The 461,373-nt window shown below is 47.1% G+C and carries 384 protein-coding genes, 24 tRNA genes, 3 rRNA genes, 15 pseudogenes, 1 riboswitch and 1 other annotated feature (2 of these 428 only partly in view); of the genes and pseudogenes, 200 read left to right on the top strand and 226 right to left on the bottom strand.

Going from position 1 to position 461,373, the window contains the following annotated elements:
• Window positions 1–448, bottom strand: the beginning of a protein-coding gene (locus tag N7386_RS09070; protein ID WP_279768086.1) for an AraC family transcriptional regulator. Its footprint begins 461 nt before the window's first position; only the first 448 of its 909 coding nucleotides appear in the window; its start codon is at window positions 446–448; its stop codon lies beyond the left edge, outside the window.
• A 206-nt stretch (window positions 449–654) separates the two neighbouring features.
• On the opposite strand from N7386_RS09070, the gene N7386_RS09065 reads away from it, so the two are divergent.
• The gene (locus N7386_RS09065) at window positions 655–1,182 is read left to right on the top strand and encodes a cupin domain-containing protein (RefSeq protein WP_126512988.1); all 528 of its coding nucleotides are present in this window, start codon (window positions 655–657) and stop codon (window positions 1,180–1,182) included.
• Window positions 1,183–1,263: 81 nt separating this feature from the next.
• Window positions 1,264–1,650: a cyclophilin-like fold protein gene (locus tag N7386_RS09060; RefSeq protein WP_164717940.1), complete on the top strand. Its 387-nt coding sequence runs from the start codon at window positions 1,264–1,266 to the stop codon at window positions 1,648–1,650.
• Window positions 1,651–1,738: 88 nt separating this feature from the next.
• Here N7386_RS09060 and N7386_RS09055 read toward each other — a convergent pair whose 3' ends face one another.
• The 4 genes from N7386_RS09055 to N7386_RS09040 all read right to left on the bottom strand — a co-directional run bounded on the left by N7386_RS09055 (window position 1,739) and on the right by N7386_RS09040 (window position 6,086).
• Window positions 1,739–2,176, bottom strand: a complete 438-nt coding sequence (locus tag N7386_RS09055; RefSeq protein WP_126512987.1) for a cupin domain-containing protein — start codon at window positions 2,174–2,176, stop codon at window positions 1,739–1,741.
• A 106-nt stretch (window positions 2,177–2,282) separates the two neighbouring features.
• Entirely contained in the window at window positions 2,283–3,329 is a 1,047-nt protein-coding gene (locus N7386_RS09050) for an NAD(P)-dependent alcohol dehydrogenase (protein WP_126512986.1), read from the bottom strand.
• Between the two features lie 93 nt (window positions 3,330–3,422).
• Window positions 3,423–4,340: an alpha/beta hydrolase gene (locus N7386_RS09045; protein WP_197721444.1), complete on the bottom strand. Its 918-nt coding sequence runs from the start codon at window positions 4,338–4,340 to the stop codon at window positions 3,423–3,425.
• Between the two features lie 495 nt (window positions 4,341–4,835).
• On the bottom strand, window positions 4,836–6,086 hold the full coding sequence (locus tag N7386_RS09040; RefSeq protein ID WP_126512984.1) for an MFS transporter: 1,251 nt from the start codon (window positions 6,084–6,086) through the stop codon (window positions 4,836–4,838).
• A gap of 240 nt (window positions 6,087–6,326) precedes the next feature.
• On the opposite strand from N7386_RS09040, the gene N7386_RS09035 reads away from it, so the two are divergent.
• Window positions 6,327–7,208 carry a LysR family transcriptional regulator gene (locus N7386_RS09035; RefSeq protein WP_011622400.1) on the top strand — a complete coding sequence of 294 codons (882 nt, stop codon included), beginning with the start codon at window positions 6,327–6,329 and terminating at the stop codon, window positions 7,206–7,208.
• 67 nt (window positions 7,209–7,275) lie between these two features.
• Here N7386_RS09035 and tnpA (N7386_RS09030) read toward each other — a convergent pair whose 3' ends face one another.
• The 4 genes from tnpA (N7386_RS09030) to N7386_RS09015 form a co-directional block, all read right to left on the bottom strand.
• Window positions 7,276–7,710 carry an IS200/IS605 family transposase gene (gene tnpA, locus N7386_RS09030; protein ID WP_126512983.1) on the bottom strand — a complete coding sequence of 145 codons (435 nt, stop codon included), beginning with the start codon at window positions 7,708–7,710 and terminating at the stop codon, window positions 7,276–7,278.
• A gap of 194 nt (window positions 7,711–7,904) precedes the next feature.
• Entirely contained in the window at window positions 7,905–8,309 is a 405-nt protein-coding gene (locus N7386_RS09025) for a YbaY family lipoprotein (protein ID WP_126512982.1), read from the bottom strand.
• A 1-nt stretch (window position 8,310) separates the two neighbouring features.
• Window positions 8,311–9,177, bottom strand: coding sequence for an acyl-CoA thioesterase II (tesB, locus tag N7386_RS09020; protein ID WP_023265842.1), 867 nt, complete (start codon window positions 9,175–9,177; stop codon window positions 8,311–8,313).
• A gap of 114 nt (window positions 9,178–9,291) precedes the next feature.
• Window positions 9,292–10,245, bottom strand: a complete 954-nt coding sequence (locus N7386_RS09015) for an SDR family NAD(P)-dependent oxidoreductase (RefSeq protein ID WP_126512981.1) — start codon at window positions 10,243–10,245, stop codon at window positions 9,292–9,294.
• A gap of 332 nt (window positions 10,246–10,577) precedes the next feature.
• On the opposite strand from N7386_RS09015, the gene N7386_RS09010 reads away from it, so the two are divergent.
• Window positions 10,578–11,453 (top strand): 1,4-dihydroxy-2-naphthoate polyprenyltransferase, encoded by an 876-nt coding sequence (locus N7386_RS09010; RefSeq protein WP_023265840.1) that lies wholly within the window; start codon window positions 10,578–10,580, stop codon window positions 11,451–11,453.
• Between the two features lie 154 nt (window positions 11,454–11,607).
• Here the strand turns inward: N7386_RS09010 and N7386_RS09005 are convergent, their stop codons facing one another.
• Window positions 11,608–12,417, bottom strand: coding sequence for a class III extradiol ring-cleavage dioxygenase (locus N7386_RS09005; RefSeq protein ID WP_279768074.1), 810 nt, complete (start codon window positions 12,415–12,417; stop codon window positions 11,608–11,610).
• A gap of 71 nt (window positions 12,418–12,488) precedes the next feature.
• Window positions 12,489–12,968, bottom strand: a complete 480-nt coding sequence (locus N7386_RS09000; RefSeq protein ID WP_126512979.1) for a DoxX family protein — start codon at window positions 12,966–12,968, stop codon at window positions 12,489–12,491.
• 199 nt (window positions 12,969–13,167) lie between these two features.
• Between N7386_RS09000 and N7386_RS08995 the strand changes: the two genes are divergently transcribed.
• Complete coding sequence (locus tag N7386_RS08995; protein WP_126512978.1) at window positions 13,168–14,067, top strand: LysR family transcriptional regulator; 900 nt, start codon at window positions 13,168–13,170, stop codon at window positions 14,065–14,067.
• A 69-nt stretch (window positions 14,068–14,136) separates the two neighbouring features.
• On the opposite strand, the gene N7386_RS08990 is transcribed toward N7386_RS08995, so the two are convergent.
• From N7386_RS08990 to N7386_RS08960, 7 genes are all read right to left on the bottom strand, one after another.
• Window positions 14,137–14,436 (bottom strand): hypothetical protein, encoded by a 300-nt coding sequence (locus tag N7386_RS08990; protein WP_164717939.1) that lies wholly within the window; start codon window positions 14,434–14,436, stop codon window positions 14,137–14,139.
• A 156-nt stretch (window positions 14,437–14,592) separates the two neighbouring features.
• Entirely contained in the window at window positions 14,593–15,303 is a 711-nt protein-coding gene (locus tag N7386_RS08985; RefSeq protein ID WP_126512976.1) for a hypothetical protein, read from the bottom strand.
• A 305-nt stretch (window positions 15,304–15,608) separates the two neighbouring features.
• Window positions 15,609–16,073: a hypothetical protein gene (locus tag N7386_RS08980; RefSeq protein ID WP_086904426.1), complete on the bottom strand. Its 465-nt coding sequence runs from the start codon at window positions 16,071–16,073 to the stop codon at window positions 15,609–15,611.
• A gap of 10 nt (window positions 16,074–16,083) precedes the next feature.
• Window positions 16,084–18,201 carry a S8 family serine peptidase gene (locus tag N7386_RS08975; RefSeq protein ID WP_086904425.1) on the bottom strand — a complete coding sequence of 706 codons (2,118 nt, stop codon included), beginning with the start codon at window positions 18,199–18,201 and terminating at the stop codon, window positions 16,084–16,086.
• Window positions 18,202–18,738: 537 nt separating this feature from the next.
• Window positions 18,739–20,265 (bottom strand): NADP-dependent phosphogluconate dehydrogenase, encoded by a 1,527-nt coding sequence (gndA, locus tag N7386_RS08970; protein ID WP_086904424.1) that lies wholly within the window; start codon window positions 20,263–20,265, stop codon window positions 18,739–18,741.
• Window positions 20,266–20,493: 228 nt separating this feature from the next.
• Window positions 20,494–20,808, bottom strand: a complete 315-nt coding sequence (gene sugE / locus N7386_RS08965; protein ID WP_011625939.1) for a quaternary ammonium compound efflux SMR transporter SugE — start codon at window positions 20,806–20,808, stop codon at window positions 20,494–20,496.
• Window positions 20,809–21,164: 356 nt separating this feature from the next.
• Window positions 21,165–23,072: a propionyl-CoA synthetase gene (locus tag N7386_RS08960; RefSeq protein WP_279768067.1), complete on the bottom strand. Its 1,908-nt coding sequence runs from the start codon at window positions 23,070–23,072 to the stop codon at window positions 21,165–21,167.
• A 206-nt stretch (window positions 23,073–23,278) separates the two neighbouring features.
• On the opposite strand from N7386_RS08960, the gene N7386_RS08955 reads away from it, so the two are divergent.
• The 9 genes from N7386_RS08955 (at window position 23,279) to N7386_RS08915 (ending at window position 34,137) form a co-directional block, all read left to right on the top strand.
• Window positions 23,279–24,979 (top strand): L,D-transpeptidase family protein, encoded by a 1,701-nt coding sequence (locus N7386_RS08955; RefSeq protein WP_279768065.1) that lies wholly within the window; start codon window positions 23,279–23,281, stop codon window positions 24,977–24,979.
• Between the two features lie 272 nt (window positions 24,980–25,251).
• A complete protein-coding gene (locus tag N7386_RS08950) occupies window positions 25,252–25,656 on the top strand; it encodes a MerR family DNA-binding transcriptional regulator (RefSeq protein WP_011623082.1) in 405 nt (134 codons plus the stop codon).
• Between the two features lie 153 nt (window positions 25,657–25,809).
• Entirely contained in the window at window positions 25,810–26,979 is a 1,170-nt protein-coding gene (locus N7386_RS08945; protein ID WP_011716702.1) for an isovaleryl-CoA dehydrogenase, read from the top strand.
• A gap of 100 nt (window positions 26,980–27,079) precedes the next feature.
• Window positions 27,080–28,687 carry a carboxyl transferase domain-containing protein gene (locus N7386_RS08940; RefSeq protein WP_109287974.1) on the top strand — a complete coding sequence of 536 codons (1,608 nt, stop codon included), beginning with the start codon at window positions 27,080–27,082 and terminating at the stop codon, window positions 28,685–28,687.
• Window positions 28,688–28,731: 44 nt separating this feature from the next.
• Complete coding sequence (locus tag N7386_RS08935) at window positions 28,732–29,598, top strand: enoyl-CoA hydratase-related protein (RefSeq protein WP_279768062.1); 867 nt, start codon at window positions 28,732–28,734, stop codon at window positions 29,596–29,598.
• On the top strand, window positions 29,598–31,637 hold the full coding sequence (locus N7386_RS08930; RefSeq protein WP_086904420.1) for an acetyl/propionyl/methylcrotonyl-CoA carboxylase subunit alpha: 2,040 nt from the start codon (window positions 29,598–29,600) through the stop codon (window positions 31,635–31,637). Before N7386_RS08935 ends, N7386_RS08930 begins: the two co-directional genes overlap by 1 nt.
• The gene (locus tag N7386_RS08925) at window positions 31,638–32,585 is read left to right on the top strand and encodes a hydroxymethylglutaryl-CoA lyase (RefSeq protein ID WP_086904419.1); all 948 of its coding nucleotides are present in this window, start codon (window positions 31,638–31,640) and stop codon (window positions 32,583–32,585) included.
• 68 nt (window positions 32,586–32,653) lie between these two features.
• Window positions 32,654–33,358: a CoA transferase subunit A gene (locus tag N7386_RS08920; RefSeq protein WP_011623088.1), complete on the top strand. Its 705-nt coding sequence runs from the start codon at window positions 32,654–32,656 to the stop codon at window positions 33,356–33,358.
• 122 nt (window positions 33,359–33,480) lie between these two features.
• On the top strand, window positions 33,481–34,137 hold the full coding sequence (locus N7386_RS08915; protein ID WP_011623089.1) for a 3-oxoacid CoA-transferase subunit B: 657 nt from the start codon (window positions 33,481–33,483) through the stop codon (window positions 34,135–34,137).
• Window positions 34,138–34,814: 677 nt separating this feature from the next.
• Here N7386_RS08915 and N7386_RS08910 read toward each other — a convergent pair.
• The 5 genes from N7386_RS08910 to N7386_RS08890 form a co-directional block, all read right to left on the bottom strand.
• Window positions 34,815–35,147, bottom strand: a complete 333-nt coding sequence (locus N7386_RS08910) for a hypothetical protein (protein WP_279768059.1) — start codon at window positions 35,145–35,147, stop codon at window positions 34,815–34,817.
• A gap of 86 nt (window positions 35,148–35,233) precedes the next feature.
• On the bottom strand, window positions 35,234–35,773 hold the full coding sequence (locus N7386_RS08905) for a hypothetical protein (protein WP_279768057.1): 540 nt from the start codon (window positions 35,771–35,773) through the stop codon (window positions 35,234–35,236).
• Window positions 35,770–36,636 carry a TIR domain-containing protein gene (locus N7386_RS08900; protein ID WP_279768055.1) on the bottom strand — a complete coding sequence of 289 codons (867 nt, stop codon included), beginning with the start codon at window positions 36,634–36,636 and terminating at the stop codon, window positions 35,770–35,772. The genes N7386_RS08905 and N7386_RS08900 overlap by 4 nt, the downstream gene beginning before the upstream one ends.
• 403 nt (window positions 36,637–37,039) lie before the next feature.
• The gene (locus N7386_RS08895) at window positions 37,040–37,420 is read right to left on the bottom strand and encodes a hypothetical protein (RefSeq protein ID WP_279768053.1); all 381 of its coding nucleotides are present in this window, start codon (window positions 37,418–37,420) and stop codon (window positions 37,040–37,042) included.
• Between the two features lie 94 nt (window positions 37,421–37,514).
• Window positions 37,515–37,820: a hypothetical protein gene (locus N7386_RS08890; RefSeq protein ID WP_279768052.1), complete on the bottom strand. Its 306-nt coding sequence runs from the start codon at window positions 37,818–37,820 to the stop codon at window positions 37,515–37,517.
• Window positions 37,821–38,601: 781 nt separating this feature from the next.
• Between N7386_RS08890 and N7386_RS08885 the strand changes: the two genes are divergently transcribed.
• The 5 genes and pseudogenes from N7386_RS08885 to N7386_RS08865 form a co-directional block, all read left to right on the top strand.
• Window positions 38,602–39,204: a DJ-1/PfpI family protein gene (locus N7386_RS08885; RefSeq protein WP_279768049.1), complete on the top strand. Its 603-nt coding sequence runs from the start codon at window positions 38,602–38,604 to the stop codon at window positions 39,202–39,204.
• A gap of 31 nt (window positions 39,205–39,235) precedes the next feature.
• Window positions 39,236–39,547 carry a cytoplasmic protein gene (locus tag N7386_RS08880; protein ID WP_279768047.1) on the top strand — a complete coding sequence of 104 codons (312 nt, stop codon included), beginning with the start codon at window positions 39,236–39,238 and terminating at the stop codon, window positions 39,545–39,547.
• A 225-nt stretch (window positions 39,548–39,772) separates the two neighbouring features.
• Window positions 39,773–40,528: a sulfite exporter TauE/SafE family protein gene (locus N7386_RS08875; protein WP_279768045.1), complete on the top strand. Its 756-nt coding sequence runs from the start codon at window positions 39,773–39,775 to the stop codon at window positions 40,526–40,528.
• A gap of 101 nt (window positions 40,529–40,629) precedes the next feature.
• Window positions 40,630–40,857 (top strand): hypothetical protein, encoded by a 228-nt coding sequence (locus N7386_RS08870; RefSeq protein WP_232015280.1) that lies wholly within the window; start codon window positions 40,630–40,632, stop codon window positions 40,855–40,857.
• A gap of 241 nt (window positions 40,858–41,098) precedes the next feature.
• Window positions 41,099–41,350: pseudogene (locus N7386_RS08865) on the top strand (GNAT family N-acetyltransferase); the annotation flags it as partial.
• Between the two features lie 68 nt (window positions 41,351–41,418).
• Here the strand turns inward: N7386_RS08865 and N7386_RS08860 are convergent.
• From N7386_RS08860 to dapA, 4 genes are all read right to left on the bottom strand, one after another.
• Entirely contained in the window at window positions 41,419–44,514 is a 3,096-nt protein-coding gene (locus tag N7386_RS08860; protein ID WP_011626494.1) for an efflux RND transporter permease subunit, read from the bottom strand.
• Entirely contained in the window at window positions 44,511–45,593 is a 1,083-nt protein-coding gene (locus N7386_RS08855; RefSeq protein WP_279768043.1) for an efflux RND transporter periplasmic adaptor subunit, read from the bottom strand. Before N7386_RS08855 ends, N7386_RS08860 begins: the two co-directional genes overlap by 4 nt.
• 361 nt (window positions 45,594–45,954) lie before the next feature.
• On the bottom strand, window positions 45,955–47,052 hold the full coding sequence (gene bamC / locus N7386_RS08850; RefSeq protein ID WP_023265818.1) for an outer membrane protein assembly factor BamC: 1,098 nt from the start codon (window positions 47,050–47,052) through the stop codon (window positions 45,955–45,957).
• A gap of 3 nt (window positions 47,053–47,055) precedes the next feature.
• Window positions 47,056–47,940 (bottom strand): 4-hydroxy-tetrahydrodipicolinate synthase, encoded by an 885-nt coding sequence (dapA, locus tag N7386_RS08845; RefSeq protein ID WP_126512972.1) that lies wholly within the window; start codon window positions 47,938–47,940, stop codon window positions 47,056–47,058.
• 171 nt (window positions 47,941–48,111) lie between these two features.
• Here dapA and N7386_RS08840 point away from each other — a divergent pair, with 171 nt between their 5' ends.
• Together N7386_RS08840 and bcp are read left to right on the top strand one after the other, a co-directional pair.
• Window positions 48,112–48,663 carry an ACT domain-containing protein gene (locus N7386_RS08840; RefSeq protein ID WP_023265816.1) on the top strand — a complete coding sequence of 184 codons (552 nt, stop codon included), beginning with the start codon at window positions 48,112–48,114 and terminating at the stop codon, window positions 48,661–48,663.
• Between the two features lie 3 nt (window positions 48,664–48,666).
• Window positions 48,667–49,134: a thioredoxin-dependent thiol peroxidase gene (gene bcp / locus N7386_RS08835; RefSeq protein WP_011716685.1), complete on the top strand. Its 468-nt coding sequence runs from the start codon at window positions 48,667–48,669 to the stop codon at window positions 49,132–49,134.
• Window positions 49,135–49,314: 180 nt separating this feature from the next.
• Here the strand turns inward: bcp and N7386_RS08830 are convergent, their stop codons facing one another.
• Window positions 49,315–49,929, bottom strand: coding sequence for a LysE/ArgO family amino acid transporter (locus N7386_RS08830; RefSeq protein ID WP_011626499.1), 615 nt, complete (start codon window positions 49,927–49,929; stop codon window positions 49,315–49,317).
• A 112-nt stretch (window positions 49,930–50,041) separates the two neighbouring features.
• Here N7386_RS08830 and N7386_RS08825 point away from each other — a divergent pair, with 112 nt between their 5' ends.
• Entirely contained in the window at window positions 50,042–50,959 is a 918-nt protein-coding gene (locus N7386_RS08825) for a LysR family transcriptional regulator ArgP (RefSeq protein WP_086904489.1), read from the top strand.
• 112 nt (window positions 50,960–51,071) lie between these two features.
• Here N7386_RS08825 and N7386_RS08820 read toward each other — a convergent pair whose 3' ends face one another.
• Window positions 51,072–52,178, bottom strand: a complete 1,107-nt coding sequence (locus N7386_RS08820) for an AI-2E family transporter (protein ID WP_279768037.1) — start codon at window positions 52,176–52,178, stop codon at window positions 51,072–51,074.
• 193 nt (window positions 52,179–52,371) lie between these two features.
• Entirely contained in the window at window positions 52,372–52,605 is a 234-nt protein-coding gene (locus N7386_RS08815) for a sulfurtransferase TusA family protein (RefSeq protein ID WP_037419895.1), read from the bottom strand.
• Window positions 52,606–52,717: 112 nt separating this feature from the next.
• On the opposite strand from N7386_RS08815, the gene N7386_RS08810 reads away from it, so the two are divergent.
• The 4 genes from N7386_RS08810 to N7386_RS08795 all read left to right on the top strand — a co-directional run bounded on the left by N7386_RS08810 (window position 52,718) and on the right by N7386_RS08795 (window position 57,314).
• Window positions 52,718–54,187 carry a M48 family metalloprotease gene (locus N7386_RS08810; RefSeq protein WP_047535243.1) on the top strand — a complete coding sequence of 490 codons (1,470 nt, stop codon included), beginning with the start codon at window positions 52,718–52,720 and terminating at the stop codon, window positions 54,185–54,187.
• Between the two features lie 122 nt (window positions 54,188–54,309).
• Window positions 54,310–54,660 (top strand): arsenate reductase (glutaredoxin), encoded by a 351-nt coding sequence (gene arsC, locus N7386_RS08805; protein ID WP_047535240.1) that lies wholly within the window; start codon window positions 54,310–54,312, stop codon window positions 54,658–54,660.
• A 47-nt stretch (window positions 54,661–54,707) separates the two neighbouring features.
• Entirely contained in the window at window positions 54,708–55,088 is a 381-nt protein-coding gene (locus tag N7386_RS08800; protein WP_089068029.1) for a DUF2069 domain-containing protein, read from the top strand.
• 279 nt (window positions 55,089–55,367) lie between these two features.
• Window positions 55,368–57,314: a hypothetical protein gene (locus N7386_RS08795; RefSeq protein ID WP_279771004.1), complete on the top strand. Its 1,947-nt coding sequence runs from the start codon at window positions 55,368–55,370 to the stop codon at window positions 57,312–57,314.
• A gap of 179 nt (window positions 57,315–57,493) precedes the next feature.
• On the opposite strand, the gene hda is transcribed toward N7386_RS08795, so the two are convergent.
• Together hda and N7386_RS08785 are read right to left on the bottom strand one after the other, a co-directional pair.
• Window positions 57,494–58,204 (bottom strand): DnaA inactivator Hda, encoded by a 711-nt coding sequence (hda, locus tag N7386_RS08790; RefSeq protein ID WP_011622356.1) that lies wholly within the window; start codon window positions 58,202–58,204, stop codon window positions 57,494–57,496.
• A gap of 78 nt (window positions 58,205–58,282) precedes the next feature.
• The gene (locus N7386_RS08785) at window positions 58,283–59,365 is read right to left on the bottom strand and encodes a DUF2066 domain-containing protein (RefSeq protein ID WP_086904485.1); all 1,083 of its coding nucleotides are present in this window, start codon (window positions 59,363–59,365) and stop codon (window positions 58,283–58,285) included.
• Window positions 59,366–59,580: 215 nt separating this feature from the next.
• On the opposite strand from N7386_RS08785, the gene N7386_RS08780 reads away from it, so the two are divergent.
• Window positions 59,581–60,819: a uracil-xanthine permease family protein gene (locus N7386_RS08780; protein ID WP_086904484.1), complete on the top strand. Its 1,239-nt coding sequence runs from the start codon at window positions 59,581–59,583 to the stop codon at window positions 60,817–60,819.
• 128 nt (window positions 60,820–60,947) lie between these two features.
• Here N7386_RS08780 and N7386_RS08775 read toward each other — a convergent pair whose 3' ends face one another.
• Entirely contained in the window at window positions 60,948–61,280 is a 333-nt protein-coding gene (locus tag N7386_RS08775; RefSeq protein ID WP_011622353.1) for a Grx4 family monothiol glutaredoxin, read from the bottom strand.
• A 226-nt stretch (window positions 61,281–61,506) separates the two neighbouring features.
• Here N7386_RS08775 and sodB point away from each other — a divergent pair, with 226 nt between their 5' ends.
• The 5 genes from sodB (at window position 61,507) to N7386_RS08750 (ending at window position 68,479) form a co-directional block, all read left to right on the top strand.
• Window positions 61,507–62,091, top strand: coding sequence for a superoxide dismutase [Fe] (sodB, locus tag N7386_RS08770; protein ID WP_011622352.1), 585 nt, complete (start codon window positions 61,507–61,509; stop codon window positions 62,089–62,091).
• A 251-nt stretch (window positions 62,092–62,342) separates the two neighbouring features.
• Window positions 62,343–64,277: a PrkA family serine protein kinase gene (locus tag N7386_RS08765; protein WP_011716674.1), complete on the top strand. Its 1,935-nt coding sequence runs from the start codon at window positions 62,343–62,345 to the stop codon at window positions 64,275–64,277.
• A gap of 65 nt (window positions 64,278–64,342) precedes the next feature.
• Window positions 64,343–65,611 carry a YeaH/YhbH family protein gene (locus N7386_RS08760; RefSeq protein ID WP_086904483.1) on the top strand — a complete coding sequence of 423 codons (1,269 nt, stop codon included), beginning with the start codon at window positions 64,343–64,345 and terminating at the stop codon, window positions 65,609–65,611.
• A gap of 9 nt (window positions 65,612–65,620) precedes the next feature.
• Window positions 65,621–67,147 (top strand): SpoVR family protein, encoded by a 1,527-nt coding sequence (locus N7386_RS08755; protein WP_086904482.1) that lies wholly within the window; start codon window positions 65,621–65,623, stop codon window positions 67,145–67,147.
• A 115-nt stretch (window positions 67,148–67,262) separates the two neighbouring features.
• Window positions 67,263–68,479, top strand: a protein-coding gene (locus N7386_RS08750) for an IS3 family transposase (protein ID WP_126512964.1) whose coding sequence is annotated in 2 segments (ribosomal slippage) — window positions 67,263–67,611 and window positions 67,611–68,479 — 1,218 coding nt in all. Because the reading frame shifts where the segments join, the coding sequence is not laid out codon by codon here.
• Window positions 68,480–68,562: 83 nt separating this feature from the next.
• Here N7386_RS08750 and fadR read toward each other — a convergent pair.
• Window positions 68,563–69,288, bottom strand: a complete 726-nt coding sequence (gene fadR / locus N7386_RS08745) for a fatty acid metabolism transcriptional regulator FadR (RefSeq protein WP_086904692.1) — start codon at window positions 69,286–69,288, stop codon at window positions 68,563–68,565.
• Between the two features lie 303 nt (window positions 69,289–69,591).
• Here fadR and nhaB point away from each other — a divergent pair, with 303 nt between their 5' ends.
• The 3 genes from nhaB (at window position 69,592) to N7386_RS08730 (ending at window position 74,592) form a co-directional block, all read left to right on the top strand.
• On the top strand, window positions 69,592–71,193 hold the full coding sequence (nhaB, locus tag N7386_RS08740; protein WP_086904691.1) for a sodium/proton antiporter NhaB: 1,602 nt from the start codon (window positions 69,592–69,594) through the stop codon (window positions 71,191–71,193).
• Between the two features lie 96 nt (window positions 71,194–71,289).
• Window positions 71,290–71,817 carry a disulfide bond formation protein DsbB gene (gene dsbB, locus N7386_RS08735; RefSeq protein WP_086904690.1) on the top strand — a complete coding sequence of 176 codons (528 nt, stop codon included), beginning with the start codon at window positions 71,290–71,292 and terminating at the stop codon, window positions 71,815–71,817.
• Between the two features lie 156 nt (window positions 71,818–71,973).
• Complete coding sequence (locus N7386_RS08730) at window positions 71,974–74,592, top strand: PAS domain-containing protein (RefSeq protein ID WP_279768030.1); 2,619 nt, start codon at window positions 71,974–71,976, stop codon at window positions 74,590–74,592.
• Window positions 74,593–74,622: 30 nt separating this feature from the next.
• Here the strand turns inward: N7386_RS08730 and N7386_RS08725 are convergent, their stop codons facing one another.
• From N7386_RS08725 to N7386_RS08685, 9 genes are all read right to left on the bottom strand, one after another.
• Window positions 74,623–75,588 (bottom strand): RimK/LysX family protein, encoded by a 966-nt coding sequence (locus N7386_RS08725; protein WP_086904688.1) that lies wholly within the window; start codon window positions 75,586–75,588, stop codon window positions 74,623–74,625.
• Window positions 75,589–75,776: 188 nt separating this feature from the next.
• Window positions 75,777–76,157, bottom strand: a complete 381-nt coding sequence (locus tag N7386_RS08720; protein WP_086904687.1) for an STAS/SEC14 domain-containing protein — start codon at window positions 76,155–76,157, stop codon at window positions 75,777–75,779.
• A gap of 388 nt (window positions 76,158–76,545) precedes the next feature.
• Window positions 76,546–76,902 (bottom strand): DUF3802 family protein, encoded by a 357-nt coding sequence (locus N7386_RS08715; RefSeq protein ID WP_086904686.1) that lies wholly within the window; start codon window positions 76,900–76,902, stop codon window positions 76,546–76,548.
• 160 nt (window positions 76,903–77,062) lie between these two features.
• The gene (locus tag N7386_RS08710) at window positions 77,063–77,638 is read right to left on the bottom strand and encodes a YceI family protein (RefSeq protein ID WP_086904685.1); all 576 of its coding nucleotides are present in this window, start codon (window positions 77,636–77,638) and stop codon (window positions 77,063–77,065) included.
• A gap of 150 nt (window positions 77,639–77,788) precedes the next feature.
• The gene (locus tag N7386_RS08705) at window positions 77,789–78,241 is read right to left on the bottom strand and encodes a YaiI/YqxD family protein (protein WP_011622341.1); all 453 of its coding nucleotides are present in this window, start codon (window positions 78,239–78,241) and stop codon (window positions 77,789–77,791) included.
• Between the two features lie 20 nt (window positions 78,242–78,261).
• Window positions 78,262–78,900 carry a pyridoxamine 5'-phosphate oxidase gene (gene pdxH, locus N7386_RS08700; RefSeq protein ID WP_011622340.1) on the bottom strand — a complete coding sequence of 213 codons (639 nt, stop codon included), beginning with the start codon at window positions 78,898–78,900 and terminating at the stop codon, window positions 78,262–78,264.
• 225 nt (window positions 78,901–79,125) lie between these two features.
• Window positions 79,126–80,097 carry an adenosylmethionine decarboxylase gene (locus N7386_RS08695; RefSeq protein ID WP_086904684.1) on the bottom strand — a complete coding sequence of 324 codons (972 nt, stop codon included), beginning with the start codon at window positions 80,095–80,097 and terminating at the stop codon, window positions 79,126–79,128.
• Between the two features lie 282 nt (window positions 80,098–80,379).
• Window positions 80,380–82,293, bottom strand: coding sequence for a biosynthetic arginine decarboxylase (gene speA / locus N7386_RS08690; RefSeq protein WP_086904683.1), 1,914 nt, complete (start codon window positions 82,291–82,293; stop codon window positions 80,380–80,382).
• A 463-nt stretch (window positions 82,294–82,756) separates the two neighbouring features.
• Window positions 82,757–82,909 (bottom strand): hypothetical protein, encoded by a 153-nt coding sequence (locus tag N7386_RS08685; protein WP_011071981.1) that lies wholly within the window; start codon window positions 82,907–82,909, stop codon window positions 82,757–82,759.
• A gap of 474 nt (window positions 82,910–83,383) precedes the next feature.
• Here N7386_RS08685 and N7386_RS08680 point away from each other — a divergent pair, with 474 nt between their 5' ends.
• From N7386_RS08680 to N7386_RS08665, 4 genes are all read left to right on the top strand, one after another.
• Complete coding sequence (locus tag N7386_RS08680) at window positions 83,384–84,223, top strand: S1-like domain-containing RNA-binding protein (protein ID WP_086904872.1); 840 nt, start codon at window positions 83,384–83,386, stop codon at window positions 84,221–84,223.
• Window positions 84,224–84,389: 166 nt separating this feature from the next.
• Entirely contained in the window at window positions 84,390–85,055 is a 666-nt protein-coding gene (locus tag N7386_RS08675; RefSeq protein WP_086904873.1) for a DUF480 domain-containing protein, read from the top strand.
• A gap of 87 nt (window positions 85,056–85,142) precedes the next feature.
• Window positions 85,143–85,973, top strand: a complete 831-nt coding sequence (locus tag N7386_RS08670) for an ABC transporter permease subunit (RefSeq protein WP_086904874.1) — start codon at window positions 85,143–85,145, stop codon at window positions 85,971–85,973.
• A complete protein-coding gene (locus N7386_RS08665) occupies window positions 85,970–86,878 on the top strand; it encodes an ABC transporter ATP-binding protein (protein ID WP_126512963.1) in 909 nt (302 codons plus the stop codon). Before N7386_RS08670 ends, N7386_RS08665 begins: the two co-directional genes overlap by 4 nt.
• Window positions 86,879–87,038: 160 nt before the next feature.
• Here N7386_RS08665 and N7386_RS08660 read toward each other — a convergent pair.
• Window positions 87,039–88,594 (bottom strand): IS3-like element ISSpu6 family transposase gene (locus N7386_RS08660; RefSeq protein ID WP_086937296.1). Its coding sequence is split into 2 segments (ribosomal slippage): window positions 87,039–88,132 and window positions 88,132–88,594, totalling 1,557 coding nucleotides; the frame shifts between segments, so codons are not numbered across the junction.
• A gap of 258 nt (window positions 88,595–88,852) precedes the next feature.
• Between N7386_RS08660 and N7386_RS08655 the strand changes: the two genes are divergently transcribed.
• From N7386_RS08655 to N7386_RS08645, 3 genes are all read left to right on the top strand, one after another.
• Window positions 88,853–89,095 carry a hypothetical protein gene (locus N7386_RS08655; protein WP_086904878.1) on the top strand — a complete coding sequence of 81 codons (243 nt, stop codon included), beginning with the start codon at window positions 88,853–88,855 and terminating at the stop codon, window positions 89,093–89,095.
• A gap of 74 nt (window positions 89,096–89,169) precedes the next feature.
• Window positions 89,170–89,715, top strand: coding sequence for a PIN domain-containing protein (locus tag N7386_RS08650; RefSeq protein WP_086904876.1), 546 nt, complete (start codon window positions 89,170–89,172; stop codon window positions 89,713–89,715).
• Window positions 89,716–89,822: 107 nt separating this feature from the next.
• Window positions 89,823–90,098, top strand: coding sequence for an HU family DNA-binding protein (locus tag N7386_RS08645; RefSeq protein ID WP_086904877.1), 276 nt, complete (start codon window positions 89,823–89,825; stop codon window positions 90,096–90,098).
• 331 nt (window positions 90,099–90,429) lie between these two features.
• Here N7386_RS08645 and N7386_RS08640 read toward each other — a convergent pair.
• The 9 genes from N7386_RS08640 to N7386_RS08600 all read right to left on the bottom strand — a co-directional run bounded on the left by N7386_RS08640 (window position 90,430) and on the right by N7386_RS08600 (window position 95,669).
• Window positions 90,430–90,516: transfer RNA gene (locus tag N7386_RS08640), tRNA-Leu, on the bottom strand.
• A gap of 130 nt (window positions 90,517–90,646) precedes the next feature.
• Window positions 90,647–90,733 (bottom strand) — tRNA-Leu (locus N7386_RS08635).
• Between the two features lie 48 nt (window positions 90,734–90,781).
• A tRNA-Cys gene (locus N7386_RS08630) sits at window positions 90,782–90,855 on the bottom strand.
• Window positions 90,856–90,876: 21 nt separating this feature from the next.
• Window positions 90,877–90,952: transfer RNA gene (locus N7386_RS08625), tRNA-Gly, on the bottom strand.
• 143 nt (window positions 90,953–91,095) lie between these two features.
• Window positions 91,096–91,644, bottom strand: a complete 549-nt coding sequence (pgsA, locus tag N7386_RS08620; RefSeq protein ID WP_126512962.1) for a CDP-diacylglycerol--glycerol-3-phosphate 3-phosphatidyltransferase — start codon at window positions 91,642–91,644, stop codon at window positions 91,096–91,098.
• A gap of 47 nt (window positions 91,645–91,691) precedes the next feature.
• The gene (uvrC, locus tag N7386_RS08615) at window positions 91,692–93,521 is read right to left on the bottom strand and encodes an excinuclease ABC subunit UvrC (RefSeq protein ID WP_126512961.1); all 1,830 of its coding nucleotides are present in this window, start codon (window positions 93,519–93,521) and stop codon (window positions 91,692–91,694) included.
• 109 nt (window positions 93,522–93,630) lie between these two features.
• A complete protein-coding gene (uvrY, locus tag N7386_RS08610; RefSeq protein WP_011622328.1) occupies window positions 93,631–94,275 on the bottom strand; it encodes a UvrY/SirA/GacA family response regulator transcription factor in 645 nt (214 codons plus the stop codon).
• Between the two features lie 420 nt (window positions 94,276–94,695).
• Window positions 94,696–94,786 (bottom strand) — tRNA-Ser (locus tag N7386_RS08605).
• A 792-nt stretch (window positions 94,787–95,578) separates the two neighbouring features.
• Window positions 95,579–95,669 (bottom strand) — tRNA-Ser (locus N7386_RS08600).
• A 221-nt stretch (window positions 95,670–95,890) separates the two neighbouring features.
• Between N7386_RS08600 and N7386_RS08595 the strand changes: the two genes are divergently transcribed.
• Together N7386_RS08595 and fabA are read left to right on the top strand one after the other, a co-directional pair.
• On the top strand, window positions 95,891–97,624 hold the full coding sequence (locus tag N7386_RS08595) for an AAA family ATPase (protein ID WP_126512960.1): 1,734 nt from the start codon (window positions 95,891–95,893) through the stop codon (window positions 97,622–97,624).
• Between the two features lie 74 nt (window positions 97,625–97,698).
• Window positions 97,699–98,214 carry a bifunctional 3-hydroxydecanoyl-ACP dehydratase/trans-2-decenoyl-ACP isomerase gene (fabA, locus tag N7386_RS08590; RefSeq protein WP_011625892.1) on the top strand — a complete coding sequence of 172 codons (516 nt, stop codon included), beginning with the start codon at window positions 97,699–97,701 and terminating at the stop codon, window positions 98,212–98,214.
• A 107-nt stretch (window positions 98,215–98,321) separates the two neighbouring features.
• Here the strand turns inward: fabA and rmf are convergent, their stop codons facing one another.
• From rmf to rlmKL, 5 genes are all read right to left on the bottom strand, one after another.
• Window positions 98,322–98,498, bottom strand: a complete 177-nt coding sequence (gene rmf, locus N7386_RS08585; protein WP_011071969.1) for a ribosome modulation factor — start codon at window positions 98,496–98,498, stop codon at window positions 98,322–98,324.
• 187 nt (window positions 98,499–98,685) lie between these two features.
• On the bottom strand, window positions 98,686–100,512 hold the full coding sequence (locus N7386_RS08580) for a DUF3466 family protein (protein ID WP_126512959.1): 1,827 nt from the start codon (window positions 100,510–100,512) through the stop codon (window positions 98,686–98,688).
• A gap of 28 nt (window positions 100,513–100,540) precedes the next feature.
• The gene (locus tag N7386_RS08575; RefSeq protein WP_126512958.1) at window positions 100,541–102,463 is read right to left on the bottom strand and encodes an ABC transporter ATP-binding protein; all 1,923 of its coding nucleotides are present in this window, start codon (window positions 102,461–102,463) and stop codon (window positions 100,541–100,543) included.
• A 1-nt stretch (window position 102,464) separates the two neighbouring features.
• Window positions 102,465–102,704, bottom strand: a complete 240-nt coding sequence (locus N7386_RS08570) for a glutaredoxin family protein (RefSeq protein WP_126512957.1) — start codon at window positions 102,702–102,704, stop codon at window positions 102,465–102,467.
• A complete protein-coding gene (gene rlmKL / locus N7386_RS08565; RefSeq protein ID WP_126512956.1) occupies window positions 102,697–104,838 on the bottom strand; it encodes a bifunctional 23S rRNA (guanine(2069)-N(7))-methyltransferase RlmK/23S rRNA (guanine(2445)-N(2))-methyltransferase RlmL in 2,142 nt (713 codons plus the stop codon). Before rlmKL ends, N7386_RS08570 begins: the two co-directional genes overlap by 8 nt.
• A 257-nt stretch (window positions 104,839–105,095) precedes the next feature.
• Here rlmKL and N7386_RS08560 point away from each other — a divergent pair.
• From N7386_RS08560 to N7386_RS08535, 6 genes are all read left to right on the top strand, one after another.
• Window positions 105,096–105,172 (top strand) — tRNA-Met (locus N7386_RS08560).
• A gap of 62 nt (window positions 105,173–105,234) precedes the next feature.
• A tRNA-Met gene (locus N7386_RS08555) sits at window positions 105,235–105,311 on the top strand.
• Window positions 105,312–105,809: 498 nt separating this feature from the next.
• Window positions 105,810–106,094, top strand: a complete 285-nt coding sequence (locus N7386_RS08550) for a J domain-containing protein (RefSeq protein WP_011622321.1) — start codon at window positions 105,810–105,812, stop codon at window positions 106,092–106,094.
• Between the two features lie 141 nt (window positions 106,095–106,235).
• Entirely contained in the window at window positions 106,236–106,769 is a 534-nt protein-coding gene (locus tag N7386_RS08545) for a hypothetical protein (protein ID WP_279768011.1), read from the top strand.
• Complete coding sequence (locus N7386_RS08540) at window positions 106,769–107,527, top strand: hypothetical protein (protein WP_086904444.1); 759 nt, start codon at window positions 106,769–106,771, stop codon at window positions 107,525–107,527. The genes N7386_RS08545 and N7386_RS08540 overlap by 1 nt, the downstream gene beginning before the upstream one ends.
• A 10-nt stretch (window positions 107,528–107,537) precedes the next feature.
• Window positions 107,538–108,434, top strand: coding sequence for a hypothetical protein (locus tag N7386_RS08535; protein WP_126512955.1), 897 nt, complete (start codon window positions 107,538–107,540; stop codon window positions 108,432–108,434).
• Window positions 108,435–108,491: 57 nt separating this feature from the next.
• Here N7386_RS08535 and N7386_RS08530 read toward each other — a convergent pair whose 3' ends face one another.
• The 11 genes from N7386_RS08530 to N7386_RS08480 form a co-directional block, all read right to left on the bottom strand.
• Window positions 108,492–108,920, bottom strand: coding sequence for a DUF6678 family protein (locus tag N7386_RS08530; RefSeq protein ID WP_126512954.1), 429 nt, complete (start codon window positions 108,918–108,920; stop codon window positions 108,492–108,494).
• A gap of 207 nt (window positions 108,921–109,127) precedes the next feature.
• Window positions 109,128–111,974: an ExeM/NucH family extracellular endonuclease gene (locus tag N7386_RS08525; RefSeq protein WP_126512953.1), complete on the bottom strand. Its 2,847-nt coding sequence runs from the start codon at window positions 111,972–111,974 to the stop codon at window positions 109,128–109,130.
• A gap of 239 nt (window positions 111,975–112,213) precedes the next feature.
• A complete protein-coding gene (locus N7386_RS08520) occupies window positions 112,214–112,729 on the bottom strand; it encodes a GDYXXLXY domain-containing protein (protein ID WP_126512952.1) in 516 nt (171 codons plus the stop codon).
• Complete coding sequence (locus N7386_RS08515) at window positions 112,729–113,853, bottom strand: DUF4401 domain-containing protein (RefSeq protein ID WP_126512951.1); 1,125 nt, start codon at window positions 113,851–113,853, stop codon at window positions 112,729–112,731. Before N7386_RS08515 ends, N7386_RS08520 begins: the two co-directional genes overlap by 1 nt.
• Window positions 113,846–114,910 carry a DUF2157 domain-containing protein gene (locus tag N7386_RS08510; protein WP_126512950.1) on the bottom strand — a complete coding sequence of 355 codons (1,065 nt, stop codon included), beginning with the start codon at window positions 114,908–114,910 and terminating at the stop codon, window positions 113,846–113,848. Before N7386_RS08510 ends, N7386_RS08515 begins: the two co-directional genes overlap by 8 nt.
• Before the next feature lie 222 nt (window positions 114,911–115,132).
• Entirely contained in the window at window positions 115,133–115,519 is a 387-nt protein-coding gene (locus N7386_RS08505) for a hypothetical protein (RefSeq protein WP_126512949.1), read from the bottom strand.
• A 261-nt stretch (window positions 115,520–115,780) separates the two neighbouring features.
• A complete protein-coding gene (locus N7386_RS08500) occupies window positions 115,781–116,176 on the bottom strand; it encodes a hypothetical protein (RefSeq protein ID WP_011625878.1) in 396 nt (131 codons plus the stop codon).
• Window positions 116,177–116,210: 34 nt separating this feature from the next.
• Window positions 116,211–116,675 (bottom strand): GNAT family N-acetyltransferase, encoded by a 465-nt coding sequence (locus N7386_RS08495; protein WP_126512948.1) that lies wholly within the window; start codon window positions 116,673–116,675, stop codon window positions 116,211–116,213.
• 82 nt (window positions 116,676–116,757) lie between these two features.
• On the bottom strand, window positions 116,758–117,360 hold the full coding sequence (locus tag N7386_RS08490) for a GNAT family protein (RefSeq protein ID WP_011622309.1): 603 nt from the start codon (window positions 117,358–117,360) through the stop codon (window positions 116,758–116,760).
• Between the two features lie 416 nt (window positions 117,361–117,776).
• The gene (locus N7386_RS08485; protein WP_126512947.1) at window positions 117,777–118,400 is read right to left on the bottom strand and encodes a 2OG-Fe(II) oxygenase; all 624 of its coding nucleotides are present in this window, start codon (window positions 118,398–118,400) and stop codon (window positions 117,777–117,779) included.
• A gap of 225 nt (window positions 118,401–118,625) precedes the next feature.
• Window positions 118,626–120,773, bottom strand: coding sequence for a M3 family metallopeptidase (locus N7386_RS08480; RefSeq protein ID WP_126512946.1), 2,148 nt, complete (start codon window positions 120,771–120,773; stop codon window positions 118,626–118,628).
• A gap of 691 nt (window positions 120,774–121,464) precedes the next feature.
• On the opposite strand from N7386_RS08480, the pseudogene N7386_RS08475 reads away from it, so the two are divergent.
• Together N7386_RS08475 and N7386_RS08470 are read left to right on the top strand one after the other, a co-directional pair.
• Window positions 121,465–123,522 (top strand): annotated as a pseudogene (locus tag N7386_RS08475) (bifunctional 2',3'-cyclic-nucleotide 2'-phosphodiesterase/3'-nucleotidase).
• Window positions 123,523–123,748: 226 nt separating this feature from the next.
• Complete coding sequence (locus N7386_RS08470; RefSeq protein ID WP_089068051.1) at window positions 123,749–124,453, top strand: DUF2057 domain-containing protein; 705 nt, start codon at window positions 123,749–123,751, stop codon at window positions 124,451–124,453.
• Between the two features lie 438 nt (window positions 124,454–124,891).
• On the opposite strand, the gene rrf is transcribed toward N7386_RS08470, so the two are convergent.
• From rrf to gmhB, 6 genes are all read right to left on the bottom strand, one after another.
• Window positions 124,892–125,007, bottom strand: a 5S ribosomal RNA gene (gene rrf, locus N7386_RS08465).
• Between the two features lie 173 nt (window positions 125,008–125,180).
• A 23S ribosomal RNA gene (locus N7386_RS08460) occupies window positions 125,181–128,073 on the bottom strand.
• A 268-nt stretch (window positions 128,074–128,341) separates the two neighbouring features.
• A tRNA-Ala gene (locus N7386_RS08455) sits at window positions 128,342–128,417 on the bottom strand.
• A 137-nt stretch (window positions 128,418–128,554) separates the two neighbouring features.
• A tRNA-Ile gene (locus tag N7386_RS08450) sits at window positions 128,555–128,631 on the bottom strand.
• Window positions 128,632–128,842: 211 nt separating this feature from the next.
• Window positions 128,843–130,385: ribosomal RNA gene (locus tag N7386_RS08445) — 16S ribosomal RNA — on the bottom strand.
• Together the 16S, 23S and 5S rRNA genes with 2 tRNA genes alongside form the textbook arrangement of a ribosomal RNA operon.
• 541 nt (window positions 130,386–130,926) lie before the next feature.
• Window positions 130,927–131,478 (bottom strand): D-glycero-beta-D-manno-heptose 1,7-bisphosphate 7-phosphatase, encoded by a 552-nt coding sequence (gene gmhB, locus N7386_RS08440; protein ID WP_037426804.1) that lies wholly within the window; start codon window positions 131,476–131,478, stop codon window positions 130,927–130,929.
• Window positions 131,479–131,794: 316 nt separating this feature from the next.
• Between gmhB and N7386_RS08435 the strand changes: the two genes are divergently transcribed.
• Together N7386_RS08435 and N7386_RS08430 are read left to right on the top strand one after the other, a co-directional pair.
• Complete coding sequence (locus N7386_RS08435) at window positions 131,795–132,466, top strand: GntR family transcriptional regulator (RefSeq protein WP_037419935.1); 672 nt, start codon at window positions 131,795–131,797, stop codon at window positions 132,464–132,466.
• Window positions 132,467–132,558: 92 nt separating this feature from the next.
• Window positions 132,559–133,623 (top strand): ketoacyl-ACP synthase III, encoded by a 1,065-nt coding sequence (locus tag N7386_RS08430; protein ID WP_089068053.1) that lies wholly within the window; start codon window positions 132,559–132,561, stop codon window positions 133,621–133,623.
• 42 nt (window positions 133,624–133,665) lie between these two features.
• Here the strand turns inward: N7386_RS08430 and N7386_RS08425 are convergent, their stop codons facing one another.
• Together N7386_RS08425 and N7386_RS08420 are read right to left on the bottom strand one after the other, a co-directional pair.
• Window positions 133,666–134,265: a lecithin retinol acyltransferase family protein gene (locus tag N7386_RS08425; RefSeq protein ID WP_089068054.1), complete on the bottom strand. Its 600-nt coding sequence runs from the start codon at window positions 134,263–134,265 to the stop codon at window positions 133,666–133,668.
• A gap of 537 nt (window positions 134,266–134,802) precedes the next feature.
• On the bottom strand, window positions 134,803–135,798 hold the full coding sequence (locus N7386_RS08420; protein WP_089068055.1) for an NADP-dependent oxidoreductase: 996 nt from the start codon (window positions 135,796–135,798) through the stop codon (window positions 134,803–134,805).
• A 229-nt stretch (window positions 135,799–136,027) separates the two neighbouring features.
• On the opposite strand from N7386_RS08420, the gene N7386_RS08415 reads away from it, so the two are divergent.
• Entirely contained in the window at window positions 136,028–136,453 is a 426-nt protein-coding gene (locus tag N7386_RS08415) for a MarR family transcriptional regulator (RefSeq protein WP_086904652.1), read from the top strand.
• Between the two features lie 162 nt (window positions 136,454–136,615).
• Here the strand turns inward: N7386_RS08415 and N7386_RS08410 are convergent, their stop codons facing one another.
• The 11 genes from N7386_RS08410 to smc form a co-directional block, all read right to left on the bottom strand.
• Window positions 136,616–137,302, bottom strand: coding sequence for an exonuclease domain-containing protein (locus N7386_RS08410; RefSeq protein ID WP_086904651.1), 687 nt, complete (start codon window positions 137,300–137,302; stop codon window positions 136,616–136,618).
• The gene (locus N7386_RS08405; RefSeq protein WP_086904650.1) at window positions 137,302–139,164 is read right to left on the bottom strand and encodes a DUF294 nucleotidyltransferase-like domain-containing protein; all 1,863 of its coding nucleotides are present in this window, start codon (window positions 139,162–139,164) and stop codon (window positions 137,302–137,304) included. The genes N7386_RS08410 and N7386_RS08405 overlap by 1 nt, the downstream gene beginning before the upstream one ends.
• 156 nt (window positions 139,165–139,320) lie before the next feature.
• Window positions 139,321–141,057 (bottom strand): sodium:solute symporter family protein, encoded by a 1,737-nt coding sequence (locus N7386_RS08400; protein WP_086904649.1) that lies wholly within the window; start codon window positions 141,055–141,057, stop codon window positions 139,321–139,323.
• Between the two features lie 11 nt (window positions 141,058–141,068).
• Complete coding sequence (locus tag N7386_RS08395) at window positions 141,069–141,335, bottom strand: DUF4212 domain-containing protein (RefSeq protein ID WP_011622295.1); 267 nt, start codon at window positions 141,333–141,335, stop codon at window positions 141,069–141,071.
• 439 nt (window positions 141,336–141,774) lie between these two features.
• Window positions 141,775–142,398 (bottom strand): thiol:disulfide interchange protein DsbA/DsbL, encoded by a 624-nt coding sequence (locus N7386_RS08390; RefSeq protein WP_126512945.1) that lies wholly within the window; start codon window positions 142,396–142,398, stop codon window positions 141,775–141,777.
• Window positions 142,399–142,528: 130 nt separating this feature from the next.
• Window positions 142,529–143,380, bottom strand: coding sequence for an SDR family oxidoreductase (locus N7386_RS08385; protein ID WP_086904647.1), 852 nt, complete (start codon window positions 143,378–143,380; stop codon window positions 142,529–142,531).
• A gap of 62 nt (window positions 143,381–143,442) precedes the next feature.
• Window positions 143,443–144,648, bottom strand: coding sequence for an HD-GYP domain-containing protein (locus N7386_RS08380; protein WP_086904646.1), 1,206 nt, complete (start codon window positions 144,646–144,648; stop codon window positions 143,443–143,445).
• Window positions 144,649–144,858: 210 nt separating this feature from the next.
• The gene (locus tag N7386_RS08375) at window positions 144,859–145,347 is read right to left on the bottom strand and encodes a DUF2919 domain-containing protein (protein WP_086904645.1); all 489 of its coding nucleotides are present in this window, start codon (window positions 145,345–145,347) and stop codon (window positions 144,859–144,861) included.
• Window positions 145,348–145,503: 156 nt separating this feature from the next.
• Window positions 145,504–147,573, bottom strand: coding sequence for an NAD-dependent DNA ligase LigA (gene ligA / locus N7386_RS08370; RefSeq protein ID WP_279767989.1), 2,070 nt, complete (start codon window positions 147,571–147,573; stop codon window positions 145,504–145,506).
• A gap of 98 nt (window positions 147,574–147,671) precedes the next feature.
• Entirely contained in the window at window positions 147,672–148,712 is a 1,041-nt protein-coding gene (gene zipA / locus N7386_RS08365) for a cell division protein ZipA (RefSeq protein ID WP_037426754.1), read from the bottom strand.
• Window positions 148,713–148,738: 26 nt separating this feature from the next.
• On the bottom strand, window positions 148,739–152,167 hold the full coding sequence (gene smc, locus N7386_RS08360) for a chromosome segregation protein SMC (RefSeq protein ID WP_279767987.1): 3,429 nt from the start codon (window positions 152,165–152,167) through the stop codon (window positions 148,739–148,741).
• Window positions 152,168–152,408: 241 nt separating this feature from the next.
• Here smc and cysZ point away from each other — a divergent pair, with 241 nt between their 5' ends.
• Both cysZ and N7386_RS08350 read left to right on the top strand, forming a co-directional pair.
• Window positions 152,409–153,188 carry a sulfate transporter CysZ gene (cysZ, locus tag N7386_RS08355; RefSeq protein ID WP_279767981.1) on the top strand — a complete coding sequence of 260 codons (780 nt, stop codon included), beginning with the start codon at window positions 152,409–152,411 and terminating at the stop codon, window positions 153,186–153,188.
• A 130-nt stretch (window positions 153,189–153,318) separates the two neighbouring features.
• Window positions 153,319–155,718 carry a carbohydrate binding family 9 domain-containing protein gene (locus N7386_RS08350; RefSeq protein WP_279771000.1) on the top strand — a complete coding sequence of 800 codons (2,400 nt, stop codon included), beginning with the start codon at window positions 153,319–153,321 and terminating at the stop codon, window positions 155,716–155,718.
• 59 nt (window positions 155,719–155,777) lie between these two features.
• Here N7386_RS08350 and N7386_RS08345 read toward each other — a convergent pair whose 3' ends face one another.
• From N7386_RS08345 to N7386_RS08335, 3 genes are all read right to left on the bottom strand, one after another.
• On the bottom strand, window positions 155,778–156,227 hold the full coding sequence (locus N7386_RS08345) for a hypothetical protein (protein ID WP_279767979.1): 450 nt from the start codon (window positions 156,225–156,227) through the stop codon (window positions 155,778–155,780).
• Between the two features lie 171 nt (window positions 156,228–156,398).
• The gene (locus N7386_RS08340) at window positions 156,399–157,520 is read right to left on the bottom strand and encodes a beta-ketoacyl-ACP synthase III (protein ID WP_086903907.1); all 1,122 of its coding nucleotides are present in this window, start codon (window positions 157,518–157,520) and stop codon (window positions 156,399–156,401) included.
• Window positions 157,517–158,845 (bottom strand): RDD family protein, encoded by a 1,329-nt coding sequence (locus N7386_RS08335; protein WP_086903906.1) that lies wholly within the window; start codon window positions 158,843–158,845, stop codon window positions 157,517–157,519. Before N7386_RS08335 ends, N7386_RS08340 begins: the two co-directional genes overlap by 4 nt.
• Window positions 158,846–159,090: 245 nt before the next feature.
• On the opposite strand from N7386_RS08335, the gene cysK reads away from it, so the two are divergent.
• The 4 genes from cysK (at window position 159,091) to N7386_RS08315 (ending at window position 165,742) form a co-directional block, all read left to right on the top strand.
• Window positions 159,091–160,059, top strand: a complete 969-nt coding sequence (cysK, locus tag N7386_RS08330; protein WP_011622282.1) for a cysteine synthase A — start codon at window positions 159,091–159,093, stop codon at window positions 160,057–160,059.
• A gap of 212 nt (window positions 160,060–160,271) precedes the next feature.
• Window positions 160,272–161,345, top strand: coding sequence for a methyltransferase (locus tag N7386_RS08325; protein WP_279767976.1), 1,074 nt, complete (start codon window positions 160,272–160,274; stop codon window positions 161,343–161,345).
• Window positions 161,346–161,466: 121 nt separating this feature from the next.
• A complete protein-coding gene (locus N7386_RS08320; RefSeq protein ID WP_279767974.1) occupies window positions 161,467–162,456 on the top strand; it encodes a TDT family transporter in 990 nt (329 codons plus the stop codon).
• A gap of 634 nt (window positions 162,457–163,090) precedes the next feature.
• Window positions 163,091–165,742 (top strand): TonB-dependent receptor, encoded by a 2,652-nt coding sequence (locus N7386_RS08315; RefSeq protein WP_279767966.1) that lies wholly within the window; start codon window positions 163,091–163,093, stop codon window positions 165,740–165,742.
• A 168-nt stretch (window positions 165,743–165,910) separates the two neighbouring features.
• On the opposite strand, the gene yfcC is transcribed toward N7386_RS08315, so the two are convergent.
• Both yfcC and focA read right to left on the bottom strand, forming a co-directional pair.
• A complete protein-coding gene (gene yfcC / locus N7386_RS08310) occupies window positions 165,911–167,479 on the bottom strand; it encodes a putative basic amino acid antiporter YfcC (RefSeq protein WP_279767954.1) in 1,569 nt (522 codons plus the stop codon).
• A 267-nt stretch (window positions 167,480–167,746) separates the two neighbouring features.
• A complete protein-coding gene (gene focA / locus N7386_RS08305; protein ID WP_218678720.1) occupies window positions 167,747–168,721 on the bottom strand; it encodes a formate transporter FocA in 975 nt (324 codons plus the stop codon).
• A gap of 1,028 nt (window positions 168,722–169,749) precedes the next feature.
• Between focA and pflB the strand changes: the two genes are divergently transcribed.
• Complete coding sequence (gene pflB / locus N7386_RS08300) at window positions 169,750–172,032, top strand: formate C-acetyltransferase (RefSeq protein ID WP_279767953.1); 2,283 nt, start codon at window positions 169,750–169,752, stop codon at window positions 172,030–172,032.
• A 63-nt stretch (window positions 172,033–172,095) separates the two neighbouring features.
• Window positions 172,096–172,836 carry a pyruvate formate lyase 1-activating protein gene (gene pflA, locus N7386_RS08295; RefSeq protein ID WP_086903900.1) on the top strand — a complete coding sequence of 247 codons (741 nt, stop codon included), beginning with the start codon at window positions 172,096–172,098 and terminating at the stop codon, window positions 172,834–172,836.
• A 15-nt stretch (window positions 172,837–172,851) separates the two neighbouring features.
• On the opposite strand, the gene yfbV is transcribed toward pflA, so the two are convergent.
• Window positions 172,852–173,295 (bottom strand): terminus macrodomain insulation protein YfbV, encoded by a 444-nt coding sequence (gene yfbV / locus N7386_RS08290; protein WP_083757889.1) that lies wholly within the window; start codon window positions 173,293–173,295, stop codon window positions 172,852–172,854.
• A 141-nt stretch (window positions 173,296–173,436) separates the two neighbouring features.
• Between yfbV and ackA the strand changes: the two genes are divergently transcribed.
• The 4 genes from ackA (at window position 173,437) to N7386_RS08270 (ending at window position 178,575) form a co-directional block, all read left to right on the top strand.
• Window positions 173,437–174,636 carry an acetate kinase gene (gene ackA / locus N7386_RS08285; protein ID WP_086903899.1) on the top strand — a complete coding sequence of 400 codons (1,200 nt, stop codon included), beginning with the start codon at window positions 173,437–173,439 and terminating at the stop codon, window positions 174,634–174,636.
• Window positions 174,637–174,758: 122 nt separating this feature from the next.
• On the top strand, window positions 174,759–176,912 hold the full coding sequence (gene pta, locus N7386_RS08280) for a phosphate acetyltransferase (RefSeq protein WP_011716598.1): 2,154 nt from the start codon (window positions 174,759–174,761) through the stop codon (window positions 176,910–176,912).
• Window positions 176,913–177,370: 458 nt separating this feature from the next.
• Window positions 177,371–177,805: a hypothetical protein gene (locus N7386_RS08275; protein WP_011622271.1), complete on the top strand. Its 435-nt coding sequence runs from the start codon at window positions 177,371–177,373 to the stop codon at window positions 177,803–177,805.
• Window positions 177,806–178,350: 545 nt separating this feature from the next.
• Window positions 178,351–178,575, top strand: coding sequence for a hypothetical protein (locus N7386_RS08270; RefSeq protein ID WP_086903898.1), 225 nt, complete (start codon window positions 178,351–178,353; stop codon window positions 178,573–178,575).
• A 117-nt stretch (window positions 178,576–178,692) separates the two neighbouring features.
• Here N7386_RS08270 and N7386_RS08265 read toward each other — a convergent pair whose 3' ends face one another.
• Together N7386_RS08265 and N7386_RS08260 are read right to left on the bottom strand one after the other, a co-directional pair.
• Complete coding sequence (locus N7386_RS08265; RefSeq protein ID WP_086903897.1) at window positions 178,693–179,604, bottom strand: class I SAM-dependent methyltransferase; 912 nt, start codon at window positions 179,602–179,604, stop codon at window positions 178,693–178,695.
• A 6-nt stretch (window positions 179,605–179,610) separates the two neighbouring features.
• On the bottom strand, window positions 179,611–180,717 hold the full coding sequence (locus N7386_RS08260) for an AI-2E family transporter (protein WP_011716596.1): 1,107 nt from the start codon (window positions 180,715–180,717) through the stop codon (window positions 179,611–179,613).
• Between the two features lie 97 nt (window positions 180,718–180,814).
• Here N7386_RS08260 and folX point away from each other — a divergent pair, with 97 nt between their 5' ends.
• From folX to gltS, 3 genes are all read left to right on the top strand, one after another.
• Window positions 180,815–181,183, top strand: a complete 369-nt coding sequence (folX, locus tag N7386_RS08255; RefSeq protein WP_011622266.1) for a dihydroneopterin triphosphate 2'-epimerase — start codon at window positions 180,815–180,817, stop codon at window positions 181,181–181,183.
• Between the two features lie 70 nt (window positions 181,184–181,253).
• Window positions 181,254–182,144 (top strand): TIGR01777 family oxidoreductase, encoded by an 891-nt coding sequence (locus tag N7386_RS08250; RefSeq protein WP_086903896.1) that lies wholly within the window; start codon window positions 181,254–181,256, stop codon window positions 182,142–182,144.
• Between the two features lie 565 nt (window positions 182,145–182,709).
• The gene (gene gltS / locus N7386_RS08245) at window positions 182,710–183,933 is read left to right on the top strand and encodes a sodium/glutamate symporter (protein WP_086903895.1); all 1,224 of its coding nucleotides are present in this window, start codon (window positions 182,710–182,712) and stop codon (window positions 183,931–183,933) included.
• A 109-nt stretch (window positions 183,934–184,042) separates the two neighbouring features.
• Here the strand turns inward: gltS and lepB are convergent, their stop codons facing one another.
• The 3 genes from lepB to N7386_RS08230 form a co-directional block, all read right to left on the bottom strand.
• Window positions 184,043–184,705 carry a signal peptidase I gene (gene lepB / locus N7386_RS08240; protein ID WP_086903894.1) on the bottom strand — a complete coding sequence of 221 codons (663 nt, stop codon included), beginning with the start codon at window positions 184,703–184,705 and terminating at the stop codon, window positions 184,043–184,045.
• Between the two features lie 329 nt (window positions 184,706–185,034).
• Complete coding sequence (locus tag N7386_RS08235) at window positions 185,035–187,536, bottom strand: FtsX-like permease family protein (protein WP_086903893.1); 2,502 nt, start codon at window positions 187,534–187,536, stop codon at window positions 185,035–185,037.
• Window positions 187,537–187,539: 3 nt separating this feature from the next.
• Complete coding sequence (locus tag N7386_RS08230) at window positions 187,540–188,289, bottom strand: ABC transporter ATP-binding protein (RefSeq protein ID WP_086903892.1); 750 nt, start codon at window positions 188,287–188,289, stop codon at window positions 187,540–187,542.
• 52 nt (window positions 188,290–188,341) lie between these two features.
• Between N7386_RS08230 and N7386_RS08225 the strand changes: the two genes are divergently transcribed.
• Window positions 188,342–188,941 (top strand): arylesterase, encoded by a 600-nt coding sequence (locus N7386_RS08225; RefSeq protein ID WP_086903891.1) that lies wholly within the window; start codon window positions 188,342–188,344, stop codon window positions 188,939–188,941.
• Between the two features lie 144 nt (window positions 188,942–189,085).
• Entirely contained in the window at window positions 189,086–190,153 is a 1,068-nt protein-coding gene (locus N7386_RS08220; protein ID WP_069455216.1) for a DUF3083 family protein, read from the top strand.
• Window positions 190,154–190,254: 101 nt separating this feature from the next.
• Here the strand turns inward: N7386_RS08220 and N7386_RS08215 are convergent, their stop codons facing one another.
• A complete protein-coding gene (locus tag N7386_RS08215; RefSeq protein WP_086903890.1) occupies window positions 190,255–190,986 on the bottom strand; it encodes an AcvB/VirJ family lysyl-phosphatidylglycerol hydrolase in 732 nt (243 codons plus the stop codon).
• A gap of 7 nt (window positions 190,987–190,993) precedes the next feature.
• Entirely contained in the window at window positions 190,994–193,546 is a 2,553-nt protein-coding gene (mprF, locus tag N7386_RS08210) for a bifunctional lysylphosphatidylglycerol flippase/synthetase MprF (RefSeq protein ID WP_086903889.1), read from the bottom strand.
• Between the two features lie 437 nt (window positions 193,547–193,983).
• On the opposite strand from mprF, the gene N7386_RS08205 reads away from it, so the two are divergent.
• The 3 genes from N7386_RS08205 (at window position 193,984) to N7386_RS08195 (ending at window position 198,915) form a co-directional block, all read left to right on the top strand.
• A complete protein-coding gene (locus tag N7386_RS08205) occupies window positions 193,984–196,719 on the top strand; it encodes an SO2930 family diheme c-type cytochrome (RefSeq protein ID WP_126512943.1) in 2,736 nt (911 codons plus the stop codon).
• Between the two features lie 138 nt (window positions 196,720–196,857).
• Window positions 196,858–198,042: an SO2930 family diheme c-type cytochrome gene (locus N7386_RS08200; RefSeq protein ID WP_126512942.1), complete on the top strand. Its 1,185-nt coding sequence runs from the start codon at window positions 196,858–196,860 to the stop codon at window positions 198,040–198,042.
• Between the two features lie 171 nt (window positions 198,043–198,213).
• Window positions 198,214–198,915: a hypothetical protein gene (locus N7386_RS08195; RefSeq protein WP_126512941.1), complete on the top strand. Its 702-nt coding sequence runs from the start codon at window positions 198,214–198,216 to the stop codon at window positions 198,913–198,915.
• Between the two features lie 47 nt (window positions 198,916–198,962).
• On the opposite strand, the gene N7386_RS08190 is transcribed toward N7386_RS08195, so the two are convergent.
• The 3 genes from N7386_RS08190 to N7386_RS08180 form a co-directional block, all read right to left on the bottom strand.
• Entirely contained in the window at window positions 198,963–199,982 is a 1,020-nt protein-coding gene (locus N7386_RS08190) for an AraC family transcriptional regulator (protein ID WP_279767928.1), read from the bottom strand.
• Window positions 199,983–200,175: 193 nt separating this feature from the next.
• Complete coding sequence (gene sohB, locus N7386_RS08185) at window positions 200,176–201,192, bottom strand: protease SohB (protein WP_279767925.1); 1,017 nt, start codon at window positions 201,190–201,192, stop codon at window positions 200,176–200,178.
• Between the two features lie 112 nt (window positions 201,193–201,304).
• Complete coding sequence (locus N7386_RS08180) at window positions 201,305–203,815, bottom strand: VolA/Pla-1 family phospholipase (protein WP_126512939.1); 2,511 nt, start codon at window positions 203,813–203,815, stop codon at window positions 201,305–201,307.
• A 261-nt stretch (window positions 203,816–204,076) separates the two neighbouring features.
• Here N7386_RS08180 and N7386_RS08175 point away from each other — a divergent pair, with 261 nt between their 5' ends.
• Window positions 204,077–204,814, top strand: a complete 738-nt coding sequence (locus tag N7386_RS08175; RefSeq protein WP_109287439.1) for a YciK family oxidoreductase — start codon at window positions 204,077–204,079, stop codon at window positions 204,812–204,814.
• A 61-nt stretch (window positions 204,815–204,875) separates the two neighbouring features.
• On the opposite strand, the gene N7386_RS08170 is transcribed toward N7386_RS08175, so the two are convergent.
• The 7 genes and pseudogenes from N7386_RS08170 to N7386_RS08140 all read right to left on the bottom strand — a co-directional run bounded on the left by N7386_RS08170 (window position 204,876) and on the right by N7386_RS08140 (window position 211,186).
• Window positions 204,876–206,092 (bottom strand): IS3 family transposase gene (locus tag N7386_RS08170; protein ID WP_126512938.1). Its coding sequence is split into 2 segments (ribosomal slippage): window positions 204,876–205,744 and window positions 205,744–206,092, totalling 1,218 coding nucleotides; the frame shifts between segments, so codons are not numbered across the junction.
• A 95-nt stretch (window positions 206,093–206,187) separates the two neighbouring features.
• Window positions 206,188–207,149: pseudogene (locus N7386_RS08165) on the bottom strand (exo-alpha-sialidase).
• Between the two features lie 112 nt (window positions 207,150–207,261).
• Window positions 207,262–208,137 carry a 23S rRNA pseudouridine(2605) synthase RluB gene (gene rluB, locus N7386_RS08160; protein ID WP_011716577.1) on the bottom strand — a complete coding sequence of 292 codons (876 nt, stop codon included), beginning with the start codon at window positions 208,135–208,137 and terminating at the stop codon, window positions 207,262–207,264.
• The gene (gene scpB / locus N7386_RS08155) at window positions 208,130–208,726 is read right to left on the bottom strand and encodes an SMC-Scp complex subunit ScpB (RefSeq protein WP_279767921.1); all 597 of its coding nucleotides are present in this window, start codon (window positions 208,724–208,726) and stop codon (window positions 208,130–208,132) included. The genes rluB and scpB overlap by 8 nt, the downstream gene beginning before the upstream one ends.
• A gap of 3 nt (window positions 208,727–208,729) precedes the next feature.
• Window positions 208,730–209,518: a ScpA family protein gene (locus N7386_RS08150; protein ID WP_279767919.1), complete on the bottom strand. Its 789-nt coding sequence runs from the start codon at window positions 209,516–209,518 to the stop codon at window positions 208,730–208,732.
• A gap of 190 nt (window positions 209,519–209,708) precedes the next feature.
• Window positions 209,709–210,329: an L-threonylcarbamoyladenylate synthase gene (locus tag N7386_RS08145; protein ID WP_086904495.1), complete on the bottom strand. Its 621-nt coding sequence runs from the start codon at window positions 210,327–210,329 to the stop codon at window positions 209,709–209,711.
• The gene (locus N7386_RS08140) at window positions 210,326–211,186 is read right to left on the bottom strand and encodes a PHP domain-containing protein (protein ID WP_086904496.1); all 861 of its coding nucleotides are present in this window, start codon (window positions 211,184–211,186) and stop codon (window positions 210,326–210,328) included. Before N7386_RS08140 ends, N7386_RS08145 begins: the two co-directional genes overlap by 4 nt.
• A 210-nt stretch (window positions 211,187–211,396) precedes the next feature.
• Window positions 211,397–211,504, top strand: a sequence feature (Trp leader region).
• 51 nt (window positions 211,505–211,555) lie between these two features.
• On the opposite strand from N7386_RS08140, the gene N7386_RS08135 reads away from it, so the two are divergent.
• From N7386_RS08135 to xthA, 16 genes are all read left to right on the top strand, one after another.
• Window positions 211,556–213,262, top strand: coding sequence for an anthranilate synthase component 1 (locus N7386_RS08135; RefSeq protein ID WP_086904497.1), 1,707 nt, complete (start codon window positions 211,556–211,558; stop codon window positions 213,260–213,262).
• Between the two features lie 13 nt (window positions 213,263–213,275).
• Window positions 213,276–213,884, top strand: coding sequence for an aminodeoxychorismate/anthranilate synthase component II (locus tag N7386_RS08130; RefSeq protein ID WP_086904498.1), 609 nt, complete (start codon window positions 213,276–213,278; stop codon window positions 213,882–213,884).
• Complete coding sequence (gene trpD / locus N7386_RS08125) at window positions 213,884–214,927, top strand: anthranilate phosphoribosyltransferase (protein ID WP_086904499.1); 1,044 nt, start codon at window positions 213,884–213,886, stop codon at window positions 214,925–214,927. The genes N7386_RS08130 and trpD overlap by 1 nt, the downstream gene beginning before the upstream one ends.
• Window positions 214,928–215,004: 77 nt before the next feature.
• Window positions 215,005–216,414, top strand: coding sequence for a bifunctional indole-3-glycerol-phosphate synthase TrpC/phosphoribosylanthranilate isomerase TrpF (gene trpCF / locus N7386_RS08120; protein WP_232015364.1), 1,410 nt, complete (start codon window positions 215,005–215,007; stop codon window positions 216,412–216,414).
• A gap of 107 nt (window positions 216,415–216,521) precedes the next feature.
• A complete protein-coding gene (trpB, locus tag N7386_RS08115; protein ID WP_086904501.1) occupies window positions 216,522–217,712 on the top strand; it encodes a tryptophan synthase subunit beta in 1,191 nt (396 codons plus the stop codon).
• 5 nt (window positions 217,713–217,717) lie between these two features.
• Window positions 217,718–218,554 (top strand): tryptophan synthase subunit alpha, encoded by an 837-nt coding sequence (trpA, locus tag N7386_RS08110; RefSeq protein WP_086904502.1) that lies wholly within the window; start codon window positions 217,718–217,720, stop codon window positions 218,552–218,554.
• 227 nt (window positions 218,555–218,781) lie between these two features.
• The gene (locus tag N7386_RS08105) at window positions 218,782–219,207 is read left to right on the top strand and encodes a hypothetical protein (protein ID WP_041408741.1); all 426 of its coding nucleotides are present in this window, start codon (window positions 218,782–218,784) and stop codon (window positions 219,205–219,207) included.
• A gap of 255 nt (window positions 219,208–219,462) precedes the next feature.
• Window positions 219,463–219,747, top strand: coding sequence for a DUF2798 domain-containing protein (locus N7386_RS08100; RefSeq protein ID WP_086904503.1), 285 nt, complete (start codon window positions 219,463–219,465; stop codon window positions 219,745–219,747).
• 582 nt (window positions 219,748–220,329) lie between these two features.
• A complete protein-coding gene (locus N7386_RS08095) occupies window positions 220,330–221,817 on the top strand; it encodes a lysine N(6)-hydroxylase/L-ornithine N(5)-oxygenase family protein (protein ID WP_086904504.1) in 1,488 nt (495 codons plus the stop codon).
• Complete coding sequence (locus N7386_RS08090; protein WP_086904505.1) at window positions 221,817–222,467, top strand: GNAT family N-acetyltransferase; 651 nt, start codon at window positions 221,817–221,819, stop codon at window positions 222,465–222,467. The genes N7386_RS08095 and N7386_RS08090 overlap by 1 nt, the downstream gene beginning before the upstream one ends.
• Before the next feature lie 57 nt (window positions 222,468–222,524).
• Window positions 222,525–224,420: an IucA/IucC family siderophore biosynthesis protein gene (locus N7386_RS08085; protein WP_086904506.1), complete on the top strand. Its 1,896-nt coding sequence runs from the start codon at window positions 222,525–222,527 to the stop codon at window positions 224,418–224,420.
• Window positions 224,421–224,505: 85 nt separating this feature from the next.
• Window positions 224,506–226,719, top strand: coding sequence for a TonB-dependent siderophore receptor (locus N7386_RS08080; protein ID WP_164717935.1), 2,214 nt, complete (start codon window positions 224,506–224,508; stop codon window positions 226,717–226,719).
• A 91-nt stretch (window positions 226,720–226,810) separates the two neighbouring features.
• Window positions 226,811–227,857: a siderophore-iron reductase FhuF gene (gene fhuF / locus N7386_RS08075; RefSeq protein ID WP_086904507.1), complete on the top strand. Its 1,047-nt coding sequence runs from the start codon at window positions 226,811–226,813 to the stop codon at window positions 227,855–227,857.
• Window positions 227,858–228,018: 161 nt separating this feature from the next.
• A complete protein-coding gene (locus tag N7386_RS08070; protein WP_011716559.1) occupies window positions 228,019–228,564 on the top strand; it encodes a septation protein A in 546 nt (181 codons plus the stop codon).
• Window positions 228,564–228,863, top strand: a complete 300-nt coding sequence (locus N7386_RS08065) for a YciI family protein (RefSeq protein ID WP_011072939.1) — start codon at window positions 228,564–228,566, stop codon at window positions 228,861–228,863. The genes N7386_RS08070 and N7386_RS08065 overlap by 1 nt, the downstream gene beginning before the upstream one ends.
• Window positions 228,863–229,675 (top strand): exodeoxyribonuclease III, encoded by an 813-nt coding sequence (gene xthA, locus N7386_RS08060; protein ID WP_086904508.1) that lies wholly within the window; start codon window positions 228,863–228,865, stop codon window positions 229,673–229,675. The genes N7386_RS08065 and xthA overlap by 1 nt, the downstream gene beginning before the upstream one ends.
• 471 nt (window positions 229,676–230,146) lie before the next feature.
• On the opposite strand, the gene N7386_RS08050 is transcribed toward xthA, so the two are convergent.
• The 9 genes from N7386_RS08050 to N7386_RS08010 all read right to left on the bottom strand — a co-directional run bounded on the left by N7386_RS08050 (window position 230,147) and on the right by N7386_RS08010 (window position 240,250).
• Window positions 230,147–230,656 carry an Sbal_3080 family lipoprotein gene (locus N7386_RS08050; protein WP_226984098.1) on the bottom strand — a complete coding sequence of 170 codons (510 nt, stop codon included), beginning with the start codon at window positions 230,654–230,656 and terminating at the stop codon, window positions 230,147–230,149.
• A 138-nt stretch (window positions 230,657–230,794) separates the two neighbouring features.
• Window positions 230,795–231,610 (bottom strand): hypothetical protein, encoded by an 816-nt coding sequence (locus N7386_RS08045; protein ID WP_232015279.1) that lies wholly within the window; start codon window positions 231,608–231,610, stop codon window positions 230,795–230,797.
• A 903-nt stretch (window positions 231,611–232,513) separates the two neighbouring features.
• On the bottom strand, window positions 232,514–233,968 hold the full coding sequence (locus tag N7386_RS08040) for a methyl-accepting chemotaxis protein (RefSeq protein WP_279767891.1): 1,455 nt from the start codon (window positions 233,966–233,968) through the stop codon (window positions 232,514–232,516).
• 114 nt (window positions 233,969–234,082) lie between these two features.
• On the bottom strand, window positions 234,083–234,574 hold the full coding sequence (locus N7386_RS08035) for a DUF1097 domain-containing protein (RefSeq protein WP_279767889.1): 492 nt from the start codon (window positions 234,572–234,574) through the stop codon (window positions 234,083–234,085).
• A gap of 370 nt (window positions 234,575–234,944) precedes the next feature.
• Window positions 234,945–237,191, bottom strand: coding sequence for a molybdopterin cofactor-binding domain-containing protein (locus tag N7386_RS08030; RefSeq protein ID WP_279767886.1), 2,247 nt, complete (start codon window positions 237,189–237,191; stop codon window positions 234,945–234,947).
• Between the two features lies 1 nt (window position 237,192).
• The gene (locus tag N7386_RS08025) at window positions 237,193–237,690 is read right to left on the bottom strand and encodes a (2Fe-2S)-binding protein (RefSeq protein WP_011625802.1); all 498 of its coding nucleotides are present in this window, start codon (window positions 237,688–237,690) and stop codon (window positions 237,193–237,195) included.
• Between the two features lie 3 nt (window positions 237,691–237,693).
• Window positions 237,694–238,380, bottom strand: coding sequence for a nucleotidyltransferase family protein (locus N7386_RS08020; protein WP_279767883.1), 687 nt, complete (start codon window positions 238,378–238,380; stop codon window positions 237,694–237,696).
• A complete protein-coding gene (locus tag N7386_RS08015; RefSeq protein WP_126512936.1) occupies window positions 238,380–239,393 on the bottom strand; it encodes an XdhC/CoxI family protein in 1,014 nt (337 codons plus the stop codon). The genes N7386_RS08020 and N7386_RS08015 overlap by 1 nt, the downstream gene beginning before the upstream one ends.
• Before the next feature lie 212 nt (window positions 239,394–239,605).
• Window positions 239,606–240,250, bottom strand: coding sequence for an MBL fold metallo-hydrolase (locus tag N7386_RS08010; protein WP_126512935.1), 645 nt, complete (start codon window positions 240,248–240,250; stop codon window positions 239,606–239,608).
• 179 nt (window positions 240,251–240,429) lie between these two features.
• Between N7386_RS08010 and N7386_RS08005 the strand changes: the two genes are divergently transcribed.
• Window positions 240,430–241,719 (top strand): alpha/beta fold hydrolase, encoded by a 1,290-nt coding sequence (locus N7386_RS08005; protein ID WP_126512934.1) that lies wholly within the window; start codon window positions 240,430–240,432, stop codon window positions 241,717–241,719.
• Between the two features lie 221 nt (window positions 241,720–241,940).
• Here the strand turns inward: N7386_RS08005 and N7386_RS08000 are convergent, their stop codons facing one another.
• From N7386_RS08000 to N7386_RS07990, 3 genes are read right to left on the bottom strand one after another with little or no spacing between them, the layout of a single operon-like run.
• The gene (locus tag N7386_RS08000) at window positions 241,941–242,324 is read right to left on the bottom strand and encodes a cytochrome c3 family protein (protein WP_126512933.1); all 384 of its coding nucleotides are present in this window, start codon (window positions 242,322–242,324) and stop codon (window positions 241,941–241,943) included.
• Between the two features lie 41 nt (window positions 242,325–242,365).
• The gene (locus N7386_RS07995) at window positions 242,366–244,003 is read right to left on the bottom strand and encodes an aromatic amino acid lyase (protein ID WP_279767876.1); all 1,638 of its coding nucleotides are present in this window, start codon (window positions 244,001–244,003) and stop codon (window positions 242,366–242,368) included.
• A 35-nt stretch (window positions 244,004–244,038) separates the two neighbouring features.
• Window positions 244,039–245,592, bottom strand: coding sequence for a flavocytochrome c (locus tag N7386_RS07990; RefSeq protein WP_279767868.1), 1,554 nt, complete (start codon window positions 245,590–245,592; stop codon window positions 244,039–244,041).
• A 165-nt stretch (window positions 245,593–245,757) separates the two neighbouring features.
• Here N7386_RS07990 and N7386_RS07985 point away from each other — a divergent pair, with 165 nt between their 5' ends.
• Window positions 245,758–247,284 (top strand): sigma-54 dependent transcriptional regulator, encoded by a 1,527-nt coding sequence (locus N7386_RS07985; RefSeq protein WP_279767866.1) that lies wholly within the window; start codon window positions 245,758–245,760, stop codon window positions 247,282–247,284.
• 89 nt (window positions 247,285–247,373) lie between these two features.
• Here the strand turns inward: N7386_RS07985 and N7386_RS07980 are convergent, their stop codons facing one another.
• Entirely contained in the window at window positions 247,374–248,543 is a 1,170-nt protein-coding gene (locus N7386_RS07980; protein WP_109287476.1) for a porin, read from the bottom strand.
• 249 nt (window positions 248,544–248,792) lie between these two features.
• On the bottom strand, window positions 248,793–250,904 hold the full coding sequence (locus N7386_RS07975; RefSeq protein WP_126512930.1) for a DNA topoisomerase III: 2,112 nt from the start codon (window positions 250,902–250,904) through the stop codon (window positions 248,793–248,795).
• Between the two features lie 199 nt (window positions 250,905–251,103).
• Between N7386_RS07975 and N7386_RS07970 the strand changes: the two genes are divergently transcribed.
• A complete protein-coding gene (locus tag N7386_RS07970) occupies window positions 251,104–251,391 on the top strand; it encodes a hypothetical protein (RefSeq protein ID WP_126512929.1) in 288 nt (95 codons plus the stop codon).
• Window positions 251,392–251,749: 358 nt separating this feature from the next.
• Window positions 251,750–253,234 (top strand): alanine/glycine:cation symporter family protein, encoded by a 1,485-nt coding sequence (locus N7386_RS07965; RefSeq protein WP_089068118.1) that lies wholly within the window; start codon window positions 251,750–251,752, stop codon window positions 253,232–253,234.
• Window positions 253,235–253,275: 41 nt separating this feature from the next.
• Here the strand turns inward: N7386_RS07965 and N7386_RS07960 are convergent.
• The 10 genes from N7386_RS07960 to fabB all read right to left on the bottom strand — a co-directional run bounded on the left by N7386_RS07960 (window position 253,276) and on the right by fabB (window position 267,231).
• Window positions 253,276–254,504, bottom strand: a protein-coding gene (locus N7386_RS07960) for an IS3 family transposase (protein ID WP_126511889.1) whose coding sequence is annotated in 2 segments (ribosomal slippage) — window positions 253,276–254,153 and window positions 254,153–254,504 — 1,230 coding nt in all. Because the reading frame shifts where the segments join, the coding sequence is not laid out codon by codon here.
• Window positions 254,505–254,649: 145 nt separating this feature from the next.
• A complete protein-coding gene (gene purF / locus N7386_RS07955) occupies window positions 254,650–256,164 on the bottom strand; it encodes an amidophosphoribosyltransferase (RefSeq protein WP_011716540.1) in 1,515 nt (504 codons plus the stop codon).
• A 179-nt stretch (window positions 256,165–256,343) separates the two neighbouring features.
• Window positions 256,344–256,832, bottom strand: coding sequence for a CvpA family protein (locus N7386_RS07950; protein ID WP_011716539.1), 489 nt, complete (start codon window positions 256,830–256,832; stop codon window positions 256,344–256,346).
• Between the two features lie 110 nt (window positions 256,833–256,942).
• Window positions 256,943–257,767, bottom strand: a complete 825-nt coding sequence (locus tag N7386_RS07945; RefSeq protein WP_279767861.1) for an SPOR domain-containing protein — start codon at window positions 257,765–257,767, stop codon at window positions 256,943–256,945.
• A complete protein-coding gene (gene folC / locus N7386_RS07940) occupies window positions 257,760–259,058 on the bottom strand; it encodes a bifunctional tetrahydrofolate synthase/dihydrofolate synthase (protein WP_279767860.1) in 1,299 nt (432 codons plus the stop codon). The genes N7386_RS07945 and folC overlap by 8 nt, the downstream gene beginning before the upstream one ends.
• A gap of 51 nt (window positions 259,059–259,109) precedes the next feature.
• Window positions 259,110–259,895 carry a tRNA pseudouridine(38-40) synthase TruA gene (gene truA, locus N7386_RS07935; RefSeq protein WP_109287979.1) on the bottom strand — a complete coding sequence of 262 codons (786 nt, stop codon included), beginning with the start codon at window positions 259,893–259,895 and terminating at the stop codon, window positions 259,110–259,112.
• 103 nt (window positions 259,896–259,998) lie between these two features.
• Window positions 259,999–263,376: a FimV/HubP family polar landmark protein gene (locus N7386_RS07930; RefSeq protein WP_279767859.1), complete on the bottom strand. Its 3,378-nt coding sequence runs from the start codon at window positions 263,374–263,376 to the stop codon at window positions 259,999–260,001.
• A gap of 179 nt (window positions 263,377–263,555) precedes the next feature.
• Window positions 263,556–264,572, bottom strand: coding sequence for an aspartate-semialdehyde dehydrogenase (locus N7386_RS07925; RefSeq protein ID WP_023267706.1), 1,017 nt, complete (start codon window positions 264,570–264,572; stop codon window positions 263,556–263,558).
• A gap of 2 nt (window positions 264,573–264,574) precedes the next feature.
• Window positions 264,575–265,705, bottom strand: coding sequence for a 4-phosphoerythronate dehydrogenase (locus N7386_RS07920; protein ID WP_126512925.1), 1,131 nt, complete (start codon window positions 265,703–265,705; stop codon window positions 264,575–264,577).
• A gap of 314 nt (window positions 265,706–266,019) precedes the next feature.
• Window positions 266,020–267,231 carry a beta-ketoacyl-ACP synthase I gene (fabB, locus tag N7386_RS07915; protein WP_041408740.1) on the bottom strand — a complete coding sequence of 404 codons (1,212 nt, stop codon included), beginning with the start codon at window positions 267,229–267,231 and terminating at the stop codon, window positions 266,020–266,022.
• A 138-nt stretch (window positions 267,232–267,369) separates the two neighbouring features.
• Between fabB and mnmC the strand changes: the two genes are divergently transcribed.
• Window positions 267,370–269,463, top strand: a complete 2,094-nt coding sequence (mnmC, locus tag N7386_RS07910; RefSeq protein WP_126512924.1) for an FAD-dependent 5-carboxymethylaminomethyl-2-thiouridine(34) oxidoreductase MnmC — start codon at window positions 267,370–267,372, stop codon at window positions 269,461–269,463.
• Window positions 269,464–269,642: 179 nt separating this feature from the next.
• On the opposite strand, the gene N7386_RS07905 is transcribed toward mnmC, so the two are convergent.
• The 6 genes from N7386_RS07905 to prmB form a co-directional block, all read right to left on the bottom strand.
• Window positions 269,643–270,251 (bottom strand): RNA methyltransferase, encoded by a 609-nt coding sequence (locus N7386_RS07905; RefSeq protein WP_126512923.1) that lies wholly within the window; start codon window positions 270,249–270,251, stop codon window positions 269,643–269,645.
• Between the two features lie 3 nt (window positions 270,252–270,254).
• Complete coding sequence (locus tag N7386_RS07900) at window positions 270,255–270,536, bottom strand: YfcL family protein (RefSeq protein ID WP_086904066.1); 282 nt, start codon at window positions 270,534–270,536, stop codon at window positions 270,255–270,257.
• A gap of 55 nt (window positions 270,537–270,591) precedes the next feature.
• Complete coding sequence (locus N7386_RS07895; RefSeq protein ID WP_126512922.1) at window positions 270,592–271,734, bottom strand: ATP-NAD kinase family protein; 1,143 nt, start codon at window positions 271,732–271,734, stop codon at window positions 270,592–270,594.
• 63 nt (window positions 271,735–271,797) lie between these two features.
• Window positions 271,798–272,967, bottom strand: a complete 1,170-nt coding sequence (locus N7386_RS07890; RefSeq protein WP_126512921.1) for an MFS transporter — start codon at window positions 272,965–272,967, stop codon at window positions 271,798–271,800.
• A 69-nt stretch (window positions 272,968–273,036) separates the two neighbouring features.
• Window positions 273,037–274,131: a chorismate synthase gene (aroC, locus tag N7386_RS07885; protein WP_126512920.1), complete on the bottom strand. Its 1,095-nt coding sequence runs from the start codon at window positions 274,129–274,131 to the stop codon at window positions 273,037–273,039.
• A 128-nt stretch (window positions 274,132–274,259) separates the two neighbouring features.
• Window positions 274,260–275,204, bottom strand: coding sequence for a 50S ribosomal protein L3 N(5)-glutamine methyltransferase (gene prmB / locus N7386_RS07880; protein ID WP_126512919.1), 945 nt, complete (start codon window positions 275,202–275,204; stop codon window positions 274,260–274,262).
• An 80-nt stretch (window positions 275,205–275,284) separates the two neighbouring features.
• Between prmB and smrB the strand changes: the two genes are divergently transcribed.
• A complete protein-coding gene (gene smrB, locus N7386_RS07875; protein ID WP_126512918.1) occupies window positions 275,285–275,815 on the top strand; it encodes an endonuclease SmrB in 531 nt (176 codons plus the stop codon).
• 65 nt (window positions 275,816–275,880) lie between these two features.
• On the opposite strand, the gene sixA is transcribed toward smrB, so the two are convergent.
• Window positions 275,881–276,351 carry a phosphohistidine phosphatase SixA gene (gene sixA, locus N7386_RS07870; protein ID WP_011625784.1) on the bottom strand — a complete coding sequence of 157 codons (471 nt, stop codon included), beginning with the start codon at window positions 276,349–276,351 and terminating at the stop codon, window positions 275,881–275,883.
• A 169-nt stretch (window positions 276,352–276,520) separates the two neighbouring features.
• Between sixA and N7386_RS07865 the strand changes: the two genes are divergently transcribed.
• The 3 genes from N7386_RS07865 (at window position 276,521) to N7386_RS07855 (ending at window position 284,164) form a co-directional block, all read left to right on the top strand.
• Window positions 276,521–279,310, top strand: coding sequence for an insulinase family protein (locus tag N7386_RS07865; protein ID WP_126512917.1), 2,790 nt, complete (start codon window positions 276,521–276,523; stop codon window positions 279,308–279,310).
• Window positions 279,311–279,594: 284 nt separating this feature from the next.
• Window positions 279,595–283,818, top strand: coding sequence for an EAL domain-containing protein (locus N7386_RS07860; protein ID WP_126512916.1), 4,224 nt, complete (start codon window positions 279,595–279,597; stop codon window positions 283,816–283,818).
• 64 nt (window positions 283,819–283,882) lie between these two features.
• Window positions 283,883–284,164: a hypothetical protein gene (locus tag N7386_RS07855; protein WP_279767849.1), complete on the top strand. Its 282-nt coding sequence runs from the start codon at window positions 283,883–283,885 to the stop codon at window positions 284,162–284,164.
• A gap of 751 nt (window positions 284,165–284,915) precedes the next feature.
• Here N7386_RS07855 and fadJ read toward each other — a convergent pair.
• Complete coding sequence (gene fadJ / locus N7386_RS07850) at window positions 284,916–287,045, bottom strand: fatty acid oxidation complex subunit alpha FadJ (protein WP_126512913.1); 2,130 nt, start codon at window positions 287,043–287,045, stop codon at window positions 284,916–284,918.
• 5 nt (window positions 287,046–287,050) lie between these two features.
• A complete protein-coding gene (gene fadI, locus N7386_RS07845; RefSeq protein WP_126512912.1) occupies window positions 287,051–288,361 on the bottom strand; it encodes an acetyl-CoA C-acyltransferase FadI in 1,311 nt (436 codons plus the stop codon).
• A gap of 269 nt (window positions 288,362–288,630) precedes the next feature.
• Here fadI and N7386_RS07840 point away from each other — a divergent pair, with 269 nt between their 5' ends.
• The 17 genes from N7386_RS07840 to N7386_RS07760 all read left to right on the top strand — a co-directional run bounded on the left by N7386_RS07840 (window position 288,631) and on the right by N7386_RS07760 (window position 310,123).
• Window positions 288,631–289,587: a MoxR family ATPase gene (locus N7386_RS07840; protein WP_011622189.1), complete on the top strand. Its 957-nt coding sequence runs from the start codon at window positions 288,631–288,633 to the stop codon at window positions 289,585–289,587.
• Between the two features lie 73 nt (window positions 289,588–289,660).
• Entirely contained in the window at window positions 289,661–290,629 is a 969-nt protein-coding gene (locus N7386_RS07835) for a DUF58 domain-containing protein (RefSeq protein WP_126512911.1), read from the top strand.
• A gap of 51 nt (window positions 290,630–290,680) precedes the next feature.
• A complete protein-coding gene (locus N7386_RS07830; RefSeq protein ID WP_126512910.1) occupies window positions 290,681–291,274 on the top strand; it encodes a DUF4381 domain-containing protein in 594 nt (197 codons plus the stop codon).
• Complete coding sequence (locus N7386_RS07825) at window positions 291,268–292,284, top strand: VWA domain-containing protein (RefSeq protein WP_126512909.1); 1,017 nt, start codon at window positions 291,268–291,270, stop codon at window positions 292,282–292,284. The genes N7386_RS07830 and N7386_RS07825 overlap by 7 nt, the downstream gene beginning before the upstream one ends.
• A complete protein-coding gene (locus N7386_RS07820) occupies window positions 292,284–294,347 on the top strand; it encodes a VWA domain-containing protein (RefSeq protein ID WP_126512908.1) in 2,064 nt (687 codons plus the stop codon). The genes N7386_RS07825 and N7386_RS07820 overlap by 1 nt, the downstream gene beginning before the upstream one ends.
• Complete coding sequence (locus tag N7386_RS07815) at window positions 294,341–296,002, top strand: BatD family protein (RefSeq protein ID WP_126512907.1); 1,662 nt, start codon at window positions 294,341–294,343, stop codon at window positions 296,000–296,002. Before N7386_RS07820 ends, N7386_RS07815 begins: the two co-directional genes overlap by 7 nt.
• A gap of 92 nt (window positions 296,003–296,094) precedes the next feature.
• On the top strand, window positions 296,095–296,658 hold the full coding sequence (locus N7386_RS07810) for a sigma-70 family RNA polymerase sigma factor (protein WP_088212196.1): 564 nt from the start codon (window positions 296,095–296,097) through the stop codon (window positions 296,656–296,658).
• Complete coding sequence (locus N7386_RS07805; protein ID WP_126512906.1) at window positions 296,651–297,355, top strand: DUF3379 domain-containing protein; 705 nt, start codon at window positions 296,651–296,653, stop codon at window positions 297,353–297,355. Before N7386_RS07810 ends, N7386_RS07805 begins: the two co-directional genes overlap by 8 nt.
• A gap of 158 nt (window positions 297,356–297,513) precedes the next feature.
• Window positions 297,514–298,965, top strand: coding sequence for a sodium/proline symporter PutP (gene putP, locus N7386_RS07800; RefSeq protein WP_126512905.1), 1,452 nt, complete (start codon window positions 297,514–297,516; stop codon window positions 298,963–298,965).
• Window positions 298,966–299,305: 340 nt separating this feature from the next.
• Entirely contained in the window at window positions 299,306–300,601 is a 1,296-nt protein-coding gene (locus tag N7386_RS07795) for an OmpP1/FadL family transporter (protein WP_126512904.1), read from the top strand.
• A gap of 100 nt (window positions 300,602–300,701) precedes the next feature.
• Complete coding sequence (locus N7386_RS07790) at window positions 300,702–301,088, top strand: VOC family protein (RefSeq protein WP_011625770.1); 387 nt, start codon at window positions 300,702–300,704, stop codon at window positions 301,086–301,088.
• A 154-nt stretch (window positions 301,089–301,242) separates the two neighbouring features.
• Window positions 301,243–301,959 (top strand): SIMPL domain-containing protein, encoded by a 717-nt coding sequence (locus tag N7386_RS07785; protein WP_011622178.1) that lies wholly within the window; start codon window positions 301,243–301,245, stop codon window positions 301,957–301,959.
• 180 nt (window positions 301,960–302,139) lie between these two features.
• Window positions 302,140–303,153: an efflux RND transporter periplasmic adaptor subunit gene (locus N7386_RS07780; protein WP_126512903.1), complete on the top strand. Its 1,014-nt coding sequence runs from the start codon at window positions 302,140–302,142 to the stop codon at window positions 303,151–303,153.
• Between the two features lie 35 nt (window positions 303,154–303,188).
• Window positions 303,189–306,437 (top strand): efflux RND transporter permease subunit, encoded by a 3,249-nt coding sequence (locus N7386_RS07775; RefSeq protein WP_126512902.1) that lies wholly within the window; start codon window positions 303,189–303,191, stop codon window positions 306,435–306,437.
• 41 nt (window positions 306,438–306,478) lie between these two features.
• A complete protein-coding gene (locus N7386_RS07770; RefSeq protein WP_011622175.1) occupies window positions 306,479–306,691 on the top strand; it encodes a DUF2892 domain-containing protein in 213 nt (70 codons plus the stop codon).
• A gap of 25 nt (window positions 306,692–306,716) precedes the next feature.
• The gene (locus N7386_RS07765) at window positions 306,717–307,115 is read left to right on the top strand and encodes a rhodanese-like domain-containing protein (RefSeq protein ID WP_279767833.1); all 399 of its coding nucleotides are present in this window, start codon (window positions 306,717–306,719) and stop codon (window positions 307,113–307,115) included.
• 578 nt (window positions 307,116–307,693) lie between these two features.
• Complete coding sequence (locus N7386_RS07760; RefSeq protein WP_279767831.1) at window positions 307,694–310,123, top strand: S8 family serine peptidase; 2,430 nt, start codon at window positions 307,694–307,696, stop codon at window positions 310,121–310,123.
• Between the two features lie 40 nt (window positions 310,124–310,163).
• On the opposite strand, the gene N7386_RS07755 is transcribed toward N7386_RS07760, so the two are convergent.
• From N7386_RS07755 to N7386_RS07710, 10 genes are all read right to left on the bottom strand, one after another.
• Complete coding sequence (locus tag N7386_RS07755; RefSeq protein WP_279767829.1) at window positions 310,164–310,709, bottom strand: YaeQ family protein; 546 nt, start codon at window positions 310,707–310,709, stop codon at window positions 310,164–310,166.
• Window positions 310,710–310,794: 85 nt separating this feature from the next.
• Entirely contained in the window at window positions 310,795–311,706 is a 912-nt protein-coding gene (locus N7386_RS07750; RefSeq protein WP_220055126.1) for a bifunctional precorrin-2 dehydrogenase/sirohydrochlorin ferrochelatase, read from the bottom strand.
• Window positions 311,707–311,736: 30 nt separating this feature from the next.
• Window positions 311,737–312,096: a rhodanese-like domain-containing protein gene (locus N7386_RS07745; protein ID WP_011716501.1), complete on the bottom strand. Its 360-nt coding sequence runs from the start codon at window positions 312,094–312,096 to the stop codon at window positions 311,737–311,739.
• Between the two features lie 274 nt (window positions 312,097–312,370).
• Window positions 312,371–312,688, bottom strand: coding sequence for a DUF2007 domain-containing protein (locus N7386_RS07740; protein ID WP_088212207.1), 318 nt, complete (start codon window positions 312,686–312,688; stop codon window positions 312,371–312,373).
• A 258-nt stretch (window positions 312,689–312,946) separates the two neighbouring features.
• The gene (secF, locus tag N7386_RS07735; protein ID WP_279767824.1) at window positions 312,947–313,894 is read right to left on the bottom strand and encodes a protein translocase subunit SecF; all 948 of its coding nucleotides are present in this window, start codon (window positions 313,892–313,894) and stop codon (window positions 312,947–312,949) included.
• A 12-nt stretch (window positions 313,895–313,906) separates the two neighbouring features.
• Window positions 313,907–315,757 (bottom strand): protein translocase subunit SecD, encoded by a 1,851-nt coding sequence (secD, locus tag N7386_RS07730; RefSeq protein WP_011625762.1) that lies wholly within the window; start codon window positions 315,755–315,757, stop codon window positions 313,907–313,909.
• Between the two features lie 17 nt (window positions 315,758–315,774).
• A complete protein-coding gene (gene yajC, locus N7386_RS07725) occupies window positions 315,775–316,107 on the bottom strand; it encodes a preprotein translocase subunit YajC (RefSeq protein WP_011622166.1) in 333 nt (110 codons plus the stop codon).
• Between the two features lie 26 nt (window positions 316,108–316,133).
• Complete coding sequence (gene tgt / locus N7386_RS07720; protein ID WP_011622165.1) at window positions 316,134–317,258, bottom strand: tRNA guanosine(34) transglycosylase Tgt; 1,125 nt, start codon at window positions 317,256–317,258, stop codon at window positions 316,134–316,136.
• Between the two features lie 161 nt (window positions 317,259–317,419).
• Entirely contained in the window at window positions 317,420–318,457 is a 1,038-nt protein-coding gene (queA, locus tag N7386_RS07715) for a tRNA preQ1(34) S-adenosylmethionine ribosyltransferase-isomerase QueA (protein WP_279767821.1), read from the bottom strand.
• A gap of 64 nt (window positions 318,458–318,521) precedes the next feature.
• Complete coding sequence (locus N7386_RS07710) at window positions 318,522–318,725, bottom strand: hypothetical protein (RefSeq protein WP_011622163.1); 204 nt, start codon at window positions 318,723–318,725, stop codon at window positions 318,522–318,524.
• A gap of 182 nt (window positions 318,726–318,907) precedes the next feature.
• Between N7386_RS07710 and N7386_RS07705 the strand changes: the two genes are divergently transcribed.
• The 3 genes from N7386_RS07705 to N7386_RS07695 all read left to right on the top strand — a co-directional run bounded on the left by N7386_RS07705 (window position 318,908) and on the right by N7386_RS07695 (window position 320,960).
• Window positions 318,908–319,534: an acyl carrier protein phosphodiesterase gene (locus N7386_RS07705; protein ID WP_279767819.1), complete on the top strand. Its 627-nt coding sequence runs from the start codon at window positions 318,908–318,910 to the stop codon at window positions 319,532–319,534.
• 104 nt (window positions 319,535–319,638) lie between these two features.
• Window positions 319,639–320,193: a protein disulfide oxidoreductase gene (locus tag N7386_RS07700; RefSeq protein ID WP_279767817.1), complete on the top strand. Its 555-nt coding sequence runs from the start codon at window positions 319,639–319,641 to the stop codon at window positions 320,191–320,193.
• Between the two features lie 95 nt (window positions 320,194–320,288).
• A complete protein-coding gene (locus N7386_RS07695; RefSeq protein WP_279767816.1) occupies window positions 320,289–320,960 on the top strand; it encodes a pseudouridine synthase in 672 nt (223 codons plus the stop codon).
• Window positions 320,961–321,095: 135 nt separating this feature from the next.
• Here N7386_RS07695 and N7386_RS07690 read toward each other — a convergent pair whose 3' ends face one another.
• Window positions 321,096–321,530, bottom strand: a complete 435-nt coding sequence (locus N7386_RS07690) for a hypothetical protein (RefSeq protein ID WP_011625756.1) — start codon at window positions 321,528–321,530, stop codon at window positions 321,096–321,098.
• Between the two features lie 232 nt (window positions 321,531–321,762).
• Between N7386_RS07690 and N7386_RS07685 the strand changes: the two genes are divergently transcribed.
• Window positions 321,763–321,885 carry a hypothetical protein gene (locus N7386_RS07685; protein ID WP_279767815.1) on the top strand — a complete coding sequence of 41 codons (123 nt, stop codon included), beginning with the start codon at window positions 321,763–321,765 and terminating at the stop codon, window positions 321,883–321,885.
• A 355-nt stretch (window positions 321,886–322,240) separates the two neighbouring features.
• On the opposite strand, the gene N7386_RS07680 is transcribed toward N7386_RS07685, so the two are convergent.
• The 3 genes from N7386_RS07680 to N7386_RS07670 all read right to left on the bottom strand — a co-directional run bounded on the left by N7386_RS07680 (window position 322,241) and on the right by N7386_RS07670 (window position 324,963).
• On the bottom strand, window positions 322,241–322,840 hold the full coding sequence (locus tag N7386_RS07680; RefSeq protein ID WP_279767812.1) for a hypothetical protein: 600 nt from the start codon (window positions 322,838–322,840) through the stop codon (window positions 322,241–322,243).
• Window positions 322,841–323,216: 376 nt separating this feature from the next.
• Window positions 323,217–324,239, bottom strand: a complete 1,023-nt coding sequence (locus N7386_RS07675) for a hypothetical protein (RefSeq protein ID WP_279767810.1) — start codon at window positions 324,237–324,239, stop codon at window positions 323,217–323,219.
• 67 nt (window positions 324,240–324,306) lie between these two features.
• Window positions 324,307–324,963, bottom strand: a complete 657-nt coding sequence (locus N7386_RS07670; protein WP_279767808.1) for a hypothetical protein — start codon at window positions 324,961–324,963, stop codon at window positions 324,307–324,309.
• 849 nt (window positions 324,964–325,812) lie between these two features.
• Between N7386_RS07670 and N7386_RS07665 the strand changes: the two genes are divergently transcribed.
• Entirely contained in the window at window positions 325,813–326,157 is a 345-nt protein-coding gene (locus tag N7386_RS07665; protein WP_279767807.1) for a tyrosine-type recombinase/integrase, read from the top strand.
• Between the two features lie 248 nt (window positions 326,158–326,405).
• A pseudogene (locus tag N7386_RS07660) lies at window positions 326,406–327,785 on the top strand (Gfo/Idh/MocA family oxidoreductase).
• A gap of 52 nt (window positions 327,786–327,837) precedes the next feature.
• On the opposite strand, the gene N7386_RS07655 reads toward N7386_RS07660, so the two are convergent.
• The 5 genes from N7386_RS07655 to N7386_RS07635 all read right to left on the bottom strand — a co-directional run bounded on the left by N7386_RS07655 (window position 327,838) and on the right by N7386_RS07635 (window position 333,285).
• Entirely contained in the window at window positions 327,838–328,362 is a 525-nt protein-coding gene (locus tag N7386_RS07655; protein ID WP_088213162.1) for a CIA30 family protein, read from the bottom strand.
• Between the two features lie 76 nt (window positions 328,363–328,438).
• The gene (gene sstT / locus N7386_RS07650; RefSeq protein ID WP_011716493.1) at window positions 328,439–329,665 is read right to left on the bottom strand and encodes a serine/threonine transporter SstT; all 1,227 of its coding nucleotides are present in this window, start codon (window positions 329,663–329,665) and stop codon (window positions 328,439–328,441) included.
• Window positions 329,666–329,837: 172 nt separating this feature from the next.
• On the bottom strand, window positions 329,838–330,737 hold the full coding sequence (locus N7386_RS07645) for a chemotaxis protein CheV (protein ID WP_088213161.1): 900 nt from the start codon (window positions 330,735–330,737) through the stop codon (window positions 329,838–329,840).
• Window positions 330,738–330,828: 91 nt separating this feature from the next.
• Window positions 330,829–332,037 (bottom strand): phospholipase D family protein, encoded by a 1,209-nt coding sequence (locus tag N7386_RS07640; RefSeq protein ID WP_279767802.1) that lies wholly within the window; start codon window positions 332,035–332,037, stop codon window positions 330,829–330,831.
• 42 nt (window positions 332,038–332,079) lie between these two features.
• The gene (locus N7386_RS07635; protein WP_279767801.1) at window positions 332,080–333,285 is read right to left on the bottom strand and encodes a transposase; all 1,206 of its coding nucleotides are present in this window, start codon (window positions 333,283–333,285) and stop codon (window positions 332,080–332,082) included.
• A 45-nt stretch (window positions 333,286–333,330) separates the two neighbouring features.
• Here N7386_RS07635 and tnpA (N7386_RS07630) point away from each other — a divergent pair, with 45 nt between their 5' ends.
• Window positions 333,331–333,747 (top strand): IS200/IS605 family transposase, encoded by a 417-nt coding sequence (gene tnpA, locus N7386_RS07630; protein ID WP_037426855.1) that lies wholly within the window; start codon window positions 333,331–333,333, stop codon window positions 333,745–333,747.
• A 3-nt stretch (window positions 333,748–333,750) separates the two neighbouring features.
• Here tnpA (N7386_RS07630) and N7386_RS07625 read toward each other — a convergent pair whose 3' ends face one another.
• The 5 genes from N7386_RS07625 to N7386_RS07605 form a co-directional block, all read right to left on the bottom strand.
• Window positions 333,751–334,203, bottom strand: a complete 453-nt coding sequence (locus N7386_RS07625; RefSeq protein ID WP_254803567.1) for a hypothetical protein — start codon at window positions 334,201–334,203, stop codon at window positions 333,751–333,753.
• Window positions 334,204–334,237: 34 nt separating this feature from the next.
• Window positions 334,238–334,708 (bottom strand): dual specificity protein phosphatase family protein, encoded by a 471-nt coding sequence (locus N7386_RS07620; RefSeq protein WP_086904846.1) that lies wholly within the window; start codon window positions 334,706–334,708, stop codon window positions 334,238–334,240.
• Between the two features lie 65 nt (window positions 334,709–334,773).
• Entirely contained in the window at window positions 334,774–336,057 is a 1,284-nt protein-coding gene (locus N7386_RS07615; RefSeq protein ID WP_279767797.1) for a DEAD/DEAH box helicase, read from the bottom strand.
• 37 nt (window positions 336,058–336,094) lie between these two features.
• Complete coding sequence (locus N7386_RS07610) at window positions 336,095–336,661, bottom strand: methylated-DNA--[protein]-cysteine S-methyltransferase (protein WP_086904848.1); 567 nt, start codon at window positions 336,659–336,661, stop codon at window positions 336,095–336,097.
• A 114-nt stretch (window positions 336,662–336,775) separates the two neighbouring features.
• Window positions 336,776–338,404, bottom strand: coding sequence for an AlkA N-terminal domain-containing protein (locus N7386_RS07605; protein ID WP_086904849.1), 1,629 nt, complete (start codon window positions 338,402–338,404; stop codon window positions 336,776–336,778).
• A gap of 181 nt (window positions 338,405–338,585) precedes the next feature.
• On the opposite strand from N7386_RS07605, the gene N7386_RS07600 reads away from it, so the two are divergent.
• Complete coding sequence (locus tag N7386_RS07600; protein WP_086904850.1) at window positions 338,586–340,415, top strand: ABC transporter ATP-binding protein; 1,830 nt, start codon at window positions 338,586–338,588, stop codon at window positions 340,413–340,415.
• A 514-nt stretch (window positions 340,416–340,929) separates the two neighbouring features.
• Here N7386_RS07600 and N7386_RS07595 read toward each other — a convergent pair.
• The 10 genes from N7386_RS07595 to gltX all read right to left on the bottom strand — a co-directional run bounded on the left by N7386_RS07595 (window position 340,930) and on the right by gltX (window position 343,861).
• A tRNA-Glu gene (locus N7386_RS07595) sits at window positions 340,930–341,005 on the bottom strand.
• Between the two features lie 99 nt (window positions 341,006–341,104).
• A tRNA-Glu gene (locus N7386_RS07590) sits at window positions 341,105–341,180 on the bottom strand.
• Window positions 341,181–341,280: 100 nt separating this feature from the next.
• Window positions 341,281–341,356, bottom strand: a tRNA-Glu gene (locus tag N7386_RS07585).
• 100 nt (window positions 341,357–341,456) lie between these two features.
• Window positions 341,457–341,532 (bottom strand) — tRNA-Glu (locus N7386_RS07580).
• A gap of 100 nt (window positions 341,533–341,632) precedes the next feature.
• Window positions 341,633–341,708: transfer RNA gene (locus tag N7386_RS07575), tRNA-Glu, on the bottom strand.
• Window positions 341,709–341,808: 100 nt separating this feature from the next.
• Window positions 341,809–341,884, bottom strand: a tRNA-Glu gene (locus tag N7386_RS07570).
• 64 nt (window positions 341,885–341,948) lie between these two features.
• Window positions 341,949–342,024 (bottom strand) — tRNA-Ala (locus N7386_RS07565).
• A 106-nt stretch (window positions 342,025–342,130) separates the two neighbouring features.
• Window positions 342,131–342,206, bottom strand: a tRNA-Glu gene (locus N7386_RS07560).
• Between the two features lie 67 nt (window positions 342,207–342,273).
• Window positions 342,274–342,349 (bottom strand) — tRNA-Ala (locus tag N7386_RS07555).
• A 102-nt stretch (window positions 342,350–342,451) separates the two neighbouring features.
• On the bottom strand, window positions 342,452–343,861 hold the full coding sequence (gene gltX, locus N7386_RS07550; RefSeq protein WP_011625747.1) for a glutamate--tRNA ligase: 1,410 nt from the start codon (window positions 343,859–343,861) through the stop codon (window positions 342,452–342,454).
• A gap of 601 nt (window positions 343,862–344,462) precedes the next feature.
• Between gltX and N7386_RS07545 the strand changes: the two genes are divergently transcribed.
• The 11 genes and pseudogenes from N7386_RS07545 (at window position 344,463) to N7386_RS07495 (ending at window position 352,169) form a co-directional block, all read left to right on the top strand.
• A tRNA-Val gene (locus tag N7386_RS07545) sits at window positions 344,463–344,538 on the top strand.
• Window positions 344,539–344,586: 48 nt separating this feature from the next.
• Window positions 344,587–344,662, top strand: a tRNA-Val gene (locus tag N7386_RS07540).
• A gap of 32 nt (window positions 344,663–344,694) precedes the next feature.
• A tRNA-Val gene (locus N7386_RS07535) sits at window positions 344,695–344,770 on the top strand.
• 41 nt (window positions 344,771–344,811) lie between these two features.
• A tRNA-Val gene (locus N7386_RS07530) sits at window positions 344,812–344,887 on the top strand.
• 25 nt (window positions 344,888–344,912) lie between these two features.
• Window positions 344,913–344,988, top strand: a tRNA-Val gene (locus tag N7386_RS07525).
• Window positions 344,989–345,131: 143 nt separating this feature from the next.
• Window positions 345,132–345,362, top strand: a pseudogene (locus N7386_RS07520) (hypothetical protein).
• 394 nt (window positions 345,363–345,756) lie between these two features.
• Window positions 345,757–346,779, top strand: a complete 1,023-nt coding sequence (locus N7386_RS07515) for a TRAP transporter substrate-binding protein (protein WP_011716484.1) — start codon at window positions 345,757–345,759, stop codon at window positions 346,777–346,779.
• A gap of 62 nt (window positions 346,780–346,841) precedes the next feature.
• Window positions 346,842–347,486 (top strand): TRAP transporter small permease, encoded by a 645-nt coding sequence (locus N7386_RS07510; protein WP_086904586.1) that lies wholly within the window; start codon window positions 346,842–346,844, stop codon window positions 347,484–347,486.
• Complete coding sequence (locus tag N7386_RS07505; RefSeq protein ID WP_011716482.1) at window positions 347,486–348,883, top strand: TRAP transporter large permease subunit; 1,398 nt, start codon at window positions 347,486–347,488, stop codon at window positions 348,881–348,883. The genes N7386_RS07510 and N7386_RS07505 overlap by 1 nt, the downstream gene beginning before the upstream one ends.
• 98 nt (window positions 348,884–348,981) lie before the next feature.
• Complete coding sequence (locus N7386_RS07500; RefSeq protein WP_011716481.1) at window positions 348,982–350,793, top strand: ATP-binding protein; 1,812 nt, start codon at window positions 348,982–348,984, stop codon at window positions 350,791–350,793.
• Window positions 350,790–352,169 carry a sigma-54 dependent transcriptional regulator gene (locus N7386_RS07495; RefSeq protein ID WP_011716480.1) on the top strand — a complete coding sequence of 460 codons (1,380 nt, stop codon included), beginning with the start codon at window positions 350,790–350,792 and terminating at the stop codon, window positions 352,167–352,169. Before N7386_RS07500 ends, N7386_RS07495 begins: the two co-directional genes overlap by 4 nt.
• A gap of 125 nt (window positions 352,170–352,294) precedes the next feature.
• Here the strand turns inward: N7386_RS07495 and N7386_RS07490 are convergent, their stop codons facing one another.
• Together N7386_RS07490 and N7386_RS07485 are read right to left on the bottom strand one after the other, a co-directional pair.
• Window positions 352,295–355,366 (bottom strand): transglycosylase domain-containing protein, encoded by a 3,072-nt coding sequence (locus N7386_RS07490; protein ID WP_011716479.1) that lies wholly within the window; start codon window positions 355,364–355,366, stop codon window positions 352,295–352,297.
• Window positions 355,367–355,653: 287 nt separating this feature from the next.
• The gene (locus tag N7386_RS07485; RefSeq protein WP_011716478.1) at window positions 355,654–356,232 is read right to left on the bottom strand and encodes a thymidine kinase; all 579 of its coding nucleotides are present in this window, start codon (window positions 356,230–356,232) and stop codon (window positions 355,654–355,656) included.
• A 539-nt stretch (window positions 356,233–356,771) separates the two neighbouring features.
• Here N7386_RS07485 and N7386_RS07480 point away from each other — a divergent pair.
• Together N7386_RS07480 and N7386_RS07475 are read left to right on the top strand one after the other, a co-directional pair.
• The gene (locus N7386_RS07480) at window positions 356,772–358,862 is read left to right on the top strand and encodes a cytochrome c3 family protein (protein WP_011716477.1); all 2,091 of its coding nucleotides are present in this window, start codon (window positions 356,772–356,774) and stop codon (window positions 358,860–358,862) included.
• A gap of 171 nt (window positions 358,863–359,033) precedes the next feature.
• A complete protein-coding gene (locus N7386_RS07475; protein ID WP_088213103.1) occupies window positions 359,034–361,184 on the top strand; it encodes a M3 family metallopeptidase in 2,151 nt (716 codons plus the stop codon).
• Window positions 361,185–361,213: 29 nt separating this feature from the next.
• On the opposite strand, the gene N7386_RS07470 is transcribed toward N7386_RS07475, so the two are convergent.
• From N7386_RS07470 to N7386_RS07455, 4 genes are all read right to left on the bottom strand, one after another.
• Complete coding sequence (locus N7386_RS07470; protein ID WP_176370363.1) at window positions 361,214–362,104, bottom strand: IS982 family transposase; 891 nt, start codon at window positions 362,102–362,104, stop codon at window positions 361,214–361,216.
• Between the two features lie 195 nt (window positions 362,105–362,299).
• Window positions 362,300–363,868 carry a Na+/H+ antiporter NhaC family protein gene (locus tag N7386_RS07465; protein ID WP_086904462.1) on the bottom strand — a complete coding sequence of 523 codons (1,569 nt, stop codon included), beginning with the start codon at window positions 363,866–363,868 and terminating at the stop codon, window positions 362,300–362,302.
• A 79-nt stretch (window positions 363,869–363,947) separates the two neighbouring features.
• A riboswitch (Lysine riboswitch) is annotated at window positions 363,948–364,144 on the bottom strand.
• A 95-nt stretch (window positions 364,145–364,239) separates the two neighbouring features.
• Window positions 364,240–365,166 carry an FAD-binding protein gene (locus N7386_RS07460; protein ID WP_011716474.1) on the bottom strand — a complete coding sequence of 309 codons (927 nt, stop codon included), beginning with the start codon at window positions 365,164–365,166 and terminating at the stop codon, window positions 364,240–364,242.
• Window positions 365,167–365,916, bottom strand: a complete 750-nt coding sequence (locus N7386_RS07455; RefSeq protein WP_011716473.1) for an electron transfer flavoprotein subunit beta/FixA family protein — start codon at window positions 365,914–365,916, stop codon at window positions 365,167–365,169. It lies immediately after the preceding gene.
• A 310-nt stretch (window positions 365,917–366,226) separates the two neighbouring features.
• Between N7386_RS07455 and N7386_RS07450 the strand changes: the two genes are divergently transcribed.
• From N7386_RS07450 to N7386_RS07395, 12 genes are all read left to right on the top strand, one after another.
• Window positions 366,227–366,619 (top strand): H-NS family nucleoid-associated regulatory protein, encoded by a 393-nt coding sequence (locus N7386_RS07450; protein ID WP_011716472.1) that lies wholly within the window; start codon window positions 366,227–366,229, stop codon window positions 366,617–366,619.
• 199 nt (window positions 366,620–366,818) lie between these two features.
• Window positions 366,819–369,893: an amidohydrolase family protein gene (locus N7386_RS07445; protein WP_279767783.1), complete on the top strand. Its 3,075-nt coding sequence runs from the start codon at window positions 366,819–366,821 to the stop codon at window positions 369,891–369,893.
• Complete coding sequence (locus N7386_RS07440) at window positions 369,893–371,182, top strand: amidohydrolase family protein (RefSeq protein ID WP_011716470.1); 1,290 nt, start codon at window positions 369,893–369,895, stop codon at window positions 371,180–371,182. The genes N7386_RS07445 and N7386_RS07440 overlap by 1 nt, the downstream gene beginning before the upstream one ends.
• A 77-nt stretch (window positions 371,183–371,259) precedes the next feature.
• Complete coding sequence (gene rcsF / locus N7386_RS07435) at window positions 371,260–371,640, top strand: Rcs stress response system protein RcsF (RefSeq protein WP_011716469.1); 381 nt, start codon at window positions 371,260–371,262, stop codon at window positions 371,638–371,640.
• Window positions 371,641–371,734: 94 nt separating this feature from the next.
• On the top strand, window positions 371,735–372,469 hold the full coding sequence (gene tsaA, locus N7386_RS07430; RefSeq protein ID WP_011716468.1) for a tRNA (N6-threonylcarbamoyladenosine(37)-N6)-methyltransferase TrmO: 735 nt from the start codon (window positions 371,735–371,737) through the stop codon (window positions 372,467–372,469).
• A complete protein-coding gene (locus tag N7386_RS07425) occupies window positions 372,470–373,099 on the top strand; it encodes an acyltransferase (RefSeq protein ID WP_011716467.1) in 630 nt (209 codons plus the stop codon).
• A gap of 198 nt (window positions 373,100–373,297) precedes the next feature.
• Window positions 373,298–375,010: a proline--tRNA ligase gene (locus tag N7386_RS07420; protein ID WP_011716466.1), complete on the top strand. Its 1,713-nt coding sequence runs from the start codon at window positions 373,298–373,300 to the stop codon at window positions 375,008–375,010.
• Between the two features lie 263 nt (window positions 375,011–375,273).
• Window positions 375,274–376,398, top strand: a complete 1,125-nt coding sequence (locus N7386_RS07415) for a patatin-like phospholipase family protein (RefSeq protein ID WP_011716465.1) — start codon at window positions 375,274–375,276, stop codon at window positions 376,396–376,398.
• Between the two features lie 271 nt (window positions 376,399–376,669).
• Window positions 376,670–376,918 carry a hypothetical protein gene (locus N7386_RS07410; protein WP_011716464.1) on the top strand — a complete coding sequence of 83 codons (249 nt, stop codon included), beginning with the start codon at window positions 376,670–376,672 and terminating at the stop codon, window positions 376,916–376,918.
• Between the two features lie 151 nt (window positions 376,919–377,069).
• Complete coding sequence (locus N7386_RS07405; RefSeq protein ID WP_011716463.1) at window positions 377,070–377,780, top strand: YjbF family lipoprotein; 711 nt, start codon at window positions 377,070–377,072, stop codon at window positions 377,778–377,780.
• A gap of 10 nt (window positions 377,781–377,790) precedes the next feature.
• Window positions 377,791–378,579 carry a capsule biosynthesis GfcC family protein gene (locus N7386_RS07400; RefSeq protein ID WP_011716462.1) on the top strand — a complete coding sequence of 263 codons (789 nt, stop codon included), beginning with the start codon at window positions 377,791–377,793 and terminating at the stop codon, window positions 378,577–378,579.
• On the top strand, window positions 378,579–380,954 hold the full coding sequence (locus N7386_RS07395; RefSeq protein ID WP_011716461.1) for a YjbH domain-containing protein: 2,376 nt from the start codon (window positions 378,579–378,581) through the stop codon (window positions 380,952–380,954). Before N7386_RS07400 ends, N7386_RS07395 begins: the two co-directional genes overlap by 1 nt.
• A gap of 24 nt (window positions 380,955–380,978) precedes the next feature.
• Here N7386_RS07395 and rfbC read toward each other — a convergent pair whose 3' ends face one another.
• The 3 genes from rfbC to N7386_RS07380 form a co-directional block, all read right to left on the bottom strand.
• A complete protein-coding gene (gene rfbC / locus N7386_RS07390; RefSeq protein WP_011716460.1) occupies window positions 380,979–381,515 on the bottom strand; it encodes a dTDP-4-dehydrorhamnose 3,5-epimerase in 537 nt (178 codons plus the stop codon).
• Window positions 381,502–382,392, bottom strand: a complete 891-nt coding sequence (gene rfbA, locus N7386_RS07385; RefSeq protein WP_126513293.1) for a glucose-1-phosphate thymidylyltransferase RfbA — start codon at window positions 382,390–382,392, stop codon at window positions 381,502–381,504. Before rfbA ends, rfbC begins: the two co-directional genes overlap by 14 nt.
• Window positions 382,393–382,514: 122 nt before the next feature.
• Window positions 382,515–383,876: a GAF domain-containing sensor histidine kinase gene (locus tag N7386_RS07380; protein WP_126512869.1), complete on the bottom strand. Its 1,362-nt coding sequence runs from the start codon at window positions 383,874–383,876 to the stop codon at window positions 382,515–382,517.
• Between the two features lie 364 nt (window positions 383,877–384,240).
• Between N7386_RS07380 and N7386_RS07375 the strand changes: the two genes are divergently transcribed.
• From N7386_RS07375 to N7386_RS07355, 5 genes are all read left to right on the top strand, one after another.
• Window positions 384,241–384,693: a copper resistance protein NlpE gene (locus N7386_RS07375; protein WP_164718002.1), complete on the top strand. Its 453-nt coding sequence runs from the start codon at window positions 384,241–384,243 to the stop codon at window positions 384,691–384,693.
• Window positions 384,694–384,968: 275 nt separating this feature from the next.
• Window positions 384,969–385,736, top strand: a complete 768-nt coding sequence (locus N7386_RS07370; protein WP_086904479.1) for a HutD family protein — start codon at window positions 384,969–384,971, stop codon at window positions 385,734–385,736.
• A gap of 106 nt (window positions 385,737–385,842) precedes the next feature.
• Entirely contained in the window at window positions 385,843–386,265 is a 423-nt protein-coding gene (locus N7386_RS07365; protein ID WP_069455294.1) for a type II toxin-antitoxin system antitoxin, read from the top strand.
• Window positions 386,258–386,659 carry a type II toxin-antitoxin system toxin gene (locus N7386_RS07360; RefSeq protein WP_069455295.1) on the top strand — a complete coding sequence of 134 codons (402 nt, stop codon included), beginning with the start codon at window positions 386,258–386,260 and terminating at the stop codon, window positions 386,657–386,659. The genes N7386_RS07365 and N7386_RS07360 overlap by 8 nt, the downstream gene beginning before the upstream one ends.
• Before the next feature lie 2 nt (window positions 386,660–386,661).
• Window positions 386,662–386,787: a hypothetical protein gene (locus N7386_RS07355; RefSeq protein WP_279767755.1), complete on the top strand. Its 126-nt coding sequence runs from the start codon at window positions 386,662–386,664 to the stop codon at window positions 386,785–386,787.
• A gap of 65 nt (window positions 386,788–386,852) precedes the next feature.
• Here the strand turns inward: N7386_RS07355 and rfbB are convergent, their stop codons facing one another.
• Window positions 386,853–387,884: a dTDP-glucose 4,6-dehydratase gene (rfbB, locus tag N7386_RS07350; RefSeq protein WP_218558454.1), complete on the bottom strand. Its 1,032-nt coding sequence runs from the start codon at window positions 387,882–387,884 to the stop codon at window positions 386,853–386,855.
• A gap of 554 nt (window positions 387,885–388,438) precedes the next feature.
• Here rfbB and N7386_RS07345 point away from each other — a divergent pair.
• From N7386_RS07345 to N7386_RS07330, 4 genes are all read left to right on the top strand, one after another.
• Window positions 388,439–388,741, top strand: coding sequence for a cyclic-phosphate processing receiver domain-containing protein (locus tag N7386_RS07345; RefSeq protein ID WP_069454913.1), 303 nt, complete (start codon window positions 388,439–388,441; stop codon window positions 388,739–388,741).
• Complete coding sequence (locus tag N7386_RS07340) at window positions 388,738–389,151, top strand: hypothetical protein (RefSeq protein WP_069455298.1); 414 nt, start codon at window positions 388,738–388,740, stop codon at window positions 389,149–389,151. The genes N7386_RS07345 and N7386_RS07340 overlap by 4 nt, the downstream gene beginning before the upstream one ends.
• Window positions 389,152–389,159: 8 nt before the next feature.
• Window positions 389,160–389,759, top strand: a complete 600-nt coding sequence (locus tag N7386_RS07335; protein WP_279767750.1) for a metallophosphoesterase — start codon at window positions 389,160–389,162, stop codon at window positions 389,757–389,759.
• 103 nt (window positions 389,760–389,862) lie between these two features.
• A complete protein-coding gene (locus N7386_RS07330; RefSeq protein ID WP_037428263.1) occupies window positions 389,863–390,543 on the top strand; it encodes a Sir2 family NAD-dependent protein deacetylase in 681 nt (226 codons plus the stop codon).
• Here N7386_RS07330 and N7386_RS07325 read toward each other — a convergent pair.
• Window positions 390,540–390,887, bottom strand: a complete 348-nt coding sequence (locus tag N7386_RS07325) for a hypothetical protein (RefSeq protein WP_037428262.1) — start codon at window positions 390,885–390,887, stop codon at window positions 390,540–390,542. The two genes, N7386_RS07330 and N7386_RS07325, sit on opposite strands and share 4 nt — an antisense overlap.
• Before the next feature lie 161 nt (window positions 390,888–391,048).
• Here N7386_RS07325 and N7386_RS07320 point away from each other — a divergent pair, with 161 nt between their 5' ends.
• From N7386_RS07320 to N7386_RS07305, 4 genes and pseudogenes are all read left to right on the top strand, one after another.
• Entirely contained in the window at window positions 391,049–392,083 is a 1,035-nt protein-coding gene (locus tag N7386_RS07320; RefSeq protein ID WP_279767747.1) for a WYL domain-containing protein, read from the top strand.
• Window positions 392,084–392,265: 182 nt separating this feature from the next.
• Window positions 392,266–392,865: a hypothetical protein gene (locus N7386_RS07315; RefSeq protein ID WP_279767745.1), complete on the top strand. Its 600-nt coding sequence runs from the start codon at window positions 392,266–392,268 to the stop codon at window positions 392,863–392,865.
• A gap of 183 nt (window positions 392,866–393,048) precedes the next feature.
• Window positions 393,049–393,606, top strand: a complete 558-nt coding sequence (locus N7386_RS07310) for a hypothetical protein (protein ID WP_126512860.1) — start codon at window positions 393,049–393,051, stop codon at window positions 393,604–393,606.
• A 519-nt stretch (window positions 393,607–394,125) separates the two neighbouring features.
• Window positions 394,126–394,994: pseudogene (locus N7386_RS07305) on the top strand (transposase); the annotation flags it as partial.
• Window positions 394,995–395,051: 57 nt separating this feature from the next.
• On the opposite strand, the gene N7386_RS07300 reads toward N7386_RS07305, so the two are convergent.
• Window positions 395,052–396,607 (bottom strand): IS3-like element ISSpu6 family transposase gene (locus tag N7386_RS07300; RefSeq protein WP_086937296.1). Its coding sequence is split into 2 segments (ribosomal slippage): window positions 395,052–396,145 and window positions 396,145–396,607, totalling 1,557 coding nucleotides; the frame shifts between segments, so codons are not numbered across the junction.
• Between the two features lie 79 nt (window positions 396,608–396,686).
• On the opposite strand from N7386_RS07300, the pseudogene N7386_RS07295 reads away from it, so the two are divergent.
• A pseudogene (locus N7386_RS07295) lies at window positions 396,687–397,361 on the top strand (DDE-type integrase/transposase/recombinase); the annotation flags it as partial.
• A 312-nt stretch (window positions 397,362–397,673) separates the two neighbouring features.
• Here the strand turns inward: N7386_RS07295 and N7386_RS07290 are convergent.
• The 4 genes and pseudogenes from N7386_RS07290 to N7386_RS07275 all read right to left on the bottom strand — a co-directional run bounded on the left by N7386_RS07290 (window position 397,674) and on the right by N7386_RS07275 (window position 403,058).
• On the bottom strand, window positions 397,674–399,083 hold the full coding sequence (locus N7386_RS07290) for an ammonia-forming cytochrome c nitrite reductase subunit c552 (protein ID WP_226060643.1): 1,410 nt from the start codon (window positions 399,081–399,083) through the stop codon (window positions 397,674–397,676).
• Entirely contained in the window at window positions 399,067–400,278 is a 1,212-nt protein-coding gene (locus tag N7386_RS07285; RefSeq protein WP_226060642.1) for an NnrS family protein, read from the bottom strand. The genes N7386_RS07290 and N7386_RS07285 overlap by 17 nt, the downstream gene beginning before the upstream one ends.
• A 415-nt stretch (window positions 400,279–400,693) precedes the next feature.
• A complete protein-coding gene (locus tag N7386_RS07280; RefSeq protein WP_014610914.1) occupies window positions 400,694–401,611 on the bottom strand; it encodes an IS5-like element ISSpu16 family transposase in 918 nt (305 codons plus the stop codon).
• Window positions 401,612–402,106: 495 nt separating this feature from the next.
• Window positions 402,107–403,058: pseudogene (locus N7386_RS07275) on the bottom strand (IS30 family transposase).
• 192 nt (window positions 403,059–403,250) lie between these two features.
• Here N7386_RS07275 and N7386_RS07270 point away from each other — a divergent pair.
• The 7 genes from N7386_RS07270 to N7386_RS07240 all read left to right on the top strand — a co-directional run bounded on the left by N7386_RS07270 (window position 403,251) and on the right by N7386_RS07240 (window position 409,003).
• Complete coding sequence (locus tag N7386_RS07270; protein ID WP_254803678.1) at window positions 403,251–403,631, top strand: hypothetical protein; 381 nt, start codon at window positions 403,251–403,253, stop codon at window positions 403,629–403,631.
• A gap of 136 nt (window positions 403,632–403,767) precedes the next feature.
• The gene (locus tag N7386_RS07265; protein WP_279767741.1) at window positions 403,768–404,283 is read left to right on the top strand and encodes a DUF411 domain-containing protein; all 516 of its coding nucleotides are present in this window, start codon (window positions 403,768–403,770) and stop codon (window positions 404,281–404,283) included.
• Window positions 404,280–406,298: a copper resistance system multicopper oxidase gene (locus N7386_RS07260; RefSeq protein ID WP_083848294.1), complete on the top strand. Its 2,019-nt coding sequence runs from the start codon at window positions 404,280–404,282 to the stop codon at window positions 406,296–406,298. Before N7386_RS07265 ends, N7386_RS07260 begins: the two co-directional genes overlap by 4 nt.
• A 23-nt stretch (window positions 406,299–406,321) precedes the next feature.
• Entirely contained in the window at window positions 406,322–407,035 is a 714-nt protein-coding gene (locus N7386_RS07255; RefSeq protein WP_011711624.1) for a copper resistance protein B, read from the top strand.
• Between the two features lie 115 nt (window positions 407,036–407,150).
• The gene (locus N7386_RS07250) at window positions 407,151–407,573 is read left to right on the top strand and encodes a copper resistance CopC family protein (RefSeq protein WP_011711625.1); all 423 of its coding nucleotides are present in this window, start codon (window positions 407,151–407,153) and stop codon (window positions 407,571–407,573) included.
• Window positions 407,574–407,587: 14 nt separating this feature from the next.
• The gene (locus N7386_RS07245) at window positions 407,588–408,484 is read left to right on the top strand and encodes a CopD family protein (protein ID WP_279767739.1); all 897 of its coding nucleotides are present in this window, start codon (window positions 407,588–407,590) and stop codon (window positions 408,482–408,484) included.
• Between the two features lie 75 nt (window positions 408,485–408,559).
• The gene (locus N7386_RS07240) at window positions 408,560–409,003 is read left to right on the top strand and encodes a nuclear transport factor 2 family protein (protein WP_011711627.1); all 444 of its coding nucleotides are present in this window, start codon (window positions 408,560–408,562) and stop codon (window positions 409,001–409,003) included.
• 180 nt (window positions 409,004–409,183) lie between these two features.
• On the opposite strand, the gene N7386_RS07235 is transcribed toward N7386_RS07240, so the two are convergent.
• Complete coding sequence (locus N7386_RS07235; protein ID WP_086904834.1) at window positions 409,184–409,735, bottom strand: CueP family metal-binding protein; 552 nt, start codon at window positions 409,733–409,735, stop codon at window positions 409,184–409,186.
• A gap of 472 nt (window positions 409,736–410,207) precedes the next feature.
• Here N7386_RS07235 and N7386_RS07230 point away from each other — a divergent pair, with 472 nt between their 5' ends.
• From N7386_RS07230 to N7386_RS07220, 3 genes and pseudogenes are all read left to right on the top strand, one after another.
• Window positions 410,208–410,555, top strand: coding sequence for a hypothetical protein (locus N7386_RS07230; protein ID WP_256657327.1), 348 nt, complete (start codon window positions 410,208–410,210; stop codon window positions 410,553–410,555).
• 30 nt (window positions 410,556–410,585) lie between these two features.
• Entirely contained in the window at window positions 410,586–411,386 is an 801-nt protein-coding gene (locus N7386_RS07225) for a hypothetical protein (RefSeq protein ID WP_256657326.1), read from the top strand.
• A 498-nt stretch (window positions 411,387–411,884) separates the two neighbouring features.
• Window positions 411,885–412,094, top strand: a pseudogene (locus N7386_RS07220) (transposase family protein); the annotation flags it as partial.
• A 208-nt stretch (window positions 412,095–412,302) separates the two neighbouring features.
• Here the strand turns inward: N7386_RS07220 and silS are convergent.
• Both silS and silR read right to left on the bottom strand, forming a co-directional pair.
• On the bottom strand, window positions 412,303–413,778 hold the full coding sequence (gene silS / locus N7386_RS07215) for a copper/silver sensor histidine kinase SilS (RefSeq protein WP_086904630.1): 1,476 nt from the start codon (window positions 413,776–413,778) through the stop codon (window positions 412,303–412,305).
• The gene (silR, locus tag N7386_RS07210) at window positions 413,771–414,451 is read right to left on the bottom strand and encodes a copper/silver response regulator transcription factor SilR (RefSeq protein ID WP_011711632.1); all 681 of its coding nucleotides are present in this window, start codon (window positions 414,449–414,451) and stop codon (window positions 413,771–413,773) included. Before silR ends, silS begins: the two co-directional genes overlap by 8 nt.
• Window positions 414,452–414,640: 189 nt before the next feature.
• Here silR and silC point away from each other — a divergent pair, with 189 nt between their 5' ends.
• The 7 genes from silC (at window position 414,641) to N7386_RS07175 (ending at window position 424,310) form a co-directional block, all read left to right on the top strand.
• A complete protein-coding gene (gene silC, locus N7386_RS07205; protein WP_037425949.1) occupies window positions 414,641–416,026 on the top strand; it encodes a Cu(+)/Ag(+) efflux RND transporter outer membrane channel SilC in 1,386 nt (461 codons plus the stop codon).
• A 28-nt stretch (window positions 416,027–416,054) separates the two neighbouring features.
• Window positions 416,055–416,408 (top strand): cation efflux system protein CusF, encoded by a 354-nt coding sequence (gene cusF, locus N7386_RS07200; RefSeq protein WP_011711634.1) that lies wholly within the window; start codon window positions 416,055–416,057, stop codon window positions 416,406–416,408.
• Between the two features lie 113 nt (window positions 416,409–416,521).
• Window positions 416,522–417,814, top strand: a complete 1,293-nt coding sequence (silB, locus tag N7386_RS07195) for a Cu(+)/Ag(+) efflux RND transporter periplasmic adaptor subunit SilB (protein WP_011711635.1) — start codon at window positions 416,522–416,524, stop codon at window positions 417,812–417,814.
• A gap of 10 nt (window positions 417,815–417,824) precedes the next feature.
• The gene (gene silA / locus N7386_RS07190; RefSeq protein ID WP_086904629.1) at window positions 417,825–420,971 is read left to right on the top strand and encodes a Cu(+)/Ag(+) efflux RND transporter permease subunit SilA; all 3,147 of its coding nucleotides are present in this window, start codon (window positions 417,825–417,827) and stop codon (window positions 420,969–420,971) included.
• Between the two features lie 86 nt (window positions 420,972–421,057).
• Window positions 421,058–421,498 (top strand): DUF411 domain-containing protein, encoded by a 441-nt coding sequence (locus N7386_RS07185; RefSeq protein WP_000758228.1) that lies wholly within the window; start codon window positions 421,058–421,060, stop codon window positions 421,496–421,498.
• 126 nt (window positions 421,499–421,624) lie between these two features.
• Window positions 421,625–424,072 (top strand): Ag(+)-translocating P-type ATPase SilP, encoded by a 2,448-nt coding sequence (silP, locus tag N7386_RS07180; RefSeq protein ID WP_279767730.1) that lies wholly within the window; start codon window positions 421,625–421,627, stop codon window positions 424,070–424,072.
• 40 nt (window positions 424,073–424,112) lie between these two features.
• Window positions 424,113–424,310, top strand: a complete 198-nt coding sequence (locus N7386_RS07175) for a DUF2933 domain-containing protein (RefSeq protein ID WP_000843494.1) — start codon at window positions 424,113–424,115, stop codon at window positions 424,308–424,310.
• A gap of 33 nt (window positions 424,311–424,343) precedes the next feature.
• Here the strand turns inward: N7386_RS07175 and N7386_RS07170 are convergent, their stop codons facing one another.
• Together N7386_RS07170 and N7386_RS07165 are read right to left on the bottom strand one after the other, a co-directional pair.
• Window positions 424,344–425,081, bottom strand: a complete 738-nt coding sequence (locus N7386_RS07170; RefSeq protein ID WP_086904627.1) for a peptidoglycan DD-metalloendopeptidase family protein — start codon at window positions 425,079–425,081, stop codon at window positions 424,344–424,346.
• 288 nt (window positions 425,082–425,369) lie between these two features.
• Window positions 425,370–425,819 (bottom strand): hypothetical protein, encoded by a 450-nt coding sequence (locus N7386_RS07165; RefSeq protein WP_011918417.1) that lies wholly within the window; start codon window positions 425,817–425,819, stop codon window positions 425,370–425,372.
• A 228-nt stretch (window positions 425,820–426,047) separates the two neighbouring features.
• Here N7386_RS07165 and N7386_RS07160 point away from each other — a divergent pair.
• A pseudogene (locus N7386_RS07160) lies at window positions 426,048–426,134 on the top strand (twin-arginine translocation signal domain-containing protein); the annotation flags it as partial.
• A 92-nt stretch (window positions 426,135–426,226) separates the two neighbouring features.
• Here the strand turns inward: N7386_RS07160 and N7386_RS07155 are convergent.
• The 4 genes and pseudogenes from N7386_RS07155 to N7386_RS07140 all read right to left on the bottom strand — a co-directional run.
• Window positions 426,227–426,334: pseudogene (locus N7386_RS07155) on the bottom strand (IS5/IS1182 family transposase); the annotation flags it as partial.
• A gap of 327 nt (window positions 426,335–426,661) precedes the next feature.
• Window positions 426,662–427,828 (bottom strand): methyl-accepting chemotaxis protein, encoded by a 1,167-nt coding sequence (locus N7386_RS07150; protein ID WP_011711640.1) that lies wholly within the window; start codon window positions 427,826–427,828, stop codon window positions 426,662–426,664.
• 386 nt (window positions 427,829–428,214) lie between these two features.
• The gene (locus tag N7386_RS07145; RefSeq protein ID WP_041413340.1) at window positions 428,215–428,400 is read right to left on the bottom strand and encodes a CCGSCS motif protein; all 186 of its coding nucleotides are present in this window, start codon (window positions 428,398–428,400) and stop codon (window positions 428,215–428,217) included.
• A 370-nt stretch (window positions 428,401–428,770) separates the two neighbouring features.
• Window positions 428,771–429,688: an IS5-like element ISSpu16 family transposase gene (locus tag N7386_RS07140; RefSeq protein WP_014610914.1), complete on the bottom strand. Its 918-nt coding sequence runs from the start codon at window positions 429,686–429,688 to the stop codon at window positions 428,771–428,773.
• An 82-nt stretch (window positions 429,689–429,770) separates the two neighbouring features.
• Here N7386_RS07140 and N7386_RS07135 point away from each other — a divergent pair.
• From N7386_RS07135 to N7386_RS07095, 9 genes and pseudogenes are all read left to right on the top strand, one after another.
• Window positions 429,771–430,169: pseudogene (locus tag N7386_RS07135) on the top strand (IS3 family transposase); the annotation flags it as partial.
• A gap of 52 nt (window positions 430,170–430,221) precedes the next feature.
• Window positions 430,222–430,584 (top strand): hypothetical protein, encoded by a 363-nt coding sequence (locus N7386_RS07130; RefSeq protein ID WP_279767721.1) that lies wholly within the window; start codon window positions 430,222–430,224, stop codon window positions 430,582–430,584.
• Window positions 430,585–431,277: 693 nt separating this feature from the next.
• Entirely contained in the window at window positions 431,278–431,649 is a 372-nt protein-coding gene (locus N7386_RS07125) for a hypothetical protein (protein ID WP_086904845.1), read from the top strand.
• On the top strand, window positions 431,649–433,259 hold the full coding sequence (locus N7386_RS07120; protein ID WP_086904844.1) for a site-specific integrase: 1,611 nt from the start codon (window positions 431,649–431,651) through the stop codon (window positions 433,257–433,259). The genes N7386_RS07125 and N7386_RS07120 overlap by 1 nt, the downstream gene beginning before the upstream one ends.
• Entirely contained in the window at window positions 433,252–436,200 is a 2,949-nt protein-coding gene (locus N7386_RS07115) for a hypothetical protein (protein ID WP_086904843.1), read from the top strand. Before N7386_RS07120 ends, N7386_RS07115 begins: the two co-directional genes overlap by 8 nt.
• A gap of 7 nt (window positions 436,201–436,207) precedes the next feature.
• The gene (locus N7386_RS07110) at window positions 436,208–437,722 is read left to right on the top strand and encodes a hypothetical protein (RefSeq protein WP_279767716.1); all 1,515 of its coding nucleotides are present in this window, start codon (window positions 436,208–436,210) and stop codon (window positions 437,720–437,722) included.
• A 413-nt stretch (window positions 437,723–438,135) separates the two neighbouring features.
• Window positions 438,136–439,302, top strand: coding sequence for a DUF3596 domain-containing protein (locus N7386_RS07105; RefSeq protein ID WP_115014222.1), 1,167 nt, complete (start codon window positions 438,136–438,138; stop codon window positions 439,300–439,302).
• Window positions 439,303–439,375: 73 nt separating this feature from the next.
• Entirely contained in the window at window positions 439,376–440,101 is a 726-nt protein-coding gene (locus N7386_RS07100; RefSeq protein ID WP_126512855.1) for a zeta toxin family protein, read from the top strand.
• A gap of 21 nt (window positions 440,102–440,122) precedes the next feature.
• Window positions 440,123–440,287, top strand: coding sequence for a hypothetical protein (locus N7386_RS07095; protein WP_014610884.1), 165 nt, complete (start codon window positions 440,123–440,125; stop codon window positions 440,285–440,287).
• Window positions 440,288–440,364: 77 nt separating this feature from the next.
• Here the strand turns inward: N7386_RS07095 and N7386_RS07090 are convergent, their stop codons facing one another.
• Together N7386_RS07090 and N7386_RS07085 are read right to left on the bottom strand one after the other, a co-directional pair.
• Window positions 440,365–440,541: a tyrosine-type recombinase/integrase gene (locus N7386_RS07090; protein WP_197721152.1), complete on the bottom strand. Its 177-nt coding sequence runs from the start codon at window positions 440,539–440,541 to the stop codon at window positions 440,365–440,367.
• A gap of 71 nt (window positions 440,542–440,612) precedes the next feature.
• Window positions 440,613–441,164, bottom strand: a pseudogene (locus N7386_RS07085) (GDP-mannose 4,6-dehydratase); the annotation flags it as partial.
• Between the two features lie 355 nt (window positions 441,165–441,519).
• Here N7386_RS07085 and N7386_RS07080 point away from each other — a divergent pair.
• On the top strand, window positions 441,520–441,774 hold the full coding sequence (locus tag N7386_RS07080; protein WP_279767712.1) for a type II toxin-antitoxin system HicA family toxin: 255 nt from the start codon (window positions 441,520–441,522) through the stop codon (window positions 441,772–441,774).
• Window positions 441,771–442,112, top strand: coding sequence for a type II toxin-antitoxin system HicB family antitoxin (locus tag N7386_RS07075; RefSeq protein ID WP_014610929.1), 342 nt, complete (start codon window positions 441,771–441,773; stop codon window positions 442,110–442,112). The genes N7386_RS07080 and N7386_RS07075 overlap by 4 nt, the downstream gene beginning before the upstream one ends.
• Window positions 442,113–442,275: 163 nt before the next feature.
• On the opposite strand, the gene N7386_RS07070 is transcribed toward N7386_RS07075, so the two are convergent.
• The 6 genes from N7386_RS07070 to N7386_RS07045 all read right to left on the bottom strand — a co-directional run bounded on the left by N7386_RS07070 (window position 442,276) and on the right by N7386_RS07045 (window position 447,526).
• Window positions 442,276–442,656, bottom strand: a complete 381-nt coding sequence (locus tag N7386_RS07070; protein WP_086904820.1) for a helix-turn-helix transcriptional regulator — start codon at window positions 442,654–442,656, stop codon at window positions 442,276–442,278.
• Window positions 442,653–444,020, bottom strand: coding sequence for a HipA domain-containing protein (locus tag N7386_RS07065; protein ID WP_014610930.1), 1,368 nt, complete (start codon window positions 444,018–444,020; stop codon window positions 442,653–442,655). Before N7386_RS07065 ends, N7386_RS07070 begins: the two co-directional genes overlap by 4 nt.
• A gap of 354 nt (window positions 444,021–444,374) precedes the next feature.
• Complete coding sequence (locus tag N7386_RS07060; protein ID WP_014610892.1) at window positions 444,375–444,692, bottom strand: CcdB family protein; 318 nt, start codon at window positions 444,690–444,692, stop codon at window positions 444,375–444,377.
• A complete protein-coding gene (locus N7386_RS07055) occupies window positions 444,692–444,937 on the bottom strand; it encodes a type II toxin-antitoxin system CcdA family antitoxin (protein ID WP_279767709.1) in 246 nt (81 codons plus the stop codon). The genes N7386_RS07060 and N7386_RS07055 overlap by 1 nt, the downstream gene beginning before the upstream one ends.
• A gap of 1,036 nt (window positions 444,938–445,973) precedes the next feature.
• Window positions 445,974–447,224, bottom strand: a complete 1,251-nt coding sequence (locus N7386_RS07050) for a type II toxin-antitoxin system HipA family toxin (protein ID WP_279767707.1) — start codon at window positions 447,222–447,224, stop codon at window positions 445,974–445,976.
• Window positions 447,221–447,526, bottom strand: coding sequence for a helix-turn-helix domain-containing protein (locus tag N7386_RS07045; protein ID WP_004249763.1), 306 nt, complete (start codon window positions 447,524–447,526; stop codon window positions 447,221–447,223). Before N7386_RS07045 ends, N7386_RS07050 begins: the two co-directional genes overlap by 4 nt.
• 222 nt (window positions 447,527–447,748) lie before the next feature.
• Here N7386_RS07045 and N7386_RS07040 point away from each other — a divergent pair.
• A pseudogene (locus N7386_RS07040) lies at window positions 447,749–447,976 on the top strand (transposase); the annotation flags it as partial.
• 28 nt (window positions 447,977–448,004) lie between these two features.
• On the opposite strand, the pseudogene N7386_RS07035 reads toward N7386_RS07040, so the two are convergent.
• The 5 genes and pseudogenes from N7386_RS07035 to N7386_RS07015 form a co-directional block, all read right to left on the bottom strand.
• A pseudogene (locus N7386_RS07035) lies at window positions 448,005–448,354 on the bottom strand (helix-turn-helix domain-containing protein); the annotation flags it as partial.
• Window positions 448,355–448,483: 129 nt separating this feature from the next.
• Entirely contained in the window at window positions 448,484–448,813 is a 330-nt protein-coding gene (locus N7386_RS07030) for a type II toxin-antitoxin system PemK/MazF family toxin (RefSeq protein ID WP_014610905.1), read from the bottom strand.
• Window positions 448,813–449,103: an AbrB/MazE/SpoVT family DNA-binding domain-containing protein gene (locus tag N7386_RS07025; protein WP_232015277.1), complete on the bottom strand. Its 291-nt coding sequence runs from the start codon at window positions 449,101–449,103 to the stop codon at window positions 448,813–448,815. Before N7386_RS07025 ends, N7386_RS07030 begins: the two co-directional genes overlap by 1 nt.
• 235 nt (window positions 449,104–449,338) lie before the next feature.
• Window positions 449,339–449,638, bottom strand: a complete 300-nt coding sequence (locus tag N7386_RS07020; RefSeq protein ID WP_086904817.1) for a type II toxin-antitoxin system RelE/ParE family toxin — start codon at window positions 449,636–449,638, stop codon at window positions 449,339–449,341.
• Complete coding sequence (locus N7386_RS07015; protein ID WP_014610908.1) at window positions 449,631–449,873, bottom strand: type II toxin-antitoxin system ParD family antitoxin; 243 nt, start codon at window positions 449,871–449,873, stop codon at window positions 449,631–449,633. The genes N7386_RS07020 and N7386_RS07015 overlap by 8 nt, the downstream gene beginning before the upstream one ends.
• A gap of 192 nt (window positions 449,874–450,065) precedes the next feature.
• Here N7386_RS07015 and N7386_RS07010 point away from each other — a divergent pair, with 192 nt between their 5' ends.
• A complete protein-coding gene (locus N7386_RS07010) occupies window positions 450,066–450,614 on the top strand; it encodes an N-terminal phage integrase SAM-like domain-containing protein (RefSeq protein WP_217895415.1) in 549 nt (182 codons plus the stop codon).
• Here N7386_RS07010 and N7386_RS07005 read toward each other — a convergent pair.
• Complete coding sequence (locus tag N7386_RS07005; RefSeq protein ID WP_069453180.1) at window positions 450,588–451,682, bottom strand: RNA-guided endonuclease TnpB family protein; 1,095 nt, start codon at window positions 451,680–451,682, stop codon at window positions 450,588–450,590. The two genes, N7386_RS07010 and N7386_RS07005, sit on opposite strands and share 27 nt — an antisense overlap.
• Before the next feature lie 46 nt (window positions 451,683–451,728).
• Here N7386_RS07005 and tnpA (N7386_RS07000) point away from each other — a divergent pair, with 46 nt between their 5' ends.
• Window positions 451,729–452,133 carry an IS200/IS605 family transposase gene (gene tnpA / locus N7386_RS07000; protein ID WP_069453179.1) on the top strand — a complete coding sequence of 135 codons (405 nt, stop codon included), beginning with the start codon at window positions 451,729–451,731 and terminating at the stop codon, window positions 452,131–452,133.
• Between the two features lie 78 nt (window positions 452,134–452,211).
• Here tnpA (N7386_RS07000) and N7386_RS06995 read toward each other — a convergent pair whose 3' ends face one another.
• Both N7386_RS06995 and N7386_RS06990 read right to left on the bottom strand, forming a co-directional pair.
• Complete coding sequence (locus tag N7386_RS06995; RefSeq protein WP_014610936.1) at window positions 452,212–452,580, bottom strand: DNA-binding protein; 369 nt, start codon at window positions 452,578–452,580, stop codon at window positions 452,212–452,214.
• 10 nt (window positions 452,581–452,590) lie between these two features.
• Window positions 452,591–452,674: a type II toxin-antitoxin system HigB family toxin gene (locus N7386_RS06990; protein ID WP_269471887.1), complete on the bottom strand. Its 84-nt coding sequence runs from the start codon at window positions 452,672–452,674 to the stop codon at window positions 452,591–452,593.
• A gap of 174 nt (window positions 452,675–452,848) precedes the next feature.
• Here N7386_RS06990 and N7386_RS06985 point away from each other — a divergent pair, with 174 nt between their 5' ends.
• The 3 genes from N7386_RS06985 (at window position 452,849) to N7386_RS06975 (ending at window position 454,244) form a co-directional block, all read left to right on the top strand.
• Complete coding sequence (locus tag N7386_RS06985) at window positions 452,849–453,142, top strand: antitoxin of toxin-antitoxin stability system (RefSeq protein ID WP_086904668.1); 294 nt, start codon at window positions 452,849–452,851, stop codon at window positions 453,140–453,142.
• Between the two features lie 11 nt (window positions 453,143–453,153).
• Window positions 453,154–453,570 (top strand): type II toxin-antitoxin system YafO family toxin, encoded by a 417-nt coding sequence (locus N7386_RS06980; protein ID WP_261762694.1) that lies wholly within the window; start codon window positions 453,154–453,156, stop codon window positions 453,568–453,570.
• Window positions 453,571–454,037: 467 nt separating this feature from the next.
• Window positions 454,038–454,244, top strand: a complete 207-nt coding sequence (locus N7386_RS06975) for a hypothetical protein (RefSeq protein WP_014610942.1) — start codon at window positions 454,038–454,040, stop codon at window positions 454,242–454,244.
• A gap of 119 nt (window positions 454,245–454,363) precedes the next feature.
• Here N7386_RS06975 and N7386_RS06970 read toward each other — a convergent pair whose 3' ends face one another.
• The 7 genes from N7386_RS06970 to N7386_RS06940 all read right to left on the bottom strand — a co-directional run.
• Window positions 454,364–455,572, bottom strand: coding sequence for a molecular chaperone DnaJ (locus N7386_RS06970; RefSeq protein WP_279767692.1), 1,209 nt, complete (start codon window positions 455,570–455,572; stop codon window positions 454,364–454,366).
• A 211-nt stretch (window positions 455,573–455,783) separates the two neighbouring features.
• A complete protein-coding gene (locus N7386_RS06965) occupies window positions 455,784–456,131 on the bottom strand; it encodes a type II toxin-antitoxin system RelE/ParE family toxin (RefSeq protein ID WP_055647497.1) in 348 nt (115 codons plus the stop codon).
• Window position 456,132: 1 nt separating this feature from the next.
• Window positions 456,133–456,393, bottom strand: coding sequence for a type II toxin-antitoxin system Phd/YefM family antitoxin (locus N7386_RS06960; protein ID WP_086904670.1), 261 nt, complete (start codon window positions 456,391–456,393; stop codon window positions 456,133–456,135).
• A 467-nt stretch (window positions 456,394–456,860) separates the two neighbouring features.
• Window positions 456,861–458,213: a phosphoglucosamine mutase gene (gene glmM / locus N7386_RS06955; protein ID WP_279767690.1), complete on the bottom strand. Its 1,353-nt coding sequence runs from the start codon at window positions 458,211–458,213 to the stop codon at window positions 456,861–456,863.
• A 75-nt stretch (window positions 458,214–458,288) separates the two neighbouring features.
• Entirely contained in the window at window positions 458,289–460,229 is a 1,941-nt protein-coding gene (locus N7386_RS06950; RefSeq protein ID WP_279767688.1) for a nucleoside-diphosphate sugar epimerase/dehydratase, read from the bottom strand.
• A gap of 130 nt (window positions 460,230–460,359) precedes the next feature.
• A complete protein-coding gene (locus N7386_RS06945) occupies window positions 460,360–460,914 on the bottom strand; it encodes a sugar transferase (RefSeq protein WP_279767686.1) in 555 nt (184 codons plus the stop codon).
• Between the two features lie 9 nt (window positions 460,915–460,923).
• Window positions 460,924–461,373: the 3' portion of an SDR family oxidoreductase gene (locus tag N7386_RS06940; protein ID WP_279767685.1), read on the bottom strand. Its footprint extends 522 nt past the window's final position; only the last 450 of its 972 coding nucleotides appear in the window; its start codon lies beyond the right edge, outside the window — the gene reads right to left on this strand; its stop codon occupies window positions 460,924–460,926.

The following is a 461,373-nucleotide window of genomic DNA, read 5'->3' as shown; positions in this document are numbered from 1 at the left end:
AACGGCTGAAAGCATTCAGCAAGCTTGGGGTGGAATGGCCTAAAATCATGCCTTGGTCAGTAACTGTATCCTTTTGCCTCGCTAAGGGCGTTTGCAACATTAAGTCACTCATCACCGCCAAATCGAGTTTTAGCACGACACCGAGGTAAGGTTTTTCAGCACTAGCCTCTAACACTTGCATGGTGGCGGGTAACTCTAAAGAGGTGATTAAGAATCGACTCGGATCGTAGATCAATACCTGCTCCCCCAAGGTCATGCTCTTCGCGCCTTGCACCACAACTGCAATACTTGGCTCGACAATACAGACCGAGTTGGAGGTGGGCGCATTCTGCCGATAAAACTCGAGCCCCTCGACCTCAGATGATGCCCATTCGACGCCAAGGGTTCTTTTGGCCACATTGTCGGCAAGCACTTGGGAAAAACAATCCATCATTTGCATTTCACTCATCAGTTTTCACCCGTTTTTATCAGTAGCAGTCGGCACTCAGTCATCTGAATTTATCTTACTCGCAACTTATCGCGTTAGCATACGAAATGCCTAACAATTGGAGAATTAGGCAAGCATTACCGACGAATGAACTACCCTGCGCGTCCGCAAGTGGCAAGAATAAGGGGCCGAGTAAGTGATTTTTCGCCATTGAAAAGGATAAATCGATGAAACCCATGCATTTTGGATTAGGCTCCCTGCTATTGTTAACTCTTGGCGTTCAGGCAGCTGAGTCAGTGCCAGCATCAGTGCCTGTGTCAGAGGCAAGGCCTAAAACCGTGATTGCTGCTGAGCAAATCAGTATTGCCCACAATGGCACTCAACTCCCTGTGACGGGACTCGAAGACTATTTTACCGGCCGAGTGCGCGTTGAGCCTTTGTTTCAGGCCAAGGGCGAAGGTCGCGCATCTGGCGCCTTAGTCACCTTTGAGCCGGGCAGTCGCACCCATTGGCATACTCATCCAGTAGGGCAAACCTTAATCGTCACCTCAGGAATGGGCTGGGTACAGCAAGAAGGTCAAACACGCCTTGAAATCCTGCCAGGGGATGTGGTGCAGATCCCTGCGAATGTCAAACATTGGCATGGCGCGACGGGCAGCACACCCATGACGCATATCGCCATACAAGAAGCCAACGCGGGTAAGGTGGTCACATGGCTAGAAAGTGTCTCCCCAGCTCAATATGACAAGCCCTGAATCAAGCTTAGCGACTCTTCGCCAAAGCAAGTAAAACCAAAGCAAGCTACAAACGCCATAACGCAATCTAAGGAGACTTCGATGAACATTAGTGTGACCGCAAACGGCAAAGCGTATCGATTAACCCTCCTCGATAATCCAACGGCAAAGGATTTCTACGCCAGCTTACCCCTAAAGCTAACGCTTAAGGACTATGCCAATACCGAAAAAATCGCCATGCTCGAGCAAAAACTCACCAAAGCGCAGGCCCCCAAAGGCACCAGCGCTAAGCGTGGCGATATCACCTATTATGCCCCTTGGGGTAACTTAGCTCTGTTTTATAGGGACTATGGGTATGCCGATGGCTTAATCCCGCTCGGCACTCTTAGTAACGAGACGAGTCAAGAGATGAGCAAAGCAATGAGTGAAGAATTTATCGAACTGCTTAGTGGTAAAGATCTCGATGTGGTGTTCGATAAACAGCCCTAACCATCAAAAGCACAACATCAAAAGCAAAAAAGGCGACACTGAGTTCGCCTTTTATTTTTTAATTCCGAGCATTTCGCCAGTGATTGAGTTACTCGCTGACACTGCCGCCATTTAAGTACACTGTATCAGTAACAGGTTCAAACCAATCAACCGGTTTACCATCAAGCGCCTCTTGAACGGCCACATGCTGCATGGAAGATGATGCAGTTGCACCATGCCAATGACGCTTACCACAATTACACCAAATCAAATCCCCAGGGCGAATCGTGGTGCGCTCCCCCCCTTCACACTGGGTCCAGCCTTCACCTTGGGTGACCAATAGCATTTGCCCGAGTGGATGGCTATGCCAATGGGTTCGCGCGCCCGCTGAAAAGTTCACTACGGCCATACCCACCCGCGCTGGTGGTGGCGCATTAAATAAGCTGCTGATCACCACCTCGCCGGTAAACCATTCACTCGGCCCTTTAATCGGCTGTTGTGTTCCTGCGGGGATCAGTGTCATGGATGCGGTTTCTAAGGTATTCATCAAAAACTCCTTTGCTGACGTTGTCTTAAGCTGATTTAAAAGTGATGGCGGCATGGGGAATGGTCCGCAAACCGCCCTTTTAACAAATGAGAGTACCTTCTTAAGCCTAGAAGGAAGAGGCCTGCATATCGATCACAAATCGGTAATGCACGTCGGATTTTTCCAGACGCTCGAAGGCTTCATTAATCTGCTCCATTTTGATCATCTCGACCTCAGGCAAAATGTTCATCCGGCCGCAGAAATCGAGCATCTCCTGAGTCTCGGCAATGCCACCAATGAGCGAGGCGGCAATACGACGACGTCCCATCACCATAGGCACAGTATTCACCTCGGCAATCGGCCCCACTTGACCGACTAAGGTGAGCGTGCCATCCACATTCAATAATGGCAGGTATGGGGTAATGTCATGCTTTGTTGGCACGGTATCGATGATAAGCTCGAAGCGATTGGCGGCTTGCTGCATGCGCTCAAGATCTGAAGAGATCAAAAAGTCACTCGCACCGAGCTCGAGCGCATCGCTACGCTTACTTTCCGAGCGGCTCAGCACAGTCACATGTGCGCCCATCGCGGCCGCAAGTTTGATCGCCATATGGCCTAAACCGCCCATACCAATGACAGCAACTTGACTGCCAGGCCCAACGTTCCAAGTTCTTAAGGGCGAATAGGTGGTGATCCCCGCACAGAGTAAGGGCGCGACTTTAGCAAGGTCGAGCGATGCCGGAATACTCAGCACAAACTCTTGGCGTACTACGATATGCTTGGCATAGCCGCCCTTGGTAAGCTCTTGGGTGTGCCTATCAGCACTGTTGTAGGTTTGGGTAAAACCCTGCTCACAAAACTGCTCTTCACCGTGGTGACAGTGGGTACATTCCTGACAACTGTCAACCATACAGCCCACAGCGACATGATCGCCCACCTTATATTTGTTCACTTGGCTGCCCACTTGCACCACGCGGCCAACGATTTCATGGCCTGGCACTGTGGGATAAACCGTCCAGCCCCAATCGTTTTTCACAGTGTGTAAATCGCTATGGCAGACACCGCTATAGAGAATTTCGATAGCGACATCGTTGTCCCGTAGTTCACGGCACTCATAGTGATAAGGTTCTAGCGAGCTTTGCGCCGACGCTGCGGCATATCCAATAGTTTGCATATTTCATCCCCTGTGGATTGAGGCAGAAACGTAGAATGACACGCTTCTGCGAGAAATAATCAAGGCCAGCAAAGCGCTGGCCCGTGAGCTAAATTACAGATATTGAGTGAAAAATTGCGTCAACTTATCGAAGGGGATCAGGTTCACTCTGTCATACAAGTCAACATGACCAGCACCTTTTACCAGATAGAGTTCTTTAGGCTCCGCTGCGAGGCTGTAGGCTTCTTGGCTAAACTCCAGTGAATGCGCTTCATCACCAGCAACAAATAACAAGGGGCGCGGAGAAATAGACTCAATATCGTTAAATGGATAAAAATTCATAAACTTAGTGTTACTGCTCAGGGTCGGATGCGTCGTCAGCTCAGGCGATGATCCCGCTGGCGTAAACTCTCCCCTTGGGGTGCGATAGAAATCATAAAACTCCTTAGCAATGGGGTGAGAGTTTTCATCGATTTCATGGGGCGTACCGCCAGTGTATTGGGTCTGACCGCCGCTAAACTCCACATAACGCTGCGCGGCCGCCTCGGCGATCATTTGTTGGCGCTGCGCTAAGGTCAACGACTTGCCATAGAGATGACGGCTAAATCCGCCCATGTCATACATGCTGACGGTAGCAATGGCTTTCATGCGTGGATCAATTTTCGCGGCGCTAATGGCAAAACTACCGCTGCCACAGATCCCGAGCACGCCAATGCGCTCTCTGTCGGCAAACTCGCTAGTGCCCAGAAAGTCTACCGCAGCGCTAAAGTCTTCAGCGTACATGTCCGGCAGCACGGCATTGCGTGGATTGCCCTCACTCTCACCCCAGAAGGATAAGTCGATGGCAAGGGTTACAAAACCACGCTCGGCCAGTTGCTGGGCATAGAGCACGGCGCTTTGTTCTTTTACCGCACCCATAGGGTGGCCTACGATAATGGCAGCGCGTTTTTCGCCGGCCTTCATATCCTTAGGCAAATAAAGATTGCCCGTGACATTCATCTTGTATTGATTTGGAAAAGTTACTTTTTGCATAGTCAGGGTTTCACTCCGATAAAAATTGTTAGCACCATGGGATAAATCACCTTGATGGCCCGGTGTTACCGCAAAGGCAGGCAAGCTTATTTATCAACAATGCCGTTATCAGCCATGCCGCCAAAGACAGCGCGCCGTTTGATGCCTTCATATTCAGCCCTTAATAGGGAACATACATGTCGCTTAAGCGAGATGAGTTAAGTGTCGCGGCAACTCATGCTGAAATTGTCGACAAAACGACCACAATATTGAAGCCATGAAACTCGTGGTTACTTGCCTAAAACTCCAAAAATGTGGGAATCGCGCAATGAGAGATGAGGAAATGGATGCCAGATAAGGCAGCAGAAATGTCGCGCTCGGCTGTATGTATCGGTTTAACGCGAATACCCGCGAGGGCAAATTAGGTGTACAAAAAGGCCAACGGGGAGTCGTTGGCCTAAGCGTTTATCAAATATTAAATCTATGGCGAAGACCTGCGCCAACGGGCCTAGCAAACTAGAGCGTCACGCGGCTCATCTGGGTCTGGTGATAACGCAAGCGACCGATAGCTAAGGCGATTAATGCAAGAAGAGTTAATGATCCCATCACCACTCCCTGCCACTCGGCTTTATGCCAAAACAGCATCAGGTAAGGCCCGCCCAGCGCGGCGCCTAAGTAATAGCAACACAAATACAGCGAGGTGGCTTTAGCGCGGTCGCGACTCGCGCGCATCGCCACAAAAGAATTGCAGCAGCTGTGGGTTAGGAAAAAGCCACAGGCCGTCATCAAAAAGCCCAGACAAATCGTGACTGGAGTATCGAACAGGGTCAATAAACTGCCCAGTAACATCAAGCACCAAGACCATTGGTATAACTTGTGCTGACCAAATTTGGCCAGCCATTTGGCAGTAAAATAAGAAGCCACGGTACCACTGGAATAACACAGGAAGATCAACGTCGCTTGGAAACGGCTCCACTCGTAGGGTGCGGCCATCAAATGCAGCTGAATAAAGCTAAATTGATTCACCATCATCATAAAAGTGATCCCACCTATGGCATAGGCTAAACGCATCTGCGAATCGGTTAGGTGATGGCTAAAGCCATAAATATCCTGTAATAAACGTGCCCGTTTTGACAGTGTTGGCGAGGTGGTTTGTCCGCCCGATACCGCTTGTGCATCGGCGCCAGAAGGCAATAAATAACTGGTTAAGGCAACGCCCGCAAGCGTAACTAAAAACAGCAGCCACATGGACTCTTGCCAAGATAAAAACTGCGACATCACCCCGCCCAGTAACCGACCGACAATCCCGCCGATACTGTTGGCCATGATATAAATGCCCGCCGCTTTGAGCATAGTGCTTGGCGAGAGTTGCTCCTTAAAATAGGCCATGGCAATGGCGGGCACCGCCGCTAACAGCACGCCCTGTAAAAAGCGGACGTAGACAAGAGCATTAAAATCCCCAGCCCAAATCAACAGCAGATTCGACAGCGCCAGTAGCCAGAGACTCACGACAATCGGCGTGTGGCGGCCAATTCTGTCGGACACAACCGCATAAATTAACAGCGAAAACGCCAGCGAAAAGCTGGTGACCGAGAGTATAAGGGTTGCCTTAGAGCCAGATACCGCAAAATGCTCGGCGATCAGCGGTAACATGCCCTGCATCAAATACAGATTGATATACACCACCACGGAAGCCACACACAGGGCCCACATCAGTCGGGTATCACGTTGTTTACTGTCGATAATAGTGTCTAACACGGCTTGCACTTTTGGCCTCGATAACGCATCACTCTCAGGATAGACAAAGATTAGCACCGGGCATAACATAACAATAATAGATAATTTATATTGAAATTATTGATTTTTGTTATAGCTAACAGTTGCGATACACTCTGTTATCGGCCAAGCAATGCGAGATACGACTGTACTGGGTTGTAGCGCATTATTAACCCTTAGAGCACAGTGCTCTCGAGCATAGATACAATCCAGCATAAAAGATGAATAATCATGGATATACGCCAACTTAAACATTTAGATGCACTGGCCAATACTGGCAGTTTTACCGCCGCGGCCAAGAAGCTCAATATGGCGCAACCGGCCCTAAGCCAAAGCATTAAACGGCTCGAGCAGTCGCTTGGGGTGACACTGATTAATCGCACTAGTAATAAGAATGACAAGCACCTCGCGCTCACCGCCGAAGGCTTAGTGCTGCATCAACATGCCACTTTAATCCTAAAACAAATCAAACAGGCCGAAGCGCAAATCCGCGCTATGGCGAATCTCACCTCAGGGGAAGTGCGGATAGCGGTGCCAGGCATGCTGGGCTCCTTCTATCTGCCCTCTCGACTTATGGCCTTTCGCCATCAATATCCCGAGCTAAAGCTGTCACTGTTTGAAGGCGGTACCCGTGACGCGCTACGGATGTTACAGCAGGAAGAAGTGGATATCGCCATCATTACCGCCCAAGATTTACAGAGTGACTTCGATAGCCAATTGTTGATCCGTGAGCAGATGGTGATCGCCATGGGCGCCGAGCACCCGCTCGCCGATCATCCTGCCGTCAGCCTCAACGACTTCTTTGACCATGAATTAGTGATGTTTAAAACTGGCTATTTCCACCGGGAATGGATCCTCTCCCAGGCCAAAGAATTGGGTAAAAAGCCCAATATTGCCTTTGAGACTAACCTGATTAACTTAATTAAACAGATTGTCTCCCAGGGATTTGGGATCACTAGCGTGCTCGAAATGGCCATCAGCCCAAAAGACGACATTCTCGCCAAACCCTTTGACCCACCGGTGTTTTTAAATCTGCATATCGCGTGGAAAAAGCAGCGCCCCGTCAGCCAAGCCGACCGCGCCTTTGTGGAATTTTTAATGAAAAACCGTTAACGCAAAGCAGTAAAGAATCCACCTTCTGAAGAAGGTGGCTTTGTTTTAACCCCCTAAAAGGGGGCCTTTATTCAAGAGCAAGTTGACCCTGCTCTTGCCGCTCTACTTTCTCTTGATGCCTAACGTATCTACGGATTATTTCCTCGTTAATTCCAATCGAATCGACGAAGTATCCTCTCTGCCAAAAATGATTTCCCCAAAGTTTATTCTTACGTAGGTAAGGAAATTTACTGAATATTTTCAACGCTATCTTACCTTTTAACGCCCCCATTAAATTCAATATAGATATCTTCGGAGGTACCTTCAGCACTAAATGGACATGGTCAACTTGAACATTTAGCTCCATGACTATGCATCCCATTTGATGGCAATAAACCTGAATGCATCGATAAACCTCTTTTCCGACATTACCTTTCAATATCCGAAAGCGGTACTTTGGTGTCCAGACTATATGATATTGACATCGCCAGAACACATGCGATGCTTGCTCGTATCTACTCATGTTATTTGCCTCTTTTGACTTCGCTAAAAATCAAAGATGCATTTAACTTGGGTAGGTATACAGGCAAAGCCTCAAATGATGATAACCACCTACTGAAGTAGGTGGTTTTGAGCTAAAAATAAAAAAGGGGATTAACTCCCCTTTTCGATAAAATGCAATCACGTATCCTGCAAATAGGCTTTAAAACACTCAGCCTAGGGCTCAGTGCGAACCGCTTTCATCAATACTTCAGTGGTGTATTTATCATTATTAATCACGGGGAAGCGGTCATAGGTTTGAAAAATCACCTTGTCCTGATACTTGATCATGGCCACTACGCCGTAATTAATGCGTTTATCGATAGATTGCGCCGGTAATAAGAACTTAAACGGCACAGGCGCCCGAGCGATATTAAAGCTCTTTTGGGCAATGATGACGCCGGGCGTGTTCAAATCGATAATCGCAATGGTAATTTCACTGCCTTGGGGCAGGAGAATTTTTTCCAAATAGCCCGCAGCTCCATTCACCACCACCGGAGGATCGGGTTGAACCGTCACGCAGCCACTTAAGGCAAATGACACCAGTAAGAATGAAAGAAACAACTTTATTTTCATCAACATATTAACTTCCTTTTACCATACGGATCAGCCCCTCTTGGGTCGTCGATGCGACAAGCTCACCCTGCTGATTAAAAAATTGGCCTCGTACATAACCTCGTCCACCGCTGGCGGTTGGACTGTCGATACTGTAGAGCAACCATTCTCCCATATTAATTGGGCGATGGAACCACATCGCATGATCGATTGTTGCCATGCGGATCCCTGGTGTTAAAAACGACACCCCATGAGGCTGAGCCGCCGTGACTAAAAAGTTAAAGTCAGAGGCGTAGGCCAGCAAATACTCGTGAATATGCGCATCCGTTGGCATTGGCCCATTCGCCCTTAGCCACACATAGCGATAAGGTTCGGTTTCTTTGGGCGCGAAGGGATGCAAAGGATTGACTAACCGCATCTCAATCGGCGCGTCTTCCATAAACTTTTCGAGAATGCGCGCGGGCACTTTATCCCTTAAGGTCATTGCCAGCTCATTTTGATTTAATAAGCCTTCAGGGCCCGGCACCTCAGGCATTTTGGCCTGATGGTCAAAGCCCGCCTCGGGTTCTTGGAAGGAGCAGGTCATATGAAAAATCGGCCGTCCCTTTTGTATTGCGCTCACGCGTCTGGCACTGAAACTGCCGCCGTCTCGCATATTCTCAACTTCATAGACTATGGGTAGCTTTTCATCCCCTGCGCGTAAAAAATAAGAGTGTAGCGAATGCACTTTACGCTCGGCTGGAACAGTTTGCTTAGCGGCGCTCAGGGCCTGCCCCATCACTTGGCCACCAAATACATGCCCAAATCCTAAGTCTTGGCTTTGACCACGAAACAGCCCGATTTCAATTTGCTCGAGGGATAATAATGATAAGAGATCGTCTAATACCTGACTCATGGGATCCTACTGAAAATTAGCAACTAATGCCCAAGGGTAACTCAGTTAGACTAGGGCTGACCAGTAGAGAGTCGATAGCTTATTGCATCTTGTTGCTTCAGCCCGCCCAAAACACTACTCAATCTTAATATGATGCTCAAGGGCACTCTGTTTTGACCAAGCCAGCACTTTATCTTCGCCGCAGGTATGCAGATTAATCGGAAAGGCATAATGCAACTCAGGCCAGAACTTGACCAGTTTATCGGGTGTGCACAGCCCCTCACTGAAATAGATGGACTGAAATTCGGCAAACATCCCATGACTCACGCTGCCCGCCCCCGCGAGCAAATGTTGGCCATTCGGTGCGGCATGGCTGACTAAAAATGCCATGGTCGCCGTGACCGTATCAAAGGAAAACAGCGGTTGAATCGCTGGGGCTAAGTGTTTATGGGTCATGGCCGTGAGTGCCTGCGGGCACAGGCTATTGATATGGATGTTATATTGCTCGCCCTCTAAAGCAAGGCTATTAACCATACCGACGAGGGCCATCTTGGCGGCGCTGAACGGGACTTGATGTAAGTCGCCAAACAACGCCGACACTCCAGTAGTCATCAAAATTCGGCCATAGCCATGGGCCTTCATTAGCGGCCAAATTGCTTGAGTCAGATAAAAGCTGCCATGCACATCCACATCAAACTGTCGCTGCCAGTCGGCTTGTTGGATATGCTCGAAGGAGCACGCGCCGTAAACCCCGGCGTTATTGATCAAAATATCCACGCGTTGCCAATCTTGCTGTAGGCGATGTACCATCGCCTTGACGTCATCCTGCTGGCTAACATCCACTTCAAAATACAGGCATTCTCCCCCGAGCTTCAAAATGGCCTCATGGGTTTGCTGCAGTTCTGCGTTAGTTACCTGAGTTAAGTTAGAAGAGCTAGTTGCCCTCAATGCCTCGCCTTGGGATGGACGTCCCTTAGGTTGGTCAACTAATACCAATTTGGCGCCCCGCTCAGCCAACATAATGGCATAGGCTCTCCCTAGCCCGGAGCCTGCTCCCGTTACCAACGCCACTTGATTATCGAAACGCATCCCACCGGTCCTTATCTTTAACATAAACGTGACGAGCTCATTTCACCTCAGTAAAGTCCTATTGAGGCACTTAACCTTGGGGTTTAAATCTCGATAAACTTAGCTAGCTTCACTCACGAACATGCGGGAGCAACATAGGCTATAAAAGCACAGCCCCTATAGATTTTCTTTGAACTTGGCGGCAAATCTTTCCCCTAAAAGCGAAACATCTGTGCGCCAATTCAAACTCTGTTACATGCGTGTATTAGATAGTACTCACTTTAAGGCAAATTCTTGTTATGCTATGGCGCTGTTCACTACCCAATTCTTTTTTCAGATAACGACTGGACATCATGAATCCTTGGATTTTAGCCATTAGACCCCGCACCTTACCCGCGGCAATCGGTCCCCTATTAATCGGTAATATTCTGGCACTGCACCTTGAACGTTTTAGCTGGTTAATTGCCGCCACCTCGATGTTGTGTGCCATCCTATTGCAGATCGCCGTTAACCTCGCCAATGACTACTTTGATTTTAAAAACGGCATCGATACCGCCGAACGGATCGGGCCGGTACGCGTGACCCAAAGTGGTATGATCCCCCCCCATAAAGTCCGTAATGCCATGATCCTATGCTTAGTGCTGGCATTAACCGTGGGCTCATATTTGATTTGGCATGGCGGCTGGCCGATTGCGATTTTAGCGGCAGCGGCAATTTTAGGCGCCCTCGGCTACAGCGGCGGCCCTTATCCTTTGGCATCACACGGGCTAGGTGAAGTCGCCGCCTTTGTGTTTTTTGGCTTAGTCGCCGTGGTCGGCAGTTATTATTTGCAGGCGGGTGACACTAATTTGAATGCTTGGCTACTTGGCTGTGCAATTGGCTTATTTAACGCCGCCATTATGTTGGTCAACAACACCCGTGATATTCGTACCGACACCCAAGCAGGCAAACATACGCTCGCAGTTAGGATTGGCGAGGCGCAGGCCAAAGTCTTGTATCAAGCGTTAATTTACTTGCCCTTTGGGTTAGTGATAGCGGGATTCTTACTGGGCATTCTGCCGGGCTTACCAGTACTGCTCGCGGGCTTATCCCTGCTTATCGCTCGTAAACTTAGCAGCGATTTCTATGCAGTATCCGGTGAGGCGCTCAATCCACTATTGGGACGCACGGCAAAACTCACTATGATTTTCAGCACCCTATTCAGTGTGGGATTGGTGTTTACCGCCTAAACAGGATATCAAGGTTTCGGGATTGCCCCAGAGTTGAGTTAAAAACCAGCCCACAGGGCGGCTAGGTAAAAATAGACTAAGCTTAAAATACAAAAAGGTTCGTCACGATGCGTTTAATACGCAACATGACGAACCTTTTGCTTTTAGGGGCAAATTAAGACCAGAGATAACCCGATATTGCGGTGTTTAATAACACACCACTAAATTGATGCGTGGCTTTTGGCGTCTGCAAATGCGCCGCCCCAAAACACACATGTAAAGGGATTAAGTGTTCTTCCCTTGGGTGGCTAAAACGTGCCTCAGGCGCCGATTGCCAATCGATTAATTGTGCCTTGGCGTGGTTATCGCCTGATGTCACCACATTCGTTAACCAAGTATCAAACGCTTTGCTGCGAGGCAACACCTTAGGATCGCTGGAGAAAAACGCCCTCATATTGTGAAACGACATACCAGAACCCACAATCAATATTCCTTGGGTGCGTAATGATGCTAATGCTTCACCGATAGCGATATGGGTACTCGGGTCCAGGTGCTGCACTAAAGACATCTGCACCACAGGAATATTCACTTCTGGATACATCAACTTAAGTGGTACAAAGGTGCCGTGATCGAAGGCACGCTGATTGTCGAGCCGCACCTCAATTCCACTCGCCTTGAGCAAACCAGCAATCGTTTCGGCAAGCTGTGGCTCACCGGGCGCGGGATAAGAAAGCGTATATGCCTCAGGGGGAAAGCCATAATAGTCGAACAACATGCCTGGATGGGGATGGCTCGACAGTGTCACCTGCGCCTCTTCCCAGTGGGCCGTCACCAATACAATGGCCTTGGGTGTTGGGATAGTATCTGAAACCTTGGATAAAAATGCCCTTAACTCCCGATGATTTGCATCATTGAGTAGCGGTAAAGGCCCGCCACCATGGGGAACAAATAACACTGGCATTAAAGCGGAATTCGCGTGCGTCATAATAAACTTCTCTTGATTAAACCGTTAGTTATCACTTGTAAATCAGATCTTGCCAGCCTTGTGGCTAAGAATTAGAAAGCCGCTTTCATGTCCACCAGCTGACGTTGGAAACGCACTAATCTATCAACGGTTTCATCGAGCTTGATGATTAAAAACAACAGCGCAGATAAAGACAGTGCGGGTAACGCGCTCAGGGTGGTTTCGTAATTAAAGTGGTAGTAAATGGCCCCCATCATCACCGACAGTAATGCGGTCGCCGACAGGACTCGATATTCACGCCAGCCAATGCCAATGGCGCCCAGCACTTCAATCACACCGATAAAATAGCCAAAACCCGTGGGCAAATTCATTACGCTAAAGGGCACATGGAAAAACGGCACACTGAGTAACTTGCCCATACCCGAGAATAAAAACACTATGCTCATCGCCAGCGTCACCACCACCGCCGCACGATTTAAGGTATTGGCACAGATAAAGAGTTTTTGAGGATCAGTATCGGCCGCGGTTTTATCTTCATTGCCTTTAGCTAAACATAATTGATTTATCGACATAACTACCTCATTACTCATCTCTTTTAGACCCTGTTCAGCGTGAACCCTCGCTAAACGGCACCCTAAACGCAAAGTAGTGGACTCGCATTGAGCCCACTACTGCTATAGGACGGAATTATGAGCCGACAAAAAGTAAATAAATATGGAATAATATCTAACATCTCCTAAAATAATTATTTACTTGTTTAAGAGCCTTGCCATGACCTTAGAACAACTGCTGATGTTCAATACCGTCGCCCTCGCGGGCTCGCTAAAAGCCGCCAGTGACAAACTTCATAAGACTCAGCCTGCGATCAGTCAGAGCATTAAACAGCTGGAATCCCAGTTAGATTTAGTGCTATTCGACCGCCAAGGGTATCGCTTAACGCTCACCCAAGAGGGACGAAAGCTGCTGCAATACGCCCAGCGTGTGCTGAATGAAGCGCAGGAGATGCGACAAGTCGCTAAGCATTTAGCTAAAGGTAACGAGGCCAGTATCACCTTAGCCTTCGAAGCATCCTTTAATCTAACCCGGATCTTGCCGATGCTAGAGCGAACTCAAAATGAGTTCCCTCACACTCAAATCATTCTTAAACAAGAATATTTAACCGGCGCGCTCGAAGCCTTAAATCAAGGCAAAGCCGATATTGCGATTTCAGCGGGCGGCATTGAGCCAATACGCTCAAGCCATTTTGAGCTGGCTTACTTATTTTCAGGCAGTCTATTGGATGTGGCCTCACCGCGCTTACTGAGTCGACACCCCACTCTGAGCCATGTGCGCGAATTGGTGAACGAGTACCAAATTGTGATCCAAGATACTGGCACTGGCACCGCCAATATTGAATTTGGGGTGCAAGCTGGACAGCGCCGTTGGTACGTTAATGATTTTTATACAAAGAGAATGCTCATTCAGAGCGGCATGGGCTGGGGAAAATTACCACATTATTTGGTGGAACAAGCCCTAGCGGATGGAAGCCTATTACCACTGGAACTGCGGGAAAGGCAAAACCTTATCCAACTCGATTACTATGTGATGCGCCCACCACACTCGCCATTAGGCCCAGTAGCGCAGGCACTGTGGGAAAACCTAGTCCAATTAGCCGCAAAGCAAAGCGTCTAAGCAATCTATCTAGGTAACACACGCTCAAGATATGTCGACTGAATAAGCATTTATGGAGCAGTCACAGAACTAATGACGGAGCAAATTCAACCATTCTTGGGAATTGGCCAAAATAAATTGATACACGCTGCCATCATCCAAGGTGATTTTTATCGCATCAGAAGTCACTGGTAAAATGCCGCCGCCCTTACCCCAACAGGATTCAACCTTGGTGATAGCCTTTCTTTGCAGTTGATATGGCCCAAGTCCTAAGGTTTTATTGTAGGGGGAAAAACAAACCATCTGATCGGTGACAGTTAACTGGCCATCGGCTCGTGCCACACCATCTTGCGCCGTCGCGATAGCAGATCTGATTAGGTTTTCTTGCATAGCTTCACTCCATTGAATAGTGCTAACAGCATAATTTCCAATCTACCAAACACTGCGGCTATGTCAAGTTTAAGGGCAATCCTGTCATCTGCGACCAGTGTGACCTAATTTGTCCCAAATCACGCTCAGTTATGCCTACACGGCGAATACATTCGCTCAGCATTGATAATAAACAATTGACCAAAAATCAAACTGTTCACCTTTGGCGGCGCACCAATCCGGAAAAGGCTCATCCCCAGCAAGCGTGGAATACTCCTCCCAGCAATTAACCATCGACAGGTAATAATCATGCCTGTTTTGCAGCCTTGATTTACGCTCAATCGTCGGTAATCGCGCGATTAATGCTTGTGCTAACGCTAGCGAGTCTTTTGCCCGTGATATATCACCTAGCAACACAGATTCCGATAGATGGTGGGTCTGAAAATCGACACTGTTTAAATGAGACAACGCGACTTGAGTGAGGCAAATTTCATCGCTAGGCTCGAGCGCTAACGCTCTTTCATAGGAATCGGTATCCTCGCCAATAAAGCCTAACCATTTGTGGGGGATGGGATTATTTGGCTCATCTAACGTCCATTGGGTGAGCACGCCTTTTAGTAGAACTATGAGGGGATAAGCGAGTAACTGGTGTGTTTCACTGTGCCCAAAACCTAAGGAGGATAGCTCCTCTGCGATGTGCCTCTGCTCTGCCAAGGACAGGCTCTTACAGTGCGACACGAATTGGTTTACCGTCGCAATCGCTTGCTTCTTTAGCCCTTGCTCTTTTTGCAGGCAATATTGACCAAAAAGTTCATAGCCCTTCAAGGCTGAATACTGAGTCCCTATCGCCTTTAATCCTTCAAAGTTATCACTATTCCAGTAGTTCATATAGGTGTTTAAGTTAAGCGCTTGAGTTAAGAGTTTAAGTTAAGCGCTTGAGTTAGGAGTTTAAGTTAGGTGCTTGAGCTGCGTTGTCTTCAGCCGCAAGGTATTGGCTGCAGTCAGTAAAAACATAAGTCTTAAGAGCAGATTGTAATCGCCAAGCCCACCTGGAACCACATGATTTACCATTAAGCTGTTAACTATCCAAGGTTTTATCTCAACTTGCTCAACTTTATCACTTCTATTGAGCAGGGCATCAGAATAATAAAGGGCCTTGCGGCCCTTTATTCGATGTTAACCTAACAAGATGATTATTGGATTTCTTGCTTGGCGAGTGCGCGGTCAAGTTTGGCGCGCTCAACCTCAGGAGAGGTTTTAACCGCTTGGATTAAACCGAGCAGATCTGTGCCCTCTTCGGCAGCAAGCAACAATAAATTGTTGTTATTTTGCCAATCTACTTTTAGACCATGGGCCTTAGCAAAATCGGCAGCCGACACACCAGGTTTTAACTTAACCACTAATTTACCGGTCATTTCGGCAAAGGCCTTACCCGATTGGGTCACCACTTTTTGCCCTTTGACCAACTGCTTAGCCTGCTTAACCCCTGACTCAGTTTTTACAAAGTAAGGAGTATCCAAACCTAAAAACTCGGCACGGCTAACCTGAACACCTTTAGACTCGGTTTGGGGCTCAGTAAATTCGACTTTGTCATGCGCCATCGCCTGCACCGACAGTGAAAGGGCCACAGCCACTAACGATAAATTTAACGCTTTCATTGATTACTCCTTAAGATGCAGACTTGGCAGCATGGCCATGGAAACGAATTGACCAACCTTTCAGCTTGCCATCGGCTTCGTTAGGGATAGAGATATAGCCTTGATCGTATTTAACAAATCGGTAGCTACCGCTATTCACATCAATCAGCTTGATTGTCCATTCACCCTTTGATGATTCGCCATAGAAGGCATTCGATAACATAGGTGTTGCATCGTAGCCAGTAACGAGATCTTCAGGGTTATTTTTGTCCATTACACCTTGGTAAACTAAACCGTTATAAGGTGTCATCAACACACTCTTAGTGCCCGAAGGTGAAATCAGCTCGACCGCTAAATCAGGTAGACGCAGGTGGTCGGCCGTCAGCTCAATTTGCACGGCTTCAATCACTAAATCGTCTGCAACCACTTGGGTATCAGTCACACCATTAATATCCGCATCAGGAATCGCCTTAGTGAGCTCGGGGCTTGCTTGCCACTCAGTGACCACATAGTCACCTAAATCTTCGGCATAGGATTTAGCCAGTTTAACGGCTTCGGTAAGATCCACACGACCAAAACCATAGAGGTTATGGAAAGAGAACCCGGCCGCGTTTTGCAACCAGCCTGGGATAGCCGTATACACTGGAGCGGCTTCGCCCTCACCTATGGTCACCGTTTTCGGCGCAATATCCGCATCCACTTTGGTTGCTGTCTTGGCGAGAATATAGCGAACATCACGCCAAGAGAGATCTGGATTCGCACTCATGATCACCGCCACTGCACCCGAGGTATTTGGCGCCGCAGACGAGGTACCGTTCATGGTCGATGTGTAATCACAGTTAGGATTTAATGGGTTTAAACCACCGTGGAATGGTGTGCTTGGTCTATCTTCTGCAATCGCGGAACCATTCTCACAACCCATACGGTCGGTGGTCACAATCGCTGGATCGTCATCACCATATTCACCACCCGGTGCGGTGACGAAAATGTTCGAACCCACGGATGAGTAGCTAGAAAGCTCGCCCTTAGCGTTAATTGCGCTGACCACTAAGTTATAAACGTTAGCATTGTCAGAGGACATGTTGGAGTTATGGAAAGGTAAGCCATGGTTAGCTGGATTTTCCGCCGTTGCAGTGAAGTAATCCCCTGGCAACCAGAAGGTACGGTAACGGTAGTAGTTATAGCCGTTGCCAGCAGATTTCACGAAAATACTGCCTTTACCATCGAAACTTTGCGTTGCAATATCTTGATAAACTTCGGTTTCATCCTCATCAAAACCATGGGGGAATGGCACACTGTAGCCATAGCTTTGGTTAAAGACTCGCGCGCTATCACTATAGGCACTGGCACCATGTGATTTAGCAAAGTTTTCAAATGTTTGAACGTTCTCGACTTTACCCGTTGGATCTTGATCTAAAAAGTTAAAGCCGATCAACTTAGCCTTAGGTGCAACACCCCGACCGCCGATACCATTCCAGCCCTCGGCCGCAATAATCCCACCAACGGCAGTACCGTGGCCCGATTCACCCGAGAAAGGCGTTGGGTCCACTGTGCCGGTAATCAAATTGTAAGAACCGCCATTAACCGTGTTGTTCATCAAATCTGGGTGCGCAATCTCTAAGCCATCGTCCACCACTGCAACGGTAATGCCCTGTCCCATGGCTTGAGCAGACATAGCCCCGCTTACATTCATATCTTCACCGGCAACACCGCGATGAGCCGCAAAGGCATTCTGTCCAGTGTTTTTTAAATGCCATTGGTAGGTAAAGAGTGGATCGCCATGCTTGATATTGATTGTCAGATTGGCTTCAGCCTGTAATTGGCCGTCGGATACTTTAAACCGAACCACTTCGGTGCCTTCACTGGCATCGGATGCATAGGTAAATTCGCCAGTGTTTTTATTCACTAGCGTAAAGGTGCCCAATTTAAGATCGGCCGGGTCAACCAATGAATAAGTCAAACCACCTTCGGCATCACTCGCTTCCAGTTTTCCAGTAAACAGAATTGACTGTGACACATCAACAGTCATATCCGCCGTGGTCGGGGCTGTATTCACTTTAGGCACAGGTGCCGGAGCCTTCTTATCATCGCTCCCACAGCCAGCCAATAAGGCCGCCGTGATGCTCAATGCAACAATGGACATACGCATAGTAGACATTCCTTCTTGTCATTACTTATCGCAACTTAATTTGGTGTGATAATTGTGATTAATCTTATTCCGCATTAAGTTCTGTTATTTTAGTTATTCCCTATGATTCCCGATAAAACACAAGCACCAAATAGGAAGCAAAGATTTAACACAGAAGAAATAATTGTGAAAAGAAATATAAATAGAATGGCAGACCGATTAAATATGGATGGTTATTTTATCGACAAAACATGAAAGAAATCAGGATAAACAAAAAAATAAACGAAGAAACATAAAGATTAAACAAAACAACAAATTATATGGGATTTAATTATCTACTTTTTACAGTACGATAAATCATTAAATACACATACTTTTTTACATTTTTAAATTTTCAAACTCTTTGCCGGTGTTACATTTAAAGAATTAACCATTCTATAAATGCAGTAAATATTACAAATTAGCATCACAGAATTAACATTAATACAACATTATTATTTGTGAAAATAATTCTAGGCAATAAAAAAGCCCCTATTTAGGGGCCTTTGTACAATTTATTTAGAGTTTGATTAATACCCTGTTTGGGGCACTCCAATCTAAATGATATTTCTCGCCAGCGGGCTTATCTAAGCGCTCAAAGGTATGGGCACCGAAAAAGTCCCTTTGACCTTGAAGCAAGTTTGCTGGCAGGGTCTCGCAGCGGTAACTGTCGTAATAGGCCAATGCCGAGCTAATACAAGGCACGGGGATCCCTTGCATCACAGCCGCCGCCACCGCACTGCGCCACTCGGTTTGTTTTTCCGACAAGGCAGTTGCAAAGGTGTCGGCCATCAATAAACAGCTTAAGTCCGCATCCGCTTGATAAGCTTGAGTGATAGATTGCAAGAAGGTGGCACGAATAATACAACCCGCACGCCAAATCTTCGCGATTTCAGCAAAATCGAGCTGCCATTTTTGCTCCTGCGCCGTCATCGCCATCAATTGGAAGCCCTGGGCGTAGCAACACACTTTAGCGCAATAGAGCGCACTCTCTAAGGCATCGATTAAGACGGCTTTTTGAGCATCATCCATCGCCACAGAGGCAGGACCTGCAAGCTTTTTACTGAGCTCAACACGGAGGGATTTTTGGGTGCTCACCGCGCGCGCATAAACCGCTTCGGCAATGGTGGGAGCCGGACAACCCATTTGCAAACTGCTCACCGCAGTCCAAAGGCCTGTGCCCTTTTGCCCTGCTTTATCGAGGATCATCTCAACTAATGGCTGACCGGTTAGCGGATCCGCCTGTTTGAGCACCTCGGCGCTGATCCCCATCAGATAGCTGTTTAAACTGCCCTTATTCCAGCGTTCAAACACCTCACCCACTTGTGCTGCACTCATGCCTAAGCCGTCGTGCATTAACTGATAGGCTTCGCAAATCAGCTGCATATCGGCGTATTCAATCCCGTTATGCACCATTTTCACATAATGTCCGGCGCCAGCAGGACCAATATAGGTCGTGCAAGGCTCACCTTCGGTCACGGGATTACCCGGCTCAAAACGCTCAATTGGCAGCCCTGTTTGAGGATCAACCTTAGCGGCAATGGCCTTCCAAATCGGCGCAACATGCTGCCAAGCCCCAAGATCGCCACTTGGCATTAATGAAGGGCCAAAACGAGCACCCACTTCTCCGCCCGAAACCGCCGAGCTGAAGAAGATAAATTTCCCTTGGTAACGCTTTTCGCGCTCAACGGTATCCGTCCAAAGACTGTTGCCCGTATCGATAACGATGTCGTCCGCTTCGATACCGGCAGAAATCAAGGCATGACATACCCCATCCACAGGCGCCCCCGCAGGGACAGACAGCACGAGAATACGGGGTTGAGCGAGGCTTGCTAACATTTCTGAAAGATTAGCACAGCCTGTAATACGCAGATCCTGTCCTACACGTTCTTGTTTTTCTTGCTGTAAAACACCGTTGACTTTAACAGGATCGAGGTCGAAGGCACTGACGCGATATTGATTGTCGGCAATGTTTAGCGCGAGGTTTTTGCCCATCACGCCAAGGCCAATCACGCCAATGTCATTAAGATTGCTGTGGTTTTGCATTATATAATTCCCACGGGTCACAGAGGTTAGAAATAACCAATTTGGAGGTGTAATTATATCGGGCTTTGTAACTTAATTACCAGAGACAATAGACGATGCATACGATTGGCAATCTCGATTACCGTCTAAGATGCGTTGTTTTTTCAGGAGAATATTCCTAGATTTCATCAAACATCTTTACCAATCGTATACATCTGAGGCAAGCGCTTCCTTGGGGAAGTGAATTGATTAATGAGCGAGTTTTAAACCGAGTACGCCAAGCAAAATGAGGATTAAACTGACGATTTTCAGCAGGCTCACCCCTTCACCTAAGAGAATAATGCCCGCAATCGCGGTGCCCATGGCACCGATGCCGACCCAAACCCCATAGGCCGTACCTATCGGCAGCTGTTTAACCGCCAGCCCCAATAGCAGCACACTCACCGTCATGGAGAACACAGTAAAGACGCTCGGCCAGAGGCGGCTAAATCCGTCGGTGTACTTAAGCCCGATGGCCCAACCAATTTCAAATAGCCCAGCAAGAATTAATAGAAACCAGCTCATAGAGAACTCCCATACGGGGTCGTCCCCAAATTGATATCGGCGTATTTAGGGTCGTCCCTAAGCCGTTGTGAAGTATGTTTACATCAAATGTTTATTTAGATCGAAAGTTTGCTCGGTTCTAAAGCATAGAGGCAGACAAAGGTGCCTAATTAGAAAGCTAAGATCCTATGTCCTAAACGCCCGATGCCAAAGCAGAACCTTTAGGATGCGGGCTAGACTAACAAATAGTGACATCTAAGAGCAAGCCTTGGACTTCAGCCCTTTTCGCAAAATAAAAGCGATAGCCTGATGAGACTGTACTCATCAGACTATCGCTCTAGCACTTATTTTTGTCCGCTCACCACAGCCTTGTCACATTAACCCACGAGAGCATCGGCATAACCCATGCGGGTTAAGGTCGTGCGGACTAAATCGAGGGTCTGCGGATCTTCAATGGTCGCTGGCGCCGTATATTGCTGATTATCGGCAATTTTACGCATAGTGCCGCGCAGGATTTTGCCCGAGCGGGTTTTCGGCAGCTTTTGAATCGCACTCACTAACCTAAAGGACGCGACGGGACCAATTTCTTGCCGAACGAGAGCAATTAACTGTTTATGCAGCTCCTCGTCCGTAATGGTCACGCCCTTTTTCAGCACTACTAAGCCCAGGGGCACTTGGCCTTTGAGTTTGTCATCGACACCAATCACGGCCGCTTCGGCCACATCGGGATGCTGACAAAGTACCTCTTCAAACCGCCCGGTGGAGAGACGATGGCCGGCTACGTTAATAATGTCATCGATACGGCTCATGATATACAGATAGCCATCTTCATCCATGTAACCCGCATCCCCCGTAAGGTAATAGCCTGGATACATAGATAAGTAACTGTCTTGATAGCGTTTATTATTTTGCCAGAGCGTAGTGAGTGTGCCCGGTGGCAGCGGCAATTTGATGACCACATTGCCTGAGACATTCGCCGCCACTTTGGCGCCCAGTTCATCGACCACATCGACCTCATATCCAGGGACGGGTCGACCGGGCGATCCCGCTTTAACCGCAATCGGTGCTACGCCCATCAGGTTTGCCGCCACAGGCCAGCCCGTTTCGGTTTGCCACCAATGGTCGATAACGGGTTTATGCAGTTTGGCTTCAGCCCAATGCAAGGTATCGGGATCGCAACGCTCCCCTGCTAAAAAGACATTCTTCAAACAGTTTAAATCAACACCTTGGATAAATTCGCCATCGGGATCCTCGCGCTTAATGGCGCGGATCGCCGTGGGCGCAGTGAAAAAACTTTTGACTCGATACTTAGCAATCGTGCGCCAAAAGGCGCCGGGATCCGGCGTGCCTACGGGTTTTCCTTCGTATAACAAGGTCGTCGCCCCGACAAGCAGCGGACCATAGACGATATAGGAGTGTCCCACAACCCAGCCCACATCCGATGCCGCCCAAAACACATCCCCTTGGGCAATATCATAAATATTGGCCATGGACCAAGCCAATGCCACCGCATGGCCGCCATTGTCCCGCACCACGCCCTTGGGTTGACCCGTGGTCCCTGAGGTATAAAGCACATACAAGGGATCGGTGGCTTTTACCGTCACACAATCGGCACTGTCGCAAGTACATAAGGCGGTTTGCCAGTCCTTATCGCGCCCCGCTTGCATCTGCGCCTCATATTGGGGGCGATTTAAAATCAAGCAGTGCTCAACTTTGTGCACCGCTTCATTTAATGCTTTGTCCAGTAAGGGTTTATAGGGCACCACGCCCGAAGGCTCAATCCCGCAGGAGGCCGACATTACCAACTTTGGCTTAGCATCATTGATCCGGGTCGCCAGCTCATTGGCCGCAAATCCGCCGAAGACTACCGAATGAATAGCGCCAATGCGCGCGCAGGCAAGCATGGCATAGGCAGTCTCGGGCACCATGGGCATGTAGATGACGACACGGTCTCCCTTATTCACGCCAACACTTTGCAAATAGCCAGCAAGCCTTGCCACTTGAGCCTGCAACTCTCGGTAAGTAATGCTGTATTCAGTTTCCGTCACAGGGCTCACGTAATGAATAGCAATTTGCTCACCACGCCCCGCCAACACATGTCTATCCACCGCGTTGTAGCAAGTGTTTAACTCGCCATCGCTAAACCAGTGATAAAACGGTGCCTCGCTTTCATCTAATATTTGTTTGCTCGGCGTAACCCAGTCTAAGGCCTTGGCGGCTTGTTGCCAAAATGCCTGTTTATTCGCAATAGATGTCCGATGTAATTGTTGTCCAACATCTGTCATAAGGCCTCCCATCATGACACTCACCCGTGTCACCACAGATGAAACTCTCCCCTTCCTTCCCAAATCGATTATGACCTGCCGCGCGCTATTCCCCCATTAGACTAAGGGATATAGCCGCTAAAATTGTTAAACATGTTGGATTATTGTGCTTATCCATTGCTGTACATAATGATTCCACATAATCTTATGTTTTAATGGAATTTTTCATGGAAAGAAAATGCATTATGATGCGCTTTAATCGCTTTAAACCCACCTTACTCCTGGTCCTCAGTCTCGTTAGCGCGAACGGCATTGCGTCAACTCAGCAGCTAGAGACCTTACTCGAACCCTTATCTATTGGTGAACGAGCCAAGGTCGACAATACTCAGATTATTAGCGCCAAGCTACTGTCGCGGGTCTACCAAGTGCGTCAATATCAGCCGCTCTGGCAAGATAAAGACTACGCGGGCACTATGCTCGATGTGATAAAAAGTGCCGATGATGAAGGATTGTCGAAGGAAGATTATCACTACTCCAAGCTAGTCGAACTTTACCAACAGCTCAGTGTCTCGAATTGGCAGGATGAATACCACAGTAATGTATTTGAAGTGCTGCTAAGCGATGGGATCATCACCTACGCCATTCATTTACTGAATGGCAAAGTGAACCCCAGCATGCTCGGCAAAACCTGGAATTATGATGAAACCCATCTCGATTTCGACACCACATTAAAGCAGCTCGAAGAACATATTAAAGCGCACACTGTGGCTGACGCTATTGCAGGCTTAGCACCTAAGATTGCGCCCTATCATCAGCTAAAACAGTATCTTGCCCAGTACAAAGACTTAGCGGCACGCTATCCCTTTAGCCCGATTCCCTATACGGAAGTCATCAAACCGGGTAGTATTTCCCCCTCGGTACAAGGCATTGCCACACGGCTAACAGAGTTAGGTTACATAGCGGCAAGTGCGCCGGCGGACAATAGCGCCGTCGTGAGCCAGCCCTTAACATACGACAGCACGCTTGAAGCCGCGGTGCGTCAATTCCAAACTGACCATAGTCTTAAAGCCGATGGTGTGATTGGTGCGGGCACTATGGCGGCGCTCAATGTGCCCTACTCGCAACGGGTCGATCAGATCCGTATTAACCTTGAGCGTGCGCGCTGGTTATCGGCAAACTTGCCCGCCAATTATCTTATCGTCAACTTGGCAGGTTACGAGCTGTTACTCTTTAAAGACAACAGCTTAAGCTGGCGAACCGACATTATCATCGGCAAAATTAACGCTAAAACACCGCTGTTTAAATCCAAGCTAAAATACCTGGTTGTCAATCCCACTTGGACTGTGCCCCGCAGCATCTCCACTGAGATCATCAATCACTTACGTAAAGATCCCGATTATTTACAGAAGAAACACTTTAAAGTGGTCGAAGGCTCGGGCACGCCCGTGGATGCAAGCGGTATCGATTGGCACAGTATGACCGGCAAAAACTTTCCCTACTGGTTTGTGCAGGACCCGGGTGAAGATAACTCACTGGGTTTAGTTAAGTTTATCTTCCCTAACCAATACTCGATTTATCTGCACGATACGCCAGCTAAAAATCTGTTTGAACAAACGGATAGGGCCTTCAGTCATGGCTGTATTCGAGTCAAAGATCCACTCGTACTGGCGGATAAATTGCTGAGTGCCAATGCCAATTGGTCAAGTAACACGCTCAGTAGCAAATTGAGTGAGGGAAAAACGGAAAACCTGTTCTTAGATGAACCCTTAGACATTTTGATCATGTATTGGACCGTCACCTTAAAGGACGGGAAAATCAAGTTTTACAATGACGTATACAAACGGGATCCGGTACTTATCGAGGCGTTAAACCGCCCAACCTATGAGGGTGTGTTAGCCGATGATGGTTTGCTCAACACCATGGAGTAAGCGCCGATAATCGCGGCATTTGATACAAGTTGTTTGCTCAATCCACAGCGCTGCGTTGCCCAATAGCAAGACGAGGGCAGCGCGGCACGTCCCCGCTTCACCAGAGCCTTTACGTCTCGCGCTTACATCAATAATATCAATAGTTTGAACTGAAGCCGCTCGAGCGAGTGGCAACAAGAATTGACAAAAAAATCAGACTAACCACGCCGCAATCTTTACCTTTACGTAAACTTCATATATCTTGCATAAAAATGATTAACTAAGGTGCCTGAATGAGCGCAACTAACACGCCACAAACGACTTATTCGATCAGTGATCTCTCTAAAGAGTTTGATATCACGACCCGAAGCATTCGTTTTTACGAAGACCAAGGCTTACTTAAGCCAAAACGTCGCGGTCAAACCCGTATTTACAGTCTCAAAGACAGGGTTCGACTCAAACTTATCCTGCGCGGCAAGCGCCTTGGGTTTTCTCTCGCAGAAACCCGTCGCCTGTTCGAACTCTACGATGCTGACAAAAGCAGCACCACTCAGCTCAATACCATGCTTGCCCTAGTGGAAGAGAAAAAATCCGCACTGCAGCAGCAAATGGACGACATTAAAGTGGTACTGATGGAGCTGAATTCAGCCGAGCAACAATGCCGCCTCGCCCTAGAAGAAAGCAAGGCCAAGGCCTAATTCCTTCGAGGGTTGCGAGCATAGCATTAATCAACACCTCAGTTGGTACGACCGCGTGACAGGGATAAATCACGCACTGTAAGACGGTTTTAAAGACTCAAGCACCTAATAATCATAAAAATATAAATTAGAACCTAAGATAGGACACAAGCAATGAACTCACTCTACACCAGTCTCAATTTTGGCCTAGGCGAAGAAGTCGATATGCTGCGCGATGCGGTGCAAGATTTCGCTAAACACGAAATCGCCCCCATTGCCGCTAAAGTCGACCACGACAACGCCTTCCCTAACGAAATTTGGCCCGTGCTCGGTGGAATGGGGCTCTTAGGTGTTACTGTGCCTGAGGAATACGGCGGAGCAAACATGGGCTATCTTGCCCACGTGGTCGCTATGGAAGAGATTTCCCGCGCCTCGGCCTCTATCGGATTAAGTTACGGCGCCCACTCTAACCTGTGCGTCAATCAAATTAACCGCAACGGTAATGCAGAGCAAAAAGCCAAGTACCTACCAAAGCTGGTCAGCGGTGAACATATCGGCGCTCTGGCAATGAGTGAGCCCAATGCAGGGTCAGATGTGGTTTCTATGAAGCTGCATGCCCGTAAAGAAGGCGACCGCTATATCCTCAATGGCAACAAAATGTGGATCACCAACGGTCCCGATGCCAATACCTATGTCATTTATGCCAAAACCGACTTAACCAAAGGCGCACACGGCATCACGGCCTTTATCGTTGAGCGTGGTTTTAAAGGTTTCAGCCAAGCGCAAAAACTCGACAAACTGGGGATGCGCGGTTCAAACACTTGTGAACTGGTGTTTGAAGATGTCGAAGTGCCAGAGGAAAACATTCTCGGCGGCCTCAACAATGGCGTCAAAGTGCTGATGAGCGGCTTAGATTACGAGCGCGTCGTGCTGTCAGGCGGCCCACTGGGGATCATGAACGCCTGTATGGACATCGTCGTGCCTTATATCCACGAGCGTGAGCAATTTGGTAAATCCATCGGTGAATTCCAATTAGTACAAGGCAAATTAGCCGATATGTACACCGGCATGAACGCCGCTAAAGCCTATGTGTATAGCGTGGCGAAATCCTGCGATCGCGGTGAAACCACCCGCAAAGACGCAGCGGGCGCCATTCTTTACAGCGCGGAGCTGGCGACCAAAATGGCACTGGATGCCATTCAATTGCTCGGCGGTAACGGTTACGTCAACGAGTATGCCACTGGCCGCTTACTGCGCGATGCCAAACTCTATGAGATCGGTGCTGGCACCTCAGAAATTCGCCGTATGCTGATTGGCCGTGAGCTCTTTAACGAATCGAAATAAGCAGCCAAGGGCGAGCGGCGCATGACGAGCTTTAGCCTTTCATGCCCCTCGCCCAGCGAGCCAACTGATACTGAGTTACCGCTTTATAAGGACAATCAAAGTGACGCAATTAAGCAGTCGTATCAACGCCCGTAGCGATGAATTTAAAGCCAAATCCGACGATATGGCCGCCCTCGTGGCCGATCTCAAAACCAAACTCGCCAAAATTGAACTCGGCGGCGGCCCCGTTGCCCTAGAGCGCCATTTGGCCCGCGGTAAACTCCTGCCCCGTCAACGGGTTGAGAAACTCCTCGACGCAGGTTCGCCCTTTTTAGAATTGTCGCAATTTGCGGCATTTGAAGTCTATGACGAAGAAGTGCCCGCCGCAGGGATTATCGCCGGTATCGGCCGAGTGAGCGGCGTAGAATGCATGATTATCGCCAACGATGCCACGGTCAAAGGCGGCACTTACTACCCTATCACGGTCAAAAAACACTTAAGGGCACAGGAGATTGCCAGCCGCTGTCATCTGCCCTGTATCTATTTAGTCGACTCGGGCGGCGCTAACTTGCCCCGTCAGGATGAAGTGTTCCCCGATCGCGACCATTTCGGCCGGATTTTTTACAACCAAGCGCAAATGTCTGCCAAGGGTATTCCGCAAATTGCGGTGGTGATGGGTCTGTGTACCGCGGGCGGCGCCTATGTCCCTGCCATGGCCGATGAATCTATTATCGTTAAAGAACAAGGCACTATCTTCTTAGCGGGTCCGCCGTTAGTGAAAGCTGCGACCGGTGAAGAAGTCAGCGCCGAAGAACTCGGCGGCGCCGACGTACACACTAAAATTTCAGGTGTTGCGGATCACTTAGCCCAAAACGATGAGCATGCCTTAGAGCTTGCCCGCCGCGCAGTGCTGCGTCTGAATCATCAAAAACAAATCAACAGTTTACTGAGCCCGGTTAAGCCACCTAAGTTTGATATCAGCGAACTCTACGGCATCGTCGGCACCGATCTGAAAAAGCCCTTCGATGTGAAAGAAGTGATCGCCCGCATCGTCGACGACTCCGATTTCGATGAGTTTAAGGCCAACTATGGCGCAACCCTAGTTTGTGGTTTTGCCCGTATTCACGGCTATCCCGTGGGGATTGTGGCTAACAACGGCATTTTATTCTCAGAATCTGCCCAAAAAGGCGCGCACTTTATCGAGCTGTGCTGCCAGCGCAAGATCCCGCTGCTGTTCCTGCAAAACATCACCGGCTTTATGGTGGGTAAAAAGTACGAACACGAAGGTATCGCTAAGCACGGCGCCAAGATGGTAACCGCAGTCTCCTGCGCCAATGTACCTAAATTCACTGTGATTATCGGTGGCAGCTACGGCGCGGGTAACTACGGTATGTGCGGCCGCGCCTTCGAACCAACCATGATGTGGATGTGGCCCAATGCGCGCATCTCTGTAATGGGTGGCGAGCAAGCCGCTGGCGTATTAGCGACAGTGCGCCGCGACGGTTTAGCCCGTAAAGGTGAAGAATGGTCTGCTGAGGATGAAAAAGCCTTTAAAGCACCGATTATTGCCCAATACGATAAAGAGGGTCATCCCTACCATGCCAGCGCCCGCCTGTGGGATGACGGCATTATCGACCCGGCGCAAACCCGTGATGTGGTGGGCCTTGCCCTGTCAGCCGCATTAAATGCCCCTATCGAAGACACCCGCTTCGGCGTCTTCCGTATGTAACGCATCTTGCGATGCCTTACGTATCACTCATAGAGGGAATTACAATGACTGACACACAACACCAGACCACTAGCACTCAATCCTTAGCTCATTTGCAGCACGCCTTAGGCCATTTGCAACATGTAAGTTACGCGCTGAATAATGGCGTGGGCGAGTTAATCCTTAACCGCGCTGAAGTGCACAACGCCTTCGATGAGGTGATGATCAGCGAAATGATCGCTGTCCTCGGTTATTTTGCCGAGCACAAAGACTGCAAACTCTTGGTATTAAAAGCCAATGGCAAAAACTTCAGCGCAGGCGCCGACTTAAACTGGATGCGCAAACAAGCCAAGATGGATTTTGATCAAAACCTGAATGACGCCAAGGCGCTGGCTAAGCTGATGCAGGATTTAGATACCTTTCCAAAACCCACTATCGCCTTAGTCCAAGGGGCAGCTTTTGGCGGCGCGCTTGGGTTAATTTGCGCCAGTGATATTGCCATCGCCACCGAGCGCACAAGTTTCTGCCTAAGCGAAGTCAAACTTGGGCTGATCCCTGCGGTGATTAGCCCCTACGTTGCCCGCGCCATGGGTAATCGCGCCTCACGCCGCTATATGCTGACCGCGGAGCGTTTTGATGCGCAAACGGCGCTCAAACTCAATGTTATCCATGAGATAAACGACGATTTAGCGGCCGCAGCAAAGCCCATTATCACCGCGCTACAGGCCAACAGTCCGCAGGGTATGGCATGGGTAAAGACCCTACTCGCCCGCCTCGAAGATGGCGTGATAGACCAAGATACGATTGATTACACCAGCGAGCGCATCGCCCGCATTCGGGTATCTGATGAAGGCCAAGAAGGTTTAAACGCCTTTTTTGAGAAACGTCAGCCGAACTGGCACACGCCAACAGATACTCAAGGAGTTCTTTGATGTTGACTAACAGCATGTTCACTAAGCTTTTAATTGCTAACCGTGGTGAAATTGCCTGCCGCATTATCAAAACCGCGCAGGCCATGGGCGTTCGCACCGTTGCTTTATATTCCGATGCCGATAAAAACGCCCGCCATGTTGCCATGGCTGACGAATCGTTTTACTTAGGTGGCAGCGCCCCTGCGGATTCTTACCTCAAGGGCGACTTGATTATTGAAATCGCCAAAAAAGCTCAGGCGCAAGCCATTCACCCAGGTTATGGCTTCTTATCGGAAAACGCCGACTTTGCCCGCAAGTGTGAGGCGGCCGGAATCGTGTTTGTTGGCCCTGGCAGCGATGCTATCGATGCTATGGGTAGCAAGAGCGCCGCCAAAGCTATTATGACGGCGGCGCAAGTGCCTTTAGTGCCGGGTTACCATGGCGACGATCAAACCGACGCCACCCTCAAGGCCGAAGCCTTAAAAATCGGCTTCCCGATGCTGATTAAAGCCGCCTACGGTGGCGGTGGCAAAGGCATGCGTATCGTTGAGCATGAAGGCGAAATCATGGACGCCATCAACTCGGCGCGCCGTGAAGCGGCCTCCTCCTTCGGTAACGATAAGTTATTGATGGAGCGTTATTTACGCCAGCCTCGCCATGTCGAAGTCCAAGTGTTTGCCGATACCTTTGGCAATGCGATTTACTTATCGGATCGCGACTGTTCGATTCAGCGCCGCCATCAAAAAGTGGTCGAAGAAGCACCAGCACCCGGTTTAAGTGATGAACTGCGCGCCCAAATGGGTGAAGCCGCCGTAGCGGCCGCCAAGGCCATCGATTATGTCGGCGCGGGAACCGTTGAATTCCTGTTAGATACCGACAATAGCTTCTACTTTATGGAGATGAATACCCGTCTGCAGGTAGAGCATCCTGTGACCGAAATGGTGACGGGTCAAGACTTAGTCAAATGGCAGTTAATGGTCGCCAGTGGTCAACCTTTACCGCTCAAACAGGACGAAGTGCGTATCCATGGACACGCCTTTGAGGTGCGTATTTACGCCGAAGATCCGCAAAATGAGTTTTTACCCGCCAGCGGTAAGCTCAATTTCCTGCGCGAGCCCGAGCAAAGCAAATACGTGCGTATCGATTCCGGCATCCGTGAAAACGATGTGATCAGTAACTTCTACGATCCTATGATAGCCAAGCTCATCGTGTGGGATGAGTCGCGTCCACGTGCGCTACAGCGTCTAGTGCATGCCCTCGAGTCCTACCAAATCAGCGGGCTTAAGCACAATATTGAATTTTTGGCGAATATTGCCGAGCATCCTGCCTTTGCCAAGGCGGATTTTAGCACCGACTTTATCAACCGTTACGGCGACGCGCTGATTGGCAGTGCTTCGAGCGAAACCGATACAGCTATCGCTTTTGCCGCGCTGTATCAAGTACTTGCCCGTAAAGAAGCCGCCAAGGCACAGGCCATTAACAGCGCCGATCCTTACTCGCCTTGGGGCCAAGTCAGTGGCTTTAGACTCAACAGTGTCAGCCAGCATACTATTGCCCTGCTCGACGATGCCCACGAGTTACAACAATTAGTGCTATTAGACTTTGGCGATCACTACCAATTATCCCAAGCCGCAGCAGAGGGCCAAGTGAGCAAGTCCCTGAGTGGTGAGCTTAAGCAGGATTTACTGTTAGCCGAAATCAACGGCCACAAGAGTAAAGTACCTGTCAGCGCTCAGGGCGATGATTTTACGCTGTTTTTACCCTCAGGCAGTTATCACTTCAGGGCGGTAAAAACCCAAGTGGTTGAGGCCGAATCCAGCAATGAAGATAAACTCAAGGCCCCGATGAACGGCACAGTCGTGACCCACTTAGTGGAAGTCGGTGCTGAGGTGAAGGCGGGACAAGGACTACTGGTGATGGAAGCGATGAAGATGGAATACACCATCGAAGCGCCCTTCGACGGTATTGTTACCGAGTTCTACTTCAAGGCGGGCGAGTTAGTGAGCGATGGCGCCGTGCTGCTCCATGTTGAGCCCAAAGCCCAGAGCGAGGAAGCCTAAATGTCTGCGCTGGATCTTACGAACTTAAGCTCGACCTCGGTAAGCGCCAGCTCGGATAGGGTTAGCTTATTCGAGATGGGGCCACGTGATGGCTTGCAGAATGAAGCCGCCGTCCCAACACAGGCCAAAGTCGCCTTGATTGAATCCCTCGCCGATGCGGGCGTGAAGCGAATTGAAGCAGGCAGCTTTGTGTCACCCAAATGGGTGCCACAAATGGCCGATAGTGGCGAAGTATTGCGCCAAATTCGCCGTCAAGCGGGCGTGGTTTACAGCGCCCTCACCCCCAATGTCAAAGGTTTAGAGCTGGCGCTGGATGCAAAAGCTTCCGAAGTCGCTATCTTTGGTGCGGCGTCACAAAGCTTTAGCCAACGCAATATCAACTGTTCGATTGAAGAGTCGATTGAACGCTTTATCCCGTTGATGGACATAGCAAAAGCCGCCAATATCCCAGTGCGTGGCTATGTGTCCTGCGTTTTAGGTTGCCCCTATGAAGGGGAAATCGCGGCGAGCGAAGTGGCAAGAGTGTCTGAAATCCTTTACAAAATGGGCTGTTACGAAATTTCGCTCGGCGACACTATCGGTGTAGGCACGCCGTTAAAAGCCCGTAAAATGCTGCAAGCCGTGATGGAGCGAGTCCCGGTTGAACAGCTCGCCCTGCACTTCCACGACACCTATGGCCAAGCATTAGCCAATATTACCGCCTGCCTCGACTTAGGTGTGCGCAGCTTTGATGCCTCAGTGGCGGGCCTAGGTGGTTGCCCGTATGCAAAAGGCGCATCGGGCAATCTAGCGAGTGAAGACTTGGTCTATATGCTCCACGGGCTCGGTTTGAAGACAGGTATCGATTTAGAAAAACTGGCATTAGCGGGTTTTGGGATCAGCAAACAATTAAATCGTCTTAATGGCTCTAAAGTCGCCAATGCAATCTTGCAGGGCGCTAAAGCCTAGACTCAAGCGTCGAGGCGCTAAACATACCTAGCGCCTTGGGGACTGAATAACAGTAAAAGGACATCAAAATGGCAGGACTCAATAAAGTCGTCAGCAGCTATGAAGAAGCGTTAGCAGGTTTATCCGATGATATGACCATTATGGTTGGCGGTTTTGGCCTGTGTGGTATTCCTGAAGGCTTAATCAATCAAATGGTTAAGATGGGCGTTAAGGGCTTAACCGCCATTTCAAACAACGCTGGTGTGGATGATTTCGGTCTGGGCTTATTGTTAAAACATCGCCAGATTTCGACCATGATCGCCTCCTACGTAGGTGAGAACGCCACCTTCGAACAGCAAATGCTCTCGGGCGAACTGAATGTGATTTTAACGCCACAGGGCACGCTGGCGGAAAAAATCCGCGCGGGCGGCGCAGGTATTCCAGCATTCTTTACCGCCACAGGCTACGGTACCCCCGTGGCGGAAGGTAAAGAAACCCGTGAAATCAAAGGCCGTCACTATGTGTTAGAAGAATCTCTGACCGCCGATTTTGCCCTCGTTCGCGCTTGGAAGGCCGATACTATGGGTAACTTAGTGTTCCGCAAAACCGCCGCTAACTTTAACCCTATGATGGCGACTGCGGGCAAAATCACGGTAGTAGAAGCCGAGTTTATTGTAGAGCCGGGCGAGCTCGATCCTGATCATATCCATACTCCCGGCATTTATGTTGATCGCGTCATCCAAGGCAAGTTCGAGAAACGTATCGAGCAGCGCACGGTAAAAGCGGCGAAATAAGAAACGCGAACGATTAACAACGCAAGCTAAAGCGACAGAGTCTTAGCTCAAACTAGAGCCCCAAGTAAAAGCACAAAAAATTGAGGCCAATAGCGGCTCTAGGTAAAGGAAGGATAAAGATCATGGCATTATCAAGAGAACAACTGGCACAGCGCGTTGCCAAAGAATTACAAGACGGCTACTACGTCAACCTCGGTATTGGCATTCCCACGCTCGTGGCCAACTACATTCCCGCAGGCATGGAAGTGATGCTGCAATCGGAAAATGGCCTGCTCGGCATGGGTGAGTTTCCGACGGAAGAAACCATAGATCCGGATTTAATCAACGCCGGCAAACAAACCGTTACCGCGGTAAAAGGTGCCTCGTTTTTCTCCTCCGCCGAAAGCTTTGCCATGATCCGTGGCGGCCATGTGGACTTAACCGTACTCGGCGCCTTTGAGGTCGATGTGAATGGTTCCATCGCCTCATGGATGATCCCAGGCAAGCTTATCAAGGGCATGGGCGGCGCAATGGATTTAGTTGCGGGTGCGGAAAATATTATCGTGACTATGATGCACGCCGATAAGTACGGCAACTCTAAGCTGTTACCCGTGTGTGAATTGCCCCTCACAGGCTACGGCTGTATCAAACGTGTTGTTACCGATTTAGCCTTTATCGAGATTAAAGACGGCGCCTTCCATCTGTTAGAACGCGCCCCCGGTGTCAGCGTTGAAGAAATTGTTAGCAAAACCGCTGGCAAATTAATCGTGCCAGACCATGTACCAGAGATGGTGTTTTAAGCGTTTTTAAACCTAAGTATTAATGACGTCTTAGCTCCTAGCGTTCGATGCATTAACTTATTTGATTCAAGTAAGCCCAGAATATAAATCTGGGCTTTTTACTACTTTGCTTAATCCATTGAACCTGACGAGTGCAACAGCACTTATGCTCTGGCGACACGCCGTAAACCTACCCTTGGGGGCTCAACGAAAAAATCCCTTTTTTCGATGGTCGCCAACGCATCAGCGCTGTTTGCTGCAATGCTCTACGTATTCCCCCCTGCTTTACAAATCGTGTGCATGGGTGACTTGTATAGCCGTTTTACTTCACGGTTAGCCACCTTATATGCAGTTAAGGTAAACTCGCCGCAGCCTAAATACTAAGGATGCTCAAGTTGTTAGCTAAATATCTTAATGTTGGTGAGAAATAAGTCTCATACTAAACTGTCAATTAACCCTGCTCGAACCGTTTAAGATTAAACGTGGCCAAAAATACAGATTCATATTAGTTGCTACTACCAACTCCAAACCAAGCTACAACTGAGTATTAAAGTATCGCACTCGTTGTAACTCACTTCGGGACATTTCCGAGTTTAAGCCTTAACTCTAACTCGTCAGTTTCGGATAAAAATTTCTATGGATTAACGCCAAGTACTATGGCAGTTTGTAAGTTGCATGTTGCTTCGCCTTGTTTGCCTTTAGTCGTGATAGAAAGCCTCAGACACATAGAAATCGCAGAAAGATTTGATATCTTCCTTATTGTCGGACTCAATAGCTCTGGCTCGCAGTTTATAGCCACGCACAATTCGGCTGTTGTTTTCAATGGCGAACTGAATCATCAAATCATTGCTGCTTAAATCAAGCTTCTCTAATTCAGATTTAGCTGACTCCGCATTACTTTCAGTGAAAAAACTTTCCTTTATTTGCATATCTGGCTCAATACGCAATTCTCTATGTTCGCACAGCAATTTCTCTTCAGTAGCTTCCGCATAAAGAGAGAACAAGATGGCTATGACAGCTAAAAACTTCATCACAGTTCCTTAGGCATAACGCCCGCAGCACAGGCAAAAATGTAGCGCAGCGGAGTTTTTGTCCTTGTGCCTGCGTTTGTTAGGCGCTATTCGTGTTGCAAATAGAACCATTCTATTTCGTCCATTATTAGATCACCCGGGTCATCGCCCCTTTCTTTGATATAAAGCATCTCTTCCAGTTTATCTTTTGTTATAAATAGGATCACTTTTCCTTCTTCAGAAAAAATCGTATTTCTCTTGATGTGGGCCTGGCTTTCAGGCTCCTTGTTCGAACAGATTATTCCGAGGCGGCCCATAGCCTTATTGAGGTAATTCCTAGTCTGATTTACTTCTTCCTTTCCTATCTCAGTTTTGTCGTAGTTCTTAAACTCAAATAGTATTAACCTAGCCTCAAGTTCTCGATATATTTTTGCCCAAACATTGTCTCCCAGATCCTGTCTATTCGGGAAAACGGCATCCCTCCTGTCGATTCCCGAATACGATCTTGGTTGTATTTTGGGTTGTGATAAAGGGGGCACAAAAAGAAACGTCAGTATTTCTGTGCAGATTTCCTCGAATTCTGACCAGCCTTCTCTACCTGGAGGAACGGCACTTAACCGCGTTACCATGTCGGCGATCTGTGTCATTGATCACCTCTACCACCAAAAAATCTTTCGACCAATTGGGGGTATTTCAATATAAGTTGCTTTAACTTAACCCCGTCAACAACAGTAATAGAAGTTCTCTTTTCTTTTTCATTATATTCCAACCACTCACGAGCTGTTGATGTCAGCTGGCCATTGGTTATCAATACACCGTTTACATCCAAGCTTCTATCTTCTAGATAGTAGCTTAGCTGTTTAAGAGAACTAATGTCGGCACGCGAATTCTTATTGTATTTTACTTCTATTGCCCAGTAGATATAGCTGATACCACCGAAAGGGTTTCGTGTTTTTGTTTTTGCGGAGATATCAAAACCCATATCTCGACCAAAATGCTGATGTTCGATATCGAAGAACCTTAATTTTCTTAGAAGCTCTACTATTAGAAGCTCAAAATCCATCGGGTCCAAAATATCGAAATTTACTTTCGGCAAGTTTGAAAGATAAGTAACAAGTTTCTCAATAGACTTTTCTGAGTACTCTTTGATAGAGCTGCTATAACTTTGATTTTCGATAAAGAACGAAACCTGATCATTCAAGGAAGGTAAGAACCTCCGCCTCCCTAAGTAAACAGGAATCACAAGAATATTCCGGCTTTTCAGCTTATATCTTATATTTTTATTTATCTCGCGATGAATCCATTTGCTCTCGTAATCATGCTCAGGCATCAACAGCAATACAACATCTGACGATTCCACGTTGTAAAGAACATGGTGCAACCATTCTTCAGCAAGCTCAGCCTCAAAAATATCATAGACAGGGTTCAGCCCATGACTACGAAGCCTCTCCGCTAAATCATCGGCAAATTCCCTCTCACTGTATGTGCTCGAAATAAATATTCTATTCATTAATTACTCATTGTGATGTATTGATCTCGCCTAACGCCGCCAGCACGCGCGTCTTTGTAGTGAAGGCGGAACCGCAACGAAAAAGACGTCGCTGTGCCTGGCCTTGTTAGCCATTGAATGCACTTAGGCCAATAGGTGCAAACCTGCAACGCTGCTGACTCCGATAGCCCATATTGTTTCAAAAGCAGAGCTTAAAAAAATACGAGTACGAGCAGTTAATGTTTTTACCATAGACACCTCCTTATCACTGTTGTCGTTGGCCAAAGGAACCAGACGGATACTTACGTAACGCAGCAAAATTAATAGCAGGGCTATGGAGCCAACAATCGTCAGGGGAATTGAACCCCCACCTATTACCCCTATTGGACTAAATGCACTCTCCTCTTTATAACTTCGTAGCTCGTCAGCCTGCCCCGATTGGTGCGTTGCAAACCGGACAATGGCGAAAACGGGGGTTGACCCGTGTGGTAGATGATTTTTTGCGTTTCGAGTCCCAGCAACCCGGGCAATACAAGCCGTCATCCCCTTCGAACTGGTAGCACCCCCATTTTCTCCCCGTAGGTTTTTCGTCAGCTGGCAATGCTGTTTTCTTCAATAAAGCATTCTCTTCTTGAAGCGCGGCAATCTGCTCCTTGAGCGATGCAGCTTCTAGCTTCAGATCTGCAAGTTCGCCTGACAAGTCTGCAAGCAACCCTTTGAACTCAGCATCTTCGATATTCTTTGAAATCTCTCGCAAACGCTTAGCCAGCGTTATTGATGTACTTATCGTTGTAATGATGTCCACTAATTACTCCGTTTTAACTGGCTAACTATCGCCTAAACGGCGAGCAACTTGTTGCGAGTCCTGCGGCCGAAGGCCGCATTGTTTAAGGCGCTTGTTATGAGTTGTTTTGCAGCAGGATTGTTTCACTGAAATCACTCTTGAATGCATCCAATTCATAAGGCTCGCCTGCTTTATCAAGGTACAACGAAAATAGCACTGGTTTTCCATCATCATCTATCAGTTCAAACTCTGCACAAGCTGCACCAAATCTCCGCTCAGAATGATTGATTCCAATCTTTAAGCTGCCCATCCTGCCATCATCCATTGATTCCACTAATAATGATTTTGCGTCATACGGTAGTTCTGCACGCACAAATAGTTCATTTAGGATTTGAGCTTCAACGGTCGTTGGGGTTCGCATATTCAAAACTCATAACATGTTATTCGTGCGCATGCGCGTTTACCTTGTTAGACCAGTGAAAACGCGCACGGTTAACTATCTGTATGTAAAGAACTTATCAGCTTTCTGCCAAATACACCATCTGGAAAAACGCGCATGCGCGTTTTCCAAACCTATTAACTAAAATTCAGTTACTATATTCACCTGATTTTATAGAGTTTTATTTATTGCGGATGGAATTAGTGCGCACTGATTTTGTCTCAAAATCATACCAAAACACCTAAATTTAAATACGACTGTATACCCATACATTGTTAGCCGATTTCTGGTAAGGCCAAACATAGGCAAATAGATAAGAATATGTATGGCAGCAGGTATGGGAATTTTCGATTGAGCTAACGAGCCGAAACACGGAATGGGGCAAAAGCTTTTAGCCAGATGAATAGTTCAATGGTCGTTAAAATTGCCATTGTTGCAACAGTGACCGTTGGCGGCATGGATGCCGCCGTCGAGCCTATAGGGACATATTCACGGCGTGTCACTGGGGAAACAATGACAATTCATCCTACACACCTGACGACAAACTTATCTCGCTTTGGGGCATAATGGGTTTAGAAATAGCAGCGTACCTATGAGCTCGCTGCCATTTTAATATGAGACTTTATTACCTCCCCACTCTTAATAAACGCAGTCACAAACATATGGGTGATTATGTTGCAACCACAGGGAACGGCGGATTGAAGATGCGGCCGATGACGTGTTAACCCACACATTAACCAGAATACAAACGAGAGGACAAAGGATGTACCAGATTGCGATTGTGATATTTGATGAATTTACCGATATCGATTTCTTTTTAATGCGCGATATTCTCGGCCGCACAACAACCGATTGGACAGTCAAAGTGCTAGGCACCCAACCTAGCCACAGGTCGAGTTTGGGCATGACGGTAGAAACCCATGGTCATGTCGCGCAAGTCGCCGATGCTGACGTGGTATTATTCAGCAGTGGCTACAAAGGCGTACCTGGCGCACTTGCCGATTCTGAGTTTATGTCGGCCCTTAAATTAGATCCCTCGCGGCAATTACTTGGCAGTATCTGTGCGGGCTCATTCTTCTTTGCCAAGTTAGGCTTACTCGACAATATTTCGGCGACGACGCATCCCGATGCCAAACCCGCATTGGTGGCCATGGGGGTGGAGGTGGAAGACTGCGCTCTGGTGATCAATGGCAATATTGCCACTGCGGGAGGTTGTCTGTCCTCACTCTATTTAACGGGTTGGGTAGCGGAGCGTTTATTTGACAGTACAAAGCGCCGCGAAATTCATCGGCAACTGATCCCAGCTGGCCAAGCCGATGTTTTTGACGCTTTAATCGAATCCTCGATTGCCTCAGCGATTCGCTAACACAGCTCCTCAGGATAAAAGGCCTTCAATAATGACACTCAAAGCACTACTCAATCAGTTAAAAACCGAGCACAAGCTCACCAGCGCAGCCGAACTGGCAGCGCTATTGGCGCAAGATGAAGCGCTAGTCCAGCAGATCAAACAGGCGGATGCGCAGTATTGGGTCAACTTTAGCAAGCAGACCTTTGATGGTTGGTACTGCATCGCTACGCCATCGAATGCCAGCTACCATGTGTACTATCAAGAGCGTGGGCAACATTGCTGGGAAGAAGAAGTATTTAGCAATCAGTACTTGGCCATAGCCACCGCGATATTTGCTTCAGGACTGTTCCATGCTGAATAAAGGCATCAGTGCTAAGTCTTAATAATATTTGATAAATCTAGCGGCATAACAATTAATGCCAAGGCTTTATGCCTAAACCCGATTCAAACCCCGTAACAAAGCCATCAATCTGCCGCCACTTACTATATTGATGGCTTTTCATCTAAATCACTTACTGTTAAGGTGATGTTTTTATAAGCAATTGACGTTCAACTTCTACACGTCAATGGCAGCGGAGCATTCACTATGGATTGGTTACTGATCGCCCTCGCTGGCTTGCTCGGCGGCATGTTAAATGCGGTGGCGGGTGGTGGCAGCTTTATCACCTTATTTGCCCTTGTGTTTGTGGGCGTACCGCCACTGTTGGCTAACGCGACGGGCACTGCCGCCCTGCTCCCCGGCTACCTTGCCAGTGCCTGGCGTTTTCGAAAAGAGATTGAATATCCTGCAAATCTTAATCTAAAAACCCTGTGCCTGATCGCCATTGCGGGCGGATGCCTAGGCGCGGCGATTCTGCTAAGCACCAGCGAGCAAGTGTTCGCTAATCTCGTCCCTTGGCTGATTTTGCTGGCCACACTCGCCTTTATTGGTGGACCTTGGTTACTGAAAAAACGCTTAGCGAATGCCAGTATCACCCGTGAGAATACCGTCAAGCCACTGACAGCAATGATGATTCTCTTCATCGTTTGTATTTACGGCGGCTATTTTAACGGGGGATTAGGGATTATTTTACTCGCCACCTTTGGGTTACTCGGCCAAACCCAATTACATGGGATGAACGGGCTTAAAAATTTACTCTCCGCCCTACTCACCACCATTGCCGTGGTGATTTACGCCCTAGGTAATCTGATTGACGGGCAATATCTATTACTGCTTGCCATTATGGCGATTATTGGCGGCTATCTTGGCGCCGCGCTGGCTTATCGCATACCTCAATCCCTGTTGCGGGGTTTTATTGTGCTTGTCGGTTTCGCCATGAGTGTGGGATTTTTTATGCGTTAACCCCTTTGCGTTAGCCTAAAATATCTCAACCTCAAGAGTCATGTATTGGCAGACTACCTGCTTAATAGAAATCTAGGGACTGGGCAAAATAAGGAAGCTTGATGGGCTTTATTGCAATTAGACAAGCACAGATAACAGACCTTAACGCCATGGCTAACTTACTGTTGCAGCTGGGTTACAGTGCCAGCGAGGCACAATTACATCAATATCTCGATGCTCCTAAAAGATCGGATGAAATCTATCTCGCCGAGTCTGAGGGATTTGTGGTTGGGTTGATAAGTATAGGGCGTGTTGGCGTTTCAGGGTTATTTTTGCAGCTATTTGGCTGACGTTTATGCAAGGCAAAGTCCGTGCAGTGTAGTTATTCTACATAAACGGACGATAACGCGGCAGAAACGCCAGCCAAATGCTGCCCGAAGGGTTCGCCTGGCAAGCACTTGCTCTTACTTTCAGTCATAAGAGCCGCTCGTCATTTGAGTAGGATAACTACACATCATTCCTCGTTTCGCGAGCACGAGCTTGCCAGAACCAACAAAATTTAATCTCGAAACGTCAACACGCCCTAATCTTTTTGATTATTTTCCATCACAGCAGCAAATCTGCCGCATTACCGCCTTAGTGGTGGCTGAAGCGAGTCGAGGTTTAGGTGTGGGGACGCAACTGATTGACTTTGCCAAAGACAGAGCAAGTAAGCGGGGTTGTCACCAGCTTGAGGTCACCACCTCTATACGCCGCGAGCAGACCCAAGCCTACTATGAGTCCATTGGCTTTGAGAAAACCTCCTTTCGCTATATTCAAGCCGTTGACGTTAGCACAAAGTGATTTAGCCCAAATAAAATAGGCGCTTAAGTAAACTTAAGCGCCTATTTTGGCTAAGCGTTCGCGTGGGATTAATCCTGCGCCAACTCCTTATCTAATTGTTGGGCAATCGCTTCTGGCGAGCCGCTGTTACGGGCAAAGAGACCGTAGGCGGTTGGGATCACAAAGATAGTGAACAAGGTCGCCAGCATAATACCCGAAAGTACCACCACACCAATCACGAAGCGGGTTTCCGCCCCCGCACCAGCGGCCAATACCAGAGGTACGGCGCCTGCGGCAGTGGTAATCCCCGTCATTAGGATGGGGCGCAAACGCTGACAAGAGGCTTGAATAATGGCGCGGTCGAAATCGACGCCCTTATCCCGTAACTGGTTGGCAAATTCGACGATAAGAATACCGTTTTTCGCCGCAAGGCCCACCAGCATAATAATCCCAATCTGGCTGTAGATATTGAGACTCTGGCCCGTAAACCACAGCCCAATCAAGGCGCCAACTGTGGCAAGCGGTACCGTCAGCATGATCACCATAGGGTGAATATAGCTTTCGAACTGCGCCGCTAATACTAGGAATACAATCCCCAGCGCCAGCAGGAACACAAAGTACATTGAGCTGCCAGACTCTTGATAATCCAAAGATTGTCCCTTGTAGCTGATCACCGCTTCCGCAGGCAGGTAAGCACGCGCCACTTGATTGAGGTAATCCAGCGCCTCACCTAGGCTATAACCATCCGCCAAGCTGGCCTCAATGGTAATCGCCCGCATACGGTTATAACGGTTAAGGGAGCTGGCATCGGCAAACTCTTCGACCGTGACTAAGTTTGATAGCGGGATCAGCTCCTTGGTCCGTTCGGAGCGAACATAGATATTTTGCAGATCGGCCGCAGTATTTTGGTTACTGCGCTCCCCTTCCACAATCACATCATACTCTTCGCCATCACGCATAAAGGTGGTGACTAAACGCGAACCCAGCATCGATTCTAAGGTGCGACCGATATTGGAAATCGATACCCCAAGACTGGCCGCCCTGTCCCTGTCGATCACGACTCTAAGCTGCGGTTTGGTCTCTTTATAATCGTGGTCAAGGCCAAGCAGTTTAGGATTTTCCGCCGCCTTTTCCATCATAATGTCGCGCCAGCGGGCCAACTCTTCATAGCTTGGCCCACCAATCACAAACTGCACAGGTTTACCCACGCCACGGCCAAAGGCTTGACGCATCACAGGGAAAGCTTGCACACCGGCTAAATCCGCGAGGCGCTTGTTAATATCGCCTATCACTTCTTTCATCGGGCGACGTTGTCCCCAATCTTCGAGCACGATAATCGCCATACCATTAGAGAAGTCGGCGGCGCGGCCAAAGCCACGGGGCGCACGGATCAGCAAGCGTTTAATGTCGCCCGAGTCCACCAACGGCATTAAACGGTTTTCCACTTCGTTCATGTAGGATTCGATATATTCATAACTCGCGCCCTGCGGCCCGTTCACCATCAAAAATAACGAACCCCGGTCCTCCTGGGGCGCAAATTCCTGCGGCACTTTTTGGGCGAGCAGCACACTGCTCCCGAGCGCAATCAAGACTAATACCGACATCAGCACAGGCCTTGCCATCGCCTTCTCAAGCGAGCTTTGATAGCCACGGGAAATCCCCGTCATTATGCTATCGACCTTACGCACTAACCACGAATCCTGCGACGCGGGTTTAAGCAGCTTAGAACACATCATCGGGCTTAAGGTTAAGGCCACTATACTGGAGAAAATCACCGCCGCGCTCATGGCCACCGCAAATTCCTTAAAGAGCTTACCTAAGTCCCCTTCAAGAAAAGTGATCGGCATAAATACCGCCACGAGCACTAAGGTGGTGGCGATAACCGCAAAGGCAACTTCACGGGCGCCCAAGAATGCCGCCTTTAAGGGTGAATCCCCTTCTTCGATACGGCGGTGAATGTTTTCCAGCATCACAATCGCATCGTCGACCACCATACCGATAGCGAGGATCATCGCAAGCAGCGTCAACAGGTTGATTGTGTATCCCAGCGCATAGAGCACGATAAACGTTCCGAGCAAAGACACGGGCACGGTAATCGCGGGGATTAACATGGCGCGCACGCTGCCAAGGAACAGATAAATCACGATGATCACCAGCACCATGGCGGTGAACAGGGTTTGGTACACCTCTTTAATCGAGGCTTCGATAAACACTGAGCTGTCGTAGCTGCGTTTAATCGACATGCCAGCGGGTAAGGTTGGATTGATTTTATCGACTAAGGCGTTAACGGCGCGGGCCACTTCTAAGGTGTTGGCGGTCGACTGTTTCGATACCCCAAGACCGATCATGGCCTCCTTGTTGCCGCGGAACATGATGCGCTCTTCTTCCGAGCCAATTTCCACCTTAGCCACATCGCCAAGTTTGACTAAATAGCCGTCTTCACCTTGGGAAATCACCAAATTGGCAAAATCCTCGGCGGTGCGATAACTACGCTCTAAACGCACGGTAAAGTGACGCTCCTTGGACTCGAGCGAACCTGCGGGCAACTCAACGTTTTCAGCCCTTAACGCGGCTTCAACATCGGCCACAGTAAGGCTTCGGGATGCAAGGGCTTGTCTGTCCAGCCACACGCGCATGGCGTAAACTTTGCCACCACCAATACGGATCATCGACACCCCGTCCACCACGGACAGACGGTCGGATAAATAGCGACGGGTGTAATCGGTCAGCTCTAATGTGGTCATTTGATCCGACACTAGGTTGAGCCACATGATCACTTCATCGCCACCGTTGGCCTTTTGTACCTCTGGGGGATCGGCTTCTTCGGGTAAGTTATCTAACAGGCCTGAAATTCTGTCGCGCACATCGTTGGCCGCATCTTCAATGTTGCGGCTGATATCGAACTCTAAGGTCACCTGCGAGCGACCATCACTGCTCGATGAACTCACATGGCGAATACCTTCGACGCCACTGATCCTATCTTCAATCAGCTGGGTGATGCGGCTCTCGACCACAGCGGCACTGGCGCCGCGATAGTTGGTTTCAATCGAAACAATCGGCGGGTCGATGTTAGGGTATTCCCGCAGCGGTAACTTATCGAATGCCACCAAACCAAAGGCCACCAGCAATAGGCTAATAACCGAGGCAAATACCGGCCGTTTAACGGAAAGATCTGTCAGGATCATACGCTTGGCTCCGTATTAGCATCGGAAAGATAGCTAAACTTCTCGGCCAATTCGGTTTTGACCACATCGCCTGGGTGCACTTTGAGTAGCCCGCGGATCACCACATTTTCACCAATCTCTAAACCACCGAGGATTTCAACCCAGCCGCGGGTACGAATACCAATAGTGACTTGCTTACGCTCAATCACATTGTCTTTATTGACGCTGTAAACAAAGTGCTCTTTTTGGATCGGGATAATCGCCGACTCAGGTAGCATCAAGGCTTCGCGGCTGCGTTTGATGAGTTTCACCTTCATCAGCATGCCGGGCAGTAAACGTAAATCAGGATTTGGGATTTCGGCGCGAACAATCACAGCACGAGTGGTTGGGTTTACACGGCTATCGATAGAAATCACTTTGCCGTTAAAAATTTCATCGGGGAATGCCACGGCTTTAGCTTCGACTTGCTTGCCTGGCTGCAGGTCTTGAATAAAGCGCTCAGGCACCGAAAAGTCTAATTTAATCTTAGAGATATCATCGAGTGTGGTGATCTCCGTCCCCGGAGTCACTAAACTACCCACACTCACTTGGCGCAGGCCTAAACGACCATTAAAGGGCGCCACTATGCTGCGATCATTCAGGGAAGATTGCGCCTGCTCTAACTCGGCGCGGGCGGTATCGATTAAGGTTTGCAGGCGGTCACGCTCTAGCTCCGCCACAGTGCGACTGGTCACCAGAGAGCTGATCCGCGCTAATTCGCGCTGGTTATCGCTCACCTTCACCTGCGCCACTTTCACTTTGGCAATTTGCTCGGCATTTTGCAGTTGCACCAATAAATCACCCTTCTTGACGATATCGCCATCATCAAACTTGAGCGAAGTAACCACATCGGTGACTTTAGGCGTGATAGTCACAGACTCATAGGCCTTGTTGGTGCCTATGGCTTCCACTTCGTCACGCACTGGGGCCATGGCGGCCGTCGCGATGACCACATTAGGGGTGAGCTTAACTTTTGCTTGCTGCGTCTCTTGGGGTTGCATACTTTGGTATCCAAACCAGCCCGCAGCTAAAATGGCGATGATAATTATGATTTTTTTCATCTGGCTTCCAAATGATGATGACTCGCATTAGTGACGGCTAGTTTACCCACTCGCATCATTGCATCAATACGTTTTACTTTTTCTTACAAATTACGGCAAATGCGCAAATTGTGTAATAAATAGCGATTTGAGTCAGAAAGGGGGAACAGGATTAATAACACAGTAGGATACTTGGTGTATTTAGTGAATTACTTCAACAAATATCAAAATTAAAATCAGTTTATCTAAAACCATGCTGTAAATATTGATATATGCCAGAAATATCCTGAAACACCATTCTGTATAGATAACGCACAGCGGTGCTCAAATAGCAGGCACAAAAAAGGGCGATAAATCGCCCTTTTAGTGACTTAGCGCTACATTAGCGCAGTTTGCGCTCTTCTTTCATCAGATCTGACAGTGACTTATACACGTTAGTTACGACATCATTCGACAACGGTTGATCTTCACCATCGCGCAGCAGGATTTTGGTTTCCTCTGGGCTATCACCGTCTTCGAGTAATAAACGGTAACTGCCTTCCTTCAAGGACAATTGGTTGTCGTTCCACAACGAACTCCAGAAACCAGAGTTGTCGGTAAACTTGATGAAGTAAAGGCCCTTAGCACTATCCATATCGGCTATTTCAAAGCCCATTTCTGGCAGCACGATACGTAGACGATCCCATACTTGCTTGTATGGCGCTTTAGCTGACCAATAAGCGGCACCTTCTTCAGGCGTCACTAAATCCACATTGATCCCTAAGGTCTGCTTCAAACGGTTAGCTTGAATGGCTTGCTCACGTTTAACGCTCATGTAAGCAATGGCGCTATTTAGCATATCAATGGTGTAGCGCTGCTTATCTTCACCACTGAGTAAAACATCCTGCTCTTTACCATCATAAAACTCTTGGTGTTCAACCAAGTGGATAACGATGTTTGCAGTACGGCCGTGTGGACGAGTTTCTACATCGAAGCGATAGCGCTGACGCAGTAGATACTCTTTATCTGAACCCCAGAGACTGGACTCTAAAACTTCACGGTTTTCAATCCAATCGGTTTCGATACTACCTTTATCGAAATCACGACTACGGATAGGAATCGCTTGTTTTGCAAAGAAACCGTCTAAGTTAGTGAAGATCTCTTGCTTAAGATCGACACTATTATCAATCGATTCAACCACGATCTTGATATTATCACTGCCCTCTTCCACATGAGTGCCTTCTGCCATTGGCAGCACTTGCAGTGGTGGACGGATATCGAGGTTTTTACCAATAAGTGCAGGATTTGCCTTAGGACCTAAGGCTGGCACTTCAAATTCCTTATTGTATGGCGGCGTTTTTAATCCCTCAGGGATTTTTAGCATTGGCGCTTGCTCAGCCTGCACATAGTCTTCACCACCGTTAGCTTGGCGACGCTCTAATGGCGTACTACAAGCTGCAACAGCAGCAACTAGAAACAGCGGGGTGACTTTCTTTAACATTAATTATTTAACCTCTATCTGGGCACGAGTCATTGCATCTAACAACAGACCATGACATTGCTCAGAAAGTTCAGTCAAAGGTAAACGAATATGGCCACACTCAATCAGTCCCATACGGTGGGCTGCCCACTTCACAGGGATTGGGTTAGCTTCACAAAACAGTGTGCTGTACAGACCACGCAGCGGCTCATCAATACTCGCTGCTAATTCGGCGTTGCCCGCCAGTGCTGCATCACACATGGCTTTAAAGGCTTTTGGCACTATGTTGTTGGCAACCGAAATCACGCCATTACCGCCAAGAAGTAAAAACTCTCTCGCCGTGGCGTCATCGCCGCTGTACAACATAAAGTCATTACCACAAAGCTCACGTAGGCGCTTAACGCGAGATACATCGCCCGTGGCTTCTTTAACGCCAATAATATTGCTTACACTCACCAATTCAGCCACGGTTTCGGGCTTCATATCAACGGCGGTGCGTCCGGGAACGTTATACAGAATTTGGGGAATATCCGTGCTCGCTGCCACCGCTTTGTAGTGTGCAACTAAGCCCTTTGGCGTTGGCTTATTGTAGTAAGGAGTCACACCGAGCATGGCGGCAACCCCTACTTTTGATAAAGACTTAGTGAGTTCGATGGCTTCTGCAGTGGCATTTGCACCATTACCACCAATCACAGGAATACGACCAGCAGCAAACTTAACGGTTTGCGCGACCACAGTAACGTGCTCATTCATTGGCAGAGTCGCTGACTCGCCAGTAGTGCCCACGGCGACGATAGCGTCTGTGCCTTGGTCAATATGGAATTCGACTAACCTTTCAAGACTTGCAAAATCTACTGAGCCATCACTGTTCATTGGCGTGATTAAGGCTACGATGCTTCCGTTTATCATCTGACTTCCCCAAAATTTCAGGATTCGCTATGGTACTGATGCCAACCATTAATGACAAGCATTAACGGGGGTCTCAAATTGAATTAGTTATGGTAGCATTACATCCCGCACAAAAACTCGGCACTAACCCTGAGTTTTCGCTCTATGATATCGAAAAAGTGAGGACAATTCATGACCAATTTCCTGGTCGTAACCGCAATGGGCGTAGACCGTCCTGGACTCGTAAGTAAACTAGCTCGGCTTGCCAGCGACTGTGACTGCGATATCGTCGACAGCCGTATGGCATTATTTGGTAACGAATTTACCTTAATCATGATGTTGTCAGGTTCGTGGGCATCCATAACGAAAATTGAAAGCTTGCTCCCGAGTCTTAGTGTTGAATTAGAACTGATGACAGTGATGAAGCGCACCTCTAAACATACGCCGCAAAATTACCTTTCACGCCTCGAAGTACGCTTTACTGGTAAGGATCAGCGCGGCACCATGAAGCGCATTACCCAGTTCCTTGCCGACCGTTCCTTAGACTTGGCAGCAGTCCGCTCCTTCTCGGAAGAACTCGACAACGGCGAGCAAACGCAGACGATTTCGTTAACCATCAATATTCCTGAAAAAGTTGAACTAGAAAAGCTCGAAAAGAGTATCTATCAACTCTCCGAGGAGATGGCACTGGATTGCACCATTCGACGCATGGAAGGCACGACCTCAAGAAACGATAGAGGATAATTGATGAATACATTAACTGCTGGCGCCAAAGCGCCGCTATTTACCCTTCAAGATCAACAGGGTAATGCTGTTTCCCTACAAGAATGCTTAACGCGTGGCCCGGTCTTAGTCTACTTTTACCCTAAAGCTTCAACCCCAGGCTGCACAGTACAAGCCTGCGGTTTACGCGACAGCAAAGCCGAACTCGACAGCCACAAAGTGACTGTGCTTGGCATTAGCCCAGATCCTGTGGCTAAATTAGCCAAGTTTGCTGAAAAACAGTCACTTAACTTTACCCTACTTAGCGATGAAGACCACAGCGTGGCCGATGCCTTTGGCGTGTGGGGCGAGAAGAAGTTTATGGGCAAAATCTATGATGGTATCCATAGATTAAGTTTCCTCATCAATACCGACGGCACCATTGCCCATGTGTTCGATAAGTTTAAAACCAGCGATCATCACCAAGTTGTACTGGCGCAAATTGCTGGTTAATTGCGCACTTTAGTGCCGCATTCATGTCTCGCGGCTAAACACAGCGCACAAAAAATTAGCAGTTGAACGCAAAAAGGCCCTTTGTCAGGGCCTTTTTTCATGAAAAATTTTCAGCTTGCGTCTAAAAATCAACCTGATTTGTGGAATAAATTCAAGCGGATGCTGCTTAGTTGCCCAAGATTAGGCCAGATAAGGCCAAATAATTGCCGCGGCGATGCTCCACATAGTCAACCAAATAAAGCGATCTAAGTATCGCCACGCCGCTGGACGACTAAATATCGGCGCCAATAAACGCGCACCAAAACTTAAGCTAAAGAACCAAATAAACGAAGCCAGTACCGCGCCCGCACCAAACCAAGGACGATGGGCATCTTCGAACTGAGTACTAATGCTCCCCAGCAGCACCACTGTATCTAAATAAAGGTGTGGATTAAGCAGGCTGATCCCAAGTGTGGTCAGCATGGCCTTACGCAAAGTGTCGGCATTTTGCGCATTATCCATCTCCATCCCTTTAGCGACAAACGAGGCCTTAAGTGCATTCGCACCATACCAAATCAAAAAGGCGGCACCACCAAAACTAGCCACATGTTTGATAGTCGGAAAGGCTTCAATAATATGCCCAAGCCCAGCAACCCCCGCAGTGATCATTAAGGCATCGATGATTGAACAAAGCAGCGCAATCGGCAAAGGATAAGCTCGCTTAATCCCCTGCTTTAGCACAAATGCATTTTGCGCCCCTACGGCAATGATCAAACTACCACCAATGCCCATACCTTGTATAAACGCCGTTTGCATAACTACCTCTCATGTCTGAAGAAGGCGCTAGCATAGACAAAACAACAAAATTAATATAACTAATGTTTTTTATGTATCATAAGTAAAATTAATAACCTTAAGGACGGCAATCATGTTGGAATACGCCAATCTTAAAGCGCTTGCGGTCGTCGTCTCCGAAGGCGGCTTCGAGCGCGCCGCAAAAGTGCTGCACATTACCCAATCAGCAGTGTCACAACGCGTTAGGCAATTAGAAGAACGAGTCGGCCAATCCTTACTTATCCGCTCAACACCTGTGGTGGCGACCCCAACAGGGAAGCGTTTATTGCGCCACTATTCACAGGTGCAACTACTCGAGAGTGAATTGAGAGCCGAGTTAGATGCCGATGACCCAAATCATCCAACGACGGTGCGAATTGCAGTCAATGCCGACAGCTTAGCGACATGGTTTTTGCCCGCATTGGCCGATATGTTCAGCCGACATGCTTGGCTGCTGGAATTGATTGTCGATGATGAGTCCTACACCCATCACCTACTGAAAAACGGTGAGGCCGTCGGTTGCGTGACCACGACAGTCAACCCCATGGCCGGCTGTAGCAGCGAGTTTTTAGGAACCATGGAATATATGTGCGTCGCCACCCCAGCATTTGCGGCGCGTTATTTCGAATGGGCAAAAAATAGCGATAATGTCGGCGCTCAAATAACCCAAGCGCAGCTTGCGAAAGCCCCGGCCGTGGTGTTTTCGACCAAAGATAAAATGCATGAAAAGTATCTCGCCCAGTATTTTCAAATGTTGCCAGGTCAATGGTGGCAACACAGCATTCCCTCATCGGAGAGTTTTTTAGAGGCGATTAACTTAAGTCTGGGTTACGGTTTAGTGGGTCACTTACAGGCAAAACCCTTGATAGACAAAGGCATATTAATTGAGCTCACCCCAGAAAAACGCATTCGGGTGCCCCTCTATTGGCAGCATTGGAATATCAAAGCTAAACAAACCACTTTGGTTTATCGGGCGCTTGCCGCCACCGCACAGCATCTATTACAGCAATAATGAGTGCAGCAAGAGTGAGTAAAACAATTGTTAGTACAAATCGTTAGCGGATAAAAAACTGAGCACTCGTGCCCAGTTTTTATCTATTAGTTTTTAATCTATTGCCAGCGGCTTAGGCTTCTGCCGAATCCGCCTTCACCTGCGCTATCGCTACAGGTTCAATTTCAATCTCAGTTTTAGGCCAAGCATTAATCACCGCTTTCACCAAGGAAGCTAATGGAATGGCAAAGAACACACCCCAAACGCCCCATAAACCACCGAAAACTAACACAGCAGCAATAATGATCACCGGATGCAAATCCACCGCATCGGAAAACAGGATAGGTACAAGTACGTTACCATCCAAGGCCTGAATAATGCCGTAACCTAGCATTAAATAACCAAACTCAGAGCTAAAACCCCACTGGAAAAAGGCCACCAGCATAATGGGTAGAGTCACTAAGGTCGCGCCCACATAGGGAATCAACACCGACAACCCGGTCAACACCCCCAGTAAGGCCGAGTATCTCAGCCCCATAAAGGCAAAGAAGATGTAGCTCGCCACCCCGACAATCACAATCTCAATCACTTTGCCGCGAATATAGTTAAAGATCTGTTGGTGCATTTCAAACCACACTTTTCGAGCCAACTGGCGATTGGTGGGGAAAAAACGCTTACTACCGCGGATCAGTTGATCTTTATCCTTAAGAAAAAAGAACACCAACAATGGCACTAAAATAGCGTACACCATCAGCACCAATAATGACGCAGAGTAACCAATCAGCTGTTTCGCAATGTCGAGCACATGTTGGGTGTCGAGCAATTTTTTAAGCTCGGCGACCATTAAATCGAGCTGTTCAGTACTTATAAATTTAGGATACTGGGTCGCTAACCCCTGCAAGGTCAGTAGCCCTTTATCTATCATATTCGGTAAATCCGTCATCAGACTTACCCCTTGACGCCACACGCTGGGGATTAGCCCAAAGGTCAGCAACACCACTATCCCTAAAAACAGCACTAGCACTAAGGAAGCCCCCGTCGTGCGATTAATCCCCAATTTCAGCATTTGCGCCACGGGCCATTCGAGTAAAAAAGCCAACACCAGAGCAACAAGTAGCGGGGCTAACAAACCACCAGCAAAATAAAGTACTAACGCTAAACCCACTAGAATGGCCAATAAGGTGACGGCCTGTGGATCACTAAACCGCTCTTGATACCAACGAGAAAAAAAACTAAACATGCATTCATTCCAATGGGGTTGGCTTTCCCAACAGGCAGGAAAGTGACTTATGAGTTAACCTTATCGCAGTAGATTAACTGTGTATATGCTTGAAAATCAGTTAACTGCTAACTATGACTGACAAGCCTAGGTTAAGTTGCAGCTAGCTAACTCGCCATTTTGACTGCGGCATTGAATCATGCTTTGTGTATGATTATCCCTGCGATAAATCAACTTTTGTAATTAATAGGCCTAACTGGCTTGCATCATCGTGTAACGTCACGACCTGATGCCCCTGTTTTTTTAAAAAAGTGGGAACATCTCGGCGGGAACCTGGGTCTGAGAGTAGGATATGTAAGCTGTCACCAGCAGACACAGACTTCAACGCAAGTTTGACCTTAACCAAGGGAACGGGGCAGCGCAATGATGTTAAATCAATAAAAATCATAATTAACTTGCTATGAACGAACTTGGGCTATTATCCTAAGTTGCAATTCAAACTACAAGCTAAGGGCTACCTAAGCCTTAGTTGAGACACTTAAAAGAAATAAAGGATCCACTTGCGTAATTTGACGTTTTTGACCCGATGTAAACCCCTTGCGGCGAGTGTGCTTTCATTAATGTTACTCGGTGGAGCCGCAAAGAGTTTTGCCAACAACGACTTGCCCGATCTGGGTACCGCCGCCGTCAATACCTTCAGCCTAGAAAAAGAAATGGTCTATGGCGATGCCTATATGCGCGTTATTCGCTCATCGGCGCCCATGCTGAACGATCCGGTATTGAGCCAATATTTAACTGAACTGGGCAACAAATTGGTCGCCCACGCCACGGGAGTCAAAACGCCCTTTTATTTCTTCTTGCTGCAAAATGATGAAATCAACGCCTTTGCCTTCTTTGGCGGCCACGTTGCGGTGCACACAGGGCTATTTCTTAATGCTGATAACGAAAGTGAACTGGCCTCAGTATTAGGCCATGAAATCACCCACGTGACCCAGCGTCACTTAGCACGCTCCCTCGAAGCGCAGCAAAAAACCGGACCAGCGACCGTAGCTGGCTTACTCGGCGCCATTTTATTAACGATCGCCGTTCCTCAAGCAGGGATGGCCGCGTTGGCAACCACCCAAGCCATGGCGACACAATCAAAAATCAACTATACCCGCCTGCATGAAAAAGAAGCCGATCGTATCGGCATGCAAATTTTAGTCGATGCGGGATTTGATCCTAATGCCTCCGCCGATTTCTTTGGCAAACTCGCCAGTCGTTACCGTTTTACGACTACGCCACCGCAAATGCTGTTAACCCACCCTTTACCTGAATCACGGATTTCCGAAGCGCGGGATCGTGCCCAGCAATATCCCCACCGTTATGTGCCGGATAATCTGAACTTCCAGCTCGCTAAAGCCCGTATTCAGGTGCGTTTTTCCAGTTATAGCGACGATGCGGTATTGAGCATGTTTGAAAAGCAGCTCAATAAGCAAACCTACAGCTTTAAAGAGGCGGCCCTCTACGGCAAAGCCTTAGCACTGTTTAGATTGAAGAAGTTTGATGAATCCGAAAAAATTGTCGACGAGCTATTAAAAATCGATGATAACAACTTGTTTTATCTCGATACTAAGACGGATTTGCTTAACGAACGTAAGGATTATGCCCAGGCAACTAAGTTACTCGAAACTCAGCGGAAGATGAAACCCACTTCGCAGGTGATCAACGCTAACTTAGCCAATATCTATATCGAGGCTGGTGATCCCGCCAAAGCGATTCCGCTGCTCGAAGATATGATTTTCCTCGATAAGCAGAATCAACTGCCCTATCAGTTGCTAAATCTTGCCTACAAGAAACTTGGTAACCAAGGGATGGAGTATTTCTCCAATGCCGAGTTAATGGCACTGGGGGCGAATTATAAAGGCGCAATCGATCAACTGAACTTTGCCTATCGCGCCTCGGAAGGTAATCCATTACAACTGGCGCGAATCGAAGCACGTATCCGTCAATTTAAACAAGCGGATAAAGAGATGGATGCTCTGAAGTAAAATCGGCTCTGTTATTTAATCTATTGCTAATCCCTGATAATCGCGCCCCGAACACCCTGACGGGGCGCTGTTTTTTCTGCTATCATCCGCGCCATTGTTTTAGCCGATTGAGCATAAGTACTATGACCCAAGCAACGATTTACCATAACCCACGTTGTTCAAAGAGCCGCGAAACCTTAGCCCTACTCGAGCAACAAGGCTGCGATATCACAATAGTGGAATACCTTAAAAATCCTCCAAGCGCCGCTGATATTCGTGGAATTTTAGCCACGCTCAAACTCAGCGCCCGTGAGTTAATGCGCACTAAGGAAGACGAGTATCAAGCACTAGGTCTTGCCAATCCGGCTTTAACCGAAGAACAACTTATCGACGCCATGGTCAAAACGCCAAAATTGATTGAACGCCCAATCGTACTGGCTAATCAACAGGCAGCCGTTGGTCGTCCACCGGAAAATGTACTGAACATTCTCTAATCTTCGGCCATTTCACCATCATTCGATGCGATTAAGATAGGAACATCATGACCTCAAGCACTCTGCTGACACTGAGCCGTTTAGGCTACCTTGCCCTCGTTCTCCTGCTGGGCGGTTGGTTTATTGGTCAGGGCCTCAATGGGGAATACACCTTATTATTCAGCCTATTATGGATAGTGCCTTTATTGCTTCCCATCAAAGGCATTTTAAAAGGTAATCCTTACACCTACGCATGGGCGAGCTTTATTTTATGCTTATATATGCTGCACGCCCTCACCTTGTTGTATGTCACGACCGATGCATTGGCCTTTGCCATTATTGAGGTCCTGCTCATTGGCGCATTGTTAGTCGCGTTCCCGTTTTATGCTCGTATCCGTGGACGTGAACTCGGCCTAGGTCTGAAGAAAAAATCCGATAAGCAAGACTAATATTCCGAATATAATAAAGCGCGGTTGATTTACACCGCGCTTTTTATTGCCCGACACCCACTCTGCGTCAGTCCATCCGTTTTTAGTCAAAATGATCAACGCCCCGCCTATCTCCAATAATCACTACAAACAACCTATAACATTTAAGCTACCTTTGATCGCTTTTTGTAACTAAAAGAGCGTGCTATAGTCATTTTTTGTGCCAATAAATGACGGTGAATCGTGCCTGTCAAACAACAAAAACAAACAATAACAGCGAATTAATTGGAGTGAGTCATGATGGAAATATGGGGCCCAATTCGTCGATTCAGTATCATAGCCGCAGCAGCAACATTGAGTGCCTGTGGCGGCGGAGGTGATAGCAACAGCGATGGCGGCACCGTTACGCCTCCCACAACCAATGTGCCACGTTGTACCTCAGTCACACCATTAGTGACCACAGATACTGGTGCAATTCGGTTTAAGACGGAATCTCAATACGGTGTTGGACAATCCAGTGCCATTATTGCCAGTCTAGGTAATCGCGATTCGCAGGATCTCACCTTCCGTTGGCAACAACTCGAAGGCCCCAACATTGAACTCGTTAGTCAAAATAGTCCTGTGTTAGCGATGGAGCTCCCGGCCGCGGGCAGCTACCGCTTTCGCTTACAAATCACCGGCGCCAATACCAATGTGACGGGTGACATCAGCATTAATGCCGATAACAACACGGGCGGATTACTGAATATTCGTCAAGATCATCAAGCCGTTGAGGGTAACGATGTGAGCTTGCGCATTGGTCAGCAAGCCGGCCTCAGTGCCGCCAATATCAATTGGTGTATCGCCGAAGGCCCCGATGTCAGCCTTGACATAAGCGATCCCTTTAGACCACTGTTTACCGCGCCCACTGTAGGTCAAGATACCTTAACTCGCCTTAGGGCATCGGCCACGATTAACGGTAATACCGTGACAGATGAAGCCTATGTGCTCACCACGGCGGCGCCCACAATAAGCTCAACCTACTTCGATACACCAGTGGCACGCACCCACGCTTATCATCCCGCCTCTCCCTATGCTAGTGCATTAACGAGCTGTGTGTACTCTAATCAGTTAAAAGAAGCTTGTACTATCAATCAATTGCCGCTAATCGGCCAAGTATCAAATACGCTCGATGTCGACACGATTCTCGATCGCGTTTTAGTGTCCCACGATTGGATGGGAGACAATTTCGAAGCATTTTTACGTCAAATGGACCCAAACAGCGATTTTGCCCGCCTGCTACAATCGGTCACCGCCGTGGTGATAAGCTATGATGTACGTCCTTCGTTTTATTGGGTGGTCACGGGAGCGATTTATCTCGACCCGAATGATTTGTGGCTGACACAAACCCAGCGCGACACCATTAACGAAGCGCCAGATTATCGCAGCGACTTTGGCAGTGAACTCAATTTCCTCATGCCGTGGCGTTACGTTAAAAATAACCAATATGCTTCACAGGGATTCCCAATCACTACGCGCGCCACGCGCACGCTCAGCCAGATTAATCCTGATCTCGCCTCACTCTTGTACCATGAGCTCGCCCACGCCAATGACTTCTTCCCAAGAAGCATACACGCCACCCTCACAGGCCCCAGATTGTTGGACGACTATCGCCGTAGAAATGCCAATAAGAGTTTGATCTCTGATCAAGTGAGTCGCAACTATCCCCTCACCAGCACCGAAATGACAGGCCTTGCGTCGGTAAGCTTCTTAGGCGCCAAAGCCACTGCAACCCAAAAAGCCTATCAGCCTTCGGATGTGAGTACGTTTTTCTCCGGTGATATCGCCAATGACTTTTACAACTATTCCAGTACCCGTGAAGACGCGGCGATGTTATTCGAAGAAGCCATGATGAGCTATCGCTATCAAATTCAGCGCGATGTGGCCGTCACTAACCTGCCCGCCGTACTCACAGCAGATACTGTGATTGTTGACTGGGGACAAAGGGGCCGAATTGGCGACGATAGCCTAGCGAACCGCGCAGCCTTAGTGATCGATGGCATGCTACCAGAGCTTGATGGTATCGGCTTGCTCACGAGCCTGCCCGAGCCAATAGCGATGACGCAAGGCCAAAGCTGGCGTCAAACCTTGGGGATTTCGCCCAATACCACGGTGAAAGGACTACAAGGAGTTGCGGCAAGTAGCGAAACGCTTACCGAGCCAGAGCTACGCTTCAGTGGCGATCGTCACCGCCATCCACAACAGTGATTTGAACAGTGATTTGGATTGCTAAATCGGCAGATACGCTAAGCTCGAGCCTCTTAGCAGACCTAAGCTAACGATAGATGTGAGATCAATAGAGATAAAAAAGCCCGTCGTGATACGAGGGGCTTTTTGTTAACATTGAATGTTTATTAACACAGGCTTTAGATTAACAGTCAGAACGATTACAGATGCAGCATTTCTTTGGCAAAAGGAATCGTGAGCTTGCGCTGATGTACGAGGGATGCCTTATCCAGTTTATCTAACACATCAAATAAGGTACGTAGATCCCTTGCCATACGATTAAGCAAAAAACGGCCAACGTCTTCTGGCAACTGTAATCCGCGCATTGCCGCGCGGCGCTGCAGTGCCGCTAGCTTTTCATCATCGGCCATAGGTTGCAGCTGATAATTGAGTCCCCACTGCATCCGAGAGACTAAGTCAGGTAACAAGAAGCCTGCATCCGCGGGCGCCGAGCGGCCGCTAACCACCAGCGCACAACGCTTGTTCTCAGCGACACGATTGTACAAATCGAATATGGCCTCTTCCCAAATAGGGTGACCCGCAATGTCATCCACATCGTCGATGCAGATCAAATCGAGCTGCTCCAAGCCCTCCAACAGCGCTGTCGAGATACTAGCATGAATACCAAGGGGAAGGTAAAAACTGCGGCGGTCGAGTTCATTGGCATGGGCACAGGCGGCGTGCATTAAGTGAGTCCGCCCCGATTTCACCGGTCCCCACACATAAATTGCGGCTTCACCTTGGCCTTCTGCATTGGCGCGCAGCTTTTGGATAAGTTCGTCATTACCCGCTGCCGGATAATAACTGTTAAAGGTTTCATCATCCGGTAAGTAAACCGGTAACGACAATTGTAGCGGTGAGTTTAATGGCACTCGTACGTCTCAATATCAATAAATTATCGACTCCCCCACATGACTGAGCAGAGCATGCTCAGTCACAACGAGGGAAGTTTAAGGTAACCGCCATTGATAGACAGTTTTACCCGCAGGGCTGGCACCGGCAGAAAACTCCCCTGGCGCCACCACCGAAATTCGCGGCTCTAGACTCAGTAAACGCTCAAAGTCGGTCTGAGAACCAAACAAATCCAAGGAAAAGGTTGCGGTATTACCTTGGATGCGCGACAGCGTCGCATTCTTCACGGCGCTGAGTTGCTTTAAGTATTTTTCAACTTCAACTAGCTGCGCCATTTTATCAATGTTCACGAAGGTCACACTGGCACCAACTTGTTCGCCGGAATCGGCAATGGCGTACTTAGTAAAATAATAATCCCCGAGGGCGGCCATCATAGCGGTGATCGCCTGCGCGCTATTTTCTGCCGAGCCATTAAAACTAAACAGTGGCGGCGTTAACGAGTCGATCGTGGCCTTGGTGTACAAATTCAAGCGGTAACGCACTTGGTTTCCAGCTGGTTCAATAGCGACCAGGGCTAAGAAGTCGGCTTGATAACGTCCAGAGACGCTAGACACTATATCGGCAAACATGCCTTTAACATCATTCGGATTGATGCCCATTAACTCATCGAGGTCGAGGATAGGCAGCAAGACGGGAATGCCGCGCTCATCGGAGAAGGTATTGAATGCCTGACGCTCGGCTAAGGTCGATGAATCACTCAGTAAAATCGTGTCGCCTTCACTTGGCATGGCAACCCAAAAGAGTGTCAGTGGACGTTGAATGCCCCACACGGGTAATTGGGCCTGACGTAACAGGGTAATAATGCGGCGATGCTCAAAGTTGGCTTTTAACAGCAGTTGGCCATTTTGCTCCACATAACCATATTGGCTCAGCAGTGCATCGGGATTGGCCAGTTGTGATTGGATAACGCCGTTATCCAAAGAACGTGCTGTCCCGGTATTTTTAATGATCACTTTTTCCAGCGCGGCTTTAAGGGCTTTATTCCGCTCAGGCACGGCGCGGGAAGCCACGGGCACATCGGCTTCATCTAATTTACTCACTTCAACAGCTTGCAGGCTATTAACGGTAAACAGGCAGTATAAAAACGCGAGTAAGCTTGGCTTTAATAGGAATTTCAGCATCTTTGAGTAGTTGAAGTAACGTCAGATAGTGCAAATTGTACCATAGTTAGCGCCTTTAGCGAGTCTTGGGGAGATTTCGACCACGGATTAAGTGCTGTCACTCGCTTTAGCAATAAAACAGTGATCCTTACCTACAATCGGGGCATTTTATAAGGAACATATAGCAACAAACTGTTATCATCTCGCGGTTTACCCTAAATTTACGAGAACAATAAATGAAACGACTCGCTATACCACTTCAGGGCGCGCAAATGCTGTTTGTTGCATTTGGCGCCCTAGTGCTAATGCCACTACTCACAGGGCTTGATACCAGTGTCGCCCTGTTTACTGCGGGTATTGGTACCCTGCTGTTTCAGTTAATCACGAAACGCCAAGTGCCAATCTTCCTAGCCTCCTCCTTTGCGTTTATTGCCCCCATTCTCTACGGGGTGCAAACCTGGGGGATCCCATCAACCATGGGCGGCATCATTGCCGCGGGTTTTGTGTATATCCTCCTCGGCGCGTTAGTGAAAGTGCGCGGCACCGACTTTATCCATCGACTGCTTCCACCTGTGGTGGTTGGCCCAGTGATTATTATCATTGGTCTAGGTTTAGCGCCTGTGGCGGTGAATATGGCGCTGGGTAAAAGTGGAGACGGCAGCTTAACACTCGTTCCCACAAATACCGCTTTGATTATTTCCCTCGCCTCACTCTGTACCACCATAGCGGTGGCTATTTTTGCCAAAGGCTTACTTAAGGTTATGCCTATTCTGGCGGGGATTGTGGTGGGTTATGGTCTAAGCCTTGCCTTTGGGATCGTGGATTTTGCGGTGGTTACAGCGGCAAGCTGGATTGCTATTCCGAAATTTGTTGCGCCCGAATTTAACTGGCATGCCATCGCCTTTATGATCCCTGTCGCGATTGCGCCTGCGGTTGAACATATTGGTGATATCCTCGCGATTTCCAATGTCACGGGTAAAGACTTTATGAAAAAACCCGGCCTGCATCGCACCTTGACCGGCGACGGCGTTGCGACAATTGCTGCAGCGGCCTTCGGTGGCCCCCCAAATACCACCTATTCGGAAGTGACTGGCGCGGTGACCTTAACCCGTAACTTCGACCCAAGGATCATGACTTGGACGGCGATCACCGCCATTACCTTAGCCTTCGTCGGTAAGTTAGGTGCCCTGATGCAAACGATTCCAGTCCCAGTGATGGGTGGCATTATGTGTTTGCTATTCGGTTCTATCGCCGCAGTGGGCTTAAATACCCTCATCCGTAATCACGTGGATTTATCCGAGCCCCGTAACTTAAGTATTGTCGGCGTGACACTGGTTTTCGGTATTGGTGGTATGGCCTTTGGCATTGGCTCCTTCAGCCTCACGGGCATCAGCCTCTGTGGTATTGTGGCCATCACCATGAATCTGCTGTTACCTGCAAGCAAACACCATGAGCGTGATGCTGCATCACACTAAACGCGGTGAATAAGCGCTACAGATCATCACTCATCGCCGAATCCTTGTGTTAGGATTCGGCAACAAAAAAGCCGCTAAGTTATTCACTTAGCGGCTTTTTATTATTCTTTCATCACATTTACGCGTGATTACTCTGCAGTTTTGTATTTATCCGCAGTCGCTTTGATTAAAGGCTGTAATTCGCCTTTTTGGTACATATCAACCACGATATCACAACCACCAATCAGCTCGCCTTCAATCCACAATTGTGGGAAAGTTGGCCAGTTTGCATACTTAGGTAATTCAGCACGAATATCTGGGTGCTGGAGAATATCCACAAATGCAAACTGCTCACCGCAGTTAATCATGATTTGTGCTACCTGAGATGAAAAACCACAGCTTGGTAATTTAGGAGAACCCTTCATGTATACGATGATTGGGTTTTCAGCGATCTGCTGTTTAATTTTCTCTACTGTTTCCATTTTAATTCCTAAGTACGATGACATTGACTCAATGCCGCTATTGTACGACAGCTAGGCACAGAACAAAATCCCACAGTTTGTAAGGTTATGCCCTACAATTAGTTTTTCGATGACGCCTATCTAATCAATTAGCCAAACAATGATTCACATCACAAATATTATCGGTACAATAGAGCGCAGTGAGCACGTTTAAAAAACGATAACCTAAGACCATGGAGAGATACTAATGGCTTTCGAATTACCCGCATTACCATATGCAAAGAACGCACTAGAACCACACATTTCTCAAGAAACCATTGAATACCACTACGGCAAGCATCACAACACCTACGTTGTTAAGCTAAACGGTTTGATCGAAGGAACCGATTTCGCAGGTAAATCTTTAGAAGAAATCATCAAGACTTCTACTGGTGGCGTATTTAACAACGCAGCTCAAGTTTGGAACCACACTTTCTACTGGAACTGCTTAGCGCCTAACGCTGGCGGTGAGCCAACAGGTCCTGTGGCTGATGCAATCAATGCTGCATTCGGTTCATTCGACGCATTCAAAGCACAATTTACCGATTCTGCGGTAAACAACTTTGGTAGCGCTTGGACTTGGTTAGTGAAAAAAGCCGATGGCACTGTTGCTATTGTTAACACTAGCAATGCTGCAACCCCTCTGACTGACAGCACTGTAACACCAATCCTGACTGTTGACGTGTGGGAACACGCTTACTACATCGATTACCGCAACGTACGTCCTGACTACTTAGCCCACTTCTGGCAATTAGTTAACTGGGACTTCGTGAACCAAAACTTCGCTGGTTAATCGCTGCTAAATCATTTCGAAAAAGAGCCCAAGTGGCTCTTTTTTTATGACCTCACAAATCACTCACCTCGCACCTTTTGCCTAACACCGCCCAATCGCTACAAGTGCAATAATTGCAATTGCAATCATTTGTTATTGTTTTTATTTGATATTTTTTTGACACAGCTGGCAAGTTTGTGTCTAAGATTAGTGTAGGAAGCTGAAAAATCAGTTCTCCATCCATGACATCACTGGCGTTTCAGGGGGTTTATATGGGCATTTTCGAGCATTACCAAAAGCGCTACGAACAAAAACTCGATGAAGAATACACTTTGCAAGAATACCTCGATATCTGCAAAGAAGATCGCAGTGCTTATATGTCAGCGTCCGAGCGATTACTGCTTGCCATCGGCGAAGCCGAAATTATTGATACCGCGAAAAATCCAACCCTAAGCCGTATCTTTTCGAATCGTCTCATCTCACGCTATCCCGCCTTTAAAGACTTTTACGGTATGGAAGATGCGATTGAACAAATCGTTGCCTACCTAAAACACTCGGCCCAAGGCTTAGAGGAATCGAAGCAAATTTTGTACTTACTCGGCCCTGTGGGTGGTGGTAAGTCATCATTGGCGGAAAAACTCAAAGCTTTGATGCAAAAAGTGCCAATTTACATTCTAAGTGCTAATGGCGTGAGAAGCCCGGTGAATGATCACCCCTTCTGTCTCTTCGATGTCGAAGAAGACGGCCAGCTACTGCGGGATGAGTTTAATATTCCCACTCGTTATTTAAAAACCATTATGTCGCCTTGGGCGGTGAAACGCCTGCACGAGTTTGGCGGCGATATTTCAAAATTCCGTGTGGTCAAGGTCTACCCCTCTATCCTCGATCAATTGGCGATTGCCAAAACCGAGCCTGGAGATGAGAACAACCAAGATATTTCTTCCTTGGTGGGTAAGGTCGATATTCGTCAGCTAGAACATTTCTCGCAAGACGATGCCGATGCCTATGCCTATTCGGGTGCACTCTGCCGGGCAAACCAAGGGATGATGGAGTTCGTGGAAATGTTCAAGGCGCCCATTAAGGTGCTACACCCACTGCTCACCGCTACCCAAGAAGGTAACTATAACGGCACCGAAGGCTTATCCGCCCTGCCCTATAGCGGTATCATTTTAGCGCACTCTAACGAGTCAGAATGGTCAACCTTCAAAAACAACAAGAACAACGAAGCATTTCTCGACAGGGTTTATATCGTCAAAGTGCCCTATTGCCTGCGGGTATCGGAAGAATTGCAGATTTACAAAAAATTACTGCAAAACTCCGAGCTGTCCCAAGCACCTTGCGCACCTGGCACCTTAGAAACCCTAGCGCAATTTAGTGTGCTCTCGAGGATCAAAACACCTGAAAACTCCTCCATCTACTCTAAGATGCGGGTCTACGATGGTGAAAGCCTTAAAGATACCGATCCAAAGGCCAAATCCTACCAAGAGTACCGCGACTACGCCGGTGTTGATGAAGGCATGAACGGTCTTTCTACCCGTTTCGCGTTCAAGATCCTGTCGCGGGTATTTAACTTTGACCACTCAGAGATTGCCGCTAACCCTGTACATTTGTTCTATGTACTCGAGCGCCAAATCGAGCAGGAACAATTCCCCGGCGATACCGCCGAACGTTATCTGGAGTTCTTAAAAGGCTATTTAATCCCTAAATACGTCGAATTTATCGGTAAGGAAATCCAAACCGCGTACTTAGAGTCCTACTCTGAATACGGCCAAAATATCTTCGACCGTTATGTCACCTACGCCGATTTCTGGATCCAAGATCAGGAATACCGTGACCCCGAAACCGGTCAATTGTTTGACCGTTCTGCACTCAATGCCGAACTGGAGAAAATCGAAAAACCTGCGGGGATCAGCAACCCTAAAGATTTCCGTAATGAGATCGTTAACTTTGTCCTGCGCGCCCGCGCAAGCCATGAGGGCAACAATCCACTCTGGACCAGCTACGAAAAACTACGCACTGTGATTGAGAAGAAAATGTTCTCAAATACAGAGGATCTACTCCCGGTGATTTCCTTTAACGCCAAAACCTCGACTGACGATCAACGTAAACACGATGATTTTGTCAATCGAATGATGGAGAAAGGCTATACCAAAAAACAAGTCAGACTCCTGTCTGAGTGGTATTTACGGGTTCGTAAATCCTCTTAACTTGCGCTCACTAAAAACGAGGCTTTGGTGTTGCCAAAGCCTTCGCTGGGGTTTGGGAGGTGCGTATGGCGAACTTTATCGATAGACGGTTGAATGCGAAAGGAAAAAGCACAGTCAACCGCCAACGCTTTATCAACCGATATAAGCAACAAATCAAAAAAGCCGTCAGCGATGCCGTCACGCGTCGCAGTGTAACGGATGTAGATAAAGGCGAAAAAATCAGTATTCCCACACGGGATATCAGTGAACCTATGTTCCATCAGGGCAAAGGAGGCGTAAGAGACAGAGTCCACCCAGGCAATGATCAATTCACCCGTGGCGATAAAATCGACAGACCCCAAGGTGGCGCTGGCGGCGGTGCGGGTAAAGGCGATGCCTCGGATTCGGGCGAAGGGAATGACGACTTTGTGTTTGAAATCTCAAAGGATGAATACCTAGAGCTGCTCTTTGAGGATTTAGAACTGCCGAATCTGCAGAAGAATCGCTTAAACAAGCTCGTCGAGTATCAAATCTACCGTGCGGGTTTCACCAATGATGGTGTACCAGCCAATATCAATATTGTGCGCTCACTGCGTTCCTCCTTGGCGCGCCGCATTGCCATGTCGGCAAGTAAAAAGAAATTGCTCAAAGAGTTAGAGCTGGAACTGGCAGAGCTTGAAAATATTCCAGGCACTAAAGCCGAGCTGATTTTGGATTTGAAAGCCCAAATCGAGGCGCTCAAGCAGAAGATTGCTAAAGTTCCCTTTATCGATACCTTTGACTTACGTTTCAACAACTTTGCAAGGCGCGAGGTGCCCTCAAGCCAAGCGGTCATGTTCTGCTTAATGGACGTCTCAGGCTCGATGGACCAAGCAACAAAAGATATGGCGAAACGTTTCTATATCTTGCTGTACTTGTTTCTCACCCGTACCTACAAAAACCTCGAGGTGGTCTATATCCGCCACCATACCCAAGCGAAGGAAGTGGACGAACATGAGTTCTTCTACTCCCAAGAAACCGGCGGCACGATTGTCTCAAGTGCATTGAAATTAATGCACGAAATTCAGCAGGCTCGCTACCCTGCCGATGAGTGGAATATCTATGCTGCACAAGCCTCTGACGGTGATAACTGGGCCGATGACTCTCCCACCTGTCGACAATTATTGGAGCAAAAAATCCTGCCGCTAGTGCGCTATTTTAGCTATATCGAAATCACCAATCGTGCGCACCAAACCCTGTGGCGCGAATACGAATCCCTACAACAACACTACGACAACATAGCGGTGCAACATATTCGTCAAGCCGAAGATATCTACCCTGTATTTAGAGAATTATTTAAAAAGCAGGCGGTTTAAGGGGGCTCTATGGGGATAAAAGAAGCAAAAACACGTACAGCCTTGAGTGACGGTCCCGACTGGAGCTTTGAGCTGTTACAAAGTTATCTAAAAGAGATTGAGCGGGTGGCGGCCATTTACAAATTGAACGCCTATCCCAATCAAATCGAAATCATCACCGCCGAACAGATGATGGATGCCTATGCCGGCATTGGTATGCCCATTGGCTATACCCATTGGTCCTTCGGCAAACGTTTTATCGAAACCGAACAGGGCTACAAGCGTGGGCAAATGGGGCTCGCCTACGAAATTGTGATTAACTCCAACCCTTGTATCGCTTATTTAATGGAAGAAAACACCATCACCATGCAGGCATTGGTGATGGCCCATGCCTGTTTTGGCCATAATAGTTTCTTTAAAAATAATTACTTATTTAAGACATGGACGGATGCAAGTTCGATTATCGATTACTTAGTGTTTGCCAAAAACTACATCAGTGATTGCGAGCAAAAATACGGTGTCGAGCAAGTTGAAAGCATCATCGACTCTTGCCACGCTCTGATGAATTATGGTGTCGACCGCTATAAACGCCCATCGGAAATCTCCTTTAGGGAAGAACAGGCGAGGCAAAAAGATCGCGAGGCCTACCTGCAAAGCCAAGTGAACGATTTGTGGCGCACTATTCCCACCCATCAACAGCAGCAACCGTCGACCACTAAGCGCCGTTTCCCCGCCGAGCCGCAGGAAAATATTCTGTATTTTATTGAAAAAAATGCGCCATTGCTGGAGTCATGGCAGCGGGAAATTATCCGTATCGTGCGTAAGATGGCGCAGTATTTTTATCCGCAAAAACAAACACAAGTGATGAATGAAGGCTGGGCAACCTTCTGGCATTACACCATTTTGAATCATCTATATGATGATGGCGTGGTCACTGACCGCTTTATGATGGAGTTTTTGCAGAGCCATACTGGCGTTGTCGCCCAACCCGAATATAACAGCCGTTACTACAGCGGTATCAACCCTTATGCCCTCGGGTTTGCGATGTTTACCGATATTCGGCGCATGTGTGAGAATCCAACTGAGGAAGACAAAGTCTGGTTTCCGGACATAGCGGGCAGTAATTGGCTCGATACCTTACATTTTGCGATGCAAAACTTTAAGGATGAAAGTTTTATCAGCCAATATCTGTCGCCGAGGGTGATCCGTCAGTTCAAACTGTTTGGCATCCACGATGATGAGAAACGTAATTATCTGTCCGTGTCGGCCATTCACGATGAGCAGGGTTATCAAGACATTCGCAATCTACTCTCGCAGCAGTACAATTTGTCAAATATTGAGCCTAATATTCAAGTACATAACGTTGAGATAAACGGCGACCGCTCCTTAACTTTAAGGTATGTCCCCAGTAATGATATCCCGCTCGCCAGCACCTATAAGGAAGTGTTAAAGCATCTGCATCGACTCTGGGGCTTTACCGTCAGCCTTGAGCAGTTAAATGCCGATACCAGCGTGACCTTGTTAGCGTCCTGCCCTGAGCAACCCAAGGCCGACTAAATATCAGTTTGATCAAAAAACAAAAAAGCCGTTTCTCAATGAAACGGCTTTTTATTTAACCCGTGACCCGTCCTAAATAGCGTTGACACTTTTCAAACTCATTTTGGAGAGTGTAATGACTTCAACAATTAAACGAACTCAACGTGATTATTCCCTCGCTTTTAAATTGGCGGTTGTCGACCAAGTGGAAAAAGGCGAACTGACCTATAAACAGGCGCAAGACAAGTACGGTATTCAAGGTTGCTCCACCGTGTTAGTGTGGTTACGCAAGCACGGCAAACTGGATTGGTCCCAAGGGACACCGTCTACATCAATGCGAGGACAGTTGATGACTGAACCCACCGAGCTCACCCCCGAGCAAAAGATAAAAGCCCTCGAAGCCGAACTGGAAGATACCCGCATGAAAGCGGCGTTCTTCGAAGCCATTGTCGAAAAACTCAGAACTGACTACGGGATATCCGTCGTAAAAAAGCCACACGCGAAACGCTCCAGGAAAAAACGGCCATAGGTTATCGCGTCACCCAATGCTGTCGCTATCTTGGCATCAGTCGTCAGGCGTATTATCAGCAATGTCAGCGGCAAACAGAATGGGAGCAAAGGGAACGACAGGTGGTGCAAACGGTGCAGTATGAGCGGTTATTTCAACCGCGAGTCGGTACGCGTAAAATGCAGTATTTATTGAACAAAATGCATCAAATAGTGATAGGACGAGACCGGTTATTTCGCTGTCTTAGGGCGCATCGTTTGTTGGTTACGCCGAAACGGGCGTACCATAAAACGACCAACAGCCATCATCGATTTAGGTGTCATCCCAACTTGCTTAAGCCCAGCGAGCAGCAAGTGGACATCAGCCGCTCAGAGCAAGTCTGGGTGGCTGATATTACCTATCTGCCACTGCAAGATAATGAAGCCTATTTAAGCTTGGTGACCGATGCCTGGTCACGAAAAATTGTGGGTTATCATGTTGATGATAATCTAAAAACAGACGGGGTGCTAACGGCCTACAAACGGGCGCTGAAGCAGCGACAAGATAAAAGTAAACCGCTGATACACCACTCAGACCGAGGGATACAGTGCTGCTCAAACGCGTATCAAGCGGTTCACGCACATCATGGCGTGACATGCTCAATGACCGATGGATATGACTGCTATCAAAATGCCTTAGCAGAGCGAGTGAATGGCATCTTGAAGCAGGAGTTTTTAACACATAAGCCCGCAACGCTGGAGGAGGCGCGACAAATGGTGACAGAAGCGGTTGCCATCTATAATCAACGGCGGCCACATTTGGCCTTAAAATACAAAACGCCCGATGAGGTTCATCGAGCGTTTTAGGTGGAAATAAGTGTCAACTTATTTCAGGACGAGACACCGACTTAAAACAGACCACTTGCCACATGTAAGCTTCGAATCAAAGCTTAAGCATTGCCGTCCTGCTGGGCAATCGAGGTTGGCATATCGTCACGCAACTGCAACCACATTTTGCCGCTGTTAATACCGTAGGTACGCATTAATGCGGGCACATCGATATAGTTTTTAGCTTTGGCTAATATTTCGAGTTCTTTATAGAAGTTTAGCGCTAACTGGCGCGCTTCAGGGCTACTGAAATAGTAACGACCGACTCGACTATACAAACCTTTAAAGCCATTTAAGATCAACACGTACAGCGGATTGCCTGAAGAAAAGGCTAAGGTGTGGTGCAACAGGTAGTCATACTCGGCGAAGGATTCGGCCGTATCTTCTAATTGGTGAATTTGTCCGAGGACTTCCACCGCTGTATCTGGGCTGTTACGCAGTGCACCGCGAAAATAAATCGCGCTCACATTGGTGCGAGCCGACAGCAATTGGTCCACCAGCACAGGGAAGCCTTCTGGGTTGAGATCCGCTATGGTCTCAAGAATGTTAAGGCCCGAGGTTTCCCAAAAATTGTTCACCCGAGTCGGTTTGCCATGTTGAATTTTTAACCAACCATCACGGGCTAAGCGTTGCAGCACTTCACGCAGGGTGGTGCGTGTTACGCCAATTAATTCAGAAAGCTCACGTTCAGCCGGTAAAATGGACCCTGGGGGAAACTTATTTTCCCAAATCGATCTTACAATATACTTCTCTGCAAAACTTGCAGGTCCTTTGGCATTGATAATCATCAGCCCACTTTTCCAGTTGTTGTGCTTTATAATGGTCACTGATCATACCAGAGCGGTAAAAAATGGAAACCATTGACTGAGGCTCACCTTAAAATCACCGTACAATTGTCACAGAAATGTTCAAAAAAACGACATTAATCAACAGCAATTGTGCCAATTTTGCCGATTAGCTCCGCTTTTTGAAATCTGGGTTTCAGTATCTCGTTACATTAGCATTCTCTTTAGGCTAGACTGATTTTCTAAAACAAATGCCAGAAACAATAACCTGTGCAATTTTAAAAGATAATTAGAAGAGAGGATGCCATGCCGATGACAATGAGTCAGGCGTTTATTGGGAACTTCTTAGGGAATTCTCCTAAGTGGTACAAGATCGCAATACTGTCGTTTTTAATAATCAATCCAATACTCTTTTTCTATGTCAGCCCCTTTGTGGCTGGTTGGGTATTAGTGCTTGAGTTTATTTTTACCTTGGCAATGGCGCTGAAATGCTACCCATTACAACCCGGTGGTTTATTAGCGATTGAAGCTGTCGCCATCGGGATGACCTCTGCCAGCCAAGTACTGCACGAAATTGAAGCGAACCTTGAAGTATTGTTACTGCTGGTGTTTATGGTGGCCGGTATTTACTTCATGAAACAGCTGCTGCTGTTCGTGTTCACTAAGATGATCACTAAAGTGCGCTCGAAAATCTTAGTGTCTTTGCTGTTCTGTCTGGCTTCTGCCTTCTTATCCGCCTTCTTAGATGCTTTAACCGTTATCGCCGTGATTATTACCGTGGCAGTCGGTTTTTACTCTATCTATCACAAAGTTGCTTCAGGTAAAGATTTCTCGGCCGATCATGACCATACCTCCGAAGGCAAAAATGACGATGGTGAAAACCAACTCAATGAAGACGAGCTCGAGTCTTTCCGTGGTTTCCTACGTAACCTATTGATGCACGCTGGTGTCGGTACCGCATTAGGCGGCGTGTGTACTATGGTGGGGGAACCACAAAACTTAATCATTGCTGCCCAAGCAAACTGGCAATTTGGCGAATTTGCGATCCGCATGTCACCTGTGACTGTGCCCGTGTTGTTCGCGGGTATCCTCACCTGTTTTGTGGTCGAAAAATTCCGTTGGTTTGGTTATGGTGCTCAGCTACCTGATGCGGTACATAAAATCCTGTGTGATTACGCCGCCTATGAAGATGCCCGTCGTACCAATAAAGACAAGATGAAGCTGGTTATCCAAGCCTTTGTCGGTGTTTGGTTGATTGCGGGTCTGGCGCTGCACTTAGCGTCTGTGGGCTTGATTGGTCTGTCTGTGATCATCTTAACCACAGCCTTTAACGGTATTACCGATGAGCATGCGCTGGGTAAAGCCTTCGAAGAAGCCCTGCCCTTTACGGCGTTGTTAGCGGTGTTCTTTGCAGTTGTGGCCGTGATTATCGACCAACAACTTTTTGGCCCAGTGATCCAATGGGCACTGAACCATGAAGGTAACACCCAATTAGTGATCTTCTATATCGCTAACGGGTTGCTCTCTATGGTCAGTGATAACGTGTTTGTGGGCACGGTTTACATTAACGAAGTCAAAGCCGCATTGATTAACGGTCAAATTACCCGCGATCAATTCGACCTGTTAGCGGTTGCGATTAACACTGGTACTAACTTACCTTCGGTGGCGACACCAAACGGTCAAGCCGCGTTCCTGTTCTTATTGACCTCAGCCCTTGCCCCGTTGATCCGTTTATCCTACGGCAGAATGGTGTGGATGGCATTGCCTTACACTATCGTGTTATCGATTGTGGGTGTGATGGCAATCGAATCGGGCTTCTTAGAGCAGATGACCCAGTACTTCTACGACTCCCATGCGATACTGCATCACAGTGTTAAAGAAGCGTTAGCGCCTGCGACAGGTCACTAACATAAATATCGGAGTTGACTGAACTTTATGAGTTAAGTACAGTCAAAAAAACGCCCTACTTTCGAGGGCGTTTTTTTGTTGATATGGAGTTCACTTTTGACAGCACTCACTCGCTTTGCCCATTCCCGCGCATCTTGGTTCATTCTCACCGGCTCTGCGATTGCCCTCGAAGCGGCCGCCTTGTATTTCCAATACGTGATGAAGTTAGATCCCTGCGTCATGTGTATTTACCAGCGACTGGCCGTATTTGGCATTTTGGCGGCAGGACTGATAGGTATGACAGCGCCTAAGTACCGCATCGTTCGCATTTTAGGCGCCCTTGGCTGGGCCGTCAGCGCAACCTGGGGACTAAAACTGGCGTTAGCCTTAGTCGATATGCAGAATAACCCTTCGCCCTTCTCGACTTGCTCATTTTTACCCGAATTTCCAGCTTGGATGCCACTCCATGAATGGTTCCCATCCGTGATGTTGCCAACGGGAATGTGTACCGATGTGCCATGGCAGTTTATGGGCGTCACCATGGCCGAGTGGATGGTGGTAGCCTTTAGTGGTTATCTGGTCGCACTGTTACTGTTTATTGTGCCCATCTTGAGCGGCTCGAATAAACCATCGCTCTACAAATAATCTTCCTAAGGCAGACTAAGGTCTGCCTTATTTTTAGCTATAGCTGTCAATCTTTCTCGCCGAAAACACTCAGTGAACTTTGATTTAAGCCAATGGCAAATAGACCAAAAAACGCTAAACTGGCTCCATGATAACGGCATTTGGAACGCGTAGAACATGGATAAACGGCCTCTCATTGAGCCTCAAGCACCGTTAACCCACTGGCAAAAGAGCCTGCCGTTTAAACTCAGCCTGATCCAACTGCTGATCGCCAGCATACTGATCTTCAGTACGGCGTGGGTCATTCTGAACATTCAGACCCAACAGATCAGCGAGCAGCAAACCCTGCTCAATCAAAACCATGGCCAAATCATCATTGCTAAATTGCAGGAAATGACCTCCCAAGTGGAGAATCAGGTCAATGCCATCAGTCAAATCGCCATGCTATACCGTTACGAACCCGAGCAGCTCAGTAAGAGCATTCCGGTATTACTCTCGATTGAAAATCAAAAGGCGATTATTTCTGGTGGCGGGATTTGGCCCGAGCCAGGGGCATTTGACCGGCAAAAGTTTCGTGACAGCTTATTTTGGTCGCACAATATTCACGGCGAATTAGTCGCCATCAATAGCTATAACGATGATAGTTTTCCAAGCTACCACACCGAAGAATGGTATCGGCCGACCCGCTATTTTCCCGTAGGGAAAATATTTTGGTCTAAATCCTATGTCGACCCTACCACCCATGAGCCTATGGTGACCGCATCGGGTGCCATGTGGATGGATCATCAGTTTATTGGAGCCGCCACTACCGACATCAGCCTTGAAAAACTCAATCAGCTCCTACGCAATACCATGCTCGATGTCAGTGGCTACGTGATAGCCCTAGACCATCAAAACCAAATCTTGGCCTCGCCGAATAGTGACAATCTGCCACAATCTTCACACAATTCCCCCCATGCCCTACAAGACTTCGATGAGTTGGCAAAAACCGAGACGGCCTTTAGCCCCATTGCCTCGGCACTGCACTTAGCCGACCGCAGTTTTATCGAACAAGCCGTGGCTGAGCGCGTATTTACCCAAGAGCAAATGGATAACCTCACCCGTCTAAGCAACGATGGGGAACGGCAGATGCTCTCCGCCATCGTCAATGACAATGCCAAAAACCAGTTCTTAACACCTAGGCGAATCGCCTCGGTCTCCTTGACTATGGACCCTATCCTCAAGGGGCCCTCACTGGTGTCGGTGTTTTTAATGCCCCACACCTACTGGAAAATTCTGGTCGTCACGCCCATCGCCCCATTACAGGACACGGCCAAAAAACTGATCGAAAAAGTCGGCCTCTCCCTAGTGTTAATTCAGATGCTCGACCTTATCCTGCTGTTTTTATTGCAACATAGATTAATTATTGCCCCCATTATGGAGATGGTGCAGGCACTCAAACGCAATGATTCAGCCTCTATCGAATTAAAAGCCAAGGAGCGGCACGATGAGGTCGGCCTACTGGCGAAAAGCTTTTTATCCCGCACCCAACAACTTGAAGTCGCCATGGCCAGTCTAGATGCCAGTAATCTCGCCCTTGAGCAGCAATTATTGACTCAACAGCATTTTCAGCAGGAGTTAAATCAGCGCAAGGAACAATTAAGATCCTTACTCGATTTCTCATCCATCATCATTTACATCAAAGACTTAAATGGCAGATATACCTTAGTGAACAACAAATACTGCGAGGTTTTAGGGATTGAGCGGCGCAAGATCATCGGCGCCACCGACTTTGATCGGTTCCAAAACTCACTCGCCCAACAGTATCAACAGAACGACCAAAGGGTCACCCATAGCCACGATGCCCTGCATTTCGAAGAAGCCATTCCCTCCCTTCGCGGCGAGGTTATTTATCAAATGAGTAAATTCGATATTCGCGACGATGAGGATAATTCCATGGGCGTCGGCGCCATTGGCTTTAATGTGGACTTGAAAAAACGCCAAGAAAAAGAACAAGAAAAGTTGCTGCAATCACAATTAGCCCAGCTAAAAGATGAGCAGCGCAAGACCCAACTCACACAGCAAGAAAATAGCCAGCTCAGGGAACAACTCGCGGCGATTCAAGCTGAGATCAATCAGCAAATCCAACTCAACCTGAGCAAACAACAAAGTCAGAAACTGATGCAGAATTTCCTGGCCGACGTCATGAGCCAAATGATGCAAGAGCAGGACAAACTCCTCGCACAGATCTGCCAAGTGCGCACCAAGGAGGATGACAGCCACCAAGCCCAAGTTGTGCAATTGATGAGCCAACAAGCGGCCAGACTCAGGCACATATCGCAGCTGTTTACCGATCAGCATAGTGAGATACGCCCGCTGCATTTAGCTCAGTTTATCAATCAATTATTGAGCTTATTGCAGCCACAACTGTTGAAAACTCAGGTTAAAGTCAAGCTAGAGTGCGACGAGCAATTAGTAGTCGATGGCAATGCTTGGCAATATTTGCAATTTTTCTATCGACTGATTAACAACACCTTGCACCATGCCTTTAAAGAGCATAATCAAAACAGAACCTTAGCATTAACGCTTGAAAAGAAAGACGGCGAATTACAGATGCAGCTTCAGGACAATGGTGTCGGGATATCAGTCGCGCACCTTGAGCAACTAAAACAAGAAATGCAACAAAACCAATGCATTGGCACACTGACTTGCATTAACCTTTGGATAAAAGAAGAGTTACATGGCGAGCTTAAGGTAGAGAGTGAGCTCAATCGTGGCACTCTGATTGAGTGCCACTGGCCATTAGCTGCGGTATAGCCAAGGCTAAGTCAAGCCCATTGGGACAAACTAGTCGCTCGACTTATCAAGTGTCACATCCACCAGATAATGGCCCTGTAGCCAGTTACGGCCAATTAAGAGTTTATTGGACATTTGACTACGATCCTTAAGATTCACTTTGACCGGATACTCATGTACCGGTTCACCTAAGGTCAATTCGACCATATAACGCACTTCACTCCCCTGCGCGTTACGGATAAGCGAAGTATCGACAATCCGTGCCCTTAACCGCTTTTCCTCACCACGCTCATTTTCGGTAGTGAAATTAAGCCACTTGCCGATGTTGTTATCCATATTGGTAGGATCTTCATCGTCAATCTTGAGATCAACCGCATGCAGGGAATTTTCAACCGCCCCCGTATCGATGCGCGTTTTAAAGGTCAACTCGGCTTCTTTCACTTTGATTAACGCTGTCGGACCAATCAGACGTTTCTCGGCCACATCAACAACATAACGGCCCGCTAACCAATTACGGCCGATCAGTAACTTGTAATCCATATGGCTTCGGTCACGTAGGTTAACGGCAACCAGACGGTGTTGCCCCTCAAAACCAATGTCTAACTCGACCAAATAGCGGACTTCACTGCCTTGAGCGTTATTCACTGTGGTGGTCTTTAGGATTTTCGCCGCTAAGCGCCGCTGCTCGCCCGCCTCGTTTTCGGTGGTAAAATGCAATGTCTTACCAATGTTATCCTGCATCTTGTCGGACGCACCGCCTTCAACTTGCAGATCGATGGCATGTAATGAGGTGTTCGCCGCGCCCGTATCAATTCTTGCCTGAAAATCCAGTTGTGCGGCCAATAGGCGCATCTTCTCTGATTGACCAATAATCGCCTTAGTGTCAGTAGATACAGCGCTCTGCGCAGGCGTTTGCACCTCTTCACTGACTTTACCGCAACCTGCAAGGCTCAAACTTGCGATAATGGCGCCTAGCAATAATGTGGTGCAGCGACCGACACTCTGATGTTGTAACATCCTCACTCCTTATCTGAACGATGACGGACAAGCCACTTTGACCCATCACCTAGGTCGATGTAGGGGCTAGTGATAGCACAAAAGCGAAGGAAAAGAGCCGAAAAACACTAAGCAGAGGTCAAATACAGCAATTAAGCCAATGAAAAAATAAGGAATAGTCACAAGTTAACACACAATGGTTACAGCCGTTACACCTCTGCCACTTTCGCTTCGTCCAACCAAGCTTTCGCCAGCGCGCGCTCATGTTCACTAAAAACCTTCACCGGGCAGGGCAACATAAAAGCCAGTGTATTGACCATAGCCCCTAGGCTTTGCATGTCCGCAATCATCACCACCCGCGAGAAATCACTAAAATGAAACACACTGAGTAAAGCATCATCCCAGAGTGCGCCCACGGTAATGCCAATAAAGTCGGGGCTGAACTCGTACCACAAGCGAAGACTCGCATGATCCTGCAACTTGGCCTCAATCGCGGGAAGCAGTAAGGCTTCGATATCCCCATGGGTGACTTGACCCGACACCACAATGGTCAGCATATCTTCGGCATAGCTTGGACGTATGGTTAGCATTATGCATCTCCCTTGATATCGCACGAGAAAATACGGCTATAGAGTAAAGATATACCCTGTAAATGAAGATGCTTGAAAAGTGGGAATTATTTTACTCAAACTTGCGGGAAACTGATGCGATGGCGGGTGATGACGAGATGAGATTGTAAGGTTCGCAAGACTTGCGTAAGCATTGCGCGATAAGACAAGCCCCATTTACTTCACACCTTCAAAACCTACACGAAAAGCATCGACTGGTGCCCAAACAACCCACAGGGCTGGAGTTACACATTAAAAGTGAAGTAATGATGAGGGATAACGAACAAAGTAAGTAACTAGCTAACAAACTAACGGATAGGACTAACCCAAGAGATGAGGTTAATCCTAAGGTTAAGCTTAAGCGAAGGTATTACACATGAACTTGGATTTTCGAGATTTCTTGATCGAATAAATTCTTAATAAGGCCAGAAAACTCGGTGATAAACAGCGTTTGCTCTGGCGTGGCTCTATGATTCGCCACTGAGGCTAAGATTTCCTCAAGATCGTACACAATCGCATCGACCTCACGGATAATAGTGTTTCGTTCGGCAAAAGAGAGGGAAGGATTTTGGCCGCAGACCATAATAATCTGTGCGGATAATTGCTCTTCGAACAACTCCATCACAGTATCGTCGGACACATTTTGGGTATCGGGCGTTTCGAACAAGCCAAGATGCTCAGTCAAATACTGGATCAAATGCATGTAACCGTCTTTATCTGTGACCATTTTTTACCCTTCACACACCAAAATCTATCGCCAAAGGCGACACTGAAAAAACAAAACCCACATCTAAAGTGGTCGATATAAAGATTTACACGTCAGCCACTCGCTAACCATATCGCGAACAGGAGAGCTGACGTATTGATCTAAACCAATCTTATCGCTGTTACTTTGTTAAGGTTAGTACAAACGACACAGGAACGGCTTGGCTAATACTAGATAAACCTGCAATATCACGCAATTTATCCACACCCGAGACCAAATCGAACTCGTTAGCATTGACTATTATCGGCTGAAAACTGCTAACCATCAGTTTATTATCAGATACTTTGGTTAAAATTACCGAAAAAGTTTTCGTTTGTTGCTTTCCATGGAGGGAAATTTTCCCATCGATGTCGGCAACTTTAGTCTCACCAACGGCTAGATCTTTCAACATCTTGGTATCCACCTGCGAGCTTAACTTCAACTCGGGATACAAGGACACTTCAAACAACAGGTTTTGCATACGCTCATCGCGCACATCGATACCGGTCGCCACACTCATCAGGGGAATGGTTAATTCAAATTGACCATTATCCTTAAGGACACCATTGAGTTGCTTAAAGTGATGAACCTCAGCGATATCACCCTTTTTTACCGACACGAAGCTGACTCGAGAGTCCTGCTCCATTACTTGCCACTGGGCCGCACAGCTAAAACTAACCAGCGTCGATAATGCTGCAATTCCTATCCATTTTTTCATCGTATCCATCCTCAATCAGTGAGAGTTAAGGCAAGGCGGTCCCCCTGTGACACAGAAGTCCCCGCCGTATCCTTAGAAAATCTGTGATAAAGATCACCTAAGTCTCGCTAAAGATACTCTTTTTCTTGTTTAGCGACTAGTTAACTATCGTTAAACTCGCACCAGCCACTTATCTAAACTATTAGCAAAAGCCTGTTTATCCGCCGCCGATAAGGCATCAGGGCCACCGGTATGCACGCCCGATGAACGTAAGTCTTCCATAAAATCGCGCATCGTCAGTTTTTGGCGAATATTGTCCGTAGTGTAGAGTTCGCCGCGGGGATTAAGCGCCAGCGCGCCCTTTTCAATCACTTGCGCCGCCAACGGGATATCGGCGGTGATCACTAAATGCGTAGCCTCAACATGGTCGACAATGTATTGATCTGCCACATCAAAACCTGAGCCGACACGCACTTGGCTGATATAAGGCGATGGTGGCACCCGCAGCATTTGGTTCGCCACCAGCACTAGCGGCAGCGACTTTCGCTCAGCCGCGCGAAATAAAATCTCTTTAATCGGGTTTGGGCAGGCATCGGCATCGACCCAAATCTTATACTGTCCCACGCTTACGCTCCTAAAGACCATTAAGGTGCTAAACGGTCAATGACCCATTCATCCGCTTGGCGAGTGTAGAGAAAACGATCGTGCAGCCTGTGCTCACCGCCCTGCCAAAACTCGATGCTCGAGGGTTTGACTAAGTAGCCGCCCCAAAAACTCGGTAAGGGCACATCACCCTTGGCAAATTTGGCTTTCATTTCAAAGAACTTACCTTCGAGCACTTGTCGCGCGCTCAGTTTGCTCGACTGCTGTGACACCCAAGCCGCAATCTGGCTATCCTTAGGACGGGTCATAAAGTATTTCAGCACTTCGGCGGTAGAGAGTGGCTGCGCCTCACCAAGAATCGATACTTGGCGTTCAATCGGATGCCAGGGAAAATGCAGACTCACCTTGTTATTGGCTGCGATCTGCTGCGCTTTTCGGCTACCTAGGTTAGTGAAGAACACAAATCCCGAGTCATCGAAGCGCTTTAATAGCACAATTCGCTGATAGGGCTGACCATGCTCATCGACGGTGGCAACACACATCGCCGTGGGATCGCTCAGCTCGGCATCGCGAGCTTGCGTCATCCATAACTCGAATAGCTGCATGGGATTTTGGGGTAAATCGGCGCGTCTTAGACCGCCTTTGGTGTATTCGCGGCGAATATCACTGAGATCTGTCATAGGTTTTCCTTTTACAAGCGCACAATGATTGCCATCGGTGCAATCCGCTGATAATGCAAGTTTACCATGCCTTACTCGCAATTCGCTGCTCTGTTATTAAGCCGTCAATAAAAAAGCCAAGACCGTTAACCTTAGCTTTTTATTGATTATCCAGCGCTTAAGCATGGTACAAGATAGTACTGAAATGGACTCAAGCAGCAATGGCGAGCTCACCAGTGTTTGCCACTACATAAACTCGGGCTGTAATACTTGGGTTTCGAGTTGTTGATAATGACTAAAAGTTATCTCCCCCCCTGATGCTGTGGTGACCATGGCTTGGCCTAGACACAGATGAGCGGGGAATCCTTCGGTAAGAATGTGCTGATCAAAACCAATCAAGTCCCAACTCGTTGGGGAGAATCCATTAACTAATCGCGCCACAACGGGATGGGGGTAAGTCGCTAAATCGAGATTAGTCTCGAAGCTCACATAGGAATGTTCCCCTTGCCCCATAGATGGGGTGATATGCAAGGTAACATAGTCAGTCCCGCGTATCGCATTCAACGAAAAACCAGCAGGCTGAAAACAATGCATATCAAACTGAAAATCGGGAAAGAGTTGCTGAAATTCAAGCCGTTGATAAATCCCCTGCTCAGTTTGTGTTGGCAGCTTGAGATAATCGGCAAGCTCGCCACGGATGTGGTACATCATCAGTTCAAGGCAAGTCTCGGTTGAGGGCATAACTTGGCTGTCTGTACAAAACAGATCGCCAGTACAAAACTGATTGTCACTACAAAACAGATAGTGATGATGTGAGTCTAAATGACCCACTCGAAAGGCTTTGCCGGGGATCAAAGTCCGCAACTTAGCAATATCGTCCGCAAAGCTCGTGCTTTGTAGCTGAGCTTGGTATTCATTCTTGCGCTGATAACAGAGCGCGGCGATGTGCTCCACGCCTACGGCGTTGATAAAATGGCAGGCGGCATCCACTAGGGTGCTATTACCACAGGTGAGCAGCAGAATCTTATCATCCCAAACGAACAGACTGGATTCACTCAGCAGATAGGCATCGCAGGCATGATTACTGATTGTGGACAGGATTTCCGCATTGGCGCAGGCCACTAAGGTTGACCAAAAGCCATACTCTCGTTGGCGTAATGACGCCAACTTGGGAGTGAGTCTGATCTCAAGCTTTTTTTCCGCGCCTTCAAAAAACATCAAACCGTTCGCCTCATCTTATCCCTGTGTGTGGGCATCTATTGGTATATCAGTCATTAATGGTTCGCTGGCAACGCTGACTTAAGTGAACGCACGCATGTTAAGACTGGTAACCCATCAATTTCGCGCGGCTATTTTTACACGACTAACGCCGCAATAAAACCACCGAGCTTGCTTTTACAAGGTGACAGCCTTGCAATCCACTAGCAAAAAAGCAACCGGCTATAAAAAACAAAAGTCAGCCTAAGTGTCCCTAGGCTGACTTTTTTAACACACTCAATATTAAGAAAAATCTTCTAAATAAGTGTAACCTTTTAGGCCCACTTGCAGTTCTTCTAAAATCTGGGCGCGTTCTTCTTCAGCAATGTGCTGATTCACTAACTCTTCGTAAGTACGCATAAAGTCAACGGCATCTAAGTTAACATAGCGCAGTACGTCAGCAACTGTATCACCGGCAAGGACCGACTCAATGTTGGTCATACCGTTCTCTTCGATGCTCACCACCGCAGAGTTGGTATCACCAAACAGGTTGTGCATATCACCTAAAATCTCTTGATAGGCACCAACCATAAAGAAGCCCATCAGATAAGGGCTTTCAGCGCTCCAAGCCGGAACGGGCAGCGTGGTTTCAATTCCTTGGCCATCTACGTATTGGTCAACAATACCGTCAGAGTCACAGGTGATGTCCAGCATCACTGCGCGGCGCTCTGGCGCTTTGTCTAAACCAGACAGTGGCAGCACAGGGAACACCTGATCGATACCCCAAGCATCCGGTAACGATTGGAATAAAGAGAAGTTAACGAAGAACTTATCGGCTAACTTTTCGTTTAACTCATCGATAATCGGTCTGTGGTAACGGTTTTTAGTGCTTAACAAACCTTGAACTTCGTGACATACACGCAGGTTCGCCTGCTCAGCCCACGCACGTTCCGCCAAGCTTAATTGACCTAAAGCAAATAGCGATTGCGCTTCTTGCAGGTCACTTTGGCTATCGTGATAAATCTCAATCAGTGCACGTTGATCAGCGCGGCCGCTGATCTCGGTCCAAGATTGCCACATGTTGTGCAGCAGCTGTGGCGACTCTTCCGCTGGCGGCTGGATTTCTTCTACCTGATAGGCTTCAGTACCAATAACATCGGTGATCAACACGGCATGGTGCGCCGTTAAGTGACGGCCAGATTCTGAAATAATACGTGGCATAGGTTGCTCGTATTCATTACAGATATCGGTAAGCACGTTCACGATGTTGTTCGCGTATTCGCTTAAGCCATAGTTCATTGAGTTGTTACTTTGGCTACGAGTGCCGTCGTAATCCACCGCTAAACCACCGCCAACGTCGAAGCAGTTAATGCTGGCGCCTAACTCACGTAATTCACAGTAGAAACGCGCCGCTTCGCTCACACCTTGACGAATATCGCGGATGTTGGCGATTTGCGAACCTAAGTGGAAATGCAATAACTGCAGCGAATCCAACATGTCGTTTTCTTTTAACTGATCTACCACAGTTAAAATCTGCGCCGCAGATAAACCGAACTTAGACTTTTCGCCACCGCTGGCTTGCCACTTGCCTTTACCTTGGAATGCCAGGCGCGCACGTAGACCTAAGCGAGGTTTTACCCCTAAACGCTTAGACTCGGCCAACACCATCTTCAGCTCAGACAGTTTTTCTAAAACGATGTAGACCTTATGGCCTAACTTTTCACCAATTAAGGCTAAACGAATGTATTCGTTATCTTTGTAACCGTTACACACGATCACTGAACTGGCTTTTTGCGCCATGGCTAATACAGCCATTAATTCTGGCTTACTGCCGGCTTCTAGGCCTAATTGTGGAACTTCTTTTGATGCTTGGCTCGCAAGGATCTCTTCTACCACAGTTTTTTGTTGGTTTACTTTAATGGGGTAAACCAGCAAATAGTCCGCCTGATACTCATATTTTTGTATCGCTTGGTCGAATGCTTGGCACAAACTGTTCACTCTGTGGTGCAGAATTTGCGGGAAACGAACTAATACAGGTAAAGCGACCCCTGCTTTAACCATGTCTTTTGCTAGCTCATTTAAGCCAATCTTGTGATCAGGATTCTTAGGATCCGGCGACACAGTCACCTCACCTTGGTCGCTGATCCCATAAAACCCTTGGCTCCAGTGGGTAACGTTGTACCCAGCACGAGCAGCATCAATAGACCAATCATTCATTTTTATTTAGCCCGTCTATAAAAAAATGGGTTAAACGGCCACGGCATTCTTGCGCGACCGCCCGTTCGACAAACCCAGGTAAAACATATGTTTACCTGACATACAATTAGGATGAATTCACCCTGTTTAATGCAGCAAAATCAACCCAGCAGAGGTGACATTGATGCGTTTTTCCTTAACGCAGCCGGGGTAAACCCCATATTCTTATTACACTGGCGATGGTAGGAGATTGCGTTCATTTCACCTTTTATCGCCAAGGTTTCTCACCAATGGTATTAACCTTAGCGCGCTTTGAGGTTAAAAAACACCCAAAACCCTAACGTTAGGCGTTGCATCACAGCCGAAGACCCCAAATTCATTAAAAAGAGGGCCAAGCATGTCTACAACAACAGGTAACACTAAAGGAACAACATTACATATTAAGCGGCCAGGCAAGACCGAGCGCACCTAATAACAGGCAAGATTATTGTAACAGGGGACTGTTGGCTTCTTCGCGGCCAGAATTGATACGGATTAACGTGAGATGTTTAAGGCTGGTATCGTCATAGGGCACAACGATTGAGCGCTGACATTGTGATGCTTTTAGGCAAAGAGCAAAAAATGGATGCTTGTGCATTAGCTAAACAATTCCTCTTAACCCCATGTAACCATTATAAATTGTACGTTACACGGTTAATGACCTGTGAACCATAAAACCATTACAACTCACGTAATATTTGTCATGTCTGTAACGAGCGAAGTCGTTAAACGGCGCAATTAAACCGCGCAATGTCACAGAATGCAAGCAAGAATCTCATTTAATATTTTTCATTAAAATATAACAAACACCCCATTAACAGGGATGGCATCCCCATGCAGGGTTAATTTCGATAAATTAATAACTTAGTGAATAATCCTACTTTTAATACGTTCAATATTTTTTAATAGCCTTGCAGAATAAATGGCTAACAATCGCAGCGTCGGCATGATTTTTAACGCTCACTAAGCCATTAATCCTAAAGTGCGAACCTAAAAGCCGAACTGGAAGCTGCCGTTTACGGATAAAGCGGTTATAATCACCGCCGAATGACATCTATAGATAGAGAGCTACATGGTACAGATAGGAAAAACCTGCAAACTTGAGGTGGTAAAACAAGTCAGCTTCGGTGTGTATTTAAATGCCCACGAATTTGGCCAAGTGTTACTGCCCAACAAAGCCACCCCAAAAGATTGCCAAGTCGGTGACTGGCTAGAGGTCTTTTTATATCTGGACTCTGAAGATATCGTCATTGCCACTACGCGCAGACCACTTGCGCAAGTCGGTGAGTTTGCCTATCTAAAAGCCGTGGCAACGGGTCCTTACGGGGCATTTTTAGACTGGGGATTAGATAAAGATCTGCTACTGCCCTTTGGTGAGCAGCATAAACCCATCGAAGAGGGTCGCTCTTACCTCGTTTACGTGCATGTTAACCGCGCGGATGAACGTATTGTCGCCTCATCAAAAATTGATAAGTTCCTCGATAAAACTCCAGCTCAGTACGAAGTGGGTCAACAGGTTGACTTATATATCGGTGGCACTACAGATTTAGGCTACAAAGCCATTATTAACCATGCCCACTGGGGCGTGATTTACCAAAATGAAGTGTTCCAAAAGCTGCGTTTTGGCCAAAGAGTGAAAGGTTTTATCAAACAAGTGCGCCGCGATGGCAAAATCGATTTGGTCTTGCAGCAAGGCAGTAAGCAAGAGCTCGATAAGCACGCACACATTATCTTAGTGAAACTTAAGCAAGCGGGTGGATTCTTACCGCTGACCGATAAAACCGATGCCGAAGTGATTTACGAGCAACTCGGCATGAGCAAAAAAGCCTTCAAGAAGAGCATCGGCGGCCTGTTTAAAGCGGGCAAGTTAAGCATCGATGATGATGGCTTACGTCTGACTGAAGCAGACTGATTGGGCAGAATAGTCAACCGAATACGGGACTTAGCACTCTCTTGCCCCCATGTTCGTGCTTTATTTGTACAAATAGTTTGCCTTAAACCTCAGTTTACCGACAAGCGCTAGGATATTAAGCATGGCTCTGTTATAACAAAGCCATGCTTTTTTCTTTGGAGCTTATATGGAACTCACGTTACACGAAGCCAGAGTTATCGGTTGTCTACTTGAAAAAGAAGTCACCACCCCAGAGCAATACCCTCTTTCGCTCAATGCCCTGACCCTCGCCTGTAATCAAAAAACCAGCCGCGATCCCGTATTGGACTTAAGCGAAGCGCAGGTTCAAGACGCCCTCGATTCATTGAATAAAAAGCGACTTATCAGCGAGCAATCCGGCTTTGGTAGCCGAGTCGTCAAATACAAGCACAGATTCTGCAACACCGAATTTAGCGAGTTACAACTTTCCAGCGCGGCGCTAGCTATTGTGTGCTTGCTGCTGCTTCGCGGCCCACAAACGCCGGGCGAGTTGCGAACCCGCAGCAACAGGCTGCATGACTTTAAAGATGTGCTCGAAGTGGAAGCCTGCATTAAGCAATTGATGGAGCGAGATAAACCCGTGCTAGCCCAACTGCCACGGGAACCAGGTAAGCGTGAATGCCGTTACACTGAGTTATTCTCCCAAGGTGCTGAGCAGGTCAGCGCCGCGTCATTCACCAGTGCCACAAATGCAGATGCCCAGCCGCTAAATGAGCAGGATAGACAACAACTGGAAGCGAGAGTTACGCAGCTTGAAGAGCAAGTAGCTGAACTTAAAGATAAGTTAGACTCGCTTATCGCTTCTTTATCCTAACCGCACTGCGGACGACTTTCGCGCATGGTCGCTCTTAATGATGACTAACGTGAAAGTTTGTCCGCCCACTCACTGACGAGACAGCGAATGACACCAAACGCTCCCAGTACATTCAACAACATGCTTTTGATCGCTGGCTTTGAATGTCGCAAATTTCTATTTAACCTTCGCGGGATTATCGCCCTGATCGCCTTTGCATTAGTGTGGGGCATGCTGTTGCTCTACCCCATCCAAGGCGCTTCGACCCTATTAATGCAGCCCAATATCAAAGATCTGATCGACGGTCTCTTAGGCAGCCAAGCACTCAATGTGCTGTTTGACTGGCCCGTGGCGGAAATGGCTATCTTCTGGTGCTTTGCGCTGTATCTGTTTCCCATGTTCAGTATTTTGATTGCCGCCGATCAGTTCTCCTCAGACAAATCCCGCGGCACATTGCGCTTCTATACCCTAAGAACCAGCAAAGACAGCCTACTCTTCGGCCGCTTTTTGGGGCAAATATTGATCCAAGGTCTACTGATCTTATTGACTATCCTCGCCACCATAGCGCTGGCACTCACTCGCGATATCGGCTTGTTATTACCCGCATTAACGTCGGGTGCCTTGGTCGGCATCAACTTGCTTATCGTGATTTTACCCTTTACCGCGGTCATGACCCTATTGTCCCTCTATGCCAACACGGCAAGACAGGCCATGGTGCTCGCCACCATCTTGTGGACTGTAGTCTCGATTGCACTATTGATTTTGGGTAATCAATCCAGCTTATTTGAAGGCTTACAATGGATATTGCCTGGCGCTCAACTGTCGAACATGGTCAACACCAATGGACTCCAGAGCTTTGCCTACGCACCAATCCCCCTATTACAAACCGCATTCGCCCTCTTCCTTGGCCGCGTTTATATCCAAAGGAGTCAACTATGATCCTCATTCAATGCCAAGGACTGTCCAAACACTATGGCAGTAAAAAAGCGCTCAATAACGTTAACTTAACCCTCGAATCGGGAGCGCCCATCGCCTTGGTTGGCCCTAACGGTGCAGGTAAAACCACGCTATTTAGCCTACTTTGTGGTTACCTCACCCCAAGCGCGGGCACGGTGCGTATTCTGGGAGAAGCGCCAAATAGTCCAGCATTATTAGGGCAAATTGCCGCCCTGCCACAGGATGCAACGCTCGATCCCAATTTGACCATTATCAGCCAGTTAAGCTTCTTTGCGCGTCTTCAAGGAATGGATAGCAAGCAGGCAAATCAAGAAGCCCTGCGAGTGCTGAATTTAGTGGACTTAGCCGAGGTGGCGCAGCAAAAGCCACCGAGCCTGAGCCATGGGATGAGTAAACGTGTGGCGATTGCCCAAGCCTTAATCGGCTCGCCTAAACTGGTATTACTCGATGAGCCAACCGCAGGACTCGATCCCGCCAATGCAAAGAAAATCCGTGAACTCGTCAGAACGCTCTCACCCACAACCACTTTTGTGATCAGCTCACACAACTTGGACGAACTCGAGAAGCTCTGTGACCAAGTGCTGTATCTAGATAAAGGTGAGCTGGGCCAATCGATTTCGATGCGCTCATCCAATAGCGGCAGTGATTATCTCACCCTCACCATGGAAAGCTGCGACAGTGAAGCGCTCATCCAAGCCGTCGGTCAAATAGCCGGTGTAGTGAATATCACCTCAAAACAAGCCCATGTATTTGTTATCCAATTGGATGACACGGCAAATCGCCATTATGAGTTTGAAACCGCCCTAGTCGCCCTGTTTAAGCAGCAGCATTGGCAATATAAGATGCTGCTGAAAGGGCGCACGTTGGAAGAAACGTTATTTTCTTAACTCCGCGATAAGTCCAGCCATTATTCCTACACTTAACTCCACCTCTAACAGCGCCCGCAAGGGCGCTTAGCTAAAAACATTTTATATTTAACCTCCAGAATTTGCGTCTGCCTTATATTTCCGGTGTTTTTCAAGATAGTTGTCACTCTTTGTTTAAATATTAAGCTGCATTTATTACGCCTTCTTCTGGTGCCTTATCTGGGTTGAGTGTTACAGCGCCAACCGCTTCACAATTTCTGATCTCTGTAGACCAACGCATCGGTTTTCTTTCCTTCGCCGCCTCAAGCACTTTCTTGCGCTTCGCTAAAATAGCGCCATCTTGCAGTGCATGACGTTGCCCTGGTGAGACAAAATTTAGCTGGCTGTGTTTATGCTCATCGTTGTACCAGGTTACAAACTTTTCCACCCATTCTCTTGCTGTTGCTAAGCAGCTAAAACCTGATGCCGGCCACTGTGGGCGGTATTTCAACGTTTTAAATAACGACTCTGAAAAGGGGTTGTCATTACTCACCCGCGGCCGACTTAATGATGCCGTAATACCAAGCTCTTCCAGCTTGGCTTTCATGGTCAGTGACTTCATCGGCGCCCCATTATCAGAATGCAGCACTAATGGCGTGTTAAAGCATTGCTCGCGTAACAGACAGCGTTGGATTAGCGCAGCGGCATATTCCCCACTTTCTTGCTCATGAACTTCGTAACCCACTATTTTTCTACTGTAAATATCTTCAAACAGGTACAAATAGTAGAACTGGCCTTTGACGATTGAGGCTAAATAAGTGATGTCCCATGACCACACTTGATTCGGCCCATCTGCCCGATAACTCAACGGTTTGCTTCGATTGACCGCAGCCTGAGTGCGGCCACGATGGTTAAGTTGACCATGAGCATTTAACACTCTGTAGAAGCTGGATTCCGAGGCGATATAAATCCCGTTATCTAATAATGTTGGCACAATTTGCGACGGGGGTAAGCTGGCGTACTCCGCTTGATTGCACACACTTAATATCTGTTGTCGCTCATGTTCTTCGAGTTTATTTGCTGGCTCTGGTCGAGCTGCTGTTGGCCTTAAATCAGCTTGCACTTGACCTTCTCGATACCAACGTCGATAGGTACGCTTACTGAGGCCCGTTTCAGCACAAGCCTTATAAAGGCGAGCACCATTGGTATAGGCCTCTTGGATTAAGGCAATCAATGCTATGCGCTCAGGCAAGGGGGTTAGCTCTCCTCGCTGTCGTCCCCCCAGAGCGCATTGAGCTTTTTTCTGAGCACCAGTAACGCAGCAGCTTCAGCCAGCGCTTTCTCCTTATAGCGCAATTCCCGTTGCAGCGATTTGATTTCGGCTTTGTCAGCCTTAGCCTGCTGTTTAATGGTTTTAGTTTGTACTTCTGAGGTTTGAAAACCAGCTAAACAATCCTGTTTCCACTGCTGTACTTGCTCGCGGAACAAGCCCTTTTCACGGCAATACTGGTTTATCTCCGCTTCCGACAGCGGCGCTGTTTCAATAATCACGGCAAGTTTTGCTTCAGCCGACCAATCATCGGCTGTTAATGTTTTACCTGGCACGGGGCGACCTTCTTTTCTGGCAATATCTCGCCAATGATACAAGGTTTGCACCGCGATGCCTTCTTCCCGAGCGACCTCTGCGACCGTTAAGTTGTGAGGAGGTAATAATTTTTTAAGGATCGCTTCTTTACGTTCTGGTGAATACCGAGCCATATCGTTCTCTTTTGCCGCACCCTGTCTTTAAACATAATGATTATTTAGGGGTGACAACAATCCTGACACAGGGGGTTTCCATTCCATTAAAAATAAACCCAAAGCCTCAATAAGGTTTGTACTTAAATCATTTAGCAAAATTTATAAGTTATGCTAGGTTATTTTGAGCAATCTGTATTTTTCGCCTTTAAACTGACACAAGATCTATGTTCAGCTGCTATCGATATAATTGGAATATTTCAATCATTAAGGAAACTAATGGCTACTAGAGAAAGCATGAAACAATGGATTGTAGAATATCTTAATTCCTCTGGAGGACGAGGCTCACCTCGTGATGTATCGAAGTATGTCTGGGAGAAATACGAATCTGAGCTAAAATCCTCTGGAGATCTGCTGTACACTTGGCAATATGATATCCGTTGGGCCGCTCAAAAGTTAAGGAATGAGGGTGTTCTGAAATCAGTTAATGGACGACGTGATTTACCTTGGGAGCTAAGCTAAATATAAAACCTTGTTAACTCAAGTAGGCGTCATCACAGCAAGTGAAAAGATTACCGCATAAGGAGCAATACACAGTGAAGTGGGCATTTATTGACTATGAAAACGTCGGTAATTTAGAAAAAATCGACCTTTCTATATACCAAAAAATAATCATATTCCTTGGAGCAAAGCAACCCAAGATAGATTTTGGTGAAAAAAAGTATGACAAGCCACTTGAAATCATCGTTATTCAACTGAAAGCAACCCAGTCAAATAATCTAGACTTTCATCTATCATATTATCTCGGATGTTATGAGAGCACTGCGAGTGAAAACGTAACCTTCGACATCATTTCAAACGATAATGGTTTTGCTCCACTTATCGCACATATAAAATCAAATGGACGTATCTGTAAGCATATTAAGCTTGCAACAGTAGAAAATATCAGCGCAAAATTACTGCATAGTTTAACTTCGAAGCCAAAAGAGAAACGCCCGAAAAAAGTTGACTCCTTACGTAACCATATCGCTTCTCATATGGGGATTAAAGGTAATCAAATCGCAATCCAAGGCTACTTAAATAAATTGATTAATGACAAAGTGATTTCAGTGTCTGGAGATAAGGTAAGTTATCATCGCTAACCAATAAAGCAGCAGTTAAGCCGCTTTGGTAAACCTAGGCTTTCAATCTGATCCCGAGCTTGTTATAACTCCCCTTTCCTGCTCTTTCGCTGAATTCAGAGGTTTCAATGAACAAAGCACAACTTATCCAACGTATCGCCACTTCGCTTGAACAGTCCCAGGCCAGCACTAAACCTGTTGTCGAACAGATCCTACAACAGATCCATATCGCCTTAAGCGAAGGTGAAAAAGTCTTCCTGCCACAATTTGGCACCTTCGAATTACGTTATCATTTACCTAAATTGGGTCGAAACCCGCAAACTGGCGAGACGATTGAGATTGCAGGCTTTAACCAGCCAAGCTTTAAGGCCGCGACAGCACTTAAACAAGCGATAAATGAGTAGTATTGCGGATGTGTAAAATTGCCTCGTGAAAACCACGGGGCTTTTTTATGGGACAAGGTAACGACATCACTTTGGCAATAAGCCTTAGCGTTCAAACGCAGCCTACACGAGCTCAGTTTGATGCTATCAAGCTCAGAGTGGAGAAATAAAGTGGAGAAATAAGTAGGTTATAAGGCAGGACTAATGCCTGTAACAAAAGTGGCAAGCGCGAAACTGTGCCTCAAGAGAAGAAGATAGAAACGGCCCTTTAAACCAAACCCAAAAATCAGAGCCGTAGATGCAAAAAATCCCCGACTAATGTCGAGGCTTATTTACTATTCACTAAGAATAATGGTACCCGAGGCCAGACTTGAACTGGCACGCTGTTACCAGCGAGGGATTTTAAATCCCTTGTGTCTACCGATTCCACCACTCGGGCAAACTTTGAATATCGCAAGCACTGCTATTGATATTGTTAACTCTTTGCTTCGCTCTTCTACTTATATTTCAATGTATAGGTAACGAAGTTTAACGCTTCAGCTCGCTTTGAGCTGTCACCATTATAATAATGGTACCCGAGGCCAGACTTGAACTGGCACGCTGTTACCAGCGAGGGATTTTAAATCCCTTGTGTCTACCGATTCCACCACTCGGGCAAACTCTTTATATTAACGACGGGAATCGTGTCATTAATATCTTAATTATGGAGGCGCGACCCGGAGTCGAACCGAGATCGACGGATTTGCAATCCGCAGCATAGCCATTCTGCCATCGCGCCATCTTTCCAATCCTTTTAGATTGGAGCGACATATCGGGTTCGAACCGATGACCTATACCTTGGCAAGGTATCGCTCTACCAACTGAGCTAATGTCGCATCATGTAGAGTTAAGATTTTGTTTTCACTTCGTCTCTCGTCTACGGGGAGGCATTCTACCTATTTACCATGCAGTGTCAACCGCTGTTTTATCGATAACTTACTGCTTGCGCACTAAATAATCTCTTTGATCTTTTATTGTGCTATTCGGCCGTTAAATCTTTCCAAGCGGCTAAAATGTAGCTCATCATTGACCAGAAGGTTAACACGGCAGCGATATATAACAGCACAAATGCCGCGGTGATCATTAATGGGTTGTATTGCCAGATCAGGCCAATAATCGCCACCATCTGCGCCGCCGTTTTATATTTGCCGATCCAAGAAACCGCAACCGTCCCGCGCTTACCTAATTCAGCCATCCATTCACGCAGGGCTGAAATCACAATTTCGCGACCAATCATAAACAGTGCCGGCAGCGTTAACCAAATATCGGCATATTGCTCCACCAGCAACACCAGCGCGGTGATCACCATCAGTTTATCGGCAACGGGATCGAGAAAAGCTCCAAAACGCGTGAGTTGCTTGAGTTTACGGGCGGCATAGCCATCCAAAGCATCGGTAATGGCGGCAAGCCAAAACACAAAAGCAGCAACGAAGGGAGTCCAACTGTAAGGCAGATAGAAGAGCACCACAAAGATGGGCAGTAAAAAAAGCCTAAAAAGGGTTAATGCTATGGGTAAGTTAAGCGGCATGATCGAACCAGTTAGTCAAAAGCAGCGCCAATCTTGCCTTAAATTTATCACCCTCGCAATGCATCATGAATGGTTTGTGCCATTTCTATGCTAATACCAGGCACTTTCGCTAACTCGGCCACACTCGCGCCCTTCACTTCCTGTAAACCACCAAGATGTTGCAATAATGCCTTGCGCCGCTTAGGACCAATGCCCGGAATGGATTCGAGCGTCGAGGTGTTACGGGTTTTCTGGCGACGATTGCGATGGCCAGTAATAGCAAAGCGGTGAGACTCATCGCGAATATGTTGAATAAGGTGCAGTGCTGGCGAGTCATCTTCAAGAGAAAAGCTCGTTTCTGTATCGCCAAAGATTAAGGTTTCAAGCCCGGGTTTACGGCTCTCCCCCTTTGCCACCCCAATCAGTTGCGGCGCTTTATCTAAATTGACGAATTTCTCATCCACTATTTGCTGGGCGATACGCAGCTGGCCCAAGCCACCGTCGATAAATAAGATGTCAGGAATTTTGCCACTGGCCTCGATTTTATCAAATCGGCGACTAATGGCTTGTTTCATCGCGGCATAATCATCGCCGGGCGTAATGCCTTCGATATTGTAACGGCGGTATTCGGCTTTATGGGGCCCCTCGCGGTTAAACACCACGCAGGAGGCTACCGTGCTCTCCCCCATGGTATGGCTGATATCGAAACACTCCATCCGCTGAATGGGCGCATTAAGCTCGAGGATCTCCTCCAGCAAGACAAAACGTTGTTCAACGGTGTTTTTATGGGACAGACGCGTCATCACCGCATTGGTGGCATTGGTCAGCGCGAGGCGTAAAAAGCTTGCCCTGTCGGCGCGCACATTGGTTTTGATGCTGAACTTTTTATTTAACGCCTCAGAGACGGCCGCCTCTAGCTCATGCAATTCTTCAAAGTGATGGCTTATCACCACTTCCTTAGGAATGGTGCGTTGAATATCGGCATTTAAATAAAACTGTAAGAGGAAGGAACGTAAGACTTCTTCGATATCCGTTTGCGCGGGCACCGTTGGATAATAGCTGCGGCTACCAAAAATTTTACCTTCGCGGATAAATAACAGGTGAAAACAAGCGATGCCCGAGGCGTAATGCACGCCGATAACATCCATATCCCCGGTATTGCCCGAGACTTCTTGCTGCTCGGCCACGCGGCGCAGCGCCATAATTTGATCGCGAAAGCGCGCGGCTTGCTCATAGGCTTGCTGCTCGGCGGCCTCTTCCATCTTAGCCACGAGCTCACTGATAACTTGCTTATCTTTTCCCTTTAGGAACAAACTGGCGAGTTTAACCTGCTCATCATACTCCGCATTACTGACCTTACCGACGCAAGGCGCGCTGCAACGGGATAACTGGTATTGCAGGCAGGGACGAGTGCGGGATTTATAATAGAGATCATCACACTGGCGAATAGGAAACAGCTTTTGCATCAAGTGCAAACTTTCGCGCACCGCGCCGCCATTGGGATAAGGCCCAAAGTAATAGCCCTTCTCCCGCTGCGGCCCGCGATGGTATGCAAGGCGTGGATGCTCGTGTTGACTCAAGAAAATATAGGGGTATGACTTATCGTCCCGCAGTAACACATTGTATTTGGGCATGTACTGCTTGATATAGTCATTTTCAAGCAGCAGCGCATCGGTCTCGCTGTGGGTCAGCGTCACATCGATATGATGGATATGGGACACCAGCGCCTGGGTTTTCACATTCCCAAGGTTTTTACGGAAATAGGAGGATAAGCGCTTCTTAAGATCTTTGGCTTTACCCACATAGATGACGTCACCTTTGACGTCATACATGCGATAAACCCCAGCAGAGGATGAAACCGTGCGTAAAAAACTCTGGGCGTTAAAACCTGTCGACATCGTTATACACCCACTCTTTTACTCACCGTCTTCAACACAATTTGATAAATCGTCTTCACACTCACAGCTAACACTTAATTAATGCTAGAACCATTAACACAAACGGCCATTAGAAATGGCCAGCATCTAACATTTTATAGCGGATCGCTAAACGGGTCAGCTCCACATCGCCACTGATCCCAAGCTTGGCAAACAAGCGATAACGGTAACTGTTAACGGTTTTTGGGCTTAAGTTGAGTTGCTCCGAAATATCATTGACCTTTTCACCATTGGTGATCATCAACATAATTTGCAGCTCACGTTCGGACAAGGCTTTAAACGGATTCTCATCGGCAGGGTTGAATTGGCTCAATGCCATTTGTTGGGCAATTTCTGGGGATAGATAGCGCTGCCCACGGGAAACCTGACGTATCGCTTGCAATACTTCGGGAGGAGTTGCCCCTTTGGTTAAATAACCAGACGCGCCCGCCTGCATCACTTTACTGGGGAAAGGATCTTCAGTATGCACAGTTAATACAATAATCTTGGCATGGGGCTGATAACGTAAAATCTTACGTGTGGCTTCGAGCCCGCCCATCCCAGGCATATTCATGTCCATTAAGATGACATCGGCTTCATTTTGTCTCGCCCACTGTACCGCGGTCTCGCCATCTGGCGCTTCTCCCACGACTTTGATCCCACGTTCATCTTCTAAGATGCGGCGGATCCCAGTTCTTACAAGCTCATGGTCGTCAACTAAATATATCGATATCAACTTTTATCCACCTTTAACCAATGTCGACTAACACAGTGTAGTCAAATCAGAATACCGCAACCGGAATATAGGTTATCAGGGTAATTTAGCCCAACAATGGTATTTCGCAAAGCATAAAATGAATATTGTTAACTAGATGATATTTAAAGGAACAACGGACTCATTAACCCAGTTTAAATTCTGCACTTAAGGCGCTACTGGTTTCGGCATTCACGGCAAATAACCAAGAGTGTGCTCAATGCCGCAAGTTTTAAACACAATAGAATGGCAGACTAAAATGTAAAAGACCGAGAATAGTTTAGCGGTCTTTGGATTGCATTTGACGGAGGAGCTGCGCTTAGCATGAGGAACCCTAGGGTTCAACTTACCAAATTGCAAAAACAAAAAAGCCATCATTGCTGATGGCTTTTCCGTAGAATATGGCGGAGGAGCAGGGATTTGAACCCTGGGTGGGCTATAAACCCACGCCGGTTTTCAAGACCGGTGCATTAAACCACTCTGCCACCCCTCCGAACGAGCGAAATAATAGCTATCTCCCCTCAGGTTGTAAACCTAAATTTATTATTAATTGAATTGATTGGCGATTTGATATGCAGTCGTCGATAAAACCATCGAATAACGTCTAATCTTCACCCAAAAGTCCCTGTATTCACACTTAAGGTGGCACTTATGGCTACTTAGGCGCAAACACGCTGCGCTCAATACACACGCCCCTTTTAACTCGCCCCCCATTAAAGTAGCCACTTTATATAGCCGAAATCGGCATCTAATAAAAAGTCGCGCGAATCAAAGCGCTATATGCATTTGAAAGCCAATTGGCGATACGGATGCCTGCACTTATAAGTAGTTAAGAAGGTGGGAAGAAACCCTCAAGGTAAATACGAGTTTGCTTAAGCAAACGGGCGTTAACCTTAGCAAATAGGTATTCGTATCGCCCAAGCGACTCCGCGTGCACCTATCTGCCAAACAACACTGAGTTGGTAGGGCTGGCGCTGCTCAAATGACTCTCAAATGCAGTAAATAAGCTGACAAGCTTCGTATGCAGAACCTAGGTTCGAATTCTGTAAACAAAAAACCATCATCGCTGATGATATTTCGTGGAATATGGCAGAGGAGCTGCACTTAGACTGAGGAACCCAAGGATTCAACTTCCTAAATTGCAGAAACAATAAAGCCATCATTGCTGATGGCATTTCGTAGTATATAGCGGAGGAGCTGCGCTAAGAATGAGGAACCCAAGGGTTCAACTTCCTAAATTGCAAAACAAAAAAGCCATCATTGCTGATGGCTTTTCCGTAAAATATGGCGGAGGAGCAGGGATTTGAACCCTGGGTGGGCTATAAACCCACGCCGGTTTTCAAGACCGGTGCATTAAACCACTCTGCCACCCCTCCGAATGGCGCAAATAATATAAGCATCATCGGTGCTTGTAAACAGCAATTTTTCAATATTGTGTCAAATGCTCATCTTATGTTCACCAAGATGTTTTTTCAGGCAAATAGCCAACAAATTTTCAGCAATATCTGAGTAAACCAACGCAAAAACACCTATACAGTAAGAGACTTGCCGTCTTGGTATGGTAAAATCGCGGTAACTTTTCATGGTAAATGCTTATATGAATTCACTCTTGATACCATCATCCTCACTCGCGCCTGAATTTAACCTTCCTACCCTGCCGCAATCGGCCACAGGGTTAAAAGCCCTGCTTTTAGGGCAAGAACGTGTATTGGATGCCTTTAAGTTACATAACGCCATTGCCGATCAACAGCTCTACCTCGCCGATTTTCCGGGCATCGACCGACAACTAATCATGCAAGCCCTAATGGAAACTGTCGACCCCTTATCCAGCGCTTATTTAGTGGCGGCTCGGCCTGTAGAAAAAGCCATTCAGTTCCAATGGCAGTATGAAGCGCCACTCGATAATCAAGGCGCCATTGCCGAGAAAAATGTCAGTTACCGTTACCTGAGTGGCAATATCCGCCGTGCCGATCTTCTCGGTCGCATGGTGCAATCGGCAAATGGCAGCAAATATCAACCCGGTGCACTCGCCCAGTGCCACTATGTGTTTATCTGCGCCGAATCACTGTGGAAACGCGAAGGCCTATGGGATCTGGTCATGCAAATTCTGACGCAAAAATCCTATCAGATAAGCAGTCACCTAAGCCCTATACCGCTAAATTGTAAAATTATTCTGATTGGTGCGGGCTTAATCTACAGCCAAGTCCGCTCTGAAGACTGGCAATTTCAGCGCCACTTTAGTTTGCTGGCAGAGCTGGCAAGTGAACTCGATCTGACGCGCTTTAAAGAAGTGCAATATGCCAATTGGTTACAAGCCGTGGCTCAGAGCGTTGAGGTTGGTTTAGAGCAATCAAGCCTTGCGCCGCTGTTTAGGCACAGCGCGAGGTTGACCGAACATCAACGCCGTTTGAGCTTATCTATGCTCGATTTTGCCCAATTAATGGCTCAGGCTAAAGTTTATCGCGGCAAAGCCGCTATCAATGCCGCCAGTGTTGAACACGCACTCGAGCAAGCCAACTATCGCCATAACAGCTCAGAGGAATTTTCAGGGCAAAGTTTTGATGACAATTTCATAAATCTGCCAACTGAAGGCGCTATGGTAGGACAGATTAATGGTCTGACGGTGATCGATGCTATCGACCATAGCTACGGTGAACCCGCGCGGATCACTGCAACCGTGCACTATGGTGATGGCGAAGTGGCAGACATTGAAAGAAAGTCCGAGCTGGGTGGCAATATCCACGCCAAAGGCATGATGATCTTATCCGCCTGTTTGTATCGTATCTTTGGTCGCGATGCACCGTTGCACCTTAATGCCAACATTGTGTTCGAACAGTCCTACCAAGAGATCGATGGTGATAGTGCTTCGCTCGCCGAGTATTGCTGTTTGATGTCGGCGATTGCCGAGCAGCCTATTATCCAGTCACTCGCGATTACCGGCGCCTTGGACCAATTCGGCAATGTGCAAGCCATTGGCGGCATTAATGAGAAAATTGAAGGCTTCTTTAATCTGTGTGAGCGTCGCGGCTTAACTGGCGAACAGGGCGTGATTATGCCGAAGTCGAACGTTCTACAGCTTAACCTTGCCCCAAAAGTGGTAACAGCTGTAGGCAAAGGACAATTCCATATCTATGCGATTGAGCATATGGACGAAGCGGTGGAGCTGCTGATGCAGATGCCCGCAGGGGTTGCCAATGAAGATAATGACTTCCCAGAAGACTCCTTATACGGCCTAGTGCAAGAACGGCTCGATAAGTTGGCAGGAAATGGCGAGGAGGAGATTAGCTTAATGACGAGATTACTCGCAAAACTGGGATTATTTCGCCATTAATTAGCTGATCGGAGTTGTTTAGCTTACACGTGTTCGCTAATCTTGGCGGCTCTTATTGCTGGAGTAGTAAAACAATGAATAAAGCAAACAGTTTCAATAAAGAAGAACTCATCGCCTGTGGCCATGGGAATTTATTTGGTCCAAACTCGCCTCGTTTACCCGTCGATAATATGCTGATGATCGACCGGATCATTACCATTAACGATAACGGCGGTGAATTTGGAAAAGGTGAAATTGTTGCTGAACTCGATATTAATCCAGACCTATGGTTCTTTGGCTGCCACTTTATCAGCGATCCAGTGATGCCAGGTTGTTTAGGCTTAGACGCCATGTGGCAGTTAGTGGGTTTTTACCTCGGTTGGGAAGGCGCAGAGGGTAAAGGCCGCGCGCTGGGCGTAGGTGAAGTGAAATTTACCGGACAAGTTTTACCCGGTGCGAAAAAAGTGACCTACAAGCTAAATATCAAGCGTACTATTCATCGTAAGTTAGTCATGGGTATTGCTGATGCCATCCTTGAAGTTGATGGTCGTCAAATCTATAGCGCGACTGATTTAAAAGTTGGCGTGTTTAGCGATACATCGACCTTCTAATCACCGCTGTACCCTACACGACTCGATACAAAAATGCCCTCATCTGAGGGCAATTATGCTGCATTACTCTGTCTGTTCTGGGCTATTTAATCCACGAGAAACACTCGTTATTTATTAAATAGCCCATTAACTCGGCCATCCACACCTTCACGCCAACCACCTAACCACTGTGATCGCGAATCAAGATTTGCATAAGGACAAAGCTCTTTAGATCGACCCCCAATACCCGCTTGGAATCCTTTGGAAAAAGCTCTGTCTAAACGATCTCGTTTTTGTCTTTTCATGCAAGCGTCCTCTGTTCTACGTGAAATAGAAGCAACAGCTTCATTCATAGAAATAGTGCTTTTCAGCGCCGAGATCAATCAAAAAATCGTCCATTTTATCGACTATTTATTAAACTATTGAGATCATGGTTAAAAAAAATCGAGGCATTTAGCCTCGATTTTTTTAGTCTGAATTCAAGCTGAAAAATTAGCGAACGCGGCGACGTAACCAGACTAAAGGTAAGGCAAGTAACCAAGCGATAGATGCAGCGCCCTTACGTTCGTAATTGCCCGTATCAGTGCTATCATCCACAGTACAAGCTTCACCATTAGTCGTCGGTTTTAACACAACCATAGTTGGAATATAGGCAGTGACAGGATCGCCATTGCCATTAAGTTCAAACAGCGGTTCACCATTTTCACCTACGATAATATTTCCATTATCATCTAACTGAAACGAAGGTTTACGGATAAAGGCGGTACCTACGATAGTACCATCTTCATTAATGCTGGTCGCTTCAACAACGAGAATATCACTATTATAAGTCAGTACTTTTCCTGAACCATCGGTGAATTCAACCTTATGGCGAGCCCAATTACCATCCGAGCCCTTTTCAAAACCCTTAGATTCACAGGTCAGTAAGTTATTGAGGTTACTGAACTCCCCGGTAGACTTCTCGTAGAGGAAGCCCGCCTTAGGACGTGGTTTTTCCTTATCGTAGGTGGTTTCGATATAACCAACGACTTGACCTTTGTTATTGATATCTTTGGGTTTACTCGAAAGGTCTGTGGTCGTTGATGCAAAATCATTCGGCGTGACATAAGCAACATCAGGCGTATTGGTATCAAAGTAGAAGAATTTATCACGTGGATAACCTTGGATATTACTTCGATAACTACCCACAAGGATGCCGTTGTCGTTCACATCGTAAGCAATTGAACTCGAAACAGAATCCCCCATTGGGATCCAATGGTATTGATAGTTGCCCTCAGCATCTTTACTCCAATAGGCAGCATCCTGGCGCAATCTATCTGTATTACCGTTACGGTAAACGTGCGAGCGTCCTGCAACTACGCCTTCATTGTTCACACCCAGAGCTTGAGCCGTAAAGGTTAAGGTGTTATCACTCGCAGGGGTTAAGCCTAAAGGTAAAACTGTGCCAGTTGCTACGCCATTATCCAGTTGCCACACATATGCACGGGTTTGGTACTGAATATTGCGCGTACCTTGAGTATTCGGATATTGCTCGCGCTGGATACACACATCTAACGGTAACGTGTTATCTGTACCTAAACAGTAGGCGACACGTTCGCCACCATATTTACTGATATCAGTACTAACATAACCAACAACTAAATTGTTATTGTTGATCGCAGTTGCCGCAGACCAACCGCCTAACTCAACGGTTTTGTCATCTTTAACATATTGAGTATAAGGTGGGGGTAATGGGATCTCGCTATCCCCCACTTTGACAAAACCGCGATATTCATAATCACGGTAATACCAGTAATCTGTCGTAACATCCGTAGTGGCGGTATTTTCCGTTTTCTTTTCAGGTGCAGTCATACTGCCCACTTTCACGCCAGCATCGTTGATACCATAGTAAAAGGTATCGACTGAGTTAACGACCGAAGTATCACTCGGTGGCGTAGTGCCATTGATACTGTCAAAGGTCGGTAACCATGCGCCAGCGGCACCATTTTGTGCAGCGATAAAAGCAAAGTTATTGGCAATAATGGCAGACGTAATCGAATAAGTAATGGTTTCCTCAGGGGCTATACCATCTTCGACGTCAATAACCCCGCCTTCCACATCTGAAGTGCTAAGTTTTTTCTTACCTTTGGCGATACCGACCAACTCATCGTTAGCATTCACGCCCAAGGCATAACCGTTGCGAGTGCCTTCGAGCGTGCCTTGCAGATCATAATTATCAAGGTTAACAATTTCATAGACGGGTGCAGCATGGGCACTGTGTAATACGCCAAGGACACCTAAGGCAACCAAGGAGAGGGCTTTATCCAACTTTGACTTCATTAATTCTATTCCCATTTTTATTATTGGTTTACTTCAGTGACTCAAGCTCTTCCCATCGCTCGAAGCAAACTTCCAATTGTTTTTCTTTATCTGCCAACAGGTTCAATATCGGATTGATTTTATCCTGTGTCTGACTATAAAAATCTGGGCGCGCCACTGTGGTTTGCAATTCGAGGATTTCAGCCTCTAATTTCTCCATTAACTCAGGCATGGCCTCTAATTCACGCTGTAACTTATAGGACAGTTTTTTCGCGGCTTTGGCGGGCTCAGCCACTTTCACCTCAGCGGTTTTTGCTGTCGCAGGAGCTTCGACCGTGTTTGGCTGACTAGGTTCCTCAGAATAAAACTTTGCCCCTTGGTCAATCGCATCTTGATAACCACCAACATACTCGCTCCAATGCCCATTACCCGCATACCACCAGCTGCTGGTGACAGTGTTATCGATAAAGGCCCTATCATGGCTCACAAGTAACAGTGTGCCTTGATATTCAGTCAGCAGCGACTCTAGCAATTCTAGGGTCTCAATATCAAGATCGTTTGTCGGTTCGTCGAGGATAATCAGGTTAGCGGGACGAATAAGTAACTTAGCCAGCAGTAATCGGTTTTTCTCACCGCCCGATAATGCCTTCACAGGCGTGCGGGCGCGCATCGGTGAAAAAAGGAAATCCTGCAGATAACTTAAGATATGGCGATCTTGACCATTAATAGTGATGGTCTTTTTACCCTCACCCACGTTGTCTTCAACGGTTTGCTCAGGATCCAGCGCCTCACGGTATTGGTCGAAATAGGCAATCTCTAACTTAGTACCGACTTTCACCTCACCCGATTGAGGTTGTAATTTCTCAATCAACAGCTTAATAAGGGTCGATTTACCACAGCCGTTAGGGCCAATAAGCGCAATACGATCCCCGCGAAGTACTGTGGTATTAAAGTTTTTAACCAGATTTTTATCGGGCAGATTGTAGTTTAAGTCCTTCACATCGAAGACCAACTTACCCGAACGCTCGGTATCAGCCACCGCCATCTTGGCATTGCCCTGACGATTTAAGCGCTCACTACGTTCTTGACGCAGTGCTTTCAATGCACGCACGCGGCCTTCGTTACGGGTACGACGGGCCTTAACGCCTTGGCGGATCCAGACTTCTTCTTCGGCTAATCGCTTATCGAATAAAGCGTTTTTCTCGGCCTCTACCCTTAACCATTCCTGCTTGCCATCAAGATAAGCTTGATAATTGCCAGGCCATGAGGTCACTACGCCACGGTCTAAATCGACGATACGGGTGGCCATGCGGGCAATAAAGCCCCTGTCGTGGCTGATAAACACAATGGCGCCCTGGAAATCCAAAAGGAATTTTTCCAGCCATTCGATGGTATCGATATCTAAGTGGTTAGTCGGTTCATCGAGCAGCAATAAATCCGGCTCACTCACGAGGGCGCGGGCAAGCGCCACTTTACGCTGCCAGCCACCGGATAATTCACTCAAGGATTTATCGGGATCGAGCCCTAATAATTCACAATTTTGTTTGATGCGCGAGTCTAGCTGCCAGCCGTTATGATGATCTAAAGTCTCTTGCAGCTTTTGCATTTGATTGAGCATACGCTCCATCTGCTCAGGTTCGGCAAAGGCCACATCATGAGACAGTTGATGGTACTGCTCTAACGCTTCACCGACTTCCTTTAAGCCCGCAGCGATATAAGAATAGACAGAGCCCTGCTCTGCCTTTGGTGGATCCTGTTGCAAACGACTAACAGTGACGCTGTTGTCGATGTTGAATTCACCTTCATCGAGCAACACATCGCCGGATAAAATCTTCAATAGACTCGACTTGCCCGCGCCGTTGCGGCCAACAATACACACTCGCTCGCCACGCTCGATGGTGAAATCGGCATTTTGCAGCAGCGGAGTGTAACCATAGGCTAACGAGCCATTATTGATACGAACCAGACTCAAACTAAGCTCCTAAAAATTCTTGTAATTGGGTAGCGTCAAAGGGCCAAAAGAGGCAACACTCATCCGCGGCTTTCACCACGGGAATACACACGCCATAACGTTCAGCTAAGGCTTCATCATCACAAATATCGATGGCCGTAAAGGGCACCTCGGCGGCATTAAGCAATGCCGCAGCCTGTTCACATAAGTGACACCCTTCGGTGTGGTATAGAATGTAACCCGCTTGCAGTACATTATGCATGGGTGATAAGCCAAGTGTTATGGATATGGGGATTGCGCTTGTAATCCATCGGCAAGGTCAGATCATCGATGTTTTCCACCTTGATTTTCATCTTGGCCAAGGTTTCGGTGTCCATCTTAAACTTGCGTTTGTTGTTGGAGAACACTATCTCCCCATTTGGACTTAACAGCTTGATGAGCATGCCCAGTAAATTCACATGGTCACGCTGCACATCGAAGGAATCTTCCATCCGCTTGGAGTTAGAGAAGGTCGGCGGATCGATAAAAATCAAATCGTACTGCACGGATTTATCGAGCGCACTATCGCGGATCCATTGCAAACAATCGGCCTGAACAAACTCATACTGCTTGCCATGAAGGTCGTTTAACGCAAAGTTTTCCTTCGCCCACGCCAGATAGGTGTTTGACATATCAACCGTCGTGACCGACTTAGCGCCACCTAATGCGGCATGCACAGAGGCAGAACCTGTGTAAGAGAACAGGTTCAATACCCGGCGTCCTTTCGATTTTTGCCCCACTAAACGGCGGGTTAATCTGTGGTCAAGGAACAAGCCTGTATCCAAATAGCCCGTCAGGTTCAGCTTAAACTTAGCGCCATATTCGGTGGTGATAAGTTCAAGCTTTCGCTCATCCAGCTTTTGATACTGATTGGTACCCTTTTGACGCTCACGAGTCTTCATGGTGATCTTATGCGGTTCGACACCAATCGCGGCAGGCAGAGCCAGTAGCACATCGCTTAAACGGCGTTTTGTCACGGCCTCTGGAATGCTGGCCGGCGCCATATATTCCTGCACCACGATATGGTCTAAATAGCGGTCGACCGCGACGTTATATTCGGGAATGTCGGCATCATATAAACGGTAACTGTCGATACCTTCTTTTTTCGCCCACTTTTCTAATTGCTTAGCGTTTTTCTTAATACGATTCGCAAACGCTGGCGCGATATCGGCAATGTCCACGCCTTCTGGCAATACGGGCGTATCACGGCGAGTGCTTTGCGCGTGCAAGGTATAAAGGTTAAAGGCACACTCTAGCGCACCGTTAAACATCTTCATCTGCTTATCGGCTTTGAGTTTCAGCGCCGAAATTAGCTCGATATCGCTACAGAGCATGGCCACTTTCCAGCCGCCAAACTCCTTTTTAAACTTGTCGCCTAATTGGTAATACAGCTGCAATAGCTCAGAGACACTGCCTAAACGCTCACCGTAGGGAGGGTTAGTAATGAGGTAACCTTCGCCAGCGGGCGGCTCGACATTGAGCGCATTAGCCACTTTAAAGTCAATCAGTTCAAGTACACCGGCGTTTTGCGCATTGCGTTTTGCCAGTGCCACTAAGCGCGAATCGATATCCGAGCCGTAGAACTTCACGTCACAACGTTTTACACCTAAGGATGCGCGCGCCTTGGCCTCTTCTAAAATCTCATGCCAGGTGGCTTTATCGTGGCGGCGCCAATGTTCAAAACCAAAACGGCCGCGCTGCAATCCTGGAGCAATATCGGCAGCCATTAATGCGGCCTCAATCAGTACAGTACCACTGCCGCAGAAAGGATCGAGTAAGGTGGTTGGCGCGGCTTTCCAGCCACTGCGCACCAACATGTTAGCGGCGAGGTTTTCTTTTAACGGCGCTTCACCAGTCGTAGAGCGATAACCGCGCTGATGCAAAGAAGGTCCCGAGAAGTTCATCGCAATGGTAATCACCCCATTACGGAAATGGGCGTCGATTTTAATGTCGGCATCGATACGAGCGACGTTTGGACGGGCATCACCGTCATAACGGAAACGGTCAACAATCGCATCTTTAATCTTTAACGCACCAAACTGGGTGTTATTGATAAAGCCGCCAGTGCCGTGAAAATCGATACTAAAAGTGTTGCGATTGGAGAAATGAGCTGACCAATCAATACAATAAGCTGCGTTATATAATTGCTCCGCCGACTCACAGGGGCCCTTATAGATCACCAGCACGATACGGCTGGCCAAACGCGTCCACAGGGTAATACGGTAGGCTAAGGCAAGCGGCGCGGTAAAATAGACACCGGCAACACTCTCTTTAATCTCAGTCGCACCAAATTCTGTCAGTTCTTGGGCTAAGCTATATTCAAAGCCCTTAGGGGCGGCAGCAAAAAAATTAAGCATGGGATAATCAATACGCAGTCAAAATCAAAGCGACATTATACCTGTGAAGCGACATAAAAGATAAACAGTTATTAGCCGAAACTCGATTTAGTCAGACAGTTAGCACTCTTTTTACTGCAGATAAACGGAGCATATCGCCCAGATTGTCCGAAATTCCCCCATTACGATTCATATTTAAGCACTCGTCCACTTTTTTGAAATTCCTCCTTGCAATGCCACAGCGGTGCCGTTATAGTTCGCCCCGCTTTAAAGACGGACGCGGGATGGAGCAGCTTGGTAGCTCGTCGGGCTCATAACCCGAAGGTCGTTGGTTCAAATCCAGCTCCCGCAACCAATTTAAAGCCAAGGTAATGATATTCAAAAGGATATCGAATCTTGTAAATCCTCAATATCGGACGCGGGATGGAGCAGCTTGGTAGCTCGTCGGGCTCATAACCCGAAGGTCGTTGGTTCAAATCCAGCTCCCGCAACCAATTATCTACTTACTATCACTAGGCCAGCATTAAGCTGGTTTTTTTGTCTCTAAAATTCACGTCTTGTTTCTCATATTCGTCTCGAACAGTTGTAACTAGACGCTCGTCGGGCTCAGCCCTTTATAAACAACGGGCGAAGGTCGTTGGTTCAAATCCAGCTCCCGCAACCAATTATCAACTTAATATCACTAGGCCAGCATTAAGCTGGTTTTTTTGTATCTAAAATTCGTATAAGTGAATGGCTACTGCTTGCTCATTACTAATCTTTTCCCCTGTTTTGGTCTGCTGTACTAATCTCATTTCCCAAAGCGTCGGCGATTTTCATCAAGCCTAATTAATGCCAGGATTTCAGTCATAAATGCCAACAGAGTCGTTTGCCGCCCAATACGCATTTCTGCTATGATCCATCGCTGACTAATCATAATTCCACAAATTGACAGATAATCAGCACTTAGCCTTTTATCTTGCGATACCAACCCATCGCCTGCAGGTACAAATATGATTAACCACTTTAGTGTGCTCGGTATCAAACCTAGCGCCAAAGAAGACGATATTAAAAAAGCCTATCGCCGGCTCTCAAACAAATACCATCCCGATAAGTTGTTAGGTGCCTCTGATGAAGAAAAAGAGCAAGCATCACAACAACTTGAGCGCGTTAAAAAAGCTTATGAAGTGCTCTCAGATCCCAAGCTTAGAAATGCGTTTATCCGAGACTTCAACAATGTGATCGTGACCGATCCCAATGGCGCGATGCGCGAATTATGGGATCAGTTTTACCCTTAAGCGGGTTATTTCCAGTGCAACGCTGGGAGTGCCAAATTAATGAGCTTAGTTTGCCAAGCCCCTTAATTTGGACCTTTTATTGCAACACGGTTTATTTTGAGAAGCTGTTTGTTTGATAGCTTTTTATTTCGAGACATGCCCATGGCCAAAAAACTGAATATCTCACGCATTAATGAGCTTAAGACCAATGCCTACGACAATATCGAGTCCTATGATGACCCGGATACGCCCAAGGCACTGGAACAATTTACCAGTCAAATCAAAAAAGTATTACAGGCCGATCCTAAAATGCTCGAGTCGGTACCCGAGTACCTGCCTGTGGCACTCTATGGCCGAGTCAAATTTCCAAGTGACGCCAAGCTCAAGTGGGCTCACTGGATTAACACCGCAACGCAACCCGAGTGGGACGAGTTCAAGGTCACTATCGGCTTTAACAATGCCGATGTCCCATTAGTACAGGCGGTGCGCGCCTATTCAGAAGATTTATTGATTGAAAGCTGCGCCGTACTCTATCTACTGGAAAACCAAGGCAAAACTGCACCTGCGCCTAAACGCAGCGCTGACGATGATTTTGAAGACGAAGACAGTGATTACGCCGATTATGCCGATGACGACGATGATGACGGCGAAGAGGAAGATGGCTATTACGATCAGTACGATGATGAGGACCGCTAATGAACACTAGTCTCATTGAAATAACCGTTGCCGAGATTAAAGAGCTCGCCGATGTCGAGCCAAAACAAGCCAGTAAACGTTTCGAACTCATCGCCACCACAATGAACGATGAGCAATTAGTCGAAGTTATTGAAAAAATGGATATTGTGACCCTGACGCAAATCAACAGTCACCACGATATATCCTGCCCGTCAATTATGTCGGAGCTGATGACCCCAGAGCAAATTCGCGACATCGTCTGTCAGCAACCTTTGTATTGGGAAGAAAAAATCAAGAATAATGCAGAAGAACTCATTCAGCATACCTTTGATTTTTTGACTTATTTAATTCGCATCCAAGACAGCGAAGAAAAACAAACTGCCATTTTAGAGTGTATTGCCGAAGATCCCGCTGGCCTCTTCTATCTGTCTATCCCCTTTATTGAGATGATGCTGGGCGAGCGCCACGACGATGAAGACCACTTCAACGATTATTATGACGATGAAGAAGATACCGACACCGTCGGCTATGACAGCCGTGTCGACAGTGAAGAAGCCCATAGCTTAAGCCTAGATGACCCACGTAGTCTGATGGCGTTAATCCATGAGCTGGCACCCGATGTAGAAAAAGCCATTAAAAACCTGCTGCGTAACGAAAGCTCTGGCTGGGAGATGATCATTAATAAGTTCGTCAATGAACTGGTTATCCAAGCGAAAGAGAAAAACCAAGTCACGGACGAATACGCAGAAGTGGATGATATGTTTAGCTTTTTAGATTAAGGATCCCTAGATGCAACTGGTACTGCGTGATTTAGACCAAGGCCCATACCTGAGCAAGGTGTTAGCCAAAGGCCAAGCAGACGACACCCTTAGCGGTGAGCAGCTCGCACAAATCAAATCTAAAGCCATTTTGATGAGCCTCAAATTGGCGGATAAGTTCTACAACAAGTACAAGATGCACTTACTGGAGCAGGCGGCGCAGGATGTGATTGGTGTCGTCAGTCTCGGATTAATGGAACTGTCTGATCAGGACCAACAGCAAGCGGTGCGTTTATTGCTCACCAGCGACGGCGTAGTCAAATGCTTCCAAAAGGGTTGGAGCATGCTCAGCGTCGTCAGCAAACATAAGCTGGCGAACGGTAAGTCGCTCTATGGTGATGTGGACAAATTCCTGCTGGAACAAGTCTCTACACCGCCTGACGCCGAAGAGTGGCTGGGCAATGAGGCCTACCAGGATGCCTTGGCCGAGCACCAACGTCAGCAATCGATTGCGGCGCTTATGGCGCAATTTTATGCCCAAACCAGCTACGATCCTTTAGATTTCTTAAATCTGGAGAGCGTATTGGCCGAAGCCGTGCTGTATCGAATGTTGTTTGATAATGCCAAAGTCAGACAAGATCTGAAAAAGCGCATTGCCAAAATCAGCTTGCAGGACGAATGGTTTAGCCTTGAGTATATCGAGCAGCAAACCCAAAAAGCCTTGGCGGAACTCCCTGCGGAGCTGGCCGAGACTATCGGTAAAGATTTGGGTAAAAACTTTGCACCAGCATTGCTGCGTACATTGAATTTCGCGAAAAGCTACCGCGAACTGCTGCTTAGCGACGCCTCCCCTGAGCGTTTAGAAAGATTCGAGCATAAAGAAGGACTCGTCGGTCTACTCGGTTGGCCGCTTTATATCGTGCTTTAATCCTTATCGGGGCGCTAATCAATTAGCGCCCTCTTTTTATCTGCCGTCTGAATTTGCTTACCCTTCGTTTATGGTCTCGCCACCAGGTGCAATACAAAATACCGGCATCGCCGCATCGGGGCGAAGATAGCCCCAAATTCTGAGCCCTTGTGCTTCTTTACTGTAGGGAAGCCGATACTTGTGCAGTTGCGCCTCGATATAATCAGTAAAATCCGTGGTCTTTTCCGACAGTAATCTGCCGCGGTGTTCTCTTTTGAACGGGTCAATATCAAGCCATTCAATCCGCTCGCAAATCGCGAGTAACTCGTCCCACCACACTGGCGTAAAACCTGGATTTGGCCCTTCATCTTCCAGCAGCTTATAACGCACATGGGGCACAAACTCTGGCGTTTCATGGAGTGCCAGCTCAAGTTGACGCCATTTAGTGAGGCTCATCATCGAGGTTAATTGATGCTGATTGAGGTACGCCAAGGTGTCTGCATTCATTGTGATGCGCCTGCTCCCTATGAGTAAAAATCCTTAAGTGGCGTCATCTTAGCGCAAGCGGATAGATACTTAAATCGACTTAGTTTGAATTTAGAGCACGTTATGGTCAGTTGATACAGTCAGTTAAGATAGTCATTAAGTAAGTGAATCAACGTAAAAAAAGCCTGCAATAGCAGGCTTTTGATATTTAAAGAAAGGGGCTAACGCTTAACGGAACGTCAGTGACGTGGTATCCGTTAATTTATCATTGTCTTTTACGGTTAACTCGACCGTATGGAGTCCGCGGCGAGCTTGACGAAACACCACAGGACCACTTGCACGGCTACCGTTATCAAACTTCCACTTATGCTGCTTGATCACACCGTCTGTGTCATAGCTGGTCGAAATAAACATATCGACTAGCCATAAATTGATGTGTTGAATTTGCGCAACGGGTGGTTTCTTCACGTTCTCAACCACGACAGACACCATTTGTGAGCTGCTATGGCTTAAGCCGTCATTATCGGTCACGGTTAACGTCACAAGATAATCACCAGTTTGCGCATAGGTGTGGAATACTGATTCGCCCATGGCTTGAGTGTTGTCACCAAAGTCCCACTCAGTAGAGACGATTTGACCGTCGCTATCAATGGAGCTTGACGTCAATTGCACACTCGCACCATTCACAACCTGAGTGAAGCTGGCCTCAGGAGCCACCTTTTCCGCTTCGAGCAGCAGAGAAATCACCACAGGATCATGATCCGATGAGCGATAAGTATCACTGGCGTACAGATCTTGCACCTGCGCAGCCGTCTTGAACTCTTCGTTGTAATCTAACACGCGCGGCTCGTCGGTATTGATATGCCACTCGGTCACATCTAGGACCTTATCCACTAACGCGGCATTAGCCAGCGCATGGTCTAACTGCCCCGATTCACCCGAGAATACATAGGAATAAGGATTGGCTTTTTCGAGTTTTGCAAACAACTCGCTAAAGCCAGCATTAGCCAATGCGCTTAGCGGATCTTCCTTGGCGTAGGAGTTTAAGTCGCCAATCAGCAGTACGCCTTGCTCTGGATACTGCGCGGCAATCCACTGCCCCGCCGCCGTTGCTGCGCGGGTACGGGTAATATTGCAGTTACCTTGGCCATCGTTCATATCTGGATCGCCAGCACACTCACTGCCCTTAGATTTCAAGTGATTAACCGCAACGACTACACTTTCATCACTGCCGTTTAGCGCGAAGGCTTGAGTCAACATAGGGCGATTTTTGCTGTCGTCAAACAGCGGCTGCCCGGCGTCATCTAAGGGAGAGTTAGCGCTCGATAAAATACGCGCATCACCCTGAGGGCTCACCTTGTCACTGCGATAAATTAAACCGACGGTAATCGCATCCGTACCAATAGCGCTTAAGTTGCTGCCGTTAACCTTTGGAATAACATAGGCATAGCGATTTTCACCCACGGCGGCATTGAGGCCCGCCACGAGATCGGCAATCGCCGAGTTAGCACCAAAACCATCGTTCTCGATTTCCATCAGACCAAACACATCAGCACTGATCCCCACCATAGCACTGACAATCTTCGCTTTTTGACGCTCAAACTCACTCAGGGTATTGGCACCACGCGCAGTCGGGAAACCACCGCCCTGTCCATCACCATTAAAGTAGTTCAGTACGTTAAAGCTGGCGACTTTCAGGTTGCCACCTTCGGCAAGCACTGGCGATTGTGGACGAGGATTTTCCGCCACAAAATTAACTGGCTCAGTCGGCATAATGCGATAAAGATTAAAGCCGTAGTGCATGACGCCCGTCAGGCTCGTGGCTTTATCGCCCACACGCACTGTGTTCGACGCGCTTAAACCTGGCGCGGGGAAAATCACAGGATCAGGGTTCTGCGCCGTTAGGCCATCGTCGAGTAAAATACTGTCTTTAAGATTGGCCGCCGTGACGGCTAAGGCATCGGCACCTGGCGCAGCGACTTGTGTCCCAATAAAGTGACGGCTGCTACCGAGTGATATTTCACCATAGCGGCCCAAGTTGTAGACTTCGTTCACCACCAGATCTTGGCTAAAGCGGACGCGCATGCCTTCAAATGGTTCAAAGTCATCGCTCGAATTCACAGGTAATGTCACCACGGCGGCTGCGGGTAGGGGTTGTCCGGCGGCACACAGTTTATGATCGGCAACGGTAGTCAGTTCCGTTAAGCCTTGATATTCAGTGACTTTAGCCTTTAAGCGTACACGGTCGCCCGCCACGTAACCCGTAGGCGCATTACCGGTATAAACAAACACCCCTTCCGAAGTTTGAGGATCGTTATCGGCTTCGTTGTCGGCCATTTGCACGAAGATGCCCTTTAGGCCAGCTTCTTGGTTACTCACCACGATGGCTTCTACCACTAAGGTTTGTCCGTTTAACGGACTGACATTGGTCGAACCTTGTAGGGCATGGATAGGCGTTGAGGCTTCACCACAGGCTAATGAACTCGGTGGCGGCTCAACAGGATCGGTGGGTGTGCCTGCGCTGAACTTACCCAGATCCGAGATATCGTCTTTGGCAAAACCTAACCATGTATTAAAGGTGACAGCATCATCAATTATGGTATCGGCGATTAGCTGTTCGGGATTGCGGCGCAGGGTATTGTCCTGCGTCGATAAATCACCACTGCCCCACTCAGTGCCAGGATCGACACCTACTTGGCCTAAGCTATCAATCACTTGGTCTTGATAGGTCAGCACAATGGCATCGTCACCATTGAAAAAACTCGCGCTGCTTTGTTGATTCGTCACCGCCAGAATATCCGCCGATGCGTCGTTATCAGCAACCACATAAGTCGCACCTGCGGCTAAGGTACCGTTTAGGGCGATAGTCGTGCCCACATTGGTGCTGCCATTAAAATAGAAGCGCAATTGATACTGGCTTAAATCGAGAGTGTTGGCAGTTGGGTTGTACAGCTCAATGGCTTTGTTATTGCTGCTGCCTTCAACATATTCAGAAATAATCAGATTATCGGCAGCATGGGCAAAACCACACACGCTACTGATGGCTAACGCCAACAGTGTTTTGTTATTAAACATTATGACCCCTAATAAGTATCTTTTTTATATTGGTATTGAAGTTAAAGACTTACGATTTTTCGAAGCGCTTAGCCTCGAAAACTGACGATACTATAGGGAATCAAGGTTACAAATTAGTTGCACGCAAGTTGCAACTTAAGATGGATATTTAGGCGACGATTTAGCGGATTGGACTAGGAAAAATAGCGAAGATGGCGAGCATGGCTCACCATCTTGTTAACGATCATCAGGCTTGCCCGTTATAGCGGTTGCAACTGCTCATCCAGCAGATTCACCAACAACAACTCCCCCCGAGCGCTGGCTCTGAATTCTCCATACTTTGCTTGGCTGAAGTGGTCGGCTTGACCCTCTTCGAAGAAGAAACTATTTGAGGCGAGCTTTACTCTATGATCACGCAGGCGAAAATCTACCGTGAACTGCTCAGCCGTTTTTGGCTGAGCACGGTAAATACCGACAAAGTGCGCCACCTTTTGCGTATCGAGCGTCAATAACAGTTGCCCCTGCGTCATTCCCTCGGGCAGTGCGGCGCGTACCTCCTGCGCAATGGCATACTCCAAGGCCATATAATCCCCCTGCATAATCGAGCGAGGATCCACTGGCGCTAAGGCAAAACGTACCACTTGGCCATCTTGTAATAACTGCTCAAACTGAGCGATTCGCCAGTTGATGCTTATCAGCAGTACCGCGGCGGTAAACACTACTAAGACTAAGGCGCGCTTATGGAAACGGCTTAATGCTAAGGTCGCTTTATCCATTATGCTTGCTCCTTATGCTCAACCTGCACTTGTGTGATAGGAAAAAAGCGCCACATCAGTAACCTTGCGATAATCAGCACTCCGCCTAATCCCATCAAATACAGAGATTTAAGCATCAAGGTGGTCTCGAGGGAATAATAATAGCCCGCCGCAAACACTAGCCCGGAGGCGATTCCCATCCCCTTAAGCCACGCCTCGTGCCCGTAGTGCCCCAACAATATCAGCAGCACAGCCGTTGATAAGCCCTGCATTGGGAAAGACAGTGCAGCAATAAACACTAATCCTAAAAGCGCAAATAATATGGCGGGATGGGTCAATGGGGTCTGCCATTGTTTACAAAGACTCAGGAGTAAAAAGCTGCAGATGGCAAACACGACCAGTAAATGAACTGCGGTTATCCCCGATTGCCAATCCACTGCATACAACTGCGAAAACTCGCTATCCAGACTAAACACATACATAAGTTGAATGGTGAGCAGATTTGCACTGGTGGCAAAAATCCACATTCTCGCCCGTTGATAGTGGTGCCCAGTGCGGTGAAGATTGAGTAGCACAATGCTCGATAATAACAGCCAGAGCGTCGGCGTTAACGATAACAGATACCACTCGGCCAACAGGCCTGTGACACAGACACTACAGCCAAATGCAAATACCCACTGAGCCACAGCGTGCTTGATAATCCCCCAAAGCAGTAAAAACAGTGCCGCCATGCTCAGATACCAAGCCAGATTGAACGCTTCACCGAGTAAATCAAACAGCCCCCAAGCTAGGGCAAGCGTACCGCTTAAACAAGAGGCAAAGGCAAACTGCTGCAAAAAGTGTTGTTGGCGCCCGCCCCAATATAAGGCAAGCCCTAAGCCTAAATAGCTGCCACCGATAAAAAGCGACGCGCCCCCTTCGAATCGCCCCCACAGGCTATCGAAAAGTGACACCATAAAACCTAATAAGAACCAAGCGGCTATCCAGGCCGCACCGGCTTGCATGAGGGCGATATACCAGGGCATGTCTTGGGATTCGGGCAACTCTGGGGTATTCACTGCGCCATTGGCATATAAACTCTGCCACAGAGATTGCGGCGCAGATATCTCGCTTGTTTGCAGCGACTCATTGAGGTGCTTATTCATGGCTTAGCTCCTCATTCTCACTGGGAGTCTGCGTAGGCGAGATGCCAGCTTTAGCTTGCCGATGCAATCGCCTTAACACAGTGCTTAAGCCTGTGCTCGCTAAAATGATGTAAAGCCCAATCAACAAAAAGCCGCCAATGGGATCGCTATTGCGAAACAGCAGTTCGGTGAATAACGCCGCGCCGACGCTGATCAAGCTAAAGCCACCCAATGCCAAGGGATAAACCTGCAATCGTTTGTGCCTGAACCACCAGAATCCAAACAATAGATGGCCAAAATAACCCACCCACACCGCAACCAGCAGCGGCTTAGTGTCGCTCGGCTCAAAAATCATCCAACACACTAGTAAGGTAAAGCACCCCATGGCCGTCAATGAACTCGCATACTCTACAAATGGCGCATGCCAACGTCTGCTGGTACTGCCAAGAAACATAAAACCGTAGTAGATAGTCAGATTAAGGACCACAAAAAGACATAACCACAACTGTTCATCCAGCCAGAGCGAAGCCGTATCGGCATACAACCCAAGGCTTAAATTAACTAGCCCCACCAGCAGTAACCATAGGCCATCAAAGCCTGCCACCCACGCGAAGGGCAAAATCGCAAGCGCCCAAATGGCGAACAGCTGCCAAGGATCGGCGCCAGTTTGATAAGTTTGCCCAACTAGCGCGAGCAGCCCACCCACTAACATGCTCACCACCAGCAGCGCAGCATTGGCAAGGGTTGCTCCGAACAAACAATGAGAAGGGTCAACGAGCTGCTTCGCTGCGCTGCGATAATACAACCAGACAAAGCTGACAAGGCTAATTAATAGCGCCGCTTCAATCAGCGCAAACTTGCTCATTAGCGCGAGTGACTGCCAGTTATAGGCAAAAAAGAAAATCACCCCGCAGGCAAAGCTTAACGCCCCCGCCCATTGTAAAAGCTGCGCCAATAAGCTGCGCCAACTGGCGGCATTGGGTGGTACGGATAACTGTCGATAGAGTTCGTTTGCCTCGGTTGGCGTGAGATGTCCCTGTTCCAGCCATTCATAGACGTGCGAGGTAAGATGGCGCAATCTGAAATCTCCCTATTATTACCTGAGGTTGACAGCGCAACGATCACTATGAGCTACCACTAAGTGCGCGACAAACCTGCCAAGCAAATTGCCAAAGATAGTCCCTATTGTATTGATCAATAGAGCAAATAGATAAGTGAATCTTCAGCCTTATCCATAAATCACCCAAAGGGATATGAGTACTGTCTATTGGCAGGGGAAATCCGAGTTCAACGAACGCGTTTATAACTGCAGTGGACTGAGCACCGCAAGCAAGGCTATCAATAAAAAGACTAAGGATTGCAAACGGAGTCGCAGGCTGGCTTGAGGTGGGGATAATAACGCCACGTAAAACAGCCAAATGGCATACATACCGTAGTTAAGCCCCAAAAACAGCAATAGGCTGTAGCCATACATTTCAGGAAGGAGTTTGAGCGCACACACCAAAAACACCGCGGTAGTGGATACATAGAATACCGATTGGCAATAAAATAGCGCGCTGAACCACTGCTTATCTGGCTCAGATAATGGCGCACTCATCAGCTTCGGCAGCCGCTTTTGTTTCCCCTCCAGTAAGTGGTAAACGCACACACCTGCACTCAGGATTGTTGCTATCGCCAAACTGATCATTGGTTATCTCTCGCCCTTATTCGCGGCCATCAGGCCCATGCTCGTCTAGGGAGTAAGACCCGCCAAAGCGGCACTCTATTACAACAGCCGTAATCTTAATGACAAAAGCTGTACGCTATTACACATAGCATGTGCCATGACACAGGTATCGGCGGAATCACATTCATAAAGACTAAATCATGCTAAACCACAATCAATCTATAAATAAACTTCAGATAACAAAAAGGAGCCACAGGCTCCTTTGTTTATCACAGGCAAGGCTTACATGGTGGCCATGGTCCAGTAATCGAGGCGCTTTTGCGGATCGGCTAACAGGTTTTTACACTCTTCTTTGTATTTGCCCATTAGTGCACCTAAGTTACTTGAGCCGCCTAGACTCTGGATCTGGCGCGCTTTAGCGTCGGCCACCGCTTGAGTGACTTCGGCTTCTGACTGATACTTCTTCGCCAGATTTTCAGCCTCGACTTTAGAGGTTTTTAAGCGCTCACCCACAGCTTGCATTTGCGGGGCATTCATGGCGCCAATGGCCTCGGAACTGATTTGATAATAAGCAGCACATTCAATGGCTTCTTTACTAAAGGCCTTTTCTGCCTCATCGGCGACTACGCTATGGCTCACAGTTAACATTAAGCCGGCAACGGCAAACGCTTTAAACATCTTGTTGTCCTTTTTATTAGCAATTAAGCATAAACTACTTAAGCAATGAGTGGATCTCAAGCTCGTAAGTTAAAAATTTCTGATCCCGCACAAACCCTAAGGCCTCGTACAATCCCTGCGCGCGGGCATTCTCCTTTTGGGTCTCCAGCACTAAGGCGCGAGCGCCCTGGGCTTTGGCATATTCCGCCGCCTGTTGCACCAACGCCCGACCGATGCCAACACAACGCGCATGCTGGGTGACAAACACATCGTTTAGGATAAAAATCGGCGCTAAACGCAGCGATGAAAAACTGGGATACAACTGCACAAACCCCAGCCCCATTCCCTCGGGGGAGCGCGCCATAAACACCACGGACGAGGCATCCTGTAAACGCGCACGAATAAACTGCTCCGCCGCGAGGACATCATCCTTACAGCCGTAAAACTGCCGATACTCATTAAATAACAGGGCAACCTCATGACTATGGGATACGTCAGCGCGAGAAATAATGTTTGCCATCGGCCTTTCCAACCTCAAATCTACATGCGTGTTGCGAGTCCAAATAGCGAATGACCATCGCCATTTGAAGCAGCAATCCACCCTACTCTACTGGTCGCTGTTGTAAGCGAAATGCTAAGTTATGTTTCACTGTGGCCCATTCGGAATCGATAATGGAATACACCACGGTATCGCGGATCGTGCCATCCTTGAGGATTTTATTGTTGCGCAGCACGCCATCTTGCTTGGCGCCGAGGCGGGCAATGGCTTGGCGAGATGCTTGATTATGCCAATGGGTGCGAAACTCGACGGCAATGGCATCGAGGGTTTCGAATGCAAAGGTCAGCAGTAATAACTTGGACTCGGTATTGATCCCCGTGCGCTGGGCGCGCTTAGCATACCAAGTGTAACCAATCTCCAAATGGCGATGCTCGCTCTCCCAATGGCAGATACGGGTGCAGCCGACAATCTCACCGGAGAGACGGTCGCGCACCGCAAACGGGAAACTCTCGCCGCGCGCTTTCTCATCCAAGGCTTTAGTCACATAGGCTTTCATCTCGCTTGGCTCTGGCACGCTGGTAAACCATAAACGCCACAACTCGCCATCTGTCACTGCTAAACTCAAGGCGGCAACATGGGATAAAGAGAGGGGTTCTAGCACTACATGTTCACCCGTTAAACAACCTAAAAGATCGCGTTCGCCCACAGTATCGCCTCCATTAGCTGACTAAAAAGTGTGTCCTTGCGCACATTTTTTACTAGCCTAACATTAATCTAAAATAAAAAAACCTCTATTTTCAATGTGATTTGATAATTTCATTCTAGGTGCTGACGCTAAGATTTCCTTAAGCTTCGCCTTAGAAAATGACATGTTAATGAATCGAATGAGGCTAGTTCTGATACCGCTAAATAACGCAGGGCTCGAAAGAGTTCGGATAGTGATGCCCCCTTTTAGCCTAGCGTCAGCGCAAACTAGCAAAAGAGAGCGACTTAGGCATCGATTGGGCGGATGTCGATAACCCAGCCCATTAAGATCAAAAAAGCGCAGTGTTTACTTAAAAACACTGCGCCTTGAAATCATATTAAGCATTTCAGCAGCATCAAGCCTTTACGGCCCAATCATTAAAACCCGTGCACGCTATTACTCACCCTAAACCAACCAGCAATACTGTTGCGCTGGGCTAAGGTTCTACTCACCTCGTGGGGGAAGCGCTCGCTTAAGAAAATCACAAAGTGGCCCATTTTAGGCGCGATGCGTTCAATCTCATTATCGGTTTCATCGTAAATAATCAGCTCGCCGCAATCTGCAGGCGTCCAATCGGGATTTAAGAAAAAAACCGTGGTTAAGATACGGTTTTGACTGCCTTTTAGCGCATCCACATGCTTCTTATAAAAGGCGCCGGGTTGATACACGGCATAATGGCTTTCGTAGTCGAATAACCCCATAAATAATCGACGATTTAAGCCATCCTTTAACTGCGTCATCAAGTCTAGATAGAGGCTATCAGGCTCACTCTGCTCCTCAAGCCACTGGATCCTATCGCGGCGGATATCGGGATTGAGCTGCTGCTCAGCGCCACGTCCAATCGAGGCTGCTTTGAGCTCATGTATTTCTGTTGCTTGGATTTTTTCCAATAATACTTGGCTAATGGGGTGAGGAATTAACTCGGGTAAAAAAATATAGCCTTTGTCTACCAAGGCGTCAGCGATCACATCCACCACTGCTTCACTTAATTGCGAAACCATTAATGCTACATCCAATAATAAAAGGCTACGCTTTAGCTGTACTCAAGGGCTCAAAGGAGGGGGAACTGAGCCTGATTTTCGAGGGGCGTCGATACGGGATAAAGAAGCTATCCCACAGTCAAATTTGGCGGGATTTTAGAGTAAAGATTATCGAAAAACAATAGCGTAAAAAAAGGCTTGATAGGTTGCCCTACCAAGCCTTTGGCCCTTTTTACAATGAATCGTTTAATCGACTAAACCACGGCGCTTTAATAAGGCATCGGTCGTGGGTTTTTGACCGGTAAAGTGGATGTAGTCCTGCATCAGATCTTCACTGTTGCCTTTAGACAATACCGCATCACGGAACTTATCGCCGTTTTCAGCTTTTAAACCACCATGTTGGCCCATATAGGCAAAGGCATCGGCGGCAAACACTTCCGTCCACAGGTAGGCGTAATAACCGGCAGAATAGCCACCCGAGAAGGCATGGCTAAAATAGCTCGACTTATAACGGGGTGGAATTGGCGCGAAATCGAGGCCGTGTTTGGCTAACACTTGATGCTCAAACTGTTCCACATCCTTGATTTGGGTGTCGGCAGCAATCGAGTGCCATTCCATATCCAGTAATGTAGCCGCTAAATACTCAACAGTATCAAAACCTTGACCAAATTTATTCGAGGCTAAGATTTTATCGAGTAAGGCTTTAGGAATAGGCTCACCGGTTTGGTAGTGCTTGGCGTAATTGGCAATGACCGCAGGGTCAATGTTCCAATCTTCGTTAACTTGAGACGGAAACTCCACAAAATCGCGCGCTGTAGAGGTACCTGCCACACTCGGGTATTTCACCTTGGAGAATAAACCGTGCACCGCATGACCAAATTCATGGAACATAGTGGTCACTTCATCGAAGGTCATCAAGGTTGGACCGTCGGCAGGTTTCGGGATATTCAGTGCGTTATACACCACAGGCTTAGTGCCTAGCAGGCCGCTTTGAGTGACAAACTCATCCATCCAAGCGCCGCCGCCCTTACCTTCACGGGCATAAGGGTCAAGATAGAACAGACCAATAGAGCTGTTGTCTTTATCGAAAACCTCAAAGGCGAGGACATCGCTATTCCATACTGGTAAATCGGTGCGCGGTTTAACGCTGATGCCGTAGAGTTTGTGCATCGCGAAGAACAAACCATCCTTCAGCACAGAGTTAAACTCAAAGTAGGGTTTGATGCTGCTCTCATCGAGGGCGTATTTTTGCTGACGCACTTTCTCGGCGTAATAAGCCCAATCCCAAGGTTGTAATTCAAAATTACCGCCGGCCTTTTTGATTTCAGCTTGGATATCCGCCGCATCGGCCTTAGCGTGAGCCAACGCCTTAGGCGCCAAGTCATCTAAAATTTCATACACGGCGCTTGGCGTTTTAGCCATTTGGTCTGCCACGGCGTAGGCAGCCCAAGTATCAAAGCCGAGTAAATTGGCTTTCTTGGCGCGCAGCTGCGCCATCTTCACGATTAAAGGGCCATTGCTCGCAACGGCGCGGTGAGCCGAGGTTTCCCACACTTTTTGGCGCAGTTCGCGGTTGTTTAAACTGGCCAAGATAGGCTGACGAGTGGTGTTCACTAAGGTAATCAGGTAACCCGTTTTACCCGCTGCCTGCGCTGCGGCCGCTAAGGTCGCGATTTCGCTGTCAGATAAACCGTCCAGTAGTGCTTTGTCGGTCACAACAATCACATCGTCTTTAAATGACTTTAAGCTGTTTTGAGAAAACTCAGTCGCAAGGGTCGCTAACTCAGCGTTAAAGTCGCGCATTTTGGCTTTATCGGCATCGGATAATTTGGCCCCAGCACGTACAAACTGCTCGTAATAAAACTCGACCAAGCGCTTATCTTCGGCATTTAACCCGGCACGTTGCTGATATACGGTTTCAACACGGGCAAATAAACTTGGATCTAAGTAGATGTTATCGCGGTGAGCCGACAGCTTAGGCGCTAAATCCGCCTCGGTTTTTTGAAAATCATCGTCGGAGATTAACCCCGCCAGATTGAAGAAGGTGCGTGACACTCGAGTTAACAACTCACCCGAGGTTTCCATGGCTAAAATCGTATTCTCGAAGGTTGGCGCCTGTTTATTGGCAATAATGGCGGCAATTTCAGCCTCATGCTCTTTTATGCCCTGCGCAAACGCGGGAGCATAATCCGAACTCTTGATCAGATTAAACTGTGGAGCTTGATCCTGCAGTGGACTCTTACTCAATAACACATTGGTTGCATCAGCTTGAGTCGATGCAGCAGCTTGCGTCGCGACCGCGTTGGCGGCCTCGGTGTTGGCTGCTGGTTTTTCTGAGCAAGCGCCCAATAACAATGCCGCGGCCACGGCAGTAGTAATAACAGACTTACGCATAGGAACTCCCTAGAGTGTTACTGCCCTGTCTTTATATTTTGTAAGTGAAAGGTGCGAGTAACGGATTTTGGCTTCTCTTCCAACTGACGCATGCTTTGGGCGCCCGTTTTCGACGCACAACCTTAGCAAGTTAAGCGACCTTCGGCCAAGTTTTCGAAGCCAAGGATCGAGGGGAATTTGTATCTCTTTATGTGTGACGGCCGTCAAACTACGCAATCAAGGGCATTTTGTCTGCGATTGAGCGACGAGCAGCCATAGGTAAGGCGCAGAAACAATCAAGGTTTTAAATGATAGAATTTATTTTATAAATAAAAACTTAGGTGAAAACACTTCATAAAAATCGTCAACATTATCTCAAAGGCTCATCGAATATCAGCACAGGCGAAATTCAATCAGCTAACAAATATTAATTATTCTTAATAAATAGCTGGCAACATCGAATTAACCAGTCGATGAATAAAAATACCGCAGCCATGGTGCACAAATTAATCAATCAGGCGCCTAGTCACAATTTGAAACAGCTTTTATCCAATTAATGTCACATTCAGATCATCAAATCTCTTTATAATCCCCGTCCGTTAACTAAATGACGCGACAACCTAACGGTTCTTTCGTTATGAATTAACAGGATGATGGGCATGTTCTCAAAAGAACATGTATTAGGGTCAAATAAATATAAATAGAGAAAACGATGTTAAATAAAAAACTACTCGCAGTGATGATCACTGCTGCCCTAGGCGTAAGCGCCTGTGGCTCGGATGATGAGCAAATCGTTCAAGCGGATTTACGTGTATTAGAAACCACGGATCTGCACACAAATATCATGGATTTCAACTACTACAGTGGTAAAGAAGACCCAACAATTGGTCTGGCACGTACCGCAAGCCTTATCCATGCCGCCCGTAAAGAGGCCTAAAACAGTGTACTCGTAGATAACGGCGACCTGCTTCAAGGTAGTCCTATGGGTGACTATATGGCTAAAGTCGGCCTGCAAATGGGCGATGTTCACCCCGCCTATAAAGCGATGAATCTATTAGATTACGAAGTAGGTAATATCGGTAACCACGAATTTAACTATGGTTTAGATTTTTTAAATAAATCACTTCATGGTGCAGAATTCCCTTATATTAACGCCAACGTCTATTGTGCCGACGATAATGGTTGCTGGAATGATGTGAAAAAAGGTGAACATTTATTCACCCCATATATCATTAAAGAAAAACAAATCGTCGATAGCGAAGGAAATAACCAAACCATTAAGATTGGTTATATTGGTTTTGTGCCACCACAAATCTTATTGTGGGATAAACAAAATCTGACCGGCAAAGTAACGGTTGAAGATATTGTGGCGACTGCTAAGAAATATGTGCCTGAAATGAAAGCAAAAGGCGCTGATTTGATTATCGCAATTCCACACTCTGGTATTGGTTCGACCGAAAATCCTGGCGATCCTATGGCAGAGAACGCAACCTATGCCTTGACCTATGTCGACGGTATTAATGCCATCCTCTTTGGTCACAGCCACTCTATTTTCCCCGATGCCAAATATGCCGACTTACCTAACACAGACGTGACTAAAGGTCTGTTAAATGGTGTACCAGCCGTCATGCCTGGACGCTGGGGTGACAACTTAGGTGTGGTCGACTTTAAACTCGAGCGTAAAGACGGTAAGTGGTCTGTAATCAGTGCCACCACTAAGGCACGTCCTATCTATGATGGTGCAACTAAAACACCATTAGTCGAAGCCGACGCCGCCATCCATGATGCTGTCGCCGCCGAGCACCAAGGCACGCTTGCCTTCGTGGACGAGCCAATTGGGGTTGCTGCCGCCGATATGTATAGCTTCTTGACCTTAGTGCAGGACGATCCAACCGTACAAATCGTTTCTGACGCGCAAATTGCTAACGTTAAAGCAAAACTCCCCGAGGCATTAAAAGATCTACCTGTTTTATCGGCTTCTGCACCATTCAAAGCCGGTGGTCGCCACGGTACAACCAGCGATGCAGACCAATATGTACAAGTCGATAAAGGCGCATTGACCTTTAAAAACGCCGCCGATCTTTACCTCTACCCCAACACTATGGTGGCGGTCAAAGCGACGGGTGCTGAACTGAAAGATTGGCTGGAGTGTTCGGCTAACCAATTCAATCAAATCGATCCAACCAAAACCACGCCGCAGGAATTAATCAACTGGGATGGTCACCCAACCTATAACTTCGACGTGCTCGATGGCTTGACCTACAAGATTGATGTCACTCAACCAAGCAAGTTCGACCGCGACTGTGCCGTCGTCAATGCCAATGCTAACCGTATCGTCGATTTAAGCTATACAGATGCTAACGGTAAAGTCTTTACTGGCGAAGAGTTTGCGGCCAAAGAATTTATCGTGGCCTCAAATAACTACCGCGCCTTTGGTGGCAAGTTTGCAGGTACAGGCAGTGATCATGTGGTACTCGAACTGCCAGATACTAACCGTGAAGCCTTAGCGGCCTACATCACGGCGCAATCTCAGTTCAACGAAACCACAGGCAAGTATGATGGCATGGTCAACCCAAGTGCTGACTACAACTGGGATTTCAAAACCATCAGCACCAATGTTGCGTTAGATATTCGCTTCCAGACCCAAGATAGCGATAAAGCCGCTGCCTTTATCGAAGCCAATAAACAACGCGAAATGACCAAGATTAGTAAAGATGAACTCGGTTTTGCCGTTTACCGCATCAACCTAAGCCAAGATAAAGCGAAGTAATTTGCGTTATTACGCTTAGGTTAAGCTCATATCAGGCTAAACTCAGTCTCGTACTTAGACAAGAAAAGGCTCCCAGTGAGCCTTTTCTTTATTCTAGATCCCAACCAAATATCGATGAATGTATAGTGCTTTGGGTGTCCTTTGTGATCATCGGCTTAGCTCTCCACTTTGTGTTAACGGCCATCTCACTTATCATTAGTGCGTGATATCAACCAAGAGAAAGCCTATGAAATCCCCCTCTATCCTGTGCGCATCCGCCATACTGCTTGCCAGCCTGCAACCCGTTAGTGCCGAAGTTCTCCTGCAGCTACCGAGTGATGTCGAGCTGTTAACCGTGAATGGACAAAAGCCATTAAGCACCTCGCCAGTCACGCTGAGTGATGGATTGAACCAAATCGCATTTCGCTACAATGCCCAGTACCGCAAACAGGCTAATTCGGTACGCTACCAATCGGACGTACTGATCATCCGCTTTAATGAAACCGACCAAGCATTACAGCTCAAACTGCCCAATATCGACTCGGCTAAAGCCGCAAAGCAGTTCGATGAGTCACCGTCAATCACGCTGTTAGATAAGCACAATCAAGCGATTAGCTTTGACCAAGACAGATTAGTGAAAAACGGGCTTCAGATAGGCCGAAACTTCGAGCAGGAAATCTTTCAATACAATCAAGGCCAGCATCCCGCCTCGATAAGGTTTGCTGCGCCTCAAGTATCAGCAGCAACGAGTGCACCAACGCTGCCAGCTACCACTTCAGCACCATCAACAGCCGTAACCATCAGTACTGCCGCATCAACAGCTGCAATAACACAAGGCGCAGCGCCTGAATCGCCGACTCAAACCGAAATCAGCCATATGCTGGATTATTGGTATCACCTCGCCGATGACGCCACCAAAGCAAAATTCAAGGCGAAAATTAACGGGCAATAAGCGTATTCTTTAGTTTTTTGCAGTAACAAGTGAGCAAGACACGCTACCCCATACAAAATAGAGCAACCTAGGTTGCTCTTTTTATTGGCCTGATATTATTTCCCTAAATGGTTAGGGGAAAACCAAGCTGAACCGTGAATGAAGTGAGAATATAAAGAGTTAACAGGTGGAAATTGAAAGTGCGAAAACAAAAAAGCCAGCTTATTCAGCTGGCTTTATCGTTTAATTAGGCGCTTGGCGATGACCTACTCTCACATGGGGGTGAAATCATAGCGCTATAAATACGCAGTATTTAGCCAGGATTGAACGCGAAGAAGCTTGTCTTCGTAGCTGGGGAGCCCGCTTAGCGGCGGGGCGACATAGAGGGTAGCTTTTCGCGGAGCGTATAAACACAAAAGCCCTAGCAGTTTAGGCTAGGGCTTTTTTGTTTATTTGGATGCTTGGCGATGACCTACTCTCACATGGGGAGACCCCACACTACCATCGGCGCGATTGCGTTTCACTTCTGAGTTCGGGATGGGATCAGGTGGGACCACAATGCTATTGTCACCAAGCAAAAAATTGTCTGGAACAATTTTTAACGCGCTTTAGCGCGGCCCCTTAGGGTCAACTACAGGGATGTAGTTGATAAATTCTTATTCCAGTAATTCGGGAAGCTGGATTGAGTTGCACTTCTTAAGTGTTTGTATTCGTCTAAGGATTACTGAGTAAAACCCATCTGGGTTGTATGGTTAAGCCTCTCGAGTCATTAGTATCAGTTAGCTCAACGCCTCACAACGCTTACACACCTGACCTATCAACGTCCTAGTCTCGAACGGCTCTTTAGTGGACTTAAAGTCCAAGGGATGACTCATCTTGGGGCTCGCTTCCCGCTTAGATGCTTTCAGCGGTTATCGATTCCGAACATAGCTACCGGGCAATGCCATTGGCATGACAACCCGAACACCAGCGGTTCGTTCACTCCGGTCCTCTCGTACTAGGAGCAACTCCCCTCAATCATCCAACGCCCACGGCAGATAGGGACCGAACTGTCTCACGACGTTCTGAACCCAGCTCGCGTACCACTTTAAATGGCGAACAGCCATACCCTTGGGACCGACTTCAGCCCCAGGATGTGATGAGCCGACATCGAGGTGCCAAACACCGCCGTCGATATGAACTCTTGGGCGGTATCAGCCTGTTATCCCCGGAGTACCTTTTATCCGTTGAGCGATGGCCCTTCCATTCAGAACCACCGGATCACTATGACCTACTTTCGTACCTGCTCGACGTGTCTGTCTCGCAGTTAAGCTGGCTTATGCCATTGCACTAACCGTACGATGTCCGACCGTACTTAGCCAACCTTCGTGCTCCTCCGTTACTCTTTGGGAGGAGACCGCCCCAGTCAAACTACCCACCAGGCACTGTCCTTAACCCCGATTAGGGGCCCAAGTTAGAACATCAACACTACAAGGGTGGTATTTCAAGGACGACTCCACGAGAACTAGCGTTCCCGCTTCAAAGTCTCCCACCTATCCTACACATGTAGGGTCAATGTTCAGTGCCAAGCTATAGTAAAGGTTCACGGGGTCTTTCCGTCTAGCCGCGGGTATACGGCATCTTCACCGCAATTTCAACTTCACTGAGTCTCGGCTGGAGACAGCGTGGCCATCATTACGCCATTCGTGCAGGTCGGAACTTACCCGACAAGGAATTTCGCTACCTTAGGACCGTTATAGTTACGGCCGCCGTTTACCGGGGCTTCGATCATGAGCTTCTCTTGCGATAACCCAATCAATTAACCTTCCGGCACCGGGCAGGCGTCACACCGTATACGTCATCTTGCGATTTTGCACAGTGCTGTGTTTTTGATAAACAGTTGCAGCCACCTGGTATCTGCGACTGCCGTCAGCTTAGGGAGCAAGTCCCATCACCAACAGCAGCGTACCTTCTCCCGAAGTTACGGTACCATTTTGCCTAGTTCCTTCAGCCGAGTTCTCTCAAGCGCCTTGGTATTCTCTACCCGACCACCTGTGTCGGTTTGGGGTACGATTCCCGCTAACCTGAAGCTTAGAAGATTTTCCTGGAAGCATGGCATCAACTACTTCATCCCCTTGGGGACTCGTCATCAGCTCTCAGTGTATAGTGACCCGGATTTGCCTAAGTCACCCACCTACCACCTTAAACGCGGACTACCAACGCCGCGCTAGCCTAGCCTTCTCCGTCTCTCCATCGCAGTTAGCGGAAGTACAGAAATATTAATCTGTTTCCCATCGACTACGCCTTTCGGCCTCGCCTTAGGGGTCGACTCACCCTGCCCCGATTAACGTTGGACAGGAACCCTTGGTCTTTCGGCGAGGGGGTTTTTCACCCCCTTTATCGTTACTCATGTCAGCATTCGCACTTCTGATACCTCCAGCGTGGGTTACCCCTTCACCTTCAACGGCTTACAGAACGCTCCTCTACCGCGCAACCCTAATGGATTGCACCCGTAGCTTCGGTGGTATGTTTAGCCCCGTTACATCTTCCGCGCAGGCCGACTCGACTAGTGAGCTATTACGCTTTCTTTAAATGATGGCTGCTTCTAAGCCAACATCCTAGCTGTCTAAGCCTTCCCACATCGTTTCCCACTTAACATACACTTTGGGACCTTAGCTGACGGTCTGGGTTGTTTCCCTTTTGACGACGGACGTTAGCACCCGCCGTCTGTCTCCCGGATAGCACTCTTTGGTATTCGGAGTTTGCAAAGGGTTGGTAAGTCGGGATGACCCCCTAGCCTTAACAGTGCTCTACCCCCAAAGGTGTTCGTCCGAGGCGCTACCTAAATAGCTTTCGAGGAGAACCAGATATCTCCCGGTTTGATTGGCCTTTCACCCCCAGCCACAAGTCATCCGCTAATTTTTCAACATTAGTCGGTTCGGTCCTCCAGTTGATGTTACTCAACCTTCAACCTGCCCATGGCTAGATCACCGGGTTTCGGGTCTACGCCTTGCAACTAAACGCGCAGTTAACACTCGGTTTCCCTACGGCTCCGCTATTCGCTTAACCTCGCTACAAAACGTAAGTCGCTGACCCATTATACAAAAGGTACGCAGTCACGGTCTCAAGAACCGCTCCCACTGCTTGTACGTATACGGTTTCAGGTTCTATTTCACTCCCCTCACAGGGGTTCTTTTCGCCTTTCCCTCACGGTACTGGTTCACTATCGGTCAGTCAGGAGTATTTAGCCTTGGAGGATGGTCCCCCCATATTCAAACAGGATATCACGTGTCCCGCCTTACTCGTTTTCATCAAAGGTTAGTTTTCGTGTACGGGGCTATCACCCTGTGCCGCTGGACTTTCCAGACCATTCCACTAACACCCCTCTGACTTAAGGGCTAATCCCCGTTCGCTCGCCGCTACTAGGGGAATCTCGGTTGATTTCTTTTCCTAAGGGTACTTAGATGTTTCAGTTCCCCTCGTTTGCCTCATGTAGCTATGTATTCACTACATGATGACAGCTTATGCTGCCGGGTTCCCCCATTCGGACATCGTTAGCTCAAATGCTTGTTACTAGCTCGCCAACGCTTTTCGCAAGTTACTACGTCCTTCATCGCCTCTGACTGCCAAGGCATCCACCGTATACGCTTAGTCGCTTAACCATACAACCCAAATGAGTTTCACTTGAATTGTTGCGACCAGCTGGTTTTACTTGTCTCATCTTCGACCAAGAAGATGGACTCGCCTTAGACTTGAATATTCAAGACACTTAAAAAGTGTTTTAAGAACTCAATTTTTTCGTATTAACACAACGACAGACATCATTGCATTAATTACTATCAGCTTTCCAAATTGTTAAAGAGCGGGCTTAAAAAAGCCAAAGATAATTTTTCAGTTTATCTTTGGCATCTCTAACCAGATTGCAGTAAGTGGTGGAGCTATGCGGGATCGAACCGCAGACCTCCTGCGTGCAAGGCAGGCGCTCTCCCAGCTGAGCTATAGCCCCATTTACATGCAGTGCGAGTAAATAAGATGTTCCAAACCTCTTAAAGGATTGGTTTGCCAATCATTTCTTATCAAGGCGGACAGTGGCGACGTTTAGTTCACTAAACGAGTCACTTTCCAACGCTGAGAAGGAAGGATTGGTGGGTCAGAGTGGACTTGAACCACCGACCTCACCCTTATCAGGGGTGCGCTCTAACCAGCTGAGCTACAGACCCATCTTTGATAAATCTATGTTCATCTAGAACCACCGACCTCACCCTACTCTTTATGAAGGGATTGGGGTGCTAACCAGCTGAGCTACAGACCCATCTTTTACTTTATCTTCTATCAAGCAAATCTGTGTGAACACTCAAAAGGTACACGGATGTACCGAATGTCTAAAATGCAGGAGCATTTTTAGACCAAACATCGAGTTAGTCGTATAGGTAAGGAGGTGATCCAGCCCCAGGTTCCCCTAGGGCTACCTTGTTACGACTTCACCCCAGTCATGAACCACAAAGTGGTGAGCGCCCTCCCGAAGGTTAAGCTACCCACTTCTTTTGCAGCCCACTCCCATGGTGTGACGGGCGGTGTGTACAAGGCCCGGGAACGTATTCACCGTGGCATTCTGATCCACGATTACTAGCGATTCCGACTTCATGGAGTCGAGTTGCAGACTCCAATCCGGACTACGACGAGCTTTGTGAGATTAGCTCCACCTCGCGGCTTTGCAACCCTCTGTACTCGCCATTGTAGCACGTGTGTAGCCCTACTCGTAAGGGCCATGATGACTTGACGTCGTCCCCACCTTCCTCCGGTTTATCACCGGCAGTCTCCCTAGAGTTCCCGCCATTACGCGCTGGCAAATAAGGATAGGGGTTGCGCTCGTTGCGGGACTTAACCCAACATTTCACAACACGAGCTGACGACAGCCATGCAGCACCTGTCTCAGAGTTCCCGAAGGCACTAAGCTATCTCTAGCGAATTCTCTGGATGTCAAGAGTAGGTAAGGTTCTTCGCGTTGCATCGAATTAAACCACATGCTCCACCGCTTGTGCGGGCCCCCGTCAATTCATTTGAGTTTTAACCTTGCGGCCGTACTCCCCAGGCGGTCTACTTAATGCGTTAGCTTGAGAGCCCAGTGTTCAAGACACCAAACTCCGAGTAGACATCGTTTACGGCGTGGACTACCAGGGTATCTAATCCTGTTTGCTCCCCACGCTTTCGTGCCTGAGCGTCAGTCTTTGTCCAGGGGGCCGCCTTCGCCACCGGTATTCCTCCAGATCTCTACGCATTTCACCGCTACACCTGGAATTCTACCCCCCTCTACAAGACTCTAGTTTGCCAGTTCGAAATGCAATTCCCAGGTTGAGCCCGGGGCTTTCACATCTCGCTTAACAAACCGCCTGCGCACGCTTTACGCCCAGTAATTCCGATTAACGCTTGGACCCTCCGTATTACCGCGGCTGCTGGCACGGAGTTAGCCGGTCCTTCTTCTGTAGGTAACGTCACAGCTGCAAGGTATTAACTTACAACCTTTCCTCCCTACTGAAAGTGCTTTACAACCCGAAGGCCTTCTTCACACACGCGGCATGGCTGCATCAGGGTTTCCCCCATTGTGCAATATTCCCCACTGCTGCCTCCCGTAGGAGTCTGGGCCGTGTCTCAGTCCCAGTGTGGCTGATCATCCTCTCAGAACAGCTAGGGATCGTCGCCTTGGTGAGCCATTACCTCACCAACTAGCTAATCCCACCTAGGTTCATCCAATCGCGAGAGGCCCGAAAGTCCCCCTCTTTCCCCCGTAGGGCGTATGCGGTATTAGCAGTCGTTTCCAACTGTTATCCCCCTCGACTGGGCAGATCCCTAGGCATTACTCACCCGTCCGCCGCTCGCCACCTCATGAGTAAACTCACTTGTGCTGCCGCTCGACTTGCATGTGTTAGGCCTGCCGCCAGCGTTCAATCTGAGCCATGATCAAACTCTTCAATTAAAAGTTTTGTGAACCCGAAGATTCGGCTCAATGAATTCTGAATCGACTTAACTTAATAAGTCGTTGTACATATTGCTATGAACACTCATTCATTGATTTAAATTTTGATTACTCGCCAAACGGCAGAGTAATTTCGATTAACTCAACACCTGTGAGTGTCCACACAGATTTGCTTGATAAATTGTTAAAGAGCATGGTTATTTGCCTTGAGCGTTTAACGCTTTTGGCTTTCACCGTTGACCCTGCTGGGCCAGTGGATGCGCATTATAGGGATGTCAGATTTTACCGCAACCCCTTTCGACAAAATAATGAGAAAAAGCGATGTGAGTGCGCATTTTTTAAACCGAACATCGGTTTTAGCGACTAATTCGCTGTAATTTCCATCACTTTGGCTATCTTTATCGCCCTAATAACGCCGTTAGCATCGGTCACTAAGCAAAACGATAAAGCCAATACCGCACTTTTTATTGTTAAGCTCGCGCTTCAAGTTCAATCTCACGGTTCAAATAGATTGATGCACGCTTTAAGTTGCAAGAATAGGCTATTTCTTTAAAAAACCCGGTACATCGGCAATGCTATCGAGCACCACAGACGCCTCGCTATCATTAGCAATGGCTTTACCAGTACGGACGAGGATACGTGTCGGCACCCCTGCAGCTTTGGCCGCGAGCATATCGTCGGCTTTATCTCCTACCATCACAGATTGGGACAAATCGATTTTCAAAAATTTTGCCGCGTCGAGTAACATTCCTGGTTTGGGTTTGCGACAGTCGCAATCGACTTTATATTCACCAATCCCTTTTTCGTTATGGTGCGGGCAATAATAGATACCATCGAGGTCGACACCTTTATCGGCAAAGTTCCAATCCATCCATTCGGTGAGACTGTGGAATTGGTCTTCGGTATACATGCCACGGGCAATTCCCGACTGATTAGTGACCACCACCAATTTGTATCCCATTTGCTTTAATGCAAGGCACGCCTCAAATACGCCTTCAATATATTCAAAGTCATCTACCTGATGCACATAACCATGATCTTTGTTGATCACACCATCACGGTCCAAAAAAACAGCTCGATTGACTGCACTCACAGTACTACTCCACTCACAAAAAACAGCGCTTAATGCGTAATTTTACTATTATTCCATCCATTGCAAGAAATTGCACCGCGAAGTTGACGGATACCACTTGGCAATTTGAGCTTGATTCATATTCTGACAATTCATTTGCGATAGTAACGCCTATAAATGGTCGATTAACACATCTTTAAGGGCGAATTCGTCCGCGAATAATTGTTTTTGCCATCTAGTCGATACGCAGCTCAATCGAGCTTTCCCTTTATTTGTGCTGTTTTTAACGGTAATCTTGCACGGATAACAATAAAACACCTAAAAATAGACGGTCATAATGAGTCGAACTACGCCTATAGTCCATAAAACCCGCACCCAGTTAGTTGTAGAGGTGCTCAGAGAGAAAATACTTTCGGGTGATATAGCCGCAGGAGAACCACTCAGACAAAGCGCACTAGCCGAAGCATTGAATGTTAGCCGCATTCCGGTAAGAGAAGCCTTGCTGCAACTTGAAGCTGAAGGGCTGGTAAAATTCGAACCCCATAAAGGGGCAACGGCGACTGAATTATCCGTTGAACAAGTGACCGAGCTGTTTGAGTTGCGCGCCATGATCGAGACTGATCTGCTCGCCAAAGCCATTCCACGACTTCAAGAAGAAGATTTAATAAGAGCTGAACGCGTATTAGAACAATTGGAATCAGCCTTTAAACATGAAGATGCCGTCGCCAGTTGGAGCGAGCTAAATACACAGTTTCATACCTGTTTATACCAAGCCGCCAATCGCCCACATACGCTAGAGGTCGTGCATGGCCTCAATACCAACTGCGATAGATATATTCGTTTGCAATTACTGCTCGCAGGAGGCATTCCCGCAGCAGAGCACGAGCACCGCGAACTGCTCAATTATTGTAAGCAAAGAGAAACAGAGAAAGCCACGGCGTTACTGCGACATCATATTTTGCATGCCGCAATGACAATTCGGGATCTGGTCGCCAAACAGGTGGTATAGATCACGGACTGTCATTCGTTATACCGATAAGCTTTGTTGTCGATTTGAGGCAGCACTAAAGGTTCTGCCTTTTTTATTTGAGAGAAAACACCATGCAGTACGCCACAATCACTGGCTGGGGAAAATGTGTTCCACCCGCCACTTTGACTAACGATGATCTTGCCACTTTTATCGAAACTTCCGATGAATGGATTAAAAGCCGTACCGGGATCAGCCAGCGTCATATCAGCCATGTGAATACCTCTGAGTTAGCATCGGTTGCCGCTAAACGCGCCCTTGCAGCGGCGGGCATTGACGGCAGCGAAATTGATATGATCATTTTAGCCAGCGCCAGCCCAGATACCTTGATCCCTAATATTGCCTCCACAGTCCAAGCGAATATTGGCGCAAGTTGCGCAGCCTTCGATATCAACGCGGCATGCAGTGGCTTTTTGTATGGCTTAGGCTTAGCCAGCTCACAGATCAAGAGTGGTCAGTGCAAAAAAGTACTAGTAGTCGGTGCCGAACGTTTATCTTTCTACCTCGATTGGTCACGCCGTGAAACCGCAGTGCTGTTTGGTGATGGCGCGGGCGCAGTTATTGTTGAAGCAACGGATGTTCCGGGCGGTGTGTTAGGTTATGAGCTGAATAACGATCCTGAAGGTCGCGATATCCTAAAAGCCGGTTTTGGTACTGCGATGGATAGATTCTCCGCCGAGTCCTTAGATTTTTATATTCAATTCGATGGCCAAGAAATCTTTAAACGTGCCATTAATGGTATGAATAAGTTAAGCACTCAAGTGCTGGAGAAATGTGGCGTCGATAAGGATGAAGTCGATTTAGTGATCCCACACCAAGCGAACGAGCGCATTATCGACACCCTCGTTAGCCGCATGAAGATCCCTAAAGAAAAAGCCTTCGTGAACATCGCTAACTATGGCAACACCTCTGCGGCCACTATCCCTATCGCCATCTGCGATGCGTTGGAAAAAGGGTTAATTAAGCCGAACCAAACCATTCTGTCATGTGCTTTCGGTGCGGGGTTAACCTCAGCAGCGCTGCTATTGCAATGGGGCGAGCGCGTAACACCGGTTCAAGTGAGTGATGCCCAGCTGCCTCCTTGCGAGTTGAGTGGCATTGAGCTGGTTAAACGTGCTGTAGATTATTTCTGTAAGTAATTAATCCCGAACACGGATAAAAGGCCATCTTCGGATGGCCTTTTACATTTTTATCTCTTCAGGTACGCGACGCATTTCATCCCAGTAAATCCCCTGCTTAAAATAGCCCGCGAGTTTTTGATTTAATTCGTTAAAGCTTTTTATGGCAACCTCTTCACCACACAAACATGACCAGACGAATCGATGGCAGTTGTTGTCGAACAAATCATATTCTCGATATTGATAAATGGCCCGCTCGGCGCGGCTCACCATATCACTGGCAATCAGTGGTTGATGTTGATGATTACAGGCAATATAGATTTGGCTACCAGTGCGCCCCGCTAAAAAGCGCTTTACCGATACCGCCCGTATCAGCCCTGAGCCATGTAGTTCGACAAGGCAATCATCCGCCAACCAAATGCCCGTATGTTCAATGACCCCAAACACATAACAGCAGATAATGCTGCCAGGCTGCGGCGAGACTTGTTTAAAGCCCTTTTGCCACTGACTTGGCGCTACCACCATGGCTTGGTTGCCCGTCGATTGCCGTGGCGCCTTACCTAATAAACGGTCACGCTCAAGCTGCTGGCGCTTTTCACGCTCATCGGCGAGCAATAACGCCCCCATAGCCGCGCTGCCTAGCCAAAGTAACGGTAATGGCATCCTATCCCCTCATGGCATCAGTTATCTGTAAAATGCGTCATTAATAGATAGCGAGTCAAGAACGTCGGATGGCGTTTGCACCTCCTGCTTACGCTCACCTTTCTTTAAACCTAGTGTTCATTAAATCTATCCTTGTGTCAGTAGGCCTTAGCCTTTGAATTTTTGATAATAAGAGTGAAGTACAGTTCCACTGAATTGCCAAGTTTTCCGTAAAGGTCCCCAAGCATGACATGGGTAACTAACCTTTTAACGGGGCATTGAGCTTCTAGGACTGCGATGTTGCAGTGTAATGGGATGAGCGTGAATTAAAGATGAAATCGCTAGCCAGAGCTCAAACTCAGTCGGCTTGATTGTGAAAGAAAACTGAAGCCTTTGTAAAAACAGGCTTCAGCTCAAACGGTAACTCTATTTGCGACAGCAAATGCCTTCCGCCGCAGCATCACTTAGCATGACTCACGTTTGGCATCGCCCACGACATCAAGGTGCATCGGATTTCACCTTTGCACCTTGATACTAAGCCGTAAGAGTACAGCAAGATTAGAGTTTAACTAGCATTTTACCTTTGTTTTTACCTTCAAACAGGCCGATAAACGCCTCTGGTGCTTGCTCTAAACCTTGGTAAACCGTTTCTTGCGATTTCACTTTACCCGCCTGCAGCCACTGCGCCATTTGAGCGATGAATTCTTCAAACTGGTCGAAGTAATCCATCACAATAAAGCCCTGTATGGTTAACTTTTTGGTGATGATGGCTAAGAGATTGCTTGGACCAGGGACTGGCGTCTGCGCGTTATAATCGGCAATCATCCCACATACAGAAATACGGCCATATTCGTTCAGCACATTCAATGCGGCTTCAAGATGAGCGCCGCCGACATTCTCAAAATACACATCAATGCCATCGGGCGCCGCGTCACGCAAAGCCTGAGTTAAATCAGTCACTTTTTTATAGTTAATCACCGCATCCACACCCAGACTTTTAACTAATTCAGCCTTCTCATCCGAGCCAACCGAAGCAATTACTTTACAGCCGTTAAGCTTAGCGATTTGACAGACAACCATGCCCACCGCGCCCGATGCGGCTGAAACAAACACGGTATCTTTAGGGGTTAATTTCGCAATTGTCATTAGACCCACCCAAGCAGTTAATCCGGGCATACCAAGCACACCTAAAAAGTACTGCTCAGGAATATTCGCCGTAGGCAATAAGGTGAGATCCTGCCCATCACTGATAAAGGCGCTGCGCCAGCCACTGACATTGCTCACTTTTGATCCCACGGGGAATTGCGGATTGAGTGATTCAATCACTTCACCTATTGCCCCACCGTCCATAACCGCATCAATCTGGAAGGGTGGAATGTAGGAATCCTTGTCCATCATACGGCCACGCATATAGGGATCGACTGACATCCAAGTGTTTTTAACCAGTACTTCTCCGGCTTTTAAGGCGGGCAATGTCACCTCGACCTGTTTAAAATTTGCCAGAGTAGGCATACCAATAGGGCGTGATGCTAAATGAATTTGACTGCTTATCATGTACTTAACCTCTATTACGTCGGACACTCTGCAAACAGGGAGTGATATTTCGACAATGAACTAAACTTATTAGCTTGCAAATAGTTTGCGCACAAACTGTTTGCCAATAAACTACCCACAAGTGACGCGCAAATCAACTGTTACGCCTAAAAATATTTTGCACACAAACTATTTTTACAACGTAGAATTTGTTAACATCGACCTTCATTGTTCATCCTGGGTAAGCGGTATGGCTCAAAAATTATCAGACAACGTGTGCTTTGCACTCTATTCGGCGACCAACTCATTAGTGCGAGCCTTTCGTCCCATCCTTGACGAATACGATCTTACCTACCCTCAGTACATAGTGATGCACTCACTCTGGTACGTGAATGACGTCAGTCTCAAAGAGTTATCTAACGACACGCGTTTAGATCCCAGCACCTTGACCCCAATCGTTAAACGCTTGGAATCAAAGGGCTTACTCACCCGTAACTTATCTGAGTTGGATGAACGTAAAAAGGTTATTTCCCTCACAGACAAGGGCAGACAATTACAGGAGGAAGCGACTCAGCTCACCGAGAAATTGGTGGCTCGCTCTAAGATGAATGCCGAGCGTATCGAGGAATTGCGTCGCTTATGTCTTGAATTAGAAGCCGATTTATCGAAAGACTAACCTGCAGAATTAGCGTTCTTTAGCACGCTTTCTAAAGCTACCTTTTGTTAGCACTCAATTCTCACGACATGCATCAAGTTTAGATATTAAGCTCAAGAAAGTCAGACAAAGGGATTTAGGCGCAGAGACAATCATGCTGCAGCGAGGGCGCTAACACATCGTTTAGCGTGAGTAAGCCAGTAATTCACCCACCTTTAACTCCTCTGCGCCCCCCATACTTGCCACCTGTGCCAACAACAGTTCGCCGCAGGCCAGTGCGTCAGTCAGGGCACTGTGGGCGCCATATATCGGCAATCCATATCGTTCACGGCATGCCCCAAGCCTCAAGCTGCCTTCTTTAAGCACTGAGTGTTCGCGTAGCAAACGGTGTTTTTCCAGCAGCAAGGTATCAATCGCAGGCAGTACAATCCCTTGATGATAAATCGACAAGATATCTTGCTGTAAGAAACGGCAATCAAGGGGGGAATGGTGCGCAACCAACACATGACCACGGGTTTGCGCCACAAACCATGCCATCGCCTCTTCAATGGTCACCGCCTCGGTTAAATGATTATCGAGTATCCCATGAATTGTCGCACTCTGCCCCACACTGCCTTGAATTTGCACCAGTTTTTGCTGTGCGCCCATCAGGGGAATCGCCGCATTTTCAATCGGCACCAGCCCAATACTTAAGATTTGGTCCTGTAAGGGATCGAGTCCTGTCATTTCCAAATCCATCGCCATCAAGGGCGCCCGGCTAATGGGTAACTCCAACAGTGGCACTAAGGATTGGTAATAATCCTTAAATAGCTGATGCTGACAGCGTAACGCACGCCAGCGCAGCTTTGCGTTCACCCACCAAGGCCCCATTAAAAGCTCCGCATAAATTTCATCTTCATCCCCGACTGGGCATCATGGACCACTTTAAAAGCATCCCGCAGTTGATGCCTCACCAAAGAAGATAAATGGCCGGGTAACAAATAATTACTGATCTTCAGCCCCTGTGTATGTTGGTAGCCTTGATTCGATAAACGCATATGGGCAATAAATTCATGGGCGTCGGCCAAGTTAAGCGCATCCTTACGATTGAGAATATTGGCGTCCATCAGCGCGCGGATCCGTTTGGCGGTATTCACTTCCTTAATCCCCGCCGACAGCGCATACACGCGGGCGATATCGTTGATTAACGCATTTCCTTTATGTTTTAAATCAATGCCTTTTACCTCACTGCCATCGCGCTCTAACACAAATTTTCGAAAAAAGCCTAAGGGCGGCGACTCGACGAGGGAATTGCCCGTCATCCCCGCAAGGAAAATATCATTGTCTTTGGTTTGTGCCAGCACTTTATCCTGCAGGGCGTCGAACAGCGATTGCGGGCCAAACACGGAGCGCATATCGAAAAAAATACTCGCATGCATCAATGCTTTAGGCTCAGGCGTGACCACCCACTTTTCAAAGACCTGTTGCCATGCTTTGAGCGACATCCGCCACTGGGGGTTTTGCGCCATGATATTACCGGGACAAAAAGCATAACCGCATTGATCCAGCCCCGCGCAAACCGCATGGGTCAAGGCATCAAAATAGCCTTTGGCATAATCATCCATTTCCTCGGCCACCAGCAAGCCGTTATCTTGATCCGAACAGGCGGCTTGGTCTTGTCGTCCTTGTGAGCCAAAGGCTAGCCAGCAAAACGCCATCGGCGCCTCACCGAGAATTTGCTGATTGAGCACAATCAAGCGCCGCGTTAACGCATCGGTGACCGAGGTCAGTACCCGACCGATCTCCTCTGCCCTTGCATCGGCACTGATTAAATTTTGCAATAACAAGGGGATTTGTTTACTGACACTAATGAGGCTGGCGAGATCCCGCTGCCGCTCGATTTCACCAATCAGCAGCAAAGGCTGCGAACCTTGACCGCGCAAAATGTCAGTACTGGTCACCATACCAATGGCTTTTACTTCCTCGGTATTTTGTTCATCAATGATCGGCAAGTGATGAATGTTATGCTCACTCATCAATAACATCGCCTCGAAAATCAACGCATTGGATGAAATCGAAATCGGCGATGTGGTCATGGCTTGATGCACGGCGATGCGACCATCGAGCCCTGCAGCGAGCACCCGATTACGCAGATCTTTATCCGTTAAAATCCCCACCAACTTATGATTGTCCGTGACCAATAAGGACGAAACCCGTGAGTTGCGCATCAAGAGCGCGGCTTGCGTCACACTGGCGTGGGCGTCGATCATAATGGGCGAAGATGACATTAAGGTACTGATTCGACTGGTTGTCGTCAGATCTTTCGCCTTAAACCGCGCCTCGTGACGTAACCGCTTGGCAAAGGCGCGGGTAAAAAATTTATCGAAGTGTCGACTCTCGCTTCGCAGTTGATCGAACAATGCCTGCGGAAGGTGATACACCAAACTGTCTTCGAGAATAGCGACCCGGTTAACCACCTTCTCCCCAGACAACAGCGTCGAAAAGCCAAAAAACTCACCTTCGGCGACCCTGTCCACTAACACTCCTTCGGGATCGCGCACCTCAAAGGCGCCGCTGCGCACCAGATACAATTTCGGCGTATCGGCATCAAATTTCACAAACCCCGAGGCTTTACTGTAATAACCAACGGTCACAGCCTTAGCGCAACGTAAGATAATCTCGTTGGGTAGCGTATCGAAGGGGGCTGTGGATGTTAAAAACTGCACAACGGGTTGTAATTCGCTGGCGTTCATAGCAACACCTTATTTTAGGTGAATTTTATTCCACTATAGCGCGCACAATTGTTGGGCCATATACGACTAAAGTCAGCCTTAAGCTTGCGCTGACGCCATAAAAACAAAAGGACGCCAATGCGTCCTTTTATCTTACTTAGCTAAATCCTGCAGAGATTAATGGCTGCTCGCTTCTCCCGCCCCTTTAGGGAAACGGATAGATTCAACCATATCTTGTACATGGGCAGGTGCCGCGGCGGTTACTTTACAGACGATAGCCGCTACCGCAAAGTTCACCACCATACCAACCATACCGATACCTTCTGGCGAAATACCGAGGAACCAGTTCGCCGACACGTTAGCCGTTGGGTTCACAAACTTGAAGTAGATGATGTAAGCAGCAGTGAACAGTAGACCGATCACCATACCTGCGATTGCACCTTCTTTATTCATCGTCTTAGAGAAAATCCCCATGATGATGGCAGGGAACAGAGAGGATGCCGCCAGACCGAAGGCGAATGCCACTACCGCTGCCACGAATCCTGGAGGGTTAATCCCGAAGTAACCCGCAATCACGATACCAATACCAGCCGCCAGTCGAGCGTACATCAGCTCTTTCTTGTCAGAGATATTTGGCATCAGGTTCTTCTTCAGTAAATCGTGTGACACTGAAGTCGAGATAACCAGTAACAGACCCGCAGAGGTAGATAACGCTGCCGCTAAACCACCCGCTGCCACCAGTGCGATAACCCAAGCTGGCAGATTCGCGATTTCTGGCGTTGCTAATACGATGATATCGTTGTCGATCTTCATTTCGTTAGGGCTAGCAGCATCTTCCATTTTGCCTTTGGCATAGTAGATTTTGCCGTCGCCGTTTTTGTCATCCCATTTGATCAGGCCGGTTTTTTCCCAGTTTTTGATCCAATCTGGCGCAGACTCATAGGCAACACCCTTTTGATCAGGGCCGTTAATGGTCTCAATCATATTAACGCGAGAGAATGCCGCTAATGCAGGAACTGTGGTGTACATGATGGCGATAAATACCAGCGCCCAACCGGCAGATACACGTGCATCTTTCACTTTAGGTACAGTGAAGAAACGCACGATAACGTGGGGTAAGCCCGCAGTACCAACCATCAAAGCACCGGTAATACAGAACACGTCGATCATGCTCTTAGAGCCATCGGTGTAAGGTGCAAAGCCTAGATCCGCAGATAAATTGTTCAGCTTCTCGAGCAGGTAAACCCCAGAATTATTGCCGGCAGCATCGAGTAATTCAGCGCCGAAACCAATTTGAGGAATGATATGACCCGTCATCATCACAGATAAGAAAATCGCAGGCACCATAAATGCGAAGATCAGCACGCAGTATTGGGCAACCTGAGTATAGGTAATCCCTTTCATACCGCCGAGCACAGCGTAGAAGAACACTACGGCCATACCGATATACACGCCAGTGTCCACATCCACTTCGAGGAAGCGCGAGAATACCACGCCCACACCGCGCATTTGACCAGCGATGTATGTAAAGCAGATGAAGATAGCGCAAATAACCGCTACCGTACGCGCCGCTTGGGAGTAATAACGCTCACCCACGAAATCAGGCACAGTGAACTTACCAAACTTACGTAAATACGGCGCCATACACAGGGCTAATAATACATAACCGCCCGTCCAGCCCATCAGGTACACACTGCCGTCATAACCGACGAAAGAAACAATACCCGCTAACGAAATAAAGGATGCCGCGGACATCCAGTCGGCTGCCGTTGCCATACCGTTCACTACAGGGTGAACACCGCCACCCGCGACATAGAACTCTTTAGTCGAACCCGCGCGGGACCAAATCGCGATCCCAATGTAGAGCGCGAACGACAGCCCCACAATCAGATAAGTTAATCCTTGTACACCCATTTCCGTTCTCCTTAGTCTTCTTGTACGTTATATTTTTTATCTAAGGCGTTGGCTTTTGCCGCGTAGACAAAAATAAGCGCAACAAAGACATACATAGATCCCTGTTGGGCAAACCAGAAACCTAACTTGAAGCCCATGAAATGGATTTCATTGAGTACATCAACCAATAGAATGCCACATCCGAACGAGACTGCGGCCCAAATAGCCAATAGGCCTAAAACAAGACGTAAATTCTCATTCCAGTAACCTTTTGCTTTATCGTTGTTTTCAAATGCCATAGCGACTCCCCTGTGCTGTTTTATTTTTAAGTCTTGTTAAATCTAGCAACAGCTGGAGTGACCACAATCAAGACCTTAGTCTAATTTGAGAAGTGCCTCACACCAGAAAAAATTGAATAGTATTTAAAATCATAAAGTTAACAATGATTTTACATTTTAATGCAAAAGTTATTTTTTGAGCAGCTTAGACCAATGTCGAAGATCCTAAGGCTAGAAACGGCACAAATGCCATGCTAGTAGGACGGCAAGATGAGGTAGATGAGTAACAGTAACTGGCTGTGAAATAAATAAAATATCGTACTGCAGAGAGATGAATTGCCGTCAGAAATCTCAGGATTTCCGCTAAGAATTATCAGTAAAAAGGCAAAAAATAACCCAGCATCGCTGGGTTATGGGAAACAAATAAATGAGCGCCAGCATAGACGCAAGTTCAAGCTTATTATTTGGCGGCTAAGAATTTTACTAGCTCGGCTAATTCTTCAGGAGTGTGTACCTTAGAGGTCACTAAATAGCGGCCATTGACTAATAAAGAAGGCACGCCTTTAATGCCCGATAATTCCGCTTGAGAGTCGTAATTCATCACGGAAAACTTCGCATCGACAGAGTTCATCGCCGCATCGACATCATCGGCCTTAGCGCCTTGCGCCACAAAGAAGGCTTTGACCTGTTCAGGGCGAGTAAATTGTTCACCCTTTTCATGGATTTGTTTAAAAATCGCTTCGTGCACTTGCTTGGTCATTTTCAGCTTTTGCGCGACAAAATAGGCTAATTGACTCAGCTCCCATGCCGGACGCCCCGCACCCACCGGCGTACGCTCGAAGGCCACATCTTTGCCTAAGAGTTTTACCGTGGAAGCGATAAAGGGTTCCTGCTTGTAGCAATGTGGGCAGTTATAGGAGAAGAACTCACGCAGCACAGGCTTTTGTGCTTCGCTGATCCCAGCAACAGTGACGTAATCCTTCCCTTCTTCAAAACTCGCCGCCTGCAGCGCAAAGCTAGCACTTAACACCAATCCACAGGCCAGCGCCGCCAAAGGTCGAACAAAATTAGTTAGGCTTTTCATATTTTCTCTTCTTATTAGTGACTGCATCATTGAATTGTAAGTCGTTTGCAACACGCACAGGCCATTAAGATACCTCAAAAGATGGCCAAGGTTCTTAAACATTTGTTAACAATAGGCGCTAAATCACCCACTAACAGGCCACCAGCATCGCAAGGGGTGAAGCAAACTGATACTCAAACCCAAGCTCGCGGACTATCGCATCACCTAGAATGATTTTGCTGGGTTGTAACTGCCCATTAAATTGCGGCGCCGCTAATCCCAACGACTCGGCGGCGGCCACATAAAATTCGCTTCGCGAAGGATGCTCTGGCGCGCAAAGATTATAGACAGCAGCGACCTTTTCCCCCTTTGCCTTTGCATCAATAATCAAGCTCACCGCCGCAACGCAGTCCTGCAAATGCACCAGATTGACCGCAACATTGCCACCCGCCACATCGGTTTTACCGGCAAAGAAGCGCCCTGGATGACGTTTGGGTCCAACCAAGCCAGCAAAACGTACGATGCAGCTATTCGGTTGGCGAGCAAATAAATCTTCGGCATCCAATAACACCTGTGATGAAGCCGATTCAGCCTGTGCGTCAGCTTCGGTCATAGATTGGTCGAGGGAAGGATAAACGCCCGTGGTGCTGATAAACACTATGCCTTGATAGTGCCAGCCTTGGGTTAACGCAATTAACTGCTGTAATTCTTGAAGATAGGCGGTATTGCCATGTTTGAGGCGCGGAGGAATATTGACGACAAGAAAGTCTGTCTGAAAGAAGTCCTTTAAAGCTTGCGCGTCGGGGAGAACGTCAGCGTCATCCCCGAGTTGCAGTTGGAACCCATGGATCCCCGCCTCTGAGAGAGGCGCTAACTCCTCCGTGCGGCGTTTAGCGCCAGTGACTCGGTAACCCGCTTGCACTAAGTGTTTCGCAAGGGCAAAGCCAAACCAACCACAACCGACAACCGCAACACTTTTTTGATCTGCCACACTCAACTCCATTTCCTTTGATCGACACCCCAAGGTATTTCGGCCAATAGCATACGGAACTCAGGTGGCGGGATTCAAGCTTGGAACGAGCTAAAATAAAAACTAATGCCTTTGTCCATTTGCAAGGTGCGGATCGCGCCCTCGGTTAACTCCTCCGCGCGAATGGTTTTTTTTACTGTCACCCCTTCATCACTTAAAAAACGTAATGAGGCCTCGCTACCATCTTCCTTACAGGCCCACACCTGCGGCTGGCTCACCTCTTTGGTGGTCATAATCACCTTAGCGACAGTGTCGTCGGATAGCTTGACGATAGTACCCGGCGGATAGATACCTAAAATCTTAACTAACACAGCAATTAAGGATTCGGCATGTTTACTCGCACGATTTTTAAATAAGTAACCTAATGCCACCTGCGGTGAGGACGCCTGCTGACCACTGAGCTGCTGATCGTAATCGTTCGCCAGACTCACTATTTGCGTGATAATGGGGATTTTGGCCCCGGAGAGCCCATCGGGAAAGCCTGAACCATCAATAAACTCATGGTGGTGCAGCACAATATTCAGCACCTCCTTTGGAAAGAGTCCCGAGCGATTCAGCATGTCATAGCCAAAGTTCGGGTGCATTTGCAGGTAATTGGCCTCATGGGGAGTGAGCGCCCCCCGTTTACGGCGGATCACATCGGGGACTTTGAGTTTACCAATGTCGTGGAATAGGCTCCCCAAGGCAATATCGCGCAAATCCCGCGCCGGTAAATCGAGTGCCTGACCTATCATCATGGCTAATACTGCTACCGAGATGCCGTGCTGAGTCACACTGACCTCTTTTTCATCCATTCCGACCAAAGTGAGGAAAGGTTTCTCGACCTCTTGCAGATGGCTGAGTAAATCCTCCACTAAGGCGGCTGACAAGCGATAAGCGCCTTCGGGATCGCTCACCACTTTGCCATACACATTGCGGCACTGGTTAACGCTCTCTAAGAAACGCTTCTGGCTTAAACGCATCGCCTTACGGGTATCGGCCTTTAAGTCACGCTCCGGTGGCGCTTCTTCAATCTCTTCGACCTCTTCCTCTTCATCCGTCGATTCGAGTTCATCACTATTGCCTGAAATTAGATACACATAGGGCACGCCGAGTCCGCGGATCATCTCAATATGAGCCGGACTACTGATATCCACACGGTTAAATAAAAAAGGGTGATTCGTCCATGACAAAGGCAACTTGACTCTCATGCCAAGTTGAAGTTCTGAAAGTAATAGTTTTCGTTGGGCAACTTTTGTCACGCAATATGACTCCTTTCATGCACGCAAGAAGCATCATCTTTTGGCTTCTTTGGCCGCACATTTAAGCTAAGTACATATAACTATAGATGATTCAACAAAATCAGTAAGCTATAAGTGAAAAAATGCTTATCAAACTGAGGGATAGTACACACAAATTATCCCTCAGTGATTAGATATTTGATAAAAAGCTGAAATTACAACGAGATGACCTTAGTCTGCTTTTACCGATGTCACAGTCTCTTTCGGCCAGTCGGCAAGGTAATAGCTGAGGCGTTTTGACTTGTAAACATACAAACACGACCAGAACAGCACTAAGGCGTCGAGGGCTAAACTCCAATGGAATAAAAATTGCCCGTGGATTAATCGCTGCGCGAGTAAGATTGCATCGAGTAATAATAAAATCCACAATCCCCATTTAAGCTGGACAAACACTGGGCACAGCCATGAGGGCGAGCGGCGCCGCTCCGCCAGTACCACAAAATACAGCGCCACGGCACCCAGCCCCGCTGCGAGTGCGAGTAAAAAGTCAGACTTTTCGGGATAGAAGAGCCGCACTAACTCAGCTCTGTCACTGGCTTGGGTCAGAGAGGCAATAAAAATACACCAGCCACGGGCGAGAAAAGCCAGAATAGCATATAAAAAAATCGGTGGTTTGATATGGCCTTTATCATCGAGCCAAGTGATGTGACTAAAATTCAATCGCAATCCATTTAGTAAAAACTAAAGCAATATAAACAAGATGGTGGCGTAACGGCTAAATTCAATGGCTAACATAAATAATTCAAATGTAGCGCTTAAGACTTAGCCATAAAAAAGCCCCGCAAGGCAGGGCGTTATACACTAAGCGGCAGCGACTTAGCTATTTGCAGCCAGAAGAGCCAATAACTCATCCTCGCCAATCACTTTCACGCCAAGCTCCTGCGCTTTGGCAAGCTTAGACCCCGCCGCTTCGCCCGCGACTAAGCAATCGGTATTTTTCGACACACTACCCGCCACTTTGGCGCCTAAGGCCTGTAGCTGCGCCTTAGCATCGTTACGGTTGAGTTGATTTAAGGTACCGGTTAACACCCAAGTCTGCCCCTTTAATGGCTGCTCATCGGCGCTTGGCGCTGCAATCGCAGGCCAGTTAACGCCAGCCGCAATCAAAGCATCGATCACCTCTAGGTTATGGGGCTGGGCAAAGAAATGCGCCACGTGCTGGGCAACCACTTCACCAATATCTTCAACTTGAATAAGTTGCTCAATGGTAGCCACGCGCAGCGCCTCTAGGCTGCCAAAGTGAGTCGCCAGGTTCGCCGCAGTGGCCTCCCCCACCTCACGAATGCCTAAAGCATAGAGAAAACGTGGCAGAGTCGTGGTTTTAGCCGCTTCAATCGCCAGCGCAAGATTGGTGGCCGACTTCATTCCCATACGGTCGAGCATGGTCATCATAGAGGCGGTGAGTTTAAATAAGTCCGCCGGGCTTTGAACCAGCTCCTTATCAATTAACTGCTCGACTATTTTATCGCCCATGCCGTCGATATCTAATGCCTTGCGGGAGGCAAAATGTTTGATCGCCTCTTTACGCTGAGCCTCACAGAATAAGCCGCCGCTACAACGCGCCACGGCCTCACCTTCTAATCGCTCAACCAAACTGCCGCAAACGGGACAATGTTGCGGGAAGGTAATCGCCTTAGCATCTTCAGAGCGACGCTCTGGCACTATGGCCACAATTTGCGGGATCACATCGCCGGCGCGGCGGATAATCACGGTATCGCCCACCATCACACCTAAACGCTCGATTTCATCGGCATTGTGCAAAGTCGCGTTCGAAACCGTCACGCCGCCGACAAACACAGGTTTTAGGCGTGCGACCGGAGTCACCGCGCCGGTGCGGCCCACTTGAAAATCTACGCCTTCGAGCAGCGTCATTTCTTCTTGCGCGGGGAATTTATAGGCAATTGCCCAGCGGGGAGATTTGGCCACAAACCCTAAGGTTTGCTGCTGGGCGATATCGTTCACCTTCATTACCACACCATCGATTTCAAAGGGTAAATCGCTGCGGCGAGTCAATATATCTTGATAGTAGGCAAACACTTGGCTGAGTTCGTCGCAGACTTTAATCTCGCTACTGACTGGTAGCCCCCAAGATTTAAGTTGCTGCAATTGCTCGTAATGCGTCTTAGCTAACTCGTGGGAAGTCGGCTCCACCACACCTAAGGCGTAGGCATAAAAAGACAGCGCCCGTGACGCGGTAATTTTACTGTCGAGCTGACGTAAGCTGCCCGCCGCCGCATTACGCGGATTTACGAACAGTTTTTCATCCTTTAAGCGTGCACGCTCATTTAGCGCCTCAAATGCCGCCTTGGGCATAAAGGCTTCGCCGCGCACTTCGACCAATTCGGGATAGTTGTCACCACGCAGTTTGAGCGGAATCGACTTAATGGTTTTAACGTTTTCGGTAATATCTTCGCCCACAGTGCCATCGCCCCGGGTCGCGGCGCGCTCAAGCACCCCATTGCGATATAAAATGCTCACCGCCAAACCATCGAGTTTCGGCTCACAGCAAAAACTCACTTGCCCCACTCTGTCGCTGACACGCTTATGAAATGCACTAAAGTCCGCCTCATCGAAGGCATTATCAAGACTTAACATGGGTTTAAGGTGAGTAATTTGTTCAAACTTTGCCAGCGCCATGCCGCCCACTCTTTGGGTAGGCGAATCGGCAGCAACAAACTGAGGATACTCGGCCTCAAGCTGTTTCAGCCGCTGCATTAATCTGTCGTATTCTGAGTCAGTAATGCTTGGCGCATCGTCGACATAGTAACGAATATTGTGTTCATTCAGAGATTGGCAGAGCGCCTGCATCAATGGCTGCGCATTTTCCGACGTAACAGCTTGTGAAAGCAGTTCAGATAGGCGTTTATCGAGTTGAATGTCTTGCATATTCATTATCCAGAATTCTTAAGCATCAAAAAGTTGCAAAAAATGAGGCCGCATTTAGCGGCCCCATCTGTCCATCACCGCGGTCTCGCGGCGGTGCATTAAGCGTTTGCGCGAATGCGGTGTAAATAATCTTGCTTAGTAAACTCGCCCCAAGGTTGACGCTGACCATCGAGCACAACCGCGTCGATATCATCCGCCAATTGGCGCGCCGAGTTAAGCATGATAGAGAAATTCATTAGCGCATCACCGTAGCAAGGTAAAGTCATAAAGAATACCACGCCTTGGGTGCTGAATTGCTCCATATTGTCTGGGTCAAAAACACCAGGTTTTACCATATTAGCAATGGAGAACAACACCTTACCATTACCGGCATTATCCACATGACGATGGAAAATATTCATATCGCCATATTTAAAATTAAGGGTTAAAAAGCAAGGTAATAATTCGGCACCATTAAGTTGCTGGCCTTCTTTCGCCACCACGTGCAGTACGAGTACATCACGTGGTTCACCTAAATCATCATCGGCCTGTTCAACGGCTTTAGGTTGCTCTTCTTCATACGCCTCTTCATCATCAAACAACGCGGTTTGGGTAGGCATTTGCACTTGGGAACGTTGCTCTTCAGCCGCCTTTTGCGCCACTATCGCCGCATGGGATTGGCCAACGTGAGCTTGATTTAAATGCGCTGTATGGCTTTGCAATACTGGCTCTTGGCGCGATGCTTTAGGACCGCGGTGTTGCTCTTTCACACTCGGTGATTGCAAATTAAAGTCGGGCTGCGCCATGCTTGGTTCTTGCTTAAACAGTGGTTTAGGTTCAACTTGAACGGGTTCCACTGGTTGCGGTTGTGCTTTGGCTTCTTGCTTTAAATAAGGGTTAAACGCAGGTGCCTCTGGGGTATGAGCTTCATTCGCTTTACGAACTCTGACGGCGCCAATACCATCGGCGTCGAAACCATCGGCATCGATACGCTTGGGGGCAGCCTCGCCACGCTCTGCCTGCTTTTTGTAGAAATTGCCCATCGGACTATCTTTCAATGACTTAGGCTGTTGTCTTCTGATAGACCAAAATCCATGCACCAGCACAGCAACTATGGCTATGGCGCCTAAAACGAACAAAACTAGTTGCAAATCTTCCATTGGTTACCCTGTCTTTCTTCTAGTTATCACGCGTCGGCCATCGCCACCGCTTGCTCTAAATCTACTGCGACTATACGGGATACACCCGGCTCATGCATAGTCACACCGATAAGTTGATCAGCCATCTCCATCGTAATTTTGTTATGGCTGATATAGATAAACTGTACGCTCTGCGACATTTCCTTCAATAATCGACAGAATCGTTCTACGTTGGCATCGTCTAAGGGCGCATCCACTTCGTCTAACATACAGAAGGGAGCTGGATTCAACCTGAAAATCGCGAATACCAATGATAAAGCCGTTAGGGCTTTTTCACCACCGGAAAGAAGATGGATTGTGCTGTTCTTCTTACCTGGCGGCTGGGCCATGATGGTCACGCCCGTTTCTAATAAATCGTCTTCCGTTAGCGCAAGGTAGGCACGCCCGCCACCAAACACCTTGGGGAACAATCGCCCTAAATCCTCGTTGACCGCATCAAATGTGGCTTTAAAGCGGGTGCGGGTCTCCTTATCGATTTTACGAATGGCTTCTTCTAGTGTTGCAAGCCCTTTATTAAGATCTTCATCTTGATGATCCAAATAGGATTTTCGCTCACTTTGTTGCTCAAATTCTTCGATCGCCGCGAGGTTTATCGCACCTAAGCGAATAATTTTTTGGCGGATCTGATCCAAATCACGCTGCCACTTGTCGGGATGCCCATCCGCAGGCAGGGAATCGACAATCTGGGCGAGCACAATTTGTTGCTCTGACAGCGCCGCTAATTGGCTATCGGCCTGCCCTTTTAATCCCTCACGACGTAACTTTAACGTGCTGAGGCTTTGAGTCAAGCCCTCAAGCTTACCAAGCTCTTGTTTTTGCTTTAATCCTATACTGTTTAGCGTTTCAGTGAGCGAACTTTGTTGTGACCTGAGGCTTTTAAGTGCTTGTTGCTGACTCTGCTGTTGATTGAGTAATTGCGCCAGTTGTTCGCTGAGCTGCGCCGTTTGCTGATCGCCCTCTTGTGCCGCGACGTTGGCAAGTTGGGCTGACAGTGTTTCCTTTGAGTGGACTAATTCACTGACACGAACACGCTGTAATTCAATTTGTTCTGTGCTCACCGCCATCCGAGTAGCGATCGATTGCAGATTGGCATTGAGGCTCGTTAAGCGCCGCTCGGCATCGCCAATTTGAGCCTTCAGGGCTTGATGGCGGGCCATATCCCCTTGCGCATCTTGGCTTTGTTGCTGTTGCTGCTCAAGGCTGAGCTCTAGTGCCTCTGCCAGTTCATCCTCTTGCTCCGCAAGCAATATTAACTGCTCGGCAAGCTCGGCTAACTCGGCCTGGGTTCGGGCAACGGTTTCTGCGAGTTGCCCGCGTTTCGCTTCGCGCTGCTTGGCCTGAGCCTCTGCGTTATTAAGCTGGGTCGATTTGGTGGCTTTATCGAGCTGCAACTGGTGTAAGCGTTTAGTGCCTTGGCTTAAGCTGTCACGCACTTGGGTTAATTGCTGCGCTAATTCATCGAGCTTTGCCTGCTGTATGGCTTTTGCCTGCTCGCAATCAGCGATGGCCTCGTTCAGCTCGGTTTGCTCTTTACTCAGTTGCACTAAGGATTGGCTATTATCTTGTTTAGCAATCAAAAAACCTTTGCCGAGCAAGTAACCGTCGGCGGTCACGATTCGCTCATCGGCCGCCAAGCTCGGCAGCAGTGCTTGTGCGCTGGCCAGATTATCGGCCCATTTGAGTCCCTTAAGCCAAGGGGCAAGGTTCAATTTGGCACCTAAGATGGGAGAGCCATCGAGATGCGCATCCGCCGCCAAGGCCGCATCGGCATAAAAGCCTATTTCATTGGCGTTAACGCCCACAGGCAGCGTCATCAATCCCTGCAGCGCCAGTTCGGCGGCGGCTTCCCAGCCGTTTTCCACTTGAATGCTTTGCCACAGCTGCGGCTTATCACTTAACTCTTCTTGTTTCGCAAGCCATTGTTCAACCAGTTCGAAGCGTGCCCGCATCGAGGTTAAACGCTGTGATAATTGCTCAAACTCACCGCGGGCCAAATCTAACGCATGAGTATCGGCAGCCAGAGTGGATTCAAACTCTTGATTGATTTCAACTTGTTCAGCTAAGGCTTGCTCTAACTGGGCAATCTCGTCATTGAGTGATGCACTGCTATCTTCGAGGGCATGCGCATTAAGCGAGGCCAGCTCTTGTTGTTGCTCTTGGTGTAGCTGGGTTTTATGGGCATTTAATTGTTGCTGATGAGCCAGTTTGCTGCGGTGTAACTCTAATTGCAGCTTATGCTGAGCGACGGCCGCCGCTAGCACTCTGGCGCTTTCACTTTGGGCCTCACTGCGCGAAACGCTCATCTCCCACTGGGCTTGCAGCTCATCGAGCATTTCTTGCTGCAACTCATGTTGCGGCGCAAGTTGGCTAAGCTCCGACTCAAGCGCTTGAAAGCTGGCTTGGTAAGCGGCTAATTTGGCTTGGTTTTGAATGATTTGCTCACTCAACTGCTCAAGCTGATGATGCAGCTGGGCATCGCGCTGCTTTTGGCTCTGCAACTGTTGCTCAAGCTTGGCGATTTCGGTACCGGTCAGGTAATAGGCTTCGACCGCCTGCTGCTCCTGCTCGGCTAACTGCGAAAGTGTGAGTTGCAACTCGGTGCTTTCTAACTCGCCGGTTTGCGCTAAGGACTGGGCCGCCGCTTGTTGCAGCTCGAGCGAGCTAATCTGCTCCGATAGACTCGCCATTTGGCTCTGCAGCTCTTGATAGCGCATCACCAGCAGCTCGGCATGAGTTTTACGCTCAGCTTGCTTCAGCTCACGATATTGCTTCGCCGCCTTGGCCTGCTGACTGAGTTTTTCGAGTTGTTTGGCTAACTCGCTGCGAATATCCCCTAAACGCTCCAAGTTTTCGCGGGTATGGCGGATACGGTTTTCCGTTTCACGCCGCCGTTCTTTATAGCGGGAAATCCCCGCGGCTTCTTCAATAAAAGTCCGTAAATCTTGGGGTTTAGATTCGATTAAACGTGAAATCGTGCCCTGTTCGATAATGGCGTAACTGCGCGGCCCAAGCCCGGTGCCCATAAACAGATCAGTGATGTCTTTACGGCGACACTTTTGGCCGTTGAGGAAATACCAAGACTCACCGTCACGGCTCACCTGACGTTTAACCGAGATTTCTTCATAACTGGCGTATTGGCCCGCAAGGCGGCCCTCTTTATTTTCAAACACCAGTTCAACGCCCGCCACAGACACAGGTTTACGGGCGCTGGAGCCGTTAAAAATCACGTCACTCATGGAGTCGCCGCGCAAATGCTTTGCCGAACTTTCGCCCAGCACCCAACGCACGGCGTCAATCACGTTAGACTTGCCGCAGCCATTTGGGCCAATAATGGCGCTTAATGCCTGTAAAAACGGAATTTTGGTGGGATCGACAAACGACTTAAAGCCGGCAAGTTTTATTTGTTTTAATCTCATGGTGCCAGTTAGCGCGTCTCAGTATAAAAAGCCATCAGGGCGATGACCAATAGGGATGCAGGCCAATATTAGCCCGAGTCGTGTCATAGAATTCTGAGGCCAACTTTAGCAAAGCAGGCAGTATTTTGTAACGCTTTTTATTGAATTCATATGGCTTTTAGCTTGTCATCTCGCGACGAGTTGATCACAATCGCAGTTATCTGTATCTCACGCTGTATCTCAACTTTTTTGGAATGACGATATGACACAGAACTCCTCCTCCCCTTCGCAGGGTAAAAGTGGTGTGAATTATTTTCTCGATGGCTTTGGTTTAATCAAACGTAAAGGCCTGCGCACCTTTGTATTTATTCCGTTAATGATCAACTTAGTGCTGTTTGCGGCTGTTATCTATGTGGCGATTGGGCAGCTCGATGTGCTCTTCACTTGGATGAATGCCCAGCTCCCCGAATACTTAAGTTGGCTTAACTTTTTGCTCTGGCCGTTAGCGGTGACCACCATGTTGGTGATGCTGGCGTTTGTTTTTAGTTCGGTGATGAACTGGCTGGCCGCGCCTTTTAATGGCTTGCTGGCCGAAAAGGTCGAGCAGTTATTGACCGGCAAACCGATGAATACGGGCTCAGGCATGGACGTCGTCAAAGACTTACCGCGCATTCTTGGCCGTGAATGGATCAAACTCAAATACTATTTGCCCCGTGCGCTGGTATTTTTGCTGCTGTTTTTAGTGCCCATGGTGGGGCAAACCTTAGCGCCAATTTTGTGGTTTTTATTCAGCGCTTGGATGATGGCGATTCAATACTGCGACTATCCCTTTGATAACCACAAGGTGAGCTTCAAGGATATGCGCTTTGCCCTTAATCAAACCCGCGGCACCAGCTTTACCTTTGGCGCGACTGTGACCCTGTTTTCGATGATCCCTGTGGTCAACTTTATCGTCATGCCAGTCGCGATTTGTGGTGCCACCGCCATGTGGGTCGATAAGTACCGCGAAGCTTACCGTAATCCTGTGGTTTCTCCCGAATAATCCCCCCCAAAGCACTGGATGCCCGCCATCCAGTGCCGCCTTAGTTTTCAGCTATTTTTAATACAATTCTTGTAACAATTGCCCACTCTTGTTAACGCGCAATTTCTGGCACACTGCGCGCCATTTTAGAATGATTTGGGCCTTGTTGTTGAAGACGTTTCTCCCCTTAGTGTTATCGACTGCGGTATTTCTCAGTTCGCCAAGCTTGGCGGGCTCTGCCAGCCAATTTCAATTAACGATTCCGACCTTAGAAGATGCCGCCAATATTGATGGCGAATTTGATGAGGCGGTGCGGCAGCACGCGGCGCAGGCCGAGCTACGTTATGAGACTCAGCCCGGCGAAAACACGGCGGCGCCCGTTTACACCGAGGCCAGAATCTACGCGACCCAAACCAGCCTATTTGTGGCCTTTACCGCCAAAGACAGTCTGCCACAACATATTCGCGCCACGCTCAAGGACAGGGATAATCTTTGGGGCGACGATCTGGTGGGGATCAAACTCGATACCTTTAACAACGCGCGTTTGGCCTATCAGTTTTTTATCAATCCACTGGGCGTGCAATTAGACTCGATAGAGAATGAGCTCACGGGCGAAGAGAGCGAAGCTTGGGATGGCATTTGGAAAACCGCTGGAAAAATCACCGCCGAGGGTTACCAAGTTGAAGTCGAGCTGCCATTACGGCTATTTAACTTTGACGATAAAAAGCCCGTTCAAGAATGGGGATTTGAGCTGATCCGCTACTATCCACGCAATAAAAATCATCGCATCTCTACCCATAGAATCGATCGCAACATCAGTTGCCAGCTCTGCCAGCTTGGCGTCGCCACGGGTTTAGCCTCCGCCAAGCAAGGGCAAGATCTGCAAATTACCCCGTCCTTTGTCGCCAATCGCAATGAGCAAAAAAGCGAAAATGGTTGGCAAGCGCAAAGCAATTATGAACCCGGGCTCGATTTACGCTGGGGTATCAACTCACGCACCTTACTAAATGCCACCATTAACCCCGATTTCTCCCAGGTGGAATCCGATGCAGGCCAGCTCGATATCAACAGCACTTTTGCGCTATTTTTTGATGAGAAACGCCCCTTCTTCCTCGACAATAAAGACTATTTCGATACCCAAGTGAATCTGCTGCATACCCGCAATATTGTGTCGCCGGACTATGGGCTAAAACTCACCAGCCAAACCGAGCAACACACTTGGGCATTGCTGGCCGCTAATGACAGCCAAACCACCTTTTTGATGCCGGGGAATTTAAGTTCTGAGGTCACTTCCTTAGCAGAGGAAAGCCTCAATCTGGCGGCGCGTTACCGCTTCGACATGGATAAAACCTTCTCCTTTGGTGGGCTAATCACGGCCAAGAGCAGTGCCGACAACCAACTGACAGCATTTGCCGAGCAAAATGATTATCACAATTATGTCATGAGCTTAGATGCAAAATACCAACCGACAGCTCAGGATATTTTTACCGCTCAAGTTGCCTATTCCCAGACACGCTACCCTACTGCCCTGTATCAACAGTTTTGCGGCAATGTTGAGGGAGAACTGACAGAAGGGCTACTCTGCGGCCAAACGCCGTTAAGCTGTGAGCTCGGCCAATGCCAAGTGAATGAGCAAGTGTTACGTAGCCAATCGGATCGGGATTTCAGTGGCGCCCTGTATCAACTGACCTATGAACACAACGCCCGCGATTGGTTTGCCTACGGCGAGTACCACGACGTGTCTCCCGATTTTCGCGCCGATTTAGGCTTTGTGGAGAAAATTGATTACCGCACCTTTATGGCCGGTGGTGGCTTAATTTGGTATCCCGAAACCGTATTTAACAAGATTAAATTCGGCGGCGACTGGGATATCACCCACAATCAAGCTGGGGAGCAGCTAGAGCAAGAGTTTGAAATCTTTTGGGAAATGTATGGCGCGCTGCAGAGTGAGTTATCCTTTGGGATAGAAACTCGAGAACGCGTCGGCCCACGCCATGACAGCGCGCAACTAGCAGTATTAGGTAATAGCAATCAATACCAAGAAACCCAAGGCTGGCTTTACGGCGCGATTACGCCCACCTCAGCCCTGAGTCTTGAGCTGGAGATCCATTACGGCGATGAGATTGACTTCCTTAACGATCGATTAGGCACAAAAACCTTAATCAATCCGATATTCAAATGGAAAATTGCCAACGGCCTGTCGGTGGATGTTTCCCATCAATATCAACATATGGAAGTCGAGCAGGATAAACTCTTTAGCGCAAACCTCTCGGATGTGCGCCTGCACTGGCAATTGAGTCTGCACAGCTTTATTCGCCTATCGAGCATTTACACCCAAATCGAGCGTAATCTTGCACAGTATTTTTATTCGACACCCGATAGCGAAGAGGCACACTTAGGGAATGAAATCCTCTACGGCTACAAACTCAATCCCCAGAGCGTGTTCTATTTGGGCTATTCTGACAGTTTAACCTCGGATGATGAGCTCACTCGTCTCACTCGGGATGAGAAAACCTATTTTATGAAGCTAAGTTACGCCTGGTTACTCTAGGCTGAAAGATTGAGCATAAAGCCCACAGCAAGGCTTGTGGGCTTAAATCTGAATGCTAACTAAGACTCATGGATACCCAATAAGCTTGGGCTGGGAAGCACAATCCCCATTGCGGTGAGCTCCACTCCCCAATGTCGCACCAGCGCAAGATACGCCTGCTCGAAGGGATAGCGTGGCTTAGGGAATACCCACTCAGAAGGGAAGCACCATTCCTCCTCGCTTTCATCAATCGCTAAATAAATGGCGAAATCATGGTTTGTCTCGCTCAGCGCAGCGATTAAATTCGTCGCCATCGCGACCCTGTGGGCAGAGGTAAATCCCAACTGTTCACCAAACTCATCAAACACATAAGCATCGAACAACGCTTGCAGCTGTGCGGGATCTAAAGGATCGTAGCGATTGAGTGTTTCCCCGAGTGTTTCCTCGCGGTCATAACAATTAAAAGCGCCAAGAAACCAGCTAGGATTGGGATGAAACGGAAGATCCGAATCAGGATGAAGAAGCGTCATGGTGACAGGTTCTCGTATTGCAACGGAGGTTTATAGAAAAAGCGTTTTTAGGCCGCTAACTGCCTTGTCTGAGTAAAGGCATTTTCGGCTAAGGTACCGCATCAAGCCGTTTTATCAATGTGCTGATATAAAAGCTAAAGCCCCATTAGTGATAATGGGGCTTTAGTCAATTTAGCGTTTTTGCAGGATCACGCTACCGATGGAGTAACCCGCGCCAAAGGAGCTTAATAGCCCTAAATCGCCCGCCTTAAAGTCAGCGGAATATTTATGGAAGGCAATCACTGAGCCTGCGGAGGCGGTATTGGCATACTCGTCGAGCACTACGGGCGCTTGCTCAGGCGTTACCTCATCCCCTAGCAGCTTTTTCACCACAAATTGGTTCATGTTGATGTTGGCTTGGTGCAACCACAAACGTTTAAAGGACTGTGGCGTAAGGGATTGCTCGGCCAAATGCTCGTCTAAATGTTGGTAGATCATCGGCAACAGTTCTTTAAAGACTTTGCGGCCTTGCTGATGGAATAACTTATCCGCCTGATGCGCCGAGCTTGGATCGCAGCGATTTAAAAACCCGAAATTACTGCGAATATTGTTTGAGTAGTCAGTAAAGCAACGACTTGAAACAATGTTAAAGCCCTTATTGGCGGCCACTAGGCTTTGCTCTTCAAGCACCATAGCGGTCGCCACATCCCCGAAGATAAAATGACTGTCACGGTCACGGTAGTTCACCTGCGCCGAACAAATTTCGGGGTTAATCACTAACACCCGTGACGCCGAGCCCGTTGCAATCGCATTGGCGGCAGCCACAATGGCAAAGGTGGCCGAAGAACAGGCAACCTGCATATCGTAGCCATAGCCACGGGTCCCCAGTGCCCGCTGTATTTCAATCGCCATCGCAGGATAAGCCCTCTGCGTATAAGCACAGGCAACGATCACTAAATCGATTTGCTCGGCCTTCACATCCGCTTGCTTAAGCGCCATCACTGCCGCCTCAACCCCAATTTCGGCCTGCATAGATAACTCGTCACTGCTGCGCTCAGGAATAAGCGGCATCATGATTTCAGGATCGAGAATACCGTCTTTAACCATCACATATCTGTGTTTGATGCCCGAGGCCTTCTCGATAAACTCACTGGAGGAATAAGACAGCGGCTCGACATGACCCTGCTCAATTAATCCTGCATTTTCAAGGTTAAACATATCGACATAGGCGTTGAAGCTCTCCACCAAAGCTTCATTTGAAATACTGTGTGGCGGCGTAAATAAACCGCTGCCAGAAATAACGACCTGTTTCATAGGTGCTCCGAACGGGTGCTTGTTGTAAGGTGAGCAGACGTCGCATTATTCTGTGTTGGCACGGTGGCCAATGCGTGTTCAGCCTGCGCCTGTTGCTGCTCTAATTGTTGCTTTTTATGCATTTGCGCTAAGTCTATCACGACTGTGGAAGATATTTTATCTTGGATCCCCTGCCGATTGGCATCCCAAAATATCTGCATAAAGCCCAGTAAGCCCGTCGTGAAGCCCGCCGCATAACCGCCATAACGGCCAAATGCCCCCCAAAGGCTGATTTTAGCGCCATCGAGTTGGATAACGCGGATGCCTAAGAGTTTCTTACCTAAGGTCTGACCATCAAATTTGGCGGTAAACACAGTGAAGTAAAATGCGGCCCAGCCAAAACCTAAGCCCATATCGCTCATAAAGCCTTTGATCCACGCCAGCACACTGCGGGTGTCACTCTCTTCCTCATCGGCTTCACTGTTGCGGCTTTCGGTTTGATGCAAAGGATTGAGGTTGGCGTCAGGAACTAAGGGAGCGTTTTGCATGGCCGCTCGATTATCGGTTTGAGCGTGGACTAATCCATCGGTTTGCGGTTCAGATACGGGAACGGCATCAAGCTTGCCAGCGAGCGACTGATTTAGCTGTTGCGGCGATGATAATGTGTTTGGATCTTTAGCTAAATCCTTTGCTGAATTTTTCACAGAGCCCTTGGTGGAGTCTAGGGTGACTTCAAACACCTTCACCTCGGGCCAGAGGCTGCCCGCCATCATTTCATCACGTAACAGTGCTTTATCGGCATAGGATAACTCCGTGCTCGCTAAAGTATCTAATACCATATCGCGACGCTCAGCTGCCGACATTCCCTCCATGGGCCCATTTTCGAGCGTCTGCTGCAAAGCACGGATCTGTTCACGGGCACAATCGGTATTTTCACAGAGTCCGAGGGAGACAAGATCTGGAATCGCCTTAACAACAGCATTAATATCCTGGGGCGCGGAGACCTTTTCGCGGGTGGATTGATTCGATTGATGGAAATTCCACAAATTTCCCGCCGAGCTAAAGAGCATTAATCCCAGCATGGCAGCATAAAGGCCCCATTTGAGTAAGCGGCCAAATTGGCGACTGCGTTTCTCGATATAAATAATCCCCACCACCAGCAGAACAAACAGCCAATCCATTTGTTCGGCTAAAATAGTGATGAATAAACCGTCGATTAACATCGCCAGCGCCCGCCTTAATGGCGTCGCTAGCGGGGTGTAAAGCACAGATTCGGCAATAGTGAATGCCTTAGGGGTGACCATAGTTCTTGGATCTTTGCCCAAGTCCGTTTGTTGTTGCTTCATAGTGTGGCAATCCGGTTCCGATAGCGGTTTTATAAGTGAAACATCAAGTGGTTATTCTTTTATACGCGTAATTTTTTATTGATGTTAGCAAGAGGTTAACACAGTTAAACCCACAGCCAATTGGGCTTTGCGAATAACAGGATTATCTTTAATAACCAAATCGAATAAAGAAGAACAAACAATCACTTCTAAATGCGCCACAGGCGATTATGATTCAATAGTGCAAACATAGGAGCAAGCAATCCATGAGCAAAATTTTCGAAGACAATTCATATACTATTGGCAACACCCCGTTAGTGCGTTTAAACCGCGTAAGCCAAGGTAAAGTGCTGGCAAAGGTCGAAGCACGTAATCCAAGTTTCAGTGTCAAATGCCGTATCGGTGCCAATATGATTTGGGATGCCGAGAAAAAAGGCCTGCTCACCAAAGATCACGAACTGATTGAGCCTACCTCAGGTAATACCGGGATTGCCTTAGCCTATGTGGCGGCCGCCCGTGGTTATAAGCTGACGTTAACTATGCCAAATACTATGAGCTTAGAGCGTCGTAAACTGCTTAAAGCCTTGGGTGCAAACCTAGTGCTGACCGAAGGTGCAAAAGGCATGAAAGGTGCTATCGATAAAGCGGAAGAAATCCGTCAATCAGCGCCAGAAAAATACATTATGCTGCAGCAATTTAATAACCCTGCTAACCCTGAAATCCACGAAAAAACCACAGGTCCAGAGATTTGGAACGATACCGATGGTGCAGTGGATGTGTTTGTTGCGGGTGTAGGTACTGGCGGTACTATCACAGGCGTGAGCCGTTACCTGAAGAAAGTGGCTGGCAAAGCCATTACTTCTGTTGCGGTAGAACCCGCTGACTCACCAGTTATCACCCAAACCCTAGCGGGATTACCAGTACAACCAGGTCCGCACAAAATCCAAGGTATTGGCGCAGGTTTTATCCCTGGTAACTTAGATCTTGAGTTAATCGACCGCGTTGAAACCGTCACCAACGATGAAGCCATCGACATGGCGCGCCGCTTAATGCAAGAAGAAGGCATTTTAGTCGGTATTTCTTCTGGTGCAGCTGTGGTTGCGGCTAACCGCATCGCAGCTCTGCCTGAATTTGCGGATAAGAACATTGTGGTTATCCTGCCTTCAGCTGCTGAGCGTTACTTATCTTCGGTACTGTTCCAAGGCCAGTTTGGCGACGAAGAAAACATTCAGTAATCAGGCGATTCGGCCTGCAAAAATACCCAGCCTTGTCTGGGTATTTTTATGGCCGAAATTTATCGGTAATCACTATTAACACCACTTAACCGCCCTTCAGATCCGCATTTATCCACTAAGTTGGAGCTAGTTCATAGTTTTCCATCACCGCTCTGACTTTTGCCGTTAACTTCGCTATAAAGGCTGTATTTCTTTGTAAACTCAGCCAATTTATGTCCTTCTATCACACCCCGAAAGCCTTAAGTGCCTTTGATGCCAAATTTGAGGCGCAAAAAATCGCCTTTGGCCCCATCAGTTTTCAGGTTGCCCATTGCCTGCTGAAATTTGAAGTATTAGCCACCATTGACCAAGCAGGCGAACAAGGGGTAAGCATTGCCCAACTCGCGCAAACCAGTGTGTTAAACGAGTATGCCCTTGGCGTCTTACTCGATATGGGATTGAGTATGGGACTGGTATGGCTCAATGGCGATGCCTATGTACTCGATAAAACAGGCTATTTTTTACTGCACGATGATATGGCGGCCATTAACCTCAATTTTGTGCAGGACGTATGTTATCAGGGACTGTTTCAACTGGATAAGGCACTAGTCGCGGGTAAACCCGCGGGCTTAGCGGTATTTGGCGATTGGCAGACGATTTACCCCGCCCTTAAGGATTTACCTGCTGAGGCTAAGGCCAGCTGGTTTGCCTTCGATCACTATTATTCTGACCACGCTTTTCCGCAGATTTTACCCTTAGTGTTTGCCCATTCGCCCAAGCATTTAGTCGATATTGGCGGAAACACAGGTAAATGGGCGCTAAGCTGCTGTGAGTTTGATCCAGAGGTTGAAGTCACCCTGATGGACTTCCCCGGCCAATTAGCCGTAGCCAAAGACAATGCTGCCAAGCATGGCTTTGCCGAGCGGATCCATACCTTTGCCACCGATTTGCTCGATGAATCACGCCCCTTTGTCGAAGGCGCCGATACCTATTGGATGAGCCAGTTCCTCGACTGCTTCTCTTTGGAGCAAATCCTCAGCATTTTGCAACGCACCGCTCAGGCGATGACGCCAAATAGTCAGTTGTTCATTGTCGAAACCTTCTGGGACAGACAACCTTCCGCCGCCTCAGCCTATTGCGTCAATGCGACTAGCTTGTATTTTACTGCGATGGCCAATGGTAATAGCCGTATGTACCACTCTAAGGACTTGATAACGTTACTACATCAAGCGGGCTTATACGTCGATGAAGACACTGACAACCTTGGTCTGGGGCATACTTTGCTGCGTTGTAAACGAAAACCTTAAGCGTTAGAAAATTTGAATATCTGAATAAAATTAATCAATTTTATTTATCAAATCCTCGACCATACACTGACATTAACAGATAGACACATCGAATTAATGTCAGTGTTGAGAGGTAACAAACATGACTTCAAAACGTAAACGCTGGACAGCACAGGCAGCAAAATTACCTAGCCCTATGGGCGGACTCGCCCTCGCGATTGCAAGCTTAGGTTGGACTTGGGAGAGTGTGATGCCCTCACTCAATGGTTGGGGCCAACTGACAGGGGCAGCCATCGCCTCAGTTTTACTCATGCTGCTTGCGGCAAAATTTATACTGCATCCCTCAGTGCTGAAAAACGAACTCAGCCATCCGGTCGTCGGTAGTGTGATCCCGACATTCGCCATGGCCTTGATGGTAGTGTCGAACTTACTCGGCCATTATTTCCCCCATGCAGGCTTAACCCTTTGGCTAACCGCCATTGTTATCCATGTCATCTTTTTAGGCGCCTTTATTTACTACCGCGCTATCGACTTCAAACTCGAACATATGGTGCCCAGCTGGTTTGTGCCACCCATTGGCATCATAGTGGCGGCAGTATCCTTCCCAAGTAATGGCGCGCCTTGGTTAGTGAACTTGATCCTAGCCTTCGGCATGCTCGCATATTTAGTCATGTTGCCATTGATGCTCTATCGATTAATCTTCTGTCAGGCCGTGCCCGATGCCGCTAAACCAACGATTGCCATCCTCGCCGCGCCAGCCAGTTTATCGTTAGCGGGCTACTTAACTGTGTGCGATCAACCTTCGATTGCCTTGGTCGCCATATTGGCCAGTATTGCAGTATTGATGACTGCAGTGATTTATCTCGCTTTTTTCCATCTGCTCAAATTACCCTTTAGCCCTGGCTATGCAGCCTTCACCTTTCCCATGGTGATCGGCGCGACGGCACTGTTTAAAACCGCCCACTGGCTCGCGCAATTTAGTCAAATGAACGAGCTCAGCCAATGGGTAAAATTACTTGCCGACTTCGAACTCGGTGTTGCAACCTTAGTCGTTTGTTATGTGGCAGTAAGATATCTTCTCCATTATCTTCCTCAACCGATCCCCAAAATGAATAAAGTTACTGCGGCCTAAAATAAGTCCTAAGTATTAAAACGGTAAAAAACTGGACAATAATCATCCAATAAAACTTACTCGTTAGACATTTGTTAAATACAATGCGTGAATTAAAATTCACGCATTGTATTTAATTAAACATCATCTTATAAAAACTAAAATTGACTAAAGTTGTCGCATAAAAATTATAGAGCAAAAAACAAACAAAACAGTACAGCAGTCGCTATTTTAAGGTATTTTTAATAAGTCACCACGCAAAATACAGTATTCAGAACTGTATATTTAGGATGCGCGGAAATAAATTTTAATTATCCAAAAAAAGTATGATTATTTTATTATTACAAATATTTTCAATTTTAACAAAATAAAAACAAACAACAAACCTTTCATTAATTATATCGTTTATTTTATTATCAAAATCCATTAACCCTCGCTAAAAACCATTCTTTAAAACGAATTTGAAGCAGCTAATTAACAACTGAGCAACAATCAACATTTAACTATCGCAACCTTCATAAATTTACACTGTTGCACTTGTTATTTTCTTGTGGTTATATCTTGAGCCTAATTAAATAGGACCCTATTTCTTACAACGTTCCGTATTTAATTAAAATAACAATTAAACAAATAACAAGTGTTAAGGGAGAATGATATGCGCGCTAATTCGACATTAGCCAAAGCGGTTCGCTTTGCGTTAATTGGTGGTGCAACCACAGCAGCTTTATCTAGCACAGCTATTTATGCAGCAGAAGATAATGCTAAGGTAGAACGTATTGAAGTAACGGGTTCTCGTATTCAAAGAACGGATATGGAATCTGCTTTACCTGTTACGGTTTTATCAGCAGAAGATATTGCCAAAACAGGTTTAAGTGATGTTTCTGCTGTTTTAGCACAAATGCCATTTAACACTGCTGGTAGTTTTATTAGTGATGCAGGTAGCTCTGCAAGTAACCATGCCAGTTCTGGTATGCGTGGTTTAGGTTCAAACCGTACGTTAACCCTGATCAACGGTCGCCGTATTGCGCCATCTGCAACCTTTGGTGGCGATTCAACGAACCTCAACTTAATCCCTATGGATGCAATCGAGCGTATTGAAATTTTACGTGACGGTGCATCAGCAATTTACGGTTCAGATGCTATCGGTGGTGTAATTAACATCATCCTGAAAAAAACCTTTGACGGTTTAGCATTCGACGCTAAGTTTGGTAGCCCAACTCAAGGTGGTAGAGATGAGAAATCAGCTTCTGTCACTTTCGGTAATACTAGCGATAAAAGCAGCAGCTTAGTGATCATCGAACACAAGCAATTTGATCCACTACAAGGTGGTCAACGTCCTCACTTAACGGCTAACTGGGATAAAAAATACGGTCGTAGTGGTTTATATGCGCCAGAAGGCACATATCGTCCAGTTGAATCTCGCCCGGTAAAAGGTGCTGATGGTACTTTCGGCACTCCTGTTTATACAGGTTTGCAAGTTCCAGGTAAGGACTGTCCAGCGGATCGTATTGTTACCAGCAAAGACGGTTCTGCTTGTGGTTTTAACCAATTTGATGGCACTGATTACCTACCAGATCAGACAAAAGACTCTGTATTCTCGAATATGACTTATCGCATTACCGATGAATTAGAGTGGTTTGGTCAAGCTATCGTTATGCGTGATAAATCCATCACCTCTTCAACTGCGCTATGGACTCCTAACTTATACATGGCAGCAGATAACCCATTAAACCCAACATTCGGTACCGCTAATGCATCTGAAGTGCAAGCCTATCACCGTTTGAAAGGGGTTGCAGACCGTAAAACAGAATTCGATTCAAACGTAGTTGATATCGTAACGGGTCTAAACCTTGAATTAGATGCAGGCTCTCTAAGCTGGTACGTACAATACTCAGATCAAATCGTGAACATTGAAACTGACTCTTACGTATTCGAAGATAAGTTACAAGAAGCAGTAGATAAAGGCTTGTACAACCCATTCGTTGAGGGTGGTAACGCAACCCAAGACACGTTAGACACCTTCTTACACACAGCTACTCGTAAAGCGACATCTAACACAACAGGTACTGGTATATCTTGGGCTGCACTGGCTCCAATTTCATTACCTGGTGGTGACTTAGGTTACGCAGTGGGTATGGAATACCAAAAAATCGAATACAAAGATACCCGTGATGCTCAACAAGCAGCAGGTAACGTATTAGGTACTTACGGCGGTGATTCTGCTGGTGATAGAAGCTATAAAGCAGCATTCGTTGAGTTGGAACTGCCAGTATTAGATCACTTAAACGTGAAACTAGCGAGCCGTTACGACCAATATAGCTTGCCAGATGTTGGTCAGCTTTCAAGCTCTGTAAACGTACGTTACGAAGCATTAGATAACCTAGTGTTACGTGCATCTTACGGCCAAGGCTTTAGAGCACCATCACTGGATGACTTGTTAGGCAAGCCAGCAACCAGTTATGACAGAATCACTGACACCACTCTGTGTCAAAGTCTGCCTGCTGATCAGAAAGACGGCAACCCAGCTTGTGAAGATAACCAATACCTACGTAAGAGTTCAGGTAACACAGAGCTAGATCCTGAGAAATCTGCTCAGTACTCTTTCGGTGCCGTATGGAATATCACTGAAAACATCGACTTAGTTGTTGATTATTACAACATCGAAATCACAGACCAAGTCAGCTACATCGATGCACAAACAATTGTGGATTTAGAAGCGATTGGTGGCTTAGGTGCTTATGACCCTAACTACATCTACGTCAAACGTAAAGCTGACGGTACCATCGATGAAATTGGCGCTGGCAACATCAACATGGATGGCGTACAAACATCAGGTCTTGACGTGTCATTCACCTCAAACTTCGATTTTGCTGAATTTGGTGCATTTAAGTTTGCGGTTGAAGGAACCTATGCTCTTGAATATACAGAGCAAGCAAGCCCGATTGCAAAACGTTATGACGTATTAGGCACTAAGGGTTATCCACCACTACGTTTCAATACAACATTTAGCTACGCCATTGATGACTTCTCAGCATCTTTGATTGCTAAATACATTGATTCTTATGATGGTGAAACTCCACAACAACAAGAAGTTGGCACAAATAAACAAGACTTCTCATCGTTCACTACGTGGGATCTGACATTGAACTACGACTTCGACAGCTATGGCAAAGTTACTGTTGGTGCTCGTAACTTGTTCGATGCGATGCCAACAGTTAACTACAGCTTAGGTTACCCTGGATACGATACTGACACCCATAACATCGTGGGCCGTGTAGTGTTTGCAGGATATAAAGTGAAATTCTAATTTCCCTATAGGAAGATAGAAAACCACACAAAAACGGCATCCTCGGATGCCGTTTTTTTATCTCCTGTTTAACCCATTAACTGAGTTAACCTTAGCGCCTATTTACCCGCAGCTTAAGGTGAACCCCAGCGCCCAGCGAAATCCGCGCACCTAGTTAAATCCCGGTACCTAGTTAAATCCAAGATAGTGCGCGCCAATCACCAGCACGCTTGAGACCAACATCAGCAGCAACATAAAACGCCACACAAATTTCAGCCAGTTGCCCCAATCGACGCGGCATACGCCAAGGGTCGCCATCAAAGACGCAGAGGTGGGCACTATGATATTGGTGAGACCATCGCCTAGTTGAAAGGCCAATACCGCCACTTGGCGCGTCACACCAACGATATCAGAGAGAGGTGCCATCAGTGGCATAGTCAATGCGGCCTGCCCTGAACCTGAGGTCACGAAAAAGTTGAATACGGATTGAAACAACAACATAAACCACGCCGAGAGCGCATCCGGCAGATGGCCAATCACCCCACCAGCGCTATTAAGAATCGAATTAAGCACACTTGGTTCAGTCGGTGTACCGCCGCCAAGGAGCAGTAAAATCCCCGAGGCACATCCCACTAAAAGGGCTGGCTCTAGCATGGTTTTAGCGCCGTCCTTAAAACTCTGCGCCACCTTGTTAAGCGTCAATCCATTAAGTTTAAACACGCAGCCAATGACGCCAGCTACCATACCCATGGTAAAAAACTGACTGGCAATCTCAGGGATAAACCAAGCTTTTACCACTACGCCCCAAATCACCCATCCCATAGTGAGCACTAACAATGCTAAAACCAGTATATCGCCAAGATTAAAGCGACTCTCTAATGTCGTATTGGCATGATGCTCTCGAAAATAAGCATCGGACTGAAAACTATGGGATAAACTGGGTTGCTGCTGAATGCGATGGGCGTAACGCATGGTAAAAACAATCCCGAGCAAGGTGAATCCAAGCCACATAGGAAAGCGAAACTCACTGCCTGAAAGAACCGGTATTCCCGCAATACCCTGGGCAATCGCCACACTGAAGGGATTCATCCAAGAACTGGCAAAACCAATTTGAGTCGCCACATAGGTCACCATCACAGTGGTGATGCCGTCATAGCCCAAACGGATCATTAATGGGCAGATGATAATGGCAAAAGCTATGGCCTCTTCTCCCATGCCAAACACGGCGCCACCAAGGGAAAACAGTGTAAATATCACCGGAATAAATAACTTTTCATTGCCACGGGTTTTATCGATTAACTTTAAGATGCCGTTATCTATGGTGCCTGTGGCCATCACCACCCCAAAGGAACCGCCAATCACCAGCATGAACATTATCACGCCAATCGCACTGCCCCATTTAGATCCTGAAGTTAGGCCCTCAAAGGCGAAGTTAAAAAAGCCAACCCCGCCCTCGCCTTTAAACAATGCCACAGGTTGCAATTTAGGCTCGCCCGCAGCATCCAATTGATAGGCAAAAGAAGTAGGGTCGACCACCGTCCGCGCTTTATCGACGCCATCAGCCAGATAATGCACCTCTTGGGTTTGAAACGACCCGATGGGGATAAAATAAGTCATTAATCCCGCGAGCAATGCCACAAAAAAGATGATCACTAAGGTATCGGGCATTTGAAATGGTGAGGGAGTGTGTGAAGCGGATGATGCCGGAGCAGTCTGAGCTGCTTCTGTTGGCTGATTCGTCGAAAGTGGAGTCGTCATAGATGCGCCATTTTATGTCAAACGGAAAAGGCCGCACTATAAACTAAAGCGCTTTAAATCAGTATATAAAATCTTCACTCACTTGCATGAATATGCAAAATGGTCACATCTATCACAAACAAGTAATCTGCATAAAAAAGCCTTTGCGGTGAAAAAACAAAAAAATGCCCAGTAAAACTGGGCATTTCTATAAGCCTAAGGTAAACAGTCACTCAAGGAACACTTACCACAAACCTAAGCGACTGACTCGCTTAGTTACAAACTCTCTTACTTACTCTCTTGGCTATTTTTCGCCTTTTCGGTATGCAAGGGCGACGCAAAAAAGTGTGGTTGATGGGATTTTTGCGGATCGGGTAAGGCAATTTGGCCCTGCTCAATCCACCAATAACCGAGACCGACGATCACACCGCCGCCGACGATGTTGCCTAAGGTCACAGGAATTAAGTTATTGAATACAAAATTTGTTACCGTTAAATCAGCAAATTGTTCTTGGGTAATACCTAAGGAAGCAAAAAACTCCGGACTTGCCACAGCTTGAATTGTTATCCCAAACGGCACCATAAACAGGTTTGCAATGCTGTGCTCAAAACCGCTACTAACAAACATGGCTACAGGTAGGATCAATAAAATGGCTTTGGTTAGCGATTCTCGGCTGGCGAAGGTCATCCAAATACCAAGACATACCAGCATATTACATAAAATACCTAAGCTAAATGCTTGAATCCATGTATGGTGCAGCTTATGTTGTGAAACCTTTAAAGCATTTAGTCCCCAATTTCCGCCATCAAGCTCATATAAGCCCGCCGCCATAATCAAGCCGACCATCAACATGGCGCCGACAAAGTTGCCTAGGTAAACTCGCGTCCAGCATTTGAGTAACTCACTGGTAGTCACTTGTTTTTGCGCCCAAGCCACACTGCTTAAGACTGAACTAGTGAACAACTCGCCGCCGCAAATCACGACCAAAATTAACCCTAAGCTAAAGGCGATACCGCCCACAAGACGTACTAAGCCCCATGCACTATCGCCCGCGCCCGTGGTGACGGTCAGGTAAAACACAAAGGCTAAAGCAATAAAGGCACCCGCAAATACCGCTAAACCAAAGGATTGCCAAGGCGCCTTAACCACTTTGCTTTTGCCGTAGATTTCGGCTTGGTGATAACAACTAAAATGCGAAGAAACCTGCACAGGCTCATAGCCATTTGATGATGTCTGTGGAGCGTTAGCATGTGAGTCTTTCATAACCTTACTCCCAAACCCGATAAACAAACGCGAACTTGCAACATAGGTCTCTCCTACAGCGCCGAGGCGCAGATCAAACCAATCAAAATTTACATTAAGACTTGCTTAAATGATGACTCACTAAAGTCACGCTTTGTAACATACAAATCGTGTTCGCCGTGAAGCAGAGTTTGCCAAAGCGTGATGTTATTCACAGGTAAAATGTAAAATTTTTGAAGAGGTAAACACAATAGGTTAATTGGTCATACCAATTTTGTTTGCATTTTACCAATTTATCATCGCCCACCTGAGCATTATTCACTGACTAGATTAAGCAGATTTAACCTTATACAGAGTGAGTGAAGCATAAGTATCCTTCACTGAGATGGCAGCTTGTTGACTAAGTGCTGCAATCTTTTAAATAGCAGCTCAACAAGAAATCACAGTATTCGAAGCCCGACACAACAATATTCCGCATCAACCTCCATAACTTTAAATGCTTTAGCACCGCCAAGCATTCCGTATAATCAGGCCTTTTTCATCGCAGCTTTACCTGCCAATTGGAGATTAAATCGTAACCATTAAAAATCAATCGATACGGTGATAGCTTTCGCCGGTTAAAAGCGCGACAGTCTGTTAAATAAGCGATAGCTTCAGCCCGTAATGGGCCAACAAAAGCGTGCTTTAATCCTTATTGTGCTAAAAAAATGCTACCTCGCTAGCAAATTTAAGATTAACAGAGGACAAACTCGCCCGTTTAAGATGCGAGACAGTAAGAGCTATGTTAATATGCCCATGGATAATTGGTCTTACCAATTTATAAAAAGAGTTATCGATAGCCGATAATCCACGTTAAACGTATATTTGTCATCTTATCGGGTATCAATAGACAGACACTTGGCGCGATAAACATCCCCAAGTTCCAGTTCCCATCATAGGGCGTCATCTTGAAGGGAGCTTTAATCAGGAAATAGCAATTGGCCTATACTCAACATGGCTTACCCCATGAGCGCCAATGACCTTTATCTCAACCAAAAGGTATTAGTACGATGACCGACAAAACTGAACTGTTTGCCAACGCATGGGAAGGTTTTACCCCTGGCGATTGGAAATCTGAAGTCAATGTACGTGACTTTATTCAACAAAACTATGCTCCCTATGAAGGTGACGAGTCATTCCTAGCCGGTGCCACCGAAGCCACAACCAAGTTGTGGGACAAAGTGATGGAAGGCATCAAGCAAGAAAACCGTACCCATGCGCCAGTTGATTTCGACACTAAGATGGTTTCAACCATCACTTCCCACGACGCGGGTTATATCAATAAAGATTTAGAAACTATCGTTGGTTTACAAACTGATGCGCCGCTCAAACGCGCTATGTTGCCTAACGGTGGTATTCGTATGGTGGAAAGCTCATGCGCCGCCTACGATCGCGTACTAGATGAAGATGTTAAATACATTTATTCAGAATTGCGTAAAACCCATAACCAAGGCGTATTCGACGTCTACACCCCAGAAATCATGGCATGCCGTAAATCCGGCGTATTAACTGGTTTACCCGATGCCTATGGTCGTGGACGTATTATCGGTGACTATCGCCGCGTAGCGCTGTACGGTATCGACTTCTTAATGAAGGATAAATTTGCTCAATTCAGCTCACTGCAAGCGCAGTTCGAAGCCGGTGAAGATTTATCTAACGTTATCCAACTGCGTGAAGAAATTGCCGAGCAGCACCGCGCTCTCGGTCAAATGAAAAAAATGGCCGCGAAATACGGCTTCGATATTTCTCGCCCAGCGACAAACGCCCAAGAAGCGATCCAATGGACTTACTTCGGTTACTTAGCCGCAGTGAAGAGCCAAAACGGCGCGGCAATGTCTTTAGGCCGTACCTCATCTTTCCTCGATATCTATATCGAGCGCGATCTGAAAAACGGCATAATCACTGAGCAACAAGCTCAAGAAATGATTGACCATTTCGTGATGAAACTGCGTATGGTGCGTTTCCTACGTACTCCTGAATACGATGAGTTATTCTCAGGCGACCCAATTTGGGCTACTGAATCTATCGGCGGTATGGGCTTAGACGGCCGTACACTGGTAACCAAATCCAGCTTCCGTTTCTTAAACACCTTATACACTATGGGCCCAAGCCCTGAGCCAAACATCACTGTGCTCTGGTCTGACAAACTGCCTGTCGGCTTTAAAAAGTACTGCGCGAAAGTGTCTATCGACACCAGCTCTATCCAGTACGAAAACGATGACTTAATGCGTCCAGACTTCCAATCTGACGATTACGCTATCGCTTGCTGCGTGAGCCCAATGGTTGTGGGTAAACACATGCAGTTCTTCGGCGCCCGTGCAAACTTGGCAAAAACCATGTTGTATGCGATCAACGGCGGCGTTGACGAAAAACTGAAAATCCAAATCGCGCCAAAAGCCGACCCCATCACCGACGAAGTATTGAACTTCGATGACGTAATGAATCGCTTAGACGGCCTGATGGATTGGTTAGCGACCCAATATGTCACAGCACTGAACGCTATTCACTACATGCACGACAAGTACTCCTACGAAGCTGCGCTGATGGCGCTGCACGACAGAGATGTACGTCGCACTATGGCTTGTGGTATCGCAGGGCTTTCTATCGCAGCCGACTCACTGTCTGCTATCAAGTACGCTCAAGTTAAACCTGTACGTGATGAAAACGGCATTGCCGTCGACTTTGAGATCAGCGGTGATTATCCAAAATTTGGTAACAACGATCCACGCGTCGACGATATCGCCTGTGACTTAGTTGAACGTTTTATGGCGAAGATCCGCGACCGTAAGATGTACCGTAACGCTATCCCAACTCAGTCAATTCTGACCATTACCTCAAACGTGGTTTATGGTAAGAAAACTGGTAACACGCCAGACGGCCGCCGCGCAGGTGCGCCATTTGCACCGGGTGCAAACCCAATGCACGGCCGTGATGAGAAAGGCGCGATTGCCTCGTTAACCTCTGTAGCGAAACTGCCTTTCGCCCACGCACAGGACGGTATCTCTTACACCTTCTCTATCGTGCCTAATGCCTTAGGTAAAGATGAAGACGGTCGCCGCACTAACCTCGCGGCGTTGATGGACGGATATTTCGCCCACAACGAAGGACACGAAGGCGGTCAACACTTGAACGTTAACGTGATGAACCGTGAAATGCTCGAGGATGCGGTCGTCAATCCAGACAAGTATCCACAACTGACCATCCGGGTCTCGGGTTACGCAGTGCGCTTTAACTCTTTGACCCCAGAGCAGCAGCAAGACGTGATCACACGTACTTTCACAAAAGGTCTGTAAGCTAAATTAGGTAAGGCTGTAGTACAATGTGCTACAGCCTCACTTATTTCAACAGGAGTCACAATGGCAGTTACCGGTCGGATCCACTCAGTGGAATCCTTTGGCACAGTGGATGGTCCAGGCATACGGTTTATCACCTTTATGCAAGGCTGTTTAATGCGCTGTCAGTATTGTCATAACCGTGACACTTGGGATCTGGATGGTGGCAAAGAAGTACAGGTCGACGAGTTAATGAGCCAAATCATTAGCTACCGTCCATTCCTCGATGCCAGCAACGGCGGTGTGACCGCCAGCGGTGGCGAAGCCATATTACAGGCGGAGTTTGTCGCCGAACTCTTTAAAGCCTGTAAGAAAGAAGGCATTCATACCTGTTTAGATACCAACGGCTTTGTGCGTAAGTACACGCCAGTGATCGATGAGCTACTCGATAATACCGATCTAGTTTTGCTCGATATCAAGCAAATGAATGACGAAAAACACATTGAACTGACGAAGGTCAGTAACCACAGAACGCTGCAATTTGCCGAGTATCTCGCCAAACGCAATCAGCCTACCTGGATACGTTATGTGGTTGTGGGTGGATTTACCGACGATGAAGCCTCGGCTTTACAACTGGCCGAGTTTATCAAGCCCATGAAGAATATTGAAAAAGTTGAACTCCTGCCCTACCACGAACTGGGTAAACACAAGTGGGAAGCGATGGGAGAAACCTATCAGCTCGATGGCGTTGCACCACCGAGTCGCGACACCATGGAAAAAATTAAAGCCGTGTTTAGCTCACAGGGGATTTACGCGGTCTATTAAGAAGCCAAGGGAGGCTTAAAGCTCCTCCCAATAACTGGCATCTAAGCGCTCAAAGGCTATTTTTAAGATGAGCGCCATATCAAGGTAACACGCCTTAGCGCCCAAGGATTGGCAATGAATGCCCATGGCAGACAATTTCGCACTCAACTGATTACTCCAGTCGAACAGCGATAAAGGTAATGGATGGCGCGCACGCCAGCCTAACCACAATAAGCCCTGCAACGGCAGGCTAATAAAGAACAACGCGATTGTGAGGGCTTGGGGTAAAAACGCCCAACCGTAGGTATAAATCTGACTCACACTCGCCAAAATCGCCAGCACTGGCATCACCAGAATGGCAAGCTGAGTGGCGCGTACCACCCGATACTCAGGAAAATACAAACCGAGTTGTCTAACCATAGGCCACGTCTTCATATAGCGACGACCGTCACCTAAGGTTTTGAGAATATTAATACTCAATTTTAGACACCTACAACAGAGGAACACTGCTTTTACCATAGCACAATCTGGCACTGCGCCCCAAGACTGCGATGGCAAATTACGCAAGCGTTCCCAAGATTTTGAATCGTTAATTTAAACACAATGGCAAAAGGTTTACACATGTCTAATAAACTGGTTTTAGTACTCAATTGCGGTAGCTCTTCACTCAAATTTGCCGTCATTGACGCGCAAACAGGTGACGATCAGATCTCTGGCCTCGCCGAGTGTTTTGGCTTAGAAGACTCGCGCATTAAATGGAAAATCAACGGTGAAAAGCATGAGTCCTCTTTAGGTGCATTTACCGCTCACCGCGAAGCCGTTGAATTTATCGTCAATAAAATCCTTGCTGGTCAACCTGAATTAGCCGCGCAGATCCAAGCCGTGGGTCACCGTATCGTACACGGCGGTGAAAAGTTCACTCGTTCTGTGATCATCGACGAGCATGTGATCAAAGGTATTGAAGAATGTTCTTCACTGGCGCCACTGCATAACCCTGCGCACCTTATCGGTATTCGCGCGGCCATTGCATCTTTCCCTAAACTGCCACAAGTAGCGGTGTTCGATACTGCATTCCACCAAAGCATGCCTGAGCGCGCGTACATCTACGCCCTGCCATACAAACTGTACCGTGAGCACGGTATTCGCCGCTATGGTATGCACGGTACTAGCCATCTGTTTGTTAGCCGTGAAGCCGCTAAAGTGTTGAACAAACCTTTAGAAGAAACCAATGTGATCTGCGCGCACTTAGGTAACGGTGCCTCTGTGACGGCGGTTAAAGGCGGTAAGAGCGTTGATACCTCAATGGGACTGACGCCGCTTGAAGGTTTAGTCATGGGAACTCGCTGTGGCGATCTCGACCCATCTATCATCTACCACTTAGTGCACCAACTGGGTTACACGCTGGAAGAAGTCAACAACCTGATGAACAAGCAAAGTGGTTTGCTCGGGATTTCTGAACTGACCAACGATTGCCGTGGCATCGAAGAAGGTTATGCCGATGGTCATAAAGGCGCGACCTTAGCACTGGAAATCTTCTGCTACCGTCTGGCGAAATATATCGCGTCTTACACTGTACCGCTCGGTCGTTTAGATGCCGTGGTCTTTACCGGTGGTATCGGTGAAAACTCCGACATCATCCGCGAGAAAGTGCTCAACATGCTGCAAATCTTCAATTTCCATGTGGATGGTGAGCGTAACAAAGCGGCCCGCTTCGGTAAAAAAGGCATCATCACCACTGACAACAGTACTGTTGCCATGGTCATTCCCACCAACGAAGAGTGGGTTATCGCCGAAGATTCGATTAAACTCATTACAAAATAATAAGATGATTCAAGCCGTTTGCTCAGACAAACGGCTTTATTATTAGCGACCTACGGCTAAATAAACACAAGCAAAGCAGAGGCGACTCACTCTGCCAAAAACCATCGAACTTAGAGGTTTTTATGTCTCGAAATATCATGTTAATCCCCATAGGCACAGGAGTTGGCCTGACCTCCTTAAGCCTAGGTATGGTGCGCGCATTAGAGCGACACGGGGTAAAAGTCCAATTCTTTAAACCCATTTCACAGCTGCGTCCTAATGATAATGGCCCAGAGCGCTCAACCACGATTTTAAGCAAATCGCCCACGGTCAATCCGTTAGAGCCCTTCGACATGGCCCATGCCGAAGCACTGATCCGCGCCGATCAAACCGATGTGCTAATGGAGCAAATCATTGCCCGCGCAGCAGAATGCGCCAGCAATACCGAAACCCTGATTGTTGAAGGCTTAGTGCCAACCCGTAACCATCCCTTTGCCGACGATGTGAACTACGCCATCGCCAAGGCAATGGATGCGGACGTGATTTTCATTGCCACCCCCGGCAGCGACACCCCAACCGGCCTGATGAACCGCCTCGAAATTGCCTACAACTCGTGGGGCGGCAAAAACAACAAACGTCTTATTGGTGCCGTGATCAACAAGATTGGCGCACCAGTAGACGATGAAGGTCGCGCGCGCCCAGACTTATCGGAAGTATTCGATCATCAAGGCGTACAACGCTCAGATGCGTCCATCATGTTCCAAATGCCAGGTAAGAGCCCACTGCGCATCTTAGGTAGCGTGCCTTACAATCTCGATTTGGTTGCGCCACGCGCATCGGATCTGGCGAAGCATTTACGTGCCCGCATTCTCAATGCCGGCGAGATGAACACCCGCCGTCTGCGTAAAGTCACCTTCTGCGCCCGCAGCTTGCCCAATATGGTCAACCACATTAAGACAGACTCACTGCTGGTGACCTCTGGCGATCGCTCGGATGTGATTGTGTCAGCATGCCTTGCTGCCATGAACGGCGTGAAGATTGGTGCCCTACTGCTCACTGGTAGCTACGAGCCAGAGCCTGAAATTCTGAAACTGTGTGAACAGGCCTTCGAGACAGGTTTACCAGTATTCCTCATCGATACTAACACTTGGCAGACGTCATTAAATATCCAACGCTTCGACCACGAAGTGCCAGTGGATGATGCGGTACGCATCGATTTAGTCCAAGAGTACGTTGCCAGCCATATCGATCAGAGCTGGATTGAAAGCGTGACCAAAAACTCTCCAAGAGAACATCGTTTATCACCTCCCGCGTTCCGTTATAAGCTCACCGAACTTGCGCGTGCCGCCCACAAAACTGTGGTACTGCCTGAGGGTGATGAGCCACGTACCATCAAGGCCGCCGCGATTTGTGCCGAACGGGGTATTGCGCGTTGCGTGCTGTTAGGTAAAAAAGATGAAATTCAACGTATTGCAGCACAGCAAGACGTTGTTCTGGGTGAAGGTGTTGTGATTGTCGATCCCGATGAAGTTCGCGATCGCTATGTTGAACCAATGCTCGATCTGCGTCGCAACAAAGGTTTGACTGAAGTCGTTGCCAAAGAACAATTAGAAGACAACATGGTGCTCGGCACTATGATGCTGGCGCAAAACGAAGTTGATGGTATCGTCTCTGGCGCGGTAAACACTACGGCCAATACGATTCGTCCGCCGCTACAACTGATCAAAACCGCACCGGGTTCTAGCCTTGTTTCTTCAATCTTCTTTATGTTGATGCCAGACCAAGTGCTGGTTTACGGTGACTGTGCAATTAACCCCGATCCTAACGCTGAACAACTGGCCGATATCGCGATTCAATCGGCGGAATCTGCCAAGGCCTTCGGCATCGAACCAAGAGTGGCGATGATCAGCTACTCAACCGGTAACTCAGGTACTGGTTCAGATGTGGATAAAGTGCGTGAAGCGACCCGTATTGCGAAAGAAAAACGCCCAGATCTAGTAATCGACGGTCCACTGCAATACGATGCGGCCGTCATGCCAAACGTGGCTCGCTCTAAGGCGCCTAACAGCCCTGTTGCGGGTCAAGCGACTGTATTCGTGTTCCCAGATCTCAACACAGGTAACACCACTTACAAAGCTGTACAGCGTAGTGCCGACCTCATCAGCATTGGCCCAATGCTGCAAGGCATGCGTAAGCCTGTGAACGACTTATCCCGCGGCGCCTTAGTGGACGATATCGTCTACACTATCGCACTGACGGCGATTCAAGCGTCACAAAACGATGCCAGCAAAGCCTAATATACTTAGCTAAAGCATCATCAAAAAAGCACTGAACTCCTCAGTGCTTTTTTATTTCCGAAGGGAAAAGCTCACAAAAATGGCAGCATTAAACGCTTAAAATATCCTCAAAAGGTCATAAAAATGCTGTTTGGGGAAATTAACACACTGTGAATAGACTGGGAAAAACTAAGAAAATATCCACAAGGAAATGCCTGGATAACGGCGCTACGGAAAAGCGTCACTTTTTAACCAGCAAATAAATCGATATACAATCAGCCACTTAAAAATTATCCATCTAGTCTTCAACATAGTTGTCCACAGATTCTGTGGATAACCTAATGAAGTCATCCTTTCAGATATGCCACAGGCGGCCGATCCGAGTCAAGTCATTTTCGACAGTGTCCACCATTATTACAAAACTTGAACATAGCCGCTAAAATCGCGATACTCATGACAAATTCCTATAACGAAAAGCCATGAGAACCTTATTTTTCCTTTCACTATTGTTTTTGTTTGGTTGTGGCGATGCTGGAGACAAAGAGCAGCACGTGCTCACTCCCGAAGAGGTAAGTCTCGGCTTTTTTAGCGCCATTTACGTTGACCGAGATGTGGAGAAAGCCAAGTTATATGTCGATGCTCCACTCAAAGAAGTCTTAACCCACTATTACATCGCCGCAGCGGTACAGCGTAATATGCTCGGCCTGTCGATGACCAATGTCGAAATGGAAATTGATGATATTGATATCGACTTTTTCCGTAAGTTCACCAAAGACGTCATGGTCGTCGTTAAGATGAAGGGCTTAAAGGGTGGACAGCCTTGGATTGATGACAGAACCATTCGCCTGCATAAAATTGGCGGCAAATGGATTATCGTTGAGTTCATGCCCGAAAAACGTAAGGTGAATGGCTAAACGGTTTCCCCCACTCAGCTTGCACTCCTACAACGGATAAAAAAATAGCAACCCTAGGGTTGCTATTTTCATGTGCTTGTATTTGTTACTTCAGACTCAGAATCCGCACTGTAAACCTCAGGTTTACAAGACTTAGACCGCTTCTTCTTCGCTCTGTGCAGGTAAAGACGTCATCACGTCGTCTTTAACTTGGTAGTAGGCGTTTTCGTATTCATGAACTTCCATAACAACTCCTGCTCGATTTTGTAAGGTCGCAAAGGCATGCCGTTCTATGCTGACATTTTGCCCATGAGGAAAGGGAATTTCCGTGGCGCAGAGTATACCAAAGCCAGATCGATAATTACAGAAAACTTTCAGTTTTGTTTCGATGTAAAAGATAAAAACGGTTTTTAACGCTTAAAAAGCCGTAAAAACGTATCTAAAAATGAAAGCCTTTCAGTTGATATAGCCTAATGAACTAAAGGGCGCGTGCTTACAAACAAAGAATCTAGGAAGACGGGCACAAACTGCTATCAATTAAATAATGATGCGAGTAGGAGGTCGATATGAATGCCATCATTGAGTTTGAAGCAGTAAAACTCACTACCTTATTCAACCACGGCGATATCTTGGGGATCCATATGTTTATGGATCAAATGAATATCCCGCTCGATGTGCAGGATAAGCTCTATTCTGAAATTTCGGCGCTTAAGCACTTAGACCCACACAATGTCAGTCTCGCCATTGAACATCATGGGCAATCGCAACTCTCGGAGCGGTTAAGCTATTAACAGGCTAATTAAGTAAAGATGAGATAAGGCGCGAAGCGACATCATTAGACGCCATCATAAAGCCTTTCAAGGTCTTATGATGGCATTTTATGACAGCGTTTAATGAGACCAGAGTGCTTACACTTTTAAGCGGTAGCGCAGCACCTTTAATGATTTCTCCTCAGAGACATCAACAAAGGCGGCGGGATTGGGTAAGCGCTCAAGGTATTCGAGTGCTGGCGCGGCGTCTTCAACCTGCTGGCGCAAAAATTGAGTATCGAGTTCCGGTGCATTTAAGCAGAGTAGCACCTCGGCATTCTCGGCTAACAACTCGGGTAAATGCCTGATCAAACGCACGTAATCCTTAGTCGCCACGAAACTGCCCTTTTGATTACTCGGCGGATCGGCAACCACTATGTCATAGGGGCCTAACTTGCGTAACTTACCCCATGACTTAAAAATATCGTGCCCTAAGAAACGTGCGCCCGCGCTAAAGCCATTGAGAAGATGATTCTGCTTGCCTATGGCTAACGCCCCTTTACTCATGTCCATGTTCACGACTTCGTCGGCACCGCCCTGCAGTGCTGCCACCGAGAAACCACAGGTATAAGCAAACAAATTCAGCACTTTCTTATGGCGAGCATGGGCTCTAACCCATTCACGTCCATTGGCCATATCGAGGAACAAACCGTGGTTTTGTCCCCGCAATAAATGCACCTGAAACTGGGCGCCGTTTTCGCTGACCACATGGGGATCGGGCACCTCCCCCGCCAGTACTTGGCTAAAGGTTTCGCCTGCACTGCGGTATTGATACACCAAGTTCAACGACCGATTGGGCTGTATCGCTTGCCAGCGCGCCGTAATCGCCTGTTGGCACTCGGCCAAATCTGCCGCATCGAGGGGAATAAAACTGGTCAATAACAATACTGGCGCGAACCAATCTAAACAAAGATGTTCGCAGCCAGGGTAATAACCACCGCGGCCATGGAATAATCGCGTGGCATCTTCACCGACTTCTATCGTCGCCAGTGCATCTATAAAACGTTGCATTATCTACTACTTATTATCTGTTGAATGGGTATCGACAGGTTCAGAAATCGGAGCGGTGCTTGTCGATTGGCTCACCAGTTTATCATCCACATCGTCGGATAATAAAATGGCTAACCAGCTACCACTCTTGCTGGATTCGAGGGCAATCTTGACGACCATGGTTAAGGGAACTGACAGCAACATGCCTACCGAGCCCAGCAACCATCCCCAAAAAATTAATGATAAAAACACCACTAAAGTCGAAAGCCCAAGACCACGGCCCATAAATTTAGGCTCGACCAGGTTGCCCATCACCATATTGGCAGCAACGTACAGCAGCGCAGTACCGCCAGCCGCAGCGGGGCCTAATTGGATAAAGGCCAGTAATACGGCGGGAATGGCCGCGATAATCGAGCCAATGTTGGGAATATAGTTGAATAAAAAGGCAATAACAGCCCAAAGCAGCGCGTAATCCACCCCAATAACTGCAAGCCCCACACCGACAATCAAGCCCGTCGCTAAACTTACTAAGGTCTTGATCACCATATATTGATTCACAGATTGCAGAAAACGGTCAATCTGCTGCAAACGCATATCGGGATCGTCCAATGCCAAGTGCAGTTTTTTCGGCAAAGATTGCGCCTCAAACAACATAAAGACGATGGTCAGAATGATCAGGAACAAATTCGCCATCACATTGCCGACACCCGAGAGCATATTGGTGGTCATAGACAACGCCATGCCGGGGTCGAAATAGGCCAGCACTTGTTCCTTGGAGATTTGGATATTCAGCGCCTGCAACTTATGCAGCACCCAAGAAAACTGCTCCACCAGCTGATCGCGATACTGCGGCAACTGCTTAGAAAACTCGTTAATGGAGCTGCCAACAAGGGAGGCGAGCCATAATCCCATCAACACGATAAAACCCATCAGCAGGATCACGGCGAGCCATTTAGGTACGCGGTATTTGGTCATCAAGCCAATCGCCGGATTACAAATCACCGCAATAAAACTGGATAGTACAAAGGGAACAACAATCGGGCTGGCGGCCTTTATCCCTGCCAAAATAATCACCACAAAGGCCATGACGGCAAAACCTTTGTAAGCGGCAGACGGCGTATTGGAACGTGTCATGGCGTAAAAATCCTTCTTGATCTTAGATAAAGTTGTTAGGCTAGCCCAAGAAAAGTCTCAAACTCAATCACCTAAGCCATAAAACTAGATTGTCATTATGAAACCAGAAACCGCGATTATACGCATTAAAAACTTAAGACTGCGCACTTTTATCGGTATAAAAGAAGATGAAATCCAAAATCGGCAGGATGTGATCGTCAATGTCGTCATTCACTACTGTGCCGACAAGGCGCGCAACAGTGATAATGTCGACGATGCGCTGAATTATCGTACCATCACAAAAAAAATCATTGAGTTGATTGAAAACAATCGCTTCTCACTGCTCGAAAACCTCACCAGCCAGACACTAGCCATCGCCAGTGAGCATCCTTGGGTCGAATTTGCCAGCGTCGAAATCGATAAGCCCCACGCTCTGCGCTTTGCCGATTCGGTGTCTATGGAGTTGTGTTACCAAAAACAGCAATAAAGTGATCCCCGCAAGCCCGTTATCGTATATTGCTTATAATCAAAGAAAACCATCAACCAAGGACTCGACGATGAAGATATTGATAACGGGAGCTAGTGGGTTTATTGGTCAGCAGTTAGTCGCCCATTTAGCCAATGAGCATGAATTGGTCTTGCTCACCCGCCACCCCGGCACCAGTCGGCAACTATTAGGCCCGCAGCACCAATATCTCAGTACCTTAGATGAAGTTGATGATTTAAATCATATCGATGCGGTGATAAATCTCGCCGGCGAGCCCATTGTGGCTAAACGTTGGAGCGCGCAGCAAAAGCAGCGCATCTGCGATAGCCGCTGGAATACCACGGCGCGACTAAGCCAACTGATTTTACACAGCTGCACCCCGCCCAAAGTGATGATAAGTGGCTCTGCCATCGGTTTTTATGGCCGCCAAGGTGCTATCCCCATCGATGAAACCGCAGCCCCACACCCCGAATTTAGCCATGATATTTGTCAGGAATGGGAGCGACTCGCGCAGCAAGCCGCCACCAAAACCCGCGTCTGCATCCTACGCACGGGTATAGTGCTTGGCCATGGCGGCGCACTCGCGAAGATGTTGCCACCGTTTAAATTGGGGCTAGGTGGACCAATAGGCCACGGCTGCCAAGGCATGAGTTGGATACACATTCAGGATATGGTGGCGCTGATAGACTTTTTACTCAACCATGACGAATGCAAGGGCATTTTCAATGCCACCGCGCCTAATCCTGTCAGTAACGCCGAGTTTGCCACCACCCTAGGTCGAGTATTAAATCGCCCAACCTTTATCACGACCCCAGCCGCTATGCTGCGACTCGCGATGGGCGAAATGGCGGAGTTACTTATCGAAGGGCAATTTGTGCTCCCCAAACATGCGCTAGATGCGGGGTTTAGCTTCCGCTTTGAGCGACTCGAACCTGCGCTAAGGGACGTACTCGCGAGTTAACAGTTTTTTCGACTCCGCCATTATCGGTAACTGGCTTGAGAATAAAATGTTACCAAGCGCAGAGTCGAGGGTTAACGCCATGCTGAATAATGGCTTGAAAATCAGAGATAAAAATCCCCTGTGGCGATTTATTTATCGACGTGATTTTTTTAAATGCAGCGCTCGCATCTGGCAACAGCCGAAAAACATAAATGCAACACAATGATTTTAAAGACAATTTAACGACATTGGCGCATTTTTCTGTTACACTCCCCACCTCTTGCTTATCGCTATTGACGTGTTAGCGCCCGCACTGAAGCACAGTTAACACTCCGAGCAAGTTCATTATCTTCAGTATCCGCACCCTCTGTCGCGATGCTGATCAACTACACCAATACGGTTCATATTCGCGCTTAATACTCCTTCTCCAGTCTTGGGGATTGATAAGAATCTGTCCTTAGATCGCGCGTTTAACACTTAGCATTAGATAATGCTAAATAACGAGATGGGTCGCCCTCACTCAGCTTGAATACAGCCAGCTTGAGTACAGCGGTATTCCCACACAAACCATTTGTAAGGAACTATCATGCACACCACTTATACAATTGGCGAACTCGAGTCGTTCTTAATTGCTATCTTCGTGCTGTTTATTGGCCATTCCATCAATCGCCATGTGCGTGTTTTTAGACAATACAATATTCCCGAACCTATCGTTGGCGGACTGGTCGTCGCCGCCGTCGTGGCCTTTTTACATTTCCAAGACATCACCCTCGCCTTTAGTTTACCCATGCAAAACACCTTAATGCTGATGTTTTTCAGTACGATAGGTTTGTCGGCAAACTACAAGCTACTGCTCAGTGGCGGCAAAAAAGTGTTTATCTTCCTTGGCGTCGCTTCGGTTTATATCGTCATTCAAAATGCTGTTGGGGTGAGTCTTGCAAGCCTCCTCGGTTTAGACCCCATCTTAGGCCTTATCGCTGGCTCGATTACGCTGTCAGGCGGCCATGGGACAGGTGTTGCCTGGTCACAAACCTTTGCCGAAAACTACGGCATCAACACCTTAGAGCTTGCCATGGCGGCGGCCACCTTTGGCTTAGTCATGGGCGGCATTATCGGCGGCCCCGTCGCGCAACGATTAATTGGCAAACACAATCTGGTCTCAAGCTACGGCATGGGCCGTAAACACCACGCCACGCATCCTCAACTGGTCACCTACGATCAGCTCGAAGAAGACCAAGTGACCGCTAAGACAATCATCGAAACCCTGTTTGTACTGCTGATCTGCGTTGCTGGAGCCAAATGGTTTACTGTGTTTGTCAGCGAATATCAGCTGAATTGGCTCAAGATGCCGGACTTTGTCTATGCCCTGTTTCTTGGGGTGATCATCGCCAACATCACCGAAGTGACCCGAGGTTATAAACCCCATACTGAGAGTATCGATGTGATAGGTACTGTGGCGCTGTCGTTATTCCTGTCTATGGCCTTGATGAACCTAAAGTTGTGGGAAATTTTGGATCTGGCTATCCCACTACTGATAATCCTGCTGGTGCAAACCGCAGTGCTGGCGGTATTCGCCTATTTTGTGACCTTCAAAATCATGGGTAGTAACTACGACGCGGCGGTGATCACCGGCGGTCACTGTGGCTTTGGTATGGGCGCTACTCCTACTGCGGTGATGAATATGGGCGCACTGGTGTCACGCACAGGCCCTTCTCCGCAGGCCTTTATGGTGGTACCGATTGTCGGCGCCTTCTTTATCGATATAGTCAATTTAATTGTATTGCAGGGCTACCTCAGCTTTTTGATGTAATCGCACAAGGTTTTGTGAAAACGCTTTATCATCAAACAAAAATGGCGCCGATAAGGGCGCCATTTTTTATATCTCGTGAATCTCGTGAAGAGTGAAATCAAAGGACAAATTAGAACGCGCGCATCATGCGTTCTGGTCGCGGCAAGTAATAATCGTTGTAATCCAATGAGAAGACCACTGAGCTTGAGCGGCCAACAATCTCCTCCCTAGGTACAAAACCTATGACTCGTGAATCGGCACTGTTATCTCGATTATCCCCTAACGCCAAATACTGGTTATCAGGAACCGTAACTGGGCCAAAATTAGCCAGCTGCGAGGGCTGCGGATTAAGTCGAATACTGTGGGCTATGCCGCGGAGATCCTCCTGCCATTCGGAGACATTCTCCGGCGCATAGGCACTTAATGTTTGCTGTGTATATACGAGTGGTTTGCCATTTAAATACAAGCGATTATCCCGCATCATCACAGTATCACCGGGTACGGCGATCACCCGTTTAATCAGCTTTTTATCGGCTTTTTTAGAGTCGAACACGATAATATCCCCACGTGTTGGGTCCGCAAGCTTAACGAGTGGGATATGGGTAAATGGCACTCTGATATCGTAAGCCATCTTATTCACCAGAATGCGGTCGCCCTCAACAATCGTCGGCAACATAGAGCCTGTCGGCACAGTATTCCAATCGGCCACCGCGCTCCTGAACACCAGCATTAGGCTGATAAACAATAAAATGGAGCGATTATCTCTAAGTAATGTTCTTATTCTTTTAAACATTCTGTTTATCTCCCTAAGGCCAAAATCCAGCAATCTTCTCGTTTAATGACAGTGCTAAGCTATCAATTGCCTGACGTAAGCAATGCTTGCTCGTTAAATAGACTCATCAATATCGGCAAAGTTCTTCGCGAATAACATCTTGGCTTTTTCCATTTGTAAGCCAATGTGACAAATGCTCAAACTTAGCCACAAACTTAGCCTCAACCTAAAACACTCGAATAATCGCCATGAAAAAAGCACTGGTTTAGGCCAGTGCTTTTTTATTTGACAAAAAATGGTTTAAAATTATGGCATTACGGCATTTTCCTTAACCGCTAACGCACCTTAACTTAAGCGCCCGCTTTTAACAATTCGGCGCAGGATTGATTGAGCAATTGGCGGCAGCGCCAAACACCCAGCAGCGCAACTAGCAAGGCACCGCAGACAGGGGCAATCCCCCACCAGGGCCAGTGCATATACACATTGAGTTCAAACACTTGGGTCTTTAACAGATACAGCGCAAATTCCGCCACTATCACTGCAAGCACCCCAGCTATGCCCCCCAGTAACGCAAATTCAAACCCAGTGGCGCTACGCAGTAACCAGCCAGAGGCGCCAAAGGTGCGCAGTACCGCGAGTTCACGCTGGCGTGTCGCCATTCCCGCCTCGGTTTGGGCGATAAGCACTAAAGAACTGGCCAGTAAGACGAGAACCAAAACCAACGTCAGCGACAGGGATACCTGCTCAATAATCTGCCGCAATTGCCCGACCATGGCGCCGACATCGATAATCGACACCGTTGGGAACTGCTGAATAAGTTCGAGGATCACTGTGCTCTTCGGAGCATCACTCCCTTGCACATCCGGTTTTTTGTCGTCGAGGTAGAAGCTTGCCATCGAGGTATAGGCAAAGGGCGCCAGCGCTTCTTGCGTGAAGATCATAAAGAAGTTTGGCTGCATGGTTTCCCAGTGCACGGTACGGATACTGGCGACCTTGACCTTAAGCTCTTTGTTATCAATCATATAGGTCAGCGTATCGCCCAGCTTTAGCCCTAAACGCTCGGCAACACCTGACTCGACAGAAACCTCATCCGCCGCCTGATTAAACTGCCCTTCGACCAACTCGTTGTTGGCGGGCAAGGTATTGCGCCAGGTGAGATTAAGCTCGCGGGAAATTCCTACTCGTCCCTTTTCTCCCGCTTCGGCCTGCTCGTCGGAAATCAAGGTTTCACCATTGATTTGAGTCAAGCGGCCGCGAATCACGGGATAGATATCCGTTGCAGCTATGCCCTTTTGCGCCATAAAGTCATTTAATGGCTTAGCATCATCGGGGGCGATATTGACCAAGAAATAGTTGGGCGCATTCTCGGGCAGCTGTTTTTGCCACTCGTTCAGTAAATCTTGCCTCAGGGCCAAAATGGTCAGTAGTAATACCAAGGCCGCACTAAAGCCCACCAGTTGCACCGCATTTTGCCGCGCGCGGCGGCGTAAACCCGCGAGTGCCAGTTGCAAGGGATTGGTGGTTTTCATGCCGACACTGTGACCAAGGCGGATCATCACAAAGCCTAAAATACTGAGCAATACGCCCAGTAGCAGCACAGCCGCGACTACCGTCAGTGTCAGCGCCCAGCTTTGGGAATACAAATATCCCAACAGTGCCATCGCCCCTAAACTTAAGAGTAAATGCAGCCACATGCCGAGCTGCAAACCTTCGAGCTGTCTTTGTATGACCCGCAGTGGCGGAATCGCCAGCAGACGCATTAAAGGATAGGCTGAAAACATAAAGGCGCTGATAAGCCCTGTGCTGATCCCAAGCAGTAGCGGCCGCGTCAACGGCGGCGAATAGGCAGCAATTTCAGGGGGTAACAGTTGATTAATGCCTAAATCCAGCAGTGTTCCACCTATAAGCCCCAGCACAATGCCAAACAGCGTCACCAGCAGCAAATGGATACCAAACAGTCGACGAATTTGTGTTGATGAGGCGCCAAAGGTTTTAAGCATAGCCACCACATCATAATGACGTTGGCAGTAACGCTGGGCGGCAATCCCAATCGCGGCGCAGGCCAGCGCAATACCGAGCAAGCTTGCCAGCAATAAAAATCGCTCCGCCCGCTTCACCGCGCCCGCTATCGGTGAGTCGCCAGACTGCACATCGACCCAGCGCTGGGAATTATTCAGCAGCGGTTTAACGCTATTTTCAAAGGCGCTTAAGGCGCTTTCTTCGCCCACAAATTGATACAGATAGGTCACTCGGCTGCCGGGTTGGATAACCCCAGTCTTGGCGACATCTTCAATCCGCATTAACACCACGGGGGAAGAAGCGAATGGATTAAAACCCGCATCGGGTAAGCGGCTGATTTCTTGACTTAAACGAAACTCACTGTTGCCTAACTCCAGTGTTTGCGGGTATCCCAAGAGTCCCCCTAAGCGACTCTCGAACCACACCTCATCGGCGTGGGGCAAGCCTTGAGCTTTTTCATCTTGGCCATTGTCCGCTTTAAGTTCTATGTCGCCCTTAAGTGGATAACCAGACTCAACCGCCCGCACTGTGACTAACTGAAACTTATCCCCCGCATACACCATGGAGTTAAATTGCATATTGGTCACATGCTTAAGACCAAGTTCGTCAGCCTTAGCCAGAATGCTAGCGTCAATTTGAACGGGAGAGTCGATAATGCGATCGGCGGCGATAAACTGAGTCGCTTGCCCGTTTATCGCGACCTGCAAACGCTCGCTGACACGCGCTAGACCGCTGACCGACAGCACCGCCAAGGTAATCGCGAGGATAATCAATAACAACTGCCCCTGTTGCAGCTCGCGCTTAAACAGGCGCCATGCCAAATTAAGCTCCATGGGTTAGGCCTCCTTGGCGCTTAATTCAAGGTTGTTATTCACACTGTGCGATTGGGCCGAATTTAACTCTTCCTGCAAGTGGCCGTTGTCCATAACCAGTTGCCTTTGGCAGCGCTTCGCCAATTGCAAGTCATGGGTCACTAGGATGAGCGTGGTGTGGCTCTCTTGGTTCAGTTCAAACAACATATCGGCAATTTTATGGCCGTTAACACTGTCCAAATTGCCGGTTGGCTCGTCGGCAAATAGCACTTTAGGTTCACAAATAAAGGCGCGAGCAATGGCTACCCTTTGCTGCTCGCCGCCAGATAATTGTTTAGGTAAATGGGTCAAACGGTGGGATAACCCCACACGCCCCAGCATGGCCTCAGCCTTTTCCTTGGCATTTTTAACCCCAGCAAGCTCGGCAGGTAGCATCACATTTTCGAGGGCAGTTAAGGTATCAACTAACATAAAAGATTGAAAAATAAAGCTCACTTTCTGCTTACGCAGCGCGGCTTTCTGTTCTTCATTGAGCGGTGATAGGGCTTGGCCATCGAGCCAAATCTCCCCCGACGTGGGGGTATCGAGCGCGGCGAGTAAGCCAAGCAGTGTCGATTTGCCCGAACCTGAGGGGCCTAATATCGCCACACTTTCCCCCTGCTTGACATCTAAGTTAATGCCCTTGAGGATAGTGAGCGAACCTTCCTGAGTAGTCACCGATTTTTCGAGGTTAACAACATTGATGGCACTGTTTTTTGAAACGACGTTAGACATAGGATCCTTCTTATACAAATCGTTCTTGCGTCAATCGCTTAGATGCAAGCCGATGGCAAAGGCCGTGAGCGCCTGCATCCTGTTAAGTCTGTTTATAACCACGCCAGTTCAGGCGGCGAAAGTGTTGATCCTCGGCGATAGCTTAGGTGCCAGCTATGGCATGTCGGAACAAGTAGGCTGGGTGGCGCTGCTGCAAAAAAATTTACCCGAGCATGAATTTACCAATGGTTCGGTGAGCGGTGAAACCACAGCGGGTGGTTTGCGTCGTTTGCCTGCGCTGCTCGATTCCGTGGCCCCCGATTTGGTGGTGGTCGAACTCGGTGGTAACGATGGTTTACGTGGATTCCCCCCGATGCAACTCAAAAATAACCTAATCCAAATCATTACCCTAGCGAAAAATAGCGGTGCTAAAGTGCTACTGACCGAAATCATGGTACCGCCTAACTATGGCCCTCGCTATACCCAAAAGTTCACCCAAGTGTATCAAGAGATTGCTAAAGACGAGGAGATTGCATTAATTCCCTTCTTTATGCAGGACATTGCTCCCCACCCTGAGTTGATGCAAAGGGACGGAATTCATCCCAATGAAAAGGCCCAAGAGAAGATCGCCACTTGGATGCAACCTTGGATTGAAAAAGCATTAACTCAATAAAATCGCTGCAATTTTAAGCTAATAAACAGCTTGCTGATGTAAAGTTGCATTTAAGCGATAAAAACATGCTCCAACGCAACATTAACGCCTGAGATAAACAGTAAAATTCGTGTTAGCAAATGGTTAACCCAACAAGGAGTCAATATGTCCCTTAGCCATCAGCAAAAAGTGTACATACCCAAGGAAGCTCGTACCAACCAGTACATCACCGCCGAAATTAAAGTCACGGATGAATTACTGGCGCAATACCCCGATTACCATAGCTGTTATCAAACCTTAAGCCGCATTATTTTTAACTTGGCAGAACAACACGATCTCCGTAACGTTCATGTGATCACTAACGATAAACTGCCAGTCGTGCGTTACCACACCGAAGCCTATTGTTTCCAAACCGCTGAACAAATTCTGTTTTTTTACAATCCTGCCTATCACGAGGCACAAAACCTGTTCACCGAGGATAACTACCGCGCCCGCAAACTGCGTATTGTGTTTTTAGCGACTGGCGATGAGATCCGCAGCAACTCGGCCAATTTCCATACCCGAGTACGAGAACTCCTAAACGAATTAATGCCTAAGCTGCCGATTAAAGATCTCAAAGTGAAGATCCGCGACCATCAGCATTTATCCTATGATTTATTTGCTAAATCAAAAGGTAATAAAGAAACCTACGGCTATAAACTCAGAGCCATTGCCCCAAGATACAAGGCCAGAAAATGTGACCTGCCGGAAAATGTTAGCTCACTCACCTATGTCACCGTCAGCCTGCCGCTGAGTCGCAAACTCAAACAAGGGTTACTACCCGACTCCGCAACGGACTTTAGCCCGTTATATCAACATCTTGAAGATAACTTCCTCAAGGCCGCAGCTAATAAGCAATTAACGCGATTGGCTATGATCGCCAACGGCTTAACCCCCTTAGTGCGGAACAGTAAGTTTGAGAAACTCGACAGCAAGGCCGAAGTACAAATGATCGGTTTTGACCCTAACGCAACCGAGCAACAAGTGATCCGCCGCTGGGATGCCGACAACCTAGTCGAAGCCGCGCATTTTACTATCGTCGCGGGCGCCAAGGACTGTGATGACTCCGGCTATGGCCGTTTTATGAATAACGTCGAAGCCGCACTGAAAACCTTTGCCGCCGAGATTGGGCTAGATCCAGAGCGTGAAGATCTCGTGGTGCGCTTCCACCAGCACATTAGCTATCAGCTCTAGTCATTCGCTGTAGTACAACCTAAAACAAAGGGCGCATCTGCGCCCTTTTTATGTTTTATTCCAAAGCATTAGGGTCGTAGGATGCCATGCTCAAAAGCGCGCTAAATTGGCTTTAGCCAACCTTTTATCAGCTTGACCACTTTATCGTAATCATCGTCAAAACTGTGGCCACCGCTTAACTCCATCACAGTGACATTGGGCTGCTTGACCTCTGGGCATAAATGCAGCGGCGCATCGTCCTCTTTACCATAGAGGCAAAGCATAGGCACAGTGGTCTGTTTGTTCACTTCGGGCAAGGTTAAGTAACGGGCCGATTGATTATCCGAGGTGACAATCTCGCTCACGTGGATTTCAAAATCCGAGGATTGTGAAGGAGAGAGCAGCACAGCCCCCAAGACATTCTTCCGATACCGCGCGGGCATCTCATTTAGCACAAAGGGGATAACTTCGGCCCCAAAGGAATAACCAATCAAAATCACTTTTTGCGTGCCAAATTCCGCCTGGTACTTGTCGATTATGGCTAAGGTATCTTGGGTGACATCTTTAGGATCTTTTTGTTTCCAATAGTATTTCAGCGAGCTCCAGCCGACCACAGGCCAGCCTTGCTGCTGTAAAATGCCCCCAACGGCTTTATCAAGGGTCGCCCAACCGCCATCGCCACTCAAAAAAATCACCAACGGTGGTTTGGTATGGGATGAGGCAGCATTTACCTGAGTTGATGGTTCGACAGGCAACAAGGTTAGCCCCAGATTATCGGCAAACTCATCGGCAAAGGCGTTAGCAGTTGAACATAAAAGTAAAACGCTCAGTATCTTGATTAAGGATTTCGTCATCTCGCACCTACTTTTTAAATACGCCAGTTGCACCACGACTCGTTAAGGTCACCAAACTACCCACCACTACGGGTAAAGATAGCCCGCCATAACAAATCAAATACTTAGCTTCCCATCTTGGATTAAACTTATCCTTATACCTTCTAAGCCCCTGAAAGTTGTAAAATTTATTCCCCTTCTTATAAACCGTTTTGGCAAGCTTGGTCCAAAACGGTACCAAGGCTCTATCGGTCAATCCAGACATGGGCGCCATGCCAAGATTAAACTGTTGATATTTTTGCTGTTTGCCCCAAAGCAATAGCTCAGTAAACAAAAAGTCCATTATATTACTACCCGATAAATTCGGCAGATAACGCATCAAATCAACGGAGAACTCCATTTTGGCGGCACTGGCCCACACATTGGAAAAGGCCACCAGCTCGCCATTCAAATACACTAAGGCCATTGGCGTGGCGCACAGGTAAGCGGCGGAGAAATAACCAACCGAAAATCCCTTCTCTCGCCCCTGTTTGGCTTTAAGCCAACTGGTTGAAATAGCCTCTAATGTTGGCAATAGACTCTGCACTTCACTGGCATCGACAACTTTAAAGCTCAAGCCTTCCCTTAATGCCTTGGCATGGCTCTGCCGCAAACTGCGATACTTACTCGACTGCAACTCAAATTCCGCCAAGGACACTATGGCCTCTTCACCGAGTTTATAAAGGCTCAACCCTTGCTCTAAAAAGTGGGGTAAATACTTTTGCGTCACTTGATAAAACACTGGCCAACCATCGTAGGCGTCACACAGCTCGCGAAACTGCCACAGGAGATCATCAAATTTATCTTGATTACCGATAGGATCGCCCATCACCACCCAGCAATGTCCGGCGCGGGCATACATTAAGAAGGCATCTTTATCTTCATTAAATAACAGCGATTTATCTTGTACTAAGGCGAGATAACCATGGCTACTCGGCGCATCAGCAACAATCTCCATGGCGCAGCTCAAGGTCGAGCTATCTAGGCGACTGGTATGAGGTTTTCGCACCGCAAGCACATAACGAATGGCAAAGCCGAGCAGAATCACGAGGGCTATCGCACCACCCCGTAACGCGCGGGACACATGGCTATCCTGCGAGAAGGTTAACCAGAGCGAATGGTCATAATCCACATCTTGGTAGGCAAAAAACAACACCCACACCATCAAAAATAACGCCGCGGCGAGGGATAATAACCAGCCGAAGGAATATTTAACGCCCACAATCGAACCTTGGCGATAAAACACCTGTTCACAGGGCAGCATTAATAAATAGATAAGACCGAGTGCTAGGGAAATCTGCCATTCAGCGCCTTTAAGCACAATAAAAACAATGGCTACTAATAACAGTTTTTGCGTGAGTACAAGGGCTTTTTGATAACGCTTAAACAAGCCATGGGATAATAACAGCAACAAAATACCACTAGCACTCAATATTAAGCTCGACAATTCGACAATCGGCAGCGGCACTATCTCCCCTAGCCAATGATATTTATGCATAATGGAAGGGTTAACCACTGACAGCAATAAAACCAAACCGACGGAAAACACACTAATGCTTAATAGTGGTGGCAATAACTGCCTGACAATATGTAAATCAATATTTATCTTAGATAATTTATCCTTATTACTTAATACTAAACCCGCCACAAAATAAATCAGGGCCAGCATAAAAGGCACAATATAATAAATGACCCGATACACAATCACCGAGCCCAATATTTGTTCAACGGGTAAATACTGGGATAAGGTCACTGTAACCACAGATTCAAAAACACCAATCCCTCCAGGCACATGGGCAAGCACCCCGATGGCATTCGCCACAAAGAAAATACTGAGCACTTGAAGGTAATTTAATCCATCTACCGCAGGCAGCAGGGAATAGAATAATGTTCCCACGACTAACCAATCGAGTGTCGAGACCACAAACTGCTTCAACGACTGAGACAGTATGGGAGGCGCAAACTCAAACCCACGAAAATAAATCGGTTTTTTACGCCAAAGACTAAACAGAAAATACCCTATGACACCGAGCAGCATCAGAACACCAAACACGCGGCTTAAGGAAAATAACCACGTAGGCAACGGCAAATCAGCCAGTTGTTGCGCCGGGAAGTTAATCAGCGCGATACCACAAATGAAGAATAACCCAAGGAAAAAAGTCACCGAGCAGGCGAGCACTATTTGAGTTATCTGATTACCGCTTAACCCTAACTCTGAATAAAACTTATAGCGTATCGAAGTGCCTGTGAGTAATGAAAATCCTATGGTATTGGAAAAGGTAAAGGCTAAAAATGAAACGGGAGCGACCTTTTGATAGCTTAATGATGAGCCAAGTTGTTTAATCGCAAGATAATCATACAAGGACAAGATTAAGTAGCTTGTCACAGTCAATGCAACGGCAAGCGCAAGCTGTGAAAATGAAAATAATTTAACCTCAGCCAAAATATCATTTAGTTGATAATCCTGCTCAAGGTTATACAAAAGCAATAACGAGACTGTGAATATTAGTAAGCTAATAATCACCCGAATGCGTCTCCCCATTTTCATCTCCACATATTGTTAAGGGGCAAATCAAGGTTAATGACTATTATGGATAAAGCATTAAATCTGAATTAACTTTAATTTATTATTAAGCACTGTTTTAGCGAAAGATTTTTAACATAGTGATTTTTGAGTGGCAATCAAATTAAGCGTTAACTAGATGATGTTTTATTCATCTTGTAACAAGTATGTTTTAATTTGCATTAATAATATCCAACCGCCTTATCTGAAGATAAAAACACCATTAAGGGTATTCAGTTCCCCCCAACCACTCCCCCATATTTTGGGATAAGAATGTTGAGCTTAAAGCGAGTCGCGTAAAACCATCTCCCTTTACCGCAGCGATGACTTGCACCATTTTGGCCATATTTCACATTGCCTTTTGCTGCTCCTAGCGCATTCTGTTAACGAAATAATAACAAAAAGCAGGAGCACCTATGTTCAACAAGACGACACACCCACTGGCGAAGAAGGGCGTTAAGGCGACACCACGCCACCTTTGGCCAAGCAACTCCCACAGGAATAAAGTTCAAAGTAAGGCGAATTGGCTGATGCCAACTGGGGTCGCCCTACTGATGGCTTTTAATCTCACGGGTTGTTTTTCTGACGATGATCCAGCACCAGAGGTCGTCACGCCACCCGTAGTTCAACCCCCTGAAACGGGCCCCACCTTCCCCGAAGGCGCCATCAAGATCCTACCGGGGGATAATCTCACCACCCGTATTCAAGAAGCCTTAATCAACGCGCAAAGTGGCGCTGTGATTGTGCTACCAAAGGGCACCTTTAATATCGATTCGACATTACTGTTCGATGGCGACGTGGATGGGGATGGCAGTTATGCCAAAAACGTCACTATCATGGGCTACGGGATGAAGGACACTATCCTCAATTTCGCCCAAGCCAACTCGGGGGATGGGATTTTCGTGCAAAATGCGCTGAACATTACCATTCAAGATCTGTCGGTCAATGAAGCCAAAAACAACGGCATCAAGCTTAAAAATACCAATGGCATCATACTGCGCCGCGTGGGGGCGGTGTGGGAAGGTGAGCTCGACAAAGATAACGGCGCCTATGGTCTGTATCCCGTTGAGTGTGAAAACATTTTGATTGAAGACAGCTATGTCCGCGGCAGTGCCGATGCGGGCATTTATGTGGGCCAATCCCAATATATTGTGGTGCGCCGCAATATCGCCAAGGAAAACGTTGCGGGGATCGAAGTCGAAAACTCTAAGTATGCCGATGTGTATGACAACGAAGCCATGGGCAACACTGGCGGGATTTTAGTGTTCGACTTGCCAATCAATAACCACAGATACGGCTCTAGTGTGCGGATTTTCAACAACAAAGTGTATGACAACAACACGCCTAACTTCGCCAACGCCTCGGCCAACCCAGCTGGTGTGCATATAGTGCCGCCGGGGACAGGGGTGATTGTGCTGTCGACCGCCGATGTGGAAATCTTCAATAACGAAATTACCCATCACGACACCTTAGGGGTGACTGTCAGCAGCTTCTTTATTGCAGAACCCGATATGACCTCCTTTGTCGGCAACTATGGTCAACCAGGTCAAGCCATTGAAGACGGTTGGCGCCCAGTGCCGCGCAATATTTACTTGCACGACAACGTGATCACTGACTATGGTAGTAAGCCTAAAGGTTATTTAATTCAAGATATTATCCGTGCGTATGTCATCAGTCACGGTACCTTGCCCGGCGTGCTCTACGACGGCTTAGGGGAAATGCTTGCCAATAACGGCACCGCCGCTTACCTAGGTTTGAAAGAGGCACCCTTTGCCACAGATGGTAGCGATAACGTCTGCGCCAGTGATAACGGTGATGTGTCCTACGGCAGACTCTATGCCAACAGCAACACCGACATCAGCATCGCCGATGTGCAATACGAGAAGACCCAGAACAACCTGCTGAAATGTACCCAGGTGAGCCTACCCGTGCACACAGTCACCTTCGCGGGCCAAGTGTTTGGCTGCGGGGTTGACGATAATACCGCGGGCTGTGATGGCGGCGTGCTCGTTGGCGGCGGGGGCACTATCGGTGAAGGCGAAGGTGGTTTAGTGGGTGATGGTGACCAAAGTCTTTGTCAGGCGACGGGTTCAAACGTCAGTTGGGATGCACTGCTAAAAGCAAACTGCCCTAAACTGTCGGATTACAATCTGTTCAGCGATGCCAAAAACCCTACGGCAGGGCCTAATTCGGGCGGTGTCCCTTACGATCTTAACACTCAGCTCTTTACCGACTACGCCAGTAAATACCGCTTTGTGTATTTGCCTTCGGGACAAAAAGCCAGTTACTCCGAAAACGAAGCGTTTGATTTCCCAGTGGGTAGCGTTATCGTCAAAACCTTTGCCTTGCCAAGCGATACCAGTAAGCGTGGGAGCAGTAACGAGAGTTTGATTGAAACCCGTTTGCTGATCCATCGTCCAACGGGTTGGAGCGCCCTGCCCTATGTGTGGAATGCCGATAAGACAGATGCGACGCTGGCGAAAGCCGGTGCGATTAGCAGTCAAACCTTAAGCCATAAAGGAGAAAGCCTCACCTTTAATTACATGGTCCCGAGCATGAACCAATGTAAGCAGTGTCACCAGTTTAAGGCCGATGACAACAGCAACGCCGTGTTTGTGCCTATTGGTCCTAAGGCGCGCCATTTAAACCGCAACTACAGCTATCAAGATGGCACCATGAACCAACTGCTGAAATGGGAAAGCCTAGGTATTTTGCAGGGATTACCGAACCTGAGCCAAGTACCACAAGTGCCCGCCTACCACGATGGTGATGAAGCCACAGTCGCAAGCTTAAGCGATACCGCATTAATGCAAACGGCTAAAGGTTATCTCGACATCAACTGCGCCCATTGCCATAGACCCGAGGGCAACGCCTCTAACACCGGCCTTAAACTCGAATACTGGCGTGGCTACAGCGATGATGCAGGTTTCTCCCACGGTACCTGTAAATCGCCAGTCGCCTATGGCGGTGGAAACTTAGGTTTCGACGTCGTGCCTGGCAATGCCGCTGAGTCCATCATGCACTTTAGAATGCAAAGTACGACCCCGGGCGATCGTATGCCTGAAATCGGTCGCAGCCTATCCCATGATGAAGGCGTGGCGCTGATCAGCGAATGGATTAAACGCCTGCCTGCGGCAAGCTGCTCGCACTAGCGTTAACGGCAACAATGGGTGAAAGCAGGCTTGCAATCACCCACTTGTTTAGCACTCCAAAATAGAGCAACACCCTGACAGAGAAGGCCGACTTAGGCCTTCTTATTTCAAGCAACAGCTTAAAGAGCGGATAATCCAATGAAAAACCGCCTAACACTCATCGCAATCTGCAGCCTAACGACCCTAGTAACCGCCTGTGGCGGCGGTGACAGCCAAAGCAGCGATAATGGCCAAACGCCGACTCCGCCGACAACACCAACTGTACCGACAACGCCCACTAGTTTGTGTGTGAATACAACTGGGCAAGTTAACTGGCCCGCCTTAATGGCAGAGGACTGCCCAGAATTAAGTCAATATGGGCTCTTTATCGACCCCGCAAACCCTACCGCGCAGCCGCAAGCACCGGGATTTGGTTATCAGCTCGCCACACAGCTGTTTTCTAATTACGCCAGTAAATACCGCTTTATCTATTTACCCGCCGGCAGCAGCATCCAATACCAAGCGCAGGAGGCATTCGAGTTTCCAACTGGCGCCGTGCTGGTCAAAACCTTTGCTCTGCCACTGGATACGGCTATCACAGGCATAGCCAACGAAACCCTTATTGAAACACGGCTATTGATAAAACGCTCCCAAGGCTGGACGAGTTTGGTTTATCAATGGCAACAAGGGGAGACAAAGCTGCTTACCGCGGGCGCAAGCGTGCATCATACCCTGATTAATCAAGGCCAAAACCAAAGCTTTGATTACAACATTCCGAGCCGCGCCGAGTGCAAAATTTGCCACCAAATCAATCAAGACAACAGCAGCCAAATCATTCCGATTGGCCTTAAAGCCCATCTATTGAATCGCGATATCATCGACCAAGGGCAAAGCGTCAATCAACTCAGCCTCTGGGCTAAGCAAGGCAAGCTGGAGCAGTTACCCGAGTTAAACCAAGTCGCTAAAACCTATGCCATAGACAACCTCCAAGCCGATTTAACCAGCCGTGCTAAGGGCTATTTAGATGTTAACTGCGCCCATTGCCACAGCGCCAAAGGCTATGCCAGCATCTCCGGCTTACGCCTTGGGTTTTATATCGACCATACCAGTTATCAATATGGGATCTGCAAACAACCACCGGGGTGGGATGGTGGCCCTAAAGGACTCGATTACGATATCGTTCCCGGCAATGCTGACCACTCGATTTTGCTCTATCGCCAAACGCTGTCAGAACCTAAAGATCGCATGCCGCCCATTGGTCGCAACCTTGAGCACCAAGAAGGCGTGGAATTAATTCGTCAATGGATAGATTCGCTGGCACCGAGTTTAGGGAATTGTACTTAGACATGTTCAGTAAGAAACTTGCTTATTACCAATCGCCACTGATTGAACCAGGTTAGATAATGATGCTAACTTACTGTCCAGTTGGAATGTTCATTCCAACTATAAATCCTTTCTAGATTAGTTTACTGATAGGGATGGGTAATACTCAGTTAAATGCCAAATGGAGGCGGCATGCGTAAGACTATATTTTTCACCTTGTTTTTTGTCGCGTTTTCTAATGCCAGTGCAGAAGAACAAACCCAAGTTAACTTAAAAGATAATACGGTTTTCTACGAGGGAGCACTCTCTGAGGAAGCCAATCAAAAACTTATCTCATTGATTGATAACAATCCTCACCAAATCGAGTGGGTATCAATTAAAAGCAAGGGAGGTGAAGTCAATCGAGGAATGGATTTAGGCGAGATTATTTTTAACAATAATCTTGGCGTCGAGGTTACCGAATACTGTCTATCTTCTTGTGCTAATTATGTATTCTCTTCAGCTCATAAGCGCCGTATATCCAATCATGCTGTTATTGGTTTTCATGGCGGTGTCACTGGGATGGAGGAAGCAACGGAAGAATACCTAAAAACTTTACCCGAGAGCCAACAAAAAGCAGCCAGAGATAGCTTCACCGCGTATATGAAGACAACAACGTCCAGAGAAGCTGAGTTTTTCACTAAGGTTGGTGTCAGTCAAAAAATAACCTATTTAGGTCAAAGTCCCTTGTATCAAAAGCAAAATGATTCTGAAGAGTACATTGGCTGGTACTATTCATTAGATGACTTAACAAAGCTCGGTATAAAAAACATCACGGTAATTAACCCGCCTTGGAAATTCAAACAACTATCCGAAAAAACCAAGTTCTTTAAAGTGAGTGTGAGTGATATTTGACGACAGACCAAAGCGTTAATTGTTAATTAGCGCTTTCACTCTTCCCTTTACCCACCATTTAGCCTGCTAAAATACCCTGGCGGATGGCCAATCCAATGCTTAAAGGATTGACGGAAATGGCTGACATCGCTGTAGCCTAAGGTCTCGGCAATCGCCTCAATATCCAACTCGTTAGCTAAAATCAACTCGACCGCCCTTTGGCAACGCACCTGATCGACTAAACGTTGATAACTCGAGCCAAGCTGTGCCAGCTTACGCCGAAAGCTGCGTTCGCTAATATGCAGTTGCGTCGCCATGTCATCTAAATGGAGCACTTGGGGAAAATGTTCATTGATTGCCGCCAGCACGGTTTCGATAAAGGATGTGGTTGATACCGAAGCGGTCTTTTCGGCGTAGGCAGGGAAAGGATACTGGATGGCAAGCGCGAGATGGGTGAGGGAAATGCTCCATTCGTAATATTCGCAATTAAACTGCACCCTAGCCCCCGTTGCCTGAGTTAAAAAACGCTCATCGCGGACAGGTTCTGCCAAATGAATTTGCCTAAGCGTTATCGCCTCCCCCGTGAGCTCTCTCGCCAGCCCTAACAGCGAACCTATGCTGTGCAGAAATTGAAATCCATATTGTGCTTTGTCGATACGGCCAGTATTGAGCCAACGAATGCAAACACAGTCTTCTTCTAGGCGCACTAAGGTATCGGTAAAACTACCAACCAGTTGGGGATGATTGACCACAAACTGCAGGCAGGCCTGTAGAGACGTTAACTGCGCGAGATGGGGCAAGAGCACATCTAAACTACTCACCCGATAGCTTAGGCCTAATTTAGTGCCGATATCGGGGTCGCCGCCCTGCAAGCGTAAAAACTCCATCGCATACTCCACCTGCCACACAAACACAAACTGGCAATGATTGAGCTCTGCTAGGCCAACGCCGATATGTTCACAGACTTGCTGTAAGGCGTTTTCGCCTAACTGCGAGGCAATAAAATCGAGAATATTACGTAGCTCAAATGCGGGATAGGTTTGATCACCTACCATCAGGTTCGTCTTGTAGTCGACGCGCTGTAACATGGAAAATCCTTAATTTGATTTGTTCAGCTTTTAATTCCCTAGGTGATTAGTTGTATAAGATCTCGCTTATTTTGAATAGTCTTAAACCAAACTTAATGTTAAAAAAATGTATTATTTTATTTCGCGCTCGGACAAAACAAAAACGCCTGCATATTCGCAGGCGTTTTCATCAGGATTGAGTTAACTCGTCGGCTTACATGGGACGATTTTTCTCAACTAATCGATTAAAAATCGCATTTACCGATAAAGACGCACCATGGGCGATTTTATCTGCCAACTTCTTACGGACTTGGTAGCGCAACTTGTACACAGTACGTTCGCCAGCTAACTGCATTAACACATCATCACTGGTTGAAATCGCATCGATAAGACCTAATTCAATCGCCTGTTGACCGTACCAATGTTCGCCCGTGGCCACCTTAGCCAAATCGAGCTGAGGACGATACTTGCTCACGAAAGCTTTAAACAACACATGGGTTTCTTCCAGCTCCTGTTGGAACTTCTGTCTGCCTTCGTCAGTATTTTCGCCAAACACGGTTAAGGTGCGCTTAAAATCACCGGCCGTGTGTTGCTCGTAGTCGATTTCATGTTTCTTCAATAAACGGTTGAAGTTAGGCAACTGGGCAACGACACCGATTGAACCTACGATGGCGAATGGCGCGGCATACACTTTGTTTGCCACACAGGCCATCATATAACCACCGCTGGCGGCGACCTTATCCACGCAAATCGTTAATGGGATCTCGGCCTGACGCAGACGGTCAAGCTGGCTAGAGGCCAGACCGTAGCCATGCACCATGCCACCGCCACTTTCGACATTCACCACCACTTCGTCGCCCTTTTCGGCGATGGTTAAAATCGCGCTGATTTCTTCCCGCAAAGAAGCCACTTCGGCGGCATCAATACTGCCTTTAAAATCAATAACAAAAACTTTGCCTTTGTTGTCTTCTTCGGCCGCTTTTTCCTTCGCCTTTTCGTCCGCTTTCAGCTGTTTTTCGTAGGCTTTAAACTGCTTCTTCGACAGCAGTTCTTCCTTCAAGCTGTGTTTGAGATCTTCCAGTTCTTCTGAAAGATTGGTAATCCTCAGTTCACCTTTATCCGATTTGTGCTTCACCGTGGACGCGAGCACCACAATAATCACAGCAACAAGCGCAATCACAATTGTCACGGCTTTCGCTAAAAACATGCCATATTCGTATAGAAATTCCAAAGTACTCTCCGTTGGGGCCTAAGGTGATCCGGTTTAATGCGCGCTATTCTAACAGCCTAAAGCGCCATAAAAAAACCCAGCAAAGGCTGGGTTTTTAGGATTTTACACGCGACTAGTTAGAACAGGTCGCAATCACGCTTGGATCGGTGACGAAAATCGTCGCTTCACCTTTACCTGCGGTAGAAGCATAGGTCGCCACTTGCGTCTGCATCTCAACGGTTGCCGCAGCGGCCATACCATCCGTTGAACTCTTCTCACTTGGGTCAACAATTGAGCTATGGTGCCCCTTAGCAAAACGCACCGCACCAGAACCTTTGGTGGTTGCATCCACACAAGGCAGACCGATTGCCGAGATCAACGGCTCAGTGCCTGAGAGCGGGAAGTTATCGACGCGATTAGGTAACACTTGGTCAGCTAAGTTACCGTTACCATCACCCGCGATTTCGATTAAGTGCACGGGTAATCCCGTTGCTTTCAACATACCTGCATGGTTAACCGGATCCGCCGAATCCACCGCCGTTTGCACCGCAAAGGCAAAGGTTGGAATAAACTGCGCATAAACCCCTTGTACTAAGGCCGCATATTCTGGGCTGCCTGGCTCGTATCCCGCAGTATTGGCTTTATCCACTAATGCTTGGAACGTCGATGAGGCAGTCACATTGCTAAACAGCACTGGGCCAAAGGTCGCAGAACCGGCAAACGCGCCCGCTAAACCACCCGCTGGTGCTGCCAGAGAGACCGCATTGATGGCATAAGGGTTAGGTAGCGCTTCGCCCGTGCTTGGATTTTTCATGCCCGTGCTGGCATAAGTCGCAAAGTCGGTGCCGACAATCGCACCTAAACTTAAGCCCTGCGCACTAATCTTGGAAATATCGAATACCTGTGGTTGACCCGCCTGTGCAAGCCCCTGCGCTAAACCTGTTAAGGCTAAACGTACGCCAAGGTGATCCATGGTGGCCTGACGGAAGTTATCCCGCACCGACAGCGTGCTTGAGATATTCACGAAGACGAGTGGATTACCATTTTTAAAGGCATCAGGTTTATCTGAAGGAGCAGGGAACGAGGGATCTGTCGCAGTGACTTCATAAATACCATCGTTGTTAGCATCAAACGAGCGGGCACCATGTAAAGGCATATCAATGGCCACCGTTGCCACCCCCATGGCGGCATAACTGCCCGCATAGGCTAATGACATTTCCTTACCGCCGCCTAAACCATGCAGCGCAATCGTCGTTGGCCAGCCAGCCAATGGCGCAGTCGCTAGCTCAGGATTATTGTACAACGCTGCCAATTTAGCTGCATTAGGGATTGAAATCAGTACAGGTACGGTTTCATATCCTTTAATCGCTGGAATTGGATTGAACTTAGTCAGATGCTTAGTTTTATCTACCGCTGTACCATCGTCTAACAACCAAGTTTTACCCGCCATTAGAGACGGATTGGCTAACGCATCAGCAGGATTCGCAATACCATTGGCTACGGCTTGCATCGCAAAATTACTCTGGCTGAGTGTGCCTGCTTGCAAAGCTAATAGTACAGAGACAGGGCTATCGCCTTGTGCTTTCCAATGACCGTTAATTAATGGTTTGCCTTCTGTTGATAAACAACTAACCGAAGAACAGTCACCGTATATCGGCAGTTTAATTGTAGCCGAATACACATCGGCTAAATTAGCGGCTTTAAAGGCAGCACTATTTAAGTCCGTTAATCCCACCGCTTGTGCAACAGTTATGCCTAAAGGCGTTGGCATTTGGACAAAACTTGGCGCATAGGGAGACCCTGGCTGTACCATCAATAGTTTAGTGGTTTCATAGACGTTAACGACAGATTGTGTGGTGAATAAGCCAGTAAAACTGATAGTCGATAAATCAACATTATGAGCCGCAGCTATGCCTTTTTCATAACTATTAATCAAAATCTGTAGAGACTTTTGTTCTGGTAAAGGTAAGCCTAATGTATCAGCATCCATTCGAACCGCTTTATAAGTGCTAGAAGCAACTAATGATTCACCTTCTGAGTCTCTGATTACGTCAGTTGTAGCATAAATATATGATTGACCTGCTTTCAATGGCTTAATTGGAATGATAACAATCTGCTTACCGACAGCTTTAGAAACAAAGTCTACTCCAAATTGTAATTCGCTCCCGATTTTACAAGCCGAAACCGATGGTTTTTGTTTACATTCAGGGTCAGATGATAAAGGACCACCGACAGTGGCTTCAAACATTCTAACAGCACCGGGTAAACTCACAGTGGTTTCGTCTAAAGTAAGTTTTACACCTGTGTGAACAAACGTCTTATCATCAATTGGAATAGAAATTGGGGAAGTCGTAGACCAGCCATCTAAAGCGCCTAAAGCCATTTGAGGATCAGTGTAATCACTAGTGCCATCAACCTCTTCTTTAGGCATATTTAATGTACCGTCAACAGTACCATTAAATATTAGATCATTCGGAGTAGATAAAACTGGTGAAGTCTTATTTCCTGGATCAAATCCAATTGCAATACGGGATTCAGGGATGAGCGGGTCTGTCTTATCCTTGAGTTCGTTATAACTGTCCTCGCCACATCCTGTGAGGCCCAGTGCTGATGCAATCGCAACACACAAAATGAGTCTTTTCATTTTTTTTCCCCAAATCTTGTTGTAATAGTTTTGTTTTCCCCAAGAAATTAGTCACAATAGCGCAAAAGCTATGACTAATAGGGCTTATGTTAGCCCCTAACTCATTTCAAGTTAACGTAAAAATATTGAGTTAGCCACAAGTTTGTCACAAACATTTTAGCTATTTATAACAAAGTTTCATTCATTTGTTTGAAACATGCGTTTAGCAATTCGGCGACTCTAGAAGTGGCGGGCATTTTCGCCAAGAGGAATAAAAGGCTCATGTTGGAATATCAAGCAGCAAAAGATTTACTCAAAGGTAAAACCATACTGGTGACAGGCGCTGGCGCAGGTATCGGTCGCGCGGCGGCCATTGAATTTGCCAAACACGGTGCCACCGTGATTTTACTCGGTAAAACCGTCAAAAAACTCGAAGCCGTATACGACGTTATCGAACAGGCTGGTTACCCAACTCCAGCGATCGTGCCATTGGATTTAAAAGGTGCGACCGAACAAAACTACCGCGATATGGCCGAAACCATTGGCGAGCAGTTTGGTCACTTAGATGGTTTGCTGCACAACGCCAGTTTACTCGGCGCCTTAGGCCCGTTTGAACACATCGATATTCCATCACTCGAAGATGTACTTAAAGTCAACGTTACCTCACAGGTCATGCTGACCAAGGCTCTGTTGCCTATTATGCGCCAAGCACCCACTGCTTCGATTATCTTTACCTCAAGCAGTGTTGGCCGTCAGGGCCGCGCTTACTGGGGGCCCTATGCCTTCTCTAAATTTGCTACCGAAGGCATGATGCAAGTACTCGCCCACGAATGTGATGGCACGTCTGTACGCGTTAACAGCATTAACCCAGGCGCGACTCGCACCGAAATGCGTGCTAAAGCATACCCTGCCGAAAATCCATTAGATTTAAAAACGGCCGAAGAAATCATGCCAACTTACCTCTATTTAATGGGGCAAGATTCTAGCGAAATTAACGGTCAGCAATTTAACGCTCAATAAGCAATGCTGCTCTAATGTACTAATATGTCTCGTCCTGAAATAAGTTGACACTTATTTCCACCTAAAACGCTCGATGAACCTCATCGGGCGTTTTGTATTTTAAGGCCAAATGTGGCCGCCGTTGATTATAGATGGCAACCGCTTCTGTCACCATTTGTCGCGCCTCCTCCAGCGTTGCGGGCTTATGTGTTAAAAACTCCTGCTTCAAGATGCCATTTACTCGCTCTGCTAAGGCATTTTGATAGCAGTCATATCCGTCTGTCATTGAGCATGTCACGCCATGTTGTGCGTGAACCGCTTGATACGCGTTTGAGCAGTACTGTATCCCTCGGTCTGAGTGGTGTATCAGCGGTTTACTTTTATCTTGTCGCTGCTTCAGCGCCCGTTTGTAGGCCGTTAGCACCCCGTCTGTTTTAAGATTATCATCAACATGATAACCCACGATTTTTCGTGACCAGACATCGGTCACCAAGCTTAAATAGGCTTCATTATCTTGCAGTGGTAGATAGGTAATATCCGCCACCCAGACTTGTTCTGAGCGACTGATGTCCACTTGCTGCTCACTGGGCTTAAGCAAGTTGGGATGACACCTAAATCGATGATGGCTATGGGTCGTTTTATGGTACGCTCGTTTCGGCGTGACCAACAAACGATGCGTCCTAATACAGCGAAATAACCGGTCTCGTCCTATCACTATTTGATGCATTTTGTTGAGTAAATACTGCAGTTTACGCGTACCGACTCGCGGTTGAAATAACCGTTCATATTGTACTGTTTGCAACACCTGTTGCTCCCTTAGCTCTGAGACGATTTGCCGCTGGCATTGCTGATAATACGCCTGACGACTGATGCCAAGGTAACGACAGCATTGGGTGACGCGATAACCTACGTCCGTTTTTTCCTGGAGCGTTTCGCGGGTGGCTTTTTTACGACGGATATCCCGTAGTCAGTTCTGAGTTTTTCGACAATGGCTTCGAAGAACGCCGCTTTCATGCGGGTATCTTCAAGTTCGGCTTCGAGGGCTTTTATCTTTTGCTCGGGGGTGAGCGTGGTGGGTTCAGTCATCAACTGTCCTCGCATTGATGTTGGCGGCGTCCCTAGGGACCAATCCAGTTTGCCATGCTTGCGTAACCACACTAACACGGTGGAGCAACCTTGAATACCGTACTTGTCTTGCGCCTGCTTATAGGTCAGCTCGCCTTTTTCCACTTGGTTGACAACCGCCAATTTAAAAGCGAGGGAATAATCGCGTTGAGTTCGTTTAATTGTTGAAGTCATTACACTCTCCAAAATGAGTTTGAAAAGTGTCAACGCTATTTAGGACGGGTCAATAGATAAAAATAAAGGGAGCCCTACGCTCCCTTTATTTTTGCTCAAGCACTCAACCTAATCTTCGCAAAGTAAATCATCGTTTTAGGCATCTCAGGAGCCTCTCCATTTTGGACTTGGCTTTTATCTGAAACCGATATCATTTCGTGACTTGAATAATAGCTCACGTAAAGATGACCCCTTCGAGCACAACTCCAGCATAACTGGTATCGCCCTGCGAAGGTAAAGTAAGCCACTCGTGAATTGTGCCCGTATCTTTATTAATCTCAATAAGTGCTGTGCGAACGTTTCCTTCATAAAGACGCACCACCGCCATCAAACGGGATTGATAAACAAACATCACCGGCCCACCAATGCGTTTATCGAGTGTTTGCCACGCCCATTGATTGAATGGCGGTAAGCTATGGCCGAGTAAACCTAAAAACTCGTCACTCCACACGGGATCGCGCCTTAATAAACAAAAACAACTCTCTTGGTGAAATACGAGCGAGCTTTCATTTACATAGCCTTGATTATTAAACACTGACATCCAAGACTTAAACTGCTGTCCATCATCACTTTTATAGAGACGGGTATCCCCATCAGGCCCTGCTCGATACCCCACGCCATAGAGTGCATCTTGATGTTCTGTTAAGCGCCATAACCAATAACCTTTATCAGCGACCTCCTGTGGTTCGGACCAATGCACGCCATCCTTTGAGCACCAAAGATAGGACTGTAACCCTGATTTATCGTGCTGAGTCCCCCCACCCAGTAACAATAATTCCCCTCTATACTCAATTAACTTGCCATCGCGCAAATCCGCTTGAGTGGAAGTAAGCAGCGACACACTTTGCCACGTCCCACCAGCATCTTGAGAACGGAGAATACGTAAGGCGCCATCGGGAGAAACATGGGCGGAACCTTCCCTAAACACACAAAATAATGCGCCCTGAAATAAGACGAGATCGGTAAAGGCATTGTGTTCACCTTGCTCCCAAATTCGCTTGACCGATATTAACTCCATGGTTCATCTCCTAGTCATCTTTAGGCTTGTTATAGCATAACCATCGGTCGCAGAAAGCAAAAAAGGCCGCAAGCGGCCTTTTACTGAGAGACTTAACATCACTCGAATGATATTAACTGCGCTGACGTGTTGGCTTAGCCTTAGGCGTCGCTGTCACTTTATGCTTGCGTACGGCGCGGCGAATTTTTGCACTCTTCACCTGAGCACGGGCCACACTGTGTTTATCGGCGGCCAGCATAGTACGAGTTTCAGGTTCAAGACCCGCTAATTGGCGCAGGTAGTTTACCTGCTCAATCGGCAATTCAACCCAGCCACCACGTGGCAGAGATTTAGGCAATTCCACCATACCGTAACGGACACGGATAAGACGGCTGACTTGCACCTCTTGGGATTCCCATAAACGACGCACCTCGCGGTTACGGCCTTCACGTAAACATACGTGCCACCATTGGTTCATGCCCTCGCCGCCCGCGGCTTTAATGGCATCGAACTGCGCCATACCGTCTTCTAACATCACGCCAGTACGCAGACGTTGTACCGCAGCCTCAGGTACTTCACCAAAGGTACGTACCGCGTATTCACGTTCAACTTCGTTAGAAGGGTGCATCAAGCGGTTAGCGAGTTCACCATCTGAGGTAAACAGCAATAAGCCTGAAGTGTTGATATCCAGACGGCCTACCGCAACCCAACGGGAGTCACGCACTTTCGGCAAACGGTCAAACACGGTTGGACGACCTTCAGGGTCTTTACGGCTACAAATCTCACCTTCGGGTTTGTGATAGGCGAGTACGCGGCAAATCACATCGTCGGCGGACTTAAGCGATACGGCTCTACCATCGATGCGAACCTTCGCATCGGCTTCGATACGGTCGCCAAGATTGGCAATCACGCCATCAATACTAACTCGGCCTGCAGCAATCCATGCCTCCATCTCACGACGGGAGCCATGGCCTGCACGGGCCAAGACTTTCTGCAATTTTTCACTCATTAGTATCTTGCTCTTCTGACTGTTCAGGCGTTACTTTCAAACCTGAAAATACCGCCTGCAATGACTCAGTATCCGTAAGCGCAGGTAAATCCGCTAGGGTATCTAAGCCAAAATAGGCTAAAAATTCTAAGGTCGTGGCATAGAGTGCGGGTCTCCCCGGGACTTCTTTGTGGCCAACGACTTTAATCCAATGTCTATCTGACAAACTTTTAATGATATGGCTACTAATGGCCACACCACGCACCTGCTCAATATCGCCACGGGTCACGGGTTGACGATAGGCGATCACCGCCAAGGTCTCTAATGTTGCCCGCGAATACTTAGGTGCTTTTTCCTGCCACAGGGGCTGCAAAAAAGGACTCAGGACTTCCAAGGTCTGGAAGCGATAACCCCCAGCCACTTTCACAAGTTGAACACCCCGCTCCTGATAATCCTGCTGCAACTCTTCCAATGCGGCTTTGATTTTGTCTCTGGAAACGCTGAAATCCGTCAACACGGTTTCTTTCAACATTTTCACCGACAAGGGTTTCCCCAATACAAACAGACTCGCTTCAATAAGCTGTTTTAATTGAATTGGATTTATCTGCATCAATTAATAGGCCTTTACGTAAATAGTTGAAAACGGCTCTGTTTGGTACAATTCCACTAATAATTCTTTGACCAATTCCATCAGCGCTAAAAAGGTCACCACCACACCGGCGCGGCCTTCTTCGACACTGAATAAACGCTCAAAGGGCGTAAACGTCTCGCTATTAAGCATGGCTAAAATTTGGCTCATGCGCTCACGGGTCGATAACTGTTCACGCTTAACATGATGATCTTCGTTGGCATCGATACGTTTAAGCACTTCGCCAAAGGCGCGGGCGATTTCAAATAACGATACATCAGGCGGGATCACCAAAGGTTTGATGCTCGGTGAAGGTGCCGCGGTTGCTTGAAACACATCGCGTTCAAGCCGAGGTAAATCATCAATTTTTTGCGAGGCTTCTTTGATTACCTCATAGGCCTTCAATTGACGGATCAACTGGGCCCGTGGATCTTCCTCCACTTCATCTTCCGCCACCATACGCGGCAGCAGCAGACGGGATTTAATCTCAGCCAGTGTTGCCGCCATGACCAAATAATCCGAGGCCAGTTCGATACGCGCCTGAGTGAGCATCGCGATATATTCTAAATATTGCGCGGTGATCTGCGAAATGGGTAAATCGACAACATCTAATTTTTGCTTACGGATCAGGTATAAAAGTAAGTCGAGCGGCCCTTCGAAGGACTCTAAAAACACTTCTAACGCCTCAGGTGGAATAAACAAATCCTGTGGCATTTCGGTCATTGCCTGACCGCGAACAACGGCTAAGGGTAAACTTTGTTGCGTGCCCTGCATCCGCTATCCCCATGTAAAACAATCGTTTTTAAACGGCTGTAGATGACTGACTTGACCCCGTACTGAGCGCGGCTTAAGTTCGCTAATCAAGCTCCCCTACGCCAAACGCGCGATTATACCCGCAATTGAGCGGCGATAACACTGTCAAATGATGGTTTTATCGCCTCAATCTCTTAGGGTAAATCGCGTGTTAGAGAAATGGGGTAACATCACCCGCGCCTTCACGCAGTACTTCGAAACCATCTTCCGACATATCAATGACTGTGGTCGGTTTCTCACCTAAGTAGCCACCGTGCAGGATCACATCCACTTGATGCTCTAACAGATCGCGAATGTGTTCGGGATCTGACTCTGCAAAATCACTATTGGGCATCACTAAACTGGTCGACATCAGCGGCGCATCCAACGCCTCGAGCAGCGCCAAGGCAATTACATTGTCTGGCACGCGGATACCAATGGTTTTCTTCTTGTCATTTTGCAGACGACGGGGCACTTCCTTGCTCGCCTTAAAGATGAAAGTGTAAGGTCCAGGCGTGCAGCTTTTTAAGATGCGGTAGGCCTGATTATCCACCTTGGCATAGGTCGCTAACTCGGATAAGTCACGACACATTAACGAGAAATTATGGTCGTGCTCGATTTGACGAATGCGGGTAATGCGCGTCATCGCGTCTTTCTCGCCAATCATACAACCGAGGGCATAGCCCGAATCGGTTGGATATACAATCACACCACCGGACTTAAGCACAGCCACGGCTTGACTGATCAGGCGTACCTGTGGATTTACTTCGTGTACATAAAAAAACTGACTCATGGTCGTTCCACCCAAGATCCCGACTGCCAGACCCAATCAATACCTTGGGGCTGGTAGAGATTTTTACCTAGTTCAATCCAATTGCTTGGAAAGTGAAAATCACTCCCTATCGATGCAAGCAACTGATTTTGGACACTCAGCGCCACTAAATTGGCCCTGTCATCCACCGTTTGTTGGCCGAGCACCACTTCCATGGCATCCCCGCCTGCTTCTTTAAATTCTCGCACTAAACGCTTTAACCATTTGGCCGACAGCTTATAACCGCTCGGATGGGCCAATACCGCGAGGCCGCCCGCATTGTGGATCACCTCAATTGCGCTGGCCATATCACCCCAATTGTTGGGCACATAGCCAGTTTTACCGCGAGCTAAATAGCGTTTGAACACACTTGGCATATCCACCGCATGGCCATTATCGGCAAGCCAGCGTGCATAGTGACCACGGCTTAAGGCGGCGCCTGCGGCGAGTTTTTTAGCGCCCTCATAGGCGCCTTCAATCCCCGCTTTAGCGAGGCGATGGCCGATTTCTTCGGCGCGCTGCTCACGCAACTCACGCTGATGTGCTAAAAAACGTAATAACTCGGCATGGGTCTCATCAAAGTTGAGCGCCACAATGTGAATATCGTAACTATTCCAGCGGGTTGAAATCTCAACCCCAGAAATCAGTTTTAACGGTTCGGCCTGCGCTTGATTAAAGGCGCGGGCTTCACTTAAGCCTGCAACCGTATCGTGATCGGTAATTGCAAATAACTGCACGCCCTTTTCAAGGGCTCTGGCGACCAGCTCGGACGGCGTGAGATGACCGTCGGATGCGGTCGTGTGGCTGTGCAAGTCAGCCAATATGCTTTGAGTATTCATGCCGTTATTGTACGTGAATTTAAGATGAAATGTGCATTTATCTCACACTTTATCGAGCAGGAATGGCATTCGGTACAGTGATTTAGCGGCGTTAATCCATCATTTTGAAAAATATTCAATTGACTTTCGCCTCAGGCTCATGTTTTCTATAGCTCAACTAACGAATTATTGAGACCCTTTTGAATGACTCAGATTAACGCTTCTTTCAACATCATTTGGTGGTGGCACTTCCCAACTTAGCGGGTGGTGTGAAGCTCTGTGCTCATTTGAAAGTAACAGAATCAACAAAAAAGCCCGCAGAAATGCGGGCTTTTTTGTTGGTGCGAAAAATGTCTGCAACGCGGTAAACGGATAAAAAGCGAGATAAGCATGACCCTAAAGACATTTAATCAGGTTACCCAAGTTGATGGCGAAAATGTTGCCTCGTCTCAACAGACATTCGCACGTTCACATACGCTAAAGGCTGCGCTGGCATACCATAGCGACCCACTGCGTCTGTACCAGCACATCACTCAAGATGCGCCCCATACCATGTTGTTAGAATCGGCGGAAATCGACAGCAAGGAAAATCTTAAGAGCATGGTGATGACCCATGCGGCGCTGATGATCCGCTGCGACGGTTATCGTTTACGCTTTAGCGCACTGAGTGACAATGGCATTAGTTTACTCGCCCCCATCGAGCAATTTTTTACTGCTCGCGCAAGCCAAACTCAATGTCAACGTGATGGCCACAACCTAGTGGTCACGCTACAAAAAGATACCGAGCTTAAGGATGAAGATGCGCGCTTAAAATCCACCTCGCCCCTCGATGGTTTGCGCTTGTTTGTAAAGCATATCGACTGCGGCGCTCATACTGACAGCCAATCCAAGCCAGCATTCAAAGACTTATTTTTAGGTGGCGTGCTCGCCTACGATTTGATTGATACCGTCGAGCCACTGCCTGAAGCACCAAATGGTGCAAATGATTGTCCTGATTATTTATTTTATCTCGCCGAAACCTTAATTCTTATCGATCACAAGCAAAAGCACGCCGAGCTAATCACCCACAACTTCAGTGAAGGCACTGAAAAGCATTCCGTTGTGACCCAAGCCTTAGCCGAGCGAGCAGAGAATATCCGCGCCCAATGTGAAGCCTTAGCCAAGAATGCAACGCCTGCGCCCGCCCTCGTTGGCATAACGGCCACAGAGCAAGTGAATGTCAGTGATGAGGACTTCAAGCAAACTGTTATCGATTTAAAAGAACACATTATTGCCGGCGACATCTTTCAAGTCGTGCCTTCACGCAGCTTTAGCCTGCCCTGCCCCAATACCTTAGGCGCTTACCGCGCGCTGCGATTAACCAACCCCAGCCCCTATATGTTTTATTTCAGGGGCCATGACTTCACCCTGTTTGGCGCCTCACCCGAGAGCGCGCTGAAATATGAAGCCAGCAACAATCAAGTCGAAGTCTACCCGATTGCAGGCACCCGTAAGCGCGGTAAAACCGCCAGCGGCAAGATTGATTTCGACCTCGATAGCCGTATCGAACTCGAATTGCGTTTGGATAAAAAAGAGCTCTCCGAACACTTAATGTTGGTCGATTTAGCCCGTAACGATATCGCCCGTATCAGCCAAAGCGGCAGTCGCAAAGTGGCCGAGCTACTTAAAGTCGACCGTTATTCCCACGTGATGCATTTAGTCAGCCGCGTCACAGGTCAACTACGCCAAGACTTAGATGCACTCCACGCCTATCAGGCCTGTATGAATATGGGCACTCTGGTTGGCGCCCCGAAAGTGCGCGCCTCGCAACTCGTACGTCAGGCGGAAAAGACCCGTCGAGGTAGCTATGGTGGCGCAGTGGGTTACCTCAACGCCCTTGGGGATATGGACACCTGTATTGTTATCCGCTCCGCCTTTGTGAAAAACGGCGTGGCCCATATCCAAGCGGGTGCTGGCGTGGTGTTTGATTCCGATCCCCAGAGTGAAGCCGATGAAACGCGCCAAAAGGCGCAGGCGGTGATTTCTGCCATCAAGATGGGCGCAGGCTTGGATGAAAGCCATCAAGCAACTGCGACCACTTCGACCGAACAACAATGATAAGGAGCCTAAGATGAAACTCTATTTACTCGATAACTTCGACTCCTTTACCTACAACTTAGTCGACCAATTTAGAAGCCTTGGCTGTGAAGTGGTGATCTACCGTAATGATGTTGCCGCCGACTATATTGCCAACAAGCTGTTAGCGGAAACCGAGCCTAGCGCCTTAGTCTTATCACCAGGCCCTGGCGCGCCCCATGAAGCGGGCTCCATGATGGCGCTGATCGACAAAGTCGCGGGCAAAGTGCCTATGCTTGGGATCTGTCTGGGTCATCAAGCCATGGTGGAATATTACGGTGGTAAGGTGGAGCGCGCGCCTTTTGTGGTGCACGGAAAAGCCAGCCCCACCTTCCATAATGGTACAGGTGTGTTTGCTAACTTGCCTTCGCCCTTACCTGTCGCCCGTTATCACAGTTTAGTAGCGACAAAAGTACCTGATTGTCTTGAAGTCATTGCCACCACAGAAGAAATGCCAATGGCGATTTTGCATGCTGAGCACAGGGCGGTTGGTTTTCAGTTTCATCCAGAATCCATCTTAACCACCTTGGGCAGCACCTTGTTAACCCAAACCCTACGCTTTTTGACTCAAGACATCGCCCACAATACCGCAGGAGCCCAATAATGAGCGCAACATCGATTCAGCCCCTGCTCGATATCTTGTTTCAGGGTAAGGCATTAACGCGCGAGCAAACCGCCAGCCTCTTTAGCACCCTTATCCAAGGTGAAATGAATGAAGCCGTGATGGCGGGCATGTTAATGGCGCTTAAAATTCGCGGTGAAACCATTGCCGAAATCAGTGGCGCCGCCGATGCGATGCGCGCCGCGGCTAAGCCATTTCCCTACCCAGCCTCAAGCCGTAGCCAAGGGATTATCGATATCGTCGGCACCGGTGGCGATGGTTTTAATACCATCAATATTTCCACCACTGCTGCCTTTGTCGCCGCAGCCGCTGGCGCCAAGGTTGCAAAACACGGTAATCGCTCCGTCTCGAGCAAATCGGGCTCTTCAGATTTACTCGCCCAATTTGGCATCGATTTAACCATGTCCCCCGAGCTGGCGAGCCGCTGCCTCGAATCACTCAATCTGTGCTTCCTGTTTGCGCCCCACTACCATGGCGGTGTCAAACATGCGGTGCCTGTGCGCCAAGCGCTGAAAACTCGCACCTTATTCAATGTGTTAGGGCCATTAATTAACCCAGCGCGCCCAGAATTTATGTTGCTTGGGGTCTATAGCCCAGAGCTGGTGACGCCCATCGCCCGCGTACTGCAAGCCCTTGGCACGCAAAGAGCCATGGTGGTGCACGGCAGTGGTTTAGATGAAGTGGCGCTCCATGGCAGCACACAAGTCGCCGAACTCAAAGACGGTGAGATTATTGAATATCAATTAACGCCAGCGGATTTTGGTGTACCGCAGGCCCACATTAGTGAGCTTGAAGGGGGCGAGCCTGCACAAAATGCCCAAATCACGCAATCAATTTTGCAAGGGCAAGGCAGCGATGCCCACACCCATGCGGTTGCCATCAATGCGGGTTGTGCCTTATATCTGTGTGGCCTATCTGACTCAGTAAAAGCCGGCACCGCCCTTGCGCTCAATACCATAAAAAGCGGCAAAGCCTTTGAATTACTGAATCAACTCGCTAAAGTCAGCAGCGAAGCACAGGAATAATGACCATGGCACAGGTTCAACAACCCGACGCGCATCGCTCGGAAGATAATCAAGCATCGCAGGATGTAAGGGGTAGCATGCAAACCAGCACCGCAAAAGCCAACGTTTTAACCCGTATCGTCGATACTAAGGCCGCCCATATCGCCGCCCTTAAGTTGCGTTTTCCTGAAGACAGCTTAACCCCCAAGATTTCGGACCGTAGTCTATTTGCCGCCTTAAAAGCCCCGAAGGCGGGTTATATTTTAGAGTGCAAGAAAGCCAGTCCATCCAAAGGCTTAATCCGTAAAGACTTTGATGTCGAAGCCATCGCTTCTATTTATACCCAATATGCTGCTGGGATTTCGGTATTAACCGATGAGCAATTTTTCCAAGGAGACATGGACTATATCCCGAAAGTGCGGGCCAAAGTGAGCCAACCGATTCTGTGTAAAGACTTTTTTGTAGATGAGTATCAAATCAAATTAGCGGCTCATCAGGGCGCCGATGCGATTCTGTTGATGCTTTCTGTGCTCGATGATGAGCGATATCAGCAACTTGCCAACGAGGCGGCCAAGTATCAACTCGATGTGTTGACCGAAGTCAGCAATGAAGAAGAACTGAAACGCGCCATCGTCTTAAATGCACCTATTATTGGCATTAATAACCGCAACTTACGAGATTTAAGTACCGATTTAGCCACCACAGAAGCCCTTGCGCCGCACATCGGCAGCGATCGCGTGGTGATCAGCGAATCGGGCATTTACACTAACGAGCAAGTGCGTCGCTTAAGCCCGTTGGTCGATGGCTTCTTGGTCGGTAGCTCGATTATGGCCGAAGAAGACATTGATTTAGCCTGCCGTAAATTGATCTTCGGTCACAATAAAGTCTGCGGTCTCACCCGCCTTGAAGATATTCAAGCGGCGGCCACTGCTGGCGCCGTGTATGCTGGGCTGATTTTTGCTGAAAAATCGCCACGCGCGCTCACTAAAGATGCCGCCAAACAATTAGTACAGCAATACCGCGCCGCTAACTTGCCCGCCATTGAGTTTGTTGGCGTATGCGTGAATAGCACGCCTGAGTTCATGGTGAGTATCGCCCAAGAATGTGGTTTAGCCGCGCTGCAACTGCACGGCAGCGAAACTGAGCTGGAAATTGCCGAGCTAAGCCAATTACTGCAACAGGCCGGACTGAACACCCAAATTTGGAAGGCGGTCAGTGTCGATGCTCAAAGCAGCGAACTTGCTGCTATGCCAAGAGGGGTGCAGCGTTATCTCTTCGATAGCAAAAATGACGCAGGTTTTGGTGGTACTGGGCAAGCCTTTGATTGGCAACTCCCCATTGCCCATAAAGCCGAGGCCATGCTCGCGGGTGGCCTCAATGCTGACAATGCCGCCCGTGCCAATGCCCAAGGATTTTACGGTTTAGATTTTAACTCTGGCCTAGAAACGGCCCCCGGCATTAAGTCGGCAGAGAAAATCCAAGCGGCATTTAGTCAATTACGACTCTAGACCCACTTTTATAAAAACCTGTGCAAGTACAGGCTAGCAAGAATTGAAACTCGATGGCGTTAACCTATATAGCCCTCGAAACAAATGAATAGGATAAGGAACAAGGTATGTCACAGTTAAAGCTTAACCCTTATTTCGGCGAATACGGCGGTATGTATGTGCCGCAGATTTTAGTCCCCGCCCTGAAGCAACTCGAAAACGCTTTTGTCGAAGCGCAGGCCGATGAATCCTTTCAAGCCGAGTTTACCGACCTGCTGAAAAACTACGCGGGTCGCCCAACGGCACTGACACTAACCCGCAATTTAAGCCCTAACCCTATGGTGAAAATCTACCTCAAGCGGGAAGATTTACTCCATGGCGGCGCCCATAAAACCAACCAAGTATTGGGCCAAGCATTACTGGCTAAACGCATGGGTAAAAAAGAGATTATTGCAGAAACCGGCGCTGGCCAGCACGGTGTTGCCACCGCCCTTGCCTGTGCGCTGCTGGGATTAAAATGCAAAGTCTATATGGGCGCGAAAGACGTTGCCCGCCAATCACCTAACGTATTTAGAATGCGTTTGATGGGCGCAGAAGTCATTCCTGTCACCTCAGGCTCGGCCACCTTAAAAGATGCCTGTAACGAGGCGATGCGCGACTGGTCTGGCAGCTACGAAAAAGCCCACTATCTCTTAGGTACAGCCGCAGGGCCGCACCCGTTCCCGACCATAGTGCGTGAGTTCCAACGTATGATCGGTGAAGAAACCAAGAAACAAATGCTGGAGCGCGAAGGTCGTCTGCCCGATGCGGTGATCGCCTGTGTCGGCGGTGGCTCTAATGCCATTGGTATGTTTGCCGACTTTATTGATGAAACCAGTGTCGAGCTAATTGGGGTCGAACCCGCAGGTAAAGGCATTGATACCCATATGCACGGCGCGCCACTCAAACATGGCAAAACCGGGATTTTCTTTGGTATGAAGGCGCCCTTGATGCAAGACAGTGAAGGCCAAATCGAAGAGTCCTATTCGATTTCGGCGGGTCTTGACTTCCCATCCGTCGGCCCACAACACGCCCATTTGAACGCGATTGGCCGTGCGCGCTACGAATCGGCCACCGATGACGAAGCCCTAGAAACCTTCCAATTATTGGCTCGCAGCGAAGGGATTATCCCCGCGCTCGAATCGGCCCACGCCCTCGCTTATGCCCTGCGCCTAGCGAAAGAGTGCACCAAAGAGACCATTTTGGTCGTTAACCTCTCGGGCCGAGGCGATAAGGATATTTTCACTGTGTCAGACATTTTAAACGGTAAAGAGGAATAACTAAGATGAGCAGCATTTCAAATCAAACTATCCCTCATCAAGCTGGCCGTTATCACGCAGCGTTTAGCCGTTTAAAAGCCGAAGGCCGCGGCGCTTTTGTGCCCTTTGTTACTTTGGGTGATCCTAGTCCTGAGCTGTCACTGAAAATTATCGACACCTTAGTGCAAAATGGTGCCGATGCACTGGAATTAGGTTTTCCCTTCTCCGATCCGCTGGCAGATGGCCCTGTTATCCAAGGCGCGAACCTCAGAGCCCTCGCCGCAGGTACAACGCCAACGCAGTGCTTCAACTTATTAGCGCAAATTCGCGCTAAATATCCAGAGCTGCCAATCGGGTTATTACTGTACGCGAACCTCGTATTCGCCAATGGCATCGATGCTTTTTATGCCAAAGCGCAGCAAGCGGGCGTGGACTCAGTGCTTATCGCCGATGTGCCAGTAGAAGAAGCGGCGCCATTTATTGAAGCCGCTAAGGCCCACGGTATCGCGCCGATTTTTATCGCGCCGCCCAATGCCGATAGCGACACCCTTGAAAAAGTGAGCAAAAGTGGCGAAGGCTATACCTATCTATTGTCCCGCGCCGGTGTAACAGGCACAGACACTAAGGCAGGAACGCCCGTTGAAGAAATTTTAGCTAAGCTGCAAGCATTTAATGCGCCGCCACCGCTATTAGGTTTTGGGATTGCCGAGCCTGCTCAAGTGAGCGCCGCCATTCAAGCGGGCGCCGCGGGTGCAATTTCAGGCTCTGCCGTGGTTAAAATTATCGAAGCTCATCAACAGGATGAAGCAAAACTGCTGTCCACCTTAGGCGAATTTACCCGCGCAATGAAAGCGGCAACCTAATCGCCTCATCGGAGTGATACAATCATTCAGGGCCAAATCTGCGGATTTGGCCTTTTTTTATAGTATTAATTACCACGGCAAAAACTATGTTGAGCAGAGAACCAACTGCATCTTAAAACTGTCAAACCCAAGGCTTATATTGGGCGCTGAGTCTCATGTCTTAGCGAAAGAGATGTTAATATAACGCCGGTAACATCGGCAGTTTTGTTATGGTAAATGGACTTTTTATGCAGTATCAAATCTATATTCTCGACGTCACGCCTTGGGGCTGTGGTTTTCAAGGTGAAGTCGCCGCCCAATGTGATAATGGCGCCCCAGTATGGTTTTATTATCAGGGTAGCGATCAACAGGCTAAACAACGTTTTCCGTTGAATCAGTGGGTTAAGGTTGAACTCTTCGGCCGCTTAGCTAAGGCAAACCTACAGACCGACATCATTGAACACCGCCAGAGTCTGCAATTCCCTAAACATAATTGTCACTTTGAGGCATCTGGGCAAATCGTTGAGATCACCCAAACGCCCGATGATACTGTGTATTTACTGCAATCGAGCCTCCCCCTTCCCTTCGATAACGAACTGGGCACCTCACCAATTTCCCGTGGTCATTGGGTCAATGTTACTGGGGAATTATGGGTGACTAACTGGCAAGATTAAGGCTGGACTCAATATTAACGCAGTGCTCGCGTTTTCAGCGCAGGCTTTCCAGAGCAATGGCCAGACACTCAATCGAGACTAAGAGCAAATAGCTTTTAGGGGATTTTGCCCCTAAAATGGCGAACCGATTGTGCTTAAGGTTTGATAAGCTCAATGCCTACGGCGCAATCCCTAACGTCTTTCGCCAAAAAAATGCTTTCGCCTAATCTGCTGACCTAAGCAGCTTTTGCAAAAGCGACACCTATTGAGGTTTTAATGTCTAGCGTAAACTCAGTCCCGACTCCCAAGCCCCGCACGATTTTTGGTACGCCTAAGCTGCCCGCTAAATACGCTACGGTTGTGATGCCATTTTTTCTTTCGATTTTAATGAGCTGCATAGTATCAGGGATCAGTACCTTCAACGGTGTCGGTGCATCGACGCAATTTGTTGAACTTTGGCTGAGTGCGTGGGGGATTTCATGGGCAGTGGCCTTCCCAACCCTACTGATGGTATTACCCTTAGTGCGAAAGTTAACCGCCGCGTTTGTGCAATTACCTTAAACTCACCTCCGTGTTTAATGCCGCTAAAGCCATTTTCCCAAATGGCTTTTATGACACCCTCCTCCGCTTTGCCCTAAACCTGCCTAATAACCTAGCCAAAGACTCGGATTTACAGTCGATTTACACTCAAGATTGACTCACACTTTCGTTGCTTAAGACTGCGTCCCGCAATGCTGGCAGCCCGAAATAAATCCGACGTCAACTTAACTGTAATCCACTGTTTTTGTTTTGAATATTGCTTAAAAGATATTCTTAATGACATGTTTTAATCATTTTATGCTACGGCAGCTGCCTCGCTGACAAACCGTATTTCAGCCCTTTATTTCCCAGTCAAAAGTACGACACCTCCGACAACCCTTAAATGAGAATGATTTGCATTTGTAATTTTTTGAATGCTAATTTATTCGCCGTTGCGCTGATGCACTCATCCTCAGCTTATGCGCAACACATGGAACCGAACCTGATCCGCAAGATAAGGGAATGACTCACTCGGCTGAGGCAGAGAGAACCACTCCTACTTGCCCATCAGCCGATGATGACAACCACAGTTTCGGTTGGCAGCTGAAACTTAAGGAGGCGTAAGTGACTACCCCAAAAAAGGAAAACGATCGCAGGATTTTCGATCTACTCGGTATCGGCATAGGTCCATTCAATCTCGGATTGGCCGCCCTGAGTGAACCTATCGATGGCTTTAGCTGTTTGTTTCTTGATGCCAAAACCGAGTTTGATTGGCATCCAGGTATGCTGCTCAGCGCCTCTCGGCTGCAAACACCGTTTATGTCCGACTTAGTGACCATGGCCGATCCCACCAGTCGTTATAGTTACCTCAATTTTGCTAAGCAAACTGGCAGGCTGTACCCCTTTTATATCCGTGAAAACTTTTTCCTGCCACGGAATGAGTATAACCATTATTGTCAATGGGTTAGCAAACAACTCTCCAACCTGAGATTCGGTTTTAAGGTGACCCAACTCGATTACAACGCCGGAGAAGGTATCTACCATGTTACGGGTGTGGATAGACGCAGCGGCCAGCCCCAAACCTATTTGTGCCGCAAACTGGTGCTCGGCACGGGCACCACGCCCTATGTGCCAGACAATTGCCCGCTACACGACCCCCGTGTGATGCATAGCGCCAGCTATATGCAGCAAAAAACCTACCTGCAGAGCCAAAGCGCCATTACCGTGATCGGCAGTGGTCAAAGCGCCGCGGAAATCTTTTACGATCTTCTGCAAGATATTGATACCTATGGTTATCAATTAAATTGGATGACCCGCTCGCCACGCTTTTATCCGCTGGAATACACCAAACTCACCCTAGAAATGACTTCGCCAGATTATGTGGATTACTTCCATGAACTGTCGCCAGAAAAGCGCAGTCGCTTGATTGCGAAGCAAAAATCCCTCTACAAAGGGATCAATGCCGAGTTAATCAACGATATTTATGACCTGCTTTACCAAAAACGTTTAGTCAGCGATATCCAATGCCAACTGCTGACCAACGTGGCACTTGATAAGATAGAGACCTCGGGCGACACGCTGACGCTCAAGTTCAACCACCTCGAACAGGAATATGCCCTCGAGCAACAGACGGGCGCCGTCGTCTTAGGCACTGGTTATCAATATCGTTTACCCGAATTTATTCAAGGCATTAAATCACAAATTGAATTTGATGATCGCGGCCAACTTGCCATTCAACGGGATTATGGCATCGATGTCAGAGGCGATATTTTTATCCAAAATGCGGGCCTGCATACCCATGGCATCAGCTCACCGGATTTGGGCATGGGCTGCTATCGCAATGCGACGATTCTGCAAGCGGTTTTAGGTTACGCGCCCTATCCGATTGAAGACAGTATCGCCTTCCAAACCTTCGATCCAACTAAGATCCGCGCGCGGCAACACCAACCCACGAGCACCTATTCGGCAACAAAAGCCATACCAAGCAAGCCACTACCTTCGGCGGCGCAACCTACACAAAATAGTAATTGTGAGCCACAGGCCGCGCTGCGGATAAGTCCTTCGGGCGGCAGTGTGTCGGTCTTGATGGCGCCGAACAAGGAGGCGCAGTAATGGCCAGCCAATGGAGTCGCCACTGTGCGGCCTCACTCTCAACGCCCATTGTGATTGATGAGTTTGTGTTTAAACCACTCAATCTCCCGCAACAGCTGTCTATGTTGCAGCACTGGTTTAACCAAGACTATGCCCGCTTTTGGGGGATGCAGGGGATGAGTCTCGATGCACTTGCTCAAGCGATGGCGCCAAGCGAGCACAAGCTCGCGCTGATCGGTGAATGGCAAGCCAAGCCGCTGTTTATGGTGGAGTTATACGATCCCTCCCACGATGAAGTGGGTGAGCATTATGCTGTGGAGCGGCTCGATTGCGGTATGCACCTCATCCTCGCGCCGCTTGAGGGCAAGCCTGTTCATGGCTTGTCTGGCCAAGTGATGCAGGCTATTGCCGAGCTTATTCTCGACAAGCTCGCCTTTAAACGAATGGTGGTCGAGCCGGATCAGCAAAACCACAAAATCCACCGCTTAAATAGCCAAATTGGGATCCGCTACCAAAAAGCCATTCAACTGCGCAGCAAAGCCGCATTCCTCGGTTTTTGTAGCGCCGAGAGTCGCCAATTAGCGCAAAAGACCAGCACACTTTTTATGCAGCACACTGCACCCCTAGCGACTAAAGCAACTCATGCAGCACACTGCACCCCTAGCGACTAAAGCAACTCATGCGACCCACGCAACCGCTGTTAACCCTATCATTTTGCAGGTAAACCGATGAACTTAGCCACTAACCGCGCATTACTCAAGCCATTCACTCAAGCCGAATTCCCCACGCTGGAGGCCGCTGCCCACCCGCACGTCCCCGCCCACTTAATGCCGGAATATTGGCAGGCGGCCAATCGCCATTTAGTGAAGAAAATCCTCTGCGAATTTACCCATGAGAAGATCATCACCCCACAGATATACCGCCAAGCGGCAGGTGTCAATCACTATGAACTGAGGCTCAAAGACTGCACCTATTACTTCAGTGCGCGCCATTATCAGCTCGACCACCTTGAGATAGAAAGCGGGTCGATTCGAGTCAGCAGCGCGGGCCAAGACAAGCCACTCGATGCCATGAGTTTGATTATCCAACTGAAAGATGCCTTAGGTATGAGTGAAACCCTGCTGCCCACTTACCTTGAGGAAATCACTAGCACCCTCTACAGCAAGGCCTACAAGTTGGCCCATCAAGCTATCCCCGCCGCAACGCTCGCTAAGGCCGATTATCAAACTATTGAGGCGGGCATGACCGAGGGGCATCCAGTGTTTATCGCCAATAATGGCCGTATTGGTTTTGATATGCAGGACTATTACCAATTTGCCCCCGAGAGTGCCTGCGCGCTTCGGCTAGTGTGGATTGCGGTGCGTAAGGACAAAACCACCTTCTCCGCCCTCGAAGGATTAGACCATGATAACTTGTTAAAACAGGAGCTTGGCGAACAGTTCACCGAGTTTCAACAACACTTAAGCGCACAGGGGCAAACGGCCGATAGCTTTTATTTTATGCCCGTTCATCCTTGGCAGTGGCGCGAAAAAATTGCCCGCACCTTTGCCGGCGAAATCGCCCGTGGCGACATCATTTATCTCGGCGAAAGCCAAGATTGCTATCAAGTTCAACAATCGATCCGCACCTTCTTTAACTTAAGCGCGCCGCAAAAATGCTACGTCAAAACCGCGCTTTCTATCTTAAACATGGGCTTTATGCGTGGGCTTTCGCCGCTGTATATGAGCTGCACCCCGCAGATCAACGCTTGGGTGGCCGACCTTATCGAAAGCGACAGCTATTTTGCCGAACAAGGTTTTGTGATCCTAAAAGAAATTGCCGCGATTGGTTATCACCACAGGTATTACGAAGAGGCACTTACCCAAGATAGCGCCTATAAGAAAATGCTGTCGGCGCTGTGGCGCGAGAGTCCGCTGCCGCATATTGAGCCGCAGCAAACCTTGATGACCATGGCGGCGTTATTACACGTCGATCATCAGGAGCAAGCCCAGCTTGCCGCCTTAATCACGCACTCGGGCTTAAGCGCCAAGGAGTGGGTCAAGCGCTATCTCAACCTCTACTTATCGCCATTACTGCACGCCTTCTTTGCCTACGATCTGGTGTTTATGCCCCATGGCGAGAACCTGATTTTGGTGCTCGATGCTGGCATCCCGGTCAAAATATTGATGAAGGATATCGGCGAAGAAGTCGCAGTCCTCAATGGCAGCGAGCCACTGCCGCAAGAAGTGCAGCGCCTTGCGGTCGAGCTTGAGGAAGAGATGAAGCTCAACTATATCTTGCTCGATATTTTTGACTGTATTTTCCGTTACTTAGCGCCAATTCTGGATAAGCAAACCGAGGTCAGCGAAGCGCAATTTTGGGAGCTTGTGGCAGACAATGTGCGTGACTATCAAGCGCAGCATCCGCACTTGGCGGACAAATTTGCACAATACGATCTCTTTAAAGACAGCTTCGTCCGCACTTGCCTGAATCGCATTCAGCTCAATAACAACCAGCAGATGATTGACCTTGCCGACAGGGAAAAAAATCTGCGCTTTGCGGGCGGAATAGATAATCCGCTGGCCGCCTTTAGGCAAAGCCATGCCTTTGGCTCATTAAATCAGAAGCTTAAACCCAAATCCTAAATCACTTTTAACCTTGAGTGGGCCTTACGCCCACTCTGGACACGCGTCTGTGCCCAAAAACAACCTAGTCAATCAAACAGCCTAAATGGAATTTAAGATCATTATTATGAAAACCTTCCCCCTCAACCGTCTCACGGCGCACTGCCAACTCGCCATCACACGCCCTGAGCTTATTCTCTGCAGTGCCATACTCAGCATGCCCTATGCTTATGCCGATGCCAGCGATACCCAGAAAAAATCCACCAAAGACATTGAAATCATTAATGTCGTTGGCGCTAAGGATCTCCATGATAATCGCTACAAAACTCAGGCGATGAACACGGCAACGGGTCTAGATTTGTCTTATTTAGAGACGCCGCAATCCGTCACCTCTGTAACCAGCCAAATGATGCATGACCAACAACTCAACAGCGTCATCGAAGCCATGACTAGCGTGGCAGGCATCAATGCTCGGCCGATGGACAACGACAGATACAGCATCAGCTCACGGGGAATTGCGGTCACTAGCATTCTTTACGATGGCGTGCCTACCACCTATGACACCCGTTTTAACTACGGCGATAACCTTATCGACACCGCCATCTACGAGCGCGTGGAAATTGTCCGTGGCGCCACAGGGTTAATGACAGGTGCGGGTAATCCCTCGGCCGCGATTAACCTTATTCGTAAACGCCCAACGCAAGAATTTATGGGCAGCACCTCAGTGAGTGTCGGCTCATGGAACAATCTGCGCGGTATGGTCGATTTATCCAGCGGTTTAAATGATAGTGGCAGCATTCGTGGCCGGGTTGTCGCCGCCTATCAGGATAAAGAATCCTTCCAAGACAGATACGAGCAACAACGCACCACCCTCTATGGCATTGTTGAAACCGATATTACCGACAGCACACTGCTGACCTTAGGCGTGGATTACCAAGACACCACGCCCGAAGCCACTATGTCAGGCGGTCTGCCGCTGTTCCACAGTGATGGCAGCCGTACAGATTACGATCGCGCCACTTCCACCGCCCCCGATTGGGCCTCGGCGCATACCCAAGGGCTCAACACCTTCGCCAGCCTTGAACATCGTTTTGATAACGGTTGGGAACTAAAAGGCACCTACAGTTACGGTGATAACTCGCTGAAATATAATGTGCTGTGGGCTACAGGTTATCCAGATCCGGTAACGAACATAGGCGCAACCGCAGGCTCAATCGCCTATGTCGATGGTAGCCGTACCCAACATAACCTCGACTTACGGGCTCAAGGAATGTTTGCCCTGTTTGGCCAAGAACATCAGCTCACTTTTGGCTGGACGGGTCAGCGCCAAGAGTTTGCCAACCCTTACTATTATCCTACGGCCGCCGTGCCGCCCTTGGGAGATTTTCGCGATCCCAACTTCCAGTATCCAAAACCTCAGTGGAAAGAGACTCACACCACGGGCTCCTTCGGCGAAACCGAGCAAAGCGCCGCCTATGTGGCTACGCAGCTTAATCTAACCGATGCTTTGGCATTGCTCGCAGGCCTGCGCCTTAACCAGTGGCAAACCGACCAAGATAACTTTGGCAGCATGTATGATTTTAAGGTCGACAATGAGCTCACCACCTATTTTGGCCTGACCTACGCACTGAGCGAGCAATACTCGCTTTACGCCAGTTATACGGATATTTTCGCGCCGCAAACCTTGCAGCGCATCGATGCCAGCTACATCGACCCCGTCAAAGGCAAAAACTACGAGACGGGCATTAAGGCCAGCTTGATGGATGAAAGCTTAGATATGTCGTTGTCGGTATTTGAAATTCGCCAAGACAATGTTGGTGAACGCACCGGCGATGTGCTGCCAGGCACCACTATCCCAGTGTATCGAGAGGTTAATGGCACTAAGACCCAAGGTTTTGAGTTTGAATCCACAGGCAAAATCACCGATGACTGGAATATCTACTTCGGCTACACCCAATTCAGTACCGATGATCCTAAGGGCAATCGCATCAACACCTCATCACCTCGCCAGCAGCTAAAACTCTTTACCACTTATACCTTTAGCGGCGATTGGAACAAGTTGCAGCTTGGCGCTGGGGTTAATTGGCAAAGCCGAGTCTATCAAACCGTCAACTCGCCCTTAGGCAGAGTCGAAGTTGAACAAGACTCCTATGCATTGGCCAGCTTGATGGCAAGTTATGCCTTTACCGAGCAGCTAAAGCTAAGCGCCAATGTGCACAACGCCTTGGATAAAACCTACTACAGCCAAGTGGGGCAATATAGCCAATTCCAATATGGCACCCCACGCAGCGTGAGCGTGAATGTAGATTATCGCTTCTAGCGGACTGTCGATAACTAGCGGTTAATCAATGAAAACTGCGGTGAGTTTAGCGTTCACCGCAGTTTAATCAATTCAAGCCAAAGGAGTGATTATGGCGCGCCAAAGGGAAACGCTACCGACCTTAGTTAAGCTTTCCAGAGGAACTCAACCTGATCATACCGAGCAGTGTCATCACAACCCTTCACAGAGTGTTGGCACTGTGGTCAGCGTGCAAACAACCGACTTAACAGCGCTAAGCCCTGCGGATTTAACTCAAGTCGCCAAAGCGTTTAATCAACGACTGGCGCTGCGCGCCCCATTTTATGCCCAGCACTTTGTGGCAACCACCAAGCCCCAAGGACTCAGTTTTGATACTTGGAGTCAGCCAGCCGTTTATCAGCAGCTTTTACTGGATTTTGCCAAGGCCTATCCACCTTTGGCAAAAACCACTTCATCTATCCCGTTAGAAAATATACCCGAGCAGATTTTGCTCAGCCATAGCCATCATTCCAAAGCCCTGCACTCGCTCTGGGGACAGTGGTATTTCGGTCTGTTAGTGCCCCCCATGTTGGAATGGATTATTAACGCGCCGCACTCGCTCGCGAGCACGATTGAGCAGATTGAGCAAATTGAGCAGCTTGATATAGCGCCTGAGCATTTTTATCTTCGGCCCCACGATTCGGGCAGAGTCGCAGGTTTTGAGTTTCAATTAACTCCCATTCCTCGGGATAACGTCGCCATAGTAAAAGCCGGCATAGTTAAATCCACTGTCTTAACGCCACCCCGCGAGCGACAACTTATTCAGTGGATTCAAAGCCATCTAATCCCTAGCGTTGAACGATTAACCGGTTTAAGCCCAACCCCCGCAAAGTTGTATTGGAGCCATTTAGGCTACCTTATTCACTGGTATTTGGGCGAAATGGCATTACCAGAAATTGAATTTGAGCAGCTTAAGGCGCTGCTGTTTAACACTAAATCCTTTGACGATGGCGAGGTTAATCCACTCTACAACAGCATTAATCTGCTGCCCAATTCTGCTGCTGACGCGGACAATATTCGCCGAGTCTGCTGCTTAAGGTATCAACTTGCCAACAGTCATCGCTGCGGCGATTGCCCGTTAGCCACGCGCGCCCAAGCCAAACGTGCCGCGCAAGCTTAGCCTTATCGGTCACAGCCCACTTAGTTGTAAGGGCAATAAGTATTGCAGCAGCCCTTGCCGCCACTTTCATGCAACAGTTAGCAATCGGTCACCTTTCACGGCTTTTTCCCTCTAGTCCCCCGTGCTACACTCAAGCCCACGTCTTCTTAACACGATTATTTATGAAACAACTGCTTGATTTTCTGCCCCTCATTATCTTTTTTGCCGTCTATAAATTTTTCGATATTTATATCGCCAGTGGCGCCTTAATCGCAGCCACCGCACTGCAATTAGTCGTGACCTATGCGCTGTACAAAAAATTGGAGAAGATGCACCTTATTACCTTCGCTATGGTGACAGTGTTTGGCACCCTCACCTTAGTGTTCCATGACGATGCCTTTATCAAGTGGAAAGTCACTATTATTTATGCTTTATTTGCCCTAGCCCTTGGCGTGAGCCAGCTACTCAACAAGTCGATTTTAAAGTCCATGTTGGGTAAAGAGATGAAGGTGGCCGATAAGATTTGGGCACACGTAACTTGGTACTGGGTAAGCTTTTTTGCCATCTGTGGCCTAGTCAATATCTATGTCGCCTTTAGACTGCCGTTAGAAACTTGGGTGAACTTTAAAGTGTTTGGCCTCACCGCCTTAACCCTGATTAATACCGTTATCACCGTCTTTTACCTTTATAAACATCTTCCCGAAGATCAACGCAAGGAACTCAAATAATGTGGTATATGATTTCAGCTCAAGATGTTGAGAACAGCTTAGAAAAACGTTTAGCGGCGCGTCCTGCGCATTTAGCACGCTTACAGGAACTGGCCGATGAAGGTCGCTTGCTGGTTGCGGGTCCACACCCCGCTATCGATAGCGAAAACCCAGGCGATGCGGGTTTTAGTGGCTCGTTAGTGGTGGCGGATTTCGATTCGTTAGCCACGGCTCAAGCCTGGGCAGATGCCGATCCTTACTTCGCTGCGGGCGTATATCAAAGCGTTGTGGTAAAACCCTTCAAACGAGTTCTCCCTTAATGAAAATCGTTTCTTTCAATATCAATGGATTGCGTTCTCGCCTGCATCAATTGCAAGCGTTAATCGACAGCCATCAGCCCGATATTATCGGCCTGCAAGAAACCAAAGTGCACGATGAAGCCTTCCCGCTCGCCGAAGTCGAGGCCATGGGCTATCACGTGCATTACCACGGTGGCAAGGCACACTATGGCGTAGCCATGCTCTCCAAAGTCGCACCTATCAAGGTGCAAAAGGGTTTTGCAACCGACGAAGAAGATGCACAGCGCCGCATGATTATCGGCACCTTTGCTCAGGCAAATGGCCGTCCGTTAACTGTGTTGAATGGTTATTTCCCTCAGGGCGAAAGCATCGACCATCCGACAAAGTACCCTGCTAAACGTAAGTTTTATCAGGACTTAATGGCGCATTTGCACGCTAATCATAGCAATGATGAAGATATCGCCATTATTGGGGATATCAATATTTCGCCCATCGATTTGGATATTGGCATCGGTGAAGTCAACCGCAAACGTTGGCTAAAAACCGGAAAATGCAGTTTCCAACCCGAAGAGCGTGAATGGCTCAAGACCCTGCAGGATTGGGGATTGGTGGATACCTTCCGTCAACTACACCCCGACCGCAGCGAGCGTTATTCATGGTTCGATTACCGCAGCAAAGGCTTCGATGATAACCGCGGCCTACGCATAGATGTGATCTTAGCCACGCCGTCACTGGCCGCACGTTTAGTCGAATCCGACGTCGATTACGATCTGCGCGGTATTGATAAACCCTCAGATCACGCGCCAATTTGGAGCACCTTTAAAGAAGCCTAACTCGCTCGAGTAGCTACTTTAATCGATATAAAAAACATCGGCCTAGGCCGATGTTTTTTGTTTTAGAGCTCAGTAAAATCGGATGCATTATGGGCAAAAGCGAAATAGTCGCTTTACCTATTTATGGAATTTATTGTCATTGTTTACCCAGTGACTCGCCGCCTTTTTATTTAACAAGAAATATTCCTATAGGCTCGACGGCGACATCCATGTCGCCAACGGTCACTGGTGCCCCAATGCCAATTTTAACTACCCATTTACGATATGTATGTAAAAAGAAAAGGGGCAAAAATGAGTTAGGTTATTAACTCTAACTCGTCATTTTCGGATGAAAATCTCTATGGGCTAACGCCCTGTTAAGGTGTGAGCAACGCAATACCGAAGCCGCCGCATACAACCTTAATCACTAAACGCAACGCATAGTAAAAATGCCACGCGTTGCGAATCACTCTTAAACAGTTTGTTATAGCGCTAGTTTGGCGTAGTTGATGAAGACGCGTTTGCTGCTTGAGTTGCTTGTTCTGGTGTCATTTGGCCAAAAAGCGTGTCCATCATAAAACCAATTCTCTTACTTGCATCACCAAATTTATTAGGATTAGCGGTATAAGGAACTTTAAATTTCACTTCCCCAACTCTTTGCCCGCCTTGATAAGCTGTTATCTCCGCGTTTTTCAAATATAACGCCAGATCCCACCCCCAGTGACCTTCATATTCAAGAGTCAATTTGTTCAGGTCGTGCTTAGAATTATCAGGTACGACAACATAAGAATAGTTATGTTCTTGTAGCCAAGACTCAATTGTATTTTGGAACCCAGAGCGAGTTTCATTATCTTTAACAACAACTATTTCCGACTTAATATTAGTCTCTGGAACAGGGGTGCCCATATATCTGGGCGACCCACAACCAACTAGTGTAAGAGAAGCTAAAGACAACACTATAATTTTTTTCATTTTTATTTTCTCATATTGTTTTTCAGGCACATTGTATCTGTTTGTGTATTGCGCTATAACGCCCCGCTTAGGGGCACAAATACGTGAGCTAAAATCCGGAGCGAAGCGACGCAGCCCACGTGTTTGTGTCCCTGCGAGCTCGCGAGCGACTAAAGCGGATTGTTAGTGCTAAACACTTGCATCTATTTTTAATGGATTATCTAAATTTGGCAATTGAAGCCCAGTTTTATCATAACCAACAAAAGAAAAACTGGACTTATTTACTAAGCCCTTAACTTCAGCTTCGACTAATTCTCTCATGCTCGCTTGAACATTATTGTGGACTCTGAACATTTCTTCGTTAGTTTCTTTAATCGTTTTCTCTAACGCTTCCATAGCTGAACCTAAAACAGGTATTTTAGACAGTTCAGACCACATGTAATTTTTTAAAAATGAAACTAAAAATGACCAGGCACTATTAATTGAGAAGTACGAACCATCCTGATTTTGCTTTAAAGTCGCAATAACTTTACCTAAAGCAGACATCATCGAAACACTGTCTACTTCACCACTATTCTGAATTTGCTCTAGAATAGTTACGATTTCACTAAACAATTCACTCAGCCTGCTCTCCGACTTGTAATGCTGAAATATTGCATCGAAGTCAAATGCCTGCTCGGAAGGATTATCAAAGATCCAAACATGTTCCTTAATTTTTTTCTGGTAAGTAATCAGATGATTAATTAAATGAGTCTGATTCCATGACCCAGATTTAAAGCGTTGTAAAGCATCTATTAGTGATGGAAGCCAATCAGGTGTGTCTTGTTGGGATATTGAAGCTTTCAGATCATTTGATTTTGTAAGCGCCACATCTGCTTTTGACTTTTTTACCTCCAATTTCTCACCAACTAAATGATTAACCAGCTCATTTAGTGATTCGATCAGTTCCTTATGCTTTTCTTTAACAAAGCGCATATGGAATTGAACACTAGCATTTGAAGTCAAATGAATTCTCCTTTAGCACTAACATTTTATTCGTGCGCATGCGCGTTTATCATGTTAGACCAGTGAAAACGCGCACAGTTAACTATCTGTATACAAAGAACTTATCAGCTTTTTGCCTAATATACCATCTGGAAAAACGCGCATGCGCGTTTTCCAAACCTATTAACTAAAACTCAGTTACTATATTCACCTGATTTTATAGAGTTTTATTTATTTCGGATGGAATTAGTGCGCACTGATTTTGTCTGAAAATCATACAAAAATACCTAAATTTAAATACGACTGTATACCTATACATTATTAGTCGATTTCTGGTAAGGCCAAACATAGGCAAATAGATAAGAATATTTATGGCTGCATGTGTGGGAATTTTCGGTTGAGCTAAAGAGCCGAAACAAGGAATGGGGCAAAAGCTTTTAGCCAGATGAACAGTTCAATGGTCGTCAAAATTGTCACTGTTGCAACAGTGACCGTTGGCGGCATGGATGTCGCCGTCGAGCCTATAGGGACACTTCTTGTTAAATAAATAGGCGGCGTGTCACTGGGGAAACAATGACAATTAATCCTACACACCTGACGACGAACTTATCTCGCTTTGGGGCAAAAGCTTTTAGCCAGATGAACAGTTCAATGGTCGTTAAAATTGCCATTGTTGCAACAATGCCCCTCTAGAATAGGGATATTTTAGTAATAAAAGGAGAGCGTGGTATTGGGGGAATAGTGACGATTACTGCTAAGCAACTCAGTTATCTGCTTTGAGGTATTTCGAAAATGAAATGGCGGAAATCTACGATTTCCGACATTTTCAGATGATACGCTAATGCTTTATATGAGACTCAGTATCGGGTGTTATTGCTCAACTACCCACACTGAAAACTGGCAATGCCCACATTGAAGGTAAGATTAGCTAGTGCGGTACTGTTTAAGGATCCCTTCGAGTTCAACCGAAGCATGTTGCAAATCATGCGCTAGGGTGACACTGCGCTGCGCCGTCTGTTTAATGGTATCGGATTGATGGCGGATCTCATTAAGCTGGCCAGCAATATCACGGGCGGCAACGCTTTGTTCTTCCGCCGATGCGGCAATTTGGCTACTCATATCAAAGACGGCATTTACCGATTGCGCCATCCCTTCAACATCGTTACCCACTTCAACAATGGCACTGCGGCCTTCATCGGCGCGGTCCACAATCTCAGTGGTGATATTGGAGAGCTGACGAGTGCCCGATTGCAATCCTTCGATCATCGCTTGGATCTCAACTGTCGCTTGTTGAGTACGTCCCGCTAAGGTACGCACTTCATCGGCAACCACCGCAAAACCGCGACCTTGCTCACCTGCGCGCGCCGCTTCAATGGCCGCATTCAGCGCCAGCAAGTTAGTCTGCCCAGAAATACTATTGATGGTTGTCACTACCGCATCAATAGCCGCCGCATCCTTAGATAATTGTTCTACCGATGAAAAGGCTGCACCAATTTTGGTTGAGAGCAAACCAATACTGTCCACCGTATGACTAATACGCCCTTGGCTGGCACTCATTTGGCTGGCGTTATCTTTAGTCTGTAGTGAAGTGTTACTGGCATTAACCGACACTTCTTCAATCGCCGAAGTCATTTGCGCCATGGCCACAGCCACTGAATCTAAAAATTGATGCTGGGCACCAATTAACTCACCGCTTATTTTTGCTTGCTGATTAAACTCATCAGCAGCGAGGGAAAGTGTTTGGGCATTATTGCGGATAGCGCTCACCATTTCGCTCATATTGTCGGCACAGCGGTCAATTTCGCGGGCGATTAAGCTGAAATCATCGGTACCGAAAAAGTTTAATCTGAAACTTAAGTCGCCATCGGCTAAGCGTTTGATGGCCATGTACATATCCCACAGACCACCGCCGAGGGAAGTTGAAATCCAATAGCTTAATTGGAATAAGGGCAATAAACCGATTAATGCAAGCCAAAACATCAAATTAGCATCGCTGCGGCCATCACTTTCCCATTCGGACACATTTTGCGACAGTGCGAGCGCGCTGCCAGATGCCACCGTGGCGCTGGCGGTGACATTATCCCTTTGGCGCTGCGCCTCAGTTTGGCGAGAGACAACACTCAGCCCATTGTCTCGGGCAAATTGTGACAACGTATCCCCTGTCAACTGCTGTGCATTCGCGACTTGAGCAAAGGCATCAACCGTCGCCTGAACTCGAGCCAAAGATGCTGCTTCTAAGTTGCGGTGGGCATGTTGGTAATTGACTAGTGCAACGGCGGCGGTGATCAGCGCCACCATAGAGCAGACAACCCAAAACTTTCCGTTGAGACTGAATTTGATCAATATGGCATCAATGGTGCGAAACTGGATTTGTTTCATCTTGATATTTCCTAAGACCTAAAGGCTATCGGGTACTAAATCAGCATTATAGCTCATATATTCCATCACTTTTTTACCGCACAGGCATCATCTGCACATTAAAAAATGATGAATTTAATCGGCACTGGCGATTTCAGAACCTGTTGATGCTGACCATTTTTGGCGAAGGGTGACTAACTGCGCCGTCAACAAACTCATGCAAAAACCTAACAGGGCGCCCAACACTAAGGATGGCACAATATTGGTGACATCCCCTGCCATGGCAAAGGTAATACAACAGCCAATAAAGGCGCCGGGAATAAAGCTTAATTTTTGATAACTGGCCTGCAGGCACATTGCCGAGGTCGCGATACCCGTAAACAGATAACCCGCCACAGGCGATACGAAGAAACTGCTACCGCTGATAATGAGCCAAGCCCAAAACACACCGGAGAGATTGGTGCACCACGCCATCATCACGCCTTGAAAACCAGCCTTAGGCTGAGCAAAGAAGGTGCTACAACCTAAAAAGCCAATCCAAGTAACAAGATGAAAGGCATCTGCGATACCACACCAGACAGCGGCTAATAGCCCCGCCGAAATAGCGACTTGCCAACGATTTTCCATGATGACCCCTTTGTATTGTTTTCACGGAAGTTAATACTCAAATGCGCTTAAGGTGCGGCTGTATTATGGTGTTATAGCGCCCTTCACTTCCGTGTCGATCAATTTTTAGTAGGGATCTGCAATCGAAAACAGACTCACAGGCCGACTAGGAACCGATTCAAATGAATGTGTACGCGAGTCCGCATACCTTAGGTCACTTGAGTAAACATATTGGTTAAATTACCTCTATTTTGGTAACAAAAACCTGATCTATTGCTAATTTTCGGCATTAATGCCCGTAAATTTGCTAACAAGCAATTTATTTGTGGTAAAAAAACGAAAAAAGCGCTTATTAGGCGCTTTTTTGCTCACTCAGGTGTCGTTTACAGCATCACACCTTTAACTGTTTATTAACCGGCAGGTCGCGGATCCTAAGGCCTGTTGCGGCAAATATCGCGTTGGTCAGGCTTGGTGCCACCGGCGGCACGCCGGGCTCACCCACACCCGCAGGCGGTGCATCCGAGTCGATAATGATGATCTCCATCTCTGGCACTTGGGGTAAACGTAGCAGGGGATAATCATGGAAGTTAGACTGCATCACCTTACCCTCTTGGTAACTGATCTCCCCCATAAGCGCCAAGCTTAAGCCAAATACTATCGCGCCTTCGGTCTGTGCTTTCACCCTATCGGGGTTAACCACAGTGCCAGCATCAATCGCGGCAATGGCATTCAGCACTTTAAGCTGCTTATCCTCACCGGCCTCAACTCGTATCGCCACCGCCACCACACTCACAAAACTGCGATGCACCGCAAAGCCCCAACCTTGATTCTTACCCGCTTTAGGTGCCTTGGCTTGGGCTTGTTCAACCGCCTCAATCACCTTGAGGTAACGGCCGACATCGACGGGATGACGGTTTAAGTCTTCGCCATAGTTGCCATATTTAAAGCCTTGGTTCTCAAAGGTCTCTCGCCTTGCTTGGCCCAGTAAGCTGCGCCACATATCGGGGCAAGATAACTTGGCTTTATGGGCCATTTCATCGACAAAACTGCCCACGCCAAACCCATGTTGAATGTTACATACCGAGCGCATCCAACCGATACGGCTATGGGCGCTGGCCTTTACAGCCTCATAGCGTAAATTTGCGAGGGCAAAGGGCACATCAACAAAACCTAAGTCCAACTCTCCGCCGGATGGATACTCGACGCCCTCGGCAAAGGTGGAGCTTATCGACGGGAAGCCCGTACGCGCTAATAGCGCCGTTGGTTTGTTATTGGCATCAAACAAGGCCTGATAACACTGGGCGCTGATGGCATGGTAATAACCGTTTTGGATTTCATCCTCACGGCTCCAACTCACCTTCACTGGCCGTTTAAATTGCTTGGAGAGTAGCGCCGCCTCCACACTGAAATCTGGTTTGGACTTGCGCCCAAAGCCGCCGCCCAGTAGCGTCACATTCACTTTCACCGCATCCTCGGCAATACCTAAGGCCGCGGCCACATTTTGTTGGGTACTCTGCGGTGTTTGTGTCGATGCCCAAATTTCACAGCCCTTCTCGGTCACATTGGCGGTGGCCACAGGCGGTTCGATGGAGGAATGGATAAGGTAAGGCACGGTATAAATCGCCTTAAGGGTATCGTCCTTCGGCCAGGCTTTGACCTCATCACCAACTTGACGTACCACCTTGCCAGGGGCTTGTACCTTGTCCACCAGCTCTTTAAGGTAGGTTTTAGAATCGTGGCTGCTGTTGACAGACTGAGTCCAGCTCACTTGCAAGGCTTTACGCCCCTGCAGCGCGCTCCAAGTATTTGTCGCCACCACAGCTACGCCGCCTAAGGCTTGAAAAGCGGGAGCGCCCTTGGACGTTGGCAAACGGTACACATCGACCACACCTGCTACTTTGCGCGCCGCACTATCGTCAAGACTTGCGACATCGCTCCCCAATACGGGTGGACGCATAATGCTGGCATAAAGCATGTTATCCACTTGAATATCATAGCCATAGACAGCCTTACCCGTGAGCATGGCCTGCATATCGACTATCTGACGCGATGCACCAATTTGCTTAAAATCCTTAACCGCCTTTAATCGCAGCGAGTCGGCTGCAGGCAATGGTAATCCTGCCGCATCGAGGGCTAATTCGCCAAAGCGCGCAGCACGGCCAGATTTGGCATGCAGCACTTGATGATCTTTAGCCTGCACTTCACTCACTGGCACTTTCCAGCGGGCTGCAGCGGCTTGCTCAAGCATGGTTCGAGCCATCGCGCCCATCTCACGCATGCGGTCATAGTTTTCGCGGATACTGCGGCTACCATCGGTATTTTGGCTGGCGTAACGTTTATCGGCGAGCCCTTGAATAGGCACTATTTTATCCCAATCAGCCTCCAGTTCTTCGGCCAAGATTTGTAAAATCCCCGTGCGGATCCCCTGACCCATTTCGGAGCGGTGGCAGGTCAAATAAACCTTATCATCCTCACCGATGGCGATAAACAGATTGAGCCGCGCCTGTTGGTCCTGTGCCAATGCCATTGGACTCCAACTGAGACCACTTGCCCCGAGTGCGAGGCCGCCACCGACGGCGCCGAAGAGTTTTAACACATCGCGGCGACTGATATTTTCAACTGCGGTGAATGTACTCATCTTAGCCCTCCTGTTTGGCATAGCTTTGCAGCGCCGCTTTTATCCGAGGATAGGTACCGCAGCGACACAAATTACCCGACATGGCTGCATCGATTTGCTCCGCCGATGGTTTTGGATGCTGAGTGACTAAAGCCGCTGCTGACATTAATTGCCCCGCCTGACAATAACCACACTGAGGTACATTGTGTTCGGCCCAAGCATTTTTAAGCTTTTGATTATCCAGTCCTTCAATCGTGGTCAGTTGTTTGCCCTGCGCCTGGGATACGCTAGTTAAACAGGCGCGCACTGGCTGACCATCTAAATGAACGGTACAGGCGCCGCAGAGTCCGGCACCGCAGCCATATTTAGTGCCCGTTAAGCCTAAAATATCCCGTAACGCCCAGAGGATAGGCATATTGGGATCCGCATTTAAGGTAAAAGATCTGCCATTAATGGTCAGGTTTTGGGAAGGCATCGCAAGACTCTGGTCCTTTGCCGCCTCCGAGGATGGTATTGCCATAACTCACTCCTTAAGTGCCAACCACGACGCAAGATCGGCTTTAGTATCAATATCAATCGCGGCATGGGGTAAGGATACAGCCACTAGCTCACCCACATTTGCCAATTGTTTTAAGATGGATTTGGCGCCGCGATCGCCGGTCAAATCCGTTAATAAATCGAGTATTGAGGCATTAAAAATAGCAGGGGCACCTAATTCATCCAACTTCCCTGCTGCGTGATAATAAATCGCGGCCACAGATTGCTGACTCGTTTGCCAGGTCTCAATCAACTGCCGATAGTCTTCAAATGTCAGCGCGACCTGATCCGCTAAGCTGAGTAACATGCCATCAAACTGCTGCGCTTTGGCAAAGTCCGCCGCTGCGCGCAGCGACGATGACAACCCAATTTGCCAGTCGGCATTATGCAGTAGCGTGAATTGATTCGCCCCAAAAGCCTCAAGTTGGGGGCGAAGTTCGTGGGCATGGGCACCGAGCACCACCAGCAGCGAAGCGCTGACTTGATTGGATGCCCCTATTGCCAATGGCGCCGAGGTGAAACGAGCCAAACGGTCGATATGGCGTTGTAAGATGCTCTGCCCGCTATTTGCACTAGAGGTCGTTGATAATGGCTGCGCCAGTTTAATCCCCTGAAATCGCCGGCTCTCACCCGCAGCCAGCACGGCAATTAACAAGCGTTGGCGGCTCAGCATTAGGGCATGATCCCATCGAGAATCGAACATGGCGCGCCGTGTAGCACCCCATGGCATTGGGCCAAAATACTCAAGGCAATGGCGCTCGGCAACTCACCACCGAGCGCAAGCCCCGCGGGCGCCGAGAAAAAGCCATTAAACGAATCGGTACTGAGCTCGGCCATCTCCAGCACTTTATCCCGCCGATGGGCAGGCCCTAAGAGTGCAACATATTTAAGATCAAAGGGTTGAATGGCTTTGAGCGCCGCCGCATCTAAGTTCAGGTTATGGTGCATGACCACAGCACAATCTAAGGATGCAACAAGAGTGCTCGCCTCGTTAACACTTTGCTTGACGATATGAGCATGGGGAAAATCGGCACTTCTCGCGTAGGCGGTGCGCGTATCAAACACACTCACCTGCCAGCCTAAACTGTGGGCAATCGCCGCCACGGGTTTAGCATCAATGCCCCCACCAAAAATCCCTAAATGAAATCGCGGTCTGAGCGGGATGATAAGCGCCTCCCCGTCGGACTGACTGAGTATGCCCGCCTTAGGAAAATCCGCCGTCGGAAATGGGGCACTCTGGGCTGGATAAAACTGCGCGGCGTAACTACGAGCATCGCTGCCCGCGGGTGCGAGAGGTAATTGATAGTATCCCGACTGCCCCTTACGAAAGGCTTGCACTATGTCCACTAGGCCAAGATCATGATTTTCTTTAAGCAGAGGGATCAACATGATATCGACTTTACCGCCGCAACCTAGGCGGTAGCTGGCATCGGATTCATCGGTCGCATCGTAGGTGACACAAGCAATCTGCTGTGATTGCATGGCTTGCTGCGCATGACGGCGAAGATCCGCCTCTAAACAGCCACCACTTAATATCCCCGCGCCTTGGCCAAACTCGTGGAATAACATCATGGCGCCGGGCTTTCGGTAGGACGAGCCTTGGATATGGGTAATCACTGCCAGCACCCACGCATCATCGGCTAAAGGCAACCAATGCTCTAACAAGTCTTCGATTTGCTGAACCATGCACAACACTCCATGCTTGCATCTGCGGCTAGATAAGTGAAGCCAATAAATAACATTCGACTTAACAAGTTAACAAAGCTGAACTCGCATTCATAGAGGAAATGATGAACAAAATATTGCGGTGAGGGATACTAAGCGTACGCAGCGAACGATAATGAGCTAACCTATGACTCGCGACGCATTAACACACGTCGCGAAGAAGTATGGTCGGTTTACAACAGTAACTGATCGGCCACAAAGGGGTTATGTTCGCGCTCTTCACCGAAGGTCGACATAGGTCCGTGGCCGGGAATAAATTCTACATCCGCCCCTAAAGGCCAAAGTTTAGTGGTGATGGATTGGATTAAATCCTGATGATTCGATTGCGGAAAATCCGTACGACCAATCGAGCTTCGAAACAGAATATCGCCCACCCAAGCCAGATGAGCGTCAGCGGAATAAAATGCCACGTGGCCCGGAGTATGCCCGGGGCAATGCAACACGCTTAAACTTTGTTCCCCCACGGTAACTAGATCGCCATCCTGCAAATATTGCTCGGGCTCGAAGGCTTCGCAGTGGGGAAAACCAAAGTTTTGGCTCTGTTTTGGCAGGTTATCAATCCAAAATTTATCCGCTACATGGGGGCCAATAATAGGTACATTCGTTTGCTGCGCCAACAGCTTAGCACCGCCCACATGGTCGATATGGCCGTGGGTCAGCAGGACTTTTTCAAGGGTCAGTCCCAACTTGTCCACTTCGCCTAAAATACGGTCGACATTCCCTCCCGGATCGACAACCGCGGCACGCTTCGTTTTTTCACACCAGATCAAGCTGCAATTCTGCTGGAAAGGTGTCACAGGAATAATTTGATACTTCATAGCTTCAATCTCGTGTTATCCATAGCCGATAGATTACGCTAAGAGGCTTATCATGGCTCAAATTTTTACAATAAAAATTGATCTTAACCAAAGGCTAACCAAATAATCCCAACTTGCGACAACAGGGCTTTTGTATACAATCTGCCCTAAACAACAAGCCCTACTCTTAAGGTTAATTGATGAAACCCGATATGATGCTCGCCGGTGTCCTCGCCAAAAAACACACATTCAACCTGCCACTCAATTACCAACAGCCAATTGGTGAACAGATCAGTGTGTTCGCGCGGGAACTCTGCGCCATTGAAAATAAAGATAAAAAACTGCCATATATCGTTTTTTTTCAGGGAGGCCCCGGCTTTGCTGCCATGCGCCCCGCGAATAATAGCGGTTGGATCCGCCGCGCACTCAAAGAGTTTAGAGTATTATTGCTCGACCAACGGGGCACAGGGCTTTCTAGCCCGATAAATTACCAAAGCCTCGGTCACTTAACGCCTGAACAACAGGCCGAATATTTAAGCCATTTTAGGGCCGACAATATCGTCCGCGATGCCGAATCAATTCGCGCCCAGCTCTGCCCCGCCGACAAGTGGGCGATTCTAGGTCAAAGCTTTGGTGGTTTCTGCGTGCTGCATTATTTAAGCGCCGCCCCGCAGGGCGTGAGTGAAGCCTATATCACAGGCGGCATTCCTTCCCTCACACGCAGCAGTGATGAAGTCTATCAGGCCACCTATCAGCGCGTACTCGCTAAGAATAAGGACTTCTTCCAGCGCTTCCACGATGCGCAGCATCTAGTGACACGCCTCGCCAAACATTTACTCGAGCACCCAGTGCATTTAGCCACGGGCGAGCGTCTCACGGTTGAAATGCTACAACTGCTCGGCATTAACTTGGGCATGGAGCAAGGCCCAGAGTCGGTTTACTATTTGCTTGAACAGGCGCTGGTGCACTCGCCCCAAGGTGATTATGTCAATCCGCTGTTTTTAAATCATTTCTGTCAATTGCTCGACTATAACACCAACCCGATTTTTGCCCTGCTACACGAGGCCATCTACTGCCAACACAGTGCGTCACAGTGGTCTGCCCATAGGGTGCGTGAGCAGTATCCGGCCTTTAACTATCAAGTCGGTAAGCCTTTCCTATTTACTGGCGAGATGATTTACCCTTGGATGTTTGAACAATTTAGCCATTTAACCCCACTCCAAGCCGCGGCTAATCTCCTTGCCCATAAAACAGACTGGCCGGCGTTATACAATCTTGAGCAACTCAGCCAAAACCGCGTCCCCATTGCGGCCGCAATTTACAGCGAAGATATGTATGTCGAGATGGACTACAGCCTCGAAACTGCCAAACAGGTAGCTCACCTAAAGTATTGGTTAACCTCGGAATATGAGCACAATGGCATTCGAATGGATGGCGAGCGGATCTTGGATAAACTCATCAGTCTCAACCGCGGTGACTGCTTAAGATAAATGTTAATTTTAAGGGTTAATTAAGTAAAAGCTGTCATTGTGTGCTGGCTCCTCATCCATATGAGTGATTTTGGCTACAACATTCAACGACCAATTTTCCGTAAGAGTAATCCGTATTGGCTTACTCTTTTTTTTACCTAAAAAAATGCACTCAACCGGGTTGAGTGCATGACAAACATAGTCAAAAAAAGCAGGGGAGCGAGTTTCTAACCGAGATGAAATTAACGTTTCATCTGAGGATAAGTAAATTCATGGCATTGATTGCAATAAACTTTACTTTCTTTGTGTTCCTGATGGCAGTAAGTACAAGGCAGATCAGTACCATAGTGCAGACTGTCATGGGGATTTGGTTCAACCGAATGGCCCGCATCCGCTGGGCGCTCAGTCAGCTTAGCCACCTCCTCGGGTGAACCGTGGCAGCTACTGCAAGTAGCTGCATCCGGAACAGTTTTACGTTTTGCATCACCGTGGCATGCCGCACAATCGGCTTTACCATCGGCTCCTGTCATCACCTCTTTATGGTAGTCCTTGATATTCAATGCATTAGCGGCCATAGGCGTTGCCAGCATGACACCGAGTAATAGAATAAATACGGGTTTTAACATCAGAGTCTTCCTAGGCGGGGCATAGTGCCCCGCATCGTAGATTAATAGTTTGCAATAAAGTCAGTTGACGCCTGGATATCGGGTGTAAATGGACGGTCCTTGGCGACAAAAGGCACTTTTTCACGGTAGGCCTTGTACATGGCTTGTGTTGCCTTACCCAGTTGTAGATCAGGGTGAGCTTGCTTACGTAAATCAATCGCTTGAGTTGAGTGCAGCAGTTCTAAACCGTAGATGACTCGGGTGTTATCCACGATTTTGATCAGGTTATCCGACGCCAACTTAAGATTCGTGAAGGTATCTTCAATCCCGCCGGCGATAGAAATCCCATCGAAGGATACTGGCGTGGCTAACTGCTTGTTACGCACTTGCATATCCACAAAGGCCTTTTGAATCGCACCGAAGGCATGGCCTTGGTTTTCTGGCGCACTCAGGAAGCGCGTCAGCTTAGTAAAGTGATCATCGGACAGATGAATAGTGCGCATCACGCTGTTATGGGACACGTGGGTCAGGGCCACACTCAGGTTTTGCACTGCGAGTGCCACAGGTAGCGGCTCAAAGTTAGTGGTAGGGAACACACCGCCCTGCCCTTCAACCAAATATTTAGCCACTTGTGGGAACTCGGCATATTGGTTCGACGCGCCCACAATCACGGCTGGGTTATCGTCCGAATGGTTGATTTGGATATTGATCACTTCATCTAATGAAGCTAGGGCCTGCTCGGCGCCTGCAAAGGTGTAAGCCGTAGTTCTAAAGCTTAACGGATCCTGTAATGGACGCTCATCGTTAAGCTGCCATAAATAGCTACCATCGAGCTGCTTGAGAATGTCACTGGTGGTCGATTTAATGTAAGGGAACGGACGGATGTCGTTGGTTTGCGGCAAGAATGGCGCCACGTTACCGTTTAATCCCTCAAGGCTTAAGCCAAAGACAGTGGGCGATACGGACAACAATTGCTTCGCTTCACGGTAACCTTGCATGGCATACGCGACGGCAAAGGCATTGTTAGACAGAATCGATAGCGCATCTTTCCCCATAGGTGCCAATGGTGTGATCCCCGCGTCGGCCATCGCCTCTTTACTGCTCACACGCTGACCTTTGTAGAACACTTCCCATTCACCAATCATGGCTAAACCGACATGGGATGACAGCAGAATATCCGCTTCACCTACTGTACCCTTAGCTGGGATCACAGGGGTCAGCCCCTGATTTAAATAGGCTTCATAAAGCTCGGCAACCACAGGTTGCACACCGGTTTGTCCGGCTAACATGGTATTTAACCGCACGGCTAAGGCTAGACGGGTGAGTCGAATCGGCGCAGCTTCACCGACACCGGCACTGTGAGCACGCAGAGTGCTGAGGTTAAAGCTTCGAGAGGCATCGAGTACCGCATCACTCAGCTTACCGTTGGCATCGAACAGCTTGTGGTCTTTATTTAGCCCAACCCCCACGGTTAAGCCATACACAGGTTTGCCCAGACGCGCCGCTTCCATCAGTAGCGCGTTTGCTTTCACGAGTTGCGTCTTGGCCTGCGGCGCAATCTTCACTTTAGCGCCATCGGCAATCGCCCAGGCTTGGTCTTGGGTTAAATGTTTACCGTCGAGCACCACTTGCTCCATCGCGAATGCGCTGCCTGAAAGTAGACTCAAGGTGAGTGAGGCCATCAACATGGATTTATTCATTATCATCTCCAACATTTTGTTATATTTAATAAAATCTAAGCTTGCTTGAGCGTCACAGCGTTCGCTGCGGCGCAGTTACGGCCGGCATTACGCCCAGTGACTACCCCTTCGGCCACGGCACAGGCTCCTAAGCGACTGGCGCCATGGATACCGCCTGTGGCTTCGCCTGCGGCATATAGCCCGGGGATGGCTTTATTGCTGACCAAATGCAGCACTTCGGATTGGGTATTCACCTTCACGCCACCCATGCAGTAATGCACCTTCGGCCACATGCGCACCGCATACCAAGGCCCTTTGTCCAGCACTATTGCCTCCTGCATGGGGCGGTCTAACTCTTTATCAACGCCCGTCTTCACCGCTTCGTTCCAACGCGCGACCTGCGCCTTTAATGCCTTGGCGGGCATGCCGTAAATAGCGGCCAGTTCGTCTAAGGTCTCGGCCTTGCTGATGACCTTGTATTTCAGGCCCCAATCTAAGGTCTGTGCCTTGCTGGCACCGGCGGCATTAGTAAAACCAATGGGATAGACAGGCTGCCCCTGCTCATCCCGTCTGGTCATGATGGCGTCGGCACGCGCTTTACGGTCGGCTAATTCATTGAAGAAACGCTCACCAGTACGCACATCCACAACAATGCCGTGGGGATAGGTAGCGATAGTGTTGAACTGGGAAGCCGTGCCAAAGCCCTTCTCGTCGGGGGATGCCCATGGGCCGAGCTGAATTTGGTCTAAATGAATAGGATTAGCGCCAATGAGCATCATCTGTTTCAGCGCCTCTGAGGTGGCACCTGCATGGTTGGTTGAATCTAAATCACTATTTAACTCAGGTAATTGCATCATGCGGTATTCAATATCGCGACCAAAACCACCGGTCGCCATAATCACGCCACGGCGCGCGCCGATACGACGTATTTTACCCGTGCGCTCATTAGGAAAATAAAAACCTTCACGAACTTCGACACCGATCACCCGTCCGGCCTCATCTTGTACAAAGCCTTCGAGCTTGGTCTGATTTTTCATGATGACGCCCTTATCCCGGGCGGCTTTTATTAGGGGACGAATAATGCCAGCGCCTGAACTTTCAACCGTTTGTAACACTCGTTGTACCGAGTGGCCGCCAAAGTGTTGCACAAAAGGCTTCCAGTTCACGCCGTAATCAATCAACCATTGGCAGGATTCTGCGGTGCCGTTACACACCAGTTTAAGCATTTCCACATCGTTCATGCCGCGACCTGCCCGCAGCATATCAGCCACCATGGCATCGACCGAGTCTTTAATCCCGGCCTGTTTCTGTAGCGCAGAACCGGCTACCGCCATGGCGCCGCCATTGATGGTAGAGTTACCACCAAACACGGGCATCTTATCGATAACCATCACGCTCACGCCGGCTTCTCTGGCCTGCAACGCCGCAGACATGCCAGCAAAACCGCTGCCGACCACGAGCACATCTACGATTTCATCGAAGTTGATAGGCGCAGAGTCACAGCTGGCAGTAGTGGGCAGTGCAATACTCGCCCCGAGTCCCGCGGCCATGACCATGCCGCCCTTTAATAACTGGCGGCGCCCCGAATTAATACCTTGGGTTTTACTCATGCTGATTTCCTTCAATAATCATTGGAACTTGTCAGCATGAAAGTGCAGGTGCTGTGCCAAGCACCTAAAAAGAGGTATTTATGTGGGGAACTTTGATTGCAGGCACAAAATCACGAAATATAAAGATCTACAATCACGATACTTAGTGATTAACTTGAAATATCAATGGAAAAACACTTCTATTACGAATCAACGCTAAGACTCTGTAGCAGTCTGCAACTCGAAAAATCTTTGCACAGTTACTTCGAGTTTATTCGGGATGAATTGCCTATAGATGGGCTATTTGTGAATATTTTTCGCAAACAATTTAATGATATACAGTTTATCGCCCATGTTGATGATACCCATTGCTGCACCTTGGATAAACGCATCCAAATTCCTCTGAAGATGGCGCAATCGCTAGAGGATCCCGAGCGGCCAAAGGTGCGAATTGTTAATGACATAGAGCATGATCCTGTCACCTCTTTAGTCGCGCCTCAGGTCATTAAGGATATTCGTTCGGTAATTATTCTGCGGATGTCGATTGAGAATACCCACCTTGGGATAGTCGGCTTTTATGCCAAAACGACTGGAGTGTTTAGGCCCCGTCATGCTGACTTGATTGCACCACATATGCAAAACCTCGCGCTCATCACGGCGCTGAATTTAAGGGATCGCAACTTACTCAAAGAGAATGAAGCGCTCTCCAAACAAAACGTCAGTCTACGCCGCACCTTAGATGTTCAAAATGGCGTGGTTGGCGCTAATTCTGGCCTGAAACAGGTGATGCAACAGGTGCAATCCATCGCCAAAATCAACACCACAGTGTTAATGCTTGGGGAAACGGGCTGCGGTAAGGAGGTTATCGCCAACGCCATTCACGAACTGTCGGAGCGATCGGGTAAGCCTTTTATCAAGGTAAACTGTGGCGCTATTCCAGATACTTTGATTGACTCCGAGCTCTTTGGTTATGAAAAAGGTGCGTTTACTGGCGCCGATTCACGCAAAATTGGCTACTTCGAACAGGCCAACGGCGGCACCATTTTCTTAGATGAAATTGGGGAATTACCCCTTTCAGCCCAAGTTCGGCTGCTTAGAGTACTGCAAAATAGCTGTATCACCCGCGTTGGCGGCCACGATGCGGTGCAGCTCGATATTCGTATAGTGGCCGCAACCCACAGAAATCTTCAGGCCATGGTGCATAGAGAAGTATTTCGCGAGGATCTCTGGTACCGACTGGCGATTTTCCCCATAGAGATCCCATCACTCAGACAAAGACGCACGGATATTCCTCTGTTAGTGCAACATTTTGTCGAGCAGCTGAGTGCCAAGTTCAATTTGCCACAGCTACCAAGAATTGCCCCAGAACAACTGAATATTCTCAACCAATATGATTGGCCAGGGAATGTGCGCGAACTCATTAATGTGCTCGAGCGCGCTATCATTCAGCACCCTGCGGGTCCGCTGGATTTTAGTTTTCTGGCGCCAAAAAGCCTCGAAGCCGTTAAAACCCCGTCCAATCAAACCGTGATTATCGATCCAAGTCATGCCAGCGATAAGCTGGTGCCACTGGAGGTGATGACCAAAAAATACATCAGCCATGCCTTAAGGATCACGGGCGGTAAACTCTATGGCCCAGGCGGCGCGGCCGAATTGCTGGATATCAATGCCAATACCCTGCGCAGTAAAATGAAGAAGTTAGGGATTGTGTAATGCATTGATAAGAAATGGATAGTCATGAAAAAGGCCACAATACTGTGGCCTTTGATGAATGCACTTTTTAACGCACTCCCTCGTCAGACTTAGAAGAAATAACGAATACCAACGGCATAGTTATTATCTTGCAGATCTTCGTAGGCTTTATCGTCCATATCGCTGAAATCGATTTTGGCTTCGGCATACATGATTGTGTCGCGGCTATAGCGATAATGCAGGCCTAGCACGGCAAACTGACGCGTCCATTTGCCTTGGATAGCGGTGTTTTCATCGGTGTCCAAATCCTGATAAGTCAGCAATAGGCTAGGTACGAATCCGTTGTCATAGTGGTAAGCGACAATAAATTCGGCGCCAGTTGAGTCGTAAAGCTCCCCACCTACCAACTCGTTTTGCTCACTCTTATGGGCGTTAAAACCCACATACAGGCCGTCGGCATCACGACCCGGCGCATATTGATAGAAGCTGCCGTATTGGGCACCGATACCGATGATTTGGTTGGTATTATCGACTTCTTTGCCCGCAAGATTGCCAGTGAAGTCACCACGGTTAAAGCCCGCTAATACCTTAAATTTATCGGTGAAGTAGTAAGTCGCACTCGCGCCATAGCTAGGGTCGAAGCTCAGCTCCGAACCATCGTTTAAGGCGTTGCCTAAATTATCGTAGAGCGCCACATCACTATTTTGCTTAGAAGCGTATTGCACCGCGATATGCAGATTACCAAAGGTATTGCGGTATTGTAGCGCCGCATCGGCACGACCCGCTCCGGTGAGACCGCCATCACCGAAGGTATAAGCACCGACAGACCAACCCGTAAAAGCATTGAGCACGTCAGTGGTGTAAGCCACATCGTAATAAGCTCCCCACTGCTTACCAAAGGTGAGCGAGCCCCATTTGTCGTGCGACATGCCGACATAACCTAAACGGTTAAAGAGGAAATCTGAGGTTTTTGAAGCCGATAACTGGCCACCACCTTGGCCTTCGGTATAGATAAGGCCATCGTCACTGGTGACCATGTTAATGCCCCATTCGGTATGGGCAAAGGAGCGCCAGCCGTTTTTCTCTTGGCGGTCGAAACGGAATCCCACCCGGGAAAAGTTATCAATTACCGAAGTTTCGTGGCCATCATTTAACGCCGCAAAGCCAAGCCAGCCCATCATATTGACGCTATTGGTTTGATCGTTATACAGCTCAACCGCCTGAGTGGTACCAGTCAATAGTACCGCGGGGATCATCACTGCAAGCAATTTCTTTTTCATATCATCTACACCTTTTAATTCAGCTAAACCATATATAATCATATGATTTAATTGGCTTATTATATTCTCCAGCCAACACACAGCAGTTTGCATGCCACGGCGCAGAAAATCTGAATTTCAGGGTGTTTTTTAGAAGTGGATCCGCCAATCACGAAATATCGTGATTGGCGGCAATTAAATATCGCGGAATATATTAAATATCGTTACTAGATCGCGAGCATTAGCGACAGTTTGATTACATTTGTGTCATCAAGCTTGGGCGGGTACTTTACTCGCTCGACGTCTAGGCGTAGCGGATTTAGCGGCCGTCGATTTAGCCGCGGTAGTTTTAGCGGCCGAGCTTCCAACTGCCGCGTTTTTAGTGCCGGATTTTTTCCATCCAGCGCCTTTACCTCCAGCTTTTCGATAGCCGGACTTTTTCGTTGCTGCACGCTTAAAGCCCTGCCCTTTTAAGCCATTGAGGGCTGACGGTAATTGAGCGCCCGCATTTTCGATTAAGTTATTTAGCGTCCCCAGTAGTGGCTGCATAAAGCCTTGATAAGACATTTCTTTATGACAGATACCGTTTAGACTTGCCTCCCACAGCGCCGTCATATCGGGTGTCGTGGCGCTAAGGGGTAAGCTATTAATTAAGCCCTTGCCCACCTCAGTGGCCACAATCAACTTGCCCTGACGCTGAATAAAGCCCCGTTTAAACAGCAGTTCAATAATGCCTGCGCGAGTCGCTTCTGTGCCTAAGCCATCGGTTTCCTTTAAAATTTTGCGGATCTCTGGGTCAGTCACATAACGGTTAATCCCCGTCATCGCACTCAGCAAGGTCGCATCGGTAAAGGCTTTGGGAGGTTGAGTTTGCTTCTCGACCAATTCACCTTGGTGACAATGAAGAACTTGCCCTAAGGTAAGAGGCGGTAACTGACCAAGATATTCCCCTTCCTCTGCGTCCTTGTCGCCTTGCGCAAAATTCGCTGCGGATGATGCGTCCTTTCGTTCGTTCTCTTCTCTGGCAAACAGTTGTTTCCAACCGAGAGACTTATCCTGTTTTGCCTTAGTCTTAAAAAGGCCACCTTCAATCGTCACTTCGACTGCGGTTTCACTGTAGCAATAGGCAGTGTAAAACTGCGCCAAATACTGGCGAGCAATATGCAGATAAAGCTGCCTTTCCCGCTGGCTTAAACCAGCTAGATTGGGCTGTTTTTCCGTTGGAATAATGGCGTGGTGAGCATCGACTTTTTTATCATCCCACGCCTTAGATTTAAGCCGAGGATTGGGCGCCTCAGCGTGTGCGACTAACTCGGGCGCACCGCCCGTAATGGCCGCTAATACCCCACTTGCAAGCCCATGCTGCTCTGTGGGCAAATAACGACTGTCTGAGCGTGGATAAGTGATTAGTTTATGGCGCTCGTATAAGCTCTGGCAGGTATCGAGCACGTCCTTCGCGCTCATCCCAAAGCGCTTGGCGGCATCGATTTGCAGCGCCGATAGACTATAGGGTAAAGGCGGATTCTGCTGCTTATCCTTAGTGCTTAACTGGGTCACTTTGGCGGGTTTACCAGAGATCCGGCGCACCACATTTTGCGCTAGGCCCTTAGCAAGCACGCGCCCTTCCTCATCCATATAAGGCAAGCAGGCTTCACTGGGTTGCCACTTCGCCGTGAAAGCCTGTTCTTTGTCGGTCACTAAGTGAGCCAGAACCTCATAAAATGGCTTAGATTGGAAATTCGCGATTTCCTCATCGCGGCGCACAATAAGCCCAAGCAGCGGGGTCTGTACTCGACCGACCGATAGTACGCCCTGATAACCGACCTTTTTCCCTTGAATGGTGTAGGCCCGCGTCATATTCATGCCATAGAGCCAATCGGCGCGGCTTCTGGCAAGTGCCGAGGTCGACAAAGGAATAAACTCACGGTTACTACGAAGTTGCGACAAGGCACGCTTCACCGCCTGCGGGTTTAAGTCGCTAATAAGGAGTCGCTGCGTTTGCTGTAATTTATCGCCCGTCACGCCCAAATAGGCGATCACTTCATCAACCAATAACTGCCCTTCCCTGTCGGGATCGCCCGCATTCACTAGCGTATCGGCCTGCTTCACCAGCTTTTTAAGTACTGTGAGTTGGCTGCGGGTCGCGGCCTTAGGTTTAAGCTGCCACTTATCAGGCACTATGGGTAAATGCTCAAACTTCCACGATTTAAATTCGGGATTATAGGCATCGGGCTCGGCCTGTTCGAGCAAGTGCCCCACACACCAAGACACACAGTTACCTTGGGCGTCTTCAATAAACCCGTCACCTTTTTTGTGGGGTTTAGGCAGCACATCGGCGATTGCACGCCCAAGGCTTGGTTTTTCAGCAATATAGAGGATCATATCTACATTAAATACTGGATATAATTACAGTGTAATTTAGCCCAAAGCAGACAAGAGTGCAAACCGCCGTTTTACCTAGAGGGCCGATTTAACTCGCTCTGCGGTAACGAAACACTAAAGCTGTGTAAATTTAGTTGAGAATAATTCTCATCTAAACCTAGAATCCCTTGCATCCGTTACGAGGAATAGAGAACAAGAGATGAATACACTGACCTTGCCAGGCCCTTCAATCCCCGTCGTTAAGCCAGCACTCACCTTAAGATTCAATCAATTGGTGATCTTCCACAGCCTGTTATTATTGGCGTTAAGTCTGCTTTGTGAAATGGGGCTAAAAAGGCTAGAGCTTCAGGTGCCTCTCCTTTCTTGGGGAGTTATCCTGTATTTGCCCGTTGCAGTGAGCCTGTCTTTGCTATTAAAACATAGCATTAGCCGCCGCAGTCTGGCATGGCTATTCGGACTCTGGATGCTGCTATGGCTGGTGATTTAAGCCCCGGTTTTTAAGCCTAAATCCACACTTATATCTGCTTAGGTCAAATAAAGAGTTCTAACTTCACACACCTTGTCTCGCCTTTCTCCTACATCCCTACAGTCAAACGCAGCTCGAAACCTAGCGAATTAACGCACCGGCTAAATCCCCTATCAGTAATGCCACCAAATAAAGAACGTTAAATTATCAATTATTTAACAACTTTAGCTATGAAGCGGCTTAAAAAGCCGTTATGTTGAAGCTCTTGGGCGTGCACACACGTCTTAACCTTAGGCCAAATTGGCCGTTTAGTACCCAAACTTACAAGCAAATATCTTAAAAACTCTGCAAAAACAACAGAATATTGGAGTTGAATTATATGAATGAGATTGTTAATGCGGTCAACAATATCGTTTGGAGCCCCGCGCTCGTTTATCTTTGCCTCGGTGTAGGACTCTTTTTCTCCCTGCGCTCACGTTTCTTACAGTTACGCCATTTACCCGAAATGATCCGTTTAATGTTTGATGGCAAGAGCACTGATGCAGGTGTGTCTTCCTTCCAAGCCTTAGCCATGACCTTAGCGGGTCGTGTCGGAACCGGTAACATTGCCGGTGTCGCTACTGCGATTACTTTCGGCGGCCCGGGTGCATTGTTTTGGATGTGGATGGTAGCCTTTCTTGGGGCCAGCTCAGCATTCGTCGAATCCACCTTAGGCCAAGTCTACAAAGAAAAAATCAACGGTGAGTACCGCGGCGGCCCCGCCTTTTACATTGAAAAAGGCTTAGGCATGAAGTGGTACGCTTGGACATTTGCCATTGCGACCATTTTTGCCTGCGGGATTTTACTGCCAGGCGTGCAAGCCAACTCGATTGGTTCGAGCCTAAAAACCGCCTTCGATATCGACCCTAACGTCACCGCAGCTATCCTCGCTATGCTGTTAGGTTTCATTATCTTTGGTGGCGTGAAACGTATTGCCCACTTCGCCAGTACCGTAGTGCCCTTTATGGCACTGGGTTATATCATCGTCGCCTGCGTGATTATTGCCCTTAACATTGGTCAGCTGCCCGATATTATTATGTTGATCCTAAAAAGCGCCTTCGGACTCGATGCGGGCTTTGGTGCGATTCTCGGTCTTGCAATTATGTGGGGGGTAAAACGCGGTATTTACTCAAACGAAGCAGGCCAAGGTACTGGGCCGCACGCCTCTTCTGCCGCAGCCGTAAGTCATCCAGCCAAACAAGGTTTAGTACAAGCCTTCTCTGTGTATGTTGACACTCTTTTTGTGTGCTCTGCCACTGGTTTTATGTTGCTGATCACAGGCCTATATAATGTGCAAGGCCCAGATGGTGCCGCGCTTTATACCGGGATAGCGGGCGTCGCAGCAGGCCCAGGTTATGTGCAAACCGCAATGGAAAGCATGATGCCAGGCTTTGGTAATATGTTCGTTGCCGTCGCGCTGTTCTTCTTCGCCTTCACCACCATTGTGGCCTACTACTATATTGCCGAAACCAACATCGCCTATATCAATCGCAAGGCGAATCGTCCTTGGCTCACTGTAGTACTGAAAGTGGTGCTGATGGCGTCAACTGTCTATGGCACAGTGAAAACCGCCGATTTAGCCTGGGGCATGGGTGACATTGGTGTGGGCCTAATGGCGTGGCTAAACATTATCGCCATTATTCTGCTGCAACGTATCGCCTTTACTTGCCTTAAGGATTATGAGTCGCAACAAAAACAAGGGGTTGAGCCATTATTCGATCCTGAAAAGCTCGGTATTCCCCATGCAGACTATTGGGTTGAGCGCAAAAATGCGCAGGATGAGCTCGCGCAGAGTCAATCCAATGAGACTCCTAAAATATCTTAAGGATTGAAACTCTGTCTCGTCCTAAGATAGGTTGACAATTTTTAGGCCAGCTCCAGTAGCTGGCCTTTTCTATTGTGCACCTGATTAGGGGAGTCCATATTCAAACTCAGATGCGGTCTCATATTGTTGTATATTGCTATCGATTCTCTAACAAGTATCTTCAGCTCCTCAAATGTCCTACATCGGTGCAGTAAAAACTCCTGCTTCAGTATGCCATTTACTCTTTCTGCTAATGCATTTTGGTAGCAATCATAACCATCCGTCATTGACGGCTGGATTTGGCTCGCCTGAAGCGCATTCTGATAAACGGCTGAGCAGTATTGTAAGCCTCTGTCTGAGTGATGCACTGCGTTGCCGATATAGCGCTTATCTTTGATGGCCATTTTTAACGCTTTCACCACACTCTCGGCTTTCATGTCTTTACTCACGTGATGACCGACTATCTTACGAGAACTGGCATCGGTGACCAGTGACAGGTAGTGCACACCTTGGTCTGACTCAAGATAGGTGATATCACTGACCAGTACATGCCCTGCATCATGCAGTCCTTCCTCTTTCAGCAGATTAGGATGCTTCTTCATCCAGTGTTTGCTGAACGTGGTTTTTGTGTAGCTTTTCTTCGGTTTAACCAGTAAACCTTCACTTCTCAAATAGGTAAAGAACCCATCTCGCCCAAGTTTAATATCGTGCTCAATCAGCTTGGATTTTATCAACGTGTAGAGCTTACGGGCCCCTAACCTTGGCATATATTTACGCCAGTACTGGACCCAGTCTTTGATGACCGATAGCTCAGCTCTACGACTTTCCATTCGAGCAACTGCCTGATAAATACCTTGCCTAGACATACCCGCAGCACGACATGCGGCAGCGAGGGTTATTTCGCCGTTGCTTTTTGCTTGCCAGACGTACCGGATAAGTACTTTTTTCTGAGGCCTGCTCCATATTCATTGTCCATGATATCAACCATGCCATTGAGGATTTTGTTACGCAGTTTCTCTTCTGCTAACTCACGTTCAAGGCGCTTGATCGTTTCGGCAGGTGTTTCTTTTGACTTAGTCATAAGGGGATGCTGAAAAGGTTTCGACCAATCGAGTCTACCATGTTTTCTAAGCCAGACGAGTACCGTTGAACGGCCTTGAATACCAAAATGGGCTTGGGCTTGTTTGTACGTCATTTCGCCTTTTTCAACACGCTCTACAACGCCTAATTTAAAGGCTAAGGTGTAATCTCGTTGTGTGCGCTTACGGCTTGAGTTAATTAATGTTGTCATAAAGAAATCCTCTTTATGTCAACGTATTTCAGGACTAGACACTCCTAATAAAAAAGCCAGTGATTCATCACTGGCTTTTTTGTTGTGCTTTTTAAGATGTGCCCGCTTACCGCAAAGCACACTCTTTTATCTTAAGAATTTAGTCTTAAGGATGGCAAACGTTGTGTAACTCTAAGTTAGTGCCAATGTCTTTATTACGGTCGGCTTTGGCATCGTCGTTACGTAACTGAGTTAAGTGGTCGAGGTAAGATTGGTCAACATCGTTAGTGATGTAGTGACCGTCGAACACTGAGGTTTCGAAACGTTTGATCTCTGGGTTTTCCATTCTCACCGCTTCAACCAGATCCGGCAGATTTTGGAAGATAATGCCATCGGCGCCAATCAGTTTAGCAATTTCATCGGCATCACGACCGTGGGCAATCAGCTCATTCGAGGTTGGCATATCGATACCGTAAACGTTCGGGAAACGGATTTCCGGTGCCGCCGAGGCAAAGTACACTTTCTTCGCACCCGCTTCACGCGCCATCTCGATGATTTGTTCTGAGGTGGTACCACGAACGATAGAGTCATCCACTAACAGAACATTCTTACCTTTAAACTCAGTGTTGATGGCATTGAGTTTACGGCGTACCGATTTTTTACGCTCCTGTTGACCAGGCATAATAAAGGTACGGCCGATATAACGGTTTTTCACAAAACCTTGGCGGTAAGGTAAGTCCATGCAACGGGCGATTTCTAATGCGATATCGCATGATGTTTCCGGAATCGGGATCACCACGTCGATATCATGGTCGTACCATTCCTTTTTGATCTTTTCACCAAGCTTAGCACCCATGTTTACGCGGCTGGCGTAAACAGAGACGTTGTCGATAGTCGAATCAGGACGCGCAAAATACACGAATTCGAAGATACAAGGTGAGTAACTTGGCTCTTTGGCGCATTGGCGAGTATAAAGCTGGCCATCTAAAGAGATATAAATCGCTTCGCCTGGCGCCACATCGCGCATCACTTCAAAACCCACGGCATCGAGCGCCACGCTCTCAGAGGCCACCATGTACTCAGTACCGGTTGGGGTTTCATGCTTACCTAATACCAGTGGACGAATACCGAAAGGATCGCGGAAGGCCACCAGACCTTGGCCGATAATCATGGCCACAACCGCATAGGCGCCACGGGCTTGCTCGTGCACTTTAGCGATAGTGTCGAACACTTCGTCAGGCGTCAGCATTAAGCTTGTGGTTTTTTGCAGCTCATCGGCCAGCAGGTTTAACAATACTTCGGAGTCGGATGTGGTGTTCACATGGCGACGTTTTTTGATCAAGCCTTCAGCTAATTCAACCGTGTTGGTTAAGTTACCGTTATGGGCTAATGAAATCCCAAATGGCGAGTTAACATAGAAAGGCTGCGCTTCTGACGCGCTGGAACTGCCTGCAGTAGGATAACGTACGTGGCCAATACCTGCATTGCCCTGTAGGCGCTGCATGTGTTTGACTTCAAATACATCTTTGACCAGACCATTGGCTTTACGTAGTCTGAAAGCACCACGATCAACGGTCACAATACCTGCCGCATCCTGACCTCTGTGCTGAAGCACGGTCAGTGCGTCATAAATGGTCTGATTAACCGATGATTGGCCAACTATTCCGACGATACCACACATGGGTAAGCTTCCTCATTGTAAGATGTTCTATGCCCTTTCATGTTGAAATATAAGTAAAAGACGAAGTAAATCCCCAGCCATACGGCTTAAGTGCTTCATCTCAGTGTTGAGTCCGAACCTTGGGCTTTGGGCTCAACCTTACTTATCCTCCATCACTTAGGATAAATTTATTGTCTTTTTTATAGTTTGGGTACAAAGCTGGAGGTGTTTTCCAAATAGTGAAAGAACCATTGGATCACAACGCCAAATTCGGGCACTAGTACAGAGTCCTTCCACCATTGGGTGTTGGGTGAGCCTGTAAAAGCATCCATAAAAAACAGCAGCGCGCTGACGATCAGAGCGCCCCTAATGGCACCGAAACACAGACCTAAGAGTCTGTCAGTGCCTGATAATCCGGTTTTAACCACTAATTGCCCAATGATGTAATTGATGAGGGCGCCGAGTATTAAGGTGGTGATAAAAAGAATAGCAATGGAGACCCCATTGCGTAGCACCTCATCGTTCATTTGCGTGAGATAAACGGCGAGGTCTTGGTAAAATTGGCTGGCAACAAAGAAAGCCGCAAACCATACCACTAACGACATGGCTTCTTTGGCAAATCCGCGGATCAGACTGATAAGAGTCGATAACCCGATAACGAAGATGATAGCGTAATCAATCCAAACCATTGAGATGGCTTTCCAGCATAGGCTTTAAGACGGCGCGATTCTACCAGAGACTGAAACGATTCTCACCCCTAGAGAGGTAAATAAATTATTTCAGCCCCTGCTGAATAGCATTAAGATTCCAAGGGATTAAAAGGCACAATTCGGCCTTTCAAACGGGTTAGGCTTTCAATTTCTTCCTGCATTTTCTTGAGCTTAGCTTCGGAAACATCGGGCCCTACGAACACTTTCGTCAATACGCCATCCTTAGGCGTGTCTGGAATTGTGTACGCCTTGTAACCACTTTTACGTAACTGCGCCACCAGCGCTTTTACGTTGGCGGCATTGCTAAATGCGCCTAGTTGCAGGGTAAGTCCAGGTTTTAATGAATCGCGGCTCACCACTTTAATGCCATCGTCTTTGGCAGGTTTTGCAGATTCTGTTTTCGCGGTTTCGGCTTTAGGTTTGTCCGCTTTCGCCACGACGGTTGGCTTGGTTTCAGGCTTTTGGGTCTCAGTTTTAGTTGGAGTCGGCTTTGGCGTCTCTTTCTTCGGCTCGGCCTTAGCGGTCTCGGTTTTCACCGGCTCTTTCACTTCAGGTTTGGTTTCTGCTTTTGCCGTCTGTGGCTTGGCTTGCTCCTTCACCGCTTCCGATTTAGGTTCGACTTTTGCCGCTGGCGTGTCTTTGACGTCAGTATTGACCGCCTGCGCTAACGCCGCCTCATCATTCGGAGAGGCCTCTTCGGGAATAGCACCTTCGCCATCCACATCCTGTGTGGACAACACCTCAAACATATCATCGGCGTTTTGCTGCGCTATCGCGGCAGGACGCAGGGGAATTTCGGCAAATTGTTCCTCTTGGCGATCCTTCTTGCCATCTAAAATATCCGGCAGAAAAATCACCCCGAGGGCGACCAGCACCACAGTGCCGACTAATCGATTATGAAACTGGCTAGACAAAACGGTTATCCTGCTTAAAGAGAGACTTAAAACCTGCCACAGTGTAAAAGGAGCCAAACACAATTACCACATCATCGGGCTGAATTTGCGCTTTTAATGCCGTCCATGCCGAGGCGATATCGTCAAACTCATGGGCCTTAGTGTCTTGCGCTAAGGTTTGGCGCAGCAGGCTTGCATTCGCGCCGCGCTCACCCTGTAAACTCACTAAGTACCAAGTATCGATTAAAGGCGAAACCACAGGCAATACGCCTGCAATGTCCTTATCCTTTAACATGCCGCACAGGGCAAACACTCGCTTCCCCGTCACCATTGGCGTGAGCTGCTTGACTAAAAAGCGCGCCGCATGGGGATTGTGCGCCACATCGAGTAAAATCAGCGGCTGCTCGTTAACTTGTTCTAAACGCCCGGTTAAGCGCGCGCTGCTGATGCCTTTGGCTATGATATCGGCTGCAATATTCGGCCAGCCATGCTCAACAATCGCAATCACAGTCGCGGCGTTCGGTAATGGCAGTGTCGGCAAACTCAGCTGCTTAAGGGTCAATATTTGGCCTTGGTAATCCCACGTCTGGCCATCTTGCTGGTAACTAAACTCCTCACCCACACGATAGAGCTTGGCGCCAACATCTTGGGCGACATCATTGACCGTATGGGGTAAGTTCGGCTCGCCGACAATGGCGGGACGACCTTGGCGAAAAATGCCCGCCTTTTCACGGCCGACCAGCTCGCGGGTATTACCCAAATACGCCTCGTGGTCTAAATCGACGGACGTCACCACGCTGATATCGGCATCAATCATGTTGGTGGCATCCAAACGGCCGCCAAGACCAACTTCTAAGATCACCACATCCAACTTGGCTGCTTTAAACAGAATTAAGCCCGCCAAGGTGGCATATTCGAAGAAGGTCAGCGAAATCTCGCCGCGCGCCGCCTCAATCTGTTCAAAGGCCGCGACAAAGGCTTCATCACTGGCATCTTGACCGTTGATGCGCACCCTTTCATTGTATTTAAGCATATGGGGCGAGCTGTAGACGCCCACCGTCAGCCCTGATAAACGCAGGATATTCTCGAGCATGGCGCAGGTGGTGCCTTTGCCATTGGTGCCCCCTACAGTGACCACTTTACTGGGGCCGAGATCCAATAAATCCAGGCGCGCGGCAACCTTTGAAACCCTCGTTAATCCCATATCGATTTCGGTTGGGTGAATCGATAATAAATAATCTAGCCATTGTGCCAGTTGCGCATTCGCACTCGGCACAGTTAAGGCAGTCTGTTCACTCGGGGCTGTGGTCATCTGTTCTTTCCTTCCTTCGATACGCGCTTCACTTAATCGGCAAAGCGGCGATTAATCCAGCATAAACAATGGCCCTAAAGCCAACTTAGGCAGTTGATACTGCTCGGGATATGTCACATCGACTAAATAGAGTCCATTGGGTTTGGCAGTGGCCGCCGCTTGATTGCGATCTTTAAGCGCCAGTAAATCCGCCATCCAGGTCAATGGTTGGTTGCCTAGGCCAATTTCCAGCAAGGAGCCAACAATGTTTCGCACCATATGGTGTAAGAAGGCATTAGCAGAAATATCGACAATCACATACATGCCCTGACGGGTCACTTTAACGCTGTGCACATTGCGAAATGGGGTTTTCGATTGGCATTGAATCGCGCGAAAACTGGTAAAGTCTTGTTCACCAAGCAGCGCCTGCGCCGCAATATGCATTTTATCGGCGTCGATATCACCGTGGTAATGGCTCACGCCGTGACGTAGGATCCCAGGGCGGAAATTATGATTGTAAATCACATAGCGATAACGTCTGGCCGTGGCAGAAAAGCGAGCATGGAAGCTGTCATCCACCTCTTTTGCCCAACGAACGGCGATATTATCGGGCAAATTGGCATTCACCCCTAAGGTCCACGCGCCTTCGTTACGTATGGCATTCGTCTCGAAATGCACCACCTGTCCCGTTGCATGAACGCCGGCATCGGTTCGTCCCGCACAGAACAAGCTGATGGGTTCGTTGGCCACCTTAGATAAGGCTTGTTCTAATTGCCCTTGTACTGAATCGACTTCGGCCTGACGTTGCCAACCGAAATAACCACTGCCGTCATATTCAATACCTAATGCAATCCGCATCCACACATCCTCACAGTTAATTTAGCGGCGCATTTTATCACAGCAGCCCACAAAAAAAACGGCGCTCTGCGCGCCGTTAGTGTGAAATCAAGCCCCTTAGGGATTAGCCCATCTCTTTAAGTAAACGAGCAGCTTCTTCTTGCTGACGCTCGTTACCGTCGATTTGGACTTCCCGTAGCAATGCTTTGGCACTGTCGCTATCATCGATTTCGATATAGGCGCGGGCTAAATCGAGCTTGGCATTGACTGAGTTTTCCTCATCGTCCACGTCGATCATAGCGGCATCGCCAATCAGGGCACCCACATCGCTCATCTCCACATCCATTTCGGGATAGAGATCTGTCTCTGTGTTGTCCTGCTCGGCATCGTTAAGCAGTTTTTCGATATCGATATAACCATGCTCGTTTTGGAAGTTAGTTAAATCATGCTCTGGAACAAACTTCTTCGACTTGCGAGATTCCTGCGCATCGAGCGCCGCTAGAGCCTCATCTACGGTGAGCGTATGCTCATCATCGAGGGCAAAGCTGTCCTCAGGGGTTAATATTTCTTCCTCTTCGAGCTCGGTATTGGTGCTAAAGGCGGCAAGTACGCTGTCATCGCTTAAATCGACATCATCTGTATCGTCTTTTAAATCGAACTCGTGGCCTAAATCTAGCTCATCGTCGAGATTAAACTCAGTGCTCGAAGCTGTATTTTTGGCATCAACCTCTGGCTGATTATCTGGCGCAAACTCTAGCGGTTTACGCGACGTGCCCTGCACTGGTACCGGATCTAAAGGCAAATCGGCTTCAGGTTTGACCGGCGTTTTCGCTTCAGGCGTAGGCGCAAAATTCAGTTCGGTATCCCAATCGAGAACATGGGGATCTTTAGTCTTGTTGGCCTTTAAGTCATTGAAGAAAGATGACTCTTTTTCCTTCGCACTCGCAGCGGCTGCCACGGCAGATGCGGCGACAGCGGCACCAAGAACAGGTGCGATATCATCAGTATCTTCATCAAAGCCCGTAAACTTAGGCTCTGTGGCAGCGTCATCGGCACTGTTATCCGTACTGTCTTGGTTATCTGCAATCTCTTCGCTCAGTTCGAAGGTATCGTCAGTACCATCAATGGCATGGGCGGCACCAATGCCCTTGAGTAAATCTTCTTCCTCGTCTTTTTCTTCTGGTTCGACATGGGTGGTTTCTAAGTCGAAGTTAAAGTCGTCGGCATCCGCCTCGGCTTGTTCAGGCACATCGAACTCGGCTAAGAGTGAATCGAGGTCGTCCTCTGCCGTCGACAAGTCTTCAGGTAATGCGGCTTCGAGTTCGGCGGCGATTTCATCGCGCTCAATGGCGGCTTCTGCTTGAGCCATATCCTCGGCAACGGTGTCGTCGATAACAGCCTCTTCGACGAGCGCTTCTTGCGTGTTAAAGCCTGCCAATAACTGGTCGAGATCTTCATCGCTCGTTGGTAAGTTTGGAGCGAGTTCATCATCCAACTCGGCAGCAATGGCCGCAGCGACTTCAAGATCGGGCTGCGCAGGAGCATCTAGGTCCGCGAGTAGCGCATCGATATCGTCGGATTCGCTTACGCCCATGTCAGTTAAGTCGGCATCGAGCTCGGCGGCAATTTCATCGCTTAAATCGGGTTCGGGTGCGGCGGGTTTATCAAAATCTGCCAGTAAAGCATCAATATCGTCGGTTTGCGCGACACCCAACTCGGCTAAGTCATCGTCCAATTCGGCGGCAATTTCATCACCGAGATCATCAGCAGTTTCTGCTGGCGCCTTGCCATAATCGGCCAATAAGGCATCGAGATCCTCATCGGCAGGTTCGTTAGCCTCTGGCTGGTTAAAGCCTGCGAGTAACGCATCGATATCGTCGTCGGCAGGCACAGCGTCGTTTTCAAGCTCAGCGTCCAGCTCTGTGGCTAAGTCAGCGCCTAGCCCAGAATCTAGCTCGGCGGCAATCGCGGTGGCTAAATCTTCATCCTCTGTATCTGGCGCAGTTTCAGCAGGTAAATCGAAACTGGCTAATTCGTCGAGTTCGTCGAGCTCTTCAGCTGTAGCTTGAGCCTCCTGCGGGGTCTCTTCTTCATCAGAGCCTAATCCGGCCAGCAGTGCATCGAGGTCTTCTTCCTCAATAATATTGCCGGATGCGGCTTTCTCTTCGGCAAAGGCTTCGGCTTCCTCTTGATCACCCATGGCCTCTGCCCAGAGATCGTCCAGAGACTGGCCTTCATCCTCTTCAAATTGAGGTTCAGGCTCAGTGCTGACACCTGGGTCAATAAACATTTCTGATGCCATGTCCATTTGTTCATGGCTATCGGTCATTTCCTGCTCGGGTTGCAGATCGACACTGCCGACATCGAGTAAGCTGTCGATCGAATCAGCATGGTCAGTATCTAGATGCACGGCCATGTCGCTGAGATCGTCATCATCCATCGCCAGCACGGATGCACTCGCCACGCCAGCCGCACCCGCGGCCATCATCGCCGCCTGCTGTGCTTCTAGCTCGCGGCGCTCTTTATTGCGTTTACGGCGTAATAGCCAGAAAACGAGCACCAGTAGCAATAATGCGGGGATCACCGCCGCCGCAACGAGGAGCAGCGGATTACTCATCAGGTTACGCCACAAATCATCGGGCTCTGCGGGCATGGCAGGCTCGTCTGTCGTCGCGGTCTCTGGCGTTTGTGCGGCCTCAACCTCGGCTTTAAGTGCAAGGTTTTGCTTCTTACTGGCCTGTAGGGTTTCTTCTAATACCGCAATCTGTTGATTTAATTCTTCAACCTTGGCTTTGAGTGTCTCAACATCGGTATTTCTCACCGCGAGTTGGTCTTGCGCTCTGGCTAACTCATCGGTCAGGGATAAATTCTTGCTCTCCGCCGCTTCGAGGCGTGCATTGACATCCGAACTCACCATCTTAGGCGCGGTTGGCGTAGCAGCCACTTCGGTATTGGTCACTTTCGCCGCTTCGGGCTTGACCTCGGCCTTAGGGGGTGTCTCCACCTTAGGTTTAGGCTGTGCAACTGTCTGAGTCGGTGCAACGGGCTTAGTCGCAGGTTTGGTTTCTGCCTTAGGCGTGGCTTTAGCGCCAGAACGAGCCTGCTTATCGCTACGCTCGGCGCGGGCAATGGCCAGACTATTGGGGATGGCGAGCATCACTTCTTTCGAAGGGATCAGCAAAATCATGCCACGTTCGAGGCTGTTATAACTGTCGGAGTTAAACGCATGGGGGTTAGCATCAAATACTGCGGCCATCACCTGATAAACGCTGACACTGGCATCGGGACGGACTTTTTGCGCAATGCTCCAGAAAGTGTCCTTAGAGGTCGTTGGTCCATATTGATGATTGACCTGACGGATCTGTCCGTCTGGCCCCATGATTTTTAAAGGTTTTATTTTTGGAGTATCAGCAGCTATCGCAGGATCAATAAAAGAGGTCGTGGAAGAAACAGCTAAAACGGTGGCCATCAGGCCCACAAGATACGAAGTGCGAAATTTCATCAATCCTTCCCTTTGAAGCGCTATTTAAGTTATCTCGCTGATAACAGGCTTTAGGCAATTGTATTTATTGAGATTACTATAAACTAGAAATCCCAGCCCTGCTACTGTTCACAATTGTAAAACAAAAAAAGCCTGCTGGCAGCAGGCTTTTTCACTGGGCATCAATTGCCACTTAAGAGTTAGTAATAGTCTCTCACTAAAATCTCGGCAATTTGCACACTGTTTAAGGCTGCGCCTTTACGAATATTGTCCGACACCACCCAAAGGTTAATACCGTGAGAATGGGAAATATCCTTACGCACACGACCCACATAAACAGGATCGGTACCCGCTGCATGGGTTACAGCCGTTGGATATTCGTCATCGGATTCGAACAATACCACTCCTTCGGCATCGCGCAGTAAAGCTTTAATATCTTCTGCATCGGCGACTTGACGCGTCTCGATATGTACGGCTTCTGAGTGACCATAGAAGACTGGCACACGCACGGCCGTTGCGTTGACGAGGATTTCGTCATCACCGAAAATCTTCTGGGTTTCCCAGACCATTTTCATTTCTTCTTTGGTGTAGCCGTTATCCATAAATTTATCGATTTGCGGCAATACGTTAAACGCGATTTGCTTTGGATAAACTTCAGCATCAGCAGGCAGACCTTGCAGCAACTTAGTGCATTGTTTTGCCAGCTCTTCAATCGCCTTTTTACCGGTACCAGAGACTGACTGATAGGTCGCAACGTTAATACGGCTGATACCGTAAGTATCGTAAATCGGTTTTAGTGCCACCAGCATTTGGATGGTCGAGCAGTTCGGGTTAGCAATGATGTTACGATTGCGGAAATCGGCAATCGCATGGGGGTTAACCTCAGGCACAACCAATGGAATATCAATGTCATAGCGGAAGTGAGAGGTGTTATCGATCACCACACAACCCGCTTCAGCGGCGATAGGCGCCCACTTGGCCGAGACATCGCCACCAGCAGAGAAGAAGCCTAACTGTGCTTGACTCCAATCGAAGGTTTCGACGTCCAAAATGGTAACTTGTTTGCCATGGAAGCTGACCGTTTCACCGGCGCTACGGCTACTGGCTAAAGGATATAAGTTCGCAACCGGGAAGTTACGCTCTTCGAGGATCTCAATCATAGTTTGACCCACTGCGCCCGATGCACCTAAAACGACAACATTAAATTCCTGCGACATAATTACCGACCGACTCCTGAAAAACCTAAATTGGACAACCAATCTACCTCAGATTGGCCGTGATAAGCCAGCGCCAATGCACTAAATTCGCGTCTATGTTTGTGATTTTTTCTCATAGTGTCGAAGCCATTCGACCTTGCAAAGCCATTTCGGAATACGGCATCGTCATCACGCAGGTCGTAGACGAATCTTGCGAGTTGTAATAAGGCTTTTTCATCGGGAATTTTTTCGAGTTCGACCGCCTTAAAATGAAATGGCGGCAAGAGCTCGGATAAGCGTTTGGTGGCAGGAATGGCTAACAACTCACACAACTTTTGGTACAGCATAAAAGTGCCACGGGCCTTACCTTCTAAGCTGTAACCGGCGATATGCGGGGTCGCAAACTCAGCAAAAGGCACCAGCTCAGGCATGGGATTCGGCTCCCCTTCCCATACATCGAGCACCAATTTAAGGTCATCCCTTTGCTGCTTAACCTTAATTAAGGCTTGATTATCAATCACGTCACCACGGCAGCAGTTCACAAGCCAGGTATTGGATTTAAGACTCATCAGGCGCGCTTCATCGAATAAATGCAGCGTCTTATGCTCGCCAGTGCGAGTGATGGGCACATGTAGACTGATGATATCCGCTTGGTGTAATAGGGTTTCAAGGCTCACAAAATGACGGGGATCGCCCTCGGCCGCTTTGATAGGGTCATTGAGTAATACCTTAATACCGTAGGCTTCGAGGCATTTGGCCGTCGCGCTACCAGTATTGCCCGCGCCGACAATACCCACAACCTTTCCTTTTAGCGGCGAATTAAACCGCGCCGCCAGTTCTAACATCGCAATAAAGGCAAACTCCCCGACTGCGGTCGCATTACAGCCGGGCGCATTCGAAAAGGGAATACCACGCCCTGCAAGATAAGCTAGATCCACATGGTCCGTCCCTATGGTGGCACTGCCGACAAACTTAAGTTTTGGATTGGCATCTAACAATGCAGCATTGACTCGGGTTACCGAGCGCACCAGCAGCACATCGGCATCTTGCACCTGCTCGGGCGTCAGCGTGCGGCCATTGACTGGGATTATCTCGCCTAACGCCCCAAATAAGGGTTCGACATAGGGCATATTTTCATCGACAACAATCTTCATGGGGACCTTTCTGATAAAAATGGGCTAGAGAGTGAGTAGCCAAGGATTCTAGCAAGACTCTGATCATAAACCCAATCCCTGAGTCGCATTATGCCAATCGAATTTAAAATCTGTTCATTCAGCGGGAGCCACAAGCATTCCATTCCCTCGTTACATTGACTTAAAAGGGAATAACCATTTCTACATCAATTCACCTTGGATTGAGATGCCGGAGAGGCTCTGAACTGAATTAGATATTTAATGTGATTGGTATTTCTGAATTTCAGCCAATAAAAAAGGAAGCCTAAGCTTCCTTTTTTAACGAAAATAATGGCTTACTTATATTTACGCATCACTAATGTTGCGTTAGTGCCACCAAAACCAAAGCTGTTGCTCATCACAGTGTTTAGCTCTGCATCGCGGTATTCACGCACGATTGGCATGTCTTTCGCGGCTTCATCTAAGTTATCGATGTTGATGCTAGGAGCAATAAAGCTGTTTTCCATCATGATCAAGCTGTAGATGGCTTCGTGTACACCCGCCGCGCCTAAGGCATGGCCTGTCATAGACTTAGTCGATGCAACTGGTGGGCACTTGTCTTTAAAGACTTCACGCAGGGCTTCTAACTCACGCACGTCACCAACTGGGGTAGAAGTACCGTGGGTGTTGATGTAATCAATTGGCGTGTCCACATCGGCCAGAGCCATTTGCATACAACGCACCGCACCTTCGCCAGACGGAGCTACCATGTCGTAACCGTCTGATGATGCGCCATAACCAATCACTTCAGCGTAAATCTTCGCGCCACGAGCCAGAGCGTGCTCTAACTCTTCAACAATTAAGATACCGCCGCCACCGGAGATCACGAAACCATCACGGTCCGCATCATAGGTGCGAGAGGCTTTTTCTGGAGTGTCGTTGTATTTAGTCGACAGTGCGCCCATCGCATCGAAGCCCATGGTCAGGGTCCAATCCACTTCTTCTGAACCGCCCGCAAACACCATATCTTGCTTACCCATTTGGATAAGTTCAACGGCGTGACCGATACAGTGAGCACTGGTCGCACAGGCTGAACTGATTGAGTAGTTCATGCCTTTGATTTTGAAGGGGGTAGCCAAACACGCGCTGGCTGTGCTCGACATAATGCGTGGCACGATATAAGGACCGACGCGTTTTACGCCTTTTTCGCGCAGAATATCCGCAGCTTGAACTTGGTTAGAAGACGAAGCGCCGCCTGTGCCCACAATCAAACCTACGCGAGGATTTGAATACTGCTCTTCAGTTAACTGAGCATCCTTAATGGCTTCTTGCATTGCAATGTAAGCATATGCCGCAGCATCGCCCATAAAACGCAGCGCTTTACGGTCAATCAGCTCAGAAGGATCTAATTTGATATTGCCCCATACATGACTGCGTAGTTGCATTTCTTCAAACTGAGCGGAATGTGTAATACCACTACGGCCCGCTTTAAGTGACTCAGTCACTTCTTGCTTGTTATTACCGATACTTGAAACAACACCCATTCCGGTGATCACGACTCTTTTCATTTTATTGCTATCCATTGTGTACATGTCAGTACCTACTTTTTGCTGAGCCAATAGTATCTGTTTTGCTTCAATTAAGTGGTCAGCTTTCCATAAAGGCGGGTAAAATAATGCCCAATATGAGACTGAGAGTATATTTCTTTGACTGCTAAGCCCCAAAAATCTTGCCAATTTAAGCGTGATTACCCGCAATTGATCAACCTTTATCCCCCATGCGCGTTGACTACTGCACAGTCTCTGGACAATTTAACTCGCCTTCGACTCTCTCGCTTAACGACGCCATCAACCCAACTCGGTCAGGGACTGTGCGTCATGGGACAATGGGGATTAGGCGATGGACTCGAGCTGCTCTCTCTACTACAACACTGGCAAACGCAGACTCAAAGCAACACACGGCTGTTAGTCAAAGTGTTTGAGCCCAATCCCATTAACGATTACGAACTTAAATTACTTTGGGATCAATCGCAAAGCTTAATTTCCACGCCTCATTTACAACCGATTGCCAATGCCTTACTTAAGGCAAAACCTGCACGCATTATAGGGTGCCAGAGATTAATTTTTGATGACGGCCGCATCACGGTCGATTTGCATTTTGGCGACCCGCAAACCTCACTCACCAATTTGCCCCACAGCCCTGCTCATCCCATTCAGCAATGGCTGGTTTTACCGTATTTGGCGGCGCAGCTTAATGGCAAGCAAGTCTGGCAAATGGCCCGTTTGAGTACCGATGATGCCCAGCTGATTGGGGTCAATTTGGCTGAAACCGTGCAACAGCTTGCCCACAGCAGTGGCTTTAGCACACTTAACGTCAGCCAAGATGCCTTAAATGGTGATGAAAATGACACACTGCCAAGCCAGATTATCACCGATGAGATTTTGCTCCATGAGCGCAAACTGCTACGCCAGCAAGCCGATACTGCTCAGGCATTTACCCCAAAACCTGCAGCGCTCGCCACTAAAGATCATCCCGTTGCCATCGTCGGTGGCGGACTGGCATCAGCGAACCTAATGCTCTCCCTTGCCGAACGAGGTCAAAGTAGCACCTTGTTTTGTAAGGATAATGAGTTAGGCCAAGGCGCATCCGGCAATCGTCAAGGGGCGATTTATCCCCTACTCACGCCTGAAAATGATGAACTGAGTCGTTTTTTCCAACAGGCATTTTTGTTCAGCCGTCGCCGTATCGAAGCGCTGAGCCATGCGTCGATGATTGAGACAGATGCCACCCCGAATGTTACCGCGATTTCCCATGACTTTTGTGGGGTACTGCAAACGGGTCATGATGAGCGCAGCCAACAACGGTTGGATAAAATCATCCAAAGTCAGGACTGGCCGACGGAAATCGCCTACGCCGTGGATGCGAATGAAGCCAACGAAATTGCTCAAATAGGGATTGATAAGGCTGGATTTTTTTATCCCCTCGGAGGCTGGGTATGCCCATTTGAATACGCCAAAGCCGCGGTGGATAAGGCCTCGCAGCTTGCCAATGTGCAGTGCCATTTCAATACCGAGATCACCGAAATTGAATGTGATGCAAAGGCTTGGTATCTCCACAGTCAAGGCCAGCGTTTTGGACCATTCCGCCAACTCGTGCTCGCCAATGGCGCGCAGCTCACCCAATTTTCGGCCAGTGAGCGATTACAGATAAGTCCGTTTCGCGGCCAAGTGAGCCACGTCCCCGCCCAATTTAAGCTGAGCCAACTGGCGACAGTGTTATGCGCGAACGGTTACCTCACGCCAAGTCATCAAGGCTTGCATTGCCTCGGCGCCAGTTATGTCAAAGCGGCGGAGCACCTCGATTTTTGCCCGCAAGAGCAACGGGAAAACCTAGGCAAAATGCAAGAAAGCTACCCCAACCAAGCCTGGGTTGACGATATCGACATCAGCGGTAATAGCGCCCGTGTCGGCGTGCGGATGGTGACGCGGGATCATTTCCCCATGATGGGTTGTGCGCCCGATGTGGCTGAAATATTGGCGCGCTATGAACAGCATCAACTCAATCAGCAGCAGGCCGAACAAAGCAAGCATTATTGGCAAACGACCCCGGCTCCGATCCTCGATGGCCTTTATATCCTAGGTGGCTTAGGGTCACGGGGATTAAGCTCTGGCCCCTTAGCGGCCGAATGTTTGGCGGCGCAATTAACCGGTGAGCCGCTGCCACTGGATTGGCCAACCTTAAATAAACTCAACCCCAATCGGATGTGGCTACGCAAATTACTAAAGGGTAAAGCACTTTAGTAAAGAGCGCTTTAGCAAAGAGCGGCTTGATTTAAAACCAGCAATTAAAACAAAGGCTTATAATTGATATGCTAATCAGGCTTGCATCTAATCGCACCAATGATTGGCAGCCCAAAACAAAAAGGATTAAGCAGTGCTTAATCCTTTTTTGTATTTCGACTGAGCCTTGATCGTTAACCCTAGAGCGAAGAACCCTGCTTAGTGGTTTTTACTCGGGTGCGATTATTGTTGTCGCGACTTTGACGGATCAAGGCATCACCGTCAAACTCGGTTTGAGCTGATAGCTGCTCGCGATGGGCTTTCGCCAACCTATCGTAAAGCAATACGTTCACCGAGGCCGCCAGATTCATGCAGCCTACAGTCGGCACATACACCACGTCATCGGCTCTATCGATAATCTCTTGGCCAATGGTGCCATCCTCTGGGCCAAACACATAAAAAGCTTTCTCGGGATGCACAAACTCAGGTAAGGGTGTTGCCCCTAGGACTAAATCCACGCACACCAGCTTAGTGTCAGAGGGGAGCGCATCGAGTAAGGAGGCAACCCCAGTTAACGGAATGCGTTCGGCGGCGCTCTGCGTATCGGCATTATATTGCTGCGGCCCACGGGCAGCATACTCATAGCGTTTGCCGGTGTAGAACACGGCATCGACACCATAACAGCCGGAAGCGCGCATAATGCCGCCTACGTTCGTCGGGGTTTTCGGATTGACTAGACCGATATAAACCGCTTGCTGCGCCTCAGGTTTTGCCATGGCATCAACCGAAGTCGTCGTGGATATACTCATCAATTAGGCCGCTAAATGACTAACAATCTTGCCATGCAATTGTGTCCACGCCGCTTCAACTAATGCAAAATCGGCATCATTTAATTCTTGGCGCGCGAGGGCTAAACAGTCGGTCATTTTTTCGAGCAAGGCTGCTAGCGTGCTCTCGCCTTCGTCTTCAAGTTGCGATAACACCACCGCCACATGCCCTTGCAGATAACCACAGGCAAATAAGGCGTCGTCATCACCATGGCTCACTACAGACTCAATCCACTGTTCTAGTGCTTCTTCATACTGCTCTAACATCGGGTCAAACTCTCCAATAACGTATTTCGCCCAAATGGCCTCAGGCCCCTCGGTGCTATAAATCTGAATAGTCGGGGTTGGCCACCTGATACATCACATAATCATGGTAACCCGTCGTTACTTTGTAATAGCCACAAAGCTCACGATCTAATTGAGGGTCGCCACTATCCACAATTAAGGGGCGTCCTTCAAGTGCTTTTAGCTTAGTTTTTGTGGCGAGGATAATAATATTGTCCTTACCGAGGCGGCGGATAAGCTCTGGCGACAACTGCTGATTGCCACGACCGAGAATATGCCCCTGCCCGCCAATCAAAGTAATTACCAGTTTTGCCGGCTTATCTTGGGTAACGTCGAGCAACTGCTTGGCGGTTAAATCACTCGCCACTAAGGTATTATCTTGGATAAGATCAACCCCCAACAGGGTGTTATCGAGGCCAAGCTCTTCCATTACAAAGGCGACCGTGCTGCCCGAGCCCATAATGTATAGCTCGTCTTCCATCTGCTGGATAACATCGGCCGCAATGTCGGCGAGCACGAGCTCATCGACTTCTTTTCCGCCCATCTTCACCGCTTGCACATAACGGGGTTCTGCTGGCACTAATAGCTCACCAAACCGTTTGGCGCGCACCGTGCCTTGGCGAAAGGCCACTTCATCAATATCCATCACATCGGCGCTCATCAGGCTGACTAACTCACCCTCGAGCAGCATTTTCACCACCATGCCCGCAGCATGGGGGGTGATGCCGTAAACGCCCGAATGGATTTTTACCCCAGCCGGCACACCAAGCACAGGTAATTTATCGTCGATAACGGCTTGTTCAAACACGCTATACACATCGCGCGCCGTGCCATCGCCCCCCGCAAACAGTAATAAATCTAACGGTTCATCAAGCAAGGTACGCACAACGGCTTGCGTGTCCATCGCTTGAGTTTTATCCGGAGTTTGATACACCACACGGGTGTTAAAACCTAAGGCGTTGGCGGCATCCTCCCCCATCACACCTGAGGCGGTAATGATTTCGATATCTTTGGCAAAAGGGGCAATCACTTCTAAGGCTTGCATCATACGCTTTATCGCCTTGGGCTCGGCGCCTAAGGCAAGGGCTTCTTCTGCCACACCATCGCTGCCCTTAAGACCCACACTACCACCTAAACCCGCCAGTGGATTGATGACTAAGCCTAAACGAAACCGGATCACCTTAACCTCTCTTGTTAATTATTTTAGTTTTTACAATGAGTTATTTTCACAATCAATGTCAGCTTATGACGCAACCGCTTGCGCCCTATCCTTAGGGATCAAAAATACCGCTAACATGGCCGCAAAGGCACAGGCCGCCGCAAATACCCAAGACCATACAGCGCCGCTACCATCACCCCAGATATAACCGCAAATCCACGTTCCGAGTGCGCCGCCAACCCCAAAGCTTAAGCTGGCATACAGGGCTTGTCCTTGACTGCGATGACTGGCATCAAAATGACGGTGCACAAACTGAATCGAGGCCGCATGGGTCAAACCGAAGGTGAACGCATGTAGCACTTGGCTTAAGCCCAGTAATAACATGCTCTCAACACCAAAGGCCACCAGCAACCAACGCACGGCGGTCATAGCGATACTGACGACAAGCAAGGTATTGACGCCATAACGTCCAAGCAAGCGAGGCGCAAACATAAACATCACGATTTCGGCCATTGCCCCGAGGGCGACAAAAATTCCCGCGGCCGCTTCGGTGTAACCCGCCTGCTTAAGGTAGAGCACAAAGAAACCGTAAAAAGGTCCAGCGCTCATCTGTAATAACATCGCCGACACCATGAACCACAGAATGGGCTTAGTCCATTTGAGCGGCTGCCGCTCCAGCCCTTGAGGGCGCACAGCACGATTCGCAGGCAACGGCAAGGCGCTGACCAGCATCCCAGTAAACAAGGCTAAACCAATATAAGGCAATACCTCGGTACCCCATTGGCCGATGGCAAAACCGGCACCAACCACTAAGCAGATATAGCCAATGCTGCCAAAACTGCGGATTTGTCCATAGCGGCTGGCATTTTCACCTAAGGTTTCAAGGGTGATCACCTCAAGCTGTGCCAAAATCGCGTTCCAGAAGAAGGTATATAGCGCAAGGCTCAGCGCCATATACACAAAGCCACCGTGATAGAAGAAACTCAAATACGCCAGCATCGCCGCGCCAGCGCCCATCTTCACCAATTCGGAGCGCATGCCAGTGCGATCGGCCACCTTAGCCCACACATTGGGTGCCACGATACGGGTCGCCATTAAAATCGCCAGCAAAAAACCGATTTCTTGAGGGTTAAATCCACGGTTTTCGAAGAAGACCCCAAGGTAAGGGATCATAGTGCCGAGAATTGAAAAGAAGAAAAAATAACAGGCACATAGCCAGCGTAACTGCTGGCTTGTGCTAGAGATTGTTGGCATTAACGCATTCCATTTATTACACAGCCGCTATGCATCTTTATTCCATGCAGACTGTCTCATTCATCGCGCCTATCTCATGCCGAGAATCGGTGTATGACTGCGAACATCATGATTTTGAGCTCTGTGCCTTAACAGATGATCCATCAACACAATCGCCAGCATAGCTTCGGCGATCGGTACCGCGCGGATCCCGACACAGGGGTCGTGACGACCTTTAGTCACGACTTCCGCCATTTCCCCTTGGGCCGTCATGCTTTGGCCCGGCACACTGATACTCGAGGTCGGTTTTAATGCAATATGGGCGACAATGGGTTGGCCCGATGAAATGCCGCCAAGTATGCCACCGGCATGATTTGATTCAAAACCCAGCGGCGACATTAAATCGCGCCCTTCCGAGCCTTTTTGCGTGACAACGCCAAAACCATCACCGATTTCAACGCCTTTTACCGCGTTTATGCCCATTAAGGCATGGGCGATGTCGGCATCGAGCCTATCGAATACGGGTTCACCCAGTCCAACGGGAACACCAGTCGCTACCACAGAGATTTTGGCGCCAATCGAATCACCGGATTTTTTCAGCTCGCGCATATATTCATCTAGCGCCTCGAGCTTACTCGCATCGGGGAAGAAAAAGGCATTCTGCTCGATTTGACTAAAATCGAGGGTCTCGGCACTAATCGGTCCAAGTTGAGACATATAGCCTTGGATATTAATACCATGCACTTGTTTTAAATACTTTTTCGCCACAGCACCCGCCGCAACCCGCATAGCGGTTTCGCGGGCCGATGAGCGGCCACCGCCACGGTAATCACGCAGGCCATACTTTTGCTGATAGGTGTAATCGGCGTGTCCTGGGCGGAATAAATCTTTGATATTGGAGTAATCTTGGCTGCGCTGATCGGTGTTTTCGATCAGAAGCCCAATGGAGGTGCCTGTGGTTTTGCCTTCAAACACACCGGATAAGATCCGTACTTCATCAGGCTCACGGCGCGCGGTGGTATAACGGGATGTCCCAGGACGACGGCGGTCTAAATCATGCTGCATATCGGCTTCGGTGAGTTCGAGCCCTGGAGGGCAACCATCAATAATACAACCGAGCGCCACACCGTGACTTTCACCGAAGGTAGTCACCACAAAATTTTGACCAATACTGTTTCCAGACATCCGCTTTTTACACCTTAAATGATTTGCTTATCGCTCCGCGCCCAGCAATGGCTGGACAATTCTTTTTCCCGCTGCAAGCCTAACTGGCAGCGGGAAAAGACTCAACCTAATTTATGTGCTTATTGTGATTATTGCGCGTCGCGATAAATAGCAAAAAGCGATTGATGTTCGACCAATTGATCGCGAGTCAGCACAAACACACCGTCACCGCCGTGTTCAAAACTAACCCAAGTAAAAGGCACTTCAGGGAATTGCTCCACCAGATGCACCATAGAGTTACCCACCTCAACCACTAAAATTCCCGTTGGTGTCAGGTATTGGGCTGCATTCGCTAAAATTCGTTTGGTTAAATCGAGGCCGTCACGACCCGAAGCTAAACCAATCGCAGGCTCATGGTGGTATTCATCTGGCATATCGCCGATATCTTCTTCATCCACATAAGGCGGATTAGAGACAATCAAATCATATTGTGGACCTTCAGGAATGGCTGAAAACAGATCCGATTGCATCGGGAAGACTCTATCCATCACGCCTAAGGTTTCGACGTTGATTTGCGCCACATCGAGGGCATCTTCACTGATATCCAGCGCATCAACCTCGGCCTCATCAAATTCGTAGGCACAGGCAATCGCGATACAACCACTGCCAGTACATAAATCTAAAATACGATTAACGGGTTTGCCGTATAACCAAGGAGCAAAGCGATTGGCAATCATCTCGGCGATAGGTGAACGTGGTACCAATACGCGCTCATCCACATAGAATTCAAGCCCTGCAAAGCGCGCTTTATTGGTTAAATAAGGCACTGGCAAACGTTCACGTACGCGGCGTATGATCAGCTCAACGATTTTGTGTTTTTCGCTGCTGGTTAAGTTACTTAAAATCACCTGTTGGCCGATTTCTTCGGGCAAGTGCAGCGCATGAAACACTAGGGCGATGGCCTCATCCCACGCGTTATCAGTCCCGTGGCCATAGTACACATTGGCATCATTAAAGCGGCTCACCGCCCAACGCAACATGTCACCTATGGTGCGTAACTCTGTCACAGCTTCATCTACAAAGATCTTATCCAAAACGCTCTCCCGCTTGTTTGTTCGCAAACATTGTAACTGAACTCTATTCAGAAACCATAGGATTCAATAGAATACCCGCCATGAATAAAGACGATGATAAAGAAGGCATGGCGATGTTTTCGGCGCTGATCGAGGGGATAAAACCTATCGCCCAAGATAAGCGGCATTTTCGCACGCCCCTAAAAACCAAACATGAAATTGAACTGAAAGAGCAGCAACTGCATGCTAACAGTTATTTCTCAGATACTTATCAACCTCTGCTGCCCGTTCAGGGGCCAATGCGTTGGCTCGATGAGGGTGTCGATAGTCTCGAGCTTAAACGCTTAAGACGCGGCGATTACCAACCGGATTTATTGCTGGACTTACACGGTTACCGTCAATCCGAGGCTAAACTCGAGCTCGCGGCGCTGATCCAAGCCTGCGTCAAACAGCAAAGCCAATGTTGTTGTGTGATGCACGGTTACGGCACTGGCATACTAAAACAGCAGGTGCCTATGTGGTTGGTGCAACATCCGATGGTAAAAGCGTTTCATCAGGCCCCTAAAGAATGGGGTGGCGATGCGGCGCTGCTAGTACTTATCGATATTGGCGACCAGCCACATCGACGTTAATGGACGTATTTTTCCTCTAAAAACAAAGGGCCCACTAATGTGAGCCCTTTGTTTTATCGAATGAATTAACTAATGCTGTGGGGCGCATGTTGCCAAACAATGCAGGCCTGCTCGGCATGTTTATCTATTAGAGTGATTCCAGAGGTGGCAAACAAGGGCGGCTCAACACCGGCGACTAACTCACTAACCAAATAGCCCAAGAGTGGCATATGGGAAATCACCAGCACTTTATCGGCCTTGTACAATTCGGCATAGGCAACAATTAAAGCGGCTACATTGGCGGGATCGCCTGACGGCACTAAATCATCCACGACCAGCCATTTGCGAGGCTCGGGGAAATGTTGACTCAATTCCTGCCAGGTTTGCTGCGCACGTAAATAAGGGCTGACCAAAACAAGATCAAAATCGCTGACACTTCTGGCTAACCAGTTACTCATTAAGACAGTATGGTGTCTTCCTAAATCGGTAAGCGTTCTGTCCCTATCCGACTGAGCATTAAATCCAGCGTCACCATGTCGCATCAAAAATAGCTGCATACTTCTCTCGCTACCCACACTTGTTTTTGTTTTATCCCAATTGTAGCCCTAAAATGGATTTCAACAAACCTTGTAAGGGTTAATCTTTAGTCGATAAACACAAGAGATATTTGCCAAAAACCATTAAGACTATCAATATATAACAAGCCATCGTTACCGGAGTGTCTCTTTGCAAGCCTCTCAGTCTATTTACAAAAGTCCAAACGATCATCGTCAGTACCGTTATCTCGTGTTAGATAATGCTCTCAGGGTATTATTGGTCGAAGATTTGGACGCCAGCCAAGCCGCCGCTTCCATGGCGGTGGCCGTAGGACATTTTGATGATCCTGTGGATAGACCCGGTATGGCACATTTTTTAGAGCATATGCTCTTTTTAGGCACTGAAAAATTCCCCGACTCCGGCGAATATCATGCCTTTATCAATCAGCATGGCGGCAGTAATAATGCGTGGACCGGCACAGAGCACACCAATTTCTTTTTTACCATCAACGCCGACGTTTTTGCCGACTCCCTAGACAGATTTAGCCAATTCTTTATCGCCCCCAAGTTTGACCTCGACCTGGTCGATAGGGAGCGCCAAGCGATTGAATCTGAATTTAGTTTAAAGCTGAAGGACGATATCCGCCGCACCTATCAAGTGCTTAAAGAAACCGTCAATCAACAGCATCCGTTTTCGAAATTTTCCGTCGGCAATTTAGTCACCCTTGGCGGAGAACAGGCGCAGGTCAGAAGCGAGCTATTGGCGTTTTATCAAAGCCATTACAGTGCCAATTTAATGACGCTCTGTTTAGTCGCCCCGATGCCGTTAGATGATCTTCAAGCGCTTGCGGTCGAATATTTCAGTGCAGTCCGCAACTTAAACTTAGTCAAACAGTATCCTGATGTGCCGCTGTTTTCTGAAAATGAGCTGCTTAAGCAAATCAATATTGTCCCTTTAAAGGAACAAAAGCGTTTAAGTATCAGTTTTAACTTCCCTGGCATCGACCACTACTACAAACGCAAGCCGCTGACCTACATTAGCCATATTCTAGGTAATGAGAGTAAGGGCAGCCTACTGTCGTATCTTAAAGAACAGGGGTTAGTGAATAATCTCTCCGCAGGCGGCGGAGTCAATGGCTATAACTTCAAGGACTACAGCATAGGTCTGCAACTGACCGACAAAGGCGTGGCCAATATTGACGATATCGTGTGCAGCTGCTTTGAGTATATCGAGCTGATAAAAACCCAAGGCCTTGAGGATTGGCGCTATCTAGAAAGAGCGAATCTGCTCAAGATGGCATTTCGCTATCAGGAGCAAGTGAAATCCCTCGATTTAGCCAGCCACTTAAGCATCAACATGCACCACTACGAAGTGGAAGACTTAGTCTTTGGTGACTATCGCATGGATGGCTTAGATATTAGCGAAACCCTTGAGCTATTGAGCTTAATGACGCCGCAAAATATGCGCTTGCAACTCATAGCACAGTCCGTTAAGACCGACCGCAAAGCCAATTGGTACCATACACCATATCAAGTCTTACCGATAAAACCCGAATCCCTTGCCCGTTGGCAAGTGACACAAATTCGCCCTGAGTTGCAATTGCCCGCAGCCAATCCCTTTATCGTGGCCGACTCCATTGCCCGCCCCGATAAAAGTGAAGTCGCCGTGCCAGTGATTGTCGCTGAATCAACTGGATACCGGATTTGGCATAAAAAAGACGATGAGTTTAATGTCCCGAAAGGCCATATGTATCTATCGCTCGATTCGGAGCAAGCGAGTAAAACCCCAAAACATGCTGCCCTCACCCGCTTATACGTTGAGATGCTGCTCGATTATTTGACTGAGCCCACTTACCAAGCGGAAGTCGCTGGACTTAGTTATAACATTTACCCTCATCAGGGTGGGATCACACTGCATCTATCTGGTTTTACGGGTAATCAAGAAACGCTGTTAGCCCTGCTGATCCAAAAGGCGAGAGAACGTAATTTCACCGAAGAACGGTTTGCGTTAATTAAATCTCAGCTGCTGCGTAGCTGGCAAAACCTAGCGCAAGCCAAACCGATTTCGCAACTATTCACGAGCTTGACTGCCACACTGCAAAAACGCAGCTACGAGCCTGCTCGCATGGCGCAGATGCTGGAAAATATCACCTTAAATGATCTGCATAACCATGTACGCGCCTTTTACGAGAAGATTTACCTTGAAGGGCTGATTTACGGCGATTGGCTTGTGTCAGAGGCGCAAGCCTTAGGAAAACGACTGGAGCATATCTTGTCCCTCGTCTCTAGTCCAAGCGCAGAGTCGACCCGTGAATTAATCAACTTAACTGGGCAAGGCACTCTCCTTCGGGAATTGGCGATAGACCATCAAGACAGTGCGATTATTGTTTATTATCAATCAGCTATTGCAACACCTGAGAAAATGGCGCTGTTTAGCTTACTCAACCACACTATGTCTTCGACCTTCTTCCATGAGTTACGTACCGAAAAACAATTGGGCTACATGGTCGGCACAGGTTATCTGCCACTCAATCGCCATCCGGGACTCATTTTCTATATTCAATCCCCGACAACGGGACCGCTGCATTTATTAGAGGCAATCGATGAATTTATCGCGGACTTTAATTATGCGGTAATGCAAATAACCAATGAAGAATGGGAAAGCACCAAACAGGGACTCATCAACCAAGTGATGGAGCATGATGCTAACCTAAAAACCCGTGGTCAGCGTTATTGGGTGAGCGTGGGCAACCGTGATTATCAGTTTAATCAGCGTGAATTAGTGGTCGCAGAAATCAACAAACTCACTCGCCCAGATCTTATTAAGTTTATGATGCGAAAAATGCGCACTAAGCATAGCGATAGATTGGTGCTTTTTAGCACAGGTTCTGCCCATGCGGCCCAGTCAGCGCTCAAATCAGAGAATATGATTACCGATCTTAAACTCTTTAAACAAGACACTGAAAAGTTCAATTTTTAGGCTGCAGTCTCAAATTAGATCATGAATTGAGAGTTTGAACTAAACAAACAAAAGCGCTGTGTTATGGGTTTTGCCTAGTCGTATCTCTTGTCTTTGTATAAAAATTTGATGCAAAACGCGGTCAATCCTCTTGAGAGATGAAAAAGGATGCAAAATCCAACGCCATCTATCTGCAATCAAAAGGATTTTTTACATTCTCACTTTTGACAAAAGCAAGTATTTCTGGAAAAGTGATGTAACACAATTGTTTCATGGCATCCTCGGACAATACTAAGAACAACACTATGCCAAAAGTACTCTTACAAATTCTCCTCTTGCTTGCGCTTGCATTTTTCTCTTGTGTGCAAGCACAAGAACTTCCTATTGCACTGAAAACTGAATCCTATGGCGTTCCCGAAGGCTTGTCACAAAGTACCATCACATCTGTAGTAGAAGACACCGATGGCTACATATGGATCGGAACATTAAATGGGCTAAATAGATTCGACGGAGAAGAGTTTAAGCACTTTTTTACAAATGACCGCTCTGGTTTATCCAGCTCATTTATTCAAAGTTTGCTATTCGATAATGGGACATTATTTGTCGGTACTGATAATGGTCTGAACATATACAACTCGGACTTAGAGACCTTTGAAAAATATCCAGACATTAATGAAGCAATTTGGTCAATAAATGATAATGGCGTGGTTTACACTGTAGGTACTAAAGATAAATTAATAGAGATCAATAAGGAAGATTTTAAAATAAAAAATATCTATTCCAATGATGAGTTTAGCTTTGTAAAAAAAGCAATTAAAACATTAGATGGATATATAATAAGAAACCATGATGGAAAAGTCATTCATTTTAACAAAAACAAAACCAGCAAAATACTTAAGAAAAAATCATTAGACATCGATTTCTCATCAACCAAAATATTTATATTAAACCTAAATGGCGAATATGAAACAATTGAAGATGAATATGCTGTATCAAAAAAAATCAAAGAGAATTTTTTTACTATAAGAAATGAAAAAGTATTAAAAATAGAGCCAAAAAATCTAGATTCAATACTACAAGGATATTTACTTGATAAAGGAATAACTGAGCCAACACAAGCATACAGCACAAAAAACTATATTATAATACCCTCTTTAAACATGGGTTTCATCTTAATAAGAAATAGTAGCAACCTTGTTCAATCACTTGTCAACCCAAGAGATAACGTGTGGTCAATTTCGATACTTGACAAATCAATAGCAATATCTGGCGACAATAGTGAAATAGGTATTTACAATCCAGACCTGTCATTACAACGTATAATAAATACATCGATTAACGGACCAAAATATATTTCCTCATTCGAAGGCGATTTAATTGTAGGTGGACAATCTGGACTTTTCTTTTTAAAAGAAAAGAATAACAAAATAACAAATGACAATATAGTTTCACTTTATAAAAAAAATGAAAACACTTTAATTGTCGGCACAGATAACTTCAAAGTACATATAATAAATTTAAGCACAAAAAGAATAGAAAAAACTGTAAACTTAAAAAACAGGCACCCTCTATTTGGACTGTTAGAAACTAATAATGGTTATATATTACTTGCAACGCAAGGTGGTTTGATTCAACTAGACCAATTTGGAAATGAAACATTATTGTATGATAAAGACTTTGTTTATTGCGTAGCCGAAACAGAAGAAACTTATGTTTTTGGCACAAGAACATCTATCATTTCCATGAGCAAAGATGATCCTTCTCAACTTGAAATTTATTATACAAACAAACCTTTTTACTCGATTGCTACTGACAAAAAAGGTAATTTGGCAGCATCATCACTGAACGAGATAGTCATAAAAAATGGAAACAAATTTCTTAGGCTCCCATCCGAATATGGAAGTCAGAATGAATACAATACTCAAAGCGGCCTTTACTTTAATGGCATGTATTTATTCGGAGGAATCTCTGGAGTTAGTTTAATTGACGTTGAAAATACAAGAAATCATATAGCAAAAGAAAAAATTGAAACAAACATAAGTGAATTACTTGTTTTCAACAAAGTTGTAGACTATGAAAGCAATTTTTTAGAAAAGAGCATTTCTAGTTCAAATGTTGTGAATTTAAAGTATTCTGACTATCCATTCACACTCAAGTTCAACTCTCCAAAATCGAGCCACAAGAAAATTGAATATTTTTATAATCTTGACGGTCTATCAGAGACTTGGATCACTGCAAAAGAAATAAACTCAGCAACTTACACTAACTTATCACCGGGGAACTATATTTTTAATGTATATGCTGAAAATCCCGTAACAAAAGAAAAAGGTCCAACAAAGTCTATCAAAATTAATGTATCTCCGCCTTGGTGGACATCGATTTATGCAAAAATATCTTATTTTATTTTATCAATACTTATTACTTTTTCTATTATTAAATCCATATTAAGAAAACGAGAAACACAACGCCAAATTGCATTAAGTGAAGAACGTCTAAAGCTTTCTTTATGGGGAAGTGGCGATGAAATGTGGGACTGGGATATTGAGACTGGCAATATTTTCCGTTCGAATATTTGGGGGGCATTGGAATTTCCGAGGGATGGTCACCGTTCAGGCAACAGTGATGAAGAAAGTAATATTCACCCCATGGATCAAGAACGTGTAAGAGAAGCACTCAATAAACACTTCTACGGTGAAACCGACCATTTTGAAGCGGCATATAGAGTTAAAGGCAAAGATGATAGTTGGATCTGGATCCTAGACCGAGCGAAAATCGTAGAAAGAGACGATAAAGACAATGCACTACGGATGACGGGGACAATTAAAAACATCAGTCAGTTCAAGCAAAAGGAAGAACAATTAAAACTGTTCGAAAAAGCCATTGAAAATATTTCCGAAGGTATGTTTATTCTCGACAGTGAATATCGATTTGTTGAGGTGAACGAAGCGTGCTGTAGAATTTCTCAGCGTAATCGAACTGATTTTATTGGTAATCTGCTTACCTTCGATTTGTATCCGGAGTCCTTTACTAATCAAATTCGTACCATGTTAAAACAACAAGGTCGTTGGGCCAGCGAAGTTGAAGCTAGCCGTGGTGACAAAAGCCATTTCCATATGGAACTCACAATTGACGCCATTTACGATGAATTAGGTGAATTATCGCATTACGTTGGGGTATTTTCTGATATATCAAGACGTAAACAACAAGAAGAAGAGCTTCGTAAACTCACCAACAATGACCTATTAACGGGGCTGCCCAATCGCTCAAACTTGCAAGTCACCTTAGGAAACTTAGTTAATAAAGAAATTACCCATGCCTTAATGGTACTCGATCTCGACAATTTTAAGCGTATCAATGACTCCTTAGGCCACCAAATTGGCGATCAGTTACTCAAACTCGTGTCCGTCAGAATTAAGTCTGTTGTTCCTAAAAACACCAGCATCTATCGCCTAGGTGGCGATGAGTTTGCGATTGTACTCGATAAAACATCTGACATTAGTGCCTGTGCCGCGATTGCAGGACGTGTCATTGAAGCCTTTAAAACCATGTTTGAAATCGGCCATGAGCAGCTGGTTTTGGGCGTGAGTATTGGTATTGTTTTCTACCCTGAAGATGAACAGAGTGAGCAAGCACTACTGAGAAAAGCGGATATTGCCATGTATCATGCTAAATCTGCCGGCGGTAATTGTTACCAATTCTACTCAGAATCCCTTAACCAACATGCGATTAAACAATTAGAAATTGAAAACCTAATTCGTGAAGGATTAAAAGAAGATTTATTTGAGGTGTATTATCAACCCAAAGTTGATCTTAAAAGTGGTCACGTCGCGGGAATGGAGGCCTTAGTCCGTTTAAATCATCCCACGCGTGGATTAGTCCCACCAAATGATTTTATTCCTCTTGCAGAAGAAAATGGTCTCATTATCGAAATCGGTGAAATTGTGCTGAGGAAAGCCTGTTTTGCTGCGCAGAAATGGCGTGAACAAGGGCTATTTAAAGGAAGAGTCGCCGTCAATTTATCGTCACGTCAGTTTGCCCTACCCGACCTACAACAAAGAATAGAATCTATTTTACGCTTGACACAATTACCAGCCTCCCACTTGGAACTTGAAATCACCGAGGGGACGGTTATTAAACAGCCAGAAATGGCCATAACCGTTATGCAGCAACTAGCGAAGATGGGGGTTAGTCTAGCGTTAGATGATTTCGGTACGGGTTATTCCTCATTGTCTTACTTAAAACGATTCCCAATTCATACGCTTAAAATCGATAAAGCCTTTGTCGACGATATTGATAAATCAGACCGAGATTTGAAGATGGTCGATTCGATCATTACCATCGCTCACAATATGGGTCTGTCGGTTGTCGGTGAAGGTGTTGAACAGGCTGCGCAGTTAAATATCCTACGAGCCCTTAATTGCGAGGAAATACAAGGTTATATCTTTAGCAAAGCGATAAATGAAACCGAATTTACTCAGTTGCTACAAGATGATCGGAGTAAATTCATGCCCCACCACAACATTATCTGATCATTACATTATCTCTCAATCGGTAGTTTGAAACATTGGCACAACATCTGCAATGAGGTGTTCAGTGTCAAAAAATAAAACATTATCAACTACCCTGAGAGATAAAATGATGAAAGGAATTCTAACTGCTGCTGTATTACTATCTACCCTAAGCATCGCCATTAACGCTGTTTCTCTCGAAACAGCGGCAGCACCAAATGTGCGCTTCAAACCTGTTGAACTCGCAGCAGCACCAAACGTGCGCTTCAAACCTGTTGAACTCGCGGCAGCGCCAAACGTGCGCTTCAAACCTGTTGAACTCGCGGCAGCGCCAAACGTGCGCTTCTCAGAAACAACTTTGGCTTAATCGGTTTAATAAATTTTAGAGACAAGGAGCTAATCATGATTAACTCACTCAAAAAAGCACTTGGTTTCGCAAAGCCTGTTCGTAAAAAAGTGAAATTACCAGAAGGCTTAAACCACCTAGAAGTGATCCCAGCCAAAGGTTGGTGGAATTAATTCCACTTTAAGCGGAAATATGCCGTTTACAGAGCCTAGAGCCATTTTGCTAGCGCGCGGCCTAGGCCAATAAAAAGGAGCTAATGCTCCTTTTTTATTGGCCGCATTTACGAAAAACCATATACATTAAGCGGTTAGTCTAACGTCAGAAGTCTGGCGCATTCTGCTTAACGCAATACGTTTATGGGAAGAAAACAGTGGAAACGCTAAGGGACCAAGTATAAATCCCATTACAGCCCAATAGCTTACCGATAGTCCTGCTCTAAAAGCCGCAACACCAAAACACCAGGAACAACTCACAGACAAGGCGACAACGATATAAAACATGAATCCCACAGCAACCTCTTTATCGGCTAACTCACGATAGTGCAAATCAAAAAATAGCAGTTCTCAATACAAATAAACTCTAAGCAAGACTACTTATCTGCACTAATCAACATCTAGATACACGGCGTCACGGCACAACTGCCGTAAATAGGCACGCCATAATACAAGATCCATCTGACAAATGTGAACATTTTTTAGGCAAAACTTAGCCAAGAGGCAATAAAAAAGCGGCATCGAATTGCCGCTTTTTTAACCAACACCTATTTATGTACCTAGAAGAAACGAGTCTTTTCTGCCGCCATCGCCTTAAGACGTGGACATGGCTCAAATCGGTCGCCGTATTGAGCCTGATAACGTACCAGTATGCTCACTAAATTATCGGCCCCTAGAGTATCGATATAGTGGAATGGGCCACCCAAGAATGGTGGGAAACCAATACCGAAGATAGCGCCAATATCACCATCACGCGCTGAAGCAATAATGCCGTCATCTAAACAACGTACTGCTTCATTGAGCATTTGCACGACACAACGTTCCGCTACCGAGCTCATTTCTTTATCGATACCCGGTTTGATACCTAATACGCCATACACGCTTTCATCCACGGCTTTCTTCTTGCTGGACGCTTTATTGCCAGCTGCATATTGATAGAAACCTTTGCCATTTTTACGGCCTTTTCTATCATCGCTCAGTAACTTATCGAAGGCTGCTGGGGCTTTAAAGCGCTCACCCAGTTCTTTTTCCAGGATTGGAGCGATTTTAGCACCCACATCGATACCCACTTCATCGAGCAGAGTGATAGGGCCAACGGGGAAACCGAACTTCACTAAGGCTTTGTCTAAGTGCTCAATACTCTGCCCTTCCAGCAGCAATTGGGCAGCTTCGTTCATATAAAGCGCGAGGATACGGTTAACATAAAAACCGGCACCGTCTTGTACCACGATTGGTGTTTTACCCTGTTTGCGGGCAAAGGCCACTGTGGTGGCAATCGTCTCTGGAGACGTTTTCGCATGGGCAATCACTTCCACCAGCGGCATTTTTTCTACGGGTGAGAAATAATGTAAGCCAATCACATTTTCAGGACGGCTCGCTGCTTGTGCAATTTGACCAATGGGTAAAGATGAGGTGTTAGATGCAAAAATCGTGTGCTCACCGCATTCACGCTCAATATCTTTAACCATCTGATGTTTAAGCGCTAAATCCTCAAATACGGCTTCAACAACAATATCAGCGTCCTTAACGCCTTTATACTCAGTCGTCGTTGTCATCAGTGCCATTAAATTGTCGCGAACGGCTGGCGTCATATGACGACGTTTAACGCCTTTATCCAATAACTTATAGGCGTAGGAAAGCGCATTGCTTAAGCCCTTTTCGTTAATGTCTTTTACCCGTGCAGGAATTTTAGCCTTAGTCGTCGTGACCGAAGCAATACCACCGCCCATCAAACCGCCACCTAAGATCACGGCTTTTTTGACTTTACGTGGTGTCGCCCCTTCGGCGCCAGTTTCTTTCTTCATCTCTGTGGTGGCAAAGAAAATACTGCGCAGCGCCTCAGATTCTTTCGACACCACCAGCTCTGCAAAATGGCTGGCTTCCACCTCAAGCCCTTTCTGCATTCCCTTAGCCATACCTTGGCGCACGCAATCAATAATTTTTGCCGGCGCAGGATAGTTACCTTGGGTTTTCTTAGCGACTTGCTTGGCGGCTTGATCGAAAATAATGTTACGACCGAATCCTGTGCCTTCGAGTAATTGATTGACCAGCGATTTTTTAACTGGTTTCGCAGTGCGCTTACCCGCAAGCGCCATTTCCACCGCGGTTTGCAGTAAAATCGTCTGTGGTACTACGTCGTTGACTAAGCCCATCTTTAACGCTTGTTTAGGACGAATTTGTTTACCCGTCAACATCATATCCAGTGCAGTAGTGATCCCCACTAAACGAGGTAAACGCTGAGTACCGCCGCCACCGGGTAATAAACCGAGTTGCACTTCGGGGACGCCCAGCATGGTCTTGCCATCATCACTACACACACGTTGATGACAGGCGAGCGCAAGCTCTAAACCGCCCCCTAAACAGGCGCCATGTATCGCGGCAACCACAGGGATATTCAAGGCTTCTAACTCGTTAAACACCACATGCCCTTGCTGGGATAGGGCCTTAGCATCGCCCGCCGTTTGGCAAGCATCGAGCATAGAGATATCCGCACCAGCTACGAAGGAGTCTTTTTTACCCGAAATCAGCACTAGGCCACGGATACTGCTATCGCGTTTAATCTCAGACAGGATCTCACTGATCTCAGGGCCAAATTCTGCCTTGAGGGTATTCATGGTTTCGCCGGGTACGTCCATCGTTAGAATGGCGATACCGTCTTCACGGCGGGTTAAATAAAATGTCTTTTCCATCGCCATTACTCCACTTCCACAATCATTGCAGCACCAAGACCACCCGCAGCACAGGCCGTTGCCAGACCCGTTCCGCCGCCACGACGTTTAAGCTCACGGCAAACCTGAGTGATTAAACGTGTACCTGTGGCCGCAAATGGATGGCCGTAAGCTAAAGAACCACCGAGCACGTTAAATTTGTTCATATCGATTTCACCAATGGCACGATTACGCCCTAATTTTTCTTCGGCAAATTTCTTTGAGGCAAACATCTGCATATTGGCTAAGGTTTGCGCCGCAAAAGCTTCATGCATTTCGATGAGGGTTAAATCTTCTAATTCCATGCCGGCGCGCTTTAATGCCAATGGCGTTGCATAGGATGGCCCCATCAGCATGTCTTGCCAGACATCAATCGCGGTAAATGCGTAGCTCTTAATGTAACCAATAGGTTGATAACCCAAGGCTTTAGCACGGCCTTCGCTCATCAAAATGATCGCCGAGGCGCCATCGGTTAGCGGCGTACTGTTAGCGGCCGTCACGCTGCCATGCTTTTTATCGAAAGCGGGACGCAGTTTAGCGTAAGAGCTTAAATCGGAGTTTTCACGAATGTTATTATCGCGCTCGATAAACTGTTTGTAAGGGGGAACATGGGCCACCATCACTTCGTCACGTAGGTGACCTGAAGCCCAAGTTTCACTCGCCAGCGTGTGGGAGCGGTGCGCCAATGCATCTTGGTCGGCGCGGCTGATATTATAGGTCTTGGCCATTTGCTCTGCGGTTTGTCCCATAGACAATCCGGTAGAATACTCAGCAACGGCAGGCGGCACAGGCAGTAAATCTTTAATGCCTAAACGGCGGAAAATTTGTAACTTTTGGCCAAAGCTGCGGGCTTTATTCAGATCGACTAAGGCATGGGCAAGTTTTTTAGATACCCCAATAGGCAATACCGATGAGGAGTCGGCGCCGCCGGCAATACCAATCTCGATATTGCCGGTCATGATTGACTCGGCCACATTCACCGCAGATTGGAAACTGGTCGCACAGGCACGGGTCACGCTGTAGGCATCGGTTGACACATCCATGCCCGTTCCTAACACGATTTCACGGGCAATGTTCGGTGCCGCAGGCATTTGTACCACCTGACCGTACACTAATTGCTCAATCAACTTAGGATCCAGTTCGCTACGGGCCAGCAGCTCGTTAACCACCATTTTGCCCATATCGAGCGCCGATACACCGTGGAATGCGGTCGCCTGTTTCGCAAATGGCGTTCTTAAGCCCGCCACAATGGCGATACGCTCACCCTTTGCGTTAGTTACCTGTTGTCTATCACTCATTTGTCACCCTCTTTATGTGCGCTATCGCTGAGAGATTTCAGGCGGCGCTATCGATTTCCATGTTTGCCCTGCTGTGGCCTAAAAAGCCTAATAACAGGTCTGACCATTAAAGTGTGATCTGATTCTAACTTCTTGTCAGCAAGTTTTAAACACCTGTTTGTTTTTTTAACACTAGCCAAACCCTTAGGGAATTCTTTACCATATTCGTTGTCTATAGCCCACACACGTATTTTCAATCGATATTTTCAACCTAAAAAACGAGTAGCATCATGCCTTTGAGTCGCTTCCACGCATTACGCACTTACCTAAATAAGGTTGTTTTAGGGCAGCCAGTTTTGACCGAAAACCTGCTCATTGCCCTCATTGCCAATGGCCATTTATTAGTAGAAGGCCCACCAGGTCTTGCTAAAACCCGTGCAGTTAAAGCCCTCTGCGATGGTGTGGAAGGGGATTTCCACCGGATCCAATTTACCCCAGACCTACTGCCAGCAGACCTTACGGGTACGGATATCTATCGCTCACAAACTGGTACCTTTGAATTTGAAGCGGGCCCAATTTTCCACAACCTGATCCTCGCCGATGAAATCAACCGCGCCCCAGCTAAGGTGCAGTCGGCGTTATTAGAGGCCATGGCCGAAGGTCAAGTAACCGTGGGTAAAAACAGTTATAAGTTGCCGCCACTCTTCCTCGTGATGGCGACACAAAACCCCTTAGAAAACGAAGGCACTTATCCACTGCCCGAAGCCCAGCTCGACCGCTTTTTAATGCACCTGAATTTAGATTATCCAAGCGGTGACACTGAAATCGAGATCCTGCGCCAATCCCGCCAAGAAGCACTCACCCATGAGCTGCCGACTGCGGAGCCCATTGCACAGGCCGATATTTTTGCCGCCCGAGATGAAGCGATGGAAATCTATCTCGCCGAGCCGCTTGAGAAATACATAGTCGAAATCATTATGGCGACCCGCCAACCCGCCCGTTACAGCGACGAGCTGGCAAAATGGTTAGAGTACGGTGTGAGTCCGCGTGCGACGATTTCGCTGGAGCGCTGCGCCCGTGCCAGAGCCTGGTTACACGAGCGCGATTTTGTCTCTCCCGAAGACATTCAAGCCGTTGCCCCCAATGTGTTAAGACACAGACTGCTGCTGAGTTATCAAGCGCAGGCCGAGGGTGTCAGCCGCGACCAAGTGATCAACCATATTTTGACTCAGGTCGCCGTCCCTTAATCTCAGGGCATAGACTGGATACGCGGGCTGATAAATCCTAGGTAACTGAATCGCTTTGTATGAGTAGCTTTGAATGAATAACAGTGCGCTAAACGCATCCCTACACGGTGATGGCAATCCACATGGCTTGCCATTATTTGCCGACGGGCTGCATTTAACCGAGAAAGAACTGCTAGCCTGCCAGACGATTGCACGGGCTATTCCTGAGCGTCACAGCCGGGCACGTGCCAATATGGCTGGGCATCGCAGCAGTTTAATCAAAGGCCGCGGGATGGAATTTGCCGAAGTGCGCCATTATCAACAGGGGGACGATGTACGCACCATAGATTGGCGCGTTACCGCCCGCACGGGGCAAACCCACACTAAGTTATTTATCGAGGAGCGCGAGCGCCCTATTCTGCTGCTGCTCGATTTAAGCCAGAGCCTGTATTTTGGCTCGAGTTTGCTGCTGCAGTCGGTACAAGCGGGGCATTTAGCGACCACGCTAGGTTGGAATGCCATCAATCACGGTGACAGACTCGGCGCCTTAATCGCCTGCGAGTCGGAGCATCTAGAGTTAAAACCCCGCAGTCGCCGCCAAGGGATTTTACAGCTCATTTCAGGCCTGCGCCGAGTGCATGAGCAACAACTCAATCAGCTCGGCAGTCATCCACGGGATCCAGACCATATCCTGCGCGCCTGCCAGCGCTTGCAGCGGATCGCGAAACCGGGCTCATTGATTTGGATCATCACAGATGGCAGCCATTTTACGCCGCAATGTATCGCGCCGCTGACAGAACTTAAACGCCATTGTGATATTGGCGCTTATCTGGTGACAGACCCTCTCAGGCAGGGCAACCTCAACTTACCCAAGCAGTTTAGTTTGCCAGTTCGCGAAGGGGACCAAGATTTAGTGCTGACTCGCGACAGTTATCAAGCATGGCTTGGGCAGCAACAACAGCAGCAAAATGACTTTATCGCCATGATGCAAAAGCTGAAGGTGCGTACCCAATTTATCGACGCGGGTTTACCCCTCGCGCAGCAGCTAGCCTTACTGCAATAACAGCACGGCAAATAAGTGAGTAATAGTAGACAGCATAAGTGAGTCCAAAGCGTGAACCCACAAACTCTAAATCCAGCCTTGGATAAGGCTGCCACGCCAAATCCTGCTTTGGCGGATTTACAAGATATTATTCTCCCCGACCCGATTGGGGCTTGGCCATGGGCCATAGGTTATTGGTTAGCACTCGCTATCCTGTTGGTTTTATTGATTGCTGCAATTCTTTGGCTCAAAAAACGTGCCGCCTACTTAGCGCCTAAAAAAGCCGCCCAAGGTTTATTTGCAGCACTTGATCCTCATTCGGCCCAGTATCCCTCTGAGGTGAATCAGCTATTAAAGCGCACCGCCTTAAGTTATTTGCCAAGGGAAGTGATAGCGAAACTCGATGGCCCCGCGTGGGCAACTTGGTTAGATAGCCATTTGCCCGCAAAGCAGCGCGGCCGCATTGGGCCATTATTGGATAAACGCCACCAGGCTAAACCACTGAGCGCCGAAGAGGCCATTGAGTTACAGGCCCTCGCCCGCAGTTGGTTTGCCTCAAAAGCCAAATTAAGCGCACCGATAATGCACACTTTATCGAGCCAGTCCTCATCTTCGTCGGCAGTATTAACACCGGCTCCAGCAAAGCCTGCGGAGGAGCAATGTTAACAGTCGCATGGCCTTTGGCATTGATTTTACTGCCTTTACCTTTTATTTTTTGGCGTCGCCAAACGGTGCAAGCCGAAGGTGGCCGCCTGCAATTGCCCGGCATTAGCCAAACGGGCAAGGCCAATATCACTAGCCACAGCCGCCAAAGCCGCAAGCGCTATTGGTTGATGTGGAGCTTGTTAGTGCTTGCTATCACCCGCCCGCAATGGCTTGGCGATCCGATTGAACTGCCAAGCCAAGGGCGGGATCTGATGCTGGCGGTGGACTTATCCGGCAGTATGCAGATTGAAGATATGGTGATTAACGGCAAAGTCGTCGACCGTTTTACCCTGATCCAACACGTGGTCAGTGAGTTTATTGAACGTCGCAAAGGCGATCGTATCGGTTTGATTCTATTTGCCGATCACGCCTATCTACAGGCACCACTGACTCAAGATAGACGCTCTGTCGCCCAGTTTTTAAAGGAGGCGCAGATTGGCCTTGTCGGTAAACAAACGGCGATTGGCGAGTCGATTGCGCTCGCGGTTAAGCGCTTCGACAAAATGGATGAGAGTAACAGAGTCTTGATTTTATTGACTGACGGTTCAAACAATGCCGGTAATATCGATCCTGAGCAAGCGGCCCAAATCGCCGCTAATCGCAAAGTGACGATTTATACCGTGGGCGTGGGGGCCGATGTCATGGAAAGACGTACCCTGTTTGGGCGTGAGCGCGTCAATCCGTCGATGGATCTCGATGAAAACCAGCTCAAGCATATTGCCGATGTTACCCATGGCCGCTATTTCCGCGCCCGTAACAGCCAAGAGCTGGAACAGATTTATCAAGAAATTGACAAACTGGAGCCAGTGAGTCGCGATCAACTGAGCTATCGTCCTCAAGCGGAGCTATTCTATTGGCCGCTCGCACTCGCGCTGCTCACCAGCATTTGGATAGCCTTAGGCCAATTAGCGCTGTTTTCGCGGACTAAAAACCCTGTTCCATCCGCAACACCACGGGGGGATGTTCGTTAATGAGCCTGCATTTTATTCGTCCAGAATGGTTACTCGCCCTGTTGCCACTCGCCATCATCCTGTGGGCGCTATGGCGCCAACACCAGAATAACAGCGCTTGGAACCGCTATATTGCGCCGCATTTGGCCAAAATATTGGTCACAGAGGGCACACAAAAATCCCGTCGACCACTGCATATCTTGGCTTTCACTTGGGTAATTGCCACCTTGGCCTTAGCTGGCCCCGCCCTCAATAAGCAAACCTTGCCGGTTTTTGCCGCCGAGCAAGGCCGAGTGTTGGTGATGGATATGTCTGTCTCCATGTTTGCCACCGATCTGGCACCAAACCGTTTAACCCAAACCAAGTTTCGGGCGACAGATTTGCTCCGCGGCTTAAAAGAAGGCGAAACCGGCCTTATCGCCTTCGCCGGCGATGCCTTTACCATAAGCCCGCTCACCCGAGACACGGGCACGCTGCTTAATTTATTGCCCACCTTAAGCCCTGACATTATGCCTGTGTTGGGCTCAAACCTAGCGGCCGCACTAATCCAAGCTAAAAATCTACTGGCACAGGGCGGGCATCTACGGGGCGATATTATTGTGATGACAGATGGCATCACCCCGAGGCAATTCGATGAGGCTAACTCGGCCTTAGCCGGTAGCCAATATCGGCTCGCGATCATGGGATTTGGTAGCCCTCAAGGCGCGCCTATCCGCTTACCCGATGGCCAATTACAGCGCGACAGCAGCAATGAAGTCGTTGTCGCCAAAACCGACTTTGGCTTACTGCAAAAATTAGCCGATAACCATAATGGCATCATGATCCCCAATCGTGCCGATGGTCAGGATTTAGCACAGTTGCAACATTGGTTGAGTGACAGTGGCGATGCCAAAGCCACGGATCTCGATGGGGAAACCTGGCAGGATCTCGGCCCTTACCTCGCCTTACTCTTACTCATCCCTGCCCTGCTGAGCTTTAGGCAAGGCATGCTCGCCAACTGGCTGCTGATGGGATTGGCCGGTCTATTGCTCGGTGCTGCGCCGCAAAGCGCCCATGCCAGCGCATGGGACTCGCTCTGGCACACCCAAGAGCAACAGGCGATGCAAGCCTATCAAGCCGAGGATTACGCTAATGCCGCACAAAAATTCGAAACGCCCCAATGGCAAGGCGCGGCGCAGTACAAGGCCGGCGAGTACGAACAGGCACTAAAAAGCTTTGAGCAAGATAACTCAGCCAATGGCCTTTACAACCAAGGCAACGCACTGATGCAACTCGGTAAACCCGACAAAGCCAAGGAGCGTTATCAGGCCGCACTCGACAAGCAGCCCGAGTTCCCACAGGCCAAAGCCAACCTTGAGTTAGCTGAGAGATTGCTGAACCAGCAGCAGTCGCAGCAAAATGCTGACAATCAAGATAAGCAGTCTCAGGGCGATCAAAACCAACAGGGACAGAACCAGAACGATCAGCAGCAGGGGCAAAACCAACAGCAGGGAGACCAACAATCCTCGCAAAACGATCAAGCTCAACAGCAGTCTCAAGAGCAGCAGTCCCAACAGCAAAATAATTCTGATCAAGCGGGCGAAAAACCATCGCAGGAGCAAAACGCCTCATCAGAGCAAAATGAACCTGAGCAAGGCGCACAGGATAAACAGCAAGCGAGTGATGAAAACGCCAAGCAAGATCAGCAAGATGCACAGCAAGAACAACAGCAGGCCGAGCAACAAGCTAATCAGCAAAACGGCGCCGATAACAATGCTGAAGATAAAGAAGATCCAGCCAGCAACGAGGCAAAAATGCAGGCAAAGGTCGAGGATGATAAGTCCAACGCCGAGCAAGAACTGCAACAGGCCGTAGCGCAAAAAGCGGATAAAGAGAAACAGTCACAGGCGGATAAAAAACCAGATACCGCAATTGAGTCTGTTGAAGCGCCGCCGAGTAACAGCGAGCCTTTGCCCGCGGAGATGCAGCGAGCACTGCGGGGCGTGAGTGAAGACCCACAGGTGTTGCTGCGTAATAAGATGCAACTCGAATATCAAAAACGCCGTCAAAATGGCCAAATATCAAGGGATAACGAACAGTGGTGATCAGACAATTTTTTATCCTCCTCACGCTTTGCATCGCGGTCATTCAACCCGCCTTTGCCCTGAGCAAACTCGAGGCGTCGGTCGATCGCAATCCGGTGATGGAGGGAGAGTACTTTGTGCTCAATGTCAGTGCCGACGATGAGGTCGACACGGGTAAACTCGATACTTCCATCCTGCTCAAGGATTTTATCGTGGGTCGCACCAGCGTGAGTCGCAGCACCCAGATAATGAACTTCGATGCGGTCAAAGAGACCCGCTGGCAAGTGCTGCTTGCCCCAAAGCAAAAGGGCCAACTGACCATTCCATCCTTTAGCATTGATGGCGTCAGCTCCGCCGAAATTCCCCTCAGGGTCGTCGAAGCGGGCGCACAACCAGAGCAAGCCAAGAATCTGTTTATCGATGCCAAAGTCTCGACCGATGAGGCCTACGTCGGCCAGCTTATCACTTATAAAGTAAAGCTTTATCTTGCGGTCGAACTGCAACGCGGCGTGCTCAATGCCCCCGTTATCGAAGGCGCGCAGATTAAACAAATCGGCGAAGACAAAGACGGCTCAGAGATCATCGAAGGCCGTCGTTATCGCGTGATTGAGCGCACCTATGGCATCATTCCCGACTTACCCGGCCAAGTGAACATCAAAGGCGCGACCTTTTCTGGCGATGTATTAGTGGAATCCCAACGCCGTGGCGGCATGTTTGGCTTTAACGAGAGCCGGCCAATGCAGGCTGGCGCGCCCTCCTTAAGCATTCAAGTCGAACCTGCGCCAACGAGCTTCCAAGGCCAATGGCTTGTGGCCGATTTAGTGGCCTTAAAAGAAAGTTTTCCTGAGGATGTAAAAGAGTTTACCGTCGGTAGCCCCATCACCCGCACGCTCACCTTATTGGCCTCCAATGCCGATGAGAATAGCCTGCCAGATATCGCCCAAAACCTACCGCCTGAGCTCAAATCCTATCCCGAAAAACCTCAGCGCCAGAGCTTTGTGCGCGACGCGCAGATAGTGTCACAGTACAGCATTACCTCGGCCATCGTCCCCAGTAAGGCGGGCACTTTTACCTTACCCGAAGTGAAAGTGCCTTGGTGGAATCCACATCTTAAACGCCAAGAAATAGCAACCCTGCCCGCCCGTACCATTCAAGTAAAAGGTGGCGCCGTGGTCGATACGCCCATCGAACCCAACTGGCAGGCAAATACCAGCGAGAGCAGTGAAAGCCATTGGAGCGCGAATCTGTTCGCCCTGCTGTGGCTGGTGACATTAGTTGCTTGGGCCGTCACTTTTGTCGCTTGGCGACGTGCGCTGAAGCGCCAAGCAACGGTCAATACACCAGTCACAGCGCAACCGCTCGTTCTTAGCACAGGTATTAGGGGTTTAGAGCAAGCCTGCGCTAAAGGTAATGTCAGTGATATTTTGCAGCAATTACAACAATACTGTAGTGAGCAGGCCGCTCGCCCTATGACACTCGATAAAATTGCCGCGCAGTCGAGCGAGCTAGCTGAAGCGATTCGTCAGTTGCAAGCCTTAGCCTACGGCGGTAAAGCCAATAGCGACGCCCAACTGGCAAGCGCAGTAAAAGCATTGTTAAGCGCGGTGAAAAGCGGCAAGTTACACCCCATGGCGCAGCAATCCACGCCATTACGCCCGTTGAATCCTAATGGTTAAACTCGACGGTTCAATCAATACGACGCACGGCTTAATCGAATAAGTTAGGTGTAATCTTTTGAATCGTAAAATAAAAAGAAAATATCGAAAAAATGTTTGCTAACTGGCGAAAGAAATCCGTCGAGCCTGCGGTCTCTTCTGACATGCTGAGCAAACAACGACGATACAACAGCCTAGTCAAGGCGCTGCACGCCGATATCTTCCGCTATGCCTTTTGGTTATGCGGCGATAAGCAGGTGGCAGAGGACATCACCCAAGAAACCTTCTTGCGGGCATGGCGCTCTTTAGATTCCCTACAGGATGATAAAGCGGCGAAGGCTTGGCTGATCACGATTCTGAGGCGCGAAAATGCCCGTCGATTCGAGCGCAAACAATTTGATTACGCCGATGTCGAACAAGACAGCTTAGAAGATCACATTGCCTCCAGCACGGAAGAGCAAACCGAGCAGTACTGGTTAAGGCGACAAATCGCTAAGCTGGATATTGAATATCGGGAGCCCCTATTGCTGCAGTTAATCGGTGGCTTTAGCGGTGATGAAATTGCCCAGCTCTTGGACTTAAACCGCAACACTGTCATGACGCGCTTATTTCGGGCGAGGAACCAATTGAAAGAACTACTTGAGAAAACCGATGTGAGAGGTCAATCCAATGGATGAGCTTAAATTTAGGCGCCAAGCTTATGAAGATCCTCATAATCAAGATCCCGAGTTTGTTGCGCAAATGCAAGAGAATGCCGAATATCAGGCGTTCGTCGCAGAGCTTAAGGGCCTCGATGCCAAAATCACTCATGCGTTAAAAGTGGATGTGCCAGAGGACTTGGCCGACAAACTTATTCTGCGCCAACAATTGCAGCAGCACCATAAACAGCGCCGTCAAACGGGCTTTTTAGTCGCCATGGCCGCGTCGATTGCCTTTATTGTGGGGATCAGTTTCAGTTTATTGCGCTTAGGCCCAGTGGATTTAGCCGAGCATGCCTTAGCCCATGTTTACCATGAAGGCGTAGCCTTGCAGGTGGACCAAAATGTCAACTTTAGCCAAGTAAATGCGCAATTAGCCTCGATGAATAATCTAGGAAACGCTAAATTTACTGAGCAACCAGGTAAGGTCTACTACACCTCTTACTGTGATTTTCAAGGGGTTAAGAGTCTGCACTTAGTACTGCAAGCTGAAAAAGGTAAAGTGACTCTGTTTATTGTGCCCATCGAAAAACGCATGGTGCTGGATAACACCTTTGCCGATGGTAAATATCAGGGCATGGGCTTTGAGGCCGGTGATGCATACATTTTGCTTGTGGGTGAAGATCAGACAGACCTTAGCTTTGTAAAAGACGAAATCAAGAACACCTTTATCTAAGCTATTAATAGTAAACCCTTTCTGTTATCGACCTCCGATCTTTTCTCATGCTCGGAGGTCGGATTTCGATCACATCTTTATCTACTAATGGGTTCTTGCTCAAACATCTGGTAGCATGCTTGCCACTTTGAATAATAACAAGATGGGATAAAGACAATATGACGATTGAAACCCCGATTTTAATCACATTTGTTGGCTATTTAGTATTGATGATGGGCATAGGATTTTGGGCTTACCGTGCCACCGATACTGTTGATGATTATATTTTAGGCGGCCGTAAAATGGGTCCCGCCGTCACCGCGCTCAGCGTGGGCGCCTCCGATATGTCAGGCTGGTTGCTCTTAGGCTTACCTGGTGCCGTTTACTTAGGCGGCTTAGGCGAAGCATGGATTGGGATTGGCTTAGTGGTCGGCGCTTGGCTTAACTGGTTATTCGTAGCCAAACGCCTGCGCATTTATACCCAATTAGCAGACAACGCCCTCACCCTGCCCGACTTCTTCGAGAAACGTTTTCACGATAAACAGGGTTACCTCAAACTCGTCTCTGCGGTCACGATTCTGGTGTTCTTCACCTTCTATGCATCTTCTGGCATGGTGGGCGGCGCCATTCTGTTCGAAAAAGTCTTCGGCCTCGATTACAACGTTGCCTTAGTGATTGGCTCTGCCATCATTGTGGGTTACACCTTTATTGGCGGTTTTTTTGCCGTGAGTTGGACCGACTTCTTCCAAGGCTGTTTAATGTTGATAGCCCTGCTGATCATCCCCTTTGCGGTATTCTCGCACCCCGAGAGCCATGCGGGAATTGAGTCTATCGACCCAGCCATGTTGGCACTGATCAGTGACAAAACCACAGTGATTGGCTTGTTATCACTGCTCGCATGGGGACTGGGTTATTTCGGTCAGCCTCATATTTTGTCGCGCTTTATGGCTATTGGCAGCGCCGATGCACTGCCGCTGTCACGCCGTATCGCCATGAGCTGGATGATGTTATCTCTCATCGGCGCGTTAGCCACAGGATTAGCGGGTTCACTGTATTTTGCCAATCAACCCTTGGCCAATGCCGAAACCGTGTTTATTCATTTAGCCCAAGCCGCCTTTAACCCTTGGATTGGCGGATTACTGATCGCCGCAATTCTGTCGGCCATTATGAGTACCATTGATTCGCAGTTGTTGGTGTGTTCGAGCGTGATCACCGAGGACTTTTACCGCAAGTGGTTACGCCCTCAAGCAGACGATCGCGAGCTGATGATGGTAGGTCGTATGGGCGTGCTGGCCATTGCCGTGATCGCGGGGATCATTGCCCTGAATCCTGAAAGCAGTGTATTAAGTCTAGTCAGTTATGCGTGGGCAGGTTTTGGTGCCGCCTTCGGTCCTGTCGTACTGCTATCACTCTTCTGGAAGCAGTACAGCCGTAACGGAGCGATTGCGACCATTATTGTCGGCGCATTAACCGTGGTAATTTGGAAACAACTGTCTGGTGGGATCTTCAACCTGTACGAGATTTTACCCGGATTTGTGTTTGCGATTATTGCTGGTGTCATCGTCAGTAAAATGTCACGCCCTGCCGAAGCCATTACCGCAGAATTTGAGCAATTTAAATCCGCGTTATAACAGATAATTTTCTGTCCCTAATTGTAAAAAGCGTACATGTGTACGCTTTTTACAAATTGTTTAAATTTATTAACCTTCTTCTCGTTACAAAACATTAACCTCAATTAAAACTTCCCTCCCCAATAAAAACCAAAGATACCAAGCATCTGGCCCGACCATTCGTTCATGCTAAAGTACGACCCCGTTTTAATTAACTGTTAATTAACAAATTTCAAATCTGGTCGGACTTGTTGAGGTTACACACAATCCCTACCATGCCGAAGATTATAAAAGGATTTGCGCCTTGTTCTGGCAACTAGGACCGAACAAAATCCAATACCAAAATAATGAGAGAATAATAATGAAATCATTCAACAAGACACTGCTTGCCGTTGCCGTTGCACTGGCGAGTTCACAAACATTCGCATCGGGTTTCCAATTAAACAGCCAATCAGCCACAGGTATGGGCCGTGCATTTGCCGGTGACGCAGTCATCGCTGATAACGCTTCAGTGTTATCTCGTAACCCAGCAGCGATGGCGCTCTTTGATAAAGACGCAATCTCTTTCGGCTTAACCTATGCCGATATTACTGTTGACGTTAAAGACGTTAACTTTGCCGGTGGCGCTTATGATTTAGGCAGCATCGACGATGCGGGTAGCTCTAAAGTTATCCCGAATATTTTCTACATTCACCCAATCGACGATAAATTCGCCGTGGGTTTTGCCGCATTCTCTAACTTCGGTACTGGTACCGATGCCAGCTCACTTTCGAAGAATTTGCCAGCAGGCTCAGCAGCACCTTATGACCTACTGGGTGAAACTGAAGTCACTACCGTTAACTTCAACGCCAGCGTGTCATATCGCATCAACGATATGTTCAGTATCGGCGCGGGTCTGGATGCCGTCTATGGCGAAGGCCGCTTAACCCGTAATATGGGCACTACGCCTCTGGTTGACGTAGACGCTGATGGTTGGGCCTTCGGTGGTATCGTGGGTGCTACTATTGAGTTAGATAAAGACAACCGTTTCGGTATCAGCTACCGTTTCAGCCCAACCGTCAATGTTGAAGGCGATATCAATACTGTCTCGATGACAACCATTCCTAGTGTAGGTGCAGTACCAGTTACGACAAGTTTTGATAGCTTAGATGTACCGTTAGCGGATATTTTCCAAGTTGCCGGTTTCCATCAAATCACCCCTAAATTTGCCCTGCACTACACAGCCCAGCACACCCAGTGGGGTAACTTTGATCAAATCACCGCGAAAGACGGCACAGCAACAATTGCCGCTGTGGGCGTGACTAGGCCTGTAGGTGATGTAGCCCTGAAAGAATACCAATGGAAAGATTCATGGTTATTCAGCGTGGGTGGAACTTACACCATCAACGAACAATTCACCGTTCGTGCTGGTTACATGCATGACCAAGGCGTTGTGGACGAAATCAGCTCGATTTCATTCCCAGACTCTGACCGTAACTGGTTCACAGCGGGTATGAGCTACCACCTCAATCCACAAAACACCGTTGACTTCGGTATCGCATACATTAAAGGTGAAGAAGTTCACCTGATCGAAAACAGCGCAATCACAGGCCCTGTGAACGCGGTAACTGAATCAAGCGGTATGTACTACTCAGTACAATACAGCTACCAGTTCTAAGCTATTTCGAACTCAAAAAAGCCGCATTTTTGCGGCTTTTTTGTATCTTGCGTATTTATTGCCTAAAGTTAATCCATCCCCCACTTACACTGTCACCCTTATGGCAAAAGTCATTGGACTTGGTGGTATTTTCTTTAAAAGTACTGATCCCGTCGCGTTAGCCACTTGGTATCAAAACCATCTGCAAATACCAATTGAAAACTGGGGCGGTGCCGCCTTTTATCACAACGATAAACCGACGCCCGGTTACCATGTGTGGACCCCTTTCGACCATAACACTAGCTATTTTGCCCCGACCGACAAAAGCTTTATGTTTAATTTTATCGTTGACGATCTGGAGCAGGCCCTACAGCAAGTCACTCAGGGCGGCGGCGAACAAATTGGGGAGATTGAAGACTCGGAATTTGGCCGTTTCGGTTGGTTTATCGACCCCGATGGCAATAAAGTCGAATTATGGCAGCCAAGCCCTATCCCTCCTGTTAACTAAGTGGCTAACACATAAGCCGCTTTTACAACCGCGTATCAATCCTGAATAGCAGCTGAGCATTTTCAATAAAGCTTAATGCTTTCTTATTTGTCTATCCCCAAAGTCACATAATTGCAGTAAGGTAGCTTCAACAATCCCATCGAGTGAGTATGTTATGCAACGCAATTATCTTCTTCCCGCCCTCGTGCTTGGCGGTTTCTTATGTGCAGGCATGGTCTATGTAGGACAAAGCGCCAGCTCGGCGCTGTTAGAGATGAAAGCCCTAGAGCGCACAGTCACAGTTAAAGGGCTGGCCGAAAAGGAAGTGAAAGCCAATATCGCCATCTGGCCGATTAACTTCACCGAAGTCGACAATAACCTGCCTAAGCTCTACGACACAGTGCAGCAAAAAACCGACAGAGTGGTCGCCTACCTCAAGGAACAGGGTTTTAGCGACAGCGAAATTACAGTCTCGCTGCCGACAATAGAAGACAGACAGGCTCAAGGCTACGTTGACCCGAATGTGCGCTATCGTTACTCGGCAAAGGTGAATCTTTCTGTCTATACCCCACAAATTGATTTAATGCTCAGCACGCGTAAGCAAATGATAAACCTAGTTAAAGAAGGCATCGCCATCGGTAGCCAAGATTATGAAAACCGTACCGAGTTTTTATTTACAGCACTCAATGATGTGAAACCGACCATGGTGCAGGAAGCGACGCAAAATGCGCGGGAAGTGGCCGAAAAGTTTGCCAAGGACTCACAATCGCGTCTGGGTAAGATTAAGAGTGCCAGCCAAGGCCAGTTTACGATTTCCGATCGTGACAGCAGCACGCCTTACATAAAACAAATTCGCATTGTGTCTACGCTGACCTATTATTTAAACGACTGATATTTAAAGCTGGACAAGGACTAGAGTGATGATATGGCGATTGATGTAAGGGAAGATTCATTCGCCGTTTCCCTATATTAGTGAAATCGATTACATTAAATTTTTCTAATAAATATTGATTGCCTAATCAAAACAACTCCATTAGAATTTACTCATGAATTATTTTTGGGATGATTTGGTATGGCTGCAATCTCACGTACTCTATTCACATTATTCGTTTTTTCCCCCTTTGCCACCCAGGCTGCGCCCTTGGCTACCCTCGAGGTAATGAGTAAACCTTACGCGAATTGGGTGACCCTAGACGCCAGTATCGAGGCCGTCAAAGCGGCTACCGTCTCGGCGCAAACCTCAGGGCGTATCGTTAAGCTCAACTACGATGTTAATGATGTCGTGCCAGAAGGCGCGGCGTTACTCGAGATCACCAGTAAAGAGCAAGGCGCGGAACTGGCAAGCTATGAGGCCGATCTCGCCAAAGCCACAGCCCTAAATGTGGAAGCGCAGGCCCAATACAAACGCTATAAAGAACTCTTTCCCCAAGGTGCGATTTCAAAAGGCGCCATGGATGAAGCGACCGCCAATGCCAAGGCCGCCGAGCAAGCCGTGAGTGCCGCCAAAGCTAGGGTCATTAAAGCCAGCGAATCCCTCAAATACACTGTGGTATCGGCGCCATTTAGCGGGATTGTCACCGAGCGTTTAGTTGAGTTGGGTGAAACCGTGAGTGTCGGTCAGCCACTGCTATCTGGGTTTTCACCGAGCCAAATGCGCGCTATCACCCAAGTGCCACAGCGCTATATTCAGCAACTGAAAAACGCGCCTGAGTTTATGGTGCGCTTAAGTGACGGCCGTGAACTCACCTCCAAGGACCTCACTATCTTTAGCTTTGCCGATCCTGTGAGTCACAGTTATCAAGTGCGGATTAACCTGCCAAAGGATGAACCCAACCTTCAACCCGGAACCTGGGCTAAGGCGCTGTTTAAAAATGGCGAGCGGGAAAAAATCCAACTGCCGACCTCGACCCTTATCACCATGAATGAACTCAGCAGTGTCTATCTGAAAAAAGGCGAGCAATTCGTTCTCACCCAGGTGCGCGTCTCTGAGCCTGCCGATGGTGAAGTCGAAGTCCTCGCGGGGCTGCGAACTGGTGATATTGTCGCCGTGGATGCTTACCAAGTGTTGCTTGAACAAAAGCAATAAATTCCCTAGCGATATCAACTTGATGAGGTTGTTGAATGAAACACGCTACTGAATCTTCGACGTCACTTGGCATTTCGGGTCGTATTGCGGCCGCATTTCAAAACAGTGCCATTACACCACTGCTGGCACTGCTGGGCTTGTTACTCGGCTTATTTGCCATCTTAGTGACCCCAAAGGAAGAAGAACCACAGATTGACGTCACCTTTGCCGACGTATTTATCCCTTTCCCCGGCGCGACCCCGACCGAAGTGGAAAACTTAGTCACCCTGCCCGCTGAGCAAGTAATTTCAGAGCTCAAAGGGATAGATACACTCTATTCTTTCTCCCAGCCCGATGGCGCGATGATCATTGTGATCTTTAAGGTCGGCGTAACCCGCAACGATGCCATTGTCAGCCTCTACAACCAGATTTATTCCAATATGGATAAACTGCCGCAGGGCGCGGGTGTTGGCGAGCCATTGATTAAACCACGCGGTATCGATGATGTGCCGATTGTCAGCCTAACACTCTGGTCCAAGGACAAACAGGTCTCGGCCGAACAGTTGACCCATGTGGCGTTAGGGCTAGAAACCGAAATCAAGCGGATCCCGGGGACGCGGGAGATTTACACCGTTGGCCAACATGAGATGGTGGCCAATGTCCGCATCGATCCCGCTAAGATGAACAGCTTTAATCTCACCTACGACAAGTTGAGACAAAGCCTGAATGACAATAATCACATCTCGATGCCTGCATCTTTAGTGCAAGGTAATCAAGAAATTAAGGTTCAGGCAGGCCAGTTTTTGCAAACTATAGACGATGTAAAACAGCTGGTAGTGAGTATTTCGCAGGATAAACAGGGTAAACCTATCCCCGTTTATTTAGCCGATATTGCCGATATCAGTTTAAAGAGCGATATTCCCACCCAAAGCGTTTGGCATAGCGACAAGAAGGATATCTACCCCGCGGTGACTATCGCTATTGGTAAGCAGCCGGGACAAAACGCCGTCGATATTGCCGATGCCACCCTCGCGCGCATTGCTAAGGTCAAGAATGTGTTGATCCCCAGCAATGTCGAAGTGACCGTTTCGCGCAACTATGGCGAGACGGCGGCTGATAAATCTAACACCCTTATTCTTAAGCTGATTTTTGCCACCAGTGCCGTTGTCGTATTGGTATTTTTAACCATGGGCGCCCGCGAATCACTGGTGGTAGGTGTCGCCATTATTATCACCTTGGCGATCACCCTGTTCGCCTCCTGGGCGTGGGGATTTACCCTTAACCGAGTGTCACTCTTCGCGCTGATTTTCTCCATCGGGATCTTGGTCGACGATGCCATTGTGGTGGTGGAGAATATCCATCGGCACATGGCGCTCGGTAAAAAATCCTTTAGTGAACTCATCCCCGTTGCGGTCGATGAAGTGGGCGGCCCAACGATTCTCGCTACCTTTACCGTTATCGCAGCACTGCTGCCCATGGCATTTGTGTCGGGATTAATGGGCCCTTATATGAGCCCGATCCCCATCAACGCCAGTATGGGCATGCTGATTTCGCTGGTGGTCGCCTTTATGGTAACCCCATGGCTGAGTCGTAAACTGCTCAAACACCATAGTGGTTCAGCGACTGACGCCACGCACAGCAGCGATGCTGATGCTCAGATGAACGAGAGCAAAATGGTGCGCCTATTTACTCGTTTAATCGGTCCCTTCCTGCTAGGTAAAGGTGCCCGTAAAGCACGGATTGGGCTCGCCGCAGGTGTCTTTGTGCTTATAGGTATCGCCGTGGCCTTGCCCGTGGGTCAGCTCGTGGTGTTAAAGATGCTGCCCTTCGATAATAAATCCGAGTTCCAAGTCATGGTGGATATGCCTGAAGGCACGCCAGTGGAACAAACCCAGCGGGTACTTCAGGATTTAAGTCGCTACCTTGCCACTGTGCCCGAGGTGGAGCATTTGCAGCTGTATGCCGGCACTAATGCACCGATGAACTTTAACGGCTTAGTACGCCACTATTTTCTACGTCACAGCCAAGAGCTTGGCGATATTCAGGTCAATCTAGTCGATAAAAAGCATCGCAAGCGTGACAGTCACAGTATCGCACTGTCGGTCCGTGAAGAATTGCAGCATATCGGCGCTAAGTATCAGGCCAATGTGAAAGTCGTTGAAGTACCACCAGGCCCGCCAGTCTGGTCACCAATTGTGGCCGAAGTCTATGGTCCAAGTCCTGCGATTCGCGAACAAGCGGCCTACGAGCTGCAGTCGCTGTTCCGTGAGACCAAAGATGTGGTCGATATTGATATTTTCTTGCCCGCAGCACAGCAAAAATGGCAAGTGATGATCGACCGCTCTAAAGCCAGCCTAATGGCGGTGCCATATAGCAATATCGTTGATTTAATTGCAACTTCGGTTGGCGGCAAGGATGTAAGCTATTTGCATATCGCGCAGCAAAAACAACCAGTGCCTATCCGCTTGCAACTGCAAGAAGGGGCAAAAATCGATTTAGAGCAAGTGCTGAATATGAAGCTGCAGAGCCAAACGGGGCAATCTGTGCCCGTGTCTGAGCTGGTGACGATTAAGCGCGGAAAAATCGATGCTCCTATCATCCATAAGAATATGATCCCTATGGTGATGGTGGTTGCCGATATGGCCGGTCCGCTCGACAGTCCGCTCTATGGCATGTTCGACATGGCGGGCAAAATCGACGGCGATGGTGGCTTAGGTTTCGATCAGCATTATATCCACCAACCAACCGGGCTAGACTCAGTCGCCGTGCTCTGGGACGGGGAATGGAAGATCACCTATGAAACCTTCAGGGATATGGGGATAGCCTATGCCGTAGGGATGATTGCGATTTACTTATTGGTCGTCGCCCAATTTAGATCCTATCTGGTGCCGCTCATCATTATGGCGCCAATCCCACTGACAGTGATAGGGGTCATGCCGGGGCATGCACTGCTCGGCGCGCAATTTACCGCGACATCGATGATTGGCATGATTGCCTTGGCGGGGATTATTGTCCGTAACTCGATATTATTAGTGGATTTTATCAATCAGGAAACCGCCTCAGGGGTTCCCTTTGAGCGCGCTGTCATCCACTCGGGCGCCGTGCGGGCCAAACCGATTATGCTGACCGCTTTGGCGGCCATGATTGGCGCCTTGTTTATCTTGGACGACCCAATCTTCAACGGGCTTGCGATCAGTCTAATTTTCGGGATTTTTATCTCGACCTTACTGACCTTAATCGTTATCCCAGTGCTTTACTACGCGGCGATGAAAAATCGCATAAACTTAACTCAAACAGCCGATTAACCCACAATAGGCAGCCATAGCGCTGCCTCTAGGAGCAACCTATGTCACTCGAACGCAGCATTATGGCCTTTGCCGGATTTATGGTGTTACTGTCTTTGGTGTTAACCGCTTTTGTGCACCATAACTTTATGTGGTTAACGGCCTTCGTTGGCGCTAACCTATTCCAAAGCGCTTTCACGGGTTTTTGCCCTGCGGCCATGGTATTACGCAAATTGGGCGTCAAATCCGAAGCCGAAATCGCGAAACAAGGTTAATGCACATTTGCAAAGGAGAAAGTCAGTGTTCAACAAGTTACTGTGTCGCAGTAAAACCTTACTGGGGGTGGCTCTCTTGAGTCTGTCATCACTCACCTTAGTCCCGAACGCGGCAAGTGCCGCCGATCAAGAGCCTCAAGTTGCGTGGCAAAAAATCGCTGCTGGTGCTATGGTGCTCGATGTACGCACCCCAGAGGAATTTGCCGCGGGCCATTTAGCCAATGCGGTTAATATTCCCTTTGAGCAAGTCGCCGCCGAGTTTGCTAAGCGCGGTATCGCCAAAGATGCGCCCGTGGTGTTGTATTGTCGTAGCGGTCGACGCAGCAGTATCGCAACCGAAGCCCTCGTCGCGGCGGGTTACACTCAAACCTATAACGGTGGCGGTTATCAGACCTTAGCCGACACTCAACCTAAAACAGAATAACTCGCTGTTGAGATCGATAAAAAGCGCCTGTTGGCGCTTTTTATATTTCGGCCGATGTTTATTCAGCTCACCAAGTACGACCAGTCGATTATCCTGCCCTGACGATGCACAAAAGCCAATAAATTGGCAAATGCCAAAGCTTCGACGCAAAAATGCAATAAAATCGCATAATCAATCACTTGAAATAAACTCAACATCAAGCAAAGAAAAACACTCTTAATTTTATTACTTTTAATTCCAAAAAATTATAAATATTAATTTCAATAAATTAGACATTAACGATAATCCATCATCCGCTGTTAAGGCCGATAAAATTCGCTTTTGCTTATTCACCTTTTCCACATAAATAAACACAAATCGCGCTAAATATTAGTTACAACTTGTAACATATGGTTTTTTATTCAATAAACCCGCTTATTACCTCAAGGCGCTTTACAAACCGCCATACCATTAACATTTAATTTACAAATACTTACTCCAAAGATAAATTCACTAACCGAGTAGCATATGAGTCGTAGTTATTCTTTAAAAGCACAAAATAATAATGATTAACACTAAATTGAACATGGAAGAAAAACATGACAATCAATCGAACCACTAAGATAGCCCTGAGTTTATCTAGCTTAGCTATTGCGATCTCAGCAGGTGTTAATGCTGCCCCCGATGCACCGGGTTTCGCCGCAGCGATGCAAGCACAGACCTCACCTCTGCCAAAGCGCTATATCGTTAAGTTTAAAAATGCCGATGCGCCAGCCCTGATGTCTGAAAGCAGCCTGCAAAGTAGCGATCAGCTCGCTACCACAATGAACTATCAGCCTCAAGTAGCTGAAATTAGCGCCCAGCACAGTGTGCTGAACAAGGCGCAAGCCAAAGAAATGAAGCGTATCGGCCGCAGTAACAGCTACTCTGTTAAGCTGGATAACAATGGCATTAAGGCATTAAGAGCACGTGCCGATGTGGAATATGTGGAAGAGGACATGCCACGCCACCTGCTAAGCGAAACAACGCCTTGGGGACAAACCTTTGTGGGTGCAACCCAATTAAGCGACAGCCAAGCGGGTAACCGCACCATCTGTATTATCGACTCTGGTTATGACCGTGGTCACAGCGACTTAAGCGGTAACAATGTCACGGGTACCAACAACTCTGGCACAGGTAACTGGTACGAGCCCGGCAATAACAACGCCCATGGAACCCACGTTGCGGGTACTATCGCGGCGATCGCTAACAACGACGGCGTTATTGGCGTAATGCCAAATCAAAATGCCAATATCCATGTCATTAAAGTCTTTAACGAGTCTGGTTGGGGTTACTCCTCATCCCTCGTATCAGCCGTAGATACCTGTGTGGCGAATGGCGCAAACGTGGTCACCATGAGCTTAGGTGGCGCGGGCTCCAGCACCACTGAGCGTAACGCGTTAGCGGCTCACTACAATAACGGCGTGCTGTTGATTGCTGCGGCCGGTAACGCCGGTAACAATACCCACAGCTACCCTGCCTCTTACGATGCGGTGATGTCTGTGGCATCGGTCGATAATCATAAAGACCACTCAGCCTTCTCTCAGTACACCAACCAAGTGGAAATCTCAGGCCCTGGTGAAGCGATTCTCTCTACCGTGACCCGCGGTGAAGGCCGTTTAGCCGATATTACTATCGGTGGTCAGTCTTACTTCAACTCAGGTGTTGTGCCACACAATCGCTTAACACCATCGGGCACCAACTACGCGCCCAATCCATACAATGGCACGGCAACCGCAACCTTAGCCGAATGTACGGTTAGCGGCTCAACCTTCAACTGCGGCAATATGACCAACAAGGTGTGTTTAGTTGAGCGTGTGGGTAACCAAGGTACTTCGTACCCAGAAATCAACGCGGTAAAAGCCTGTAAGAATGCCGGCGCTAGCGCCGTTATCGTGTACAGTAACAGCGCCTTACCTGGGCTACAAAACCCCTTCTTGGTCGATGCTAACAGCGAAATCAACATGGTGTCAGTGTCTGTTGACCGTGCAACTGGTTTAGCTCTACGCAACCAATTAGGCGCAACCGTTACCGTAAGCAACCAAGGCAATAAAGACTACGAGTACTACAACGGTACGTCGATGGCGACCCCACACGTTTCTGGTGTGGCGACCTTAGTGTGGAGCTACCATCCAGAATGTAGCGCCGCTCAGGTGCGTAACGCGCTCAAACAAACCGCTGAAGACTTAGGCACTGCAGGTCGTGATGATTATTATGGCTATGGTCTGGTCAATGCCGTTGCAGCGAAAACCTTCTTAGATGCTTCCTGTAATGGTCCAACGGATCCGGTTGACCCAACACCAACTGACAGCGTGTTAGTGAATGGTGTGCCTAAAACCGGTCTAAGCGGCGCCGCCAGTGAAGAACTGCATTTCTCTTTTGAAGTGCCACAGGGTGCAACTAACTTAGGTTTTGTGATGAACGGTGGCACGGGTGATGCGGATCTGTACGTACAGTACGGCGCAGCGCCAACGACCTCAAACTACGATTGCCGTCCATACAAAGGTGGTAACAGTGAATCTTGCCCAATCAGCAACGTTCAATCTGGTACTTACTACGCCATGGTAAAAGGCTATTCAGCCTTTAGCGGTGTATCGTTAACTGCAAGCTACACAGCCCAAAGCGGTGGTGGCACTCCTACCACACCAGCAAGCTACACCAACACCGATAACTACAATATTCCTGATAACAAAACCACTGGTATCACAAGCCCTATCACAGTGACTCGCACGGGTAACTCAGGCACTGTGACTGCCGTGGTGAATATTGTTCACCCTTACATTGGTGACTTAAAAGTGCAGCTCGTCAGCCCTACAGGCCAAACGGCAACACTGCATAACAACACTGGCGCAGGCGCAGACAATATCAACAAGAGCTACACAGTTGATATGACTGGCGTTGAGTCAAGCGGTGTGTGGAAACTCAAAGCGGTTGATAGCGGCCGTGGCGACGTAGGCTATATCGATAGCTGGGAACTCAAATTCCAATAATGTTCGTCTAAACAAAGAGCCTGCAATTGCAGGCTCTTTTTTATTGTTCATCTTTCAGCATTTCGGGCTCAATAAGCACGCTGTGCTCATTATCCGATAACCAGACTTGCCCTTCACTGATAGACGCCTGCAGCGACATAGTACGGCTCACTAAGGCCTCCATCGCCGTCACTGACTCTTCGGCAATATTCCACACTTTAAGGTTTTTATAACGCTCTAGGGCCGCTTGATTCTGTTTCCACCAAATAGGGACACTACGTCCGCCGTAGGTAAACAGCTGCACCGCTTTTGCGCGGCCGCTCGCCTTACGCAGCCATTTCTCATCGGCTTGGCCAAACTCAATCCACAGGTCCACTTCACCGGAGAGACTCTTGTCCCACAGCTCAGGCTCATCGTCAACGCACAATCCCTTAGTAAAACTTAAGGTCTCGGAAGCGTTCAGGATAAAGGCCAGCAGACGCACCATCATGCGGCCATCGGTCTCGGAGGGATGCTGCGCTAACGTCAGCTGATGATCTTGATAATAACCTCGGTCCATATCGGCGATCTGAAGATTGACCTTAAACACGGTCGCTTTGAGAGCCATAGTACATCCTAAACTTAACGATAAAAAATAACGGCGAGTCTACCTAAGACTCGCCGTCAGCTCAAACAAACTGCGATAAAGAAGACTAAATCGCGCCGGGGCGTAAATGCTTCGCCACCGGGAAATGCGCCTTAAGTTGCTCAATCTTCTGGGTATCGGCGACCAACAACATGCGCGAGCCTTGCTCATATTCACGGCTGATATCACTCAGCGCAGGGAGCGCTGCGCGATTAGCATCGCGGCGCACCAGCTCAGCCAAGTCCTCGGCTAAACCTACCTCGCTGTAAATCCAGTCGAGGCGCTGTAATAACGGCATGGCCGCCAGCGGCAATAACTCGACGGGCGTGGCCTCGTCCAATAGCAGGATTTCTCCGCGGCTGACGATATGATTAAAAGCATTTTGATAATGCTCAGGGGTGCGCACATCAAACCTATCGCCATTGGTGTCGAAAAAACGCTCCCAGAATAATCGGCGCGTCGCGGTTTTGGTGAGTCTTTGCTGCACTTCGAGACGCTTGTCGGCCACAAAGTCGAACAAGGGCTTAAGGGATTGCGGCAGGCTGGTCTCTAAGCGGGCGCGAATGGTGCGCGCAAACACGGGCGCTGCGCCTGCTGTGCTTATCGCCACCACAAGACGGCCCCTATCGACAATCGATGGGGTAATAAAGCGGCAATAGGCGGGATTATCCACGGCATTGACCCAAATTCCCCGCTCGGTGGCTAAGGTAGCCAATTCAGCATTGAGCTTATCGTTCGCGGTCGCTAGATAGATGAGATCGTAGTTTTGAATATCGGCCTGCACCACGGGCCGCTCAGACAATAAAATCCTGCCCGCATCGGCATAAGCCTTCACCTCGGGATTCACCTCAGGGGCAATCACATGGATATTGGCTTCGGTACGCGTCAGCAAGGCCAGCTTACGACTGGCGACATCCCCCGCCCCCACCAACAGGACATTTAAATTAACAGTATCAATAAACAGCGGGAAATATTGCATGCCACTCACCTATAAAAAAACCAGCCTAAATTACTCTTGCACTACAGGTAGTTGGCGTTGGATCCAGCCCTTGTAACCGCCAATCAAGGAGGCGACCTTTTGGTAGCCCATTAGCTGTAAACTGCTGGCCGCCAACACTGAGCGAGCGCCGCCCGCGCAATAGAGCAACAGGGGTGTATGTTTATCGGGAAAGCGCTGTTCAATGTCGCGCTCAATAATGCCGCGGCTCATGTGTTTCGCCTGCGGCAGGTGATCCTGTAGCCATTCATTATCTTCACGGACATCTATCAACACCCAAGCGTCATCGGCTTGATAGGCTTCAATACTCACTTCAACAACATGGGGACGAATCGATTCGACAAGAGCCGAAAAAGCACTGGATGGATGCATCAGATCCTCCTTAGATAAGGGATTGAATGACTTAGCTAATATGAATTGAAGTGTAATTCGCTACGCGGGGAGACGCAATCCTTGCGGTTAACAGCATGTGACAATCGCGGGTTTTATAAGCCAAAGCTTGCGGGGGGAATGGCTCCCGCCTCTTAGCCTTACTCGGGTAGCCTGGAATAGGCACTTGGCGCTGAGAACAAGGCGGCATTGCTAACCCCACGCCTTCAACGCATCGCAGTGTCAGCGGTTTGAGAAACGATGAATGGGATGAGGATTAATTATGGCTTTCGCTGCGCTCGGCGCTGCAATGCCAACATAATTCAAAACTACCCTCATTCATCTCATGGCATTGCACGCATTGCCACTGGGGACTAATCACATCCAAGCCACTTAACTGGGCCTGTGCTTTCGCCAGTTGCGACTCACGTACCCAAAGCTCAACATTATGTAGCCCGGCGGGCAATTCACCCACGCCGCCTAATAAGGCCTCGCCACGCAACTCCACATGAATACCACAGGCTTCTAATAATCCCTTCCATGTATGGGCCTGCAATAAGTTTCCACCAGCGACTAACGTCTTACGTTCTTCCATGCGACATCCTACAACAATACTCTCTAGATATGGGCAGCCGACATCCTACTGTGAAATAACCGAGCCTGTCGAGCGCTGTTTTTTACAGCAGTTGTTAATGAAATTAACATTTAGGTTTTACAGCATTAGTCACTATAAAGTTGTGAGTTTGCTAGCAGATTATCGGAAAGGCCAAAATTCTCAGTAAAAAAAAGCCACCTCAGCGGTGGCTCTTTTTTTCAACAGTCGTGATACACGACCTCAAGTCTCAATACCCGATTAAGGCATCATAGAAGGCTGATCGGCGCCTTCTTTCTCGACTTCAACTGGCATCATATGCTCACGGCAAATGCCCAGTTTGATCGCAAGGTAACTTGCTACGTAGATAGAAGAATAAGTACCGACGAAAATACCCAATAAAAGTGCTGTCGCAAAACCGTGGATCATAGTGCCGCCCTTCAGGAACAGCGCCACAACGGTCACTAGCGTCGTACCGGTAGTGATAATGGTACGGCTCATGGTTTGGGTGATAGAGACGTTGACTACTTCTTCTGGCTCGCTCTTACGCATCTTGAGGAAGTTTTCACGGATACGGTCGAACACAACGATTGTATCGTTCAGTGAGTAACCCACAACCGTTAATACCCCCGCCAATACGGTCAGGTCGAATTCCAGTTGGAATAAGGAGAACACACCTAAGGTTACAATCACGTCGTGGGCAAGTGCTGCCACCGAACCGAAGGCTAAACGCCATTCGAAACGGAAAGACACGTAGATCATGATACAGATAAGCGCGACCAATACCGCTAAACCGCCCTGCTCGGCCAGTTCTTTACCCACTTGAGGACCGACGAATTCAACACGTTTCTGTTGAACGCCCGCATCCACTTGCTGGGCCGCAGCCATCACAGATTTGACCTGTACATCGCTGCTTACGCCTTCTTTCACCGACAGACGCACCAATATGTCACGGCTAGAACCGAAGTTTTGTACCACTGCACCATCTAACTCAGGTGCAGACAGTTTCAAACGCAGTACGTTCAAATCGACGGGTTGAGTAAACTCCATCTCAACCACAGTACCGCCGGTAAAGTCTAAGCCCCAGTTAATGCCTTTGGTCGCCAAGGACACCAGCGAGCCAAACACCAAAATGGCAGACATAATACTGATAGGCAGCGCATGACGGAGGAAGTTAACCGTACGTTTTAAAGATAAAATTTCTAACATTATCGCTTCCCCTTAGATAGACAGCGTCTTCACGCGCTTACCGCCCCAAATCGCGTTCACGATTGAGCGAGTACCCACGATAGCGGTAAACATTGATGTCGCAATACCGATCATCAGGGTCACCGCGAAGCCTTTGATCGCGCCAGTACCGACGGCGAACAGGATCAGCGCTGTCAAGAAGGTAGTGATGTTAGCGTCGGCGATGGTAGAGAATGCGTTACCGTAACCTTCGTGAATCGCCTGCTGTACGCTGCGACCTGCACGTAACTCTTCACGGATACGCTCGTAAATCAGTACGTTACCGTCAACCGCCATACCCACTGTTAACACCATACCGGCAATACCTGGCAGTGTTAATACGGCGCCAGGGATCATAGACATCACCCCAACCACCATCACTAAGTTGGCCGTTAAGGCTAAGTTGGCGATCAAGCCGAAACTACGGTAGTAAACCAGCATGAAGATAAGTACGACTGCCATACCCCAAATCATGGCTTGCACACCGCTTTCGATGTTTTCTGCACCCAGGCTTGGACCGATAGTACGTTCTTCCACAATCGATACGGGCGCAATCAGAGCACCAGCACGCAGCAGCAGTGCGAGGTTTTGTGCTTCACCATGGCTTAAGCCGGTGATCACAAAGTTACGACCTAAACGCGCTTGAATGGTCGCCACAGAAATCACTTCTTGGATTTTCTGCATCTTGACGCTGCCATCGGCGTTACGCTCACCGCTGTCTTTATATTCGATGAACAAGGTCGCCATCGGTTTACCGATATTGTCCTTAGTCACGTTAGAGAAAATGGTACCGCCTTTAGCATCGAGGTTGATGCTCACCTGTGGACGGCTGTATTGGTCAAAACTTGGTTGTGCGCCAGTGATATGATCACCCGTTAGCATCACTTCCTTCTTCAGTACCACTTGACCGCCTTCACGGCGTTGATACACCTCAGAACCCGCAGGTACACGGCCTGATTGCGCCGCATTAGGGTCGGCCTTATCGTCCACCATGTGGAATTCAATCGATGCAGTTGCACCTAAGATTTCCTTGGCGCGGGCAGTGTCTTGTACACCTGGCAGCTCAACGATAATACGCTCAGCACCTTGGCGTTGAACCACAGGCTCAGCTACCCCTAACTCGTTCACACGGTTACGGATAGTGGTAATGTTTTGCTGCAGCGCTTCTTCTTTAATCTGCTTAAGATAGGTTTCGCTCATGACGGCTTGCAGGGCAAAGTCTTCACCCTTGCTCACATCGCTGAACACCATATCGTTGCTGCGAGATTTTAAGAAACGTTCTGCACTGGCTAAACTTTCGGCATCACGGAATTTAATCTCGATACCTTGCGCATTGTTGCGAATGCCCGCGTAACGGATTTTTTCTTCACGTAATTGAGAACGGAAATCGGCCACTTTGGCCTCTTCCATCTTGCGGATGGCTTCGCCCATGTCCACTTCCATTAAGAAGTGCACACCACCGCGAAGGTCCAGACCGAGTTTCATTGGGCTACCGCCCATAGACTCGAGCCACTGCGGTGTGGCAGGGGCAAGGTTGAGTGCCACGGTAAACTTGTCACCTAAGTCTTCGGCGATGGTTTCTTTGGCCAGCAACTGTTGATCCGCGTTTTGTACGCGAACCAACAATTGACCTTTTTCAAGCTCAGAGCGTTTTACCGCAATGCCCTTACTGGCTAACAGCTCGTTCACTCTGGCTTGGGTAGATGCCGTGACTTCAGCACCTCGAGTCGCCACTACTTGCACCGCATGATCTTCACCGAACAGGTTAGGTACGGCATAGAAACAACCTATGGCGATGACGAGCACCACCATAATGTTTTTCCACATTGGGTATTTATTTAACACGCCTGAGCCCTCTTGGCTTACAACGACTGGATAGAGCCCTTAGGCAATACAGCTGCAATGTAATCTTTTTTAATTGTAATTTGAGTCGTGTCGTTCAAGCTCAGTAACACGTAGTCATTTTCATCGCTGATCTTTGCAATCTTACCTAAGATACCGCCGCTGGTCAGGACTTCGTCGCCCTTGGTTAAAGATGACATCAGGTTCTTGTGCTCTTTAACACGCTTAGATTGCGGACGGAAAATCATGAAATAGAAAATCAGACCGAAAATCACCAGCATGAAAATCAATTCCATGGTGCCGCCACCCTGTGGAGCGCCTGCAGCATTTGCATATGCATTTGAAATGAACATAGTTTTCTCTTCTTATTAGCAAAAAATCAATCGACTAACTCTGGTACTTCACGACCTTGACTGGTATAGAAGTCCTTTACAAAGGCGTCTAATGTACCCGTCTCAATCGCCCCGCGCAAACCTTCCATTAACATTTGATAGTATCTCAAGTTGTGAATGGTGTTTAAACGCGCACCCAGAATCTCATTACAACGATCTAAATGGTAAAGGTATGCCCGTGAATAGTTTTTACAGGTATAACAATCACACTTAGGATCGAGCGGTGAAGTGTCATCACGATGACGCGCATTGCGGATCTTAATCACACCTTCACTGGTAAACAGATGACCGTTGCGGGCGTTACGGGTTGGCATCACACAGTCAAACATGTCGATACCACGACGCACACCTTCAACTAAATCCTCTGGCTTACCGACCCCCATCAGATAGCGAGGTTTGTCCGCAGGAATTTGTGGACAGACATGCTCAAGAATGCGGTGCATGTCTTCCTTAGGCTCACCTACTGCCAAACCACCGACGGCATAACCGTCGAAACCAATTTCGACTAAGCCTTTTAAGCTCTCGTCGCGTAAATCTTCATAAACACTGCCTTGGATGATCCCGAATAATGAATTGGGGTTTTCCAGACGGTCGAACTCGTCGCGTGAACGCTTAGCCCAACGCAGTGACATCTGCATTGACTTGCGCGCTTCATCTTCTGTCGCCGGATACGGAGTACATTCGTCAAAAATCATCACCACATCACTGCCCAATGCATGTTGAATTTGCATTGATTTTTCAGGATCTAAGAAGATTTTCTCGCCATTAATTGGCGAACGGAAATGCACACCTTCTTCGGTAATTTTACGAATGTCACCCAAACTGAACACTTGGAAACCGCCCGAATCGGTCAGAATAGGACGCTGCCAGTTCATAAAATCGTGCAAGTCACCATGCTTACGCATGATTTCTTCGCCTGGACGTAACCACAGGTGGAAAGTGTTACCGAGCAGAATGTCCGCACCAGTAGCACGCACTTCTTCAGGCGTCATGCCTTTTACCGTACCGTAGGTACCAACAGGCATAAAGGCAGGGGTTTCCACCGTGCCGCGTTCAAAAATTAAGCGACCACGGCGCGCACGGCCGTCGGTAGTGTCGAGTTCAAATTTCATAATTCACCTCGCCAGATAAACAGTCTGACTACATTTGTAATGGCACGCGCCATTTTGATTAACAATAGAGATAGGGGCAGATCCAAAAGGTTCAACCTTTGGCTGAAAAAAATTACCGCCCAAACTCAATGTGGGCGGCTATTTTAAAACAAAATCTTGGTCTAGTGAGCTTTTTTCGTCACAAACATGGCATCGCCATAGCTAAAGAAGCGATATTTTTGCGTGATTGCGTGTTGATACGCCGCCATAACATGATCAAAACCGGCAAAGGCACTGACCAACATGATGAGCGTCGATTCCGGCAGATGGAAGTTAGTGATCATGGCATCGACGATTTGGAACTGATACCCAGGGTAGATAAAGATATCGGTATCGCCGCTAAAGGCTTTCAGTTCGCCTTCACTTGCTCGGGCCGCACTCTCCAGTGAGCGCACAGACGTCGTGCCCACAGCAACCACACGCTTGCCCGCCGCTTTAGTTTGGGCAATTAAATCCACTACATCCTGCGGCACATTGGCCCACTCGGAATGCATTTTGTGCTCGAGCACGTTATCAACGCGCACAGGTTGGAAAGTCCCTGCGCCGACGTGCAAGGTCACAAACGCGATATTCACGCCCTTGGCCTTTAAGGCATCGAGCATTGCATCGTCAAAGTGTAATCCCGCCGTTGGCGCGGCAACCGCTCCGGGGTTTTGGTTATAGACGGTTTGATAGCGCTCTTTATCGGCATCCTCATCGGGACGGTCGATATAAGGAGGCAGTGGCATATGCCCTACTGCTTCGAGCACTTCTAAAATCGTCAGTTCGGATAAGAGTTCGAGTTCAAATAAGGCGTCATGGCGCGCTGCCATCTTCATCTCATAACCGCCATCGAGGTGAATAATGCTGTCTACCTTCGGGGATTTAGAGCTACGCACATGGGCGAGGATGCGCTTATCGTCGAGCATACGCTCAACTAAAATCTCGAGTTTGCCACCACTGGCCTTTTGGCCAAATAAACGCGCTGGGATCACCCGGGTATTGTTGAATACCATTAAATCGCCGGGATTAATCATCCCCAGCAGATCGGTAAACTGTTTATCGGCGAGCGTGCCAGTATTGCCATCTAAGGTTAACAGACGTGACGCATTGCGTTGCGCCATGGGATAACGAGCGATGAGTTCGTCGGGGAGAACGAAGGAAAAGTCTGTTACGCGCATGCAAAGGCCTCTAGATAGCTTAGAACGGCGGCTAGTCTATGGTTAGAGGCCAATAAGATCAAGATTACTTGTTCGCGATATCCATATCCGCGTCTGACTCATTTAGCACATTTGAGGCTAACGCATCGTCGACATCATATTTAGGCCGAGTCCGCGAAAAATGATCCATACGAAAGCTATGTTGCTCATAGGGAATATCGACAAGCACTTTTTTACGCTTAGGGCGCTCGTCTTTACCGAGCATTTTGGTAAACCAGTTCCACATCATCCATGATCCTTAACAGGTTAATTGATTGGTGCATTTTCAGTCCCGCGTCAGCATTTACCCTCCAATTGAAACGCTAACGTAAGCACTCCCTTAGAAAAGCACACGATTTTTGCCTATTTGCGCTTTCCTCAGCGCGCCCGCCCATGATACCGTGAACTAACGCGATTAACCAAGCACAAAAAATGAACATTCTTACACACTTACATCTGGCCGAGATCAGTAAAACCCACCTAGGCGCCAATCTGGCAGGCAATTTTATCACCGCGCCAATCGATTCTGCGCCACAAGCACTTCGCCAAGGACTGTGGTTAAACCAAGAAATCAATCAGCTCTGCGCCACTCATGAACTGACCCAAGAGCTGATGGCCCTGTTCCCTGCCCAGTTAACAAGCATAGCAGCAGATTTGATGTTCGTAAGTTTCGATCATTATTTAGCTTACTACTGGGAAGAATATCATCACCTACCGCTGCCCGAGTTTAGCCAAAAAGCCTATCGCGAACTGGCAGAATTTGCCGCGCAAAGCGATGAGTATCACCCACAATCCTGTCAGGACATCATCGCCGATATGCGCCGTCAAGATTGGTTAAACGCTTACGCCACGCCTAAAGGCATTCAACAGGCATTAGCGCAACGGGCAAAAGGTCATCCGCACAGTGCCTTATTTAACGGCGCGGATAAACTGTTAGCGAAAATGCAGATTGAGACAGAAACCGCCTTTCGCACCTTCTACCCTCAGTTGATGGCCTACACCCGTATTTGGAGTCGTAAAACCCCGAGTGACTATTTACCCAGTGGCTCAGCAGACTAAGCTCGAAGTCGAACGCCTGCATTCTGGTATCAAGCCTTGTTTAAGCCTAAGCGTTTACTCTAACGCCTTTGCGATAACGCCTATTCAGTGAGGTTCCCGTCACAGTGACGTCAGCAAACTCAAGCCCTAAGCCAGCTCAACCACTCAGTTGGCGCCAAAAACTGCAAAGCCCGCGCTTTTGGCTTAAACAGCTTAGGGATCTTTGCATCATGGCGCTGGTGCTCTACGGCGTCAGCCTCTATTTGCAACGGGATATGATCACCGGCCAAGCGCCAGTATTAAGCGGTATTGCCATTGATGGCAGCCAGCTTGCGCTTAATGTCGCGAAGAGTGAGCCAACATTGGTGTATTTCTGGGGCACTTGGTGTCCGGTGTGCCGCGTCACCTCCCCTATGGTTGAGAGTATCAGCCAAGACCATAAGGTGATTTCAGTGGCCGTGGCTTCTGGCAGTGATCGCGAGATCCAGCGCTATATAGACGAGCATCAATATCACTTTCCGGTGCTAAACGATGACAATGGTGAGCGAAGTACTCAGTGGGGCGCGATGGCATTTCCGGCTATTTATATTATCGATACCCAAGGGGAAATTCGTTATCTCACCTCGGGAGTCACCTCGACTTGGGGCATGAAGTTCAGATTGTGGTTGGCTCAGTTCTAGTTCAGTTTTAACAGCCTCAGCTAATGCCAGCTCGAGAATATACTGCTTAGTGACTGATATTTTGCTAGTATGGCCGCGCAAATGATGAGGATACGATGCAGATATTTGATTACCAGCCCCCTTCAGTCCCTTGGATAGATCTTCGCTATCAAGATAGGGATTTGATCATTATTAATAAACCTTCTGGATTGTTGTCTAACCCCGGCCGAGCCGCACATACCTTCGATTGTGCCCTCACCCGACTACAACGCTTGTATCCTGACACCATTCTCGTGCATCGACTCGATTGCGCCACCTCAGGCATTATGGTGTTTGCTCGCAACAAAAAGGCCGAGTCCCAGTTAAAAACCCAGTTCCAAGATAGGCAAAACGAGAAAGTGTATATCGCCGAGGTCATGGGTTTGATTGCAAAGGATGCTGGGATAATTGATTTAGCCATCGCGCCCGATCCCGAGCACCCGCCCTATCAAAAGACTCAAACGGCGGGGACGGCTGGCGCAAAGAGTGCTCTGACCCATTACCGAGTGCTAGAAAGACGCGAAAACAGCACCTTAGTCGAATTAACGCCACAAACGGGTCGTACCCACCAGCTCAGGGTGCATATGCTCGCCTTAGGGCATCCCATTCTTGGGGATGAATTTTATGGCGATGATGAAGTGATCAAGGCCAGACCGAGACTCAGCCTTCACGCCCAAAGTTTACGTTTTACCCATCCTTACTCGGGTAAAGCCATGCATTTTTACAGCAAACATCCGTTCTCGGTTTAGCGCATAACCTTAATCAATAACCCTAATTAATGGATAAGCCCTAAAAAGACACGAGGTCGCCTTAAGCGACCTCGTATTTAGCCAATCGGCTTGGTATTTGCCGATTTATTGATTAGCGTATTTCACTGCGACTCATTAAGCCACGCGCTGATTGAAATCAATATCCGCCATCAACTTATCGACTTGGAAATAACTGCCCTGCTCATTGCAAAACTGCAGTTGCATGGCAGGCGTCACCATAAAATATTCACCGAAGAAGTTGCCGCCGACATCTTCCACTTTTTGGCCCTGCGGCGTATCGGACAGACTCACTTCATCCAAACTATGGCAGCCATCGCTAAACCAGGTTTCTAAATAATATTTGTCCGCTTCTTTATAGAGGGTAATTTTGTCACCAAGCAGTGGACGCTCATCTAACCAACGACCAATAATTTCTCGATTTTGCATATCTGACTCCCGCCAATGAAGGCGACGGCGTTTTTCAATCCCAGACATCCTGATATCCTTATGCAATACCCACTCACCTAAAGTGAACGTCAGTTGTGGTAGTACATTAAGCATAGAACCCATTTACCGCTTTACTCCCCCGAGTCGCAAATTACCCCAAATCCACCATAAAATGTAATTTTTTGGTTAAATTAAATTTGCTAAACGTTTAAAAACTAAAAGATAATTTCGCCTGATTAATTAATCGGCAGTGTAGCTTAATTAAAAAATAAAAACGCGATCTTTATCACTATTTACCTATCGCTAAAGTAAAGATAAATACCTTATTTCACATCTTACGCATTCATACCCACGAATGAGCAAAAACGATATTTGCCACGACAAATCCAGCCGCTCTTATAAGCGCACCAAAACCTATACCCCATATCAAACCATTGAAGAGTGCTTAGCCAGCGGCGGACGTTTACCTAAAAAGTAAATAACCCTCTCCCCTCGATGTAGAGCTTTACCCTACCCGATCAGATGCAGTAAGCGCTCGTTTATTCTGAGGGTGAAAGGCAAGAACAAATCTCCCGATTTTAAACCAGGCAATTTGATTTATGTGGACCCCGAGGCCCAGGTGAAAAACAGGTTAAAATATCTATGGATTAACGCCGCGTTAAGGGGTAACAACGCATTACCACTAAACTCAAACACAACAACCGTAACCACCCCGGCTCACTTGAGGCGTTTGTTAAGTATGTACCGAGGTGCATATTAGGCGTAGTTTATCAATTTTAGAATTTAGTTCAGCAGTTAAGTCAACAGGTTGCTCTAATTTACTTTTATCTACATCAACGTACATTTCTCGAACAGAATTGCTGATTGCTGGATGACGAATTGCTGATTGCTGGATGACGAATTGCGGCATCATAAAAACGAACATCATACAAAGACTGACTCTCACTTAAATCATAAACTAGGCCATCTAAACATTGTTTAACTAAGTCGAGGAGGCCTAGCGTAAACTCAGTGCAGATAGTAGCAATATCTTCAGAAGGAGCAAAAATGAGCTCCACCCCTTTAGAGGTTATCCGATGAAAGTCGCAAGCTACGTAATATTTTCCTTTTACCCACATATTGATAACTTGTTGACCATCATGAGTTATAGCATTACGACAACCTTTGATAAATTTTGCATGCCTAACAGTCCCAAGCATTGACCAAGATATTTGTTCCCCAGATATTACAGGTAATACATCCTTTATGGTTTGTAATTGCCCACTGAATGCAGAAAATGCAAAGTTAAGTTCTTGACCTTTGGTCTCTGAATTTCCATTTTGATATTGTTCAATGGATCTATCACATAAATTTAGAATTTCATTAAGTCGATACTCTAACTCAGAGAGAGTATTTCCAAGATAGTGTAAAAACTGATTTTGTCTTTGATTCAAACTCACAACTCCTGATTTAGTTACCTAACATCTTAGTATTTGTACGCTGCGCTGTTGGCAGGGCATAAATCGTTTGTTGGACTTGGTCGCTGCCAAATCACAATTAATTGGTATGCTTAATGCTATAGGAATTTGCTTTTTTTGAGGCAAGGCCTGAGCTGCGGAGCTGTTTTGAACAAATAATATTGCGTAGTTTCTGCGTATTTTATTGAAAATCCTTTGTCATGGTTGTGTTCCATCGCATCTTTTTAAGTCTAGCTGATTCGAGCAGGTTAATCATTCCACTAAATCGCAGTTAAGCTCCGCGCAGCGGCTTAGTTCAACGTATATCAAAAATGCCACGCGTGCTGAATCACTCTTAAACTATTTGTTATAATCACGCTTTAGCATTTCCAATTCTATGTTTGTTGATCACATTTGGGGTTCCTTTGTGATAATCACCAGAAGCATACATAGAATAATATTTTGAACCATTATATGACATACTCCAGTAGCTGAGAGCTCCTTTATATGTGCGAACTAACAATTCCCCCACATTGGCATGATTGGCAATACTCAAATATGATCTCCATACTTTACGATAATGATCATCTAGTGTGTTAAACATCGCGTCCGATTCATCTTGAAATGATAAATTACTGAACATAAGAACGCTTGCTAGTTCAATTTCACTTTCTTTTTCTGGTAACCACCACCTTGCTCCAGAATACCAATAGCTCAGGGCTTGAAATACTCCAGAGGAACTTTTCCCTGCAAACCCCTTACCTTCTTTGGGACTGAGATACTTCGCTTCGACACCAATATATTGATCTGTGAATCCATGTTGGATCAACTTAGGTTTTGCTTTTATAACGAAGTCAATCCTTAAATTTCGTTTTTGTCGATTAACAAAACCACTGCCTTTGACTTCACTATATATATCAAAGTGTTCAGACAGGTTTTCCATAAACCAAGCATGTAACTGTTGTTCGCTCTGCCAATTACTATTGAATTCATTTTCTATGTATTTTTCACGTTGTCTTGATAGAAAAATTCTGAATACATTGCTGCGTTCGAGACTGTTTTCCTCACAATATTTATTAATTAAATTTTCAATTTCAGAGCTATGATCAATCGGGTTATATACGACCTTTGGAATATGAGATGTTGGATAAAGGGCTGTGTTTATTTGTTTTATTTTATTGAAATACACATCCAAAAGCTCGGAGTCATACCGACTAGGTACTTGCTGTACTTTCTTTTTACTAACTTCACCACCTCGAAACTCACCGCAAAATTGACATTGATAACCATAAGCAGTGCCTTTACCTTTATCACGCTCTCTTAAGTCAAGGTATTCATTACAATTATGATTGAGATCTTCAATTGCTTTCGCTCTTTCTATATGAGAGTAATCCAAACGTAATTCTCCATAATTTTACTAGTGACTATAACGTCCGTGTAATAAACGCGAGCTTACGAGCGTCCTAATTGACACGTTTGTTAGATTGTTTGTCACAAACAAAGGTAAAATCTACTTTGTCATAATCTGTTATCTGCTTTAGAAGAAGCTTGCAACGTTCGTCATTGTGATTAATTGTGACGACATTACCTGGGTACATTATCACTGACTTGTTACTGATGATCATACTCGCGTGGTCATTAAGCATGAGACCTGTCACTGAAATAACAGCGTCAAGCCCGAAAAGACTCTTTGACTTGCCTTTATAAACAGAAAACTCTTCCGCTGTATTATAAAGGCTATTAATGAATTCATTTTTTTGTTCAAGAATCCTGGCTGTTTCTTTGAGTTTAAGTTCAACCTCATTCAATTTCTTCTCGTACTCAATCTTAATCGAGGCAATTTCATCGTCTTTTACCTTCAGTTGCTGACTGGCATTCTCAAACGAATCTTTAAGCTTTTTGTTTTCAAGAACCTTTTCAATTTGTTTGCTTAAATGGTCAGATGCCTTTTCTATCTTAGATATCGTTTCAGGCAACCTCCATTTTTGAGAATTTTCGTATGCCTCTACCCTTGAGGCAAGCTCCTCAATACGATCATTTCGAATGTTCCAAGTGGCAGTAGCAGTTGCGCCGATTAAAGCAAATGCACCAATAACTACTTGAGTGAAACTGAATTGCACACTACCTCCTATAAATCTAACGTCTCAGTATTTATGCGCTGCGCTGTTTGCAGGGCATAAATCACTTGTTGGATTTGGCTTGGCCGCTGCCACATCCATGTCAATTGGTATAAATGATGCTATAGGAATTTGCTTTTTTGCGGTAGCGGTTTTTTATACGGTTTGATGGGTAATCATTTGATATTGTTTTAGCTTTATCATTTCATCTCGCTCATTTTAGGCCGCGGTAGGTAATCACCTAGTGTGAAACTGGCAAGTTGCTGAGTATTGATGAATGGGAAGATGCTTTGCGTGGTGTATATGACTCAATTAATAGTTAGCGACAAAAAAGCCGCGTTCTAATTAGACGCGGCTTACTGCTACATTCATTTGCTGCTAAGTTATTTTTTGTATCTTTGTGGCTGATGATGCAGTGATGAGTTCTTGCATATCACTAGGTGATCTCACCCCGCGAGAGCATTTTTTTAAACACTTATACACGTAAAAATTTAATCTCAACTTGCAAGCTAATGGGCAACCCACAAAGCCACCAAATTAACACTAATTTTTACTTAAATTATCGGGCGCAACGACTCGAAAAGATCACACCTAAAACCACCAATCTTGAACTCACCCGTCTGCAAGGCGTGTAAAGAGTATTAATTGCCGCAGGGGAATTTGCTGGCGAGCCCCCGCTAAAGTCAGCGCCACCTATAAAGTTACAAGCAAAAGATCAGTCGTTTTCAACCAAACCACAAATTGCACAGCTTCTAGCGCTATTATCTGGTGAGATGCTGCTTATTGTAAATAATTTGCCTTAGCACGGATGCCCGATAGAGCGAAGCGCAAAACCTAACAAGCACGCAACTATTGGATGACCGGATTAACTTTATTAACACCAAGAACGGCAAAAACCGAACTATCCCCATCACGCGAGAGTTTCGCGCAGAACTCCCCAACGGTAATGGCCGCCTCTTTGCTGATTGTTATCACCAGTTTCTTGCAGTGCTTAAATCATCCGGTATCGTGCTTCCCAAAGGCCAAGCGAGCCACGTTCTAAGACATACGTTTGCCTCCCATTTTGTGATGAACGGCGGCAACATTCTCACTCTGCAAAAAATTCTCGGCCACGGCTCAATTCAGATGACGATGCGTTATGCGCACCTATCACCAGACCACTTACAAGAAGCCACAAGGTATAATCCACTGGTCTGAATGTGATCCACAAATTGCCCACTTTAGTTTTTTTGTTTGATTTAAATAGATTAAACTACATTCACATCTTTTTAGTAACTCATTGGTATTCTTTAGTTTAATCAAAAAATCAATGCCTTATGTATTTTAAGCCAACTAAACCTATAAGAGCTTTTTACATCTTTTATTATTCACTCAGCTTAGGATTCTGATATAACAAACGGGATATATATCGCCCTACAAATAATCAAAAATAATGCAGGAAGCTTATGCACAATATTCATCGCCGCCATTTTCTAAAAGCCGCGGGCGCCGTTACCGCAGGCCTGGTTACGGCCAATATTGCCCTCAATGCCAACGCCAGCAGCGTTGCCCCTAAACCCCGCGTAGGAAAATCCGTTATTGGACTTATCGCCCCGAAAATGGAGCTGGTTAGAGTCGGTTTTATCGGTGTGGGAGAGCGGGGTTTTAGCCATGTCGAACAATTCTGTCACTTAGAAGGCGTGGAACTTAAAGCCATTTGTGATACCCACCAAGCCGTTATCGATAGAGCCGTTGAGCATATCGTTAACCAAAACCGGCCCAAACCTGCGGTCTATACAGGGAATGATCTCAGCTATCGCGAACTGTTAAACCGCGATGATATCGATATTGTGATTATTTAGACCCCGTGGGAATGGCACGCTCCCATGACCATAGATACCATGGAAAGTGGTAAGCACGCCTTTGTGGAAGTGCCATTAGCACTGACAGTGGAAGAATGCTGGCAGCTTGTCGACACCGCCGAACGCACTCAGAAAAACTGCATGATGATGGAGAACGTCAATTACGGCCGCGAAGAATTGATGGTGCTCAACATGGTGCGCCAAGGTGTGTTTGGCGAGCTGCTCCACGGTGAGGCCGCTTATATCCATGAGCTGCGCTGGCAAATGAAGGAAATCGACCATAAAACTGGTTCATGGCGCACCTATTGGCACACCAAACGCAACGGTAACCTCTATCCCACCCACGGCTTAGGGCCGATTTCTCAATATATGAACATCAACCGTGGTGACCGTTTCGATTATCTCACCTCCATGAGTTCACCCGCACTCGGGCGCGCGCTGTATGCCAAACGAGAATTCCCCGCCGATCATGAGCGTAATCAGCTCAAGTACATCAATGGCGATATGAGCACTAGCCTGATTAAAACCGTAAAGGGCCGAACCATTATGGTTCAGCACGATACCACTACTCCTCGGCCCTACAGCCGCCATAACCTTATCCAAGGCACCAATGGCGTTTTTGCCGGATTCCCAAATCGGATTGCCGTTGAGCACGGCGGTTTTGGTAAGAGTTACCACGAGTGGGATATGGACATGCAAAAGTGGTATGACAAATACGATCATCCACTCTGGCAACGAATCGGTAAAGAAGCCGAAATCAACGGCGGTCATGGCGGGATGGATTTTGTGATGCTCTGGCGTATGGTCTATTGCCTACGTAACGGCGAGGCGCTCGATCAGGATGTCTACGATGGCGCCGCTTGGTCTGTGGTGAATATTTTAAGTGAGCAATCGCTGAATAACCGCAGCAACTCGGTCAATTTCCCCGACTTTACCCGCGGTGCGTGGGAGCATGCCACGCCATTAGGTATTGTCGGCGCCTAAATCACTCTAAAGTGAGCGGTTAACGTAAAGGGATAAACTTAGGATTATCCCTTTAATAACAACCTATCGATTTAATCTTTAACGAAAAATCACCACTTTGCTGCGCACCAATCACCAGCCCTATGCTAGTCAAACGGCTTAAATCTATCGCAGCACGCTCAATCGGCTTACCGCGGCACTGGGGATGAAACGCCGTAAAAGGGATTTCGATGCGTTGCCAGTGAATAATACTGCCACCGTTAACGCCAAAGGATTGATGCTTAGCATCAGGCATTGGCGCCTGATAAACCGTGCTCTGCGGTGTATCAGCATCCTTAAGGTTCACTTTGTAGTGCTTGCTTCTGTCACGGTCGAGTTCGAGGTAAATCCCACTAAACTCGCCGACATCAAGCGGCGAAAACTCGCAGCGCACCGAGGCAAAGCCCCCCCCATTGGCGAGCGACACATGGCCGCTAAACATCCCATAGCCTAAAGGTGAGATGGTGAGCTTACTGCGTGACAGCCCGCCCATCACGGTATCATTAACGCCATACCAAGACTTAGCCGCATCTAAGTCCTTAAAATCGAAAAGGATCATAACTACTCCCATAAAAAAAGCAGCCACCGTGGTGACTGCTCTTATGATACTTTTTCTACACTAACAACAGCACACTTTATCCAAGTTTAGCTTTGTTTTCAGCGGCTTCACAAGCAGCGGCCGTAAAAATCACGTCCGTAGAGCTATTCAGTGCGGTTTCGGCCGCATCTTGGATAACCCCGATAATAAAGCCAACGGCAACCACTTGCATGGCCACATCATTAGAAATACCAAACAGGCTACAGGCCAGCGGAATAAGCAGTAACGAGCCACCAGCCACACCGGATGCGCCACAGGCCGAAATCGCCGCCACTACACTCAGCAGTAACGCCGTTAATAAATCCACCTGAATGCCTAAGGTATGCGCCGCGGCTAAGGTCAGCACGGTAATGGTAATCGCCGCGCCGCCCATGTTGATGGTTGCACCTAACGGAATAGAGACAGAATAAGTGTCTTCATGCAGCTTTAACTTTTCACACAGCGCCATATTCACTGGAATGTTCGCTGCGCTAGAACGGGTGAAAAATGCGGTTACACCACTTTCGCGCAGACAACGGATCACTAAAGGATAGGGATTACGTTTAATTTTCACGTAAACAATCAGCGGGTTAACAATCAAAGCTATGATAGCCATCGCGCCGAGTAACACGGCCAATAGCTTGGCGTAACCGGCAATGGCGGCAAAACCGGTTTCGGCAAAGGTCGCTGCCACCAGACCAAAGATACCGATAGGTGCTAAACGAATGATAAAACGCACCATTTGCGAAATACCATGGCTTACATCGGCAAATACTTGCTTGGTCGAATCGCTAGCATGGTGCAGAGCTAAACCTAAACCCACACCCCAAGCCAAAATGCCAATGTAGTTGCCCGTCATTAACGCATTGACTGGGTTATCAACCAGTTTGAAGAGTAAGGTATTGATCACTTCGCCAATGCCCTGCGGCGGGCTGGTGCCCTCAACGCCAGCGACCAACACTAAATTGGTTGGGAACATCATGCTTAACACCACGGCAGTTAACGCAGCAGCGAAGGTGCCAAATAAGTACAGCACCACAATCGGGCGCATATTGGTTTGAGTATTTTTCTTTTGATTGGCGATGGAAGACGCCACAAGGATAAACACCAGAATAGGTGCGATGGCTTTTAATGCACCTACGAAGAGACTTCCTAAAAACGCGACTTGCTTTGCGGCTTCATGTGAAAAACTGGCTAGACTCACACCAGCGATGATCCCCACGAGAATTTGCAGCACCAAACTGCCATTAGCCAACTTGGCTAACAAAGACGATTCTTGTTTCATTACTTAACCTATCGTTATTATATTTCGGCTGAGTTTCCCCACCCCACACCTTCAAAATCGAGGCCAATAAGGTTTTTATAGGATGTGACCGAACTTGTCTAGCTTTGCGGGGAAATAAGCCGATTAAATTACCCTGCCCCTGCAAAACCCTTACAAAAATCCAACATGGGGCCTAATTCGCCCGCGTAGCCGCTAAATCGGCGCCCCGCAGCATGGCTTCCACCAGCTCATGGGCATCAAACTTTGTCAGCGCCTCATTTGCGCCAACTTGGTGGGCTTGGCTGACGCTGATCTCGCTCGAAAGTGAGGTATGCAGAATGATATAAGCTTTGGCGAGAAGAGGATTGTCACGCACTTCAAACGCCAGCTCATAACCATCGAGCCCAGGCATTTCAATATCGCTGACCAGAATATCGATAGGATGATGCTCGGCGGCGGCCTGCTCCATAATCGAGAGCGCCTCTTTACCGTCAGGGGTCACAAAATAAGGAATGTTAATGCTATCGAGCGCATCGGAAAGTTGTTTGCGCGCGACCTTAGAATCATCCACCAGCAAAATACGCATGGGTTTTAACTTCTCGCGCTGCACGTCAGTTAAAATGGCGCGATTGGCCTCGGGCGCATCGGGGAAGACCTTCGACAGCAACAACTCCACGTCGAGTAACTGCACCAGCTGATTATCGTAACGCGTTACTCCAGTTAAAAAGGCATTGCGGCCTAAATTGGCCGATGGCGCTTCAATATCGCGCCAATTACACTCGATGATCTTATCAATCGCACGCACCAAAAAGCCGATAATCATCCGCTGACAATCGGTAATGATGATATAGCAATGTTGGCGCTCTTCATCGCTGATGGGGCGATAACCAATCGCTGCCGCCATATCTACCACGGGAATGGTATGGCCGCGAATCTTTGCGGCGCCCATGATCGTCGGATGAGATTGAGGAATTTTACTCAGCGGAGTGTAAGGCACTAACTCACGGATTTTAAGCGTGCCCAGAGCAAAGACCTGTGTTTGCGATAACCGAAACAGTAATAGCCCCTGGGACTGACTTGCCTTGCTTTTCATAAACCTAAATTCTCATTAACTATTCTGTTTTTATCATAACGGTTCACAAAATGAGTTGCGATAGCTAAAACCGCTATTTAGTCACCTTAGCTTATAACTGTGACTCTATTGGCAATAGCCCGAGGAAATCGGCGACAAAGATACGCCAAAATCCGGCATCAGGCTCACTGTCGTAGCGCTGCTGCGCCCCATCGTCCCACCAGACGAGATCGCCATCATCCAAGGCGAGTCGATAGGTATTCGTCGCGAGCTTTTCCTCAATATTATGGCTGACATGGCCACTCAATTGCGGCTGAGTGATCAACAATCCAAGCTCGGTATTCACCGCCGCAGAACGGGGATCAAAGTTAAATGAGCCCACAAATATCTGATTATTATCAAATACAAACGATTTGGCGTGCAGGCTGCTTTTTGAGCTGCCATGCCAGCTGTGGGAGCGCTCACCCGCCTGAGCTTTCACTTCGTAGATTTCGACGCCCGCGGCCAACAAGGTTTTTCGATACTGCTTATATCCCGCATGCACCGCCAGCACATCGGTTGCCGCCAGACTATTAGTTATGACTCGAACCCGCTTACCCGACTGCGCCAAGAGTGTGAGCAAATCGGTTCCCGATTGCGTCGGCACAAAATAAGGCGAAATGATGAGTAACTCGGACTCCACCTGCGTCAGGTAAGGTAATAACTGGCTGAGCAACCAAGTGGATTTATCGCCCTGCTGCAATTTATCGGACGGGTCAACCAGCACTAAGGCTTTGCCCCAAAACCAAGTCATGCTATCGCTCTGCAAATTTGCCAATAATTGGCTTTCGGCTAAGCGCTTCACATATTCGCTGGATTTGGACTGTTCACGCTGTTCACTCACCCGCTGCGCCAGCGCCTCAAGCTCCGCCTGCGTGGGATTATGGTCACTTAAGACTTCAATCGGATGGGTCGTGTCGGCATTCCAATATCGGTCAAATTCATCGGATATCTTAGGCACTGCATCGCCCATGGCTAACAGGTCAAAATCGCCAAATTCGAGGTCACGATTTGCCGCAAAATACTCATCACCAATATTACGCCCACCGACAATGGTCATCACATTGTCCACTGTGAACGATTTATTGTGCATCCTGTGATTTAAGCGACTAAAACCAAACAACATGGCAAGGCCGCGGTAATTGCGCTCTGTGCTTGGGTTAAACAGCCGAATATTGATGTTAGGGTGGCGCGCGAGGGCAATTAGCTGCTCGCCCATGTCGGCACTGGTCATATCATCCAGCAATAAACGCACTCGCACCCCGCGATCCGCGGCATCCATTGACATCCTCCTCGCCGTAAACGACGAGGATTCCTACTGCGGTTAGGCGCGAACGCCGGACTCGCTTCGGTGGGTTCCTGCTGCTGGCGGCATTGTTGCACCACTCACTTCACAGGCTAATCGGGCGTGTCCCGCCCTTAATACATTGATCGCGCCGACGACATCGGCGTTTTCTTCAAAGCCACATTCCACACAGGCAAACCGAGCTTGCGTGGCGCGGTTATCCTTCGATATGTGACCACAGCACGGACACGTCCGGCTGGTGTTTTTCGGTGGAACGGCGATCAGGTGGCCGCCATTCCATGCCAGCTTGTAATCGAGCTGGCGACGGAACTCAAACCAGCCTTGATCAAGAATGGCTTTATTCAGGCCTGACTTCGCCCTAACATTCCTACCCTGTTGCTCGGCGGTTCCTGCCGCTGATTTTGACATGTTTTTGACCTGCAAATCTTCAATACAGACTATCGCGTGGTTTTTGCTAATGTCGTTTGATATTTTATGCAGGTAGTCACGGCGGCTGTTGCCGATATTGGAATGAATGCGCTGAACTTTGGCTTTGGCCTTTTTCCAGTTATTGCTGAATTTTACCTTGCGGCTCATGGCCTGCTGCGCCTTGCGCAAAGCGGTTTCGTGCCGTTTGAAACTGTTGAGCGGGGCGTAGAAACGGCCATCGGACAGGGTGGCAAAGCGGGCAATGCCCATGTCAATGCCGATGGCATCGCCCTGATGCACGGCAATTTCAACTTCCAGCTCGGTCTGGATCGATACATACCACTTACCACAAACCTGACTGACCGTGACGTTTTTAATCTCACCTTCCACCGTCCGACTGTTGCGGTAACGCAGCCAGCCGAGCTTGGGCAGGAAGAGTCGATTATTGCCTTGCTCCAGTTTCACCCCTTGTGGATAGCGAAAGCTATCTGACTGACCCTTCTTTTTGAAGCGCGGGAAGTCTGCTCGTTTGGCAAAGAAATTTTTGTACGCCCGATCTAAATCTTTCAGCGACTGTTGCAGCGTTTGAGAAGGTGAATCAGACAGCCATTTTGTTTCTGGCTCTGCTTTCCATTGTGGTAACAGATTATTCAGTTCAAAGGCCGATAGTTTCTTTTCACCCTGCTCATGTCGTTCTTTTTGCAACGCCAGCGCCTTGTTATAGACAAACCGACAAGCACCGGAGAAGCGGCGCATCTGGCGCTGCTGCTCTCCAGTGACAATCAGTTCGAATTTGTAGGCTTGCAGTCGTTGCATGGCTTGCTCATACTGTGTCAATACAACTCAATTATAGATTGGTCTATGGAAATTGAAAGCGATTTAAGGCATGGCAGGCATTGTGTTTTTAAAATGCACGTTCATTTGGTCTTTGTAACAAAATACCGACGAAATGTCTTTACCAAAGAAGTGCTGGATGATCTAAAAATCTTTTTTGAAAAGGTCTGTCTTGATTTTGAATCAGAGCTGGTTGAGTTCGACGGTGAAGACGACCATGTGCATTTGTTGGTGAATTACCCGCCGAAGGTGGCCGTGTCGAATCTGGTTAACAGTCTCAAAGGTGTATCCAGCCGGATGATCCGAAAAAAGAATTACCCTTCGATCAAAAAGAAACTCTGGGGAGGTGCGCTCTGGTCGCCCAGTTATTTTGCGGGGAGCTGTGGTGGTGCGCCAATTGAGATCATCCGGCAGTATATTGAGCAGCAACAAACTCCGGCGTAGCCCTCAGAACGGCTTCGCCGTTGCGCTATTCATCCTCGCCCTGAACGGCGAGGTTTTCCGCGCTATCCGATAAATATAATATTGCAGATCGATACTGCTGACGGCGGACTCAATCAGCAACAAGCGAGCGACGAAGGCATCGACCCCATCACCGAGGGGAAATACCCCAGTTTGCTCGGGATGCTGCGTCATGGCGGTTTTTACCGCCTGATACAGGGTGGAGTTTTCGGCTAAGGGATAGGCTGTTTCAATTGATTTTGCGGGTAATTCTGCCATTGAGCTACAACCGTTAATCAACAGGAGCAAAAGCCCCCAAAAGGGAAGCGAGAGACGAAATACCATTTGTTTGACGGGATAACTCTTGCGTTTTTGCCCCATCTTCTTGGCAAGATGCTGGGCGATTGTGTTGGCGAAGGTGGCGCCACAACTGCGCGATGATATCCCTAATATCGTCACTAAATGGTATTCCTTATTTTATGAATTCAGATGGTTAGTCCTGTAACGCATAGAGCACATCGAAGGCAAACTGGTCCCAACCTTCGGCAGTAAACGCAATATCGCGAATACTGCGTACTTGACTAACGGCATGCAAAGGCGCGGCGCCATTGACCATCAAGTAATAGGCCATAATAAGCCCAGTACGGTCTTTACCCGAGCGGCAATGGATTAGCACGGGCAAGTTATCGGCTTCACACTGCTGAATAAACGCCAGCGCACGCGGTAGCTGGGCAACACATATTGCAACATCCCCTTCCTGCGGCGGGACATTGCGGGAGAAAGGAATGCATTCATAACGCAATCCATGATGCTTAAAACTGCCCGGCTCACAGCCCTCTCCGCCATTCACGGATAACACGGCACGGATCCCAGAGTCCTTAAGCTCGGCTAAATCCCAAGGATCCTTATTGGGGCCACTTCGACCCGCTATCTTGCCTTCAACTAACCAAAATAGATGCTGCATACTGCTCCCACAAACCAGATGCGAAGGGACATGAGATGCACTAAGCATAACTCACGCCCAAGGAATTAAGACTTTTTACCCCAAAATTCAAGGTTCGCCGCGGGTAACTGTTTACGCTTTTTCTTGCCAGTGCCTTCGGGTTTAGCCTGCGGTTTTTCCTGCGCCAACACTTCCAGTGGCATCTCGGCATTCGCTTCAAATCCGGTGATTTGTTCACGTACCAGTTTGATTTTGTTTTTCTTTTCAATCACGCCGAAGTGATGATATTCCTCATGGGAAATCAAGGTCACCGCCAAACCCGCCTCTCCCGCGCGGCCGCTACGACCAATACGGTGCATATAATCGGCCGGGCTTCTTGGCAAATCGAAGTTAATCACCACAGGGAGTTTATCAATATCAATACCGCGGGCTGCGATATCAGTCGCAATCAATACACTGATTTCGCCACTTTTAAAGCCATCGAGTACCCGAGTACGCGCGCCTTGCGCCTTATCGCCATGGAAGACTTCGGCACTGATCCCACGTTTAGACAGCTTCTGTGCGAGGTGATTACAAGTATTTTTAGCGCTAACAAAAATAAGCGCCTGCGACCACTGATGCTGTTTAATCAAGTGTGCCAATAGCGCCGTTTTTTGTTCACGGTTGACTGTGATAACACGCTGTTCAATAGTGCTTTCTTGCTCACTTTGCAGATGATATTCAAGCGGTTGATGGAGTAATTTGGCCGTGAGTGCTCGGACTTCTTCAGGGAATGTAGCCGAAAACAATAAGGTTTGTTTCTTGGCGGGCAGCGCCTCAAGCACTTGATTTAATTCATCGGTAAACCCAAGGCATAACATGCGGTCAGCTTCATCCAGCACTAAGGCCGAGACGCGGTTTAACTTAAGCGCATTACTGGCTAATAAATCCAATAAACGGCCAGGCGTTGCCACCAGCACATCGGCCCCCGCGCGTAAGCTTTGCATTTGCAGATTGACAGACACGCCGCCGAACGCCGCGACTATCTTAAGTTGGCCATTGAAGTGAGAAGCATAGGATAAAAAGCTATCGGCAACTTGCTGCGCCAATTCGCGAGTTGGCACCAGTACCAAACAACGCACTTGGCCTGCCGACTTTTCCGCAGTTTTCGCCTCAAACAGGCGCTGCAATAACGGCACGGCAAAGGCGGCCGTTTTGCCTGAGCCCGTATTCGCCCCCGCTAATACGTCCCGTCCACTGAGCACGGCCGGAATAGTGGCCGCTTGTATGGGCGTAGGGGCCGCATAGGTCAGCTCAGAGAGTCGATTACACAGGGGCGCAATAATGCCAAGTTCGGCAAAGCTGGCAACGGAGGAAGAAGCTTGGGTCATAAAAAATTACATGGCTCATCAATAACAAATATGACCGCTATTCTAACGTAAAATGCGCTCCCTTGCTTGTCGATTCCAGCATTAACAGCTGTTGTTTCATCGTAAGTCCATAGGCATAACCGGTTAATTGGCCATTTTTACCAATGATACGGTGACAGGGCACAATAATCGCGATGGGATTGGCACCATTGGCGGCACCCACCGCCCTGACGGCTTTGGGCCTGTCGATGCGCTGGGCGATATCGCCATAACTGTAACTCTGCCCATAACCGACCTGCACCAGCGCCTGCCACACCTGCTGCTGAAATTCGGTTCCCTTAGGCGCTAAGCTTAAGTGGAACTCAGTTAGCTCACCGCGAAAATATTTCTGAAGCTGCGCCTTTGCCTGCTCAATATGGCTTTTGGCCCGCGCGAGTTCGACATCAGTTGCAACCTTTAGCGGGATCTCCGTTCGGCTCGACCCTACGACCGTTAAGTGGCTTAATCCGTAGGCATTGGCATTGAGTTGTAGTACGCCGACAGGGGTACTTAAGGTATCGACAGCGCAGGGCTGATAATCTTTGGCCGTTGGCGCGCTAATCAATTGGGAGAAATTCGGGCTCATAATGGGTCTCGTAAACGGCTTTAGTACAGTGTTTTCGTACTGTGTTTCAAATAGTAATAGTGGCTCTCATATGGAGCCTAGGTATTGGATACATAACGAGTGGCCAGAAATACCTTATGCATTGGACCACAGCTGAAAGGTTAAATAACTCCCCCAAGGGGCGATATCCGCACTCACCCGCTGTGCAAGCACCGTATAATCCAGCTGTTTTACCGCTTCAATATCCAAGCCTTTTTGCTCGGCAACACTGGCTACCAATTGTTTTTTAACAATTAAATCCGTGTGCAAGAAGATATTCGGATCGCCAAGTCCACGTAATTTGGCGTAGGCAATGGTCCAAGGGCCTATGCCTTTTACCCCAATCCACTCATCGACTGAGGCTTCGGGCTGCTCACAGATAAAGGCTGCAAGCGCATTGAGCGCCAGTTTGCGCGCGCCGGGCATTTTAAGCTCATCGAGACTCGCTTCACGAATCGCCTGCGGTGTGGGGAACAGGCGATATTCCCGCCCGTTTAAACTAAAGCGCTCGCCATAGGCTTCGACCAATATATTCAGTAATTTAGTCGCCTGCACTACGCTCACCTGCTGACCTAAGACCGCTCGACAACCCGCCTCAAATACCGCGCCAGCGCCAGGGATCCTAAGCCCGGATTTGCTACTGAGTTTTAGATCGGTCAAGTGCGCTAGGTTGTGTTCAATCAGCTGCATATCGGCATCGAGATCTAAAATGCGCCGCACTTGGGTGATGAGCTTTTGTAGGCCCGATATGGGCGAGTCGGGCGTTAACGTCAGCGTGATTTTAAAGCGATGCAAAGGCGCCTCATGGACGATATGTACCACAGCGCGGATATCCTCAATTTGCAGAGTACGGCCATACTCAAGTGGTATATTTGGGTCAATCGCCCCATGGGAGTGAGGGTTTGCATTATCGCTAAACCATTCCATGCCTTCGACGGCGCGCAGGCGATAAAAGGCTAATTGCGCCGCCCAATCGAGTGGCGGTCGATAATACTGATACAGACTCAAGCTGTGCGCTGGCATCTCCTGCGAACAAGCGAGTTCGGCACTCTCCCCGTCGTCTATTTTAATAGTCGATTTCTGACTGGATTTTCGCAACTGGGTGGGCGTTAATTGCAGCGCCTGCTGAAATGCCTCGTTAAAACGGCGAATACTGTTAAAGCCTGCGGCAAGGGCGACCTGAGTGATGGGCAACTGCGTCTGATGCAACAACTGCTTTGCGAACAATAACTGACGATAGAGGGCAAATTGTTTAGGTGAAGTGCCAAATCCTGCGGTAAATAATTTATTTAAATAACGGCTGCTGATCCCCAATTTGTCCGCCAAGGCCTCGACCGTTAATCCGTGCTCACCAGATAAGGCGCCAGCTTCAATCAAACCTATGGCTCTGTCTAGGGTTGTGTTAGTGCCTTTCCACGGATTAGAGCCAGGAGCACTGTCGGGGCGGCAACGTAGACAAGGCCTGAGTCCCGCCTGTGCAGCTTTAATGGCCGAGTCAAAATAACGCACATTTTCTTCCTTCGGCGCTACTGCTGGGCACACTGTTCGGCAATAAATCCCCGTACTTAACACGCCCACAAAGAACTTACCGTCAAAACGTGGATCGCGGCTCATGCGCGCTTCACGGCAAATCCCGGCGGATATTTGGCAATCCTGCGCGTCGCTTGATGTCGGCTCGGATGGCGGTTGTGGGGCTGAATTTTGGCTCACGCTTGTCTGCTTCATTTGGCTATCCGACACTCTTATTCACAATTTTGTACTTGTCGGTTACTGTACGTCACCCTATGCTAGCACACTCGCGGAAAACGGAACTGGATCATCGCGTGCTTTTAAAGTGCAAGATCCTATATGCTAGACACCTCGACGTTTTCCCCATCCACTTTTCTCAATAAAATAGAGTCAATTCATGTTTAAACGATTTGAATCTTGGGTTGAAGCCCTGCCCGATGGCGAACCAACCAAGCCGCCCACGGGGGTATATGCGTTTTGCCGCCATTACACTAAGGGCTATGAATTACCGCTTATATTAATGTCAGTGCTGACGGCATTAATCGCCATGCTCGAAGTCTCGCTCTTTGGCTTTATGGGGCAATTAGTCGATTGGTTAGTGAAAAAAAGCCCTGAGACGCTCTTTCAAGATGAAGGCTCGACGCTGTTATTAATGGGGCTGATGGTCCTAGTGGTGATGCCATTATTAGTGCTATTTCATGCGCTGATCATGCATCAAACCTTGCTGGGTAATTATCCCATGTCGATTCGTTGGCTTGCGCATCGCTATCTGCTCAAGCAAAGCGTGTCCTTCTATCAAAATGATTTTGCCGGCCGCATTGCCACTAAAGTGATGCAAACTTCCCTTGCGGTCCGTGAAACCGTAATGAAACTGCTCGATGTGCTGGTGTACATTTTAGTGTATTTCACCTCCATGCTGGTGATGGTGGCCAGTGCCGATGTTCGTCTGGTGATCCCCATGCTGATCTGGCTGGCGCTCTATATCGGTTTACAGTGGTATTTTGTGCCTAGGCTGAAAACAGTTTCGACTGAACAGGCCGATGCGCGCTCGACGATGACAGGACGCATTGTCGACAGTTACACCAATATCACCACGGTGAAACTCTTCGCCCATACGGATAAAGAAGCCGAGTATGCCAAGGCGAGTATGCGCAGTTTCCTCGACACTGTGTACCGCCAGATGCGCCTTGTCACGGGGATCAGTGTTAGTGTGCAAGTGATTAACTATATGCTCGCCTTCAGTATTGCCGCTGTGTCTATCCTGCTCTGGAGTGACAATGCCATCTCCGTTGGAGCGATTGCGATTGCCGTGAGTTTAGCGCTGCGTCTCAATGGCATGTCGCAATGGATCATGTGGGAAATCAGTTCGTTATTTGAAAATATCGGCACAGTAACCGATGGGATGAATACCCTTTCCAAGACAACACTTATCCAAGATTCGCCCAATGCCAACACTTTAGTGGTTGAGCAAGGACGTATCGATTTTAATCAGGTGAGTTTCCATTACGGCGAAGAAACTGGTGTTATTGAAGATCTGAACCTCAATATCAAAGCGGGCGAAAAGGTCGGTCTCGTTGGCCGCTCGGGCGCGGGTAAGTCCACGCTAGTGAACCTGTTGATGCGTTTTTACGATGTTGAGAAAGGCCAAATTTGTATCGATGGTCAAGATATTAAAGCGGTCAAGCAGGACTCACTGCGTTCACAGATTGGTATGGTGACCCAAGATACGTCTCTACTGCATCGCACTATTCGGGAGAATATTCTTTACGGTAATCCTGATGCGAGCGAAACCCAGCTCGAGCATGCAATAAAACAGGCTCAGGCCCATGATTTTATTAATGAACTGACCGATCCTAATGGCAACCATGGCTTAGATGCACAAGTGGGTGAACGTGGGGTTAAGCTCTCCGGCGGACAGAGACAACGTATCGCTATTGCTCGGGTACTTTTGAAAAATGCGCCGATTTTACTGCTCGATGAGGCGACTTCTGCCTTGGACTCCGAAGTGGAAGCTGCGATTCAGGAAAGCTTGTATGAACTAATGCAAGGAAAGACTGTGATCGCAATTGCCCATAGATTGTCCACTATCGCGGCGATGGACAGATTAATCGTGCTCGATCAAGGTCGTATCGTCGAGCAAGGCACCCATCAAGAGTTGATTGCTGCTGGCGGTATCTATGCCCAGCTTTGGGCGCATCAAACTGGTGGCTTCCTCGGGATTGAGTAGCTTTGCGTTTCTTAAGCGCACCACCTTTCACTTTGATTTGAAAAATCATTGAGTTTAGATGTAAAAGGCGATCTAGAGTCGCCTTTTTATTTGGCTTTATTATTAGTCTTATTGTTTGCGCTTGCTTTATTGGCTGGCTGGTACAGGCACACAGAGTTTGTTGCCAGCACTTATCCTCAACAATATCCGCATCCTCAAAATATCCACAAATTGGGCTTTAAGTATGGTGCTCAGCTTAGAGCGCACGTGGTTTACTCTCATGTCGCTACTGCGATTTGATAAGAGGTAAATACAGCAAAAAGTACAGTACCAACACCCCTACTACCCCCAAGACAAATAAACTGATACGGGCTCAATAGAATTGGCTTATGGCTTATGGCTCATGGCTTATGGCTTATGGCTTATGGCTTATGGCTTATGGCTTATGGCAGGATAACGAATTTTAGATACAAAAAAACCACCTAAAGGTGGCTTATTGTTCTCAACTAACATTAGCGATTAATCTTAGTTGAGGTGGTATCCCCTAGGGGATTCGAACCCCTGTTACCGCCGTGAAAGGGCGGTGTCCTAGGCCTCTAGACGAAGGGGACACAAGGACTGATTTTTAGTCTCATCACTGAGGTCTTGCTGTTATCTCACAAATCACTCGCTAGTCATTTGTGATGGCACCCTATCTTTAAGGGATAGAGTGGTATCCCCTAGGGGATTCGAACCCCTGTTACCGCCGTGAAAGGGCGGTGTCCTAGGCCTCTAGACGAAGGGGACACAAGGACTTATGTTTTTCCTCATAACTGAGGTCTTGTTAGTTATCTCACAAATCACTCGCTAGTCATTTGTGATAGCACCCTATCTTTAATGGATAGGATGGTATCCCCTAGGGGATTCGAACCCCTGTTACCGCCGTGAAAGGGCGGTGTCCTAGGCCTCTAGACGAAGGGGACACAAGGACTTATGTTTTTCCTCATAACTGAGGTCTTGCTAGTTATCTCACAAATCACTCGCTAGTCATTTGTGAGAGCACCCTATCTTTAAGGGATAGAGTGGTATCCCCTAGGGGATTCGAACCCCTGTTACCGCCGTGAAAGGGCGGTGTCCTAGGCCTCTAGACGAAGGGGACACAAGGACTGATGTTTAGCCTCATCACTGAGGTCTTGCTAGTTATCTCACAAATCACTCGTTAGTCATTTGTGATAGCACCCTATCTTTAAGGGATAGAGTGGTATCCCCTAGGGGATTCGAACCCCTGTTACCGCCGTGAAAGGGCGGTGTCCTAGGCCTCTAGACGAAGGGGACACAAGGACTGATGTTTAGCCTCATCACTGAGGTCTTGCTAGTTATCTCACAAATCACTCGTTAGTCATTTGTGATAGCACCCTATCTTTAAGGGATAGAGTGGTATCCCCTAGGGGATTCGAACCCCTGTTACCGCCGTGAAAGGGCGGTGTCCTAGGCCTCTAGACGAAGGGGACACAAGGACATATTAATTTGAAAACTATTAATGACTAACAGTGCTCTCGCTTAATACGGCGAATTTGGTGGAGCTAGACGGGATCGAACCGTCGACCTCTTGCATGCCATGCAAGCGCTCTCCCAGCTGAGCTATAGCCCCAAATTCTTTCGACATACTGATATTCAGTATATATCGCAGAAACTGGATTTGTTCTTACCAAACGACTCGTTAGTCATTTGCTAGGAACCCTATGTGATAAACATAGTGGTATCCCCTAGGGGATTCGAACCCCTGTTACCGCCGTGAAAGGGCGGTGTCCTAGGCCTCTAGACGAAGGGGACACAAGGACATATTAATTTGACTCGCATTATTACTAACGCTCATCTCGCTTAATATCGGCGGTAAGTTTGGTGGAGCTAGACGGGATCGAACCGTCGACCTCTTGCATGCCATGCAAGCGCTCTCCCAGCTGAGCTATAGCCCCAAACTTATCAAGCTGTATTTAAGTGCACTACAAGCATTCGCTCGTGTGTCTCAACTACGGGGCGCATTCTATGCAGCGCACCTAAATGTGTCAACTCGTTTTTTAGGAATTTATTCTATCTGCTACAAATTCAATCGCTTTGGATATTCTTTGCTCAGAACGCGCCTTTCCTATTAAGAATAAGGTGATATCTAAGCCAGGAGACTGCCCTGCACCTGTCACAGCGACACGTAATGGCATACCGACTTTACCCATTCCGACTTCTAATTCGGTCGCGGTGGCTTCAATCGCTTGGTGGATAGCTTCAACAGTCCATTCAGTTAATGCTGCCAGTTTTTGTTGCACTAATTGCAATGGCTCAAGCGCGACACCACGTAAGTGCTTTTTCGCTTGCTCGGCATCAAACTCTGCGAAGTCTTCATAGAAGTAGCGGCTAGAAGCGGCTAACTCTTTTAAGGTCTTAGCGCGTTCAGCCAGAGCCGTCACTACCGCAGATAACGCAGGGCCATTTGAGGTATCGATCTTTTGATCGTCCATATGCCATTGTAAGTGCGACGCTACATATTCAGGATCGAGTGTCTTAATATAGTGTTGGTTTAACCAAACCAGTTTTTCGGTATTAAAGGCAGAAGGCGCTTTGTTGATGTCGTCTAATTTAAAGAGCTGCTTCATTTCTTCTAAAGAGAACACTTCTTGATCGCCATGTGACCAACCTAAGCGAACTAAGTAGTTAAGCAGTGCTTCAGGCAGATAACCATCATCACGGTATTGCATTACGCTTACCGCACCATGGCGCTTAGATAACTTGGCACCGTCATCCCCTAAAATCATCGACACGTGGGCATATTCAGGAATAGGTGCGCCTAATGCTTTAAGGATGTTGATTTGACGTGGGGTGTTGTTGATATGGTCTTCACCACGCACCACACAAGTGATCCCCATATCCCAATCGTCGACAACCACACAGAAGTTATAAGTAGGAACGCCATCGGTACGCGCAATGATCAGATCATCTAATGCATCGTTTGAGAATTCGATACGACCACGAACATGGTCATCAAACACCACTGAACCGCCGATGGGATTTTTGAAACGCACAACAAAAGGCTCGTCAGTGTCACGCGCTGGCAAGTCACGGCAGCAACCATCGTACTTTTGTGCTTCGCCATTTGCCGCTTGTGCTTCTCTTAATGCATCGATACGTTCACGCGAGCAATAACATTTATAAGCAGTGCCCTGCTCTAACATCTGCGCGATGATTTCGTTATAACGATCAAAACGCTTAGTTTGATAGTACGGGCCCTCGTCCCACGTCAAACCTAACCAGTTCATGCCCTCTAAAATGGCATCACAGGCAGCCTGAGTTGAACGTTCAATATCCGTATCTTCGATACGTAAAACAAACTCACCATTATTGGCACGAGCTTGTAACCAAGAATAAAGAGCTGTACGGGCACCGCCCACGTGCAAAAAGCCTGTTGGGCTTGGGGCAAAACGCGTCTTAGTTGTCATAATGGGACACTAACCTATATAAAGTCGTCTAGATAAAGACAATCACGGTAAAAAGTGGGCTTATTCTAGCAGCCTAAGTCTGCGCTGCAAATGGCACTGAGTGTAGGTATTGCAGATCCCCTCAAAGTATCAGCCCAAAGGTGAGCACTTTAGATTACTCTGCTAAAGAGTAGAACCCAGCAATAAATATCCGAAAACAAACACTCGAAAACCCAAGCCATGTCATCGAAACTAAATAAAGGACGCATCTCTATTTAGAAACATGCCATCAATCAAGATTTCGCAAAATAGATGAAGAGAATGGCGCAGCGCCCTCCTCCCTTTATCGTTCAAGCCGTATAGACAACACTCTTTAGCCTAAAAAAGCCGCAAACCCTCAAAAAAGAACGCTTAACGATGCAATTGGCTGACTTATTGGCAAGGTGAGTGCAAAAACCTGAAAAGAAAATACCGACGGAATTGTCCAATAAAGTAACACTTTGAATGATGACGTGATTAACATTAAGTCAATCCGAGCAAAAATAGCGCGACCAATGCTTTTTTCATTAAAAAGCGTTGACACTCGATCGAACCTCCCTATAATACGGCTCCACACAGCAGAGGTCGCTTAGCTCAGCTGGGAGAGCACCTCCCTTACAAGGAGGGGGTCACTGGTTCGATCCCAGTAGCGACCACCATGTGATAAATGCAAATTTAATCATGGTATACAAGTTGTTATATGCCCGGGTCGCTTAGCTCAGCCGGGAGAGCACCTCCCTTACAAGGAGGGGGTCACTGGTTCGATCCCAGTAGCGACCACCATATACTTCTCATTCACTGTGTCGTCATTCTCCGGTCGCTTAGCTCAGCCGGGAGAGCACCTCCCTTACAAGGAGGGGGTCACTGGTTCGATCCCAGTAGCGACCACCATATTTTTAGAATGACATTAAAATTTGTATTGAAAGAATTCCGGTCGCTTAGCTCAGCCGGGAGAGCACCTCCCTTACAAGGAGGGGGTCACTGGTTCGATCCCAGTAGCGACCACCATATTCTTCAGTACAGATTTACCCCGGGTCGCTTAGCTCAGCCGGGAGAGCACCTCCCTTACAAGGAGGGGGTCACTGGTTCGATCCCAGTAGCGACCACCATATTCCCCCAAAAACTTTACCCCTAGCTCAACTCAACTATGCTTGATCTTAATCAGCATCTGCTTAACTGAGTCTGTTACCCAGTATTCAATCCGATTAAACGCTGCTGATTGTTGCCTTAGGCATATTCGGAGATCAGCACTATGGCCAGCGTCAGTCAATCTGCATCCCTCACCAATATTGCAGCGTATTTAAAACATACCCATGCCTGCGATGAACAAACCGCGCTGAGGGAAGCCCGTGAAGTTATGCACAATCTCGTCAGCATGCGCCAATAAGGCTTTATTACTGGCTGGTACTTCGATGAACGCGGGCATTTGGAGTTACTTCCGAGTGATGAAATCCTTAAGCGAATTGGCGAAGATCATGGCTGACTCCCGCATTGCTTCCTCTTCGCCATCTCAGCTATCCCCTGCTTCACAGTCATTTTTCAGCCAGCTTTTGATCTAAAAGCAACTTATTTTGCTCAGTTAATCATCAAGCTAAAAACCTCTGCTAATACCCCACAAAATGCAGTTTGGGTGGATTTCCACCCATAGCTAAAATCAACGTGAGCGAGATCTCACCCACAAAACTAAAAGTGTGACAAACATCAAATGAACTACACTTTATTAACCAAACACTTACAGAGTGCATCGTAAGTTGGCGTGGTATTTGCCTTTATTAAGACAGACCTCAGGGAAATCAAGGCTGTATTCCTACTCACACTTGGTAACAAACTAACCAAGGCTGAGGACAAATCCTAACAACAGAAAAAGGAACTCAAAAATGACATTGAATCAACAAATGGGTATCACACGTCCATTAAAAACCGTAGCTAAGATGCTGGCACTGGCCTCAGTGTTCGCGACCAGCTTTAACGTGTTTGCGGCGCCCGTTGAAATCAAGTTCTCCCACGTGGTTGCAGAAAATACGCCAAAGGGTCAAATGGCGTTGAAGTTTAAAGAACTCGTTGAGCAACGTTTACCTGGTGAATATACGGTCAGTGTATTCCCTAACTCACAGTTATTTGGGGATAACAACGAGTTAGCGGCACTGCTGTTAAACGATGTGCAATTTGTCGCGCCTTCTCTCTCAAAATTTGAACGTTATACCAAACGCCTACAGGTTTTCGACCTGCCATTCCTGTTTAATGACATGGATGCAGTAAACCGTTTCCAACAGGGTGAAGCCGGTCAAGCACTGCTGAACTCTATGAGCCGCAAAGGTATTGTGGGTTTAGGTTATCTGCACAATGGTATGAAGCAGTTTTCTGCGAACACACCACTGAAACAGCCTTCAGATGCTAAGGGCTTAAAATTCCGTGTAATGGCATCTGACGTATTAGCCGCCCAGTTTGATGCTGTGGGCGCTATCCCTGTGAAGAAACCATTCTCTGAAGTGTTCACCCTGCTGCAAACCCGTGCGATCGACGGTCAAGAAAACACTTGGTCTAACACTTACTCACAAAAATTCTACGAAGTTCAAAGCCAAATCACCGAAAGTAACCACGGCGTGCTGGACTACATGGTCGTGACCTCTGATGCCTTCTGGAAGAGCTTACCAGCGGATAAACGTAAAGTGATCAAAGAAGCCTTAGATGAATCTATCGCCTTAGGTAACAAGATCGCCGCTGAAAAAGATAACGAAGACAAGCAATTAATCCTTGATTCTAAACGTTCGCAACTGGTGACCTTAACACCGGATGAGCGTCAAAAATGGATTGATGTAATGAAACCTGTTTGGGCGAAATTTGAAGACCAAGTAGGTAAAGATGTGATTGAAGCCGCTGTTGCTGCAAATAAACAATAATGAAATAAACCGCTTAACCTCTATTTGGGGTTAAGCGGTATTTGAGCGAGGGGAGTACAGCTGTGATATCGCGAATTTTTGGTTACTTTGAAGAAGGGGTGCTCAACCTCTTAATCACCTTAATGACACTCTTAGTGTTCACAGAGGTAGTGGCGCGGTTTTTCTTCAATACCGGTTTTTTATGGATCCAAGAACTGACCTTAACCCTTTGTGGTTGGTTTGTGCTTTTTGGTATGTCCTATGGGGTGAAAGTCGGTGCTCACATCGGTGTTGATGCGTTTGTAAAAAATCTGCCCCCTAAGGCTAAAAAGATCACTTCCCTAGTGACGGCATTGATTTGCTTAGCTTATTGCGGACTATTTTTAAAAGGTAGCTGGGAATATCTGTCACAGATGTACCAAATCGGCGTACCGATGGAAGATATTCACTTTCCTAAGTTCCTGTTAAACAGCTTAGATCCCGACTTTGCTTGGAACACCTTAAAGATTGATGTCGAAGACGGCGCTGTGCCCATTTGGTTATCCCAAAGCATTCTATTAATTGGTTTTAGCATGTTGACTTGGCGTTTCTTAGAACTGTTTATCGCCATCCTACGCAACCAAGTTTCTGGATTCCAATTTGCCGATGAAGCGAAAGAAAGCATGCATTTAATTGACGAAGGTGCTCAGCACGCACAACAAGAAACAGACAATAAGGAAGCGAAGTAATGGCCATTGCGACCCTCTTTACTGCCCTACTCGTCTGTATGTTTTTAGGTATGCCTATCGCGATTGCGTTAGGTTTCTCGAGCATGCTGACGATTTTATTCTTCTCCAACGACTCCCTCGCCTCAGTGGCGTTAAAACTTTATGAGTCATCGTCAGAGCACTATACCCTGCTGGCGATCCCCTTCTTTATTCTGTCCTCAGCCTTTCTGTCAACCGGTGGGGTGGCACGACGGATCATCGACTTTGCGATGGACAGTATCGGCCATATCCGTGGCGGTTTAGCCATGGCCTCTGTGATGGCCTGTATGTTGTTTGCCGCGGTATCGGGTTCATCTCCAGCAACTGTGGCCGCCATCGGTTCCATTGTTATCGTCGGTATGGTGAAAGCAGGTTACCCCGAAAAGTTTGCCGCCGGTGTGATTACCACTTCTGGCACCTTAGGGATTTTGATCCCCCCTTCAATCGTGATGCTAGTGTATGCGGCGGCGACGGAAGTCTCGGCTGCCAGAATGTTTATGGCGGGCTTAATCCCAGGTTTGATGATGGGTTTCCTGCTGATGATAGTGATTTATATCGTCGCCCGTTTTAAAAATCTGCCATCACGCCCCTTCCCTGGCTTTAAACAACTGGGGATTTCCAGTGCTAAAGCCTTAGGTGGTCTGGCGCTGATCATTATCGTGTTAGGTTCAATCTATGGCGGTGTAGCCAGTCCAACCGAAGCCTCTGCCGTAGCCTGTATGTATGCCTATTTCATTGCGGTATTTGGTTATCGCGATATTGGCCCATTGAAAAATGTCGCATGGCGTAACCCTAATGAGCCGATCCCCAGCGCCATTGTCCGTAACTTAGGCCATATGGCGCTCGGACTGATTAAAACCCCAATCGACAAAGAAATCCGCCATGTGGTGCGCGACGGGGCAAAGGTCAGCATCATGTTGCTGTTTATCATTGCCAACGCCATGCTATTCGCCCACGTGCTGACTACTGAGCGTATTCCCCATATCATTGCCGAACATATTGTGGGCATGGGCTTACCTGCGTGGGGCTTCTTAATCATTGTCAACTTACTGCTGTTAGCGGCGGGTAACTTTATGGAGCCATCGGCCATCGTGCTGATTATGGCGCCAATCTTGTTCCCGATTGCCACCCACTTAGGTATCGACCCTATCCACTTAGGCATCATCATGGTGGTGAACATGGAGATTGGTATGCTGACACCGCCGGTGGGGCTTAACCTCTTCGTGACGGCGGGGATCACAGGCCGCAGTATCGGCTGGGTGATCCAATCAGTACTACCTTGGTTAGCACTGATGTTGGCCTTCTTGGCGCTTATCACCTACGTGCCACAAATCTCCCTGTTCTTGCCAGAATTTCTGGATAAGCTCAACGGATATTAATCTCAAGGAATAAGGATTATTCCTTGATTCTAGATAGTTTTTAAGCGAGCCTACTCAGGCTCGCTTTGTTTTATTCAGTGTGGACAGGATTACCTGCTATGTTGCCCATGACGCCCAAGGCCAAACAACGTCTTTTAATGACCATAGTGCTACTTGCGGGCTTATTTGCCATCTTAAAATTGACCTACTGGGTGCACTTTCATCAGGGCAAAATTGAAATACAACAACAATCCGAGCGACAACTCAAAGAGCTGGTTAGCTTCTTAGATGGCGCCCTGTCGCGTTACGAGAGTATCCCCCACGTACTTTCAACTAACCCTATGCTCGCTAATGTGCTCAACGATCAACAAAACCCCAAGAAGGTGCAAGAGCTCAACCTGTACTTGGAAGAAATTCAGCATGTCACTGAGGCATCCGATATCTATCTTATCGACGCCCTAGGCATTGCGATTGCCGCCAGCAACTGGCAGCAGAGTTTTTCGTTTATCGGCAAAGACTACTCCTTCAGACCCTATTACACCGACGCGATTTCGGGCAATTTAGGCCGCTACTATGCGGTGGGCACCAGTTCGGATAAACGTGGTTTTTACTTCTCTTACCCTATTTATCAGCAAGGCGCCAAAGGCATTCTGGGCGCCATTATTGTAAAAGTGGATATCGCCGATATCGAGCAGCAAAGCACCAGCATTGCGATGGCGGGGCAATATCAATTCCTCATCAGCGACCCCGACGATATCGTATTTATCTCCAGTGTCGATGAATGGCGCTTAGCCTCACTCACGCCGCTAACTCAGGCCAAACAATATGCCTTAAATGCCTCAAAACGTTACGCGGAGCGGCCGATTGGCGAATTACTGATAAAGCCACAATATCAAGAAGATAGTCTGAGTAATGGCCATATCTATCAAATTCGCTCCGGCAACAGTCAGGCGCAATATATGGACACCCATCATTTGATGACCAAGGCGGGTTGGCGGGTGCATATTCTGGCGCCGATGAAACCCCTGCTCGAATCCATGCCCGCACTTATGCTGTTATCGGCCTCTATCTACTTACTGCTCGCCTTAGGCTTACTCTTTAGTAGCGAGCGGCGCCGCAACTTGCAACGTATGCAACTCGCCCAGAGTTTACTGGAGCAAAGAGTGGAAGAGCGCACCCAAGATCTGCAACAGGCCAATGATCGCCTCAAAGATACTCAGGATGAACTCATTCAAGCGGCTAAGTTGACCGTGATAGGTAGCCTATCCGCCAGTATCAACCATGAACTGAATCAACCCTTAGCCGCCCTTCGCAGCTATGCGCAAAATACCCAGACCTTCCTCGCCCGCAATATGCCGGATAAAGCCTCTGATAACCTTAAAATTATCATCGAACTGACCGACCGGTTAGCCGATATTGTCGGCCAATTTAAGAGTTTTACCCGTAAGAGCCAAGGCACGGATAGCGCGACCGATCTCAAGGGCTGTATCAAGCAAGCCCTGACCATAGTCCAGCCCGAAATCGACAAGCAAGGGGTTGAGCTCGATGTGCTGTTGCCAGAAGGCCAATATCAGGTTTGGGGTGATAAAGTGCGATTGCAGCAAGTGTTTGTGAATATTATGAGCAACGCGATTGTCGCCATGCAGCAATCTTCAAAACGGACACTGAGTATTAGGGTAAACTGTGCGGACAAGTTCTGTATCAGTATTCAGGACTCAGGCCCCGGGGTGCGCGAGAGCCAGATGGAGAAGATTTTCGAGCCCTATTTCACCACCAGCGAGCGTACAGGGCTTGGTCTGGGTTTATCCATTTCCCAGCGCATTATCGAGTCTATGCAGGGGCAAATTAATGTTGCCAATGCCGAGGACGGCGGCGCCATTTTCCATATTATTTTACCGATTTATTTAGCCGAGGAACGTCAGTCATCATGAGTCTGCCCAATTCAATTCAAGACTATAGCGTACTGATCATCGACGATGAGCCCCATATTGGCACAGTGCTCGTACAGCTTTTTGAGCTTGAAGGCATTAAAGCCTTCGCCACTACCGATCCCAAAGGGATTGCCAAATTACTCGACAGGGACTGGGCGGGCGTGGTGATTTCCGATGTGAATATGCCGCAACTCGATGGCATCAGCCTGATGCAACAAATTCGTCAACAGGACCCCGATTTACCCGTGGTGCTGCTCACAGGCTTTGGCGATATCGCCATGGCCGTCAATGCCTTAAAACAAGGTGCCTACGATTTTCTCGAAAAACCCTTTAACAACGAACACATGTTAGATGTGGTGAAACGCGCCTTAGATAAACGCAGTCTCACCCTAGAGAACCGTAAATTAAAGAAAGAGTTAGAAAGCCATAACGTGCCCGGGCCAAGAATATTAGGCCACAGTGTCGGCATTTTGCGCATGCGTCATATCATAGACCAAGTAATCGATACCCCCGCCGATGTGCTTATCGAAGGTGAAACGGGTACGGGTAAGGAATTGGTCGCCCGCTATCTACACGACCACAGCAGTCGCAATCAGGCCAACTTTGTCGCCATTAACTGCGGCGCGATTCCCGAAAACTTGATTGAGAGCGAACTCTTTGGCGCCGAAGCCGGAGCCTTTACCGGTGTCGATAAACTGCGTATCGGTAAGTTTGAGTATGCCAACGGCGGCACACTCTTTTTAGATGAAATCGAAAGCACGCCACTGTCGTTACAGGTCAAACTGCTGCGGGTGCTCGAAGATCGCAAGGTCGAGCGCTTAGGCTCCAATAAGAGCATTCATTTGGATATTCGAGTGATTGCCGCCACTAAGGTGGATTTAAAGTCCCTGTGCGACACCGGAGAGTTTCGCCAAGACTTGCTCTATCGCTTAAATCTGGTGACAGTGCCGATTCCACCACTCAGGGATCGCCGCGAAGATATTCCCTTATTATTCTTACATTTTGCCCGTATGGCTTCTGCACGTTACCACAAGGCGCTGATTGCCCTCAATGCCGAGCAGAATGCTATCCTCACCTCCCACGACTGGCCGGGTAATGTGCGTGAGCTGCGAAATCTGGCCGAACGTTATGTATTACTCGGTGGTGAAGCGGCCTTCGCCGGCAGCTTAGGTAATGCACCGAGCCTGCATACCAGTATGTCGCTGCTGCAACGGGTCGAGTTTTTTGAGCGGGTATTGATAGAAGAGGCCTTAAGCCATAACAAGGGCAGCATTAAGCAGACCATGGAACAACTCGAACTGCCGCGTAAAACCTTATACGACAAGATGCGTAAGTACGATTTAGACCGCAAACAATATATCAACGCTGACGAGTAATACTGTCGGTGCCAATAAAAACCCCGCAAACCGATTCACGGCTGCGGGGTTTGCTTTATCTAAGGAACCTCAAGCTAGCATTTCAATGCTGATGTATCAAAAACGCATATCGCAAAAGTGAGTCATTACTCATCCCGCACACACATGCCCTTCGAAGATTTCACATAAGGCGCGAGAATTGGCATCATGCCTTTCATCACTTGTAATGGCAGAGCCGAAGTAAAACTAAAATCGTCCGACTTACTGCCCGGCACAAACGCTGTTAAGGTGCCGAAGTAGTTATCGCCTAAGTAGAACACAAAAGTCGCGGTACGGTTCATCGCAGTGGTAGCCACTTTGCGGCCCTGCTGCATCTGAGTCACGATACGGTTATCACCCGTCCCCGTTTTACCACCAATTGCCAGCATCTCACCGTTGTCGTCGGTAAAGATGCCCTTAAGACGTCGTGCAGTACCGTTTTGAACGACGTTTGCCAGCGCCGCCTTTAAGGCTTGGGCGACTTCATGGCGCATCACTCGTTCACCTTGAGTATTTTGGTTTTCGAGCCGAACTTCATAGGGGGTTTCCTCGGCAAAGTGCAGTTGATTAATCCGCACCGTCGGTAAACGATAACCATCGTTTTGAATAATCCCCATCAATTCCGCCAGCGCCGCGGGTCTGTCACCCGAACTGCCAAGTGCCGAGCCTAAAGAAGGCACCATAGATTCAAATGGATAGCCTAAACGCGCCCAACGTTGATGAATGTCGAGGAAGGCTTCCACCTCCAGCATTACCTGTACCCGCACATCCCGCGCGTTTTTATGGCGCGTTCTGAACAACCAACGATAAACCTCTTGGCGCTCATATTTACTGGCCTCCTTCACATCGTTGAGATTAGCCTCAGGGTGTTGATTCAAGTAATCGAGCACCCATAGCTCGAGTGGATGCACCCGCGCAATATAACCTTGGTCAGGCAGATTATATTTTTCAGGGCCGTACTTGTTATACAGCTCTTTGATGCGCTTATCTGTGTAATTGTTTTGCGGCAAACGCTGCTGCAAGAAGGCCTTAAACGAGGCCACAGACTCATTAGGCTGCAAATAACGGTAAGCCGCAGTGAGCTGCTGCTCCGCTTGGGTTTGGCCATCGAAGAACAGCTCTAAACGCTCATTGGGCGCCACTTTCTTATATTTACGGTAGAACTTATTGACGAAGGTATTGCCTTCGCGGTCCGCAAACACCCGCAAATACTCCTCACGGCGTGGATCCTTATCGTTGCGCAGCAGACGCGCCATATTGCCTTCGTTTTGCATACTACTGCTGTAGTTGACTATGTCACGCATCAAACGAACGAAGGGTAAGTTGATGGAGTTTTGCAACGCCTCGTACATGGTCGGCACTTTAAAATCTTCTGATTTTTTAAAGTTATTAAACACATGTAAACCGCCACCCGTGAAGAATTGCTCATTCGGTGAGGCTGAGTATTCCCGTTGCAACGCCGCATCCAGCATGCGGTCGAGGCGTCTATCCGGATTCACAATCAAGTAATCAATCGCCCAGCGCGTGAGATGGTCGCGGGGTTCAATCTCAATCGACTCCAACTCAATGCCGTGTTTCTTCGAGTATTTGTCGTGGATCTCGGCAATGATCTCAAGGTAAGTTGCGAGCACCCTGAGTTTGGCCGTCGAGCCCAGCTCTAACTTACTGCCCTCGTTAATATCGAAGGGTTGGTCAGTACTGTCGGTTTGCACCCGCACACGGTTCGCCGTCTCGGTTTTTTCATAGAGGGTAAAACTGTAGAGCACGTTTTGCAGTTGGCTGGGTTCGAGTAATCGCTCACCTAAGAGGCCTACCTTCTCGGCCGTAGCGGCCTGCCCAAGACTGCGTAAGTAATGACTCACCTGTTGTTGTAAGTCGCTGTGCAAGCTGCTGTTGACGGTCAAATCGAGGCGGTCCAAATCATACAGGCCGACATTTAACATGCCCGCAGTACGAATGCGTATCGTATTAACGCCCTTATCCGCTCCCGACTGGGTATTACGTTGGGCTTTAGCCACCTTAAACTGCAGTTTTTGAGCAAGCGCTGCGTCTCTAAGTTGGCGGTCAATCAAATAGTATTGGCCGAGTAAACGAATATGGCTGTCGACCAGATTTTCTAAATCCTCATGTCCCTGTAACAAATAATAGGAAGGACGGCGCTGGGCAATCATCAAGGCCACCACTTGACGGAACACTTGGCCACGCTTAGCGGCATTGGCTTTGATTTGCGGCGAAGCAAGCAGTTTATTGGCGGTATCGAAATCGGTACCAAACCACGCCCACAGGCCATCGCCTATGCCATGTACTTCACCGTGGTTAGGCGCTGAGGATAAAGGCACAGTATTTAAATAATCTTGAATAATCCGCTTACGGGCAGGCTCAGTAATTTCCCCCTGCTGATAAACCCGCACTGTGGCCGAGCCAATTTGCAGCAGCTTATCCTTAATGCTTAAGGTTAACCCTTGGGAGGAATGGCGAAACTTCTCAATTTGCGTCGCCAGTGTACTGCCACCGGCGGTAGAAACATTCATCCCCACCATTTCAGCGATTTGACTCATCCCCGCCACAATAAAGCGTGGCCAGTCGATCACCGGATTAAGTTTAGGCTCAGTCGTCCACAGCTCGCGGTTTTCAATAAATAACAAGGTATTGACGATTTCATTGGGGATTTTATCGTCATCTTGGTACACACGTTTAGGATAAGCAAACTCATAGAGATCGGTATTGCGACAATCCAGCAGCGCTAACCCCGATTGCGCCTTCTCATGGTAAGGCGGGAAAAAGCCCATTTGGGCGTATTCCTGTAGCGCAGGGGAAAACTCCACTTGCTGCGTCACTTGGAAATTACGCTGAAGCAATCTATCGATGTACTGGGGCAACTTACTGTAGCCGTGACGTTCATCGAAGGGTCCGTAACTTGGATAGATAATTGACTGAGTGGGCTGATTTTTCAGCTCATAGGTCAAGGTCTGCGCATATTGATGAACATACTTAGACTGGAAATAAGAGGTTTTAACCTCTTGGCCAATTAAAATCGCCACACAGATAATCAGAATAAAAAACAGGAACCAGACACGCCCCTTAGATCTCGGCTTGCGCTGACGCTTAGCCTTAGGTTCGGGTTGTGGCGGACGAGGACGATAATTTTCGAATTGCATTTCTTGCGTAGAATTAGGCAAAACGGCTCCCAAAAATCACTTAACAAATCCTTTCTACGTGGGAAAGTTCCCAACCTATGCTCAACACATCCAGTATCAGGGCAAAACTCACACTTAAGTTCGTCCACTGTGCATGAGTCTGCAAATACATTCCTTTGCCTTCATTGAGCAAGACCTAACAACACAGGATCATTGCGTCTCTTGTTAGATCTCACCGTATTTTAATGAGTTGGCAGCGCGCCTCAAAGTGGTTAGCGCAAAAATACTTAGCAACTTATCGCAAGTGCTAACCGCGCTTGAGGCTTCAATCAATCCCAAATAAACTCACGAAAATGCTTACGGCAAACCGATTCGTAACTTTCATTACCGCCGATTGCCACCTGCTCACCTTCGCGCATCACTTTACCTTCACCATCAAGACGCACCACCATATTGGCTTTGCGTCCACAGTGACAAATGGTTTTCAGCTCGACTAACTTATCGGCCCATGCCAACAAATAATGACTGCCAGTGAAGAGTTCACCTTGGAAGTCGGTACGTAAACCATAGCACAAAACTGGGATATCAATTTTATCAACAACATAAGTAAGTTGTTTAACTTGCTCTTTGCTTAAGAATTGGCACTCGTCCACCAGCACACAGCTCAAATGATTCTGTTGGTGCGCCGTGGTGATCATGTCTATCAGATTGTCGTGGCTGCTAAATACCTGGGCATCGGTTTCAATACCAATACGTGATGCCACCTTACCTTTACCGTATCTGTCGTCGATAGAGGCCGTCATCACTAGGGTATTCATGCCGCGCTCGCGGTAGTTATAGGAAGATTGTAATAGAGAGGTGGATTTACCCGCATTCATTGCTGAATAGTAAAAATACAATTGCGCCAAAACGAATCCCTTTTTTAACTTAAATTTATTGTTTCTCTGTTGCCAGAGCTTATGGCGCCTAGTTTACCATTGCGCCGTGCCCTAACACACTAGGCCAATCTCAGCTTTTCTACTGAAATCCCAATCTTGTGGCTTCGAACGGATATTAAACCAACGACCTCTTCTACCTCGGCTTAACATGATTGTTCGTATTTCCGTCCAAACCAGAAAATAGTCATCAGACAAACCCTGTCACAGCCCAATTGTTACAATAAGCTTAATTTAACCTTAAATATTGTTTTATATAAGAAATGACACATTAACAAATATTTAAAATTGAGATCTACCTCCAAAGATATAGGCTAAAATGCGGTTTGGTTCAAAAAACAAACATTCCATTATCCGTAATATTTGCTCGAGACAAATGTACTCACAAAAACAAAAAAAGTTATTCGAACGCTTGCAAATTAAATCAGCGGCTCAAAGCACTAATCTCCCCTGCAAACTTTAGTGCTGCAATCCGTGCCTTTAAATGCGTATTGGATTAAATGGAGATTATGATGAGAATATTCACATCTAAAAAACTGGCATACCTAGTCGCAATCGCCCTAACTGGCGCTCTAGCAGGCTGTGGCAGTGATGGTAAAGACGGCGCACCAGGCCAACCCGGCGATCCAGGTCAACCCGGTAAGCCTGGAGACCCATGGACGCCACCACCAGTTACAAGTTCAGCGGTGACCAATGTTAAAGTACTGGGCTACAGCTTTGGCGAAGGCAGTATCACCTATGAATTTGAAGTCACCGACGAAAACGGCAACTTAGTCAATGGCCTGTTAAATGCAGAAGCTAAAGTCGCCGCCTTAACCGACAAAGGCTTTATCAATAACCGCGACGAAGCCGACATTAACAATGTCACCGACAACGTGCATATCGGCGGCGCTGCAACTCAAGCCACTGAAGGCGCTGAAATCAAGTCGCTAGGCGATGGTCATTACAGCTTTAAAGCTCCAATGAAAGGTGTCAACGCCAGTACTGAAGGCATCGTCTGGCTCAGAGTCGGCGGTAACAGCGAAAGCGGTATTGCGCGCTCTGCGCCAATGGTTGTGAATAAGCCTGAAGGCACGCATTCAACCACCACCGACAGTTGCTATGCTTGTCACGTCGATTACGCCACTAGCCCACGTCGCCATGCTAGCTATGTCGCTACAGGTATGGACAGCGAAGTCACTTTCGTTGAAGGCTGTTTGGTCTGTCACGGCTCGGTGAGCCGCGGCGCGAAAAATGCCGAAGGCTTCTCTATCGGCGGTTACGCCACCAATACACTGTCTAAAATTGGCCACATTAATCACCAGAAATTCACTAAAGATTTCAGCGTGATGAACTGTACTTCTTGCCACGTTGAAGCGCCAACCAATATCAGCGTTTCAGGCCCTGGTTGTATCGACTGCCACAACACTGGCGGCGTACCAGGTGCGATTGTGCCAAGTAACGGTGCCGATGTGCGCCCAATGCATGAAGGCAAAGAAGGCATTACCGAGCGTCAAGCTATCCGTGCTAAGTACCAAGTAACACTCTCAACCCCCGTTAAAGTAGATGATATTTCCACCTTAACCGACCACTATGCGCCCGATGGCTCAAGCGTAGCGAAAGCGGAACCCGGTTGGTGTACCACCATCACAGTGAAAGACACTGACGGCAACATCTTTAGCATTAAAGATAACTTCAACTACTCAGATCCTCTGGTATTTGATGCCAAGAAGCCGATTGTCTACGCTGGTGCCTATCTGCATGCTTATGACAACAACACCTTAGTAGGCCGCCCAGGTAACCGTACAAACTATTACTATGGTTACAACACCGATGGTACTAAGAATATCTGTCACCTACTGACGGATATCAGCGCAGTGAATGCTAACTATGCTTACTCTGCACGGGTCACCTTCAGCACCGCAGGCTGGATGGAATACGACGGTAATCAACGCTATCAAAGCAATGGTAACCTCAGAGCCAAGGGCTATGACGGTTCAATGGGTGTTTCTTTCACCGCCTACTCAGATGTAGTTAATCCAGTAAGTGCTGAGAAAGTATCTGGTTTTGAACGTCGCACTGTGATCAGCGATAACAGCTGTACGACTTGCCACAACGATGCCACCGCTTTCCACAAAAACGGTGCATTCGACCAAGGCGGTAACGGCTGTATTGCCTGCCACGATAACGGCATGGCTCGGACTTCGGCCACACTGGGTGCAGGTTTTGGTCCTATGATCCACAGCTGGCACTGGGGTAATGGTGCAAATGTTGGTGAGATGAAGGCCGACGGCACCCAAGCCAAGACAGCGAACGGCGCAGGCGCTATCAACCCAGTCACTAGCTGTGTTGCCTGTCACGAAACCGCTATTGATTTAAACAAAGTGCCAAATCAATACATTCTTGAACCCGGCAGCAAGATGACCAGCCCTGTTACCGCTAACTGTTATGCCTGCCATACTGGCGATGCAGTTAAAGCCCACATGGTGAGCAACGGTGGCGAGATCAGCGTGCCAGCCACTGGCGATTGGTTCAAGCAACCTACGGGTGAATCTTGTGCCGTGTGCCACAACACAGGTAGCAGCTCTGGTATCGACAAGTACCATAACTTTACCCGTAAATAACTAGTCGTCCCGCTATTTTCCCTGCAAGAAAATAGTTCAAGCGCCCTACGGTTGTAGGGCGCTTTTTTTGTTTACTTTTACTTACAACTTCACCCCATAGGTTTTCAGTCCTATTTAAGTTAGTAACGCTAGAGTCACAAAAAACTACAATTCTAAGGAAATCACTCAACTATGCGTAAAAGTTTTATTGCCATCGCCATTGGCGCCACTTTGATGACAGGCGCACTCGCAGGCTGCAGCACTCAAGATACTAAAGCGACGAATGTGACCGCAGTTCAAACCCAAAATCCTCTGTTCCAAGCCAGCACGCTGCAATACCAAGCGCCTGATTTTAGTGTCATTAAAGACGAGCATTTTCAGCCCGCATTAGAGCAAGGCATTAAAGAGCATTATCAAGAGATTTTGGCCATTGCCAACAATCCTGCCGCCCCAACCTTCGACAACACGATTGTCGCCATGGAAAAAAGCGGTGCCCTGCTGACCCGTGCATCGAGCGTGTTTTACAACCTCGCGGGTTCAAACAGCAATCCTGCCCTGCGTAAAATCCAAGGTGAGATGGCCCCGAAAATGGCAGCGCACTCAGATAACATCAACCTCAATCCAGCACTATTCGCCCGTATTGAAACTATTTATAACGACCGCAATAACTTAGGCTTAACGTCTGAAGCGGTACGTTTGGTTGAGGTGTATCACCAACGCTTTATCATGGCCGGTGCTAAACTGACCGATGAGCAGAAAGTGAAGATCCGTGCCCTGAACGAAGAACAATCGACGCTGACCAACGAGTTCTCACAACGTTTACTGCGCTTAACCAAAGAAATCGCCATCGTTGTCGATAACAAAGAGCAACTGGCGGGCCTGACTGACAGCGAAATCACCTCGGCAGCAAACGATGCCAAGGCCGCAGGCCACGAAGGTAAGTACTTAATCAACATCACCAACACCACTCGCCAGCCTGTTCTCGCCTCTTTAGAGAACCGTGAACTGCGCCAACGCATTTGGGAAGCCTCGGCAAACCGTGGCTTAACGGGTGAAAACGAAACCGCATCTTTAGTGTCTCGCCTTGCGCAATTACGTGCCGAGCGTGCCGCTCTATTAGGTTATGAAAACTGGGCCAGCTACCGCCTCGCGCCACAAATGGCAAAAACGCCTGAAGCGGTATACAGCATGTTTGGTTCAATGGTGCCTGCCGTCGTCGCTAATACCGAAAAAGAAGCTGCCGATATCCAAGCGATGATCGACAAGACTGGCGGCAAGTTTGAACTCGCGCCATGGGACTGGGAATTCTACGCTGAGAAGGTTCGCCAAGAGAAATACGCCCTCGATGCCAATAGCATTCGCCCTTATTTCGAATTTAACCGCGTACTCGAAGACGGTGTGTTCTACACCCTCAAAGAACTCTATGGCGTCACCTTAAAGCCGCGCCCAGATTTACCCGTGTACCACCCGGATGTGAAAGCCTACGAAATGTTTGATGCCGATGGTTCAAGCATGGCGATTTTCTACGCCGACTACTTTGCCCGTGAAGGCAAACGCGGCGGCGCATGGATGAGCTCGTTCGCGGGTCAATCCTTCCTCGAAGGCACTAAGCCTGTCGTGGTCAACGTGATGAACATTAAAAAGGCGCCAGAGGGACAACCGACCTTCGTCAGCTACAACGAAGTGACCACTATGTTCCACGAAATGGGCCATGGTACCCACGGTATGTTCTCTAAGGTGACTTACCCAAGCTTGGCGGGTACTTCTGTCTCCCGTGACTTTGTGGAATTCCCATCAACCTTCGAAGAAGACTGGGCAGCCCACCCTAAAGTGTTAGCCAACTACGCCAAACACTACGAAACAGGTAAGCCAATTCCCGATGATTTGCTGCAAAAACTGCTCAAATCCGGCAGCTTTAACCAAGGCTTCGATACCTTAGAGTATATGGCTGCGGCGCTCGTCGACATGGAATGGCACTCATTAAGCCCAGATGCCCCACTGCAAGATGTGGCGACATTTGAAGCCAATGCGCTGAAAAAACACGGCTTAAATATCACCGCCGTGCCACCACGTTATAAGTCAACTTACTTTGCCCACGCCTTCCCAGGTGGTTACTCAGCAAGTTACTACGCTTACATGTGGAGTGAGATTTTAGCGGCAGATGCCTACGCTTACGTGCAAACTCAAGGTGGCTTAAACCGTGAAATCGGCATGAAATACCGCAAGACCATTCGCGAAGTGGGCAACAGCATTGCACCAATGGAAGCTTACAAAAACTTCCGTGGTCAAGAGCCTACCACCGAAGGGTTATTGAACCGCCGTGGACTCAACACCGCCCTGTAATTTGGGATGTGTGATAACCTGATATCGGTTTAACAAGCCATAACTGCAATAGCATTAAACTCTGCGTGAGTGATGTTCAGTTGTGGCTTATTGTCTTTCAATTGATAGGCGATAAGTCCCGCAATCATATTGAGCATAAAACCATGCACGCTGCGGTGTCTAGAGTGCTCTATTTGAGAGATATTTTTTAACTGGTCGTTGATGGTTTCTATGATGAAACGTCTCGACAGCATCGCTCTATCCCACAACGACATTGCCTTCGCTTTCATATTTTTACGCACGTTTGTCACCAGTGTGACGCCTTTTTCCAGTAATTCACTCGATAGCGCTTTACTGATATACCCTTTATCTGCATAGAGTTTATTCATATCACTGTGCACCATCTCTTTCACCGGTTTTGTGTCATGTTCATTCGCTGGTGTCACTTTGGCCGCCACGATTCCACCTTGATGATTCACAATCAAATGCAGCTTAAAGCCATAGAACCACCCCATGGTGCCTTTTCCTCTGCACGCCAGTCCCGCTAAGGTTTTATGGCGATGAATACGTAGGTTATGACACACTTTGATGCTGGTTGAATCAACAAATTCAATGCCAGTGGGAGCACTCTTGAGGCTGGCAAAGTAGCTGCAAAGCGGCACTAAAGCCGTGGGCATCACCTCAAGAAAGCGGGTATAGCTGAGTAAATTAGGAAAAGCAGATTTGTAGAAATGAGCCAGATAGCCGATGTAGAAGTTCTTGAAATCACGGTGGTGGGACATCTGAAAAAGTATGATGATGGTCATCACTTCGCTCATCGTCATACGGCCAGCGCGTTGACGCTTGCGTGTGCCATCGGTTAACAGCGTTTTTTCCCATTCAGGAATGAAAACAGCGCAAAAATCATCGACATCACAAAACACTTCCACTAATTTATGCATAGGCCCTCCGGTGTGATGAGGTTTCTCTTGGTCGAAAGATCCGATCACTTGGAGGGCTATTAGTTCAAATTTTTTTATCCCGAGTTCAGGTGTGATAGATAAAAAATCAGCCAGCATAATGCTGGCTGATTTGTTTTGAGAGCTTGGGAAATTAACAATGAAGACTCGCGAAAAAAGCGCTCGCTTACGTCAAGCTTATTTCGCGTTGCTTTGGGATTTGAGTCGTAACCACACAATGCTTAAGACAAACAGCACGCCACAGGTCAGCAGTCCCGCATTCACAGATTCTGTAAAACCAAGCACCACATAACCTACCATGCTGATCAGCGCCACAATCACAGCGTAAGGCAACTGAGTCACAACGTGGTCGATATGGTGACAGCTCGCGCCAGTTGACGACAAAATCGTGGTATCTGAAATCGGTGAGCAGTGATCACCAAATACCGCGCCCGCCAAAACCGATGCCAGCATAGGTAACATCATGGCTGTATGGCTGCCCATCGCCATATCGGCGGCAATCGGTAGCATAATACCGAACGTGCCCCAACTGGTGCCGGTAGAAAACGCCGTTAGACCCGCTAACACAAACATCAACGCAGGTAAGAAGGCAAAGGGAATGTTGCCTGTGGCGAGGCTTGCCATAAACTTACCGGTTTCAAGCTGGCCAATCACGCCGGCAATGGTCCAAGCAAATAACAGGATGTAAATCGCAGGCAGCATAGAGCGAGCGCCCTGCACTACGCCTTTGACGACCATCGACTTTTCAACGCCTTGCACTAGGTTAAGCACCAGCGCAACCGCTAAACCAATCAGGGCACCAAAGAACAGTGACGAGCTAACATCGGTTTTTTCAAAAGCTGAAATAATATTAAATTCAATACCTTCTTTCGCTAATACCTGGGCACCACTGTCGATCATAAAATACAGGGTCGCAAATACCAGCACGGTAATAGGTAAGAATAAACCAAGGATCTTACCCGTTTCGGCTTCGGGTAAATCGGCATTCGCTCCGGGCGGTAATCCTTTATTCTCATCATATAAATTACCGCGCTGTGCATTTAATTCATGCTCACGCATAGGGCCAATATCTAAGCCCATAAATGCAACGCAAAGTAATAATAATAAAGAGAAAATAGCGTAGAAATTCATAGGGATCATTTGAATAAACACACTCAAATGACCAGAGTCGGCAAAACCGTGAGCGGTTAATATGCCGCCGATCAGCGCAATAATATAAGCACCCCAACTAGATACCGGCGAAATAACACAAACCGGTGCCGCCGTTGAATCTAATAAATAGGCTAACTTAGCGCGGGAAATATAATAACGGTCAGTGACGGGCCTTGCGACAGAACCCACGACTAAGCTATTGAAATAATCGTCAATAAAGACAACACAGCCTAAAAACATGGTCAGCAATTTGGCATCGCGTTTATTGCGAATATGCAGGCGCGCCCAATCGGCAAATGCCCTAGCACTACCACTGACGGTAATTAATGCCGTGATCATCCCTAATACAATTAAAAAGCCGAGAATGTATAAATTCCAAGAATTTACGCCATCTTCTGACCAAAAAAGTCCTTTTACACTGTTTAATAAAAACTCACCGCTGGCCACAGGTGAAAATTGATTGAGTAATAACACCCCAATCACAATACCTAAACCGAGGGAAAGGAGAACACGGCGAGTGAAAATCGCCAACACAATTGCGACCACAGGCGGCAGCAGAGAAAGTGCCGAATCGGCGTAACTTACTACAGTCATTGATTATTTCTTCGTCAAAATACGAATGGAGGGCGACTGAACTGGTGGGAAAAGGCAATAGATACCCAAGATCACCTGTCCTATCAGTAGCGCTCCATAGTAACTATTCCTAATATCCGTATCAGAAAATACTATGGCAGTGCTGTACCTATTCGGCACAACCCCAGCAGTTGATCTTGATAAATCAAACCACTTCGGCACCAAATCCTTTCGTGAACGATCAACGGAATCACCCTACTGATCACTACTGATATTTGGTGCGCCTCTACTTCTAAGAACGCCCATGCACGGGCGTGAGGCACATAAAAACATAAGCGGCTAAGCAGTTGCCACCGCAAAGCCGCTTACTTTGACTTAGATCACGGATAAAATCAACCTAGAGTTGAAATCAACTCTGGAACGGCGTCGAACAGGTCGGCTTCGAGACCATAATCGGCCACTTGGAAGATTGGCGCTTCAGGATCTTTGTTGATTGCCACAATCACCTTAGCGTCTTTCATCCCTGCTAAATGCTGAATCGCACCCGAAATCCCCACGGCGATGTAGAGATTTGGCGCCACAATCTTACCGGTTTGACCCACTTGCAGATCGTTAGGCACAAAACCTGCGTCAACCGCGGCGCGAGAAGCCCCAACCGCGGCACCGAGTTTGTCCGCCAATTGCTCTAACATACCGAAGTTTTCACCGCTGCCCATACCACGGCCACCAGAAACAATAATGCCCGCATTACCTAACTCTGGACGTGCTGAAACGGTCAATGATTGAGATACAAACTGGGTTTTGGCTTCAAATACTTTATCTAAGGTGGTCACGGCGGCACTGTTGCCCTGCGCCGCTGCATCGAAGGCACTGGCACGGACTGTCATCACTTTAATCGCGTCATGGCTTTGTACTGTCGCTAAAGCGTTACCCGCGTAAATCGGGCGAACAAAAGTATCACTGCTCACCACGCCAATCACTTCAGAAATTTGCGCAACGTCTAACAAGGCCGCCACACGTGGTAGCGTATCTTTGCCAGCGCTCGATGCTGCAGCCAAGATATGGCTGTAGTTTGGTGCTAAGTCCACCAACAATTTAGCTACGTTTTCGGCTAAATGCGCTTCATAGGCACTGTTATCGGCGACTAATACTTGAGCGACACCTTGTAAGGCTTGCGCGGCTTGTGCCACGGCGCCACATTGGTGACCTACCACCAATACATGCACATCATCACCAATGGCACACGCAGCGGTGACAACCTTTGCGGTATCCAGTTTCAGTGCCGCATTATCGTGTTCTGCTAATACTAAAATGGCCATTTAGATCACCTTCGCTTCATTCTTTAACTTTTCAACCAGCTCAGCTACCGACGCAACCATGATGCCCGCCTTACGTTCGGCAGGTGGCGTCACCTTCACCACAGTTTGATGGGCTTTTAGCGTCACACCTAAATCCGCAACAGTGAGCACATCTAATGGCTTACGTTTAGCTTTCATGATGTTAGGCAATGAAGCGTAACGAGGTTCGTTCAAACGTAAATCGGCAGTCACCACAGCTGGCAGCGGCAGACTTAAGGTTTGCATCCCGCCATCTATCTCGCGAGCCACTTGCACTGAATGACCTTCGACTTTGATTTCAGAAGCAAAAGTGGCTTGTGGCATATCCGTTAATGCCGCAAACATTTGGCCAGTTTGGTTATTATCGCCATCGATAGATTGCTTACCAAACAGCACTAATTGCGCTTGTTCTTTTTCTTGTACGGCTTTGAGTAATTTGGCAATCGATACTGGGGTTAACTCTTCTTCAGTATCAATGTGAATCGCACGGTCAGCACCTAGTGCTAACGCGGTACGCAATTGTTCTTGAACGGCTTTATTGCCGATACTGACGACCACTACTTCAGTAGCACTGCCCGCTTCTTTTAAACGAACCGCTTCTTCTACTGCAATTTCACAAAAAGGGTTCAACGCCATTTTGAGGTTTGCGGTATCAACGCTGGTGTTGTCAGCTTTTACCCTGACCTTCACATTGGCATCAACTACGCGCTTAACAGGCACCAATACTTTCATAGGGTTTCCTTCCTACAATTTCATGTACATGGACAAAACATTGGTCATCACCAATGCAGGATAGAGCCACTTTACGTCCTGTTAACGTTAACGTCAACCAAACTCAAACGCCTGTTTGCATTTTTTAAGACTGTGGTATTGGCCACATTTTTGAACACTTATCTGCCATATTTAAAAAGTTCAAAAATTAAATAATATTTAATTTCTGTTTATTGCATAATTTTATTTGATTCGAGCTATATTACTTTCTATCATTTAGCTGTTGTTCACCATTATCCTGTAATAAAAATAGAGTGGGACGAAAATAGATATGAGCGAATTTTTAGAGATATTAACTCACGGTCGTCGTTTTAAAGCTGCAGTAAAAGATCTCAGCATTGAAGAACTGCGAGATTTAGCGGCTAAGCTAGATAAAATTTTAGTTGAGCGTGAGTCAATGGCAGCAGAAGAGCAGCAAGCTATTGCTGCACGTAATGCTAAAATCGAAGAAATCCGCCAACAAATGGAAGCAGTTGGTTTATCAATCGACGACTTAGGTGGCGTTGCAGTTAAAGCTGCAGGTAAAAAACGCGCTCCACGTCCAGCAAAATACCAAATCGAAGTAAACGGCGAAGTGATCCAGTGGACTGGTCAAGGTCGTATGCCAACGGTATTTAAGAACGAAGTCAATAAAGGCCGTTCTATGGATGATTTCTTAATCTAATCCAATACCGTGCTGGTAATAGCCGTTTGCTATTACCACTGAGTAACATAAAAAAGCTCGCGCCCTGCGAGCTTTTTTATGCCTGAATGCCACCACCATTGCATTCAAGCAAATGCTTAAATTGCGTTACAATTCAGCTTTAGTATTTACATCTGCTTTAGGTTACTCTTTATTCCCCCTCCGTCTAAGTGAATAAAAAATGCAGATAAACAATAAGATAATAATAAGCTGCGGCATTATAAGTAGTTTTGTATCCCACAACATTTTTGCCGAGGCCAATCCCATCGCCCCCGTCAATAAGTTAACGGCCTTCACCAATGCTGAATTAATCATGGCGCCAGGGAAGCGACTCACAAATGCCACATTATTAGTTGAAAACAATCGGATCAAAGCCATTATTGAAAAAGGGGATATCCCAGCAGCGGCATTAAAAGTTGATCTCAGTGGTTATACTATCTATCCCGGTTTTATCGATCCCTTTACCGATTATGGTATCGAGTTTGAATATCCCAAATTGGGGCTGACTCGTCCGGTATATGATATTAAGCGTATCGGCGGTAATGCAGAAAATGGCGCAATTCACGCTGAAAAAGAATGGTTTAATTACGTTTACCCAAATAAAGAACGCGCAAGAGATTGGATCAATAACGGCTTTACCAGCGTACAAAGCAGTAAACTCGACGGTATTTTCCGCGGTACGGGTGTGAGCCTTTCATTAGCCGATAAAACCGCCAACGAGGTGATTTATCGCGCTCGCAGCCAACCTTTTATGGCCTTCGATAAAGGCACGTCTGAACAAGACTACCCCAATTCTCTGATGGGCAGTATTGCACTTATCCGACAAACCTTTGCCGATGCTAACTGGTATAACCAAAATAAGCACAAATCGGTTAATAATTCAGCAAGTGCTCAAATTGAATTTAATATTGCCTTCGAACGCTTAGATAACTTAGCCGAGAAACAAATCGTCTTTGAAACAAAAAACCTCAACGATTTACTGCGCGCTGCGAACCTGCTCAAAGAACACCAGCAACCCGCCAACCTACTCGCAAGTGGTCAAGAATATGCGCGCATCAATGAATTAAAGGCCCTGCATTATCCCCTGATCCTGCCGCTCAACTATCCGCAAGCACCCGATGTTGGCACCGATGATGCTGACCGTGAAGTCTCCCTTGCAGAACTCAGACAATGGGAACGCGCGCCCACAAACCCCGCGGCAGTGGCGAATGCGGGCATCCCCTTTGCCTTTACTCAATTTGGCATTAAGACCGAGGCATTTTGGCCTCGCCTACGTCAAGCCATCGCGCAGGGATTAAGTGAGGACAATGCCCTCGCAGCCCTGACGACTCAAGCCGCCGAGATGGCGGGTACGGCCGACTTCGCCGGTAAACTTGCCCCCGGCTATATGGCCGACTTTGTGATTACTAAGGGCAATATCTTTAAGGATGGCCAGATTTATAGCGTCTGGCTGCAGGGCGAAGAGCAGTCCATTCGCTCACTCCCACAGGCTAAACTCTTGGGTGACTATCAGCTCACGCTGAATAATCTCACCTTAGATCTAAATCTTGAAGAAACGGGCAAAGCAGGCAAAACCACCTTCAAGGGTCAGTTGAGCAGTGGCGAGAAGAGCATTGCACTCACCAATCTTCAGCTTGAAGACGACGGCCGCGTGAGCTTTAACGCCGATTTAAGCGATGCGGGCATTCATGGCATCAGCCGTTTTACCCTCTGGCTCGCTAAAGATGGCATTCAAGGCCGTATGGTGGACGCCCAAAGTCGCAGCATTAATGTGGCGGGTATTGCCATCGCTTCGAGTCCAAAGACGGAACAAGAAGGCACGCCTAAAACCGATGCTGCACCAACCTTAGTGAGTCAACTCACCTACCCTAACGTTGCCTATGGTTTGAGCGAAGCGCCAAAAGCCGAGAAACTCCATATTAAAAATGCCACCCTGTGGACCTCAGATAAACAGGGCATTTTAGAACATGCGGATCTGTTAATGGCCAATGGCCGAATTGAAAAAATCGGTCAGCAACTCAGCACGCCTTCGGGTTATCAAGTCCTCGATGCAACGGGTAAGCACTTAACTGCGGGGATCGTAGATGAGCATTCCCATATTGCTATCAATGGTGGCACTAATGAAGGTACAGATGCGGTCACCTCAGAAGTGCGGATTGGCGATGTGATCAATCCCGAAGATATCTCTATCTATCGCGCACTCGCGGGCGGTGTCACCAGCGCACAATTACTCCATGGCAGCGCTAACCCAATTGGTGGTCAATCCCAGTTAATCAAGATGAAATGGGGTGAAAGTGCCGAGCAGCTTAAATTTGCTAACGCCCCTGCCAGTATCAAATTCGCCCTTGGCGAAAACGTCAAACAGAGTAACTGGGGTGAAAAGTTTGTTCAGCGCTTCCCACAGACGCGCATGGGCGTAAAAGCCTTATTTGAAGAAACCTTCGATGCCGCAATCGCCTATGAGAAAGGGCTGAAGGACTATGATGACTTACGCAGCAGCGAGAAGAAGAAAACCATTGCACCACGTCCAAGCTATCGCCTACAGGCGGTCGCCGAAGTGTTAAAGCAGCAGCGTGATGTGCATATCCACTCCTATGTGCAGTCAGAAATATTGATGTTCTTGCGATTAGCCGAAGCCTATCACTTTAAGGTGCAAACCTTTACCCACGTACTCGAAGGTTACAAGGTTGCCAGTGAACTGGCCGCCCATGGCGCAGGCGCCTCGACCTTTGCCGATTGGTGGGCCTATAAGTTCGAAGTCTATGATGCGATTCCACAAAACGCCTGCCTGATGCAGAAACAGGGCGTGCTCACCAGCATCAACTCTGACGACTACGAAATGCAGCGCAGACTCAACCAAGAAGCGGCGAAGTCAATGATGTATTGCGATATGTCTAAAGAAGATGCCTGGAATATGGTGACCATCAACCCGGCGAAACAACTCAGGGTCGATGAGTACGTTGGCTCACTCACCCCAGGCAAAATGGCCGATATCGTGCTTTGGAACGCCGAGCCGCTGTCAATTTACGCCAAAGTGACGCAGGCTTGGGTCGAAGGCAAACGCTATTTCGATCGCGACCAAGACCAACTTGCCCAGCAGCAGGTCGTCGCAGAGCGCGCCGCCCTTATCCAAAAAATTCTCAGTAGTGATGATAACGCCAAGGCGGGTGAGAAAGTCACACCGCTTAACGAGCCACAATGGCACTGCGATACCCATTATCAAGCTTGGGGCCAACATCATCAGGGAGCAAAATAATGAAGCACTTACCCACTAGCTTGCTGCTGTCGACACTGGCTGTCGCGCTGTCAGCCCAGGCACATAATCTCGTCCCTGCGGCCAAGCAAACCCAGAGCGTGTTGATTAAAAATGCCACAGTGCATACCGTCAGCCAAGGGACATTAACCAATACCGATGTGTTGATTGAGCAAGGTAAAATTAGCGCCATCGGGCCACAGCTAAGCGTCAATGGCGCTGATAGCCAAGCGCAGGTCATCGATGCCACGGGTAAACACTTATACCCCGGCCTTATCGCACTCGATACCAGTCTCGGTTTAGTCGAAATCGAGATGGTGCGCCCAACCGTCGATAATGCAGAAGTCGGTGATTTTAATCCGCAAATTAGCGCGGCGACGGCTTACAACCCAGATTCAGAGTTATTGCCGACCATTCGTTACAATGGCATCACCCACGCCCAAATCGTCCCCAGTGGGGATGGATTAGCCGGCCAATCTGTGATCGTCGACCTCGATGCTTGGACGATTGAGGACGCCCTGCAACCAAGCGAAGGCCAATTCCATGTTTACTGGCCACAAATCAAGCGCATGCCTGAAGATGAAAAGGAAAAAGCCAAGGCCATAGAGAAAAATCAGCAGGCCATAGATAAACTGACCACAGCCTTTGAGGATGGCTATCGCTACTTTTTAAGTCATAAAGCAAAGGATTCGGCCAAGACAACCAATTTACGTTGGCAGGCCATGTTGCCCCTATACCAAGGCAAGGCCACGCTATTTGCCCATGCGGACAGCGTCAGCCAAATTGAGCAAGTCATTGCCCTGACTAAAAAATATCAATTTAAATTGGTGATTGTCGGAGGCTATGATGCGTGGCGATTAGCTTCAAGCTTGAGGGAAGTTAACGCCAGTGTGATTTACCCGCACACCCTGAGTCTGCCCAAACGAAAAGATGAACCTGTGGATTTACCCTTTAAAATCCCTTCGTTACTGGCAAGTGCAGGCATTCCCTATGCCCTTGGATTTTCATCGGATTGGAACAGTCGTAACCTTCCCTATGCCGCGGGCTACAGTGCCGCTTACGGCGTCACGCCCGAGCAAGCATTAAAATCGGTGACCTTAGATGCAGCAAAACTGCTGGGGATCACCGATTTAGGCGCCATAGCCATCGGTTATCAGGGCAGTGTTGTGCTGAGTGACGGGGATATCCTCGACCCTATAAGCAACAAAATTAATGCGATCTGGATTGAAGGACGGCAAATAGATCTGAATAATCGCCACCAGCAGCTTTATCAAAAGTATCTTAAGCGCTAGAATTTGCTCAGATAAATCGCTCGATAACGCGCAGTCCGTTGGACTGCGCTTATTTACCCTTACTCTCAGGTCAAACCATGAAAATCATCCTCTCAAGTGCATTAGTGCTAATGCTTAGCGCCTGTGCCAGCGATTACAGTTTTAACAGCAATTTGGACGGCGAGGCGATTAATGACTACTTCAAGGCGGGCGATGTCACGCTGTTTGAGGGCGATAGTTTGCCTAAAGGTCATTACGAATTAAAAGGTTTGGTACAGGGCGAATCATGCCAAGCCGATGTGAATGCAGTGCCCGCTTCCTTAAGTGAAGCAAGAACCGAAGCCCGCCGCGCGGCGGCCGATAAAGGCGCCAATGGCATCATCATCAAACAATGCGTGATGATGGAAGAAGCAGCCCAAGGCTGCGTCAGCCGCGCCCTCTGCGTTGGCCAAGCCATCAAAATGACCTCTGCCGACTAGTTCAAAGCGTGTATACTGCACGCCAATATTGATGTACTTAGCAACCTAGACCATCGGCGTTTGGGTTGTTGTCCTTGCTTTAGGTATTTTTTGCATGACATTTACCAACCAAATTACCGCTGTGGCCACCTGCCGTACCCCCTACAAACAAAAATTTGGCATTCCAAGGCAACCTGGTTTGGTGGAAGCACGCGGTTATGTTGAGCTGGAAGGCCATATCAATCATCTCGACGCCGTGCGTGGCATCGAGCAATATTCCCACCTTTGGCTGCTGTTTTGTTTCCATGAAAATCTCGCCCAAGGCTGGAAAACCACCGTACGCCCACCGCGTTTAGGCGGTAATGAAAAACTCGGTGTATTCGCAACCCGCTCGACTTTTCGCCCAAACGGCATTGGCCAATCCGTGGTAAAACTCCACCGAGTGGTGCAACGTAAAGGCAAAGTATGCCTGGAGATTTCAGGCATGGATCTTGTCGATGGCACGCCGATTATCGATATAAAGCCCTATATTCCCTTCTCAGATTCGATTGAAGGTGCCGTCGGCGGTATCGCTCAAGAAGCGCCTAAGCTGATTAGCGTGGTTTTTTCCGAGCTCGCGGCAACGCAGATTAACGCCTATAGCAAACAGGACGCTTATACTGATTTGGCCGAACTTATCCGCGGCGTACTCGGACAAGACCCTCGCCCTGCCTATAAAAAAGCCAAGGATGATCCCAAGCTATATCAAGTGGCTTTGTATGACTTAGATATCTTTTGGCGGATGGCGGTTGATGAGGATGATCGGGAATATATTCAAGTGCTCGAACTCAAACCGGGGAAATGTGGCTAAATGCAGACGCTAAACACAACCGCATTGCCTGATTATCAGAGCCAACACAAAAAGCGTCTGTCTTGGATGCCCTGGCTGTATTTTTCACTCAAAGAAAAACACTTAGTCTGGGCTAAACCTTGGCAGGATGAAATTCAAACCAACCTTTGCGCCCTCGAAACCGTCACCATTGGTGATAACTGTTTTATCGCCCCCGAGGCACAATTATTTGCTGAGCCCAATCGCGATATCAAGATAGGTAATCATTGCATGATTGCCGCCGAATGTTTTTTACATGGCCCTATTACCCTTGGTAACGAAGTCGCCATCAATCATGGCTGCTCCTTCGATGGCGGTCGAGTGGGGATTCAAATTGGCTCCCAAACTCGCATTGCTAATCATGTCACTATCTATGCCTTTAATCATGGCATGGCGCCCGATACGCCCATTTATCAACAAGCCTCCCACTCTAAAGGCGTCGTGATAGGTAAAGATGTTTGGATTGGCGCACAGGCCGGGATAGTTGATGGTGTCACCATTGGCGACCATGCGGTGATTGGCATGGGCTGTATTGTCACCAAAGATGTCCCCGCATGGGCTATCGTCGCCGGTAATCCTGCACGGGTGATTGGCGATCGGCGAAATAAGTAAGCAGCGACGAGAATCTAGATACGAGCAATGACGAAGTCGCACCCTAACGGCGCAGCGCTTATCTTTGCTTTATCGGTTATCCAGCATCAAAAATGCTATTTGTCTCCCAGCTAGTTGAATTTAACCTAAATCCATAGGTGACATCATCAAAGCAGGTGATAAAATGGCGCCCATTCAACTCAAATTTGGACATCGGTAATGCGCGTTAGCAAATACCTACTTTCTACTCAAAAAGAAACACCTGCGAATGCAGAAGTCATCAGCCATCAGTTAATGCTACGTGCGGGTATGATCCGCCGTAACGCTTCAGGTCTATACAGCTATCTGCCCACGGGCCTGCGTGTATTGCGTAAAGTCGAAGCCATTGTTCGTGAAGAAATGAACAAAGCGGGCGCGATTGAAATCCTAATGCCTATGGTGCAACCGGCTGATTTATGGGTAGAAACGGGTCGCTGGGACAAATTTGGTCCTGAACTACTGCGTTTTAAAGACCGTCATAACCGTGACTTCGTGCTGGGGCCAACCCACGAAGAAGTGATCACCGACTTAATCCGTAAAGAAGTCAGCTCTTACAAGCAATTACCGCTGAATCTTTACCAAATCCAGACCAAATTCCGTGACGAAGTCCGCCCACGTTTCGGGGTGATGCGTTCGCGCGAATTCCTGATGAAAGATGCGTATTCTTTCCATCTTGACGTGGATACCATGAATGAAACCTATGAGGCCATGTATCAAGCCTATAGCAACATTCTGTCGCGCATGGGCTTAGCCTTCCGCCCTGTTTTAGCGGACACAGGTTCTATCGGTGGCAGCATGTCACACGAGTTCCATGTATTGGCGCAAAGCGGTGAAGACTTAATCGCCTACTCTACTGGCAGCGACTATGCCGCTAACATCGAGAAAGCCGAATCGCCAATGCCAACCGAAGCGCGTGGCGCGGCAACAGAAGCATTACGTTTAGTCGATACCCCAAATGCGAAAACCATTGCCGAGTTAGTTGAGCAATTCGGTTTGGATATCACTAAGACAGTGAAAACCTTGATTGTGAAAGGTGCGACGGAAGAAGCACCGCTGGTAGCGCTGATTGTACGTGGCGACCACGAGCTGAACGAAATCAAGGCAGACAAGCTAGATTTAGTGGCATCACCATTAGAATTTGCCCCAGAAGCCCTGATCCGTGATGCCATTGGCGCAGGTCCTGGCTCATTAGGTCCTGTCGGCCTGAATATGCCTGTCATCATCGACCACAGCGTTAGCGTAATGAGCGACTTCGCCGCCGGCGCAAACCTTGATGACAAACACTACTTTGGCATCAACTGGGAGCGCGATCTGCCTCTGGCACAAGCAGCCGATATCCGTAACGTGGTTGAAGGCGAGCCAACACCTGATGGTTTAGGTACTTACGCGATGGCGCGTGGTATCGAAGTGGGTCATATCTTCCAACTCGGTACTAACTATTCTAAATCGATGAATGCGACTGTTCTCGATGAGAACGGTAAATCACAAGTGCTGCTGATGGGTTGTTACGGTGTGGGCGTGAGCCGTATCGTGGCGGCAGCCATTGAGCAAAACTTCGATGATCGCGGCATTGTATGGCCAGAAGCCATTGCCCCATTCAGTGTAGGCATTCTGCCAATGAATATGCACAAATCACACCGCGTGACCGATATCGCCGAGCAGTTATACAAAGACTTAAGTGCTGTGGGTATCGATGTGCTATTGGATGACCGTAAAGAGCGCCCAGGCGTCATGTTCGCCGATATGGAACTGATTGGTATTCCACACACTGTGGTGATTGGCGATCGCAATATCGACGCTGGCGTATTTGAATACAAAAACCGCCGCACCGGTGAAAAGCAAGATGTGCCATTCGACCAAATCGTCGATTTCTTAAAAAATCTGCAAGCTTAAGCGAAGGCTTACTGCGCCGAACTTAGTGCGCCGACACAGTCCGTTTGAGCAGATGCTTAAATAAGATTCTCGCGATATAAATGCAAACGCACTTGAGTCTCCCTCAAGTGCGTTTTTTATTCCCGCCCCAAAAACAGATTGCCTTCTACGAGCCCACTCAAGACAAACTAAAGAAATGTCATTGAGATAACAGCTCAGACTTGCTTTTTTAGATAAGGCATTGCTTTAATAAAATCATAATAACAAGTCGTTGAGTCATAAGATTGCCAACATCAACAGCATTAGTTCTCGGTGGCGGTGGCGCTCGGGCCGCCTATCAAGTGGGAGTGTTAAAAGCACTGGTCCAGCTTTATCCGCGCAACCATGGCGTGCCCTTTAAAATCATTTGTGGCACCTCTGCGGGCGCCATTAATGGCACCTCCATCGCCACCCACGCCTCCTGCTTTCATTTAGGCGTCAAAAAACTAGAGTGGGTTTGGCGCCATTTTGAAACGAGAAAGGTATATCGCGCCTCCATCCCAGGCGTGTTAAGTCATTTAGCCAAGATGGCGCTCAAGGGCCTGCAAGATGATAAGGTGAATACCGACGCGGGTAGCCTACTCGATAACGAGCCTTTACGGCATTTACTGAATGAACTTATCGATTTTAAGAGAATCGATCGCAATATCCGCAACGGTGCATTGACGGCGCTCAGTGTCGATACCTCGTGCTATAACAACTCGCGCTCGGTGACGTTTTTTCAAGCGGCCAGGGATATTGAAAACTGGACTCGCGCTAGGCGCAGCGGTGAGAGACGGATGTTAAATACCGAACATCTTTTGGCAAGCTCGGCGATCCCTATGGTGTTTCCGTCGATTAAACTCAATCAAGCTTATTATGGTGATGGCTCAGTCCACCAACTCGCGCCGCTCTCAAGCCCAATTCATTTAGGCGCCAATAAGCTATTAGTAATCAACCTAGACAGTCCCCATAAGCATTTTCCTATGGAGCTAGAATATCACCCGAAGACAGCGACCATTGCTGGTCATCTGCTGGATACTATCTTTTCCGATACCTTAAATAGCGATCTTGAGCGCCTAGAGCGGATTAATCACACGCTGTCGCTTATTCCCGAAGAGAGCCGTACTCAACTGTCATTACATCCCATACAGACCCTAGTGATAAAACCCAGTGAAGACTTAAGTAAAATCGCCGCCCGTTTCTATGATGATATGCCTTGGGCGATTAAAACCTTACTGGGCTTTATCGGTATCGACAGGCAGTCAGACTCAAGTATTGTGTCCTATCTTTTGTTTGAAAAGTCCTACACCAGCGCCTTGATCGAATTAGGCTATAAAGACGGTATGGCTCAAATGGATGAAATAAAAGCATTTTTTAATCTGACATGAGGATGGCTTAAGACTTGTTACAAACGGCCAAATAAATCGATTTGAAGCACCACCTTCTGCGTGGTATAAAATAGGAGTAGCCTAAGAGTTATCCCGTGAATGTGGCAAACCCATTCTAAATTAAGGATTATTTGAAGGCGAATCGGCAGCAAATCAGTCTAAAGTTTGAATAGCGAAACAGATTTAACATTGATCATTTAAGTTGAATCGCCTATCATGCTGTACTAGATTAGCTAAAAATTAGGTTAATTTTTTCTAAAAGGGAATCACGATGAAAAAAACTTCATTAGCACTTATTGCTGCTATTTCAATGTTAGGTTCAGTTGCTGCTAATGCTAACCCAACGACTGGTGGAACGACTACTGGTGGTACTACGAGTGGCGGCGCTACTGGTACTATTGTTGCGGGTAGTATCGCAGCAGGGGCAGTTGTAACAGGAGCGTTAGTTGCTGCAAATGGTTCAGATGGCAACCCTGTCACAACATCTAACAGCAACTCTACATCAGTGTCATCTAACTAATCATTAGTTAGTACATATCGCTAATAACCGCCTTCTGGCGGTTGTTTTTTTTAGGGTATTTAAATTTCCTAATCAAAATAGTGAAAACTTGAAATCATCTCGCCATATATTTACATTGGTTATCTATCATTATTGAGAATAAGCAACTCGGATGCGTGTATATAAAAAACTCCTCCCCTTTTTTGCCATTTCGGCAATAATTGCAGGGCTCTCGGGCTGTAGCCAACGAATTAATGCTCTGAACGAAACCGCCAAACTCGCCTTTTTAGGAAGTGAGGATGTTGTTCTCCCCCCTGAGCAAATATCTGCAAATCCCTATGCCAGCATCTATGTAAAAATTGAAGATACACCTCAGGCATTTGTGGTGCTAGCTTTTGCTGAACCTAAAACTAGTCTATCTGCAGTAAAAAAGGTACCTGAAGCACTAGAGCTTAAATGGTTATCTGCGGATAAAGGTATGTTAGTTACGGTAAACGGCCGCTTAGTCAAAACCCACAATCTACTCACTGGTAATTTAAGTGCGGTTGAAAGTGATGACCCGGACCCTTTGCTACTAGGTTTGCACTTAAGCAATACACCCAAATTCTGGACTCGTACACTGGACTGGCAACCCGGTTATCATTATGGCTACAAAGCAAAGTCAGAATTTAAATTGATTGCCGAAGAGAATATTCTAATCAATGGCTTTCCTACGCAAGCCCTACATTTTAGTGAATATGTCTCTGTGGATACCCTCAATATCCAATACCAAAATGATTTTTGGCTAGATCCACAAAATGGTAACGTCCTTAAGAGTCGTCAAAAGATTGCACCTAATCTGCCATTTATTGACATCACATTACTAAAGCCTTTTGCGGCATAGTGGAGCCATAATGAGATCCTATATAACACCTGTGGCTTTACTGCTCAGTACCTTGTCTTTATCAACAGCCCAAGCAAATATCCAACTTTATGTCAGTATATCTTCGACTAAAGAGCCGCTGGTACAAATAACCTATCCCACGACAATCCGAGTTGGCCAAGCTGTACAAGATGGTTTAGCACAACTCCCCCTTTATAATCAGAGTGCTAAAAGCGAAGAAATACCGATTTACTGGTTAGGTGCAGCTCTACTGGACATTCACAATACAGCGGCACTGGAAACGACTCGTCAGCAAGTGTTACAAAAATTAGCCAATATGGGCCAGCAGGCAGACAACAATAGTCAGTATATTGCTAAGCTCTCCAAGTTTGCACAATTTCTGCGTAATATAAAACTTGGACAAAGAGTTAATCAGCCATTAGATCTCGATTTAATTCGTATTACCGATGCCTACAATCCCATAATTGATGGTCAATTTTTATTAGTGTTGCCTCCACGCCCAAGCACAGTGACAGTGGTTGGTGCAGTATCACAAACTGGTGAGCAAGCGTGGCAATCTCAAACAAGTAGCAGAGAATATCTTCAACAGGCTGGTTTATTGGAAAATGCTGAAAATAGCTTTGTTTGGATTATCCAACCCGATGGTAACGCTATTCGACAACCCATTGCCTATTGGAATCATCAGGCCCAGGATATAGCTCCAGGCGCCACACTCTTCGTTGAGTTTTCAGGCCTTTTTGATGACTATTCCACATTAAACAACAACATCATTGAATTACTCAAAAATCGGGCTCTGTAATGAAAAACTCGACTCCCACTTTTCCCTCTTTCGGGCGTTTATCAGCGCTATCTTTAGCACTGCTACCATTATTACACGTTAGCGCCGATGAATTTTCTTACCCAACATCGTTGCCTTCACAGTCTGACTTTGGTGGTGTAGGTTTAATGCAAATGCCAACAGGCCGTATGACGCCTGAAGGTGAATTTAACTTTGCCACGACTTACAACGATGACTATCAGCATTTTAGCGCTTCAGTGCAGCTCTTCCCTTGGTTTGAAACAACAATACGCTACACCCTAGTACAAGACCTGCTTTACAGTAGCGACCCCAACTTTAGTGGTAATACTAAATACACGGATAAAGGCATAGACTTTAAAGTTCGTCTACTCGAAGAAAGTAACTGGCTGCCTGAAACCTCTATTGGGGTGAGGGACTTTGGTGGCACTGGTTTATTTGATGGTGAATTTGTTGCTGCGACAAAGCGCGTCGGTCCACTCGATTTTACTCTAGGTATAGGTTGGGGCTATATCGGCAATAGCGGTAATCTCACTTCCGATAAAAAAGATCTTAATTACAACTGTGATAGAGATACTTCTTATGGGGGTAAAGGTGGCACTGTTGATTACCAGCGTTGGTTTAAGGGCTGCGCATCCCTCTTTGGTGGCGTTGAATATCAGACTCCTTGGGAACCTTTACGTTTGAAAGTCGAATACGATGGTAACGACTATCAATCAGACTTTCCCGTTGTTCGTGGTGGTATAGATATGCCTCAGGACAGCAAGTTTAACTATGGAATGCTCTATCGTTTTGGAGACTGGGGCGATCTACATTTAAGTTATGAGCGTGGCAATACTTGGACACTTGGCTTTAGTCTGCAGACCAATTTTAATACCTTGTCACAGATTAAACGAGATCCAAAGGCAGCTAAATATAAGCCACTTCCTGCCGCGCCATTAACCCTTACGCAAACAGAATCCTCTGCTCAAGTAAACACACTAAGAGCCGAACAAGCGACTGTGAGTACAGAAACTTCAACGCATAAATCAGAAGTGCAAAATGATGAAGTAGCAAATCTAGAGCTTGTAAATGCATCCAGTCAGACTGCTGCGAATCCCCTGGTGGATTGGAATAAAATTGCTCAGGATTTACAAACTATTGCTGGTTACGCAAACGCCAAAATTTACCTTGATAATGACAGTATTACCGTTGTAGGTGAACAGACAAAATTCCGCGATAGAAATGAAGCGCATAAAAGAGCTGCCACCATTCTAGCCAACAATACTGATGCCAACTTTATTAAAGAGTATCGACTAATTGAGACTCGTTATAGCCAACCAATAACGGAAACCCGTATTGATGCTCAGAAGTTTGCCAAAGTCGCAAGTTATGGCTATCTCAATGCCAAAGTCACTGATGCTAGTGTTGTGAGTATTCCAAGCTTACCTCAGGGACAACTAGTCAATAATACTGATAAAGATTGGCTAGATAAGCTTAGTTTTGATGTTTCGCCTACCATGTCCCAATCCTTCGGCGGTTCCGAAGGGTTTTATATGTTTAGTATTGGAATGACTGGCAGTGCAAGTTACCGATTTACCGATAACTTTGAGTTTTCAAGCTCTCTTTATCTTAACCTCTACGATAACTTTGATAAGTTTTTATACGAAGTTCCACCCGATGGCACTGACTTAAAACGTGTTCGCACCCTGGTTCGTCAATATATTCATGATAATCCTGTACGAGTGAATAACCTGCAACTAACCTGGATGGATAATTTAACCGATAACATTTCTTTCCAAGCCTACGGCGGCTATTTAGAAATGATGTATGGTGGTGTGGGCACAGAGGTTCTCTATCGACCACTTAACAGCCAATGGGCTTTTGGGGTTGATGTGAATTATGTTAAGCAGCGCGATCCAGACAGCATGCTAGGCTTCTTTGAAGATGAGCATCAATTTGACTCACTCACTAACCGCCCCTATCGAGTGCAAACGGGTACGGTAACAGGACACGCATCAATCTATTATCAACCTGACTGGTTCCCCAATACTTTACTGAGAATCAGTGCCGGCCAGTATTTGGCCGAGGATAAAGGAGTAACAGTTGATTTCTCAAAACAATTCGATAGTGGGGTGATTGTTGGCGCTTTCGCCACTAAGACTAATCTTTCATCAGAGGAGTATGGTGAGGGCAGTTTTACTAAAGGCTTCTACGTGTCGATTCCATTTGACTTGATGACCATTAAATCAACCCATAGCCGGGCGACAATCAGTTGGATGCCACTGACACGCGATGGTGGTCAAACATTAGGGCGCAAGTACAGTCTATATGATGTAATGGATGCTAGAGATCCTTGGTTCACACGCGCAAGCATCACAAGTGAGTCTGTCAAATAACGCAAACAAAATGCCGCTAGTACCTTAGGCGCTAGCGGCAGCATCCCTTTCAGACAGAATCGGCGTTTCATTTAGCAGCGGCCAGTCAATCGCAAACTCGGCACTATTCCATGCCAGCACATATTCATCATCTGGCGCGTAATAATCAGTGCAGCGATAAAGCACATCGGCATATTCACTCAACACATAAAATCCATGAGCAAAGCTAGGCGGGATCCACATTTGCAAATGGTTATCAGCAGAGAGCACACGCCCTACCCATTTACCATAGGTTTTAGATTGCGGGCGAATATCCACAGCGACATCAAAAATACTGCCAGCACACACGCGAACTAACTTTCCCTGCGGATGCTCACGTTGGTAGTGCAAGCCACGTAATACGTGTTGTTGTGATCGGCTAAAGTTATCTTGGACTAACTCCTGCACCTTTAATCCTCTACTTTTCAAACACTCGGAGAAAAACGATTGTCTAAAGGTTTCCATAAAAAAACCGCGTTCATCACCAAAAACTTGAGGTTCGAACACCAATACTTCTGCAAGCTCGGTTTCAATGCACTTCATTGAACACCTGCTTATTTAATAAGCCCAAAAGATACTCACCATAACCGCTTTTAAGCAAAGGTTGTGCTAAAGCGGTAAGCTGCGCAGCATCTATCCAACCAGAATGAAAAGCAACCTCTTCAGGGCAGTTCACTTTCAACCCTTGGCGTTTCTCTATGGCAGCAATAAATTGTGTTGCTTCAGCCATCGCATCCGGCGTTCCCGTATCGAGCCAAGCAGTGCCCCGCCCCATTATTTCTACCTGCAATTCCCCCAGCAGAAGATATTGATTGATTAGATCAACGATATCCAACTCGCCCCGCGCCGAAGGCATCACTTTTTTAGCCCACTCACTAGCCCGATTATCAAAGAAATACAATCCAGGAATAGCATAGGAAGAACGTGCAACTTGGGGTTTCTCTTCGATTGAAATCGCTTTTCCGCTCGTATCAAATTCGACAACGCCGTAGGCATTCGGATTAGCCACATGGTAGCCAAAAACGGTTGAACCCACTTCGAGTAGAGAAGCTCTATGCAAGTTTGTGCTCAGTTGCTGCCCATAAAATAAGTTATCGCCCAGAATTAACGCACAGGCCTCTCCCGCCAAAAAAGCTTCACCAATAATAAGTGCTTCGGCTAATCCCTTTGGGGAAGGCTGAACCGCATATTCAAGCTGAATCCCCCAACGATGGCCATCACCAAGTAATGCCTGAAAAAGCGGCAAATCAGCGCGAGTGCAGATAATCAGGATCTCTTTTATGCCAGCCTGCATTAAGGTAACAAGTGGATAATAAATCATTGGCTTATCGTAAATAGGCAATAACTGCTTACAGACAACCTGTGTCATAGGATAAAGGCGAGAACCGGTTCCGCCCGCTAATAAAATGCCTTTTCTCATTGATATATCAAGGATTAGTGAGTCAAAGTGAAGGGAGGATTGTAGCATATAAATGCCGATAAAGCTGAATGGTGCGAGGTCTGCAACAAGGCCACATTGTCGCCCTAAGCAATGTACATAGGTCATTTCTCAGGGATCTGTATTTCGACCTTCACGCCTAGATATGGAGATGAAGTCAGCATAATCGTGCCATGTAGTTTTTGTGTCACCAGATTATAGATAATCGACATGCCTAAACCAGTGCCGCCGTCTTTACGTGCGGTAGTGAAAAAAGGCTCGAAGGCTTTCAGTTTAACCTCATCGGTCATCCCTACCCCATTATCTTGATACTGCATACAAATATTCGAATCTTGTTTTTGTACTCGAATAGTGATGCTTTTATCACCTGTAAAACTCTCAGGAAATCCATGGCGAAAGCTATTAGCCACTAGATTAGTGAAAATCTGTGCGATGGCACCGGGGTAAGATTCGATATAGATGTCATCATCCAACTCCACATTTAAGGCAATATTCTTCTTACGCATTAACGGCCTTAATGAGCTGAAAATTTGAAAAATGTAGGTATTTAAATTAAACCGCTCACGCTCGAGCACAGATTGGTCTGCGGCGGTGCGCTTAAAGTTATGGACTAACTCCGCGGCTCGCGAAAGATTACGCTCAATCAACCCGAGACCATCCTGCATGGTATTAATAAAGGATAAAAATTTCTCCTCGTCGAGCTCATTTTGTTCAAATGCCGTTTTAAGCAATGCCACTTCATCTAAACAATGGGTTACGGATGTCACGGCAATCCCTAGAGGCGTATTGACCTCATGCGCGACCCCTGCGACCAAACTCCCTAAGGCAGCCATTTTTTCGTTTTCAACTAAATGGTGTTGTATTGAGCGTAAATCCGATAATGCGGTTTCAAGTTCTTGCGTTCGCTGTTCAACCTGAGCCTCGAGATCCGCATTAATGGCCTTTAATTGATTTTGATAATCCAAAATTTCCTTTGCACTCATGGCTCTGCCGAATAAGTCGGCCAAAGCAGAAGCAAAGGTCCTTTCATCACGCGTCCATTCTCTAGGTACACCTTGATGCTCGGAGCAGATAATACCGACCATTTTTCCGCGATGACGTATAGGACTGTCTAACAGAGAACTAATACGATTAGGGACTAAGTAGGCACTAACGAACTCATGGGTCGCCCCATCTGTTTGCGCATAATTCGCGACAATAGCGCGCTCATTATCTAATAGACTGAAGTAATGTGGATAATCCCGCCGAGTTAATATCAACGCCTCTTGCCTGTGCATATTATCGAGCAAGTAAAAGCAATGCATGCTTTGGTGATCTTCACTCCATAACCAAATGCCAGCACGGGTGATTTTTAACCCTTGGCACACAGATGACACGATAAGTTGTGAGGCCTCAATAAGATCGCCACCATCAATAATGGATGAACGGCTTACATCGAATAAAATCCTGTCTAACATACGTGTCATAATGCAGATTTACCCCGCGTGGTACCGCCTGACTTAAAAATGAGGCGATGAACTTGGTGATCTAAGCTTAAGTGATTCACTTTAGTATAGATTCAATCTGCAAACACACTAGTTGAGATGCAGTCGCTAGTTACAATTGGTTTTGCAGCTCAATGCCTAGTGCAGCTTTGCCTAAACACACCGATAAAGAATCATCCAACACTAAGCACATTGTTTGTTGAACTCGTAATGAAGTTCAAACACATAAAGTCTGCCTTTAACATTAAGACACTGAAAGAAACACCAGACATAAATAAGGTTGGAACCCGTAATGATGGCGGTTATCATCACATGACAGTCAATAAATCAAACGATTAACATGAATATGAAACTTTCACAGATACCACTCGCCCTTCTCGCTTTAATGATTACCGCATGCAGTGAACCGGCTCAGACAGTGACTAATGAGCCTGTCGCTGCGCCACATCAAGATACACAAACAAACCTACCACTTGGCGATACCAGTCAAAATGCACTCGATTGGCCCGGTGTATATGAAGGCGTTATCCCCTGTGCAAGTTGCGAAGGGATCCAAACCACACTCACGCTACAAGCGGATAATAGCTTTGAATTGAAAAGTATTTACTTGGGTAAAGATGAGTCCATCTTTAAAGTGGCAGGAAAATTTGACTGGGATGGCAAGGGCTCAAAAATTACTTTATCCGATGGCAGTAAATACCTCGTCGGTGAAAACCAGCTATTTATGCTAGATAACGAAGGCAACAGGATCAGCGGCGAACTGGCTGAGCACTATATATTGAAAAAGAAAGGGATGTAAAAAGAACATTGCAGCGTGACAGTGAGAAGTTAAGCGATTCGCTCACAGTAAAATCGTTGACAGAACGTTCTGCTTACCGATAACGGTAAAAGAAAAATGATTCGCTTACCGTCGGTGATAAGCAATTTCGTAAACCTTGAGCCACGCAGTGACGTTCCATTGCTGCTAGCGGCGTCCGTAGAGTTAGAGCGCTGCGATTCTCGATCTAGAGCAAGCTTGTCAGCGTCCTATCTTCTCGCGTCGGCGCCACCCAGATTGAAAAGAGTAACCTACACGTGAACTCTAATATCCAAATTATCCGTTATGAAGAATGCGAATCGAGCCTATGGAAAAATGGCGGTGGCAGTACTAAACAACTGTTAATATCGCCAAAGGATGCTGACCTCAGTAATTTTGATTTTAGGATCAGCATTGCCACCATTTCGAGTGATGGACCCTTCTCACAATTTCCCAGCATAGATAGACAGCTGTGTATATTAGAAGGTGCAGGCGTAAAACTTAAGATGATGTCTAATGATGCGGCTGAGGCAAATGAATTAATCCTTCGCCCCAATGAGCCCGCATTTTGTTTTAGCGGCGAAACTCAGATCGAAAGCCAACTCTTAGATAAGCAAATTATCGACTTTAATGTAATGACTAAACGCGGCAAGTATCGCGCGTATATTGAATGGCCGGAGTCGTATGGCTCGTTAAGCCCAGAGTCTATAGAAACCAGCAATATTGATGATGCTCATCAAACATCGAATGTACACAATAACGAGTTGCAACAGTGGTTATTGTGCCTTGAACCGCTGAACTTAGTTTACCAAGGCCAAATTATTCAACTTAAGCGTTATGATATGGTGCAATGCCTACGAGGCCAGAATTTAAAAGCGCAGCCGTCAAAAATGCAGCGATTAGAAGAAATTGAAACTTCCGATGCAACCTCTTCAGACGCTGAACGACCAATACTTAAGCACACACATATAGAAAACCCGTCCCTACTAAACCATAAACAATGTCAGGTACTGCGTATCGTTATAGAATGCACTAAAAAGTTCTAGATTATAGAGCCACACAGTGGCGTCTTCAAAACCTGAGTCCGTCCTTTTGGCTCCGCCTTATATGCTATATACTCACCCCGAATTCATCAAATCGTGCAATGGACCTATGCAACAACTAAATGAAAAGAAAATCATAAAGTTACTGCGAGACAACATCCCAAAGTTGCAATTAATCTACCTGTTTGGCTCTTATTCGCAGGGAACACAACACCGCAACAGCGATATCGATATCGCGGTACTCGCCGCTGACACTTTAGACAATATTGCACGCTGGGAACTTGCCCAAAAACTCGCTTCGGCGTTGGACTCAGATGTTGATCTGGTTGATTTACGCTCAGCATCCACAGTGTTATGCCAACAGGTAGTCACTCAAGGGAAGCAACTTTGGGGAACACAACAAGATGATGAACTTTTTGCCGTAAAGACCATCTCAATGTACCAACATCTACAAGCCGAAAGACAGGCAATTATTGATGATGTAATGGCCAACACCGCAGCCAAAGATCATAGGGGGAGTCACTTTGAATGACATTATTATCAATAAAATAGCCACCATCAAACGCTGTATAAAGCGCATCCAACAAGTCTATGGTGATGGAAGCCAGTTCAAACAAGACTTCACCTTGCAAGATAGCGTTATCCTCAATTTACAACGCTGCTGCGAAGCCTGTATCGACATAGCCAATCATATTAACCGCCAACAACAACTAGGCATCCCCCAAAGTAGCCGTGATAGCTTTACATTACTCGCACAAAATAACCTTATTACTCAGCCACTCGCAGATAACTTAAAGAAAATGGTCGGCCTGCGAAACATCGCAGTACATGACTACCAAGAACTCAACCTTGATATCGTTGTCCATGTTGTACAGCATCATCTTGAGGATTTTGAGCAATTTATTGATGTGATAAAAGCAGAGTGAAGATGTTGACAGAACAAGAAACGTTGAAGGTTGACGGAACGTTCGCAAGCTCACTCACAGAACTCTTCGCTTACCGTGAGAGCGAAGCCCGTTCCGTTATCCGTAAGTCACGTAGTGACATTCTGTAGCTGCTTGCGGCGTACCTAGATTCTAGAGCCACATAGTGATGTTCTAGGGTGAGCTTGCGCGAGTACTAGTCGCTCGTTATAGGATATTGCTGGTTAATAATCCACTCCACCGTCTTTCTGAGACCTGACTCAAAAGACTCTTGCGCTCTCCAACCTAATTCACGTTGAATTTTACTGGCATCAATAGCATAGCGTACATCATGGCCAGGCCGGTCAACAACATACTGAATTAAATCAGCAAAACCCGCACTACCCATTGCAAGAGATTGCGGATGAGTAGGCACTAACTCCTCTAATAAGGCGCAAATTTGCCGCACAACCGTCAAATTAGTTTGCTCACAGGAACCACCAATATTATAGGTTTGCCCAAGCTCCCCCTGAGTCGCAACTAAATAGAGCGCCTTAACGTGATCATCCACATACAACCAATCACGCACTTGCTGACCATTACCATAAATTGGCAACGGTTTACCCTGTAACGCATTGGTGACCATTAGGGGAATGAGCTTTTCAGGGTATTGAAAAGGGCCATAGTTATTGGAGCAGTTGGTCATCACTATCGGTAAAGCATAAGTTCGATGCCAAGCACGAACCAAATGATCCGCTGAAGCTTTACTTGCTGAATAAGGCGAGCTCGGATCATAAGCTGAGGTTTCACTAAACAATCCAGTTTCGGTCAGTGAACCAAAAACCTCATCGGTAGAAACATGATGAAATCTAAATAACCCTTTTCGCGTATCCGCTAATTGCTGCCAATATCGGCGCGAAGCTTCTAACAACGTATAGGTGCCCACAATGTTGGTTTGGATAAATGCAGCGGGTCCTTCAATTGAGCGATCAACATGGCTTTCGGCCGCTAAATGCATCACAAGATCGGGTTGGAATTGCTGCAACACCAGGTCTAACCTTGCCCTATCGCAAATATCTGCCTGCACAAAATGATAGCGCTCACTATCAGCAACACCCGCCAGAGATTCAGGATGGCTCGCATAGGTCAGCTTATCGAAATTGAGCACCACTGACTCCGTTTGCTCAATCAGCATTCGCACTAATGCCGATCCAATAAACCCTGCACCACCGGTAATGAGTATTCGCATATCGCCTATCCCATAGTAGAAAGGTTAGAAAAATAAAAGGCCCGAAAGTATACAACTTTACCTGTAGAGCAACGTGACCTTTTTAAGTATGAGGAGCAAGAGAAATACAAGCTGTGCAGGGCGAAGCGAACACTGAGGCGAATGCGCACAATAGCTTGTGCCATTGATTGACGATAAACATCACGCTTAGATCACCCTAAGGAGTTAACGATTCAGGCATTGTTCTGAAGCAGGTCTGGGCTAGTACATTTACGTTAGTCGATAATTCACCTTTCACAACGGGGGATCAGTTGTTAATGGTTCACACTCTTACGACATATATCCGGCGTCTGTTGCGCCCTAATGAGATCCAAATTGACATCTTACCCTCCTTGGCATCCACATGACCTCGAAGGCCACTTACACCGAAAATTTTATAGTCTCGCTTGAGCATACCCTTCCCGTTAGCAAAACTGCTTGGCTATGAACAATAGAAATAGACAAACGACATTACTTGTCGTCTCGCTGAATACACTATGTTCATTAATGAGAATGGACGATGAAAACTGCTTAAGATGAAAATATTTTTGGATGATGAACGAGTCGCTCCTACTGGCTGGCTACAAGTTCGATGGCCAGATGAGGTTATCTCCTATTTAGCCAAAGGCATGGTAACCGATATTAGCCTAGACCATGATTTAGGGGATGATGCTAGAGGTACTGGCTACGATGTGCTGCTTTGGATTGAGCAAGCTATTGTTGATACAGGCTTTAAGCCTCCGAAAATTAATGTACATACGAGTAATCCTGCAGCAAGAATAAGAATGCTTGCTGCAGTAGAACAGATCAACCGCTTAGCTGAAATGAAATCACAATGACTGTACCTACGGTTGCACCTTTACTTTTATTGTCCGGCGATCCATTTCATCTGCTTGGCCAACTTTCAGCCTTTCATAGTCTGAAGCTAATTTGTCGGCTCAAGCAAATCCTGCCAGCTCACGTTGGTCGAACTGTCTCGAGTCATGCTGGCATCCCCATGATCGCAGCAGATTTTGAATTGCGGATCATCGCAGAGGCATATAATTGTTTTGAGAATTTTGATGTTGAAATCTATTTGACGTTTCAGAGAGATCGCGACGCTTGGATGCATTATCAACAGAAGGCTAACGAAATGATTAAGTTAGGTTATTCGGTGTTAGTAACGGCTGAAGTCTATAGCCACATTGACGGCTCGATATGTTTGTATGATCCACTACTCACACCAACCGATATGCCTTTTATTCAATAGGACTGACAATGAAACTGCTCCATGTTTCCGATCTGCATTTCAACCAAGTTCAAATGCTATGGGTTACCGACAATGCATCCGAAGCTGACGTTGTTTGTCTAACAGGTGACTTCATTGATAGTCGATACAACTGCCCTACACCAATCGATGAGCAAGTGGCCGTTATCTCATGCTGGTTAAAACAGTTCAATCGTCCTATTTTTGTATGCTCGGGCAATCATGACCAATTAGGTGATGAACTCAATTCAACCTGGTTAAGGGAAATTGAGGGGATCTACGCAGATCAGGCTATAGCCTCAATCAATGGGGTGATATTCGGCAGCGCGTCATATGGTACATCTGACTTCACACCATTTTCTCGATGCAATGTACTGCTTCACCACGAGCCGCCTTCAGGGCTTAGTGTCGCGAAGCAATCGGGGAGAGATTTTGACTCAAGGGACCTAACAACGGCAATTACATCAGGCACCTTGTCTCTTGTATGGTTACTGACAGGTCACGTTCATCAACCAGAGAAATGCGCCTCCAAATTTCGCGGGTGCAGCATTTCAAATCCTGGAGCCAACAGTAAGAGTGAAGTCCCTAATCATCATTGGATCCGTATTTAAGCGCGCCTCAATGTTCAGAAGTACGTACAAAACTGTTCCATTAAAAAACAATATATAACTCCACATTGCGATTAAAAATCATGACATCTTAGGAGAAGTTATTTTGAGTAAACCCGAGATTGATCCAAACCATATTGTCGTTTTTACTGGAGCAGGAATATCAGCGGATCAGCTAGCGACATTTACTGATGATAATGGACTGTGGTTGAAGTATCGGGTTGAAGAGGTTTCTTCTGCTCAGGCCTTAAAAGCGTACCCAGAAAAAGTTATCGATTTCTATAATTTCCGCAAACAGGAAGTGTTGTCAGCACACCCTAATCCAGCACACATTGCCATTGCCGAACTTGAAAAAAAATACCGGGTTAGTGTTGTAACCAGTAATGTAGATAATCTTCACGAACGAGCAGGCTCAACTCAGGTTTATCACGTTCACGGAAGTCTATTTGAGGCTCGGCATTTAGAGAGTGATGTTTCATTTAGCATCGGCGATAGGCTTTATTCGCTCGAGAATAATGAAAGGCCTCACGTCGTTTTATTTGGGGAGCAGGTTCCTAATCTTTATGAAGTAAAAAAACTATTTAAAACAGCATCTAAGGTTTTGATTGTTGGCACTTCCCTTACCGTAAAGCCTGTATGTAATCTTCCAAAATATGCACGCGGAAGAGCAGAAAAAATTCTAGTCTCTAAACATGTCAACAAACGACCTTATGGTTTTGAGTTCATCCCCTTAGATGCAATTATTGCTGTACCGCTGATAGTAAAACGCTGGCTTAATCAACATTAATGGCGACCAACTCGCTCCCCACCTACTTTAGCCAACATTGTTTCCACGATATCACTTGATGACCATTGGAAAGAAATGATGGATTTTTCGATTTTGAAAAATCCATGTGGCATCCCCTTGGAAATACCGTAATCATCCAGCATGGATGCAAAGACCCTATCCAATGCGATTTTTGATTCAAATGGCACATTCTCATCACCATCAACCAAACGCCACTTTTGGTAACTTGCATTTGAATAAGGAGGCTCTTGGCTACACGTACCAATAAAAATATATCCATTCATACTGGCAAGTGTTGGACAGATATCCAGTATCTCTTTGATAACACACGTTACCGATTTCATATCTGGCTCCGATTGGGGGTTCATTGATACTACTTAGAGATACGACATCTAACGGCTAAAACAATTCTAGAACCATGAATGACATTATATGACTCTGGTCAATATATCATAGCCGTTAGTCATGAATAATAGCGAAATTCCCTTCTAGGTTATGGTGTTACATGCAAGAAAATGATCCCGCAAACGAGCACCGTCGCAAACGTGCAATTTTTAGAAATTTGTTTATGTTGGATAACCTTCCCACTTTCCCTGCTCGTGGTATGACCTTGTCCGAAATTCATACTTTACTGGAAGATGAAGGATTTGAACTGTCAACGAGGACAATTCAACGAGACCTTAAAATGCTTTCTGAATGGGCAAACCTAGGATATGAGGACGATGACCTAGGATATCGACGCTGGTTCAGAGATTTAAAAAAGCGAAATGTGCTCGATATTCTTCCCACGTCAGAAGCATTCATGCTGGTGCTGTCTGAGCAGCTACTACGGAGAGTATTACCGCTACATCAGAGTGACAAACTTGAAGCATGGTTAAATCAGGCCAATGTAGCGTTATCTTCAAAACACCTCTATGCGAACTGGATGAAAAAAGTTCGGGTTGTCTCGGACAATTATCCCATCATCTACGATGAGCGTCACATTGACGAGCAATACCGAAAAATCATCTATGAGAGTGTACTTAATGAGAAGGTCATCTCTATTGGCTATCAGTCGAGTGAGGTGAATGATATAAAATATTACACTCTCAATCCATTAGGTTTAATTATTAGAGAGCAAAGCCATTACCTTGTAGCCACTAAGGAAGAGTCGCCAGAGGTGCCTCAGCTATTCCTTTTCCACAAAATAATATCAGTTCAAAAGGAGTATTTGGGCATTACCAAACCCAAATCTTTCAGTCTTGATGAGTATTACGCCAAAAATCCAACAGGCTGGCTCTTAAAAGACACATTAACCACAGTAGAGCTAAAAGTTAAACATTACGCTCTGGATGTTGTTAAACACAATAAGCTTTCCATAGACCAACAGCTTGAACAGATAGATGAAACATGGTGGAAGGTGACTTTTACTTGTTACCCAACATACGATCTCATCGGTTGGATCCTTAAATTTGGTCAAGATGTCGTGTGTTTATCTCCTACTTCACTAAAACAATTTGTAGTCAAACGATTACGAGCCACTATTGAAAACTACGAGTAAGCATTATGGATAAAATAGTTAAATTAACCACATACATTTCATTGAATAACTTTAAAAATAAAAATCAGACTTTTATCTTTGATTGATTTTATATTTACACTTATTAAATCCGTTCTTAAAAAGGCATTTATGTAGAACGATAATAACATCATGCATCATTTGCTCTATATAAGGAAAAAATTTTGAATCAACATAATTGCTTTTGGGACACTTCCTATGATACTGAAATTGAAAAATTAGGAACAATTAACAGACTTCCATGGGTAGGCAATGCTTACCGCGAACAGGAGATGAAGATACTTATTCTTGGTGAAAGTGTATACGATTGGAATCCGAAAGAGCCTGGACATATAGAAAAAATAAATAGCCCACTTAATCTTAGAATTCTTCATAAAAATCACGCTTTAGATTTCAAGCGTAACTCAAAATTTGTAAGGAATATTGAGAGAGCAATTTATGATAAAAGAAAGCCAACAGATGAAGAAAAAAAATCATTTTGGAATTCTGTATCTTATCACAATCTTGTAACTCGAGTTTTAAAAAGTAAAAAGCATAGACCATCATATACTGATTATTACTCTGGATGGTGCGAATTCAATAAGTTAATTGATTTACTTGATGTAAATGAAGTTATTGTGTACGGATTAGAAAAAGAAAAAATCAAGTCTTTAATTGATTTTTCTGAACGAAACAACTTTACCCTTGAAATTGTAAAATTACCAGAGAAGGTGGGAAGATCTTACCCAAGAAGAATCATGATAAAAAAAGGAATAAAGGAATAAAGGAAATTAAACTACTGTTTATTCGGCATCCAAGCTCATACTTCAGCTGGAAGAAATGGTCTCCAATCATAGCCCAGGAAATACATTACAAAAAGACTATATAGTGAGTAATTACTTTATTATCATGCTAAAACTACAATCACTGCGTTACAGTGCTGTAGTGTTAAAGGGTAAGGTGAAATAATGCAAACAGATAGAATAGCAGAAATCATTTATGAAACGGCAATATCGGAAGATAAAGAACTTTCACTTATTGCTAATCAAGGGATATTTCATATGCCAGAGTTGGCATTTGCTTATCAATGCGGCAAAGCAATTTTAAAAGAAGCTCATACAATCTTTGATGGTTTAAATGTTACTTGGATTAGAGAGGAAAATCTTGGTAATGGTGGCCCTACAGATCTTGTATTCAAACTGGAGAATGGAGACACCTTAGTAATAGAGTTCAAACTCAGGGATACAACAACTTCATACGAAAAGGACATAATTAAACTCTGTAAAATTACAAAACCAAATACATTAAAGATATTTTGCGCATTAATTGATGTTTTCGATTCAAAATTACCTGATGATGGGAGACAACGTTATATTGAGTCGTTGACTGGGTATAGGGTAATACCATTATTGAAAAAATCCTTTAGTACAAAACAAAATTGGTATAAATCTGATACATCCTGTGTCGTAGGAGTATGGTCCGTTTCTTTGAATGAAACTGATTACTTTGAACCAACTAAAACATGATAACCACATGAAATAAGTAGATTTTACATCTTTAATCTGTATGGCTATGTCCACGTTAACTGTGTCTGCATAGCCAACGGAGTTTTTCATTATGATTATTATTCGATTCAAAGACGTTTAACTAGCCCAAGTAGATAGGAAGATATTCAACACGCAGAGGGCATTCGGCAATCTAGTTAGTTCATTTCCATTGAGTAAAATTTAAAGTTAGGGATTTTTAGTAAATTTTTGTTTTTTCTAGGGCTTTCTGAGCTAGATTTTGGCCGTGAACATGACGATTTTTCTCCACTCAATACAAGCTCTGCATAAACCAACTGCCGTCTCTTTTTTTCCTCTACCAACTTATCATATTCAACACACATACTTAACCTGCATAAAAGCTATCGTTGTTAATAATAAGATTAGCTCTTACATATACAAATTACACTATATAAATGGTTGTGTTTTACGCTCAGCCCGCTCTGGCAGGATAGTTGTCACTACTTAAAATTTAACCAGTTGGGGCGTTAAGGCTTAATTGTGCCGAGTTATAGTGAAGAACGTAAGCAGCAGATTTTGAACAAGTTACTGCCTCCTTCGAACATGACCGTAGCAGAAGTTTCCAGACAAGAAGGGATTGGCGTACAAACTTTGTATAATTGGCGGGATAAAGCCAAACAACAAGGTCGTCCTGTGCCCGGAAGTAAACCAACCTCAGAACATTGGTCAGCAGAAGCTAAGTTTGCCACAGTGCTTGAAACTGCCAGTTTAAATGAAGCCGAATTGAGTGAGTATTGTCGAGCTAAAGGTCTGTATGTTGATCAGGTAAAGGCCTGGAAAGCCAATGCACTGCGAGGGTTTATGAGCTCCCGCGAGCAGGAATTGGAAGCTAAACGGCAGCGCCAAGCCGACCATAAGGAAATTAAACAGTTAAAGAGCGAGTTGAGGCGCAAAGAAAAAGCTTTGGCTGAAACCGCAGCCTTGTTGGTGCTTAGAAAAAAGTTAAATGCGCTTTGGGAGAACGACAACGAGGACGATTAACCTTGGTCTCAGAGCGCACTGAATGTGTAAACTTGATACAGGAAGCGAACCAGGCTGGCGCCAGGCTTCATCTGACTTGCGAAGAAGCTGGCATTACACTGCGCACTTATCGGCGCTGGTATCGGGATGGCCAGATCACCGCAGACAAAAGGCCGGATGCGATTCGGCCGCAGCCATCGAATAAGCTGACGGAAAAAGAACAGGCGAAAATCATCGAGGTGTGTAATTGGCCAAAGTTTGCCAGCTTACCGCCATCGCAAATCGTCCCAACGCTGCTGGATGAAGATGAATATTATGGTTCTGAATCAACATTTTATCGGGTATTAAAAGCCTTTGGTCAGCTGCATCATCGCGGCCGGAGTTTAGCGCCGAAAGGGTCAACGCTGCGGTGTTTTTCAAGATAGTTGTCACTCTTTGTTTAAATATTAAGCTGCATTTATTACGCCTTCTTCTGGTGCCTTATCTGGGTTGAGTGTTACAGCGCCAACCGCTTCACAATTTCTGATCTCTGTAGACCAACGCATCGGTTTTCTTTCCTTCGCCGCCTCAAGCACTTTCTTGCGCTTCGCTAAAATAGCGCCATCTTGCAGTGCATGACGTTGCCCTGGTGAGACAAAATTTAGCTGGCTGTGTTTATGCTCATCGTTGTACCAGGTTACAAACTTTTCCACCCATTCTCTTGCTGTTGCTAAGCAGCTAAAACCTGATGCCGGCCACTGTGGGCGGTATTTCAACGTTTTAAATAACGACTCTGAAAAGGGGTTGTCATTACTCACCCGCGGCCGACTTAATGATGCCGTAATACCAAGCTCTTCCAGCTTGGCTTTCATGGTCAGTGACTTCATCGGCGCCCCATTATCAGAATGCAGCACTAATGGCGTGTTAAAGCATTGCTCGCGTAACAGACAGCGTTGGATTAGCGCAGCGGCATATTCCCCACTTTCTTGCTCATGAACTTCGTAACCCACTATTTTTCTACTGTAAATATCTTCAAACAGGTACAAATAGTAGAACTGGCCTTTGACGATTGAGGCTAAATAAGTGATGTCCCATGACCACACTTGATTCGGCCCATCTGCCCGATAACTCAACGGTTTGCTTCGATTGACCGCAGCCTGAGTGCGGCCACGATGGTTAAGTTGACCATGAGCATTTAACACTCTGTAGAAGCTGGATTCCGAGGCGATATAAATCCCGTTATCTAATAATGTTGGCACAATTTGCGACGGGGGTAAGCTGGCGTACTCCGCTTGATTGCACACACTTAATATCTGTTGTCGCTCATGTTCTTCGAGTTTATTTGCTGGCTCTGGTCGAGCTGCTGTTGGCCTTAAATCAGCTTGCACTTGACCTTCTCGATACCAACGTCGATAGGTACGCTTACTGAGGCCCGTTTCAGCACAAGCCTTATAAAGGCGAGCACCATTGGTATAGGCCTCTTGGATTAAGGCAATCAATGCTATGCGCTCAGGCAAGGGGGTTAGCTCTCCTCGCTGTCGTCCCCCCAGAGCGCATTGAGCTTTTTTCTGAGCACCAGTAACGCAGCAGCTTCAGCCAGCGCTTTCTCCTTATAGCGCAATTCCCGTTGCAGCGATTTGATTTCGGCTTTGTCAGCCTTAGCCTGCTGTTTAATGGTTTTAGTTTGTACTTCTGAGGTTTGAAAACCAGCTAAACAATCCTGTTTCCACTGCTGTACTTGCTCGCGGAACAAGCCCTTTTCACGGCAATACTGGTTTATCTCCGCTTCCGACAGCGGCGCTGTTTCAATAATCACGGCAAGTTTTGCTTCAGCCGACCAATCATCGGCTGTTAATGTTTTACCTGGCACGGGGCGACCTTCTTTTCTGGCAATATCTCGCCAATGATACAAGGTTTGCACCGCGATGCCTTCTTCCCGAGCGACCTCTGCGACCGTTAAGTTGTGAGGAGGTAATAATTTTTTAAGGATCGCTTCTTTACGTTCTGGTGAATACCGAGCCATATCGTTCTCTTTTGCCGCACCCTGTCTTTAAACATAATGATTATTTAGGGGTGACAACAATCCTGACACAGGGGGGCTGCCAACGACCTACACAGCGACCGGGCCTGGCCAGGTGCTCTGTTGGGATATCACCTACTTGCCAAGCACGGTGCGTGGGCAGTTTTATTACCTGTACATGCTGGAAGATTTGTTCAGCCGGAAAATTGTTGGTTGTGAAGTGTTTGAACAGGAAAGTGGAGAAAACGCCGCGAAATTGTTAGAGCAGACACTGGTCCGGGAGAAATGTTTACACAGTGGAGTCGTGCTGCATTCGGACAACGGTGCGCCAATGAAATCGCAGACCATGCGAATGAAGGCGTATGAGCTTGGTGTAACGACATCGTACAGCAGGCCACGAGTGAGCAACGATAACCCGTTTGCAGAGTCGTTGTTCCGCACCTGTAAATATCGGCCTGATTGGCCATCAGCAGGTTTTAAAAGTATCGATGAAGCAAGGACTTGGGTGCTGAAGTTTACGCGCTGGTACAACTACGAACACAAGCACAGCAAACTACGGTTCGTGACCCCGCACTAACGTCATACCGGTCAGTATCAACTCCTGCTGGCAAAGCGCAAAGAACGGATTGAAGCGGCGAAAGCAGAAAATCCAAGTCGTTGGGGAAAACGAGAAGTACGGAACTGCGAACCTGTGGGACCGACAACACTGAATCCGGAAAAAGAGTCAGTTAAAGAAGTGGAAAAAAAGGCCGCTTAAAACGGTCGATGGTGACAACTAGCTTGAAAAACGCCGAAGTTGCTGTATCTGGCTTTACACCAGATTGCTAAAAAGTGGACAATGCCACTACGAGATTGGAAGCCTGCCATGAGGCAGTTTATGCTCATGTACAGCAACCGTGTGTCGTTATAATAAATAGCCTTTTATAGTCTCCAACTCTCATATTTTGAAGACGATGTGTCAGATCTAGTCTGAACTAATACATTAAAGGGCGTTTAGACAGCATGCTTAGACATTTAATTTTAGCCTGATGCTGAATTCCGAACGCCCTACTAGCAATACTAAATCTCACTAATAACCATATTGACTAACTGGTTGCCAGTGTTTCTTAACATCATTCTCAATAAACTTTTGTTTTTCTTTAATTAAATCAGTCTCAACTAACCCTATTGCTTGATGGGCCTTTTCCTTAGTACTGATATCTGGATAGCTAACTTGAGTAACGTTAAGTTGCTTCAATATTCCAGCGAGCAGATGACGTGCTTCGTTCGCTTGTTCAATGGCTTTATCTAAAAGCTGCTTACCTTCTTGTGGATTATGTGCATACAAACCATGTGAAGACATGGCAAAGTCCCAGCGCCACTGACTGTGTCGTATCGCCATAATGGGCTCATTCATATTATCCCATTTAGCACCGGCATCCCATGCTGCTTTGGCTTCGTAATGAGCCTTGACGAGTAAAGCTTCCACTTCGCGGGCTTTTGTTTCAATAGTTAACTTATTCGCCGCGAGTTTAGTTTCGATTTTGGTTTTGCTGCTATGGCAGCCGCTGCAGCTACTATCAAAGTGCGGTAAGGCCTTATCAACTTTATGGCTCGTAAATTCAACACCTTTTGCATCCTGCTGGGTAGGCATATGACAGGTAATGCAAGTGACACCGACTTCGGCATGTTTACTGCGACTCCAGTGTTCAAACTCAGGATGACGTGCTTTGAGTATGGGCGTTTTCGAAAGAGGATGGATCCATTCGAAGAAGCGGCGAGTGTCATAGTATTTTTCAATATCATCAGCGGTATTGCCAAATATCCAGGGAATGTTGACAACATTACTTTTTTCCGGACGGAAATAGTAAGTGACATGACATTGACCACAAACCTGCGCACCTTGCATATTAATATCTTGTTTATCGAATGGCAGATGAATTTTAGCCATCGCATCTTGCGCATGAGGGCGAGGTAAGGCTAATTTATGAGTGCCAGATTCATGGCAGTCACTGCAATACACTACGCTTTGGATCTCTTTGCCCAGATCGGTAAAGTTTTTAGCGGAGTATCCTTCAAATCCCAGTTGTTCAATCAATCTAGGGGCATCCGGTGTCTTGCAGGTCCAACAACTGGCGGATAACCCATTCTCTCCTGCTTTAGGTGGCGTACCCGTACGTAAAGTATGCGTCACATCGGCAACGGCAAAATGGTGTCCACGTGGGCTATGGTACTCTTTGGCATAGGAAGATCCTGCCCAGAGTATGATGCTGGCGGGATAATTGGCGAGCATATCCTCGCGTTCAACTTGTTCAGAGGTGGCTTGCCAAGATTGATATTGGTTAGGATATTTTTGTTGATTGCTAGTATCGGAAGCCGCTACAGATGTACATGTAGTGATGACGAACAAGCAAATCAATTTTAGCAATGTAACTGTTTTAAAATAAGTTTTCACTTTGTAACCTTTTGTCATAACATCAATATTAACCTGGGCGCCCATCAATACGAGGGCGAGAGAGTATTGGCAAATAGTGCCATACAAACAGTGCAAATGCCATAAACCAGCAAGTGCCAGCCAACCATAACCATACTTGGGAGTGGGCCGGAAACCAGATGGGCATCAATGCCCTGAGCAGTGCCGCTAATGGTAGGCAGATAAATGCTAAGATCATTTTCGGGCCTTCATAAATATTTCGACTTGTGTGCCCGAGTGACACTCTGGAGATCATCGAAAGGCACAGGGTAGCCATACAACCAATAGCAAATAGGTGAAGCAGGCTGCGATAGGCATATTCATTATCGAGATACCAACTCATGGCTAACAGGCTAAGTGGCAACATTAAATAGGCAAGATGCAAGGACCACAGCATAGGTTCCGTCAGTGTTTTATGGGGTAACCAGCGTACAAATCGGACTAGATGCAAGAGCCCTGTAATGAGTAGTAAGCCTCGCTCGACTTCCTGAGGTATAAGGTGGATGAGTGATTGAATGACGAGCAAGATCATCGTCAGGATCAGCGGGTATTCAACCCAAGTTAAGGGATCTGCTTTAGTGGCCTTAATGCGCATCGCGGTAAAGAATGGAATGACACGCCCACCAACTATGGTGATAAGTAAGGCTAACCACCATAACATGGCCTGCCAAATTTGATTGGCAAGGATGAAGTCGCGTTCAAATAAAGCGTAATAGCTGACATTGTTAATCACGAGTGCTGCAAACAACATAATCGGAAAACCAATATTGCGCCATTGCTTCACCTTATAAATGCAGCGCCATAGGGTAAGGCTTGCCATACCAAGGAACAATGAATCAAATAATGCCGGCAAAATTAGTGGAACTTGAATAGGGAGTAACAGTAATAATCGTGCCAGCAACCAGCAACTAAAGGTCAACGCAAGTGGCCATCCCTTTAATGTGGGTTGATTTGTCCAATTTTGAACCGCAGTAAGTAAAAAACCACAGACAATTGCGATTGCAAAACCGAACAACATTTCATGTGGATGCCACCATAGGGGCAATACTTTACTCCAAAAAGATGAAGGAAAAAAACTATATTGAGGAGTAAACCAAGTTAGTAACCACAAAGGGATATATAACGCAGCTAATATTGCTCCCCCAAGAAAAAAAGGTCTAAAGCCTAGTCGCCATAACGCATGAGTTCGTTCGGTTTGTGTAGGATCATCAATATTTAGCATAGTTTTCACCCTAGTTGCAGACGACAGATAAGACGCATTGGGAAGTTCTGGAGATATTGAACTAATGCCATGTGGCCAAGCATCATTGTTCGTGTGTTTCTCTCTAAATTTAGAGGAACACACGCCCTTGAGGGAGTGTCCCTCAAGGGTAAGTTGTTTATAACTGTGTTATTTATTAGGTTGTTTGTTTTTATCTTGCCTGATGGCGAAACAACCTACTGCTACGAGCATTAAAGTCGCAACAGAAAAACCAGCTAATGAATACAAAATAAACGTTTCAGGTGACACTATGCAGTTACTCATAAGGATGTCCTTACCTTAGATTTTAGCATTTGATTCAATTTCGAGCAATTAACAGTGTTCAAGGCGACCAAATCAATCTTAGGTATGCCTTTTCCTAAAAGGGTTCCTGGTATTAATTGACCCTCTGGCGAATAGGCATACCCAGTCCTATGACTTTGTTCATCACTTTCACACCAGCCAGTGCCTCGCCGACTTGGCCGTTGTAGTCCCGCAGGCTCAATTTCGGGCTAATCAGTTGCTTGTAACGATACATAGCTGTTTCTGACAGGGAGCGTTGGTGATAGTCATTCTCTTGTTTCCATTGTTTGAGTTCATCACTTTTCAGAGCGCTGACGGCCTCGTTTCTGGGATGACCTTCTTCCCAATAACCTGCATTTTTTCGCGGCGGTATCGTAGGTTTACACCCTCTGCGTTTCAGCAGCTTATGACATTTTTTGGTGTCATAAGCACCGTCAGCTGACACTTGTTTTACCTTGCGCCTTAGTGGGTTTAATAACGTTGGGAGAACCTCACTATCTGCCACACTCTCTAAACTGACTTCGGCTGCGATGACTTCATGTGTGGCCGCATCTATCGCAAGGTGCAACTTACGCCAAGTTCGGCGTTTTTCCTTACCATGTTTACGCATTTTCCATTCACCTTCGCCATATACTTTCAGTCCTGTGGCATCGACAACTAAGTGAGCAATCGCGCCTCGGCAAGGGGGGCGGTAGTTAACTTTGACTGTCTTTGCCCGCTTGCTGATGCAGCTGTAACCAGGTGAAGTTAATTGCAGACTCATCAAACTAAACACTGAGTTGAGAAAACCTTCTAGTGCTCGCAAGGGGAGATTAAACAAACCTTTGAGCATTAAGGCGGTTTCTATCGCCGTGTCACTGTATTGAAATCCCCGACCTCGACCACCATGGTGTTCAGTGTGACACCAGAGGTTGAGCGCCTGCTCGTCTATCCAAAAAGTCAGTGAGCCTCGGTTGGTCAACGCCTTGTTATATTCCGGCCAATTGGTAATGCGAGATTTAGATTTGCCCATCTGATAGCGGTTTCTGCGTGGTATTCACAGGATCTGATCGCATCTGAGACGGAAGGTTCATTCATTTAGGCAACAACGCCCCGCAGAAGGAAAGAAGCTTAATAGACACCACATAGAAGCACTCAGTCAGCGCTTTGGTGTGCCTGTATCATTATTTTTTTAGCTCAGTGAATCAGACTTGCCTAGTCTGGTTCACGTGATAACATCTCGCTACACGCTTAGCTCGTCAACCAAAGGTGGCTAGCAAGCTGCCTTTGCACCGATGTTGTTACACGCTGCATTTATCCATGTTCGGGCATAAATATCTCCCTAACTCACAGAGTATCACAGGGTGAGATTATGCTTTGTAAATTCTGTTAACATTTAGCTATTTTGTTCTTAAGTCGACTTAATGCGAGATTATTGATTGATATAAATCATCCATAATCGAATGAAATTCGTTCGACTGGATAGGTTTGTCCCTAATTCAACTGCGAAGTGCGACACTCGCCAATATCAAGCAGCCAATACCATTTCTTTAAAGACAATCGCTGGTTGCTTGAAATCTAAACACTTTTTCGGTCGATAATTTATCCGCGATAAAGCGAATTCAATATCACTGTCTGTTACCGTTGTTAGGTCGGTTCCTTTCTTCACATATTGCCTTAAAAGACCGTTAGCATTCTCATTGGCTCCACGCTCCCAAGAACTATAAGGGTGGGCAAAGTAAACATCAGCCTCCAACTCCTTTGCGATGGTTTCATGGCCTGCAAACTCTCTCCCGTTATCTGCCGTGATGGTATGGACATGCTCCTTGTAAGGCATGAGTAGTTCTATGGTTGCTCTAGTGACATCATCCGCTGACTTGGATGGCACTTTCTTCACCAAGTAAAATCGTGTTTTACGCTCTAAAATAGTCACCATCGCCCCCGTGCCGTGCTTGCCTAATACGGTGTCGATTTCCCAATCACCAAATCGCTCCTTACTGTCAACTATGCTTGGCCTATCATCGATAGAAACCGCATTTTTGATCGCTGGTGCTTTCTCTTTTTTACCGCGACGATACCGCTTGTGACCTTGCCTCAAGTGGCGATATAACTTGCCACCCGAGCGTTTATCCTGCGCAACAAATCGGTAGATCCACTCATAGCTGACAGCGGCACCGACTTTAGTTAATACACTGGAAATCTGCTCTGGACTCCAATCCGCTTCTAAAAGGAGGCGGATAAAATCAACACGCTCCTGAGGTATTCTGTATTTACGCGCTAATGTGCGTTTTTTGAGTGATAACACCTGACTGAGCTTCGTTTGGGCAATAATGACTGCCCTTGCTGCCACGTTTAAGCTCCCGATATACCGTGGAGCGATGGCACTGAACGGTTTTAGCAATCTCAGAAACTGAAATCCCCCGTTCCAAAAGAGCAGAAATCTGGTATCTTCTGCCTTCGGTCAACTGCTGATAATTCATGGTAGTACTGCTTGTTTCTTTGGCGAGAAGAGCGTCCCACTTTTAGCAGTTGGCTTCCTCTTCTACACCTTTCCATGAATGTCGCACTTATTATCTGAAATCGGGATCGGGAATTATGTTTTTCAAATAAATTTTCATTGCTAAATGCAGTATTTTTCACTACTATTATTTGAAAATCGTTGGAGATATATTTTGCGTAGAATCCACTTAATCATGATGTTTGTTTTACTGACGTTTGTCGGTCAAACTTTTGCGTCTGTGATTATGCCTGGTACTATGCCAATGAATTCAATGACGACTTCAAATATGCCTGCTGAAAATGGCAAAGCATGTCATGACGCTAGTATGCAAATGAACATGAACATGAACATGGATATGAGTGATGGTGCGGATGATAGTTGCTGCGCCCAAGCGTGCCATTGTCCTGTCGGATCATGTTTATCAGTCGCTTTAACGATGGCGATGCCAACGCTTAAATCAGAAGTCAATTTAGTTAATGCTGCAACAATGTTTACCTCAGCACTAATGCCTCAGTATCGTTCTTCTTTATACCGTCCTCCAATATTTGCCTAACATAGGCACAGTTACGCCTTTTTTTTGCTAGCTGTCCTAGCCAATCATGTAGTTTCAATTTTTTAACCTTTTGGTTAATAAACTGACATTAAACCGCGTTGTTTAATGTGACGAAATTTGATTTGGAGGCAATATTATGTCTGCTCTATATCGCAATTCTATTAGTTTTTTTCGTGTCATAGGTACTATTTTTATTCTGCAAACTATGGGAGGGATATTAATTGCCCGTGCAGCAGAGCCCGGCACTACGGAGCCATTACTCACCGTTTATAAAGATGCTAATTGCGGCTGTTGTGAGAAATGGCTAACGCATATTAGTGAGCGTGGATTTAGTGTTAGTGCCCACAATATTAACAACCTTTATGAGTTTAAACAGTCAAAGGGCATTCCTACTTCAATGCAATCTTGCCATACCGCTGTGTCATCTCAAGGTTATGTGTTTGAAGGGCATGTCCCTGCAAAATTCATTAGTCGTTTTTTAGCCACCCCTCCTAAAGATGCTATCGGCTTAACCGTACCCGCTATGCCAGTGGGCAGCCCTGGCATGGAGTACCAAGATAAATTTATGCCATATCAAGTCTTACTGTTGAAAAAAGATGGCAGTAGTGAAGTTTACGCCCAAGTGAACTCGCTTGAGGAGTCTGTACAATGAAATCGCAATACATGATAAAACCCATGATTCAAATGACAAACAGTGAACTCAACAACAGCCGACGCCGGTTTGTGTTTGGTGCATCCGCCATGTTGGCATTGATGTCGATCCCTTTCCCTAAAAATGCCGTTGCCAATGCGTTAAGCCAATCGTTGAGCCAGCTCTCTGGCAAAGTGTTTGACTTAACAATTGACTATAAAATGGTTAATTTTACCGGGAAATCTGCTCGAGCTACTGTGGTAAACCAATTACTGCCCGCGCCGTTATTACGTTGGAAAGAAGGTGAAACAGTCACCTTAAGAGTAAAAAATAATCTCGACCATGATAGCTCTATTCACTGGCACGGTATTATTTTACCCACCGAAATGGACGGTGTGCCTGGCTTTAGCTTTGATGGCATTAAACCCGGTGAAACATTTGAGTATCAATTTACCGTCCAGCAAAGTGGCACATATTGGTATCACAGTCATTCAGGCTATCAAGAACAAACCGGTTTATTCGGCGCTATTGTGATTGATCCAGCGACCCCCGATCCGGTTATATATGACCGTGACTATGTGATCATGCTGTCTGATTGGTCTGACGAAGCCCCTGAAAACATTTATGCCAAATTAAAGAAACAAGCCGATTACTATAATTACCGTGAGCGTACGGTAATGGATTTTTTCTCTGACGTGAATAAAAATGGCTTAGCCAATACGTGGAACGCTCGTTCGATGTGGAATAACGCGCGCATGAGTGACAGAGACATATCTGATGTTACGGGTTCAACTTACACCTATTTAATGAATGGCAATCCTCCGCAACAGGGCTGGCAAGGGTTGTTTGAACAAGGTGAGAAGGTGCGCTTACGCTTTATAAATAGTTCTGCTATGACCATATTTGATGTACGTATACCGGGTCTCAAAATGAGTGTTGTCGCCAGTGATGGTCAGAACATTCAACCGGTATCTGTGGATGAATTTCGAATCGGTGTTGCTGAAACCTATGATGTGGTTATTGAGCCAGAGGTTGATAATGCCTATTGTATTTTCGCTCAAAGTATTGACCGCACCGGCTTTACGGTAGGTAACCTTACCTCAGATGCCAGTTTACATGCTCCTATTCCCCCAATGGATCCAAGGCCAGTCCTTGGCCACAGTGATATGGGCATGGATATGAGTGATATGGATATGAGCGGTATGGATCATAGCAAAATGGACATGGGCGCTGGTGATATGTCAGGCATGGATCACAGCAAGATGGCTATGGGTGGCGGTGATATGTCAGGCATGGATCACAGCAAGATGGCTATGGACGGCGGTGATATGTCAGGCATGGATCATAGCAAGATGGCTATGGGCAGCGGTGATATGTCAGGCATGGATCACAGCAAGATGGCTATGGGTGGCGGTGATATGTCAGGCATGGATCACAGCAAAATGGCCATGGACGCTGCGAAAGCGACAGTCTCAGGACTAGGGCTTGCAGGCTTTGGCAGTAACAATGAAATTAAACACATTGACACCGAGTTCGGCCCACAAGTGGATATGCGTGCAGATGCGCCAAAAAGTGGTTTACACGATCCCGGGATTGGATTGCGTGACCATCAACAACAATTTAATCGCAAAGTATTAACTTATGGCGATATTAAAGGCTTACATCCTACCTACGACACGCGCCAACCTAGCCGCGAAATTCAACTGCATTTAACCGGCAATATGAACCGATATATGTGGTCTGTGAATGGGGTGAAATTTATGGACGCCGCGCCATTAGAGTTTGAATACGGAGAAAGACTGCGGATCACCTTAGTGAACGACACGATGATGACTCACCCTATGCATTTGCATGGTATGTGGAGTGAGTTAGAGACAGGCGACCCTGATTTTATTCCCCGTAAGCACACGGTATTAGTTCAGCCGGGTTCTAAGATCAGTTACTTAGTCACCGCCGATGCAAAAGGGCAATGGGCATATCATTGCCACTTGTTATTCCACATGCCAGGCATGTTCAGAAAAGTCGTGGTGAAATAAGGGGTATACAAAGGGGTATACAGATGAATAAAACGAATTTAGTGGCATTGGGACTGTTGAGTCTGAGCGCCTCATTGGCTAGCTCAGCTGTGTTTGCCGGCGGTAATGATGATCCTCTATTAACAAAAGTCATGCTGGATCAATTTGAAAAAGGCGTGGATCCGCAAGATCCTACCCAGTTTAGTGCACAAGCCTGGTTAGGTTACGATTTGAATAAGTTGTGGCTTAAAACCGAAGGTGAATATTCAAATAGTGATAAGCAAGACCTTGAAATTCAGGCTCTTTACAGTAAGCCCATCGCACCATACTGGGATGTACAATTCGGTATTAAAACCGATATCAAACCGACGCCGAACCGTAATTGGGCTGTGATTGGGGTTCAAGGGTTAGCGCCATATTTTTTTGATATTGACGCGGCCTTATTCATCGGTGAACAAGGCCGTACGGCTATGCGGTTGAGTGCGGAATATGAACTGTTAATCACTCAAAAATTGATACTCACACCTGAAGTAGAAGTTAATTTATTTGGTAAGGACGATGCTGAACTTGGAATAGGCTCAGGCTTATCTGACGTCAGTGCAGGGCTGCGATTGAGATACGAGATTGTTCGAGAGTTCGCACCCTATATCGGTGTTGATTGGCGTCAGAAGCTCGGTAATACCGCCGATTACGCCCGAAGTGAAGGGGAAGATACACAAGAAACCCAGTTTGTTATTGGTTTTAGCGCGTGGTTCTAAGACCTCGTTCGTACACTGAGTTATAAGCTTGGCGCCAAGATGTTAGCTAAGCCAATATTAAATCATTTATGTAAACCGTTTTTCGATCGTTAAAAACAATATAAAAGGAAATATCATGAAATTATTTAACAACGTTTTAGTCGTAACAAGTCTATTCCTGAGTGCTTCAGCATTTGCTCATGTCGGACTGAGCAGTTCTATGCCCCCTAACGGTGCCATGCTAAGTCAAGCCCCAACAACGCTTGAACTGACCTTTACGGCTCCGGTACGTTTGGTCAAATTAACAATGCAAGATGAGAAGCAGCAAAGCGTACCGTTAACATTACCTTCAAGTGCGGCCAGTCAAGCTGAATTTTCATTCGCCCTACCAGCATTAAACGCAGCAAATTACACAGTTAACTGGATGATCATGGGTGATGACGGTCATAAGATGAAAGGCAACATGAGCTTTATGCTTCACGACTCTGGCATGAACACTCGCAGTGCACCGCCTATGACAATGGAGCATGAGACTAGCGAGCACACTGCACATCAATAAGTGGATGAGTAAACATGATATTAACCGTATTTGAAATATCGGTGTTGATATCTAAATGGGTTATCTATCTGAGTGTTGCCGCTGTTATTGGCGGCACATTGATGCAATACCTCATTAAGGGTCAACTTAATCTGAGCATTAGCGTTGCAAAATATACCGGCCTAGGTGCCGTATTGGGATTGATTGCCGTTAGTATCAATTATTTTGCGCAAATAGGGGCTTTTGCTGAAAACGGCTTGATAGGAATGTTCGATGCGCAGATGCATGCTTTTCTGTGGCCAACCCAGGTAGGGCAAACGGTGCTTTGGCGCTTAATCGGTTTTGGGTTAATGCTAGTGGCTAGTGGTTTACTGTTACATAAGAACCGTTATATCAAAACGTTTTCTGCGGTACTATCGATTCTCAGTTGTCTGTTAATTGCTGTCACGTTTACTTTTATTGGCCATAGCACTGAACTGGGATTGCTTGCTCAAGGCTTAATATTGATACACGTGTTGATCATTGGCAGTTGGATAGGCGCTTTTTATCCATTATGGAAATTATGCTGCACCGATGACCACATCGTCATAAAAAATGTCATGGATACATTTGGTCGTTTAGGCATAGTGATTGTCATTCTAGTGTTGCTTTCAGGCATGGGAATGGTGTGGATGTTGTTTGATAGTCCCACTGAATTAATCAGTTCCGATTATGGTATTGCGGTCACCATCAAGCTCTGTTTGGTGGCTATCATTTTACTTATAGCAGCATGGCATAAATTGGTTTTAGTACCGAAATTAACGATTGCGAACCCATCACTCGCAAAACAAAAACTACAAAAATCGATTGGATTAGAAGCAGTAATAGCAGTACTGATATTAGCGACTACAGCGGTACTTTCGAGCGTACTAGGTCCTATGAGTCTTGGATAATCACTATAAATTGACAGAGAGATAAAAATGAATAATCGCCCTTTAACAATGCTCATAACCACCGGGGTATTACTGATGTCCGCAGGACAAAGCTCATTGAGCTTCGCCCATGGTGATGAAACACACCCGATAGAACAAAAAGCGTTTATCGGTGTTGATTCCGCCGCGGGCAATGTTGTCAAACATTTTCATGCTGCATTACAAGCGGGCAATGAGGTTATTGTTAGGCAGTTATTAGCAGCCAATGTTCAAATTTATGAAGGTGGAAAAGTAGAGCGTTCACTTACAGATTATGCCAATCATCATATGCTTGCGGATATGGCTTACTTAAAAGGGTTAACCATAACGCCAAAAGAACACCAAATAACGATTACGGGTGACATTGCTATTTCAACGTCAATAAGTCACGCCCAAGGTGAATATAAGGGTAAAAGTATTGACTCGATGACCATGGAAACGCTTGTGTTAATTAAACAAGTGGATGGTAGTTGGAAAATAACCCACGTGCACTGGTCGTAACTAATAAGAATTTCATCAACCAGATAAAGGATTATCTTGAGTTACTTTGTAGGTGCTCCCAAGAAAACCACAAAGACTCACGTCATGTTAATGCATGATATTTTATGGAAAAGGATTTCCATTTTTTTATATAAAAAAGACCGGAGTAATTCCAGTCCTTTTACAAGCCATATTTAAATATTAACTTTCAATAAGTTTCATAGTTGTAATGCAAGTTCTATCGTTATTGAAAGTAGACAATACTTCTCTCGCCACTCTTTTGCTTCCGTCTTTTGCTTCATAGTAAATATTAAATGCTAAGTTTTTATCTTTTGGAACCCAAAAGTCTATAAATCCATCACGTTGTGTCGTCATTTTTTTGTCTATTAATGTTTCACCTGTGTCAGTATCAATCATGACAACTTTCATTGTTTGATTTATTATCTCTCCGGTACAACCTGTTAAAACATGATTCGTACATGGATGAGAACTATTAATGTACGGAGCTATTGAAAGAAAGAATTGATCTTTTGGTATTGCTACAGAACTACTTTTACCATCTGAGAAAGTTGCAACTATTCTATCGGGTAATACTTTTATCATTATCCCTTCATTATTTTTGTATAGTGTATGTGCTGTTGTAACAGCACTCTTATAGTCTAAATTTTTAAACGTTTCTGCATTTATTATTGTGGCATATGATTGACTTGAATATGCAACTATAAGTGCTAATAGAATGTGTTTTTTAATCATGGTCTGAGTTTTCCTATATAGTTTATAAAATATTTTTATTTAAACGTGCCTCGCTTTTTTTATTGTAACGATTGTGGTTATATATATATTGATCTAATTCACATTATTGATATTGGCCTGATGTTTTTGGTCGTTTGTTTTTTTGTTTTTTAAATATATGCTTTAACGCTGTATTCTCCTAGGTTTTTAGCTCAGGTTTTAAACTTGCGTCTTCATATAATTTTTCTACCTAAGTTTTTAAACTTGGGTTTTAAACCTATGTTTATTTTAAATTAATATTTATGTCGGTTTGATATTTTTTTTGTTAAATAGATCACTGTTAAAAATGCTCTAGTTTGTATTATCGATTGGGTTTGTAATTTATTTGTTTATCTTTGATTTTAGTTTTACTTAATATAGTTTCTTATTTGTAACTTAACGTTAATAAGGTTTGTATGTTTAAATATAATAAATATTTTTGGTGTTATTAGCAATGAGTAATAATGCACTCTCTAATGATGATATTGAGAGTTTTTCTGAATGGATACACAATGGTAATGTTGGAGGTACAGCGAGATCGTACTATTTCGAACAAGATTTTGACGATTCAAATACAGAGAATAGCTCGATTTGGGTGAATGGTGGTAATGTTACTTTTAATACATCAGAGTTTAATGGGTTTAAATTGGGAGGAGAGGTACAGGGGTCATACGTTAGTAATATCAATGATGATGATACAACTGCGGGAGATATGAACGCACAAGGTCTTGTATTATCGGAAGCTTTTTTGAAGTATCAGTTTGGTGATACTGTGTTTTCTGGAGGTAGACAACACTTTTAATCACCCCTTATCGCTAACTCAGGTTCAAGATTGATAAATGAATCTTTTGAAATGTATCAGGTGTCTTCAAGTCATTTTGATGGTACTGATATTTCGATTGGATATGTGACTAAATATCAGACTCGAACAGATAAATCGTTTTATGTTGATAATGAATTTGTTGATTTTGATTTTAATGGTTCTGGCTCTCCTGGCGATTTTTATAAAATAGGTAATGATGGCGTTTTTTTCGTACAAGTTAACAAGCGAATCGCTAAAAAATTCAAAGTTAACTCACAGTACGCAAATGTAATAAATGAAGTCCAAGCACTTTATGCGGATGTCGAATATACATTGCCAACTAACTTTAACAGTAATATTGCAATGCAATATTACAAAACTAAGTGGGATAAAAATGAACTAGTCGATAATGATCTTTTGGGCTTTAAAGTAGGTTTCAGTCAGGGAGGAGTAGATTTTTTTGCTGGTTATACATTAGCTGGAGGAAATGAAGGAGATAATAGAGTTTTTAGAGGCATTGGTCAAGGAGCTTATTATCAGTTTACTGCCACTACTAAAACTGCGGGTGTTGGGGCATTTGAATCTGGAACAAATTCGTATCAATTGGGGTTAGGTTCTGCTATCTCTAATCTTAAAGGTAAAATATTTTATACATCTTTTGACAATCCCATAGTGGGAAAAGATTTAAATGAATGGACGGTTAATCTTGCATATCAATTTGATGGTAAACTCGAAAATATCGGTATATCAATTGATTTTTCAATATTGGATTATGAAAACAATCAAAAAGACGCTACAGATTTAAGAACGAAATTCACTTACAGCTTTTAAAGGTTGTAAATGTTTTTGACAAATGTTAATTCCCTAATAATTATATTGTAATTGTAAATTCAGGTCGTGTTAATGGGTGTGCTTGGGTTTACAATTTTATATGAAAATACGTCTAGATGATTAAAGTTGAAAAACTTGTTATTTGATAATTTATCAATATCTACGTTTACAAAAAAATTCATCTTGAATGTATTTTAGAACCAGGGGGTTACACAGGGTGAGATTATGCTTTGTAAATTCTGTTAACATTTAGCTATTTTGTTCTTAAGTCGACTTAATGCGGGATTATTGATTGATATAAATCATCCATAATCGAATGAAATTCGTTCGACTGGATAGGTTTGTTAACCAATTTAACAATTTATAATCCGGCCCTGGGGGGTTACAAACATAAGCAGGGCGAGATCGTGAATATATTTTAACCGTTTTGAGCTAAATTAGACGGACGGCATCGATTATGCTCTTATGCTCTCTTTTTCTTATAGAGAGCATAAGAGCATGTACCTTGAAGCCTTCACATCACATTTCAACTCGATTGCTGACAGCCGACAATCTGCCAAAGTGACTTACCCGTTGCATGATGTATTGTTCGTCACTCTGTGTGGTGTGATTGCTGGCGCCGAAGGTTGGTCTGAGATCCACGATTATGCTGTCGGGCACCATAATTGGTTTAAAGAAAAGGGAATTCTGACCGAAGGTGTCCCTGTCCGGGGGAAGCACAACCTATATTTTCATTTCCATAACTGAAACAAGTTCGGCAGTGTTTATTTCTCCGGGAATTGGCTGGATATTCATTTCCTGGCGTACTCTGACGCCGGGTATTGATGAAGCAATCCAGCCTTCCTGATAAGTATCGAATGGCTTCTGTTTGCTGCATGACAGGCTAATGACATCTTTGTCATTTAAATCTTTATTCTCAGTGTTGGGGCTCCGGAATCCTTTGCTCCAGTCTGGGCACGGATAAGATAAAACGAGTTGAGCGTACGTCCGATTCCACCTGCACTCTTCCGTGATGTGCTTCCACGATTGACTTCACAATTGCAAGGCCGATGCCGCTGCCTTCTCCTTTTCGTTGTCTGGACGGATCCACCCGATAAAAACGGTCAAAAAGCCTTGATAAATGCTCTTCAGGGATTGGTTTCCCCGGATTTTCAATCACCAGGTCAAAAAAGCTCTCTTGCTCTCTTATTGAGACGGTGATTGCCTGTCCCTCCGGGGTATAACGCAGGGCATTGGATAACAGATTATTGATCGCTCTTCTGAACATTTGTGGATCTCCCTCAACCAGGCAGGGCATCCCGTTAAATTTGAGCGTGATATTGCGTTCTTCGGCCCAGGCTTCGAAAAACTCGAAGACTTTCATGACTTCTGCTCTGAGGTCAAACCGGACCCTGTCAGGTATAAGCTGATTATTGTCCGCCTGCGCCAGGAACAGCATGTCGCTGACCATTTTGGTCATCCGGTTATACTCTTCAAGACTGGAGTAGAGGACATCCTCAAGTTCCTTCTGGGTTCGATCCTGACTCAGTGCGATTTCAGTCTGCGTCACCAGATTGGTGATGGGCGTTCTGATCTCGTGCGCGATATCGGCAGAGAAATTGGCCTGGCGGGTAAAGACATCCTCAATCTTTCCAATCATATGATTGAACGAGATAACCAGCTGTTCCAGCTCAATGGGAACGCGTGTCGGTTCCAGCCGCGCATCAAGATTCTCGGAGGTGATGCTTTTAATGGCATTGCTGACATTACGAAGGGGCAGGTGCCCCTGACGGACAGCGATGCGAATGATCAGAACAATCAGCAGGCTTATCACGACGGCAATCGCAATCAGATTTTTTTTCAGCGCATCGAGGTAATGGAGATGGAAATTAATGGAGAGGCCAGTCAGCATGACATAGTTCTGCTGTTTGCCCTGAAATATCGCCTGGCCAGAGGAGGCGATAATCCGGTATGTTTCCATCTTCATTTCAGACTCGGTATCCATCGGTCTCGCAGGATCCTCCACCGTCCAGAGAAAGACATCCCGTGCGTGGCTGTGCTCGCTAAAATCTGCTGAATTCACGGCCGGGCGTAGTGCTGCCCCCTGCGCTGAACTAAAGAGCACCTCACCCCTGGGATTGAGGAGCAAAAGGGCAACGTTGCGGTAGCTGGCAATCGATTCCTGTATTTTGCTTACTTTTTTTTCATCTGGATCTTCCGGGGACTGGAGTATACGGTTCAGTGTGGTGCTGATTTGTTGAAGATCGCTGACATCCTGCTCGGCAAAATGATTTTCAACAGAATGCAGCATAAACCAGGTGAAGGCGATAAAAGCCAGTATCGTGGACAGGCTGATAAAAAAGGTCAGCCGCAGGGAGAGTGAAAAAGGGTGCCTGGAAGGTTTGCTATGCATCCGGGACCTCCAGCATATAGCCCACGCCCCGGACTGTCTGGATCAGCTTTGTCTCGTAATCGTTGTCTATTTTAGCGCGGAGTCGCTTTACGGCGACATCAATCGCGTTAGTGTCGCTGTCAAAATTCATGTCCCAGACCTGAGAGGCAATCAGGGAACGGGGAAGAACCTCTCCCTGATGGCGAATGAAAAATTCCAGCAGGCTGAACTCTTTACTGGTGAGCACAATGCGGTTTCCGGCGCGACTGACTTTTCTGGATACGAGATCAATCGAGAGACCAGCCACCCTAAACTGGCTTTCCGTGATCATCGTGTTTCCCCGCCTCAGAAGGGTTTTCACCCGGGCTAGCAGTTCGGCAAACGCAAAGGGTTTAACCAGATAATCGTCCGCACCCAGTTCCAGTCCTTTGACCCTGTGTTCGATCGTGCCGAGGGCCGTCAGCAGTAAGACCGGCATACCCTTTCCGGCAGTGCGCAGCATCCGGATGATATCCCAGCCGTTCATATCAGGCAGCATGATGTCCAGAATGACTAAATCATACTCGGCTGTCATGGCGAGATGATATCCGGTAAGACCATTATCAGCGTGATCCACTACGAACCCTGCCTCTCTAAGCCCTTTGCTGAGATATTCACCTGTTTTAATTTCGTCTTCGACGATCAATATTTTCATCTTGCTCCCCGGCTGGCTGCTAAGGTCATTCTATTGCGCCCACGATCATTATCAACGGATTACAGCAAAAATGACAACATTGTCATTATCCTGTCACCCGACAAACAGAGAGCGTTCGGTAAAGTACCCCTATCAATACTCTGGACTTCATTTGAACCATTTACCAGGTCTGCCTGGATGAGAAGCGTTATGTTCAAATTAAAATTACTCAGCATTAGCACGATATTCATCCTGACCGGTTGTGTCTCTCTGGCACCTGAATATCAGCGCCCGGCAGCACCGGTACCCCAGCAGTTTTCACTGTCCCGAAACAGCCTGACGCCAGCAGTGAATGGTTATCAGGATACGGGCTGGCGTAACTTTTTTGTCGATCCCCAGGTTACCCGGCTGATCGGGGAAGCCCTTGCTAATAACCGTAATTTGAGAATGGCTGCCCTGAAGGTTGAAGAGGCCCGGGCCCAGTTCAACGTCACGGATGCAGATCGTTATCCCCAGCTGAATGCCTCATCCGGGATCACCTACAGCGGTGGTCTGAAAGGCGACAAGCCGACCACACAGGAGTACGACGCGGGTCTGGAACTCCGCTATGAGCTCGATTTTTTCGGCAAGCTCAAGAACTTGAGTGACGCTGATCGCCAGAACTACTTTGCCAGCGAAGAAGCCCGTCGGGCTGTACATATCCTGCTGGTCTCCAGCGTTTCACAAAGCTATTTCAGCCAGCAACTGGCGTATGAACAACTCCGTATCGCGCGGGAAACGCTGAAAAATTACGAACAGTCCTATGCTTTCGTTGAGCAACAGCTCGTGACCGGGAGTACGAATGTGCTGGCGCTTGAACAGGCCAGGGGACAAATCGAAAGTACCCGCGCTGAGATAGCCAAACGAGAAGGCGATCTGGCTCAGGCAAACAATGCCCTGCAACTGGTGCTGGGAACGTACCGTGCACTGCCGCCAGAAAAAGGGATGAAAGGCGGTGAGACCGCGCCAGTTAAACTGCCATCAAACCTGTCGTCACAAATTTTGCTGCAGCGACCGGATATTATGGAGGCGGAATACCAGCTGAAAGCTGCTGATGCGAATATTGGCGCAGCGCGGGCGGCCTTTTTCCCGTCCATTACCCTGACCAGTGGCCTTTCCGCAAGCAGTACGGAGCTGTCCAGTCTCTTCACGCCAGGAAGCGGAATGTGGAATTTTATCCCTAAAATTGACATTCCTGTTTTTAATGCCGGCAGGAACAAAGCCAATCTCAAACTGGCAGAAATTCGCCAGCAACAGTCGGTGGTTAATTACGAACAAAAAATTCAGTCCGCCTTTAAGGATGTTTCCGACACGTTTGCGCTGCGCGACAGCCTTAGCCAGCAACTTGAGTCACAGCAGCGTTATCTTGATTCACTTCAGATAACTCTCCAGCGAGCCAGAGGATTGTATGCAAGTGGTGCTGTCAGTTACATCGAAGTGCTGGATGCAGAACGTTCCCTCTTCGCTACGCAGCAAACCATTCTCGATCTTACCTATTCCCGACAGGTTAACGAAATTAATCTGTTTACTGCGCTGGGTGGCGGTTGGGTAGAATAAATTTATTTAATTAATCAGGAAATTAAAAATGCGTAATTCACTTAAAGCTGTTTTATTTGGTGCCTTCTCTGTCATGTTTTCTGCCGGTCTTCATGCTGAAACACATCAGCATGGCGATATGAATGCTGCCAGTGATGCTTCGGTACAGCAGGTTATCAAGGGCACCGGTGTCGTTAAAGACATTGATATGAATAGTAAAAAGATCACCATTTCGCACGAAGCAATCCCTGCGGTGGGCTGGCCTGCAATGACCATGCGCTTCACTTTTGTTAATGCAGACGACGCTATCAATGCCCTGAAAATCGGCAACCATGTCGATTTCTCGTTTATTCAGCAGGGCAATATCTCCTTACTCAAAAGCATTAACGTTACGCAATCCTGATTGACTGTCCGGAGCGAATACATCCAGTGCGCCTGAACATTCATTAAGGGATTACTGTGAATGAATGATCGGGCGCATATGCCAGGTGTTTTGATTTTTCAGCGAGAAATTGTATGGCTTCTTTAAAGATAAAATATGCTGCAATAATTATCAGCAGCCTCCTAGCAGGAGGGCTGATATCGGTTACTGCCTGGCAGTATGTAAACTCATCACAAAAAACAGTACAAACAGAACAAAAGGCACCGGAGAAAAAGGTACTTTTCTGGTATGACCCGATGAAACCGGATACCAAATTTGATAAACCCGGAAAATCTCCCTTTATGGATATGGACCTTGTGCCAAAATATGCTGATGAAAGTGGCGATAAAAGTAATGGCGGGATCCGTATCGATCCAACCCAGGTTCAGAATCTGGGATTAAAAACGCAAAAAGTCACGCGAGGAATGCTGAATTATTCTCAGACAATTCCGGCTAATGTCAGTTACAACGAATATCAGTTTGTCATTGTGCAGGCGCGCTCTGACGGTTTCGTCGAAAAAGTGTATCCCCTGACTACTGGCGATCATGTGAAGAAAGGCACTCCGCTTATCGATATCACCATTCCTGAATGGGTTGAGGCACAAAGTGAGTTCCTGCTGCTATCCGGTACAGGCGGTACGCCAACCCAGATAAAAGGGGTTCTGGAGCGACTTCGTCTGGCTGGTATGCCGGAAGAGGATATTCAAAGACTGCGTTCAACCCGCACAATCCAGACCCGTTTTACCATTAAAGCACCTATTGATGGTGTCATTACTGCATTTGACCTGCGCACCGGCATGAATATTTCGAAAGATAAGGTGGTGGCTCAGATTCAGGGGATGGACCCGGTCTGGATCAGCGCTGCAGTGCCGGAATCTATCGCCTATCTGCTGAAAGATACGTCGCAGTTTGAAATTTCGGTACCGGCTTATCCGGATAAAACATTCCATGTCGAAAAATGGAACATTCTTCCCAGCGTGGATCAGACAACCCGTACGCTTCAGGTCCGTCTCCAGGTTTCTAATAAGGATGAGTTTCTCAAGCCGGGCATGAATGCCTATCTGAAACTCAATACCAAGAGCCAGGAGATGCTGCTGATACCAAGCCAGGCCGTTATCGATACCGGCAAAGAACAGCGCGTGATTACTGTTGATGATGAAGGCAAGTTTGTGCCGAAACAGATCCACGTTCTGCATGAATCACAACAACAGTCCGGCATCGGCTCCGGCCTGAATGAAGGCGATACCGTGGTGGTCAGTGGTCTGTTCCTCATTGACTCCGAAGCCAATATTACGGGCGCGCTGGAACGTATGCGCCATCCTGAAAAAACAGAAAGCAGTATGCCAGCAATGTCTGACCAGCCTGTAAATAGGCATTCAGGGCACTGAGGAGACGACGATGATTGAATGGATTATCCGGCGCTCTGTCGCCAACCGTTTCCTGGTCATGATGGGGGCCCTGTTTCTCAGCATCTGGGGTACATGGACGATTATTAACACGCCAGTCGATGCCTTGCCTGACCTGTCAGATGTGCAGGTCATTATTAAAACCAGCTATCCCGGCCAGGCCCCGCAGATTGTAGAAAACCAGGTCACCTATCCACTTACCACCACCATGCTCTCCGTACCTGGCGCAAAAACTGTGCGTGGTTTTTCACAGTTCGGTGATTCGTATGTATATGTCATTTTTGAAGACGGCACCGATCTGTACTGGGCCCGTTCCCGCGTGCTGGAATATCTGAATCAGGTTCAGGGAAAACTGCCCGCCGGGGTGAGTTCTGAAATCGGTCCGGATGCCACGGGTGTGGGCTGGATTTTTGAATATGCCCTTGTCGATCGCAGCGGAAAACTCGACCTTTCAGAACTGCGTTCTCTGCAGGACTGGTTCCTGAAGTTTGAGCTGAAAACCATTCCTAATGTCGCTGAAGTTGCATCCGTAGGCGGCGTGGTTAAGCAGTATCAGATCCAGCTTGACCCGGTAAAACTGACGCAGTACGGCATCGGTCTGCCAGAAGTAAAACAAGCTCTTAGCTCATCTAACCAGGAAGCCGGTGGCTCATCTGTTGAAATTGCTCAGTCAGAGTATATGGTCCGGGCCAGCGGTTATCTTCAGACTATTGATGATTTCAAAAATATCGTCCTGAAAACGGGGGAAAATGGAGTACCTGTTTACCTGCGTGATGTTGCCCGCATACAATTGGGACCGGAAATGCGGCGTGGTATCGCTGAGCTTAACGGTCAGGGCGAAGTCGCTGGCGGAGTGGTGATCCTGCGTTCGGGCAAAAATGCACGCGAAGTCATTACGGCGGTGAGGGATAAACTGGACACGCTGAAGGCAAGCCTGCCTGAAGGAGTGGAGATCGTAACGACATACGATCGCAGCCAGTTAATCGATCGTGCGATTGACAACCTCAGTTACAAGCTTCTTGAAGAGTTTATCGTTGTTGCTGTCGTTTGCGCACTGTTCCTCTGGCATGTCCGTTCTGCCCTGGTGGCGATTATTTCTCTGCCACTTGGCCTGTGTATCGCCTTTATCGTCATGCACTTCCAGGGGCTGAATGCCAACATTATGTCGCTGGGAGGGATTGCAATAGCCGTCGGAGCGATGGTGGATGCCGCCATCGTCATGATCGAAAACGCGCATAAACGGCTTGAGGAGTGGGACCATCAGCATCCCGGGGAACAGATTGATAATGCCACCCGCTGGAAGGTTATCACTGACGCCTCCGTTGAAGTGGGTCCAGCGCTGTTTATCAGCCTGCTGATTATCACATTATCGTTCATTCCTATTTTTACCCTGGAAGGGCAGGAAGGGCGTCTGTTTGGTCCGCTGGCCTTTACAAAAACGTATTCCATGGCGGGTGCAGCCATACTGGCAATCATTGTTATCCCTATTCTGATGGGGTTCTGGATCCGCGGGAAAATTCCTGCTGAGACCAGTAACCCACTGAACCGGTTGCTGATTAAAGCGTATCACCCGTTACTGCTCAGGGTACTACACTGGCCAAAAACAACCCTGCTGGTTGCGGCTTTATCCATTTTCACTGTTATCTGGCCACTGAGTCAGGTGGGCGGCGAGTTTTTACCGAAGATTAACGAAGGTGACCTGTTGTATATGCCGTCAACGTTACCTGGCGTGTCTCCTGGAGAAGCTGCTGCGCTCTTACAGACCACGGACAAACTAATCAAAACGGTGCCTGAAGTGGCCTCAGTTTTTGGCAAGACCGGTAAGGCTGAGACCGCCACGGATTCTGCTCCGCTCGAAATGATGGAAACCACCATCCAACTGAAACCTGAGGATCAGTGGCGTCCAGGCATGACGATTGACAAGATTATTGAAGAACTCGACAGGACCGTCCGTTTACCGGGTCTGGCCAACCTCTGGGTACCGCCTATCCGTAACCGTATTGATATGCTCTCAACCGGCATTAAAAGTCCGATAGGTATTAAGGTATCGGGTACTGTTCTGTCGGATATCGATGTAACAGCACAGAGTATCGAAGCAGTCGCTAAAACCGTACCTGGTGTGGTTTCCGCACTGGCTGAACGACTGGAAGGTGGACGTTATATTGATGTGGACATTAACCGGGAAAAAGCTTCCCGGTACGGGATGACTGTGGGCGACGTCCAGCTGTTCGTCTCTTCAGCAATCGGTGGGGCTATGGTGGGTGAGACGGTTGAAGGCGTGGCCCGGTACCCTATTAACATTCGCTATCCGCAGGATTACCGTAACAGTCCGCAGGCGTTGAGAGAGATGCCAATCCTGACCCCAATGAAGCAGCAAATTACGCTGGGCGATGTTGCCGATATTAAGGTCGTTTCCGGACCAACCATGCTGAAAACCGAAAATGCCCGGCCAGCCAGCTGGATTTATGTTGATGCCCGCGGCAGGGACATGGTGTCGGTGGTGAACGATATTAAGACGGCCATCAGTGAGAAAGTGAAACTGAGACCGGGGACCAGTGTGGCATTCTCAGGACAGTTTGAATTACTCGAGCACGCCAATAAGAAATTAAAACTGATGGTACCGATGACGGTGATGATCATCTTCATCCTGTTATATCTGGCATTCCGCAGGGTTGATGAAGCCCTGTTGATCCTGATGAGCCTGCCGTTTGCCCTGGTTGGCGGGATATGGTTCCTGTACTGGCAGGGCTTCCATATGTCAGTGGCGACCGGAACCGGGTTTATCGCCCTGGCCGGGGTGGCAGCAGAGTTTGGCGTGGTCATGCTGATGTATCTGCGTCATGCCATTGAAGCGCACCCGAAATTGTCCCGTAAAGAGACGTTCACACCGGAAGGCCTTGATGAAGCCCTCTATCATGGTGCCGTACTGCGTGTCCGGCCGAAAGCCATGACCGTGGCGGTGATCGTTGCGGGTCTGCTGCCAATACTCTGGGGAACCGGTGCAGGTTCAGAAGTCATGAGCCGTATCGCGGCACCCATGATTGGTGGGATGATCACGGCTCCGCTGCTGTCCCTGTTCATTATTCCTGCCGCCTACAAATTAATCTGGCTGCGCAGACATAAAAAAAGCGTGTCCTGAACCTGAAAGGGCACCCCCTGTGGGTGTCCTTCTTTACTGATTCACCCTGACGTCAGGGTTTATATCGATAATATACAGAGGTGAGTATGAAAAAAGTGGTTCTAATGGCGCTGGCTCTCGGCCTTTCACTACCCGCGATGGCGAGTGAAAAAGTGATTGATATGTACAAATCTGAAAACTGTGGCTGTTGTTCCCTGTGGGGCAAAGCGATGGAAAAAGACGGGTTTGAAGTACGAACTCACGTCATGAATGATCAGGCGCTGTCAGCCCTGAAAGAAAAGCATGCTATTCCTGCAGGACTACGAAGTTGTCATACCGCGGTTGCCGGTAATTTGATCATTGAAGGCCATGTGCCTGCGACAACGATACATAAGGCAATGCAGTCTGGTTCGGGTATATACGGTCTCGCCACCCCCGGTATGCCAGCAGGAAGTCCTGGAATGGAGATGGGAGCCCGAAAAGAGGCTTACGATGTTATCGCATTCTCACCGGATGGAAGTAAAAAAGTCTTCCAGCGAATCGAATAGTCAGCGGAACGGCTGATAACGGGACGCTGGTAGCAGGCACTCCTGTGCCGGCGATATTCGTGGTAATCGCATCCATGACATACCCTGAAGACAGAAGATGCTTCGGTATGCATAAGGAGAGTTACTGTGAAAAATGACAATGCAGTGCAACACAACAACCAGACTGCTTCTGAGCAGACATTATCCCCGGACGAGGGCCACGTATTGCATAAGGTGAGAGATCCCGTGTGCGGGATGGCCATCCTGCCCGACAGGGCGCACAGCAGCATTCGATACCAGGACCATCAACTTTATTTCTGCTCCGCCAGCTGTGAGAGTAAATTTAAAGCCCATCCCGATCGTTATCTTACCGAAGATGCCTGTGAACATTCCCATCACCATCACCACGATCATCACGAAGTCAGCCCTGATCAGATAAAACAGCCTCACCACCAGGCGGAAAAAGAGAATTCTGAAGGTGTGTGGACATGTCCGATGCACCCGGAGATACGCCGCAATGGTCCCGGAAGCTGTCCTGTCTGTGGAATGGCACTGGAGCCGCTCGTAGCTACGGCATCCACGGGGCCGAGTGATGAACTTCACGACATGACAAGACGCTTCTGGCTGGGGTTGTTGCTGGCGTTTCCGGTTCTGGTACTCGAAATGGGATCTCATCTGTTTCCCGACTTGAGGAATACAGTACCGCCACAGTACAACACATGGCTGCAGCTGCTTCTGGCCTCCCCTGTCGTGTTGTGGTGTGGCTGGCCATTCTTCGCCCGGGCCGGAATGTCGTTACGTAACCGCTCCCTGAATATGTTTACCCTTGTTGCAATGGGGACCGGCGTAGCCTGGGTTTACAGCGTCATTGCAACCGTCTTCCCCTCCTGGTTTCCTGCATCGTTCAGAAACATGGATGGCCTGGTGGCCGTTTATTTTGAAGCCGCAGCAGTTATTACGGTGCTTGTTCTGCTGGGACAGGTTCTTGAGCTGCGGGCACGGGAACAAACCTCAGGCGCCATTACTGCGCTTCTGAACCTTGCCCCCAAAACCGCCAGACGGCTGGATCATGACGGTCATGAAACGGATATTAATGCGGAAGATGTCCTGCCTGGCGATAAGCTCCGCATCAGACCTGGAGAGAGTATTCCGGTCGACGGTATCGTGATCGAAGGCAAAACAACCGTTGATGAATCGATGGTGACCGGGGAGTCTATGCCGGTTACCAAAACGAAGGGTGACCCTGTCATTGGGGGGACGATTAATCAGACAGGTAGTCTTATCATCCGTGCAGAGAAAGTCGGTGATGAAACGATGCTCTCACGAATTGTTCAGATGGTCGCTGATGCACAGCGTTCGCGTGCCCCCATCCAGAGAATGGCTGACAGCGTTTCAGGCTGGTTTGTTCCTCTGGTGATACTTATCGCGGTTGTTGCTTTCGTGATCTGGTCTGTCTGGGGGCCCGAGCCCAGGATGGCGCACGGTCTGATTGCGGCTGTGTCGGTCCTGATTATTGCCTGCCCCTGCGCACTGGGGCTGGCCACACCGATGTCGATAATGGTGGGGGTAGGCAAAGGAGCCCAGGGCGGGGTGTTAATCAGGAATGCCGAAGCCCTTGAGCGTCTTGAAAAAGTGGACACGCTGGTTGTCGACAAAACAGGCACGCTCACGGAAGGTTCGCCTACGGTGACAGGGATTATCAGTCTCAATCCGGGTGGGGAAGCATCTCTTTTACGTGTAGCGGCCGCAGTGGAAAAAGGCTCGCAGCATCCGCTGGGTATGGCTGTAGTCCGGGCAGCCCAGCACAGGGGGATCATGATACCCGCAGTCAGTGATTTCAATGCTCCGTCGGGGAAAGGTGTTTCAGGCGATGTTGAAGGTCAACGGGTTGTTATTGGTAATGAACTGGCTATGCAGGAAAACAGTATCGTTATTGATAATCAAAAGGCCGTTGCGGATACGTTGCGGATGGAAGGCGCTACCGTTATCTATGTGGCCACAGATGGGTACCTTGCAGGCCTGATAGCTATCTCGGATCCCGTGAAAGCAACCACGCCGGATGCGCTTAAAGCTTTGCGTCAGGCGGGGATCCGCATTGTTATGCTCACCGGGGATAACCAGCTTACTGCTGAAGCAGTCGCACGGAAACTGGGAATAGATGAGGTTGAAGCCGGGGTTCTGCCTGACGGCAAAAAAGCAGTGATAACCCGACTGAAAGCGTCTGGTCATGTGGTTGCGATGGCGGGGGACGGTGTAAATGATGCCCCGGCGCTGGCAGCGGCTGACGTGGGCATAGCTATGGGAACGGGTACAGATGTGGCAATTGAAAGTGCCGGAGTCACCCTTCTCAAAGGCGACTTGATGATACTGAACAGGGCCCGTCATCTGTCAGAGATCACCATGAAAAATATCCGACAGAATCTGTTTTTTGCATTTATCTACAACGCACTTGGCGTGCCTGTGGCTGCAGGTCTGCTTTATCCTGTGTATGGAATACTGCTGTCGCCAGTTATTGCGGCGGCGGCCATGGCTCTTTCCTCCGTCAGCGTCATTGTGAATGCGTTGCGTCTGAAAAGTGTCAGGCTCGGGAAATAACACTGAGTGAAGGGTCAGTTACGAACAGAAGGAGTCCAGTATGAAAAGTACCACCTATGCGCTTATTGCTGTCGCCGCGATCGCGGCATTTGCCCTCCTGCGCGAACACTGGTCACATGTGGCAGGTTACTGGCCATATCTGTTATTGCTGGTCTGCCCGCTAATGCATCTTTTCCACGGCCACGGAGGGCATGGAGATCATCAACATCACGGAAGTGAAAACGATAAAAAAAATTAATCCGGCAGACGGGGCCGCGTCGCGGTCCCGTTATCAGTCCAGGTATCGTTCGTAGTCTCTGGCATGCGCAAAGGCATGCTGTTCGAGTTTGTTATCAGCGGGTGCCGCTGCCCGGAACGCCAGAGAGTTAACAGGGTTGTTATTGATGACCAGCTCGTAATGCAGATGAGGACCGGATGAACGTCCGCTTTTACCGGATAACGCAATAGCACCTCCCCGTGTAACCCTGGCCCCTTTAGTAACGAGTATTTTATTGAGGTGGAGATAGCAAGTTTTAACACCGGCTTTTCCTGTTACTTCAACAAAATATCCCATGGTACTGTTGTATTCGGCCCGGGTGATTTTTCCGTCGATGACGCTGACTATTTTCGTGTTCATGGGCATGGAATAATCAATGCCATTATGGGGACTCACTTTTCCGGATACCGGGTTAAGTCTTGCAGGATTGAAAGGCGAACTGAGTCTTGCTGTGGCCGGTAACGGATAATCGAGACTGCCTTTCCCGGAAGTATCGGAAAGGTCATAGAACTTTTTATCTGATATACGATACGCCGTGTAATTAAATGAACCGGACGTAAATTTATAGGCCACGACATGTGATTTTCCCGCTTTCTTTTGCAGTACGAGTTTTAATGATTCATTTTTTTTCAAATGCCGCAGATTAAACCGGGAAGGCAAGGAGCGCTGAAGAGTAGCGATCTCGTTCGATTCCAGCCCCGAGCGGGTGGCTGAAAGGCAGGCATTTTCTTTTACGACATCGGTAGAATACATTTACTGGAATTCGCCGTTAGCATGAACACTGCGGCGTATGCTAGGGGTTTTCAGGAGGCGTGTCATCTGTCAGTTAATCGGGAGCACCGTTGATGGTCGTCATTTTTGTAACATATCTTGTTTCCCGTTTGCTCCTGAAGCTCTGGGAACTGTATGACCAGCCCGACGGTGATGATTAACGGGACTGAAACAGGTTACGGCAGAGCAATATGGGGCTCATGTCCTGCTACGTAACCCGTCAGTAAAGCCCTGCTGCGCACCTGACGCTAAGCACTAACCCGTCTGCAGTTACCTGGACGAATACAGGCCGCGAAGCTTTCTTGCCTGCGTCTGATGAGCTTCCGCACCGGCATTATTGACCTGCTCATGCACGAGGGCGGCTTTCTCTCCGGCATTCAGTTCGTTAAAAGAAGAAGAGAAGGTCTTTGAATTTTCACCACTCTCGGACAGCATTTTTTTATGTTCCTCAATCATTTTCTGATGTGCATAGGACGGGCTGTTGTTCATAAATGAATGAGCAACAATGGCCCTTTCATGTTCATTCATTTCAGAGAATGAGGGCGTGCTGTTTTTATTAATCCTGTCCGGCAAATTTTCATGCGTCGAGGAATTCACATGACTGACGGCTGAGGCATTATTAACAAATCGATGTGCTTCATGGGCAATATCACTGGACTGAGCAAAAGCTGCCCCACAAAATAAAGCTGTAAACGCAGTGGTCGTGATTAATATATTCATGTGTAATTACCTTCTGAGGTACATAAAAGATGTCCTTATGATCATATATAAAAATAATCAACCTGTGGGGAAGATGACGTAAATGTAATACAGCTATGTACATTACACGATTGTAATGAATTTGTTTCTTAAGGTGTGCTAGCTTCATTTCATTGTAAGTGGATGAACCAGTAATTTAATTTAAATCGGTTCTCGAATTCTGTCAGTAACCATACTTTAAATAAGGGAATGCGCATGCTGTTGAAAACGTCTCGACGAACTTTCCTGAAGGCGTTAACCCTCTCTGGCGTAGCCGGAAGTCTTGGCGTATGGAGTTTCAATGCGCGTTCCAGTCTGAGCCTGCCAGTTGCCGCATCCCTGCAGGGTACTCAGTTTGACCTGACCATTGGTGAAACGGCCGTCAATATCCAGAGGTTGAGCGCCTGCTCGTCTATCCAAAAAGTCAGTGAGCTTCGGTTGGTCAACGCCTTGTTATATTCCGGCCAATTGGTAATGCGAGATTTAGATTTGCCCATCTGATAGCGGTTCCTGCGTGGTATTCACAGGATCTGATCGCATCTGAGACGGAAGGTTCATTCATTTAGGCAACAACGCCTATTCAACACAGTGCCATTTTACACTGGCTTTAGGCTAACGCTTATGCGTACTTTATAAATATCAGGGAGGCCAACAGAACTCATATACTAAAAAATGCATTACAGTTGTTCCATTTCACCAGCGCCGTATACTGCTGAGAGGAGTAGCTTTTGGAATGAAGTAGTTATTTTTAGTCTTCTAGAATTTTCCTTTAATGCAAGGAAAGTTGTTCTGGTCAACCCAATTGGGCACTTTAAGTTATGCTACTATTTAGTTTTAAACATCCCTAATTGGCGAACAATTTTTTCAGTAACTTGAGTTAAGCTATGGCCCTGCTGCTCTAATTCGATGCAATCATTTGAGTTGGAGCTTGAGAGGTGTTTTAGCACCTCAATTTCCTTACTTACATCACCAACTAATCTATTTACATAGAGGATATCCAAATTATTATTTGTTCTATCTTGCCCAATCAAAGTTAAAATTTCACTGATGTTTTTACATGCAACGCCTAATTCTGACTGGCTCGTTGTTGTGTAATCCGATAGTAGAACAATTGCAGATGTTTGTGATTTCATATGATGACCAGCATCAAGAACCGCTTTAGATATTCCTGATATAATTTGATTAATTTCATCTAAACTACTTTGGGTTGATTTGGCTAGATTTCTGACCTCATCGGCAACAACGGCAAAGCCTCGTCCATGCTCTCCAGCCCTAGCGGCTTCAATGGCAGCATTTAAAGCCAATAGATTGGTTTGATCGGCTAGGTTATTAATAACGGATACCACTCCCTCAATGGCTTTTGTTTGTTGAGAAAGTTGATAAAATTTTTCTTGGAGTTCATCATTACTTGCAATAAACGAGCTTAAATCTTTAACCATAGCCCCCATATATTCGTTTGATCGAACAAGCCCTATTTGCGTATTTTCTACTTGTTCACGTGTTTTTTCTGCTTTAGCTTGTAATGCTAGAGAGGTTTGATCTAAGGCCTCTATTTGTGAAGTGAGAATACTGACCCGATTATCTTGCTCATTGATACGCGATGAAATATTTTGCGCTTTAACTTTTAGAAGATCTGATATTTCATCAGAAGCTATGGCCTGTTGCTGAATATCGATTAGTGCAATTTTTACATTTTCTCTAAATGTATTGATAACACTAAGAACTTTTTCCATTTCACTGTTATATAAGCTATTGATGGTACATGGAACTGAAAGATCTTTTCTTTCAAAGTGTTTCATGTATTCGGTAACTTTTTTTAAGGAGTCAACTCCCCAAACTTTTTCATCAATATCATGAATAATCAAAAATATTGTAATAATGTACTGAATGATCTGTGAAAATATTAGATCTGTGAAAAAGGTTGCATTCATGAAAAGTACAATAGCACCTAACCAATGGATAAACCTCATGCGAATAAATAATGAACGCATATTTTCCTCTATGTTTTCGTAGTATCTTTTTTAAAAGTTTGAATATACTTTTAAAATTAGCTGACAAATAATATCATTTAGGCGTGATCTAAAATATTCATGGCATATTAAGTCGAATGAATTCTGGCCTATGTATTCGAAAACCAATCATAAGTATTCGAAGAATCATATCGACTGAGAAAAACTTGACTATTAGTCATTTTTATATCAACCATAAACAACAAAAAATAGCCTAGATGAGTTTGAAGAGAGATAAGCATTGCTAGCTTATTTCCATTGCTTATTAATAAGCATGTATTATTTCTAATAAAAAGCACCATAAGCTATTTTTTAATTAGTGCCCTGCTATACATGTAAGTTGATATTAAAATTCTAAAGCAAGTGGTTTATGAACAAGAACCACAACAAAAACCAGGGGATTTAGGTTTTTCTACCGTTTTTACCTGTTCAGGTTGCTCAGTGTTTTTGGTATCCGTTGCAGTACTATCATCCGTGTCCGGCACAAATTGGGTAACATTTTTGGTTTTATCATCAGTTTTAGTGAACTTAGTCTTAGTCAATGATGAACTCATCAGAACTACCTCTACTTAATCTATTTAGGACTAGCATTCATTAAACATGCTTATATTGCGCATGTTATATTTGTTGAGTATTTTAGTCAACTATTCATTATTGCGTAATGCTTAAATAGTTTTAATTTATTTTTAGGCTTGACTATTAAGAGTATTTAAAAAAACGGAATAAAAATAAAGACTTGCTATATAGGCTATAGATTTACGCTGGCCAAATTCTAAGCAAAATATTGATTTTTTTAAGTTATTAACCACGACATCACTCCTTAAAACTGAAAGGTGCAAGTCAGCAGAAAGAGCGGACAGACAACCTTGGCGTTGTTGCCTAAATCAATCTTAGGTATGCCTTTTCCTAAAAGGGTTCCTGGTATTAATTGACCCTCTGGCGAATAGGCATACCCAGTCCTATGACTTTGTTCATCACTTTCACACCAGCCAGTGCCTCGCCGACTTGGCCGTTGTAGTCCCGCAGGCTCAATTTCGGGCTAATCAGTTGCTTGTAACGATACATAGCTGTTTCTGACAGGGAGCGTTGGTGATAGTCATTCTCTTGTTTCCATTGTTTGAGTTCATCACTTTTCAGAGCGCTGACGGCCTCGTTTCTGGGATGACCTTCTTCCCAATAACCTGCATTTTTTCGCGGCGGTATCGTAGGTTTACACCCTCTGCGTTTCAGCAGCTTATGACATTTTTTGGTGTCATAAGCACCGTCAGCTGACACTTGTTTTACCTTGCGCCTTAGTGGGTTTAATAACGTTGGGAGAACCTCACTATCTGCCACACTCTCTAAACTGACTTCGGCTGCGATGACTTCATGTGTGGCCGCATCTATCGCAAGGTGCAACTTACGCCAAGTTCGGCGTTTTTCCTTACCATGTTTACGCATTTTCCATTCACCTTCGCCATATACTTTCAGTCCTGTGGCATCGACAACTAAGTGAGCAATCGCGCCTCGGCAAGGGGGGCGGTAGTTAACTTTGACTGTCTTTGCCCGCTTGCTGATGCAGCTGTAACCAGGTGAAGTTAATTGCAGACTCATCAAACTAAACACTGAGTTGAGAAAACCTTCTAGTGCTCGCAAGGGGAGATTAAACAAACCTTTGAGCATTAAGGCGGTTTCTATCGCCGTGTCACTGTATTGAAATCCCCGACCTCGACCACCATGGTGTTCAGTGTGACACCAGAGGTTGAGCGCCTGCTCGTCTATCCAAAAAGTCAGTGAGCCTCGGTTGGTCAACGCCTTGTTATATTCCGGCCAATTGGTAATGCGAGATTTAGATTTGCCCATCTGATAGCGGTTCCTGCGTGGTATTCACAGGATCTGATCGCATCTGAGACGGAAGGTTCATTCATTTAGGCAACAACGCCCTCGTACCGTTGTGGGTTGGTCGATGGCAAGCAGAATGACATCGGAGCTTGTTTGTGACGCGTTGAAGATGGCATTATTCCGCCGATGCTTTCCTACTGGTATGATTATCCATAGCGACCGAGGCAGCCAATACTGCGCAAACGATTATCGAGCCTTAGAGCAAAAACATCAGCTTGTGCAAAGCATGAACCGTAAAGGAAATTGTTGGGATAACGCTTGTGTAGAAAGCTTTTTCCATTCATTGAAAGTTGAAGCGCTGCAAGATGAGCCACTCATGACACGTGGTCAAATGAGACAAACGGTATTTGAGTATATTGAGGTTGATTACAATCGGACCAGACGGCATAGTGCTCTTGGGTATTTGAGCCCAGAAAACTTTGAATTAAAAAATAGTGCTTAGCAAAGTGTCCACTATTACTGGATCAGATCAAGATTAATGCAGAGGAAAGAGTATGCAAAACGAATCAACCACAGTAAGGGCTTGCATGAGAACAGCCTTGCAAATATTGGAAAAATGGAACTGCAACCAACAGCAAATTCAGACTTTACTAAAGCTACCTGAAAAGTATAGCAACCTTGATATTGAAAAGGTTAACTTCAGTCAAGACCAAGTCGAAAGGATCAGCTATATACTGAATATTCACGCTAGCTTAAATGCGCTTTTTAGTAACCCTGAAAATATTTATGGGTTTATGAACATGGTGAATTATAATGAACCTTTTAATGGCACAAGGCCAATAGATGTTATTTGCAACGAAAAAATCAATCATTTAAAAATGGTTATGGTCCATATAGATCAGTTAGTTATACTCTAAATTTGCCCTTTCTTCTTTAGCGTTTCCACAACAATCTGGTCCATCTTACACTATTAGGTATTTTACATTTAATGTTCTTTAAAATTGAGAGCGATACTTTACATTCTGTAACCTTAAGAAACTTTATTTTGTGACCTTGAGAAACTTTATTTTGTAACCTTGCAAAACTTTATTTAACAAAAACTCTCCTAACAAATTAGATAACAGTCCATTTTAATGATCGCTAGAAGTAGAAGTCAATGTGAGTAAATTGCCTCAGTACTTCTAGCCAATAACAGCACCCTAGCCTATCCCCAAGCAAGAACAGATGATTCAAGATGTACAAATACACTCACTAAAGCCGTGCTTATTACCTTATTCCTCTGACGGGCAGGATTTTATAAAATAAAGGGGTAAATAGCCTCCCTTAAAACCAGAATATAACTAATGAATAGTGTCAACAACTGGAAACAACATATTTATATCTACGTAAACATTAAAAAACTGTAGCGCAACAACGCAATCTCATATTAATATTTAGTAGCCATAATTAATGCAACGGTTTAAATGCACTCAATAGACCAATTAAAAACATAAACTTGAAAACAGAGACATAAATAAAAATTATTCCGGCGACGAAATTAGTTCATGAATTGACGATATTTACCATTTTTTTGTGATTTAATCTAAAGGCTTGAATGTTGGAGCTTGGTTATGAGTATCGAGAAATCTAAAAAAGTACTGCCCAATTTATTTTCACAGCACCAACACCCAGCACTTGTGAGACTGCTGGCAAATGAAAAGGTTAAACAGTGTGTCCCGCAGAACCGCACCTCCGCCTCTTTTGTTGCACTTCAAGTAGCGTTAAATGAAAGCACTATTCCACATGTCATCAGCACATTAAACACGCTTACACCTTCATTATCTTACCCAAAGTCTGCACGATGCCGTATTACGCAGGCTCATCAAATTCAAGCTGCAAAACAAGCAGAATCCCCAGTTGTATCTAAAATGCAACTAGCTCACTTAACGCAACTCTCTCCCAGTGCGATTCATACCTCAGATATCGGAAAAGGATATGAGTAATGGGAAAGCTACAAGCTAATGCTAAAAGTCATAGACTAAAAAATTCCGGCGGTGTCATGCCCGATAGACTCGGTACTAACACAGCGTTAATGAAGATGTTTTACCAAGCCGAAAAACAGAGTCATGAAACCAACTCAGGCAAATTATTAGTTGTTTTGTTGTATTTGTGGCTTACTCAGCAGTTAGATGACTTTCTCCTGCACGCCAATGAAAAGCCTCTCACAGTAGATGATATTCCCGACTGCCACAAAGTGAAAAACAGTGATACATGCGAAGCACATCGATTCAAAAATCATAAGTTTGAGGATGGCAAGTCCTGGACCTATTACGCGCGTGCAACCATTACTCAAAACGGCGAGAAAAAATTCGAATGGCAACCCATCCCTAATAGCTTAATCCACATTTTCAAACCCTTCGTTAGCAATCACAGCTATAACGTTTCATGGCTAACGGCAGCGGAAAAACAACAATTGCTTAATCTGCTCATGGCAAAATGGCGAAAACCTGCCGAGATCGAACACTTTCCAGCGATAAGAAAGCAATTGTTTTTTAAGTACATAACACGCTGTATTCGCACAGATAATCAACTATCCAGTTTAACTAAATCATTATTATTACCTGCTGATATACGGCACCATCGACATGCAGCGGTTTATCAGCAAAAAAACAGTGAACAAGTTCGCGCTGAGCTATTTCACGCGCAAGATCGGTATCTCAGTCGATTATTCACTCATGCAAACTCTCTAGGTGTGAGCAAGTTGCTGACACTCACATTCTCGTCGAGTTCAGCAGTAAGTAATGCCACACTTCCCAGCATTTCACTATTAAATGACAACGCCAAAAGAAACATTCCCGCTAATATTACAAGTTCAAAAGTGGGTGTGAGTTTTCATAGTAAATGGGTTGGTGAAGACCTAGAAAAATACGCAGACGAGTCCGTGGTTTTCGGTAGTAAGCGACTTATACCCGAGAGTGAGGTTGTTGCGATTTTTCGCCATCTTCATGACGAGATAACTTCATCTAAGCCTGAAAACAAAGCCGCTCAAGCCGATTTAATTCATTATCACAATCTCTGCGCTAACCATATTGCACTGCTATTTATAGTGCTTACGGGCATGCGCCCTACCCATGCTATCTCTATCAATAAACAATCACACTATGATTACCGCCGCACGACAGTATCTGATAAAGGATTTCAACGCGAAATTAGGATTTGTGACTATCTGAGACAACAAATTCTGCATTACATCTCGTTGCAACAACAACTCAGTTCCAAGTTGAATGTGATCAATGATCTTCCCTGGGCATGGAGTTTATATGATGCAAATAATCAAGCGACTGCAATATCAGCAAAATCGCTGCGACAATTTTTACATCAAAGAGCCAATGGCATTGTCCCCTATGTGTTGCGTCATCAATTTGCGCAAAGTGCCGCTACCAGCATTATACATAAACTGACAACACACCAAATTGATCGCTTAATGGGACACGCGGAGTACGGTGAACATCTGGGCAGTGACCATACATTTCCAGCAAGCATAAAACAACAAGACTTATTTCTTGATAGTCTGCCGGCTCGATACGGGTTAAAGGAGTTGAAATATGTCTAGTTTATTCAACAAATTAAACCCTGTTGAGATTTACAATTATCACCAACGTCAGGGCTTGTCAAACGCTGGCATAGATGCCATTAGCTGGGTGATCAGCCAGTGGCCGAACCCAACACTCAAAGCCTCAAACCTTTCAGCTCAAAAGCCGACTCACATATTAATCAGCCAACCCAATAGTCGTGAAATCACTCTTCAAGATTTACAAGTCATCAATAAAATCATCAGATCTGTACCTACAGGCAAGCAACGTCACTATAAACGTGCGCTAGAAGCCATTATTGTCTACCTCAAAGAAGCACTGAAGTGGCAAACTCCTGAGATTGAAAAGCTGCCTTGGCCAGATCCTGATTTAAGATGGTATGAATGCATCACAGCTCAAGCGAACGATGCATTTAAACTGCAAACAGAGTATGAAAACGTCAAAGCTCAGTTCTTGAAACAAAGATCTGAACTGTCAGCTGAGTTTATGGCATTGATTATCGCACTTGAAATTGCGCCACTAACCATTGCACATCTCGTCAACATCATTAACGACAAAGAAAGCATTCAGCGTATTGAAAGACAAACATATCTTAATATCAAACACTTAGATAAGTCATCTAATCAAGACGATCTACCGAAATCAAGCCGGTATCACCTGCCCTTATTTGTCTATCAATCATTGACGGAATATCAGGCATATTCGCATAGCAAGCTAACTGAAAAGCAGTTGCTAAAAAGATTAGAAACCTTATTAACGTCATTCTCCATATCAACTCAGGTCTCTCGTCATTACCAGCACCTTTTTCAAGCCGTTTGGCACTATCGCGATCATGTCGTTCCTACATTCTTAAAAGATATTAGTTACCCAGAACGTCATGTCGCAACCCCTTTAGTCTCGGTTGACAAGAAGGACCAACAACGACAATTAGTGAGAATTTATGGCATCGATTATGACGAAATGGCAGTTACCGCAATACCTAAAGCCAATCAAGCCTCGAAGAAATGGCCGCACCTCGAACTGCAAAATAATCGCAATAAGATTACAGAATGTGTCCATGACCTTAGTCATTGGCCTGTAGACAATATCCTGCCAACAATGCTCTATCGATACACGTTAGAACTCATCAATTTCGGTGGGGTAAAAAAGCAAAAACTCGCAGACAGCACCATCAAAAAATACTGCAATATTCAATTAAAACTCACGAGCCCGCTCAGTTATGACCAAGCAATAGACCAAGAACTACTACAACAATGGAGCCACAACATTTATGACAATTTAGCGACTGAAACAGAGCAACTGATCATGCTGTATTTTTTTCGCTTTATGCGTCACCAATCACTCACAGACCATTTAGACATTAGCCAGTTCGAACCACCACTCAGCCCTCCAGGTGTTGATCCATTTCGGATCTCAATAGAACAGTTGCATGAAATCGTCGCAAAGCTCATCGCGCCGCCCTACGGGGGGTTATTGCAGAGGTTATTTTGCGCAGTCACTGTCATTATCAGCTATTTCGCAATGTTGCGCCGAGGAGAGTTACTGCGTCTTCGTTTAAAGGATGTATTTGTTGATCCAGCGAATAAACAATTGTTTCGTTTCAATATCACAAATACTAAGGAGGGGACGACCAAAAGCAGACATTCACGCGTTGTCTATACCGTCATACCGGAAGAATTCGCGATTCTAGTCAGAATTGTGATAAAAAACAGTGAACTTTGTGAACCTCACCAGCATTTGATCGGCTTCACAGAAGAGCCATACCATTCACGGCAGTTGCAATACTTATTACCTGCCACTAAATGCATCAAAGCAATATGCGGCCAGCAAGCGCGGTTTCATCACCTGCGTCATAGCGGTGTACATTTATTTATGCTGCAAGCACTGCACCTTGCATACAATCTGCCGCCACAGCAAACCACGAATACAGAGCAAATGAAACGCTTACTCCATGATGACGTGCTTGCTGCGCGATTTGACTATTGGCTTGAAGGGCAACCATTTTCACTGTGCAATGATGGGATTTTGTTAGATGAAATGACTCGTCAAATCGGACACGAGTACTATGCAACAACTCGATGGTCCTATCTGCACGATATAGACTGGCTTTACCCATTCTATCGGCCAGGCTTTGGTGAATCACAGCCTCGAGAATTCTCGCATAGTGAATTGCGATATTTGCTGGGGTTAAAAAACGACTCAAATGATCTATCACGTCAACTCGCTTTAATCAGCCCTGATTACCAAGCAAAAGACATTAACCAGAAGCGTCAAAACCACGTCTTACTCACAGAGACAGCACTGAGACAACATCTATTTAAGACGAATAAAAATAGTGTCGCCCAAAAGCCGCTCAGCGATTTTCATACAGTCTCGATTGCACAAGACACCGTCAAGTATCATCAAAAATGGCTTGGTAACGCCAACAAAATTTCTCATGACTTTCTTCAATATCTATTTCTTGAAATGCGAAAAGTAAAAGAGGTTAACTGGCCGTTATTAAGCCAAATCTCGCAATCTCCAGGCAAATATCAATTCTTGCCAATGACCAAAGCGCAAATCACAGCACTCAGTAATTTGCCAGCAATCGTGCTAAGCAACGGCATACATCCAGCATTAACATTAACCTTGGCGTGTAATGTCAAAAATGCACGACATTTTGCAGCAGTATTTCGTCAGCCACTGTGGCGCTGGTTAGCGCCCAGCTTTGTGTTAACCGTGAATAGAAAAACAAAAATCGACATTCTATTAAACAGGTTAAAAGACCATTTTGCTCAATCGGGTGAAACAATAACGCTTCAAAAACAACCTGTTGGTCAAAGCGAACTGACCATCACTCTGACGCCCAAATTGAGTGAAACCAAACTAAACCCTCATAAGCAGCACGCTAAGTTAGTGGATCTGCAATTTGTCGTTCAACAAACACAGCTATATCTCTCACACTTTCAACAGAACAACTAGGTGTATTATGTCAAAGATATTAATCCCGAAAATAAAATCTCCCTTGTTTATCAATATGATAAATGCACTAGACAAACATCATTCGGATGCATGTATCAGTGTGTTTATCGACAGCGATAACAGCCGTATGCTCCTTATTGGTGGTGCCCCTGGTCAATATGGACAAATTGAAATACCTCTCGAAAAAGGCCATGGTTTGAAGAATGCTGAATTCTCAATCCCTTTCGATTTTTTCATGTGCATGAAAGAGCAACAGCAAGAGTTTAATACCCTAGCCAATCAGTATATTTTTGAGCTCAGGTACAAAAATGGCAAATACATCAATATCGAGTATTGTTTATTACTCAGAGACGACAAAAAGATTGATGATTCAATACATTTCCCAATGTCCCGTTTTGAATTAGACGCTGCTCATGAAAATCATATTCAATATCAGGTGGCCAATACTCAACGTGCTTATCATGAGCTGAACAGACGCTCGATTGTTGACATTATCAATTCAACCAATTCACTCATACCTTTTGATTTTGTTGAATTTAGAAAAAATGAAAAAGAGATCCGCTTCCAGAAAAATGGTGAAGTCACGACCAAACGATTACAAGACAATATCGACTTACCTCATACCCTCCCCTTGACTGAAGCCGCAAGCCAAACGCTTAAAACGCTGTACATGAACTCTGAAACAGGCAGCATAGCGTTTAGCTTAGAAGGAGAACTACTCACGTTTAAAACTGACCAGCACACGCAAAGTATCTCTCTGGAAGGCATAGAGCAATTTCATCGAAAAATAGCTCAGGAAAGCAGGTTACTCCTTGAATTTGCATCTAATTTATACGATTTCAAACAGTTAAATAACATGATCTTAAAAGAAACCAGCGTTAGATCGCTCAATACTGCGATGCTACTGTTTGACAGCAACAGGTTATTCTCATGCATGTTGCCCGGACGTCGGGAGTTCATTCGCGAAGTCAGCGTTAAACACCTTCATAATCACAACGCATTATTATTTTCCTATTCGCCTCGCACTCTCAAAGACATGAAATTAAAAATTTTTGCTAAAGGAGGCGAGATCCGCATTACGTTAACTCAAAATCAAAATGGTGAACTGAAACTCAATTTCTTTGATAAACCAGAAGATATGTCACCGTTTGATAGCCTTAACTTAGTATCAGAACAATCACAGTTAGCTGCATATCAAAAATTGAAAAACGAGTACCTGAACACTTACGATGACCGCTACATTTTGCCGCCATCGCGCCAAGGAGAACTCGATTTGTTTGCCGAACAACCAAGCGATGTGCCAGACGAAATTGATACTCCAGTTAATGACATAGAGTCGCATGCGCAATACACCGACACGACAGAAACCCAAACAGAAGATAAACTCAAGAACGCTCGTGTTTATTCGCCAACGACTCATCCTGATTTAGCACCTAAACCGAACAATAAGCATTCCGAAAACATCACAGAAAACAGTGGCGATTTAGCCAATATCGATGAATATGGGTTTGCCGATGATTAAGTAAGCTCTCAAACAGTAAACTGAATACGGTTGCGTGTGGTTGTGTGTGAAGTGGGGTAAATGACGGCAACAAGCTTCTGCTAAAATGCTCAACAATTTTCATTGGTAAATGGTCAATTTAAAAAGCACAGCAATTTAAAATAAACCACTGGACAAATAAACAGTATTGGTTATATTGATAGGTGTGTTTTTAACCAATAGTTGGCAAACTGCAACTATTGGAAAGGGACATTTCAGGTTGAGTTGCGCGATGTAAAAGTGCGGTTAACCTAATAAATAAGCAGTTGGGAGAGAGCGGCTGCAACCACTCTCCCCCGTACCGGCTGCACTAGCTATTAACAGAGACCCAGCCGATTGCGAAATTCTAACGAATTCCATCGGATAGGGACAGTGCTATTTGATGGAGGCCACCTATGGCTCATATTCGTGTGCGCCCCAATGGGCGTATTCAGTTCGACATGCATCTTTATGGCTGCCGTTTTCGTGAAGGCACAAAAATGCTGGCCACACCTAAAAACCTTGCAACTGCCAAGACAACACTCAAAAAAATGAATGCGGAGATAGACTTAGGCTGCTTCCAATACCGTGACTATTTCCCCAAAAGTAAAAAAGTCGCTCAATTTGAGCAGTTGCAGCGTGAAAAACATCCTGATCGTGAATATCCATTTTTCAATGATTTTGCTTATCAGTGGTTTGAACGCAAAAAGGCGACGTGGAAAAATAGCTATAGAAACACCATGCAAAACGTTTTAGATAAGTATCTGATCCCACAATTTGGCAATACATTGATGAATGAGATCACCCTATCGCAGATCGATTTTTATCGTCAGCAGTTAATGCAAATGGTAAAGGCAGATAATACCCGGCAATTATCTAATCGGCGCATTAATAACTTACTGTGGCCCATCGTCTCCATGGTAAGCCTCGCGGCAGAAGAATATAAATTTGAATACCCATTGAGACGCTATCGCTCACTTAAAGAAGAAAAGGCTGAGTCTCATCCGATGACGATAAAGGAGGTTAAACTTTTCCTATCCCACGTCCCTCCCGAATGGAAAGATTACTTCATCATTCGGTTTTGGACCGGCATGCGCAGCTGTGAAATACATGGATTAGAGTGGCAACATGTTGATTTTAATCACCGCTTAATTCGCATACGGCAAAACTGGGTGAATGGTGAAGTATGTGATGTGAAAACACCAAAATCTAGGCGTGATCTTAAGATGTGTGACACGGTATACGATGCCTTTAAACGCATTAAAAATTTGGCATTGTCAGAGTCAGGCTTTGTGTTTACTGGCAAATCAGATGCGCCACTGGATACCCATTTTGTTAGCAAAAAATTATGGTACCCGACACTCATTAAAGCGGGACTGAAACGTCGACGAGCTTATGAAACTCGTCACACCGCGGCAGTGCTGCATATCGCAGCCCTAGAAAATCCACTGTATATATCTCAAATGCTTGGCCACAGTGATACTCGGTTATTATTTGATGTCTATGCACCTTATGTTGCAAACGCATCTCGAAGCGATGGCAACGCATTTGATAAACTCATGCGCAACGAAAACATGCTGTAAAACCCCGTAAGTTATACTCAACTTGAGTTGGCTGATATCATGTTGTTTAAATCTGGTAACGTTATCACTGACTATGACAGAGCAAGAAACAGAAATTGAAACTCAAGCGGTCACCTATGCGAAAGCAAATCGTACTCGGATAGCTCGAGAACTGACCGATTTGGACAAGTTTCCAGCTGATCAACAACCTGTGTCTATTTTTATGTGCGGCTCTCCTGGCGCAGGAAAAACCGAAGCTTCAAAAGCGTTTCTTGAAATGTTTGATGAAACGGGAATTATTAGGCTTGCCCCTGATGAGCTAAGAGTCTTCTTCCAAGAGTACACTGGTGAAAATTCATTCCTCTTTCAGAAAGCTGTCAGCCTTATTGTTGAACGAACCCTAGACAGAATTTTTAACAACAACCAAAGTTTCATCTTAGATGGTACTTTTTCAAACTTTGATATCGCTTGTAAAAATATCGATCGCTCACTAAAGCGAAATCGAGCCGTGCTCATCATCTTTGTTTATCAAGAACCTACACTAGCCTGGGAGTTTGTCCAAGCAAGAGAAAAGCTTGAAGGCAGACGCATTTTACCTACTACATTTATCGATCAATTCTTAAATTCGCAAGAGGTAATCCGGCAAGTCAAAGCCAAATATGACGCGGCAATCAAGATAGATTTACTGATAAAGAACAATTATGGTAGCACTCGTATTTACCATGATAACATTACGGATGTTGAGCATCACATAAAGAAAAAATACTCTCGCACAGAATTAATAAGACTGCTAATCTTGCCACCTGAGCCTATTTTTTAGGCTGTTTTATGTGAGAAATCTATGTCGACCAATACAGCTAAAATTAACGTTACTACATCCAAGCTTTCAGCCTTTGTTATGAACGCAAGTTCAGCAGAGAAAAAACGTGTGTATACTCAAGTTATCAAGAAAGCGACTGAGTCACAGAATAAAATGATTATTGAAGCCAAATCCATGGCAGTGTAATTCATTGGTTTTGTGAATAAAGCCCCGTTAGGGGCTTTTCCTATTTCCTCTGCATCATCACCAACACTCTTCAAGATTCATTCCCCTTCTCGTGCTGCAGGGTGCGTATGATGATAAACCTCCTTTAGCTTACCAATCGTCACCTGGGTATAGACTTGTGTTGTCGAAATATCTGCATGGCCTACCTGCTCTTGGATATAGCGAATGTCGGCACCATTTTTTGACATTACGGTAGCGGTGGTGTGTCGATACAAATTACATGCACCAGGTTTATCAAATTAAATTAGATCCTAAAAGTACTCTGACATCAATTACGCGGTGGTTTTTAGACCGCTTGCACTATCCACTCGACCGTTTTCCTAAGGCCTGAATCAAAGGATTCGAGTGGTTGCCAACCTAACTCACGTTGAATTTTACTCGCGTCAATGGCGTAGCGCACATCATGGCCAGGACGATCAGCAACATGTTGTATTAAATCACGAAACCCCATGCCACTCATTGTCAGAGACTGCGGATGAGTGGGCACTAACTCTTCTAAGAGATCGCAAATTCGCTGCACCACAGCAAGATTAGTGTATTCATTTGAGCCTCCAATATTATAGGTTTCCCCTAGTTGCCCTTCAGTGGCGACTAAAAATAACGCCTTAACATGATCATCCACATACAACCAATCCCGCACCTGCTGGCCATTGCCGTAAACGGGCAGTGGTTTTCCCAATAACGCATTATTCACCATTAAAGGGATCAGCTTTTCAGGGTATTGAAAAGGGCCATAGTTATTAGAGCAGTTAGTAATAACTATCGGTAAACCATAGGTACGATGCCAGGCGCGAACAAGATGGTCCGCCGATGCCTTGCTGGCAGAATAAGGAGAACTTGATCTACTCACACATATGGACGCTTACATCCCCGCAATAAAAGTACGGGGTTTTACGCTTAATGAGATAGAGACGTTACTAAAAAATGCGGGGATTGAGCAGCCAAGTGTGCTATCTGGACGTAGAGCATTCGCAGTAGAGCTTCACCGCCTCGGCTACGATGTTGCTCACATACTTCATATGCTTGGCAATCGCACTTTGGAGACAACACAAAAATTACTAACTACAGACCCCGTATCAATGTGGGCAATTGCCGCTAATGCATTTTGATTGGTGGTACTAAAAAATAGTACCAAATTCGCTTGAAATGATACTAAAAAGTAGTACTATCGATTTAACGGATTATGAGACTTTATGAACAAAAAACATTTAAGAACGTTGACGGCTATCTTTGCTAGGCCTGTCAGCGGAGCTATCAAGTGGACTGATATTGAAGCGCTGTTTATTGCTCTAGGGGCTGACATTGAAGAGCGTGAGGGGTCTCGAATTGGTGTGGTGCTGTTTGGTGAAGTTCAGGTATATCACCGCCCACATCCTCAGAAAGAAACTGACAAAGACGCAGTGATAAGCATCAAAAAATGGTTAGAAAGGAACGGGGTGAAAGCATGAAAAATCTTATGATGATCAACGGGGTAAAAGCCTTTATTGATTATGATCCAGACGCTGAAACATTCCGTGGTGAGTTCGTAGGCTTAAACGGCGGCGCGGATTTCTATGGTGAAAGCGTCGCTCAATTGGAAGCCGAGGGCGCGAAGTCATTAAGCGTTTTTTTAGAGATGTGTCAGGAGCGTGGCATTGAGCCTTACAAAAACTTCTCTGGCAAATTCAACGTTCGGATCTCGCCAGAGGTTCACGCTCGACTTAATGAAATTGCGCTATCGCAAAGCATTAGTTTGAATGCAGCGGTAGAAAATGCAGTCAATGACTACATTGCACATTCAGCGTAGGACGGAAAATTGTTCCTCGTTTTGCGGGGATGCAAGTGTTGGCATATAGCTAATGTTAAACGGGGTTCACCATGTCAATTAAAGCATGGGCTTGGCAATCTAATTCCTGACTTGCATCTGCACCCAGGCAGTCGTCGCTTTGCGGCGTTCTAGATCTTAGCTTCTAAATCGCCTCTACCGCCATTTTCAGCACGACACTATCCTTTGGCATTAATGCTATACGAAACCCGACTCCGCTAAAAACTCGATTAATCAACTCAACACCGTTTTTACCTTTATCACTTTCGATATCAGACAATGCTTTACGGCTAACGCCAACCATTTTGGCATATTGGTCCTGGCTCAGTGATAACAACTCAACTCTCAGCCATTTAAGTACTTGACCTTGAGTCTTTTTCCCCGAAAAGAGATCCAATGTAGCGGCTAATAATAAATCTTCCCTATCTTTAAGGGTCAAAGGCTTTCGATTAACCGAAATTTTTTTTCGACCACCTCTGCCTTTTGTTTCAATCGAATCCGTTGCAACATTAGATGAAACCGTCATAATAGCCCCCATTGCTGCATTCTCGCTTCTAACGTGGCAAAACCAATTCCCGAATGCGCAAGAATCGATTCTGGCACACCCCGCTGACGTAAACGTTGCTCAAGACCAAGCAAACGAGCAGCGGTTTCATTCAAAGCGCTCATTAACTCATTAGGCGACAGTAAATCAGATAAATGTTCTGCAATTGCAGGAAAGTTATACACGCCACCTAACTCCATTCCCTCACCCCAGGTAAAGGTACGAGTGATCATCTCATAATCTGCTTTCATTGGCGCAAAATCATAAATGGGTGCCAGCTGGACGCGGTTTCCATACTTGATAAAAGAGGTATTTCGGCCATGATTATCTGAATTTCCAAAGGCAATATTTAATAAATCTCTACGTACCCATTCAATCACAAACGCCTCAATGCCACTCTTGCCTTCAAGCTCAGCCTCAACGTCGAGTAGCGTCCTGGTATTACCATAATTTTCTTTTTTATTAAACGCGGCCAAAAGCCGTCTAATCACATCGGCATGTAGCAAAGGCTTTGCTGTTGGCTCACCTAAAATGGCATAAACCGACTCCATGCCATAACTCACCATTGCTCCCGCCTCAACACCGTAATCAAAGCGTGGCAACCATAAAGAAGGGCCACGTTCAGCTTCAATAAGCTTCATCGACTCAACGGAAATAGTCTCAAAGCCCAATTGTGTAAGCTCATGATAAAAATGATACTCTGCTCGCAAAATATCGCCATCCAGAGTGGTTTTACCCCTTGGAAACTTAACTAAATAAGGCTGATCGAGATTACGCGGATCATCTTGAAAGGTATCAATCCAAACATCTTGCTGCGCATTTAATCGCACTAATAACTTAGGTGCGGCCCCGCCTGCGCCGGAAGCGCCACCTGCTGCTGCACCGCGAGACTGGGCATACTCAATAAAATCAATCTGCAACTCACTGACATCAGCGATACTAAAGGTAACAGGTAATGATCTTTTAGCCTTTTCAGGCACCGATTCTTTTATACGTAAGTTGCCAATTGGCGCGATAGTTCCATATTTCAACAATTGGAAATCACGTTCCAAATTAGGCAAATCCTGCAATCCAAGCCGCTTAACCCAATAATCCCGGCTGGAACCTGCTGGCATAATATCTTCTAAAAAACGATGCCAGTGAGGGCTTCGCAACGGGATATTATCAACGGGTAACGATACACTCACTGCAGTTTGCGCAAATTGATGGAAGTAAGACGTGACATGTTCGATCTCATAATTTAATACACATGGCCCGCCAGTGCCCTTATCTGGCGCATAAAACTCCACCAAAGCAACATCACGCCATTCTCCGGCAATGTTCATCTGCACCGTTAAAATTTGCATTACCTAACCCCTAAAAGCAGACGACAATTAATGAACACTATAGCACTCAAAAATAGATAAAACAGCTAATTAATGCAACCTACAGCACTCAGCAATTAAGAAAAATACTAATTAATGACACCTAAAAAACGCAAAAACAGTCAGAGAAAATAAGATGGAAGGAAAAGCAAAGACGTTGACGGTTGACTGAACGCTCGCAAGCTCACCGTCCGGGCGGAGCCCGTTCAGTAACCTGCAGCGGTAAAACGGCGTTCCTAGATGTATGGACTCCCTCCCACTAAGAGGATACGGTCTTAATCGATTCAAAGATTAGCCAAAGGAGTCCATACATCTCGAGCAACGCTCCAGCTTCTGTTATATGCCAGTAATCAAAAAATCGATAGCCGCTACGATCTCATCCCTGAAACTACTCAACTCATTGACAGGCTCACGTAAAATCTTCGTTGGTACACTTGCCATTTGGTGAGTTAACATCACGAAGTCACCCTCATCGATATGGATCACAGGGCATAAATGCCTAGGGGCTTTTTTCTCCAATAGTTCGACAGGTGTTAGCGGAATAACTAACCGAGTATTCAAGATATTAAGCAATTCACTTTGAACATCAACAAAGTAAGGATATGCAATTGCAGTGCTCTTATCGTGGTTTTGGTATAAGGCAAACTGTGACATTAGAATACTCGGTAAGAATCAGAAAATAAGCCTTGTTTTTCAACCAATTCATTGCAAGCGTTAATCGCTTGGGCATTTTGTTCTAACCATTCGGCTTTTAGGCGATGCTTTACTTCTTTCTCAAGAGCCTTTTCCATTGTCGCTGAAAGATTTATGTTCAGGCGTTTAGCTTCCGCTAATAACTCACTGTTTATGCTTAAATTTGTAGCTTTTTTGTGTACTTGATTGCTATATTTGTTTCTCATAACAATAACCCATGCGCGTTGTTTGTGCGCATAAATTATAAGTATGGATAGGATATATAACAAGCCATCAAAGATGGCGCTGAGTGTATCTATAAACTGCAGCAGTAAAACAGCATTCGTAGAATGCTTAAGCGCATCGCTACTAGAGTCTAAACCCTAGAGCCACGTAGTGGCGTTCTAGCAGTTGCGTCGCAACGCCAAAGCGTCTCCCAGCCGAAGGCCGTCCTTTTTGCTGCGCCTTATATGCTATATACTCTCCCTGTATTCATTAAATCGTGCAATGGGCCTATGCAACAACTAAATGAAAGCATTATTTGATGCTCAGTTTGGTGCACTCAGTGCCGTCATTGCAGGGGCTCGTGGTTGGACGGACATTCGTGAATACGTTCTGGGTCACCATGAATAGTTTCGCCGTCAACAGTTAGATGTAATATTTGGCGAGGATGCCTGCCAAATTTACCGGGAGAATGCGGCATAAAATGTCGCTAATTTGCATCATATGTCACTGAACATGCTACGAGCTACAACTCAAGCCCATACCGATTACCGATATACTTTTCAATGACCTGCTTCATTGCAATTAACATCTTACTATTGAAGTCCCTACCTCCTGCAAATCAAGATATTCACTATATCGATTTGATTCTCGGCACAAACGCAGTGAAGTTCCGCCCTGAAAAACCAAGTTATCGAGTACCCAAGCTTCATCCAGTGCATACAAGATGTCGTAATGAAGAAGTTCTTTCTCAATGACAGGGCGCATATCCTTTGCGCCTCCTTGTTCCACAGCTTTAAGTTACTTTTATCCTACGAGTTTAGAAAATCAAAGCAAAATAAACCAACTACTTTTTATAGCACTTAAAGGTGTTGTACTGAACTCTTCATGGCTACTAGAAAAAGGGTATAGTTTACAATTACAAGATCGATACAAAAAAGTCAGTGGTTCAAATCAGTTGGCAGAGGCGCTTTGATACGTAAAAAGGATCTGTTGATTATTAATTGAAATAAGTTGAGCTACGCTGCCGTAAGCTCACCATTAAACGTTAAACGCTGATTGTTTCATGGTTTGCTCGGCTCGGCTGACCCCTAGCCGCTTAGCAACGGTTTGCCATTGCTTAACCGCCATTAATACTTCATCGTAAATTTGCGTGGCTTGGGTTTGCGAAAGTCGGAAGAAGTCTTTTACGTCAAAGGCTAATTGGTAGTCTAGAGCGTTGTCTGTATCGGTAATATTCAGATGCAGGCCATGCTTACCCACTATCGGGTTTAAATCATAAGCGGGTGATAACTTCCAACCATTCTTTGTTAATAAAAACCCATGGTTACGCAGGTGATCATCCGTGTTGGACACCGCAATATTAAACACGATACGTCGCCATAACTGTGCTAAATCAGCTTCGGTTTGCGCACCACAATTGGAAATAAATTCAGCAATCTCTAAGTAGCTGGCACCTTGAAATTGTTCACCATCATAGTATTGAAGCTGTGTCATGGCCGATGAAAAATGCAGTCGCTTTTCGCCATCGCGGTCAAACCGTTTTGTTAAAAAGGTATGGTGCTGTGACGAAAACTGCTTGATCTCACTTGGAAACATGTCAACACCTGCCGCCAAAGCCAATTCATAACAGACCATCTCCCATGCGCCCACGTCATGGGTATCATTTAGATTGGGAAACTTTGCAATCCACAAGTGGCCTTGTTCATCTGTGACACAAGCCTTGGGCCTTGCACCACCTAATGATGAGCCTGGAGAAATCAGCATTTTCAACCAGCGATAATACTCGTCACTGTCGATGTCATCGTCTTTTTCAATCTGCATGGCTGCGTGCTCTAGCTCTCGCAAAGAAGCCATTGGCGGCGCAGCAAATTCAGAATTGTCGTCCAAAAAAGCATTCGAGCCTGCTCGCTTAAATCGAATACCACCCATCCGGTAAGAGTCGTGCACGCCCAACAGGTAATCCAATTCGTTTAATCGACTTGTTGCTCGAATGCCTTTGCGCGCATCAATCGCCGCACGCCGTTGCATTAAAATACGTCCCCATCTATCAGGCGATGAATCAAGAAATGCGCGAAAGTTTTTATCGGCTTCATCGTTGTAGAGTTCACCGGAGTGAAGCGTCAAGATTGGATCAATTTGCAAGCGACAGGCTGAGGTTAAAAATGCTTTATCGTAGGCAAAACTAAACACGCGACCTCGGCTTGAATCGCTATAAGTAAGCCGCCCTATTAGCAGTGGCGCTTCGATTGGCTGCCAGTCGGCATAGACTTCGACGATTTCACGGCTCATCTTGAACCTTCCAGCAATTTTATGTTTTGCAGCTTGATACCCACTTCATCATGAGCGGCCATTTCCGCAAAGTTGCTTTCCATGCCAAGTACGGCCATTACTTTTAAGTAAGTGCCTATGGCAACGCCCGGATCACCTGCGAAGACTTTGTTCACGGTTTTATGATCAAAACCAGTACGTTCACACAGCAGCTTTTTTGTAAAACCACGTCGTTTCATCGCCAACAACAAGTCCTCACCAAAATGAGTCAGGATTTTGCGTTGCTTTGGAAACAGTACATTGTGTAAATCACGCTTAGCCACATCACCAACCAAAGGGACTATATTCCCACTATTCAGCCATTAATGGGAATATAGTCCAACTTTGAAATCAAAGCAACTCTAACATGTGAAAGGCAGGACTATATTCCCACTTTACTGAATATTATAGGATTTATATCCAACTTTTAGGTTTAGATTGCGCGTTGGCCAAAGCGATGATGTGAATCCCTGAATGTCAAAGGCAACCAAATCACACTTTTCTGAGTGGAAGTACCAACTATACTTCACACTGCAAGCAAGGTCACAGGTGTTGATCTGGGGCTGTTTCATTTCGCCATCGAATCGAATGGCAAAAAGATAGCCAACCGAAGATTTGTAAAGCGTGCTGAGAAAAACCTCAGACGTAAGCAGCGCCAGCTATCAAGAAAAGCAAAAACTAGATTGATGGTCGCCAAATGCCATGAAAAAGCAGCGAATGCTCGCGCTAATTTAGTAAATCAGACTATGTTGATTAAGTTCAGCTATGCTGCCGTAAGCTTACAATCAGTTTACGCCGCCTACGACTGCCGTTGGTTTCTTTGGCTTTGTCCTGCCCTGTACATATCCAGCCGTGTGAGATTTTGGTTGCCTGAGTCTGAGTTAAATGGGCAATTAACTCTGCGGTTTGCTCAACAGATTACAGGCTTTGTGAACCGCGACATTTTCAGACTTGAGCTTCTCTGACAAGGTGTAATCGGCAAGGTGACGGCGGACCGTTGATTCATTTATCCGTAATGCTTGAGAAATCATTGCCGCGGTCCAGCCTTCGGATGCAAGAAGTACTGCTTTAATGCGGTCACAAACAAGCCCGTCACGCGTTTGAGCATGCAGGGTCTCTAGGACTTGTTTTTGGTCAGGAGTAGTCTCGTGACAGCGACCTTAATCCTCATGTCACTGAAAATCAAGCATCTTCATTGTTCACGAGTATAGGAGGGTTGAGCCATATCTGATTTCCTCTTCTTAACTGACCAATACTCGCACTTTTGCGAGCACTTCATTTAGCACTGCAACGGGAGCTTTTTCGATATACTTGACGTCCCTTGCTGCGTAGTCAATCGTCTTGACTTGTTGACACAAAACAACACCTTTGGTTTTGTCGGTATCAACAGCAACCTCGAAACCATGACCTCTAACCCTAGATGTTATTGGCGCGACTAAAGCAAGTTGAATTTGCTTGTTGAACGGCTCAGGCGAAAGTACCAGCGCAGGACGATGATGAGCCTGCTCGTGTCCCGCAGATGGGTCAAAATCAATCCACACTATGTCACCTCGTTTTGGGGTGTAACTCATTAGATTTCTTCCTTGCCTACAGGTGACGAACTCAGCCATTGAGTATCTTCTGAATCAAGTTCAAAAGACCCTTTTGGACTGGCACTTAGCAACTCATCAAGTGTGAATATTGGGGTTGCTGGGCTCATCACAATACGCCCCTGAACAACCTCTATTTCAACTTGATCCCCCATACCGAACCCTGCCTTCTTCAGCACGGCAGCAGGGATAATTGCTCCAGCAGAGTTCCCCCATTTTTTGATACTGGTCTGCATATTAACCTCACCAACTATGATACATTGTTTAAACATGCTACCACCAAATATGGGGTTATACAATGTATAACTTCATGTTAAGGTGCAATATCGAGTGCTTGGCTGATAGCTCGCGGATCAACATCAAGATACGGCCAACCCAGCAATTCAAGAGTTCTAGAATTAAAGGCGGCTGGACGGTCATTTCTGCTTATGGAAGCTGCGTAAGTTTCGATACTATCGAGCAGCGGCTAACGAAATAAAAAGCATCACACGATAGGGCGGTGAGAAGTCACTCAGTATCTGGATAAAAATACCGTAATGGTTCCATTTGTTGATGAAGGATGCGGAGGATGTAGATCCCATAAGTCTGTTTTTTATAGAAAATCGCATGTTTATGATGATTATGACGTCGAAGTTCTTTAGCAATTTCTGGACACTCATGCCCCATTAGAGGCTGCTCAGTGATTGCCAACAAAGCATTATGCATACTTACCGTATAGTCATCCGCTTGCTTAACACCAAAGTTCAATAGGGTGTATTCAAAAATTCGCTCAAAGTCTTCGGCAGCAAGGTTGGAAAGTTTATACATTGTGCTTTTGTTTCACCATTGCAGCGATGTCATGAAGTGATAATGCGCATTCACCACTTTGCTCACCAGCTTCAATCGCCATTTTCAAAGCTATCGTCTGGTTTTCTTGTCTTTCTAATAGTCGTAAGGCAGAACGAACAACTTCGCTTGTCGAGCCATAGCGACCTGACGAAATAAGCTGACTGACAAATTCATCTAACTGTGATCCGATAGTAACACTGGTTGTCCGTGACATGTTTCCACCTATTTGTGTGAATAGTTAACACAGCAATAATATATGATGTTAGATACCAAATCAAAGTAATGTTAATGAGTAAGCGTCTAGGCAAAGGCACAAAAATGCTGGCCACACCTAAAAACCTTGCAACTGCCAAGACAACACTCAAAAAAATGAATGCAGAGATAGACTTAGGCTGCTTCCAATACCGTGATTATTTCCCCAAAAGTAAAAAAAATCGCTCAATTTGAGCTGTTGCAGCGTGAGAAACATCCTGATCGTGAATATCCATTTTTCAATGATTTTGCCTATCAGTGGTTTGAACGCAAAAAGGCGACGTGGAAAAATAGCTATAGAAACACCATACAAAACGTTTTAGATAAGTATCTGATCCCACAATTTGGCAATACATTGATGAATGAGATCACCCTATCGCAGGTCGATTTTTATCGTCAGCAGTTAATGCAAATGGTGAGAGCAGATAATACCCGTCAATTATCTAACCGTCGCATTAATAACTTACTGTGGCTCATCGTCTCCATGGTAAGCCTCGCGGCAGAAGAATATAAATTTGAATACCCATTGAGACGCTATCGCTCACTTAAAGAAGAAAAGGCTGAGTCTCATCCGATGACGATAAAGGAGGTGGAGGATGTCAAATTGGCCTTGGGTACTTTCTACCCTCTGATTTCTCGATTCGCCATGCTTGTGAGTATTGACATCCTCCCCGCGCTAAAGCACGGGGATTCCTACAGCTAGACGGCGATGCCCCGCCGCGAGAATATTGGTTGCCGCGTTTATATCGCGGTCGTGCTCTGCTCCGCACTCAGAGCACACCCATTCTCTTATTCCAAGACCAGTTCTACCTTTCGGACTGCTGACGGGGATCGCCCCACAGCTCGAACAGGTCTGGGTGGAGTAGGATTCATTGACTATTTCGAACACAACTGACCGCGCTATCGCTTTATATTCCAATTGTGTTTTGAGCATTGACCAGCCTGCGTCTAAAACCGATTTTGCCATTTTAGTTTTCGCTAACTTGGAGCTGCTCACATCGCCAACAAATATTGCGGCATTTTCATTGACCAGCCGCGTACTAAATTTATGCAAAGCATCTTTGCGACGATTCTTGATCTTCGCATGAATGGCCTTGACTCGCTTTTTCTTATTTGCTCTTTGGGCAACGCCTAAATCCGCCTCTAGATCGCGGTAGAAGTTCCCCCGTTCTAATTTAGCCCCATCACTGCAAGTTGCCGTATCTTTTAACCCTAGATCGATACCGATGGCTGTCTTTCCAGAGGTGGGCGCTGAGGCGCCTACATGAACACACACATTAAAGTACCAGCGTCCTCTTGAGTCTTCAGAGAAAGATCCTGAAGTAAACTCGTATTGTGAAAGCCCGTAGGTATCCCAAACCTTAAAGTGCTGTTTTGCGAATAAGACTTGCCCACTCTTCCACTTAGCAGAACCTTTTTTAAACGGCACAAAGCCAAGAGAGCGTTTAGAGCCTGAGCTTATTCGCCAACGTAACTTCGCTCGTTTGAATTGTTTTCTTGCTTGGGCGTGTTTGGCGCAGACCTCTTGAGCTGTGTGGGATGGAATAATAAATCCAGATTCGTTCCTAAAACTTAGAATCGGTTTTTGCACATCGTAAGCCGACATCCAGACAGGTCTAACCGCGCCAGCATCGCTATAGTTGCGACTCGCTTTCATGGTTAGTTCGTTGGCCAGGTTAAAGCATTGATTTACTTCATACGCCATCTGTCTTAACAGCTTCGCATGTTTATCTTTTACCCTAACACTTAAAGTTTTGGTCTGAATGCTCATAATGCACTAATATAGGTTCTTTAAGCTTGATTGTAAAGGTTGGCCTATGGAATTACGAAGAGGAAGGCACTGCGTATTTATGATGCATGTGCATCTTATTTTTATTGCTAAATATCGTGGCAAGTTATTTACGGATGCGCATCTAAAAACGATGCGAGACATCATGGAAAAGGTCTGTGCGGATTTTGAGGCTGAGATCGTAGAGTTTAACGGGGAGCAAGACCACGTTCACCTGTTAGTGAACTACCCACCGAAAGTGGCTATATCGAAGCTGGTTAATAGTCTAAAGGGGGTTTCTAGCAGGAAGTTGAAACAGTACTATCCAAATCTTCATAAGCCAGCCTACATGAAAAATGCACTTTGGTCGCCCAGCTACTTTGCAGGATCTGTTGGGGGCGCTCCAATAGACGTATTAAGGCAATATATTGAGCAACAAGATAGGCCGCATTAAGTTGCTTCGCAACTTGCGCTATCCTTCCCCGCGCTAAAAGCACGGGGCTTGTCGCGCATTTTGGTCATAGACATTCCGTTATTTAGCTAATTGGTATTCTTTGACCAAGCAAGGCAGCGGGATTTTAAGCCCCTCATTCAGCTTGCGGATCATGTTCAGACTAAGCCGACGTTGGCGGTTTAGCACTTCTGATACTCGGCTACGTTGCCCAAGGAACGGCACCATATCGGCATCAACAAGCCCTTGCTGTTCCATGCGAAACTGAATGGCCGCGATTGGATCTGGCGTTTCAATTGGAAAATGAGCGTCCTCAAACGCGCTCACCAGCGTGATCAACACTTCCAGCTCATCACCCTCTGGCGTGTTAGGTTCAGCATCAAAAAGCTGTTCAATACGCTTTAAGGCTGCTTCATTATCAGCCACGGTTCTGATCGGTTTAATTTGCATTGCAAACCTCCTAAATTGTGGTTGCATCAACTTTGTCATACTCAGCATGAGAACCAACAAAGCGAACATAGACCATTGCAAACTTGTAATTCACGGCCACGGCATCGGTTTTAGCATAACCGGCGTAACCATCGACTTGCAGGTAACCACTAAATCCGTCGTTTATTTGAACTTGATGGATGAATAATCCGATACTGGTATAGGTCTAAATTTAGGTCTATACTTAGGTCTTAGTATAATTGTCGCAACAGTAGAAAATGGAGCTATGATGTTACAGAAAATTTTATGTGGCTATACCACACCGATCAGCAAGTTCAAATCAAACCCCAGTGCTGCATTAGCCGAAGCCCAAGGAGATGCAATTGCGGTGTCATCTAATAACCAAATCCAGTTTTATGCGGTACCGGCGTCACTGTTTGAAGAAATGACGGCGTTTTGTGAGTTTGCCCAACGTGGCACCACCACATTGGAAAGCATCCCTGCCCAGTTTACTGCTGCCAATCTAAACATGGATAAGGTTTCGACTCAGATGGCTAACAAACTGAAGCAAGGTGCCAAGTGACAATTTGAGGAATGGAAGTAAAGGCGGTACGCATATTTACGCATCCCTATTTAAAAGAGGCCCTAGGTGAGCTGGCTACCAAAGCATTAGTAGATGATTTTCGGGTGTATAAGGAAGGTAAAGGCCTGCCTACCACCTTTGGCCGCGACGTTCCTTACCTGTTTACCCATAACCGCTCGTATCTTGAATTACAACATCTGCATTTCAAAGCTGCAGGTTTTCCGCTCAAGCTAGTGCAATTCAAACGGACCAGCGGTTATGTTCTGGTGTATTGTCCAGGCTTCTTCAACAGCCATTGTTACCTACTGATAGCCATCATTAAACATTGGGATAAGAACAAGCCGAATGATGTCGATAATACCGATCGTGATAGCGGCTTAATGAACCAACTGGAGAAAATAGCCGAAAGCTTCAGGGAGCAGTTTTAATCATACCGAATTTACCCAACGCGCCAAAAATGTAAAGTTAGCCTACATTAAGGCCTTGTTGCTTGTCCGCTGATACAGCATATCTCGACTCTCTACGAGCTTGTTGGATCATGGCTGTTTATTGGCAATTAATGTGAGTCCGCCAAGATAAATGTAAGCCCGTTGTTAATTAATCTGCGTCCATTGGCAGTTAATGTGAGTCGGTGGTCCCGCTTATTATCAGCTAATGTGAGCCCAGTTTGGCGGATGTAATCGCGCCGAAGGGATTATGTGTGCAAGCCACTACAGTTACCAAACATATCGTTCTCCTATGATTCAGAAGAACAAGGATGGCGAGATATGGTCAAGTTATGAAGGTGTGCTTCGGCGGACGCTTACGTTATTCTCGATAATTGCTCCTGCATTATTCTACCTTCGCCCGTCCCTGGGCTCGTACCTCCTGCATCTAACTACCATGGAGGGTGGAAATGTCATATTTTGTATGGAACAAAATTGACCATGCAGTCGTTCGCGGGAATGACAGAAAAGAGAAGGATTACGGAACGCTCGCGCGCTCACTCACCGTCAGGGCACAGCCCGCTCCGTTATCCGTAAGTCACGCAGTGACGTTCCGTAGCCGCAAAGCGGCGTTCGTAGAAGCTATCGCTTCGCTGCCAGAGTCTAAAGCGACGTAGTGGCGTTCTAAAGCGAGCTGGCGAGCGTCCTAGGGCCGAAGGCATCCTAGCAGCAGTGCTTTTTGCTGCGTACTTGCGGCCGAAGGCCGTCCTAGCCGTTACGAAGCATCATCATTGCGCTATTTGTATTGCCAAAATTCATCAAAAGTTTCGTCATTAAACATAGCAAGATCAAAAATGTCGTTAAAACTCCCCCGTCGGCTACGTTGGTTTAATTCCTTTTGTATCGCTTGTACTGTTTTGATCTTAGTCACTTTTGCGAGTAACTCTTCAGTTTCAATCGTGAGATGATCACCATATTGGGCCAACTCCCTAGCGCGTGATGCTTTTGAACCACTCCCAAAACGTTGCCAAATCATACTTTTAATATCATCGCCATTCTGCATTGATTGATAATCTTGATTTAATAAACTAATTTTAACCTGCAACGCAGCCTCAATACGTTTAATCATATCTGCATCGGCCTCAAGCTTATACTCTGGCAGATATTCAAGGGCCAACATCAGCAAGGCGACAGCATCCTTGCTTTTCTTGGCTTGAGATAGTTGCTGCATCAACTCTTTTTTTAGCGCCTTTTTAGCAGGTTCAGGCTCTTTATCGGGATGAAATTGATTCGCCAATTGTCGATACAATTTGGTCATGGTTTTATCGCTAAATAACTCAAGGCTTAATGCTTGCTCTGGTTGACTCGATTCAAAGAAAAAATCATCCTCTTGGGCATCATACTCAGCCTCATCTTGCTCAAACGCATTTTCAGCGTCGCCGTCATCAAAAGCCTTATTGTGCTGCTCAGCCAATTTTTGCTCAAAAAATGCCTGGAACTTCGCCGGTTCATCAATGAGTTCAGACAGTTGCGCATCGTCTATATCCAACTCAAAGCCAAACATAGATTCTAACTCTTCACGAAAAGCATCAAGCTCGTGCTGACCAATGTCTTGCTTAGGCAAGGTTGCTTGATAAGCCATAAGCAAGCTAGTGAAGCTATCGCGTATTTCGTGAGTATTGATAGGATTAAACGGGTTCGATTCAATAATACTTATTTCTTCGTCAATCCATTCTAGCAGCGCCTCCCTTTGGCGACCTTTAATGGATTTACGCGGCACAAAAGTCAATAAATGACGCACCCATTGGGCTGAGGCATCACATACGGCCTGCTCTTTTTCAAGTAATTGTGAGGTGAACTCGCGATAAAAACCCTCTAATTTTGTTTGATAGCGTTTATTTCTTAATTGCTTTTTTTCGTAGTCTTTCCACAATTTTTCGAGTATTTGCGAGCGGTTACGTGATTGACTTGAAGCCGAAGTATTGATGATGTTCATTAATGACATAAATATTTTCTTTTGATGAAATGTTTACAAACCCGAGTGACCCAAAGTACAAAACTCGCATACCAAAATAGCGAAAAACGTGACGACATCCTTAGCAAAGCGACGTTAGAAGAACGCTAGAGCGCTTCGCAGCTAGAGTCTAAAGCCAGCTTGTGAGTATCCTAGATTCTCGCGACTAAAGGCCGTCCTCGATTCTCACTGCCGCAAGCAATTACTTATAAACCAAGCAATGATTGATCAGTTGATTCTGTATGCTTTGTCGTTGGTTCAAAAAAAGTAGCACAGTAACAAGAGACTCATCATTAATGTAGCTAACCTCGTACAGTATTCTAAAATCCTCTTTTATCGCGTGCCTTACTTGAGTAATGCCAAGTTCAACTAACTCTTGACATAATGCATGGCTCAAAGGATTTTGCGTCACAGATGCTTCAAATGCCTCAATAACTGCCTCAACTCTCTCAATAATAGTGATCTCGTCATGCCATTGGGAATAGTGAGATATAGCACTATCTACGGTATCTTCAAATGTCTTGGTATATTCAAGTTTTACCACAGACATACTACTTATTATCCTTTAAAGCCATTTTACGACCCGCCAAGCGTTCCTTGAATGCATTTGATGACATAGTGCGGCCATTTTGTTGATCGCTTTTTGCAAAACTGACTAGCTTGAGTAAAGCTATCGCCTCATCACGTCGATTTCTATCCGCTACCGACTCGATAACGTAAGCAGGTACACCATTTTGAGTAATAATCATCGGTTCATCGAGGGTTAAGCTCGCGGCATTTTTCTTCAAAAAACTGATTGTTTCTATGTTCATAGGTTGATGCCTAGTTGATTAATTGAAAATAAGAAAACCCATTCACTAAGCCAAAATCATATCATGCGATAGATTAAAGACCAAAAAAAGACTAAAAAAAGACTAAAGACATCAAAACGCTTAACGCCGTGCTGACGGTTGACAGATTACGAATTACGGAACGCTCCAAGCTCAACTCACCGTCAGGGCACAGCCCGTTCCGTAACCTGTAATCGCAAAAAGCGGCATTCCTAGCCCCTAGCAGCGAGCTTGCGAGCGTCCTAGCAGTTGCGCAGCAACGTCCTAAATTCTCGCGCCACGCAGTGACGTTCCGTAGCCGCAAAGCGGCGTAGAAGCTAGAGCGAGCTTGCGAGCGTCCTAGGGCCGAAGGCCTCCTAGCAGCAGCGCTTTTTGCTGCGTTCTAGCAGTTGCGAAGCAACGCCCTAGAGTCTTGCGGCCGAAGGCCGTCCTAAATTCTCGCTCCTCGCTTATGCCGCTTTGACTGCCTGAGCGATATATTCAGCTTGTTGTTGGGTCAAGGCAATGTCCGTGGATTCAACCATCACTCTCATTAAGGGTTCAGTACCCGATTTACGCAATAATACTCGCCCCTTATCCCCTAAAACTTCCTCAGCGATTACCACCGCTTGCTTAACACTGTCTAAAGCCAAAATGCTGTCGGCACTGCCTGATGATAAACGTACATTAATAAGTACTTGCGGCAACTTGGTCATGCCCGCTTTAATATCGGCTAAACGTTTGCCTGACTCTAAAATAGCTTTAAGTATCTGTAGAGACGCCACAATACCATCACCCGTTGAAGCGTGCTTTAAACTCAAAATATGCCCAGAACCTTCGCCGCCCAGTTGCCAACCCGTTTCTTTAAGCTGCTCAACCACATAACGATCGCCCACCTTTGCACGTACAAAGGGAATGTCCATTTGCTTAAGGGCCAGTTCTAAACCAAGGTTTGACATTAAAGTACCAACCACACCGCCGACCATTTCACCTTTTTGGAACGCAGCTTGTGCCAGAATAAATAAAATTTCATCACCATCAACCACATGGCCATTATGGTCAACAAACATCACCCTATCCGCATCGCCATCTAATGCAATACCTAAATCGGCCTCATGCACCATCACGGCGGTTTGCAAACTATCTAAATGTGTTGCACCGCAATGGTCATTAATATTTACCCCATTAGGTTTGTCATTAATGCTAATCACCTCAGCCCCTAACTCACGGTACACATTCGGCGCGATATGGTAAGCGGCGCCATGGGCGCTATCGACAACAATCTTCAACCCCGTCAAACTTAAGTGATTCGGGAAGGTTCCCTTACAAAACTCAATATAACGACCGGCAGCATCATCAATGCGACGCACTTTACCCAGTTTTTCAGAAGCCACACACTGCATCGCATTATGCTGCAGTGCCTGCTCTAACAAGGCTTCAATTTCAAGCTCCTGCGCATCATTTAACTTAGTGCCAGCGTTTGAAAAAAACTTAATCCCATTGTCGTAATAAGGATTGTGGGAGGCACTGATCACCACCCCCGCATCGGCGCGAAACGTCGACGCCAAATACGCCACCGCAGGTGTTGGCATAGGGCCAATCAACGCCACATTCACACCCGCCGCCGAAAAGCCCGCCTCCATTGCCGACTCAAGCATATAGCCACTAATACGGGTATCTTTACCAATCAACACTTCTTTAGTGCCAGTGGACGCCAGCACAGTGCCAGCCGCCCAACCTAACTTCATCGCAAAATCAGGCGTTATAGGGAATGTACCCACCTTGCCACGCACACCATCGGTACCAAAATACTTCCTAGACATACTGCATCCTTAAAAACAGTTATAAACAAAAAAAGCCAAATCAAACCTGATTTGGCTTTTTAAAAATGACTTAAACTAAGAAACCAAATTAACTACTTTAGCTTTAACATCAATAGGTTTAGACGATTTCTTTTGTTGCCAGACTAAATCGCAAATACCATCTGTTGGTGCAAACCCCGTCGGGGCCGAGAGCAAAATTTCACGGATCGCCTCATGGTTAAACTCATGGCAAGCTTTATCTAAACGATTAAGAATTAACTCTAATTCAGCCCATGGCAGGCAAATTTCATTCGCAGTCATAATCCGCTCATGGTCTGTACCTGTCACATCATCGCCAATCAGTAACTCTTCATACAATTTTTCACCGGGGCGAAGGCCAGTAAATTCAATTGCGATATCACCGTTGGGATTTGCTTCATCCTTCACATCAAAACCACTGAGACGGATCATTTTAGCCGCCAGATCAACAATTTTGACTGACTTGCCCATATCAAGCACAAACACATCGCCACCCTTACCCATTGCCCCTGCTTGAATAACCAGCTGGGATGCTTCGGGAATGGTCATAAAAAAGCGGGTGATTTCAGGATGAGTTACAGTAACAGGGCCACCATTAGCAATCTGTTTACGGAACAAAGGCACAACTGAGCCTGAAGATCCCAGCACATTACCAAAACGTACCATACAAAAACGTGTTTGATGCGACTCTTTAGATAGCGCCTGCAATGCCAGTTCGGCCATACGTTTAGTGGTACCCATAATATTAGTGGGGCGCACGGCTTTATCGGTAGAAACCAAAACAAAGGTTTCAACTTTTGCTGCAATGGCGGCTCTAGCTGTATACAAGGTACCAAATACGTTGTTGCGAACACCTTCAACCACATTATGCTCAACCAAAGGCACGTGTTTGTAGGCTGCTGCATGGTAAACAGTTTGTACATTAAAGGCTTGCATTACCGCTTGTACACGATTTTCACGTTGTACAGAACCCATAATAGGTAAGATTCTCACATCAATCCCCAAATCATGGGCAGTAGCACAGAGCTCACGTTCAATAGAGTACAAAGCAAATTCTGATAGCTCAAATAGCACTAACTTTTTAGGTGACTGTTTTAAAATCTGCCGGCATAATTCAGAGCCAATCGAGCCCCCTGCCCCTGTCACCATCACCACTTTATTTTTGATGTTAGCGGACAATAGGTTTTGTCTAGGTGCAACAGAATCACGGCCCAGTAAATCTTCGATTTCTACTTCTTTTACATCACTAAATAATTTATCCCCACTAACAAGATCTGCCATAGCGGGTAAGGTCATCACTTTTACAGTAAGTGGCTCAAGCTGATTAATAATTTCTTGCCTACGTGAACGCGAAGCACTCGGCATAGCAAGCAATACACGGGTAGTCGCTTTCTGCTTGATTAACTTACGTAGCTCTTGCGGCGCATGTACATGTAGGCCTTGAATTACCGTACCTTGCAAAGTTTCATCGTCATCTACAAAGGCAATTGGATGATATTCATGGCTTTGCGCAAGGGCAATGGCAGTTTGACGACCACTGACACCTGCACCATAGATCACTACAGGTTCACCACGGCGATTCATTCCGGCACCCACCAGTGAACGCATCAGCGATCTAGCCCCTCCCACAAACACCAAAGCAAAGGCGGCATAAATAAAAGGCACAGTACGAGGTAAATCGACCTCACCGTAATAGGCAAGTAAAACCAATACAACGGTAGACGCCAGAACCCCTGCAACTATTGCGGTAAAAGCTTGTGAACCGATATAACGCAGCACTGCTCGATAAAGCCCCAGCCTTACATAGGCGGCGATACTGATAGGAATAGTTAACGCGATTAGCCCCCAGTATTGGGCTTTAAGTAAGACCTCAGCCGAATCCAAACGCACAAGTAATGCAAACCAAAAAGCAAATAGCAAAAACACAGAGTCTACAGCAACACTGACTAAACGCTTTTGCGAACGTTTTAACGAGAATAAAAATTGCAAAAATTCCATCTTTTGCTCCAACTTATTTAAGAAAGTCATAAATTTAGTAACAGCTTATGCATTGATAACAGGCATCAAGTCTTTCGAGCAAGTGAGTATACATGAGATAACGAGTTACAGCTAAACCCAAATGCAATAACTAACTTGGCTTAACAGCATCACCACTACCACTACCCGTAGCAGTCATAAGGATATATTTAAAATAACGGCTTAAAGTTAAGGTATCGATCATTTTCTTGTCCGTCTGAGCTAGCAGCTTAGGTGTAGACATATCAATATTTTGTACTTGCGCTAAACCCGTCACCCCAGGCAAAACATTGTAAATGCCTAACGCATCACGCTCAGCAATCAACTCTTCTTGGTTAAATAAGTTGGGCCGAGGGCCAACCAAACTCATCTCACCTTTTAGTACATTAATTAATTGTGGCAACTCATCAATTTTCGTTTTTCGCAAAAAACTGCCAAACTTAGTAATGGCTGCATTACTTGCAAGATGACTAGCAACCGATGCGGTATCTTTACTCATTGTACGAAACTTAACCAAATTAAATGGCTTTTTATGCTTACCGACACGAGTTTGGATAAAAATCGGTGAGCCAGTATCAAACAGACCAATAATGGTAACGATGAGCAATATTGGCCATAGCAATAACAGTCCAAAGAAGGCTGCGAGAAAATCAATTAAACGAATCATGTTATACCATCATTTAGTTTTTGCTTGAAGAAAAGCTTGCGCTGTTTGTTTGAAGCCTTCTTGCAGAGTCTGAGGTGGCTTCCAACCCAAAGTTTGTTTCGTGTGGGAGATATCAACCTGTAATGAACCTGTTAACCTATCCACCACATCTGATTTGTTAAATAGTTTACCCGCTAATTTATAACACCAAATGGGGATCGGGAGTTGCATTGAAGGCTTATCTAGTGCCTTTGCCATTTCATGAACCATTTCAGAAGTCGAAACATCATGGTCATCAGAAACAAGGAATACTTGATTAGCCGCTTTAGGATGGTCAATGCAGGTAATGATTAAATCAACAAGATTGGTAACAGACACCAAACTACGTTTATTTTGAGTAATACAACCAAATGGCAGCGGAATTCCTTTAGAAACCAAGTTCATCAATGATGCAAAATTTGCTTTTACACCGGGTCCATA

The organism is Shewanella sp. GD04112 (assembly GCF_029835735.1).
In the GTDB taxonomy this organism is placed as follows: domain Bacteria; phylum Pseudomonadota; class Gammaproteobacteria; order Enterobacterales; family Shewanellaceae; genus Shewanella.
Note: the sequence above shows the minus strand (reverse complement) of the source record. Positions and strands in the feature narration are given on the sequence as shown.

Excerpts from the sequence above, each read along its gene's own strand:
- N7386_RS09065 (WP_126512988.1), top strand. The coding sequence starts at position 655 with ATGAAACCCATGCATTTTGGATTAGGCTCCCTGCTATTGTTAACTCTT.
- N7386_RS09060 (WP_164717940.1), top strand. The coding sequence starts at position 1,264 with ATGAACATTAGTGTGACCGCAAACGGCAAAGCGTATCGATTAACCCTC.
- N7386_RS09055 (WP_126512987.1), bottom strand. The coding sequence starts at position 2,176 with ATGAATACCTTAGAAACCGCATCCATGACACTGATCCCCGCAGGAACA.
- N7386_RS09050 (WP_126512986.1), bottom strand. The coding sequence starts at position 3,329 with ATGCAAACTATTGGATATGCCGCAGCGTCGGCGCAAAGCTCGCTAGAA.
- N7386_RS09045 (WP_197721444.1), bottom strand. The coding sequence starts at position 4,340 with ATGCAAAAAGTAACTTTTCCAAATCAATACAAGATGAATGTCACGGGC.
- N7386_RS09035 (WP_011622400.1), top strand. The coding sequence starts at position 6,327 with ATGGATATACGCCAACTTAAACATTTAGATGCACTGGCCAATACTGGC.
- tnpA (WP_126512983.1), bottom strand. The coding sequence starts at position 7,710 with ATGAGTAGATACGAGCAAGCATCGCATGTGTTCTGGCGATGTCAATAT.
- N7386_RS09025 (WP_126512982.1), bottom strand. The coding sequence starts at position 8,309 with ATGTTGATGAAAATAAAGTTGTTTCTTTCATTCTTACTGGTGTCATTT.
- tesB (WP_023265842.1), bottom strand. The coding sequence starts at position 9,177 with ATGAGTCAGGTATTAGACGATCTCTTATCATTATTATCCCTCGAGCAA.
- N7386_RS09015 (WP_126512981.1), bottom strand. The coding sequence starts at position 10,245 with ATGCGTTTCGATAATCAAGTGGCGTTGGTAACGGGAGCAGGCTCCGGG.
- N7386_RS09010 (WP_023265840.1), top strand. The coding sequence starts at position 10,578 with ATGAATCCTTGGATTTTAGCCATTAGACCCCGCACCTTACCCGCGGCA.
- N7386_RS09005 (WP_279768074.1), bottom strand. The coding sequence starts at position 12,417 with ATGACGCACGCGAATTCCGCTTTAATGCCAGTGTTATTTGTTCCCCAT.
- N7386_RS09000 (WP_126512979.1), bottom strand. The coding sequence starts at position 12,968 with ATGTCGATAAATCAATTATGTTTAGCTAAAGGCAATGAAGATAAAACC.
- N7386_RS08995 (WP_126512978.1), top strand. The coding sequence starts at position 13,168 with ATGACCTTAGAACAACTGCTGATGTTCAATACCGTCGCCCTCGCGGGC.
- N7386_RS08990 (WP_164717939.1), bottom strand. The coding sequence starts at position 14,436 with ATGCAAGAAAACCTAATCAGATCTGCTATCGCGACGGCGCAAGATGGT.
- N7386_RS08985 (WP_126512976.1), bottom strand. The coding sequence starts at position 15,303 with ATGAACTACTGGAATAGTGATAACTTTGAAGGATTAAAGGCGATAGGG.
- N7386_RS08980 (WP_086904426.1), bottom strand. The coding sequence starts at position 16,073 with ATGAAAGCGTTAAATTTATCGTTAGTGGCTGTGGCCCTTTCACTGTCG.
- N7386_RS08975 (WP_086904425.1), bottom strand. The coding sequence starts at position 18,201 with ATGCGTATGTCCATTGTTGCATTGAGCATCACGGCGGCCTTATTGGCT.
- gndA (WP_086904424.1), bottom strand. The coding sequence starts at position 20,265 with ATGCAAAACCACAGCAATCTTAATGACATTGGCGTGATTGGCCTTGGC.
- sugE (WP_011625939.1), bottom strand. The coding sequence starts at position 20,808 with ATGAGCTGGTTTCTATTAATTCTTGCTGGGCTATTTGAAATTGGTTGG.
- N7386_RS08960 (WP_279768067.1), bottom strand. The coding sequence starts at position 23,072 with ATGACAGATGTTGGACAACAATTACATCGGACATCTATTGCGAATAAA.
- N7386_RS08955 (WP_279768065.1), top strand. The coding sequence starts at position 23,279 with ATGGAAAGAAAATGCATTATGATGCGCTTTAATCGCTTTAAACCCACC.
- N7386_RS08950 (WP_011623082.1), top strand. The coding sequence starts at position 25,252 with ATGAGCGCAACTAACACGCCACAAACGACTTATTCGATCAGTGATCTC.
- N7386_RS08945 (WP_011716702.1), top strand. The coding sequence starts at position 25,810 with ATGAACTCACTCTACACCAGTCTCAATTTTGGCCTAGGCGAAGAAGTC.
- N7386_RS08935 (WP_279768062.1), top strand. The coding sequence starts at position 28,732 with ATGACTGACACACAACACCAGACCACTAGCACTCAATCCTTAGCTCAT.
- N7386_RS08930 (WP_086904420.1), top strand. The coding sequence starts at position 29,598 with ATGTTGACTAACAGCATGTTCACTAAGCTTTTAATTGCTAACCGTGGT.
- N7386_RS08925 (WP_086904419.1), top strand. The coding sequence starts at position 31,638 with ATGTCTGCGCTGGATCTTACGAACTTAAGCTCGACCTCGGTAAGCGCC.
- N7386_RS08920 (WP_011623088.1), top strand. The coding sequence starts at position 32,654 with ATGGCAGGACTCAATAAAGTCGTCAGCAGCTATGAAGAAGCGTTAGCA.
- N7386_RS08915 (WP_011623089.1), top strand. The coding sequence starts at position 33,481 with ATGGCATTATCAAGAGAACAACTGGCACAGCGCGTTGCCAAAGAATTA.
- N7386_RS08910 (WP_279768059.1), bottom strand. The coding sequence starts at position 35,147 with ATGAAGTTTTTAGCTGTCATAGCCATCTTGTTCTCTCTTTATGCGGAA.
- N7386_RS08905 (WP_279768057.1), bottom strand. The coding sequence starts at position 35,773 with ATGACACAGATCGCCGACATGGTAACGCGGTTAAGTGCCGTTCCTCCA.
- N7386_RS08900 (WP_279768055.1), bottom strand. The coding sequence starts at position 36,636 with ATGAATAGAATATTTATTTCGAGCACATACAGTGAGAGGGAATTTGCC.
- N7386_RS08890 (WP_279768052.1), bottom strand. The coding sequence starts at position 37,820 with ATGCGAACCCCAACGACCGTTGAAGCTCAAATCCTAAATGAACTATTT.
- N7386_RS08885 (WP_279768049.1), top strand. The coding sequence starts at position 38,602 with ATGTACCAGATTGCGATTGTGATATTTGATGAATTTACCGATATCGAT.
- N7386_RS08880 (WP_279768047.1), top strand. The coding sequence starts at position 39,236 with ATGACACTCAAAGCACTACTCAATCAGTTAAAAACCGAGCACAAGCTC.
- N7386_RS08875 (WP_279768045.1), top strand. The coding sequence starts at position 39,773 with ATGGATTGGTTACTGATCGCCCTCGCTGGCTTGCTCGGCGGCATGTTA.
- N7386_RS08870 (WP_232015280.1), top strand. The coding sequence starts at position 40,630 with ATGGGCTTTATTGCAATTAGACAAGCACAGATAACAGACCTTAACGCC.
- N7386_RS08860 (WP_011626494.1), bottom strand. The coding sequence starts at position 44,514 with ATGATCCTGACAGATCTTTCCGTTAAACGGCCGGTATTTGCCTCGGTT.
- N7386_RS08855 (WP_279768043.1), bottom strand. The coding sequence starts at position 45,593 with ATGAAAAAAATCATAATTATCATCGCCATTTTAGCTGCGGGCTGGTTT.
- bamC (WP_023265818.1), bottom strand. The coding sequence starts at position 47,052 with ATGTTAAAGAAAGTCACCCCGCTGTTTCTAGTTGCTGCTGTTGCAGCT.
- dapA (WP_126512972.1), bottom strand. The coding sequence starts at position 47,940 with ATGATAAACGGAAGCATCGTAGCCTTAATCACGCCAATGAACAGTGAT.
- N7386_RS08840 (WP_023265816.1), top strand. The coding sequence starts at position 48,112 with ATGACCAATTTCCTGGTCGTAACCGCAATGGGCGTAGACCGTCCTGGA.
- bcp (WP_011716685.1), top strand. The coding sequence starts at position 48,667 with ATGAATACATTAACTGCTGGCGCCAAAGCGCCGCTATTTACCCTTCAA.
- N7386_RS08830 (WP_011626499.1), bottom strand. The coding sequence starts at position 49,929 with ATGCAAACGGCGTTTATACAAGGTATGGGCATTGGTGGTAGTTTGATC.
- N7386_RS08825 (WP_086904489.1), top strand. The coding sequence starts at position 50,042 with ATGTTGGAATACGCCAATCTTAAAGCGCTTGCGGTCGTCGTCTCCGAA.
- N7386_RS08820 (WP_279768037.1), bottom strand. The coding sequence starts at position 52,178 with ATGTTTAGTTTTTTTTCTCGTTGGTATCAAGAGCGGTTTAGTGATCCA.
- N7386_RS08815 (WP_037419895.1), bottom strand. The coding sequence starts at position 52,605 with ATGATTTTTATTGATTTAACATCATTGCGCTGCCCCGTTCCCTTGGTT.
- arsC (WP_047535240.1), top strand. The coding sequence starts at position 54,310 with ATGACCCAAGCAACGATTTACCATAACCCACGTTGTTCAAAGAGCCGC.
- N7386_RS08800 (WP_089068029.1), top strand. The coding sequence starts at position 54,708 with ATGACCTCAAGCACTCTGCTGACACTGAGCCGTTTAGGCTACCTTGCC.
- N7386_RS08795 (WP_279771004.1), top strand. The coding sequence starts at position 55,368 with ATGGAAATATGGGGCCCAATTCGTCGATTCAGTATCATAGCCGCAGCA.
- N7386_RS08785 (WP_086904485.1), bottom strand. The coding sequence starts at position 59,365 with ATGCTGAAATTCCTATTAAAGCCAAGCTTACTCGCGTTTTTATACTGC.
- N7386_RS08780 (WP_086904484.1), top strand. The coding sequence starts at position 59,581 with ATGAAACGACTCGCTATACCACTTCAGGGCGCGCAAATGCTGTTTGTT.
- N7386_RS08775 (WP_011622353.1), bottom strand. The coding sequence starts at position 61,280 with ATGGAAACAGTAGAGAAAATTAAACAGCAGATCGCTGAAAACCCAATC.
- sodB (WP_011622352.1), top strand. The coding sequence starts at position 61,507 with ATGGCTTTCGAATTACCCGCATTACCATATGCAAAGAACGCACTAGAA.
- N7386_RS08765 (WP_011716674.1), top strand. The coding sequence starts at position 62,343 with ATGGGCATTTTCGAGCATTACCAAAAGCGCTACGAACAAAAACTCGAT.
- N7386_RS08760 (WP_086904483.1), top strand. The coding sequence starts at position 64,343 with ATGGCGAACTTTATCGATAGACGGTTGAATGCGAAAGGAAAAAGCACA.
- N7386_RS08755 (WP_086904482.1), top strand. The coding sequence starts at position 65,621 with ATGGGGATAAAAGAAGCAAAAACACGTACAGCCTTGAGTGACGGTCCC.
- fadR (WP_086904692.1), bottom strand. The coding sequence starts at position 69,288 with ATGATTATCAATGCCAAAGGACCTGCAAGTTTTGCAGAGAAGTATATT.
- nhaB (WP_086904691.1), top strand. The coding sequence starts at position 69,592 with ATGCCGATGACAATGAGTCAGGCGTTTATTGGGAACTTCTTAGGGAAT.
- N7386_RS08730 (WP_279768030.1), top strand. The coding sequence starts at position 71,974 with ATGGATAAACGGCCTCTCATTGAGCCTCAAGCACCGTTAACCCACTGG.
- N7386_RS08725 (WP_086904688.1), bottom strand. The coding sequence starts at position 75,588 with ATGTTACAACATCAGAGTGTCGGTCGCTGCACCACATTATTGCTAGGC.
- N7386_RS08720 (WP_086904687.1), bottom strand. The coding sequence starts at position 76,157 with ATGCTAACCATACGTCCAAGCTATGCCGAAGATATGCTGACCATTGTG.
- N7386_RS08715 (WP_086904686.1), bottom strand. The coding sequence starts at position 76,902 with ATGGTCACAGATAAAGACGGTTACATGCATTTGATCCAGTATTTGACT.
- N7386_RS08710 (WP_086904685.1), bottom strand. The coding sequence starts at position 77,638 with ATGAAAAAATGGATAGGAATTGCAGCATTATCGACGCTGGTTAGTTTT.
- pdxH (WP_011622340.1), bottom strand. The coding sequence starts at position 78,900 with ATGACAGATCTCAGTGATATTCGCCGCGAATACACCAAAGGCGGTCTA.
- N7386_RS08695 (WP_086904684.1), bottom strand. The coding sequence starts at position 80,097 with ATGTTTTTTGAAGGCGCGGAAAAAAAGCTTGAGATCAGACTCACTCCC.
- speA (WP_086904683.1), bottom strand. The coding sequence starts at position 82,293 with ATGAATGATTGGTCTATTGATGCTGCTCGTGCTGGGTACAACGTTACC.
- N7386_RS08685 (WP_011071981.1), bottom strand. The coding sequence starts at position 82,909 with ATGCACAAGCATCCATTTTTTGCTCTTTGCCTAAAAGCATCACAATGT.
- N7386_RS08680 (WP_086904872.1), top strand. The coding sequence starts at position 83,384 with ATGGTACAGATAGGAAAAACCTGCAAACTTGAGGTGGTAAAACAAGTC.
- N7386_RS08675 (WP_086904873.1), top strand. The coding sequence starts at position 84,390 with ATGGAACTCACGTTACACGAAGCCAGAGTTATCGGTTGTCTACTTGAA.
- N7386_RS08670 (WP_086904874.1), top strand. The coding sequence starts at position 85,143 with ATGACACCAAACGCTCCCAGTACATTCAACAACATGCTTTTGATCGCT.
- N7386_RS08665 (WP_126512963.1), top strand. The coding sequence starts at position 85,970 with ATGATCCTCATTCAATGCCAAGGACTGTCCAAACACTATGGCAGTAAA.
- N7386_RS08655 (WP_086904878.1), top strand. The coding sequence starts at position 88,853 with ATGGCTACTAGAGAAAGCATGAAACAATGGATTGTAGAATATCTTAAT.
- N7386_RS08645 (WP_086904877.1), top strand. The coding sequence starts at position 89,823 with ATGAACAAAGCACAACTTATCCAACGTATCGCCACTTCGCTTGAACAG.
- pgsA (WP_126512962.1), bottom strand. The coding sequence starts at position 91,644 with ATGCCGCTTAACTTACCCATAGCATTAACCCTTTTTAGGCTTTTTTTA.
- uvrC (WP_126512961.1), bottom strand. The coding sequence starts at position 93,521 with ATGTCGACAGGTTTTAACGCCCAGAGTTTTTTACGCACGGTTTCATCC.
- N7386_RS08595 (WP_126512960.1), top strand. The coding sequence starts at position 95,891 with ATGAATTCACTCTTGATACCATCATCCTCACTCGCGCCTGAATTTAAC.
- fabA (WP_011625892.1), top strand. The coding sequence starts at position 97,699 with ATGAATAAAGCAAACAGTTTCAATAAAGAAGAACTCATCGCCTGTGGC.
- rmf (WP_011071969.1), bottom strand. The coding sequence starts at position 98,498 with ATGAAAAGACAAAAACGAGATCGTTTAGACAGAGCTTTTTCCAAAGGA.
- N7386_RS08580 (WP_126512959.1), bottom strand. The coding sequence starts at position 100,512 with ATGAAGTCAAAGTTGGATAAAGCCCTCTCCTTGGTTGCCTTAGGTGTC.
- N7386_RS08570 (WP_126512957.1), bottom strand. The coding sequence starts at position 102,704 with ATGCATAATGTACTGCAAGCGGGTTACATTCTATACCACACCGAAGGG.
- rlmKL (WP_126512956.1), bottom strand. The coding sequence starts at position 104,838 with ATGCTTAATTTTTTTGCTGCCGCCCCTAAGGGCTTTGAATATAGCTTA.
- N7386_RS08550 (WP_011622321.1), top strand. The coding sequence starts at position 105,810 with ATGATTAACCACTTTAGTGTGCTCGGTATCAAACCTAGCGCCAAAGAA.
- N7386_RS08545 (WP_279768011.1), top strand. The coding sequence starts at position 106,236 with ATGGCCAAAAAACTGAATATCTCACGCATTAATGAGCTTAAGACCAAT.
- N7386_RS08540 (WP_086904444.1), top strand. The coding sequence starts at position 106,769 with ATGAACACTAGTCTCATTGAAATAACCGTTGCCGAGATTAAAGAGCTC.
- N7386_RS08535 (WP_126512955.1), top strand. The coding sequence starts at position 107,538 with ATGCAACTGGTACTGCGTGATTTAGACCAAGGCCCATACCTGAGCAAG.
- N7386_RS08530 (WP_126512954.1), bottom strand. The coding sequence starts at position 108,920 with ATGAATGCAGACACCTTGGCGTACCTCAATCAGCATCAATTAACCTCG.
- N7386_RS08525 (WP_126512953.1), bottom strand. The coding sequence starts at position 111,974 with ATGTTTAATAACAAAACACTGTTGGCGTTAGCCATCAGTAGCGTGTGT.
- N7386_RS08520 (WP_126512952.1), bottom strand. The coding sequence starts at position 112,729 with ATGGATAAAGCGACCTTAGCATTAAGCCGTTTCCATAAGCGCGCCTTA.
- N7386_RS08515 (WP_126512951.1), bottom strand. The coding sequence starts at position 113,853 with ATGAATAAGCACCTCAATGAGTCGCTGCAAACAAGCGAGATATCTGCG.
- N7386_RS08505 (WP_126512949.1), bottom strand. The coding sequence starts at position 115,519 with ATGATCAGTTTGGCGATAGCAACAATCCTGAGTGCAGGTGTGTGCGTT.
- N7386_RS08500 (WP_011625878.1), bottom strand. The coding sequence starts at position 116,176 with ATGTTTAAAGCGTTTGCCGTTGCCGGCTTAATGTTAACTGTGAGCCAT.
- N7386_RS08495 (WP_126512948.1), bottom strand. The coding sequence starts at position 116,675 with ATGGCAAACATTATTTCTCGCGCTGACGTATCCCATAGTCATGAGGTT.
- N7386_RS08485 (WP_126512947.1), bottom strand. The coding sequence starts at position 118,400 with ATGGTTTCGCAATTAAGTGAAGCAGTGGTGGATGTGATCGCTGACGCC.
- N7386_RS08480 (WP_126512946.1), bottom strand. The coding sequence starts at position 120,773 with ATGCGTAAGTCTGTTATTACTACTGCCGTGGCCGCGGCATTGTTATTG.
- N7386_RS08470 (WP_089068051.1), top strand. The coding sequence starts at position 123,749 with ATGAAATCCCCCTCTATCCTGTGCGCATCCGCCATACTGCTTGCCAGC.
- N7386_RS08435 (WP_037419935.1), top strand. The coding sequence starts at position 131,795 with ATGAGTCGAACTACGCCTATAGTCCATAAAACCCGCACCCAGTTAGTT.
- N7386_RS08430 (WP_089068053.1), top strand. The coding sequence starts at position 132,559 with ATGCAGTACGCCACAATCACTGGCTGGGGAAAATGTGTTCCACCCGCC.
- N7386_RS08425 (WP_089068054.1), bottom strand. The coding sequence starts at position 134,265 with ATGCCATTACCGTTACTTTGGCTAGGCAGCGCGGCTATGGGGGCGTTA.
- N7386_RS08420 (WP_089068055.1), bottom strand. The coding sequence starts at position 135,798 with ATGATAAGCAGTCAAATTCATTTAGCATCACGCCCTATTGGTATGCCT.
- N7386_RS08415 (WP_086904652.1), top strand. The coding sequence starts at position 136,028 with ATGGCTCAAAAATTATCAGACAACGTGTGCTTTGCACTCTATTCGGCG.
- N7386_RS08410 (WP_086904651.1), bottom strand. The coding sequence starts at position 137,302 with ATGGGGCCTTGGTGGGTGAACGCAAAGCTGCGCTGGCGTGCGTTACGC.
- N7386_RS08405 (WP_086904650.1), bottom strand. The coding sequence starts at position 139,164 with ATGAACGCCAGCGAATTACAACCCGTTGTGCAGTTTTTAACATCCACA.
- N7386_RS08400 (WP_086904649.1), bottom strand. The coding sequence starts at position 141,057 with ATGGGTGTACAAGGATTAACTTATCTGATTGTGGGGCTGTCGTTCGCG.
- N7386_RS08395 (WP_011622295.1), bottom strand. The coding sequence starts at position 141,335 with ATGGCATTTGAAAACAACGATAAAGCAAAAGGTTACTGGAATGAGAAT.
- N7386_RS08390 (WP_126512945.1), bottom strand. The coding sequence starts at position 142,398 with ATGAAAAGCCTAACTAATTTTGTTCGACCTTTGGCGGCGCTGGCCTGT.
- N7386_RS08385 (WP_086904647.1), bottom strand. The coding sequence starts at position 143,380 with ATGGAGTTGAGTGTGGCAGATCAAAAAAGTGTTGCGGTTGTCGGTTGT.
- ligA (WP_279767989.1), bottom strand. The coding sequence starts at position 147,573 with ATGCAAGACATTCAACTCGATAAACGCCTATCTGAACTGCTTTCACAA.
- zipA (WP_037426754.1), bottom strand. The coding sequence starts at position 148,712 with ATGGAAGATTTGCAACTAGTTTTGTTCGTTTTAGGCGCCATAGCCATA.
- smc (WP_279767987.1), bottom strand. The coding sequence starts at position 152,167 with ATGAGATTAAAACAAATAAAACTTGCCGGCTTTAAGTCGTTTGTCGAT.
- cysZ (WP_279767981.1), top strand. The coding sequence starts at position 152,409 with ATGACACAGAACTCCTCCTCCCCTTCGCAGGGTAAAAGTGGTGTGAAT.
- N7386_RS08350 (WP_279771000.1), top strand. The coding sequence starts at position 153,319 with ATGATTTGGGCCTTGTTGTTGAAGACGTTTCTCCCCTTAGTGTTATCG.
- N7386_RS08345 (WP_279767979.1), bottom strand. The coding sequence starts at position 156,227 with ATGACGCTTCTTCATCCTGATTCGGATCTTCCGTTTCATCCCAATCCT.
- N7386_RS08340 (WP_086903907.1), bottom strand. The coding sequence starts at position 157,520 with ATGAAACAGGTCGTTATTTCTGGCAGCGGTTTATTTACGCCGCCACAC.
- N7386_RS08335 (WP_086903906.1), bottom strand. The coding sequence starts at position 158,845 with ATGAAGCAACAACAAACGGACTTGGGCAAAGATCCAAGAACTATGGTC.
- cysK (WP_011622282.1), top strand. The coding sequence starts at position 159,091 with ATGAGCAAAATTTTCGAAGACAATTCATATACTATTGGCAACACCCCG.
- N7386_RS08325 (WP_279767976.1), top strand. The coding sequence starts at position 160,272 with ATGTCCTTCTATCACACCCCGAAAGCCTTAAGTGCCTTTGATGCCAAA.
- N7386_RS08320 (WP_279767974.1), top strand. The coding sequence starts at position 161,467 with ATGACTTCAAAACGTAAACGCTGGACAGCACAGGCAGCAAAATTACCT.
- N7386_RS08315 (WP_279767966.1), top strand. The coding sequence starts at position 163,091 with ATGCGCGCTAATTCGACATTAGCCAAAGCGGTTCGCTTTGCGTTAATT.
- yfcC (WP_279767954.1), bottom strand. The coding sequence starts at position 167,479 with ATGACGACTCCACTTTCGACGAATCAGCCAACAGAAGCAGCTCAGACT.
- focA (WP_218678720.1), bottom strand. The coding sequence starts at position 168,721 with ATGAAAGACTCACATGCTAACGCTCCACAGACATCATCAAATGGCTAT.
- pflB (WP_279767953.1), top strand. The coding sequence starts at position 169,750 with ATGACCGACAAAACTGAACTGTTTGCCAACGCATGGGAAGGTTTTACC.
- pflA (WP_086903900.1), top strand. The coding sequence starts at position 172,096 with ATGGCAGTTACCGGTCGGATCCACTCAGTGGAATCCTTTGGCACAGTG.
- ackA (WP_086903899.1), top strand. The coding sequence starts at position 173,437 with ATGTCTAATAAACTGGTTTTAGTACTCAATTGCGGTAGCTCTTCACTC.
- pta (WP_011716598.1), top strand. The coding sequence starts at position 174,759 with ATGTCTCGAAATATCATGTTAATCCCCATAGGCACAGGAGTTGGCCTG.
- N7386_RS08275 (WP_011622271.1), top strand. The coding sequence starts at position 177,371 with ATGAGAACCTTATTTTTCCTTTCACTATTGTTTTTGTTTGGTTGTGGC.
- N7386_RS08270 (WP_086903898.1), top strand. The coding sequence starts at position 178,351 with ATGAATGCCATCATTGAGTTTGAAGCAGTAAAACTCACTACCTTATTC.
- N7386_RS08265 (WP_086903897.1), bottom strand. The coding sequence starts at position 179,604 with ATGCAACGTTTTATAGATGCACTGGCGACGATAGAAGTCGGTGAAGAT.
- N7386_RS08260 (WP_011716596.1), bottom strand. The coding sequence starts at position 180,717 with ATGACACGTTCCAATACGCCGTCTGCCGCTTACAAAGGTTTTGCCGTC.
- folX (WP_011622266.1), top strand. The coding sequence starts at position 180,815 with ATGAAACCAGAAACCGCGATTATACGCATTAAAAACTTAAGACTGCGC.
- N7386_RS08250 (WP_086903896.1), top strand. The coding sequence starts at position 181,254 with ATGAAGATATTGATAACGGGAGCTAGTGGGTTTATTGGTCAGCAGTTA.
- gltS (WP_086903895.1), top strand. The coding sequence starts at position 182,710 with ATGCACACCACTTATACAATTGGCGAACTCGAGTCGTTCTTAATTGCT.
- lepB (WP_086903894.1), bottom strand. The coding sequence starts at position 184,705 with ATGTTTAAAAGAATAAGAACATTACTTAGAGATAATCGCTCCATTTTA.
- N7386_RS08235 (WP_086903893.1), bottom strand. The coding sequence starts at position 187,536 with ATGGAGCTTAATTTGGCATGGCGCCTGTTTAAGCGCGAGCTGCAACAG.
- N7386_RS08230 (WP_086903892.1), bottom strand. The coding sequence starts at position 188,289 with ATGTCTAACGTCGTTTCAAAAAACAGTGCCATCAATGTTGTTAACCTC.
- N7386_RS08225 (WP_086903891.1), top strand. The coding sequence starts at position 188,342 with ATGGCAAAGGCCGTGAGCGCCTGCATCCTGTTAAGTCTGTTTATAACC.
- N7386_RS08220 (WP_069455216.1), top strand. The coding sequence starts at position 189,086 with ATGTCCCTTAGCCATCAGCAAAAAGTGTACATACCCAAGGAAGCTCGT.
- N7386_RS08215 (WP_086903890.1), bottom strand. The coding sequence starts at position 190,986 with ATGACGAAATCCTTAATCAAGATACTGAGCGTTTTACTTTTATGTTCA.
- mprF (WP_086903889.1), bottom strand. The coding sequence starts at position 193,546 with ATGGGGAGACGCATTCGGGTGATTATTAGCTTACTAATATTCACAGTC.
- N7386_RS08205 (WP_126512943.1), top strand. The coding sequence starts at position 193,984 with ATGTTCAACAAGACGACACACCCACTGGCGAAGAAGGGCGTTAAGGCG.
- N7386_RS08200 (WP_126512942.1), top strand. The coding sequence starts at position 196,858 with ATGAAAAACCGCCTAACACTCATCGCAATCTGCAGCCTAACGACCCTA.
- N7386_RS08195 (WP_126512941.1), top strand. The coding sequence starts at position 198,214 with ATGCGTAAGACTATATTTTTCACCTTGTTTTTTGTCGCGTTTTCTAAT.
- N7386_RS08190 (WP_279767928.1), bottom strand. The coding sequence starts at position 199,982 with ATGTTACAGCGCGTCGACTACAAGACGAACCTGATGGTAGGTGATCAA.
- N7386_RS08180 (WP_126512939.1), bottom strand. The coding sequence starts at position 203,815 with ATGAAAAGACTCATTTTGTGTGTTGCGATTGCATCAGCACTGGGCCTC.
- N7386_RS08175 (WP_109287439.1), top strand. The coding sequence starts at position 204,077 with ATGTTGGAATATCAAGCAGCAAAAGATTTACTCAAAGGTAAAACCATA.
- rluB (WP_011716577.1), bottom strand. The coding sequence starts at position 208,137 with ATGAGTGAAAAATTGCAGAAAGTCTTGGCCCGTGCAGGCCATGGCTCC.
- scpB (WP_279767921.1), bottom strand. The coding sequence starts at position 208,726 with ATGCAGATAAATCCAATTCAATTAAAACAGCTTATTGAAGCGAGTCTG.
- N7386_RS08150 (WP_279767919.1), bottom strand. The coding sequence starts at position 209,518 with ATGCAGGGCACGCAACAAAGTTTACCCTTAGCCGTTGTTCGCGGTCAG.
- N7386_RS08145 (WP_086904495.1), bottom strand. The coding sequence starts at position 210,329 with ATGAGTCAGTTTTTTTATGTACACGAAGTAAATCCACAGGTACGCCTG.
- N7386_RS08140 (WP_086904496.1), bottom strand. The coding sequence starts at position 211,186 with ATGAATACTCAAAGCATATTGGCTGACTTGCACAGCCACACGACCGCA.
- N7386_RS08135 (WP_086904497.1), top strand. The coding sequence starts at position 211,556 with ATGACCCTAAAGACATTTAATCAGGTTACCCAAGTTGATGGCGAAAAT.
- N7386_RS08130 (WP_086904498.1), top strand. The coding sequence starts at position 213,276 with ATGAAACTCTATTTACTCGATAACTTCGACTCCTTTACCTACAACTTA.
- trpD (WP_086904499.1), top strand. The coding sequence starts at position 213,884 with ATGAGCGCAACATCGATTCAGCCCCTGCTCGATATCTTGTTTCAGGGT.
- trpCF (WP_232015364.1), top strand. The coding sequence starts at position 215,005 with ATGCAAACCAGCACCGCAAAAGCCAACGTTTTAACCCGTATCGTCGAT.
- trpB (WP_086904501.1), top strand. The coding sequence starts at position 216,522 with ATGTCACAGTTAAAGCTTAACCCTTATTTCGGCGAATACGGCGGTATG.
- trpA (WP_086904502.1), top strand. The coding sequence starts at position 217,718 with ATGAGCAGCATTTCAAATCAAACTATCCCTCATCAAGCTGGCCGTTAT.
- N7386_RS08105 (WP_041408741.1), top strand. The coding sequence starts at position 218,782 with ATGCAGTATCAAATCTATATTCTCGACGTCACGCCTTGGGGCTGTGGT.
- N7386_RS08100 (WP_086904503.1), top strand. The coding sequence starts at position 219,463 with ATGTCTAGCGTAAACTCAGTCCCGACTCCCAAGCCCCGCACGATTTTT.
- N7386_RS08090 (WP_086904505.1), top strand. The coding sequence starts at position 221,817 with ATGGCCAGCCAATGGAGTCGCCACTGTGCGGCCTCACTCTCAACGCCC.
- N7386_RS08085 (WP_086904506.1), top strand. The coding sequence starts at position 222,525 with ATGAACTTAGCCACTAACCGCGCATTACTCAAGCCATTCACTCAAGCC.
- N7386_RS08080 (WP_164717935.1), top strand. The coding sequence starts at position 224,506 with ATGGAATTTAAGATCATTATTATGAAAACCTTCCCCCTCAACCGTCTC.
- fhuF (WP_086904507.1), top strand. The coding sequence starts at position 226,811 with ATGGCGCGCCAAAGGGAAACGCTACCGACCTTAGTTAAGCTTTCCAGA.
- N7386_RS08070 (WP_011716559.1), top strand. The coding sequence starts at position 228,019 with ATGAAACAACTGCTTGATTTTCTGCCCCTCATTATCTTTTTTGCCGTC.
- N7386_RS08065 (WP_011072939.1), top strand. The coding sequence starts at position 228,564 with ATGTGGTATATGATTTCAGCTCAAGATGTTGAGAACAGCTTAGAAAAA.
- xthA (WP_086904508.1), top strand. The coding sequence starts at position 228,863 with ATGAAAATCGTTTCTTTCAATATCAATGGATTGCGTTCTCGCCTGCAT.
- N7386_RS08040 (WP_279767891.1), bottom strand. The coding sequence starts at position 233,968 with ATGAAACAAATCCAGTTTCGCACCATTGATGCCATATTGATCAAATTC.
- N7386_RS08035 (WP_279767889.1), bottom strand. The coding sequence starts at position 234,574 with ATGGAAAATCGTTGGCAAGTCGCTATTTCGGCGGGGCTATTAGCCGCT.
- N7386_RS08030 (WP_279767886.1), bottom strand. The coding sequence starts at position 237,191 with ATGAGTACATTCACCGCAGTTGAAAATATCAGTCGCCGCGATGTGTTA.
- N7386_RS08025 (WP_011625802.1), bottom strand. The coding sequence starts at position 237,690 with ATGGCAATACCATCCTCGGAGGCGGCAAAGGACCAGAGTCTTGCGATG.
- N7386_RS08020 (WP_279767883.1), bottom strand. The coding sequence starts at position 238,380 with ATGCTGAGCCGCCAACGCTTGTTAATTGCCGTGCTGGCTGCGGGTGAG.
- N7386_RS08015 (WP_126512936.1), bottom strand. The coding sequence starts at position 239,393 with ATGGTTCAGCAAATCGAAGACTTGTTAGAGCATTGGTTGCCTTTAGCC.
- N7386_RS08010 (WP_126512935.1), bottom strand. The coding sequence starts at position 240,250 with ATGAAGTATCAAATTATTCCTGTGACACCTTTCCAGCAGAATTGCAGC.
- N7386_RS08005 (WP_126512934.1), top strand. The coding sequence starts at position 240,430 with ATGAAACCCGATATGATGCTCGCCGGTGTCCTCGCCAAAAAACACACA.
- N7386_RS08000 (WP_126512933.1), bottom strand. The coding sequence starts at position 242,324 with ATGTTAAAACCCGTATTTATTCTATTACTCGGTGTCATGCTGGCAACG.
- N7386_RS07995 (WP_279767876.1), bottom strand. The coding sequence starts at position 244,003 with ATGAATAAATCCATGTTGATGGCCTCACTCACCTTGAGTCTACTTTCA.
- N7386_RS07990 (WP_279767868.1), bottom strand. The coding sequence starts at position 245,592 with ATGAGTAAAACCCAAGGTATTAATTCGGGGCGCCGCCAGTTATTAAAG.
- N7386_RS07985 (WP_279767866.1), top strand. The coding sequence starts at position 245,758 with ATGGAAAAACACTTCTATTACGAATCAACGCTAAGACTCTGTAGCAGT.
- N7386_RS07980 (WP_109287476.1), bottom strand. The coding sequence starts at position 248,543 with ATGAAAAAGAAATTGCTTGCAGTGATGATCCCCGCGGTACTATTGACT.
- N7386_RS07975 (WP_126512930.1), bottom strand. The coding sequence starts at position 250,904 with ATGATCCTCTATATTGCTGAAAAACCAAGCCTTGGGCGTGCAATCGCC.
- N7386_RS07970 (WP_126512929.1), top strand. The coding sequence starts at position 251,104 with ATGAATACACTGACCTTGCCAGGCCCTTCAATCCCCGTCGTTAAGCCA.
- N7386_RS07965 (WP_089068118.1), top strand. The coding sequence starts at position 251,750 with ATGAATGAGATTGTTAATGCGGTCAACAATATCGTTTGGAGCCCCGCG.
- purF (WP_011716540.1), bottom strand. The coding sequence starts at position 256,164 with ATGTGTGGTATCGTCGGAATAGTTGGCCAATCATCGGTTAATCAGACC.
- N7386_RS07950 (WP_011716539.1), bottom strand. The coding sequence starts at position 256,832 with ATGGTTTGGATTGATTACGCTATCATCTTCGTTATCGGGTTATCGACT.
- folC (WP_279767860.1), bottom strand. The coding sequence starts at position 259,058 with ATGACCACAGCCCCGAGTGAACAGACTGCCTTAACTGTGCCGAGTGCG.
- truA (WP_109287979.1), bottom strand. The coding sequence starts at position 259,895 with ATGCGGATTGCATTAGGTATTGAATATGACGGCAGTGGTTATTTCGGT.
- N7386_RS07930 (WP_279767859.1), bottom strand. The coding sequence starts at position 263,376 with ATGAAATTTCGCACTTCGTATCTTGTGGGCCTGATGGCCACCGTTTTA.
- N7386_RS07925 (WP_023267706.1), bottom strand. The coding sequence starts at position 264,572 with ATGTCGCAGGAATTTAATGTTGTCGTTTTAGGTGCATCGGGCGCAGTG.
- N7386_RS07920 (WP_126512925.1), bottom strand. The coding sequence starts at position 265,705 with ATGAAGATTGTTGTCGATGAAAATATGCCCTATGTCGAACCCTTATTT.
- fabB (WP_041408740.1), bottom strand. The coding sequence starts at position 267,231 with ATGAAAAGAGTCGTGATCACCGGAATGGGTGTTGTTTCAAGTATCGGT.
- N7386_RS07905 (WP_126512923.1), bottom strand. The coding sequence starts at position 270,251 with ATGAGTATATCCACGACGACTTCGGTTGATGCCATGGCAAAACCTGAG.
- N7386_RS07900 (WP_086904066.1), bottom strand. The coding sequence starts at position 270,536 with ATGTTAGAGCAGTATGAAGAAGCACTAGAACAGTGGATTGAGTCTGTA.
- N7386_RS07890 (WP_126512921.1), bottom strand. The coding sequence starts at position 272,967 with ATGCCAACAATCTCTAGCACAAGCCAGCAGTTACGCTGGCTATGTGCC.
- aroC (WP_126512920.1), bottom strand. The coding sequence starts at position 274,131 with ATGTCTGGAAACAGTATTGGTCAAAATTTTGTGGTGACTACCTTCGGT.
- smrB (WP_126512918.1), top strand. The coding sequence starts at position 275,285 with ATGAATAAAGACGATGATAAAGAAGGCATGGCGATGTTTTCGGCGCTG.
- sixA (WP_011625784.1), bottom strand. The coding sequence starts at position 276,351 with ATGCAGCTATTTTTGATGCGACATGGTGACGCTGGATTTAATGCTCAG.
- N7386_RS07860 (WP_126512916.1), top strand. The coding sequence starts at position 279,595 with ATGCCAAAAGTACTCTTACAAATTCTCCTCTTGCTTGCGCTTGCATTT.
- fadJ (WP_126512913.1), bottom strand. The coding sequence starts at position 287,045 with ATGGAAAAGACATTTTATTTAACCCGCCGTGAAGACGGTATCGCCATT.
- fadI (WP_126512912.1), bottom strand. The coding sequence starts at position 288,361 with ATGAGTGATAGACAACAGGTAACTAACGCAAAGGGTGAGCGTATCGCC.
- N7386_RS07840 (WP_011622189.1), top strand. The coding sequence starts at position 288,631 with ATGCCTTTGAGTCGCTTCCACGCATTACGCACTTACCTAAATAAGGTT.
- N7386_RS07835 (WP_126512911.1), top strand. The coding sequence starts at position 289,661 with ATGAATAACAGTGCGCTAAACGCATCCCTACACGGTGATGGCAATCCA.
- N7386_RS07825 (WP_126512909.1), top strand. The coding sequence starts at position 291,268 with ATGTTAACAGTCGCATGGCCTTTGGCATTGATTTTACTGCCTTTACCT.
- N7386_RS07820 (WP_126512908.1), top strand. The coding sequence starts at position 292,284 with ATGAGCCTGCATTTTATTCGTCCAGAATGGTTACTCGCCCTGTTGCCA.
- N7386_RS07810 (WP_088212196.1), top strand. The coding sequence starts at position 296,095 with ATGTTTGCTAACTGGCGAAAGAAATCCGTCGAGCCTGCGGTCTCTTCT.
- N7386_RS07805 (WP_126512906.1), top strand. The coding sequence starts at position 296,651 with ATGGATGAGCTTAAATTTAGGCGCCAAGCTTATGAAGATCCTCATAAT.
- putP (WP_126512905.1), top strand. The coding sequence starts at position 297,514 with ATGACGATTGAAACCCCGATTTTAATCACATTTGTTGGCTATTTAGTA.
- N7386_RS07795 (WP_126512904.1), top strand. The coding sequence starts at position 299,306 with ATGAAATCATTCAACAAGACACTGCTTGCCGTTGCCGTTGCACTGGCG.
- N7386_RS07790 (WP_011625770.1), top strand. The coding sequence starts at position 300,702 with ATGGCAAAAGTCATTGGACTTGGTGGTATTTTCTTTAAAAGTACTGAT.
- N7386_RS07785 (WP_011622178.1), top strand. The coding sequence starts at position 301,243 with ATGCAACGCAATTATCTTCTTCCCGCCCTCGTGCTTGGCGGTTTCTTA.
- N7386_RS07780 (WP_126512903.1), top strand. The coding sequence starts at position 302,140 with ATGGCTGCAATCTCACGTACTCTATTCACATTATTCGTTTTTTCCCCC.
- N7386_RS07775 (WP_126512902.1), top strand. The coding sequence starts at position 303,189 with ATGAAACACGCTACTGAATCTTCGACGTCACTTGGCATTTCGGGTCGT.
- N7386_RS07770 (WP_011622175.1), top strand. The coding sequence starts at position 306,479 with ATGTCACTCGAACGCAGCATTATGGCCTTTGCCGGATTTATGGTGTTA.
- N7386_RS07760 (WP_279767831.1), top strand. The coding sequence starts at position 307,694 with ATGACAATCAATCGAACCACTAAGATAGCCCTGAGTTTATCTAGCTTA.
- N7386_RS07755 (WP_279767829.1), bottom strand. The coding sequence starts at position 310,709 with ATGGCTCTCAAAGCGACCGTGTTTAAGGTCAATCTTCAGATCGCCGAT.
- N7386_RS07750 (WP_220055126.1), bottom strand. The coding sequence starts at position 311,706 with ATGCAATATTTCCCGCTGTTTATTGATACTGTTAATTTAAATGTCCTG.
- N7386_RS07745 (WP_011716501.1), bottom strand. The coding sequence starts at position 312,096 with ATGCATCCATCCAGTGCTTTTTCGGCTCTTGTCGAATCGATTCGTCCC.
- N7386_RS07740 (WP_088212207.1), bottom strand. The coding sequence starts at position 312,688 with ATGGAAGAACGTAAGACGTTAGTCGCTGGTGGAAACTTATTGCAGGCC.
- secF (WP_279767824.1), bottom strand. The coding sequence starts at position 313,894 with ATGTTAGAAATTTTATCTTTAAAACGTACGGTTAACTTCCTCCGTCAT.
- yajC (WP_011622166.1), bottom strand. The coding sequence starts at position 316,107 with ATGTTCATTTCAAATGCATATGCAAATGCTGCAGGCGCTCCACAGGGT.
- tgt (WP_011622165.1), bottom strand. The coding sequence starts at position 317,258 with ATGAAATTTGAACTCGACACTACCGACGGCCGTGCGCGCCGTGGTCGC.
- queA (WP_279767821.1), bottom strand. The coding sequence starts at position 318,457 with ATGCGCGTAACAGACTTTTCCTTCGTTCTCCCCGACGAACTCATCGCT.
- N7386_RS07710 (WP_011622163.1), bottom strand. The coding sequence starts at position 318,725 with ATGATGTGGAACTGGTTTACCAAAATGCTCGGTAAAGACGAGCGCCCT.
- N7386_RS07705 (WP_279767819.1), top strand. The coding sequence starts at position 318,908 with ATGAACATTCTTACACACTTACATCTGGCCGAGATCAGTAAAACCCAC.
- N7386_RS07695 (WP_279767816.1), top strand. The coding sequence starts at position 320,289 with ATGCAGATATTTGATTACCAGCCCCCTTCAGTCCCTTGGATAGATCTT.
- N7386_RS07690 (WP_011625756.1), bottom strand. The coding sequence starts at position 321,530 with ATGGGTTCTATGCTTAATGTACTACCACAACTGACGTTCACTTTAGGT.
- N7386_RS07685 (WP_279767815.1), top strand. The coding sequence starts at position 321,763 with ATGAGCAAAAACGATATTTGCCACGACAAATCCAGCCGCTCTTATAAG.
- N7386_RS07655 (WP_088213162.1), bottom strand. The coding sequence starts at position 328,362 with ATGATCCTTTTCGATTTTAAGGACTTAGATGCGGCTAAGTCTTGGTAT.
- sstT (WP_011716493.1), bottom strand. The coding sequence starts at position 329,665 with ATGAAACAAGAATCGTCTTTGTTAGCCAAGTTGGCTAATGGCAGTTTG.
- N7386_RS07645 (WP_088213161.1), bottom strand. The coding sequence starts at position 330,737 with ATGAAAAGCAAGGCAAGTCAGTCCCAGGGGCTATTACTGTTTCGGTTA.
- N7386_RS07640 (WP_279767802.1), bottom strand. The coding sequence starts at position 332,037 with ATGGATGCCGCGGATCGCGGGGTGCGAGTGCGTTTATTGCTGGATGAT.
- N7386_RS07635 (WP_279767801.1), bottom strand. The coding sequence starts at position 333,285 with ATGCAACGACTGCAAGCCTACAAATTCGAACTGATTGTCACTGGAGAG.
- tnpA (WP_037426855.1), top strand. The coding sequence starts at position 333,331 with ATGGAAATTGAAAGCGATTTAAGGCATGGCAGGCATTGTGTTTTTAAA.
- N7386_RS07620 (WP_086904846.1), bottom strand. The coding sequence starts at position 334,708 with ATGCAGCATCTATTTTGGTTAGTTGAAGGCAAGATAGCGGGTCGAAGT.
- N7386_RS07615 (WP_279767797.1), bottom strand. The coding sequence starts at position 336,057 with ATGACCCAAGCTTCTTCCTCCGTTGCCAGCTTTGCCGAACTTGGCATT.
- N7386_RS07610 (WP_086904848.1), bottom strand. The coding sequence starts at position 336,661 with ATGAGCCCGAATTTCTCCCAATTGATTAGCGCGCCAACGGCCAAAGAT.
- N7386_RS07605 (WP_086904849.1), bottom strand. The coding sequence starts at position 338,404 with ATGAAGCAGACAAGCGTGAGCCAAAATTCAGCCCCACAACCGCCATCC.
- N7386_RS07600 (WP_086904850.1), top strand. The coding sequence starts at position 338,586 with ATGTTTAAACGATTTGAATCTTGGGTTGAAGCCCTGCCCGATGGCGAA.
- gltX (WP_011625747.1), bottom strand. The coding sequence starts at position 343,861 with ATGACAACTAAGACGCGTTTTGCCCCAAGCCCAACAGGCTTTTTGCAC.
- N7386_RS07515 (WP_011716484.1), top strand. The coding sequence starts at position 345,757 with ATGACATTGAATCAACAAATGGGTATCACACGTCCATTAAAAACCGTA.
- N7386_RS07505 (WP_011716482.1), top strand. The coding sequence starts at position 347,486 with ATGGCCATTGCGACCCTCTTTACTGCCCTACTCGTCTGTATGTTTTTA.
- N7386_RS07500 (WP_011716481.1), top strand. The coding sequence starts at position 348,982 with ATGTTGCCCATGACGCCCAAGGCCAAACAACGTCTTTTAATGACCATA.
- N7386_RS07495 (WP_011716480.1), top strand. The coding sequence starts at position 350,790 with ATGAGTCTGCCCAATTCAATTCAAGACTATAGCGTACTGATCATCGAC.
- N7386_RS07480 (WP_011716477.1), top strand. The coding sequence starts at position 356,772 with ATGAGAATATTCACATCTAAAAAACTGGCATACCTAGTCGCAATCGCC.
- N7386_RS07475 (WP_088213103.1), top strand. The coding sequence starts at position 359,034 with ATGCGTAAAAGTTTTATTGCCATCGCCATTGGCGCCACTTTGATGACA.
- N7386_RS07470 (WP_176370363.1), bottom strand. The coding sequence starts at position 362,104 with ATGCATAAATTAGTGGAAGTGTTTTGTGATGTCGATGATTTTTGCGCT.
- N7386_RS07465 (WP_086904462.1), bottom strand. The coding sequence starts at position 363,868 with ATGACTGTAGTAAGTTACGCCGATTCGGCACTTTCTCTGCTGCCGCCT.
- N7386_RS07460 (WP_011716474.1), bottom strand. The coding sequence starts at position 365,166 with ATGGCCATTTTAGTATTAGCAGAACACGATAATGCGGCACTGAAACTG.
- N7386_RS07455 (WP_011716473.1), bottom strand. The coding sequence starts at position 365,916 with ATGAAAGTATTGGTGCCTGTTAAGCGCGTAGTTGATGCCAATGTGAAG.
- N7386_RS07450 (WP_011716472.1), top strand. The coding sequence starts at position 366,227 with ATGAGCGAATTTTTAGAGATATTAACTCACGGTCGTCGTTTTAAAGCT.
- N7386_RS07445 (WP_279767783.1), top strand. The coding sequence starts at position 366,819 with ATGCAGATAAACAATAAGATAATAATAAGCTGCGGCATTATAAGTAGT.
- N7386_RS07440 (WP_011716470.1), top strand. The coding sequence starts at position 369,893 with ATGAAGCACTTACCCACTAGCTTGCTGCTGTCGACACTGGCTGTCGCG.
- rcsF (WP_011716469.1), top strand. The coding sequence starts at position 371,260 with ATGAAAATCATCCTCTCAAGTGCATTAGTGCTAATGCTTAGCGCCTGT.
- tsaA (WP_011716468.1), top strand. The coding sequence starts at position 371,735 with ATGACATTTACCAACCAAATTACCGCTGTGGCCACCTGCCGTACCCCC.
- N7386_RS07425 (WP_011716467.1), top strand. The coding sequence starts at position 372,470 with ATGCAGACGCTAAACACAACCGCATTGCCTGATTATCAGAGCCAACAC.
- N7386_RS07420 (WP_011716466.1), top strand. The coding sequence starts at position 373,298 with ATGCGCGTTAGCAAATACCTACTTTCTACTCAAAAAGAAACACCTGCG.
- N7386_RS07410 (WP_011716464.1), top strand. The coding sequence starts at position 376,670 with ATGAAAAAAACTTCATTAGCACTTATTGCTGCTATTTCAATGTTAGGT.
- N7386_RS07405 (WP_011716463.1), top strand. The coding sequence starts at position 377,070 with ATGCGTGTATATAAAAAACTCCTCCCCTTTTTTGCCATTTCGGCAATA.
- N7386_RS07400 (WP_011716462.1), top strand. The coding sequence starts at position 377,791 with ATGAGATCCTATATAACACCTGTGGCTTTACTGCTCAGTACCTTGTCT.
- N7386_RS07395 (WP_011716461.1), top strand. The coding sequence starts at position 378,579 with ATGAAAAACTCGACTCCCACTTTTCCCTCTTTCGGGCGTTTATCAGCG.
- rfbC (WP_011716460.1), bottom strand. The coding sequence starts at position 381,515 with ATGAAGTGCATTGAAACCGAGCTTGCAGAAGTATTGGTGTTCGAACCT.
- rfbA (WP_126513293.1), bottom strand. The coding sequence starts at position 382,392 with ATGAGAAAAGGCATTTTATTAGCGGGCGGAACCGGTTCTCGCCTTTAT.
- N7386_RS07380 (WP_126512869.1), bottom strand. The coding sequence starts at position 383,876 with ATGACACGTATGTTAGACAGGATTTTATTCGATGTAAGCCGTTCATCC.
- N7386_RS07375 (WP_164718002.1), top strand. The coding sequence starts at position 384,241 with ATGAAACTTTCACAGATACCACTCGCCCTTCTCGCTTTAATGATTACC.
- N7386_RS07365 (WP_069455294.1), top strand. The coding sequence starts at position 385,843 with ATGCAACAACTAAATGAAAAGAAAATCATAAAGTTACTGCGAGACAAC.
- N7386_RS07355 (WP_279767755.1), top strand. The coding sequence starts at position 386,662 with ATGTTGACAGAACAAGAAACGTTGAAGGTTGACGGAACGTTCGCAAGC.
- rfbB (WP_218558454.1), bottom strand. The coding sequence starts at position 387,884 with ATGCGAATACTCATTACCGGTGGTGCAGGGTTTATTGGATCGGCATTA.
- N7386_RS07345 (WP_069454913.1), top strand. The coding sequence starts at position 388,439 with ATGAAAATATTTTTGGATGATGAACGAGTCGCTCCTACTGGCTGGCTA.
- N7386_RS07340 (WP_069455298.1), top strand. The coding sequence starts at position 388,738 with ATGACTGTACCTACGGTTGCACCTTTACTTTTATTGTCCGGCGATCCA.
- N7386_RS07335 (WP_279767750.1), top strand. The coding sequence starts at position 389,160 with ATGAAACTGCTCCATGTTTCCGATCTGCATTTCAACCAAGTTCAAATG.
- N7386_RS07325 (WP_037428262.1), bottom strand. The coding sequence starts at position 390,887 with ATGAAATCGGTAACGTGTGTTATCAAAGAGATACTGGATATCTGTCCA.
- N7386_RS07320 (WP_279767747.1), top strand. The coding sequence starts at position 391,049 with ATGCAAGAAAATGATCCCGCAAACGAGCACCGTCGCAAACGTGCAATT.
- N7386_RS07310 (WP_126512860.1), top strand. The coding sequence starts at position 393,049 with ATGCAAACAGATAGAATAGCAGAAATCATTTATGAAACGGCAATATCG.
- N7386_RS07290 (WP_226060643.1), bottom strand. The coding sequence starts at position 399,083 with ATGGGCGCCCAGGTTAATATTGATGTTATGACAAAAGGTTACAAAGTG.
- N7386_RS07285 (WP_226060642.1), bottom strand. The coding sequence starts at position 400,278 with ATGCTAAATATTGATGATCCTACACAAACCGAACGAACTCATGCGTTA.
- N7386_RS07280 (WP_014610914.1), bottom strand. The coding sequence starts at position 401,611 with ATGGGCAAATCTAAATCTCGCATTACCAATTGGCCGGAATATAACAAG.
- N7386_RS07265 (WP_279767741.1), top strand. The coding sequence starts at position 403,768 with ATGTCTGCTCTATATCGCAATTCTATTAGTTTTTTTCGTGTCATAGGT.
- N7386_RS07260 (WP_083848294.1), top strand. The coding sequence starts at position 404,280 with ATGAAATCGCAATACATGATAAAACCCATGATTCAAATGACAAACAGT.
- N7386_RS07255 (WP_011711624.1), top strand. The coding sequence starts at position 406,322 with ATGAATAAAACGAATTTAGTGGCATTGGGACTGTTGAGTCTGAGCGCC.
- N7386_RS07250 (WP_011711625.1), top strand. The coding sequence starts at position 407,151 with ATGAAATTATTTAACAACGTTTTAGTCGTAACAAGTCTATTCCTGAGT.
- N7386_RS07245 (WP_279767739.1), top strand. The coding sequence starts at position 407,588 with ATGATATTAACCGTATTTGAAATATCGGTGTTGATATCTAAATGGGTT.
- N7386_RS07240 (WP_011711627.1), top strand. The coding sequence starts at position 408,560 with ATGTCCGCAGGACAAAGCTCATTGAGCTTCGCCCATGGTGATGAAACA.
- N7386_RS07235 (WP_086904834.1), bottom strand. The coding sequence starts at position 409,735 with ATGATTAAAAAACACATTCTATTAGCACTTATAGTTGCATATTCAAGT.
- N7386_RS07230 (WP_256657327.1), top strand. The coding sequence starts at position 410,208 with ATGAGTAATAATGCACTCTCTAATGATGATATTGAGAGTTTTTCTGAA.
- silS (WP_086904630.1), bottom strand. The coding sequence starts at position 413,778 with ATGCATAGCAAACCTTCCAGGCACCCTTTTTCACTCTCCCTGCGGCTG.
- silR (WP_011711632.1), bottom strand. The coding sequence starts at position 414,451 with ATGAAAATATTGATCGTCGAAGACGAAATTAAAACAGGTGAATATCTC.
- silC (WP_037425949.1), top strand. The coding sequence starts at position 414,641 with ATGTTCAAATTAAAATTACTCAGCATTAGCACGATATTCATCCTGACC.
- cusF (WP_011711634.1), top strand. The coding sequence starts at position 416,055 with ATGCGTAATTCACTTAAAGCTGTTTTATTTGGTGCCTTCTCTGTCATG.
- silB (WP_011711635.1), top strand. The coding sequence starts at position 416,522 with ATGGCTTCTTTAAAGATAAAATATGCTGCAATAATTATCAGCAGCCTC.
- silA (WP_086904629.1), top strand. The coding sequence starts at position 417,825 with ATGATTGAATGGATTATCCGGCGCTCTGTCGCCAACCGTTTCCTGGTC.
- N7386_RS07185 (WP_000758228.1), top strand. The coding sequence starts at position 421,058 with ATGAAAAAAGTGGTTCTAATGGCGCTGGCTCTCGGCCTTTCACTACCC.
- N7386_RS07175 (WP_000843494.1), top strand. The coding sequence starts at position 424,113 with ATGAAAAGTACCACCTATGCGCTTATTGCTGTCGCCGCGATCGCGGCA.
- N7386_RS07170 (WP_086904627.1), bottom strand. The coding sequence starts at position 425,081 with ATGTATTCTACCGATGTCGTAAAAGAAAATGCCTGCCTTTCAGCCACC.
- N7386_RS07165 (WP_011918417.1), bottom strand. The coding sequence starts at position 425,819 with ATGAATATATTAATCACGACCACTGCGTTTACAGCTTTATTTTGTGGG.
- N7386_RS07150 (WP_011711640.1), bottom strand. The coding sequence starts at position 427,828 with ATGCGTTCATTATTTATTCGCATGAGGTTTATCCATTGGTTAGGTGCT.
- N7386_RS07145 (WP_041413340.1), bottom strand. The coding sequence starts at position 428,400 with ATGAGTTCATCATTGACTAAGACTAAGTTCACTAAAACTGATGATAAA.
- N7386_RS07140 (WP_014610914.1), bottom strand. The coding sequence starts at position 429,688 with ATGGGCAAATCTAAATCTCGCATTACCAATTGGCCGGAATATAACAAG.
- N7386_RS07130 (WP_279767721.1), top strand. The coding sequence starts at position 430,222 with ATGCAAAACGAATCAACCACAGTAAGGGCTTGCATGAGAACAGCCTTG.
- N7386_RS07125 (WP_086904845.1), top strand. The coding sequence starts at position 431,278 with ATGAGTATCGAGAAATCTAAAAAAGTACTGCCCAATTTATTTTCACAG.
- N7386_RS07120 (WP_086904844.1), top strand. The coding sequence starts at position 431,649 with ATGGGAAAGCTACAAGCTAATGCTAAAAGTCATAGACTAAAAAATTCC.
- N7386_RS07115 (WP_086904843.1), top strand. The coding sequence starts at position 433,252 with ATGTCTAGTTTATTCAACAAATTAAACCCTGTTGAGATTTACAATTAT.
- N7386_RS07110 (WP_279767716.1), top strand. The coding sequence starts at position 436,208 with ATGTCAAAGATATTAATCCCGAAAATAAAATCTCCCTTGTTTATCAAT.
- N7386_RS07105 (WP_115014222.1), top strand. The coding sequence starts at position 438,136 with ATGGCTCATATTCGTGTGCGCCCCAATGGGCGTATTCAGTTCGACATG.
- N7386_RS07100 (WP_126512855.1), top strand. The coding sequence starts at position 439,376 with ATGACAGAGCAAGAAACAGAAATTGAAACTCAAGCGGTCACCTATGCG.
- N7386_RS07095 (WP_014610884.1), top strand. The coding sequence starts at position 440,123 with ATGTCGACCAATACAGCTAAAATTAACGTTACTACATCCAAGCTTTCA.
- N7386_RS07080 (WP_279767712.1), top strand. The coding sequence starts at position 441,520 with ATGAACAAAAAACATTTAAGAACGTTGACGGCTATCTTTGCTAGGCCT.
- N7386_RS07075 (WP_014610929.1), top strand. The coding sequence starts at position 441,771 with ATGAAAAATCTTATGATGATCAACGGGGTAAAAGCCTTTATTGATTAT.
- N7386_RS07070 (WP_086904820.1), bottom strand. The coding sequence starts at position 442,656 with ATGACGGTTTCATCTAATGTTGCAACGGATTCGATTGAAACAAAAGGC.
- N7386_RS07065 (WP_014610930.1), bottom strand. The coding sequence starts at position 444,020 with ATGCAAATTTTAACGGTGCAGATGAACATTGCCGGAGAATGGCGTGAT.
- N7386_RS07060 (WP_014610892.1), bottom strand. The coding sequence starts at position 444,692 with ATGTCACAGTTTGCCTTATACCAAAACCACGATAAGAGCACTGCAATT.
- N7386_RS07055 (WP_279767709.1), bottom strand. The coding sequence starts at position 444,937 with ATGAGAAACAAATATAGCAATCAAGTACACAAAAAAGCTACAAATTTA.
- N7386_RS07050 (WP_279767707.1), bottom strand. The coding sequence starts at position 447,224 with ATGAGCCGTGAAATCGTCGAAGTCTATGCCGACTGGCAGCCAATCGAA.
- N7386_RS07030 (WP_014610905.1), bottom strand. The coding sequence starts at position 448,813 with ATGAGTTACACCCCAAAACGAGGTGACATAGTGTGGATTGATTTTGAC.
- N7386_RS07025 (WP_232015277.1), bottom strand. The coding sequence starts at position 449,103 with ATGTTTAAACAATGTATCATAGTTGGTGAGGTTAATATGCAGACCAGT.
- N7386_RS07020 (WP_086904817.1), bottom strand. The coding sequence starts at position 449,638 with ATGTATAAACTTTCCAACCTTGCTGCCGAAGACTTTGAGCGAATTTTT.
- N7386_RS07015 (WP_014610908.1), bottom strand. The coding sequence starts at position 449,873 with ATGTCACGGACAACCAGTGTTACTATCGGATCACAGTTAGATGAATTT.
- N7386_RS07005 (WP_069453180.1), bottom strand. The coding sequence starts at position 451,682 with ATGAGCATTCAGACCAAAACTTTAAGTGTTAGGGTAAAAGATAAACAT.
- tnpA (WP_069453179.1), top strand. The coding sequence starts at position 451,729 with ATGGAATTACGAAGAGGAAGGCACTGCGTATTTATGATGCATGTGCAT.
- N7386_RS06995 (WP_014610936.1), bottom strand. The coding sequence starts at position 452,580 with ATGCAAATTAAACCGATCAGAACCGTGGCTGATAATGAAGCAGCCTTA.
- N7386_RS06985 (WP_086904668.1), top strand. The coding sequence starts at position 452,849 with ATGTTACAGAAAATTTTATGTGGCTATACCACACCGATCAGCAAGTTC.
- N7386_RS06980 (WP_261762694.1), top strand. The coding sequence starts at position 453,154 with ATGGAAGTAAAGGCGGTACGCATATTTACGCATCCCTATTTAAAAGAG.
- N7386_RS06975 (WP_014610942.1), top strand. The coding sequence starts at position 454,038 with ATGTCATATTTTGTATGGAACAAAATTGACCATGCAGTCGTTCGCGGG.
- N7386_RS06970 (WP_279767692.1), bottom strand. The coding sequence starts at position 455,572 with ATGTCATTAATGAACATCATCAATACTTCGGCTTCAAGTCAATCACGT.
- N7386_RS06965 (WP_055647497.1), bottom strand. The coding sequence starts at position 456,131 with ATGTCTGTGGTAAAACTTGAATATACCAAGACATTTGAAGATACCGTA.
- N7386_RS06960 (WP_086904670.1), bottom strand. The coding sequence starts at position 456,393 with ATGAACATAGAAACAATCAGTTTTTTGAAGAAAAATGCCGCGAGCTTA.
- glmM (WP_279767690.1), bottom strand. The coding sequence starts at position 458,213 with ATGTCTAGGAAGTATTTTGGTACCGATGGTGTGCGTGGCAAGGTGGGT.
- N7386_RS06950 (WP_279767688.1), bottom strand. The coding sequence starts at position 460,229 with ATGGAATTTTTGCAATTTTTATTCTCGTTAAAACGTTCGCAAAAGCGT.
- N7386_RS06945 (WP_279767686.1), bottom strand. The coding sequence starts at position 460,914 with ATGATTCGTTTAATTGATTTTCTCGCAGCCTTCTTTGGACTGTTATTG.